375 protein-coding genes and 3 tRNA genes (2 of these 378 running past the window's edge) are annotated in these 461,373 nt (G+C 49.3%); 183 read left to right on the top strand and 195 right to left on the bottom strand.

The window, feature by feature from the left end; genetic code table 11:
* Positions 1-172 carry the 3' portion of an ABC transporter permease gene (locus tag AC2YIT_RS12640; protein WP_487279397.1) on the top strand. Its footprint begins 2,201 nt before the window's first position, so only the last 172 of its 2,373 coding nucleotides appear in the window; its start codon lies beyond the left edge, outside the window; its stop codon occupies positions 170-172.
* A 97-nt stretch (positions 173-269) separates the two neighbouring features.
* Positions 270-2,672, top strand: coding sequence for an ABC transporter permease (locus AC2YIT_RS12635; RefSeq protein WP_487279396.1), 2,403 nt, complete (start codon positions 270-272; stop codon positions 2,670-2,672).
* On the opposite strand, the gene AC2YIT_RS12630 is transcribed toward AC2YIT_RS12635, so the two are convergent.
* The 3 genes from AC2YIT_RS12630 to AC2YIT_RS12620 all read right to left on the bottom strand — a co-directional run bounded on the left by AC2YIT_RS12630 (position 2,673) and on the right by AC2YIT_RS12620 (position 4,551).
* Complete coding sequence (locus AC2YIT_RS12630) at positions 2,673-3,014, bottom strand: DUF5615 family PIN-like protein (protein ID WP_430845104.1); 342 nt, start codon at positions 3,012-3,014, stop codon at positions 2,673-2,675.
* On the bottom strand, positions 3,011-3,241 hold the full coding sequence (locus tag AC2YIT_RS12625) for a DUF433 domain-containing protein (protein WP_430845103.1): 231 nt from the start codon (positions 3,239-3,241) through the stop codon (positions 3,011-3,013). Before AC2YIT_RS12625 ends, AC2YIT_RS12630 begins: the two co-directional genes overlap by 4 nt.
* Positions 3,242-3,306: 65 nt before the next feature.
* Positions 3,307-4,551, bottom strand: coding sequence for an MFS transporter (locus AC2YIT_RS12620; RefSeq protein WP_487279395.1), 1,245 nt, complete (start codon positions 4,549-4,551; stop codon positions 3,307-3,309).
* Positions 4,552-4,777: 226 nt separating this feature from the next.
* On the opposite strand from AC2YIT_RS12620, the gene AC2YIT_RS12615 reads away from it, so the two are divergent.
* From AC2YIT_RS12615 to AC2YIT_RS12575, 9 genes are all read left to right on the top strand, one after another.
* Positions 4,778-5,242 (top strand): hypothetical protein, encoded by a 465-nt coding sequence (locus tag AC2YIT_RS12615; RefSeq protein WP_430845101.1) that lies wholly within the window; start codon positions 4,778-4,780, stop codon positions 5,240-5,242.
* A gap of 19 nt (positions 5,243-5,261) precedes the next feature.
* The gene (locus AC2YIT_RS12610) at positions 5,262-6,164 is read left to right on the top strand and encodes a winged helix-turn-helix domain-containing protein (RefSeq protein WP_430845099.1); all 903 of its coding nucleotides are present in this window, start codon (positions 5,262-5,264) and stop codon (positions 6,162-6,164) included.
* A 6-nt stretch (positions 6,165-6,170) separates the two neighbouring features.
* Positions 6,171-8,579, top strand: a complete 2,409-nt coding sequence (locus tag AC2YIT_RS12605; protein WP_487279394.1) for an ABC transporter permease — start codon at positions 6,171-6,173, stop codon at positions 8,577-8,579.
* 235 nt (positions 8,580-8,814) lie between these two features.
* Positions 8,815-9,477: an ABC transporter ATP-binding protein gene (locus tag AC2YIT_RS12600; RefSeq protein WP_015814340.1), complete on the top strand. Its 663-nt coding sequence runs from the start codon at positions 8,815-8,817 to the stop codon at positions 9,475-9,477.
* A 20-nt stretch (positions 9,478-9,497) separates the two neighbouring features.
* A complete protein-coding gene (locus tag AC2YIT_RS12595) occupies positions 9,498-10,811 on the top strand; it encodes a TolC family protein (protein ID WP_487279393.1) in 1,314 nt (437 codons plus the stop codon).
* Positions 10,812-11,046: 235 nt separating this feature from the next.
* Positions 11,047-11,721, top strand: coding sequence for a hypothetical protein (locus AC2YIT_RS12590; RefSeq protein ID WP_487279392.1), 675 nt, complete (start codon positions 11,047-11,049; stop codon positions 11,719-11,721).
* A 6-nt stretch (positions 11,722-11,727) separates the two neighbouring features.
* Positions 11,728-12,420 (top strand): outer membrane protein, encoded by a 693-nt coding sequence (locus AC2YIT_RS12585; protein ID WP_430845092.1) that lies wholly within the window; start codon positions 11,728-11,730, stop codon positions 12,418-12,420.
* Between the two features lie 82 nt (positions 12,421-12,502).
* On the top strand, positions 12,503-13,198 hold the full coding sequence (locus tag AC2YIT_RS12580) for a GDSL-type esterase/lipase family protein (RefSeq protein WP_430845090.1): 696 nt from the start codon (positions 12,503-12,505) through the stop codon (positions 13,196-13,198).
* A gap of 127 nt (positions 13,199-13,325) precedes the next feature.
* Positions 13,326-14,669, top strand: a complete 1,344-nt coding sequence (locus AC2YIT_RS12575; RefSeq protein ID WP_430845089.1) for an FGGY-family carbohydrate kinase — start codon at positions 13,326-13,328, stop codon at positions 14,667-14,669.
* Here AC2YIT_RS12575 and recG read toward each other — a convergent pair whose 3' ends face one another.
* On the bottom strand, positions 14,670-16,790 hold the full coding sequence (recG, locus tag AC2YIT_RS12570) for an ATP-dependent DNA helicase RecG (RefSeq protein WP_487279391.1): 2,121 nt from the start codon (positions 16,788-16,790) through the stop codon (positions 14,670-14,672).
* A gap of 183 nt (positions 16,791-16,973) precedes the next feature.
* Here recG and AC2YIT_RS12565 point away from each other — a divergent pair, with 183 nt between their 5' ends.
* Complete coding sequence (locus tag AC2YIT_RS12565; protein ID WP_430845086.1) at positions 16,974-17,474, top strand: DUF2911 domain-containing protein; 501 nt, start codon at positions 16,974-16,976, stop codon at positions 17,472-17,474.
* Positions 17,475-17,534: 60 nt separating this feature from the next.
* Here the strand turns inward: AC2YIT_RS12565 and AC2YIT_RS12560 are convergent, their stop codons facing one another.
* From AC2YIT_RS12560 to AC2YIT_RS12530, 7 genes are all read right to left on the bottom strand, one after another.
* The gene (locus AC2YIT_RS12560; RefSeq protein WP_487279390.1) at positions 17,535-18,581 is read right to left on the bottom strand and encodes a hypothetical protein; all 1,047 of its coding nucleotides are present in this window, start codon (positions 18,579-18,581) and stop codon (positions 17,535-17,537) included.
* 183 nt (positions 18,582-18,764) lie between these two features.
* Positions 18,765-19,061, bottom strand: coding sequence for a winged helix-turn-helix domain-containing protein (locus tag AC2YIT_RS12555; protein WP_430845085.1), 297 nt, complete (start codon positions 19,059-19,061; stop codon positions 18,765-18,767).
* Positions 19,062-19,102: 41 nt separating this feature from the next.
* Positions 19,103-20,245, bottom strand: a complete 1,143-nt coding sequence (locus tag AC2YIT_RS12550) for a hypothetical protein (protein WP_487279389.1) — start codon at positions 20,243-20,245, stop codon at positions 19,103-19,105.
* Between the two features lie 79 nt (positions 20,246-20,324).
* Positions 20,325-20,699, bottom strand: a complete 375-nt coding sequence (locus tag AC2YIT_RS12545) for a diacylglycerol kinase family protein (RefSeq protein ID WP_487279388.1) — start codon at positions 20,697-20,699, stop codon at positions 20,325-20,327.
* A complete protein-coding gene (locus tag AC2YIT_RS12540; RefSeq protein WP_430845081.1) occupies positions 20,674-21,354 on the bottom strand; it encodes a DUF1361 domain-containing protein in 681 nt (226 codons plus the stop codon). Before AC2YIT_RS12540 ends, AC2YIT_RS12545 begins: the two co-directional genes overlap by 26 nt.
* Before the next feature lie 95 nt (positions 21,355-21,449).
* On the bottom strand, positions 21,450-22,361 hold the full coding sequence (locus AC2YIT_RS12535; protein ID WP_487279387.1) for an SMP-30/gluconolactonase/LRE family protein: 912 nt from the start codon (positions 22,359-22,361) through the stop codon (positions 21,450-21,452).
* A gap of 19 nt (positions 22,362-22,380) precedes the next feature.
* Positions 22,381-23,007 (bottom strand): thioredoxin family protein, encoded by a 627-nt coding sequence (locus tag AC2YIT_RS12530; RefSeq protein ID WP_487279386.1) that lies wholly within the window; start codon positions 23,005-23,007, stop codon positions 22,381-22,383.
* A gap of 349 nt (positions 23,008-23,356) precedes the next feature.
* On the opposite strand from AC2YIT_RS12530, the gene rplU reads away from it, so the two are divergent.
* The 6 genes from rplU (at position 23,357) to AC2YIT_RS12500 (ending at position 28,503) form a co-directional block, all read left to right on the top strand.
* Positions 23,357-23,668 carry a 50S ribosomal protein L21 gene (gene rplU / locus AC2YIT_RS12525; RefSeq protein WP_015814326.1) on the top strand — a complete coding sequence of 104 codons (312 nt, stop codon included), beginning with the start codon at positions 23,357-23,359 and terminating at the stop codon, positions 23,666-23,668.
* A 61-nt stretch (positions 23,669-23,729) separates the two neighbouring features.
* On the top strand, positions 23,730-24,008 hold the full coding sequence (rpmA, locus tag AC2YIT_RS12520; protein ID WP_015814325.1) for a 50S ribosomal protein L27: 279 nt from the start codon (positions 23,730-23,732) through the stop codon (positions 24,006-24,008).
* A 161-nt stretch (positions 24,009-24,169) separates the two neighbouring features.
* Positions 24,170-24,766: a NifU family protein gene (locus tag AC2YIT_RS12515; RefSeq protein ID WP_106596132.1), complete on the top strand. Its 597-nt coding sequence runs from the start codon at positions 24,170-24,172 to the stop codon at positions 24,764-24,766.
* Between the two features lie 80 nt (positions 24,767-24,846).
* Positions 24,847-25,941 carry a hypothetical protein gene (locus AC2YIT_RS12510; RefSeq protein ID WP_487279385.1) on the top strand — a complete coding sequence of 365 codons (1,095 nt, stop codon included), beginning with the start codon at positions 24,847-24,849 and terminating at the stop codon, positions 25,939-25,941.
* A gap of 21 nt (positions 25,942-25,962) precedes the next feature.
* Complete coding sequence (locus tag AC2YIT_RS12505; protein WP_487279384.1) at positions 25,963-27,015, top strand: 2Fe-2S iron-sulfur cluster-binding protein; 1,053 nt, start codon at positions 25,963-25,965, stop codon at positions 27,013-27,015.
* A 423-nt stretch (positions 27,016-27,438) separates the two neighbouring features.
* Positions 27,439-28,503, top strand: coding sequence for a LacI family DNA-binding transcriptional regulator (locus tag AC2YIT_RS12500; protein WP_487279383.1), 1,065 nt, complete (start codon positions 27,439-27,441; stop codon positions 28,501-28,503).
* 218 nt (positions 28,504-28,721) lie between these two features.
* On the opposite strand, the gene AC2YIT_RS12495 is transcribed toward AC2YIT_RS12500, so the two are convergent.
* Genes AC2YIT_RS12495 through rbfA form a run of 3 tightly spaced genes read right to left on the bottom strand, consistent with a single transcriptional unit; the run spans position 28,722 to position 33,020 of the window.
* The gene (locus AC2YIT_RS12495; RefSeq protein ID WP_487279382.1) at positions 28,722-31,349 is read right to left on the bottom strand and encodes a M1 family aminopeptidase; all 2,628 of its coding nucleotides are present in this window, start codon (positions 31,347-31,349) and stop codon (positions 28,722-28,724) included.
* Between the two features lie 44 nt (positions 31,350-31,393).
* The gene (locus AC2YIT_RS12490) at positions 31,394-32,620 is read right to left on the bottom strand and encodes an FtsX-like permease family protein (RefSeq protein WP_487279381.1); all 1,227 of its coding nucleotides are present in this window, start codon (positions 32,618-32,620) and stop codon (positions 31,394-31,396) included.
* Positions 32,621-32,636: 16 nt separating this feature from the next.
* Complete coding sequence (gene rbfA / locus AC2YIT_RS12485) at positions 32,637-33,020, bottom strand: 30S ribosome-binding factor RbfA (protein WP_106596137.1); 384 nt, start codon at positions 33,018-33,020, stop codon at positions 32,637-32,639.
* A 205-nt stretch (positions 33,021-33,225) separates the two neighbouring features.
* Between rbfA and AC2YIT_RS12480 the strand changes: the two genes are divergently transcribed.
* Positions 33,226-34,638, top strand: a complete 1,413-nt coding sequence (locus AC2YIT_RS12480) for a hypothetical protein (RefSeq protein ID WP_430845069.1) — start codon at positions 33,226-33,228, stop codon at positions 34,636-34,638.
* On the opposite strand, the gene rpiB is transcribed toward AC2YIT_RS12480, so the two are convergent.
* Entirely contained in the window at positions 34,635-35,066 is a 432-nt protein-coding gene (gene rpiB / locus AC2YIT_RS12475; protein WP_430845067.1) for a ribose 5-phosphate isomerase B, read from the bottom strand. The two genes, AC2YIT_RS12480 and rpiB, sit on opposite strands and share 4 nt — an antisense overlap.
* A 126-nt stretch (positions 35,067-35,192) precedes the next feature.
* Between rpiB and AC2YIT_RS12470 the strand changes: the two genes are divergently transcribed.
* Positions 35,193-35,963, top strand: a complete 771-nt coding sequence (locus tag AC2YIT_RS12470; protein ID WP_487279380.1) for an LOG family protein — start codon at positions 35,193-35,195, stop codon at positions 35,961-35,963.
* Positions 35,964-36,008: 45 nt separating this feature from the next.
* On the opposite strand, the gene AC2YIT_RS12465 is transcribed toward AC2YIT_RS12470, so the two are convergent.
* Positions 36,009-36,974 (bottom strand): ComEA family DNA-binding protein, encoded by a 966-nt coding sequence (locus AC2YIT_RS12465; RefSeq protein WP_487279379.1) that lies wholly within the window; start codon positions 36,972-36,974, stop codon positions 36,009-36,011.
* 120 nt (positions 36,975-37,094) lie between these two features.
* Positions 37,095-38,138, bottom strand: coding sequence for a DUF4097 family beta strand repeat-containing protein (locus AC2YIT_RS12460; RefSeq protein WP_487279378.1), 1,044 nt, complete (start codon positions 38,136-38,138; stop codon positions 37,095-37,097).
* Positions 38,139-38,259: 121 nt separating this feature from the next.
* Here AC2YIT_RS12460 and AC2YIT_RS12455 point away from each other — a divergent pair, with 121 nt between their 5' ends.
* On the top strand, positions 38,260-38,490 hold the full coding sequence (locus AC2YIT_RS12455; RefSeq protein ID WP_487279377.1) for a hypothetical protein: 231 nt from the start codon (positions 38,260-38,262) through the stop codon (positions 38,488-38,490).
* A gap of 3 nt (positions 38,491-38,493) precedes the next feature.
* Here AC2YIT_RS12455 and AC2YIT_RS12450 read toward each other — a convergent pair whose 3' ends face one another.
* From AC2YIT_RS12450 to AC2YIT_RS12440, 3 genes are all read right to left on the bottom strand, one after another.
* The gene (locus tag AC2YIT_RS12450; protein ID WP_430845060.1) at positions 38,494-38,850 is read right to left on the bottom strand and encodes a hypothetical protein; all 357 of its coding nucleotides are present in this window, start codon (positions 38,848-38,850) and stop codon (positions 38,494-38,496) included.
* Positions 38,851-38,912: 62 nt separating this feature from the next.
* The gene (locus tag AC2YIT_RS12445; protein WP_487279376.1) at positions 38,913-40,316 is read right to left on the bottom strand and encodes a GH1 family beta-glucosidase; all 1,404 of its coding nucleotides are present in this window, start codon (positions 40,314-40,316) and stop codon (positions 38,913-38,915) included.
* Between the two features lie 108 nt (positions 40,317-40,424).
* On the bottom strand, positions 40,425-42,383 hold the full coding sequence (locus AC2YIT_RS12440) for a T9SS type A sorting domain-containing protein (protein WP_487279375.1): 1,959 nt from the start codon (positions 42,381-42,383) through the stop codon (positions 40,425-40,427).
* 1,005 nt (positions 42,384-43,388) lie between these two features.
* On the opposite strand from AC2YIT_RS12440, the gene AC2YIT_RS12435 reads away from it, so the two are divergent.
* The 3 genes from AC2YIT_RS12435 to AC2YIT_RS12425 all read left to right on the top strand — a co-directional run bounded on the left by AC2YIT_RS12435 (position 43,389) and on the right by AC2YIT_RS12425 (position 46,648).
* On the top strand, positions 43,389-44,705 hold the full coding sequence (locus AC2YIT_RS12435; protein WP_487279374.1) for a hypothetical protein: 1,317 nt from the start codon (positions 43,389-43,391) through the stop codon (positions 44,703-44,705).
* Between the two features lie 123 nt (positions 44,706-44,828).
* Complete coding sequence (locus AC2YIT_RS12430) at positions 44,829-45,722, top strand: carbohydrate-binding family 9-like protein (RefSeq protein ID WP_487279373.1); 894 nt, start codon at positions 44,829-44,831, stop codon at positions 45,720-45,722.
* A complete protein-coding gene (locus AC2YIT_RS12425) occupies positions 45,719-46,648 on the top strand; it encodes a serine hydrolase (RefSeq protein ID WP_430845052.1) in 930 nt (309 codons plus the stop codon). The genes AC2YIT_RS12430 and AC2YIT_RS12425 overlap by 4 nt, the downstream gene beginning before the upstream one ends.
* 36 nt (positions 46,649-46,684) lie before the next feature.
* Here the strand turns inward: AC2YIT_RS12425 and AC2YIT_RS12420 are convergent, their stop codons facing one another.
* From AC2YIT_RS12420 to AC2YIT_RS12350, 15 genes are all read right to left on the bottom strand, one after another.
* Entirely contained in the window at positions 46,685-47,893 is a 1,209-nt protein-coding gene (locus AC2YIT_RS12420) for a hypothetical protein (protein WP_430845050.1), read from the bottom strand.
* Between the two features lie 110 nt (positions 47,894-48,003).
* A complete protein-coding gene (locus AC2YIT_RS12415) occupies positions 48,004-48,291 on the bottom strand; it encodes a hypothetical protein (RefSeq protein WP_291038095.1) in 288 nt (95 codons plus the stop codon).
* 125 nt (positions 48,292-48,416) lie between these two features.
* Positions 48,417-50,816: an ABC transporter permease gene (locus AC2YIT_RS12410; protein WP_487279372.1), complete on the bottom strand. Its 2,400-nt coding sequence runs from the start codon at positions 50,814-50,816 to the stop codon at positions 48,417-48,419.
* A 166-nt stretch (positions 50,817-50,982) separates the two neighbouring features.
* A complete protein-coding gene (locus AC2YIT_RS12405) occupies positions 50,983-52,467 on the bottom strand; it encodes a capsule assembly Wzi family protein (RefSeq protein ID WP_487279371.1) in 1,485 nt (494 codons plus the stop codon).
* Between the two features lie 150 nt (positions 52,468-52,617).
* Positions 52,618-54,987, bottom strand: coding sequence for an ABC transporter permease (locus tag AC2YIT_RS12400; RefSeq protein WP_487279370.1), 2,370 nt, complete (start codon positions 54,985-54,987; stop codon positions 52,618-52,620).
* Positions 54,988-55,113: 126 nt separating this feature from the next.
* Positions 55,114-57,483, bottom strand: a complete 2,370-nt coding sequence (locus AC2YIT_RS12395) for an ABC transporter permease (protein WP_487279369.1) — start codon at positions 57,481-57,483, stop codon at positions 55,114-55,116.
* A gap of 87 nt (positions 57,484-57,570) precedes the next feature.
* Positions 57,571-58,050, bottom strand: coding sequence for a tetratricopeptide repeat protein (locus AC2YIT_RS12390; RefSeq protein WP_487279368.1), 480 nt, complete (start codon positions 58,048-58,050; stop codon positions 57,571-57,573).
* Positions 58,013-59,200, bottom strand: coding sequence for a serine hydrolase domain-containing protein (locus tag AC2YIT_RS12385; RefSeq protein ID WP_487279367.1), 1,188 nt, complete (start codon positions 59,198-59,200; stop codon positions 58,013-58,015). Before AC2YIT_RS12385 ends, AC2YIT_RS12390 begins: the two co-directional genes overlap by 38 nt.
* The gene (locus AC2YIT_RS12380) at positions 59,197-61,614 is read right to left on the bottom strand and encodes an ABC transporter permease (protein WP_487279366.1); all 2,418 of its coding nucleotides are present in this window, start codon (positions 61,612-61,614) and stop codon (positions 59,197-59,199) included. Before AC2YIT_RS12380 ends, AC2YIT_RS12385 begins: the two co-directional genes overlap by 4 nt.
* 83 nt (positions 61,615-61,697) lie before the next feature.
* Positions 61,698-64,097, bottom strand: a complete 2,400-nt coding sequence (locus tag AC2YIT_RS12375; RefSeq protein ID WP_487279365.1) for an ABC transporter permease — start codon at positions 64,095-64,097, stop codon at positions 61,698-61,700.
* 82 nt (positions 64,098-64,179) lie between these two features.
* Positions 64,180-66,558, bottom strand: a complete 2,379-nt coding sequence (locus AC2YIT_RS12370) for an ABC transporter permease (RefSeq protein ID WP_487279364.1) — start codon at positions 66,556-66,558, stop codon at positions 64,180-64,182.
* Between the two features lie 83 nt (positions 66,559-66,641).
* Complete coding sequence (locus tag AC2YIT_RS12365) at positions 66,642-69,023, bottom strand: ABC transporter permease (protein WP_487279363.1); 2,382 nt, start codon at positions 69,021-69,023, stop codon at positions 66,642-66,644.
* A 1-nt stretch (position 69,024) separates the two neighbouring features.
* Positions 69,025-71,442: an ABC transporter permease gene (locus AC2YIT_RS12360; protein ID WP_487279362.1), complete on the bottom strand. Its 2,418-nt coding sequence runs from the start codon at positions 71,440-71,442 to the stop codon at positions 69,025-69,027.
* Between the two features lie 181 nt (positions 71,443-71,623).
* Entirely contained in the window at positions 71,624-74,005 is a 2,382-nt protein-coding gene (locus AC2YIT_RS12355; RefSeq protein WP_487279361.1) for an ABC transporter permease, read from the bottom strand.
* A gap of 159 nt (positions 74,006-74,164) precedes the next feature.
* Positions 74,165-76,543: an ABC transporter permease gene (locus AC2YIT_RS12350; protein ID WP_487279360.1), complete on the bottom strand. Its 2,379-nt coding sequence runs from the start codon at positions 76,541-76,543 to the stop codon at positions 74,165-74,167.
* Positions 76,544-76,755: 212 nt separating this feature from the next.
* Between AC2YIT_RS12350 and AC2YIT_RS12345 the strand changes: the two genes are divergently transcribed.
* Entirely contained in the window at positions 76,756-77,964 is a 1,209-nt protein-coding gene (locus AC2YIT_RS12345; RefSeq protein ID WP_487279434.1) for an ATP-binding protein, read from the top strand.
* Between the two features lie 33 nt (positions 77,965-77,997).
* Here the strand turns inward: AC2YIT_RS12345 and AC2YIT_RS12340 are convergent, their stop codons facing one another.
* On the bottom strand, positions 77,998-80,502 hold the full coding sequence (locus AC2YIT_RS12340; RefSeq protein ID WP_487279359.1) for an outer membrane beta-barrel family protein: 2,505 nt from the start codon (positions 80,500-80,502) through the stop codon (positions 77,998-78,000).
* Positions 80,503-80,757: 255 nt separating this feature from the next.
* Positions 80,758-81,099: a DUF6249 domain-containing protein gene (locus AC2YIT_RS12335; RefSeq protein ID WP_487279358.1), complete on the bottom strand. Its 342-nt coding sequence runs from the start codon at positions 81,097-81,099 to the stop codon at positions 80,758-80,760.
* A 159-nt stretch (positions 81,100-81,258) separates the two neighbouring features.
* Between AC2YIT_RS12335 and AC2YIT_RS12330 the strand changes: the two genes are divergently transcribed.
* Together AC2YIT_RS12330 and AC2YIT_RS12325 are read left to right on the top strand one after the other, a co-directional pair.
* Positions 81,259-81,810 (top strand): RNA polymerase sigma factor, encoded by a 552-nt coding sequence (locus tag AC2YIT_RS12330; RefSeq protein ID WP_487279357.1) that lies wholly within the window; start codon positions 81,259-81,261, stop codon positions 81,808-81,810.
* A gap of 10 nt (positions 81,811-81,820) precedes the next feature.
* Positions 81,821-82,315 carry a hypothetical protein gene (locus tag AC2YIT_RS12325; RefSeq protein ID WP_487279356.1) on the top strand — a complete coding sequence of 165 codons (495 nt, stop codon included), beginning with the start codon at positions 81,821-81,823 and terminating at the stop codon, positions 82,313-82,315.
* Between the two features lie 37 nt (positions 82,316-82,352).
* Here the strand turns inward: AC2YIT_RS12325 and AC2YIT_RS12320 are convergent, their stop codons facing one another.
* The 3 genes from AC2YIT_RS12320 to AC2YIT_RS12310 all read right to left on the bottom strand — a co-directional run bounded on the left by AC2YIT_RS12320 (position 82,353) and on the right by AC2YIT_RS12310 (position 87,749).
* Complete coding sequence (locus AC2YIT_RS12320; protein ID WP_487279355.1) at positions 82,353-82,724, bottom strand: hypothetical protein; 372 nt, start codon at positions 82,722-82,724, stop codon at positions 82,353-82,355.
* A gap of 148 nt (positions 82,725-82,872) precedes the next feature.
* Positions 82,873-85,248, bottom strand: coding sequence for an ABC transporter permease (locus tag AC2YIT_RS12315; RefSeq protein ID WP_487279354.1), 2,376 nt, complete (start codon positions 85,246-85,248; stop codon positions 82,873-82,875).
* An 86-nt stretch (positions 85,249-85,334) separates the two neighbouring features.
* Positions 85,335-87,749: an ABC transporter permease gene (locus AC2YIT_RS12310; protein WP_487279353.1), complete on the bottom strand. Its 2,415-nt coding sequence runs from the start codon at positions 87,747-87,749 to the stop codon at positions 85,335-85,337.
* Positions 87,750-87,794: 45 nt separating this feature from the next.
* Between AC2YIT_RS12310 and AC2YIT_RS12305 the strand changes: the two genes are divergently transcribed.
* Together AC2YIT_RS12305 and AC2YIT_RS12300 are read left to right on the top strand one after the other, a co-directional pair.
* Positions 87,795-88,010, top strand: coding sequence for a hypothetical protein (locus tag AC2YIT_RS12305; RefSeq protein ID WP_430845015.1), 216 nt, complete (start codon positions 87,795-87,797; stop codon positions 88,008-88,010).
* On the top strand, positions 88,010-88,411 hold the full coding sequence (locus AC2YIT_RS12300; RefSeq protein WP_487279352.1) for a type II toxin-antitoxin system VapC family toxin: 402 nt from the start codon (positions 88,010-88,012) through the stop codon (positions 88,409-88,411). Before AC2YIT_RS12305 ends, AC2YIT_RS12300 begins: the two co-directional genes overlap by 1 nt.
* Positions 88,412-88,415: 4 nt before the next feature.
* Here the strand turns inward: AC2YIT_RS12300 and AC2YIT_RS12295 are convergent, their stop codons facing one another.
* The 7 genes from AC2YIT_RS12295 to AC2YIT_RS12265 form a co-directional block, all read right to left on the bottom strand.
* Positions 88,416-90,830 carry an ABC transporter permease gene (locus AC2YIT_RS12295; protein WP_487279351.1) on the bottom strand — a complete coding sequence of 805 codons (2,415 nt, stop codon included), beginning with the start codon at positions 90,828-90,830 and terminating at the stop codon, positions 88,416-88,418.
* 12 nt (positions 90,831-90,842) lie between these two features.
* Positions 90,843-93,296: an ABC transporter permease gene (locus AC2YIT_RS12290; protein ID WP_487279350.1), complete on the bottom strand. Its 2,454-nt coding sequence runs from the start codon at positions 93,294-93,296 to the stop codon at positions 90,843-90,845.
* Positions 93,297-93,463: 167 nt separating this feature from the next.
* Positions 93,464-93,775 (bottom strand): type II toxin-antitoxin system RelE/ParE family toxin, encoded by a 312-nt coding sequence (locus AC2YIT_RS12285; protein WP_430845008.1) that lies wholly within the window; start codon positions 93,773-93,775, stop codon positions 93,464-93,466.
* Positions 93,769-94,005 carry a hypothetical protein gene (locus tag AC2YIT_RS12280; protein ID WP_430845006.1) on the bottom strand — a complete coding sequence of 79 codons (237 nt, stop codon included), beginning with the start codon at positions 94,003-94,005 and terminating at the stop codon, positions 93,769-93,771. The genes AC2YIT_RS12285 and AC2YIT_RS12280 overlap by 7 nt, the downstream gene beginning before the upstream one ends.
* Before the next feature lie 84 nt (positions 94,006-94,089).
* A complete protein-coding gene (locus tag AC2YIT_RS12275; protein ID WP_430845005.1) occupies positions 94,090-94,464 on the bottom strand; it encodes an ABC transporter permease in 375 nt (124 codons plus the stop codon).
* A gap of 233 nt (positions 94,465-94,697) precedes the next feature.
* Positions 94,698-97,082 (bottom strand): ABC transporter permease, encoded by a 2,385-nt coding sequence (locus AC2YIT_RS12270; RefSeq protein WP_430845003.1) that lies wholly within the window; start codon positions 97,080-97,082, stop codon positions 94,698-94,700.
* 4 nt (positions 97,083-97,086) lie between these two features.
* Entirely contained in the window at positions 97,087-99,447 is a 2,361-nt protein-coding gene (locus AC2YIT_RS12265; protein WP_430845002.1) for an ABC transporter permease, read from the bottom strand.
* A gap of 82 nt (positions 99,448-99,529) precedes the next feature.
* On the opposite strand from AC2YIT_RS12265, the gene AC2YIT_RS12260 reads away from it, so the two are divergent.
* Both AC2YIT_RS12260 and AC2YIT_RS12255 read left to right on the top strand, forming a co-directional pair.
* Positions 99,530-99,757 carry a hypothetical protein gene (locus tag AC2YIT_RS12260; RefSeq protein WP_487279349.1) on the top strand — a complete coding sequence of 76 codons (228 nt, stop codon included), beginning with the start codon at positions 99,530-99,532 and terminating at the stop codon, positions 99,755-99,757.
* On the top strand, positions 99,735-100,163 hold the full coding sequence (locus AC2YIT_RS12255; RefSeq protein ID WP_487279348.1) for a PIN domain-containing protein: 429 nt from the start codon (positions 99,735-99,737) through the stop codon (positions 100,161-100,163). Before AC2YIT_RS12260 ends, AC2YIT_RS12255 begins: the two co-directional genes overlap by 23 nt.
* Before the next feature lies 1 nt (position 100,164).
* Here the strand turns inward: AC2YIT_RS12255 and AC2YIT_RS12250 are convergent, their stop codons facing one another.
* The 4 genes from AC2YIT_RS12250 to AC2YIT_RS12235 form a co-directional block, all read right to left on the bottom strand.
* A complete protein-coding gene (locus AC2YIT_RS12250) occupies positions 100,165-102,597 on the bottom strand; it encodes an ABC transporter permease (protein WP_487279347.1) in 2,433 nt (810 codons plus the stop codon).
* Positions 102,598-102,609: 12 nt separating this feature from the next.
* A complete protein-coding gene (locus tag AC2YIT_RS12245) occupies positions 102,610-103,287 on the bottom strand; it encodes a hypothetical protein (protein ID WP_487279346.1) in 678 nt (225 codons plus the stop codon).
* A 135-nt stretch (positions 103,288-103,422) separates the two neighbouring features.
* Positions 103,423-104,100 (bottom strand): ABC transporter ATP-binding protein, encoded by a 678-nt coding sequence (locus tag AC2YIT_RS12240; RefSeq protein ID WP_487279345.1) that lies wholly within the window; start codon positions 104,098-104,100, stop codon positions 103,423-103,425.
* A gap of 169 nt (positions 104,101-104,269) precedes the next feature.
* Positions 104,270-105,517, bottom strand: a complete 1,248-nt coding sequence (locus tag AC2YIT_RS12235) for an efflux RND transporter periplasmic adaptor subunit (protein WP_430845361.1) — start codon at positions 105,515-105,517, stop codon at positions 104,270-104,272.
* Between the two features lie 373 nt (positions 105,518-105,890).
* Between AC2YIT_RS12235 and AC2YIT_RS12230 the strand changes: the two genes are divergently transcribed.
* Positions 105,891-107,258: a sigma-54-dependent transcriptional regulator gene (locus tag AC2YIT_RS12230; protein WP_487279344.1), complete on the top strand. Its 1,368-nt coding sequence runs from the start codon at positions 105,891-105,893 to the stop codon at positions 107,256-107,258.
* A gap of 93 nt (positions 107,259-107,351) precedes the next feature.
* Positions 107,352-109,298, top strand: a complete 1,947-nt coding sequence (locus tag AC2YIT_RS12225) for a glycoside hydrolase family 127 protein (protein WP_487279343.1) — start codon at positions 107,352-107,354, stop codon at positions 109,296-109,298.
* A 38-nt stretch (positions 109,299-109,336) separates the two neighbouring features.
* On the opposite strand, the gene AC2YIT_RS12220 is transcribed toward AC2YIT_RS12225, so the two are convergent.
* Entirely contained in the window at positions 109,337-110,254 is a 918-nt protein-coding gene (locus tag AC2YIT_RS12220; RefSeq protein WP_487279342.1) for an LEA type 2 family protein, read from the bottom strand.
* A gap of 218 nt (positions 110,255-110,472) precedes the next feature.
* Here AC2YIT_RS12220 and AC2YIT_RS12215 point away from each other — a divergent pair, with 218 nt between their 5' ends.
* Positions 110,473-111,015, top strand: coding sequence for a YciE/YciF ferroxidase family protein (locus tag AC2YIT_RS12215; RefSeq protein ID WP_430844988.1), 543 nt, complete (start codon positions 110,473-110,475; stop codon positions 111,013-111,015).
* A 73-nt stretch (positions 111,016-111,088) separates the two neighbouring features.
* On the opposite strand, the gene AC2YIT_RS12210 is transcribed toward AC2YIT_RS12215, so the two are convergent.
* The 8 genes from AC2YIT_RS12210 to thiM form a co-directional block, all read right to left on the bottom strand.
* Entirely contained in the window at positions 111,089-111,589 is a 501-nt protein-coding gene (locus AC2YIT_RS12210; protein WP_487279341.1) for a pyridoxamine 5'-phosphate oxidase family protein, read from the bottom strand.
* A gap of 73 nt (positions 111,590-111,662) precedes the next feature.
* On the bottom strand, positions 111,663-113,978 hold the full coding sequence (locus AC2YIT_RS12205; protein ID WP_487279340.1) for a TonB-dependent receptor: 2,316 nt from the start codon (positions 113,976-113,978) through the stop codon (positions 111,663-111,665).
* Between the two features lie 66 nt (positions 113,979-114,044).
* Positions 114,045-114,446: a type II toxin-antitoxin system VapC family toxin gene (locus AC2YIT_RS12200; protein WP_487279339.1), complete on the bottom strand. Its 402-nt coding sequence runs from the start codon at positions 114,444-114,446 to the stop codon at positions 114,045-114,047.
* 6 nt (positions 114,447-114,452) lie between these two features.
* On the bottom strand, positions 114,453-114,635 hold the full coding sequence (locus tag AC2YIT_RS12195; RefSeq protein WP_430844981.1) for a DUF2281 domain-containing protein: 183 nt from the start codon (positions 114,633-114,635) through the stop codon (positions 114,453-114,455).
* A 54-nt stretch (positions 114,636-114,689) separates the two neighbouring features.
* Positions 114,690-115,340 carry a thiaminase II gene (gene tenA, locus AC2YIT_RS12190; RefSeq protein WP_487279338.1) on the bottom strand — a complete coding sequence of 217 codons (651 nt, stop codon included), beginning with the start codon at positions 115,338-115,340 and terminating at the stop codon, positions 114,690-114,692.
* The gene (gene thiD, locus AC2YIT_RS12185; RefSeq protein WP_430844977.1) at positions 115,337-116,158 is read right to left on the bottom strand and encodes a bifunctional hydroxymethylpyrimidine kinase/phosphomethylpyrimidine kinase; all 822 of its coding nucleotides are present in this window, start codon (positions 116,156-116,158) and stop codon (positions 115,337-115,339) included. Before thiD ends, tenA begins: the two co-directional genes overlap by 4 nt.
* Positions 116,159-116,221: 63 nt before the next feature.
* Positions 116,222-116,881, bottom strand: a complete 660-nt coding sequence (gene thiE, locus AC2YIT_RS12180; RefSeq protein ID WP_430844976.1) for a thiamine phosphate synthase — start codon at positions 116,879-116,881, stop codon at positions 116,222-116,224.
* Between the two features lie 187 nt (positions 116,882-117,068).
* A complete protein-coding gene (gene thiM, locus AC2YIT_RS12175; RefSeq protein ID WP_430844974.1) occupies positions 117,069-117,866 on the bottom strand; it encodes a hydroxyethylthiazole kinase in 798 nt (265 codons plus the stop codon).
* 119 nt (positions 117,867-117,985) lie between these two features.
* Here thiM and hxpB point away from each other — a divergent pair, with 119 nt between their 5' ends.
* From hxpB to AC2YIT_RS12160, 3 genes are all read left to right on the top strand, one after another.
* Positions 117,986-118,660 (top strand): hexitol phosphatase HxpB, encoded by a 675-nt coding sequence (gene hxpB, locus AC2YIT_RS12170; protein WP_487279337.1) that lies wholly within the window; start codon positions 117,986-117,988, stop codon positions 118,658-118,660.
* 54 nt (positions 118,661-118,714) lie between these two features.
* Complete coding sequence (locus AC2YIT_RS12165) at positions 118,715-120,028, top strand: sensor histidine kinase (protein ID WP_430845360.1); 1,314 nt, start codon at positions 118,715-118,717, stop codon at positions 120,026-120,028.
* Between the two features lie 68 nt (positions 120,029-120,096).
* On the top strand, positions 120,097-120,525 hold the full coding sequence (locus tag AC2YIT_RS12160; RefSeq protein ID WP_487279336.1) for a hypothetical protein: 429 nt from the start codon (positions 120,097-120,099) through the stop codon (positions 120,523-120,525).
* Between the two features lie 44 nt (positions 120,526-120,569).
* On the opposite strand, the gene AC2YIT_RS12155 is transcribed toward AC2YIT_RS12160, so the two are convergent.
* Positions 120,570-122,261, bottom strand: coding sequence for an amino acid permease (locus tag AC2YIT_RS12155; RefSeq protein WP_487279335.1), 1,692 nt, complete (start codon positions 122,259-122,261; stop codon positions 120,570-120,572).
* A 198-nt stretch (positions 122,262-122,459) separates the two neighbouring features.
* Between AC2YIT_RS12155 and AC2YIT_RS12150 the strand changes: the two genes are divergently transcribed.
* The 3 genes from AC2YIT_RS12150 to AC2YIT_RS12140 all read left to right on the top strand — a co-directional run bounded on the left by AC2YIT_RS12150 (position 122,460) and on the right by AC2YIT_RS12140 (position 125,742).
* Positions 122,460-123,245, top strand: coding sequence for a phosphatidylinositol-specific phospholipase C/glycerophosphodiester phosphodiesterase family protein (locus tag AC2YIT_RS12150; RefSeq protein WP_487279334.1), 786 nt, complete (start codon positions 122,460-122,462; stop codon positions 123,243-123,245).
* Positions 123,246-123,353: 108 nt separating this feature from the next.
* Positions 123,354-124,685 carry an ethanolamine permease gene (gene eat / locus AC2YIT_RS12145; RefSeq protein ID WP_430844967.1) on the top strand — a complete coding sequence of 444 codons (1,332 nt, stop codon included), beginning with the start codon at positions 123,354-123,356 and terminating at the stop codon, positions 124,683-124,685.
* Between the two features lie 322 nt (positions 124,686-125,007).
* Positions 125,008-125,742, top strand: coding sequence for a LytR/AlgR family response regulator transcription factor (locus tag AC2YIT_RS12140; RefSeq protein WP_487279333.1), 735 nt, complete (start codon positions 125,008-125,010; stop codon positions 125,740-125,742).
* Between the two features lie 476 nt (positions 125,743-126,218).
* On the opposite strand, the gene AC2YIT_RS12135 is transcribed toward AC2YIT_RS12140, so the two are convergent.
* The 5 genes from AC2YIT_RS12135 to greA all read right to left on the bottom strand — a co-directional run bounded on the left by AC2YIT_RS12135 (position 126,219) and on the right by greA (position 130,793).
* Positions 126,219-127,481: an exo-beta-N-acetylmuramidase NamZ family protein gene (locus tag AC2YIT_RS12135; protein ID WP_487279332.1), complete on the bottom strand. Its 1,263-nt coding sequence runs from the start codon at positions 127,479-127,481 to the stop codon at positions 126,219-126,221.
* Positions 127,482-127,593: 112 nt separating this feature from the next.
* A complete protein-coding gene (locus AC2YIT_RS12130; protein ID WP_487279331.1) occupies positions 127,594-128,646 on the bottom strand; it encodes a PA0069 family radical SAM protein in 1,053 nt (350 codons plus the stop codon).
* Positions 128,647-128,772: 126 nt separating this feature from the next.
* Positions 128,773-129,843 (bottom strand): M42 family metallopeptidase, encoded by a 1,071-nt coding sequence (locus AC2YIT_RS12125; protein WP_487279330.1) that lies wholly within the window; start codon positions 129,841-129,843, stop codon positions 128,773-128,775.
* 20 nt (positions 129,844-129,863) lie between these two features.
* Positions 129,864-130,202 (bottom strand): hypothetical protein, encoded by a 339-nt coding sequence (locus tag AC2YIT_RS12120; RefSeq protein WP_487279329.1) that lies wholly within the window; start codon positions 130,200-130,202, stop codon positions 129,864-129,866.
* A gap of 105 nt (positions 130,203-130,307) precedes the next feature.
* Positions 130,308-130,793: a transcription elongation factor GreA gene (gene greA / locus AC2YIT_RS12115; protein WP_106596207.1), complete on the bottom strand. Its 486-nt coding sequence runs from the start codon at positions 130,791-130,793 to the stop codon at positions 130,308-130,310.
* Between the two features lie 229 nt (positions 130,794-131,022).
* On the opposite strand from greA, the gene fmt reads away from it, so the two are divergent.
* The 4 genes from fmt (at position 131,023) to AC2YIT_RS12095 (ending at position 134,172) form a co-directional block, all read left to right on the top strand.
* On the top strand, positions 131,023-131,943 hold the full coding sequence (fmt, locus tag AC2YIT_RS12110) for a methionyl-tRNA formyltransferase (protein WP_487279328.1): 921 nt from the start codon (positions 131,023-131,025) through the stop codon (positions 131,941-131,943).
* Positions 131,944-131,955: 12 nt separating this feature from the next.
* Positions 131,956-132,303: a transposase gene (locus AC2YIT_RS12105; protein WP_487279327.1), complete on the top strand. Its 348-nt coding sequence runs from the start codon at positions 131,956-131,958 to the stop codon at positions 132,301-132,303.
* A gap of 226 nt (positions 132,304-132,529) precedes the next feature.
* Positions 132,530-133,030: a dihydrofolate reductase gene (locus AC2YIT_RS12100; protein ID WP_487279326.1), complete on the top strand. Its 501-nt coding sequence runs from the start codon at positions 132,530-132,532 to the stop codon at positions 133,028-133,030.
* Between the two features lie 53 nt (positions 133,031-133,083).
* Positions 133,084-134,172, top strand: a complete 1,089-nt coding sequence (locus AC2YIT_RS12095; protein WP_487279325.1) for an alpha/beta hydrolase-fold protein — start codon at positions 133,084-133,086, stop codon at positions 134,170-134,172.
* 108 nt (positions 134,173-134,280) lie between these two features.
* Here AC2YIT_RS12095 and hslU read toward each other — a convergent pair whose 3' ends face one another.
* Positions 134,281-135,672, bottom strand: coding sequence for an ATP-dependent protease ATPase subunit HslU (gene hslU, locus AC2YIT_RS12090; protein WP_430844952.1), 1,392 nt, complete (start codon positions 135,670-135,672; stop codon positions 134,281-134,283).
* A 268-nt stretch (positions 135,673-135,940) separates the two neighbouring features.
* On the opposite strand from hslU, the gene AC2YIT_RS12085 reads away from it, so the two are divergent.
* The 3 genes from AC2YIT_RS12085 (at position 135,941) to AC2YIT_RS12075 (ending at position 141,329) form a co-directional block, all read left to right on the top strand.
* Positions 135,941-138,217, top strand: coding sequence for a GH92 family glycosyl hydrolase (locus tag AC2YIT_RS12085; protein ID WP_430844950.1), 2,277 nt, complete (start codon positions 135,941-135,943; stop codon positions 138,215-138,217).
* 134 nt (positions 138,218-138,351) lie between these two features.
* Entirely contained in the window at positions 138,352-138,768 is a 417-nt protein-coding gene (locus tag AC2YIT_RS12080; protein ID WP_487279324.1) for a c-type cytochrome, read from the top strand.
* 185 nt (positions 138,769-138,953) lie between these two features.
* A complete protein-coding gene (locus AC2YIT_RS12075; protein ID WP_487279323.1) occupies positions 138,954-141,329 on the top strand; it encodes a TonB-dependent siderophore receptor in 2,376 nt (791 codons plus the stop codon).
* A gap of 64 nt (positions 141,330-141,393) precedes the next feature.
* On the opposite strand, the gene AC2YIT_RS12070 is transcribed toward AC2YIT_RS12075, so the two are convergent.
* Together AC2YIT_RS12070 and AC2YIT_RS12065 are read right to left on the bottom strand one after the other, a co-directional pair.
* Positions 141,394-142,854, bottom strand: coding sequence for a gluconokinase (locus tag AC2YIT_RS12070; RefSeq protein ID WP_487279322.1), 1,461 nt, complete (start codon positions 142,852-142,854; stop codon positions 141,394-141,396).
* 99 nt (positions 142,855-142,953) lie between these two features.
* On the bottom strand, positions 142,954-143,322 hold the full coding sequence (locus AC2YIT_RS12065) for a hypothetical protein (RefSeq protein WP_487279321.1): 369 nt from the start codon (positions 143,320-143,322) through the stop codon (positions 142,954-142,956).
* Positions 143,323-143,708: 386 nt separating this feature from the next.
* On the opposite strand from AC2YIT_RS12065, the gene AC2YIT_RS12060 reads away from it, so the two are divergent.
* On the top strand, positions 143,709-143,894 hold the full coding sequence (locus AC2YIT_RS12060) for a hypothetical protein (protein ID WP_430844941.1): 186 nt from the start codon (positions 143,709-143,711) through the stop codon (positions 143,892-143,894).
* A 28-nt stretch (positions 143,895-143,922) separates the two neighbouring features.
* Here the strand turns inward: AC2YIT_RS12060 and AC2YIT_RS12055 are convergent, their stop codons facing one another.
* Positions 143,923-145,167 (bottom strand): metallophosphoesterase family protein, encoded by a 1,245-nt coding sequence (locus AC2YIT_RS12055; RefSeq protein ID WP_487279320.1) that lies wholly within the window; start codon positions 145,165-145,167, stop codon positions 143,923-143,925.
* A gap of 197 nt (positions 145,168-145,364) precedes the next feature.
* Here AC2YIT_RS12055 and AC2YIT_RS12050 point away from each other — a divergent pair, with 197 nt between their 5' ends.
* The gene (locus AC2YIT_RS12050; RefSeq protein WP_430844937.1) at positions 145,365-145,877 is read left to right on the top strand and encodes a DinB family protein; all 513 of its coding nucleotides are present in this window, start codon (positions 145,365-145,367) and stop codon (positions 145,875-145,877) included.
* 44 nt (positions 145,878-145,921) lie between these two features.
* Here AC2YIT_RS12050 and AC2YIT_RS12045 read toward each other — a convergent pair whose 3' ends face one another.
* Entirely contained in the window at positions 145,922-146,908 is a 987-nt protein-coding gene (locus AC2YIT_RS12045) for a glycosyltransferase family 2 protein (protein ID WP_430844936.1), read from the bottom strand.
* 204 nt (positions 146,909-147,112) lie between these two features.
* Here AC2YIT_RS12045 and pgeF point away from each other — a divergent pair, with 204 nt between their 5' ends.
* Positions 147,113-147,883 carry a peptidoglycan editing factor PgeF gene (gene pgeF, locus AC2YIT_RS12040; RefSeq protein WP_487279319.1) on the top strand — a complete coding sequence of 257 codons (771 nt, stop codon included), beginning with the start codon at positions 147,113-147,115 and terminating at the stop codon, positions 147,881-147,883.
* Positions 147,884-147,948: 65 nt separating this feature from the next.
* On the opposite strand, the gene AC2YIT_RS12035 is transcribed toward pgeF, so the two are convergent.
* The 3 genes from AC2YIT_RS12035 to AC2YIT_RS12025 form a co-directional block, all read right to left on the bottom strand.
* Complete coding sequence (locus AC2YIT_RS12035; protein WP_487279318.1) at positions 147,949-148,353, bottom strand: histone H1/H5 family protein, HCT subfamily; 405 nt, start codon at positions 148,351-148,353, stop codon at positions 147,949-147,951.
* 140 nt (positions 148,354-148,493) lie between these two features.
* Positions 148,494-149,024: an RNA methyltransferase gene (locus AC2YIT_RS12030; protein WP_487279317.1), complete on the bottom strand. Its 531-nt coding sequence runs from the start codon at positions 149,022-149,024 to the stop codon at positions 148,494-148,496.
* 78 nt (positions 149,025-149,102) lie between these two features.
* The gene (locus AC2YIT_RS12025) at positions 149,103-149,723 is read right to left on the bottom strand and encodes a response regulator transcription factor (RefSeq protein WP_106599727.1); all 621 of its coding nucleotides are present in this window, start codon (positions 149,721-149,723) and stop codon (positions 149,103-149,105) included.
* A gap of 260 nt (positions 149,724-149,983) precedes the next feature.
* Between AC2YIT_RS12025 and AC2YIT_RS12020 the strand changes: the two genes are divergently transcribed.
* The 3 genes from AC2YIT_RS12020 to AC2YIT_RS12010 all read left to right on the top strand — a co-directional run bounded on the left by AC2YIT_RS12020 (position 149,984) and on the right by AC2YIT_RS12010 (position 153,347).
* Entirely contained in the window at positions 149,984-150,976 is a 993-nt protein-coding gene (locus tag AC2YIT_RS12020) for a GNAT family N-acetyltransferase (RefSeq protein WP_487279316.1), read from the top strand.
* An 89-nt stretch (positions 150,977-151,065) separates the two neighbouring features.
* Positions 151,066-152,355 (top strand): LamG-like jellyroll fold domain-containing protein, encoded by a 1,290-nt coding sequence (locus AC2YIT_RS12015; protein WP_430844931.1) that lies wholly within the window; start codon positions 151,066-151,068, stop codon positions 152,353-152,355.
* 107 nt (positions 152,356-152,462) lie between these two features.
* On the top strand, positions 152,463-153,347 hold the full coding sequence (locus AC2YIT_RS12010; RefSeq protein WP_487279315.1) for an FkbM family methyltransferase: 885 nt from the start codon (positions 152,463-152,465) through the stop codon (positions 153,345-153,347).
* 17 nt (positions 153,348-153,364) lie between these two features.
* On the opposite strand, the gene AC2YIT_RS12005 is transcribed toward AC2YIT_RS12010, so the two are convergent.
* Both AC2YIT_RS12005 and wecB read right to left on the bottom strand, forming a co-directional pair.
* Entirely contained in the window at positions 153,365-154,798 is a 1,434-nt protein-coding gene (locus tag AC2YIT_RS12005) for a polysaccharide biosynthesis protein (protein WP_487279314.1), read from the bottom strand.
* An 84-nt stretch (positions 154,799-154,882) separates the two neighbouring features.
* Positions 154,883-155,983 (bottom strand): non-hydrolyzing UDP-N-acetylglucosamine 2-epimerase, encoded by a 1,101-nt coding sequence (wecB, locus tag AC2YIT_RS12000; RefSeq protein ID WP_430844926.1) that lies wholly within the window; start codon positions 155,981-155,983, stop codon positions 154,883-154,885.
* Positions 155,984-156,125: 142 nt separating this feature from the next.
* Here wecB and AC2YIT_RS11995 point away from each other — a divergent pair, with 142 nt between their 5' ends.
* Both AC2YIT_RS11995 and AC2YIT_RS11990 read left to right on the top strand, forming a co-directional pair.
* Positions 156,126-157,019, top strand: coding sequence for a glycosyltransferase (locus AC2YIT_RS11995; RefSeq protein ID WP_487279313.1), 894 nt, complete (start codon positions 156,126-156,128; stop codon positions 157,017-157,019).
* Positions 157,020-157,031: 12 nt separating this feature from the next.
* Entirely contained in the window at positions 157,032-157,838 is an 807-nt protein-coding gene (locus AC2YIT_RS11990) for an FkbM family methyltransferase (protein ID WP_487279312.1), read from the top strand.
* 7 nt (positions 157,839-157,845) lie between these two features.
* On the opposite strand, the gene AC2YIT_RS11985 is transcribed toward AC2YIT_RS11990, so the two are convergent.
* Positions 157,846-159,111 carry a nucleotide sugar dehydrogenase gene (locus tag AC2YIT_RS11985; protein WP_487279311.1) on the bottom strand — a complete coding sequence of 422 codons (1,266 nt, stop codon included), beginning with the start codon at positions 159,109-159,111 and terminating at the stop codon, positions 157,846-157,848.
* Positions 159,112-159,248: 137 nt separating this feature from the next.
* On the opposite strand from AC2YIT_RS11985, the gene AC2YIT_RS11980 reads away from it, so the two are divergent.
* Positions 159,249-159,758 (top strand): ORF6N domain-containing protein, encoded by a 510-nt coding sequence (locus AC2YIT_RS11980; protein WP_487279310.1) that lies wholly within the window; start codon positions 159,249-159,251, stop codon positions 159,756-159,758.
* 25 nt (positions 159,759-159,783) lie between these two features.
* Here AC2YIT_RS11980 and AC2YIT_RS11975 read toward each other — a convergent pair whose 3' ends face one another.
* A complete protein-coding gene (locus AC2YIT_RS11975; protein WP_430844917.1) occupies positions 159,784-160,692 on the bottom strand; it encodes a class I SAM-dependent methyltransferase in 909 nt (302 codons plus the stop codon).
* 153 nt (positions 160,693-160,845) lie between these two features.
* Here AC2YIT_RS11975 and AC2YIT_RS11970 point away from each other — a divergent pair, with 153 nt between their 5' ends.
* Positions 160,846-162,090 carry a glycosyltransferase family 4 protein gene (locus AC2YIT_RS11970; RefSeq protein WP_487279309.1) on the top strand — a complete coding sequence of 415 codons (1,245 nt, stop codon included), beginning with the start codon at positions 160,846-160,848 and terminating at the stop codon, positions 162,088-162,090.
* Positions 162,083-162,859 carry a glycosyltransferase family 2 protein gene (locus AC2YIT_RS11965; protein WP_487279308.1) on the top strand — a complete coding sequence of 259 codons (777 nt, stop codon included), beginning with the start codon at positions 162,083-162,085 and terminating at the stop codon, positions 162,857-162,859. The genes AC2YIT_RS11970 and AC2YIT_RS11965 overlap by 8 nt, the downstream gene beginning before the upstream one ends.
* A gap of 8 nt (positions 162,860-162,867) precedes the next feature.
* On the opposite strand, the gene AC2YIT_RS11960 is transcribed toward AC2YIT_RS11965, so the two are convergent.
* The 5 genes from AC2YIT_RS11960 to AC2YIT_RS11940 all read right to left on the bottom strand — a co-directional run bounded on the left by AC2YIT_RS11960 (position 162,868) and on the right by AC2YIT_RS11940 (position 170,861).
* The gene (locus AC2YIT_RS11960) at positions 162,868-164,172 is read right to left on the bottom strand and encodes a DUF4302 domain-containing protein (RefSeq protein ID WP_430844913.1); all 1,305 of its coding nucleotides are present in this window, start codon (positions 164,170-164,172) and stop codon (positions 162,868-162,870) included.
* A gap of 6 nt (positions 164,173-164,178) precedes the next feature.
* Positions 164,179-165,111, bottom strand: coding sequence for a zinc-binding metallopeptidase (locus tag AC2YIT_RS11955; RefSeq protein ID WP_487279307.1), 933 nt, complete (start codon positions 165,109-165,111; stop codon positions 164,179-164,181).
* Between the two features lie 15 nt (positions 165,112-165,126).
* Entirely contained in the window at positions 165,127-166,599 is a 1,473-nt protein-coding gene (locus AC2YIT_RS11950; protein WP_430844910.1) for a RagB/SusD family nutrient uptake outer membrane protein, read from the bottom strand.
* Between the two features lie 28 nt (positions 166,600-166,627).
* Positions 166,628-169,987, bottom strand: coding sequence for a SusC/RagA family TonB-linked outer membrane protein (locus AC2YIT_RS11945; RefSeq protein WP_487279306.1), 3,360 nt, complete (start codon positions 169,985-169,987; stop codon positions 166,628-166,630).
* A 286-nt stretch (positions 169,988-170,273) separates the two neighbouring features.
* Complete coding sequence (locus AC2YIT_RS11940; RefSeq protein ID WP_487279305.1) at positions 170,274-170,861, bottom strand: precorrin-2 dehydrogenase/sirohydrochlorin ferrochelatase family protein; 588 nt, start codon at positions 170,859-170,861, stop codon at positions 170,274-170,276.
* 108 nt (positions 170,862-170,969) lie between these two features.
* On the opposite strand from AC2YIT_RS11940, the gene abc-f reads away from it, so the two are divergent.
* Positions 170,970-172,916, top strand: coding sequence for a ribosomal protection-like ABC-F family protein (gene abc-f / locus AC2YIT_RS11935; RefSeq protein WP_430844905.1), 1,947 nt, complete (start codon positions 170,970-170,972; stop codon positions 172,914-172,916).
* A gap of 38 nt (positions 172,917-172,954) precedes the next feature.
* Here the strand turns inward: abc-f and AC2YIT_RS11930 are convergent, their stop codons facing one another.
* On the bottom strand, positions 172,955-173,533 hold the full coding sequence (locus tag AC2YIT_RS11930; RefSeq protein WP_430844904.1) for a Uma2 family endonuclease: 579 nt from the start codon (positions 173,531-173,533) through the stop codon (positions 172,955-172,957).
* Positions 173,534-173,632: 99 nt separating this feature from the next.
* Between AC2YIT_RS11930 and AC2YIT_RS11925 the strand changes: the two genes are divergently transcribed.
* Together AC2YIT_RS11925 and AC2YIT_RS11920 are read left to right on the top strand one after the other, a co-directional pair.
* Positions 173,633-174,913: a type IX secretion system plug protein gene (locus AC2YIT_RS11925; protein ID WP_487279304.1), complete on the top strand. Its 1,281-nt coding sequence runs from the start codon at positions 173,633-173,635 to the stop codon at positions 174,911-174,913.
* A gap of 12 nt (positions 174,914-174,925) precedes the next feature.
* A complete protein-coding gene (locus tag AC2YIT_RS11920; RefSeq protein ID WP_487279303.1) occupies positions 174,926-175,321 on the top strand; it encodes a hypothetical protein in 396 nt (131 codons plus the stop codon).
* A gap of 61 nt (positions 175,322-175,382) precedes the next feature.
* On the opposite strand, the gene ychF is transcribed toward AC2YIT_RS11920, so the two are convergent.
* Both ychF and AC2YIT_RS11910 read right to left on the bottom strand, forming a co-directional pair.
* Entirely contained in the window at positions 175,383-176,483 is a 1,101-nt protein-coding gene (gene ychF, locus AC2YIT_RS11915; RefSeq protein ID WP_430844900.1) for a redox-regulated ATPase YchF, read from the bottom strand.
* 162 nt (positions 176,484-176,645) lie between these two features.
* A complete protein-coding gene (locus AC2YIT_RS11910; protein ID WP_019942161.1) occupies positions 176,646-176,993 on the bottom strand; it encodes a DUF3276 family protein in 348 nt (115 codons plus the stop codon).
* A gap of 240 nt (positions 176,994-177,233) precedes the next feature.
* Here AC2YIT_RS11910 and AC2YIT_RS11905 point away from each other — a divergent pair, with 240 nt between their 5' ends.
* Positions 177,234-177,686: a septal ring lytic transglycosylase RlpA family protein gene (locus AC2YIT_RS11905; protein WP_430844898.1), complete on the top strand. Its 453-nt coding sequence runs from the start codon at positions 177,234-177,236 to the stop codon at positions 177,684-177,686.
* A 14-nt stretch (positions 177,687-177,700) separates the two neighbouring features.
* Positions 177,701-178,615 carry a DUF58 domain-containing protein gene (locus AC2YIT_RS11900; RefSeq protein ID WP_487279302.1) on the top strand — a complete coding sequence of 305 codons (915 nt, stop codon included), beginning with the start codon at positions 177,701-177,703 and terminating at the stop codon, positions 178,613-178,615.
* 35 nt (positions 178,616-178,650) lie between these two features.
* On the opposite strand, the gene radA is transcribed toward AC2YIT_RS11900, so the two are convergent.
* Positions 178,651-180,024: a DNA repair protein RadA gene (gene radA / locus AC2YIT_RS11895; RefSeq protein ID WP_430844894.1), complete on the bottom strand. Its 1,374-nt coding sequence runs from the start codon at positions 180,022-180,024 to the stop codon at positions 178,651-178,653.
* Between the two features lie 165 nt (positions 180,025-180,189).
* Between radA and AC2YIT_RS11890 the strand changes: the two genes are divergently transcribed.
* Positions 180,190-180,906 carry a porin family protein gene (locus tag AC2YIT_RS11890; protein WP_430844893.1) on the top strand — a complete coding sequence of 239 codons (717 nt, stop codon included), beginning with the start codon at positions 180,190-180,192 and terminating at the stop codon, positions 180,904-180,906.
* Positions 180,907-181,138: 232 nt separating this feature from the next.
* On the opposite strand, the gene AC2YIT_RS11885 is transcribed toward AC2YIT_RS11890, so the two are convergent.
* On the bottom strand, positions 181,139-181,456 hold the full coding sequence (locus AC2YIT_RS11885) for a LytR/AlgR family response regulator transcription factor (RefSeq protein ID WP_106597933.1): 318 nt from the start codon (positions 181,454-181,456) through the stop codon (positions 181,139-181,141).
* Between the two features lie 430 nt (positions 181,457-181,886).
* Here AC2YIT_RS11885 and pheS point away from each other — a divergent pair, with 430 nt between their 5' ends.
* Positions 181,887-182,927, top strand: coding sequence for a phenylalanine--tRNA ligase subunit alpha (pheS, locus tag AC2YIT_RS11880; RefSeq protein ID WP_487279301.1), 1,041 nt, complete (start codon positions 181,887-181,889; stop codon positions 182,925-182,927).
* A 69-nt stretch (positions 182,928-182,996) separates the two neighbouring features.
* Here the strand turns inward: pheS and AC2YIT_RS11875 are convergent, their stop codons facing one another.
* Together AC2YIT_RS11875 and AC2YIT_RS11870 are read right to left on the bottom strand one after the other, a co-directional pair.
* Positions 182,997-183,728 carry an esterase family protein gene (locus AC2YIT_RS11875; protein ID WP_430844890.1) on the bottom strand — a complete coding sequence of 244 codons (732 nt, stop codon included), beginning with the start codon at positions 183,726-183,728 and terminating at the stop codon, positions 182,997-182,999.
* 114 nt (positions 183,729-183,842) lie between these two features.
* The gene (locus tag AC2YIT_RS11870) at positions 183,843-185,273 is read right to left on the bottom strand and encodes a circularly permuted type 2 ATP-grasp protein (RefSeq protein WP_430844889.1); all 1,431 of its coding nucleotides are present in this window, start codon (positions 185,271-185,273) and stop codon (positions 183,843-183,845) included.
* Between the two features lie 326 nt (positions 185,274-185,599).
* Between AC2YIT_RS11870 and AC2YIT_RS11865 the strand changes: the two genes are divergently transcribed.
* The 3 genes from AC2YIT_RS11865 (at position 185,600) to AC2YIT_RS11855 (ending at position 190,243) form a co-directional block, all read left to right on the top strand.
* Positions 185,600-187,147, top strand: a complete 1,548-nt coding sequence (locus AC2YIT_RS11865; protein ID WP_487279300.1) for a DUF5723 family protein — start codon at positions 185,600-185,602, stop codon at positions 187,145-187,147.
* A 66-nt stretch (positions 187,148-187,213) separates the two neighbouring features.
* Entirely contained in the window at positions 187,214-187,609 is a 396-nt protein-coding gene (gene msrB, locus AC2YIT_RS11860) for a peptide-methionine (R)-S-oxide reductase MsrB (RefSeq protein WP_223402720.1), read from the top strand.
* 81 nt (positions 187,610-187,690) lie between these two features.
* Complete coding sequence (locus AC2YIT_RS11855; RefSeq protein WP_430844886.1) at positions 187,691-190,243, top strand: penicillin-binding protein 1A; 2,553 nt, start codon at positions 187,691-187,693, stop codon at positions 190,241-190,243.
* A 67-nt stretch (positions 190,244-190,310) separates the two neighbouring features.
* On the opposite strand, the gene AC2YIT_RS11850 is transcribed toward AC2YIT_RS11855, so the two are convergent.
* Positions 190,311-192,086: an ABC transporter ATP-binding protein gene (locus AC2YIT_RS11850; RefSeq protein WP_487279299.1), complete on the bottom strand. Its 1,776-nt coding sequence runs from the start codon at positions 192,084-192,086 to the stop codon at positions 190,311-190,313.
* 147 nt (positions 192,087-192,233) lie between these two features.
* Here AC2YIT_RS11850 and AC2YIT_RS11845 point away from each other — a divergent pair, with 147 nt between their 5' ends.
* From AC2YIT_RS11845 to AC2YIT_RS11755, 19 genes are all read left to right on the top strand, one after another.
* Positions 192,234-192,788 (top strand): DUF4126 domain-containing protein, encoded by a 555-nt coding sequence (locus tag AC2YIT_RS11845; RefSeq protein WP_430844884.1) that lies wholly within the window; start codon positions 192,234-192,236, stop codon positions 192,786-192,788.
* Positions 192,789-192,791: 3 nt separating this feature from the next.
* The gene (locus tag AC2YIT_RS11840; RefSeq protein WP_487279298.1) at positions 192,792-193,745 is read left to right on the top strand and encodes a helix-turn-helix domain-containing protein; all 954 of its coding nucleotides are present in this window, start codon (positions 192,792-192,794) and stop codon (positions 193,743-193,745) included.
* A gap of 92 nt (positions 193,746-193,837) precedes the next feature.
* Entirely contained in the window at positions 193,838-195,220 is a 1,383-nt protein-coding gene (locus AC2YIT_RS11835; RefSeq protein WP_487279297.1) for a glycosyl hydrolase, read from the top strand.
* 93 nt (positions 195,221-195,313) lie between these two features.
* Entirely contained in the window at positions 195,314-196,138 is an 825-nt protein-coding gene (locus AC2YIT_RS11830) for a sugar phosphate isomerase/epimerase family protein (RefSeq protein ID WP_487279296.1), read from the top strand.
* Between the two features lie 147 nt (positions 196,139-196,285).
* Positions 196,286-197,431, top strand: coding sequence for a Gfo/Idh/MocA family protein (locus AC2YIT_RS11825; RefSeq protein WP_430844879.1), 1,146 nt, complete (start codon positions 196,286-196,288; stop codon positions 197,429-197,431).
* Entirely contained in the window at positions 197,428-198,198 is a 771-nt protein-coding gene (locus AC2YIT_RS11820) for a 3-ketoacyl-ACP reductase (RefSeq protein WP_487279295.1), read from the top strand. Before AC2YIT_RS11825 ends, AC2YIT_RS11820 begins: the two co-directional genes overlap by 4 nt.
* A 306-nt stretch (positions 198,199-198,504) precedes the next feature.
* Complete coding sequence (locus tag AC2YIT_RS11815; RefSeq protein WP_430844876.1) at positions 198,505-199,749, top strand: MFS transporter; 1,245 nt, start codon at positions 198,505-198,507, stop codon at positions 199,747-199,749.
* A gap of 289 nt (positions 199,750-200,038) precedes the next feature.
* Positions 200,039-200,419, top strand: coding sequence for a DUF3244 domain-containing protein (locus tag AC2YIT_RS11810; RefSeq protein WP_430844875.1), 381 nt, complete (start codon positions 200,039-200,041; stop codon positions 200,417-200,419).
* Between the two features lie 170 nt (positions 200,420-200,589).
* Complete coding sequence (locus AC2YIT_RS11805; protein ID WP_430844873.1) at positions 200,590-200,931, top strand: type II toxin-antitoxin system HigB family toxin; 342 nt, start codon at positions 200,590-200,592, stop codon at positions 200,929-200,931.
* Positions 200,901-201,590, top strand: coding sequence for a helix-turn-helix domain-containing protein (locus AC2YIT_RS11800; protein WP_430844872.1), 690 nt, complete (start codon positions 200,901-200,903; stop codon positions 201,588-201,590). Before AC2YIT_RS11805 ends, AC2YIT_RS11800 begins: the two co-directional genes overlap by 31 nt.
* A gap of 78 nt (positions 201,591-201,668) precedes the next feature.
* Positions 201,669-202,781, top strand: a complete 1,113-nt coding sequence (locus AC2YIT_RS11795; RefSeq protein WP_487279294.1) for a Gfo/Idh/MocA family protein — start codon at positions 201,669-201,671, stop codon at positions 202,779-202,781.
* A 3-nt stretch (positions 202,782-202,784) separates the two neighbouring features.
* Complete coding sequence (locus AC2YIT_RS11790; RefSeq protein WP_487279293.1) at positions 202,785-203,126, top strand: low molecular weight protein tyrosine phosphatase family protein; 342 nt, start codon at positions 202,785-202,787, stop codon at positions 203,124-203,126.
* A gap of 346 nt (positions 203,127-203,472) precedes the next feature.
* Positions 203,473-203,571 (top strand): type II toxin-antitoxin system RelE/ParE family toxin, encoded by a 99-nt coding sequence (locus tag AC2YIT_RS11785; protein WP_487279292.1) that lies wholly within the window; start codon positions 203,473-203,475, stop codon positions 203,569-203,571.
* Between the two features lie 2 nt (positions 203,572-203,573).
* A complete protein-coding gene (locus AC2YIT_RS11780; protein WP_487279291.1) occupies positions 203,574-203,873 on the top strand; it encodes a helix-turn-helix domain-containing protein in 300 nt (99 codons plus the stop codon).
* A gap of 189 nt (positions 203,874-204,062) precedes the next feature.
* Complete coding sequence (locus AC2YIT_RS11775; RefSeq protein ID WP_487279290.1) at positions 204,063-204,902, top strand: SMP-30/gluconolactonase/LRE family protein; 840 nt, start codon at positions 204,063-204,065, stop codon at positions 204,900-204,902.
* Positions 204,903-205,070: 168 nt separating this feature from the next.
* Entirely contained in the window at positions 205,071-207,491 is a 2,421-nt protein-coding gene (locus AC2YIT_RS11770) for a TonB-dependent receptor (protein ID WP_487279289.1), read from the top strand.
* Between the two features lie 8 nt (positions 207,492-207,499).
* Positions 207,500-208,453, top strand: coding sequence for a DUF4249 domain-containing protein (locus tag AC2YIT_RS11765; RefSeq protein WP_487279288.1), 954 nt, complete (start codon positions 207,500-207,502; stop codon positions 208,451-208,453).
* A gap of 194 nt (positions 208,454-208,647) precedes the next feature.
* Positions 208,648-209,058 (top strand): hypothetical protein, encoded by a 411-nt coding sequence (locus AC2YIT_RS11760; protein ID WP_430844860.1) that lies wholly within the window; start codon positions 208,648-208,650, stop codon positions 209,056-209,058.
* An 82-nt stretch (positions 209,059-209,140) separates the two neighbouring features.
* On the top strand, positions 209,141-209,542 hold the full coding sequence (locus AC2YIT_RS11755) for a DUF1398 domain-containing protein (RefSeq protein WP_487279287.1): 402 nt from the start codon (positions 209,141-209,143) through the stop codon (positions 209,540-209,542).
* Here AC2YIT_RS11755 and AC2YIT_RS11750 read toward each other — a convergent pair.
* A complete protein-coding gene (locus AC2YIT_RS11750) occupies positions 209,539-210,558 on the bottom strand; it encodes a threonine aldolase family protein (RefSeq protein ID WP_487279433.1) in 1,020 nt (339 codons plus the stop codon). The two genes, AC2YIT_RS11755 and AC2YIT_RS11750, sit on opposite strands and share 4 nt — an antisense overlap.
* 117 nt (positions 210,559-210,675) lie before the next feature.
* Here AC2YIT_RS11750 and AC2YIT_RS11745 point away from each other — a divergent pair, with 117 nt between their 5' ends.
* On the top strand, positions 210,676-210,858 hold the full coding sequence (locus AC2YIT_RS11745; RefSeq protein WP_430844857.1) for a hypothetical protein: 183 nt from the start codon (positions 210,676-210,678) through the stop codon (positions 210,856-210,858).
* On the opposite strand, the gene AC2YIT_RS11740 is transcribed toward AC2YIT_RS11745, so the two are convergent.
* Together AC2YIT_RS11740 and AC2YIT_RS11735 are read right to left on the bottom strand one after the other, a co-directional pair.
* On the bottom strand, positions 210,855-212,003 hold the full coding sequence (locus AC2YIT_RS11740) for an FAD-dependent oxidoreductase (protein WP_487279286.1): 1,149 nt from the start codon (positions 212,001-212,003) through the stop codon (positions 210,855-210,857). The genes AC2YIT_RS11745 and AC2YIT_RS11740 overlap by 4 nt on opposite strands.
* A 146-nt stretch (positions 212,004-212,149) precedes the next feature.
* Entirely contained in the window at positions 212,150-214,465 is a 2,316-nt protein-coding gene (locus AC2YIT_RS11735; RefSeq protein WP_487279285.1) for a GH92 family glycosyl hydrolase, read from the bottom strand.
* A gap of 110 nt (positions 214,466-214,575) precedes the next feature.
* On the opposite strand from AC2YIT_RS11735, the gene AC2YIT_RS11730 reads away from it, so the two are divergent.
* The 3 genes from AC2YIT_RS11730 to AC2YIT_RS11720 all read left to right on the top strand — a co-directional run bounded on the left by AC2YIT_RS11730 (position 214,576) and on the right by AC2YIT_RS11720 (position 216,810).
* Positions 214,576-215,424: an MBL fold metallo-hydrolase gene (locus AC2YIT_RS11730; protein ID WP_487279284.1), complete on the top strand. Its 849-nt coding sequence runs from the start codon at positions 214,576-214,578 to the stop codon at positions 215,422-215,424.
* A gap of 235 nt (positions 215,425-215,659) precedes the next feature.
* The gene (locus AC2YIT_RS11725; protein WP_430844851.1) at positions 215,660-216,046 is read left to right on the top strand and encodes a type II toxin-antitoxin system VapC family toxin; all 387 of its coding nucleotides are present in this window, start codon (positions 215,660-215,662) and stop codon (positions 216,044-216,046) included.
* A 5-nt stretch (positions 216,047-216,051) separates the two neighbouring features.
* Positions 216,052-216,810, top strand: a complete 759-nt coding sequence (locus AC2YIT_RS11720) for a patatin-like phospholipase family protein (protein WP_487279283.1) — start codon at positions 216,052-216,054, stop codon at positions 216,808-216,810.
* Here AC2YIT_RS11720 and AC2YIT_RS11715 read toward each other — a convergent pair.
* The 4 genes from AC2YIT_RS11715 to AC2YIT_RS11700 all read right to left on the bottom strand — a co-directional run bounded on the left by AC2YIT_RS11715 (position 216,799) and on the right by AC2YIT_RS11700 (position 226,626).
* A complete protein-coding gene (locus AC2YIT_RS11715) occupies positions 216,799-218,106 on the bottom strand; it encodes a vanadium-dependent haloperoxidase (protein ID WP_430845357.1) in 1,308 nt (435 codons plus the stop codon). The two genes, AC2YIT_RS11720 and AC2YIT_RS11715, sit on opposite strands and share 12 nt — an antisense overlap.
* Positions 218,107-218,119: 13 nt before the next feature.
* Positions 218,120-221,506: a VCBS repeat-containing protein gene (locus AC2YIT_RS11710; protein WP_487279282.1), complete on the bottom strand. Its 3,387-nt coding sequence runs from the start codon at positions 221,504-221,506 to the stop codon at positions 218,120-218,122.
* A 92-nt stretch (positions 221,507-221,598) separates the two neighbouring features.
* Positions 221,599-223,473, bottom strand: coding sequence for a RagB/SusD family nutrient uptake outer membrane protein (locus AC2YIT_RS11705; RefSeq protein WP_430844847.1), 1,875 nt, complete (start codon positions 223,471-223,473; stop codon positions 221,599-221,601).
* A 12-nt stretch (positions 223,474-223,485) separates the two neighbouring features.
* A complete protein-coding gene (locus AC2YIT_RS11700; RefSeq protein WP_487279432.1) occupies positions 223,486-226,626 on the bottom strand; it encodes a SusC/RagA family TonB-linked outer membrane protein in 3,141 nt (1,046 codons plus the stop codon).
* Positions 226,627-227,211: 585 nt separating this feature from the next.
* On the opposite strand from AC2YIT_RS11700, the gene AC2YIT_RS11695 reads away from it, so the two are divergent.
* Positions 227,212-228,570: a vanadium-dependent haloperoxidase gene (locus tag AC2YIT_RS11695; protein ID WP_430844845.1), complete on the top strand. Its 1,359-nt coding sequence runs from the start codon at positions 227,212-227,214 to the stop codon at positions 228,568-228,570.
* Between the two features lie 58 nt (positions 228,571-228,628).
* Here the strand turns inward: AC2YIT_RS11695 and nadB are convergent, their stop codons facing one another.
* The 6 genes from nadB to AC2YIT_RS11665 all read right to left on the bottom strand — a co-directional run bounded on the left by nadB (position 228,629) and on the right by AC2YIT_RS11665 (position 235,036).
* Positions 228,629-230,209 (bottom strand): L-aspartate oxidase, encoded by a 1,581-nt coding sequence (nadB, locus tag AC2YIT_RS11690; RefSeq protein ID WP_430844843.1) that lies wholly within the window; start codon positions 230,207-230,209, stop codon positions 228,629-228,631.
* 31 nt (positions 230,210-230,240) lie between these two features.
* On the bottom strand, positions 230,241-231,236 hold the full coding sequence (nadA, locus tag AC2YIT_RS11685; protein ID WP_223402658.1) for a quinolinate synthase NadA: 996 nt from the start codon (positions 231,234-231,236) through the stop codon (positions 230,241-230,243).
* 154 nt (positions 231,237-231,390) lie between these two features.
* Complete coding sequence (locus tag AC2YIT_RS11680) at positions 231,391-232,812, bottom strand: inorganic phosphate transporter (protein WP_430844840.1); 1,422 nt, start codon at positions 232,810-232,812, stop codon at positions 231,391-231,393.
* Between the two features lie 87 nt (positions 232,813-232,899).
* Positions 232,900-233,952 (bottom strand): dual-specificity RNA methyltransferase RlmN, encoded by a 1,053-nt coding sequence (rlmN, locus tag AC2YIT_RS11675; RefSeq protein WP_487279281.1) that lies wholly within the window; start codon positions 233,950-233,952, stop codon positions 232,900-232,902.
* 104 nt (positions 233,953-234,056) lie between these two features.
* A complete protein-coding gene (locus tag AC2YIT_RS11670; RefSeq protein ID WP_291200004.1) occupies positions 234,057-234,590 on the bottom strand; it encodes a CvpA family protein in 534 nt (177 codons plus the stop codon).
* Complete coding sequence (locus tag AC2YIT_RS11665) at positions 234,587-235,036, bottom strand: GatB/YqeY domain-containing protein (RefSeq protein ID WP_487279280.1); 450 nt, start codon at positions 235,034-235,036, stop codon at positions 234,587-234,589. The genes AC2YIT_RS11670 and AC2YIT_RS11665 overlap by 4 nt, the downstream gene beginning before the upstream one ends.
* 381 nt (positions 235,037-235,417) lie before the next feature.
* Between AC2YIT_RS11665 and AC2YIT_RS11660 the strand changes: the two genes are divergently transcribed.
* Entirely contained in the window at positions 235,418-236,137 is a 720-nt protein-coding gene (locus AC2YIT_RS11660; RefSeq protein WP_487279279.1) for a pyridoxine 5'-phosphate synthase, read from the top strand.
* Positions 236,138-236,214: 77 nt separating this feature from the next.
* On the opposite strand, the gene AC2YIT_RS11655 is transcribed toward AC2YIT_RS11660, so the two are convergent.
* Together AC2YIT_RS11655 and AC2YIT_RS11650 are read right to left on the bottom strand one after the other, a co-directional pair.
* A complete protein-coding gene (locus tag AC2YIT_RS11655) occupies positions 236,215-237,666 on the bottom strand; it encodes a Gfo/Idh/MocA family protein (protein WP_487279278.1) in 1,452 nt (483 codons plus the stop codon).
* A 63-nt stretch (positions 237,667-237,729) separates the two neighbouring features.
* The gene (locus AC2YIT_RS11650) at positions 237,730-238,035 is read right to left on the bottom strand and encodes an SCP2 sterol-binding domain-containing protein (RefSeq protein WP_430844830.1); all 306 of its coding nucleotides are present in this window, start codon (positions 238,033-238,035) and stop codon (positions 237,730-237,732) included.
* A gap of 212 nt (positions 238,036-238,247) precedes the next feature.
* Here AC2YIT_RS11650 and AC2YIT_RS11645 point away from each other — a divergent pair, with 212 nt between their 5' ends.
* From AC2YIT_RS11645 to AC2YIT_RS11615, 7 genes are all read left to right on the top strand, one after another.
* On the top strand, positions 238,248-238,673 hold the full coding sequence (locus AC2YIT_RS11645; RefSeq protein ID WP_487279277.1) for a hypothetical protein: 426 nt from the start codon (positions 238,248-238,250) through the stop codon (positions 238,671-238,673).
* Positions 238,674-238,811: 138 nt separating this feature from the next.
* Positions 238,812-240,929, top strand: a complete 2,118-nt coding sequence (locus AC2YIT_RS11640) for a peptidylprolyl isomerase (RefSeq protein ID WP_430844827.1) — start codon at positions 238,812-238,814, stop codon at positions 240,927-240,929.
* Between the two features lie 239 nt (positions 240,930-241,168).
* Positions 241,169-242,497: a xylose isomerase gene (gene xylA, locus AC2YIT_RS11635; protein WP_430844826.1), complete on the top strand. Its 1,329-nt coding sequence runs from the start codon at positions 241,169-241,171 to the stop codon at positions 242,495-242,497.
* A gap of 70 nt (positions 242,498-242,567) precedes the next feature.
* Complete coding sequence (locus AC2YIT_RS11630; protein ID WP_487279276.1) at positions 242,568-244,283, top strand: tetratricopeptide repeat protein; 1,716 nt, start codon at positions 242,568-242,570, stop codon at positions 244,281-244,283.
* Positions 244,284-244,522: 239 nt separating this feature from the next.
* Positions 244,523-247,279: a TonB-dependent receptor gene (locus tag AC2YIT_RS11625; protein WP_487279275.1), complete on the top strand. Its 2,757-nt coding sequence runs from the start codon at positions 244,523-244,525 to the stop codon at positions 247,277-247,279.
* A 39-nt stretch (positions 247,280-247,318) separates the two neighbouring features.
* Entirely contained in the window at positions 247,319-248,581 is a 1,263-nt protein-coding gene (locus AC2YIT_RS11620) for a right-handed parallel beta-helix repeat-containing protein (RefSeq protein ID WP_487279274.1), read from the top strand.
* Between the two features lie 141 nt (positions 248,582-248,722).
* A complete protein-coding gene (locus AC2YIT_RS11615; protein ID WP_487279273.1) occupies positions 248,723-249,817 on the top strand; it encodes a phytase in 1,095 nt (364 codons plus the stop codon).
* A gap of 99 nt (positions 249,818-249,916) precedes the next feature.
* Here AC2YIT_RS11615 and AC2YIT_RS11610 read toward each other — a convergent pair whose 3' ends face one another.
* The 16 genes from AC2YIT_RS11610 to AC2YIT_RS11535 all read right to left on the bottom strand — a co-directional run bounded on the left by AC2YIT_RS11610 (position 249,917) and on the right by AC2YIT_RS11535 (position 274,950).
* Positions 249,917-251,416 carry a RagB/SusD family nutrient uptake outer membrane protein gene (locus AC2YIT_RS11610; RefSeq protein ID WP_487279272.1) on the bottom strand — a complete coding sequence of 500 codons (1,500 nt, stop codon included), beginning with the start codon at positions 251,414-251,416 and terminating at the stop codon, positions 249,917-249,919.
* A gap of 27 nt (positions 251,417-251,443) precedes the next feature.
* Positions 251,444-254,911, bottom strand: a complete 3,468-nt coding sequence (locus tag AC2YIT_RS11605) for a SusC/RagA family TonB-linked outer membrane protein (protein WP_487279271.1) — start codon at positions 254,909-254,911, stop codon at positions 251,444-251,446.
* A 17-nt stretch (positions 254,912-254,928) separates the two neighbouring features.
* Positions 254,929-255,945, bottom strand: a complete 1,017-nt coding sequence (locus AC2YIT_RS11600) for a FecR family protein (protein WP_487279270.1) — start codon at positions 255,943-255,945, stop codon at positions 254,929-254,931.
* A 70-nt stretch (positions 255,946-256,015) separates the two neighbouring features.
* Positions 256,016-256,681: an RNA polymerase sigma-70 factor gene (locus AC2YIT_RS11595; RefSeq protein ID WP_430844814.1), complete on the bottom strand. Its 666-nt coding sequence runs from the start codon at positions 256,679-256,681 to the stop codon at positions 256,016-256,018.
* A 175-nt stretch (positions 256,682-256,856) separates the two neighbouring features.
* Positions 256,857-258,569 (bottom strand): GMC oxidoreductase, encoded by a 1,713-nt coding sequence (locus tag AC2YIT_RS11590; protein ID WP_487279269.1) that lies wholly within the window; start codon positions 258,567-258,569, stop codon positions 256,857-256,859.
* A gap of 114 nt (positions 258,570-258,683) precedes the next feature.
* Positions 258,684-259,205, bottom strand: a complete 522-nt coding sequence (locus AC2YIT_RS11585; protein ID WP_430844810.1) for a gluconate 2-dehydrogenase subunit 3 family protein — start codon at positions 259,203-259,205, stop codon at positions 258,684-258,686.
* A gap of 279 nt (positions 259,206-259,484) precedes the next feature.
* Positions 259,485-260,726, bottom strand: coding sequence for an MFS transporter (locus tag AC2YIT_RS11580; protein WP_430844809.1), 1,242 nt, complete (start codon positions 260,724-260,726; stop codon positions 259,485-259,487).
* A gap of 143 nt (positions 260,727-260,869) precedes the next feature.
* Positions 260,870-261,358: a lipocalin-like domain-containing protein gene (locus tag AC2YIT_RS11575; RefSeq protein WP_430844807.1), complete on the bottom strand. Its 489-nt coding sequence runs from the start codon at positions 261,356-261,358 to the stop codon at positions 260,870-260,872.
* A gap of 109 nt (positions 261,359-261,467) precedes the next feature.
* The gene (locus AC2YIT_RS11570) at positions 261,468-263,111 is read right to left on the bottom strand and encodes an FAD-dependent oxidoreductase (RefSeq protein ID WP_487279268.1); all 1,644 of its coding nucleotides are present in this window, start codon (positions 263,109-263,111) and stop codon (positions 261,468-261,470) included.
* A 90-nt stretch (positions 263,112-263,201) separates the two neighbouring features.
* Positions 263,202-265,253, bottom strand: a complete 2,052-nt coding sequence (locus AC2YIT_RS11565; RefSeq protein ID WP_487279267.1) for an FAD-dependent oxidoreductase — start codon at positions 265,251-265,253, stop codon at positions 263,202-263,204.
* Between the two features lie 24 nt (positions 265,254-265,277).
* Positions 265,278-266,717: a RagB/SusD family nutrient uptake outer membrane protein gene (locus AC2YIT_RS11560; protein WP_487279266.1), complete on the bottom strand. Its 1,440-nt coding sequence runs from the start codon at positions 266,715-266,717 to the stop codon at positions 265,278-265,280.
* A 37-nt stretch (positions 266,718-266,754) separates the two neighbouring features.
* Positions 266,755-270,090, bottom strand: coding sequence for a TonB-dependent receptor (locus AC2YIT_RS11555; RefSeq protein WP_487279265.1), 3,336 nt, complete (start codon positions 270,088-270,090; stop codon positions 266,755-266,757).
* Positions 270,091-270,279: 189 nt separating this feature from the next.
* The gene (locus AC2YIT_RS11550) at positions 270,280-271,404 is read right to left on the bottom strand and encodes a FecR family protein (protein ID WP_487279264.1); all 1,125 of its coding nucleotides are present in this window, start codon (positions 271,402-271,404) and stop codon (positions 270,280-270,282) included.
* A 116-nt stretch (positions 271,405-271,520) separates the two neighbouring features.
* Positions 271,521-272,120 (bottom strand): RNA polymerase sigma factor, encoded by a 600-nt coding sequence (locus tag AC2YIT_RS11545; protein WP_487279263.1) that lies wholly within the window; start codon positions 272,118-272,120, stop codon positions 271,521-271,523.
* Positions 272,121-272,223: 103 nt separating this feature from the next.
* The gene (locus tag AC2YIT_RS11540; protein ID WP_487279262.1) at positions 272,224-273,237 is read right to left on the bottom strand and encodes a T9SS type A sorting domain-containing protein; all 1,014 of its coding nucleotides are present in this window, start codon (positions 273,235-273,237) and stop codon (positions 272,224-272,226) included.
* Between the two features lie 168 nt (positions 273,238-273,405).
* On the bottom strand, positions 273,406-274,950 hold the full coding sequence (locus AC2YIT_RS11535; RefSeq protein ID WP_430844793.1) for a sulfatase family protein: 1,545 nt from the start codon (positions 274,948-274,950) through the stop codon (positions 273,406-273,408).
* A gap of 174 nt (positions 274,951-275,124) precedes the next feature.
* Here AC2YIT_RS11535 and AC2YIT_RS11530 point away from each other — a divergent pair, with 174 nt between their 5' ends.
* Both AC2YIT_RS11530 and AC2YIT_RS11525 read left to right on the top strand, forming a co-directional pair.
* On the top strand, positions 275,125-275,574 hold the full coding sequence (locus AC2YIT_RS11530; RefSeq protein ID WP_487279261.1) for a DUF6934 family protein: 450 nt from the start codon (positions 275,125-275,127) through the stop codon (positions 275,572-275,574).
* A 12-nt stretch (positions 275,575-275,586) separates the two neighbouring features.
* Positions 275,587-275,745: a hypothetical protein gene (locus AC2YIT_RS11525; RefSeq protein ID WP_430844790.1), complete on the top strand. Its 159-nt coding sequence runs from the start codon at positions 275,587-275,589 to the stop codon at positions 275,743-275,745.
* Positions 275,746-275,795: 50 nt separating this feature from the next.
* Here the strand turns inward: AC2YIT_RS11525 and AC2YIT_RS11520 are convergent, their stop codons facing one another.
* The 16 genes from AC2YIT_RS11520 to AC2YIT_RS11445 all read right to left on the bottom strand — a co-directional run bounded on the left by AC2YIT_RS11520 (position 275,796) and on the right by AC2YIT_RS11445 (position 300,611).
* A complete protein-coding gene (locus AC2YIT_RS11520; RefSeq protein WP_487279260.1) occupies positions 275,796-276,968 on the bottom strand; it encodes a cellulase family glycosylhydrolase in 1,173 nt (390 codons plus the stop codon).
* Positions 276,969-276,990: 22 nt separating this feature from the next.
* On the bottom strand, positions 276,991-278,040 hold the full coding sequence (locus AC2YIT_RS11515) for a family 43 glycosylhydrolase (protein ID WP_487279259.1): 1,050 nt from the start codon (positions 278,038-278,040) through the stop codon (positions 276,991-276,993).
* Positions 278,041-278,060: 20 nt separating this feature from the next.
* The gene (locus AC2YIT_RS11510) at positions 278,061-280,139 is read right to left on the bottom strand and encodes a CehA/McbA family metallohydrolase domain-containing protein (protein ID WP_487279258.1); all 2,079 of its coding nucleotides are present in this window, start codon (positions 280,137-280,139) and stop codon (positions 278,061-278,063) included.
* Positions 280,132-281,004 carry a sugar phosphate isomerase/epimerase family protein gene (locus AC2YIT_RS11505; protein ID WP_487279257.1) on the bottom strand — a complete coding sequence of 291 codons (873 nt, stop codon included), beginning with the start codon at positions 281,002-281,004 and terminating at the stop codon, positions 280,132-280,134. Before AC2YIT_RS11505 ends, AC2YIT_RS11510 begins: the two co-directional genes overlap by 8 nt.
* Before the next feature lie 60 nt (positions 281,005-281,064).
* Positions 281,065-282,183: a Gfo/Idh/MocA family protein gene (locus AC2YIT_RS11500; protein WP_430844782.1), complete on the bottom strand. Its 1,119-nt coding sequence runs from the start codon at positions 282,181-282,183 to the stop codon at positions 281,065-281,067.
* Between the two features lie 323 nt (positions 282,184-282,506).
* On the bottom strand, positions 282,507-283,226 hold the full coding sequence (locus tag AC2YIT_RS11495) for a ThuA domain-containing protein (RefSeq protein ID WP_487279256.1): 720 nt from the start codon (positions 283,224-283,226) through the stop codon (positions 282,507-282,509).
* Between the two features lie 142 nt (positions 283,227-283,368).
* The gene (locus tag AC2YIT_RS11490; RefSeq protein WP_487279255.1) at positions 283,369-286,914 is read right to left on the bottom strand and encodes a PVC-type heme-binding CxxCH protein; all 3,546 of its coding nucleotides are present in this window, start codon (positions 286,912-286,914) and stop codon (positions 283,369-283,371) included.
* Positions 286,915-286,963: 49 nt separating this feature from the next.
* On the bottom strand, positions 286,964-287,665 hold the full coding sequence (locus tag AC2YIT_RS11485; protein WP_487279254.1) for a DUF3823 domain-containing protein: 702 nt from the start codon (positions 287,663-287,665) through the stop codon (positions 286,964-286,966).
* Positions 287,666-287,692: 27 nt separating this feature from the next.
* A complete protein-coding gene (locus tag AC2YIT_RS11480) occupies positions 287,693-289,600 on the bottom strand; it encodes a RagB/SusD family nutrient uptake outer membrane protein (protein WP_430844777.1) in 1,908 nt (635 codons plus the stop codon).
* A 17-nt stretch (positions 289,601-289,617) separates the two neighbouring features.
* Positions 289,618-293,118 (bottom strand): TonB-dependent receptor, encoded by a 3,501-nt coding sequence (locus AC2YIT_RS11475; protein ID WP_487279253.1) that lies wholly within the window; start codon positions 293,116-293,118, stop codon positions 289,618-289,620.
* 216 nt (positions 293,119-293,334) lie between these two features.
* Complete coding sequence (locus tag AC2YIT_RS11470; RefSeq protein WP_430844774.1) at positions 293,335-294,474, bottom strand: FecR domain-containing protein; 1,140 nt, start codon at positions 294,472-294,474, stop codon at positions 293,335-293,337.
* 92 nt (positions 294,475-294,566) lie between these two features.
* Entirely contained in the window at positions 294,567-295,181 is a 615-nt protein-coding gene (locus tag AC2YIT_RS11465; protein WP_430844773.1) for an RNA polymerase sigma factor, read from the bottom strand.
* Between the two features lie 151 nt (positions 295,182-295,332).
* The gene (locus AC2YIT_RS11460) at positions 295,333-296,241 is read right to left on the bottom strand and encodes an RpnC/YadD family protein (protein ID WP_487279252.1); all 909 of its coding nucleotides are present in this window, start codon (positions 296,239-296,241) and stop codon (positions 295,333-295,335) included.
* Between the two features lie 76 nt (positions 296,242-296,317).
* Positions 296,318-297,391 carry an aminotransferase class V-fold PLP-dependent enzyme gene (locus AC2YIT_RS11455; RefSeq protein WP_487279251.1) on the bottom strand — a complete coding sequence of 358 codons (1,074 nt, stop codon included), beginning with the start codon at positions 297,389-297,391 and terminating at the stop codon, positions 296,318-296,320.
* 101 nt (positions 297,392-297,492) lie between these two features.
* Entirely contained in the window at positions 297,493-299,400 is a 1,908-nt protein-coding gene (serA, locus tag AC2YIT_RS11450) for a phosphoglycerate dehydrogenase (protein WP_430844769.1), read from the bottom strand.
* 215 nt (positions 299,401-299,615) lie between these two features.
* Positions 299,616-300,611: a YheT family hydrolase gene (locus AC2YIT_RS11445; protein WP_430844768.1), complete on the bottom strand. Its 996-nt coding sequence runs from the start codon at positions 300,609-300,611 to the stop codon at positions 299,616-299,618.
* A gap of 114 nt (positions 300,612-300,725) precedes the next feature.
* Between AC2YIT_RS11445 and AC2YIT_RS11440 the strand changes: the two genes are divergently transcribed.
* Entirely contained in the window at positions 300,726-300,917 is a 192-nt protein-coding gene (locus AC2YIT_RS11440) for a cold-shock protein (protein WP_090386381.1), read from the top strand.
* A 62-nt stretch (positions 300,918-300,979) separates the two neighbouring features.
* On the opposite strand, the gene AC2YIT_RS11435 is transcribed toward AC2YIT_RS11440, so the two are convergent.
* From AC2YIT_RS11435 to AC2YIT_RS11385, 11 genes are all read right to left on the bottom strand, one after another.
* Positions 300,980-301,936 (bottom strand): polysaccharide deacetylase family protein, encoded by a 957-nt coding sequence (locus AC2YIT_RS11435; protein ID WP_487279250.1) that lies wholly within the window; start codon positions 301,934-301,936, stop codon positions 300,980-300,982.
* Positions 301,933-302,961 carry an aldo/keto reductase gene (locus AC2YIT_RS11430; protein WP_430844764.1) on the bottom strand — a complete coding sequence of 343 codons (1,029 nt, stop codon included), beginning with the start codon at positions 302,959-302,961 and terminating at the stop codon, positions 301,933-301,935. The genes AC2YIT_RS11435 and AC2YIT_RS11430 overlap by 4 nt, the downstream gene beginning before the upstream one ends.
* Before the next feature lie 212 nt (positions 302,962-303,173).
* Positions 303,174-303,554, bottom strand: coding sequence for a co-chaperone GroES (locus tag AC2YIT_RS11425; protein WP_430844762.1), 381 nt, complete (start codon positions 303,552-303,554; stop codon positions 303,174-303,176).
* A 96-nt stretch (positions 303,555-303,650) separates the two neighbouring features.
* Positions 303,651-305,120 carry an MBOAT family O-acyltransferase gene (locus AC2YIT_RS11420; protein ID WP_487279249.1) on the bottom strand — a complete coding sequence of 490 codons (1,470 nt, stop codon included), beginning with the start codon at positions 305,118-305,120 and terminating at the stop codon, positions 303,651-303,653.
* Positions 305,121-305,124: 4 nt separating this feature from the next.
* Positions 305,125-306,069: a glycosyltransferase family 2 protein gene (locus AC2YIT_RS11415; protein ID WP_430844759.1), complete on the bottom strand. Its 945-nt coding sequence runs from the start codon at positions 306,067-306,069 to the stop codon at positions 305,125-305,127.
* Between the two features lie 72 nt (positions 306,070-306,141).
* The gene (locus tag AC2YIT_RS11410; protein WP_487279248.1) at positions 306,142-307,839 is read right to left on the bottom strand and encodes a hypothetical protein; all 1,698 of its coding nucleotides are present in this window, start codon (positions 307,837-307,839) and stop codon (positions 306,142-306,144) included.
* Entirely contained in the window at positions 307,823-309,259 is a 1,437-nt protein-coding gene (locus tag AC2YIT_RS11405; protein WP_487279247.1) for a DUF6056 family protein, read from the bottom strand. Before AC2YIT_RS11405 ends, AC2YIT_RS11410 begins: the two co-directional genes overlap by 17 nt.
* On the bottom strand, positions 309,252-310,202 hold the full coding sequence (locus AC2YIT_RS11400) for a glycosyltransferase family 2 protein (RefSeq protein ID WP_430844753.1): 951 nt from the start codon (positions 310,200-310,202) through the stop codon (positions 309,252-309,254). The genes AC2YIT_RS11405 and AC2YIT_RS11400 overlap by 8 nt, the downstream gene beginning before the upstream one ends.
* An 85-nt stretch (positions 310,203-310,287) precedes the next feature.
* On the bottom strand, positions 310,288-311,211 hold the full coding sequence (locus AC2YIT_RS11395; RefSeq protein WP_487279246.1) for a DMT family transporter: 924 nt from the start codon (positions 311,209-311,211) through the stop codon (positions 310,288-310,290).
* 1 nt (position 311,212) lies between these two features.
* The gene (locus AC2YIT_RS11390) at positions 311,213-312,295 is read right to left on the bottom strand and encodes an LptF/LptG family permease (RefSeq protein ID WP_487279245.1); all 1,083 of its coding nucleotides are present in this window, start codon (positions 312,293-312,295) and stop codon (positions 311,213-311,215) included.
* 14 nt (positions 312,296-312,309) lie between these two features.
* Entirely contained in the window at positions 312,310-312,972 is a 663-nt protein-coding gene (locus AC2YIT_RS11385; protein ID WP_430844749.1) for a metal-dependent transcriptional regulator, read from the bottom strand.
* 154 nt (positions 312,973-313,126) lie between these two features.
* Here AC2YIT_RS11385 and AC2YIT_RS11380 point away from each other — a divergent pair, with 154 nt between their 5' ends.
* Together AC2YIT_RS11380 and AC2YIT_RS11375 are read left to right on the top strand one after the other, a co-directional pair.
* On the top strand, positions 313,127-314,479 hold the full coding sequence (locus AC2YIT_RS11380; protein WP_487279244.1) for an Nramp family divalent metal transporter: 1,353 nt from the start codon (positions 313,127-313,129) through the stop codon (positions 314,477-314,479).
* 86 nt (positions 314,480-314,565) lie between these two features.
* Positions 314,566-316,512 carry a KUP/HAK/KT family potassium transporter gene (locus AC2YIT_RS11375; RefSeq protein ID WP_430844746.1) on the top strand — a complete coding sequence of 649 codons (1,947 nt, stop codon included), beginning with the start codon at positions 314,566-314,568 and terminating at the stop codon, positions 316,510-316,512.
* Positions 316,513-316,559: 47 nt separating this feature from the next.
* Here the strand turns inward: AC2YIT_RS11375 and AC2YIT_RS11370 are convergent, their stop codons facing one another.
* From AC2YIT_RS11370 to AC2YIT_RS11335, 8 genes are all read right to left on the bottom strand, one after another.
* Positions 316,560-317,078: a phosphoribosyltransferase family protein gene (locus AC2YIT_RS11370; RefSeq protein WP_430844744.1), complete on the bottom strand. Its 519-nt coding sequence runs from the start codon at positions 317,076-317,078 to the stop codon at positions 316,560-316,562.
* Between the two features lie 60 nt (positions 317,079-317,138).
* Complete coding sequence (locus AC2YIT_RS11365; RefSeq protein WP_430844742.1) at positions 317,139-317,843, bottom strand: glutamine amidotransferase-related protein; 705 nt, start codon at positions 317,841-317,843, stop codon at positions 317,139-317,141.
* 9 nt (positions 317,844-317,852) lie between these two features.
* On the bottom strand, positions 317,853-318,443 hold the full coding sequence (locus AC2YIT_RS11360) for a Uma2 family endonuclease (RefSeq protein ID WP_430844741.1): 591 nt from the start codon (positions 318,441-318,443) through the stop codon (positions 317,853-317,855).
* 48 nt (positions 318,444-318,491) lie between these two features.
* Positions 318,492-319,877: an aldehyde dehydrogenase family protein gene (locus AC2YIT_RS11355; RefSeq protein ID WP_487279243.1), complete on the bottom strand. Its 1,386-nt coding sequence runs from the start codon at positions 319,875-319,877 to the stop codon at positions 318,492-318,494.
* 100 nt (positions 319,878-319,977) lie between these two features.
* Positions 319,978-320,751 (bottom strand): glucose 1-dehydrogenase, encoded by a 774-nt coding sequence (locus AC2YIT_RS11350; RefSeq protein WP_487279242.1) that lies wholly within the window; start codon positions 320,749-320,751, stop codon positions 319,978-319,980.
* A 41-nt stretch (positions 320,752-320,792) separates the two neighbouring features.
* Positions 320,793-322,169, bottom strand: a complete 1,377-nt coding sequence (locus tag AC2YIT_RS11345) for a glutamine synthetase family protein (protein ID WP_487279241.1) — start codon at positions 322,167-322,169, stop codon at positions 320,793-320,795.
* Between the two features lie 29 nt (positions 322,170-322,198).
* Positions 322,199-322,822, bottom strand: a complete 624-nt coding sequence (locus AC2YIT_RS11340) for a DUF4230 domain-containing protein (protein ID WP_487279240.1) — start codon at positions 322,820-322,822, stop codon at positions 322,199-322,201.
* Between the two features lie 3 nt (positions 322,823-322,825).
* The gene (locus tag AC2YIT_RS11335) at positions 322,826-323,854 is read right to left on the bottom strand and encodes a bile acid:sodium symporter family protein (protein ID WP_487279239.1); all 1,029 of its coding nucleotides are present in this window, start codon (positions 323,852-323,854) and stop codon (positions 322,826-322,828) included.
* A gap of 219 nt (positions 323,855-324,073) precedes the next feature.
* Between AC2YIT_RS11335 and AC2YIT_RS11330 the strand changes: the two genes are divergently transcribed.
* Entirely contained in the window at positions 324,074-324,901 is an 828-nt protein-coding gene (locus AC2YIT_RS11330) for a glycoside hydrolase family 16 protein (RefSeq protein WP_487279238.1), read from the top strand.
* Between the two features lie 70 nt (positions 324,902-324,971).
* Here the strand turns inward: AC2YIT_RS11330 and AC2YIT_RS11325 are convergent, their stop codons facing one another.
* Positions 324,972-326,126 carry a PepSY-associated TM helix domain-containing protein gene (locus AC2YIT_RS11325; protein WP_487279237.1) on the bottom strand — a complete coding sequence of 385 codons (1,155 nt, stop codon included), beginning with the start codon at positions 326,124-326,126 and terminating at the stop codon, positions 324,972-324,974.
* A gap of 251 nt (positions 326,127-326,377) precedes the next feature.
* Positions 326,378-327,007: a carbonate dehydratase gene (gene can, locus AC2YIT_RS11320; RefSeq protein ID WP_430844729.1), complete on the bottom strand. Its 630-nt coding sequence runs from the start codon at positions 327,005-327,007 to the stop codon at positions 326,378-326,380.
* A gap of 177 nt (positions 327,008-327,184) precedes the next feature.
* Here can and ileS point away from each other — a divergent pair, with 177 nt between their 5' ends.
* The 5 genes from ileS to AC2YIT_RS11295 all read left to right on the top strand — a co-directional run bounded on the left by ileS (position 327,185) and on the right by AC2YIT_RS11295 (position 332,684).
* Complete coding sequence (ileS, locus tag AC2YIT_RS11315) at positions 327,185-330,616, top strand: isoleucine--tRNA ligase (RefSeq protein WP_487279236.1); 3,432 nt, start codon at positions 327,185-327,187, stop codon at positions 330,614-330,616.
* Positions 330,616-331,065, top strand: a complete 450-nt coding sequence (locus AC2YIT_RS11310; RefSeq protein ID WP_430844727.1) for a DUF6934 family protein — start codon at positions 330,616-330,618, stop codon at positions 331,063-331,065. Before ileS ends, AC2YIT_RS11310 begins: the two co-directional genes overlap by 1 nt.
* A 22-nt stretch (positions 331,066-331,087) precedes the next feature.
* Entirely contained in the window at positions 331,088-331,261 is a 174-nt protein-coding gene (locus AC2YIT_RS11305) for a hypothetical protein (protein WP_430844726.1), read from the top strand.
* 6 nt (positions 331,262-331,267) lie between these two features.
* The gene (locus AC2YIT_RS11300; RefSeq protein ID WP_487279235.1) at positions 331,268-332,047 is read left to right on the top strand and encodes a 3-hydroxyacyl-CoA dehydrogenase; all 780 of its coding nucleotides are present in this window, start codon (positions 331,268-331,270) and stop codon (positions 332,045-332,047) included.
* 487 nt (positions 332,048-332,534) lie between these two features.
* Positions 332,535-332,684, top strand: coding sequence for a hypothetical protein (locus tag AC2YIT_RS11295; RefSeq protein WP_487279234.1), 150 nt, complete (start codon positions 332,535-332,537; stop codon positions 332,682-332,684).
* A 14-nt stretch (positions 332,685-332,698) separates the two neighbouring features.
* Here AC2YIT_RS11295 and AC2YIT_RS11290 read toward each other — a convergent pair whose 3' ends face one another.
* Complete coding sequence (locus AC2YIT_RS11290; RefSeq protein ID WP_487279233.1) at positions 332,699-333,448, bottom strand: DeoR/GlpR family DNA-binding transcription regulator; 750 nt, start codon at positions 333,446-333,448, stop codon at positions 332,699-332,701.
* Between the two features lie 115 nt (positions 333,449-333,563).
* On the opposite strand from AC2YIT_RS11290, the gene AC2YIT_RS11285 reads away from it, so the two are divergent.
* Entirely contained in the window at positions 333,564-334,121 is a 558-nt protein-coding gene (locus AC2YIT_RS11285; protein WP_487279232.1) for a 5' nucleotidase, NT5C type, read from the top strand.
* Here AC2YIT_RS11285 and AC2YIT_RS11280 read toward each other — a convergent pair.
* The 4 genes from AC2YIT_RS11280 to AC2YIT_RS11265 form a co-directional block, all read right to left on the bottom strand.
* A complete protein-coding gene (locus AC2YIT_RS11280) occupies positions 334,105-334,434 on the bottom strand; it encodes a type II toxin-antitoxin system PemK/MazF family toxin (protein ID WP_487279231.1) in 330 nt (109 codons plus the stop codon). The genes AC2YIT_RS11285 and AC2YIT_RS11280 overlap by 17 nt on opposite strands.
* Complete coding sequence (locus AC2YIT_RS11275) at positions 334,419-334,637, bottom strand: hypothetical protein (RefSeq protein WP_430844714.1); 219 nt, start codon at positions 334,635-334,637, stop codon at positions 334,419-334,421. Before AC2YIT_RS11275 ends, AC2YIT_RS11280 begins: the two co-directional genes overlap by 16 nt.
* Before the next feature lie 66 nt (positions 334,638-334,703).
* Entirely contained in the window at positions 334,704-336,722 is a 2,019-nt protein-coding gene (gene uvrB / locus AC2YIT_RS11270; protein WP_430845355.1) for an excinuclease ABC subunit UvrB, read from the bottom strand.
* A gap of 103 nt (positions 336,723-336,825) precedes the next feature.
* Positions 336,826-337,680: a cupin-like domain-containing protein gene (locus AC2YIT_RS11265; protein WP_430844712.1), complete on the bottom strand. Its 855-nt coding sequence runs from the start codon at positions 337,678-337,680 to the stop codon at positions 336,826-336,828.
* Between the two features lie 195 nt (positions 337,681-337,875).
* On the opposite strand from AC2YIT_RS11265, the gene AC2YIT_RS11260 reads away from it, so the two are divergent.
* The 7 genes from AC2YIT_RS11260 (at position 337,876) to AC2YIT_RS11230 (ending at position 344,354) form a co-directional block, all read left to right on the top strand.
* On the top strand, positions 337,876-338,685 hold the full coding sequence (locus AC2YIT_RS11260) for a DUF6597 domain-containing transcriptional factor (protein ID WP_487279230.1): 810 nt from the start codon (positions 337,876-337,878) through the stop codon (positions 338,683-338,685).
* Between the two features lie 68 nt (positions 338,686-338,753).
* Entirely contained in the window at positions 338,754-339,140 is a 387-nt protein-coding gene (locus AC2YIT_RS11255) for a VOC family protein (protein WP_487279229.1), read from the top strand.
* A 52-nt stretch (positions 339,141-339,192) separates the two neighbouring features.
* Positions 339,193-339,531, top strand: a complete 339-nt coding sequence (locus tag AC2YIT_RS11250; RefSeq protein WP_309981038.1) for an avidin-fold protein — start codon at positions 339,193-339,195, stop codon at positions 339,529-339,531.
* Between the two features lie 24 nt (positions 339,532-339,555).
* Positions 339,556-340,086 (top strand): YceI family protein, encoded by a 531-nt coding sequence (locus AC2YIT_RS11245; RefSeq protein WP_430844708.1) that lies wholly within the window; start codon positions 339,556-339,558, stop codon positions 340,084-340,086.
* Between the two features lie 195 nt (positions 340,087-340,281).
* A complete protein-coding gene (locus AC2YIT_RS11240; RefSeq protein ID WP_487279228.1) occupies positions 340,282-342,342 on the top strand; it encodes a TonB-dependent receptor plug domain-containing protein in 2,061 nt (686 codons plus the stop codon).
* 36 nt (positions 342,343-342,378) lie between these two features.
* Complete coding sequence (locus tag AC2YIT_RS11235; protein WP_487279227.1) at positions 342,379-343,770, top strand: HmuY family protein; 1,392 nt, start codon at positions 342,379-342,381, stop codon at positions 343,768-343,770.
* 2 nt (positions 343,771-343,772) lie between these two features.
* Positions 343,773-344,354, top strand: a complete 582-nt coding sequence (locus AC2YIT_RS11230) for an HmuY family protein (RefSeq protein WP_487279226.1) — start codon at positions 343,773-343,775, stop codon at positions 344,352-344,354.
* A 71-nt stretch (positions 344,355-344,425) separates the two neighbouring features.
* Here the strand turns inward: AC2YIT_RS11230 and AC2YIT_RS11225 are convergent, their stop codons facing one another.
* Complete coding sequence (locus tag AC2YIT_RS11225; protein ID WP_487279225.1) at positions 344,426-345,043, bottom strand: YdeI/OmpD-associated family protein; 618 nt, start codon at positions 345,041-345,043, stop codon at positions 344,426-344,428.
* Positions 345,040-346,095, bottom strand: coding sequence for a GNAT family N-acetyltransferase (locus tag AC2YIT_RS11220; protein ID WP_487279224.1), 1,056 nt, complete (start codon positions 346,093-346,095; stop codon positions 345,040-345,042). The genes AC2YIT_RS11225 and AC2YIT_RS11220 overlap by 4 nt, the downstream gene beginning before the upstream one ends.
* Before the next feature lie 362 nt (positions 346,096-346,457).
* Here AC2YIT_RS11220 and AC2YIT_RS11215 point away from each other — a divergent pair, with 362 nt between their 5' ends.
* The 4 genes from AC2YIT_RS11215 (at position 346,458) to AC2YIT_RS11200 (ending at position 352,910) form a co-directional block, all read left to right on the top strand.
* Complete coding sequence (locus tag AC2YIT_RS11215) at positions 346,458-346,877, top strand: hypothetical protein (RefSeq protein ID WP_487279223.1); 420 nt, start codon at positions 346,458-346,460, stop codon at positions 346,875-346,877.
* A gap of 189 nt (positions 346,878-347,066) precedes the next feature.
* Positions 347,067-348,212, top strand: a complete 1,146-nt coding sequence (locus AC2YIT_RS11210; protein ID WP_430845354.1) for an efflux RND transporter periplasmic adaptor subunit — start codon at positions 347,067-347,069, stop codon at positions 348,210-348,212.
* Positions 348,213-348,241: 29 nt separating this feature from the next.
* A complete protein-coding gene (locus AC2YIT_RS11205) occupies positions 348,242-351,400 on the top strand; it encodes an efflux RND transporter permease subunit (protein WP_487279222.1) in 3,159 nt (1,052 codons plus the stop codon).
* Positions 351,401-351,464: 64 nt separating this feature from the next.
* The gene (locus AC2YIT_RS11200; RefSeq protein WP_487279221.1) at positions 351,465-352,910 is read left to right on the top strand and encodes an efflux transporter outer membrane subunit; all 1,446 of its coding nucleotides are present in this window, start codon (positions 351,465-351,467) and stop codon (positions 352,908-352,910) included.
* 79 nt (positions 352,911-352,989) lie between these two features.
* Here the strand turns inward: AC2YIT_RS11200 and AC2YIT_RS11195 are convergent, their stop codons facing one another.
* Positions 352,990-355,116, bottom strand: a complete 2,127-nt coding sequence (locus tag AC2YIT_RS11195; RefSeq protein ID WP_430844694.1) for a carboxy terminal-processing peptidase — start codon at positions 355,114-355,116, stop codon at positions 352,990-352,992.
* Positions 355,117-355,127: 11 nt separating this feature from the next.
* Positions 355,128-355,886: a BamJ family beta-barrel-assembly machinery protein gene (bamJ, locus tag AC2YIT_RS11190; RefSeq protein WP_487279220.1), complete on the bottom strand. Its 759-nt coding sequence runs from the start codon at positions 355,884-355,886 to the stop codon at positions 355,128-355,130.
* Positions 355,887-356,175: 289 nt separating this feature from the next.
* On the opposite strand from bamJ, the gene atpA reads away from it, so the two are divergent.
* The 9 genes from atpA to AC2YIT_RS11145 all read left to right on the top strand — a co-directional run bounded on the left by atpA (position 356,176) and on the right by AC2YIT_RS11145 (position 363,734).
* Positions 356,176-357,753 (top strand): F0F1 ATP synthase subunit alpha, encoded by a 1,578-nt coding sequence (gene atpA, locus AC2YIT_RS11185; RefSeq protein WP_430844690.1) that lies wholly within the window; start codon positions 356,176-356,178, stop codon positions 357,751-357,753.
* Positions 357,754-357,841: 88 nt separating this feature from the next.
* On the top strand, positions 357,842-358,726 hold the full coding sequence (gene atpG / locus AC2YIT_RS11180) for an ATP synthase F1 subunit gamma (RefSeq protein WP_487279219.1): 885 nt from the start codon (positions 357,842-357,844) through the stop codon (positions 358,724-358,726).
* Positions 358,727-358,823: 97 nt separating this feature from the next.
* The gene (locus tag AC2YIT_RS11175; RefSeq protein ID WP_430844687.1) at positions 358,824-359,060 is read left to right on the top strand and encodes a DUF433 domain-containing protein; all 237 of its coding nucleotides are present in this window, start codon (positions 358,824-358,826) and stop codon (positions 359,058-359,060) included.
* Between the two features lies 1 nt (position 359,061).
* Positions 359,062-359,310 (top strand): DUF5615 family PIN-like protein, encoded by a 249-nt coding sequence (locus AC2YIT_RS11170; protein WP_430844685.1) that lies wholly within the window; start codon positions 359,062-359,064, stop codon positions 359,308-359,310.
* Between the two features lie 113 nt (positions 359,311-359,423).
* Positions 359,424-360,155, top strand: coding sequence for an outer membrane lipoprotein-sorting protein (locus AC2YIT_RS11165; RefSeq protein WP_430844684.1), 732 nt, complete (start codon positions 359,424-359,426; stop codon positions 360,153-360,155).
* A 126-nt stretch (positions 360,156-360,281) separates the two neighbouring features.
* Positions 360,282-360,809: a YceI family protein gene (locus AC2YIT_RS11160; RefSeq protein ID WP_430844682.1), complete on the top strand. Its 528-nt coding sequence runs from the start codon at positions 360,282-360,284 to the stop codon at positions 360,807-360,809.
* A gap of 182 nt (positions 360,810-360,991) precedes the next feature.
* Positions 360,992-361,987: a mevalonate kinase family protein gene (locus AC2YIT_RS11155; protein ID WP_291204169.1), complete on the top strand. Its 996-nt coding sequence runs from the start codon at positions 360,992-360,994 to the stop codon at positions 361,985-361,987.
* Between the two features lie 173 nt (positions 361,988-362,160).
* Positions 362,161-363,024: a UTP--glucose-1-phosphate uridylyltransferase GalU gene (gene galU / locus AC2YIT_RS11150; RefSeq protein WP_487279218.1), complete on the top strand. Its 864-nt coding sequence runs from the start codon at positions 362,161-362,163 to the stop codon at positions 363,022-363,024.
* A 20-nt stretch (positions 363,025-363,044) separates the two neighbouring features.
* Positions 363,045-363,734 carry an SDR family NAD(P)-dependent oxidoreductase gene (locus AC2YIT_RS11145; RefSeq protein WP_487279217.1) on the top strand — a complete coding sequence of 230 codons (690 nt, stop codon included), beginning with the start codon at positions 363,045-363,047 and terminating at the stop codon, positions 363,732-363,734.
* A gap of 303 nt (positions 363,735-364,037) precedes the next feature.
* Here the strand turns inward: AC2YIT_RS11145 and AC2YIT_RS11140 are convergent, their stop codons facing one another.
* The gene (locus tag AC2YIT_RS11140) at positions 364,038-365,330 is read right to left on the bottom strand and encodes a hemolysin family protein (protein ID WP_487279216.1); all 1,293 of its coding nucleotides are present in this window, start codon (positions 365,328-365,330) and stop codon (positions 364,038-364,040) included.
* A 145-nt stretch (positions 365,331-365,475) separates the two neighbouring features.
* Here AC2YIT_RS11140 and AC2YIT_RS11135 point away from each other — a divergent pair, with 145 nt between their 5' ends.
* The 7 genes from AC2YIT_RS11135 to AC2YIT_RS11105 all read left to right on the top strand — a co-directional run bounded on the left by AC2YIT_RS11135 (position 365,476) and on the right by AC2YIT_RS11105 (position 373,035).
* Complete coding sequence (locus AC2YIT_RS11135) at positions 365,476-366,681, top strand: DUF763 domain-containing protein (protein WP_487279215.1); 1,206 nt, start codon at positions 365,476-365,478, stop codon at positions 366,679-366,681.
* Between the two features lie 75 nt (positions 366,682-366,756).
* A complete protein-coding gene (locus tag AC2YIT_RS11130) occupies positions 366,757-367,323 on the top strand; it encodes a Uma2 family endonuclease (RefSeq protein ID WP_487279214.1) in 567 nt (188 codons plus the stop codon).
* A gap of 124 nt (positions 367,324-367,447) precedes the next feature.
* The gene (locus tag AC2YIT_RS11125) at positions 367,448-370,879 is read left to right on the top strand and encodes a PVC-type heme-binding CxxCH protein (RefSeq protein WP_487279213.1); all 3,432 of its coding nucleotides are present in this window, start codon (positions 367,448-367,450) and stop codon (positions 370,877-370,879) included.
* A gap of 128 nt (positions 370,880-371,007) precedes the next feature.
* A complete protein-coding gene (locus tag AC2YIT_RS11120; protein WP_223402452.1) occupies positions 371,008-371,253 on the top strand; it encodes a DUF433 domain-containing protein in 246 nt (81 codons plus the stop codon).
* Positions 371,243-371,587, top strand: a complete 345-nt coding sequence (locus AC2YIT_RS11115) for a DUF5615 family PIN-like protein (RefSeq protein WP_430844672.1) — start codon at positions 371,243-371,245, stop codon at positions 371,585-371,587. Before AC2YIT_RS11120 ends, AC2YIT_RS11115 begins: the two co-directional genes overlap by 11 nt.
* A gap of 45 nt (positions 371,588-371,632) precedes the next feature.
* Positions 371,633-372,664, top strand: a complete 1,032-nt coding sequence (locus AC2YIT_RS11110; protein ID WP_430844670.1) for a hypothetical protein — start codon at positions 371,633-371,635, stop codon at positions 372,662-372,664.
* 26 nt (positions 372,665-372,690) lie between these two features.
* Positions 372,691-373,035 (top strand): DUF6984 family protein, encoded by a 345-nt coding sequence (locus AC2YIT_RS11105; protein WP_430844669.1) that lies wholly within the window; start codon positions 372,691-372,693, stop codon positions 373,033-373,035.
* Between the two features lie 4 nt (positions 373,036-373,039).
* Here the strand turns inward: AC2YIT_RS11105 and AC2YIT_RS11100 are convergent, their stop codons facing one another.
* Both AC2YIT_RS11100 and arfB read right to left on the bottom strand, forming a co-directional pair.
* Complete coding sequence (locus tag AC2YIT_RS11100; protein WP_487279212.1) at positions 373,040-374,281, bottom strand: MFS transporter; 1,242 nt, start codon at positions 374,279-374,281, stop codon at positions 373,040-373,042.
* A 14-nt stretch (positions 374,282-374,295) separates the two neighbouring features.
* Positions 374,296-374,703 (bottom strand): alternative ribosome rescue aminoacyl-tRNA hydrolase ArfB, encoded by a 408-nt coding sequence (gene arfB / locus AC2YIT_RS11095; protein ID WP_223402442.1) that lies wholly within the window; start codon positions 374,701-374,703, stop codon positions 374,296-374,298.
* Between the two features lie 128 nt (positions 374,704-374,831).
* On the opposite strand from arfB, the gene AC2YIT_RS11090 reads away from it, so the two are divergent.
* Entirely contained in the window at positions 374,832-376,085 is a 1,254-nt protein-coding gene (locus AC2YIT_RS11090) for a DUF6600 domain-containing protein (RefSeq protein WP_487279211.1), read from the top strand.
* A 142-nt stretch (positions 376,086-376,227) separates the two neighbouring features.
* Positions 376,228-377,247 (top strand): GntR family transcriptional regulator, encoded by a 1,020-nt coding sequence (locus AC2YIT_RS11085; RefSeq protein ID WP_430844664.1) that lies wholly within the window; start codon positions 376,228-376,230, stop codon positions 377,245-377,247.
* 45 nt (positions 377,248-377,292) lie between these two features.
* Here the strand turns inward: AC2YIT_RS11085 and AC2YIT_RS11080 are convergent, their stop codons facing one another.
* The 8 genes from AC2YIT_RS11080 to AC2YIT_RS11045 form a co-directional block, all read right to left on the bottom strand.
* The gene (locus tag AC2YIT_RS11080; RefSeq protein WP_487279210.1) at positions 377,293-378,576 is read right to left on the bottom strand and encodes a sugar isomerase; all 1,284 of its coding nucleotides are present in this window, start codon (positions 378,574-378,576) and stop codon (positions 377,293-377,295) included.
* Positions 378,577-378,645: 69 nt separating this feature from the next.
* The gene (locus tag AC2YIT_RS11075) at positions 378,646-380,769 is read right to left on the bottom strand and encodes a bifunctional aldolase/short-chain dehydrogenase (RefSeq protein WP_487279209.1); all 2,124 of its coding nucleotides are present in this window, start codon (positions 380,767-380,769) and stop codon (positions 378,646-378,648) included.
* A gap of 252 nt (positions 380,770-381,021) precedes the next feature.
* Entirely contained in the window at positions 381,022-382,854 is a 1,833-nt protein-coding gene (locus AC2YIT_RS11070) for a T9SS type A sorting domain-containing protein (RefSeq protein ID WP_487279208.1), read from the bottom strand.
* A gap of 25 nt (positions 382,855-382,879) precedes the next feature.
* On the bottom strand, positions 382,880-384,601 hold the full coding sequence (locus AC2YIT_RS11065; protein ID WP_487279207.1) for a T9SS type A sorting domain-containing protein: 1,722 nt from the start codon (positions 384,599-384,601) through the stop codon (positions 382,880-382,882).
* Between the two features lie 24 nt (positions 384,602-384,625).
* On the bottom strand, positions 384,626-386,299 hold the full coding sequence (locus AC2YIT_RS11060; RefSeq protein WP_487279206.1) for a leucine-rich repeat domain-containing protein: 1,674 nt from the start codon (positions 386,297-386,299) through the stop codon (positions 384,626-384,628).
* Between the two features lie 182 nt (positions 386,300-386,481).
* Positions 386,482-388,572 (bottom strand): prolyl oligopeptidase family serine peptidase, encoded by a 2,091-nt coding sequence (locus tag AC2YIT_RS11055; RefSeq protein WP_487279205.1) that lies wholly within the window; start codon positions 388,570-388,572, stop codon positions 386,482-386,484.
* Positions 388,573-388,604: 32 nt separating this feature from the next.
* A complete protein-coding gene (locus tag AC2YIT_RS11050; protein ID WP_487279204.1) occupies positions 388,605-390,491 on the bottom strand; it encodes a CocE/NonD family hydrolase in 1,887 nt (628 codons plus the stop codon).
* 9 nt (positions 390,492-390,500) lie between these two features.
* Positions 390,501-391,421 (bottom strand): PE-PGRS family protein, encoded by a 921-nt coding sequence (locus AC2YIT_RS11045; RefSeq protein WP_487279203.1) that lies wholly within the window; start codon positions 391,419-391,421, stop codon positions 390,501-390,503.
* A 92-nt stretch (positions 391,422-391,513) separates the two neighbouring features.
* Between AC2YIT_RS11045 and aspS the strand changes: the two genes are divergently transcribed.
* The 13 genes from aspS (at position 391,514) to AC2YIT_RS10980 (ending at position 409,498) form a co-directional block, all read left to right on the top strand.
* Positions 391,514-393,283 carry an aspartate--tRNA ligase gene (gene aspS, locus AC2YIT_RS11040; protein ID WP_487279202.1) on the top strand — a complete coding sequence of 590 codons (1,770 nt, stop codon included), beginning with the start codon at positions 391,514-391,516 and terminating at the stop codon, positions 393,281-393,283.
* Positions 393,284-393,415: 132 nt separating this feature from the next.
* On the top strand, positions 393,416-395,839 hold the full coding sequence (locus AC2YIT_RS11035; protein WP_430844651.1) for an SLBB domain-containing protein: 2,424 nt from the start codon (positions 393,416-393,418) through the stop codon (positions 395,837-395,839).
* Positions 395,840-395,841: 2 nt separating this feature from the next.
* Positions 395,842-396,924, top strand: coding sequence for a GumC domain-containing protein (locus AC2YIT_RS11030; RefSeq protein ID WP_430844650.1), 1,083 nt, complete (start codon positions 395,842-395,844; stop codon positions 396,922-396,924).
* A gap of 207 nt (positions 396,925-397,131) precedes the next feature.
* Complete coding sequence (locus AC2YIT_RS11025; protein WP_487279201.1) at positions 397,132-398,256, top strand: glycosyltransferase family 4 protein; 1,125 nt, start codon at positions 397,132-397,134, stop codon at positions 398,254-398,256.
* 3 nt (positions 398,257-398,259) lie between these two features.
* Positions 398,260-398,991, top strand: a complete 732-nt coding sequence (locus AC2YIT_RS11020; RefSeq protein WP_487279200.1) for a glycosyltransferase family 2 protein — start codon at positions 398,260-398,262, stop codon at positions 398,989-398,991.
* Entirely contained in the window at positions 398,981-400,288 is a 1,308-nt protein-coding gene (locus AC2YIT_RS11015; RefSeq protein ID WP_430844644.1) for an O-antigen polymerase, read from the top strand. The genes AC2YIT_RS11020 and AC2YIT_RS11015 overlap by 11 nt, the downstream gene beginning before the upstream one ends.
* A complete protein-coding gene (locus AC2YIT_RS11010; RefSeq protein ID WP_487279199.1) occupies positions 400,281-401,357 on the top strand; it encodes a glycosyltransferase family 4 protein in 1,077 nt (358 codons plus the stop codon). Before AC2YIT_RS11015 ends, AC2YIT_RS11010 begins: the two co-directional genes overlap by 8 nt.
* Before the next feature lie 28 nt (positions 401,358-401,385).
* Complete coding sequence (locus AC2YIT_RS11005; protein WP_430844640.1) at positions 401,386-402,501, top strand: glycosyltransferase family 4 protein; 1,116 nt, start codon at positions 401,386-401,388, stop codon at positions 402,499-402,501.
* A gap of 47 nt (positions 402,502-402,548) precedes the next feature.
* Positions 402,549-403,616, top strand: coding sequence for a glycosyltransferase (locus tag AC2YIT_RS11000; protein WP_430844638.1), 1,068 nt, complete (start codon positions 402,549-402,551; stop codon positions 403,614-403,616).
* Between the two features lie 339 nt (positions 403,617-403,955).
* Positions 403,956-404,957 carry a sugar transferase gene (locus AC2YIT_RS10995; protein WP_430844637.1) on the top strand — a complete coding sequence of 334 codons (1,002 nt, stop codon included), beginning with the start codon at positions 403,956-403,958 and terminating at the stop codon, positions 404,955-404,957.
* Between the two features lie 37 nt (positions 404,958-404,994).
* Entirely contained in the window at positions 404,995-406,416 is a 1,422-nt protein-coding gene (locus tag AC2YIT_RS10990; protein WP_430844635.1) for a capsule assembly Wzi family protein, read from the top strand.
* Positions 406,417-406,463: 47 nt separating this feature from the next.
* The gene (locus AC2YIT_RS10985) at positions 406,464-407,906 is read left to right on the top strand and encodes a capsule assembly Wzi family protein (RefSeq protein WP_430844634.1); all 1,443 of its coding nucleotides are present in this window, start codon (positions 406,464-406,466) and stop codon (positions 407,904-407,906) included.
* 107 nt (positions 407,907-408,013) lie between these two features.
* Positions 408,014-409,498, top strand: a complete 1,485-nt coding sequence (locus AC2YIT_RS10980) for a capsule assembly Wzi family protein (protein ID WP_430844632.1) — start codon at positions 408,014-408,016, stop codon at positions 409,496-409,498.
* A 3-nt stretch (positions 409,499-409,501) separates the two neighbouring features.
* On the opposite strand, the gene AC2YIT_RS10975 is transcribed toward AC2YIT_RS10980, so the two are convergent.
* Entirely contained in the window at positions 409,502-409,891 is a 390-nt protein-coding gene (locus AC2YIT_RS10975) for an HIT family protein (protein ID WP_430844630.1), read from the bottom strand.
* 126 nt (positions 409,892-410,017) lie between these two features.
* On the opposite strand from AC2YIT_RS10975, the gene AC2YIT_RS10970 reads away from it, so the two are divergent.
* Positions 410,018-410,722: a 3-keto-disaccharide hydrolase gene (locus AC2YIT_RS10970; protein WP_430844629.1), complete on the top strand. Its 705-nt coding sequence runs from the start codon at positions 410,018-410,020 to the stop codon at positions 410,720-410,722.
* Here the strand turns inward: AC2YIT_RS10970 and AC2YIT_RS10965 are convergent.
* Both AC2YIT_RS10965 and AC2YIT_RS10960 read right to left on the bottom strand, forming a co-directional pair.
* On the bottom strand, positions 410,717-414,715 hold the full coding sequence (locus AC2YIT_RS10965; protein ID WP_487279198.1) for a DEAD/DEAH box helicase: 3,999 nt from the start codon (positions 414,713-414,715) through the stop codon (positions 410,717-410,719). The two genes, AC2YIT_RS10970 and AC2YIT_RS10965, sit on opposite strands and share 6 nt — an antisense overlap.
* A 25-nt stretch (positions 414,716-414,740) precedes the next feature.
* Positions 414,741-415,814, bottom strand: coding sequence for a TerC/Alx family metal homeostasis membrane protein (locus tag AC2YIT_RS10960; protein ID WP_430844625.1), 1,074 nt, complete (start codon positions 415,812-415,814; stop codon positions 414,741-414,743).
* Positions 415,815-416,206: 392 nt separating this feature from the next.
* Here AC2YIT_RS10960 and AC2YIT_RS10955 point away from each other — a divergent pair.
* The 7 genes from AC2YIT_RS10955 to AC2YIT_RS10925 all read left to right on the top strand — a co-directional run bounded on the left by AC2YIT_RS10955 (position 416,207) and on the right by AC2YIT_RS10925 (position 423,857).
* A tRNA-Gly gene (locus AC2YIT_RS10955) sits at positions 416,207-416,279 on the top strand.
* Positions 416,280-416,343: 64 nt separating this feature from the next.
* Positions 416,344-416,429, top strand: a tRNA-Leu gene (locus AC2YIT_RS10950).
* A gap of 78 nt (positions 416,430-416,507) precedes the next feature.
* Positions 416,508-417,326: a helix-turn-helix domain-containing protein gene (locus AC2YIT_RS10945; protein ID WP_487279197.1), complete on the top strand. Its 819-nt coding sequence runs from the start codon at positions 416,508-416,510 to the stop codon at positions 417,324-417,326.
* Between the two features lie 41 nt (positions 417,327-417,367).
* Positions 417,368-418,903, top strand: a complete 1,536-nt coding sequence (locus AC2YIT_RS10940; RefSeq protein WP_487279196.1) for an FAD-dependent monooxygenase — start codon at positions 417,368-417,370, stop codon at positions 418,901-418,903.
* A gap of 101 nt (positions 418,904-419,004) precedes the next feature.
* The gene (locus tag AC2YIT_RS10935; RefSeq protein WP_487279195.1) at positions 419,005-419,817 is read left to right on the top strand and encodes a helix-turn-helix domain-containing protein; all 813 of its coding nucleotides are present in this window, start codon (positions 419,005-419,007) and stop codon (positions 419,815-419,817) included.
* 92 nt (positions 419,818-419,909) lie between these two features.
* On the top strand, positions 419,910-420,680 hold the full coding sequence (locus AC2YIT_RS10930; protein ID WP_487279194.1) for an isocitrate lyase/PEP mutase family protein: 771 nt from the start codon (positions 419,910-419,912) through the stop codon (positions 420,678-420,680).
* A 234-nt stretch (positions 420,681-420,914) separates the two neighbouring features.
* Positions 420,915-423,857 carry a DEAD/DEAH box helicase gene (locus tag AC2YIT_RS10925; protein ID WP_487279193.1) on the top strand — a complete coding sequence of 981 codons (2,943 nt, stop codon included), beginning with the start codon at positions 420,915-420,917 and terminating at the stop codon, positions 423,855-423,857.
* Between the two features lie 67 nt (positions 423,858-423,924).
* Here the strand turns inward: AC2YIT_RS10925 and AC2YIT_RS10920 are convergent, their stop codons facing one another.
* From AC2YIT_RS10920 to AC2YIT_RS10910, 3 genes are all read right to left on the bottom strand, one after another.
* Positions 423,925-425,220, bottom strand: a complete 1,296-nt coding sequence (locus AC2YIT_RS10920) for an adenylosuccinate synthase (RefSeq protein ID WP_487279192.1) — start codon at positions 425,218-425,220, stop codon at positions 423,925-423,927.
* Positions 425,221-425,298: 78 nt separating this feature from the next.
* Positions 425,299-425,799, bottom strand: coding sequence for a Fur family transcriptional regulator (locus AC2YIT_RS10915; RefSeq protein WP_291204066.1), 501 nt, complete (start codon positions 425,797-425,799; stop codon positions 425,299-425,301).
* A 128-nt stretch (positions 425,800-425,927) separates the two neighbouring features.
* Positions 425,928-428,216: a RelA/SpoT family protein gene (locus AC2YIT_RS10910; protein WP_487279191.1), complete on the bottom strand. Its 2,289-nt coding sequence runs from the start codon at positions 428,214-428,216 to the stop codon at positions 425,928-425,930.
* 169 nt (positions 428,217-428,385) lie between these two features.
* Between AC2YIT_RS10910 and AC2YIT_RS10905 the strand changes: the two genes are divergently transcribed.
* Both AC2YIT_RS10905 and tig read left to right on the top strand, forming a co-directional pair.
* Positions 428,386-428,467, top strand: a tRNA-Leu gene (locus AC2YIT_RS10905).
* A gap of 167 nt (positions 428,468-428,634) precedes the next feature.
* The gene (gene tig / locus AC2YIT_RS10900) at positions 428,635-429,987 is read left to right on the top strand and encodes a trigger factor (protein ID WP_430844610.1); all 1,353 of its coding nucleotides are present in this window, start codon (positions 428,635-428,637) and stop codon (positions 429,985-429,987) included.
* A gap of 73 nt (positions 429,988-430,060) precedes the next feature.
* Here tig and AC2YIT_RS10895 read toward each other — a convergent pair whose 3' ends face one another.
* Positions 430,061-430,435 carry a helix-turn-helix domain-containing protein gene (locus tag AC2YIT_RS10895; protein ID WP_223402371.1) on the bottom strand — a complete coding sequence of 125 codons (375 nt, stop codon included), beginning with the start codon at positions 430,433-430,435 and terminating at the stop codon, positions 430,061-430,063.
* A gap of 249 nt (positions 430,436-430,684) precedes the next feature.
* On the opposite strand from AC2YIT_RS10895, the gene AC2YIT_RS10890 reads away from it, so the two are divergent.
* The 5 genes from AC2YIT_RS10890 (at position 430,685) to AC2YIT_RS10870 (ending at position 435,855) form a co-directional block, all read left to right on the top strand.
* Positions 430,685-431,359 (top strand): ClpP family protease, encoded by a 675-nt coding sequence (locus AC2YIT_RS10890; protein ID WP_106597724.1) that lies wholly within the window; start codon positions 430,685-430,687, stop codon positions 431,357-431,359.
* Between the two features lie 240 nt (positions 431,360-431,599).
* Positions 431,600-432,844: an ATP-dependent Clp protease ATP-binding subunit ClpX gene (gene clpX, locus AC2YIT_RS10885; protein WP_106597723.1), complete on the top strand. Its 1,245-nt coding sequence runs from the start codon at positions 431,600-431,602 to the stop codon at positions 432,842-432,844.
* Between the two features lie 112 nt (positions 432,845-432,956).
* Positions 432,957-433,646, top strand: a complete 690-nt coding sequence (locus AC2YIT_RS10880) for an SDR family NAD(P)-dependent oxidoreductase (RefSeq protein ID WP_487279190.1) — start codon at positions 432,957-432,959, stop codon at positions 433,644-433,646.
* 114 nt (positions 433,647-433,760) lie between these two features.
* Positions 433,761-434,720 carry a 1-phosphofructokinase family hexose kinase gene (locus AC2YIT_RS10875; protein WP_106597721.1) on the top strand — a complete coding sequence of 320 codons (960 nt, stop codon included), beginning with the start codon at positions 433,761-433,763 and terminating at the stop codon, positions 434,718-434,720.
* 73 nt (positions 434,721-434,793) lie between these two features.
* Entirely contained in the window at positions 434,794-435,855 is a 1,062-nt protein-coding gene (locus AC2YIT_RS10870; protein WP_487279189.1) for a 6-bladed beta-propeller, read from the top strand.
* Positions 435,856-435,903: 48 nt separating this feature from the next.
* Here the strand turns inward: AC2YIT_RS10870 and AC2YIT_RS10865 are convergent, their stop codons facing one another.
* The gene (locus tag AC2YIT_RS10865) at positions 435,904-436,629 is read right to left on the bottom strand and encodes a hypothetical protein (RefSeq protein ID WP_430844605.1); all 726 of its coding nucleotides are present in this window, start codon (positions 436,627-436,629) and stop codon (positions 435,904-435,906) included.
* Positions 436,630-436,810: 181 nt separating this feature from the next.
* Between AC2YIT_RS10865 and AC2YIT_RS10860 the strand changes: the two genes are divergently transcribed.
* Entirely contained in the window at positions 436,811-439,141 is a 2,331-nt protein-coding gene (locus AC2YIT_RS10860) for a TonB-dependent receptor (RefSeq protein WP_487279188.1), read from the top strand.
* A gap of 38 nt (positions 439,142-439,179) precedes the next feature.
* A complete protein-coding gene (locus tag AC2YIT_RS10855) occupies positions 439,180-439,734 on the top strand; it encodes a hypothetical protein (RefSeq protein WP_487279187.1) in 555 nt (184 codons plus the stop codon).
* A gap of 37 nt (positions 439,735-439,771) precedes the next feature.
* Here the strand turns inward: AC2YIT_RS10855 and AC2YIT_RS10850 are convergent, their stop codons facing one another.
* Positions 439,772-440,182 carry a Fur family transcriptional regulator gene (locus tag AC2YIT_RS10850; protein WP_291204040.1) on the bottom strand — a complete coding sequence of 137 codons (411 nt, stop codon included), beginning with the start codon at positions 440,180-440,182 and terminating at the stop codon, positions 439,772-439,774.
* Between the two features lie 191 nt (positions 440,183-440,373).
* On the opposite strand from AC2YIT_RS10850, the gene AC2YIT_RS10845 reads away from it, so the two are divergent.
* Entirely contained in the window at positions 440,374-440,769 is a 396-nt protein-coding gene (locus AC2YIT_RS10845; protein WP_487279186.1) for a MerC domain-containing protein, read from the top strand.
* On the opposite strand, the gene AC2YIT_RS10840 is transcribed toward AC2YIT_RS10845, so the two are convergent.
* Positions 440,770-441,984 carry a serine hydrolase gene (locus AC2YIT_RS10840; RefSeq protein WP_487279185.1) on the bottom strand — a complete coding sequence of 405 codons (1,215 nt, stop codon included), beginning with the start codon at positions 441,982-441,984 and terminating at the stop codon, positions 440,770-440,772.
* Between the two features lie 149 nt (positions 441,985-442,133).
* Between AC2YIT_RS10840 and AC2YIT_RS10835 the strand changes: the two genes are divergently transcribed.
* Positions 442,134-443,852, top strand: a complete 1,719-nt coding sequence (locus AC2YIT_RS10835) for an IlvD/Edd family dehydratase (RefSeq protein WP_430844598.1) — start codon at positions 442,134-442,136, stop codon at positions 443,850-443,852.
* An 84-nt stretch (positions 443,853-443,936) separates the two neighbouring features.
* Positions 443,937-444,728, top strand: a complete 792-nt coding sequence (locus AC2YIT_RS10830; protein WP_487279184.1) for an SDR family NAD(P)-dependent oxidoreductase — start codon at positions 443,937-443,939, stop codon at positions 444,726-444,728.
* 4 nt (positions 444,729-444,732) lie between these two features.
* Here the strand turns inward: AC2YIT_RS10830 and AC2YIT_RS10825 are convergent, their stop codons facing one another.
* The 4 genes from AC2YIT_RS10825 to AC2YIT_RS10810 form a co-directional block, all read right to left on the bottom strand.
* Entirely contained in the window at positions 444,733-445,440 is a 708-nt protein-coding gene (locus AC2YIT_RS10825) for a hypothetical protein (RefSeq protein ID WP_291204025.1), read from the bottom strand.
* A gap of 76 nt (positions 445,441-445,516) precedes the next feature.
* Positions 445,517-446,110, bottom strand: coding sequence for a gliding motility lipoprotein GldD (gene gldD, locus AC2YIT_RS10820; protein ID WP_430844594.1), 594 nt, complete (start codon positions 446,108-446,110; stop codon positions 445,517-445,519).
* Positions 446,111-446,238: 128 nt separating this feature from the next.
* On the bottom strand, positions 446,239-448,080 hold the full coding sequence (glmS, locus tag AC2YIT_RS10815) for a glutamine--fructose-6-phosphate transaminase (isomerizing) (protein ID WP_487279183.1): 1,842 nt from the start codon (positions 448,078-448,080) through the stop codon (positions 446,239-446,241).
* Between the two features lie 207 nt (positions 448,081-448,287).
* Entirely contained in the window at positions 448,288-449,094 is an 807-nt protein-coding gene (locus AC2YIT_RS10810) for a glycogen/starch synthase (RefSeq protein WP_019941941.1), read from the bottom strand.
* A gap of 205 nt (positions 449,095-449,299) precedes the next feature.
* Here AC2YIT_RS10810 and panC point away from each other — a divergent pair, with 205 nt between their 5' ends.
* Positions 449,300-450,142, top strand: coding sequence for a pantoate--beta-alanine ligase (gene panC, locus AC2YIT_RS10805; RefSeq protein WP_487279182.1), 843 nt, complete (start codon positions 449,300-449,302; stop codon positions 450,140-450,142).
* Positions 450,143-450,256: 114 nt separating this feature from the next.
* On the opposite strand, the gene AC2YIT_RS10800 is transcribed toward panC, so the two are convergent.
* Positions 450,257-451,735 carry a Gfo/Idh/MocA family protein gene (locus AC2YIT_RS10800; RefSeq protein WP_487279181.1) on the bottom strand — a complete coding sequence of 493 codons (1,479 nt, stop codon included), beginning with the start codon at positions 451,733-451,735 and terminating at the stop codon, positions 450,257-450,259.
* Between the two features lie 303 nt (positions 451,736-452,038).
* On the opposite strand from AC2YIT_RS10800, the gene panD reads away from it, so the two are divergent.
* The 4 genes from panD to AC2YIT_RS10780 all read left to right on the top strand — a co-directional run bounded on the left by panD (position 452,039) and on the right by AC2YIT_RS10780 (position 454,719).
* Positions 452,039-452,389 (top strand): aspartate 1-decarboxylase, encoded by a 351-nt coding sequence (gene panD, locus AC2YIT_RS10795; protein WP_106597708.1) that lies wholly within the window; start codon positions 452,039-452,041, stop codon positions 452,387-452,389.
* A 40-nt stretch (positions 452,390-452,429) separates the two neighbouring features.
* Complete coding sequence (locus AC2YIT_RS10790) at positions 452,430-453,467, top strand: lysylphosphatidylglycerol synthase transmembrane domain-containing protein (RefSeq protein ID WP_487279180.1); 1,038 nt, start codon at positions 452,430-452,432, stop codon at positions 453,465-453,467.
* Between the two features lie 80 nt (positions 453,468-453,547).
* Complete coding sequence (gene rfaE2 / locus AC2YIT_RS10785) at positions 453,548-454,036, top strand: D-glycero-beta-D-manno-heptose 1-phosphate adenylyltransferase (RefSeq protein WP_223402330.1); 489 nt, start codon at positions 453,548-453,550, stop codon at positions 454,034-454,036.
* Positions 454,037-454,044: 8 nt separating this feature from the next.
* Positions 454,045-454,719 carry a zinc metallopeptidase gene (locus AC2YIT_RS10780; protein ID WP_430844584.1) on the top strand — a complete coding sequence of 225 codons (675 nt, stop codon included), beginning with the start codon at positions 454,045-454,047 and terminating at the stop codon, positions 454,717-454,719.
* A 128-nt stretch (positions 454,720-454,847) separates the two neighbouring features.
* Here AC2YIT_RS10780 and AC2YIT_RS10775 read toward each other — a convergent pair whose 3' ends face one another.
* The gene (locus AC2YIT_RS10775; RefSeq protein WP_487279179.1) at positions 454,848-456,017 is read right to left on the bottom strand and encodes an FG-GAP repeat domain-containing protein; all 1,170 of its coding nucleotides are present in this window, start codon (positions 456,015-456,017) and stop codon (positions 454,848-454,850) included.
* Positions 456,018-456,177: 160 nt separating this feature from the next.
* On the opposite strand from AC2YIT_RS10775, the gene gcvT reads away from it, so the two are divergent.
* The 4 genes in view from gcvT to AC2YIT_RS10755 are tightly spaced (at most 29 nt apart) and all read left to right on the top strand, a layout consistent with a single transcriptional unit that may run on beyond the window.
* Positions 456,178-457,260, top strand: a complete 1,083-nt coding sequence (gene gcvT, locus AC2YIT_RS10770; RefSeq protein ID WP_487279178.1) for a glycine cleavage system aminomethyltransferase GcvT — start codon at positions 456,178-456,180, stop codon at positions 457,258-457,260.
* 29 nt (positions 457,261-457,289) lie between these two features.
* Positions 457,290-458,000, top strand: a complete 711-nt coding sequence (locus tag AC2YIT_RS10765; RefSeq protein ID WP_430844579.1) for a 2-phosphosulfolactate phosphatase — start codon at positions 457,290-457,292, stop codon at positions 457,998-458,000.
* A 21-nt stretch (positions 458,001-458,021) separates the two neighbouring features.
* Positions 458,022-459,989: a hypothetical protein gene (locus AC2YIT_RS10760; RefSeq protein WP_430844577.1), complete on the top strand. Its 1,968-nt coding sequence runs from the start codon at positions 458,022-458,024 to the stop codon at positions 459,987-459,989.
* A gap of 9 nt (positions 459,990-459,998) precedes the next feature.
* Positions 459,999-461,373 carry the 5' portion of a T9SS type A sorting domain-containing protein gene (locus tag AC2YIT_RS10755; RefSeq protein ID WP_430844576.1) on the top strand. Its footprint extends 452 nt past the window's final position, so 1,375 of the gene's 1,827 nt are visible here — the first part of the coding sequence; the start codon lies at positions 459,999-460,001; its stop codon lies off the right edge, out of view.

The raw sequence follows: 461,373 nt of genomic DNA, 5'->3' as shown, positions 1-461,373 counted from the left end.
CTATGGGCTTGGGGCGCTGTTTCTCAATATTTTCACCTACCACCCAAGCCTGGGCCCAGGCGTATTTCTCACTTGCATGGGTAGCCTCGGGCTCATTGGCTTGCTCACCATCGGTATCCAGACATACAAAGCGGCCGTTACGAATCCGGCGGAGACTTTACGGAATGATTAAAGGGGAGGAAAGGGAGGATGGAGAACACCACTGTTAAAAAACGTTAAACAAACTACCACTGACAGTCAGCCAGTTGATAAACTACTAGTTTTGAAACATGCTGAAAAACTACTTCAAAATCGCTTGGCGTAATTTGCTGAAACGCCGCTTTTATGCGTTGATAACGATCCTCGGTCTTACCGTCGGGATGACGTTCTCGTTCCTGATGATGAGCTACATCTGGGGCGAGCTTCGCGTGAATGCCGATCTCCGGAATGCAAAGAACCAGTACATCATCCGCAGCCAGTGGACCGACCCGAATATGGGACTGGATCTCACCACCCTGGGGCCGCTTGGAAAAGCATTGAAAACCGATTACCCCAATCTGGTTGCAAACTACTACCGCTACGACGCCATTACTGTGGCCGTATCGCATGGCGACAAGCATTTCAGGGAGGATGTGCAGACGGGAGACTCGACCCTCTTGGCTATGTACGGTTTCCCGCTCCGGTACGGGCAGGCAGAAACTGCATTGAATGCGCCCAATTCGATCGTAGTCACCGAAAACAAGGCAATGAAATACTTCGGCCGGACAGACGTCGTAGGCGAGTCGCTTACGCTGCACAATTTCTCAGGCGGCAAGCAGGAGTATCAGATTACTGCGGTGATGAAAAACCCTCCCTTCAATTCCGTAACCCATTTGTTGAATACCGGGGCGGAAATTTTCTTTCCATTCAGCAGCCTTGAAGGGCGCAAGGGCTCGGAGGATAACTGGGGCTTTGCATTTATGGTTAATTATATCGAACTAAAAGATGGCGTTTCACCCGCCGACCTCGCCAAACCCATCGCCCGCGAGCTCGCGACAAATGCACCGGAGGCCATCCGGACCAAACTGAAAATACACCTGACCCCACTCGGCGAGTACTACCGCGAAGCAAACAATGGAATCGTCAACAAAATGCTCCTGACGCTTTCGGGTATTACACTGTTCATTTTACTGATGGCAATTGTCAATTTCGTAAACATCTCCATCGGCAGCTCATCATCCCGTTTGAAAGAGATAGGTGTACGAAAAGTATTGGGCAGCCTCCAACAGCAGCTTATCGGGCAGTTTCTGGCCGAATCTGTCCTCCTCGCACTTTTGGCGATGCTTATTTCGCTGGCGTTATATGTGCTATTGCGACCATTTTTCAGTGGTATTTTGGGCAAGGAAATAGCGTCGCTCTGGTCACTGCCACCTTATTTGTTGATAGCCCCGATATTTATTTCCATACTGGTGGGACTGCTGGCCGGTTTGTTCCCGGCACTGGTGCTCTCGCGGATTCCGTCGGTGGAATCGATGAAGGGAAAACTGAAATCCGTCCGGGACAATATCCTTTTTCGTCGCTCGCTTATCTCATTACAGTTCGTGATCGCATTGTTTGTCTTTGCCGGGGCTGGCATTGTGACACGGCAGGTCGATTACTTTTTCAATAAAAATCTCGGGTATAACAAAGAATCAATGGTAACCCTCGGTGTCCCGCGCGACTGGACGCCGACAGGGCAGGCTAAAATGGAACGGGTGCGCGACGGACTCTCCCGCCTGAAAGAGATCAAGCACATTTCACTTTCCTACGAAATTCCAAACGGCAATGGCGGCTATTTTGGCTTCTACAAACCCGGTCAGGATTCCACAGAAGCTGTTCTGACCACCGTACTACGCACGGATGTCGCCTATGCCAAAACATATGATATAAAACTGATAGCCGGTGAGTTCTTACAATCGGCGAACACCGCTTACCAACCCGACCGCATCGTCATGAATGAAACGGGTGTCAAATCCCTCGGGTATGCAAGCGCGCACGAGGCGCTCGGGAAGCAGGTACGGGTACATTTTTATCCAAAACCACTAACCATTGTAGGCGTGGCGCAGGATTTCCACTTCGAATCCATGCACCAGGCCATTAAGCCACTGGTGTTCGCCGACGTCCGGGGCACCAATACCTACCGCTACCTGAGCATACGCCTCAACCCTGGTAATATTGGCAACGCTATGGCCACAATCCAGCAAAAATGGCGCGAACTCATGCCGGATGCCCCGTTCGAATACGTATTTATGGATGAAACCCTGCAGAAATTATATCGATCTGAAATCCAACTTAAAAAGGCCTCCCGCGTTGCGACGTTTCTCTCGGCGGTTATCGTATTGCTCGGCATCCTCGGAATGGTTTCACTCAATGTCGCCCGCCGCACCCGCGAGGTAGGGATACGCAAAGTACTGGGAGCAACCAGCGCGCACGTGGTAATGCTTTTTCTCAAAGAATTTCTGGCAATCCTGGCCGGAGCCTTATTAATCGCATTTCCGTTGGCAATGCTATTGGGAAACCGATGGCTGAAAACTTACGCTTACCGCACAGAAATCGGATGGGAAGTATTTGCGGGGATCACAATGGTATTTGGAATGATGATAACCGTGCTCGTCTGTGTGCAGACGTACAAGGCTGCGGTAATGAATCCTGTTGAGAGTTTGAAGAATGACTAGTTAGAATTTAAAGACTTCGTAAATATCAAAATCTGCACTTTGTACGAAGTCTTTGATCGCTTGCGCTTTCTCACGGAGCAGATCTGAAAGTACTTTTGTGGAACAATTTCCTGCTCTGATCCAGACAATTTTAGGAGGTTGTGAAAACTGATTGATAAGTTTGATGAAGTCTTCATCCGCTGTAATCACCGCCTGATAACCGTTGTCGCGGGCAAACATAAAAATCTCGTAATCATCTGCGTCTGTAAGACCCAACTGCCGTACATGGTTCAAAGTATCAAACTGATGTGCCAGCAATGGCAAAATCCGTTGTGAGATATTCTGATCAATCAGAACCTTCATGCAGCAACGTCATAAAGCGTCCTCTTCAGTTGGTCCGCGGAGAATTCCAAGGCAACAGTAATATCTTCTCTGGTCAACTCAGGGAAATCCTCTAAAATATCATCAAATGACATCCCCGAGGCCAGCCAGCGCAAAATATCTTCGACTGTGATACGCATACCTCTGATACAGGGCTTACCACTCCTTTTCCCAGGTTCCAGCGTTATGATATTTTTGTAGATATACATACTGAGTAGTCTGTCTGATGCTTAACAAAAATAACGATTTACCACAGCATAAACCAAAGTACTCACTAACTCAATTTAACCGAAAACAAATCCTTCGAACGCAAGTACACCCAGGAGACGACAATGAGCGTCAGCACGCCTCCCATCATGACGGAGGAAACAGTACCGAATGCCTTGGCCATGACGCCGGATTCGAAGGCGCCAAGCTCGTTGGAGGAGCTGACGAATATACCGTTGACGGCCGCTACCCGGCCGCGCATTTCATCGGGAGGATAGATTTGCAGGATCGTCTGACGGATGATGACGCTTACGCTGTCGAATACGCCGGTCGCGAAAAGCGCACCGCAGGAGAGCATAAAGTTGGTAGAAGCCGCAAAAACCAGCGTGAATATGCCAAAACCGGCCACTGCTACGAGCATATTGCGCCATGCATTATGCGTAGGCGGGAAATAAGCCATTGCGAACATGGTCAGCATGGAGCCGATGGAAGGTGCCGCTCGCAGCAGACCAAGCCCTTCCGGCCCGACTTTCAGAATATCCTCGGCGAAAATGGGCAGCAAAGCAATTACGCCGCCGAAAAGCACCGAGAACAAATCGAGTGTCATGGCATAGAACACAATGCGCGTTTTAAAGACAAACTTGAAACCTTCTTTCAGGCTTTCCATGATCGGCGTGACAATCTTCGGAAACTCCGGGCGCGTTTTGATCATGCCCAGCAAAACCCAGCAAACCACGAAGTTGACGATGACGATCAGCAATGTTTGGGTAAGCCCAAGGTAAGCGTACATAAAACCCGCAGCAGCCGGGCCGATAATGGCGCCTGCCTGCGAAAAAGAACTGCTCCAGGTAGATGAGTTATGGTAGATCGTTCTCGGTACAAGGAAGGGTTTGAGTGAGCTTGCAGCAGGCGAGTAGAAGCCTTTTGCAAAACCTATTAATCCAAAAACAGCATAAATGACCGCCAGATGCTGCCACTCCGCCAGCTTGTTGTAAATACCCGGCTGAAAAGCGGTGTACAAGATCCCGGACCCTAGCAAGATCACCACCAGACTAATATGCATGATGCTGATCTTGTTCTTCTGATCGGCCACATAGCCCCCAAACAACGAAGTAACAATGAACGGAATCGCCTCTGCCAGTCCCACGAGGCCCAATGCGAGCGGATCGTGCGTGGTTTTGTACAGTTCATAACCCACGATCACTTCCTGAACGCGGATGGTGGCAGAGAAAAGGAAGGAATTCGATACAAAAAACCGGAAATCAGAATAGCGGAGCGCTGCGTAAGGATCGTTGGATGCTACTGTTTTCAAGTGAGTGTTTGGGTGGTGTAAAAAAGTAACATCGGTGCCGTAAAAGAATGTTCTGCTTTAACTGAAAATTAATGCCTTTTACTGACCCAATCCTATAAAAGGCTGTTAAAGTGCCAAAATCAATGTTTTACATTTCGTTTACATTGTTTTACAAGCATTTGTTCGCGTGCTCCACGGTCATCGGTACTTTTGGCCAGCAGTCAAAATCATCAAAACACATTTGGATATGAACTTCAAAGCAATCAAAATCATCTTCCCGGCAACGGTCCTGTTATACTCGCTGCAAGCCACGGTGGCGCTGCCGAAGTCTGCCGGTTCGTCTGACGAAAATACCCTGCTCGTAAACGGTCGCGTAATCTCGCCAGAGCAGTTTGCACACGTCACCCGGGGTACGCTGACGCTCGTAAAAAGTAATTCGGCTTCCGGCCAGCAAGCAAACGTACCCTTCCTGATTTACCTGAAACGCGGCGGCATGATCGTCAATCCCGAATCCCATGCACACAACTTTGCAGTATGGAGCTCCGAAATTCGCGATATTCTGGAATTCGCCGAGGCCGGTGACCAGCTCATTATCGATCCCGTCAAACCTCAAAATACCTCTGCGAGAAAAGTTATAATTATCAAAAAGACGCAAATCATCCCGCGATTCCAGTGGTTTTATGTTTCGAAACAGAAAAAGGACAATTGCTGAAATTCGTTAAATTTGATGATTGGTCCGAGGCTTTATGATGCGGTATTTCAAAGCGGTTTTCACAGGGTTCCTGCTCGTAACATGCATATGTGCGGGACGTCCGCTCATGGCCAACAGCGACGCCGTTCGCTTTTCTGAAAATGTCAACCTGTCGCTCCGGCGGACGGTCGATCTACTGCTGCGAGCCAATGGAGATTCCCTCTCACAGATCCCGCCGGTGAAGCAAACGGATGCCAACACGTTTTCGGTGCAAATGGACCATATGTTCGACTATGACAAACTACCCGAAACATTGCAACGTTCATTCGATTCCTATCATATCGACCGGCCGTACAGTGTCGCCGTATTGAATTGCAAAACCGGCGAAGTAAGTCTCGGATACCAGTTCTTCGACCTGAACCAACCCGGCGGGGTGCCGTGTAGAGGGCGCTCGCGCGAGGCGGGCTGCTACATGCTGCAAGTCCGCTTCACGCCGGAAGCCGCCAAACCCCAGGCTACCGGCAATACCTGGCTGCTGATCACAGTGGGCGGTACGCTGGCCGGGCTGGGTTTTATCGCCTGGAACAGGTCGCGGCACAAAAAAACACCGGAAAATGTACCGCAAAATACGCCGGCTTCACATTCGCGCATTGCATTCGGTAACTCCTGGCTGGACACCACCAACCAATCACTCTTCAACAGCCAATCCACCCTGACATTGACGTTCCGCGAAGCAAAGCTGCTTAGCTTGTTCGCCCGAAACATCAACCAGGTCCTGGAACGCGATGCGATTTTAAAATCGGTTTGGGAAGATGAAGGTGTTACCGTGGGAAGGAGCGTCGACGTATTCGTATCGCGCCTCCGCAAAATGCTGGCCGCCGATCCGCAAGTTAAAATCACCGCCATTCACGGCGTAGGCTACAAAATGGAAGTCCATTCCTGAAAATCCATGTTCAAAACCTTTCTGAAAATAGCAGTGCGTCAGCTCTGGCAGGGACGGCTGTATGCGGTGATCAACGTCATCGGTCTGGCAATTGGCACCGCCAGTATGCTCTTCGCGGCCATTTACATCACCGATGAACGCAGTTTCGACGGCTTTCATCACCATAATCCCCATCTCTACCGCATTACCAGTTCCTACCGGGAGCGCGGCGAGCTCATTTCTTCGGGTGGTACCGGCCAGGTACAGGGCCCGGCATTTCAGGCGCGGATACCCGAGGTCACACGTTATGCGCGCGTCATGGGCGGGGACATCCACGGAGATGTGCGGCACGGGCACAATGCATTCAAATTACAGCTGCTTTTTGTAGATGCTTCTTTTTTTGACGTGTTCACCTTTCCGTTACTGCATGGCAATGGCCGTACCGCGTTGCAAAACGTCAATTCGGTGGTCGTTACCAAACGTACGGCGATGAAATTCTTTAACCGCACCGATGTGCTGGGCGAGCTGCTGCAAATGGACGCCGACCCGTCGGCGATGCGGATCGGGAAACCGCTGGTCATTACGGGCGTGGCAGAAGATCCGCCTGCCAATTCCTCGGTTCAGTTCGACATCCTCTTTCCATTTGCGTTTATGAAAGTATCGTTCAACGACGCGAGCTGGCTGAATGCCTATCTGGGAACGTTTGTCGTGCTGCGCCCCGATGCCCAGCCAGATCAGGTTATCCGGAAATTTAACCGCATAGCCGGCGCATTATCCCAAACCCAACGAAAAGACCATCCCGAAGCATTCACCATTACCTATGGCTTACAAAAAATGACCGACATTCACCTGAATACGCAGGAAATTCCCAACCAAAACGGTGAATCCGGCATTGTGAACGCGAGCAGGCCTGTTTATTCCTACATTTTCATCGGCATGGCCGGTTTTATTCTGATCATGGCCAGCATCAACTTTATTAACATTCACATGGCTTCTTCGATGAAGCGCGCAAAGGAAGTCGGGATACGTAAGGCCACCGGAAGTGGCAGCGGAGCGATCGTCGTGCAGTTTCTCGGCGAATCGGCTATTCTGGTAGGGATTTCAATCGTTCTTGCATTTATACTCGTGATGTTACTGCTGCCGGCATTTAATCACTTATCTCAAAAGCAAATCGCACTGAATCGGCTATGGAGCCCGGAAACGGCAGGTTGGCTGGCATTTATTTTCGTGATAAACATCGCTTGCGCCGCACTCTATCCCGCCTGGCTAATTTCCAGGCTAAATCCGGTTGAAACGCTCTATTCCAAAGCCTCGCTTGCCGGTAAAAATCCGACCGGGAATGTGCTCATGGTTTTCCAGTTTGCGATAGCGATGCTGCTGGGCATCGCGAGTATGGTATTTTACAGGCAAATGCACTTCATCAGGTCCAAAAACCTAGGTTATAATCCTGATCAGATCGTCAAAATAGCCATTCACGGTGAGCGGGATGTTCAGCGGGTGCACAAGCGCTTCCGGAACGAGCTGGCGGGCGACCCTGCATTCGGGGCGATCTCGCTTGCGGGTGAGTTTGGCAATCGTGATGTAGTGGTGAAGGGGCAAAAAATTCTTGCAAATGTGCGTACGATCGATGCCGATTATCTTCCGATGCTTGAAATGAAGCTGCTTCAAGGCCGCAACTTCTCCCTCGCTTTCGCTTCCGACGAAACTTTCGGGGTATTGGTCAATGAAGCGTTTATCAAAAAAGCAGGCATTACCGACCCGGTCGGAAAGACGTTAATGCCCGACGATTATTTTGGAAAGCAGGGCCTGACCATCCTCGGCGTTATCGGTGACTTTCATTTCAGCTCGCTCAAAGAGCGCATCGGACCTATGATTATGCCTATGAGCACACATTACGGAGGCGGGGAACTATGGATTAAAATCGCCCAAAACAGGGAGTTATATGCCATTAGTAAGCTTAAAACGACGTTTAAGAAGATTTTACCCGACGCTGTTTTTGACTACACCTTCCTGCACGACGCTAACGCACGTGCCTACGCAACCGAACTTCGCTGGCAGCAGATCATCACGGTGGCGACCATAGTGGCCGTGGTCATTTGTAGCCTGGGACTCTTCGGTCTCACGCATCTTGCCATCACGCAACGCCGGCGCGAAACGGGCATACGGGTCGTGCTGGGTGCGACGGGTTATGATATTGCGCTGGTTTTTTCCAGAAACTTCATCCACATCATCTTTATTGCCTTTTTCATCGCTTCCATCTCGGGCCACTACCTGATGCAATCATGGCTTGGTCAGTTTACCTACCATGCCGGCCTGCAATGGTGGATGTATGTCTGCCCGGGAGCCGTGGCAATGGGACTGGCATTGTTTACTGTATTTGCCCAGGCTTTGAGTGCCGCCGCCGCGGATCCGGTGAAGGTTTTAAGGTCCGAATAACGTCCATTTCACAATGGCAAGTCCCAGGTTCCGAACGCGTCCGATTGCGTACACATTTTGTACGGTATCGGACGCACGCCCGTTAGCATCATTTTAAAACAACATGAAAATCAATTATTTACACTTTTGGCAAGGCTTTTTAAAATAGGACTGGCATAAGAGACGAGGATGTAAGCATTTGTTTTTAAAACAGGTTGTCCGTAATTACATACCAAATCTCAAACATCCAATTTTTATGATCCAGTTAGAAAAGATATCCAAATATTACCCGGCAGGTTTTGGCAAAACATACGTGTTGCGCCACATTGATTTGAACATTAAAGAAGGTGAATTTGTGTCGATTATGGGTCCGTCGGGCTCCGGCAAATCCACTTTGTTACATATACTGGGCTTGTTGGAAGAGCCGTCCGAAGGTGAATACCTCTTCCTCGACGAGCCGGTTCAGAAACTCTCCGAGAAGAAGCGTACCGAATTGCACCGCCACCACATCGGTTTTGTGTTCCAGGCCTATCACCTGATCGACGAACTGACGGTTTATGAAAACATCGAGACCCCGCTTTTGTACAAAGGCACGTCGTCGTCGGAGCGCAAGAGCCGGGTGGCGGAACTGCTCGACCGCTTCAATATGGTTGCGAAGAAAGACCTGTTCCCGCACCAGCTTTCGGGCGGCCAACAGCAACTGGTAGGCGTTGCCCGGGCGATCGTACACAACCCGAAAGTGATTTTCGCCGACGAACCGACCGGCAACCTGCATTCGGAACAGGCGATCGAGATCATGGAATTATTTCAAAAGCTTAACCAAGAAGATAAAGTCACCATCGTTCAGGTAACCCACTCGGAAACCAATGCAGGTTACGGCAACCGGATTGTCCGGTTGAAGGACGGATGGCTGGCGTAACCTAACTCAATCTATTAGCCATGAAACGTTTTATTTTACTTTTCTGCCTGTTGCCATTACTCGGTCAGGCGCAATCCAAGTTGAGCCTCGCCGATTGCGTGGACCTGCTGGCCAAAAACAACCTCATTTACCAGCAGGGTACATTGCAGGCGGAAGCGGCGCAGGCACAGCTACGGCAGACAAAATCACAGATCTTCCCTCAGATCTACATTTCGGCTGACCAAAGCCTTAACCTGGGCCGCAGTATCGACCAGTACACCAATACGTATATAGACCAGCTTTACAGCTACAATGCGATCAGTACGGGGTTCCAAATGCCCGTTTTCCAGGCCGGAAAGTTGCAGAACCAGACCCGCCAGGGGACATTGCTGAAAGAGTCGGCGATGGAAAACCGCACAGCCGTGCTGAATGCGCAAACCATCCTGCTCATGCAAGGCTACGTGAATGTGCTCGCAACCAAGGCATTGCTCGAAGCTGCCAATGAGCAGGTAGCTTCTTCGCAGCAACAGGTAGATAAGGTACAGAAGCAGGTAAACGCTGGAACAGCCGGGAACAACCTTCTTGCCGAGATCAAGGCCCAGCTTTCGAACGACAAGTATTTGCAGGTAACGGCACTTAGCAATTACCATACGGCGCGGCTTGCATTGTTTCAGCGGATGAATATCACGCCGGATGACAATGTGGAATTCGAGCCGCTATTACCCAAGGAAAGCGTTACGCCCGCGGCTGCCAATGCTACGGAACTGTACGAGAATGCATCCAAGTCTTTCCCGGAAATCCGCAGCGCTGAGTTGAACCGCCAGAGCTACAAGTACCTGGTGAAGTCGATTAAGGCATTGAACTATCCTTCGTTGAACCTTAGTACGAATGTGCGGGCATTCTACGCGTCGACAAACGACAACCTCGATTATTTCAAACAGCTGAATGCGACACGCAACGGCTATATTAACCTGGGTCTGAACATTCCGATCATGGGCCGTTGGGTTACCCGGCCACGCGTGGAGCTGGCGAAAGTGCAGGAGCGCCAGGCGCAAAATACCCTCGACATCACCAACCAGCAGCTTCGGCAGGCGATTGAAACCGCTGTGCTAAACCTGAACGCCATGGCCGACAAACATGCAGCCGCAGAAGGCCAGGTAGAATCACTCGGAGCCGCATTCGCGGTAGTGGAGAGCAAATTCAATGCGGGTGTAGCCAGTATTTTCGAATACACCCTTTCGAAAGCGAAACTCGCACAGGCCCAAGGCATCGCTATTCAGGCAAAATATGATTACCTGATGCAACAGAGATTATTGCAATACTACCGTCAGGGCAACTGGCAAGGGGTGTTTTAGGTGGTAGGCTGTAAGCTTTAGGCTCTAAGCTGTAAGCAGTAAGACATAAAAGGGAGATCAGCTTATAGCCTAAGGCTTACAGCTTAAAGCCCCAAAGACTGTTAGGTTAAATTTGGTATCGGTAATTCTTAGAGGCAGCCAGGCGCATTGGCTGCCTCTTTTTGTTAAATAAACCTAAATTATTAGGTGGTTACATTATGGTGCGTAAATTAGGTGCAAACTAAATTTATGGACCATGAAAAAACTTTTTCTATTGTTACTGCCGGGGATGCTGCTACTGGCAGGAAGTGCGGAGGCGCAGTTGCAGAAAGGCGTGAAATATTGGGGCGCGACGATTAATTTCCGCGGTGAATTTTTCCATGATATGGAAGATGGCAGTAATGTTCATAACCGCAAAACCAGCAATCCTTCCGTTATGCCCGAAGCACAGATAGGCTGGTTTGTTTCCGGTAAAACCATGCTAGGAGTCGGATTAAGATACAGTCTGAGCTACCAAAAGGATGACCAAAGCCCACTTGACTACGAGGTCAGGTCTTTCGGTCAATCTCTGCAATTACTTCCATTCATCCGACAATACTACACTCTGAACGACCGGTGGGCCATCTTTGTCCATGGGGAATTAGGACCGACCTATTCCTGGTCGAAAACCAAAAACGGAGGGCTAATACCGTCCACCAGCAAAAGCGATTACTGGCAATATGGGTTGAGTGTAAAACCCGGTGTGGTTTACACATTTCCTAACAAGAAGTGGTCGATAGAGGCGTATACCAATTTTCTCGCCCTCAATTTCAACTATCAGCCTTCTTATGACGGTGCTGACCGGCAATTCAAATTCGGAACGGGCCTGACCACCAGTTTTCCGTCCTATTTCTCTCTCCGCATTGCCCGGTACATCCAACCTGAAAACTGATCAGCCATGAAAAATATTAAAACCAGCATCCTAATTGTCATGCTTGTATTGGTGCATGCACTCGCCAACGCCCAGTTCAAGGAAGGAGAGTCATTCATAGACGGGGCTTTCCAGGTAAATCTTTTTGATTCCAAGGCTAAGGACACAGACTCCCAATACAGGCTCTATGGACACAACATCGATGTGTCGCTGGGCAAGTTCCGGAGTGGTACAAAAGCTGTCGGGTGGTCGTTGAGCAATAATCTCGCTATCCAAAAAGTCAAAAGCTTGACTTTCGAGCCGAAACCACTTCAGAATCTCGGTTTCAGCATTTCGCGCTTCTGGGAATTTTACAAACCTCTGAATGACAAGTTTTCATTGTATGCTCGGCCTAGAATTGGCTTGGGATATAATCTGGCAAATACCTTTGATAACGCCAATGGCAATATCACGACAGAAACCCGCCTTAATTCCATTTCGCTGGTGGCCAACATAGGTGCTGGCATTGCATGGCGCATTGCCCCGAAATGGGCCATTTATGGAGGTGTCGCATTCTCAAATCCGCTCGATGTCTCCTATTCATTTGGTCGGAGGCGTGATGTAGCCAACCCGCGTCCAGACGGACAATATCCCCAAAACAACTTGCGGGGATTCAGCTACCGCTTTGCACCGGATCTGTCGTCCGGTTCAATCGGACTCGGTTTCCGATACTTCTACTGAGCCAAAATTCGAAGATAATCGCTCAAAAATCATTAAAAACCCCTTGGATATGGCTTTTAAGGCCATATCCATTTTTTTAGTAATGAAAAAACACTTTCTAATTGTCCTTTTCGCTGCGTTCAGCGCTTGCCATAAACCACAAACTACCAACCTCGCCGGGCCGTGGGAACCCGATTACGACGTGACCCGCTCGGAAAGCGCTATCAAGGAATTCGAGAGAAAAGACGCGGAACACATGCCGGCACCAGGCGGAATAGTTTTCACAGGCAGCTCTTCATTTACCAAATGGCAGGATGCCGCAAAGGACCTTGCGCCCCTGCCGATCATCAACCGAGGCTTCGGAGGCTCTACCTTACCGGAAGTAATCCATTACTCCGATCGCACGATTACCAAATACAAGCCGAAGACGGTCGTAATCTATTGCGAGAACGATATGTTCGGCAAAAAACCGAAGTCGCCCGAACAGGTGCGCGATGCGTATGTGACGCTGGTGAAGAAGCTTCGCGAGAAACAGCCCGATGTGCAGCTTTACGGGGTGTCGCTGAAACCTTCGCCTTCACGCTGGGCGAAGCGGGAGGATGTGATCAAGGCCAACAAGCTGATCCAGGATTACATTAAAAAGGATAAGAACCACCATTATATCGACGTGTGGCCGGTGATGCTCAAAAACGGCCGCCCGGACGGCGCTATCTTCGTGAGCGACAGCCTGCATATGAATGAGGAAGGTTACAAAAGGTGGACGAAAGTGTTCCGCCCGATACTGGAAAAATCAGTCTGAAAGTATCCTGCACTTTACGGTTTTTTACAAAGATTTTAAAAGAATACATAAGGGTATTGGTTTTAACGTAAAGTCACTATATTGACCGAAAAAATACATTTCCGGGTAAAAAAGTGATATTCCAGTAATGAAAGTAACAGCGGTTTTTGATATTGGCAGGACCAATAAGAAGTATGTACTTTTCAACGAGAAGTATGATATCGTTCATGAGTTTTCAGAATCCCTCCCAGAAACAGTTGACGAAGACGGCTTTCCTACCGAAGATTGTGAATTGTTAACCAAATGGGTGCAGGACCGCTGGGCCGAATTGCTGGCTAATCCGGAATTTGACATCAAAGCGGTAAACGTGGCTGGCTATGGTGCCAGCCTGGTGCATCTCGACGCCGCGAACCGTCCGCTTACGCCGCTGTATTCTTACCTCAAACCGTTCCCGGAAGATCTGTTAAAGCAGTTTTACAGCACCTATGGAGACCCTACCCGCATTTCGTTGCAAACAGGCTCTCCGGCAATGGGGATGCTCAACTCGGGGATGCAGCTGTATTGGCTCAAACATACCAAACCGGAGATTTACAGCCAGATCGCTACGACTTTACATTTACCTCAGTATATCCTGTATCTGCTGACAGGCCGCAAAGTGAGCGATTACACCTCGCTAGGCTGCCATACCGCATTGTGGAGCTTTGAAATGTGGGATTACCACGAATGGGTGAAGCAGGAAGGTATTCATAAGAAACTCGCGCCGGTACTCGCGTCGTCGTCGTTCATTTACCGCCATGGCGACAAGGGCATTCAGTCGGGCTTCGGGCTGCACGACAGCTCCTCGGCGCTGATACCTTACCGGATGGCCGTTAAAAAGCCGTTTGTACTTCTATCGACCGGAACCTGGTGTATCAACTTCAACTCTTTCGCATCGAAACCGCTGACTTCTTACCAGCTCGAACGCGACTGTATGAATTACCTCACACCGGAAGGCAGCGGCGTTACCGCTTCACGCCTGTTCATGGGGCGCGAACACGATTACCAGGTGGCACGCATTGCGGAGTATTTCAAAGTAGCTCCTGATTTTTATAAAAAGGTGGTGTTTGATGAAGATATATTAAAACAGGACACTCCGAAATTCTATACCGCCTGCATGACTGGCAACGGGCCGTTCCCCGAACCAAACACCCAAGAATGGCAGATCAGCGCATTTGCTTCGGCTGAGGCCGCATATCATCATTTGATTAAAGGGCTTTGCGAGCTGCTTTACGTGTCGCTCGACCTCGTGAATATCAACGATGTACATGCTATCTATGTAGACGGTGGATTTGCCCGGAACGAAATATTCACAAGGCTACTAGCGCGGCATTATCCGAACCACAAAGTTTACGTATCGGATCTCCCGTACGCGACGTCCCTGGGGGCTGCGTTGCATGTGACGCGCCCGCAGACGTACGAGTTTGCCAACGAAATACGCGAAATAAAACCTTGATCAGCTGATCCGGCTCCAGTTGGTTTCTTCCTTGCGCAGATTTTCAAGATGGTTGCGTATGGGATAATGAACCGGCTGGAGCAGATCGGGATCGGCCGTCAGAATTTCCTCCGCAGACGCTCGCGCGGCCTTCAATATCTCCCCGTCCTGGGCCAGATTCGCCACCAATAAATCCACCAATCCGCTTTGTTGCGTACCCGAAATGTCGCCTGGGCCACGGAGTTGCAGATCCACTTCTGCTATTTCGAAACCGTCGTTGGTGTTGCACATTGTTTCTATACGCAACTTGGTGTCTTTGCTGAGCTTGTAGTCGGTCATTAGTATACAATATGACTGCTCCGCACCGCGCCCTACCCTGCCCCGCAGCTGGTGCAGTTGCGAAAGTCCGAAACGCTCCGCATTCTCGATTACCATTACCGAGGCATTCGGCACATTCACGCCCACTTCAATCACCGTCGTCGCGACCATGATCTTTGTCTCGCCACGCACGAAACGTGCCATTTCAAAATCCTTGTCCTGCGAACGCATTTTACCGTGCACAATGCTCAGCGGAACGCCCGGAAAAGCCCGTGCCACGCTTTCGTAACCATCCATCAAGTCCTTCAAATCCATTTTTTCGGACTCTTCGATCAGCGGATACACCATATAAACCTGCCGTCCTTTCGCAATTTCATCTTTCAAAAACCCGAAAACCGAAAGGCGGTGCTTATCGAACCGATGGACCGTTTTAATGGGTTTCCGGCCGGCTGGGAGCTCGTTAATGGCCGAAATATCCAGGTCGCCGTACAATGTCATCGCGAGTGTGCGCGGAATCGGCGTGGCCGTCATCACTAGCATATGCGGGTTAATGCGCGAGTTCTTGGCCCAAAGTTTGGCCCGCTGCGCAACCCCAAAGCGATGCTGTTCATCGATAATGCAAAGGCCGAGGTTTTTGAATTGCACTGCATCCTCTATCAATGCGTGGGTGCCGACAATAATATGCAGCGTACCATTCAGCAGTTCGCGATGAATGACATCCCGCTCCTTTTTCTTTGTCGAACCCGTCAGTTTCGCAATGTTGACACCTAGCAGGTCGGCAAATTTTTTGAGACCCTGGTAGTGCTGGTCGGTAAGGATTTCCGTGGGCGCCATGAGGCAAGCCTGCGCGTCGTTATCCAATGCAAAAAGCATGGTGATGAATGCCACGATCGTCTTCCCGGAGCCTACATCGCCTTGTAGCAGGCGGTTCATTTGCTTGCCGGTTTTGAGGTCTTCATGGATCTCGTGCAGTACGCGTATCTGCGCGCCCGTAAGTTTGAAAGGCAAATGTTGTTCATAGAACTCTTTCACCAGCATTGTTTTATCAAAAATCAACCCCGGGTATTCCGTCTTATGCAGCAGCTTGTTCTTGATGAGCCTGAACTGGTTGTAAAATAGTTCTTCGAACTTCAGCCGCCGCTGTGCCTGGTGCAATGTGCGGGCGTCCTGCGGCAAGTGGAAATGCCAGAGGGCCTGCGCTTTGGAAACGAGTCGGTATTTCTCAACCAATGGAGCGGGCAGTGTCTCACGTATATGCGGATGCGCGATTTCGAGCAGGCTCCGCATCATTTTGCTCAAAGCTTTGCTATCGAGAAATTTCTTCCGAAGCTTTTCGGTGAGCGGATAAATCGGTTGCCAATAGCCTGCCGACGCGTTTTCCTGCGTCAGCACTTCTATTTCCGGGTGGGTAATGCTCCATTTGCCGCCATACCGCACCGGAGTTCCGTAAACAATATATTCGCCTCCGCGTTTCAGCCACTTCTCATACCAGGAAATGCTCTGGAACCATACGAGATCCAAATCCCCCGTTCCGTCCTGAAACTGGCCAACGAGCCGCTTTTTACTGCCCTCACCGATCACCGTAAATTCGCGCAGACGCCCCTTTACCTGCGTGGCCGACATTTGCTCGTTCAATTCGCTGAGCCTATGAAAAACGCTGCGGTCTTCGTGGCGGAAAGGATAATGCTGTATAAGGTCGCCGAAGGTAAAAATATTCAGCTCCTGATTGAGCAATGCGGCTTTTTGCGGGCCTACGCCTTTCAGGAATTCGATCTTGGTATCGAAAAAGCGGGTTCTAACAGATGGGTTTGTTTCAGAAGTCATTATTCAAATATAAACCGAAATCATAAAAAACACGGTTTGGAAGTCTCAAATGTTAATCTCTGTTAATGGGGTAGCTATTCCTGCGATTTCGGCTACAACCCGCTTGATTCGCAACTTACGAATGCTTTACTTGCTGCTTCGTATATCTTAACCACCAATCATTTACCAAAATCTACACAACTTATGAAAACCATTTTGTTATCGCTTTTCCTCACCCTGATCGCATTCACCTGGGCATCCGCACAAAGCCCGCATGTAACCGCCAACGGCAAGAATTTGAGCGTAAGGTATGGCCAACCCTCTAAAAAAGGCCGCGTATTGTTTGGAAAAGCAGGAAGCGGCAGCCTCGAACCATACGGCAAGCCATGGCGGATCGGCGCTGACAGTGCGACCACGATCACCTTCAAAAAAGACGCTACATTTGGCGGAAAACCTATCAAGGCGGGCACTTACACGTTGTTCGCGACTCCCAACGAAAAAGAATGGACCATTATCCTAAATAGCCAGCTCGGACAATGGGGCGCCTACGAATACGACAAGCACAAAAGCAAAGACGTAGCGCATATTACCGTTCCGAACAAGAACTATCCTACATCGGAAGAAAAACTGACTTTCACCGTAAAAGACACTTCCCTGGATTTTCAATGGGATAAGGTTGGGTTTTCGGTGCCTGTGAAATTCTGATACTCATATAAACGCAAAAAGACTGGTTTACACCAGTCTTTTTGCGTTTATCAACAATGTCTACCTTCGGGGGGACAGATAAATTCCCATCCCGATGGACTTATCCTGGGTGACCTGATGCCGTTTGTTATTCAACCAGTAACAGACCCATTGTTTTTGCTGATTCGAACTGAGGTCGGTGCATGTACCTAAAATGTATCGGTTATTCAGGCTAAAAGCGATATCGGTTGCGCCTGACAAACTATTTTCCGGAGTACTTAGTACCACTTTCCCTTCGCCGGCGACAAGCATCGCAACATCCAGCTGCTGAGTCAGAGCGGCATTTCCCACAAGGAAAACCTCCCCGCGATCGACACCGATATTCCATACATAACAATCGTTTCCGCCAGACGGCTGAAACAGTCCGTTTTTCCAATAGCCACTCTGAAAATATCCCCCATTTGCCGGGCGATACTCTCCCCCAACAAACACGTCATTCCCAACAACTTCAATTCCATAGCCATGACCGAAACTTTCGGACAATACCGTCTTTTTGCCGTTTTTCCAGAAACAGGGCTTTTCGGCATCCATGCCTGATATGTAAATGTTCTCGTCTTCAAAATCAATATCACTGGCGTATCCTTTGCTTTCATTCAGGAAAGTCATTTTCCCTTCCGTCCAGAGAAACGCGCGGAAGTTTGTGTGCGTTTCGTAAAGCTGGCCAACCAGATATAGCACACCATTATGCACACCGATTGCCTTCACCTCACCGTCTTTTTCTGAATCCAGTATGATTCGTTTTCCGCCTTTCCACAAACAGGGCTTTCCCTGATATTTTCCCGCGGCGACTATTTCCTTATTCACCATAACAATATCGTGGGCGACCGAATAGTGATCATCCAATATCCGGATCGAATCATTTTTCCAGTAACATGCCTTCCATTGATCGCCGCCCGTATTAACAGCACCGGCTATCAGCACATCTACGGAATCTGATGCAAACGGCATCGCATCGACGTCATCAAAATTTTCGGAAGGTTTCGCGGGTACGTCTGTGACATCTTCGTTACAACTCACCAGGAATGCAGACCAAACAATTGTCAGGAAAATGAAAAGCATATTTTTCATAACGATCAGGATTAATTGTTAGCAACACCGCAATGAAATGTCAGCCCGTAAGAACACCAAAAACGATGTCCGATCTGCCCGTATTAAAAATCGAATGGTCTGAAAGCAAGAAACGCAGATCTAGTTCTTGACCAGATCTGCGCTTCTTCTTTTTCTTTGTTCCCTACTCCCTTTCTTCCCCAATTACAAATTCTGCTTAATCATATTCTCCAACACCTGCAAATGCTCCGTGAATGCCTTATGCCCGTGTTCGGTAGCTTTATAGGTCGTGAGCGGTTTGCGGCCGTTGAATTGCTTCTGAAATTCGATGTATTTGATTTCTTCCAACGCCTTTAAATGCGAGGCCAGGTTGCCGTCGGTGAGCTGCAACAATTCTTTCAACTCATTAAAACTCAGGGAATCGTTGACCACGAGCACGGACATAAGCCCAAGCCTGATCTTGCTTTCAAATACCTTGTTAAACTTTTCTAACCACTCCATTACAAATTCCCTGTTACGCGGACGCCTGACCGTCGGGCGCGTTATTGATTGGCTTCCAGAAACAGCATGGCATCCCGGTTACGGATCCAAACTGCCTGGTCACGTTGATTATTGGCGGCCATCGTAAATCCGGAACCTACCAGGCCCGTTGCGACCGATATCCAGAAAAAAGTCTTCAAATTATCGCGGTTGCCCGAAAGCAGCGATATAACGGAACCTGCCGATCCGGCCAGCGAAATAACCAGTCCGATGCTGCGCGTTCTCCTGGATTTCAGATAGAGACCGAGGCCTTCCGGCGAAACCATAAATTCGTTCCTCAATGCCTTTTGTCCGACGTGAATGACATTGTTTTTGACAAAACTATTCCCATTTCTCAAATAAATGGTCTCCTTATCGTACCATTTTCTCGCTTTTGACGCTGTACTGTCCGATGGCATCCGTACCTGTGCCGAGCAAACCGAGCCCAAAGTGAGTATTAACAGCACCACTGTAAGGCCCGATTTCCCGCCGGACCGCCGGCCGCCTGATAACTCTTCGCCAGGCAATTTCTCTCTTTCGTACCGGTTATACATGGTAAGGCCGTAGACAATATGCAGAATTCCAAAGCCTATTGCCCAGAATATCAGCGAGTAGCCCGTCAGGAACAATGCGATACAACCGATACCGATTTCCGAAATACCCATGTAAAACACTTCCGGGTAAGTAAACCGGCTCGCGTTTACCAGTGCCAGTCCGTAGAATAGCAATGTCACCGGAAAAACCAGCCAGATAAAGCCGTAATGCAGCATCGCCAGAGAGAATATACCGCCTGTCCCAAGCGGGATCAGCATCGCGATCAGCAACCGCTTTGAACTGCCGTTCCAAACCGTAAGGCCTTTTTTCCGACCCCGGCGGACCGTAAGAATGATTCCCACCGCAAGCGACGATACAAGCACGCAGAGTCCATCGACAAACAAAAACTCGATCACATCCTGGCGCGAATGCCCCTGATAGGTACCCAATGGAGCTAAAATATCGGTCAACCAGTCGGTTTTAAAACGAACGTATGCCGTCCCTGCGCCGATCAGCGCGAATATGCCGGCAAAAACCCCGCTCAAACCACTGAGGGATAAAAACTTGGACGAGCGCTCCATCAGGTCGCGGATCTCGTTCAAAGTATGCAAAGAATCCTGATTCGGGTTCATAAGCGTGTCAAAATGTAAAAGTAACGGTCAGTGATTGTCAGAAATAGTCAGGTGTTGTCAAGTGTGGTTAGGCGTGGCGCTAAAAGAGCAGCAGAATTTTTGGGATAAACACAATTCCTCCTACTATCACCGCCGAAATCGCCAACAGCAATACGCCGGCGGCCGCCGTGTCCTTCACTACTTTGATTACCGGATGGTAATCTGCCGAAACGAGGTCGGCCAGTTTCTCAATAGCGGTATTGAATGCTTCCGCCGCCCACACGAGCGCGATCTGGATCACGATCAGACACCATTCGGCGGCCGATATATTGAAAAACACACCCGCTATGGCCACCACCACGCAGGCGATCAGATGAATGCGCGCATTGTTTTCGTAGCGGAACAGGCTATAAATTCCGGCACCTGCGTAACGGAAGCTTCGGACAGCTTTAAGAATATCGATGGGTCCGTTCATGTTGTTTCATTTCGGCAAAAATATGGAACGCAAAGTACAACAACATGAGCACGAACGAAAACGTAATGGTGTGTTTGATCGCCAGCGGATCCCTCAAACTATGGTAGATACCCTTCGCGAGTGCGCCCGGCTGCGTGACGATGTCCCAGCTGTTCCAACGGCCATAACGCCCCAGGAAGATTCCGAAACCACTCAGTACCATCGAGTTCAGGATCGCAAACCATGCCAAACGCTCGTTCCAGCGGTGCGAAATAATCCGGTGAACAATGCGAATACTGTAAAGGCCCGTCAGGAAACCTGCCAGGGAGAATGTGAAAATCATCAATGCATCATACCAAAGCATGTTTTCGGGCACGCCACGAAGGTGTTTCAAATCGGTAATAATGTAGGGGGCATTAGGGAAAAACAGGAGCCAAACTGCCAGGTAGATCATTAAAACTCCGAATGGTGCCGACCGGCGTTTCTCCATCTCCCACACCCACTTAATAAAAAGCAACGGTATCCACGCCAGAAACAGGTTCCAGGTCAAAAAGACGAAGTCCCAGTTTTGCAGGGCAATCCTGACAGTCAATAATGCCATCGCAGCGGCGGAAACAAATGCGAGGAGTGCCACTTTCAAATTGCCCTCCAGATAATTAACCAGGTTTCTCAGCATCGTTTAAGTTTATTTTAAAGTACTTTGAATTACAAAGTTAATATAAAACGATTGGAAACCGCAATAGCAGGAAGTGTATTTAAATAAAAGATGGGTTACTTTTTATTATTTTCGGCGAAAGCTTTCATCATCGCCCATTCGCGACCGGCGGTTTTAGCCCTGAAAGTTTCCAGACAGCCGCGGTCTTGCAAGGTAATGTAGCAGGTTTTCCCGTTTTTACCCCCGAAACAGATGTTCGAAACCTTCTTTCCGATGGTATGAATGGTATGGATAACTTTTCCTTCAGGGGAGAGCACCGCTACTTCTCCCTTTCCGTGCCTGGTAATATAGAGGTTACCATGCACATCGCAGCGCATTCCGTCCATGCCGCCGTCTTCGAAATGGTGCAGCAGTTTTTTATTGGATAATGTACCATCTGCCGCCAGATCGAACATCCACACATTCCGCTGAACGCTTTCGTTGACGTACAGCTTCTTTTCGTCAGGGCTGACGTCGATGCCGTTGGTGGTTCCCATATTTCCAAAGGCAAGATTCACTTTTCCTTCGGGCGTGATGTGCCAGATTTGCCCGGTTCCGTCTTTCCAATTGGGGTCGGAAGCAAAAACGTGTCCCGAGGCGGTTACGGCAAGGTCATTGGGCTGGTTCATTTTCGGTTCGTTCGCGAAAACGGAAACGTCCTTGGTAATCATATCCACTTTCAGGATGTTGTGCCCCGTAAAATCAGCCACATAAAAAGTGTTTTTGTTCACAAACCGGATTCCATTGCCCGTGCTGCCTTTCGGCAAGGTCACGAAAAAGCTCGCATTGCCCTTCTTGCTGAGCTGCGCGATCGTACCGTCGCGGGCAAAGTTCACGGCGTAGACATTTCCGTCTTCATCCACCGCGGGGCCTTCACAATTGGTGGTAAATTCCCCTTCATTGGAGAACTTTTTACTTTTTGTCTGAGCCACACTGATTCCCCGCGACAACAGCGTGACGGTGAGGAGGATTGCTAAGATTCGGGTCATAAAGGTAATGTCGTCAAAATCACTGATTCTTCCACTTGATGGCGCAGCCAACCGGCTTTGTAACGGTGATTACCACGGGTTTACCTCCCACGAGGTTGGTCACCGCTTCGTCCACATACAGTTTCGTCACACCGGTTGCGTCCTGCGGGTTGTCGTCGATCATCCCCATATAGCGTACCGCGAACTGTGCGCCGTTTTTCTGCAATACAAATGCCTGTGGCGTACGGCCGGCCCCGAATTTGCGGGCTACCTGCTGCATATCGTCGACAAGATAAGGATAACCGTAGTTCTTGGCGACAGCACGCTCCTTCATTTTTTCGAAAGTATCGTCCTGGTGCGTTCCAGGGTCGCTTGGGTTGATGGCGATAACCGGGTACCCCTGTCCCGCGAACTTGCTATTGAGTGCGATGATACGGTCCTCATAAGCCTTTGCGAATGGACAGTGATTGCTCGTAAAGACCACGATCACACCTTTCGAACTGGCAAAATCCGTAAGCGATACCATATTTCCGTCGGTATTTTTTAAACGGAAGCTCGATACGGCATCACCCACCTGGTATCCTGCCTGCGCCTGCGCGTCAGACAGCCGTGCAAATACAGCAAGGAACACGACCATCAAAACCCACCCACTGAATTTTATCTTCATGTTTTCTAAATCTATTGTCTCTATGACCCCAATAATAGGTAAAAGTAAAAGCGCGACCTGTTAAATTTTGTTAAGGTACCTCTTTACACTCCATGTCTAAACGCGGGAGCTCACCTGAACTATATAAAGGTAACTTTTTGCGCATTTTTAACCACATGGGCCATTTATAATTCAACCGCATGTAAGCCCTGGTAATGACAACCGAATAACGCCTTACCCTGAATCCCGGGGCAGGTTCCTGCGAGATATTAAAAAAACCGGAATATTCCGCTTAATACATTGTAATTCTGTCACTCTCTTTTTATCTTTGCACCTCAAATTTTGAATCCAGTTTAATATAATTATTAACATGTACGCAATCGTAGAAATCGCAGGTCAGCAATTTAAAGTTGAAAAGGGTCGCGAAATCTTCACGCATAGGCTTGAAGGTGATGTGAACGCTGCACTTGTATTTGACAAAGTCCTTCTCGTTGACAACGGAGGCACAGTACAGGTAGGTCTTCCGACAGTAGCGGGTGCTTCTGTAAAAGCAACTGTTCTCGAACACCTGAAAGGTGAGAAAGTGATCGTTTTCAAAAAGAAACGCCGCAAAGGATACCGTGTTAAAAACGGTCACCGTCAGTATCTGACTAAAATCAGCATCGACGAAATCGTTGCCTAATCATTGGGCGGAAGCCTGAAACAGTTCAAAACAGGAAACTAGAATTTAAGTATAAGATATCATGGCACATAAGAAAGGTGTAGGTAGCTCGAAAAACGGACGTGAATCGGAAAGTAAACGTCTTGGCGTAAAATTATTCGGTGGCCAGTTGGCAAAAGCAGGTAATATCCTGGTTCGTCAGCGTGGAACCAAGCACAATCCAGGTAAGAACGTAGGTATCGGCCGCGACCACACATTGTTCGCATTGGTTGATGGTAACGTAGTGTTCCGTAAGACCCGTGAAAACAGATCTTACGTTCACATCGAACCGATCGCGGTTGAAGCTGCCGCGGAAGCGTAATCAACGCACCGTTAGTACTTCCCAAAGAAGCTAAAAAACCCGTCAGGCATTCGTTTGACGGGTTTTTTATTGGCTAATGCGCCCCTCGCCAAACCAAAAGGCCGCATTCAGTGTTCTCTAAACCGGAAAGTAGTTTTACCCTATCAATATCGACCATCCCCATGTTGTCACGACCTATTTTTGTATATACCGAATTGAGCCCCAACCCCAACTCGATGAAGTTCGTCCTGAATTTCGAGCTGGTACCCGACGGCCTTTCGTTCGATTACCCTTCACTGGAAGCCGCGCTGGAAGAAGGTAAGTCATCGCCGCTGGCGGCCGACCTTTTCCAGTTCCCGCATGTGAAGCGTGTGTTCATCGCAAGCAACTTCATTACCATTACCAAGGGCGACGATATCGCCTGGGAAGAAGTATTGCGCGATACGAAACAGTTCATCAAGATCTATTTCGAAGAAAATCACCCGGTATTCGAGCAAAAAACGATCGATAGTAACACGCTGATCGTCGATGCGCGGGATTCGGATACGGTGCAGAAGATTAAGGCTGCATTGGATCAATACGTGCGTCCGGCGGTTGAATCAGACGGTGGTGCGATCAACTTCCATTCGTTCGACGAAGGATCGGGCGTGGTGAAAGTGCTTTTGCAAGGTTCTTGCAGCGGCTGTCCGTCGTCGACGCTCACATTGAAAGCGGGTATCGAAAACCTGCTCACACGCATGGTACCCGATGTGAAAGAAGTAGTAGCAGAAGGCGTTTAATGCTTCAAACATATGCATTGGAAAGCCTGTCGCAGCCCGGCAGGGTTTCTTTTTTTGAGGCGTTTTGTTAGTTTCGGCGAATGAAGTCAACGCTGGAAAAGTTTATCGACCGCATTGAGGCATTACAATCGACCGGTAATGCATTGTTCCCCAAAGGCATCTTTCCGGCGCAGCGCTCCAATTCCATAATCGGTTACCGGCGGCCGGACACAACGATGTTCTTCTCGGCTATTACCGCATTCACGCTGCAATCCATCCGGAAATATTGCAACGCAGAAAGCCAGGCGCAGATCGACTCGATCATCGCATTGGTAACCGCCAATTATCCCGACTTTCAGAATAAGGACGGGTTAAAAACCTATAATTTCTGGAAAACCAAACCTTCCCGTCATTTCCCGAATGGCCGCTGGTTTCACCGTTTCGAGCATTTCCGCATTCCTGACGACATCGACGATACCGCATTTGCTTATCTGACGACCAATCCTTCGGAGGAAGAATTGTTTTGGTTAAAGGAAAAACTGGCGCTCCACGCCAATGGAACCAAGCTCTGGATCAAAAACACTTATTCCGAATACCGGTTGCTGCGCGCCTACTCTACCTGGTTTGGCAAGAATATGTACGTGGAGTTTGATGTGAGTGTGCTTAGTAACATGCTGTATTGCATTCAGCATTATAATTTACCACTAAATGTGCATGACGAAGCCAGTTTCGAATATATCCGTTCGGTCATTGAAACGCGCCGGTACATTACCGCTCCTTTTCGATGCGCGCACCAGTACCCGCGAACACCGCTGATCATTTACCACGTGTCGAGGCTCATCGCCGCATTCAAACCGGCCGCATTGCTGCCCGTTTGGGAACAGTTGGCGAACGATACCGAGAACCTTTTGAAGACTACCCGCCACCGCATGGACCGGGTTTTGCTGGCCACTTCGCTCATGCGGCTCGGGCGTGCCACGGAGCGAATTCCGGTCGAAGATTTTTCCAAAGAGGATTTCAACGGTTTTTACTTTTTTATAGCCGGACTGCTCACCGCTTACGAAAATCCGGTGCTTTACAGACTATCTGTCAATCCGCTCGTGCATATGCATTGGACGTGTGAGGCCCATTGCTGGACGCTTTTGGCCGAATATGAGGCACTTTGGAACCCGCAACAGCCCCGCGGCGCTTTATAATTACCCAACCTGAACCGGCAAATGGCAGATCACACAATATCATTAAAGCTCCGCGAAATCATCCGTGAAACCGACGACGCTAAAACTTTCATTTTCGAAACGCTCGACGGCAGCACACTGCATTACAAAGCTGGCCAGTTTCTGACCTTCCTCGTTGATATGCACGGCCACGAGGTGCGCCGCTCCTACTCGATGAGCTCCGCGCCGGATGTCGATGCATTCCCGGCTATCACCGTCAAAAGAGTGCCTAACGGGGAGATTTCACGGTTCTGGATCGATACGGTGAAGACGGGCGACACATTTATCGTGCTGGCGCCATCGGGCAGGTTTGTGTTGGAAAAAGAAGATACGGGTGCCCGTGACATCGTGCTCATAGGAGCCGGCAGCGGCATTACCCCGCTTTTCTCCATTTTAAAACAAACACTCACACAGGATCCGGAAAGTCAGGTAACACTGATTTACGCCAGCAGAAATGTGCGCAATACGCTTTTCTGGACCGACATTATCGAATGGCAAGAGCACTTTCCCGAACGGCTGCGCGTAATCCACATCCACAGCCAACCCGCGGAAGATTGGACGGGCATTCAGGGGCGCATTAACAACACGCGCCTGGAACAGCTTATAAACAAATCCATTCGTTTCAAACCAGAAGATGCCCGCTTCTTTATCTGCGGGCCGTTTGAACTGATGCGTTCTGCCGGCATTACCCTGCATTTCATGGGTTTCCGCAGCGAGCAAATCCGAAAAGAAAACTTCGTGATCCCATCCCCGCCTCCGCCGCCGCCCGTCTCGAACCCACACCGCATTATGCTCGATTTCCGCGGCTCGATGTATGACCTGCTCGTTCCTGCCCACTCGACCATATTGGATGCGGCATTGGCCGAAGGCATACAGCTTCCATACAGCTGCAAAGGCGGGCGCTGCTCCTCATGCGCGGCCGTGTGCACGAGCGGGAAAATACATATGAGTGTAAACGAGGTCCTTACCGATCGCGATCTTGCAGAAGGCTGGATATTAACTTGTTCCTCCTACGTCGACAGCGACGATGTGGCCATCGAATTCAGACAGGAATAAAAACAAAGAAGCGCACAGACGATGCCGTACGCTTCATTTAGGTTTAGGATTAGAGGAAATCCAATGAATGAATTCCTGAAAAGGTTAAGTGTTAGGAATATTAAAGAATAAAATTTTCTTTCTTATCTTATTTACAAAATTACTTGTCAAATTGGTTTTTCCTAACAAAATTTAAAAAAGTGTTCGAGCACGCATTAAAAAACACACCCTGTGCTCGTGCACAATAGTTACCACAAATAGTAGTTTTTAGTCAGGTAAAACTAATCGGCAGCACCTATAATCTCAAATTTATTATAGAAAAAATTTGAAAAATTTTGTTCAGCATAGTTGCCTTTCACTAGAAACACGCTATTTAACCCATCTTCATAATTACTTGTTAGATTTGCTGAACGGAACTGAGAAATCCCTGAATAATAGTCGAGTGTGAAAAAGAAAATTGTCAGAATAAAAGATATAGCGGAAAGGGCACAAACTTCCAAGGGCACGGTTGACCGCGTATTGCACAACCGGGGCAGAGTGGCCGACGATGTGCGTGAGCGAATCCTTGCCATCATTAAAGAGTTGAATTACGAGCCTAACCTGATTGCCCAATCGCTGAAATCGCAACGCGCGTTCAACCTCGCAGCGCTTATCCCCGACCCCAACCTCGACTCCTACTGGGAAGCACCGCACAACGGTCTTGAAAAGGCCGAGAAAGAACTCCGGCAATACGGGGTGCGCATTACCAGGTTCATTTTCAACTCACATTCCGACACTTCTTTTATAGCCAAAGCAAAGGAAGTAGGCCGCGAGCATCCCGACGGACTGCTCATTGCGCCGATCTTTTATAAAGAAGCATTGCCGTTCTTTAAGGAGTGGGCCGAAATGGGCATCCCCTACGTGCTTTTTAACACGCAGATCGAACATGTAAAGCCATTATGTTACATCGGACAAGATTCGTACAGGAGCGGTTCGCTGGCTGCTAAAATCCTGCGTTTCGGGCTGCATTCACCGGGGACCGTGCTGGTTGCGCACGTGAATGAGGACATTTCTAACTCTGCGCATTTGATCACCAAGGAGGAAGGATTCCGCGATTATTTCAAAAGCGAGCAACTCGAAGATACGTTCAGGGTGATCAGTAAGGAGATTAACTTCCCGGATGAAGAAGGGCCCGATAAGCAACTCCACGAATTACGTAAGCAATACACCGATCTAAGTGCGATATACGTCACCAATTCAAAAGCATTTGAAGTAGCAGCCTATCTTGAAAAAAATGCATTGAAGGATATCAAGCTGATCGGCTATGACCTTATTGGCCGTAATCAGCATTACCTCAACAAAGGCATTATCGACTTTCTGATCAACCAGAACCCATTAGGCCAAGGTTACTGGGGCATTCACCAGCTCGCAAACCATTTGATTTTCAAAAAAGAGATCCCCGCGATCAAATTCCTGCCGCTCGATATCATCACGAAGGAAAACCTCGATTATTATCTTGATCCACAATGACACGGTGCTGAAATGTCAGGTGTTGTCATTTGTGGTCAGGTATTATCAGGAGAAGTCATTTGTGGTCAGGAATAGTCATGCATTGTCATGAAAAAGTCAGGTATTGTCAGGAATAGTCATTGAAATACAATAACTGCTTCTTGACCACACCTTACTACAAATGACAATCAATGACTACACCTGACAAGTTCTCCTCCAGGTAGTGATACCAAGCGGCGTTACAAATCCCCAAACTGGCTGTACATTTCTTTCAGCTTCGGTTCGGTTTCTTTCGCCCGGATGTCTTTGCGGAGCGCTGTTACACCCTGAATGTCGGTGAGTAGCCCCAGTGCCTGGAATGCGCCGAAGCGTACGAAATAAGAAGAATTGTCGCGTGCGAGGCCTTCAAGGATCGGAATGCTTTTGCGCTGGATATCCTGCTTCGATTTGATGAGGTATTTACCAAAAACTTGCAGGAAGTTGTATTTCTCCGTCGGTTTCATCGCATTCATTTTCGCGAGGAACCAATCGAAGCGTTCGGGCTGGGCAAGGCCGGCGTAATAATTGCCTACCGAGGTGATAATGGCGTCATTAGGCGAATTCTCGAATTGCGCTGCTACTTCCGCCGCATCGTTGGGCTGACTCATAAGGTATTTCTCAATGGCTACCGATGCTACGAGGTAGGAACTGTCGGACAATGCCGCTTTGAAAATCGGGTCGCTGTTATTGTCACCGAATGAAGCGAGCGTAATGATCGCCTCCGAGCGCACCTGCGGGTGAGGGTCCTTTTGTGCACGGTTCTGGATCACTTTTTCAATATCCGCAAAACCTTCGCCGGCATATTCCGCGAAATTACTGATCGCCATCTGACGCAGCTTCCAAAACGGATCGTCCATCGCTTTCACCAGGATTTTGCGGGCCGTGGTATCGGCCAAAGCACCTTCCAGGGAGGATAATGCCTCATACTTATGCAGGAACCGGTCGGAATTGACGTATTGAAACTCCATTTCCGGCCTGTTCTTCTCATGCTCGATAACCGCCAGCAGGTTCGCGTCGGCATCGAATATCACAAGGTCTGGCTTTTTCGCGGCCGGGAACTCCAGGGTCTGGTTCACTTTATCCACCACCACATCGTAACGGCTCTTTTTGCCGGAAACCCACACATCCACTTTTGTCGGTAGGCGGTAGACCGTCGTAGCCAGCGTGTCCTGAGTTTGTTTTATTTTCAAAACCACTTTGGATTGTGCAGGCACATATTGCTGGTCGATCTTCAACACGGGATGTCCGGGACGATGGAACCACTGGTCGAAGAACCAGTTCAGGTCCTGGCCGGCTACTTTTTCGAAAGCAATACGCAGTTCATCGATTTCGGCCGTGCCAAATGCGTGCGATTTGAGATACAGCTGCAATGCCGCGAAGAATGCATCATCCCCTACCAGCGACCGCAGCATATGCAAAATGCGGCCACCCTTGGCATAGGAATGCGCGTCGAACATGTTCTCACGATCCTTATAAAAATAGCGGATCATCGGCACCTGCTTGGTTTCCGATTCCGCCAGGTATTCTTTCGTTTCCTGCAAATTCCCCCAATCAGCTTCGAAACGTCCATCGTTATATTCACTCCAAAGATATTCGGCATAGTTGGCAAACGACTCGTTCAGGGGCAATTGTCCCCATTCTTCCGCAGTTACATAATCGCCGAACCAGTGGTGCGCCAGTTCGTGCGCGATCACAGCGTCGGAATTGCCGTCAACAAGTGAGCGGGCGTCATTTTGTACACCTTCCTCATGGACAGTCGCGGTAGTATTCTCCATGGCACCTGCCACAAAATCCCGTACGGCAATCTGCGCATACTTCTCCCATGGGTATTCCACGCCGAAAATATTGGTAAAGAAGCCCATCATTTCCGGCGTCCGCCCGAAGATCGCATGCGCGTCGGCACCGTATTTGGGCTCAACGTAATAGCTCAGTTCCAACCCATTAGGCATCATATCCTTGGCCACCGCGAAATCTCCGACGGCGATCATGGCGAGGTAAGGAGCATGTGGCCGGGTTTGTTTCCAGTGATCGGTGCGCAAGCCTTTTTTACCTTCCTCCTGCCCTACGAGCAAGCCGTTGGAAAGGGTTTTATAGGTACTGTCTACCGTAATGTAGATATCCTGGGTAAACTTCTGGTTCGGCGCGTCGATCGTCGGGAACCAGCAGGAACTTCCCTCGGTCTCTCCCTGCGTCCATACCTGACGCGGTTTGCCTTCGTCGAGGCCGTCGGCATTGATAAAGTACAATCCCTTATCGGATGCGCTGTCATCTTCCTTTCCTCTCGGCACATCGTTTGGCTTGGCGATGTAATCGATTTTTACAAAAAGCGTGTCTTTCCGGGTATATTCCTGCCCGAGTTTAATGGTGAGCTTACGTTTGTCGTAAGTGAATTCAAGCTTCTTTTTGACTTTTCCAGCAATTTCTTCACCGGTCAGGTCGCCATACTCGCCACCGGCATCCAGCATAGAAATACCTTTTATTTCAAACCCTTTTGCATCGAGTTCGAGCGTACTCTGCGGATAAAAATGGGGCTTGAACTTCAAAATCGCGGATGCTGGCACCTGCTGTTTGACCCAATCCAGCTGCACATCCAGCCGGGTATACAAAATATCGTTTTTGCGGACTCTTTCGGGCCGGTAAGGTCCCTGCTTGGTTACAGTACCTGGATTTCTTCTGTAAAGTGTGTCAGCATCTACACCAGCCAGGGCCGGAACACTGAATGAAAGAGAAAGTATGCCAAAAACTGTAAAGATCAATCGGTTCAAAGAAGGCCTTTTAATATCACCGGTCATATCCGCTTTCTGATTGATTGCTAGGAAGTAAGTCAATGTAAATAAGTTAATAACGATTTTCTGGTGTCTTCGGACCATTGCTACACCCGCAACAGCGCACCGGCCTCCGCGGCCCTTCTGGCCGGAATGTATGAAACAACCATAGTTATCATAACGACAATTACGCCCGTATAGAGTATGTCTTCCCAAATTAATTTAACGGGATAGGCATCTACCAGCGAGGTCGTCATCCCCATGGAAACAAAGCCGTACTGCATTTGCAGCCAGCAAATCACAATACCACCCAAAAGTCCCGCAATGGCGCCCGAAAATGCCACAATCGCTCCTTCGGCTATAAAGATCCTCCGTACCAGCGACTGCGTTGCACCCATCGCGAACAGCATCGAAACATCCTTCTTCTTCTCGATCGCTAACATACTGAGCGAGAAAAAGATATTGATTGCAGCTACTAAAATAATCAGCGAAAGAGTGACTGCCACAAAAAGCTTTTCCATTTTTATTGCCCGAAGAAGGTCCGCATTCAGCAAATCCCGGTCTTTCACTACAAAAGCCTTGCCCAGCTTCGCGCCGATCTCCTCGCTCACGTCGTTCTCGGTATAGCCTGGTGCAATGTAAACCTCCAGCGCTGTAAGCTCTCCATTGTAGCCCATCAGGCTTTCGACCTGTTTCAACGGGGCAATGATGTAATCGTCGTAGCGCGACTCGATGGAGAACACACCGCCGGGGCGCAGGTTCAATTGGTTGAACGCCTCGGGGGATGCCAGGTTCAGCGTCTTCGTGCCGGTACGGGGATACAGGAGTTCAAGCGGCGTGAATATGTCTTCGAGGGATATGGATAATGCATTCCGGATACCTTCCGCAATGATTGCGTAGGGCGTCCCATTGTCCCCGAGGAGCTTTACTGAACCCTCGATGATGGCGGTATCGAGCTGTTTTTGCTGTTCAAATGTGCTGTCGACACCTTTCAAACGGATAATGGTTTGCTGGCTTCCATAACGGGCCAACGCATTGTCTTCAATCACCTTCGTGACGAGCTTCACCCCTTTAACCGCTTTCAGTTCGTTCATCAGCGCCGGCGTCATTTTGAACCGCTTGCCTTCCGACGGTACAATGCGTACATCCGAATCGAACGTCTTGAAAATCTTCCGGTTGAGATCCTCCATGCCGTTGAACACCGACAATACCACCACCATAGCCATCGTCCCGACCGCCACGCCGGCCATGGCAATGCGTGCGATCAGACTGATAAAACTCCTTTTGTTACGCGAAAAAAAGTAGCGAACGGCAATCCGGTAGGAAATGTCCATGGGCTCGAACTTGAAATCAGTAGCTATCTTCCTCCTCGTCGGGCTGTGCTGGCGGGATCACCAGATCCGCGAACAACTGATCCATTTTAGCCGCGTATTCGGCAGTGTCGTCGATATAGAATTGCAGATGCGGAACGATCCTCAACTGGTGACGGACGCGTTCGGCGAGCTTCTGGCGGATGAAGCGGGTATTTTCCCGGATCGTTTCCAGCAGCATGGTTTTGTTTTTATCGGGCAGGAAGCTGAGATATGCCCGGGCAATGCTCAGGTCGGGCGTTACGCGCACGGCGGTGATTGTCACAAACGAGCCGTGGGTAAGGTGCTGCGCATCTTTTTGAAAAATCTCTCCCAGGTCTTTCTGTATTTGCCTGCCTACTTTCTGTTGTCTTTTCGATTCCATGTCTTGAATGTTAAACGGAGGGGTTTAGCCGGTCCTGACCGCACATCCTGGTTCACCAGTTAGGATGATGTAAACTAACATCTCCTAAATCATTCCCTCTCTCCTTTCAATAAGTACAAATATCCATACTTATTTTGTTTTTGTAGAACGCGGCATTGTAATTTCGTGAAACTTATTCCCATAAGATACCTAATCCACCAGCCGCTTGCTTAGTTTTTTTCGCGTCAATGCACGGTACCAGACCATCAGTTTAGTAGTATTCTTTCTGCTGCTCCGTCTCCCCTTTTTCCTGGGTGGCGCGCCGTTGCTGATACCTGAGCTGAGCTGGATGCTCGTCGGCGAGCAAATGGGCCGCGGCTTTATGCTCTACCGCGATGTATGGGACAATGTCAGCCCGTTCTCAGGCCTCACCTACTGGCTCATCGACAGCCTCTTCGGCCGTGCACAATGGGTTTATCAGCTTGCGGCCATGGGCGTTTCGCTCGTGCAGATATTGTATTTCAACTACGTTATCCATTCCCGTGACGTTTTCCCCGAGCGCACATTCCTGCCTGGCGCATTGTATGCGCTGTTTCTGAATATTTCCTTCGATATGGGCACATTGTCGCCTATGTTGCTGGCCAATACCTTCCTACTGTTTGCATTCGGTTCTATTGTTAAAATGCTGGTCAGAAGGGAGGTAACTACACAGGTTTTCGAGCTGGGACTTTACATCGGTATCGCTACGTTGTTCTACCTGCCGGCGTCACTGTTCATGGTGTGGGCATTTCTCGCATTGCTGTTCTATACGGGCTCCACTTTCCGCCATCACCTGCTGGGTCTCTTCGGGTCGATATTCCCATTGCTGATGGTGGTGCTGTTTTTCTACCTCAACAACGGCATGGAAAGCCTGAACCGGAACCTGCTCACCTCGGTATTCCAGGTAAAACAATACAACCTCAACGACTTTTCGTCCCTGCTTGCGTCACTATTGCTGCCGCTGGGTTTCGGGATCATGGGTTTTATGCGGATTTTCACGACGCTCCGGTTCGTGAACTATCAAACGCGCATTCAGCAGGTAATGGCGCTGTGGTTTATCGCCGCGGTATTTACGATCCCGTTGATGCAGTTCCTGGCACCCATGCAATTCGTGATATTCATTCCACCGGCGGCATTCTTCGCCACGCATTACTTCCAGAGCTTCAAGAAGAACAGCTGGGCAGACGAGTTGCAGTTCACGCTCATGGGCGCGATGATTGTTTTGATACAATACCAGGGATTAAGAGGAGTGTTACCCGGTGTCTCCATGGGTAAGCTGGAAAACCTGCGGGCCAAACCGGCCAGTTTGCCCGAGCAGATCCAGAACAAACGCATTCTGGTTCTAGGACAAAACTCAGGAGAGTACATTAATAATTTCACTGCCACTCCCTACCTCAACTGGGAACTGGCGAGCTACGATTTGCAGAACCTTGATAATTTCGACAGCGTGATCCATGTCTACGATAACTTCCGCAAAGATCCGCCCGAATATGTGATCGACAAGGTGAATATCATGCCGAAACTCCTGAACCGGGTTCCGGCATTGAAAAAGCAATATATCCTAAGCCCCTGGAAAGGTATTTATCAAAGGGCTTATTAGCACGAAATCTTGTCGACGCGCGTCTGGTGGCGGCCTCCTTCGAATTCGGTGCTTAAAAATGCTTCCAGGCTGGCCAGAGCAGTTTCCAGCTCGATAAACCGCACCGGAAAACAGATCACGTTCGCATCGTTATGCTGGCGGGCCAAAGGCGCAAGCGGCAAATCCCACACGAGCGCAGCACGCACGCCCTGGTGCTTGTTCGCGGTAATGCATACTCCCTGTCCGCTTCCGCAAAGCAACACGCCCTTTTCGAACTCCCTGCTTTCCACACCGCTAGCCACCGGATGAGCGAAATCCGCGTAGTCCGCCGAGTCGGCACTGTATGTTCCGAAATCTTTTACTTCGAATCCATTGGTGGTAAGCCAGTCGATAACCGGTTGCTTGTAGGGGAAACCTGCGTGATCGGAGCCGATAGCAATTTTTCTCATTACTTTTTTGTTAATTACAGTCCACCGTTCGTTAACGACAGCGGACAGAGTGAAAAGTTTTTTATTATTGGGTTAATGGTGCAAAGTTACCATTATACTGGTCAACAACTCAATTGAATGCTAAATATGAGTGAAGAAGTAAAACCTACCAACGGAGAATTAGTGGACGTTTCTCTCCTCAACCCGGCGGTCCCCGAAGACGAGAAAAGGATCAAGGAGGCGTTTGAAGACCGCAACTGGAACGAAATCAAGAGTGCCGATTCATGGGTTGTGTTCAAAGTAATGGCCGAATTCGTAGAAGGATTTGACAAGCTGGCCAAAATCGGCCCGTGCGTCTCCATTTTCGGTTCCGCCCGTACGCTGCCCGACAACCCTCACTATAAAACCGCGGAAGAGATCGCGGCAAAGCTTGTTCGTCACGGCTACGGTGTGATCACCGGCGGCGGGCCCGGTATTATGGAGGCCGGTAACAAAGGGGCATTCCAACAGGGCGGAAAGTCTGTCGGATTAAACATCAAACTGCCATTCGAGCAGCACAGCAATCTGTACATTGATCACGACAAGAGCATTAACTTCGATTTCTTCTTCGTACGGAAAGTAATGTTCGTCAAATACTCGCAGGGGTTCATCGTGATGCCCGGCGGCTTTGGTACACTCGACGAACTTTTCGAAGCGATGACATTGATCCAGACTAAAAAAATCGGCCGTTTTCCGATCGTTCTCGTGGGCACCGCCTACTGGTCGGGATTGATCGACTGGATCAAAGGAACTATGCTGACCGAGCATAATATCAATCCGGAAGACCTGAAACTGATCAGTCTGGTAGATACTCCCGACGAGGCCGTGAAAGTGATCGATACGTTTTATTCGAAATACCTCCTGAAACCCAACTTCTAACGACCAATATTCTCCCAGCCGGGTTCTCCAAACGGGGCCATACCGTCAGAACGACAGGTATGGCCCGGCTTTTTGTATCATCACCTCATCCAGCACTTTTACATTACGCAATTCTTCCAGGGAACGAAATGGCCCGTGCTGTGCGCGGTAATTGACCAGGACCTGCAACTGCTTTCGATTCCGCAGATACGGATGCCTGCTAAGTTCTTCCGCAGTCGTATTGTTGATGTTGATCTTTTTAACCCCGCTACCCACTTTCGCGAAGCGCCTCAGCTCGGATAAGGCGACGGAATCCAGTCCGTAAACTTCATTGAACTGCTCGAGAGAATGAAACCCTCCCAGCCCGTCGCGGAACTTCACAATCCGCAGGGCCAGCTTGCTGCCGATCCCTTTCAGACGGATCAGCTCAGTCGTATCGCATTGGTTAATGTCGAACATCTGAATACTGCTTTTAACCTCGTACCTACGCATTGTGCCCGAATAAGGTTTTGAAGAACTTTGCTGGATTGCTTCAAAACCCGGTTTCTGATTCTGAATTAAAATATACTTCTCCAACCGCGCATACAGATCCGGTGGAAAATCGTAAATCTTCATCAAATCCTCCTTCCGCCGAAACTTTCCTCCCTTGCTTCTGAACCTTTCAATGCGTCCTGCCAGAAACCCGGAAATGCCAACTCCCATCAGCTCACGCTCCGAGGCTATATTGGGGTCAAACATGACGAGTTTTATTTGTTCGGGCGGCAATGCAGCTGGCTCGTTCTTAGCAAAAGATCGCTTTCGAGGCTTGTTTTTTGTTACCTGCTGTTGTTCCAAAAGCGATGCAATACTGTCCAATACCCGCCGTTCGGGAGGCGGGCTTCCGGCAGGCACGAAAGGCAGGACCCAGCGCCGGAAAATGAAAGGCGTCCAGATAATCATAGCGCAGCATACCATCATTGCCAGGGCACCGCGCGCTTCTTTCCGGGATATTCCGAAAAAATCTTGTAAACCATTTAAAATTCTTTGATACATACGTCGTCGGGATTGTTTTCTCCTTTTGACGCTGCACCGGCGTTTTGGTAACAGGTTTTAAAACACAAATGAGCAGACGGTAAGCCGCCTGCCCATTTTGAACCTTAATCGTGTATGTAATTATTGATTTACGTAAACACCACCCGCGCTGGCCGACAATGTTACCGGAATACCTCCTCCATTCATTTTACCCTGAACGCGGTCTTTTTCCGCCGAGCCATCAAAGTTTTTAAGCGGAATGGCCACTCTGTTGCCCCTCAGGTTCAGGTCGACGCCTTTATCCAGCGGCATCGTCACGCGCACACTACCTGCCGATGTGGAAAGGTCTACATATTTACCCAGCGATTTCAGTTCCAGCTCGATGCTGCCGGCACTGGTATTAGCGCGCACGCTGCCCGAAACATCGGCCAACCGCACCGAACCGCCCGAAGTTCCGGCGTCGAGCGAACCGTCTACACCCTCACCGCGAATGCTTCCGCCGCTGGTATGCGCCAGGATATCACCATTCAGTTTGTTCAACTCAATGCTTCCGCCGGAGGTTTTCAGTTCGATTTTTCCTTTCAACTCATTAGCTTTAATACTTCCGCCACTGGTATGCAGGTTAATTTCCTTGCTGCAATGCGCCACATCGATGCTGCCTCCGGAAGTACGACCGTGGATTACTCCATCAAGATCGTCGATTTTCAGGCTGCCGCCGCTTGTCTGAAAATTCTGCGGGCCGGTCAGGGAAGCAATTTTGATACTTCCGCCGCTTGTTTTAAGATTGGTCGCCACGTTGCGTGGGGCTGTCACGTTGAATGCAATGGAAATATTCCGTTTCTCATTCCATTTCAGGTTGCTTTTTCTTTTTGCGGTGGCGATCACTTTGCTGCCTTCGGTGCCGATCAGGATATCGTAGTCTTCGAGACGGTCTTCAATCTCCTCTTTACTCAATTCCTTATTGCCGTTCCAGCCATTGCTGCGTATGTACATCTCTACTTTGAAACCGTCGGATTGCCCACCCAAAACCGAAATCGAGCCACCGGACGTTTCTACCTGCAATTCTTTCAGGGATGAACCGTTGAAGTTTTTTGTAACGTAAGGTTTGTCATCATCGCCTTGTGCATACGCGCTTACATAACACAGCACGGACAAGACGAAAGTTAGTAATTGTTTAATTTTCATGGGATCTGTGATTTGTTTGTTCAATGATGTAAAAGCCGGCACCCAGGTTGCATACAGTGTCTTTAAAACTTACAACCCGGTACAATTTTTGCTATTTTAGAATCAAATACGAGCGAAAACTATGAAAACATACCGCGTAAAGACCATCCTTGAGTCTGAGGAACAATCGGTGCTCGAAATCCTCCAGAACTTGCAACTAAAAGGCACCATTGTGTTCGAAGAAGAGCCCATTGAACCAAGGCCTAAAGCAACTACACCTGCCACAGAGGAGCAGGTGCAGGAAATTATTGATGAAGCGGAGTTGATACCTTATTATTCCGAACAGGAGGCCAAGAAAATCCTCCATTTGTAGGGACTATTTTTTGTGAATTTCGATGACGTTGATTTCATCATAAGTCCCGGTGCGGCCCCAACCGCATTGGACGGTACTTTTTGAGCCTGTCAAGCTGTATTTCAAGTGAACCGGCGTAAAGCTGTAATAGTCTTCGATCTTACCCAGTTCCTTCTCTATTTTAGCGCGGGACGCTTCGCTTGGCAGCACCGAATAGGTCGAATCCTTGGAGGTAATAGAGAAATGCCATGAGCAACCGTCAGTGGCCAGCATGTTTGTCCAGGTCGCATCTGCTTCATAAACCTGCGCATTAATGTCGCCACTTTCATCATGGCAGCCTATCCAGGCCAGCAAACCGAATAAAACAATCAGGACTTTCATGGATAAAGGGGTTTAAATATGACGGTTAGACACACCCTTTCCCGAATTAGTTGGAAGCGAAATTACTTTTCTGCCTTTTTAAGAAATCGGGCAAACCACTTCCCCGATTCTTTCACGGTGCGTTCCTGGGTTTTAAAATCTACAAATACCAGGCCAAAGCGGGCAGAATAACCGTGCGCCCACTCAAAATTATCCAGCAGCGTCCATGCGAAATAACCGGTAATATTGACGCCCTCGTTTTTCGCTTTCCTGACGGCATCGAGGTAATCCTGGTAGTAAGCCATTCGTCCCTGGTCATCCACCTTCCCGTCCTGCGGCTTGTCTTTGAATGCGGCCCCGTTTTCAGTAATCACCAATTCACGAACCCCCTGGTAGCGATGAAACTGCTTTAATATCTCGTACATTCCCGCCGGACTGATTTCCCACCCCAGACCGGTCGTAGGGACGTTCCTGAGCGTGGCCGGTACTTCTTTGAGCCACATAACCGGCGCCAGGTACGAATGCTGCACCACTACACTGAAGTAGTTCTGCAGCCCCCAGAAGTCAAAATCGAATTTCAACCTTTCACGGTCCCCCTCGCGCATGAACCGTTTGATATTGGACAAAAAAGGAAATGCGTCTTTGGGATAACCCAGTCCCAATGCAGGCTCGATAAAAAGCCGGTTCATAAGCGCATCCGCCCTACGCGCCGCACGAATATCCGCCGCACTCTGACTGTTTGGAATCACATAAGAGCAAGAAATCGCGTTGCCAATGCGGGCCTCTGGCAACAGTCGCCGCAACACCCGCCCACCTTCCGCCTGACTGAGAGCCAGGTGATGCACCACAGGCAGAAAATTATGGATCCCCTTATTTCCGGGAGCATGCTCGCCCGTGGTATAACCAAGCCCAGCCACGGCCATGGGCTCGTTGAGCACAATCCAATGCCGCACGCGGTCACCAAATGCATGGGCGCATACAGCGGTATATTCCGCAAACCATTCCACAATGCGCCTGTTCTTCCAGCCGCCGGATTTCTCCAATACCTGCGGCAAATCCCAATGGTACAGCGTGATCCACGGCTCTATGCCCAGTGCAATGCACTGGTCGATCAGCCTGTTGTAATAGTCAATTCCCGCCTGATTCACGCGCCCGTGCCCGTCAGGCAATATGCGCGACCAGGAAATCGAAAACCGGAACTGCTCAAAACCCAGCTCCTTCACCAGTTCGAGGTCCTGTTCGTAACGGTGATAGAAATCACAGGCATGCCGTGCATGATCACCATTCCGGATCTTGCCTTTCTTCCTTGCAAAAACATCCCAGACGCAATCGCTCCTGCCATCATGATCCACAGCTCCCTCAATCTGATATGCCGCTGTCGCCACCCCCCATTTGAAATCACTTCCAAAATCCGCCCGCGAAAGTGGGCTTGCCGTCGATGGCCTGTACCCCGATTGCTTTGTATGTTGATTAATAACTGTTGCCAAGTCCGTGTACGGTTACTTTCTGGTACGAAAGTTAAAACTAATATGTAAACAAAAGCCCCTCGTCCGCAGTTTGCGGGCGAAGGGCTTTCAGGAATACCGATCCGGAACTTACCTTACTACAAGGATTTTGCGCATCAACGGACCATTGTTGATTTTTACGTAGTAGGTTCCCTGCGCCAGTTTCGTAAGGTCTACTTCGTTGGCCGAATCCGGTGCTGTGCTCAGTACCAATGCACCTGTCTGGGCGTATACCTTCACGTTCGTGATCTGCTGGTTGCTGCTCACTTTGATACGGTCCGCAGTCGGGTTTGGATAAACATTCAGTTGCTCCTGGCCGTCGAAGTTCAGGCTCTTGATTGCACTGTAAGCGAATGTCTCGTCCAGATCCACCATTTTCAACCGGTAAAGGTTCACGGCAAATGGATTAGTGTGGGTATAGGTGTATGTTTCGAGTTCCTTGCTTTCACCTTTTGCCTCCACTTGTGCGAGCACCGTCCAGTTTTTACCATCCTGGCTGTGTTGTACTTCAAAATAAGCCGAGTTGGTTTCAGACGTCGTAGCCCAGGCCAGCTGTGCAAGCGAACCTTCCTTTTTCGCAGAAAATGCAGACAATGTCACAGGCAATGGAGGACCTGAGAAAGTAAGACATGCGTTGTCCACGAGTAAATCGTTTCCATTAGACGAGAGCAACACCCGTACATATTTGCTGCCCGATGGGACTGTTCCTGCCAATGTATATTTCTCGAGGCCCCAGGTGCCGTCAGTAAGCGCTTTGGTAACGTCCTTCGTAATCTGGCCGAGTTCTACCTGAGCTTCGTTGAGGAATACCAGCTGGATTTTCTGGCTATTGGAAGTGCCAAATGCTGCGTAGATATTCAGGGTAACCTGGTTTCCGGTAGTAGTCTGCAACTCCACATCCTGCCAGAACTTACCCGCTCCGCTCAATTTTGCTCCATTTACTCCGCACACCGCATACGTTGATTCAACTGTCAGTGTACCGGTTACGTTCCAGTTGTTCGTACCGTTTTCGAAACTTGGGTTTTGCAATGTGTTACCATTACATTCCTGGCAGGTGGCAGGCTGGGTAATGTTCGTACAGATCGCGTCTACTTTGAAATAATCACCCGATGAAACAAGTGAGAAGCGAACTTTCGTGGCTCCTGCCGGTGCAGTAGCTGAAATCGAGAACTGTTTCAGTTTGCTGTCAACCACCTGATAGTTCATATTCACCACCGCTTCACCGGCGTTGATCTTGTTTCCTGCGCCATCGTAGAATGTAAGTTTAAACTGGTGGGTTGCGCCTGTATTATGCGTGCCACCGTATGCAGTCACATCCACTTTCGCACCTGCTACGACATTAATGTCCTGCCAGATAGAACCTGCACCGGTAATCAAACCATTGTAGTTGCCGCACATTTTATAGGATCCATCGATACCGAAGTTTGTACCGCTCGATTTCGACCAGTCGGCTGTTCCATTTTCGAAACTTGCATTTTTAATATATGGGTTGGAGTTCACGCAGTCGCAGTCAACCGGGGTAGCAGGAGGTGTGACCTTCATACATGCGGCATCCACTTTAAAGTAGTTACCGCTTGAATACAGCAGAAAACGAACTTTTGCAGTATTCGCAGGAGCCGTTGCCGACATCGTGTAAAGTTGTAACTGATTCCCACTTCCCACGTTGTAGTTCATCGGTTTCACAACGGCATCACCGATCTGGCTCCCGCCCGATGTCAGGAAAATCAGTTTGAACTCGTGCGTCTTACCGGTATCGTGCGTTCCACCATATACGCTCAGGTTGATTGTGCTTCCGGGGGCAACGTTGCTAACGTCTTGCCAAACAGACCCCGCACCAGTGATTAAACCATTGTAGTTGCCACACATGTTGTATGCACCATCGGTACCGAAGGCAGTACCGCTGGATTTCGACCAGCCGGTAGTGCCGCTCTCGAAGCTGGCGTTGGTCAGGACGTTGTTGTCACAACCGCAACTGGTTGTGGCATTGGCCTGGGAGGCGAAGCCCAGGCTCAATAGTAAAAGGGTAAAGAGAAACGTAAAATTTTTCATAACGTATTTGATTTGTAATTGATTAGCCTCATCGGCTTGCCAACAAAATGTACGTCACAAAGGTAAAGATTAGATTGTCTCAAAATAGCACTTTTTTTATATGACAAATGCGAAGAAATTACGTTTATACCAAATTTTCAATTATTTCTAAATTAATTTTAGGAAATATTTCTACAAAAAAATACAGATTTATTTGCCATCAGGGAGCATTTTTAAGTAAAAAGAATTCTAGTAATATCGCAAACTGGTTACATATCCACTTAAAATTAATAATAGTACTTTTCCAATAATACCCAATAACCTTCCACACAATGGCATCATCGACCGGTTACATTAAAACAGAAGAATATTTTGTCAACTAGCCGGTCACAAAGGCCTTTGCCCACGGCTTCCGATATCATCTTCGCTCAGCCCGAAATCATCAGATAGTCACAATGGTGACGGCCTCGTCAGTAAAACTTCTACACCTTAAAATGAGATCTGAGTCGTTTTTGAAAGCAAAATGCCCGTTTCAATCAATTAACGGCATCCCTGAAAAACGACCGGATATGTGGAGAACAATGAGTTTTCACTGAAGAATTTCGACAAAACTTTTTTCTGACAGCCCCCCGGGTTCTACAAGATTTCTACCGGTTACGAACAGAATGTCATCATTTCATCACTGTATCACAGCGATTTAGCTACATTCTATTCGGTTTCAACTATAACAACATCCAAATAAATAGAAGCCCAATGTCAGTTGTACGATAGAAAATACTGCCTGACTAATTCCATGGCAAAACAAACGTTGATAGAACCAGCCCGACAACCAAATATCCCTCGATTTATTTTTACAAAGTAAATCGATCTTGAAATAGGATTCCAAGCCGCTTTTTATGCATTATAAAGCCCAAAACATACCGGATAACTTCATTAGGAGCGCCGGATGCCTCTATTTCCAGCGTTCACAACGGGTTTCCGAATAACCTGTGTATTTTAGTCCCATAAGACTCAACCGATGATATCATGCTTAAAAGATACCTTACTATACTCACGTTTGGAATGTTGGCTGGCTCGTGCGGTACGCGCGAAACAGCCGATCATCATGGCAATCGCATCGACAGCATCGCCAGGGAATATGTGCGGCTCGGGCTCTCGATAGGCCAGTTCGACGGCGATTTTGTCGACGCTTATTACCGCCCGGATTCACTGCGACCGGCTAAAACAGATACCTCCCAGTTCCCGAAAGATGCCTTCCTGCAGAGGACCATATCCCTGAAAAAAGCGCTGGCAGCATCAGTAACGAGTACTCAAAACGACACCCTCATACACCGCGCTGCCTGGCTGACCGCCCAATTAACAGCATTTGAAAGGCGCATACACCTGGTTTCAGGCACATTCGTACCATTCGACGCCGAATCCAAAGACCTGTTCGACGCCGTGGCACCGGTGTATGACGAGCAGCATTTCCAGGACCTTATTGCGAAGCTCGACCGGCTGCTACCCGGCCAGGGACCTATCCCAGCCCGCTACCAGAAGCTTGCTAATCAGTTCCTGATCCCGGCGGGTAAGATCGATACTGTATTCAGGACAGCCATCGCGGAGGCACGTAAACGCACACTGGCGCATTACACGCTGCCGCCGGGCGAGGATTTCAAACTCGAATATGTACGGGATAAGCCGTGGTCAGGATACAACTGGTACAAAGGCGATTACAAAAGTGTGATCCAGATCAACGTGAGTCAGCCGATTTACATCGAACGGGCCATCGATCTGGCCTGCCACGAGGGATATCCCGGACATCACGTGTACAATGCATTGCTCGAAAAGAACCTTTACCGCGATAGAGGCTGGCCCGAAATCTCCCTCTACCCGTTATTCAGTCCGCAATCGCTGATCGCAGAAGGAAGCGCCAATTACGGCATTTCCATGGCTTTCCCGGGCAACGAACAGCGGGAGTTCTGCAAAAATGTACTGATCCCGCTGGCGGGCCTCGATACCACGATGGCCAATACCTACTTTGAAGCCCTGGCGGTCCGCTCGGCATTGAATTACGCCCGCAACGAAGTTGCCCGCGGCCTTCTCGACCGCGGCATGAGCGAGCAGGAGGCCAAGCGCTGGCTTACCGATTATTGTCTGCTGCCTGAAAAAGGCGCATTGGATTATCTGCGCTTCATTCGCAAGTACCGGAGCTACGTCATCAACTACAATTACGGGCAGGACCTGATCCGGAAGTACATCGAAGCACAGGGAGGCACGGCTGTTGCTCCCGATAAGCGATGGAAGCTCTTTGAAACATTATTGAGCAATGAAAACAAAGCCAGCGACCTGCTCGCCCCGTGAAAAAACACTGGATTGAAAGGCTAAGTTATGACGAAACCGGGTCGTCAAAACCCACGATTTTGCTTCAAAATGCAGGAAAAATGACCTATATTCCGCATTTTGAACTACTCCCTTTTACCTATCTTGAAAAATTTTAATTTACTCACTAAAAAGAACATTCCTAACATTTTACAAACCGGTGCCGTGCTGGCACTGGCCGCCATAATCACCGTCGGCGCACGGGCGCAAACACCGCCTTCTCCCAAAACCTACACTTGCTACCGCGCCGAAAAGCGCATTGCGATCGACGGCCATTTGGACGAGCATTCATGGAAGAAAGCCGCCTGGACTTCGTCGTTCGTGGACATTGAAGGGGACAAAAAGCCCCTGCCGCTCCAAGAGACCCGCGTGAAAATGCTTTGGGACGATCAGTACCTCTTCATTGCCGCGCAAATTGAGGAAGAGCATATATGGGCATACCAGGACAAAAAAGACCAGATTGTGTACCTGGAAAACGATTTCGAGGTGTTCATCGATCCCGACGGCGATACCGAGAACTACTATGAACTCGAAATCAATGCCATCAACAACACATTCGACCTCTTTTTGCCCAAACCTTATCGTAAAGGCGGCAGGGCTCAACTCAAATGGGATATCAAGGGGCTAAAATCGGCAGTGTCGGTGATTGGCACTGTCAATAATGCAAAGGATAAGGACAAGCGCTGGACCCTGGAAATCGCCATTCCATTCGAATCATTGTCTACTGAAAATGTAAAACCGGTAATCCCTGCCGACGGCTCCGAGTGGCGCATCAACTTCTCGCGGGTGAACTGGCAGCACGAGATCGGCGAGGATGGCCGCTACAAACGCAAGCGTCATGCAGAAACCGGAAAGATCATTCCCGAATACAATTGGGTATGGTCGCCGCAAGGCATTATCAATATGCATTACCCTGAATACTGGGGAAAACTGGTTTTCAGCGGAACGAAGGCCGGGGAAATCAAGGAAGAAACCACCCTCAAAACTGATAAGACATGACAAGGCCCGCTATTTTACTTTTCCTCACGTTGTTGACGGCGACATTGTCCGCACAACCCCAGGCAACCGGTAAAACGGTGGTCGATAAAAAACTGACAGCCCAACTCGAAGCGGCGCTCGCGGGCTTTCGCGGACAGGCAGGCGTATATGTGCGTAACCTGAAAACCAACCGCATTGCCGCCGTCCATGCGGATTCACTCTATCCTACGGCCAGTATGGTAAAGGTGCCTATCATGTGCGGCATTTTTGACAAAATTGAAAAAGGGGAAATCACATTCGGTCAGGAGCTCGTTTATCGCGATTCGTTGAAATACGACGACGGCATCGTGGGCTCTTTCCGCGACAGTACGAAAATCGCCCTGCCCAAGGTGATCCACCTGATGATCTCCCAAAGCGACAACACCGGCAGCTTGTGGCTGCAAGCGATGGCTGGCGGCGGAGCCGCAATCAACGAATGGCTCGACCGAAACGGGTTCCCGAACACGCGCGTGAACTCCCGTACACCCGGACGCAAGGAATTTCAGGCACGTTACGGCTGGGGCGTCACCACACCACGCGAAATGGCCGAGCTGGTAGCAATGATCCGAAATGGGAAGGCCGTAGGCCCTGCGGCAAGCGACAGGATGTACCGCTACCTCGGAATGCAGTTCTGGGATGGCGAGGCTATTTCCCAGCTACCGCCGAGTGTAAAAGTAGCTGCCAAAAGCGGAGCCGTGAATCAGGCAAAGTCGGAGGTACTCGTAGTGCATGCGCCGCACGGCGACTATATTTTTTGCATTGCAACCAAAAATCAGGAGGATCAGCGGTGGCAGAAAGACAACGAGGGCTATGCATTGATCCGCAAGGTCTCGGCGATCATCTGGAAACATTTTGAGCCGAAAAGTGAATGGAAACCAGTCGACGGCTCTGAAAAATTCTGGTTCTGAAAGATCCCGGCAAACACCAAACTTGCCGGGATTTTATCAATGCCCTTCGCTGGACTCGAAACCCAGGATAGCGAGCCGGTAAGGCGTGGCGGAGACTTTCACCTTATTGGTTTTGGACAAATTCGCCGCATTTACCACGAGCAGTTCACCCGTCTTGGGTTGGGTAATATAGATATAACGGGAGGTCGCCTCCAGTTGCGGCTTCTGCGTTTCGTCTTTGGCAGTAACACCTGTCACCGCGCCGCTTATTTTCAACGTATTGGTTTTCAAATCGTAGATTCGGACTTCACCGCTGTGCAGCAATATCACCACGTTGTTCCCGGCGTAATCCACCTTCGCCTGCATAATATCAGTGCTGGCCAGCACCGGCGTCACCGATTTGGCGGCAACATCAATGATATAAACGCCTTTTGCAGCTGTGTAACCCAGGAATTTGCCTGCGCCTTTCGCTTCCAGGATCGACCCGAACCATGCTTCGCCAAAATCCGCCGGATGTGGAATAAGCTGCTGATGGCCGGTAGGTTCCACAACTAGAATGCCGCTGGAAGAGCCGAACAGCGAAACGCTGCCATTCGTCGCATTGCCGTGAATACCTTTGGTTTGAATGGTAGAAGCGAAAAGCGTTTTACCTGAAGCATCGATGATCTTCACGCGCTCCGGCAATGTTCCTGCCGCTGATCCGTCTTTTTCGGTAATTGCATAGGTGCCATTGTCGAATTTCGTCATCGCCCCGTGGTGCGCCACATTCCCGGCATTGATATGTGTCATTTTCTTGCCGGCGGTGTGGAAATCGGCCTCTTTCGCAATGCTCAGGGTACCGTCGCCATCGTTGAAAGTGATGATCTCGTCCCCCTTGCTTTTAAAATGCGTGGGCTTGTTCCCATCGCCCGTCAACGCTCCGAACTTCGGCGTTCCTTTTACATCCACATGGTCGCCGTGGCCTTCAAAACCGGTATCGAAAAGTTGTACGAAATTGTTGGCCCCATTCAAAATAGCGCCAAAACGCCCACCCTGCGTGCCGTACAAACTCGATTTTGCATATTGGGCTTCAAATTTCTCAACGGTAAGTTTCACCGGATCCACCAGCGAGAGCTCCTTTGAAACTTCGTCGTTCACAATCACCCGGATGAATTTGTACTCGGTTTCCTCCACCGGTGTTACATCGTCTTTCTCCTTGTCGTCGCAAGCCAGCAGCAATGCGCCGAATGCCATCGATAGTACTACTTTGAATAAATGCTTTTTCATAAAAAAATCTTTACATGCAACAATGATGCAAATGTAGTTTCAGAAAAACCACAAATGCAACAATGTTGCATATAAAGATTAAAAAAGAATTAAAGAGCCTTTAAATCCCATCAGGCTATTGCCTCTCGTAACAGGCTCCGGCTCTCCTTTTTCACAAATGTGATGGGTACAAACTCGTCGTTAGGTGCGCCGATATAATACACGGTCCATTCCGGATCGTGATGCGCCAGCATTTCGCTGATACAGTCGGCACGGTGCGCAACCGGATTGGTACAATCTTCCCAGTAAAACAGCTCGACCCTGTAAAACAGGTTTTGCTTGATTCCGTTGATCGTTACCTCAACTTTGATCTCCTGCTTACCTTGAAGCGGCGGGATAGGGATTGCAATGTGGCTCATGGGATTATCTGGTTAAAATTCAAATCATTGGTGCTGTTTTTTGTTGGGAGGAAAGGGAGAATGGAGGAAGGAGAAAGGGAACGGCCTGACTCCGTCCTCCCTTTCCTCCACCCTCACATTCTCCCCTATTCCGCTCGAAGACTCTTAACAGGGTTCATCAATGCCGCCTTGATACTCTGAAAGCTGATCGTGAACAATGCTACGAGCACCGCCAGCGCGCCGGCCAGGAGAAACATCCACCATTCGATGTCGATGCGGTAGGCAAAATCGTTCAGCCAGCTCCGCACAGCCCACCAGGCGATCGGCGTAGCGATCAGGAAGGCTACGAGCACGAGTTTAAGAAAGTCCCTTGACAGCAATGCTACGATGCCCGCTACCGATGCACCCATTACTTTCCGGACGCCTATTTCCTTGATCCGCCTTTCCGCTGAATAGGAGGCTAGCCCGAACAGCCCGAGGCAGGATATAAAAATCGCCAGCCCCGCCAGGATGCCCACGATTTCGCTGACCTGGCTATCCGCGCGGTACATTTCGTTGAAATGCTCATCGAGGAATGAGTAGGTAAATGGCTGGCCCGGAACAAACTTGTTCCACGCCGATTGAATGGTTGCCAATGCCTGTCGCGCATTTTTGCCTTTAATACGCACCGACATCTCGGAATAGGACCAATCCTTCTGGTTGAACATGCAAAGTGTTTCAATTTTGTGGTGCAGCGAATTGAAGTTAAAATCCTCTGACACACCCACAATCGTCGACAGCGAATCCATCCCCGAGAAGCCGAACCGCTTACCGATCAACGTCTCCATGGTAAGTGTAGGCTCATCTTTCAAAAGCTCTTTTGCCAGCGATTCGTTGATGATGTAGGCTTTGGCATTGTCCCCGGCGTTGTGCGTGAAGTTCCGGCCCGCAATCAGTTTGATTTTGTACAGAGACAAATAATCCGGGTCGACAACCACCTGAGAAGAAGTAAGCTCCCGCCGCGCACCCGCTCCCTGGAACGCCACGCCCGTCTGGTGCAGGTTGTTACCGAGGCGCTGCTGCGAGGCTGTTACGGCCTCAATGAACGAGCTTGTAAGCAATTCCTGTTTCAGTGCCTCATATTTTGTATTGGACTCCGTGTTCAAAGGCATGATCACTACCTGTTCCCGGTCAAAACCAGGATCTTTGTTCACCATATACCGCAATTGCTTCACCGCAAAACCCGTTGCGATGATCAGGAATACCGCGCTCGTAAACTGTGCAATTACCAATGCATTACGGAAACTACTCTTCCCTGCACGGACCGTTCCTTTCAATACCTTCACGGGTTCAAAAGCCGATAGGAATGCAGCTGGATATAATCCCGAAAACAGCCCTACAAGCACTGTTCCCAGCAAAACGGGCAGCAACAAACCGGGATTCTGAAATATCGAAAATTCGAGCCACCGCTGGCTAAAATCGGCCACCAAAGGCATTACCAGTTTCACAATAGCTACTGCCAGCATCAGCGCAAACAGCGCAAGCAATACCGATTCGCCAATGAACTGCCCCGCCAGCTGAAAGCGCTGCGCGCCGATCGACTTGCGTATTCCGACCTCCTTCGCCCGTCCCGTCGAGCGTGCCGTCGACAGGTTCATAAAGTTTACACAGGCGATAATCAACACAATGGCCGCTATGATCGAGAAAACATAGGTATACCGTCTATCGAACTTCTGGTAATTCACGTAGTCGTGCGTGATATCCACCGATTGCGCGTGCACCTCGTCCAACGGCTGTAAAAAGAGCCCGTAAAACTTCCAGCGGCCTTCCTCCATATGTTTTTTGAGAAAAGCCGGGAATTTCTTTTCAGTTTTGGCGATATCGGTTCCGGGTGCCAGTTCGAGGTAAGTCACAAGCCAGTTCCCGCCCCAGTTCTTCATAAAATCGGGCTTGGCAATGGTGCTAAAAGAAACAAGCGCTTCAAATTGCAAATGCGAGTTTGCAGGTGCATCCTGCACGATACCAGTCACTTTCAGTGTGACCGTGTCGCTGCCATAGTGGTTAATGTATTTACCGATCGGATCGGCGTTGCCAAAGATATTTTTCGCTGCTTTCTGCGTCAGGACTATGCTGTTGGGTTCTTTCAATACACGCTCCCTCTCGCCTTCAAGCAGTACAAAATCGAAGAGCTGGAAAAAATTGGAGTCGGTCAGAAAGACCTGCGACAGGTCGATCGTTCTATCCTGGTATTTCATTGGAAGCTTTGCTCCGGTATTTATTCTGACAAACTGCCTGACTTCGGGAAACTCTTCCTGCAACGTGGGCCCCATCGGAAACATCGAAAGCGCCACTTTTTGAGGTGCTACCATTCCTTCGAACTTCTGTACCTCGTCGAGGCGGTAAATGTTTTTGGAATGCATTCCGTCGAAGCTGCGCTCGTAAAATACGAACAGCATGATCACGATACAGGCGGCCATACTCACGGCCAAACCCACGATATTAATAGCCGAAAAAACCTTGTTCTTCCAGATGTTCCGGAGGGCGATTTTGAGGTAGTTTTTGAGCATGCCGCTGTTCTGAATAGGGTTAAAAACACCCGGCAACAAATTTATGCCAGATCAAGCAACAGTTTAATATTCAATATTTTAACCCCCTAAAACAGCAAAACACTGTCCGATTCCGGACAATCTTGTTCACCGATGGACAATACGGAAAAATAACTTACAGAAGCCGTTACCAGTTCTTACGAATGCCGATATACCCACCGGTCCTTCTCGTAAAAACATCGCCCCGATCCGCAGCCACGCGAGCGATAATGCTGGTGCTTTTCAAACCGGGAACCGCATATTGCGCTCCCAAGACCGATGAAAACTGCCCCCTCGGTGGATCAAAATCGGCGCCCGGTGTCCCGAAATTTTTGCTGTAAGACAACCTCAGAGTAAGCGCCAGCGAATGACCGACTCTTCCCTGTGCCCCCAGGTAATATACGGCCACCCGGTTATTGGGAAAGTACCTGTAATTCCCGAGTTTCGACTGGTCCATATCCTTGCCGGGAATAATAAACGGAGTCCCCACCGTCCGGCCCTGGTACGACCACCCTTCCGAATACTGGGTATGGTTGAAATAATTGTCGGCCCCCTGGTATTTGCTTCCGGGAATATAGAACTCGGAGCCGGATTGGTCTTTGGTACTAAGGAATTCCAACGTGAGATGCGTGAGCGCTACGCTATTTTCCGGACCAGGTAGCAGTCTCAGATTTACGCCATAAAGCCCGTCAGGAATGTTCTTGAAAAGCATGCTCGAAACATCCTCGAAAGGATGCTGGTGGTATAAAAAAAGCCGGTACCGATCGAATTTCGTCTCGAAAGCAATATCATAACTCCCCAGATGGTTCCCAACCCGGTAGCTGTCAAACGCCCCATATCCATTTTTTTCGAACCAGTTTTTGGAAGTGAACGCCAGCACCACATTCGGGTAAATAGACCACGACGATGGCAGTTCGCCATTCACCGCCAGTTCAGGATGAAGTTTCAGGTAGTCCGAATGACCCGCCCACATCACATTGTGATTGAGACCGACGTAAAACTTGCCTTTATGTTTACCCAGCCTCACATACAGGAACTTCTGATGCAAGCGAACACCCTGGATGTAGTCAGTATGAAACCACCCATGCGCAAACCCCGCATGCACGGCCACGAAGTTCCCGGTAAATTTCAGCGGCGAGAACCCCACCGTCCCGATCTGCACTTTGGGTATCGGTAATGAATTCCCGGACACCGCATAAAAGCCCGACGACAACGTAGTATCGCCCAGCCCCATTACCTCGCGCCTGCGCCCTATCCACAGCTCCACACGCTTGAACCGCACGCTCGCGTGGGCCTCGGGAAGCAACAGTTCAAACTTGTTTGCTTTATTATATATCCCTACCGGGCTCACGCCGGCACTCCAATCGAATTTTCGTGGCCTATTGGCTAAACTGTCGTAGAAAACGTAACTCCGTCGTGCAATCGCCTGTAACACGCCTGCCGTAGCGCGGTCGGGAACCGCTCCGAACTGGTTAGTCCGAAGCCAGAACGGCGTTTCTCCATTGGAAGACAAGTAAACCCCAGCCTCTGCATTCACTTCGAGATTGGACACAACCCTGTTTTTCTGGGCAAATAGCTGCCCCGAAATGACTGCAAAAACCGCAAAGGCACTGAAAGTAAAGGTTCTGCGCAAGTGACTCGGATCGATAAAAGTTTCCTTCTGCAAGATAGGAACGTGCAAAGGAATATTTATTACCGATGGCAGCGTTTTAACTTAACGTTAATCATGTGGCAGGAGGATGGAGGAAGGGAAGATGGAGCGACAAGAAGGTCTCGACGGGGTCTACTCCGCCCTGAGACTCCTGACCGGGTTGATCAGCGCAGCCCGGATGGCCTGGAAGCTGACCGTCAACAATGTGATCAACAGCGCTCCCACGCCTGTACCTGCGAAAATCCACCAGGATAGCTCGGTGCGATAGTAGTAATTTTGCAGCCACCTGCTCATAAAATACCAGGCGATAGGCCCCGAAATGACGCACGCTAGCGCTACCAGCATGATGAAATCGGTGGAAAGCAGTTGCCACAGGTTGGCAATGGAGGCACCGAGGACCTTTCTGATCCCTATTTCCTTCGTGCGCTGCTCAGCCACAAAAGATGCCAGTCCAAAAAGCCCCAGGCAGGAAATAAATATGGCCAGCACCGTAAAGAAGGAAGCCAGCTTCCCGATCCGCTCCTCATCGGCAAACTTTTTCGAAAACCGCTCGTCGACAAACTGATAGGTAAACGGGCTGTTGGGATCATATTTACGAAAAACAGCTCCTACTTTTTCCAATGCATCGCTTAACCCGGCCGAAGGTGAGAGCCGGATGTTGATCACATTCGTATTCCCGTAATTAACCACAAAAAATGCCGGGCTATTCTGGCTAAACGGCGACTCGCGCACCATGTCCTTCACGACGCCGATCACCCTGAATTCCTTTCCGCCCCAGTTCAGAATCGATTCAAGCGGCTTTTTAAGCCCCATCAGCTTCAATGCCGATTCGTTGATAATCATAGCCGTTGAATCGGTCGGGTACGCGCGGGAGAAGTCCCGTCCCTGGACTAACTGCCATCCGGCCGTCTTGCCATAATCATGCGAAATGTTATTGGACATCAGCAAGGGCACCGCATTGGGGGCCTTACCCGGCCAGGTCAGATTGGTGATCCCGCCAGCTTGTGTCGTCATCGAACCCGACGATTGTGAATAGCCGCTCACCACGCCGGTATTCATCAGGTCGTTCTTCAATGCATCATAATGTCCGTAGAGCGCAGGGGTGGTCATAGCTACTTCTATCAACCCCTGCCGGTCGTAGCCAACCGGACGGTTTTTAGCATGCTGTATTTGTCTGAAAACAACCACTGTACCGATGATCAAAGTTACCGATACCGTAAACTGCATCACCACCAGCACTTTCCGCGGCAATGCGGCGAACTTGCCTGCCTTGAATGTCCCTTTCAGCACTTTTAAGGGTTGGAAGGAAGAAAGGTACAGCGCAGGATAGCTTCCGGCAATGAATGCGGTGAGTAAACTAAAAACAATCCCGACGACCCAAAACAGCGGGTTAGTCAGGGGTAATGTGATCTTTTTCTCCGCCACGTCATTAAATGCGGGCAACGCAAGTCCTGCCAGAACCAGCGACAGCACAAATGCGACGATCACCACCAGCACCGATTCACTGAAAAACTGGCTCACCAGCTGTATCCGTACCGAGCCTATCGCTTTGCGGATACCCACTTCTTTGGCACGTTTTTCGGACCGGGCGGTGCTCAGGTTCATAAAATTGATACACGCCAGCAAGAGCACAAAAACGCCGATGGTCCCGAACAGCCACACAAACGTGATCAGCCCGCCGGTATTCACGCCATTTTGAAAATCCGAATACAAGTGCCATTTATCCATTGGGTGCAAGAAAAATTCCGGCTTATACCCCGGCGGGTTTTCCCGTTTCATGCGCGAGTCTTTGATTTTTGCCGAAACCGCTTTAAAATCAGCTCCTTCGCGAAGCTGCACAAATATCTGATAGGAGTTTTCGTCCCAATTCTTTTCCGCTCCCCTCACCGATGGGTCGGTAGCAACGTAAAGGTCCCACGGCGCCAGTACCTGCGTATCCCTGAATGTGCTGTTATTGGGTATTTCTTCGAAAACCCCTACTACTCTCACATCGCGGTTGCTATTAAGCTTTACAATGCGGTTCACCGGATTCGCATTTCCGAAAAGCGAGCGGGCAAAGGATTCTGAAAGCAAGACCGAATTCACATCCCTCAGGTTATCGCTGCCGGCAACAATCCGTATCGACATCATTTTTGTGAATGAAGGCTCCACGTACTGCCCCGATTTCGAAAACATCTTATCTCCATTGGAAATGATGATGTTGCGGTAAACCGATTTACTGATCTCCTCAAAATCGGGATACTTCTCCCGCATATCGGCCGCCAGTGGTAACGGTACCACATTATAAGATGATTTCTCCGGACCGAATTGTACAAACTGCCAAACCTGGCCGATCCGTCCATGATTGCGGTGGTAATGGTCGAATGACACCTCGTCGTAGATCCAGAGCCCGATCAGCACAGCCACAGCCATCCCTACCGAAAGCCCGCCAATGTTAATGGCAGAATACCCCTTGCTTTTGAGCAAGTTCCTGAATGCGATTTTGAAGTAGTTGCGTATCATGTTTGTTGGGAATGGGAAGAAGGAGAAAATGGAAGAAAGGAGGAAGGGGAGGAAATGGAGGAAGGGGAAGAAGGGAAGGGATACTTGTTATCCTTGACTCCCTTTCCTCCATCCTCCCTTTCCTCCCTACTCCGTCCTCAGCGATTTAACCGGATTCATCAATGCCGCCTTGATACTTTGAAAACTGATCGTAGCGAGTGTAACGAGCACTGCGGCCACCCCTGCGCCCAGGAACACAAGCGGACTGATGCTGATATGGTAATTGTATTTAGCAAGCCAGTTTTGGAGGAAATAGTAGGCCAAAGGCGACGCGATTGCGCAACTGATTAGTACGAGAAACACAAAATCCCGCGAAAGCAGAAGCCAGAGCTGCGATATCGAGGCCCCTAGCACCTTACGCACGCCGATTTCCTTCGTCCGACGCTCGGCCATAAACGAAGCCAGTCCGAAAAGTCCGAGGCAACTGATCAGGATGGCCAGCGCGGCGAAAATCCCTGCCAGTTGGCCAATCTGATCTTCGCTGCGGAATTTCTGATCGTATTCGTCATCTACAAAACGATATTCGAACGGGTAAGACGGGTTATATTTTTCGATCACCGGCTGAATGGCGGCGAGCGCTTTCTTTAAATCGGCCCCGCTTTTGAAACGGATCAGGCTTTGGAATGTGAAATAGGGGCGCATGAGCATCACTGCGGGTTGCACTTCTTCGTACGGATTTTGCTGAATCACGTTTTTGGTCACCCCTATTACCGTCATATCCTCATCACCGAACTTCACATGGCTGCCAACCGGGTTCTTGAAACCCATTAATTTCACCGATGCTTCATTCAAAACGATCGCATTACTGTCGGATAGCATTTTTTCCTCGAAAAACCTGCCTTCTTTGAGTTTGAGACCGGCCGCTTTGAAATAAGCAGGATCAACCATCAATGCCGAAAACAAAGGCTGACTCTGCGGATCCTTCCCAGGCCACGAAAACCCTTCCCATTGATTGTAGACACCCGTCATCGGACTCGATGTTTTACTCACGGCTTCCACATATCCGCTTTCCAGCAACTCGTACTTCATCGGAATGAAATTCTTTTGAAGGTCGCTGGAAAGGCTCATCCAGATCAGCTTGTCGGGATTGTAGCCCATGGGTCGGCTCTTCGCATGCTCGATCTGCTGAAAAACAATTACTGTCCCGATGATCAGGGCGATCGAGAACGTGAACTGAGTAACGACTAATATCTTTCGCGGCAAATTGGCTGCCCTGCCTACCTGGAAAGTACCCTTCAGCACTTTTACAGGTACAAATCCCGACAGGTATAATGCCGGATAGCTTCCCGCCAGCAAGCCCGTGACAATGCAGCCCGCTAATGCGACGGCCATCAATGGAATATCGTCCAAACTAAACGTAACATGCTCAAAACCGACATTTCTAAGGTAAGGTAATGTGACCTTGACAATCACCAGCGCGATCACGAAACCCAGCAGTGCCGTGAGCAACGATTCCGTGAGGAACTGCGCGACGAGTTGCTGCCGCTGCGAACCGACTGCCTTACGAATGCCCACTTCCCGCGCCCGTTTCTCCGACCGCGCGGTACTGAGATTCATAAAGTTGATGCAGGCAATGAGCAGGACCAGCATGCCAATCACCGAAAAAAGCCGCACATATTCGATCGCCCCGCCGGTATTCACCCAATCCTTGAACTCACCAAACAAATGCCATTTGGGCATAGGGTGTACAAAGAGCAGGCTTTCGTCTTTATCGTTCATCTTCGTCCGTACCAGGTTGGCAATGCGGGCCGAAAACGCCTCAGGCGTAACGCCATCGTTCAGCTGCACAAAGGTTTGCAGAAAATTATTCCCCCACTGATCCTGTGCTCCGCGTACGAAGTCAGAGGTAGCGATATTCAGTTCGTAGGGCATCAGGTAGTCGAACTGCAACGACGAATTCTTCGGAATATCCTTCAACACACCCGTCACCATCACTTCAAACTGGTTGTCGACTCTGATCACCTTGCCGACCGGCTCCGCATTACCAAACAGCGCAAGTGCGAGTGATTCCGTGAGTACGATGGAATAAGGGTTCTTCAAAACCTGCTCCGCGTCGCCTTTGACGAGTGGGAAAGTGAACATTTTCAGAAAGTCGGGATCGGCATAATGGCCTGGCCTGCTCAATTTTTGGTCACCGGCTACCAGGCTATGCTTATCGCCCCAATCGAGCCGCGTGACATACTTTGCTTCGGAGAAATTCGTACGCAGCTCGGTCGCCAATGGAAGCATGATACCGGTTCCTATACCCTTCTCACCATTGAAATGGGTCTTTTTCATAACCCTGGCAATGTTTGCCCGATTTTTATGAAAATTATCAAAACTCCATTCGTACCGCACCCAAAGGCCAATCAGCAGCGCTACCGCCATTCCCATCGCCAATCCCAGGATATTGATCGAAGCATAACCCTTGTTTTTCACAAGGTTGCGGAACGCGATTTTGAGATAGTTTTTTAGCATTGTTTTATTTGTTTTAGAAGGAAAGGGAGGAAGGGGAGACAGGGGGAAGGAGCTGTTATCCCTTTCTTCCATCCTCCCTTTCCTCCTTCATTGTAATTTGATCAACATCTCTTTCGCATCGTTATATAACCTGTCCTTCGCCGTCACATATTCCTTGTAGCGTACGAGCCGTTCGAGCATCGCCTTGGCCTTAGCGGGATTCCGGGCCATTTGGTACTTTGCGACTTTCATCATCGCGTCCAGCTTGTAGGACTGCTCTTTGAAATCGTCACCAGCGGCCAATGCATTGTAAAATACCATTGCCTTTTCGGTTTCGCCATTCTTTTCCATTATCAACCCGGCGTAAAAGGATTTCGCGGGATGTACTTTGCCTGTCCGGGCAAAAGCGGCAACCATTTTCGTACCGAAATCCCGTACTGCTCTGTCGTCCGATTCCGCTACGATCTCGAACGGGGCGGTAGCCTGCCAAAGCGAATGAGCCGGGTATTTTCGGATCAACATTTTCAGCAGGTCAAGACTTTTCGCCGTATTACCCGGGATGGTTTTGCCCGAATACGAGAGACTCATCACCACTCCAAACGCTTCGTGCACCAAATACATCGGCCACGTCCGTTGCCCTCCGCTTATCCAGGCTCGCTTCAATACGCCCCACAGCTCCCCCGAAGTCGATGGATTCAGGCGCATTTAAAAGACAATTCCGCACAAACGAAGCCACAACAGGCGACATTAGCGGATTCCCGAAGCCCAGGAGCGCCGCCGCGGAATGCGCACTGGCAGGCGACAGCAATATCAACGACAAGTTCCGCTGCGGCACGCGAAGCAGCAATGCGGAGCTGTTATCGCCGTAGCCATACGACCAATGCAGGTCTACACCCGCCACAGGATAGGTAAACCAGCCCATTCCTTGCGGGCTACCGGGGTAAAATGGAGTCGTGATCCTTCGATACCGTTCGTCGGACAGAATGCGCTCCTCACCGATCGCCGCCGAATAGCGTACCAGATCGCGCAAGCTGCTCATCATCCCGAAGCCCGGCCCACTCTGCATCCCCACCGGGTTAACAGGCCGCGGAACGTATCGTTTCATCGCATCATCCCAGCTGTATTTTACAGCTATCCATTTTCTCAAACTCCCGTGCTCCCGCTCTGTGAAGCGCGTAAGTGTGTGGGTCATTTGAAGCGGATTCAGAATACCTTTCTCGATCTGTATCGTAAACGGACGCGTCATTTCTTCGGTAGAATCCATCGGGTTGATGGCTGCAAATGCATTGAAAACAATGTTGTATCTGCTCCCGTTGTACACAAATGCTGATCCCGCCGGCGTACTTTCCGAAGTATGGCTCACGAGGTGTGCCAAGGTAGTCTGAGCATTCCAGCGCTCTTTCGTAAAAAAGCGGTTCGGAAACTCATCGACCGGGTCGTTCAACGAAAGCTTCCCGGCTTCTTCCAGTTGTTGTAATGCAATGGAGGTAAGCGATTTTGTAACAGAAGCTATTTCAAAAATATGGTCTTGGGTAATTGGCTCTTTACCTGCCGAATCTGCATAACCTGCGCTTTTGAAAAACACCAGCCTGTCGCCCTCGGCCACGCCCAGCGCGTACGCGGGCAAACCTATCATGTGCGCGTAATGCTCGACATCCTTCTCAAAACTGCCTCTGGCCTGCGACCAGGATCTCTGAAAAGAGCATAAAAAACAAAGAAGCGTCAGGATATATCTCATTCCCTTTTCAACGATTTCACCGGGTCCATCAAAGCCGCCTTCACACTCTGGAAACCGACCGTTAACAATGCCACAAGTATTGCGAAAAGCCCCGTAACCGGGAAAATCCACCATTGAATGCCTACCTGGTAGGCAAACCCTTGCAACCACTCTCGCATGCCCCACCACGCCACAGGGGTGGCGATCACGAGCGCAATACATACGAGCGAGAGGAACTCCCCCGAGAGCATCCCTGCAATGCTGCCCACCGACGCACCCAGTACTTTTCGGACGCCGATTTCCTTTGTCCGCCGTTCTGCGGAAAATGCCGCCAGCCCAAACAAGCCCAGGCAAGCTATGACTACCGCAACGCAAGTGAAATACAGTACGATACTGCCCGTCCGCCGTTCCTTTTCGTAATTCTTCTGAAAATCCTGATCGAGGAATGAATAGGTGAATGGAATGTCAGGATTCAGCTTCTTCCAAACTGTCCCTACCGATGTCAATACGCCGGCGTAGTCTTTGGTTTTAACATTCGCAATGAAATACTGGTATTTGTCGGTAATGCTGGTTGTAAGCGCATAAGGTTTGATGCCTTCATGCAGGCTGCGGAAGTTGAAATCCTTTACTACACCTACCACCTGCAAACTCCGGCGCTTGCCGGCCAGCTCGAAAAACACGTTTTTACCGACTACCGAGGTTACGTCGTAACCCAGCTCCCGAACGGCCGTTTCGTTCAGGATAATACTGCTGGAATCCCCGCTGAATGCTTTTGAAAAGGAACGGCCAGCGGCCATTTTGAGTCCCAGGGTTTCAACATAATCGTCGCCGACGGTTGCAAAATGAATGTCGACGGCGTCATGAACAGTCTTATTCTCTGCATAAAAAAGCAGGTCTTCAATATTCTCAATGCCCGGATACACCGATCCGCTGGTTGCGGTCTCCACGCCGGGAATGCGCAGCACTTCCTCCCGGAACGCATTGAAATTAGCCGTCGTCTTTTCGTTTCTGAACGGTACTACCAGTTTCTGTTCCTTGTCAAAGCCCAGGTTCTGATTTTGAAGAAATGACAATTGCTGACCGATCACAATCGCTCCGAGAATGAGGATAATGGATACTGTGAATTGGAACACAACCAGTCCTTTTCGCAGCAGCACCGCCGAAGCAATATTCACCAGCCGGCCTTTGAGGACGCTCACCGGCCTGAAAGAAGAGAGATAGAAGGCTGGATAAAGTCCCGCTATGAGCCCGGTAAACAGGGTAATGCCCGCCATCCAATACAGGAAGGCCGGATGCACAAACATATCCAGGTCTTTGCCCGTCAGGTTATTGAAATACGGTAAAAGCAGCTGTACCACGAGCACGGCAATGGCAGGTGCCAGGATGGCCAGGATCATCGACTCACCCAGGAATTGGTACACCAGGGCATTCCTGACTGCCCCCAGCACTTTCCGCACACCTACTTCTTTTGCCCGTTTTTCGGAGCGCGCGGTGCTGAGGTTCATGAAATTAATGCAGGCAATGAAGAGCAGGAATACCGCAATTGACCCGAAAATATACAGATAGGTCATGCTGCCGTTCGGAGCGATCTCGTTCCCGATATTGGATTTCAGGTAAATGTCGGTTACCGGTTGAATGAACAGCTCCTTGGAAATGCCCAGTGCTTTCAGGTCCGCTGCACCATGCCGGTTGAGGAATGGGGTCAGTTTGGATTCAAATGTGGCTGGATCGGTACCTTCCCGGAGTTTGACGTAGGTATGAAAAATGTTATTCATCGCCCAGTTATTCTGGCTCGCCACCCAGCCGCCCATATCGCTATTCTGCATGGATAAAAAGAAGCGGGCATTGATGTGCGACTTTTTATTGTTCCGATAAACACCAGTGACCGTATAGTCAAAATCACCGAACGTCAGCCCGACACGGATCACCTTACCCACCGGATCTACGCTCCCGAACAACTTTTCGGCCACTTGTTCGGAAAGTATCAGGGTATTGGGCCGGCTGAGTGCCTGACGGGCATTTCCATATTTGAAGTCGTAAGTCAATACATCGAACAGCGTCGAATCGGCATAATAGCCATTGTTTTCATAGAATCGTGTGGTTTGCCGGCCGTTACGGTTTTCGAGCAGCATACGGTCCATGCCCGAAAATTTCAGGACCCGCGCCACCGATTCCACTTCCGGGAAATCGGATTGGAGACCAGCTGCCAGCGGCCCCGGCGTCCCCGCCCATTTCTCATTCCGCGCCTCCATCGCAACGCGGAAAAGCCGGTCGGCCGACCGATGATGTTTATCGAAACTCAACTCGTCGGAAATATACAGCACAATCAGCAGGCAAGTCGCCAGCCCCAGCCCCAGTCCGAAAACATTAATAGCAGTATACCCCTTGTTGTTCAAGAGATTGCGGAAAGCGATTTTGAGGTAGTTTTTTAGCATTGTTTTTTTATTTGGGAGGAAGGAGGATGGAGAAAAGGGAGGAAGGAAAGGTAAAAGAAACTTCCTCCATCCTCCCATTTTCCTCATTCCGACCTTAACGATTTAACTGGATCCAGCAGCGCGGCCCTGATTGCCTGGTAACTTACCGTTGCAAGCGTTACGAACAGCGCGCCGCCCCCGGCGGCGGCGAAAATCCACCACGGAATTTCAGTTCGGTACTCATATTTTTGAAGCCATCCGTTCAGGAAATACCATGCGGTAGGCGCCGAAATCAGAAAGGATATGATGACCAGCAATATAAACTCTCGCGACAGCAGTGCCCATAGGCTGGATACGGAAGCACCCAGCACTTTCCGGACGCCGATTTCTTTTGTCCGCTGCTCGGCGGTAAAAGATGCAAGCCCGAACAATCCGAGGCAACTGATAAATATCGCCAACCCGGCAAACACCGTTGCCAGCGTGGCAATGCGTTCTTCGGCCGCGAATTTCCGTGCATATTCTTCGTCCGTGAATTTGTAATCGAATGGCGCACCGGGATTCACTTCACGAAAAACCGCCGCCACCTTTACCAGCGATTGCCTTAAAGGAAGCCCCGGTTTGAGTTTGATGCTGATAAAATTCGCCCATCCGTAGTTAACCATAAATAATGTCGGACGTACCGGGCTGAACGGTGAGCCCATCACCATATCACGGATCACCCCGACTACTTTGTAAGGGGTATCACCCCATTTTACCGTTTGGCCCACGATATCCGACGGTTGCCGGAAACCCATATACTTCATCGCAGATTCATTCATTACCATCCCCAAAGAATCGGTGGAAAACTGGCGTGAGAAATCACGACCGCCGATGAATTGCCAGCCGACGGCTTTGCCAAAATCATGGGAGACACCGATGGTACCAAAGTTATCGTGCAGGTTCGGGTCCTTTCCCGGCCAGCTGAAACCGCCATTGTTGGAACCGAGGAATGTTGATGGCGACGAGGATGTGGCCATTTCCTCCACCGCCCCGGTTTCCCGCAATTCTCCGCGAAGCCGGTTGTACTGACTATACAGCTCGGGCGTATTCATTTCGACGGTGATGAGTCCGTTCCGGTCGTAACCAACTGGCCGGTCCTTGGCGTACTGGATCTGTTTGTAAACGATAGCCGTACCGATGATCAGCGTCACAGACACCGTGAACTGCAACACTACCAACACTTTACGAGGCATTGAAGCAAACCGGCCTGCATTGAATGTCCCTTTCAAAACTTTCACCGGCTGAAACGACGAGAGGTACAATGCCGGGTAACTGCCCGACATAAGCCCTGTCAGGAAACAGAATGCAAATCCTGCCAGCCAGAAGTAGCCGTTTCCCCACGGAAAGCTGATCCGCTTGTCGGCAATTTCATTGAACGACGGCAGCACAAGCACGACGATCAGGATCGCGAGCACAAATGCCAGAAAGACCACCATGAACGATTCGCTGAAAAACTGGTTGATCAGCTGTCCTCTTATCGAACCGATCGCCTTTCGGATACCGACCTCTTTCGCGCGTTTTTCGGAACGCGCCGTGCTGAGATTCATAAAATTGATCGACGCCAGCAGTAATACAAACGCCCCGATGATCGTAAAAAGCCACACGTAACGAATACGCCCGTCAGCCTGACCGGCATCGTCCCAGGTACCGTACAGGTGCCATTTCGACATCGGCAGCAGGTAGTTTTGCGGTTTCAGGAACCGTGCCTCCGGCGTGTGTTCCATTTTAATATTTCTGATTTTCTCAGTAACGCCTTCGAAAGTCGAGTTGGGACGGATTTGCGTCAGCAACTGCCATGAGTTGTTGTTCCATTGCTCCTTATCCCGGGCGTCACGCACCCAATTCTGCGTCGCGACATACAAGTCCCAGGGCGCGACGAACGTCAATTCCCTGAACTCCGTATTGTAAGGAAGGTCCTGATAAACACCCGTCACCTTCATATCGAACTGGTTATCGAGCTTCACGATCTTGTCCATCGGGTTTTCCTTACCGAATAATGCTTCCGCCACCGATTCCGAGAGCAGGATCGAATTGCGTTCTTTGAGACCGTCACGCGATCCCCTGAGCATGTGCAGTGTGAACAAGTGTGGCGCACCCGTACTCATATACGCGCCTTTTTTGGTAAACTTATTGTCCTTGTAGGCCAGAATATGCTCGTCCGTCCATGACGATTGGACCACATATTCGAAATCGTCCATGTGGTGCTGCTGGAGATATTGGCCCAGCGGATATGAAGTATGCTCTCCGCCGTCGTAGGTCTTTCCTTCGAAAACACCCCGCTCCACCACCTTCGCAATGCGATCGTAGTTGGCGTGATAGCGGTTAAACGCGAATTCGTCATAAACCCAAAGGCCTATCAGTATGGCCACGGCCATTCCCACAGCCAACCCACCGATATTAATAGCCGAGTAGCCCTTGCTTTTGACAAGGTTACGGAATGCGATTTTTAGATAGTTTTTAAACATGATCATATTTTTTGGGGAGGAAGGGGAGGATGGAAGAGAGAAAGTTTACAAACCCCTTCCTCCCTTTCCTCCCTTTCCTCCTTTATTCCCTTTTCAAACTCGTTACAGGATTCACCAGCGCCGCCTTCACCGCCTGGAAACCTACCGTCGCGAGCGTGATGAGCGCGAGGCCGGCGGCAGCGAACAGGAAAATTCCGGCATCAAGGTCAATACGGAACGCGAAATTGGCCAGCCATTGGTACATTGCCCAGCCTACCAGCGGAAATGCAATGAGCAATGCAATTACCAGGAGTTTGATGAAATCCATGGAAAGCATCAGCACCACATTGCTCACCGAGGCGCCAACCACCTTGCGAATACCGATCTCTTTCTGCCTGCGTTGGGCCGTAAATGCAGCCAATCCGAAAAGCCCGAGACAGGAAATCACAATCGCCAGCCCGGCAAAATAACGCGAAAGCACCCCTACCCGCCGCTCCGAGGCATATAGCGCCTTGTAATTCTCGTCCAGAAACTGGTAATCGAATACCAGGCCCTTATGACGATCCTGAAAGAGTTTCCGCAGACGGGCAATCGTTTGCTCCTCAGCGCCGTTCTGAATTTTCACCATTACATTCGGCATAATGGGGTACATCTGGAAGAAGCAGGGTTTCACGGGTTCATACAATGATTCGAAATTGAAATCCTTCACCACGCCGACGATCTGCCGTTCCATACCCCAGAATTTAACCGTCTTACCGACGGGGTCTTTAAGCCCCATACTTTTAATAGCCGACTCGTTGAATATGATTTCGTTCCGCGCATTCTGGTTTTGGGAGAAAAACCGGCCCTCGCGCAGCGTCATACCTACTGTTTCCATGAAATTGTAACCTACTTCCAGGTTCGAGAACTCGATATCCGTCCCGGCAGGCTTACCCGGCCATTCGAAACCGGAGATTGCGCCATGTTGCCCGGTGAGGTTATGGTAATAGCTCGAAGCATTCACTACGCCCGGCGTATTTTTCACTTCGCCCAGAAACCCCTCTGCCGCTTTCAATTTCAGCGAATCCATTTCGAGTGGTATTTCAAAATGAATAATATGGTCACGGTTGTAGCCCAGGTTCCGGTTCTGAATAAACTGGATTTGCCGGTAAACGACGATCACCGAAACGATAAAAATCACCGACACCGCAAACTGGAACACAACCAACCCGCGCCGTACAAGCAATTCCCCCGCGGTGTTTTTCAGTCTGCCTTTCAAAACAGAAACCGGATCGAAACCGGATAAATACAATGCCGGATAGCTCCCTGCCAGCAGACCGGTAATCAGCGTGATGGACAATGCGGCTAAAATCAGCGTCGGATCGGCGGAAAGGGTGATCTGCTTGCCGGTAATGCTGTTGAATTCCGGCAACAGGAGTATGACCATACCCATCGCCACAAGCAATGAAACAAAGGTGAGCATCAGAGATTCGCTCAAATGCTGCACGACCAGCGAGCTCCGCAATGCCCCCACCACTTTTTTGATCCCTACTTCCTTCATCCGGCCCGAAGCTTTGGCCGTGGAGAGGTTCATGAAATTAATGCACGCGATTACCAGTATGAACACCGCAATCACCGAAAACAACCTCACGTACGTAATACGCCCGCCGGTCTGTACGCCATTGTCGAATTGTCCGTGGAGGTACTTATCAGAATACCGAATCGCGAAAAGCTGGAAATCGTTGTCCTTGCTTTTGGTTTTCAGAAAATGCCGGATCTTCTCATTGAACGACGCCAGGTCTGCGCCGCTTTTGAGAATTACAAATGTATTCGGATCGCTGTTATTCCAGTTCTCGATACCCGGCCGCCGCACCTTGAACTGCTCGAAATTGAAGAGAATATCGAACTGATTGCTCGCATTACGCGGATTGCTTTTGAACACACCTCCCACGCGGTAAAGCCCGCTGAACTGCCCCTCGTCCCATTTCACAGTCTTTCCAACCACATCCTGTCCGGTACCAAAAAGCTTTTCGGCCATTTCCTCCGACAGCGCCAGGGTATTCTTGTCGCCCGTCACTGCGCTCGCATCCCCCTGCTTGAAGGGGCAGGTGAAAACATCGAAATAGTCGTGGCTGACGAACTGCCCCCCGGCTTTCAATTGAGTTTCTCCGACCGACACCACGCCTTTGTTCGAAAACCATTCTGCGGGGACCACCGTCGTAGCCAACTCCACCTCCGGCATCTCCGCTTTCAATGCATCGGCCAGCAGGCCCGGCGTATGCTCTCCTGTCTTGATGCCATCCTCCTGCGGCTGGTTCACCATGATCTGGAACAGATGCGCGTCCTTGTCGTTATGCTTGTCCACTCGCAGCTCGTCGGTCACCCAGAGGTAGATCAGCAATGTACAGGCCAGCCCGGTGGAAAGGCCCATCAGGTTGAGCAGCGTAAACTGCCGATCCTTGATCAGGCTACGCCATGCGATTTTCAGGTAACTTCTAAGCATAATAATTTATCTTTTTTAATGGGGAGTAAGGAGGAAAGGGAGGAAGGATTCGTGGTCCCTTTCCTCCATCCTCCCTTTCTCCTTTATTCCCTTTTCAAAATCGTCACGGGATTCACCAACGCCGCCTTAACACTCTGAAAACCGACCGTCAGCAAGGCAATCCCGGCGGCCAGAAAGCCTGCCCAGACGAAAATGCCCCAATGGATGTCGATCCGATAGGCGAAATCCTGCAACCAGCGATGCATGAAATACCACGCGACCGGGCTGGCGATCACGATCGCGACAAGCACCAGTTTCAGGAAATCCATCGACAGCATAGCTGTAATACCTGCTACGGAGGCACCGAGTACCTTCCGCACACCTATTTCCTTGGTTCGCTGCTCGATGGCAAAAATGGCCAGTCCGAACAATCCGAGGCACGACAGGCAAACGGACAGCAATGCAAAAGTGGTCGTCAGGCGCGTCGCGAGTTCTTCGCGTTGGTAGAACTTCGCAATCTCTTCGTCATAGAAACTGTATTCAAATACATTTTCAGGAAACTGTTTCTGCCAAACGGCGCTAATACGACTGATGGTCGATGCATTCACGTGGCTCAGCTTCACCCCGGCCCAGCGGTAGCGCGACTGATCGGCGAATATGATCGTCGGTTCGATACCCGTGTACAGGTCGCCATTGTTGAAATCAGACAATACCCCTACAATGGTACCGGTTTTGCCCGCGTCGCCAACATGTAGGCGGCGGTTCAATGCGGCTTCGAGTGATTTCAATCCTAATGCCCGTACCAGTTTCCGGTTGATCAGTAGCTCATGGAGCGTATCCGAATGCACCGGAACACGGCCTGCAACGAGTTTCAATCCATAGGTTTTTACAAAATGGTCATCCGCGGCTCTCGACCGGGCTACGAATTTCTCCCAGTCGCGGTTTTCGAATTTGATCGTTCCGCCGCCGCTGGTCTGAACCGACGGGGCGCTTCTGAAAAACGAAAGGTCCGTAACCTCGGGCAATGCCGACAGTTCGTTACGTAGGGCCGTCAGCTTGCCGGTTTCAGTTTCAGGCAAATTCATGTGCAGGATCAGGCCTTTATCCATTCCGAGATCCTTATTTTTCAGGAATTCGGATTGCAGGATGATCAGCGTCGCTACGGCTATCAAGACGAATGAAATGCTGAATTGTGTCACAACCAGCCCTTTTCTGACCGAAAAAAAACTTCGGTTATTTTCCTTCAATAACCCTTTAATGGCTTTCACGGGATTGAACCTGGCAATCACGAATGCAGGATAAACGCCGGCCAGCACGATCACAAACAGCAACAATGCCGTAAAGAAAGCCAGTAGCGGAGGATCTTTGAGAATGTCTATGCGCACATTCAAGCCCAGCCACTGGCTAAGCATCGGTGCAAAAAGCCAAGCAAGTGCCAGGGAAATAGTACCCGCAGCAAAAGCCAACAATACTGTTTCTCGAATAAAAAGCCAGAAAACCTGCATCTGGGAGACGCCTAGTACTTTTCTTACCCCCACTTCCTTGCTGCGCTTGAAAGCCTGTGCCGTCGAGAGATTAATGAAGTTGAAACAGGCAATGAGCACGAGCAATAAGCCCACCGTCGCCAACACGATGATCGTGTTGTACTTGATTTTCCCGCCATAAGCCACATTGAAATGCACGTCCGACAAATCCTGCAAATGGTAATGAAAAACCTTGCCGTCGACACCATAGTATTTGTTGGCGAATGCGGGCATTTGCGCTTCAAATGCAGCCTTATCCTCCGGCGAACGAAGCGTTATGAAAGTTTCACGACCGCCGTCGATCCAGCCCCAATCCTCATAACCATATTCGGGAACGATCTTTTTTAACGTGGGCAGCGAAATGAAAATATCCTGCTTAAAATCGGTTTGATCGGGATAATCGGCCACGATGCCTGCGATCACAATATTTTCCCGGTTATTCGCGCGGATTACTCTACCAATGGCATTCCCATTCCCGAAGTACTTCCGGGCATAACGTTCCGTTACGACGGCCTGGTTGGGCGCAGCCATCGCCGAAGGGCTGCCGCTAATCCACTTATAGTCGAATATTTTAAAGAAGTCCGGGTTCGTAAAAGCCAGATGGTCCCTTTCAATAAACTTGCGTGAAGTCCCTTCATGATCGACCCTGATCGTGAGCTCCTTACGCGCCAGGTAAGCGGCGTCCCGGACGTAGCTGAACTCCTTTTTCAATGTTTCATGCAAAACGTAAGCCGAGCCCCGCTCCTGCTCCACGGAGCCATCTTCGAGGTGCAGATCCACCACCACGCGATAGGTCCTGCCGGCGTTGGCATGGTAGCTGTCTACACTGAGATGGTACTTTACGAGCTGGAACAACACAATTGCGCCAGCCATTCCCACGGCCAGGCCAATGAGGTTGATACCGGCATATACCTTATGTTTTGCCAGGCTTCGAAGGGTAAATTTCAAATAGCTTCCAACCATATTACTCGCTTCTTAAACTTTTCACTGGGTTGACCAACGCCGCCTTGATACTCTGGAAACTAACCGTCAGCAGAGCCACGCTTACAGCCAGCACACCCGCAACGAGGAATACCCACCATTCAATGCTCACTTTATAGGCAAAGTCCGACAGCCAATGGCTCATCCCATACCACGCCAGCGGCGAGGCTATGACGATGGCAACGCCCACCAGTTTGACAAAATCTTTGGAAAGCAATGAGACAATACTCCATACCGAAGCACCCAGCACTTTGCGCACCCCTATTTCCTTGGTCCGCTGGATCGTCGTAAACGCCGCCAGGCCAAACAGCCCCAGGCACGCGATCACGACCGCGAGCGCGGCAAAAATCCCGAACAGCCTTCCTACCCGCTGCTCCGACTCGTACATGTTATTAAAACGCTCATTCAGAAACGAATACCCAAACGGGTTATCCGTTGTTGCCTTCCAGGTCTTTTCCAGAGTTTTGAGCACACCCGGAATATCGTTCGTTTTAATTTTGACAGCTATTTGATACTGGTCGCCTCCATAAAACATCACCAGCGGGGCAATACGCTCGTGCATGGAGCGGAAGTGGAAGTCTTTGGTGACACCTACCACGGTATAAAACCGCTTGCTTTCGGGCGTGCCGTTACCGATGGTTCTGATACGCTTTCCGATCGGGTCTTTCCAGCCGAATTGCTTTACCGCCGCCTCGTTGATCAGTACGGAAGCGCTGTCGCCACCAAAGGCTTTCGAAAAGTTCCGGCCAGCAACCAGGCCGATTCCCAGCGTTTTCAGGTAGTCTTCGTCCACCTGGTAAGTCGTGAAACGATATGGCGTAATATTATTATCACCATTTTCAGGCAGAAAGCCGTCCGTACCGTTATTGGAATTTCCCGCAGGCAGGTAACCTGCCAGGGTCACGCTGCTCACCGCCGAGAGGCCTCTCAGCTGCTCCTTGAAGGTTTTAGCCTTATCTCCCAGCAGATAGGTATCATGCAGGATCAACACCTGTTCTTTATCAAAACCCAGATTCTTGTTCTGGATAAAACGGAGCTGCTGGTAGACGACCATCGTGCCGATAATCATCACAATGGAGACTACAAATTGAATGGTAACCAGCGTATTCCGCAGCCATCCGCTTTTTACGCCCGCCTGAATACTTCCTTTCAGCACAGCCACCGGCCTGAAGGCAGACAGGAAAAATGCCGGATAGCTGCCTGCGAGCAGCCCCACGATCAGACATCCGGCCAGGGCATAGCCGATCATCCGCGCATTCAGGATGGATTGGAGATCGAATTGTTTGCCGGCCAGGTCATTGAAACCGGGTAGAAGCAATACCACCAGCAACAATGCTAGCAGAAGCGCAAAAAACGTCACCAAAACGGATTCGATCAGGAATTGCGCCATGAGTTGCTGCCGCACCGAGCCCATTACCTTCCGGACGCCGACTTCCTTCGCCCGCCCGGCCGAACCCGCTGTCGACAGGTTCATAAAGTTGATGCAGGCGATCAGGAGAATGAATGCCGCGATGGCGGTGAATATGTATATGTATTTGATGTTACTATTGCCTTCCAGCTCATTTTCGAGATTGGAAGTAAGGTGAATGTCGGTCAATGGCTGCAAACCGAAACCAAACTTGTCGCCTTTGCGCAGGTACTCGTCGTAACTCATACCCAGGAACTCCTGGATTTCCGGCCCGATGTACTTCCGCACCATCTGCGGCATCTGAGCCGAAAGTTTTTCAACCGGATAACCGTTACGCAGCAGAATGTAGGTATGGGCGCCACTCGACAGCCACTTGTCCCCCAGCGTGACCGATTTCATCGATCCGAAGAAATTATAGTGGAAATGCGAATTGGATGGCACATCCTCACAAACGCCCGTGACACGGAACGCACCGCTATTGCCCATATCGAGGCTTTTCCCGATCGGGTCCTGATTTCCGAAGTATTTCAATGCCATGGATTGGGTCAGAACGACCGTCTTCGGCTCTTTCAGCACACTGTTGGCATCACCCTTCAAAAGGGGTATGGAAAAGAAATTGAAGAAGTTGGAATCGGTAAAAATGACACGCTCTTCCAAAAAGCGCTTTTCGCCATTTTTGACGAGGAAAGTACCATGGTTGCTGAGTCTCGTGTACGCCTCCACGCCCGGGTAATCGCGCAGGAGGGCGGGCCCTGCGGGAGCGGACGCACCCGCGATGTTGATATCGTTCCCGCCAATCCGGCCATGTAATGTAACCCTGAATATACGGTCTGCATTTCGGTTGAAGCGGTCGTAGCTCAGTTCGTGCTGCACGAAAAGGAGGATCAGCATGCAAGTCGCTAACCCGATTGCCAGTCCGAAGATATTAATGGAGGCGAAAGCCTTCTTATTCCAAAGGCTCCGGAGAGCGATTTTCAGATAACTGGATATCATAACTGCGCAGGTTACGAGGATTGACGGATGGATTCTTCAATTCGATAGTCAAATTATGCACCAGTCAATTATAATATCACAATTATCTGAAAATCAATTTTTTACATATTAATAAAACAAATCCGTGGTGTTCGGTATCGGACACGTCCCGTTCGATTTGGAACGGGACGTGATTATAAGTCTATTCGCTGCGCAAACTCTTCACCGGGTTCATGACAGCAGCCCTGATGCTCTGGAAACTGACTGTCGCGAAAGCGATAACCGTAGATAACACTGCTGCGATCACGAAAACCCACCAGTAAATGTCGGTCCGGTAGGCAAAGTTCTCGAGCCAGCGGTCCATTCCTAAATAGGCAATCGGTGACGCTACCACAAACGCGAAGAGTACCAGTTTTAGAAAATCCATCGAAAGCAGTCCCACGATGCTGGCGACAGACGCACCCATCACTTTCCTGACGCCTATTTCCTTGGTACGTTGCGTGGTGCTGTACGACGCCAGCCCGAGCAAACCGAGACATGAAATGAATATCGCCAGGATTGCAAAGTTGAAAAACAGCTTTTCAAAACGCTCTTCGCTCCGGTACTGGCGGTCAAAAAATTCATCCATAAAATAATAATTGAACGGCCTTCCTGGAATAATTTCCCTCCATTTCTCCTCCACTGCCGCTACGGTTTCCTTCAAGCGGTTCCCTTCAATTTTCACCGAAACAAGCTCCGTTCCTCCCGGCTCGATGCGCATTGTAAGCGGCTTGATCGTTTCCTGCAAAGACCGGAAATGAAAATCCTTGATCACCCCGATGATCTTGCCTTCACGTCCCCATTGCTTAAACCGCCTTCCGAGCGCGTCTTCCGGTTTGGCATAACCCAGCAATTTCACCGCAGCTTCATTGATGACCATCGCCTGGGTTGTATCCGTCCCGAATTCCCGGGAAAACGGTCGACCGGCAGCCATTTTCAGGCCAAATTGCGGGATATAGTCAAAATCAACAAAATAAAGGTCGAGGTTGGCAATCTGCAATTCGCCGCTTTTGTTTTCGATTTCGGAATAGGCACTCCTGTTTCCACCGCCCGGAACGCTGGACGATGCGGCAGTGGATTGAACGCCCGTCAATCCGCGCAGCGACTCTTTGAATGTCTCACGCTTGGGATCACCCTCGGTACTCACCACCAGCATCTGGTCCTTACTGAACCCGAGATCACGGTTACGCATGTAGTTCATCTGGATGTACACGACCATTGTGGCGATAATGAGCGCGATGGAAATGGCAAATTGAACGGTCACGAGCCCTTTTCTCAACAAAATACCTTTAATACTGGTCGTAAAACGCCCTTTCAAAACCGTCACCGGCTCGAACGAGGACAGTACCAATGCCGGATAAATACCGGCCAGAACCCCGATCAGAATCGCTGCCAACAGCATATATGCAAGGAACGCAGGATCCGCAAATATGCCGGAAACGATCACTTTACCTGCCAGATTATTAAATAGCGGAATGAGCGCCGCCGAAAGTATGATTGAAAACGCAAATGCGATTAAACAAAGAAGCACCGATTCACTCACAAACTGCCTCGCCAGGAGCCCTTTGGCTGCGCCTACCACCTTCCGTATACCCACCTCCTTGGCCCGCTCCGCCGAGCGTGCGGTAGTGAGGTTCACGAAATTGATGCAGGCAATGAGCAGAATGAATGCCGCCACTATCGAGAATATATATACGTTGTTCATGCTGCCTTTCTCCGCCACATCCCGTTCAGATTTCAAATGCACATCCAGCAGCGGTTCGAGGAAGAGCTTGTAAGACATTTTTGACTCACGCATGAGCTTCCCCGCGCGACGCTCGAGGTATTCGGGCAGTTTCTTTTCCAAAACCTTACTGTCGGTGCCGGGTTTCAAAAGCAAGTAAGTCATCGCCCCGAAATTGCCCCATTGTTCATCAATTTCACGGTTGATACGTTGCGTCATCGTCGTCATCGAAACGAACATGTCGCCCTTGATCAGCGAGTTTTCGGGAATATCTTTCATCACCCCGGTAACCTTCGCCGGGAGACCCTCGCCCGACAATAGCAGCGTCTGCCCCACCGGATCGCTATCGCCAAAATACTTTTTGGCCGCTTTCTCGGTAAAAACCAGGCTCAGCGGCTCTTTGAGCGCTGTTTTAGGATCGCCCTGGATTAGTTTGAAGTCAAAAACCCGGAAAAGCGACGAATCCGCGAATACAGTTGCTTCCTCCTGAAATTTGATATCCCCCTTTCGTACCAGGAAACTGCCGCTATTAATGCGCGTATAAGCCTCGACCTCAGGAAAATCCTGTTTGATCGTCGGTCCGAAGGCCCAGGAGGTAATGCCTGCGTGGATAGTTTCTGAGGGCGTGATCACGTCCGTCACAAGCCGGTAAATGCGGTTGGATTTGGAGTGGAATGCGTCGTAAGTCAGCTCGAAATTGACGTACATGGAGATCAGCAGACAGGCCGACATCCCGACCGTCAGGCCCATAATGTTGATGAATGAAAAAATCTTATGCTTCCACAAGTTCCGGAAAGCGATTTTGAAATAGTTTTTTAACATGGCTGTCAGGTAAGAATATAGCTTTCAATGTTCACAACTATTAAATGCATACCAGAAATTAAATCAATTGACACTCAAACACATACCATTATAAAACAAAATCCGGCTGTCCGAAAACGAACAACCGGGCATGATGCCTGTGTGACACCCGGAATCTACCTAATCATTCCTTAATGAGGCCGCCGGGTTAACCGTCGCTGCATGAACGGCTTTGAAGCCCACCGTCAGAAGTGTTATGAGCAACATCAATGCGATCGTGAGCAAATGCACCCACAACGGAACGCTGATCCGGTAGGCAAAATCTTCCAACCAATGCGACATGAAGTACCATGCGACAGGCATGGCTATTACCCCTGAAATGAGTACCAGTACCACAAACTCCCGGGAAAGCATTCCGACAATGCCCGCAGCCGACGCACCCAATATTTTACGTATGCCAATTTCCTTCGTCCGCGTTTCAGTAGTAAACGTGATCAACCCGAATAGTCCCATGCAGGCAATGAAAATGGCCAGTCCTGTAAATACCGAAAACATTCCCGAGAGCCGCATTTCGTTTTTGAATGTCTCATTGAAAGCGTCATCGAGGAAGTAATATTCGAAGGGCCTTTCCAGGTCGTACTTTTTGAAAAGACGTCCTATTGCTTTCACATTAGCCATAATGTCGGCTTGTCCATCCATTCGTACATACATAATCCCTCGCGTTGCGCCCTGCATGCGGAGCATATTGGTGGTGTCGCCCGCTACCGACAGCATCATTGCTTTACCGCCGTGTTGCACATTCGAAAAGTCAAAATCCTTTACTATACCATCCAAAGTCAGCCCTTCTCTTATCTCCTGCCCCAGCGGATCGCCTTTGATACCCAGTTCGGTGACAGCCATCTCGTTCAGCACAGTCAGGTTGCGGCCCGTAGTTACCGTCGGTAATGTTTTCCATTGAAGGCCTAAGGTCTTTACAAACTGATCATCCACCACCATTTGCACTACTGAAATGTCCTTTTTGGTGATTTTGTTAGGAATAAAAAACATATTGTACCCTTTGAAAAGGCCCGCGTTCGCAAATGTGGCGTTGGATACACCCGCCTGTTGCCTTACCGCATTGCGGAACGGAATGTAATTCGCGGCCATGGATGGTCCAACGGGAATGCTCAGCACTTGTTCCTTATTGAGTCCCAGTTCTTTCCGTTGCATAAAAGACAGCTGCTCCCGCACAATCAGACTGGCAACGATCAGTGCCATAGAAACTGCAAATTGAAAAACGATAAAAACGCGCCGCACTCCTACCCCGCCGATACTGCCGGTAAACCGCCCTTTGATCACTTCCAGCGGCGCAAAACCCGATAACACAAATGCCGGATAACTCCCGGCCACCAATGCTGTTAGCGCGAGCAAACCTACCAGAAACGACAAAAAGAAGGGAGATACAACAAAGGAAGTATCGATTGTAAGCCCCAGCAGCGTATAAAATGGCTGGCTCAGGTAAAATACCATCAAGAGTCCCAGCACAAAAGCCACCGCACACACCATGGCCGATTCCATGTAAAACTGGCTGCCCAGGCCGGCACGCGTAGCGCCTACCACCTTGCGTACGCCTACCTCACGTGCGCGCTGCGTAGCACGTGCAGTGGTGAGGCTCATGTAGTTGAAAAGCGCGAGTATGAGAATCGCTATCGCAGCGACGGCGAAAATCGGGATGAGCTTGCTGTTATCGGCGTCATTGAATGCACCGCCAAGGTGCATGTCATCGAGGCTTTCGAGTGTGTATTGAGGTTTAAGCCCGACTTGCCCCTCCTTCAATGCCTCAAGGCGATTGATACCCTGCGCTACCAATTCCTTTGATTCTCCGGCGTTCAGAAGCAGGTATACGTTAAATATCCCGCCATCATTCTCCCAATTCCTACGGTTGGATTCGCCCAACTTCGGATATGTGCCGCTTGAAATCACAAAATCAAAATCCAGTGAAGAATTGGACGGCGGGTCCTGAGCAACGGCCGTAATCTGTATGAGGTGCTTGCCTTCATACAACAGCGCCTTTCCGATCACATCGGTATTACCAAAATATTTCACCGCCGTACGCTCCGATATCACCATCGAGAAAGGCTTTTGTAATGCGTCTCTGGCATTTCCCTTTTCAAGCGGAAAGCTAAACACACTGAAAAAAGACGGATCTGCAAACATGATATTCTTTTCCAGGATCGCTTCGTCTTTCCGCGCCGGGTCCGCCATGGCGGCATTACTATACGTCGGTAAAACCCTAACGTAATCCGCTACCTTCGGTATCCCTTCGAGCAGCGCCGGTGCGAAACTGGCCGCAAAACTATTCATCTTAAATTCATTATCACCCATTTTCACCTCGCCCAACACGCGGTAAATATCCTGATGCCTGCTATGAAACCGGTCATAACTATGCTCATGAACCACAAACATTAGTATGAGTGTAGAAACGCATATCCCGGCAGCAAGCCCGAGGATGTTGATCAGAGAGTACGTTTTATGCCGAAAAAGGCTTCGGACGGCGATTTTGAGGTAATTTTTAAGCATAGGGAACGATGAAGCGAATGTGTTGCTATTCCACGAAACAGTCAATAAATCCGTACCAGGAAATCAAAATACTAATTATCAAGCATTTACCATAAAATCAATGTCCAAAACCGGACATCTGTCATATCCTCCGTTACTATCAAACAAAAGTGTCCATTAGTAATGGATAGTTTTGTTTGATAGCAAAATATAATGCTGTATATTTGAAAGAGATGATATTAAAAAGCACCATAGCGAGCGTTGCAGAAGCACAAAAGGCCAACCTCTCCGTCCTTGAACTGGGACTGGCGAGAACCGCATTGGATAAATTGCCCGACATCACTTCTCACGCGCTCATTGTTTCGGGCGTGAGACGTTGCGGTAAAAGCACGCTGCTTCATCAATTGCTGCGCGAAAAACACCCGGATGCTTTTTACCTCAACTTCGAAGATACCCGCCTGTACGATTTCGAGCCCTCCGATTTCGTCCGCCTCGACAGCCTCGTCACGAAAATGGGACACACTGTATTGTTCTTTGATGAAATCCAGATCGTCGACCGGTGGGAAACATACGTGCGGCAGAAGCTTGATGAAGGTTGCAAAATTGTGATCACCGGCTCCAACGCCTCGCTGTTAAGCCGCGAACTCGGCACGAAACTCACGGGTCGGCAGATCACGAAAGAGCTTTTTCCGTTTTCCTATACCGAATTTTGCGCATACAGAAACATCGTGCCCTCTGCCGATGCCACCCGTGACTACATGGCAGCGGGCGGTTTCCCTGAATATGTAAAATCCGGGCTGGAAGAGATCTTGCATCACTTATTCGAGGACATTCTGATACGCGACATTGCCGTTCGCTACGGCGTGCGCGATGTGCGGACGTTGCAAAGGCTTGCCTTGTACCTCATTTCGAATGTGGGCAGGCTGATCACCGGTAACAGGCTGAAAACAATATTCGAGGCAGGTTCTACGAGCACGATGATGGACTATCTCTCATATTTCGAATACACCTACCTGTTCCATTTCGTACCTAAATTCAGCTATTCCCTGCGCAAGCAGCTCATCAACCCGCGCAAGGTCTACGCGATCGACACGGGACTAGTGAATGCCAATTCAGGATCATTTACGGATGATTTCGGTAGTGTATTTGAAAACCTGGTTTTCCTACATTTGAGAAGAAACTATAAGGAAATCTACTATTTCTCCGAAAAGAGCGAGTGCGACTTCGTAATATCGGAAAAAGGCACAGTACGGCAGGTGGTACAGGTTTGCTATGACCTCAGTCATGACAATATGGACCGTGAATTAAAAGGCCTATTTGAAGCCATAACGCATTTTGGATTAAAGGAAGGGACACTTGTGACGTTTAATCAGACAGACGAGTTCGAACGGGACGGTTTAAAAGCCAAGGTCGTTCCCGCTCATCAATATCTGGCAGAATGACAAATGCCGGACTTTCCAGTCCGGCGTTGTTTATCAGTTACCTCCATTCTGCACATCGTCGTTGCGAATGCCTCGTTTGTTCTTTTTGATACCGTCTTTCAGTTTCCCGAATTTGTAGTTCAGACTAAAATTAAAAGACCGGAAGTAATTCCAACGGTCGGTGAACTGGTCGAAGTCCGGACCGAAGGTCACGTTGTGATATCTTCTATACTTCGTAAAAGGATTACTCACGGCCGCTGAAAACGACAGTTTATCTTTCACTACATCCTTGTTCACACTGAAAGAGGTACTTTGAATCGAATTGGTAGTGCCTTGCAGGTTCACGCCCGGACCATTTGCATTCAGGTTGGCATTCACGCGCCAGTCCTTAGGCAACTTGTAACCCGTTGAGAGCGAAAACTGATACATCACCCCACTGTTGGTCGTCTCGATCCCATTCACCATACCGGTCACTTTGCCATGCGCAATGCGGAGATTAGTGCTGAAATTCCACTTTTTCGTGATCGGATAATTTGCATTCAGGTTACCGCTAATGAGCCGTGCGCGGCCGGTATTGCCGTACGAAGTGCGTGTAATCTGTGTTTCGGGATTATAAACGGCAATTTGGAAAATCAGGTCTTTAAAATGCGTGTAGCCCACACCGAAGTTGATACTCCCTTTTTTTGACTTATTATAACTCAATTGAAGATCGTTCACATAGGCAGGTCGGAGGTCTGGATTACCGGTGCGTTCGAAGCTCGGGTTCGACCGGTCGACGAACGGGTTGAGTTGCCAGATGCCAGGCCGTTGAATGCGTTGGGAATACCCGAAGTTAATTCCTGCATTGTTTTTAAGCTTCCGATTGACCGACACCGACGGGATGAGGTTGAAGTAATTCTGCTTCACTTTCGAATCGGTGGAAATGAAATCCGCGTCGATGATCGTCTGCTCCACACGTGCGCCCGCTTTCACGCCCCAGTTTTTGAAATTATACGAATATGTATTGTAGGCACCAAATACCTTCTGCGTATTGTTGTATTTGTTGCTCATCGCCGCGTCCAGCGTGTATGAATTGGTTTCCGAATCGAAGACTAAATATTGGAAATCGCTTTTATTGTCACGCATAATACCCTTCAAACCGGCTTCTATATTCAATTTCTTGACTGGATATACCAAGTCGACCTGGAATGTCTGCTCCGAAAAACTCTGGTCGTTGACCTGCCGGTAATCAGGACGAGTGTAATTGATACGATCGGAGATGCCGATGTTGCCGTTTTGTTTGTTGTCGTAGCCATAGTAGCGATGAGAGAAAGTCAGCAGCCGATTTTTATCAGCTTTGAAACCTTTCTGATAGTTCACTGCCGCATCTCGGCCATTACCACGGTCGGAACTATTGCTGGTAACATTGTAGCGTTCCAGGATTTCTTTATCCGCATTCAGGAGCGATGACTGGTAACCATTTTGACTATTTCGGCCACCGTTGACGTTGAGTTGCGCGCTCAACAAGTTAAGCGTGTCCACCTCATAAGTGATCTCGTAGCCGATATAACCATTCTTGTTATTAATCTCGGTCCACCCGCGCTGGTCGAGCTCAGTGGGGTTGGCCCCCGTAGTCGTGCGGTTGGTGATCGATTGCGTAGCCGGGTTTTTGTACTGGTTCAAACCTGCATTCAGCGACATTCCGATCTTCCCGAGCTGGGCCGAGAGCGAGCCACCGACTCCCGGTCCGCCCGTCGGGAAGCGTTCACTGACATTGAGCGTTCCGTTATATCCGTTATCGATTTTTTTGTTGGTAATGATGTTGATAATCCCGGCGAGGCCTTCCGCATCATATTTCGCAGGCGGTGTCGTAATGACCTCAATGCGTACGATAGAAGACGCCGGCATGCTCCGCAGCACATCCTTGTAACTCCGCTCTACCATACTGGACGGCTTGCCGTTGATCAGGATCTTGAAATCGGTATTGCCTTTGAGAGAAATATTATCTTCGGCATCGAGAGACAGGTAGGGTACCTTACGCATCATTTCGAGCACGCTGTAAATCTTGCTTTCGGGATCGGCTTCAAGGTCATAGCTGATCCTGTCGACCTCCTGTTTGACAATCGGTTTCAATGCAGTAACGGTCACCTCTTTCAGTCCGACGGCTTGCTGGCTGATCGTGATATTCCCCAGATCGACGTGCCGGCGTGTGCTATCGGTCAGATCCACGTCGATCATCTTGTTTTTATATCCTACCCCAACCAGCACCAGCGCATATTTCATCGGTTTCAGGTTTTGAAATGCAAATGAACCGTCGGCCTTCGAAAAATCAGCTTTCACCGCGGTATTCTTGTCTTTCATCAGATTAACAGTAATGAAATCCAGCACCTTCCCGGTCGCAGAATCGGCCACAGTACCTTTGATACTCCCTCCCCCGGATATGCCTGCGGCAGGCGATCCTGCGGCAGGCGATCCTGCGGCAGGCGCCCCTGCGCCAGGCGCAACTTGTGCAAACGAGTCCTGACAGCAAACCAATCCCGGAATCAGGATAGACATAAGTAGTTGAAATAGTGTTTTCATGGAGAAAAATTTCATGGCTAATAAATTTTGTACGGGCATAGGAATTCCGATAAGAGATTTTAGGCTCTTTCAGACAGTGATCAGTGTATCAACGAATTATGCTATACCAGTCTATTGACGCACCGATGCAGGCTAACCTAACTTTGACATCACAAATGTATTGGAAGGTACTTTGCGATGCAAGGTACTAGGCCTGATTTTTCAGATTAAGTGACGAACGGCTGAATAGCATGGATGACTGGCGAAGCCTGTGAGTTACTCCTGGGCTCTGGTGTTGTTTAAATGTCTTTCGATGAGAAAATTGAGGATCAAACTCAGCCCTCCAAAGAGGAAGACCATTGCAAGGTAGGCTACGCCTTTACTGAAATCGTACGTTTTGTCCAACCAGTTTCCCAGCAAAATACCGAGTGCAATACCCACGAAGAGCATCCCGAATTTCAGTGTAGGATAATATGCCTGGTTCTTATCCGTAAAGATGGAAGCATCGGCACCTTTCTCGATCAGCGCTATACGTTCACGATGCCGTGTCATCAGGAACACATAAACGATCCCGAAAATACCCAGAAAAGCTGCAACAGAAACAAGTACGGCATTCATGACTAAAAGATGGTTAAATTTCGAATGTTACCCATTGGACGGCATCCCGGTATCACCGGTTACAGCTTTTCAAAAAAATTTTTCACCAAAATAAATTGCTGAAAATTGTAACCGGCATGCTTTCAACACAGTCATATGGGCACGCGAGCCATGAAATGCATGAAAAACCAGGACGACCGGATCTATATTGAAAACGTAAAGCAGGGCGATCTGACCTCCTATACTTATCTGGTCGAGAAGTATAAGAACATGGCGTTTACCATAGCGAAGAAAATCCTGCCCAACGCCCAGGACGCCGAGGACGCGGCCCAGGAGAGCTTTGTGAAGGCCTATATGCAAATCGGGAGCTTTGAAGGAAAGGCCAAATTCTCAACCTGGTTATACACCATCGTTTATCGAACGGCAATATCGAAATTGCAGCAACCGCGGCTCGCACTGCAAAGTATTGACGACGATTTGGAAGAAAATTACCATTACGCATACAGCCCGCCGCCATTCGAGGCATTACAAGCGCGTGAGCGCGAGCAATTTGTGAAAGATGCGATCAACCGGCTGCCGAAACTCGAAGCACTGGTGATCACTTTGTACTATTTGAATGACAGCACGATTGAAGAGATCGCACAAATAACCGAACTAACGAGCAGCAATGTAAAAATCAAGCTATTCAGGGCCCGTAAAGTATTGGGCAAAGAATTGCAGTTTTTGTTATAATGCAGGAATTATGGAGCAGCAAGACGATAAACAGGAAGCGCATTTCAAAAAACTGATCGACGAAACTGGCACCGACGCACCTTCGGATGCATTTACGCGGACGGTCATGCGGCGTGTGCATGAGGAAGCGGCATTCCGTGCCCTGGTTCGAACGAATGTTGCGGAAGTCCCGTCCGCCTCGTTCCGTTCTGCCATTATCGCGCAAATTCAGGCCGCCCAGCCAACCGCTACGCCAAAGCCGGTCATTTCCAGGCAGGTATGGTACTGGATCGCCGCAGCATGGGCGACGCTGATCACTGCCGCGCTTTTCGTCTCCGGCAACGAACAGTCGGAATTCTGGGGCAAGGTGAATGGCATGATGGTATCGAATCAGGTTTTCACTCAGAAATTTTCCGCCATTCCGCAGCCCGTTATACTTACGATTATCGGGCTGTCGTGCCTCATGCTGCTCGATTATTTTCTCAGGAACAAATGGATACTGCTAAATAAAACGGCCAGATCCTAAGACCCGGCCGTTCGTTCATGGCTATCTTTTCAATCGGTTATCCTCTGCGGTTGTAACGGTTATCAAAACGGTGCTGATAAGCGAACAAACGTTGGCGTTGTGCAGGCGTCAGTACGTCCAGGATTTCCTTTTGTTTCTCTTCTTCCAGTCTCTTCATGCCCTGGTAGGTATGGTATCGCTGGTTTCTGCCGATCAGGCGATCATATTTGTTTTCGATCTTTTTGACCTGGTTCTCCTGCTTGCGGGTCAGTTTTACGATCTCGTCCAGCTTATTGATCTTAAACTCTTCGGCAGCATTGTCGGCGCGGGCGTCGATCACGGCTGGGTTGGGTCTGTTATATCGCTGAGCGAAAGTATTTCCAGCGGTGAAAGTAACTATTGCGGCGATGGCGAAAATGATCTTTTTCATGGTTTCCAGTATTTAAATTGTTTGTTTATGTCTTTTAGAGGCACATTTCCCTCCCAAGTTTAACGCACTGGAAACACAATCTGCGAAATGTCACTGCTGGTAGATGACAGCGGGTTTTCAATCGACGAATAGCGTCTTACTCAAGACCTCATTCGCTCCGCAATGACTTCACCGGATTCATCAGCGCTGCTTTAATCGCCTGGAAACTGACGGTGAGCAGCGTGATCGCGACTGCCAGCAGCGCCGCTACAACGAATACGACCCAGCTCAGTTGGATATGGTATTGGTATTTATCCAGCCAATCGTGCAGAAAATAGAGCGCGATAGGTGAAGCAATGACGCAAGAGATGACCACCAGGTATACAAATTCCTTGGAAAGCATCGCCCACATCTGCGCGACACTCGCTCCTAACGCCTTACGAATACCGATTTCCTTCGTACGCTGCTCAGCAGTATAGGCTGCCAGTCCAAACAACCCAAGACAAGAAATAAACACGGCCAGCACCGCAAATACCCGTGACAGTTTCCCTATCCGCTCTTCGGCCCGGAATTTGGCATCGTACTCTTCGTCGGCAAACTTGAATTCAAATGGCGAGTCGGGATCGTGCTTGCGGAAAACGGCTTCCACCTTCTTTAGGGCTTTATCGACCGGTGCTCCCGGGGTTAATTTAACGTTGATCAGGTTCGCCCAATCGTATTTCAGCATAAAGATGGTCGGTACCGCCGGCTCGTATGGCGATTGCATCACCATATCCTTGATCACCCCTACCACGTGATGCGGCTTGCCATTATAACGGATCGTTTTCCCTACGATATTTTTGAGACCGGTCAGCTTGACGGCCGATTCGTTGAGAATGAATCCGGCGCTGTCGGTTGAGAACTCCCTCGAAAAGTCGCGGCCCTCGATGATCTTCCAGCCGATTGTTTTACCAAAATCATGGGTACAGGCGATCGTTCCGAACAATGGCACAGAGCCCGGCTCCAATCCCTCCCATTCGAAGCCAATCTGGTTGGAATAAATACCGGTGGTGGGACTCGACGATTCACTCATTTCAAATACGCTGCCCGTTTTCAGGAGGTCATTACGCAACGGGTCATATTTACCCCACAAATTGGGAGAGATATTAATCTGTAAAAGCCCCTGACGATCGTAGCCAACCGGCCTGTCTTTCGCGTGCTGGATCTGCTGGAACACGATGATCGTCCCGATAATGAGCGTGATCGAAACCGTGAATTGCAACACCACCATCACTTTACGCGGCACGGCCGAGTATTTCCCCACCTTGAAGGTCCCCTTCAACACCGATAGCGGGTTGAATGAAGAGAGGTAGAATGCTGGATAGCTTCCCGCAACCAGCCCGGTGAAGAGCGCAAAGAAGATCAGCAACAGCCAGAACTGCCAATAGAAGAATGGAAACTTCACATGCTTGCCCGCGAGGTCGTTGAAGGCCGGTAACGAAACGAGTACGATGAGGATCGCGAGCACCAGTGCAAACATCACAACCAGGAACGACTCGCTCAGGAACTGGAATACCAGCTGACTTTTCAGCGAACCGATCGACTTACGAATCCCCACTTCCTTCGCCCGTTTCTCCGACCGCGCTGTACTCAGGTTCATGAAATTGATACAAGCCAGAAGCAATACAAATGCGCCGATAATGCCGAACAGCCATACAAACTGAATGCGCCCGCCGACATTCTGCCCATCCTTGAAGTCGGAGTAAAGGTGCCAGCGGCTCATCGGGTGGAGCATGTATTGCGGCTTGTCGGTTTTGGAGAATGCGTGCGGCATTTCCACGTCCCGGATTTTACGCGAAACCGTGGCAATATCAGCGTGATCGGCCACTTGCGCGAACCATTGGAAAGAGTGGTTACCCCATTGCGTTTGTGCATCCTTTACCCAGCCTTCGGCTTGCAGGTAATCGTTCCAGGGCAGGATCAGGTACAGCTCATTGAAACTCGAATTGAAAGGGATATCCTCGTAAACGCCCGTCACTTTCACATCCTTCTTGATGTCGAGTTTGAGTGCTTTGTTCAATGGATCCGTGTTGCCGAAAAGCGCTTTCGCCAGCGATTCGCAGATCACGATCGACCCCGGGTTTTTCAAGGCATCATAGTCGCCACGGATCATTTTCAGTCCCAGCATTTCCGGAAACGACGGTTGAGCCCACATCCCCGTTTTATTGATCTTCTTATCTCCATTAGCCAGCAAATGCCCGAAATTCCAGGAAGCCAGCGCAGTATGTTTAAAGTCTGCGGAATACTTGGTTGCCATTTCAGTGACCGACGGAATCGAAACCGCTGTACCAGTCCCGGTCTGGCCATTAAAAGTCTGGCTGATCCACGCCTGCACGACACGGTCGTAGCTCTTGTGGTATTTGTTGAAGGACAATTCATCCCATACCCAAAGCCCGATCAGCATCGTGACCGCGATTCCCACCGCCAGCCCGACAATGTTGATCAGGGAATAAACTTTGTTTTTAAGCAGGTTACGGAGTGCGATTACCAGATAATTCTTGATCATGGCCAGGATAGGTATAATGGGAGTTTAGAACGCATTTCGCGAAAGATGTAAAAACCAGTGCGCCGGTTGCATCGGTAAATTCCTGATTATTCACTTCTTAATGCCGTTACTGGATTCGTCATCGCGGCCTTGACACTCTGAAAGCTGATGGTTACCAGCGCAATCAGTACCGCAGCGACGCCCGCCACAGCGAAAAGCCACCAGCTAATGCTCACTTTATAGCTGAAATCCTGCAACCATTCATTCATAAAATACCAGGCGATAGGCGATGCAATCGCCAGCGCAATGACTACCAGCTTGATAAAATCGATTGAAAACAGGCCAAAAATGTTCATTGCCGAAGCGCCGATGGCCTTTCGGATGCCCATTTCCTTGGTGCGCGATTCGGCCATGAACGCGACCACACCATACAACCCAAGGCACCCGATGAAAATCGCGATAAAGCTCAGTATTTTAAAGAGTGAGAAGAACTTGGCCTCCTTCTCATAAAAACTATCGAGTGTCTGATCGTAGAAGGTGTATTTGAATAAATAGTCAGGGAAAGCAGCCGTCCAAAGCTTTTCGATGCGATTGATCTGTCCCAACCCGGCATTTTTATCCAGTTTCACACTTAATGTCTGATAATTGTTGCGCATGGTCGTCATTACGCATGGAATAATCTCCTGGTGAAGTGTGTAAGTATTGAAATTTTTCACTACACCCACCACCGGGAGTTTCGAACCTCCCCCGCCGATCGTCAGCCGCTTGCCAATAATGCCTTCCGGATCTTTGAAGCCCATTTTTTTGGCAAATGCTTCATTCACGACGTACTCACGGATGGTATCCGCTGACAAATACATTCTCCCGGCGGCCATTTTAAGTCCGTAAGTATTGAAATACGCTGTATCGGCGGGACGCATTACCACGGTAAAATCAAGATCCTCCGCATCATTTTCATATCTGAACCCGGTTTGCCAGTTGCTTCTCGACATCGGAGTGAACGCACTGTACGCAACAGACTTCACGCCGGGTATCGCCCGGACCTCATCCCGCAATGCTTCCAGCTTGCCTTCCGGCTGATCAGGAATGGCAATGGTCACGATCTCGTCCTTTTCAAATCCCAGGTCGAGCGTGCTGAAATACCTCATCTGGCTGTAAGCGATCAGCGTCCCGATCAGGATCACCTGCGAAATCGAAAATTGAAGTACAATAAGCCCTTTACGCAGATTGGATTGACCGCTGCCCGCCGCGCGCATTTTTCCCTTCAATGCTAAAATAGGCTGGTATCCCGACACGACCAATGCAGGATAAAAACCTGCCAGGAAGGTGGTAGCGATGGTCAATGCGACACAACAAAGCAAAATCGACGGATCCTGAAAAAATATCACGTCGCGGGTCTGGATATTGAGGATATCCGCAATATAAGGCAGTAGCAACTGCGCCGAAACCAATGCCAGGGACACCGAAAACACGGTTATGATGCCCGTTTCAGAAAAATATTGGCGTAGCAGTTGTCCACGGGTACTACCCAGCACCTTCCGCACACCCACCTCGCGTGAGCGGCGCAGCGCCTGCGCAGTGGCGAGATTCACGAAATTCACACAGGCGGTAATCAGGATAAAAACTCCGACCAGCGACATGGCCCAGATCATTCCCTTACTGATCGAACGGTTGGTATAATTGCCTGTTTTTGTCGCGAAATGAATGTCCTTAACCGGTTGCAGGACGAACTTCACCCGCTTGTCCTCCTTCGGTTCTCTGTATTTTTTATTGAATGCCAATAGCTGCTGTTCAAACTGCGCTTCGCTCACATTTTCGGGTAACATCAGGTACACCTGGCCACCGCCATAGGTTGAAACCCAATCATCCCAGTTGGTAAATGCGCCAAATTCCTTCAAGGATGCGAAGGAAAGCATGGTAGTAAACGGCAGGTTAGTCGTGGCCGGCGGGTCTGCCACAATGCCTGTCACCACGAAATCCATCTGGTTCCTCACCCGGATACTCTTTCCAATCGGGTCAACTTTTCCGAAATAACGCAACGCCTGCCCCTCTGTCAGCACAACCGAACCGGGATTTTTGAGTGCTTGTGAAGGCGAGCCTTTCAGCCACTTGTAATCGAACATCCCGAAATATTCAGGGCCAATAAACGCGACATTATAGCCCGGATCCGAAAACTTCTTTTTCTCCGAGCCCTGTATGACCGTAATCAATGTCTCCCGCAGGCCGTATGTACACGTAACTTGATTGCGGATCTCGGGATAATCGTTGCGTAATGCCGCCAGTGCCGGAAGTTGAATACCTGCATTGAAACCCTTTTCTCCATCTTCCAAGCTATGATTGAGCAGGCGGTAAAGTCTGTCGGTGTTCTTATGATGGCTGTCAAAACTGAGCTCGTACCGCACCGTAAAGAAGATGAGCAGACAGCACGCCAAACTCAAAGTGAGACCAGTAATATTGATCAGCGTAAAATTCCAGTTGCGGCGAAGGTTTCTGAATGAGGTCGTTAGATAGTTTTTGATCATGGCACCTTATTTTCTATTTTTGAATACAATCAAAATGATATCGCTATGTTGACATCCATTAGCGGAGTTTATGAAAACGGGAAAATTACATTGGATGAAACCCCCGTGATAAAAAAGAAATCAAAGATTGTCGTCACGTTCCTGGAAGAAATGGAAGAGCCAATTCACCCAAAGCGCCGCTTGGGCAGCTTGAAGGGGAAGATCGGTACTCCCGATGACTTTAACGCTCCATTGGATGATCTAAACGACTATATGCTTTGATGAAATACCTCCTGGACACTCAAATCGCGATCTGGTCACTGGAAGACCACCCAAATCTCACGACACCCATACGAGCAATTCTCGAAAACCCGCTTAACACATTGCTCGTCAGCCCGATCAGTCTTATCGAAATATCGATCAAGTTTAAACTTGGTAAACTTCCCGATTTTGTCGTAAGCGTCGAGAAAGTTACCCGTCAACTCCTGAACGACGGATTCGAATTACTGCCGATCGGGCTGGGTCAAATTTATTCCTACCAGTCTATCCCACTTTTCGAAGATCACCGGGATCCATTCGACCGGATGTTACTTGCGATCGCATTGTACGAGCAAGTTCCGGTCATTACTTCGGATGAAAAATTCGAACGATACAGACCACTTATTCCAGTACTCTTAAACTGAACGCTTATTCGCTCCGTAGCGACTTCACCGGGTTCATCAACGCGGCTTTGATGCTTTGGAAACTGACGGTGACCACTGCAACTAGCACGGCGGCGAAACCGACGGCTACGAATACGAGCGGGCTGATTTCGATGCGGTAAGGATAGTTATCCAGCCAGAGCTGCATAAAATACCAGGCTGCCGGCGTGGCGATCAGGATGGCAATGAGTACCAGTTTTACAAAGTCCTTGGATAAAACGAACACCAGGCTCGTGATGCTGGCACCCAGCACCTTACGGACGCCTATTTCCTTCGTACGCTGCTCCATGACGATCAGCGCGACGGCGAACAGCCCAAGACACGACAATATTACCGCAACAGCAGAAGCCAGACTGAAAATCTGTGAAAGCCGTTCTTCTTCCTTGTACCAATTGTTGGTGTTTTCATCCAGAAACGAGCCGATAAACTCCGACTCCGGCGTAATCTCCTTCCAAACGTTTTTCAGTTTTTCCATCGACGTTGCCAGCCCCTGAGGTGTCACACGCACAAAAATATACCCGATGCCATCCGTGTGAGACAGATACATCGTAATCGGCTTTTTCTCCGACTTGGAAGAATACAGGTTGAAATCAGGGACTACGCCGATGATCTGATGCTTGATACCGGCGGTATCGGTCTGAAAGAACTTGCCGACAGGGTCTTTTTCGCCAATGGCTTTGGCCATACTTTCGGTAATGATAACCCTGCCCATCGAGTCGGTCGGGTAGGCCGGATTAAACTCACGTCCGTTGATCAGTTTAATATTAAGCGTTTTGAGGTAATCGTAGCTGATATGCAGCCAGTCGGTAGTCACCTCCCGCTCCTTGAAAGTGAAGCCAAGCACGCTGCGGGAGGTACTTCGGTCGAGTCCAGTTCCCAGGTTCACACCGGAGCCAGTAATACTCACGATATTAGGGTCGTTGGCCAAGCGATTACGCATTCTGCGCAGCGCTGTCTGCCCATTGACCTTATTCCCAACCGGAATGCTGATTACCTCCTCTTTCTGAAAGCCCAGGGGCTGCTTCCGCAGGTGATCGACCTGCTGCACTGCGATGATGGTACAGCAAATCAGCAGGCTGGAAAGCGCGAACTGCGCGACGATCAGTGAATTGCGCAATATGCCCGGCTTTTTGAGCGACACCTTTCCCTTCAAAACCTCTACCACATTGAATTTCGACATTTGGAGCGCGGGATACCCACCGGCTATGAGGGTAACAAACAAGAACAGTCCGACCAACATGGCGATTTTGTCGGGTTCGAAGATGTATCCGAGCGTCAGTTTGGATCTGAACGTGGCATTAAATAGCGGCAAAAGCGATATGGCGAGTACTACACCTATCAGAAAGCCCAGGAAGCAAACAACGCCGGCTTCCCCCCAGATTTGGAAGAAAAGCTGTTGTTTCAATGCGCCCAGCGACTTGCGCACGCCTACCTCACGTGCGCGGATAAACGAGCGCGCGACATTCAGGTTAATGAAGTTGATGCAGGCAATCAGCAGAATAAAGATGCCGATGCCCATCAACGCGTAAATCAGCGATCCCTCCTTGCCCCCGGAAATTTCCCGGTTAAAGTGAACATCTTCCAGTTTCTGAAGACGAAGCGCGTAGAGGTCACCCCGCTCGTCGGGCTTGGCTCCTTTCTTTTTGAGCTTTGTAATCGTTTCCGCGAAATACTTAGCCGTAAATGGTTTCAGCTTTTTTTCAAATGCCAGCTTATCTACCCCTGGTTTCAGTTTCAGGAAAATATTGTGAGAAAACGCATCCCATTGGTCCTTCTGCTGCTGATAGCCGCTCATATTCTCACTGCGCACAAATGCGTCGAACTGCAGGGAAGAATTTTCCGGAAAGTCCGCAAGGACCCCGCTCACGACGTACTCCTTCCTGCCCCCCTCCAATCCCACCTGAATGCGCTTGCCCATCGGGTTTTCGGCACCGAAAACAGCCTTGGCCATATGTTCGGTAATCACAATGCTGCTCAGGTCCTGCAAAGCGGCCTGCGCACTGCCCTGTTTAAAAGGGAATGAGAAAATCCTGAAAAAATCCGGCTCGGTGAATTTGATATTTTTGTCGAGAAACTTCCCCTTATATTCTACCACATCCGACCCGTTGACGACCCTCGCAATAGCCTCGATGTCGGGGTATTCAGCCTTCAACGCAGGCGTGATAGGGAACGGCATCGAAGCGGTACGATCCACACGTTCGGGATCATTGGAAAAGAAATAAGGCTCGAAGATCCGGTCTTTATCGGCGTGGAAATCATCGTATGATAATGCGAAATAGGCCGTCAGGAACAAAAAAACGCTTACGCAAAAAGCTACCGAAAGACCTGCGACATTGATAAAAGCATAACCCTTGCTCTTCCAAAGGTTACGCAATGCGATTTTGATATAGTTTTTGAACATAAGAAGGTGTTTTTAGGTCTTCAACGATTTCACCGGATTCGTTAAGGCTGCTTTGATGGCCTGACTACTCACAGTAAGCAATGCGATGATTACCGCCAGCGCACCCGCGCCAGCAAACATCCACCATTGCAGGCTGATCTTATAGGCAAAATCATTCAGCCAGCGATTCATGAGGTACCACGTAAGCGGGGTGGCTATCACAATGGAAATAAGGACGAGTTTCACAAAATCTCCGGACAGCAATCCAACAATATTCGGCACAGAAGCACCCAGTACTTTTCGCACGCCTATTTCCTTGATACGCTGCTGAGCGGCAAATGCGGCCAGACCGAACAACCCCAGGCAGGAAATCAGGATGGAAATGATGGTGAAGGCATTGACCAGCCTGGAAGTACGCGCGTCGGCTGCGTAATTTTTCTGAAAATCCTCATCAAGGAATGTGTATGCAAAAGGTTCGTTGGGTACGAGAGATTTCCATTTGCTTTCTATAAACGGAAGCGCAGCGGCCGCATCTTTACCTGCGATATGGGCAATCAGGTAATTGTAGCTTGGATTCATGTTCAGGAAAAAGGCATATGGTTCAATGACCTTGTGCAAATCCTGAAAATGGAAATCTTTTACGACACCAACCACCTCCACCGAGCCGGGCGTATCTCCTCCGTTGTTGAACAGAAACTTCTGCCCTACCGCTTTATGTAACGGGACATTGAATTTGCGGAGCGTGGCCTCGTTGACTACGATTTTATAATTCGTATCTGCCGGAAATTCCTTCGAAAACATACGACCCACAACCGGCTTGAAACCCATTGTCTCCATGAAATCCGGCGCTACCCAATTCGTTTTGATCAGATTATCATCATTCACCGTTTGCCCCGGCAAGAATACTGACATGTCACTGGGATTGAGAATGCCCGGATAATAGGCAGTTCCGGAAGCGGCCGTTATCCTGCTGTCCTGCAAAAGCTCATTTTTTAACGCCGTATAAGCCTGCCTCGCCTCCTGGCTCCTGAACGGGATCACTATCTGCTGGTCTTTGGTAAAACCGAGCGGCTGATCCTTCATAAAGCGGATCTGGCCTTGAATAACGATCGTTGCCACTACCAACCCGATCGAAATCACAAATTGGAACACCACCAGCCCCCGGCGCAGCGTGATCGCTGATACCGAGTTCACAAACCGGCCCTTAATCACATCCAGCGGATTAAATACCGACAAATAGAATGCCGGATAACTCCCCGCCAGCAAACCGGTAATCAATGCGAGCAATATAAACCCACCAACAATTTTCGGTTGCAGGAGTTCATGCAAATCCAGTGATTTATCTGCAAGCTGGTTAAAGAATGGTAGCAGCAACACCACAAGGGCCACGGCAATCACCAGACCTAGGAAGGTCAGTACCATAGATTCACCGAGGAACTGGCCGACCAGGCTGCCCTTGTTCGCCCCCATCACTTTACGCATGCCTACCTCGGCAGCCCGTTTTGCGGAGCGCGCGGTGGCCAGGTTCATGAAATTAATACAGGCGATCAGTAATGTAAATACGGCAATACTGGCCAGAACGTACAGATAAGTCGAACTTGTAGTGGATGATACAATCCGATCAATCTGGCTGAAAAGGTGTATATCCCGTACCGGAAGCAACGCCAGCTTCTTATCATATCCCGCGATTTTAAGATCCTTCCGCGCATATTTATTGATGAATGTAGGCAATTTCGCCTCGAATGCTGCTCTATCCGTGCCTGGCCGGAGGCGCAGGTAATGATAAAACATGTTGTTGGTGGTGAAATTGAGGTCAGGCTGCCGCAGGTAATCCCCTATCCAGCCCACTTGGAACGTCACGAAATAATGCGCATCGATATGAGAACGGCCGCTTTCGTCACGGAACACGCCGGTTACTTTGAAATTCTCGTTGTGGCCCGTCTTGCCGCCCACTTTTACCGTGCGGTTCAATGCGGGTTCATTACCGAAGAGCTTTTGAGCAAGGGCATCGGAAAGTACGATGGAATGCGGATCAACCAGTGCCGTGCGCTGATCTCCTTCCAGAAATTGGTAGGTAAAAACATCAAAAAACGTCGAATCGACGTGTGTTCCTTTGGTTTCATAAAATGAGAGCGGGCCTTTTCCCGGCTGCTCCACCGTCAGCAATGCCTTATCTTCCAGGAAATTCTGCCAAAGGCGCGTCACCTGTACCACTTCCGGGTATTCGGCTTTGAGCGCGTGCGCATAAGGTGCCGGCGCGCGGGGGTTATCCATTTTCTCCCCGTTCGGCTGTACATTTTCGGAGCGGACCAGGTACAGATCATTAACATGCTCCTGATGCTTATCGAACGAAACCTCGCTCAGAATATACAGCAGCAGGAGCATGCAACAAGTCATCCCGACCGACAGGCCGAAAACATTGATAACGGAGAACATCTTGTTTTTCAAGACATTCCTCCAGGCAATTTTCAGATAGTTCTTGATCATGGCTAGGTCATTGGATTGCATTCCGGTTTATCTGAAATGAAGAATTGTGCCAGCACAATCACAATCGCAATAATTTATTAATAATCAGGGCATTACGCCCAATATTAAACAACAAAGGTGTCCACTATCGGACACCTTTGTTCAGTATTGGACTGGACTCAAAGAATTTAATGTGAAAGTGGTTCTTGCCTTACGCTCCTTACACGGATAATATTCACTTTACGATTGACGTCGTCGATCACATAGGTAACCCTTATGTTGTAGACCTCAAATGATCTAAACGCTTCGTCGCCATCGATCCTAAACTTATCGGGAGTATATCGTCTTGGTTCCGATTTAAGATTGGCAATGCATTCCGAAATCTTCTTTTTTACTTTCAATGCATTCTGATAGGAATCTTTGCGGATATAAATAAAAATCTCCTTGAACTGAATCAACGCCTTTGTATCCCAACGAATTTGGTAGTAATTATCTACCATCCGTTAATCTCGGCTTCTGCTTCCTCCTGCGTCAGATATCTTCCAGACTTAATTCTGGCCAAGGCCTCATCCAGCTCTGCATTGTATTGCTCAATGGAAACTCTTTCGCCATGGTCAGGTTGCTTCAACTTCAAAAAAGCCTCAATAATGCCGAGCAACGACCTTTTTTCGCCTTCTCCTAACAACGGCAGATAGCTTACAATTTCTGAATCTATTGTCCTTGTGCTCATTTCCGGAACATTTTAGTCAATAACATCACGACTAAATATCGTTTACATAATATTAAATGTAATCAATTTCCAGTAGTTATCCACTTACTCACTCCTTAGACTCTTCACAGGATCTGCCAACGCAGCCTTAATACCCTGAAATCCGACCGTCAGGACTGTGAGTGCCAATGCGCCCAATGCAACAAGTACAAAAACATACCAGGGCAGACGGACGTGGTATTCGAAACTCGCCAGGTATTTGATCACAAACATGTACGCCAGAGGCAATCCTACCAGCATTGCAATGACCAGCAAAATGATAAAATCACGGGAAAGAAGCATGGCAATCCCCTCCACACTGGCACCGAGCACTTTGCGGATACCGATTTCCTGGGTACGTTTGCTCGCGGCGAGTGATATGAGGCCAAAAATAGTTGACAGGGCGATGACAATGGCCAGGAACGTCACAAAGTTGACCATTTTCCAAATCCCGTCGAGGTCGTTGTACTGCCGGTGCGAGTTCTTCCTGCATATAGAAAAACTGGAACGGGCGTTTGGACGGTATTTTCTTCATTTCTCTTTCAAGCTCCGTTAAAACGCCTTTTGCCTGCAAAATATCGGTAAACTTCAATGAGAGGTAGCTGTTCAAGCTTGGGGGGGAAAGGAGGAAAGAGAGGAAGAAGGAAGGGGAGAAAAGGGAAAACCCATCCTCCTTACTCCGTTCTTAAAGACTTAACAGGGTTCAACATGGCCGCGCGGATGCTCTGATAACTTACTGTCAGAACAGCGATCGCAACTGCCAGCACCGCCGCCCAGGCAAAATAGGTCCACGACATGGGAATACGGTAAGGGAAATCCTGCAACCACAAATTCGCCCCGTAATAGGAAATCGGAAGTGCGATAACGATGGAGATGACGACGAGTTTCACAAAATCCATTGAAAGCAGCGCCGTAATGCTCGCTACCGACGCTCCAAGTACCTTGCGGATCCCGATTTCTTTCACACGTGTCTCGGCATTGAACGTCGCCAGCCCGAACAAGCCAATGCAGGAAACAAAAATCGACAATACCGCAGCGAGGGTGATCATCTGCTTCCATTTAGCCTCGGATTCGTAGCGTTTCAGGTTTGCCTCGTCTTCGAACTTGTACTCAAAAGGCAGATTTTTGATATGGTTTCTGAAAATTTTCTCAATCGCCCTGATCGTTGCCGGCGTGTCCTTGCTATCCAATTTCGCGATAATGGTGCCGACGCGATAGTTTGGATCCTGGGTCATCACCAAGGGGGCGATGGTATCTTTCAACGACGCATAATGATAGTCGCGAATCACGCCGATGATTTTCATTTTCTTATTTTTCCATTCGAAATTCACCTCCTGACCGATCGGTTTTTTAAGCCCCGCGCGCTTCACAAATGCCTCGTTGACCACAATCGCTTCCTCCGGATCGGTAGAAAAGCTCTTCGAGAAATTCCGGCCTTTCAGCAAGGGAATCTGCAAAGCACTAAGGAACTCGTCGCTTACACCAATGTAACCGAATCCAATCTCACGGCCGTCTATTTTCGCAACTGTTCCGTTATAACTCCCATTAAATGCAGCCACCGAGGCAATACCTGATGTACCTTTCAATTCATTTTGAACAACCTCCATAACCTCATTGCCCGGCCCCCCGCGCCCCAGACTGAAACTTATCAGGTTTTCGTCGTTATAACCCAGGTCTTTGCTGGTCAGATATTTGAATTGAGAATAAATCACGATGGTGCCAATAACGAGGCATACCGACAATGCAAACTGAAAGATGACCAGCCCTTTCGTCAGGTAGTTTTTCTGCGTAAGCTTCGTGCGGTTGTAAAGCGTCTGCACCGGGCTGAAACCGGAGAGTACCAGTGCAGGGTACATGCCGGCAACGAGGCCGGTCATGAGAAACAATGCGACATAACCCGATACGAGCCCGGTATCCAGCAAATACGAAAGCGCAAGCTGCTTGTTAGCCAATTCATTAAAAACCGGCAACGCGATTTGTGTGAGTGCAATAGCCAGCGCAAATGCAAGAAAGGAAAGCAAGAACGATTCGCCCAGAAATTGGTACACCAGCTGTTTTCGTAAACCGCCCACCACTTTCCGTACGCCGATCTCTTTCGCCCGGTTAAGCGAACGCGCTACCGTGAGGTTCACAAAATTGATACAGGCGATCAATAAGATAAAAATCGCGATACCCGACAAAATATAGGAATAAATAGGGCTGCTGCCATGGTCGAGGCCGTTGCGCAGGTCGCCGTTATTACTCTGCAAATGCATATCCAGGAAGGGCATCAGGTCGAAAGTAACATAATTTCTGATCTCCCTCCCCTGACTAGCCTCGGCAGTTACTTTGCTTTTCGAGACCTGATTCATTTTACTCACCACCGCATGGTAATCAGCCTTTTCATGTAGCAAAACGAATGTATTCATATAAAAGCCCATCCATTCGCTGTCGGTCCAGCCTTTTGCTTCCTGGTATGCAAAGGGCAGCACGGCATCGAACTGGATCGACGAGTTCTGCGGGCAACGCTTCGCCACGCCGGACACGATGAAGGGCTCAAACTCATCTCCGACTTTGAGGTGCATTGTGTGCCCCACCGCATTTGTTGAACCAAAATACTTTTCAGCCAGGTCTTCGCTCAAAACGATAGAATGAATGTCTGAAAGGACCGTTTTGGGATCGCCGGAAAGCAGCGGCATCGAAAAAACCGAGAAAAACGGGGCGTCTGCAAACAGCACATCCTCTTTCAATACCTCATTCCCCTTTTTAATCACAAAAGAATTGGTCTGCGCCCGGATTATCTCTTTAATATCAGGGATATCCTGTTTGAAAGTCGGCCCGTGAATAGCATTAGTGCTTCCGAATGTGCGGGTTTCATGCTCGTCCTTGCTCGTGACCATCACCCGGTACAACCGGTTCTTGTTCACCTGAAACCGGTCAAAACTCACTTCGTCTTTCGTGTACAGCACGATGAGCATGCAGCAGGTAAGCCCCAGCGACAGGCCGGCAATGTTGATCACCGAGAAAACCTTGTTCCTCGTGAGATTTCGGATGGCGATTTTGAAATAGTTTTTTAACATGGCTTTATTCAGATTTCAACGACTTCACCGGGTTCATCAGCGCTGCTTTGATCGCCTGAAAGCTGACTGTAAACAGCGCGATCACTAATGCGGCCACACCTGCGACGGCAAAATACCACCATTCCATTTCGATACGGAAGGCGTACTTTTCAAGCCAGCCCGTCAGGAAATACCAGGCAACCGGGAATGCGATGACCGCCGCGATGCCTACCAGTTTCAGGAAGTCTGCCGACAGCATTCCTACCAGGGTGGAAACACTGGCACCCAGTACCTTCCGTACCCCGATTTCCTTCGTTCGCTGCTCCGCGGTAAATGCGGCCAGACCGAACAATCCCAGGCACGATATAAAAATGGCCAGGAATGCAAAGTAGTTGGAAAGCTTACCGACGACCATTTCGGCTTTATAAAGATTGCCAAATTCCTCATCTGCAAAATGGTATTTGAAAGGCGTACCCGAGTTATACCGCCGGAAAACTCTTTCCAGGCTTTCTATCGCCTGCTTTGTCTTACCCGCCTCCGCACGTACCATGCCTACGCCCCAGGCTTCCTTTTTGGGTTGAAGGCTGATGATCAAAGGTTCGATCGCCACGTGTAGCGAGCCGATATGAAAGTCCTTCATCAATCCGATGATCTTGCCCTTTTTACCCCACATCGTCAATTCCTTGCCCACCGGATCTTTATAACCGATCTTCTTCGCTGCGGCCTCATTTACCAGATAATTGGAAGTATCTGTCCCGAATGAAGGGCTGAAATCGCGCCCGTCCAGAAGCTTGATTCCCATAGTTTCAATAAAATTGAAACCTACCGGGTTTACATTGAAAAGCAATTGCTTGGTAGTATCCTTACCGGGCCATTGAACCCCCATTGTAGAGCTGCCATACGCCAGCGGACTCGCCTGCGACCGCGCCACCGACTTGATACCCGGTTCTGCTTCGAGTGCTTGCTTGAATGCGTCGAAATTGGTACTCATGGTATTTTCGATATCGGGAATGTAAAGCAGGTTTTCCTGACTGAAACCGAGGTTCTTATGCTGAATAAAATCGATTTGCCGGTAAATAACGATCATCGAGAGGATCAGCAGGATCGACAATCCAAACTGAAATACCACCAGCCCTTGCCGGAAATAAGTAGCATTGGGCTTGAATTTCAAAGCCCCTTTCAAAATCGTAACCGGGTTCAGCGACGACATGAACAATGCCGGATAACTGCCGGCCACCAGGCCGGTGATTAATGTCAATGCTAAAAGCAGCAACAGGAAGGCCGGATCCAGGAAGTCTAGGGAGAGTTGCTTTTCAGTCAGCACGTTGAAGCCTGGCAACAACGCCAGCACAATCGCTATCGCAACCACCAGCGCAAGCAGCGTAATGAGGATCGACTCCCCCATAAACTGCCCGATCAGGCTTGTTTTATAAGCGCCCACTACTTTCCGAAGACCAACTTCTTTCGCACGTTTCACCGAGCGGGCGGTGGCGAGGTTCATGAAGTTGATGCAGGCGATGATCAGGATAAATATTGCCACGACCGTAAACATTCGCACGTAGTCGATTCGCCCGCCGTTCTGCTTGCCCGCTTCCCAGTTCGAATACAGGTACGATTTCCCGTAATTGATCAGGAACAGGTCGACGTTACTGTCCTTGTTTTTAGTTTTGATATAATCCTTGATCTTCGCGTTGACCTTGTCGATGTCCGCATTTTTGGCCAGCAGCACCGCACAGCGTGGGCCGTTGTTGCCCCATTCTTTTGCCCATGGTGCACCTTTGAGCCACCTGTCGTAGCTCATCATGAAATCGAATTTCATGGACGAATACCGTGGGATCTCTTCCAATACGCCGGTAACCACCACATCATCCTTATTATCGACGCGCATGGCCTTTCCGATCGGATCCTGGCCTTTGAAATACTTGTCGGCCAATTTTTGGGAAATTACAATGCCATCGGGACGCTTCAGTGCCGTACGGGCATCGCCTTGTTTGAGCTTAAACGAAAACATCGTCAGGAAGTCCCCCTGCACATAGCGGCCCTTTTCATTGTCATACACATTGCCGACCTTCAAAACCGGTGATTGTTCCCATAGCACCTGACTGGCCTTTTCGATCTCCGGAATATCCTTTACGATATTCTCCGCCAAAATCCCGGGCGTAGCTGCGAAGGTGTTGATCTCCCCGGAATAATGCTGGTTTTCCATCACCGAGTATAGCCGGGCATCGTTCTCGTGAAACCGGTCCATTTTGATCTCGTCTTGTACCCACAGCATAATCAGCAAGCTGCAAGCCATCCCAAGTGCCAGTCCAAGGATGTTAATCGAACTGAACATCTTGTTTTTCAGCAAATTCCGCCAGGCGATTTTCAGATAGTTTCTAAGCATACCGTTTGTTCATTGGTGATGGAATAAATAGGATGTGCAATATGTTATTGGATATATTTGATTGTCTGTAAATACAAATGCTATGGAACTGGTCAGAAAAGTAATTATCCCCAAGACTGACTCATACCTGCTAACACTGCCAAAAGAAATGGTAGGAAAGCAAATTGAGGTGACTGCTGTCGAAGTTGCCCCCACGGCTCCGACTGATATTGACGCCAGAATGAAAAAAATCAACGACTCTCTATCCAACCTGAAAGTAGACCTTACTAACTGGAAATTTGATAGGAATGAAGCAAACAATTACGACTGACAGAATTGCTGTTGATACCAATATTCTTGTATATCTCCACGAAGACACTCCAACGTTTAAGAGTGAAATTTCAAAAATGGTTGTTCGGAATTTACCTGTGTTGTCGAGTCAGGTTATTTCCGAATATATCAATGTGCTGAACCGGCTGCTTCGTGCTCCAAAAACACAAGTGATTGATCATTGCCTCACAATTACCGAGGGTTGTACCGTGATCGGAATGGATCATCAACTCATTGCAAGAGCGCGTGAACTGGTAGTTAAGTATGATTTTCAAGTTTTTGATAGCATTGTCGTTTCCTCGGCATTACAGGCTGGATGTAACGTTCTCTATTCAGAAGATTTTCAACATTACATGGTCGTCGAAAATCAATTAACCATCATTAACCCCTTCCTCGAATTCCAATAACTCATTCCGACTTCAACGACTTTACCGGGTTCATCAGCGCGGCTTTGATGCTTTGAAAACTGACCGTAAGCAATGCGATCACGATCGCGAGCAAACCCGCGGCGGCGAACATCCACCAGGCCAGGTCAACGTGGTAGGCGAAATCGCTGAGCCAATGGTTCATACCAAACCAGGCGATCGGGCTACCGATAACGATAGCGATGACGATCAGTTTAATAAACTCTTTGGATAACAGGGCAACAATATTCACCACACTCGCTCCCAATACTTTTCGAACGCCAATCTCCTTCGTACGCCGCTCGGCAGTAAATGCAGACAGTCCAAACAGTCCAAGACAGCCGATGACAATCGAAATCACAGCAAAGGTGACAAATATCTGCCCAACCCGCTGCTCGCTCCGGTAGACGTTGTCGAAATCCTGATCCATAAACCGGTAGTTGAAAGGCTGGCCAGGCGCCATTTTCTTCCACAATGCTTCCACCTGCGCAACGGTATACGGAGCATCACCGCCCTTCATACGGAACACGACCGATCCCGAGCTTTTATAAAGAATCAGACTCAATGCACCGATATTTCTCCGTAGCGATTCGAAATGGAAGTTTTTCACTACTCCGATGATCGTATAGTCAACCCGTTTCGTTAATGCAGCATCTTCGTAACCAAATATCTTCCTGCCAATCGGATTTCCCTCGCCCAGCACTTTCGCGGCAGCTTCGTTGATGATAATGCCCGTGGAGTCTGATGGAAAAGCTTCGTCGAACGCGCGTCCGCTCGCCATTTGAAGCCCCATTGTTTTCACAAAATCGTAATCAACAGCCCATTTCTGCATGTTGATACCTTTATCCTGTTGCATTTGCCCAACCGGGAAAAAAGTATGATCGGTACGGGAAGAGGGTGTTGGGAGGAAGCTGGTAACCGTGGCGCTTTCCACATTCGGAAGCTGCAATACCTGCTCTTTAAATGCTTTCACCTGATTATTCAATGCGTAGGCATCGTTCACAATCAGCATTTGATCTTTGTTGAAACCCAGTTTCTTGGTTTGAATGTAGTTGAGCTGGCGGTAAATGACGCCCGTGCCGACGATCAGCATTACGGAAATCACAAATTGAAATACCACCAACGCATTGCGCAGGTAACCATTCCCCTTGCCTTCCAGTTCGATCGTGTTTTTCAGGACCTTCAATGGCTGAAATGCCGACAGGAAAAATGCCGGATAACTGCCGGCCAACACCCCAACTATCCCTCCCGTAAGCAGCAGTATTGACCAAAACCACACATTCGTAATCGGAAACTGGATTTGCTTGCTGGCGAGGTTATTGAACAGCGGCAATGCGAGGTAAGCAATCAGCATCGCGAGTGCGAGCGAAAAAAAGCTCAGCATGATCGACTCGGTCAGGAACTGGCTCACCAGCGACGACCGCTCCGAACCTAATGCTTTGCGTACCCCTACTTCCTTCGCCCGATTGGCCGAACGAGCCGTAGCGAGATTCATGAAGTTGACACAGGCAATGGAAAGCAGGAAAATCGCTACTACCCCGAAAATATACACGTATTGGATATTGCCATTCGCATTGATCTCCGCCGTGCGGTCCGAATGCAAATGAATGTCTGTAAGCGGCATCAATGTATAAACCAGGTAATTGCCCGATTTCCGGACTTCATCCAGCGTGGATCCCAGAAAGCTCTTGATCCACTTGGAAGTATATTTCTGCAAAACAGTTTCAAAATTCACTTCAAACTGCTTCGCGTCAACGCCTTCACGGAAAAGAATGTAAGTATTGAAATTATGGCTACCCCATGCATTTTGCCTGCTTTCCTCGGTCGAGCTCATGGAGAGTAACATATTCACATTGCGCATGTGCGATTGTGCGGGTATATCACGCATGACGCCGGTAACCGTATACGTAACGCTGTTGTCCACCGTCAACGCCTTGCCCATCGGGTTGGCGTCTCCGAAATATTTTCGGGCATCTGTTTCCGAGATGACGACAGTTTGCGGGTTGCGCAATGCCGTATTCGGATCACCTTGCAACAGGGGAACCGGGAAAACTTTAAAGAAGGTCGAATCAACGTAGAATACATGATCTTCTTTCAGATTATCAGTCGCATCGGCACGTCGCACGAGCTGGCTGCCGTTTTCACGCATGCGCACCACCTGTTCGATTTGCGGGTAATCTTTTTTTAGTGTAAATGCCAAAGGATCGGGCGCTACTGCGAGCGCCATATCGGCACCGCCGAAACGGATATCTGCATTGATCCTGTAAATACGGTCGGCGTTCGCAAATGAGCGGTCGTAACTTAGCTCGTCCACCACATAAAGCGTAATGAGCAGGCAACTTGCCAGCCCAAGCGACAAACCGAATATGTTCAGAAACGTGTAAAACTTGTGTTTACGCAGGTTCCGCCAGGCAATTTTCAGATAGTTTTTCAGCATTATTTCAAGCTATTACATTTCCATGCCGTTCCCTGGCAGGCCCATTTCACTTTCAAAATTTTCGATGATCCGCTGCCGTTCTTTCTCCGATTTCTCGGCAGCATTCACCGTCTTTTCGTAGATATACTCGTCACCATCCTTCATGAACCGGTACTTGATGAACATCTCGCCGGTTTCGGAATTGTAACGCACGTGTTTGGAGAAGTCTTTCGGATACTTCGAAGCAGATTCTTTCATAAATCCTTTCCCCGACGACACCATTTCGGCATTCACTTCATTGGAAGAAAATGCCATTGTTTCAGGACTTTCATCGGAGGCACCATCATCCGTCCATTCGCCAGCCGAAGGTTCAGGAGCAGCAGGCGGTACTGGTGGTTTGGGCTTGCGTTTAGACGAATGCGACGCGACGGCAACCGATTCCTTGCAAACGCCTTTGGGGGCAGGCAATTCCAGATTTCCCTCGGCTATCGAAGACAATACCTTGTCGCGCAGCGCCTCGCGGTCCTCCTGGCTCATCCCCTCCACATCGAACGTCTTGTCGATATCAACGTCTTTCCCGTCCAGTGTCCCGGATATTTTGATGGACAACTTTTTACCATCGTCGTCGATGCTTCTGCTCAGGTAAGCCCTTTTCTGGGCAATGGCCAGTGTACTCACGCCGGCCAACAGGATGGTTAGGATTTTTTTCATGGTTAGATTTGGCATATTGTTCAAACTAGCTCTGGCACCATTAGGGAGCCCCTCACTGCATTCCAGGAGGCGTTCGCCCCCGCATCAAATGTTCCTGCTATAAAGCCGCGCTAGTCGTCAATAGCCGGAGGAATTCTAAACATGTATTTTTTCAGTCACGATCTTGCCGTCGAACAGGTTCACCACGCGGTGCGCGAAACCGGCATCATATGGTGAGTGCGTAACCATCAGGATCGTGGTTCCAGCGGCATTCAACTGGCTTAGCAGGTTCATTACCTCTTCACCATTTTTGGAGTCGAGGTTACCTGTCGGCTCATCGGCCAGGATTGTCTTGGGAGTCGCAACTACGGCACGGGCAATGGCGGTGCGCTGCTGCTGCCCACCCGATAGCTGCTGCGGGAAGTGGTTGCGGCGGTGCATCATGTTCATGCGGGTAAGCGCAGCCTCCACTTTCTCCTTGCGCTCTGCAGGAGGTGTTTTGAGGTACAGCAACGGCAGCTCTACGTTTTCATATACCGTCAGCTCGTCGATCAGGTTAAAACTCTGGAACACGAAACCGATGTTCCCCTTGCGGATCTGCGCGCGCTGGCGTTCCGACATTTTGGCGACCTCCGTCCCGTAAAACTCGTAGGAACCTTCACTTGGATTATCGAGCAACCCGAGAATGTTCAGTAAGGTCGATTTCCCGCAACCGGAAGGGCCCATAATGGCTACAAACTCGCCATCCTTAATTTCCAGGTCGATACCGTTGAGAGCAGTTGTTTCTACTTCTTCGGTAGAAAACACCTTGTGCATGTTGCTAATCTTGATCATTTGTTTTCTGGCTGTCGGCTGTCGGCTTTCGGCTTTCGGCCTGGGTTATGATAAAAAAGGTTTTAAACTTCGGCTGTCGGCGATCGGCCTTGGGCCCTGGTACTGTTAATTCATTAACTAAAGGTTCCTTCAAAAAGCCGGCTGCCGATAGCCGACAGCCGAAGTCTTTTTAAAATTCAAGTACTTCATTATCTCCAAAGTTCTCATACGAGCTGGTAATTACCTTCTCACCTGGCTGCAAGCCTTCAAGAACTTCGAAATATTCAGGATTTTTACGGCCTAATGTGATCTTGCGTTTCGCGGCGCGTTTGCCACCGTCGGCTACTACGTATACCCAGTTTCCGCCTGTTTCGGAGAAGAAGCCACCTACCGGCAGCAAGGTTGCCTGCGAAGGCTGGCCGAGTTGCAAACGGATCGGAGCCGACTGCCCTCTTTTAACCATCTCCGGCGCACCGTTGTCGAATTTCATGTCTACTTCGAAACGTCCGCTGAGGATTTCAGGATAGATCTTGATGATCTTCAAACCGTAGTCTTTTCCGTTGAACTCCATGGAGCCCGTCAACCCGACAAAAATCCGTGATAAATAGTGCTCATCCACGCTGACACGCATTTTGAAACCATTCAAATCGTCGATCTGGCCTATATTTTGTCCCTGGCTGATGTTGGAACCAACCTCTATATTCATAGATGACAGCAGACCGGATACCGGCGCTTTTACTACGAGGTTGTCTAGCGTCTGGCGCCACAGGCTTACGTTTTTCTGTGTACTGGCCAAGGTCCCTTCCAGCTGCGTAATCTGCATTTTGGCGTTCTCTTCCTGGTATTTCTGCGATTCGATCTCAATTTCGCGCTGTCTTACCAGTTTCTCGTAATCCCGTTTCGTTTTCAGGTAATCGGCCTCGGGGATCACTTTGTCTTTATAAAGCTTCACATTACGCTCATGCGCGTCTTTTGCCTGGTCGAGCTGGAAATCGAGGTCGCTTAATGTTTTTTGGAGTGTAAAACGCGCCACTTTCAAGTTCTGCCGCGTATTTTGAAGATCGTTTACCAACCGGCTGGCTTCCGTTTCCGATTGCAGGAAGCTCAGTTTGAGATTCTGGTTTTCGAGGCGGAGCAACACATCGCCCTGTTTCACCATATTACCGCCTTCAATGAGTTTTTCTGTCACATATCCACCCACAATCGCATCGAGCTGGATAGTTTTAAGCGGTTGAACCACCCCGGTCACCACAATAAATTCGTCAAATTTACCTTTTTGAACCGTCGATATCGTCAGTTTATCCTGTTCCACATTCAACTTGCTTCTTGTGTCGGCAAAAAAGAACTGGTATATCAGGAAAGCCGCCAGCAAAACGCTACCACCAATGATGCTGATGCGTTTGGTATTCCAGAATTTCTTGGGTTTGACTCGGTCCATTGATGATCCTCCGGAAAATCCGTTACTGGTGCTTGTCGAGTTAGGTGTCTTAACTTCCATTATATGCTAGTGATTGAGTTCGCTTTTGTATTTGGCTTTACTAATCCAATCACTATGCCAAAGAAGGCAATGCTATATAAGCTATTGAAAATCAATACTATTTAAATTCAGAACACCACTAAAATTGTTCGTTATCGGACAAATTTGTTCGGGCGCGGACAAGCCTTTCAAGCCGCCTTTTTAAGGTAAAATAGTGACATTTTAGCTTGTTAGGAAATAATATTTCAAATTGCGTCCTTATCTTGACAAATAATTGCGTTAAGTCCCTATCCGGCAGTGTCAACCCGCCTGCGCACCACAAGAAAGAACAGCCATGCTACTATCAGAAGCCAAAATCCTGATTATCGACGATGATGTTGATGTACTCAGTGCCGCCAAACTTTTACTGAAACGGCACGCCAAAGCAGTCGACATTGAAAAGAATCCACAGAAACTGCCATTCCTCGTTACCAACGGAGATTATAATCTGATCCTGCTCGATATGAACTTCACACGCGATGTGAACAGCGGGCGCGAAGGTTTCCATTGGCTCGACCGCATCCTCGACATCAATCCAGCCGCGAAAGTGATCATGATCACCGCTTACGGCGACATTGAAATGGCGATCCGGGCGATAAAGGCCGGTGCCATCGATTTTGTACTGAAACCCTGGGAAAACGACAAGCTGCTGGCGACAATCAGCACGGCGCTGGAAGGCGGCAAGGACAAAGTGATGCCCGTGCCGGAAGAAAAGAAAGATGATAACAAGAAAAATAACAAACCCGTCGGTGACACCATTGTGGCTACCAGCGACAGCATGCGACAGGTCCTTGTTACTGCCGAACGTGTAGCCTCGACCGATGCTAATGTGATTATCCTCGGCGAAAACGGCACCGGTAAAACGCAGCTTGCCAGGCACATACACCAGCATTCCAAACGCGCCGACAAACCATTCGTGGCTGTGGATCTGGGGGCGATCAGCGAAACGCTTTTCGAAAGTGAGCTGTTCGGCCACGTAAAAGGCGCATTTACAGACGCGAAAGAAGACCGCGCGGGGCGTTTCGAGGAAGCTAAAGGTGGTACGATTTTCCTCGACGAGATCGGTAACCTTACATTACCGTTGCAGGCCAAGCTGCTCACCGTCATCCAGGAACGCAAAGTAACCCGTGTCGGCTCGAACAAGCCCATCGCACTCGACGTCCGCCTCATTTGCGCGACGAATATGAATATTGAAAAAATGGTGGCTGACAAAACTTTCCGGCAGGATTTGCTTTACCGGATCAATACCATCGAACTCGAACTACCGCCTTTGCGCGACAGGCCCGAGGATATCAGCGCATTGGCCGATTACTATCTCAAACAATACGCCAAAAAGTATAACCGCCCCGTTAACGACATCAGCAATGCATTGGTGAAGAAAATGCAGCAGTATAACTGGCCGGGCAACATCCGTGAACTGCAACATGCCGTAGAGCGAGCGGTGATCCTTTCCCAGGAAAAAACCTTGCAACCTGATGATCTTTTCCTCAAAAGTTCCGCCGGGCAGCCTGCTACCGCCACCGGTTTCGACCTCGAAGACATGGAAAAAACGATGATCATCAAAGCACTGAAACGCTTCAACGGAAACATCACCGACGCCGCCCGTGAGCTGGGACTCAGCCGCGCAGCACTTTACCGGAGGATGGAGAAATACGGTTTGTAATCCATTTCAAACCGCGCGGAAGTACAAACTTGGCATGTTTTTTGGGTTTAAATTGAATATAAGACTCAACTGCGTTCCAATTTTGTATTTCCGATGACCCAATCACTCCCCATATTCATCCTCGTTTTCTGCACTCATTTCCTACTTGCCCAAACCGGCAGCATCAAACCGGTACCGCTCAAAAACGTTAAAACTACGCAAGGCTTCTGGCACGATCGCGTGGAACTGGCGCGAGCGGTAACGGTACCTCATGCATTGCACCAATGTGAAGAAAGCGGCCGGTTCGACAATTTCGCGGTGGCCGGCGGGTTGAAAAAAGGGGTATTCAAAGGGGCAAGATTTGATGATTCGGATGTATTTAAAGTAGTGGAGGGTGCTTCTTATGTACTTCAAAATCAATACGATCCTAAACTGGACCGTTACCTTGACTCGCTGATCACGCTTTTCGTCGCGGCGCAGGAGCCGGACGGTTATCTTTACACGATCCGAACCATTAACAAGGACACCACCGGATCCTACGACTGGATTGCCGGCCCTTATCGGTATTCGTTCGAGAATGGAAGCCACGAATTGTACAATGTCGGGCACTTGTATGAGGCCGCAGTGGCACATTATGAAGCCACGGGCAAAAAAACCTTGTTGAATGTGGCCATCAAGAATGCCGATCATTTGGTGAAAACAATAGGCCCTAAACCCGGGCAAATGGTGGTGGTACCCGGCCATGAGGAAACGGAGCTTGCATTAATCCGCCTTTACCGCGTCACCGGCAAAAAGGAATACCTCGAACTTTCGAAATTCTTCATCGACATGCGCGGCCGCTCCGACAAACGCACGCTCTTCCTCGACGAACATAAGCTCGGCCCAGCGTATTTCCAGGACCAGGTACCCTTCGTGCGCCAGCGCGAGGCCGTCGGGCACGCCGTACGCGCACAATACCTGTATACCGGCGTAGCCGACTTGCTCACCTTGCAACCGGACCCGAAAAATGACGCAGCTATTCACGCAATCTGGGACGACGCCACATATAAAAAACAATACATTACCGGCGGAATGGGCGCCCGGGAGGACGGCGAAGCATTCGACAAACCCTATATTTTGCCGAACGACAACGCCTACGCCGAAACCTGCGCCGCCATCGCAAATATGCTATGGAACCACAAAATGTACCTGCTCACCGGCGAAGCCAAATATATGGACGTCTTCGAGCGAGTGCTTTACAATGGGTTTCTGGGTGGAATGGGCGTGAAAGGCAATACTTTCTTTTACGTAAACCCAATGTCGTCCGACGGCAAAAACGATTTCAACAAAGGCTCCGGCGCGGTGCGGCACGAGTGGTTCGGTACCGCGTGCTGTCCAACAAATGTCTCGCGCTTCCTTCCATCCATGCCCGCGTACATGTATGCAACGCAAGGCAATGCGCTGGTGATCAATCTATTTGGCGATACCAAAGCAAATATTACGCTTCCAAATACCTCAGTCCAGGTTACCCAGCAGACGCAATACCCGTGGCAAGGAAATATCCGCATCCAGGTCGATCCTGAAAAAAGCGGTGCATTCCCGCTGCACATACGCATTCCCGGCTGGGCGAATGGGCAGGCCATCCCAGGCGATTTGTATAGTTATGAAGACAAGCTGGTCAAACCCGTCGTCTTGACCATTAATGGTAAAAGAACGGAAGCTGCCATTGAAAACGGCTATCTAAAATTGAGTCGTACCTGGAAAAAGGGAGATGTGATCGAACTGGTGCTCGATATGCCGATACGCAGGGTAATTGCCAGCGAAAAGCTGAAAAGCAACCAGGGCAAAGTCGCGATCGAGCGCGGGCCGGTGCTTTACTGTGCCGAAGGGCACGACAATGGTGGAAAGGCGCTGGCGATCAAGATATCCGGAACAGAAGAATTTACACCTACTTACCAGAACGAAATGCTAGGCGGCATGAATGTATTGAAATCCAAAGAGCAAAACATTACATTGATCCCCTACTACGCCTGGGCCAACCGCGGCGCAAATGAAATGACAATCTGGTTTGACAGGCAATAATAACGGCCGACCACTTTCAACGGTCGGCTGTCAGAACATTATTTTCTCTCCAAATTCTTCTGAAACGCCTCCACATCCTTTAATTCCCCGTCCATTACCAGGTTAATCTTACTATTGTTCAGCACTTCACTTTGAGATTTGATTTTACTTTTAAAATAGAATGTAAACGGCAATTCTTTTCCTTTTCCGATCATTTGTGCCCCTGCCTTAATCACTTTTCCCAAACTCACTTCCAGCGGAATTTCATAAATGTCTTTAGTTTTTGCTTTCAGTTTGGTAATACCTTTCACAGCGCCTTCTGCGAAACGTTTTTGTTTACCCAGATCCATAGCATAAACCGGATTCTGAAATTCCAGCGAGAACGGGTTCATATTACTTACTTCCAATTTCACCACAATATCCGACTCCTTCAAACCCAACTTTTTGAATTCATAACCGGCCATTTTGACCACTGGCAGCCGGTAAAGCGGTAATCGCTTGTCCATTTCAAGCACGAGCGAATCCTTTCCCAGCAGCGGTTTTTCGAAATGCAGGATCGTTTTGAAATGATAATCGGCGCTATCCCGACCCTTGCCTGCCTCTTCGTCACCCTCCACCCGCAGGTTTCGGATTTTCACCTTGGCAGGCAATGTCAGCAAGGAGCTGTCGGCTGCATTCACTTCAAGGGGTTTGCTGTAATGATCCTCCACAATCGTCCGGTCATTCATTCTCACGACATAATTAATCGCTTTCAAATGTATCCCGATCGGAAGCGGATTGTGGACGAGTGTCTTGAGTTCCATCTTAATAGTGCTGTCAGTAATCTCGCCGATATGCGCTATGCTCATTTCCACGCGTGGTTTCATACCAGAAACCGGGTCGGGATCGCTCTTTCTGAAAAAATACCAGACTGCAAATGCTACCGCAGCGATCAATACCAGGATCAGAATCCATTTAAATACATTTCCGTTGTTCATGCGTGTCGTTCAGTTAATGGAAGCTCCCGTTCAAAAAGCATTCCTGTCATTTTCACGCCCGTGCCACACGTATATGTGTAGGAAACTCGTCATACCCGGTCGAAACATTTCAGATAAGCTGGTTTTCCACTTTGGTATGGGTTTTTAAAGAAAGGGCGGCAATCGAATGGTGAGTGCCATTCTTTTCATCCAAACCACGACCATTAAAAACCAGTATTATGAAAGCGACAAAAAGCAAAACTGCTGCCAAGCAAATCACCGAGACGGACAGTGAAAAGTTGAAAGAACTATTTGTAGACGGCCTGAAAGACATTTACTGGGCTGAAAAACAACTCGCCAAGGCCCTGACCAAAATGTCGAAAAATGCGACTTCGGAAGAATTGAAGGCTGCATTCGAACAGCATACAACCGAAACCGAAGAACACGCCACAAGGCTCGAACAGGTTTTCGAAAGAATTGGCGAGAAAGCGCAAGCCAAAAAATGCGCGGCTATGGAAGGGCTCATCGAGGAGGCTAACGAAATCATTGAAAACACCGACAAAGGTACCATGGTACGCGACTGCGGGCTGATTATGGCCGCTCAGAAAGTGGAACATTACGAAATCGCTTCGTACGGCACGCTGCGTAACATTGCGCGCACGTTGGGCCACAGCGACGTAGCGGATCTGTTGCAACAAACGCTTGACCAGGAAGGTGAAACCGACCATAAGCTCACCGAACTGGCAGAAGCCTATGTGAATGAGGAAGCAAGTGTAGAGTAAAGGCTTCTGCCTTTTATAAAGCAGAGAGGCGATCGGGAATCTCGATCGCCTCTTTTGCATTCAATATATACATCTACACCAGATTCAATTTCCCATGATCGCCGCCGTCGGGCGTGGAGCCCATGATTACCGCTTTAAGCATCGAGAGGAATACGACCATTTTGGAAGAAGTACTATCCCAATACGCGGCCTCTTGTGTGGTAACCCTGAGAACAGCTAAATCAGGATCGTCTTTCCCGCCCGGAAACCAGGCCTTCGACATCAGGTTCCACAGTTCCTCCTTGCGGCGCTCGCTTTCTACGATGGACGCCGTACCGGAAACGCTCAGGTAGGTATTGTTTTTAGGGTCTGAGTAAATCAATGTCACGGTGTCCCCATATTTTGCATCCTTCACTAATCCGGTGTGACGGCTAGTGAAGAACCATACATTCCCCTCGGCGTCGATATCGAGCGTCGTCATCGGCCGCGACACGATCTTGCCGTCTTCGATGGTCGTGTACATGCAGAACCGGATGTCTTCGGCAATCGATTTCAGTTTTTTAATGGCCTGATTATCCTCAAAGTCCTTTTCCATAACAGTTGTTTTTAGATCTGTTGATATTTTGGTTTGAATCCAAATCTGTAAAACAACCGTTCCAAGGATTTGCCTAAAATTCGAGGCGATAGTTCAGGATCGGCAGCATGCCTGTCTGGGTTATCAGCTTCACCCGATCTTCTTTCTTGTTGTAGTATCGATCAAATGCGTTCAACCGGTTGGTCACATTCTGAATATCCAGCGAGATGGTCGAAGTCGTCCGCTTTTTGTTTTTGGTATAACTCACCCGCAGATCAGTGCGGAAGTAGGCTGGCAGTTGTTCCGAATAGCTCCGCGACCAGTCCCGCTCTGTACGGCCTTTCTCTCTTGATTTTTCGAGGTCAACCGGCGTGGTACGGTTGCCGCCTGCCGCGAGAAGCTTGATATTCGCTGCGAAAATGTTGGTTTTATTCTTGCCGACCCGCCATTCCTTACCTACCAGTAAATTCTGCACATATTTCCCATTGAAGCGGCTGTCGCGCTCGATACCGTCACGGCCGGTGTATTTGGATTGGTACAATGAAGTCGTGCTCATAAGGTAGATACCGGCGGTGAGCGATTTTTCGACAGTCAATTCCAAACCGTAACTTCTTCCCTTGCCGTCGCTCGTCAGTGAATCGCTCACGAAACCGCTGATCTCGTTCAGCTGTGAATTATGAAGCAAATAAGGCGTGGTCGTATTCGGCGGACCGATCGGGATATTATAATGATGCTGGTAATACGTTTCCGCAAGCACTCGCCAGCTCGCCGACGGCCGAAACTCATATCCTGCCACCAAATGGGCCGATTTGGTCAGTTTCAGGTTTTTATTTAGCAAATCGGTTTTATCATCCGATACTTTCACCTGGGCAAAGTAGGTAGAAATAGACTCCGTTTTGCTATGCAACCCAGCACCGAAACTCACGGTTGAGCGCGGTGCGACTGCCCATCTCACACCTACGCGAGGTTCGATCGAATAACGGTTGTTGAGCCCCAGCAACATGCCGTGCAAGCCCGCATTCAGTGTAACGGTAGGCGTTAAACGCGACTTCCATTGCGCATAGGCCTGAAACAACTGGGTATTCCCTTTCCGATCCACATTGACTTCATACGGACCGTCTTCATTGTCTTTGTCATACAGGTTGAAATCCAGGTGGTTGATGATCACGCCCAACCGCACCGTGTTGCGTGCGTTGAGTTTGTAATTATATAAAGAGGAGAGCCTAAGTGCCTGATTTACAAACTTCTGCTGGTAGGTAGCGTCGATATTTTTGTCGTAAAAATCACCTGTCTGGCTCGTGGCCGAATAGGAAACGATATTTTCCATGTAGGATTTGCCGTTGATATAGCGGAGGTAATTCACGCCGACCATCCCGCGGTTGGACTTAAAAGTTTCCTTCATGTCATCGTCGTCGACTTTGGACGTGCTCATACCCCCTAACCCCCATACACTCACCACCACCTTGTCGTCGTAAGGAATATATACTTTAAAAGCGCCATCCTGAAAATCAATCGAAGCATCGCCGTTAAGGTTAACGCCGATCTTATTAAGAACGGACAGTGTAGAATAGCGGTAATTGGCCAGATAAGAAGCGCCGCCCTTCGCGCCAATGGGTCCTTCGGCAGCGAAATCGAGCCCGAGAATGCCGGCTTGCATCGCATATTCGCGTTTTTCATTGTTCCCTTTTCTGAGTTTGAGGTCAAAGACACCGGATGTTGCATTACCATATTCTGCGGGGAAGGCACCAGTCAGGAAATCGGAATTGCCGAGTACGTTGGCGCTCAACGCGCTGATGCCCCCGCCACTTGCGCCTTCCTGCGCGAAGTGGTTTGGATTGGGGATTTCGACACCTTCCATGCGCCACAACATCCCTTTCGGGCTATTTCCGCGGATAATAAGCTGATTACTACCGTCGTCGGTCGCAGCCACGCCGGCAAACGACATGGCCATTCGTGCCGGGTCATTCACCGAAGCAGCGAAACGCTTCGTCTGATCCACGGTAAATGAGCGGCCACTTACGCTCACCATGTCGTTCAAAGGTGCCCCGTTCTCCTTTTGTGCTTTCACAACTACTTCATTCAGAGCACGAAACGATTCAGTCAGTTTGATATTCAATTCAACTTCCTTGCCCGATCCTACATTGATTTCCTGCACGAACGCGTCGTCATAACCGATGCTGGTAATTTTAAATGAATGACGTCCGACAGGCACTTTCTCAATGCGGAAATTCCCGTCGGTATCAGTCACACCACCGATAATTGGCGTCACGGAAGTCACGATCACATTCGCCCCGATCACCGGCTGCTGAGATTCCGTATCGACGACCCGTCCTTTGACGGTCTGGGCAGGCTGGGCAAAGGCCAGGGCGCTCACGGCCCCGGCCATTAAGGTCAAGATAAATTTTTTCATGGCTGGTTGTTTTGTAATTCTGACAACTCAGCCTGACGCGCCCCTAAAAATTCATTGAAAAATTTTTCAGCAGTTATGGGAGCGGTTCCAGATTACCGGCAGGTCATATTGCTGGAACTGTTTGTCGCAGGAAATAATTGTTAGCTTTTCTAACTTGCACTGAGAAATGATCATTCGATCGAATGGGTCGTTGTGGTGCAACGGTAACCTTGCACTTGATAGGATATGATTCATCGTGACCGGTAGAAGTATAAAGCCCGATTTTTCAATGGATTCAAAAAGCACCTCGATCTCGGCATAAAGCGATAGTTTACCGATGCAGCTTTTTATACCAATTTCCCAAAGAGACGCAATGCTTACAAAGCAGCTGTTCGACCGGTCATCAATTTGCTTTCGCAAAGACACGGGGAGCTGAGGATCCTCTCCGATGTACCAGAGGACCGTGTGGGTGTCCAATAAGTATTTCATGTAGCCCTATTTGAATTCAAGAGGATCGTCAAACCCCTCCTTAATTTCAAACATGCCTTTTGCCAGGCCAGCCACACGCTTTTTGGGCGGCTGCGGTTCTTTGGGAAGTGACTCAATAAATTTCAGAACCGCCTCTCTGTTTTCGTCAGACAGTTCCAATAGCGTGAGGTATAGTTGTATATCTGTCATAAGAATTTGTGTTTAACCAAATTTACAAAAATAACTCGTGACTAACCAACCATCTCAAACCATCCAGTGCTCCAACCGATAAGCACTATCCCAGAACACATATTCCAGCTTCGAAGCCGTCATATAAGCCTCGATCATTTTGCCCCGCGTCGCTTCCGACGCATTCTCTGCCAGCCGGTCGCAAATGTCCAATGCCTTGTGTACGGAATGTGCGAAATCTTCGCCTGCGTAGGCATTAATCCAGTTTTGATAAGGATTTGGCGTAGCTTGATTCTCGTAAATGTAGTCGCCGATCTGCTTGTAAATCCAGAAACACGGCAGCAATGCTGCGACTGTCACTTCATACGATTCAAATGCGCTGGTAGCCATCAGGTAGTTAGTATAGGCAAAACAGCCTGGCGCTTTCCCCGATTGGTAGTCGATAACGTATTCTTTGAAATACCCTAAATGCAATGCGCGCTCTACCAGAATGGCGTTCTGGGCAAATTGCAGGAAATCGAGCAATTCATGACTATTACCGGCCCTGGTGCCCGCCACCGCCAATGCACGCGCGAAATCCGCCAGATAAAGGGAATCCTGGTAAATGTAGAATTTGAACTTTTCGAGCGGCAATGTGCCCTCTTTCAGTTCCTGGTTGAACGGATGTTGTCGTATTTTCTCAAATATCGGCAGCGCTTCGGCCCAGAGCAGGTCGGTGAATTTCATGATAAAATCTGCATCGAAAGTGGTGAAAATGAGTGGTTCAGCGGGCCGGGACCATGACCTGTAACGACGTCCTTGCCCTCCCGGATCGCTCCGGCGATATATTCCTTGGCGAAAATGATCGACTCGGCCAGCGAGTTGCCCTTAGCCAGGTAAGCGGCAATGGCCGACGACAATGTACAGCCCGTACCGTGGACATTCCGGCTCTCGATGTAATCCGATTCGAGGATCAACGGCTCCTGCCCTCTCTGCGCCAGCACATCATAAATCGTGGGCGCCACCAAGTGCCCGCCTTTCAGCAACACAGCTTTGCAGCCTTTGTCAACCATCTGAATCGCTGCGCCTTTCATCGTTGCCGCTGTCCGGATCTGTCCGCCGATCAGTATTTCCGCTTCGTCCAGATTAGGCGTAATGAGATCCGCGCGGGGAAAAAGCTCTTTCCAAAGCACTGCGACTGTTTCATCCTGAATGAGTTTGGAGCCGCTGGTAGACACCATTACCGGGTCAAAAACGACAAAAGATGGTTTGAAACGATCTAAAGCCTGCGCAATTACCAGCGCTACCTCCGCGGTATTGACCATCCCGATTTTAACGGCATCCACGGTAATGTCCTCAAAAACAGCCTCCAACTGCTCCTGCAAGAAAGCCGGCGGCACGGGATGGATGGCCCGCACGCCCTGTGTGTTTTGGGCAGTGAGAGCGGTAATGGCCGAAGTCCCGTAAGCCCCCAGCGCTGCTATCGTTTTGAGGTCGGCCTGGATGCCCGCGCCACCTCCGCTATCGGATCCGGCGATGGTAAGTACGGTTGGGTAACGGTTCATGGGAATGTGGTTGGTGGTGTTGGTCAGGTGTGATCAGGTGTAGTCAGGTGTTGTCGTGTTCGGTCAAGTATTGTCAGATGCTGTGGTCGTTGGCCACAGAATGGCATTCCGGATGGCTTTTTTGAGCTCTTTTGCCGCTTCACGAGGTGATGGGGCGCTGCAAATGGCTGATACCACGGCAATACCGTTCGCACCATTCAGCATGGCCTCGTGCGCATTACCTGTATGAAGCCCGCCGATTACCACCAACGGATGCCTGCTTTGCTGCCGCGCCCATTGCAGCCCTTCAAGTTCCCAGGGCTGCTCGGTATCGGTTTTGGTGGGTGTCGCAAAAAGCGGGCTTACAGCGAGGTACGAGAGGTTCCAATGCTCCGCTTCGAGGACATCTGATTGCTTTTCAGCCGATAGCCCGATGATTTTACCCTCGCCGAGCAACCGATGAGCTGTTTGGAAAGGCATATCGCTCTGTCCGATATGCACGCCATCCGCGTCCACAGCTAATGCTACATCCACCCGATCATTAATGATCAAAGGGACATTATAAGATTCCAAAAGGTTCTTCAAACGCTTCGCCCGATCGATAAATGCACGGGTCGAAAGCGATTTTTCCCGCAATTGCACCATCGTAACACCACCTTTTACAGCCTCTTCCACGACCCAGAAAAAATCGCGGCCCAGACATGCTGCTTCGTCGGTGACCAAATATAGTTCGAGATTCAACATTATAGATTTATTTAAATGCCGTCAGGCATGTAATATTGGTAGCAAGTTCTGTCACATCCAAATCTCCAAAATGCCCTTGGGCATGTAACAACGATGGCCACTTGTACGGTCGTTACATCCCTCACGGGATTTCAAACATACGATTGCAACCGTTGCTACCAATATTACATCGCTACGCGATTGATTATTATTCAAATTTCACCTTGCTCAGTTCCGCCAGATGTGCCGGACTAACCTCCGCCAATTTATCCAAAAACGCGATCTGGAACGAGCCGGGTAATTTCGCTTCGCGGTAAGCCAGTTCCCCACAAACACCCATGGCCGCCGCCGCCGAAACTGCGGCTTCGAACGGATCACTGCAAATCGCCGCAAATGCCCCTGCGATAGCGGTTGCCGAGCAGCCCATACCCGTCACTTTGGTCATCAACGGCACACCATTGGAAACCCAGCCGGTACGGCTGCCATGCACGATCACATCTACCGCGCCGCTGACACTCACCACCGAGCCGAAGCGCGCGCTCAATGCCTGCGCCGCACCAATGCTGTTCATCGAGTCGGCGGTACTGTCTACACCCTTTGTCTGGAAGCCCGCGCCCGCCAATGCGAGTATTTCGGAGCCGTTACCACGGATAATTGTGGGTGGGGCGGTTTCGAGCACCTCGGTCAGCACCTTGTTCCGGTACGGTGTAGCACCGGCTCCTACCGGGTCGAGAATGATCGGCTTGCCGAGTTCAGCTGCCTTTCTCATCGCCAGTTTCATCGCTGCCACCCAATGCGCCGAGAGTGTACCGATGTTGATCACCAACGCCCCCGCGATCGAGACCATATCCTCTACCTCTTCCACAGCATGAGCCATTACCGGCGACGCACCCACCGCAAGCAATGCATTAGCGGTGAAATTCATTACAACGAAATTGGTAATATTATGTACCAACGGCGCCGAGGCACGCAGTTTTTCGAGGTTTGCTTCTAGTTGAGTTGCCATTGGGATTGATTTTATACCTTTTTGAGGGGAGAAAGAAGGAAAGGCACGATACTCTTCCACGTCACGGGCGAATGTAGTAGTTTTGGGTGGTTATCAAAAATCCCCGCACTCACCTGATCATGATCAAAGCAGCAATTTTCGACATGGACGGCCTGCTCATCGACTCCGAACCGATGTGGACGGAAGCGGCGCGTTCTGTCATGCAAAAAGTCAATTTCGAACTCACCGAAGCACTTCGCCTGCAAACTACCGGACTATCTATCAAGCTCTTTCTTGATTTTTGCCACCAAATACAGCCCTGGAATACGCCTTCATTCGAAGAGCTTGAAACTGAAATACTGGAAAAGGCCCATCATGACATTCTGGCCCATGCCGAAGCCATGCCCGGCGCCATTCCGCTGGTCAGGGAATTGAAAAAACAGGGCCTGAAACTCGCAGTCGCGTCGGCTTCGCATATGGAACTCATTGAAGGGGTATTAAAAAGACTGGAAATTATTAACTATTTTGACACCTGGCATTCTGGCGAGCTGGAAAAACACACCAAGCCCCACCCGGCGGTGTATCTTACCACCGCTAGGAAACTCGGTGTCTTGCCCGAAGAATGCATTGCCTTCGAAGATTCTCACGCAGGCCTGCGCGCGGCACACGCAGCGGGGATGATCACGATTTCGGTACCTGCGGCGGAAGTTTTTGAAGATAAAAAATTTGACATGGCACATTATAAGATCCCTTCGCTCGAAAAATATATTTTACGCGAAATGTCGGGTGTGCCGCAAAGTGTGATCGAAAACTAAACCTCGACCCTATTCCGCTTACCCCGTATGATCGGACTCCGGCATTTCAGTATTATGATTATGATCAGGATAATAGTGATTGTCCTGAGCGTTATTGCCCTCGCCTGGCTGGCGTCCAAGCATACCAATGAAACGCTGGTGTACATCCTTGGTACCATATTCATATTCATCCAGGGATCGCTGCTGTACCAGTATGTCACGAATGTCAACCGCAAACTGACCTACTTCCTCGAATCCGTGCGGTATTCCGATTTCACGATCAACTTCCGTTCGGACAATAAAATGGGCCGGACTTTTAAAGAACTCAACCAGCAGTTCAACGAAGTATTGCTCGCATTCAGGCAGGCGCGGGCGGAGAAAGAAGCCAATTTGCAATATCTCAATACCATTGTCCAGCATATCGGTACAGGACTCATCACATTTGATGCTAACGGGCAGGTTAACCTCATCAACAATGCCGCGCTTCGCATGCTGGGTATTTACCGTTTGCACCAGCTGATCGAACTTAAAGAAAAACACCCGCGTCTTTACGAACTGCTCTCGGATCTCGACACAGGCGTCCGCGACCTTTACCGAACGCCCAACGATCAACCGCTCGCATTACAGGCAGCTGCCATTCAGTTACGCGGAATGTGGGTCAAGATTGTGGTATTACAAAACATTCAGACCGAGTTGCAGCAACAGGAGATCGAATCCTGGCAAAACCTGACCCGCGTGCTGCGGCACGAGATTATGAACTCCATGACGCCCATCGTGTCGCTCGTGGGCACCATGCGACTGATCGTGAACGAGGACATCGAGAAATCGACGAACGACCAGGAAGCAGTCAATGACTTGAAAGAAGCCTTATCGACGCTCGAAAAGCGCAGCAAAGGCATGATGCAGTTCGTAAACGCCTACCGCGATTTCACTACGCTGCCCAAGCCGGTGTTCGCGAGCCTGAGCGTGGCAGAGCTTCTGCAGGAGGTACTACAATTGCTTCAAACCGACCTCACACAATCCGGCGTACTCTGGAAACTGTCGGTAAAACCGGAAACACTCACCGTAAAAGCCGATGCCAGCCAGATCCAGCAGGTATTGATTAATCTCATCAAAAACGCATCCGAAGCATTCTCGCATCAGACTAACCGGCTCATTACGCTCTCGGCTTACCAGGTCGACGGCACCGTGATGATCGAAGTGGCCGACAATGGCGACGGCATTGAGCCCGAGGCATTAGAGAATATCTTCATTCCATTCTATACCACCAAAAAAACCGGTTCCGGCATCGGATTAAGCCTCTCCCGCCAGATTTTGCAGCAACATAATGGCCAACTGAACGTTGAGTCCCAGGTGGGCAAGGGAACGGTATTCACATTGGTGTTTTAGGTATTTGAACGCCGTTACAACCTTCCTCAACCTATCGTTGTCTTCCCGAAAACCTAAATGACAACCCGATGAAAAAGTATGTTTTCGTGCTTTTTGCCGCGATGGCGGTAGCCTGCAAAAGCACTGGTGTGGACAAGAGAGATGAGGGCATCAAATACAAAGAAACTGTCGTATTAAATGGCGTTCCGACGGCTACCTTGACGTTTTTTGACGTGGAAGACAGCCGGTGCCCCGAGGGCGTAATGTGTATTTGGGGCGGCCGTGCGGCAGTCGATCTGCTGCTATCGGGAGTTACTACCGAGGGAGGCATTAAAGAGCACGTCAAAATGTGCCTGGGTGAATGCGATGCCAAGACGGGCTCAGATTCTTTGGAGAAGACATTTGCCGGCGAAAAATACAAATTTGTACTTACCGCAGTAAACCCCTATCCGAAGTTCGGTGACTCTACCCGAACCAAGGAAAAATATTCGATACAGTTGAAAATCGAGAAAAAGTAACTTACCAGCAAGAGATATTCAAAAAGGGAGGCCCGGCAGCTTCCCTATTTTTGTGCCAGTTTGCTCTGCTTATACCCGTAACTGAAATAGATCACCAGACCAATGACAAGCCAGATGACGAAGATCAGCCAGTTGGAAGCCCCAAGCTCGGTCATAAGATACAAATTGGTGAGAATTCCTGCGACCGGCAGCACGGAGAAATTATACTGGTAACTCAAAATAGAAAGCGCACACCACGTGATCCAGAAAATGATGGTCAGCAGCTTGTGCTCCATGATTTCGGCGAAACTGAGCATTCTCCATTCGACAATTACGCTCTTTCCGTAGGTAAGCAGGCCCACGATCGCGACACAAAACAGGATTCCCACCAGGTATTTACCATTAATGTAAGGCACGCGAAATTTGGAGCGCGCCGAAATGCCTTTATGATCGAGGTAAAGCACGCCGCCGCACACGAGGATAAATGCAAAGAACGTCCCCACGCTTGTCAGATCGACGAAGAAATCCATTTTGAAAAACAATGCGGGGATACCCACTACAAAACCGGTTACGATCGTCGCAAAGGACGGCGTCTGGTATTTGGGATGGATTTTGGCAAAACGTTTCCATAGCAGCCCGTCGCGGCTCATTGTCATCCAGATCCTCGGCTGGCCCAGTTGGTACACCAGCAATGCACTTGTAATAGCGATCACCGAGCTTACCGAAATAACGCCAGCCATAAAATCCAGGCCATTCTTCTGAAATACAAATGCCAGCGGATCGCTCACTTTGAGTTCGGTATAGTTCACCATTCCAGTGAGTACGAGTGTGATCAGCACATATAATATGGTACAAATAACCAGACAGTAAATCATCGCCTTCGGCATGTCCTGCTGTGGGTTGCGGCACTCCTCGGCGGTGGTTGAAATCGAGTCGAAACCAATGAATGCGAAGAATACTGCCGCGACGCCGCTTAGCACACCTTTAACGCCATTGGGGGCAAATGGAGACCAGTTTTCAGGCTTCACATAAAATGCGCCCGCGAGTATTACCAACAATACGACTCCCACTTTGAGCACCACCATAATATTACTGGCCGTTCTCGATTCACGTATCCCGATATAAACCAATGCCGTAATGAACAAGGTAACCAGACCGGCAGGCAGATTGAGCAGAATATGAAAGTCGCCGACCGTAGGTGCCGACTCGTAGGCCGATGCCGCAAAACGCTCGTAATCCGACAACTGTGCCGCGCCTACGCTCTGCAATTTTTGAAATGCTTCCCGCGCCGACTCGCTATTGATCGTAAGCCAGCCGGGCAGGGTAATACCAAAGCCTTTGAGCATACTTACAAAGTACTCCGACCACGAAATGGCCACTACCATATTGGAAACAGCATATTCGAGGATAAGCGCCCAGCCGATGATCCACGCGAACAGCTCACCGAAAGCTACATATGCATACGTGTATGCACTGCCGGACACAGGTACCGTACTCGCGAACTGCGCGTAGGAAAGCGCCGTGAATACACAGGCAATAGCCGTGAATACGAAAAGTAGCGACACCGCCGGGCCGCCGTTGTAGCTCGCCAGACCAATGGTACTGAATATCCCTGCACCCACAATGGCCGCGATACCAAGCGACACCAGGTCGCGGACACCCAGCACTTTGGCTAAGCCTCCCTCACCTCCCGAATGGGCATCACTTAGAATCTGGTCAACGGATTTTTTTCGGAAAAGAGGAGAATTCTGGCTCATGCAGGCGCTATTTATCAGGTATCAGTTTGTAATAAGCAGGGCTAAAAATAATGATATTCTAAAATGATCCTGGCATCGGCTGAAAATTTGTTCCTTTTATCCCAAAAAATCCGTAGAAAATTCTTTGCAAGGGAAATCAAACAGGTAATGATTGCGTTATCGAACTAATCCCCGTTACTCCGTTCCACCAATTTGCCCATGAAAAAAATCGCTACATACTTCATTAGCTTCATCCTGCCCATTCAATTCATTGCAGCCCAAAGCGTTAAATCCTATTCCACCGCCCAGGCGCATTCCCACAATGATTATGAAAGGGCACGCCCTTTTGAGGATGCGTACGAGCAGCAATTCGGTTCCGTCGAAGCCGATATTTTCCTCGTCAACGACTCCCTTTTTGTGGCCCATAACCTGAAAGACATTCGGCCCAACCGGACTCTTACCACACTATACCTGCTTCCCATCCTTCAAAAAGTAGAACAAAACGGCGGACACATTTATACGCAGGACAATGTGCCGCTGCAACTGCTGATCGACCTCAAAACGGAAGGCGAGCCGACATTGGCAGCGTTGATCAAAGTGCTGGAACCGCATAAGCATATTTTGGCACCTACGGGCAGCGTTAAAGTGGTCGTGAGCGGCAATGTACCCGATCCCTCCCGGTTCGAGCAGTATCCGAACTTCATCTATTTCGATGGGCGCCCCGAAAAAGTCTACACACCAGCGCAACTCGCGCATGTGGGGTTGATCAGCCAGGCATTTCAGCAATATTCAAAATGGAACGGCGAAGGGCCTCTTCTGGAAAAAGACAAAAAGAAGATCCAGAAGATGATCAACGAAGTGCACGACCTGGGCAAAAAAGTACGGATCTGGGCGACACCCGACAACATCAATTCCTGGAAAACCATGATGGCCCTGGGCGTCGATTACCTCAACACCGACAAAGTACGCGAGCTCGGCGACTATCTCCGTACTGCACCACGGTAGTTTTGCAAAACAAAATACGGCTCAGGATAATTTTTCAGTAGTATCAAATGGCTTTGGAAGAGTTATAGACTATATTGTACTGCCATCAATTAGTCAAACCTATCCTTCATGTCTGCTGAACAAACCGCTGCGCTCAAAAAAGTCCTCAAACCAATCCACCTCTGGGCCATCGCCGTGGGGTTAGTCATTTCCGGTGAATATTTCGGCTGGAATTACGGATGGGGCGTGTCCGGCACCATCGGCTTTCTGATCGCGACGCTCGTGGTGACGGTCATGTATGTGACATTCATTTTCAGTTTTACCGAACTCACAACCTCCATTCCGCAAGCAGGCGGTCCGTTTTCTTACGCCTACCGTGCATTTGGCTGGTGGGGCGGGCTCGTGGCGGGTTATGCCACGTTGGTAGAGTTTCTGGTGACGCCGCCTGCCATCGCCTTCGCGCTTGGCAGTTACACCCATTTCCTTTACCCCAACCTGCAAGTACTGGAAGTCGCATTTGCCTGCTATGCCATTTTTATTGTCATCAATTTACTCGGGATCAAAGAATCGGCTACTTTTTCGCTGGTGGTTACGCTACTGGCGGTGGTGGAACTGCTGATATACATCGGGATCGTTGCCCCGCATTTCTCTTACCAAACCTTTGTCTCCGATCCCATGCCTTTCGGATGGGCAGGGGTATTTGCCGCGCTGCCGTTTGCGATCTGGTTCTACCTTGCCATCGAGGGAGTAGCGATGGTAGCCGAAGAAGTGGAAGACCCTAAAAGGACGATCTCGCGCGGCTATATTTATGGTATCCTCACGTTGGTAGTACTAGCATTAGCGGTCATGATTTTTACCGGTGGTATCGCTCCGTGGCAACAACTGAGCGACATCGACTATCCCCTGCCCGCAGCATTGGGTATTGTGCTCGGCCGCGATAGCGGGCTCACCCAGCTCTTCGCGAGCCTGGGCCTCTTTGGACTTATCGCGTCCTTTCACGGAACTGTCATTGGTTATTCCCGGCAAATTTTTGCCCTCGCCCGGGAAGGTTATCTGCCATCATTCCTGGGAAATGTCAATGCACGTTTCCAAACACCGCATTGGGCGCTGGTGGCGGGCGGCATCGCGGGTTGTCTGGCACTATCACTCGGCACGACCGATCAGGTCATTATCCTCGCCGCATTGGGCGCCGTGGTAATGTACATTATCAGCATGGTAGCACTTTTTGCACTAAGAAACAAAGAACCGCACCTCGAAAGACCTTTTATCGTACCTGCATTCCCCTATTTCCCGGCCATTGCACTGGCGATTTCCGTGCTGTGCCTGATCGCGATCGTGTATTACAACTGGAAACTCAGTCTCTGGTTCTTCGGCGGGCTGGCCGTTGTTGCTGTGATTTTCAGCCTGACCGGCCGCCACAAAAAGCTTGAAGTTTTACAAGAAGAAGAACGTCACGCCTAACTACCGTCAGCCGTTGCGGGTCAGCTTGCTGGAATATCCTTACCGAGCGTCTTCATTCAATATTTTCTCGACTCCATCGTATTTGTCGGTGGTTCTGCAATCGCTTGTGCAATAGCGCATTTTGCCGTTATTTTAATACGAGGTTGCCGCGAACGTTCCTCCTGAAAGATAATTCGACAAACTCCGCAAATCTCACTTTGCAATTAATTCGTATATTATCATATTATTTGTATAACGCTGTGCATTGCCGCAGCGATTCCAAACGTAACCCATTTTAAAAATCTCTTTTAGGACGACCAAAGGCTGACTACTTATACCAAAGATGAATATTCTAATCGTTGAGGACGACTTTATCATAGCGAAACATCTCCAATTTCTGCTGAATGGTTTCGGTTACGACGCAAACGATATCGCGACTGATTATACAACTGCCACAGAAATTCTCCATAGCAAAGTTTTCCACCTGGCCGTGCTGGATATTAACCTCAACGGTTATCAAACCGGAATCGACCTCGCGCATTATATACGGGAGAATTTCAAGATTCCCTTTCTATTTCTGTCGGCGCACGAAGATATCGCCGTTGTAAATGCTGCATTGCAAGCAGCCCCTCACGCATTTCTGCAGAAGCCTTTTCAAAAAATCACGGTGTACACGGCTGTCAAGCTGGCATTGAAAAATTACCGCCTGGCGAGGCTGGCGGGTGAAACTACTTCGGAAGAGAAAGAGGATACGACGGTGATCAAAGATGCGCTGTTCATCAAGGAAAAACACATGTTCACCAAGATCATGCTGACAGACATCCTATACATCCGGAGCGACGACAACTACCTTGAACTGCACACGACCAAGAAGAAATACACCATTCGCGAGACGCTGAAAAACATGCTCCAGCAGCTTCCCACCAACTATTTTTTCAGGGTACATAAGTCGTTTATCATCAATCTGAACGCTATTACAGCGATCGATTACGTGCACGTAATGATCAACGATATCGAAATCCCGATCACGAACGACAACCGGACTGAGCTGCTAAGCCGCATCAGAACTTTTTCCTGACAACGCAATGCAATCCGCTAAAAAACGGTTACTTACGGTTTCCCCAGCTACACCCCATAAAAGCTATACTTCACCACTTTGATTTGTTGAGGAGTTACATGCGAATTAATTTTATAGCACGTAAACACCCTCTTCTATTATTACATATATATTTTACCCCGACGGAAGGCCTGGGCTTCAATAAATTTTGAAATTTTTCTGAGGTCCAGGCATCTGTTTCACTCCAAAAAACGTAATTACGGTCGATTGAGCATAGCTGGCATGATACTGAGCATTATATGCACACATTTGCTTCTCAAACGCACACCATATTTACCCATACCAAACCTAAACTAAATCGCTATCAGTTTTAATTAAATATCGTTGAGAATAATTGAACATCCCCGGGAGTTTTCCCTGGGATGTTTTGTTTTCAGTCGCTGATAGTCAAAGGCCGTCCGTTATTGTGAGGGATGGTCAAGAGTTGTCAGAGATTGTCAAGGATAGATCAGGTATTTTTTTCGCATTTCCTTGTATTGCCCGAGGCCGGGCTCCCAGCTTTTACGTATGTTGTCCTCCGATGTCCCGGCGATAATCTGCTTTTTGAAATTTTCAGTCCCTGCTAACTTATCGAAGTTACCCATTTGCTTGCTTTGGCTCATATCGAAGAACTTCTCTTTATCGGGATAGGCTTTGTAGAGTTCAATGAGCCATTTCAGATGGAGCTTCCCACTTTTGCGGATATCTTTCAGGTCATATTTCCGCAAATCGAGGCCGTAGCATTCTTTGTCCTGATGCAGCGGCGTTTCACTCATGCCTTTGATGCTATGCGGGGTGAATGAAAAATCGTATTTGCCTTTCAGCAACGGCGCCCCCAGTACAGTAAACGGCATGTAAGTGCCGCGCCCCTGGCTCAATATCGTACCTTCAAACATACAGATGTGCGGGTACAGCATCACCGATTGCTGTGTATTGAGGTTCGGTGACGGCATTACCGGCAACACGTAAGGCGTATCATGTGTGTAATTGGCCACTTTGATGATCTTCAACTTGCATTGCATTTTGTTGGGCAACCAACCTTCGCCATTGATCATCTGCGCGAATTCAGCTATCGTGAGGCCGTGCGAGATGGGTATTTTGTACATCCCGATTCCCGAATGCAGATGATCTTCCAGCACTGGACCATCGACCAGAAAGCCATTCGGGTTAGGTCTGTCGAGGATGAGCATTTCCTTGTTGTTCTCCGCACAAGCCTCCATCACGTGCCCGAGCGTGTTGATGTACGTGTAAAAGCGTGCGCCTACGTCCTGGATATCGAAGATCATCAGGTCAATGGCCGCCATTTGCTCTTTAGTGGGCTTTTTGAGCTTTCCATAGAGGGAAATGGCCGGGATACCAGTTTTTGGATCGACGCTGTCGCTTACCTTGTCGCCATTGCTGGCTGTGCCGCGGAAGCCGTGCTCCGGGCCGAAAATCGTTACAATGTTTACGCCCAGCGCCACCAAACTATCTACAATGGGCTTCGTGCCGATAATAGAAGTTTGGTTAACTACGATACCAATCTTCTTGCCTTTCAGGTAATCCAGATATTGTGAAATCTGGTCTGCGCCGGTGATCGGACTTTTGGCTTTTGTAAGGTCTTCGGGTGCTGCGGAAAGCGAATCCGCTATGGCAGGGCTTTTCTGGGATGTAGAATTGACGCAGTTGCTGTTGGTGGCTAACGCGGCTGTGAGGCTTAGAGCTAATGCGATTGTTTTCATGGGGTTGGGATTAGGACGACTAAAATAGGTTAATTATGCCACGAAGGCACGAAGTAACACGAATTTCGTGCTTGTTCGCGGTCAGCCGCTGTGGCGCCTTCGTGGCATTAACCTAGAAAAGCTTCATCTGCCCCGCGCGCATAAACTGCGAAGTATCCAACGGGGGCAATTCACGGCCGGCAAGATATTTCCTGCAGGAATGATCGTGCAGCTGCCGGATATGCTCCGCGAAGTTACCCTCTCCCACCATCCTGATTCCAAACCGCGAATCGTTCACCACGCCGCCGTGGCATTCCTTAATCTGGCTCAAAACTTTCGCCGCCCTATCGGGAAAGTGGTGATGGATCCATTCTTCAAAAAGCGTTGAAATGGCCCCGTTCAGCCGCACTACGGTGTAATGCGACCATATTGCTCCATTTTCAGCGATTGCCTGTATCAGCGAAGGTATTTCCTGGTCATTCAATCCTGGAATGATCGGCGCTGTCATCACGCCCATAGGAATGCCGGCGTCACTTAATGTTTTCAACACCTGCAACCGCCGCTTGCCCGTTACCGTACGCGGTTCCAATGCACTGCGCAGCTCCTCATTGAGCGAAGTAATGGAAAGTGCCGCGTGTACAAGGTTCAGCTTAGCCATTTTTTCCAAAACATCGATATCCCTCAAAATCAAGGCATTCTTGGTGAGAATGCTCACCGGGTTGCGGTACCGCAGGCAGATTTCCAGCAGCTGCCGGGTAATGCGGTATTTTTTCTCTCCGGGCTGGTAGCAATCCGTATTGCCGGAAATGTGAATATTGCACGGTACCCATTTTTTGGAATTGAACAGCTTTTCCAGCAATTGCGGCGCGTTCTTTTTCACCACAATCTTGGTCTCAAAATCCAGCCCCGCCGAGAATCCCCAATACTCGTGCGAGTTGCGTGCATAGCAGTAAATGCACCCGTGCTCACATCCGCGGTAGGGATTAATGGAGTGGAAATTAGGCAAATCAGGGCTGTCCGACACGCTCATAAGCGTCTTGGATTCCTCTTCGATGAATTGTGTTTGGGGATTTACCTCCGGATCTTCCCACTGCTGCCAGTCTTCCGAAGTGTACTCGATCTTGTGCTTGAAGAATTTGTTGGGCGTGTTGATAGCAGCCCCGCGCCCGCGTGCCCTGTTATCCATTGCTTTCCAGTAAGTTGATGAAGTTATAAAGTATGCTAACGAAAGTGTGTGTGAAATGTCATCCTGAGCGAAGCCGAAGGATACTTGCGATATCGCATGCGCTTCGACTGCGCTCAGCGAGACAATCTATTTAATGTACCGGAAGTCTTCGTCGCCTTTCAGGGACAGCAGTACGTCGTACATCAGTTGTATTACATTCTGCACGTCCTCTTTGGAAACCATTTCCACCGTGGTATGCATGTATTTCAATGGTAATGAAATCAATGCGGACGCGATGCCTTCTGTGGAGTAGGCAAATGAATCCGTATCTGTACCCGTCGAACGGCTTACTGCCTGGCGCTGGAATGGAATGTTCTTCTCCTCGGCCACGCGGATCAGAAGGTCTCGTACATTATTCTGTACCGCCGGGCCGTAGCAAATCACCGGTCCGCTCCCGCATTTCAGGTCGCCCTGCTCTTTTTTGTTATACATCGGCGACTGCGTGTCGTGTGTAACGTCGGTGCAAATCGCCAGATTGGGCTTCAAACGACGCGAGATCATTTCCGCCCCGCGGAGTCCGATTTCTTCCTGCACCGCATTCACCACATATAATGTAAACGGCAGCTTCACATTGTTCTCGTGCAGCATACGCGCTACTTCCGCGATCATATACCCGCCCATGCGGTTGTCGAGCGCGCGGCCGAGGTAATATTTGCCGTTGAGTTCGTCGAGGCCATCAGCGAATGTTACCACGGTACCCACGTGAATGCCCATTTCAAGCACCTCGTCTTTTTTGGCAGCGCCCACATCGATGAAAAGCTCGTGCACTTTCGGGACCTGGTCCTTGGCAACGTCACGTACGTGGATCGCCGGCCAGCCGAAAACACCTTTTACAACACCCTTGGCGGTGTGCAGGTTTACACGCATCGAGGGAGCAATAGCTGCATCGGAACCGCCGTTACGGCGCACGTGGATGTAGCCATCCTCGGAAATGTAGTTTACAAACCACGAAATCTCGTCGGAATGCGCTTCGATCACCACTTTGTAATCCTGGCCCGGGCCGATAACGCCCACCGCCGTTCCGTACACATCGATAATCTGTTCTTCGATATACGGCTTGATATAGTCGAGCCATATCTGCTGACCGGTCGATTCGAAGCCGGTCGGCGAAGCATTGTTCAGGTACTTATAAAGGAACTCTGTGCTCTGATCTGACATACTTTTAATTTAAATAACCACTAAAAATTACGTTTTCGAAGGTACTTCCACCATGCACAGAAACGCCGCCTCCGCAGATAACCGAGGTCGTGCTCGTGGGTGTAGGCTTCCCTTTCAAACGAAATATGAAGATAGGCTAAATAATGGTTTCTGAATTGTACGAATCGGATTAAATATTCTATCAAATACCACACATAAAAGATAACCAGCCCCATTTCAAGCTGTTGCTTCAAATGAATGCGTTCATGATTGAGAAAAACCTCCGAAGGGGCCTTACGCTTCGATAAAATGAATGGAAACAGCGCCATTCCGTCGACGCGGAGCGATGGTACATTGAGGAGGAAGCCTTTGATACGCATAGGTGTGTGGGAATGTGGTGTCGGGTGGTCATCACAAATCTCTACAAAAAAGTTGGGTTGCGAAACAGCCAGTTCCGCAACCCAACCTATTATATCCCTTAAAGATTACTCTCCGCTGAAACGGCTGATATCGAGTACTTCAAACTCCATCATGCCGGCCGGAACCTTGATTTCTGTCGTTTCTCCCACTTTTTTACCCAAAAGTCCTTTACCGATCGGCGAACCTACTGAGATTTTGCCTGCTTTCAGGTCGGCCTCTTCTTCCGACACCAGGGTATAGGTCACTTCCATCCCGTTCTTACGGTTTTTGATCTTCACCTTCGAAAGTACCGAAACCTGAGACGTATCCATCGTCGACTCGTCGATCACGCGCGCATTCGACAGGATTTCTTCCAGTTTGGCGATTTTCATTTCGTGCATACCTTGCGCGTCTTTGGCCGCGTCGTATTCTGCATTTTCACTTAAATCACCTTTGTCCCGCGCTTCTGCAATTTGTCGTGCAATCTCCGTGCGGCCTTTGGTTTTCATCTCATTCAGCTCGTTCCTCAGCTTGGTAAGTCCTTCTTCCGTATAGTATGAAATTTTAGCCATGACCTTTATTTTGTTTATAAGTCTTTTAATTTTTGAAATTCTACATAAAAAAAAAGAACGGCTCAAAGACCGCTCTACAGAGTTAACGAAACTCTCGTAGAAGGCTAGAAGACCTTTTCTTTTCGGTTGATATATGATTTTGTGTTCACCATAATTTTCTGTTAAGAACGACAAAATTAACAATATTTGTGAATGGTAGCACCATTTTTATCCAAAAGCGCCATCTGATATGTCAAATCCGCTGAGAATTATTTTTATGGGGACGCCCGAATTTGCTGTCCCAAGTTTACAAAGTCTGGTCGAAAGCAATTCTAACGTTGTGGCCGTCGTCACTGTTCCCGATAAGCCAGCGGGCAGGGGGCAAAAGCAAACGGCTTCGCCTGTCAAAATATACGCAGAATCCCAGGGTATCCCCGTATTGCAGCCCGAAAAATTGAAGAACCCTGACTTCCTGGAAGAGCTGAAATCCTATAATGCCGATTTGCAGGTAGTAGTGGCATTCCGGATGCTGCCGGAAGTCGTTTGGAACATGCCTCCGAAAGGCACGTTCAACCTGCACAGTTCGCTCTTGCCCCAGTACCGGGGCGCGGCGCCCATCAACTGGGCCGTCATCAACGGCGAAACAGAAACCGGTGTCACTACATTCTTCATCGAAAAAGACATCGACACCGGCAAGATTATCTTCCAGGACAGAGAGCCCATTTCGCCGGAAGATAATGCAGGTACATTGTATGAGCGCCTCATGCGGAAGGGTGCGAACCTGGTCGTAAAAACGGTGCATGCCATTGAAGAGGGTAACTACCCGCAGGAACCGCAATCAGAACCCGCAGACATTAAAACCGCCCCAAAGATCTTCCGCGAAACGTGCGAGATCGATTGGAGCAAGCCAGCTGTCGAAATCCACAATTTTGTAAGAGGCTTATCGCCTTATCCCGCTGCCTGGACGACGCTGAATGGACTTTCGTGTAAGGTATTTAAAACAAAAATCGCGGAATCGGAAAACGACGCCCAACCTGGCGAATACCGCTCCGACGGCAAGTCTTACCTGCATTTCAAAACCGGAGATGGCTGGCTGGCTATTGAGGAATTGCAGATTGAAGGGAAGAAGCGTATGGCGATTGGGGATTTTTTGAGAGGGTATAAGCTCTGAGGTGCCGGCATTGTGGAAGCCCGTCAACACAAAATGATCGCGATTAATGGCATGAACGATCACTTGCACATGCTTGTTGGTTTCCGCACGACTCAGTCTATCGGCGATTTTATGCAGGATGTGAAGGCCGATTCCTCGCAGTGGATTAACGATAATCGGTTTTGTGACGGCAGGTTTGAGTGGCAGGCGGGGTGCGGCGTGTTTTCTTATTCCAAATCGCAGGTGCCCAATGTGATCCATTACATCCAGACACAAAAAGAACATCATCGCAAAGTGACGTTTCGGCAGGAGTATTTGTCGTTTTTGGAAAAATTTGAAGTTGAATATGATGAGCGATATATATTTCAATCGCCGGCATAGCGGCAGCAAATCGCGTTAGCGATGTAATATTGGTAGAAGCAGAATATTGTGGGATCGTCAAATCCCGCTAGGGATGTAACAACAGCGAGAATGCTATGCATTGTTGTTGCATGCCCAAAGGCATTTCCCGGGCGCCGGTTCCATCTTTTGCTACCAATATTACATGCCTGACGGCATTGGTTATGGCCATTTCGACCCATCTTTGCAAAAAATACTAATCACCTGCATGAAAATTTCAATCATCGTAGCTGCCGCCGAAAACGGAGCGATCGGGAAGGATAATCAGCTCCTCTGGCGGTTACCTGACGACCTGAAACGTTTTAAACAACTTACATTAGGACATCCGATGATCATGGGTCGGAAGACGTTCGAGTCCATTGGAAAACCGCTGCCGGGACGGACCTCGATTGTGATCACCAGGAGTACCGATTTCGCATTCGAAGGCGTAGTAGTTGTACATTCTCTTGAAGAGGCATTGAAAAAAGCGGAAGAAATTGACGGAAAGGAGGCGTGCATCGTAGGCGGCGGCGAGATTTACCGACAATCGCAAGCCATTGCTACCCACATTTACCTTACCAGGGTATATACCAAAATCGAGGGAGATACTTTTTTCGAAATCGAGAACCCCGACGCCTGGACCGAGACCGAAAGAGCCTTCCACAAGCCTGACGAGCGTCATTTTTTTCCGTTTGAGTTCATTAATTATATTAAAAAAGCTGATAAATAAGTACTTTTGTGCCCTCATAACCCATAGTGACTCAATGAAAGTACCAGAGTAGAATGCAAGTAGAAGTTGACACCCTTACCATTGAACTAAGCACAGTACCTTTCGATAATCGTCCGGTCTTTATCACGGGTAATTTCTGCAAGTGGCTCCCCGACCTTGAAGCTTATCGGATGACCATGGTAAGCCCGGGGCACTACCGCTACCAGTTTGCGGAGGATGAAGAGTTGCCCGATCCGATCGAATACAAATATACCCGCGGGGGTTGGAACCAGGTGGAGCTCGACCGCGCCGGCCGACCTTACGGCAACCGCTTCATCAAAGCCGGTGAGACGTTCGTCAAAGACAATGTAATCCGCTGGCAATCTGACATTTCGACTAAAACAGATCTTTCCCCCCTTCTCGAAACGGTTTCGGAAGCATTTCAAATCACGCAGTTCAACCGCACCCGTCGCGTACGCGTGCTGCTTCCACACGATTATTACGAAAATCCCGACCAGCATTACCCCGTCCTTTACATGACGGACGGCCAGAACCTGTTTGGCCAGGGGTCGGAATATGGTAACTGGGAAATAGACAAAAGCCTCGCAGCGCTCGCGAAGGAACATAAGGCAGGCGTTATTATCGTCGCTGTCGACCATGGGGAAGAAGATCGCGTGCAGGAGCTCTCACCGTATGACAATGCCAAATTGGGCAAGGGTTATGGCGCCAAGTTCCTGCAATTCATCGCCGAACCGCTCAAAACGCACATCGACACCCAATACCGCACCAAACCAGACCGGTTGAACACCGGCATTGGCGGAAGTTCGGTTGGCGGCTTGTTAAGCATTTATGCGGCATTAATGTTCCCCCAGACTTTCAGCAAATTCATGGTATTTTCACCGGCCCTGTGGATTTCCGAAAAGATCTATTTCGACGCCGTGCATTTTTTCGAGCCGTTCGAAACACGCATTTACCTTTATGCGGGCGGCAAGGAAGGCGCCCACATGATCCCGAATGTTGCCAAGCTCCAGGAAACGCTCGAAACGCAAAGCTTCGGTTACAGCCGCGTGAAAATCAAATCATCTGTAGACGCCAAAGGCGGACACGACGAAAAGCAATGGAACAAAGAGTTTCCGAAGGCTTTTGAGTGGTTGTTTTATTAAAAAGGAAGAAAGGGCGGCCCGCGCAGGGAGGATGGAGGAATGGAGAAAAGGGAAGTATCAAACCCGATTCTCCCTTTCCTCCATCTCCCCTTCCTCCTTCTTCCTTTTTCAAAGAATATACTGACTCAAGTCCCTGTTCTTCACCAGCGCCGACAACCTTTCCTTCACCATTTCCGCAGTGATGGAAATTTGTGATCCGTCGCCGATGACGTCCGGAATATCGAACATGAAATCGTTGAGGAGCGAGCTCATGACGGTTTGCAGACGACGGGCGCCGATGTTTTCGACCTCGCTGTTTACCTCGAATGCGATCCGGGCAATTTCGCGCAATGCACCGTCTTCGAATTCCAGTTCTACGCCTTCGGATTCCATCATAGCAGCGTATTGCTTCGTCAGTGCATTCTTTGGCGCTTTAAGAATTTGGTAGAAATCACCTTCCGTGAGACTGTTGAGCTCCACCCGGATCGGGAAACGGCCTTGCAGCTCGGGAATGAGGTCGGATGGCTTGGAGACATGGAATGCACCGGCCGCAATGAAAAGAATATGATCGGTCTGGATTACGCCGTGCTTGGTATTCACCGCGCTTCCTTCCACGATCGGCAGCAAATCGCGCTGCACGCCTTCGCGGCTGACGTCGGGGCCGCTTCCGCCGGAGCGGCTGGATGCCACTTTGTCGATCTCATCGATAAAAATGATACCCAGGTTTTCTGCTTTTTTAATGGCTTCGAGTTTTACCTCGTCCATATCGATCAGCTTCGATGCCTCTTCGTCCAAAAGCAGCTTACGCGCTTCCTCGACGGTTACCTTACGCTTTTTACCCCGGCGTGGCATCATATTGCCGATCATCTCCTGGATATTCATCATCGAAACATCGTCGACAGCCCCGCCTATCATGCCAACATTGGGCACCTGGTTTTGCTGAACTTCAATTTCGATTTTCCGGCTATCGAGCTCACCATTACGAATCTTCTCCCGGAAACGCTCACGGGTGCGCTGATTAAGCTCTGCATCACTTTGCGGCATATCCTCCGAACCGTTTTCAGTAACCGGCTTAACCGCCCCTGAACCATGTACCGGCGGGATCAAGGCATCGAGGATGATGTCTTCCACTGCCTGCTCGGCTTTGATTTTCACTTCTTCCTTCTTCTGCATCCGCACCATGCCTACCGCCTGCTCCACGAGGTCACGGACCATGCTTTCGACATCGCGGCCCACATAGCCGACTTCCGTAAACTTGGAAGCCTCCACTTTCACAAAAGGTGCATCCGCGATCTTGGCCAGCCGGCGGGCGATTTCAGTTTTACCGACGCCGGTCGCGCCTATCATTAATATGTTATTCGGGATAATTTCCCTCTGAATGTCCTCCGGGCTGTTCATGCGCCTCCACCGGTTGCGCAATGCGATGGCGACATTGCGTTTTGCGTCATTTTGTCCGATAATATATTGGTCAAGCTCGAAAACGATCTGACGCGGTGTAAGGCGGTTAAGGTGTTCTGTCATTTTGTTTGCTATGGATTCGAAACTCTCTTTGCCGGATCCCCCTCTTTCAGAACGCGATGCGGTAAACAGAGTTTATTTGTGAAAATTTCCTAAAGACGGTGTGTCGCCTCCGTCCGTCAACGTTAAAAAGAATTATGCCGGTACAAAATGGCAGAAAACCTGCCGTTGGGAAATCTTTGGCTCCATTACTTTTTGTTCTCTGCCCTTCGATTACTTTTGTCCCTGCATTTGAATTCCGAAACCAATATAAAAAAGAATTATCCCCGACATGAAAAAACTCCTGTCCTGCCTTTTTACCATTATTGCCTCATTGCAATTATCCTACGGGCAAGGAACCGCCAATCTGGTCGACTACGTAAACCCTCTGATGGGCACGCAATCGAAATTCAGCTTATCGGCCGGTAACACTTATCCGGCGATTGCCCTGCCCTGGGGAATGAACTTCTGGATGCCCCAAACCGGTAAAATGGGCGACGGATGGGCTTATATGTACGACGCCGAGAAAATCCGTGGTTTCAAGCAAACCCACCAGCCCAGTCCGTGGATCAACGACTACGGCCAGTTCGCGATCATGCCGATTACCGGCAAGCTGAAAATCGACGAAGAAAGCCGCGCCAGCTGGTTCTCGCACAAAGCCGAAACGGCAAAGCCGCATTATTATAAGGTATACCTGGCAGATTATGACGTTACGACGGAAATCGCGCCGACCGAGCGTGCCGCGCAGTTCCGCATAACCTTCCCGAAGGCCGATACTTCGTTTGTACTTTTGGATGCATTTGACAGGGGTTCTTATGTAAAAGTCCTCCCCAAAGAGCGTAAAATCATTGGTTACACCACCAAAAACAGCGGCGGCGTGCCTGCCAATTTCAAAAACTACTTCGTTCTGGTTTTTGATAAACCATTCACATTCTCCTCCGCATTTCACGGCAAAACTCTGGCGAAAGACACGCTGGAACTCAGTGCCGCCCATGTAGGTGCAGTAGTTGGTTTTAAAACAAAAAGAGGCGAGCAGGTGGGAATTAAAGTGGCATCCTCTTTTATCAGTCCTGAACAAGCAGAACTGAATCTCCAACGTGAGCTGGGCAGTGATTCTTTTGACGCCACCAAAGCAAAAGGCGAACAAGCCTGGAACACCGAGTTGTCGCGCATTAAAGTAGAAGGCGATAATATTGATCAGATCCGCACTTTCTATTCATGCTTGTACCGCGTACTGCTGTTCCCGCGGAAATTCTATGAAATGGACAAAGCCAACAAAGTGGTGCATTACAGTCCTTACAATGGCGAAGTGCGCCCGGGTTATATGTTCACCGACAATGGTTTCTGGGATACTTTCCGTGCAGTGTTCCCATTCTTCACGCTAATGTACCCGACATTAAATTCGCACATTATGGAGGGCTTGGCCAATGCATATGACGAAAGCGGCTTCCTGCCTGAATGGGCCAGCCCCGGCCACCGCGATTGTATGATAGGCTCCAACTCCGCTTCACTCATCGCCGATTCGTATATCAAAGGCATCCGCGGCTATGATATCAATAAACTGTATGAGGCTATTCTGAAAAACACACAGAATGCAGGTCCGGTAAGCTCGGTAGGGCGTTTCGGACATGAATATTACAATGAGCTGGGGTACGTTCCTTATGATGTAAAAATCAATGAGAATGCAGCCCGTACACTGGAATATGCCTATGCTGATTTTTGCATTGCCCAATTGGCGAAAGAGTTGAAAAAGCCGCAGTCCGAAGTTGATCTGTATCTGAAAAGAAGCCAGAATTACAAAAACCTGTTCGATCCTGAAACGAAATGGATGCGCGGTAAGAACAAGGACGGCAAGTTCCAGTCACCATTTAATCCATTCAAATGGGGCGATGCATTTACAGAGGGCAACAGTATTCACTACACCTGGTCGGTTTTCCAGGACGTGAAAGGGCTGATCAACCTCGTAGGCGGTCGCGAAGCATTTGTACAGAAACTGGATACGGTTTTTACATTACCTCCGGTATTTGACGACAGTTACTACGGCTTCCCGATCCACGAAATCCGCGAAATGCAGATCATGAACATGGGTAACTACGCGCACGGCAACCAGCCGATCCAGCACATGATTTACCTGTATAATTACGCGGGAGCACCTGACAAAGCACAATACTGGACAAGGCAGGTAATGAAGCGCCTTTACCAGGCTACGCCGGACGGCTACTGCGGCGACGAAGACAATGGCCAGACTTCAGCATGGTACGTGTTCTCATCACTCGGCTTCTACCCTGTCACTCCGGGCACAACGCAATATGTAATCGGCTCGCCGTTGTTCAAAAAAGCGACTCTGACAATGGAAGACGGCAAGAAATTCACCATCGAGGCCCCCGCCAGCAGCGACAGCAACCTGTACATCCAGGGCGCCAAGCTGAATGGCAAGGCCTACGACAAGACGTATCTTGAACACGGCGATATTCAGAAAGGCGGAAGCGTGCAGTTCGACCTGAGCGGCAAGCCTTCGAAAAGCTGGGGAACGAAGCCGGAAGCCGCACCTTTCTCGCTCACGAAATAACAATGGCGCGAAGCTCCTGCTTCGTGCCGCATATTCGCAGGCCTCCGGCCGGTCAGGTATGCAAGATCGGCCAGAGGCCTGCGAATAGTGTGTGCAAAGCAGGAGCTTCGCAGCATCTTAACCCAAACATCACCATGAAACTATTACTAACACTACTCTCAACCGCCATTTTCTGCGCCGCGATTCCGCGCACGCAGGACGACGAACTTGCCCAAAGCATCGAACGTGGTAAAATGGTTTACTCCGAAAACTGCATTTCCTGCCATATGGGCACCGGCGAGGGCATTACGGCCACTTTCCCACCGCTCGCCAAATCGGACTACCTGATGAAAACGCCCGAGAATGCGATCCAGGCGATCAAGTTCGGGCTGATTGGAAAGGTGACGGTAAATGGCGTGTCCTATGATAATATGATGCCGGAGCCGGGCCTTGCCAACGAACAAATCGCCGATGTGATGAATTACATCATGAATTCATGGGGCAATTCATCGGAAAAAAAGATGATTACCGTGAAAATGGTGGAAGCGGTGAAACCCGCAGAAGAAAAATAGCGGCGACATTTCATGCCGTATGCAGCCGCATCGCCTATTGGGACGATGCGGCTTTTTTATGGCTAAAATATTTATGTAACAAACAGTTGACTACTATTTTAAATAAATCTAAATAAAACCTTGCCTCATAAGGTTTCCCGACAGATATTTGCGGCTCGTTAACTATTTAGTCCAATTTTAGATAAATGAAAAAATTTTATATTTTCTTCCTATTACTGCTGATAAGCGTTTCCGCATTTGCGCAAAACGGCAGAATATCAGGACAGATACTCAGCTCGGATGGACAGCCGGCCGAGCAAGTTTCAGTCGGAATAAAAGGATCTGCCCGCGGCGCCGTCTCTGACAATCAAGGAAAATTCACAATTGAAAGAATTAAACCCGGAAGCTATACATTGCTCGTAAGCTTCGTAGGGCTTGCCACCGTTGAAAAGGATGTGGAAGTAGCGGCCGGAGAAACGGTGAGCGTTTCTTTCACCCTCGCCGAAAGCGCCAATGAATTGCAGGAAGTGATCGTCAAAAGCGGTACTACTTACAAATCGGATCAGTTCTCATCCAGTATGAAACTCCTCACCCCGATTCTGGAAACACCTCAGAATGTACAGGTTGTCACCTCAAAAGTACTGGCCGACCAGCAGGTGATCAGCATGAGTGATGGTCTGATCCGCAATGTCAGCGGTGCGGTCCGTCTCGAACACTGGGGTGATATGTACGCCAATATCAGCATGCGCGGCTCGCAGATCCAGGCTTTCCGCAATGGTTTCAATGTCGTAAATTCCTACTGGGGGCCGTTGACAGAGGATATGAGTTTCGTCGATCACATCGAATTCGTAAAAGGCCCTGCCGGCTTTATGCTTGCGAATGGCGACCCGAGCGGTTTGTATAATGTAGTAACCAAAAAACCTACCGGTCAGACCAAAGGCGAAGTTGGTTTCAATGTGGGCAGCTTCGGCCTTTACCGTGCTACCCTCGACCTCGATGGTAAATTGAGCAAGGATAGCAAATTCCTGTACCGCCTTAATGTAGCAGCACAAAACAAAGGTTCATTCCGTCCGTATGAATACAACAACCGTTACAGCATTGCTCCGGTCATTTCTTACCAAATCGACGAGAAGACTAAGTTGACGGCCGAATATACACTGCAATATGCGAAAATGTCGAACGTAGGATCGTTCTATGTATTCTCACCCGACGGCTACGCTACGTTGCCGCGCGATTTCACGACAATGGCTCCCGGCATCGCCCCGACCAGAATCAACGACCAGAGTGTGTTTGTGAATTTACAGCACCAGCTCAACCCCAACTGGAAACTGACTGCGCAGGTGGGCTATTTCAATTACAACCAGACCGGCAGCAGCATGTGGCCGGATTCTATCAAATCGAACGGTCTTATGTACCGCGGCGTAGGTCTCTGGGATGCGAAGAGCGAAATGACACTCGGGCAGGTGTTTATCAATGGCGACGTAAAAACCGGTGCGGTAAGGCACCGTATTCTGGGTGGTATTGATGTTGGCAACAAACACTACTTCGCCGACTGGTCGCAATCGTACGCGCTGGACTCTGCCGGTGCTGAATTCGACCCTAAAAACCCCTACTATGGCACGCCGGTAATGGGTTACCCCACATTCGATCGCTCCATGCCCCTTGAATCGCGCGCAGCAGCCGGCGGAGGCTTGCAGGACCAGAACTATACAGGTCTTTACCTGCAAGACGAACTCGGTTTCCTCGATAACCGCATTCGTCTGACACTGGCTGGTCGTTACACTTATGTGAAGCAATCGGCATACGGAGGCCCGAACCAGGAAGCGAAGCACTTCACCCCGCGTGTCGGCCTGAGCGTTTCGCTGACGAGGAATACCTCATTATACGCATTGTACGATCAGGCATTCATCCCGCAATCCGGCCGTTTGATCGGCGGCGGTTCGGTGAAACCCATTACCGGAAACAACACTGAGTTCGGGGTAAAACGCGACTGGGCGGAAGGCCATTGGAATACGACTCTTGCATTCTACAGAATTTTGAAAAACAACGAGCTCACTGGCGATCCTACCAATCCGAACTCAGGCCTGAGCATGGTATTGGGCCAAAAAAGAGCCCAAGGCGTTGAATTCGACCTTCGCGGCACGATCATCAACGGTCTTAACCTAACCGCCAACTACGCTTACACCATTTCAGAAGTAACGAAAGTGGCTGAGGGTGTAACGGACATGAAGGTAGGTGATTTGATTCCTGGGTATGCCAAGCACACAACCAATGCCTGGTTGAGCTATAAGGTACAACACGGCTCGCTGAAAAACGCGGGTATCTCTGCGGGCTTCACTTATCTGGCAGGACGTGCTACCACCAACTGGTCGACCACCAATAGCAGCCTCAACCAGCCTGATTATTTCAAACTGGACGGAGGTGTGTTTTGGGAGAAAAACAACATCCGCCTGACAGCGAACGTGTTCAACATTCTGGACAAATACCTGTACAGCGGCGGCTATTACGATTGGTTAAAGGCCTACTACTGGCAAACCGATCCTCCGAGGAATTATCGTTTGAGCGTTACTTACAAGTTTTAATAGGATAGTTAGATTTATGCAAAGAGGCTTCCCGTCGGGAGGCCTTTTTTGTTTCCCCGCTCAATCACACCGCGTGGGCCATCATCAGGTGAGCTCCCTTTTTGAATTTCCCGGCGAGTGCATCATATTGTTCATGAATGTCTTTGTGTGATGCAAATGCTTGTCCTGCCCGTGTAAAAGCAGTCAGCTCTGAAAAGTCTTTCACAGCACCCAACGCCTTCAACCCCATCATAGCGGCGCCTACCGCGCCTGTTTCGACTGTTTCATTCAGTTTCACCGTCTTACCAAACACGTCCGAAAGCATCTGTACCCAGGCAGCACTCCGGGCGAAACCGCCATTGGCATAGATCGTGTCGATTTCCTGCATTTCCATCAGTATTTTGGCAATACTGTAAAGATTCAGCAAAATACCTTCCATGACCGCCCGTGCGAAATGCGCGCGTGTATGCGTAATGTCGAGTCCCGAGAACCCGCCGCGCACAGAGGAACTCCAAAGCGGTGCACGCTCTCCCAACAGGTATGGGTAAAAGAGCAATCCTTCCGCGCCTGGTTTAATCCCCTCGGCTTCCTTGAAAACCGCCTCGTACGACTCCCTGGGGAAGAATGTATTCATAAACCATTCAAAAATGACAGCTCCGTTATTGGATGGCCCACCTACGATATAGGTCTTCTCATCGAGCACGTAGCAGAAAGTCTGCATCAGCGGGTCGGAGAATGGCTTTGCGGAACATATGCGCACGGCTGCGCTGGTACCGATTGTGACGGCCATAGAGCCGTTCCTAATGGCACCGCTGCCGAGATTGGCCAGGCAACCATCGCTCGCTCCCATGATCAGCGGAGTGCCCTCCGGCAATTTTGCGGGATTATCGCCGCGTAACTTTACAATATGGTAGGGTGATACTGCCTTGGGCAGTTTTTCTACTTTAAGCCCTAACTTCTTTAATGTGTAATCATCCCATTGCAATTCGCGGATATTGAACATTCCGGTAGCGGAAGCAATGGAATAATCCACCAGAAACTCTCCCGTGAGCCTATACACGATATACTCCTTCACGCCTACGAAGTTGCTTGTCTTCCGGTAAGTATCCGGTGCATTTTTCTTCATCCACAGCAACTTGCACACGGGCGCCATTGCATGAATGGGCGTTCCGTTGTTATAGTAAATCTTCTTGCCTACCTGTGACGCCCGCAACCGGGTAGCAATATCAGCACTGCGGTTATCAGCCCAGATAATCAGGTTGGTGAGTTGCTTTCCGTCTTTATCAAGCGCTAACACACCATGCATGGCGGCGCTGAAACAGATACCAACCGGTCCGCCATGGTCCTTGCATTTAGCCGTTACCTTTTTTAACGTCTTGCAGGCTGCCTGAAAAATTTGCTCCGGATCCTGCTCGCTCCAATCCGGGTGCGGATGCTGCATTTCATAACTTTCACTATGCGACGCGAGGATTGTACCCGAAACGGTATCGAAGGCTACCGATTTGACGTTTGTTGTGCCGATATCACAACCGATAATATAGGGCATTGGCAATTGTTTTAGAGGCAAAACCCGCATTCCCGCACGCGGGAAAGACGGTCAGTGATTACTAAAACAAAAGTATGGATTTTGGGGTAACGAACAACCCTACAAAGCCGTAGCCATACGCTCCGTCCTTGTCGCTATGATGAAAGTCTGCACAAACTTCTCATTGCCGTCGGTCAATTCGAAGGTGTATTTACCATCTTTCATCACCGACAAATCGAAATTCTTGTGGTAACGCTTATAAACGAGCGTCTTCTCAACAAAAATAACGTTCTGCTCTTCGTCCCTGATCCGCACCAGCACACGGTCGGTTTTAGGGTATTTGTAACTCAGCTCGAATTGCATCGGTTTGACCTGCATCACGTAAAAATCGGCGAAGTAGGCGTCAGGTTCGGCATTTGTTACCGTTTGGGCGCGGGCAGCAAAGACGCTGCATAAAAAAGCGAGTAAGAAGGTGAAAAAGATTTTCATAGGAGTGAGGTGCTAGGTTTATTAAAATATTTCTATTTCATCAAATCCTCGATTTGCAGAACATAATTCCGAAAATCAATACCTCAAAAATACTTTATACTAAAATAGAATTCAACTACCAAATACAGAGACACTTGAAAGTTATTTGAATAGCCATTTCCATTCTTAGGAGGATACCACGAAACTGCCCAGCACTATGCACTTTGTTTAAATAGTACAAATTATCTCTGACTCTCAGCAAATTGCACTCAAATCCCGAAATCTGCATTACCGCTGCGCACCAGAACAGATTTCTGAAACAGGACTAAAAAATACAGGTGAATGCGAGAAACTTAACCCCGATTTACTATTTTCGCAGCATCGAAAGCTATTAATACATTCCGAATATGTCTGAAACATCACATACCGAATCTACTTCGCTGCCAACCTTCGCTTACATCGCAGCGTTTATTATCCTTTTCATCATCCTGGCAGTATTTGGTGACCTGTTCGTATTCATCCTCGGCACCATCGGTCTGGTTGTGACTTTCGCAGCGTTTTACAAAGACAAAAGCCACGACGATCATCACTGACAAGCAGCCCGCGAGGGCATGATCATATTCAACGGACGGCCAGCTCGGGAAGGACATTAATCACCTCCCATTCGAGTTGGTCGTTCGCTTTGTTTACGGTCCAGCTTTCTTCCATCACGCACGTATCTTCCAGGTCGCGGTACTCGGCGACGAGCTTCTCGTTCCGCAGCAGCAATCGCGCAAACCCGTTATACCCCAGCGCACGGCCTTTGATTTCCTTCCTCACCCGTGTGTCGTAATAGTCGATTTTAAATAATTCTCCCGCATCGGGTGGCCTGATTTCGACCGGAAGTCCGCCGTGTCCGATGCAGCGCCCGTAAGCCTGCGGCCCCTTACCATTCCGGTCGAACCGGTATGCTACCAGGCGGTGGTCGTGCCCCCAGATCCAGACAACCGGTCGCTGTGCGTCGCCCATAAGCTTTTGCAACTGCTCGCCGGGCCGGATGTATTCTTCCCGGAATGCCGACATATACGGATGGTGGCTCAGGATTACAATACCGCGCGTGTCGAGCGGATCGCCGATCTTCACCACGTCGCGCAACCATGCCACCTGCTCTTTCCGCAAATGACAATCCGGCGGAGAGAGTATTTCAAGAAAAGGCCTGCCTACCGAGGTATAGCCGGTATCAATGCCGATAATGCGCCAATGGTCGTTCTCCAGACAAAAAAAACCGGCCTGTTGTGTTTTGCGCACATCACCCACTTGCGCATACATCGCGGGAAGCAAATGCTGAAAGAATGCATTGCCATTGGAATACATTTCGTGGTTTCCCGACAACGCCAGACTGCCCGAAGCGCCGTAATACCAGGAGGCGTATGGGGCTGTGAAGTTCTCTTCCACTTCTTTGGGGGTTCCTACGAAGTAAATATCACCCATATGAACGGTGTAATCGGGTGCATGACGTGCGACGAGATTCGCCACCGCATCGGATTCGGCCGTATCACTGGCCCAATCCGAAAGCAATGCAATGCTGATCTCATCTCTCGAAGCAATGGAAGACTGCAGCGGGTAAACGCCCGTGTCGCCATTACGCGGGTACGCCTGGTAGGGATGCCTTGCGCCAAACCGGCTGCGCAGGTAATGCCAGGCAAAGCCGATCAGATTGGTTTTGAAAAATTCAGAAATGACATTGGTGACCGACGACGTCTGTTCCACCCGCTTTTCATATAGTTCGAGTTGGGTTTTGGCATGGTTCTCTGCCTCGCTGTGGCCGAGATTGAGGTATTTCTGCGCACGTTCTTCGGAAGTTCCGGGCATAGCGGTCCTTTGCATAAATGGGTGTGGATAGTAAATAAAATAATAACCCGCCTAACCTCCGCGATTATAGTCCGATTTTCTTGAAACCCGCCCAGCCGTATGTCACCCAGCGACACATTACCGTTGCTTAAATATTTGATTCCCGTGTTGACAATCGCATTCCTTACCGTTACCTTTCGCGAAATTTATCAACCACCAAACACAAAAATCGAATGAAAAAAATTGCTATTATCTGTATGCTTTTAGTGGCGGGCAAAGTGGCATCCGCGCAAACCATGACGGCCAAGTACATTAAGGATTGGGAGCGTGCAAAGGAATACACTAAAGAATACCTGGATGCAATGCCGGAAGACGGCTACGCCTTGAAACCTACCCCTGAAATCCGGTCGTTTGCGGCGCAGATGGATCACCTTGGAGATGCCAACTACCTGTTTGTTTCGGCGGCAACCGGCAAAGCGAAACCCGAAGGTTCTCTTGAAAAGCGCGCTGACCAGTCGAAAGAAGCTGTAACTAAAGGCGTGATGGAGAGCTACGACTTCGTGATCGCAGCATTGAAAGGAATGACCGACGCCGACCTCGCGAAGGATGTAAAAGTATTCGGTATGGATATGAAGGCCGGAACTGCATTTGAAAAGGCTTTCGAACACCAGACTCACCACCGCGGACAAACGACCCCTTACATTCGCATGAAGGGTGCTACGCCTCCGAAAGAGAAGTTGTTCTAAAACAAAAATGGCCGGTTCGAACCGGCCATTTTTATTGCTATCATTTACCCCGATAACTTGCTTTTCAGGTTATAGAAATTCAGGGCGAAAAAGCTGTATATTTTCATAAAAAACGGCGGAATGATGAAATCCCGGATCACCTCCTTCTTCCGCTCCGGCGATGGGTCGGCCATTGAAAGGTACTTCACCGCATATTTGACGCGTGGCCAGTAAGTGTCGCCATATTCTCTCGAAAACAGCATTTTATAGTAGTACGTAGCGATATTCTTAGTGAGCCGGTCGTGGTATTTGTATTTCAATTCCTTATCGATATTGGAATACATTTCAATACGGTTGAAAAGGAAATCCTTCCCGTAATGATTATCCGCAAAGCTCGCGCCTCCGCGCTGCTTCCGGTAGACCGACATTACTTCGTCAATATAGCCAATCGGCCCGCGCGTTGCGAGCATGATGTTACGGGGAATATCACCGCTAGTTGATCGGTTCGTCCATTCAGGATCCGGATTTTTAGCAAAATCCTCAGTCCGGAACATCAGGCTCGACGTCGCGATAAAGCAAAGTTCGTCCTCTCCGATAAGGTCATCAACCGTAAATTCTTTCTTATTAATCCAATTGACCAGGTGCGGTGGGGCTGCGTTATCGTCATAAATCACCCTTGCATTATGAAAACAAGCCGAGTAATGCGGATTCGCATCCATCATTTCCACCTGCTTTTGCAGCTTGTCCGATACGATTAGATAATCGTCGCCATCGAACTGGGCAATATATTCGCCTCTGGCAGCGGCAAAGGTCGCCAATGCATTGAATTTCCCGTTCAGGCCCAGGTTTTTCGGGTGCAACAATAGCCTGATTTTATCGGGGAAACGCTGCTGGTATTCGGTTAATATCGCCCGGGTGTTGTCTTTAGAAAAATCATCTCCTACAATAATCTCGAAATCAAATGTAGTCTGCTGCATCAGGATCGAGTCCAGCATTTTTGCTACAAATTTTTCATGGTTGTAGGTGACTACACACACGCTCACTTTTATCATAGTCACTGTTTCATTGAATAAGCGGAGTCGCTCGGCACAAATTTAGCTGAATTCTACTCAAAATCTGTACCCCGCTATTTTACGGTTCGTTTACGGGGAACTCCCGGGCACATAACGGCAATGCCTCAAAATAAATTCGGCCCGAAATGAATCCGGCGGTGCGATCGTTTAATTTTGATACCGATTTCCACTAATTCCAGAAGAATGCTAGCTTTCTCCACGACCGACAAGCAACCGATATTCCGTAAACCACAGATATTTAACCAGTTCCCTGAATTGGTTGCCGCTGAAAGTACACGCCACGGCGGTGTAAGTACCGGCCATTACGCGTCGCTGAACCTCGGAGGCTCACAGGATACCCCCGAAAATATCATGCAGAACAACCTGATATTCTTCGGGGCACTAGGTATACCGTTCGAAAATGTCGCAAAAGCACATCAGGTGCATGGTACCGACATTGTAACGGTTACCTCTCCGGCGCGTTTCGAGGGATTCGACGCCCTTGTAACCAACGTAGCAGGCATTCAGCTCGCGGTTACTGTCGCCGATTGCACACCTATCCTGATTTACGACCCCGTAACGGGTGCGGTGGCGGCCATTCATGCCGGCTGGCGCGGTACAGTAGGCGGCATTGTAGAAAAGACCGTCGCTACCATACAGAAAAATTACGGCACGCGAGCCGAAGATTGTTTCGGATATGTAGGCACCTGCATTGATGAATGCAGCTTTGAAGTGGGTGAGGATGTTGCGCAGCATTTCACCCCGGCCTATAAACGCTGGGACGAAGGAGCCGGTAAATTTTTCGTGGACCTGAAAGCCTCCAACCGCGACCAGCTTACCCGCAGTGGTATAAAGCCTGAACAAATAGAAGTTTCACCTTATTCGACCGTGATTCACAACCAGGATTACTTCTCACACCGTGCCGAGAAGGGCCTGACCGGCCGCCTGCTCGTTACGATAGGCCGAACCAGCTAATCTAAAAGCAAAACGACCAGCAACGGAATTTCTTTGCTGGTCGTTTTTCAGGCATCTACCTTTTGTTATGCTTTCTCAGGTGCAGGCGCAGGTGCCTCAGTTTTCGGAGCAGCAGCTGGTTTTGTCGCGGGCTTCGGAGCACTCGCTTCTTTACCTACAGTGGGCTTCGCAGGGGCAGCCACAGGCACTTTGGATGAAGCAGCTGCTACCAGCGCTGCTACTTTTTCTTTCTTCTCCGCTTTACTCTTCTTGCCTTCTTTCTTATCCTTTACTTTTTTCTCCGCATTCTTGGCCTCTTTGGCTTTCTTCTTTAGAGTTTCCTTTTCAAACTTGGCTACTTTTTTTGCCAGTTTTGCGGCCGCTTTTTCGATCGATTTCTTTATTTTCTTCGAACCGGCAGTGACTGCTTCAATCTTTCCGGTAAGTGTCTCAGCAATCTCTGTCGATAACTTTTTGGTAGCGGATTTCATAAATCTGATATTAAGAATTTCATAAATAATACATGGAGCCCGGCCCTGTACGGGAGCTGTTTCAGGTCAAAATTGCCGTCAGACAATAACCTACAAATACCCATTATTAATTTATAAATAGCAAATTTTCCGTATTATTTTTATGTTATATTTCTCTTTACAAAATCCCACAATACGATTCCTGCCGATACCGAGACATTGAAAGAATGCTTCGTCCCGAACTGTGGGATTTCCAGACAACCGTCGGATTCTGCGATCGCGGCATCACTCACGCCTTCTACCTCATTACCAAATACAAAGGCATAAGGAACTCCCCTATCCGGCTCGAAATTCTGCAGCAGCATACTTCCCTCGGCCTGTTCTACACACCAAACTTTGTACCCCTCCGATTTCAACATTTTAACGGCCTCTGCCGCACTCGGGCATTTCTCCCACGCTACCGACATTTCTGCCCCAAGGGCACTGCGCGTGATCTCGCGATGCGGCGGCGCCTGGGTGTAGCCGCAGAGGATTATTTTCTCTGCCCGCAGCGCATCCGCAGTCCGGAAAAACGAGCCGATGTTGTTCAGGCTCCTGATATTATCCAGCACGATCACAAACGGAAACTTTTCCGATTCCTTAAACTCATCGACCGACATCCGGCCCATTTCATCTACACTCAGCTTACGCATGAATTTCACTCGATTGATTTCACAAAAAAAGGTTTCTGCACCTGGTACAGAAACCTTTTTCGGTATGGTAAGAATAATTTACTTAATCTTGGTAATCAGCTCTACAATGTTCTTAACGCCCAGTTTTTCGAAAATACGGGCTTTGTAAGTACTGACAGTGGAGAGCTGCAAGTTCAGTTTTTCGGCGATTTTTGCGGTTCCTAACCCCTCTTTCAAAAGATTCATCACGTCGGTCTCGCGCGGCGAAAGGCTCACGATCGGGTCCGGCATATATTCCTTTGGATTGATGAGACGGTTGATATTCATTTGCTGCATATCTTCGCTCATGTACTTCTTATTATTCAGAACGCTCATAACAGCGGTTTTGAACTCTTCTTCCGGTGCATCTTTCGACAGGTATCCGTCAGCACCTGCTTGAAGGTACATCAAGCCATAGAGTTGTTCGTCATAACTCGAAAACATAAGAATTCTGACGCCTGGCGATTTCGCGCGAATGGTTTCCACCATTTTGGTAGTGTTACCGCCCGGAATATTGATATCCAGAATCAGGAGGTCATAAGCTTTGGTCTCGAGTTCCTGAAGAATTTTATCAAAATCGTCAACGTCCGAAATTGTTGAATCCGGAATTAGTGATTTGAGGAGGTGTTTGGTACCGATTCTTACCACAGCATGGTCTTCGGCGATCAGTATGTGTTTCATGGATGGGTTGGGTCCAATGGATGTAAAAACTACTGGTGTCAAATTAATCCGGACAATCAATTTCCAGCATGATGATTGCCCTTGAACTGAAAATCCTGATTACCAACCAGTACAATTTTGTACATCCTGGTTGAACTGATTTGATGAATTAACAAAAATAGTAATCAGCATTGTATTAAACATAAAAAATATCAAATTAGTATATCAATTATTTATCAAAATCCTTGATCTGAGCACATTTAACACACATACTATAACTTTTGAGCCCGATCAGTAATAGTTTTACACGCACTTCTCTTTGCTCCTGGACCAGCAACGACAGCGTCGTGGATGTATTTCCAATGCAGGAAGCGCCCTTTCCTACGACCGTCCCATGGCTTTTTTTTGGGAAGGAACAACTTGCCATGCAGAGTTCTGACCTAATTTATTCATTTATTCTTACTTCCAAAGAATCCGGTCATATTTTGGCCGTATTTCACTGCCTGCCAGGCGCTCAGCAATGGACTTCCCCGCCGTTAGCCCCGTTCGGCGGCATCATGCCCGTAGCACACTGCCATGAGCGCCAGTTGACATTCCTGCTTTTCTGCATCCGCAAATGGGCAATCCGAATGGGATGCAAAACACTCACCGTGAAAACAGCGCCGGCATGCTACCACCCGCTTACCCACGAAATTTGCCATCGCAGCTACCTCGCCGCCGGTTTTTCTCCCAATCATACCTATTCTAATCATTATATTCCTATTACTGGTCAGCGTTTTGACCAGATTATTGAGCCAGCGGAGCGTCGGCGATTAGCCAAAGGCAAAAACACGGGATTACATATTTATCTGAAACAGGGGTTTTGTGACGAAACAACAGGAACCATGCTTCGCGAATGCGACCGTGCGCACGGCCGACAACTACGGGTGGCGCCTGGAGAATTGAACCGGATCGTTAGTGCCTCACCCGAAAGCTACGTTACAGTAACGGCTAGAAACGGGGAACAAACCGTCGCCGCGGCGTTACTGGTGCGCGTCGCCGGCCACGTGCTTTACCATTTTCTGTCTGGTTTTCTTCCGGAATTCCGCACCATTAGCCCCCCACTCATGCTTTTTGAAACCGCCTATCAATATTGCGGAAATAACGGCATACAAATCCTGGACCTTGGCATTTCTCTCGACCACCTCGGTCATGAAAAGACATCATTAGCGAGCTTCAAGCGGCGCATTGGTGGCCAGGGATGTCCCAAAATTATTTACGAGGCGATGATCTGAATTTTTACGGGATCGGGAATCTCCGATTCTTTTCGGAAGTTAGAAAAATTACTGACCTTACTACCTCATTCACGTACATTTCCTAAACTATGAGCCTTATTCGTAGGGTTGCCTTCCTTCTCTCTATCATTTACGTTCATTCAGCTGCATTTGCCCAAATCGATCTCGAACGAGGGCTAGTTGGCTGTTACCCGTTTTCAGGAACTGCAGAAGATTACAGTCCGATCGCAAATCACGGAGTCGTATCGGGCGCCCAACTTACCGCCGACCGCTTCGGTAATTCCAATTCCGCCTATCAGTTCGACGGCTACGACGACAGGATTGAGATCGGCGCCGCCGATTTGCAACTTAACAATTTCACTTACTCCGTATGGGCCTATCCCGATTACGCTCCCTCACCCACAACTGCCATGTTTCTGTTCTCGGTCGGGAGCGACTACGGTGACCAGCACATCCTCTTCGGCGACCATTATTCCAATGACAGGCATACCGGCTTTTCACACGGGTCGTACCTGGGTGTTGCCGACAATATCCTGTGTTCAGGACCATCAGTGGAGCCGACCAACCGATGGTATCACCTCGTGCTGGTAAGGGATGACGACAATTACTATTTCTACGTCAACGGCCAAGTGGTTTGCTCCAACAGTGCGAACGGAAAAAACGCTTTCTATGGAGTCAATACCGTGCATGCGATGATTGGCGCACGCAATAATTACGGGCAGGCCTTTTTTGGGCGCCTGGACGACATCCACCTCTATAACCGGCCGTTGAACAAGGCGGAGATAGATGCATTGTATAATGGTCCCAATATTCCTGCAGATCCCATAAACGGTCAGTTAACCGTGGACAGAAACCAGATTTGCGGCGGCGAGCCTGTTTCGCTGAAAGTTGTTTCCGACAAACCAGGCTCTCTTTTTAAATGGCAAGTCGATGATGTGGCACAATCCGAATCGTCATCGGTGCTATTACTAAAAACAGAGAAAAAAACGTTCGACTATCCAATAAAAGTGAACGTGACTGTTGAGTTCGATTTGACGTGCTTCAGCCAACCTGCTCCGTTCGAATTAAGCAAAATACTGCAAGTCAAAAACTGTGTGGATCCACCGGAAGAAGCGTCCTCATTACTGGTTCCCGACATTTTTACACCTAACCATGACGGCAAAAACGATACCTGGAAAATTTACAATGCCGAGGGGGTGGAAACGTTGCGCATTTACATTTTCAACCGGTGGGGTGAGGTAATTTATTATTCCCAAGGTTACACCACCGAATGGGATGGCAAGTACAGGGACAAACTGGTGCCGTCCGGCAGCTACGCATTCCGCATTTTTTCGGGAGAAAAGCTGGTAAAACAGGGTAGCCTCATGATAGTTTACTAGATCCAGCCATCGGAGGGACGTGTCAGGAACGTTTTGCTTACAGGGGGCAAATAGCTACATTAGCAGCCAAAATCTGCCCGGCCTGGCATAAAACCTCGAACAGCCTGATGAAGTTAAAGACGATCAAGACCATACTGAGTCACCCTTTAAATCAGAAAAACAAACTCCCGGCCTTGATGACGTTCTTCAAAAGAGGGATTGTCGTTCGCTTGCATCACCACCCGATGGTGTACCCATTTCTCGAAAACACTTCACTGGTAGTCGAAAAGGGAATGTCCAGTGCCGAACTTCAGATTTATACAGGGCTGTATGACCTTCACGAAATGCTCTTCCTTACGCATTACCTGCGTCCAGGCGACACGTTCGTGGATGTAGGCGCCAATGTGGGAGTATACACGATCCTGGCTGCGGGCGTAGCGGGGGCCAACACAATCGCATTTGAGCCGATCCCGTCGACGTTCTCGAAATTAAAAAGAAATGTAACCTACAATCAGCTGGAAAGCCTGGTTGACCTGCGCAACCTTGGGGTAGGTGATAAGGAGGGAAAACTGGTCTTTACCAACAATTTAGACGCCACCAACCACGTAATCACCAACAGTCATGAATCCGCAGGCGCTACTATACAAGTTCCCGTTGACACGCTGGACCACCTGTTGGCAGACAAAACGGCGAACTTTTTGAAGATCGATGTAGAGGGCTTTGAGGCCAATGTCATCAACGGCGCGCCCAATACCTTGTCCAATCCCAATTTGAGGGTGATCATTATGGAAACGAATGGCCTCTCAGATCAATACGAGTTTGGACAAAATTACCTCCATAACAAGCTGCTGGACCTGGGATTTGTTCCGCACAGCTATGATCCATTTAAAAGAATCCTGCAAAAACTGGAAACCACCGGCTCCCACGACACCATTTATTTACGCGACCTGGAATTTGTACAGGAACGCATCAAAAGCGCACGAAGAATCCGGTTCCGGAAAATGGACATTTAATTATGCCACGCTTCGGATCATTTACCATTCACGTAGGGCAGCCGCTTTTTGGCTGTCTCAAAAAGCGCCCTTATCTCCGGCGAAACATCCAGTTTAAGTATCAAAATTGCGAAAGCCACGCATAAAAACGCCGACCGGAGCACGATCGCGATCATGGCCGACAATTTGGAAATAGTATATGCCGGTTCAAGAAAAGTGCATAAATACAACACAGCCAGCACCAGTACAACTTTCACGGTTCCCTGCGAGAAAGGCTGAACGCCAAATTTACGCCAGACCAGAAATAACCTCGACATTGAATAAAGAAACGTCGTGATCATGGTAGCTAACGCAGCCCCGATAAAACCATACATGGGTATGAACAAGACGTTCAATAAAAAGCCCAAAACAGCCGACCCCAGAATGAGGTACGTTGCATATTTATAAAACCTCGAATAGAGGATTATTTCCGTATTGAGCCCTGTTCCGGTATCGAATACTTTTACCAATGCCAGGAAAAGCACCACGAGCTTACCTTCGCGATAGGTTTCGCCTTTGGGAATGAGCAGGAAAATATCATCAATACTGCTCCATATCAGCAAAAAGAATAATCCTCCTGCGATCAATTGGTTCAATGCTGATTTGACGTTGATCTGACGAACAAATTCATAATCTTCCTTTCCCAGGGAGGTAGATAATAAAGGAATCGATATTTGTGAAATAGCCTTCTTGGGTATTTCAATTACCCCGGCTATATATGCGGCAATGATAAATATCCCTGTCTGAATAAGCCCCCGCTCTCCCGCCAGCATCGAGCGGTCGATAAAAAGCATCAGGTTTACGCCTATGCCTCCGAGAATTGAGAAACTTCCGTAGGCGAGCATGCTTCTGAATAATGGCCTGGTGAGTATTTCCGGATTGGGTTTAAACCAATACCATTTCCCCAGCCTATGAATATAAACTATTAGAGAGATCAGGGCCAGCCCATAAGACGCGATCAGCATCCAGAGCATTACCTGGAAGCTCACCCAACCGAATCCGAACATCACAATGACCATTATGTTGGCCAATCGCAGGAAAACTTCACGGATAAAATTGGGAACTGCAATGCGCGAATTATTCCGGCAATAAGATTCCAATACAGCCAGGTATAGCCAGAATATCGTCAGAGGAATGACCAGAATATGGTATTTGATCAATAACGGGGAATTTTCGGAATAATACTCTTGTATCCATCCCGAACATAGCAGGTAAAGGATCGTGAATAATAAACCTCCCACAAACGGCAAACCTAAAAGGAGTGGCAATATGCCATTGTGCCCGGAATCGTCATCCCTGAAGTTTGCAAAAAACTTGTCCGCGATAAGCGGCGTACCCAAATGTGCAAAAGCAGCAAAAAGTAAACTGTTCTCGAAAAGCAGCCGGGTCAGCGCCAATTCTTCTACCGAAAGAAATTTGGTAGAAACATACATTTGATTAATAATTCCAATCCCAACCCCGATATAGGAGCCAATCCCCGCCTTTAAGCTTTGTCGAACAACAATTCCCACATCAATCTATTTTAAATACTTCTTTTGGATTATTTGCACAATACGGTCCGATGCAAGGCCGTCCCATAGCGCAGGCAAAGAAGTTTGGTTCTTCTCTCCGTTTATAACTTCACTTATAATACCCATCCCATAAGCCACGTCCAAATCACCCACAAGTCTGTTCGTCCCCTCCCGGATTGTCGATGGACGTTCCGTGGACTTCCTGAAAGTCACACAGGGCACGCCCAGAAATGTAGTTTCCTCCTGCACACCGCCAGAATCGGTGATCACAAGAGCTGCATTGGAAATCAGATTAATAAATTCCAGATAACCCTGGGGTGGCAGCAAATACAAATCGTTGCAATTTTCGAGCTGATTCCAGAATTCATGACTGATAAGGTTCGATTTTGTCCTGGGATGAACCGGAAAAACGACCGGCCTGAGTTTACACAAGTTTTGTATCAAATCCACCAGCAATGCCAGGCCTGCAGGCGAGTCTACATTCGACGGCCGATGCATCGTCAACGCCACATAACTACCTTTTTCCAATCCCAAATCTTTCAGCAATGCGAGCTCCGATATTTTTTCCCGGCAAGAAACCAGCGAGTCGATCATTACATTACCCACGAAATGGATCTTGCCCGGTGCTATACCTTCATTTTGCAGATTGCTCACAGCCGCTTCCTCTGAAACAAAAAGCTCGTCGGACATATGGTCGATCAAAATGCGGTTGACTTCCTCGGGCATGCTTTTGTCGCCGCTCCGCAATCCGGCCTCCACATGCGCCAGCTTTATGCCTTCTTTCGCCGTCACCAATGCACAGGCCAAACTCGAATTGACGTCGCCGACAACCACCACGAGGTCCGGGGTTTCGCTCGAAAGCACCTTTTCGAAAGCCAGCATGATTTCTGCCGTCTGTCTGGTGTGGGAACCGCCGTGAATGCACAAAGAGAAATCCGGTTCAGGAAGGCCTAGCTGCGTCAGGAATACCTTGTACATGGCATCGTCGTGGTGCTGACCTGTATGAACCAGGCTGACGGAAAATCCCGGATATTTTGAGAAGGCTCTGTACAGGGCCGCTACCTTCACAAAATTGGGCCGCGCGCCCATCACGCATATTATTTTCAACGACTTCGACGACAGTTTTTCTGCAAAGGTAGTACAGTTTGGCCACCAAAACTCGCCGCCCCGACTTTTTACTACTTTCGCATTTGTTGTGATTTAGAAACGATTCGGCCTACTTTTGCAACGATAACAGACAAATGAGCTCATGCGCGCCCATGCCCCGATCGTTCTTTTTTGCTATAACCGCCCCTGGCATTTACAGCAGACCGTCAAGAGCCTGCAAATGAATGCGCTCGCTTCCGAAAGCGAATTGTATATTTATTCCGACGGGCTAAAGTACACGCAAGAGGCGGAAGCTGTGAATGAGGTGCGCGAGTACATTTCGGGCATTACGGGTTTCAAAAGTGTAACGATCTTCGAATCTCCGCAAAATAAGGGCCTGGCGGTTTCTGTGATCGAGGGAGTCAGCTATGTGCTTTCCAAACACACTAATGTGATTGTACTGGAAGACGATATGCTGAGCACCACAGATTTTTTGTCATTTATGAACCAGGCGCTGGACGTCTATGCCGGGCGATCTGATATTTTTTCGGTAACCGGTTACACTCCACCTATCGACGTTCCGGAAAGTTACCCGCATGACCTGTACCTGGTACCGCGGGCAAGCTCCTGGGGCTGGGGAACCTGGGCACACAAATGGGCAAAGGCCGATTGGCAGGTGCGTGATTTTCAAAGCCTGAAAAACGACGACAAACGGCAAAATGCGTTTAACCAGGGCGGTGACGACCTGTGGCCGATGCTGGCCAAGCAACAAAAAGGCGTGATCGATTCGTGGGCTATCCGCTGGACTTATTCACAGTTCGCCAACGACGCGTATGGACTTTATCCGGTTCATTCCAAAATCAAAAATATCGGAACCGACGGCAGCGGCACTAATTTTACTTTCAAATCCGGGGAATACGGAGAAGAAATGGCGGAAGGAGACGTGGTTATGCCCCCCGATTTGAAACCTGACGCTGGTTTGATCACTGCATTCCGGCAATATTACCGGTTACCTTTCCTTTTAAAAATCAAAAACCGGGTCAAATACGGCATTTGACCTACTATACATATGTATTGGCTCCGTTACCTGCTTAAAGAACCTTATCATGCCCTCGGCTCGGCCCGGAACCGGGAATTTATGGCATTGCTGCTCAAATATGGCAACCGCGCCCGCTACAAGCTGACGGACGTCGCATTCGACGGATTCAAACTGAAAGTCCCGGATACCATGTCGTTCCTTTGGCAGCATAAGGAAATCTTCGCAGACGAGTTCTATTACTTTGAAACCACGGAATCCCAACCGGTGATTTTCGACTGCGGTGCGAATATTGGAATGAGCGTTCTGTATTTCAAAAGACTGTTCCCCAAAGCCAGATTGCTTGCATTCGAGGCTGAGCCCGCAATTGCCTCGCTGTTACGCCACAACCTTGGAAGCAATGGCGTGAACAATGTCGAGATTATTGACAAAGCCGTGTGGATCAATGACGATGGCATTTGGTTCGGCAGCGAATCGGCGGATTCTTCTTCCATTTATTCGACCGCCCAAAAGCGAAAAATCGATTCCATTCGCCTGAAAGACTTTCTGGAAAAGGAAAGCCGGATTGATTTTCTGAAAATGGATATTGAAGGGGCTGAGATCGACGTATTGCATGATTGCCGGGACTCACTCGCGCATGTGCAAAACCTTTTCGTGGAATTCCACTCCTACATCGGCAATGCGCAGGGCCTGGCTGATGTGGTGAAGGTTTTTGAAGAGAACGGTTTTCGTTATTATGTGGATACCAATCAGCACCGGCTCCGGCCATTTGTGAACCATCGCTACCGTGGTAACGACGTGATGGATTTGCAGCTGAACATCTTCGGATGGCGGGAATAAACACCGGTCACAGTCTTGAATCGACCATATCTTGTGGTAATACTGATTTCAAATCGAATACGACCGAATCCGGGACGGTAAACCCGCCGAACTCCATTGTCTTGAACTCCTGATGCGCCACGGCCAGGACAACCGCCTCGTACGTGCCCGCGGGCTTGTCCAGCAATGCAATATTATACTCTTCCAGTACCTGCTCTCCCGACGCCCAGGGATCGTACACTTCCACCCGCATGCCGAAGTCGGTAAGCTCGCGGTAAACATCGATAACCCGCGTATTGCGGATGTCGGGGCAATTCTCCTTGAATGTAATACCAAGAATCAGCACACGGCTGCCTTCGATCTTATGCCCTTTGCGGATCATAAGCTTCACCAGCTTGTTAGCCACAAATACACCCATCATATCATTTACTCTACGGCCGGAAAGGATTACCTGTGGATAATACCCCAACGACTCTGCTTTGTAAGCCAGATAATACGGGTCGACGCCAATGCAGTGCCCGCCGACAAGCCCCGGTTTGTATTTCAGGAAATTCCACTTCGTAGCAGCGGCTTCAAGCACCTCCGTGGTATCGATGTTCATCCGGTCGAAAATCAGCGCCAACTCATTTACAAACGAGATATTTACGTCCCGCTGCGCATTTTCAATTGCCTTCGAGGCCTCCGCTACTTTAATACTGGACGCCAGGTGCGTACCTGCATCAATCACCGACGCATACAGACTATCCACGAAACGAGCCGTTTCCGGCGTTGAGCCCGAGGTTACTTTTTTGATTTTTGTGAAAGTGTTAACCTTATCCCCAGGATTGATGCGTTCAGGCGAGTAGCCACAGAAAAAACCTTCATTGAATTTCAAGCCACTTTCACGTTCCAGCACTGGCACGCAATCGTCTTCGGTACAGCCAGGATAAACTGTGGATTCATAGATTACCACATCGCCTTTTTTTAGCATTTGTCCAATCATTGCACTGGCTCTCAGCAGATGAGTGAGGTTGGGCTTTTTGTAATGATCTACGGGCGTGGGGACAGTCACGATAAACACGTTGCACTCCTTCAATGCCTCATCATCCCACGAAAACGTCAGGTTAACAGCCTCACGCAGATCCTGACGGGATATTTCCTTGGTCGTGTCATAAGCATCTTTCAGCTCCTGAATGCGCCTTTTTTTGATATCGAAGCCGGTTACGGGATACTTTTTGCTAAAAGCGACGGCCAGCGGCAAACCGACATAACCAAGTCCGATAACGGCAATTCTCACATCTGATCCGAGTAACATGGAAGGTACTTTATTGAATGTTCGCCCATAAAACTAGGCATATTTCAGCCTACCAAAAAATTATCAACGAACGTGTGACCAAAGTGAAATGCGAGCGTATTTGAATAAAGTGGTCATAACTATTCTTGGTAATCTTTATGGAATTAATGGTTATTCAAAACAAAGTTCACACGCTTCGCGGATGCAAAATCATGTTGGACTTTGATCTCGCAGAATTGTATGAAATTGAAACAAAAGCTTTAAAACAAGCCGTTAGGAGAAACATCGAGCGGTTTCCTGACGATTTCATGTTCGAGCTAACACGGGAAGAGTACCTTTCTCTAAGGTCACAAATTGTGACCTTAGAGAAAGGTAAAGGGCGTCACGCGAAGTATCTGCCTTTCGCCTTTACCGAACAGGGAGTAGCCATGTTATCGAGCGTTTTGAACAGCTACAAAGCGATACAAGTGAACATCACGATCATGCGCGCATTTGTAAACATCCGACAGCATTATATTGATTCAAAGGAACTTAGAGCGCGAATCGACAAGCTGGAAGATGAAATGCAAATAAAATTCAACGACATCCACCAGGCACTCAGCTACCTTTTAGAACCACCGCAGAAGGAAAGAAGGCAGGTCGGTTTCAGGCAGAAGTCAGCAAAATAAAATACGCACGATCACCGGTTCAATCTCAATGTGCGTACGGGTTCGGCGGGAAAATATGCACTTGAAAACCCTCCTTTTGCATAGCCTTCATAACTTGTTCGGAAGGCAGTTTCTTGAAGATAACAGCGCACAACACCTGCGAAGGCATTAGTGAAGCCTTTACAAGAAAGTTATGGAACGCAAGCTTTCGCTTGATCTTACGGAACGCCGGCGAAGAATCGTCCGCCTTTTCACGACCATAGGACGGATGATAGTAATTGTTGTTGATACCCTTAAAAGCGACCGCCGGTAAGCCAATCCCATTCGCAAGCTTATCCATTTCCCGCTCCGACAGCTTGAAAACGTAGTTCCCCACTGTTTCGAAAGAATACCTGTTTTTCCAATATTTTTGCAGCGCCTTGGTATCGAAGCGATCGAAAATATTTCTTAATGCCAACAAAAAGGGCATTTTCGAGATCGGATCATGCGGCTCGACCAGGATCACAGCCTCGCGTGCGACCCGCAGCATCTCGTATACGCCCAGGTACGGGCGCGGGAAATGATGGTACGCCTCCTTGCAGAAAACATAGTCGAAGCTATTGTCGGCAAATGTCAGGTGCTCTACATTCTCTACCGCATATTTTTCAATGAATCCTCTTTCTTTCGATAACGGCAAAAATGTGCCTGCAATGTCGCTCGCGGTAGCATCCAATCCTTTTTTGAAAAAATGATTGGCATCAAAACCATAACCATCCCCGACCGTCAGCCACGACTTCTTTTCGCTCACAAACGGGTCCGTTAGGTCCAGCATGCGCTTGTGAATCCAATGGTTAATGGTATGATTCGCATTATCGTATTCCCACAATTCGATGACCTTGTTCTTCGCCTCCTGAGTTCCGAATTGCAACTCATACCATTCCGAATGCGCTTCGTGGCTTCGTTTTTCGCTTGACATTTTTACGGGTTACTGATTTGGCGATAAAGATAGTTTCATCGAATAAAAAAGTATTTAAAGGCAGAACTATTAATTTTACCCGAATGGAATGCTTCATGGAATACTGCCTGAAACAAACATCCGGCCAAAACACGAATTATCGATAGCGATCAAATGGTGCTTCAACTAAGTACTTTTCACTGGGAAGGAGGCGCCGGGGTCGCGGCGGCAAGGTTGCACCAGGCGTTACTTAATGCGGAGGTCAATTCGCGTTTGATGGTCTCGGAAATCTCCTGCCCCGGCCCGCAGACCACTGCCTGGGCGGATAGCCCCTGGAAATCCAAAAAGGCGTGGGCAAATTTCGTCATGGAAAGGCTAAGTTTCCTTCCCTATGAAAAAGACAAATCGGTCCGTTTTGCCTTTTCTCCCGCTGTGATCGGAGCCGATATTGCCGATCACCCGCTCGTCAGGCAAGCCAGCGTCATTCATTTGCATTGGATCAATTTTGGATTTCTTTCGCTCCAGTCGCTCGAAAAACTGTTTGCGCTTGGGAAACCGATCGTATGGACATTGCATGATATGTGGGCATTTACCGGCGGCTGTCATTATAACCGCGGCTGCGAGCGCTATCTTTCGCATTGTTGCTATTGCCCTTACCTCAAAAAGCCAGGCAGATACGATATTGCATTTGCCCAATTCGAGAAGAAATACGGTCTTTTTCAAGGAGCGCCTGTAACATTCGTTTCTCCCAGCCGGTGGCTGGATAGCCTCGTTCAAAATGCCGCTTTGACCAGTGGTATGCCCTCGCAGGCCATCCCGAATTGCATCGACACCGATTTTTTCAAACCCGGTAACCGCAACGAAGCGCGAAAAGCATTCGGTCTACCCGCGGATAAGAAACTGCTCCTTTTCGCCGGAGCCAACACACAGGATCCACGCAAAGGATTTACATACTTTCAGGAAGCAATACGCCACCCCAATCTCGCGGGCGCCGAAGTGGTGATCCTTGGCAAAGGGAAGGCTGACGATTTCAGGGATATGCCGGTAAGGGCGCATTTTCTGGGCAAAATCTCGGGCGCAAGTCAAATAGTACAAGCCTACAGTGCAGCCGACATGCTCATAGTCCCTTCGCTGGAAGACAACCTCCCGAACACGATTATGGAGGCCATGGCATGTGGAACACCGGTCGTAGGTTTCAACACCGGTGGCATTCCGGAAATGATAGATCATCTGGAAAATGGCTTCGTAGCCGCACCCAAATCTGCGCCTTCACTTTCGGAGGGTATCGAATGGGTGTTGAAACACAATGGCGATGGTCGCATTTCGGCGAATGCACGCAGGAAGGTTCTGGAGCATTATTCGGAGACAGTGGTCGCCAGGCAGTATTCCCAACTTTATGACTCCCTGCTTCATGGATAATAGCCCGCTGTTAACGATTATTACAGTTACTTTCCAGGCTGAAAAATTCCTCGCACGCACGCTCGACAGCGTGGAAAAAGCGCTATCCGCCGTGAAGAATTCGACGCAATTGGAATATTTGATTATAGACGGCGGTTCCCAAGATCGGACACTTGCTATTGCGGAGAAGTATCACTTCATCTCGAAAATCATCTCCGAGAAGGACAAAGGCCTCTATGACGCCATGAACAAGGGACTGCGGCTTGCCTCCGGGAAGTACGTCTGGTTCTTGAATGCGGGAGATGAGGCTTTTAATAGCCAGACTTTACAAAACCTTTTATCCTCTCTTGAAACCGGGGCTGACGTCTATTACAGCGACGCCATGATGGTCAGCGAAGACGGTACCGAAGTCGGCTTACGCAGCCATTTCACACCCCACACTTTGCCCACAAAACTTCACTGGAAGGATTTCGCATTGGGTATGAAAGTCTGCCACCAGGCATTCATCGCGAGAAAAGACATCGCGCCGTTTTACGAATATGCCAATCTCAGCGCAGACATCGACTGGGAAATAGAATGTCTGAAACGGGCAGAGACTGTACAATTTCTGCCGTTCACGCTCTGTCGGTACCTCTTGGGTGGCCTGTCGGTCAAAAACCATCGCCGATCGCTCACCGACCGGTACAAAGTGCTCAGAAAACACTTCGGTCTGATACCAACGCTGTTCAATCACGTGCGCATATTCTGGCGGGGATACTGGTTTGCACGGAAAAACGGCAAATACTGGTAGGGAACCCGCTATTCCCAGGTAATCCAAGACTTCGCGTCTTTCGCGCTTACCATATCGTAGGTTTCATCCGACGTCTGGATCAGGTAAAAACCGCTGGGATCGTAAAGCAACTTGGCTGATTCTGCCGCTGCCCCTCCCGCCGGAATCGTGCCATAGGTACCTGCCGGCGCAAATATTGCCCGGCCGTCAGCCGTAAATGTAGGCGGAGCCGGTGCATGTCCGTAATCGAGGAAAATGCTCGCGCCGTCATAAAAAATAGGCGCAAACAAGTCATTCCGGCTGCTGACGCCGGGTTGATAGATGTAAAACGCGAATATCGACTCATCCGATTTCAGGTCAGCGACCTTGAATGCGTCATCCACTCCGTTAACATGGAATCCCTTCCACGACCGCCAATCTCCGCCCGACTCGATGGGGGTCTGCCACCATCTTTTGGACGCCGCCAGATCCACCGATATAGGCTTGATCGCACTTACGACGGTGCCTGTTGCTCCCCCACCGGAGAAACCCAGCTGGGTCGTATTCGCATTCCAGGTAATATTCCCGAAACCTGTGATCGTCTGCGAGCCATTTACAAGAGGAGATACGAATGCAACGCCCGCGGGTGTGAGGTAGTAGTTCGTTGTGAAAGTCTTCGGCGTGCTTCCGTTCAGCCAGGTAAGTTTAATAGTCCTGGAATTTTGATTAACGGTGATTTCGTAGGTATTCGCTCCCAGTGTAACACGCTTGAAGTAGGGAATGTATTTACCAATGTTATTGAATAGCAACGCCTTAGCCAAGTCGCCATTCGCATAAGCTGTTGCCTGTGCCTGGGTAGCCTTAGTGAGTACCAGTCGGCTCTGGTTTTTGCGACCAACGAACGCCATACGGTCCGCTGTTAGAGAATCACCATAAATGCTGAATTCGAAATCGGATTTGAGGCCTTCTCCAAGTGTACCGCCGTTTACCTCGTCGTCGGGATCCGCCAGCACATGCAGGTAAGAGTAAGTATCAAAGATCAATGAAGGCGTTTGCATGGCTTTTAGCCGATAGCTGCTTTCCTTTGATTTGGCAGCCGAGGCATCCGAAAAGTCGGAGTACATCGTTACCCTGTTTTTATCGTCGAATTTGAAATAAAACCCGTAACTACCTCCTCCCCCCGGATAAATCACCGCATTCCAGCCATAAGGTGCTTCCACAAGTTGCTTTTCGTACGAGGCCAATGCCGCATTCAACCGCACGTCCGCCGATTCTTCAAAAACCGTATCGTCTTTGTTTTCGCAGGAGAAGAAAACGGTAGTCAGGAACAATAGGTATAAAAAAGATCTCTTCATCTGCCATTAAAAAAGTTTATTCATCGAAGTCCGCACTCTTTTTTGCAGACTGTAAAAATCAATTTTCCACGTATTCTTATAATAGGCTACAATAATAGCCTCTTTTTGCCGTAACGCGGCCTGCGCCTGCGCCTTTGTTACGCCGCTCGGACTTGTCCCTTCCGGTATGGAGCTTACAATCTTGTCGAAACCGGCCTTTCCTTCGGTGAGCATCATTGCGATCATCTCCACAAAATCCTCGTCAAAAGCCGAGGAGCTGTAAGCCGTAATAAAGCCATCGCGACGTGCATCGGCATCACTCCAGTTGATCCAGTTCCCACCTTGATAATATGCTTTTGAAATGTTCTTGTATTCAACGGGGTAAAACACTGTCTGATGTAGAATATGGCCGAATTCGTGGTGAATCGTGTGCAGGAACCAGTCTTTTACAAAAGAAGAATCTCTTCCGGGATCATAGCCTGCCATTCCTTTAATCTTAAAAAGATTCACGCCGTACAAAATCACTTTCCGCCCCCCTTCTGCGGTTCCCAGCGTAATAGAACCCTCGGTATTATACTCGTTACTACCCGAGAGAATGAAAAATTTGGGCGAATATTTGTTATAAAAGACCTTTCCTGCTTCCTCCACGTAGGGATTTGTCCACGCTTTTTTGATGGTGCTAAGCAACGGGATCACTTGCGCTTCATCCGGCGGCACGAGGGTCTTCGTTAAATTCCCGAACTCGAACTGGTCCCACTTATATTTTGCGGAAATATTGTAAGGTACAACCAGACTGTCCTGAATCCACTTGTCAATCGGCCCCTCCGCCCAGACGTCGCCGCCCAATCCCGGAATATCGTCCACATTGCCCAGGCTTTCTTCCTTGCAGGACATCATGGTCGTGCCCGCCAGCAGGGCAGCAATAATGCAGTGGGTAAAACTTCTGAATATCATTTTCATGGTTGAATGGCTTTCTTACCTGGGATTCTGTGCTATGCCTGAAAGTGCTGCTGTCTGCGGAATCTGCAATACCCTGCGATTGTCCCCCGCAGGAACCGAAATAACCGATCCACTGCGGGTTTCATGTGTCACCGTCGTATTATAACGCTGAAGATCAAACCAGCGCATTCCTTCCTGTACGAACTCGACGCGCTTGAATGCCAACACGGTTTCTATAATGTTGTTCCTTAGATTACCTGTCCGGAAATAGCTCTGCATACTGGCCGCAGTAACCTTATGCTGTGACGCGTCGTAGTTATCGACCCGTTTGCTGATGTAAGTATTCAGATCGGTAATGCAGGCGGCTGTATTATTGAGATAAGCATTGGCTTCTATCCTGTTGAAGAGCACCTCTTCCACAGTAAAAGCGGGCAACATCACGTAGGGAAGTCCGATCTCGGCATTAACCGACTCGCGCACGAAATACTCCGTCAGCTTTGGAATAAAGTAATTGTTATCGCCCCGATAGTAAAGTGGATACGCCCATCCGGCTCCCCCTGTGATAATCCGTTCACTGTCCGAAATCTCCTGCCATTTCGGATAGGTCATGCCATACCTGTAATTGGCCACATACCGTCCGTACGTCGATGACGTTTCGATGAGCAGCAAATTGGCATTCTGGTTTGCACGGGAATAGAGCCTGAACAACTCTTCCGGCGACAGGCTGGAATAAGTTGTGTTCCATGGACGGAGATTTTCGGCAAAATTGTTGCCCGGAAATGCGGCATTTGTGTATTGCAAAACCTTCTGATAGTCTTTTTTAACCAGATAAAAACGACTCGCAAATGCATTCGCAGCGGCGATATTGAAATGGTATTTAGGCACGGTGTACGAACCGTCACTAATCAGCGGAAGCCCTTCCAGCAAGTCCTTTTCAATCATCTGGTACACGCCGGCTACCGTTCCCCGCTCATACTGCTTGATCACAACATCCTCAGGTACCGTTACATAAGGAACACCCGGGCTATCGTTGGCTTGCTGCGGGTCAAAAAACCTGCAATAGTAATTTACCAGCATAAAATGCGCATATGCCCGGGCCAGCAGCGCCTCCCCTTTCTGTGCGTTGTATTTTTCGGGGTCTGCAACTTTACTGATAATGTCCAGCGCTTCATTCGCTACCGAAATCGCCCGGTAACATTCCGCCCAGTACTGATCAGGCGAATCCTGTTCATCTACGGTTGCTTCCACGACTTCGAAAAGGAAAGAAGCACGGTTTGTTTTATCGTCCTGACCGGCTCCCTTATCGGCCACATTATCACTCATTCCTTCCGAGAATACAATGTAGCCAGCCTGCGGATAAGCGGTCGTAAGCAACTGGGACACCTGTTTGGGGGTATTGATAATCGCCCGGGTGCTGTCCGGTTCCTTCGAAAGAAAGTCCTCACAACCGGCCAGCGCCAGAAGTGGGAGGATCAGCACGATTGTCTTTATTTTTTTGATGGTAGTCATATTCTTCCTAATAGATCATCCTCAAACCTTACAATGTCAGTTTCAACGCAACGGTAAATTGCTTTTGAATCGGCTGCGCCACTCCACCCGAGTTAAAAAACTCAGGATCCTGACCTTTCAGTCTTTTATCCGAATAAATCAGCCACGGGTTGATCGACGATAGCTGTATGCTCGCCGCCTTAAATCCATAGCGGGAAATCACCTGCAACGGTAACTTATAGGCCAGCGATATCGACTTCAACCGCACAAAATCCCCCTTCGCAACACGTTCAGTTGAATAGTTATAGATGTTGTACGGATAAGTGCCCTGGAGATACAGCAATTCCAGCTGATCCGAAATCGAAGGTTTTGCAGGATACCTTTCATCACCGGGAATCACCCATCGGTCGTAAAATTCTTTTGGCATCGCATCCAGATCACTGAATGCACCCCTGAACAAGGGATTAAGCCTGATTTTATTACCCGCCTGATAAGTAAAGAACACGTTTAGCGTTAACCCCTTATAAGTCAATGTATTGTTAAAACCACCTGTAAATGGCGGATCAACCGGCCCTTCATATTTGAGGTACTGGACATTCTGATCCTGCAAATACACATCAGAACTTACTTCGCCTTTTTCGTTGATAAAGATGGGAACACCGGTTTTGGGGTTCAATGCATTATAATCGATCGAGTAAAGGCTGCGCACCGGCTTGCCCTGCACATTGGCACCTTCGGCTTTCACGAGGTCGAATATACCAGGGCTGTTGTCCACATTCGTAATAAGCGTGTGCGAGTAGCCGAATGTAATACGGGAACGGAAATCCCAGTCGCGGGTTTTGAGCAATACGCCATCCACAGAAAAATCGGCACCATAAGATTCCATATCTGCGTAGTTGGCAACCTTATAGATTTGCCCACCAATTCCGGAGGTCTTGATCTGGTCGATCAGGTCAAAGCTATTTCGGATATAGCCGTCCAATGTAAAATTGATGCGGTTAGCAAATAATCCTACATCCAATCCGACATTCCCGCTGTACAACTTCTCCCACGTAAGCTCCTTGTTTTGCAGCGCAGCTAGCTGGATCGCCGATTCTTTCTCATCCGCATATGGCCTGCGAGTGATGATGCTTTGCAGCAACACCGCGGCATTGGTCGCCGGACCCGTATCTGCCGAAAGCCCGTAGCTCAACCGCAGTCGCCCCATGCTCAGCCAGCTCAGGTTTTTGAAAAAATTCTCGCGGTCGAAGTTCCAGGAACCGGCAATGGTGTACGTAGGCAACCACCGTGCAATCGCTGACTTCCCGAAGCGGTTCGAACCATCGTAACGAACATAACCTGTCACGTTATACTTTCCATCCAGCGTGTAACCAAGGCTTCCATAGAATGCCGCGAAACGCTCATAATCCATTTGCATTCCGTAGTATTGGAAGTTGGTTTCAATCGTTTGTTTCAAAATGCGGTAGTCGACAAACGGCGTCCCCCCCTGATCGTATTGGAACCCGTAACCGGTGTTATTGGAATTCTGTCGATTGGTAAATTTTACTTCCTGCCCAATCAATGCATTGACTTCGTGCCTTTCCCCGAATTTCTGGTTATAGCGAAGGTTGTTCCTGACGTTGTAAAAAAGCATCTGGTCTTCATTGCGGTTATAGAAACCGCCACTCGGCAGAACCACCACCGGATTCGCATTCGGGTCATCCGGGTCAACATAGAGATACTTATTAGCCGCCGCGATGGTGGCGTTGTCGGCCGCCCGGTAAGCGTTTGCCATGTTGCTGTGCTCGGTGATAATGTGCTCACGGCCCGTCTGAATATACCGCAAAGCACCCAGGAAATCGTAGCTCAGGTTATCCGTGATCTTATAGGACAGATTACCTTGTAATTTAATGTCCGCCAATGTCAGGTTAAGCCTGTTATTGGCAAGCTCGGATATGATATTGAACGGAGCGAAATTTCTTCTGAAGAATTCAAGATTGCCGTTCTGGTCGTAAGCAGTGAGCGTCCGGCTGGTATTCAATGCATAACTGAATGGATTGATATCGAAATCGCGGTCAAACTTACCTTCTACCGGGTTGCTTCTTCTACTTAATGAGCCAGGTGCCTGTTGCCGCCGAACCGACGCCAGCGTTGTCAAACCAATACTCAGGCGGTCAGAAAGCTGGTAATTATTATTGAAATTGAGTGTATACCTTTTTACCTTATCTGCGATCGTCCAGCCATTGTCGTCCAGGTAACTGACCGACGCGTACGAATTGGATTTCTCCGTCCCGAACGAAACACTCAGGGAATGTTCATGGATAAAATTCTGCTTGAAAAGGACATCAAACCAGTCTGTATTGGCATTCGCATAGCCTAACAAAAATTGGCGCCTCTTTTCCGGGTTATTCATCAGATCAAAGTTCCCCTGGTCATTGCCCACCTGAATCAAATTGTACATTTTTCCATAAACGCCGTAGTCCGGTTTGGAAAGGATACCCGTGCCCAAATAACCGTCCCGCTCCAAATTCCCCAACACCGACATTTGCTGTGCCGAGTTCATGATATTGAAATTGCGGTAAGAAGGCACGAGTTGCGTACTAAAATTGCCTGAATAAGTGATCACTGGCTTACCGCTCTTACCCTTTTTCGTCGTGATTACAATCACCCCGTTCATTGCACGCGCGCCATACAATGCCGCTGCGGCGGCATCTTTCAATATGTCGAAAGTCTCGATGTCGTTCGGGTTAAGGCCTGCCACGGCAGAACCAAGCAATGTTGTAGGGTCTCCGCTGGAAAGCTGGTCGTTGGAGATATTTACAATGTCTTCCTGCACAACGCCGTCGATCACCCAAAGCGGCTTATTGGCGCCATTCAGCGAGGTAGCGCCGCGAATACGGATCTTGGGAGCAGCTCCGAAAGTACCGGACACGTTCTGAATCGAAACCCCCGCCGCGCGGCCTTCCAGCATCTTGCTAACGTCGGGCAAACCATCGATTTTCACATCGTCGGTTTTAAGCGTTACCGCCGAACCGGTGAATTTATCTTTATTGATTTGTTGAAACCCGGTTACAACCACGTCCTGCAAGCCTACGGCGTCCTCTACAAGTTCAATAGTCAGGCTTCGGGCTGCTTTCACCTCTTTGGGCAGGAAGCCGATCATGGTAACCACAAGCGTGGCGTTGTCAGAAACGCCTTGCAACAGGAATTCGCCCTTTTCATTGGTTACGGTTCCTTTCTGCAAACCCTTCACGCGCACAGTCGACCCGATCAGCGGTTCGCCGGTGCTGCTTTTTACGACACCTTTCACGTCGATATCGGCGGTAAATGCAAACGAAGAAAACGGAGAAGCGAAAACGGACAGAAAGAAGATACCCAGGAGCAACGCAATAAGCCGACTCAGGCCACTGATCCGATAGAAAAGATTCATATAAATAAGTATAAGTCTAACCCCAAATAACTGTCCGTCCGCCCGAAGCGGGTTTAAAAATTAATAGATTCAATAATACGGATTATCGCACGAAAAGCGAAAACATTCCACCACCGGCGGTGACAAAAATTAAAGCAATGCTAATTGCGCAAAAGCAAAAGAATATACTCAATACGCACAAAATCCCGATACCGTTGAAGCCCGCAGTGTTATTTTGACAAATTATCTCTCTAAAAACACTGCAAAATCACATATTATTGCCCGGGAAACACGATTTAAGCGCTTTTTACCGGATATCTTTCTTCTTTTCCGTCAAAACCGAAGTAATCCGATTCAGTTCGTCGACCTTCGAGGCAAAATCGCCTTTCAGCATATCGCGGACCGCTTTGAGCTGCTCCATAGCCGTTTCGAGGTTGTCCGGCAGCGCTTCGCCAAGAACTTCTTTTAGCCGTTTGGCAAATGTGGGCGACATTCCGTTTGTAGAAATGGCCACTTTGAGGTTGCCTTTTCTGACGACCGAAGAGAGGTAGAAATCGCAAATGTCAGGCGTATCGGCTACGTTCGCGAGTATATGCCGGGCGCGGGCCGTTTCCCAGATCCTCTTGTTCTCGGACTTGTCGTTTGTGGCCACGATCACCAGGTCTTTTTCCAGCAGGTCGTCATCCTCAAACTTCCGCACAATTAGATTTATTCGGGAATTCGCTGCGGCAATCTCCCTTATTTCCTCACGGATTTCGGGGGCAACGAGCGTCACGCGAGCGAGCGGAGCGTTATCAAGGACCGCAGTAATTTTTTCCAAACCTACGTAGCCTCCGCCCACAATGAGCGTGTGCAGGTTTTCGAGTTTAAGAAATATCGGGAATAGATTGTTCATTGACCAAATTTACATAAATAACCTATTCATAATGACATCGCAAATGCCTTTATAACTATTCCAACATCGTGCTTTTTCTATCTGCTTCTTTCCCCGTACCTTTGCACTATGATCGCGATTACGAACCTCAGCTATTTTCTGGGCGACCGTGCATTGTACGACGGCGCCTCACTACATATAAAGCCAAAACAAAAGATCGGGCTTATCGGACTGAACGGTACCGGCAAGTCTACCCTCCTGCGCATGATCAACGGAGAATTCCAGCCCGACGGCGGCTCGATCTCCAAAGCCGGCGATTGTACGATCGGCTTTCTCAACCAGGATTTGCTTTCGTACCAAACCGAGGATTCGATCCTTTCGGTAGCGATGCAGGCATTTGAAAGACAAAATGTGCTCCAAGTGCAGATGGATAAAATCCTGCATGATATGGAGCATAATTATAGCGACGACCTCGTGGACAAACTTGCCCGCGTGCAGGAAGAATTCGAGGCATTGGACGGGTATTCGGTACAATCCAAGGCAGAAGCGATCCTGGAAGGCCTCGGCTTTTCGACCGCCGACCTGAACCTGCCATTGCGCCAGTTCTCGGGAGGCTGGCGTATGCGCGTCATGCTTGCGAAGCTGCTTTTGCAAAAGCCGTCGCTCCTCATGCTGGATGAGCCGACCAACCACCTGGACCTTCCGTCCATTCAATGGGTGGAAAAATACACGCAGAATTATGAAGGCGCCGTGATCGTCGTTTCCCACGACCGCCAGTTCCTCGACAATACGATTGATACGACTGTGGAAGTTTCAGGCGGGAAACTCAATTATTACGCCGGAAACTACTCCTATTACCTGGAAGAAAAAGCACTTCGCAACGATATTCAGCGCGGTGCCTACGAAAACCAGCAGGCCAAAATCCGCCAGACCGAGCGTTTTATCGAACGTTTTAAAGCCAAAGCTACCAAATCGCGCCAGGTACAAAGCCGCGTGAAAGCTTTGGACAGAATGGAAATCGTGGACGAGGTAATGGACGAGAATGCCAAAGTGCATTTCCGCTTCCAGTTTACAACCCAACCAGGCCGCCACGTCTTTCAACTGGAAGATGCTTCCAAGGCTTACGGCGACAAAGTGATCCTCGACGCGACCAACATCAGCATGGAGCGCGGCGACAAGATCGCGCTCATCGGTGCAAACGGCCGTGGGAAATCTACGGTCCTCCGCATTGTGGCCGGTACGGAGCCTATCGAAGGTAAGAGAAGGCTTGGACACAACGTATCGTTTACATTTTACGCACAGCACCAGCTCGAATCCCTCAATGTGGCACACAACCTCATTGAGGAATTGAAATATGCCAACCCTACGAAGACAGAAACCGAACTGCGGACCGTTTTGGGATGCTTCCTTTTTACAGGGGACGATGTTTTCAAGAAGATCAAGGTGCTTTCCGGGGGGGAGAAATCGCGGGTTGCGTTGGCAAAGGTGTTGCTTTCACAGGCGAACTTCCTGCTGCTGGATGAGCCTACTAACCACCTGGATATGCAATCAGTCAATATCCTGATCCAGGCATTACAGCAATATGAAGGCAGCTACATTGTCGTTTCGCACGACCGTTATTTCGTAGAAAATATTGCGAACAAGATCTGGTACATCGAAGACCATCAGATTAAGGAATATCCTGGTACTTACGAAGAGTATGAGATTTGGGTGGAAGAGCGTGGATTACAATCAGCGGTGAGCGAAAAAGTGCAGGTAAGCAGCGCGCCACCGCAGAAGAGCCAGCCTGCCGCTGCCAGCCAGAATAAAAACAATGGCAAACCTCAATCCAACGAGGATGCTCAGAAGCTGAAAAAGGCGAGAAAGAAGATCGAGGAACTGGAAGATACAATTAACAATCTCGAAGTAAGAAAAGCGGAAACCGAAGGCAAATTATCCGATCCCAAAATTTACAATGATTCTGTTGCATTAGCTGAAATGAACCGCTTTTATGCCGATATCAAGCAAAAGCTGGAACAGAGCACGGAAGATTGGGAAAATCTGATGCTGGAAGTGGAAGAGCTTTCCGGGAAATAGAACGAATGTGAAAGGGAGCTTAGTGGCTCCCTTTTTTGCTATAAAATTCCGATTGTTTGTTCGTAGATGTCCGACATCTTTATAGTCAGCCCGATGTGACCGATTTCGACACTGCCTTTAATGTCGTAGGCTTCAGACGATACAAACCAGACACCGTCACTACCTTTGCGATGCACCACCGCTCCCACTTCCTGAGAATCGATTAGGATATACTCGACCAGGGATTCCATACTACGGTAAAAGTAAAACTTCTTCCCCTGGTCATAACTTGCGGTGCTGGGCGACAACACCTCGATAATGACCGAGGGATTGAGCAATGTGTCCATATGCTCGTCCAACAAAATTGGCTTTCCGCAGACGATCAACAAATCCGGGTAAGTATATAAAGTATTTTCTGGAATATGCACACGCATATCACTCGACAAGCTGTTACATGATTTCCCTTTCAAAAAAAGCCCTATCGCGACGGAAAGATTCTCCTTAATGCGGTTATGATTAAACTTCGCTCCCGACATCGCAAATATCTCCCCGCGATAGTACTCGCTCTTGTACTCCGCGGCGCGTTCCAGTTCGAGATATTCTTCCTGTGTGTACATTTTGATCGCTACTGCAGTCATGGTTTCTAATCAAAAATAGTTAATAATGTTCAAATCACCTTTTCCAAACTATATGTACCTTACCGTAAAAAGAATCGTTACTCATTTAAAAATCCCGAGATGCGTTTAGTACTGCTGATAGCTTTTTTTCTCTTTTGCACACACGCGTATGCACAGCCGCAAGGGCTTCGCCTGGAAGACTTTATTTACCAGGATAAGATCAAAACTGTGCTGCTGTACCCGGCCCTCGACGACCCGGAAAATCCTACCCGCCTGCTCACACCGCCCATTACGCCACTGAACAACCCAGCCCCGCTGGTACTTGAATTCGATGATATGACCGGCCAGCCGGAAGGTTACCGTGCGAAAATCATTCATTGCAATGCCGATTGGACCAAATCCAATCTGAACGACATCGAATTCACCTACGAGTTCAATGAATACCCGATAAATACCTACGACCAGTCGTTCAGTACGAAGGTACCTTACACGCATTACCGCTTCGAATTGCCCAAATTGAAGCTCCCCGGCAATTATGTAATCTATGTGTTTTCCGACCGTGACAGAAAACTAATGTTCAGCCGGCGGTTTATGCATTATCAGCCGCGCGTGAATGTTACCGCGAAGGCGCGTTTCTCTCAGGGAATCGAGCAGCAATTCTCGGATCAGCAGATTGACTTTTCGGTGGATTACAAAGGTTACCAGCTCAATGCCCCGCAAACTGACCTGAAAGTGGTGATCCGGAAGAACTTCCGGTGGGACCAAGCAAAGACTAACTATAAACCGACCAACGTACGACCGTTTGACCAGCTATTGGAGTACACCTTTTTTGACCTCGAAAACACTTTTCAGGGAGGAAATGAATTCCGGTACTTCGATAGCCGCTCGCTTACCGGTCGTGGCTATGGCGTGAATGAAATAGAACGGACGGATGAGTTTACGAAGCTGTTCCTCTTCCCCGATAAACCCCGTGCTCACGTACCTTATATACAAATCGACGATTTCAATGGCCAATACATTGTAGATCAGAGAGAGTCAGGACGCGGAAGTGTGGAAGCTGATTACACGCCGGTGGTGTTTACCTTAAAAACAGAGGAAGATCCTGGCGCGACATTTTATGTAAATGGTGCTTTCAACCTCTGGCAGCTGACCGATCGCAACAAAATGACATATGATGCCACAGCCCAGGCATATCAGGTGGAAATGATGGTAAAACAGGGGGTGATCAACTATGATTACACCATGGTTAAAGGCAATCAGAAGCCCGACGAATCTTATATTGAAGGAAATTTCGCAGCTACCGAGAATGATTATGACATATTGATTTATCACCGTCCGCCTGCCAGCCGTGCCGACCTGCTCGTCGGCTACCGCACCGTAGAATGGAACCGGCGGCGTTAACTGCTTAACGTTATGAAGTCATCAGCAAGCAGCGTGTACCTCACCTCCAATCTCTCGATCACCAACGACGAGAATTACATTATCGATTGCCTGGTTGATCATGACGAAATGCCGGTCAATTTCGAGGCAAGCCATGTGATCAGTTTTTATGTGCAGACCGACCTATATCTGGTCCTCTATTTCCCGCAACTGGACGACCGCGGCTTTCAAATGTACGTCGTAGAGGATTTTTCACAGAATATCGATGATCTGGTATTTCTCCGCGAGATGTTCATGCAGCTGATCAACGAAGGACATAATCCTGAAATCTTTAAGAAAGCGCATTACAAAGTCGACACGATCCTGCATATGGCCAAGACGCTTCGTGCCGTCATCCACAAAGACGCACCCGATTATTACGAGGATTGATACAAAAAGCAAAAGAGCGGCACATGGCCGCTCTTTTCATACCTGATGCATTAGTCAGAAACTAGACATTGAAACGGAAGTGCATAATGTCGCCATCTTCTACGACATATTCCTTGCCTTCCACAGCCATTTTACCGGCTTCTTTCACCGCTGGTTCTGTTTTGTAATGCTCGAAATCGTTGATTTTGATCACCTCTGCACGGATGAACCCTTTTTCAAAATCACTGTGGATCACACCGGCTGCTTGCGGCGCCTTCCAGCCTTTTACGATTGTCCACGCACGAACCTCCTTAACACCGGCGGTGAAATAAGTAATGAGGTTCAAAAGCGCATAAGAAGCTTTGATCAGCTTGCTGAGACCAGATTCCTTCAAGCCGTATTCGCTCAGGAACATTTCATGCTCTTCCGTATCTTCGATTTCTGCAATCTGTGATTCGATAGCCGCACAAAGAACGATCACATCGGCTCCTTCATGTTTTACGGCCTCTCTCAATTTCTCGGAATACTCATTGCCCGTCAGCATCGAACCTTCATCCACGTTCGCCACGTAAAGCACCGGTTTCGCGGTCAGCAATTGCAGGTCACCGATCACCGATTCTCTCGTTTCTGCATCGATTTCAACGCTTCTCGCATTCTTACCCTCTTCCAGCGTTGTTTTATATTTTTTCAGCCATTCCAGCTCGGCTTTCGCTTTGGCATCGCCGGCGCGTGCACCTTTCTCGGTTCGCTGGATCTTCTTTTCGATTGATTCCAGGTCTTTAAGCTGCAATTCGGCGTCGATGATTTCCTTATCGAATACCGGGTCAACGCGGCCTTCTACGTGCACAACGTTATCGTCGGAGAAGCAGCGTACCACGTGGACGATCGCATCCACTTCACGGATGTTGGCCAAAAACTTGTTACCTAGCCCCGCTCCCTGGCTCGCTCCTTTCACAAGACCTGCGATATCCACGAATTCGATGATCGTAGGGATCACCTTTTGAGGGTTCACCAGCTTGGTAAGGGTATCCAATCGTTCGTCAGGAACGGTTACAACGCCCACATTGGGCTCTATGGTACAAAAAGGATAATTAGCAGCTTCGGCTTTGCCGGTAGAGATGGCATTAAAAAGGGTGGATTTCCCAACGTTCGGCAATCCGACAATCCCACATTGAAGACTCATATATGAATGGTAAGCAGTGAATGGCGGCCGCATGCCTGATCAGTAATGCAAAGCATGCCCGCCTGCTGAATAATAATTTTCGCAAAATTACTATTTAGCAGGTACAAAAACCAAAAGCCTTCGTAATCGATTGCGAAGGCTTCTATTCAATATCTAAATTTCTTAATCCCACTTAAGGTCCGACTCCCCTACTACGTCTACCTCGTCTCCTTTGGATTCGAATTGCGAGAAGTCAACCTCTGGCATCAGTTCTGTCTTCACATGATCCACCGCTTCCTTCAATGCCTCCACGAACTTGTCGAAGTCCTCCTTGTACAAAAACATCTTGTGTTTTTCGTACGTAAACCCGTCTCCCTGAGGGTGGCGACGGCTTTCTGTGATGGTAAGATAGTAATCGTTAGATCGCGTTGAGCGAACATCGAAGAAGTAAGTCCTTTTTCCCGCCCTGACCCTTTTGGAGTAGATTTGCTCTCTGTCTTCCACTATGTTTAGTTTTAAATAGGTTTCCAAACGCTAAAATATAAAGTTTATTGCTGCTTCCAAAAAAACCGGAACATATTAGCATTTTGTTGGTTGCGAGTTACAAGTACGCTCACCAGTCGCATTGAAATTAACTGCGACTTTTGCTGGTTTGTTTAGATCTTTTTACTAGTTTTGAAATTCGTGGGTTTTAAAATTGACCTGAAACGCCAAAGGAAGATATGAGATAGGGGACTTTTACCTTATTATGTTTCACCTAAATCCAGAAAAATGACTTATCGTCGGATTCTGATTCTCACCATGTTAGCGTTTGTCGCGCTGTTACCGGAAGCCATAGCTCAGGTAAAACTCGGCAAAACGGAAACCGGAGCCGCCTCCTACTACGCAGCGCGCTTCCACGGCAGGAAAACCTCATTCGGGGAAGTACATAAAAGCAGTGAACTGCTGGCCGCCCATCGGAGCTACCCGCTCAATACCATGCTTGAAGTGACGAATCTGGATAATGATGAAAAAGTGATCGTGAGAGTCAACGACCGTGGTCCGTTTTCAAAGCACCGTGTGATCGATCTCAGTAAAGAAGCAGCCCGTCTGCTGGGCATTTTGGCCAAAGGCGTTGCCAATGTTTCAATAAGGGTTGTAGGAATGGAAGGAATGGTCCTCTTGTCGCCCAACGAAGAAATCGACCCGAAATCGGGCAAAGTCATTTCGATGAGAAGTAAGTAAGCCCTGATGCTAACATGAGTGTCCGCCAACTGGATCTGGCCAAAGTCAGAGAATTCGGGAACCTGGAATTTCTTGCAAAACAGTTGGTAGAAGGTTTCATCACCGGTCTTCATAAATCTCCTTTTCACGGCTTCTCAGTCGAGTTTGCCGAACATCAGCTGTACAACACGGGCGAGTCCACCCGGAATATCGATTGGAAGGTATTTGCTAAAACCGACCGGCTTTATGTCAAGCGCTATGAGGAAGAAACCAACCTACGCTGCCATATTCTGCTGGATACTTCGTCTTCCATGTATTATCCGGAAGAGAATTTTGGAAAAATGACGTTCAGTGTCATGGCCGCGGCGAGCCTTACCTATTTGCTGCAACGGCAAAAAGACGCCGTGAGCCTGTGCACTTTCTCCGAACAAATTGAAGTGCAAACCGCTGTAAAGTCCACGCCCTCGCATGTGCACAAGATCATGCTCGAACTGGAACAGCAACTTCAGGCCAATCGACCGCTGCAGAAGACTTCGGTCGCCGACGTGCTGCATCAGATCGCCGAAAAAATCCATAAGCGCTCGCTGGTCGTTATTTTCAGTGATATGTTCGATAATATCGAAGAAGCTGATAAGATTTTCTCCGCATTGCAGCATTTACGACACAATCTGCACGAAGTACTGCTTTTCCACGTCACCGACCGCAAAACCGAGGAGAATTTCGCATTCGAAAACCGGCCTTACGAGTTTGTCGACCTCGAAACAGGTGAAAAAATCAAAGTCCAGCCCGAGCAGGTGCGCGAATCGTACCAGCAGTTTGTCGGCGATTTTTATCAAAAATTGAAACTGAAATGCGGGCAATACAAAATCGACTTCATCGAAGCGGATATTGCCAAAGGCTTCGACCCCGTATTACTCGCCTACCTGGTGAAGCATTCCAAAATGCGTTAATGCATTTTAGCCACCATTAATAGCTGTAAACCAGGCTATTGATTCAAAAAAAGCGACATAAAAAGTTCATCCAAATGCGCTACTGGAATCACTTCAATCTTTCCTCTTTTCAAATCCAGGCCTTTACTGTTGTATTTTGAAATATAAATTTTCTTAAAGCCCAGCTTTTCCGCTTCTGAAACACGGCTGTCGATGCGATTCACAGCTCTTACCTCTCCGCCAAGCCCGACTTCGGCAGCGAATCCAACAGACGCAGGTATGAATTTATCCTCATAAGATGAAACGAGCGACGCAATCACCGCGAGGTCAATCGCGGGATCCTCTACTTTCAAGCCGCCGGCGACATTCAGAAACACATCCTGGACGCCTAGTCTGAAACCTCCGCGCTTTTCGAGCACAGCCAGCAGCATTTGCAATCGTTTTGCGTCAAAACCGGTACTGCTGCGCTGTGGCGTCCCGTAGGTTGCCACGCTCACAAGCGACTGGATTTCCACCAGCAACGGCCGATTCCCCTCCATCATCGAACCGATCGCGATACCACTCACGGGCTCATCGCGCTGAGAAATAAGTATCTCCGAAGGATTACTCACCTGCCGGAGACCGGTTCCCTGCATTTCGTAAATGCCCAGTTCGGAAGTACTACCAAAACGGTTCTTCATAGTTCGCAGGATCCGATAAGTATTATGGCGGTCACCCTCGAATTGGAGCACAGTATCCACCATATGTTCCAGTACTTTCGGACCGGCAAGCGAACCATCTTTTGTAATGTGCCCGATCAGGAACACCGGAACGCCCATTTCCTTGGCATATTTCATAAATTCCGCCGTGCACTCGCGCACCTGCGACACGCTGCCCGCCCCCGACTCGATGTAAGTCGACTGCATGGTTTGTATCGAGTCAACGATCAGGATTTCAGGTTGAAAATCCTCTATTTGTCTGAAAATATTCTGGGTTTGCGTATCTGTGAGAATGAAGCAATTATCGCTTTTGGCCGCCATGCGCTCAGCCCGCATTTTGATCTGCGCTTCGGATTCTTCGCCGGAAACATACAGTACTTTTTTATTCGAGAGCGTCAGCGCGATTTGCAGCATTAATGTCGATTTTCCGATCCCCGGTTCGCCGCCGATCAGCACCAGAGAGCCTGGCACGATACCTCCGCCGAGCACTCGGTTCAGTTCCTCGTCGAATGTGCGGATGCGCGGTTCATTTTCGTAGACAATTTCAGCAATCGCCCGCGGACGGTTGGCCAGGTTCACCGATTTCCACGAAACCGCCGTCTTTTTATCTTCCTTTTCAATAACTTCCTGCACGAAAGTATTCCACTCGCCGCATGACGGACATCTGCCGACCCATTTCGGCGAATTATACCCACATTCCTGACAAAAATATGCCGTCTTGGCTTTGGCCATAATAGAATAGTCTAATTTATATCCCCTTAGTGACTAACGTAATTCCGACGATATTAATCCAATTTTTGCATGTTTTGGCCATAAAATCAAAAAAAATGTAGGATGGGTATAGTTTTTTGCAATTTGGCGTTATTAACCTGTTTTACTTAAAAAATCATATTATCCATGAACATCCTGACAAAAGTGGCCTGCGCCTGTTTGCTCTGCATTTTCGCATTCTCAAATGTGCAGGCCCAGAAGAAAGGTTTTGCGTTTGGTATTAAAGGGGGAGTGAACTTGTCGCGGCTTACCATGGGCGACGTTTTCACGACGCGTTACGATGAGAATGGAAATCCGTATCTCGGATATGATGGCAAAGAGGTGAGAGACAACCTGAAAGAAAGTTTCAACACAAGGACCGGCGCAGTAGGCGGCGTTTGGATGCGCTTCGGCAAAACGATATTCATCCAGCCCGAAGTACTCGTTTCAACGAAGGGAGGTTCGTTCAAAATAATCCAGAATGATCAGGAAACACCGGTCGAAAAAACGATCAATGTCAAATACAGCAATATCGATGTGCCCTTGCTGATCGGTTTAAAAGGCGGCCCGTTCCGCATTCTCGCAGGGCCGGTTACGTCATTCCGCATCGGCGACAACCAGCGTTTGCGTGACGCATTTAAATACTACACCTCGGATTTGAACAATGCCATGTCGGAAGCAACATTCGGCTACCAACTTGGAGCTGGCCTGGATTTGGGAAATTTCAGTCTCGACGTAAGAAAAGAAGGCTCTTTTACTAACCTGGCCTCATTTCAGGTAAGCGGCCAGCCTATCAATGGCGGCGCCTCGTTGAAGCAGAAAGTGAGTTCATGGCAGGTGACGCTTGGACTAAAGTTGTTTTAGTTTTGAATGACTGAATGACCGAATAATTGTGATTGAGTCATGAAATTGTCAGGCCAACAACACCTGACCTTATGACTATACTTGACTTTTTATTCATTGATAACTTAATCATTCACTCATTCAATCATTCAAAATTCCGCTTCGCCGCCCATAAACAAAACGAGCAGCCTTCGATCGAGCGATGGCTGCTGTTTTTATGAATAACCCACTAATTTAATTCACCAAAATGTCTTTATGCGCTGATGCGGATGAGGTTGGTGTGATCCAGAAGGCCAGATACCTCTTTGATTTTCCGGCGCGATACGACTACCTCTTTACCGCATGAAAGTTTCAGCATACGGTCATCTTCGAGACGCTCTACGACGTAGTCGGCATTTACAAGATATGATTTGTGAACGCGAAGGAATTTGGCGCTCAACTGCTCCGCAAGAGATTTCAATGTTTTCGAGACCAGGTATTTCTTCCCGTTGTTCGTGTATATGAATGTGTAGTTACCTTCACCTTCAAGGAAAGTGATTACGTCGGGTGTCAAAAAGATTGTTCTTCCCATCGATTGAACCGAAATGTAAGAACGGCTGTCGTTGTATGATCTCTCTGACGAATTGGGGCGAGTAAAGCTTGGAAAATTTTTCATGGTAACTACGCTAATATTGTTGTGATTTCTTGTTTCAAAATTAGCACATCGCGTAGCGTTCGGAAAATACGTAAAAGTACGCACCGAGAATCAATAGATTGAAAATCAATTATTTAACAATTGAGTAACATATAAAATGACGTAAGCAAACTTAGTAAAATGCGTAATTTTACGTAGTCTCAAAAACATGGATTTTTCCAACAAACCAATCCAATAAACGTAACTACGCCATTTCACTTCCGCCTGCGAGCTAACTTTCCTTATCTTTGCAGGAATTTCGGGGCTCTCGAAAAGGGCCTCCTGCCGCAACAGAGTCGGCGTAAGTCACCAATAACAACAAGCTTTTATGATTACCGAGCGGGTAAAGGAGTTAGTTTCTGAAATCGAACAGGCAACCGTCAGCACCAAAGAGCAGCTGGAAGCCTTCAGGTTAAAATATATCAGCAAGAAAGGCGCAGTAACCGAGCTTTTTGATAATCTTAAAAATATTCCGCAGGAAGATCGCCGGGCCGTCGGGCAGGAATTGAATACGCTCAAAAACCTGGCGCAAACACGTTTCCAGGATTTTCAAACAGCGCTGGAAAATTCGGCAGACAGCAATCCAGAAATGCTGATCGACCTGACCTTACCTGTAACACCCAATTTACAGGGAAGCCTCCATCCGCTAACTATCGTTCGCCGGAGGATCATCGAGATTTTCGAACGCATGGGTTTCAATGTGTCGTACGGACCTGAAATCGAGAAGGATTGGTACAACTTCAGCGCATTGAACTTTGCCGACAACCACCCGGCGCGTGAAATGCAGGATACCTTCTTTATTTCCAAAAGCGAAGGCGATGTAAAAGACGACGTCCTTCTGCGTACGCACACATCCAACGTACAGGTGCGCCTGATGGAACGTCAGAAGCCGCCGATCCGCTCCATTATGCCGGGCCGTGTTTTCCGGAACGAGGCTATTTCTGCCCGTGCGCATTGCGTCTTCCACCAGGTAGAAGGCCTTTATGTGGATAAGAATGTGAGCTTCAAAGATCTGAAAGATACTTTATACCACTTCGCGAAGGAGATGTTCGGCAAGGACTCCAAGATCCGCCTCCGACCATCCTACTTCCCTTTTACCGAGCCCAGCGCCGAAATAGACGTTTCCTGCTTTATATGCGGGGGAAAAGGCTGCAATGTTTGCAAGCATACCGGGTGGGTTGAAATCGCCGGATCAGGGATGGTAGATCCGAACGTTCTCGAAAATTGCGGCATCGACAGCGAAGAATATACAGGTTTCGCATTCGGAATGGGTATCGAGCGGATTACGATGCTGCGCTACGGCATCAACGACCTTCGTTTGTTTACCGAGAACGATGTAAGATTCCTCCGCCAGTTCGAAGGAGCCTGATCAACAATATTCAAAAAGCGAAAGCCCTGGAATGATCACATTCCAGGGCTTTCGCTTTTCCGAGCAATATCAAAATCTCGTTTCGAGGTAATAAGGAAGCATTTTCTTCCATGCCCACCATTCATGAGGAATGTCGCTTCCCCAGATATCCAGCTCGTGCGGTACGTTTTTAGAGGCCAGAATGGACGAAATGTGCCTCGAATAATCCGGCACCTCGTACGCGCCCGAGCCCGTGACGAAATGGATATGGCGACTGTCACGGTACATTTGCAGGTGCCATTCCGCTTTCAGGTTTTGCAGGTAATGCACCGGCGAGTTAAAATACACATTATCGTCGTAATAGCCGTCGGTATACACGCTCAGGTCGTAGCAGCCGCTCATTGCAATCACCCCGTGAATGTAATCGGGATGTTTGAAAAACAGGTTAGCGGCGTGCAATGCACCAAACGAAGCGCCAGCGGCAATGATCTCATTCGTCGGACTAGAATCTTCCTTAATAAAGGGCACTACTTCCTTGATTACATAATCGTTGAACGCCTGGTGCCGCACCGCCTTATCGTAGCCGTGCATATAAGGATTCAGCCAGCTTTCTCCATTAATACTATTGATACAATACACTTTTACCTTGCCGGAATAGATGTAAGGCTCAATAGCGTCGATTAATCCATTTTGTTCGTATTCCAGGTAATCGGAGGCCGCGGTAGGGATCATCAGGAGTGCCACTCCGTAATGTCCGTAAACGGCAATTTCCATCTCTTTGTTAAGCGCCGGACTGAACCATCCGGTTATATGGCGTTGCATTGCTAAATCATTTAAGTTACTGACTATTCCAATTCAGGCAGTTCAAACAAGGTTTATCAAACAAATACATAAACCGTTATCATGAACAGACTGCCAGTAACTGTTAATGATAACTTAATACAATACCCATGTATCCTTTCCTCCGCCTCCCTGCGATGAGTTCACCACGAGCGATCCTTTACGCAATGCTACCCGGGTAAGCCCGCCCGGAATTACACTAATGTCGTCGCCATACAATATGTAAGGGCGGAGGTCAACATGCCGCCCTTCCGCATGTCCATCGACCATACAAGGGACTCTTGACAGAGAAATCGTTGGTTGGGCAATATAATTCCGCGGGTTGTCCTTTATTTTTTGCCGGAACAGTTCGTGCTCTTCTTCCGTCGCCTTAGGTCCGATGAGCATTCCGTAACCACCGGCCTCATTGGCTTCTTTTACAACCAATTGTGAGATATTCTCAAGAACATAGTGCATATCATCCTCTTCGCCGCAGATATAGGTCCTCACATTCGGAATAATCGCTTCTTCTCCGAGATAATATTTGATGATCCGCGGCACGTAGGCATACACTACCTTGTCATCGGCCACCCCCGTTCCCGGTGCATTGGCCAATGCCACGCGTCCCTTTTTGTATACTTCAAAAATGCCGGGAATACCGATCAGCGAGTCCTCACGGAACGATTCCGGGTCCATGAACGTGTCGTCGATCCGACGATAGATCACGTCGACGATCTGCAAACCATTGGTTGTCCGCATTTTAACATAGCCGTCGGAAACCACGAGGTCGCGCGCGTCCACGAGCTCCACGCCCATTTGCTGTGCCAGGTAAGAATGCTCGAAATAGGCCGAGTTATAAATGCCGGGGGTAAGCACAGCCACGGTCGGGTTGGGGCGGTCGGCCAAATGTTGCAGCATTTGCAGCAGGCGCGTCGGGTAGTCGGATACGGGCCGCACACCTGTACGCGCAAGGACATCCGGGAATATTTGCTTCGACAACTCCCTGTTTTCCAGCATATAGGAAACTCCTGATGGACAACGCAAGTTATCTTCCAATACCATAAACGTGCCGTCGTCACCTTTAATAAGATCGGTACCGGTAATGTGGCACCAGATACCCTTCGGCGGTTTCAGTCCGATACACGGTTTGAGAAAACATTTGCTCGACTCGATCAACTCGCGCGGAACCACGCCGTCATTCAATATATTCTGCTCATTGTAAACATCGTCGATAAACATATTCAATGCCTTGATCCGCTGCTTCAGCCCTTTTTCAAGCCATTCCCACTCCGCGTTCGACAGCACTCGCGGAATAATGTCGATAGGCATAATGCGCTCGGTACCTTCGCCCTCGGAATATACATTAAAAGTAATGCCCATTGATAGCAGCGCGCGTTCAGTGGCAAGCTGGCGGTTGGTCAAATCTTCGTGCGTCAGGTTTTCAAATTTATTCTTTAAATGTTCATAGCCCGGACGTATTTCGCCCCCAGGAGTAAACATCTCATCGAAGAAATTTTCTATTTGATAATTAGAAAATGAAAAATTCATACAATTCAAAATTTGAATAAGTCAATACCGATAGTTCACAGAACAATATATGGTCAATGTATGAATTAACAAAACAAATACCAACAAGCACCGGCATCTGACTTCATCTTTGCCTTCCCGGAAAAAGTCAAAAGTGACTTAAATCGCTGACCGTGACATTTTACCAAAGAGCAACCGTTTGCGCATTTCCTTCGTATTAAAATCATGCCGCCCGACGTTATGGAATATTCTTTACCCATTCAGTAAACATTGTTGCAAGTCAGTGCCGTTAGCGTTTTCTTTGTAACCTGATTAAATCTCGGCTACCCCACCGAATCACGTTCCCTATGCAAAGAAGTTGGTTATCCATATTAGGAATGGTCTGCGGATTAACCATCAACGCCCAAGCCCAGCATTTGCCTGGTACCGCCATGAGCAATTTCGCCGGAACGAACGCATTGTACCATAATCCGGCATTTGTGGCCGACAGTCGTTACAGCTTATATGTAAACCTGGTCGGCACGCAGTTTTATACCGCCAACAACCACGTCAAATACGAAGCCCCCTATTCCTTCCTGAGCCTGCTCACCGGAACCGTGCCCGCCAAATACTATAATGAAAGAGGCATGTTGCTATTCCCCCGCTCCTACCTGGGCGAAAAACTGAATGGCAACAAGAAGTACCTGAACGCCGGTGGCGATACTCGCCTGCCGTCGATCATGTTCAATATGTTCAAAGGCCGGGTCGGAGTGGGAATTTCATCGCGGGCCCGTTACATCCTCAACACTACCCAGGTAACCGAGCCACTGGCGCGGTTAATCAGCAAAACCACGCAATTCAAGGATTTGCAGGATCAGGTGTACGAGCATCAGTCCGGCCAGTTGCATTTGAACGGGCTTGGCGAGATTGCGCTTACAGTAGGTGGCACTGTTTTCGACAATGAAACGGATTATCTTAAAGTAGGCGTAACGGTCAAAAGACTCATCGGCCTTTACAATGCCCACGCCATTATCGAAAATTCATCGTACGATATTCAGCCCGACCCCGCCTGGGAAAACAAGCGGCAGTATATCAATGTCAATGAAATCAATGTACGCTATGCGCTCACGCGCGACGAAGGGTTTCAGAATGTAAAACCATCGCCCGCCTGGCTCCTTGGCGGCGCGCCTCCCGGAAGCGGCTGGGGTTTCGATCTCGGGGCTGTTTATGAATACAGGCCCGACGTTCACAAGGCTACTTACCGTGAAAGAGGTGAGCGGAAACGCGACGCGTCGAAGAACAAATACCTGTACCGAATAGCAGTTTCACTGACGGACATCGGTCGTGTCCATTTCAAAAACCCGGCTTACATCCTGCAACAGGAAACTCATACGACAAACAAGGAATTCAGGTACGACACATTCCAGAAGCTGAAAGGCTCCGAAGGCATTTTCAATGCGATCAACTCTTCGCTGGACGGCGGGCAACCCATCGCACCGAATTTCAAATCGATATTGCCAATGGCATTCCAGGCGAGCGTGGATTATAACATAAAGCCGAATGTGTATGTCAATGGTCTCTGGGTCCAGAACCTGGTTCCGCAGGGCGCATTTGGCATGAAGGCAGAGTCATACATAGGTGTTACGCCCCGCTACGAGCACAAATGGTACGAAATTTCGGTACCGCTGTCGCTCATGAACCGCTATCGCTCCCCGGCAATCGGGCTTGCCGGGCGCATTGGTCCGCTGTGGCTCGGCACCGACCACCTTCCCGGGTTGCTAAACATCGGTAACCCGAGGGCGTTCAACTTGTATTTCGGCATTTCGGGAGGCCTTTTCCGCAGACCGCCCGAATCTCAAAATCAGTGCTGGCCACCACAGGATTCATGGCTTCGACGTATTTTTTCTAAACGATAAATTTCCCTTCAACGTTATCAAAGGATATGGTACGATTTTTCAAGACCATTCCTAAAACACAAATCCATGAGAGAAGTACAAAAGACCAGGGAAGAATGGCAGCAGGAGCTTACGGGCCAACAATGCTTCGTTCTGTTCGATAAAGGTACTGAACGCCCTTTTTCGCATCCGTATAACGACAATAAAGAAGAAGGTACTTATGTATGCGCAGCATGCGGGACACCGCTTTTCAGCTCTGAGGCAAAATACGATTCAGGTTCGGGATGGCCGAGCTTTTTTATGCCGGTAGCCAAAGAAAATGTGGAAGAAATAGTGGATAAAAGCCATGGCATGATCCGTACGGAAGTGGTTTGCAGAACTTGCGGCGGACACCTCGGACACGTTTTCAACGACGGCCCCAAACCAACCGGACTTCGTTACTGCATGAACGGAGCCGCCTTGAAATTTCACAAAGCTGAATAGAATAAATCTTAGAAAAAGCCGGATTGAATCATATCTATCCGGCTTTTCTTATCTTTGACACATTACGAACCAAAACGTTTGATGGAAGTTATCCGATCGTTTTTTACCACAATCAGAACGCTGTTCCGGACATTCCGGTCGCGCCTGGCCACACTCATCAACAGGATTGCATATAAAATCACTTCGCTTGTAACCGGCAAATCCAAAGCCGACGCGCTCTTTCAATCTTACCGGCAAAACAAAAAGTCGGTGCGCGGCTGGTGGGAGGATAATGTGGACGTCAATTCGAGATATTACCGCCCCATTGTAACAATCTGGAAAACCATCGTTTATGGGTTCGTCGCATTTGCGTTGTACATTTTCTGCGTTGAAACGAACTTCCTCTGGCTGATGGGCAGCATGCCGAGTGTGGAAGACCTGCAAAACCCGAAAGTGGCTCAATCATCCGAAATTTACACCGCCGACGGCATTATGATCGGCAAATTTTATACCGAAAACCGGACGCCTGTTCCTTACAAAAAAATTTCCCCCAACCTTGTCAAAGCATTGATCGCCACGGAGGACGCTCGTTTCTACCGGCACTCGGGTATCGATTACAAAGCCATGGCCAGCGTAGCCTGGGGGATCGCTACCGGCGCTACCGACCGCGGAGGCGGTAGTACTATTACCCAGCAGCTCGCCAAAAAGCTTTTCAAAACACGCAAATCGGGCGCTCGCGGACTACTTGGTTATATTCCCGGCCTGGGCACATTGATTTACAAAACCAAGGAATGGCTCACGGCCATTAAGCTGGAAAGAAATTTTACCAAAGAGGAAATCCTGACCATGTATTTCAACACGGTCGATTACGGGAACAATACGTATGGTATCAACACAGCCGCGAAATCTTATTTCAGCAAATCTCCCGACAGCTTGAATGTGCAGGAATCGGCGGTGCTGGTAGGTTTGCAAAAAGCGACCACAACCTACAATCCGATCCGCAACATGAAACGCTCGCTCGAACGCCGCAATGTGGTGATCGACCAGATGCGCAAATACGGTTACCTGAGTGCCAAACAAGCCGACTCGATCAGTGCCCTGCCGATCGAGCTGAAAACTAAATTCGAAACGCCTTACGACGGCAATGCCAATTATTTCAAGAATGCGGTGGTTGATTTTGTTAAAAAATGGGGAGATGAGAATGGTTATGACCTGTATACCGATGGCTTGAAGATCTACACCACCATCGACTCGCGCATGCAGGAGGACGCGGAAGAAGCCATGACCCAGAAAATGAAGCAGCTGCAACGTGTTTTTGAGGACCACTGGCGCAACCAGAACCCCTGGCGCGATGAGGACGGCAATGAGATTACCGATTTCCTCCAGACCGTCGTGAAACGTACCAGCAAATACCGTGCACTGGCTGCCAAATTCCCGAACAATCCCGATAGCGTGACCTATTACCTCAATAAAAAGGACACTATGACCGTCTATGACTGGAAAAATAGCGGGGAAATGAAGAAGTATTGGAGTTCGATGGACTCTCTCGATTACTATAAGCGCATTCTCCGCGCCGGCATGATGGCCATGAACCCGCAAACTGGCCAGATCAAGGCCTGGGTGGGTGGTCTGGATTACAATTATTTCAAATACGATGCAGTGAAGCAGGGAAAAAGGCAACCCGGATCGACATTCAAGCCATTTGTTTACACGACCGCGATCGACGATTCGTCATTTAATATGAACCCTTGTGACGAAATCGTTGACAAGCCATTTGAAAAAACTTACGAAGAAGACGGTGAAGAGAAAGTCTGGAAACCCAGAAACGCCACCGGAACTTACACCTACGCCCCTATGACGCTCCGCCGGGCATTGGCGCAGTCCATTAACTCGGTTACTGCAGAGCTTACCGACCAGGTAGGCGCCGCAAATGTGGTTCGTTACGCTAAAAAAATGGGTATTACAACACCGTTGAAAGCAGTTCCATCGATTGGTTTGGGGCCGTTCGACGTCTCACTTTATGATATGGTGGCGGCTTATGGTGTTTTCGCGAACAATGGGACTTACACCCAGCCTATCCTGGTAACCAAAATAGAAGATAGCAACGGCAAGGTAATTGAAGAATTCCAGCCCGAGCACCGTCAGGCGATCAGCGAGGAATCGGCATTCCTGATGCTGCAAATGCTGCGTGCCGGTGTGGAAGAGGGAGGTGGTACTTCGGGAAGTATCCGATGGAAGTTCAATGTGACCATGAACGGCAACCAGCTAGGCGGCAAGACCGGAACAACCTCCAACAACTCCGATGGCTGGTTCATGTGCGTCACGCGTGACCTCGTGGTGGGTGCCTGGGTTGGCGGCGACGACCGCAGTATTCACTTCCGGACGACCAACCTCGGTGAAGGTGCTAAAACTGCGTTACCGATCGTGGGGGCATTCCTGGAAAAGGCTTATAAGGACAAATCCATTGAGCCCGGGCCGTTCCCGAAGCCAAGTTTTAAAATCACTAAAACGTATAACTGTCCTACGCAATGGGCACCGGCTGTGAGTGACTCGCTGGGGATAGAAGGCGACAGCACGCCGGCCAAACGGAACGAAGAAGACGAATTCCTGATCGGCCCTCCGCCGATTCCTTTAGATACTAGTAAGAGGAATTGAATTTAGGCTGTAAGCTGTAAGCCGTAAGCTATAAGCGCTGTATGCTTACAGCTTACAGCCTAAACATCTACAATGTCCCAATCTTATGCACCTCTTTATATTGAATACGATAAAGATTCGCATAAGCTCCATCTTTTTCCAGTAATTGCTCGTGGTTGCCTTCCTCGACAATCCGCCCTTTATCCACCACAATGATCTTATCCGCTTCCTGGATCGTCGATAACCGGTGTGCAATTACTATCGCCGTGCGGCCATGCATTAAATTCTCAATGGCGTGCTGAATCAATTCTTCCGTTTCACTGTCGACGGACGAGGTGGCCTCATCGAGCACGATAATCTTCGGCTCGTGCACCATCGCACGCACAAAGGAAATGAGTTGCCGCTGTCCTACTGAAAGCGTCGCGCCGCGTTCCATTACATTATAGGTGTAGCCGCCCGGCAAGCGCTCGATGAAATCATGTACACCCACAAGCTTCGCAGCTTCGACGATTTTTTCATGGGTAATGCTTTCGTCACCGAGTCGGATGTTGTTTTCAATGGTATCTGAAAAAAGAAAGACATCCTGCAGTACTACCCCGATATGTTTACGCAATGCATTCAATTCGTAATCGTGCACTTCGATGCCGTCGACGTAGATGTTCCCCTTGTTGATATCATAAAACCGGGTGAGTAGGTTGATGATCGAGGATTTCCCGGCCCCGGTCGCGCCTACAAAGGCGATGGTCTCTCCTTCTTTTACTTTAAAATTAATATCTCTTAAAACGTATTCCTCGTCGTTGTAAGCAAACCACACATTCTTGAATTCCACATTACCCTTGATGGATTCCGGTGCAAATGTGCCTTCATTAGCCGTGTATTCGTCGCTGTCGAGCAATTTCAGAATGCGGTCGGTGCTGACAATCCCCATTTGCAGCGTATTGAAACGATCAGCGAGCTGGCGGATCGGGCGGAAGAAAAGGTTGATGAACATCACGAATGCCGTAACAGTACCGAACGTAATTTCAGCATTCAAAATTTGTTTTGAACCATACCATACCACCAAACCGGTACCAGCTGCGGCAATCACATCCGCCACGGGATAATACACCGAATAATAAAGGATAGACCGGATGTTCGCATTCCGGTGCACTTTGTTAATCTCCCTGAATTTCTGGTACTCGATATCCTCGCTGCTGAAAATCTGTACGATACCCATTCCTGTAATATGCTCCTGTACAAATGCATTCAAATTTGAAACGGCAGCCCGCACTTCATTGAAAGAATCCTTGATCTTTTCTTTGAAAACATAGGTACAGAAAAGCATTAGCGGGATCATCGAAAGGCTGATAATCGAAAGCTTCCAGTCGGTGTAGAACATCACGGCGATGATGAGCACCAGTTGCAGAATATCCCCGGCAATGGCAGCCATACCGTCGCTGAACACGTTGGAAAGCGTTTCCACGTCGGAGATCGTGCGGGTCACCAGCCGGCCGATGGGCGTATTGTCAAAGAATTTGAGTCTTAAACCGATGATTTTCTGGTACAACTGCACGCGGATGTCGCGGATAATGTATTGCCCCAACCAGCCCGACATATAAGTATTCCAGAATTGTGCCAATCCCTGGGCCAGTGTTACGACCACCATCACGATCAGCATCATTGTCAGTTGCGAATAATCCCCGTTTGCGATCGGCGTATCGATCGTGTATTTAATCAGCAGGGGCGTCAGCGGCGCGAGGACCGCATTGAGCAAAATAATGGCTATAAGCAGGTAAAACTGCTTCTGGTAAGGTCGAACGAATGTGTATAGGCGCCTTAGGGTAGGAAGATCGAATATCTGGCCGCTTTTGGTTTCCTGGTTCACCGGGTAGCTATTTGGTAATACAGTGGTTGTCTTGGATCAACAATACAAAGGTAGAAAATGTCACAGAGGCGATAAAAAAACTACCAATCGGCACATATCTTTTTCAAATACACTACATTAACGTCTTAATGCCTCTAACTCATCAAAATGGAGCTGTTTCTGAGTTTATGTCTGGGAATAGGGCTGAGCGCAAGCTGCGGTTTCAGGATATTCCTGCCCATGCTGGTCGCGAATATTGCTGCTATGAACGGCTGGATTTCACCGGGAGAACAATTCGGCTGGCTGAGCACCTGGACGGCCTTCTTCGCGCTGGGCACGGCTACAATACTGGAAATAGCGGGTTATTATATTCCTTTTGTAGATAACCTGCTCGACACCGTTGCTACGCCCGCGGCCGTAGTTGCCGGCACATTACTCACCACTTCTTTCATCGAAATCGACAACCCGATGCTGCATTGGGGGCTCGGACTCATCCTCGGAGGCGGCACAGCCGGATTGGTACAGGCGGGTACGGGTATTTTGCGGCTTCTTTCGTCCAAAACAACGGCTGGCCTTGGCAACCCGGTGGTTTCTACCGCCGAGAATGTCGCATCTTTCGGCTTGTCGGGCCTGGCGGTATTTTTGCCGGTAATCGCCCTGGTGTTGGTAGTATTGCTGGCTGCGTGGCTTTTGAAACGGTTAATGAATTTGAAAAAGTCTTGATGCATGGTTTTCGTGTCTGATGCAATCCCGGTCCATTCGCTTCCCAAAACGCCCAGCCAGGTACCCGCATTAAAGATTTTCAGGTTTAAAAACAGTACCCATATTCAGCAGGAAGGGACTGTCCAGTCGGGGACCATCCAGTCCGGCCCGGTATCGCTGCCCATTACCCCGCTCCCTACCGACGCACCGCACCGGCATACTTATTACGAAATCCTGTTTATCGAAGAAGGGCAAGGCTTTCACGAGATCGACTTCCATTCTTATAATATCCAAGGGGCAGGGCTGCATTTTCTGACACCGGGGCAGGTGCATTTGCTTACTTTTTCGAGCTCTTTCCAGGGTTACATCGTCGCGTTTTCGGAGGATTTTTACACATTTTACAATCCCATGAACCCGTCGCTTTCCCAGCTGCCGTTCTTCCAGCCGGCACGTAGGCAGCCGATCATCACATTGTCGGGAAGCGACAAGCATTACTTCCACAACATCCTCGAAAATATGGTTACGGACCATTTAAGCGCCGAAACCGACCAGGCGCTCATCGGAAGGTATTTGGGATTATTATTGCAAAAATGCGCTTTTCTCGCCCAGCGCAATGCACAACCTGCCGATTCGCCGGCGCTCTCCGTACCCGAGCTCGCAGGCCGGTTTCAGGAATTAGTGGAGAAGAATTTCAGGCAAATGCATGAGGTGCAGCAATATGCCAGCCAGTTATCGGTTACACCCGACTATCTGAGTAAAATCATCAAAAAATACCTCGGCATTTCCTGCCAGGAATACATTCTTGACAAGCTGCTCCTCGAAGCCAAACGGCTCCTGGTTTTCTCTAATTTGAGCAGCAAGGAAATCGCCTACCACATCCACATGGACGACCCGTCCTATTTCAGCCGCATCTTCAAAAAGAAAACCGGTCTCACCCCGAATGAGTACCGCAAGCATGTTCGGAAAAGTACCATTTAATAGCAGATTTGTACCTTGCTATCGCTTTTTATCACAAATATCTTTGTATTGTCCAAAATTAAAATGGCTAAATAATACTATTGATATAAGTTATGCAGATAAAAAACGAACTGACTGCCGCTTCACTCCAATCCAAAATCGATCGTTTCTGGGAAGTTTCTGGTGAAAAAATCAAGCTCATCAATAAAGAGTACGACAATTCAAAAGGGACTCCGGTTTTCACGGTGAATGGAAAATACACCCTTCGCGGCTGGACGGAGTGGACGCAAGGCTTCCAGTATGGAGCGGAAGTGCTGCAATTCGACGCTACCCGCGACGAAAGCTACCTCGCAAGTGCCCGCAAGAACACGGTAGACTTCATGGCCTCGCACGTGGGACATTTCGGTGTGCACGATCATGGTTTCAACAATGTGAGCACGTATGGCAACCTGCTCCGCCTGATGAACGAGGGTGTGATTCCCGAAAACGAATGGGAACGCAACTTTTACGAGATCGCGCTGAAAATATCCGGGGCTGTACAGGCACGCCGCTGGACGCCAATTAAAAACGGCCACGGCTTTATCCACTCCTTCAACGGGCCGCATTCGTTGTTCGTGGATACGATCCGTTCGGTGCGCGCGCTGATGGTTTCGCATTTGCTCGGCCATAGTTACATGGGTGAAAATGATTTGAAAACCAGCCTGCTCGAACGCGGAACGCTACATTCGATTGCTACGGCTAATTATTCGGTTTACTACGGCGAAGGTCGCGACAGCTACGACCTGTGGGGACGCACTGCCCATGAAAGCGTGTTCAATACCAACGATGGTAACTACCGCTGTCCTAACTCGCAGCAGGGCTTCTCGGGCTTCACCACCTGGACGCGCGGCCTTGCGTGGGCAATGGTCGGCTTCGCTGAGCAGCTCGAATCCCTGGCCAGCTTCTCTGACGAAGAACTCGCGCCAATGGGCGGCCGTGCCGAAATTGAGCGCATTTACCTCAAAGCCGCACAAGCTACCTGCGATTTTTACATTGAGAATACAGCGGCAGACGGCATTCCTTACTGGGATACCGGTGCACCTCAACTTTATAAACTGGGCGATTATACTTCCAGAACTTCCGATCCTTACAACGACTTTGAACCGATCGACAGCTCCGCAGCGGCTATTGGTGCCCAAGGATTGCTCCGTTTGGGCAGATACTTGAACGAGAAAGGACAAACAGAAGCTGGAAACCGCTATTGGCAGGCTGGCCTTACGGCTGTGGATTCACTTTTTGCTGAACCTTACCTCTCTACCGACCCAACGCATCAGGGGCTGATCCTTCACTCGATTTACCACCGTCCGAATGGCTGGGACAATGTACCTGCCGGACAAAAGATTCCAAATGGCGAGTCGAGTATGTGGGGCGATTATCATGCTAGGGAAGTGGCTCTTTACTTGCACCGTATCAATAAGGGGCTGCCCTATTACACGTATCTCGGCGCGGTGAAGTAACGGTACTGTCTCCCTTCAACTCCGCTCAGGGTGACAAGAACGACTTCACACCTAACAAAATATCAGTATTAAATCCATAACCATTTCTCCGAATTGGAAAACATAACACTCGACCGGTGCTGTATCCACACCATTACTACCAAGCCCTGGGGACTTTCGGAGGCGGTAGAAAACTACGCTGCTGCCGGCGTAAAGGGCATTAGCGTATGGCAAAATGCCATAGAAGGGATCGGGCCGCACCGTGCGGGCGAGATCATCCGCGCAGCCGGGCTGAAAATTGTCTCGTACGTCCGTGGAGGTTTTTTCCCGCACACGAGCAGCGCCGGGCGTGCGCAGGCGATCGACCATAACCGCAAGCTCCTCGAAGAAGCTGCAGCTTTGGGAGCACCCATGATCGTGCTGGTATGCGGCGCTTCACCGGACCAGTCGCTGGAAACCTCCCGGGATCAGATCCGGGAAGGCATCGCGGCCATTCTGCCGCTGGCCGAAAAACTGGGCGTAAAGCTGGCGATCGAGCCACTGCACCCGATGTACGCCGCCGATCGCTCAGCCATTAACACCATGGCGCAGGCCAATGATATGGCCGAATATTTCAAATCGTCTTTCGTAGGCGTGGCAGTAGACGTGTACCATCTGTGGTGGGATAGCGACCTTGAAAAAGAGATCGCGCGCTGCGGAGCGAATGGCAATCTACTGGCTTACCATGTCTGCGATTGGAAAGTGAACACAATCGATCTTTTAAATGACCGCGGCTTAATGGGTGAGGGATGTATTGACCTGAAAAAGATCAGAGGCTGGGTGGAAGCGACGGGTTTCAAGGGATTCTGCGAAGTAGAGATCTTTTCGAATATCCATTGGGCTAAGGACCAGCATTTGTTCCTCAGCGAGATTACCGAAGCGTTTGTCAGAACAGTGTAATGGCGCGAAGCTTCGCTTCGTGCAAACTATTCGCAGGCCTCTGGCCGGCATTAATATAAAGTAACGTAAATCAAGTCGGCCGGAGGCCTCCACATAGCGGGCACGAAGCAGGAGCTTCGCGCCATTAATCAAAAAAACATAACAACAATGACAACACATACCATTGGCATTATCATGAACGGCGTAACCGGCCGTATGGGTACCAACCAGCATTTACTGCGTTCGATCAAAGCCATTATCGAGCAGGGCGGCGTGAAAATCTCTTCTGATGAAGTGATTATGCCCGATCCGATTCTTGTGGGCCGTAATGAAGCGAAACTACAAGCGCTTTGCAAGCAGTCGGGCGTTCAAAAATATACTACCGACCTGGATTCGGTCATGTCCGACCCGCATTACCAGATCTATTTCGATGCGCAGGTAACCGGTCGCCGTGCGGCGGCTGTGAAAAAGGCTATCGAGGCTGGAAAGCACATTTATTGTGAAAAACCAACCGGTACTACCACCGAAGAGGCATTGGAACTGTATGAACTGGCCACCAAAGCAGGTTTGAAAAACGGTGTGGTGCAGGACAAGCTCTGGCTGCCTGGTATGGTCAAACTGAAAAGACTGATGGAAGCCGGATTCTTCGGAAAAATACTTTCGGTACGCGGCGAGTTCGGCTACTGGGTTTTCGAGGGAACGAGCATTCCGGCGCAGCGTCCTTCCTGGAACTACCGCAAGGAAGACGACGGCGGTATCATCGTAGATATGCTTTGCCACTGGCGTTATGTGCTGGACAATCTATTCGGCAATGTGAAAGCAGTTTCCTGCCTCGGTGCGACGCACATCCCCGAGCGTGTGGACGAGAATGGCAATACCTATAAATGTACTGCCGACGACGCTTGCTACGCGACCTTTGAACTGGAAGGCGACGTGATCGCGCATTTTAACTCTTCCTGGACGGTACGCGTACGCCGCGACGACCTGCTCACCTTGCAAGTGGATGGTACGCACGGCTCAGCGGTTGCCGGTCTGCGCGACTGCTACATCCAGCATTACGGCAACACGCCAAAGCCTGTTTGGAATCCCGACATCCCGCAACCAATCCCGTTCTTCGACGGCTGGTCCAAAGTGCCTGAGCAGGAGATCTACGACAATGCATTCAAGGCGCAGTGGGAGCTCTTCCTCAAACATATTGTCAAAGACACTCCTTTCCCATGGGATCTGAAAGCAGGTGCGCGCGGCGTGCAGCTCGCAGAAAAAGGTCTCGAAAGCTGGGAGAAACGCCAATGGGTTGATGTACAGGAACTATGAAAAAAACTGCATTAATCACCGGAGGAAGTCGGGGCATTGGCTTTGGTGTTGCCAAAGCCCTTGCCAAAGAAGGATATAACCTGGCCATCAACGGCGTCCGCGATGAAGCGGCCGCTGCCGATGCGCTTAACGAACTGCGTGACCTGGGTGCAGAAGTGGCCTATTGCCAGGGAAGCGTCGCCGACGCGGCCGATCGCGAGGCGATTATCGAAAAGGCCTATTCTGTTTTCGGGCAGATCAACCTGCTCGTCAACAATGCCGGCATAGCACCGCGTGTGAGGCTTGACATTCTCGAAACGACCGTCGAGAATTACCAGGAGGTAATGACGACCAACCTCGAAGGACCGTTCTTTTTCACCCAGGCCATCGGCAAGCGCATGGCGGCGGCGAAACAGAATAACCATGCATTTGAAGCGGCTATCATTTTTGTAACGTCCATTTCTGCAACAGTGGCTTCCATTAACCGCGGGGAATATTGTATTTCAAAAGCCGGGCTTGCGATGACCAACCTGCTTTTCGCTGTGAGAATGGCTGAGTATAATATTCCGGTTTATGAAATCCGGCCGGGTATTATCTCCACCGACATGACTTCCAAAGTACAGGAGAAATACGACAACCTGTTCCGGAGCGGCATTGCATTGCAGCCCCGCTGGGGCACACCCGAGGACGTCGGCAAGGCAGTAGCTTCGCTCACAAGAGGTGACTTCCCCTACTCCACCGGCCAGGTAATCGGTGTGGATGGTGGAATGCTGATTGACAGGCTGTAAAGTCGGTCAAGTATAGTCAGGTGTGGTCAAACCTTGTCGGGTGTAGTCAGGTTCTGTCAAGCGTAGTCACTGATAGTCAAATGTGGTCAAGTATTGTCAAGAAATTGCCAGGGGTTGTTAGAAGGAATATGTATTTCTCAAATGACCACACTTAACAATACCTGACAACACCCGACAATAAATGACTACACCTGACCACCTCCTGACCACCTGACTTGACAATTCAGCGGTTAAAAAAGAATTGATTGACATTTAACAACACAGGCCGACGGCCGAAAGCCGAAAGCCGAAGTAAAACCTAACCCTATGTCAACAACAACCAATAATCCTCAACAATCGCTGCTTTCGCAGTTATTGCAAGTGCCTGTAATAGTGGCTGCATTGGGCTACCTGGTCGATATGTACGACCTGTTTTTGTTCAGTGTAGTGCGGGTGCCGAGTTTAAAAGCGCTGAACGTCTCCGACGATCAGCTGCTGAATGAAGGCATTAGTTTATTGAATTACCAAATGGCTGGAATGCTGATCGGTGGTGTGTTGTGGGGGGTGATTGCGGATAAAAGAGGCCGGCTTTCCGTTCTTTTCGGGTCTATCATCATGTATTCCCTGGCCAACATTGGCAATGGTTTCGTCACATCACTTGACCAGTATGCACTTCTTCGCTTTATTGCGGGCGTCGGGCTGGCGGGGGAGCTGGGGGCCGGGATTACACTGGTTACGGAAGTATTACCCAAAGAAATACGCGGCTATGGTACCACATTGGTGGCCACACTCGGAGTTTTGGGAGCAATTTTGGCTTACTTCGTAGCCGATTTATTTGCATGGCGCATCTCCTATTTTGTAGGAGGTGGAATGGGTTTGCTGCTTTTGGTATTGCGTTTCAATGTTTTTGAATCGGGTATGTTCAAACATGCCAAGGAGCGTTCGGTGGATCGCGGCAATATTTTTATGATCCTGACCAACGGGAAACGCCTTGGCAAATACCTGATGGCAATCCTTGTCGGCCTCCCGATTTGGTTTGTAGTCGGGATTCTCATTACCTTTTCGCCCGAATTCGGGGCTGCGAAAGGCATTGAGGGAATCAATGCAGGTAAAGCAGTGATGCTCGCTTTTTCGGGGCAGGTGGCCGGAGATATCGTCAGTGGATTACTTAGTCAGTACATGCGTAGCAGGAAGAAAGTGATCAGGCTGTTCATCATGCTTTCGCTTGCAATGGTGATAGGCTATTTGCTTATTCCAATGCAGGACTTGTTCTCCTTCTACTTGATTTGTACCTTGCTCGGATTCTGCAATGGTTATTGGACATTGTTCATTACTATTGCTGCGGAATTGTTCGGAACCAACCTCCGGGCAACCGTCGCAACGACAGTTCCCAATTTTGTACGCGGCGCGACTATTCCGCTGGCGTCATTGTTTGTGAGTTTCAAACCTGACCTGGGAGTGATCCAGGCCGGGCTGGTAATAGGTATAGCGACAGCCGCAGTGGCTTTGCTGGCCTTATATTTCCTGGAAGAGACATTTACAAAGGATATGGACTTTGTAGAAAAAGAATAGTTTCGGTTTTAGTTTTAGTTAAAAGCGGCCCCCACAGATGGAGGGCCGTTTTTTTTAACAGTTATTAACACTTTCCCAAGCAACACTCCTACCCGACCCTACGTCTCTTGGTTACATTTTTGAAAAATAGCCATGAGATACCGTTCAATTGCTTATGCTGGGAATCAACCACTTGTCCCACCCGAAATTCCGCTCGTGTACTTTGATTCAGATCGTACACGGGCATGCTCTTACCTTTGTCATGTTCTTAAAACAGAACAAAATTTATAGCCATAAAAATAAAATAGCCATGAAAACATCCGTTAAAACCTTCATTTGCGCATTTGCGCTTGCAGCCGCTTCTTTCACCGCTCAGGCAGGAGACAAAGAAGCCAAAAAAGCATCCACTTTCGGAACCGGCATTTATGCTACCAAAACCGGTAAAATCAACGTCCTTGTAGACAAGGGCAACACCGATTCCAAAACAACATTACTGCTTAAAGACGCAGAGGGAATCGTGGTATACCGCGAAACAATTTCAAGAGATCACAAGAAATTCGGACGCACCCTGAACCTCGATGCGATGGAACCAGGCAAATACAAGCTGGACATCATCAGTGGTAATGAAGTTCAAACCAAAACTTTCGAACTGGCCGACCAAAAAGTAGAACGTATCCTGACAGTTAAGTAAGGTTCAAATACATAGTATCCGGGCGGCACCTTCCCATTGCGGGAGGTGCCGCTTTTTTTACCCCAAAATAATTTTCCTGTTACCTATTTCGAAACCGGCGTATCAATAGAAAGTTCAAAACCAAAAGTTCACTTTTTAGTAGAACTTTTCTTAAATTGTACTGCCGAAAGATGCATATTGAAGGTAAAAGGATTTTGGAAAGGCTTATAAGAAAGAATAGAGGAAACTCGCGGCTGGCAAAGGCTGTCGACCAACTTGTTAAGGACCTTAAAACGAATTCGATAGATGATATCGGAGATCTCCTGAAAATCAGGAACGATGCTGACCGAGTTCATAGTAAAGGGCTATATTTCTTCAACCTGCACATTCACAGGACTTTGGTCTTCATAGAATTTGAGAAGGATCAGGCCGAGATCCTCTGGGCTGGGACACATGAGGAATATGTAAGGGTTTTCAAAAACAACACAAACACGATCGAGAAATGGCTAAGAGCAAACACCACATGGAACTAAGCGAACCTAATATCAAAAAAATATTGGACGCAGGCCGGATTGAAACCGAGCTCGAATGTGAGCAAGTTACGCTCGCCAAACGATATTTAAGGCTTCACGAGGAAAATCTGCCGGATCTTGGCACGACCATACAGGCGTTGAGCAATTTGATTATCGAATTTGAAGACAGGTGCTGGTCAGACAGATCACTTATTACAGACGCCCAAGTTGAAGAGAGCGACGCCGCAGTAATCCAAGCCGAGAAAGAATATGTATTCATCAGACAACGACGCAAGCTAATTCTTGAAAAACTTCAAGCGCTTTCATTAAAACAAAAAGACCTTGCTCTCTTATTAAATCACAGCAAATCCTACACCTCCGAATTGCTGAACGGTATCAGGCCGTTTTCGACCAATGATTTAAAATTGATCCATTTACTATTCCAAATCCCGCTTACAGATCTCATTATCACCATTCCTTCACAGGAAACATTGAGCCGGTTGGAAACCGCGATAGATAAAATCTCTTCCTTAAATCCAAAAGCAAAGTTGCTGCGTGAAACGTTAGCGAATCGTCCGGTGGCGAAAGGTTTACTGCCGGATAATTGGGATGAGGATGATTTGCGGGAAGAAATTGAGCCGGAAGATCACGCCGGTGAACTGACACTTTCAAATAAATGAGTTACAAAATCACAAGGAGATCAACGGCGTAGCCCACTTTTTGCCTTTTGAATACTCAACTGAAAATCACTCATCAATATGGATACCCGTCGAGATTTCCTGCAAAAACTATCATTAGGCATTGGTGCAACCGCATTGAGCGACCTCCCTGCATCAGCTCGCGAGCTGTATTCCGGGCCGAAAGCAGACAAGCAACTGCGTGTGGCACTGATGGGGCTGGGCAGCTACGCAACCCGTGTGGCGGAAGCCATGAAAGATTGCAAAATGGCGACACTCGTCGGGGCCGTTTCGGGCACGCCTTCTAAGCTGGAAACCTGGAAACAGAAGTATAACATTCCGGAAAAGAATACTTATAACTACGAAACGGTCAGTAAAATAAAGGACAATCCGGATATCGACATTGTATACGTCACAACGCCCAATTCCCTCCACCACAAACACGTCCTGCAAATTGCGGCCGCCGGGAAGCATGTTATCTGTGAAAAACCCGTTGCCGACAATGCAAAGCAAACGCGCGAAATGATCGCAGCCTGCAAAAAGGCAGGTGTGAAGTTCTATATAGGCTACCGGATGCATTTCGAGCCGCACACGCGCGAGCTAATACGCATGCGTGAGGCCGGTGAACTGGGCAAAATCATGCATGTAAACAATTATATGGGTTTCAAATCCGGCGACCCGAACCAATGGCGGCTGAAAAAAGCCCTCGCAGGCGGGGGCGCGATGATGGACGTAGGCATTTACGCGCTCAACGGTGCCCGTTACGCGACCGGCGAAGAGCCGATCTGGGTAACAGCGCAGGAAACCAAGACCGATCCTGTCAAATTCAAAGAAGTCGACGAAACGATTATGTTCCAGCTGGGCTTTCCGAGCGGCATTGTCGCCAGCTGTGGCACGACGTACGCATTCAATAATTATGAGCGGCTTTATGTGGTTGGAGAAAAGGGGTTTGTGGAACTGAGCCCCGCATTCGGTTACGGCCCTATTAAAGGTCGTACCCACCTTGGCCCGATGAACCAGCCTGTGGTTACGCACCAGACACTTCAAATGGACGGTATCGCCGATATTATCCTCAACAATAAACCCGATCCGAATGTGACCGGGGAGGAGGGTTTGAAAGATATGATCGTGGTAGATGCGGTATACGAGTCAATCCGCAAAGGCGGGGCTAAAATTATGCTCGCAGGGAAATAACATATGCATCGTCCCAACATTCTGGTCATTTGCGGCAAGAACAAGCGTCGCAGCCGTACGGCCGAATACATTTTCAAAAACGACCCCCGATTCAATATCCGGTCAGCCGGATTGAGCCCTCAGAGCAATAGGAAAATCTCTGAAGGTGACCTTAATTGGGCCGACATCACACTGGTCATGGAAAGCGATCACAAATCCAAGATTCGAAAACTGTACACCCATCTGGATTTATCGCCCATCCAAGTGCTTGACATTCCGGATGACTATGAATTTATGGATGAAGAGCTGATCGAAATCCTTACAACGAAAATCAATAGTCTGCTGGAAACACATTTTGAAACCTGAAAAGACGAAGAACGCGACGTAATGGTGATCGTGAGCAAAAGGCAACTGGTAGGATCCGGTTGCCTTTTGTTCCATTTTAAGTTAACTTTACATACCACACTATGCTTATGGAAAAGATTAGGGAAGTAATTTTATACAAGCACTATTTCAAGAACTTCTTCCGGGATTTGTCTCCGCTTGCGAAGAGCAAAGTTGATTATGTTCTATTCCTATTAACTCACATAGAACGCATTCCGGAGAAATTCCTCAAACATATTGAAGGTCACAAAGGTCTTTATGAACCAAGAATTGAAGCAGGAAATACATATTCAGAGTATTCTGCTGCTTTGACAAGACCAAGATCGTTGTGCTATTAAATGCCTTTCAAAAGAAAACACAAAAAACGCCTTCCAGTGAAATTTCCCTGGCGATAAAACTCATGGATGAATACTTCAATAATATATAATTATGGCTGAGAACAAAGATATTACAACAGTGGAGCAGCATTTTACCGAACGCTATGGCGAGCCTGGCAGTGCTTCAAGGATTGAATTCGAAATAAAGGCGAAAGCATTTTTAATAGGTGAAATTATTCGTGAGGAAAGAAGGCTCGCGCGCATGACACAAGAACAACTCGCGGAGCGGATTGGAGCAAAAAAGAGCTTTATTTCAAGGATAGAAAACGGTCAGTCCGATATTCAACTGTCTACATTGTACAGACTTTTGGAAATTGGACTGGGAAAGAAGCTTGAACTTGTCGTAACCTGAAACGTTTCTGGTTAACACGTTACGATGATCCTTACCAATCAGTAAAGCCCCAGCCATCCCGACTTTAATAAATTGACCCGGTTCGAAACAACGCCGGGCGCGTTTAATATGCAAAAATCCAGAATCATTATCCCCATGCTGGCCGGCCTGACCGCGCTGTTTACTCCTATTTTAATGTCCGCACAAATCATGGATTCAAAATCAATCGTCGCGCCCGGAGCGCAGGTCGAGAAGCTGGGCGACGGGTATAAATTTACCGAAGGTCCCGTTGCCGATAAAGACGGTAACGTATTTTTTACCGATCAGCCCAACAACAAAATTATCCGCTGGGATGCCGAAACCGGCGCATTCAGCACGTTTTCCGATAAAGCGGGCCGTGCCAACGGCATGTATTTCGATAAAAAAGGAAACCTTATTGCGTGCTCCGATGAAGAGAACCAGGTTTGGTCCTTCGATAAAAAGGGCAATCCGACGGTGCTGGTGAAAGATTACGAAGGTAAGCTGCTCAATGGCCCCAACGATCTCTGGATCGACCCCAAAGGCGGTATTTACCTCACCGACCCGCTCTACAAGCGGGATTATTGGAAGCGCGATCCCGCTATGCAGCAGGATGGCCAGCACGTCTATTACCTTAGTCCCGATCGCAAAAAATTTATCCGGGTGGATGAAAAGCTGAAAAAACCCAATGGCATCATCGGTACCGCCGATGGCAAGAAGCTTTACGTAGCCGACATTGGTGACAATAAAACCTATGTTTACGATATTCAGAAAGACGGGACATTGGCTAACCGGCAGCTGTTTGTTTCCAAAGGCTCCGATGGTATGATCCTCGACGAAGAAGGTAATCTTTACATTACCGGCGACGGCGTGACAGTTTTTGACAAAACCGGTACGCAAATCGCCCATTTCCCCGTACACAAAGGATGGACTGCGAATGTATGCTTTGGCGGCAAAAATCGTGATATGCTGTTTATTACAGCCGAAACAGCCGTGTATGGGTTAAAAATGAGGATTAAGGGCGTAAAATAGCTGGTCCGGCTTGGGTGATGGCGGAGTTTCCCGGTTTAACGGGGAATTCCGCCATTCTTTTTGTTCCGGGTGCAACGGTTTGGATCTGTACATCGTCATGGTCAAATACAGTTACTCCATACTAGATCAGCAACCGACTCGTTACTCAAACTAACCGCAATTTCGTCTATGCGTCTGATTTTTACGGCCTTTCTTTTTCTTTTCCACATTGTTACTGTCGCACAAAACCGCGTTACAATCAGTGGCTTTGTGCGGGAGAAAGGTAGCCAGGAACAGCTTCCAGGGGTGAACGTGTATATCGACAATACACCCTACGGCGCGGTGACGAACACTTATGGATTCTACTCCCTCACCGTGCCGGTCTCAGATTCCGCGACGGTCTCCTTCTCATTTGTCGGTTATGAAAAACAGCAGAAACGAGTGGCGCTCCGGACGGACACCGAACTGAACATTTTTCTTCCTACCATTACACAACTCGAAGAAGTGGTCGTGTCCGCGCGAAAGCAGGAGGATTATGTCAGCCGGACGGTCCAAATGAGTAAAATCGAAATCCCGATCCAGCAACTGAAAAAAGTGCCGGCATTCTTTGGCGAAAAGGATGTGTTGCGTGTCCTGCAACTCATGCCGGGCGTGCAAAAAGGGACAGAGGGCCAAACGGGGCTTTACGTACGCGGCGGCGGACCCGACCAGAACCTTATTATCCTCGACGACGCGGTGGTTTACAATGCCAACCACCTTTTCGGCTTCTTCTCAATCTTCAATTCGGATGCGCTCAGGAGTGTGGAACTCACCAAAGGCGGATTTCCGGCACGGTATGGCGGTCGGTTATCCTCGGTGCTGGAAATGAATATGAAGGAAGGCAGCAAGGAAAAACTGCACGGAGAAGGCGGAATAGGCCTGATTTCCTCGCGGTTAACCCTCGAAGGGCCTATTTCGAAGGGTAAATCTTCTTTCCTGATCTCCGGCCGCCGGACTTACATCGATTTTCTGGCCGCGCCGTTGATCGCCCGGGAGCAGCGTGGCGAGGACAGCCAGGTGAAGCCCGGTTATTATTTTTATGATTTGAATGCCAAGATGAACTACGATCTCGGCAGTAAGGACAAACTATATGTCAGCGGCTATTTCGGTCGCGACAAATTCCACGCCAACGAGAAGAGCAGCACTTCGGAAACCCGGGCCGGCCTCGACTGGGGCAATGCGACGGCGACCATGCGTTGGAACCACGTTTTGAACCAGAAACTGTTTGTCAATACTTCCTTCATTTTCAGCAATTTTAAATTCGGGGTTTCCAGTTATTCCAAAGAATTAAATAATGATGGCTCCCTCGACGACGAGTTCAGCCTTGAATACGATTCGCGCATCCGTGACCTTGGTGTGAAAACGGATTTTGACTTTTATCCCTCCTCCAAACACGCGGTAAAGTTCGGAGGACAGGCTACTTTTCACAAGTTCGTCCCCTCGGCGCTGGCGATCGCGGGCACATTTACCGACAATCCCATCGAACGGTCGGTCAAACCGGTTCATTCGCTCGAAGCGGGGTTTTATATCGAAGACACCTGGCAGGCATTGGACGCGCTGAAAGTGAATGCCGGCTTGCGGTTAAGTACGTTTCAAACAGAAGTTAAGACCTATGTCCGCCCCGAACCCCGCATTTCAGCAGCATTGCGCCTCGCTGAAAACCTTTCTTTCAAAGCCTCCTATGCGCGTATGAACCAATATGTCCATTTGCTTTCCAATACAGGCCTTGGGCTTCCAACCGACCTTTGGGTACCTACCACCGCACGAGTTGCACCCCAGCAGTCGGAACAAATAGCCGCAGGTCTTGCCAAAGACTTCGAACGCCCGGCGCTCACGGTCACGCTGGAGGGATATTATAAAAAAATGAACAACATCCTTAACTACAAGGAGGGCTCGTCGTTTTTGAGCATCAATGGCGAGAATGCCAATGAATTGAGCTGGGAGGATAATGTAACCTCCGGCAAGGGCTGGTCGTATGGGGGGGAGTTTCTCGTTCAAAAGAAAACCGGGAGGTTCTCGGGCTGGATTGGCTACACATTGTCGTGGACCTACTGGAAATTCCCGGAGCTAAATTTTGGTAAAACATTTTTCCCTCGCTACGATCGCCGCCATGATCTTTCAATAGTAGGGATATATGAATTGAGTAAAAGAATTACACTTTCGGCGACCTGGGTGTACGGTACCGGTAATGCATTGACGCTCCCGGTGTCGAGCTACCGGGCGGCGACGGATAACTTTGTGACACGCACCACGGGGGATGGTAAGCCTGCTATCAATTGGTTTGGCCCGACCGTCAGCGAATACGGGCAAAAAAACAGCTATCGCGCCGAGCCGTTTCACCGCATGGACATCGCCATTCAATTCCACAAAAAGAAGAAGCGGCATGAGCGCACATGGGAGTTTGGTGTTTATAATGCTTACAACCGCCGAAACCCGTTCTTCTACAACATCGACGAGGAGATAGTCATTCTTCCCAATGTGATGCCGGCTACACCTGTGCCGAAATACACGCTGAAACGCTATTCATTGTTTCCGATACTGCCCTATTTCAGCTATAACTTTAAATTCTGATAGCAGCCATGTTCGCTAGATATATCATTTTTCTGTTCCTAACACTGTTCCTGACGGCATGCGAATCGCTTGTCACCGAAGTCGACAAGGGTAATCTTCCACAAGTAGCATCGAAGCTGGTAGTGCAATGCTTTATTTCGCCGCAGGCCGCGCGCATTAATGTGGTCGTGACGGAATCGGTACCGCTTTTTGCCGAGCCCGATTTGAAAGGTGGCGTGATCCCGAATGCGGTTGTCAAATTATCCAATGGCACCCAGGAGGCCGTCATCCCGTTCGATACTGCCAACCAACTTTATTCCGTCGACAAATCAGCACTCGCCATTCTACCCGGGAAAACCTATTTCCTTTCGGTCGTCAACGGTATTCGATCGGTAAAAGCAACCTGTACTGTACCGGCCACCACCGTAGTTCCGACGAGATACAAGATCGACACCTCCTATTCCGGCAGCCTGTCGGCACGCGATACTTCCCTGACCGTAAAATACAACTGGAACGATATCGCCGGACAAACCAACTACTACCGGGTCCGCGCGTCACTCGATCTGGAATACAGCATTCCCGAAGAACTTTCCGGTAACGGCCAGTTCAAGGAAAAAAGGATAAGAAACCGCTTCAATTTCAACTGGGACGACACTATCGGCCGGAACGATTTCCGTAGCGATGTAAATCTGGACGGCACCGAATTTAGTTCGCCGATCGGACGCGTAAATCTTCCCGACCCTCTTAGTTACAGTTCCAACGACACCGTGTATATCTCCTATCCCAAAAGCAAAATCATATCCATCACCATGGAAGTGTACAATACCGACGAGCATTATTTTAAATACCATCGTTCGGTGCAAACGCGTGGCGACTCGGATAATCCATTTGTCGAACCGTCGCTGATCTATACCAATATCGAAGGTGGGCTGGGATGTTTTGGAGCGTATAACTCGGGACAATTGGTGTATCGTCCCCAATAATCCCGTTTATGCACCATTCAGGTTCTACAAAATCTGGCAAACTGAGGTCAAAGTACCTCAATATGTACATCGCCGGATTGGCATTTTACCACGGGGAACGGCTGTTCAGCAAGGCATACTTTTTTCCCGAATGATGTTCAAAATCGCTATCAGTTGTTGATTCAACAAGATCATCCATTTTAAAAATAAATACTATGGACTTGCAAGGAACAGACCAGGATAAGGTTAAGAAACCCCATCCTTCCAACAAAAACATGAGCGAGCCCGACACGCTCATTGAAACGCTTGAAGATTTGCAGAAGCAAGGCTATACCTATGATTTTAACCTTACGGCCCATGCCCTGGAAGTACATAAGGATGATGGCATCTGCCTGACGTTGTCACCCGAGGATTTCGATATTGTGCAGGTTTATCGTTTCGAAGGAATGACCAACCCTTCCGATATGTCGATCTTGTACGCGATCGAATCAAAAGACGGACTAAAAGGGACGCTGGTGAGCAGCTATGGCGTGTATGCCGACGCGATGTCCAATGAAATGATTAAAAAACTGGACACGCGCAGCTCCCTGATCGTCCACCCGGAAGACGACGATATAGCGCATTGATTTGCTGATACTGATAACCTGAGATGCAATGTTGCTTTAACCTCCGGTGAAGCAACATTTTTTTCATTAAAGCGCACTGACCATGGAAATGATCGAACTGACCGAAGAACTCATTGAATCAGCCGAGCAACGGTCTGCCGGCCAGCCCTACCCGTTATTTGTCAAAAACCTGAAAGCCATCGGGGTCGACAACTATGAAGTGAAGGTAAAAAACCATAAACGTACCTATACGTCCATTAATGGCGACAAGCTGATCATAGCCGGCGACCTACCTGAATTTGAATGCGCAGAGACATTCGAACTGGAAGAAGTAAAGGCAGCCATTAAACGTAATCAAGACGGCCTTACCGACTACCCGACTTTCCTCCGCGAGATCGGCGCCGCAGGCATACACACCTACGTAGCCGATCTCACGGGCATGAAAGTGATTTATCAGGGTCCCAATTCAGAATATGAATACGAGGAACTGATCCCGGAAGTTTAGAATGTCCGCAGCCTGGTCCGCATGATTTCCAGCAAGTCGTCGGTGAAGTCGAGGTGCGTTACGAACCTGACAAGCCCTTTCCCAAACGTCACAGCCAGGATTCCGGCATTCGCCAGGCGGGTTACATATTCCTTTTCAGAGATACTGTCGTCAAGTCGGACAATGACGATATTGGTATCTACAGGGAAAACGTCGATTACCTCTGCCCTGGCTGCAAACAGCTCCCCTATTATCCTGGCACGGTTGTGATCTTCCTTCAACCGGATGACGTGGTTATCTAGCGCATAAATGCCTGCCGCGGCCAGGAAACCTGCCTGCCGCCAGCCACCGCCCATTACTTTCCGGAAGCGGCGTGCCTCGCGTATCATTTCGCGGGTACCAAGCAGTAACGATCCCACCGGGCAACCAAGCCCTTTGGAGAGGCAAATGCTGATGCTGTCGAAGACCTGCCCATATTGCGCAGTTGTTTCACCGGTTTCGACCAGTGCATTGAAAAGCCTGGCGCCATCCAGGTGCAATGGGATATGACGCTCGCGGCAGACATCGCGGATCGCTTCGATCTCCTTAAAATCATAATAGCAGCCGCCGCCCTTGTTCATGGTATTTTCGAGTGAAACCAGCCTGGTTACGGTCGAATGCACGTCATTTTCGGGGCTGATCGCCTCGCTAACCTGGTGCGCCGTAAGCCTTCCCCGATCGCCGTCGAGCAGCTTTACCGACGAAAACGCGTTGAGCATAATGCCTCCTCCCTCGTACAGGTAAATATGTGAATGCTTATCGCAGATCACGTCGCTGCCAGGGCGCGTATGCACGCGGATGGCGAGTTGGTTGGTCATAGTACCGGAAGGGCAAAAGAGCGCATCTTCCATCCCGAAAAGGCGGGCGGCCTTGTCTTGCAACGCATTCACTGTCGGGTCGTCACCGAAAACGTCGTCGCCCACTGTGGCACTCCACATGGCTTCCTGCATTTCCCGGGTGGGTTTGGTAATGGTGTCGCTGCGGAGGTCTATTTTTATTTCCAAAACATTCATGGGGCATTCGCTGCAATTTCCTGCCAAATTAATGCTTAAAGCTGATTTCCGGCCAGGCATTGCTAAGTTTAAACGGGTATATTGCAAGCAAATTCAAGCAGTATGGAATTCGAAGAATATCTGAAATCAAAAAAAATAGACGCCGCAGCTTTTAAAAAAGGCGATGTTTTGCGCTACCAGGAATGGAGTGGTCTTTTTGAAACCATGCATCCGGAGAGCTTCACGGCCCATAAGAAATTCCTGATCAACGAAATCCGCCGGCGCTATCTGCTCAAAGAGGATTAACCCCGCATTTCTTCCATCAGCTTCATGAGTATCCCTACGGTTTTCTCGGTCTGCTCTTTGCTCGGCGTCGTGTCCCAATTGCCAACAATGCCGTTGCTTCCGATGTAAATGCCGTCTTTGCGGGCAATGAAATTAGCTCCCTGCGTGTATAACTTGTAGTTCACATCCCCCTGCGGAATAAGGCACGAAAGCTGCCCTGAAATTGGCGTAAGCTCCTGATCGTTAAAAACCGGCTTGGCCCCCAGACCCATACAGTTCACGACCACTTTTTCGGGCAATGCGTCGATATCTTCCAGTCTTTTGATCTCCTGAATTTTCACTTTTCCTCCGAACATCGTAAAATCCTGTAACTGATGACGCAGGTAAGTGGGGATGTTGAACATGATATTGGTCCGCCGCGTCACGTGGTCGGCTTTGAAAGGATGCTCCTTCTTTTCCAGCCGTACCCGCTCGGGTAGCAGCCCATGTATTTCAAAATCTTCGCCCCCCGCTCCTGGTGTATACACCGGTGCTTCTTTAAACACCCCATATTCTTCTGCCCAACTGGCTATGTCGTTCATGCCCAGCAGAAACTGGAACCTGCGGAAAGAGAACCGCGTCGCGTCTTCCCATATGGCCTGAAATTCAGGTTTCGCAATCTTCTTATCACATACGCGTGACGCTGGCGACCAGGTTCCGGTAGCCAGGTTGCTCGTCACATTAGGAGGCACGTCCTTAGTATAAATAGTGACCTCGCAGCCGCTTTCCTGCAACAACCGTGAAGTTGCAATGCCCACGGTTCCGCAGCCCAATACCGCGATCTTCTTTTCTCCGGTAGCCAGTACATTTTTCCGGGCAATGTTGCCCGTACCCCACGACAACGACCAGCCGCTGCCGCCGTGACCATAGTTATGGACGATCGTCTTGTTGCCCAATTGCTCCACATCCAACCGCGGGCCGGATGCACGGAAGGGCCGTAAACCGACCGTCTCCTTCACAATACGGTCCATCGAAAGGCGTAGTTTGGGAATCTGGTGGTAACCCCGGCTGATGTGGAAATGCTTGTCGGGATATCTCAACTCGGTTCTCGGTGCACAGGACGATGCCACTGCGCCTAATGCGAAGCTCGCCGGAATGGCTTTTTCAAAGAAATCTCTGCGGTTCATTGGGTTGGGAGTGAATAGTAATGGAATTGTGGAATTTAGCTACCAACCGTTATGAATACAAATTTTATATGGTAGTCTTAAAAAATATCAAAACTTTCTTTCCTCAAATACAATTTTTGCAATTCAACAACCACTCCTAAGGGCTGTCAATTCTTAGTCAGTGAGAACGGCATGTCAGCTGCCTGTACACCCCATTCCTTATTGGGCTTGTCCCCCATTTGCAGCACCAGGGAGCCTCCTTTCAAAAGCTCGCCGTGGGTAATGTAGGTCCGGGTGAAGGGTTTGCCGTTCAATGTCGCCGATTGAATGTACCGGGCATTGTCGGAAACACCTTTCACTTTTACTGTAAATCTGCGCTTCTTGCCTGTCTCTATGGAAATTTCTTCGAAAACAGGACTTCCGAGCACATACTGATCCGTTCCGGGCGCTACCGGGTAAAAACCCATCATACTGAATGCCAGCCAGGCCGACATCTGTCCGCCGTCCTCGTTACCGCTCAATCCACCCACACTGGTATCATATTCGCTTCGGATAATGGTCCTCGTCCATTGTTGCGTCTTCCATGGCTGCCCTGCAAATGCATAGAGGTAGGCGATCTGGTGATTCGGCTCATTGCCATGCCAGTAATGCCCCTGATCGAACAAGGTGTCGAGTTTGGCTGTAAAACGGTCCTTTCCGCCCATGATTTTTTGCAACCCCGCTATATCCTGCGGCACAAACCAGGTGTATTGCGCCGGCGACCCCTCGGTAATGAAGCTGGCCCGCTTTGCAAAAGGGTCAAAATTGGCAATCCAGCGCCCGTCGGCATATCGTCCGCGTGCATAGCCTGTCGACGGATCAATTACATGCCGGTAATTGAGCGCCCGGCTACGGAGCAGGTCGGCATCTTCTTTCTTTCCCAGGCCACTTGCCAGGGTCGACAGGCAAAAGTCGTCATACGCGTATTCGAGTGTGCGCGATACTTGCTCGCGCTTGTGGAACGCCTGCCATACACTATCTTCCAGCGGCACATAGCCGTATTGCAAATAGGATTTCAACGCCCGGCGCCCCTGTCCGGCCTCGTAGCTTTTAGCATTGGTATTCACCTCGAATGCGTTTTTACGCAGGAACTGATAGGCGCTGTTCACATCAAAATTCCGTACATTCTTCGCATAAGCATCCGCAATAACGGACAATGCGTGGTCGCCGACCATGGCCGCCGTGTAATGGTTCCAGCAGGGGAAAATCGGCATCCAGCCGCCCTGTTCCGCTTTTTTGACCAGCGATTGTACCATATCCCCTGCCCGTTTGGGTTCTAGCATTATTTCCAGGGGCATTGCGGCGCGGAATGTATCCCACAGACTGAAATCGCAGTAATAATCGAACCCCTCAGCTTTTTGCAGCGGGGTACCGCCAGCAAACGACGGGTAGTTTCCGTCTACATCGGAGAAGAGCCTTGGCGAAAGCTTGGTTCTGTACAAGGCACTATAAAAGAGTGTTTTATCATGTTCACTTCCGGCTACATTTACCTTACCCAATGCTTCATTCCACGCTTCACGCGCCGATTTCCGGACCGCCTCTAATGGTTTGGTGCCCAATTCCTTTTCAAGATTCGCCCTGGCACCCTCAATGCTCGTGAAAGAGGTGCCGATCCGCACGGTAACCACCTGTTTTTCATCCCCAAATCCTACATAGGCCCCGAGCCTCTCGCGGTTTCCCTTGCCGGTGAGTATCCTCCCCATCGGTGTAATGGTGTCACCCAGCCACACGCCCGACTGCATGAATTTCTTGTCGAACTTGATCACAAAGTATCCGCTGATCCCCGCCGGCTGCCCGGATCCCTGGTAAATGCGGTGAACAGGGTTGTAGCCTACAATTTCGCCCCGCTCCCGAAGTACCTCCACGAAACCTTCCCCTTCGTCGCTGTTAGGTTCGATTATGATAAAAGATTCCTCGCCGCTCTCGAACTTGAACCGCATAAGAGCGGTCCGCGCCAGGGCGGTTACCTCTGCATTAATCTGATGGTCTTGCAGCCATACGCTGTAATAATCGGGCGTGCTTTGTTCCTTTTCGTGGCTGAACAGGCTGGCCCGTTTTTCAGGATTGGTAATGAGCTCGCCCGACAGCGGCATAACCGTCACGGAACCGTAATCCTGCACGCACGAGCCATTCAGCCAATGCGTCCCACGGAAGCCTTGAAACTTGTTATCGTTATAGTAAAACGGTGCGATGCATTTGGTTTCGGTGGAACGCGTCTGCGGTGTCCATTGCGTCATACCATTCGGAACGCCCACCGCGGGGATGGTTTGCCCTTTCAGCTCGCTGCCTGCCTCGCTGTGCGCTTTGGCACTCTCAGTAGCCGATGGCGCAGTACCGATCATTGTCGCCACGTAATCGACAGGCATTTTTTGTGCATAGGATTGACTATCAACGAAAAGAGTCGACAATAGCAGAAAACTGACTGAGAGGAACGGTACGCGCATGGTTAGGCTTGTTATTAATTCAGGTCGGAAGATCGAAAAAATAATGGTATGTTAGGTCGATAGAATGTTGATATTCCACTGATCAGGACGATTTAAATCCCAATAACCCTATGAAAATCCATATCATCGACACCGGTTTTTTCAAGCTCGATGGCGGAGCCATGTTCGGAGTGGTTCCGAAAGTCCTCTGGAACAAACACAACCCGGCCGATGAAAAGAACCTCTGTTCCTGGGCCATGCGATGCCTGCTCATCGAGGATGGTACGAAACTGATATTGGTCGATACCGGAATGGGAAATAAGCAAGACGACAAGTTTTTCGGGCACTACGACCTCCATGGAGATGCTACTTTGCATTCATCTCTTGCTGAAAAAGGTTTCAACCCGGCCGATATCACCGATGTGTTCCTGACCCACCTGCATTTCGACCATGTCGGGGGGGCCGTGCAATTCAGCCGCGACGGCTCACGCCTCGAACCAACTTTCCCCAATGCTACCTACTGGTCGAACGAAGCGCATTGGCAATGGGCCACTCACCCCAATCCGCGTGAGAAGGCCTCTTTTTTGAAAGAAAACATCCTTCCATTGCAGGAATCGGGGCAATTGCGTTTTATCCCAAAAGGTCAATCGCCCTTTGACGGCATCGGCCTCATCCACGTCGACGGTCATACCGAGCAAATGATGCTGCCCGTGATCCAACACAAAAACCAGAAGATCATTTACTGCGCCGACCTGTTTCCATCGTCCTTCCACGTTCCTATTCCCTGGATCATGAGCTACGACATGCGGCCATTGCAAACGATGGAGGAAAAACAAAGTGTCCTCCAACAAGCCGTCGACGAGCAATGGATATTACTTTTCGAGCATGATCCTGTGTATGAAGCGGCATTGGTGGAAAATACGGAGAAAGGCATCAGGATTCGCGAGCGGGGGTTGCTAAGAGATTTCCTGGTTGAGTAAATGCGGCTATTTCGTTATATTTGGATATGCAAACACAGGAAAACATATCATTCGATGAATTGATCAGACTGATTAGAGGCCTATCGGCCACTCAACGCGCCCAATTGAAAGCTGAGATTAACCGAATGGAAAATCAACCTCCTAACGCCCAATTAGAAGAATTTTTGCTGTCAGCCCCAACGTTCTCTGAAAATCAAATAAAAACGATTGAAGAAACCAGAAAGGCAATTGACCAATGGCGAAAGAACTAGTGCTTGTTGACACCTCCATTCTCATCGATTTTTTCCGCAAATCGGACAAAACCAATTCACGGCTGCTGAAATTGGTGAAGGAAGAATTTAATTATTGCATTTCGGCGATTACAGAATTCGAAATTTACATCGGCACTACCCCAAATCAGACAGCGTACTGGGAGGATTTTTTGTTCAGAACTCAGGTACTGGCATTCGACAAAGAGATCGCACGAACGGCGGTCGATATCAATAAGGCACTCAAAAAGCAAAGCAGATTAATCGGCATGGAAGATCTCTTTATCGCTGCCACGGCAGTGCATTACCAGCTGCCGCTTGCTACATTGAATGTAAAACATTTCGAACGGGTCGAAGATCTGCAACTCCTGTAACAATCATGAAAACAGCACTAATCCTCTCAGGCGGGGGCGCGCGCGGGATCGCGCATGTAGGCGTGGCGCAGGCGCTATGGGAGCGCGGTATGCGGCCGGATGTGATCAGTGCGACGAGCTCGGGGGCTTTCGCAGGGGCGCTGCTGGGCTACGGATATGAGCCGCTGGAGATATTGAAAATCATTCGCGACACGAGCTTTTATCCTTATCTGAGATTTGGGATCGGCGCGAATGGCTTGCTGCACATGCGAAAGATGGAAGACGTTTTCCGCAGGTTCATTCCTGAAAATACCTTTGAATCACTGAAAATACCACTGGTAGTGACCGCTACCGACATTGTTTCGGGCGAAGAAGTACGTTTCCGGAGCGGGGAGCTGGCTTTACCGGTACTGGCGTCCTGCTGCATTCCCGGGCTTTTCAGCCCAATTCATTACAATGGACGCGATCTGGTCGATGGCGGCGTTTTGAACAATCTGCCCGTCGAGCCGGTCCTCGACGAGGCAGATTACATTGTCGGGAGCCATTGCAATCCTTTTAACCTGGATAAACCTTTGAAACGGACCACAGAGATCGTCTACCGAAGCCTCATTCTGGCAATGCACACCAAAACGAAGGCACGTTTCACGAAATGCGACCTGCTCATCGAGCCGCCAGCATTGAGCCGTTTCAGCATTTTCGATTTCCGGAAAGCGGACCAGCTTTTTGAAACCGGATACACATTCGCCCAGGCGCTCCTGAACGACCGCAAGGCACTACTTCCCTGATGCCGCCACTGCTTTGTTGCCTAGCGTCCTGATCACCCATTCTCCTACCTGCCTCCCTTGCTTCTGACCATTCTCGATCGCGTCCATAAAATGGATACCACCGTAAAAACGAGATATACCCGATTCCTCCGAGGCATGGAGAAACGATTTGAATGAGCGTGCTTTCAGGTTGAAACGCTCCTCCACCGTGTCGGTATAGGCAAAATTATCGCCGAAATAATGGGTAAGAATAACAGCAGCCGCTGTCGATATAACCGAGTGCCCGCTCAGGTACTCAGGGAACGGCGGTGTTTGGAGAAATGGCTTCCAAGTCGGATCGATGTATTTGCGGATGGCAGTTTCGGGGCGGATCCGGTTACTGCGGTATTTCTCGTCCCAGCAGGCCATGAAACCATCCATCAGACCGATCGCCACGGAGGTATTGATCAGCATGGTTTTAGAGAAATCGGTTTTCGCTTTCCGGCAGGCTATGTCGGTAATACCCATCCAGTGCGCGCCTGGGGATATTTTCTTCATCCCTACCAGCAAATGCCCCTTGTTTTCCAGCGCAAACGGGTTACAATCCCAGAACGCGGCGATTACCCGGTGCTCTTCCGCCTTCTGATCGTCGTCGTAATTATGCTTCATCAGCTTGAAAAACTCCGAATCTTTCGACTCCGAGAACGCGACAGGCGGCGCGGGCTTGAACTGCGATGCCGAATCCAGTGTAAATGGCCGTACGGTTTTGAAATAAGGCTCTACCGGCGGGAAATAGCCCGGAGGCGTCGGATACCAGGTCCCCGGGCCGCCGTGCGGCTCATAACGCGGAAAGTTACTGATCTTGTTGTAACGGTCGGCTTTGGCATATTTGAGGATCTGCTTGCTGATCGCCAGCGCATATTCCTGCGATCCGGCCAGTACCTCGTCGGTAAACCCGATTTTCTTGCAGGAGTCGACCAGGCTTTGCTGAAACTTTTTGAGCAGTAAGCCTCCCGAAGGCTGCATTTTCTTCGCAGTTTCGAGCATCGCCAACGCTGCTGCCAACTGATAGGAATACTCGGCCACCTTGGGCTTTTCGATTTCCGGAAAGTCATTCAGTATCCCGTACATGGAGGGATACGCTTTGTTGTTTGCCGCTACCACTTCGTAACCTGCCAGACATGCATAGGAATAAAACCTCGCCCCCAGCGGCGGATTGGTAACGTCATGCACCATTACGTCGGTCATTTGCTGCGTTACCTGACCAATTACCGTCGGATCGATCTCCTTTTTTGACTCACTCTTTTTGCAGGCCGCCCACATGACAGCCAGCAGCATTCCCAGAAGAAGGTTACTGAACTTTACCAATTTGATATGCTTTTATTTCCTGTTGATTGATCCCGAATAGCAGTTTATTACCAAGCGGCAGCACGCTGCGCACGTCGCCTTTCAAGCCAAAACCCGATTTATCCTGATTGACGTATTCAAATTGCCCTTTACCATTGCCCCGCAAAAGGATACCGTAATTGGCATCGTACTTCCCGAAACGGAGCCGCGCCTTGCTGATGTTGCCGCAAAGCAACAGATCCTTCTGCCCATCGCCATTGTAATCGAGCGAGGTAATGGTGTAAACCGGCGATACCTGTACCTGCAAGGGCAATGCTCTTTCTATGAACTTGCCATTCGCGGTCCTTTCGAACAAGGCTGTTTTCAAATAAGTCGCTTTCAGTTCCTTTGCTCCTTCCAGTTCTTCCTTGGTAAAAATTTCCTTTACGCTCAGGTCTGCATAGCTCTTGTAATCCTGGTAACGGGTACGCATAATGCTCATCTGATCGAGCATTTCATCGCGGGTTACATAAGGATAGCTCTTTCCCTGGATGTAAAAGCTCATAATCGGGTCAACGGAGCCATTGTCGTCGAAATCTTTATAAACCATTTCCACCGGCTCGCTATCGCTGGCCTTGCATTGGGTATTGGTACCCATATTACCGATCACGAGGTCATCCTTGCCGTCTCCGTTCAGGTCTTCCACGAGGATTTTATTCCACCAACCATTGTAAGCTTTGTCGAAATAATCGGCGGTTTTGTTTTCGAGCTTGCCATTGCTGTTGATCAAAACAGTAACCGGCATCCACTCTCCTACCACGATCAGGTCTGCCTTTTTGTCGCCATTCAGATCCGTCCAGGCGGCATCGGTCACCAAGCCGATATGTTCCAGTTCCTTGGATATGGCTGCTGTATGGTCGGTAAATTTACCTTTGCCATCATTCATCAATATATAGCTGCGGGGTATTTCGGGGTACCGACCCGGAATGACGCGACCGCCTACAAAGAGATCAAGCTTGCCGTCGCCGTTGATGTCCGCCGCGCGCGCGCAGCTCGTGCTTGTGAGCATAGCGGGCAATGCGCCCGGGGCTTTGGTGAAATCACCTTTGCCGTCATTGATATATAACCGGCTCTGCAACAACGGATCATCCGGCATAAAGTTCGCATAACCTCCGCTAGCCACGAATATATCCCGCGCGCCATCGCCATTCGCATCAAAAAACAATGCATCGGTATCCTCGCTTTGCTTGTCGGCTTCAAAAGCGGGAACAGATTTTGCGATAAAGGCACCGCCCTTTTGCTGAATGTACAACTTAGCTGCCTCGCCCGAAGTACCTCCGATAAACACATCATCCAGACCGTCCCCATTCACATCGCCTTTCCGCATGCACGGGTTAGAGAAAGAAATCGGGTTGATCAGCAAAGGTTGACGTTTGAAGTCATTCGTTTTTACCGCCGGGCTCTTGAACGCAATCGGTGAAGCAACCGGCTCGAACAACGGCACGACCGCTTTTTCGGCCTTCGCTTTCTCTTTGGCGTTCACCTCTGAAAGCGACAGTGTGGTATTTGTTTTAGGATTGATCACCTTTTCCTGCTTGCCATTCAGCCAGGTTACCACCAGCGAATCCACAGCCGGTTCCTTACCCAATCCGAAATGCAACACCGGCGATACGCTTGACTGGTAACCGCGGGTCGGCATTTGTTCGAGGTATTGCTGTTGACCTTTCTGGTAGATCGTCACTTTCGCACCGAGCCCCAGCGTGTTCTGACCGGCCCCAGTCAATTTTACTTTGAGGTAATTGTTTTTTAAATGCTTATCCCCGTCATTCTGGTAAATGAATGCAGGCTTATTGATATTGTTCACGACCAGGTCGAGGTCCCCGTCGTTATCGAGGTCAGCATAGGCCGCGCCGCCGGAGTTAGATATCTCGCCCAGTCCCCAGCTATCGGCCACGTTGGCAAATGTCAGGTCTTTTCTGTTTTGGAAAAGGTAGTTTTTCATATTCGAAGACGGCATCTGGTACACCAGTTGGAGGACGTCTTCGCGCTTCACCTGGCCTTCAATGCGCTTCAAGTGGTCACCCATGAATTTTACAAAATCCATATTGGTGAAGTCCCGCAGGTTACCGTTGGTAATGAAAAGGTCTTTCCATCCGTCGTTATCATAATCGGCGAATAGCGACGCCCAGCTCCAGTCGGTATTGGAAACGCCCGAAAGCTGGCCGATTTCGGAGAATATCGGATGTTTGGTACCCTTGCCCAGGCCTTCATTCAATTGCAGCATATTGCGCATATACTGGTGATGAAAACCCATTTTGACATTAAAATCAAATAACTCGTAATTATCGAGACCTGTCAGCAACTTCTGACGGCGGTTATCCTCGGGAAGCATATCGAGCGTAAAAATGTCGGGTAAGCCGTCGTTGTTGAAATCGGCAATGTCGTTCCCCATCGACGAGTGCGACGTGTGGCCGATACTGGCGTGAAGCACGTCGGTGAAAGTGCCGTTGCCATTGTTGATGTATAAAAAATCCGGGACCGAATAGTCGTTGGAAATGTACATGTCCTGCCAGCCATCCTGGTTAATATCGGCAATGCCGATGCCCAGGCCATAGGTCAGTTGCGAGCTATGAATGCCCGCTTTTTTAGTGATATCCGTAAAATGCGGGGTGCCATTCTGCGGATCGTTACGGAACAACCTTACGCCGGTTACCGGATCTTCCTTTCCAAGAATATCTGCTGTGCTGGCCTCGTCCAGGATTGGCAAGGCTTTGGGATTATGGTTGAGCAGGAACATATCGAGGTCCCCGTCTTTGTCGAAGTCAAAAAATGCAGCTTGTGTGCTGTTGCTCATCACACCCAGGCCGTATTGCTCCGCCATTTCTTCAAACTGCGGGATGCCCTGTGCATTGTTGCCTTTGTTGATGAACAGCTGGTCTTTCAGGCTCTCTGGCGAAACTGCCCCGGAGTAGCAAACGTAAATGTCCAGTTTGCCGTCGCCATTTACATCGGCCATCGTCACCCCTGTCTTCCACGGGCGCTCACGCCCTCCTACCTGCGCAACGGCCGTGATGTCCTCGAATACCATCTTGCCCTTGTTCAGATACAGCTTGTTGGGCACCATGTTACCGGTGAAATAAATATCGTCGAGCCCGTCGCCATTGAGGTCTCCGACCGCCACTCCACCTCCGTTATAGAAGTATTCATACATCAGCACATTGGTATTCAAACCCTCGGTGAGTGTATTGGAGAAATCTACTTTTGTCTGTTCGGGGGTCAGGAGCGTAAAGAGCTGCGGGCCGGCGGGAGCTTTCTTTTCTTCTTGGGAATCGGAGGATTTGTCACAACCGGAAAGTACCAGTCCAGCGATCAGAACAATGCTGCCTGCTTTCCAGGGCCATATTTGCTTCATGACAGGAATGAAGAGTTTTGAAGGAGTAAAAAAAGAAACTATGCCTTGTAAGCCAAGGCATAGTTTCAGTAAAATTAGTCAATAAAATATAACTATTTATCGTAACCCGGGTTTTGTACCAGTTTTGCGTTACGGTTAATTTCATCGCGGCTGAACGGACGGAAATACATCTTATCAACCCACGTACGGTTCTCATGTGATTTCTCTTCCACAGGAGTGTAAGTATAATCGTAAACCGTTGGATCGTAGTGATATGGCTCCTTCATCGATTTACCCGGCTTGAACTTACCGATTACGTTGATGTACTGCAATGAGCGTCCCAAAGTAGTCGGAGCGATCATCCAGCGGCGTGCATCGTGATAACGCTGCTCTTCGTAGGCCATTTCAATGCGTTTTTCGTGGCGGTAAGCTTCTTTCAAAGCAGCACCTGAAACTTTCAATGCAGGCATACCGGCGCGGAAACGGATTTTGTTCAGCCATTCCAATGCAATTGCTTCCTCTCCTAATTCAATGCTCGCTTCGATGTAGTTGAACACATTTTCAGTGACACGGAAGAACGGCCATGGAATGTTCTGACGATCCGTGTTGTCGTACAGCGACGGGTTCGGATCGATGAACTTACGCATATAGTAACCGGTGCGGCTACCGTTCCAGTCTTCGATCGAGCTGCTGCGGGTATCCAATCCTTTACGGTTGATCAATGCACCTTTGTCGTCCAGGAGGTCATATGCGCCCGTCTGGATCTGGTTAGCAGGGTCTTTCGCATCGGAAGGACGTGGTTTCCAGTTCGCTCCGTCGTACATGATCGTTGCATAGAAACGTGGGTCGCGGTTCACATACGGATTCGCTTTATGGGTAGGGTTAGTCCATGAGAACGGGGTACCGTCCATCATTTCATAGTCATCCACGAGCGTTCCGATCGGCGTGTTACCCGCCCAGTTGTGATAGCCGTTAGGACCGTTGTTCAAACCGGTCTGGCGTGCACCTTCGTTCTGGCTAGGCGTGAAGTAACGTCCGAAAACGATATCGTTCGCCGACGCATCCAGGGTTTTGTCCGCACTGGCACCAGCCATCGCCAAAGAGATGTAGTTGAGGCGGCCTTGTTCCGGAGTTACCGGTGCAGTCAGGTTCAGCTTATAACCATTGCCGCTTGCGTCCAAAGCAGCTTTCGCAGCAGCTTGCGCGGCGGCCCAGCGAGCTTTACGGTCCCCTGAAGTGTACCCAAGGAATTCAGGGTTCGGGAAATCGGCGATCACCGACGATTTTGTCTTAGCAGTCGGAATGTCATGCAGGTCGCTGGCAGCGTACAATAACACACGGGCTTTCAAGGCAAGCGCGGCAGCCTTGGTTGCGCGGCCCTTCGCAGGGTTTTTACCGTCCAGCAACAGCGCAGCGCTGTCGGCGTCACTTACGATCTGCTTCACGCACTCGTCGTAAGTGCTGCGAGGTACGGAATAATCCTCGTTCAGCGCATATACTTTCTTGATCAGGGGAACGCTGCCGTAGTAACGTACCAGCTGCTGATAGTAGTAAGCACGCATGAAATACGCTTCCCCTTTGAGGCGTGCCTTCAATGTTTCGTCCGTAAACGTCGCAGTAGCCAGTTTGGAGATGGCCAGGTTCGAAGCGCGAATGTACTGGTACATTTGGCTCCAACCGTAGGTAGCATCCACCCAACCAAGGTTGGAAGGGCTCAAACTGCCTTCGTTTACTGTGTTAATGTTACGGCCCGTGTGGGTAAATACTGCTTCGTCCGTAAGGGAAGCCAGCATTTGCTCACTGAAACCACCCTGCTGCAAACCAGCATAAATACCTGTCACAAAACCTTCTGACAATGCACCGTCGCCCCATACGGCATCACCCGGGATCTCAGTTGGCGGCGTTACATCCAGGAAATCAGTGTCGCACGATGACAAGCCTCCCGTCATCAGTGCAGCAACCAATAAAAACTTATATGTCAATTTCATATTTCTGATTCGTTAAAATGCTAGACGTACACCTGCGCTGACAACTCTTGATTGCGGATAGTACTGACCACTGCCGGTAGTCGCTTCCGGATCCCAAACTTTGATTTTATCGAAAGTCAGGAGATTCAATCCGTTCAAATAGACTCTCAGGTTGCTCAAACCGATTTTCGAACCGATTTCTGAGGGCAGGTTGTAACCAATCTCGATGTTTTTCAAACGCAGATAGTTGTTGCTTTTGAGGAAGTAGTTGTTGATACCTGCCTGGCCTGTGTTGGTGTAATAACGGTTGTTACGGTTGGTCAGACGTGGATATTTGTCGGTCGGATTGTCGATCGTCCACCGGTGATCGAAGTCGTATTTCAGGTAGTTACCAATGTCACCCGACTCGGTCAGACCGATGAGCTGCAAGCCGCCCAATGTTCCCTGGAACAACATAGCCAAATCGAACTGCTTGTAACCCAGGTTAATCGAGGCACCGCCTGTAAACCATGGACGGGCCACTTTCTCAGTGCGGATACGGTCGTCGGCGCTGATTTTACCGTCACCGTTCACATCTTTGAACTTCATGTCACCTGGACGCAGGTTACCTGTGATCGGGCCATAATCGAGTGTTTTAGCATCGATTTCTTCCTGGCTCCTGAATACCCCGTCGAATTGGTATACAAGGAATGATCCATAAGGCATTCCGGTCGAACGCTGATAAGAAGGTGCTCCCGGAACTTCATCCCAGTATTTAATTTTGTTTTTGGCATAACCACCATTCACACTCACAGAGTAGGTGAAGTCGCCCGCATTGCCGTCATAGCTCAGCTTGAACTCCCATCCTTTGTTTTGCAGTTTACCCAGGTTTTGAGGAGGAAGCTTGCCATCGATACCGGCCGACGACGGCGTAGAACCTGTTTTCGGAATCAGTATCTTCGAACGATTGTTCACAAAATAATCGAACTCAAATGCCAGCTTGTCATTGAACAACGTACCCTCGATACCGAAGTTGGAGTTGTTTGCAACCTCCCAGGTGAAGTTGGGGTTAGCAACACGGGTTTCAAGCAGAGTTTTCGCTACCTGGTCATTAACGATATAGGTTCCGAAGCCCATTGTCGACAGGTATTGGTATTCTGCCAAAGTTTCTGTTCCAAGGAAGTAAGGCTCAGCACCCATTTGTCCCCATGAAGCGCGGAGTTTTACATTGTTTACGTAACGCGAAATGTTGTTTTTCCAGAAACCTTCTTCCGAGATACGCCATCCGGCAGATACCCCCGGGAAGAAACCGGAGCGACCGTTTGGAGGGAACACGTAGGAATAATCTTTACGCCAAAGGAATTCAGCGAGGTATTTTTCCTTGAAGTTGTAACCTGCACGGCCGTAGTAGCTCAAACGTGCTCTTCTGAAAAGATCGAAGTTACCAAGGTCTTGCTCAGGCGTACCACCCGCGAACAGCTGATCTACCACAGGCGAAATGAAGTAACGGCGGAATGCATAGAAACCATCACCATCCACTTTCTCGCGCTGGATACCGGCCATTACGTTGAAGTTATGCCCGTCGATTGATTTCTCGTAAGATACCTGACCAGTCAGCTGGATAGACAACTCCTGAGAAGAACTTTCTCTCAGACGCGGATCTTTGAACGTCGAACGAACGGTTCCAGTCAGGAATGGCGTTTTACCGTCCGCTTCGTAAGTCTTTTTGTCCCAGAAATACAATGTCCAGGGAGTTTCAAAGTTTTTCTGACGACGCATTTGCTTATCGATCGCAGCCATCGCGTTGACTTTCAATCCCGGAACGCCGGGGATCAGGATTTCCAGGCCACCATTGGTTTGGATGTAATCTCTTTTGTCGTTGTTATAACCAGTTGTGTTGGTAGTTATAACCGCAGGGTTCTGGCCGTTCTCGATATCAGGACCTGGACGTCCGTCCGGCCAGATTGCGATTTCAGTCGGCTTACCGCGCATCAACATCCGGAAAATGGCACCTGCGCTGTTACCACCGCTTGGGAAGTGGCGGAACTCTTCGCGAAGTGTAAGACCGAGGTTTGCGGTAACATATTTATTGATTTTCGTATCGAGGTTGATACGCATATCGTATTGCTTGTAACCAGTAGCGGAATTTACATAGTAACCGTCCTGATTGATGTGGCCAATCGAAGCAAGGTATTTCACGTTCTCGTTACCACCAGTCAATTGCAGGTTGTGACGTTGCTGTGGCGCCCATTTGCGGATCACCGAGCCATACCAGTCTGTATTCGGGTGCAGGAAAGGATCTGATCCGTCACGGAATTTCTTCATGTCATCTGGCGTAAACACGGCGTTGACTACGTTTCCGTTGTCGGTTCTGGTATAGGATCCATTTGTGTTGAAGCCTTGCAGCGCACCTTGCCATTGCCCTACCGGCAGGTTGTCATAGATCTGCAATTCGTTACGGATAGTCGCATACTCAGCGGCATTCGACATTTCAGGTGTACGCGTAGGCTGCGACACGCCGAGGTTCATATCATAAGAAAGTTGTGGCTTACCTGTTTTACCGCGTTTGGTGGTGATAAGGATAACCCCGTTACCCGCACGTGAACCGTAAATCGCCGCAGCAGCGTCTTTCAATACTGAAATACTTTCGATGTCGGCAGGGTTGATACGGTCGAGACCACCGGAACGGTTGGGAACACCGTCCACAACGATGAGCGCATTGCTGTTACCCAATGAGTTGGTACCACGGATACGGATCGCCGAGCCGTCATAGCCTGGCTCACCGCTCGATTGCACCGCCGAAATACCAGGCAAACGACCGCCCAGCGTGTTGGATAAGTTGGCAGCAGGAGCCTTCTGAAGTTCAGCGCCTTTTACAGCAGTAACCGAGCCGGTCAGGGTTGCCTTTTTGGCAGTACCATAACCTACCACGACTACCTCTTCCAGTGCTTTTGTATCAGCCAGCAGGATCACATCGAGAATGCTTTTGCCGCCTACGGGGATCTCCTGCGTGAGGTAACCGATGAATGAGAACACGAGCGTGCCGTTTCTCTCGGCATTCACGGTATAAAGCCCTTCATTGTCGGTTACTGTACCTGCGGTGGTTCCCTTCACGACAACGCTCACACCAGGCAGCGGCTGTCCCTGTTCATCTTTGATCTTACCCTTGATGGTATTCTGGGCGAATGCACCCATGACCGTCACCAGGGCCAGACAAAGAGAAAAAACACTTCGTGATACCGCACGAGGCGTCCATCCAGTAGAAAATCTCATAGATTAATAGTTAGATTAAAAAATGTTGTAGTAAGAATGTTTGCTTAACCGTATAAGCACGGAACGTTGCGTCAGGCATGATTTTCGTTCCGAAAATCTGCCGTTGCGAGTCAGAAAAAGTGTAGCCAGGAAAATTTTCTACATAGAGCAATTTTAGTGATAAGGGTGAGTACTTTCATCGATCAGAGTTCAGGATATCAAACAGTGTATATCATACACAATCTTATATGCATACTCCTGTTGTTTGTAAAAGAAGTACCATCAGATCTTATATACTCGTTTGATTGTACAAAAAGATATCAATTTTTTAACAAAAAAAAGGTTTCCCGATTAATGAATATGCATTCTTAAAAAATAACAATAAATAACTGTATCAATCGAACAATTTTTATGAATTAGTTATATATAAGTTACAATAAATCACTCTTTTGTACATTATTATCGCCAAATTCTCATTTCTTACTATATTCGTAGACATTTACAGTTACAAATTTCCTACTGATATCAATGAAGTTTCATTTACTCTCCCTCCTGGTTGCTTGCTTCTTATATGGGTGTAAAAAGGAGTCTTCCCCCAACGAGTATAATGCCAAGGCAGCCGATCCCCAGCTTTTTCATGAGACCGCGACGCATCTTACTGACGTAATTATTCACGACATATTCAAGCCCCCGGTCGCAAGTCGCATTTATGGCTATTCATTCCTCGCTGCCTATGAAGCACTTTCTCCTGGAAACAAAGAGTATCAGTCACTTGGAAATCAACTAGTTAAATTCAATACACCACCCAAGCCAGACACGACACTGACCTATTGCTTCCCACTTGCTAGCATCAAGGCCTTTACGGTTGTCGGGAGAACGCTTACTTTCTCAGGCAATATGTGGGATGATTATGAAAAGGGGCTTTTCAAGAAATTCCGGGAAATGGGTATTCCAGAAGACGTATATGAACGCTCCATCGCATACGGTGATACGGTAGCGAAGCATGTACTGGCATACTCGGCCAAAGACCATTATAAGGAGATACGCGGATACCGCTATACGGTAACCAATAAACCCGGCACGTGGGTACCCACGCCACCTGCGTATGCGGATGCGTGCGAACCTATGTGGAATACCGTGAGGACTTTTGCACTTGACTCGGTGACGCAGTTCCGCTGCCCGCCGCCGGCACCATACGACCTCGCCAAGAGCAGCAAGTTCATGCAACTGGCAATGGAAGTTTACAACATCGGTAACAATCTCACCGAAGAGCAGAAAGCGACAGCCTACTTCTGGGACGACAATGCGTTTGTGACCAATGTAGTTGGGCACGCCATGTTTGCCAATAAAAAAATGACCCCGGCCGGCCACTGGATGGCGATCGTGCGGACCGTCGCGACAGACAAAAAGCTGGACCTGATGCAATCGGTAGAGGCCTATACGTTGGGAGCGCTCTCCATTTATGACGCATTCATTGCCTGCTGGGATGAGAAATACCGCACGGTCCGCATCCGCCCGGAAACGGTGATCAACAGCAACTGGGATCCCAACTGGCGGCCATTCCTCGAAACGCCCGCATTTCCCGAATACGTAAGCGGCCACAGCTCCATTTCAGCTGCCTGCGGTGTGGTGCTCACGCATCTGATCGGAGATAATGTAGCTTTCACCGACACCACCGAAAAGAAATACGGACATGGTATCAAGTCCTTCAAATCCTTTGAAGAAGCTTATTGGGATGCGTCCATCAGCCGCGTTTACGGCGGTATCCACTATCGCGATGGCGTAGAGGAAGGTACGCACCTTGGCCAGAAAATAGGAGAAAACGTATGGCAACGAGCGGTAACCCGCCGTAGCCGGAACATGCTAGCCCAAGGTTCTAGGCTGTAAGCTTTAGGCTCTAAGCTGTAAGCTCTAAATTTGAGCTTTAAACTTTAAGCTTTGAACTCTAAGCATGCACATGATCGGCATTGTAATGCAGCCCGATGTTCTCGCGTCGGGCCATTGCCATTTTAATGATCAGGTAAGAAACCGAGATCATGTTCCTCAGCTCGCATATTGCCACCGATACTTTTGATTCGCGGTACAGCTGTTCGTGCTCCTGGTGCAGCAGTTCGAGGCGGTCATAGGCGCGTTTGAGACGACGATCGGTACGTACAATGCCCACATAATTGGACATGATACTATTGAGCTCCCGGGTCATTTCGGTTACCAACACCTGCTCTTCGGGATGGGTGGTGCCACTATCATCCCACTCAGGGATATTTTGCGCGATAATCGCATTTTCGAAATTGGCGATCGTACTTTCATAGGCCCGATGCCCGAAAACGACGGCTTCCAGCAGAGAGTTGGAAGCAAGGCGGTTGGAGCCGTGTAACCCCGTACAGGCGCACTCCCCTACCGCGTATAAAAATTCGATATTGGTCTTTCCCCATTCGTTCACGCGCACGCCCCCGCACATATAGTGCTGCGCAGGCACCACGGGAATCATATCCTTTCGCACATCGACGCCCTGTTGCAGGCAATATTCGGTGATGTTTGGGAAATGCTCGAGAAACTTCTCGTAATCGCAATGCCGGACATCGAGGTAGACATGGTCGACCCCGTTTTTCTTCATTTCGGAGTCGATAGCGCGGGCCACAATGTCGCGGGGTGCCAGCGAAAGACGGCTGTCATAGTTTTCCATGAATGTGCTGCCGTCCGCTCTTTTCAATATCCCTCCAAAACCGCGAACCGCCTCCGAAATCAGAAAAGACGGCTTCTGGCCGGGCTGGTAAAAGCTCGTGGGGTGAAACTGGATGAATTCCATATTATCGCAGATGCCCTTTGCGCGATACGCCATGGCAATGCCGTCGCCGGTTGCGATGGTAGGATTGGTAGTACTTTGATAAATATTGCCGATACCGCCGGTAGCGAGCAATGTCGTTTTAGCCAGAAACTTCTCCACTTCTCCCGTCTGGCGGTTGAGCACATAAGCGCCGAAGCATTTGATATCTTCACGGTAGCGATATACCGTTTCGCCCAGATGGTGCTGGGTGATCAGTTCTACCGCGTAGTAATGCGTGAAAATCTGGATGCTTTCATGGCGGTTTACCTCTTCCAGCAATGCGCGCTCGATTTCCGCCCCTGTAATGTCCTTGAAATGCAGAATGCGGTGGTCGGAATGCCCGCCTTCTTTTGCGAGGTCGTATTCACCTCCCTTTTCCTTATCAAAACGTGTTCCATAGTCGATGAGCTCCTGGATACGCTCCGGCGCCTCGCGCACAACGATTTCCACGATATTCCTCTTATTAACCTCATCCCCGGCATCCATCGTGTCCTGAATATGCTTTTCAAACGAATCGGACTCCGCCCATACTACCGCAATGCCTCCCTGGGCATATTTGGTATTGGTTTCATCGGCCTGAACCTTGGTGATCACGGCAATGGACACTTCCTGTTTCAGTTCATCGAAATGGCGGGCTAGTTTGGCTGCATAGCTAAGTCCGGCAATTCCCGAACCGATAATCAGAAAATCAAATTGGGGCATAATTTCAGGAATAGGGTTTTTATATCGGGTGTCAGATACCTTTGCTCAATTCCAGCATGCGTGCTACGGAATCATATGCTTTCAGGCGGATATCCTCAGGCACAAAGATTTCCGGCTGCTCATACAGGAGCGCATTGTAGACCTTTTCGAGGGTATTCATTTTCATATAAGGGCATTCGGAGCAAGCGCAGGTGTTGTTATCTGAGCCGGGAGCCGGAATCAGCTTCTTATCAGGCACCGATTGCTTCATTTTATGCAAAATGCCTGCCTCGGTAGCGACGATAAACTTGTCGTGGCTCGATTCCTTAACGAATTTCAGAAGGCCGGTCGTAGAGCTTACGAAATCCGCCTGTTTCAGAATATCTTCCTTGCATTCCGGATGGGCTATCAGCAATGCATCCGGATTCTCGGCGCGAAGCTGCGCGAGTTTTTCTCTTGAAATATCAATGTGTACAATACAGGCCCCATCCCAAAGCACCATATCACGACCGGTTTTATGGGCTACGTAACGGCCCAGGTTCGCATCCGGTGCGAAAATGATCTTCTGATCTTTTGGCAGACTTTCCACGATCTGCAATGCATTCGAAGAAGTACAAACGATATCGGTGAGCGCTTTGATCTCCGCGGAGCAGTTGATGTAGCTAATCACGATATGATCCGGATATTGCGCTTTGAATGCGGCGAACTTATCGGCCGGCGCAGAATCCGCCAGCGAGCAGCCTGCATTGAGGTCGGGGATTACTACCTTTTTATTCGGACTAAGGATCTTTGCCGTTTCGCCCATGAAGTGCACGCCGCAGAAAACGATCATGTCGGCATCTGTAGCGGCCGCCTGCTGTGAAAGGCCGAGGCTGTCGCCGATGTAGTCGGCCAGGTCCTGGATTTCCCCATCCACATAATAATGCGCGAGAATAACCGCGTTCTTTTCTTTTTTCAGGCGGTTGATCTCCGCCACCAGATCGATATCTTCCGCGATCGCCTCCGTCACATAACCGTAGCGGTTAACCTGCGCTTCAATTGTAGTCATTATGGTGAATAATTGGCTTTTACTTAATACTAAAATCCATGCCGAATTTACGATATTAAACCAATGAAAAGCAAAGAAAGTGCGGCCGCCACGCTAAAACAAAAGCCGCCGGGACCGTTCCCGGCGGCTTTTTATACCTTTAAAATAGGAACTTTTACAATATCCAGCGGAAAAAAGCGTACAGCGTTCCCGCCAGCAACATGGTTACAGGCAATGTCAAAACCCACGCAATCACGATATTACGAATCGTGCCACCTTGCAGGTTTTTTACCCCTTTGCTGGCCACCATCGAGCCCGCAATACCGGACGAAAGTACGTGCGTGGTACTTACCGGGAGTCCCAGGTAAGACGACACCCCTATTGTACTCGCCGCTACTAATTCGGCGGAAGCACCTTGAGCGTAAGTCAAATGCTGCTTTCCGATTTTCTCCCCGATCGTCACCACGATCCGCTTCCAGCCGACCATTGTTCCAAGGCCAAGAGAGAGTGAAATCATCAGGATAACCCAATCCGGCGCGTAGTCGGTGTATCTTCTGATACCGTGCTCGCTGCCCGATTGCTTTTTCAGGAATGCGAGGTCAGTTGCACTCAAGTTCGCGTTCCCATTATCCAGAATCGTCTTGATATTACGGCTCACCAGCAACAAAGAGCGACGCGCCTCCATACGCTGCTCTTTCGGCAAGCGGTGCTCAGGCAACGGATTGTTGATCTGTGCCTGCAAATGTGTCAGCTCGGCTTTAATGGTATACAAATGTGCACGGTCGGAGATCGACAGGCGGGATGAATCGATGCTGTTCACAGCCCGCTCGATGCCAACGAGGTCGGCTTTCATTCCGACCGGGTCTTTGGAATTATCCAATGCGAAATGCGCCGGCACTATACCGATCAGGATGAGCATTACAAGTCCTACCCCTTTCTGGCCATCGTTGGAGCCGTGGAAGAAACTTACCAAAGTACAGGTAGTGATCAGAATGGCACGGATCCAGATCGGCGGTGCCTCGTTTTTCTTAGGTTCGCTGAAAACAATCTCGCGGAGCGGTTTGGACAGCGATCTTCTCAGAATAAACATAATAATGATCGCAAGCGCGAAACCGAAGATCGGTGAGGTCAGCAGCGACATAAACAACTCTTGTGCTTTCGACCAGTTCACGCCGGTGCCCTGTGTATTTTCAGGCATTAATGTAAATGCAAGACCCACGCCGAGGATCGAACCGATGAGTGTGTGCGAGCTGGAACTCGGCAAGCCGAAATACCAGGTACCCAGGTTCCAGATAATGGCGCTGAAAAGCAGTGCAAACACCATCGCTGCACTATGGTAGACATTCTGATCGATCAGCAATTCCACCGGGAGCAGGTTCACGATACCCATGGCCACGGCGATACCACCAAAAAATACGCCGCAGAAGTTCATGAAACCCGACCATATTACCGCCACATTCGGTTTCAGGGAGTTGGTATAAATAACCGTCGCCACCGCGTTGGCAGTGTCATGGAAACCATTAACAAATTCGAATGCGCAGGCCGCTAAAATACTAAACGCGAGGAGGATGAAAATGTCGGTTTCAAGACCAAACATAAAAGAAGTTGATAGGTTGAATTATTGACGCAAAACTACTTATAAACCGCCGACCCAATGTTAAGAAATTGTTAAGTCAGGTTAATCTCAGTTTGTTTCTTTGTTAGCCAGCTGCCCGCAAGCGGCATCGATATCTTTGCCTCTACTCCTCCTCACATGCACCGAAACCCCTCTATCTTCCAGGAAAGCGGCAAATTTATCCAACCGGTCGGCCTCCGTATTTTTGAAATCAGCTTCGGCGATCGGGTTATATTCAATGATGTTCACCCGGGCCGGGACACGCTTGCAAAACTCCCAAAGCTCTTTGGCGTCCTGCAGGGTATCGTTGAAATTATTGAAAACAATGTATTCGAAAGTAATGCGGTTGCCCGTCTTCTTATAAAAATAGTTCAAAGCCTCAGCCAAATTATCCAGCGAGTTCGACTCGTTGATCGGCATGATCTGGTTACGCTTTTCATCATTCGCCGCGTGCAGCGACAATGCGAGGCGGAACCGCACTTCATCGTCGGCCAGCTTCTTGATCATCTTCGCGATACCCGCCGTGGACACGGTAATGCGCTTGGGCGACATATTGAGTCCTTCCGGCGAGGTGATGTATTCGATGGATTGGAGTACGTTGGTATAGTTGAGCAACGGCTCGCCCATTCCCATATATACAATGTTGGTTAAAGGCGCATTGAAAGTATTTTCGGCCTGACGTGCGATGGCTACCACCTGGTCGTAGATTTCCCCGGCTTCGAGGTTGCGCTTGCGGTCCATATAGCCCGTCGCGCAGAACTTGCACGTGAGGGAGCATCCCACCTGGCTGCTCACGCAGGCGGTCATGCGGTCGGCAGCGGGTATGAGCACGCCTTCCACGAGATTACCGTCAAAAAGTTTGAATGCGGATTTGATCGTACCGTCGTTGCTGTGCTGTTTTTTGGCAACATCGAGCGAGTGGATCACGAAATGCTCGTTCATCAGCTGGCGCGTGGCGAGCGAGAGGTTGGTCATTTCGTCGAATGAATGGGCCGATTTCTTCCAGATCCATTCATATATCTGTTTTGCCCTGAAAGCTTTCTCTCCGTGTTCGGTCATCCAGGTTTTGATCTGGTCGACATTGAGTTTACGGATGTCCTGCTTTTGCTGTATCGTGGTCATTTTCTGCTATAATCTGTCAAACACACAGGGCATTCAACTGTAATTTTCTGCAAAGGTACTGAATGTCAATGATGAAAGCTTAACCCGGGTCGAAATTCGAAAGTTCAATCTTCGAGGTAATCGCGTTTCCATTCGCGAATAATATCGGTGCCTTTGGGCATGAGCGACAGTCCTTTGGTAATCACCGTGGGGGCTACGGGCACCACAAGCGGGTACAAATAGGTATCATCGGTGCGGTGCGCGGGAATTTTCACGCCGATGGCATCTACCAGCCAGAAAAACACGCTGATCCCGAAAACCCATGTAAAAACACCCACCATGGCGCCGGCAAAACTGTCGAAAGTACCCAGAATAGAGTACCGCAGCGACCGCCGGATGGTGTAGCCGAATTGGTTTAATAAAAATATAGTAGGAAAGAAAATCGCCGAAAAACCCACATATGGCAGAATTTTCCGTGCGACGCCCTCACTGAAATACGGCGTGAGGACCTCCATCCCCAAGCCCAGGAATTTGAAACCCAAAACCATGGCTACCACCATGCCCAAAATCCCGATGATCTCGATCAACAGGCCTTTGCGGTAACCATGTAATGCGCCCCATAGCAGGGGAAGAAGGATGAGAACATCCAGTAACTTCATGCGAGCAGTGCCTTAACCAGCGTGGAAATGACACGCCCGTCGGCCTGGCCGGCGAGTTCTTTGGTAGCTACGCCCATGACCTTGCCCATATCCGAAGGCCCGGCGGCACCCACGCGTGCGATGATGTCCTGTAATTTGGCCTTCACTTCGTCCTCCGTCAATTGCTTGGGTAAGAACTGCTCAATTACCGCCAATTCCGCCTCTTCTTTTTCCAAAAGGTCCGCGCGGCCTTGCGTTTTGTAGATATCGGCAGACTCGCGGCGTTGCTTCGCGGCTTTTGTTAAAAGTTTCAGCTCGTCGTCAGCCGATAGTTCTCCGCTGGTACCGCCTTTGGTTTCTTCCAACAAAATCAATGATTTGATCGCGCGTAATGCACGCAGTGTATCCTGGTCTTTGGCACGCATCGCGTCCTTTATGCCGGATTCTACTTGGGATTTTAGTGACATCGTTAACTAATTTTGAATGATTGAATGATTGAATGACTGAATGATTGAATTTTGAATGAGTGAATGAGCGAATATTGTCAGTATTAGTCAGGCATTGTCATTCGGTCATTTGTTGTTTGTTATATTGATTTTGGCCAAAAATTAGCTTTAAAAGTGTTTTTAAGCACTCAAATGCTAAATTTGTAACAGACCGGCAAAGTTAGTGATTCACTTGAAAACTCATCTCTAAGAATCAAAACTCACACTTCGCTCCCACGACCTGATTGCACAACCATGACTCACTGGCCATACCTGACAACACTTGACATACTACCCACGCACTCATTCACTCATTCACTCATTCACTCATTCAATCATTCAGTCATTCAACATTAAAGTACCATGACCCGTCTAAGCGTCAACATCAACAAGATCGCCACCCTTCGCAATTCCCGTGGCGGTGACAATCCCAATGTATTGAAAGTAGCGCTGGACTGCGAGCGGTTCGGGGCGCAGGGCATTACCGTACACCCCAGGCCCGATGAACGGCACATCCGTTACCAGGATGTGTACGACCTCCGCGAATTCGTTACGACCGAGTTCAACATCGAAGGTAATCCGTCGGAAAAGAAATTTGTGGAATTGGTATTGGCCAATAAGCCTGACCAGGTAACGCTGGTTCCCGATGCATTGGGCGCGATTACTTCCAACGCCGGCTGGGATACGATCACCCACCGCGCACAACTTACCGATCTCGTCAGCACATTTAAATCGGCCGGAATCCGCGTTTCCGTTTTTGTGGATCCGGATGAAGAAATGGTGGAAGGGGCCAAAATCTGCGGCGCCGATCGCGTGGAGCTTTACACCGAACCTTTCGCAGCCGGCTACTTTGAAAACCGTCAGAAAGCGGTGTTACCGTTTATCAAAGCGGCTGAAAAAGCCAGGGAAGTCGGATTAGGCCTGAATGCCGGCCACGACCTTAGCCTTGATAATTTGCATTTTCTCAAACAAAGCATTCCCTGGCTGGATGAAGTTTCTATCGGCCACGCATTGATTTGCGATGCATTATATATAGGATTGGAGAATACGATCCAGATGTATTTACGGGAACTGGAACTTTAATGTGAGCTGGCACGAAGCTCTTGCTTCGTGCTGGCAAATAGCGTGTGCGAAGCAAGAGCTTCGCACCACCCGTATTTTTACCACCCCGTGCGATATTCCCGTTTCACAAACTGGTTCGCCACATCAAAGTTGGTGATCTTCATATTGGCCCCATCCCACATCAGCCGCTGGCGGCCCGGGAATGTAAAACCTTTGCCATCCACCTTCGCCTCGCGGTGCAGGTACGAACGCACAGCCAGGTTCCCCATGAGCACAATCTCCGTCAGCGGCCCCGACTGGTCGAATGAAGAGCTTGTATAAGCGCCATATCCCTTTTTACAGGCCTGCACAAACTGCTGTTGGTGCCCCTGCCAGCCACCTTGCACCAATGCGCGCGGCTTGGTGGCTATCCGCACGTTCGCGAATTTCTGCTCCGGCCATAGCCGCGGATTTTCACCAAACATTTCAGCACTGATAATGCCTTTTGTACCTATAAATAAGATGCCGCCGTCGACACTGCCAAAAACGGCTTTGTAGTCACAGCCGTCGGGCAGTTGCGGACGCATTCCGCCATCGTACCAGTTCAGGTTAATTTCTTTGCCGGGTATTTTCGAAGGGAATTTCAAATGGATGCTCGCAGAAGGCGGAGCTACATCGTCGAAGAATGCCTGCTGGAAGAAATCGGTGTATACCGAACCCACGCTACATTCCACAGAGGTTGGGTAACCGAGTTTCAATGCACGAAAAGGCACATCCAGGAAGTGGCAGCCCATATCGCCCAATGCACCGGTGCCAAAATCCCAGTACCCACGCCAGCGGAACGGCATATATGCTTCGTGGTAATCGCGTTTCGGGGCGGTACCGAGCCACAAATCCCAGTCAACGCCCGGCGGAACGGGTTGCGATTCGCCTTTATCTTTCGGAGATTTCACCCCTTGTGGCCATACAGGGCGGTCGGTCCACACTTCAATAGTATGCACATCGCCGATCGCACCCGACTGCACGAGCGCTTCTGTGTTGCGTGTACCGTCGCTGCTGCTTCCCTGGTTGCCCATTTGGGTTACCACCTTGTATTTCCTGGCAGCTTCGGTGAGCATTCGCGCTTCCCAGATGTCTTTCGTTAATGGTTTTTCGACATAAACATGTTTCCCCAGCTCCATCGCGGCAATGGCGACGGGGTAATGCATATGATCGGGCGTGGTAACGATGACGGCGTCGAACGTCTTCGCCTCCTGCTCGAACATCTTGCGGAAGTCCTTATAATAAGGTGCGTTGGGGAACTGCTTGCGGTACTTTTCTGATTGCCGGTCGTCGACGTCGCAAAGCGCGACGATGTTCTCCGTACCATTATTGTAAGCCTGTTTGATATTGAAGTCGGCCTTGCCGCCGCAGCCTACTGCGGCGATATTGAGCTTGTCGCTCGGAGGGGTGAAGCCCCGCCCCAGTACGTGCCGCGGGACGATCATAAAACCGCCAGCCGCCAATGCACCGGCTTTGATAAAATTCCTTCTTTTGGTAGTATTTCCGGATGCCTTTTCGTGGTTTTCCATGCCTGCGCGATCGTTTATTGAAAACTGATGGTATCCAGAAAAAAAGGCACCCGGCCTGAAAGCCTACTTCCGGCGACCGAAGGTTTCTGCGATCTTCATCGCAACGCCCATGTCGCCGTCTATTTTCAATTTCCCGGTCATAAGCGCCATCATCGCGTTCAGGTCGCCGTCAATCAGTTTCAATGCATTTTTCACCGAAACTTCGAACGTACAATCTGCCTCGGCATCTTTGTTGGAGACGCTGTTGGGTACGGATTTACCATCGACAAACAGGACTCCTTCGTCGGTCACAAATTTGGCTGTGGCATCCAGTCCGCTATCGGTCCCCAGGATATTTGCAATGCGTTCAGTCAAAATTTGAAGGCTCATAGGTACTGTTTGTTAGAAAGTTTGAGTTTTTATTGGATTAAAAAATGACAAATGTAGGCCGACGGGAAGAATATTCAAATGCCTTTGGTGTTTTCACCGAAAACGGCAAATTTTACATCCTTCATCAGAAAACCTGCTGATCTGTTATTAACTGAATGAGTGCACCTGTGAATCGCCCCACGTTCCTTACGATTTTGTGTTTTCTTACTTTCATGAGTGCTGTTTCGGGCCTCTGGACCCAATCGGAAAGGCTCTGGAACCCGGGCATTACCGCCGACAAAACCCGAGAAACGTTTGAAGCTGTCCGTGAAAACCTCGAACGTCAGGGCAATACCGCCGAAGCGAAGACGATGGACAAGATGTTTGAAGCTGTAATTGAGCAAACTACCGCCGAGAATATCAAAACCGGCGCCATCATCATGCTTATTTTTGAATCGCTTTCGCTGTATGCAGCCTACCTGATGTGGAATTTGCAACGGAGAGGATACTACCTCTACCTGGGCGGCATGGCCGTTGCATTTGCAGCGCCTTTGCTGATGATCGGCGGCTGGATGGGCGTCATTACCGCCATGGCTGGCGTATTTTTCAGCATTTTCATGGCGATCCTCTACGCTTTCAATCTGAAACACATGTATTAAGCCCCCCAAAACGTCCTCTTGCTATCTCCGGTGCGCCGCGTAACGTCCGGATGTTACCAATAATTGTAAATACGGATGTAAGCTCTTGCATTCCATCAAGAAAACTTTTTATTTTGCGCACTAATTTGAATCGAGAAAATGGCTTTAATTAACAAAATCAGAGAAAAATCCGGGATAGCCGTCACGGTTATCGCTATCAGTTTAATTCTTTTTATGGTTGGAGGCGATTTGCTGGGCCCTAATTCCCTCTTGGGCGGCAACAACAACCAGATCGTGGGAGAGATTGCCGGGAAAGAAATTAATATCAAAGATTTTCAAAGCCGGGTGGACGGATTTCGTCAGAACTATGAGGCACAATCGGGCCGCAGCCTGAACGAAGGCGAGTTGGCTGGTCTGAGAGATCAGGCGTGGAACCAGTTCGTGGTGGACATCGCTTACAAAAAGCAATACGACAAACTGGGACTGACGGTAACCGACGAAGAACTGTACGACATGGTACAGGGTAACCACATCAGCCCATCGATTTTGCAAGCATTTTCAGATCCTACCACCGGCCGTTTCGACAAAAACGCGGTGATCAACTACCTGAAGAACCTCAAAACCCTTCCTTTGGAACAACAAAAGTCCTGGGAGAATTTTGAAAAGAGCCTTCGCGAAGAACGTACCCGTACCAAATACGAGAATATGCTTCGCCTCTCGACCTACACTCCGAAAGCACAAGCTGAGAAAGAGTACGTAGCGCAAAATACCAAAGCCAATCTCCGCTACCTGTATGTACCCTATTTCTCGGTTGTAGATACTACAATTAAAGTAACTGACGCACAGCTGCAAGATTATCTGAACGCGCACAAAAAAGAATACAAAGGAACCGACACCCGTTCGATCGAGTATGTAACGTTCCCGGTTCAGCCTGCGAAAGACGATAGTGCTGCATTGTATACCGAAATCAAAGAACTCGCACGCGGCCTCGCAACCGCACAGAGCGACTCTGCATTTGCTGCAATGAACAGCGACATTCCGGTGCCGATCAACCAGTCGTACGCTACGATGAGCGACCAGTTGAAAGAGGCCGTGAAAACATTCGTTCCCGGTGGTGTTTACGGACCTTACCGCGAAGGCAATACCTATTATATCTACAAATACGGCGGAACCCGCTCCGATACCGTTTCATCTGCAAAAGCAAGCCACATCCTGATCCGCGCTGAAAACCAGTCGGACTCTGCCAAAGCGGCTGCCCGCGTTAAAGCGGAAGGCATTCTGGCGCAGATCAAAGCGGGTGCTAACTTCGAGGCACTGGCTGCTACCTCCAGCGCAGATCCCGGCTCGGCACAACGCGGCGGCGACCTGGGTTATTTCCAGAACAACGGTGCGATGGTAAAGCCGTTTGAAGAAGCTGTTTTTTCCGCAACCGCTCCCGGCCTGATCCCACGTTTGGTAGAAAGTCAGTTCGGTTTCCACATTATTAAAGTAACTGCTCCGAAATCAAATACCCTGTACCGCATCGCTACCATCGGTAAGACCATTGCACCAAGCCAGGCTACCCGTGACGAAGCTTACAGAAAAGCCGACGAATTCGCCAACTCGGTAAAAAGCCGCGAGCAATTCGAAGAAGCCGTTAAGAAAAACAAAGCATTGGTACTCGCGAATGCAAACCGCATTCCCGAATCGGCAACCAATATCAATGCCATCCAGAATGCACGCGAAATCGTAAGATGGGCATTCAAAGAAGATACCAAGCCTTCGTCAGTATCACCCGTTTTCGAAACGGAAGAACAATATGTTGTAGCTGTTCTGACAGGCAAATCGGATGCGAAAGATGTGAAAGTGGATGATTTCCGCGACGAACTGACTACCAAAGTGCGCAACCAGATCAAAGCAGAACAAATCACTGCGAAGCTGAAAGGCGCAACCGGATCGCTTGAAGATATCGCAAAAAAATATGGTGCAGGTGCATTGGTTGAATCAGCGAACGATATCTCTCTCGCAACCGGCTTCCTGACCAGCGCAGGTTTCGACCCTATCGCACTTGGAAAAGCATTCGGTTTGAAAGCCGGACAGAAATCAGGTGTTTTCACCGGCGAAAATGGAGTGTTCATCATGGAGCTGTTAAGCAAGACAGATGCGCCTAAGATCGCTGACTTTACCCAGTACAAAACGCAGCTGACCCAATCATTGGAAAGCCGCATGTCGTACCTGGTGAACGAAGCCATCCGCGAAAACGCGAAAATCGAAGACCACCGCGCGAAGTTCTTCTGATCACAGAACCGCTTAAAAACTCACCGGGAGAGGAGCAGAAATTAAATCTGCTCCTCTTTTTTATGGGTGCTGCAAATTTTTCAGAAAAAAGTGATAGTATTGCAGTATGAAATGTCAATTTTACACTTATTAATTAAAATAGGGTAAAAAGGAGGATGGAAGGAAGGGAGGAAGCTGTTCTCCCGCAACTACATCAGCCGGTTTGTTTAAGCATTAGAAAAACGATTAACTACATTACAATGAGCATTCTACTCGGAGAACAGGAGTATTTTAAGGGTATCGGAAAGATCTCTTTCGAAGGCCCGGAAACCGACAACCCACTGGCTTACCGCTGGTACGATGAAAACCGCGTGATCGCCGGCAAGACGATGAAAGACCATTTGCGCTTCGCAGTGGCTTACTGGCATACGTTCTGCGGCGCTGGTCTGGATCCATTCGGCGGACCTACACTCTTTTACCCATGGGACAAAAAACCAGATGCCGTAGACCGCGCCAAAGACAAAGCGGATGCAGCATTCGAATTCATCACCAAGCTGGGCCTTCCTTACTACTGCTTCCACGATGTAGACGTAGTGGATTACGCCGACGACGTGCGTACCAACGAAAAGCGCCTGCAGGCCCTGACTGCTTATTTGGGTGAGAAACAAAAAGCATCGGGTGTGAAACTCCTTTGGGGAACTGCCAATCTTTTCGGTCACCACCGCTATATGAACGGTGCTTCCACGAACCCTGACTTCGACGTAGTTGCTCACGCAGGTGCGCAGGTGAAGATGGCTCTGGATGCTACTATTGCATTAGGGGGCGAAAACTACGTATTCTGGGGAGGTCGTGAAGGTTATATGAGCCTTTTGAATACCGACATGAAACGCGAGCAGGAGCATTTCGCACAAATGCTGAAGATATCGGTAGCCTATGCCCGTGCGAATGGTTTCAAAGGTAAGTTCTTCATCGAGCCGAAGCCTTGTGAGCCTACCAAGCACCAGTACGACTACGATGCGGCAACTGTGATCGGCTTCCTTCGCCAGCACGACCTGTTGGCCGATTTCAGCCTGAACCTCGAAGTGAACCACGCGACACTGGCAGGCCACACTTTCGAGCACGAATTGCAGGTAGCTGCCGATGCAGGCATCCTGGGATCGATCGACGCTAACCGCGGTGATTACCAGAATGGCTGGGATACCGACCAGTTCCCGAATGACATCGCCGAGTGGACCCGCGCATTGCTCGTGATCCTGAACGCAGGCGGTCTGCAAGGCGGTGGTATCAACTTCGACGCAAAACGTCGCCGCAACTCAACCGATGTGGATGATGTATTCCACGCGCACATCGGCGGAATCGACACCGTAGCACGTGCATTAGTAATTGCTGACAAGATTATCCAGAATGGAGATTACGACAAGATCCGCAAGAACCGTTACGCAAGCTTCGACAGCGGTAAAGGCGCCGATTTCGAAAAAGGTGCTTTGAAACTGGAAGATCTGTTTGAACTGGCTGCTACCAAAGGCGAACCGGCGACAACTTCGGGCAAGCAGGAATACCTCGAAAACCTGATCAACCGGTTCATCTGAGACTAACGCAATGTTACCTCAATATTAATTTTCAAAAGCCATTGATGTATTTCAATGGCTTTTGGCATTCATGCAGGCACGTCGCCGTAACTTGCGTGAAATTAACCCAGCGCTTTCTGCCATGCATACCGGCCGCGCCAAGAAGCATTCTCCCTCTCCTATCCTGCCCCGCATTACCCTGGTTGCGGCATGGATCATCTCGATATCCTGCTTATTTATCCAAACAACATTTGCCCAGGAGCCTGAACATACCATTCCCGCAAGTCCGCAAAACTCCGATTCTCTGCTGATCGGCTTGAAAGCGGATTATCATTCGGCCATCAGGAAGAACAATGACGTGGAAGCTGCGGGCTATTTGCAGCAGATTGGGCGGCTGCTTTTCATTTCGGGGCATTACCCGCAGTCGCTCGACTATTTGCTGCAAGCCGAGAAGCTATTCCGTAATAAGGATCAGCAAAAAATGCTGGCCGCGAACCTGAATATGCTAGGCGAGCTCTATTACCGCACCCGCAGGCCGCAACTGGCCCGGAAACAGTTCGACGAAGCATTGACCATCTACCAAAATCTCGGCCTGGAATCGGGTAAGGCAGAGATTTACGGGCGCATCGGTCACCTTTATGAAAAGCGCGAAATGTACGACAGCGCCTTCCATTTCCAGCGTAAAGCCCTGCAATCCTACCAGCTCGACCGTCACACCGACGGCGCCGCGAAGATTTACGAAAACATCGGCAGCATTTACGAAGACCTCGAAAAATACGATTCGGCCTATTTCTATTTCAACAAAGCTTATACGCTCAACGCGCAGACTCATAATGCGCGGGCGCAGGTAGAAGTCGTGAATAACCTGGGCGACGTGCTGCGGAAAACCGGCCGGTTCCGCGAAGGTTTGGTTTATAGTATTCAAAGTCTGAAACTCGCCCAAACCAGCGGTGAGCGCTACCAGATTTCGAGCGCTTACAATGATATTTCCAAAGCCTATAACCTCCTCGCCCGCAACGACAGTGCATTCCACTACCTCACGCTGAGCCGCAGTCTGCTCAATGACATTTACTCCGAGGAAAGCAACAAACAGCTCGCATTACTGCAAACGCTGTATGAAATAGAGAAGAAGGACAACGAAATTGAACAGCTGACGCAGGCGCGGCGCATCGATACGCTTATCTCCATTGCAACAGGCATTGTGGTGGTATTGATTATCGTCGTGGCGGCATTGATCATCAGCCGGCAGCGCCTCAAAATCCGGAACGAGCAGAAGCTCCACGCGCAGCACAAGCAGGTATACGAAGCGCAAAAGCAACTGATGGAGGTTGAATTAAAAAACAAAAAACTCGAAGAAGAGCACCTCAAACAACAGCTCGAAACCAAAACACAGGAACTAAGCAGCTACACCTTGCACGTAATCCGCAAAAATCAACTGCTGGAAGACCTGCGTGCGAAGCTCGATGAAATGATTAAAGACGATAAGCGCGACCAGCGGAAACAGATTAAAGCACTGTCCGAACAAATCGGTGAAGGCTTGCAGGACAACCAGCATTGGGAAGAGTTTAGGGGGATATTTGAGCAGGTACACCAATCGTTTTTCGACCGCCTCCAACAGCAAACCGGCCCGCTCACCGCCAACGACCTCCGGCTGATCGCATTGATCAAAATGAACCTTACTTCTGCCGATATTGCCACGCTCCTCGGCATCTCGCAGGACAGCCTGCGCGTGATCCGCCATCGCCTCCGTAAGAAACTCAACCTCGCGGCAGGCGACAATCTTTCGGCCTATATCCAGTCCATTTAGCCAATTCACAATTTCTTAACAGTGCGGTAATGCAATCATAATGCCACAAGCCAGGGACTTAAACCACTGGCTATTAGGTCGTTACTTTGCGAAACAGCCCATTGTTGCCTTCTTGTAACGCTTCGAAACGGGCTGTTGCCCTTTTGTTAACGGGGCTGATTTGGATCACTGAATTTGTTCTGCACACCTTCGCATCGCCAAAAACACAACTGCCGACTGCCGACAACAACGTTGATGCGATGATCCGTTACAGTATACAAATCCTCCTGCTTCTATGCACATTCACCAGCCTCCGTGCCGGGACGCTGAAAGGCAAGCTCCTTGAAGCGGCCACCGGCGAACCTGCATTGGGCGTCGTGATCTCCATCGAGGGCACCAACCTGCACGATATTTCAGGACTCGACGGTTCATTCTCGATTCCTAACCTGCAAAAGGGCTCCTACCGCCTCAATATCCGCCACATTTCCTATGCACCCATACAAAGGGAATTTGCGGTCAACGGGAATGAGGTTATTCAAATGAATCTTTCGCTCGAAGCCGCTGCGGGTCTCAAACTTGAAGAAGTGGCCGTCACCGGCAAGCGCGACGGCGCGAGCGACAATACTGCCCGCTTTATGGAGCGCAATGCGAGCCAGGTTATGAATATCGTTTCAGGCAAAACCATCCAGATTTCCCCCGACCTCACCGTTGCGAACGTAATCCAGCGCATTTCGGGGATTTCCATCGAGCGCAACAGTAACGGCGACGGTCAACATGCGATCCTTAGAGGGATGGACAAACGCTACAATTACACACTCGTAAATGGCGTAAAAATCCCGAGCCCGGATAACAAATACCGTTACGTTCCGCTGGATATTTTCCCTTCCGACCTCCTCGACCGTCTGGAAGTGTACAAGGCCCTCACACCTGCCATGGAAGGCGACGCAATCGGTGGTGCGGTGAATATGGTCATGAAAGATGCTCCCGATAAGTTTACATTCTCCGCCAATGTTTCCACCGGCTATAATGAGCTATTTATGGACCGCAAATTCATGGGTTATGATTTCAGAAGCATTCAATCCAAATCACCCTATGAGCGGAACGGCAACCTGTACAATGCCACTCCGGCCGATTTTTCGACTGCCGCCGTCAATTACAAACTCAAAACACCTGCACCTAACCTGCTAGGCAGCATTGCGGTAGGCAACCGCTTCGCGCACGACAAGCTCGGTATTTTGCTCGCCGGTAGTTACCAGAATACCCACCGGGGCAGCAACAGCCTCTTCTTCGATTCGGAAGCGGTGGATACCCTGCGCGGTGAAGCGCTCACAAAAATGAGCGAACGCCGGTATTCGGAGCAACAGATCCGCTACGGGCTGCATTCGAAAATAGATTATCGTATCAATGAGAAGCATAAAATCCAATTCTATAATGCATTCGTGAACCTGACCAACGTGCAGGTCAGGGATGTGAAAGCCACCCAGTTAACCATCGGGGGCTACGATCCCGCAGCAGGTAATGCGACCCTGAGCTACTCCACCCGCTCGCGACTGACCAGACAACAGATATTCAACAGCACATTGCAAGGTAAGCATCCGTTGGCAGATGCACTCGCATTACAATGGTCGGCGGTGTATTCCAAAGCCACCAACGAGGTTCCCGACAATGTAACTGTCCCGCTGATCGGGGCGATGCAGAACTTCCAGGAAAGAAAAACAACCGTCGGTGATGCGTCGCGGCGCTGGGAGCACAATTCCGATCAGGACCTGTCGGCCTACCTCAATTTAACCTACCATACAACCATCGGCTCCACACAGATAGAATGGATCGCAGGCGGCTTGTTCCGCGACAAAACACGCTCCAATTTTTACAACAACTACCAGCTCCGCCCGGCCGACCCATTTGCAGAATACGGAAAGGATTTCACCGACTACACGCAGATCCGCTGGACGATCCAGAACCCACGTGGCTCGGTAGCGAGCGCATTGAATTACGATGCCACCGAGCAGATCAAAGCAGGTTTTGTGCAGGCCAAAGCCGAAACCAAGAACCTGCAAATACTTGGCGGCGTGCGTGTGGAAAATACCGACCAGGGCTATTCAATGCTCTTTCCGATTGGAGAAGACCGTCCTGACGGCAAGCAGCAATACACCGACGTGTTACCCAGCCTGCATATCAAATACAAACCGGAAGACCATGTCAACCTCCGTGCCTCGTACTTCCGTTCCATTAACCGTCCGGGCTTCTTCGAGATCGTGCCCTACCGCATTGTAAACGAGGAATACCAGGAACGCGGTAACCCCGACCTGAAACGTGCCATTGCCGATAACATCGACTTGCGCTACGAGCTCTTCCCGCGTGCTTCGGAGCAGTTTATGGTGGGTGCTTTTTATAAAATGATTAAAGACCCAATCGAATACACCCTCCAACGCGACGCTATCCGCGGACAGGACATTTACTATTCTCCCGGCAATTTCGGAAATGCGAAAAACTACGGCCTCGAAATCGACTATATCAAATACGTAAAGCAGTTCGGGATCAAAGCCAACTACACCTATACGCATTCGCGCATTACCACACCCAAGTCCAGGCGCATACGTAACGAGAGCGGCGATCTTGAAACCATCAATGGGCAGCAAACCCGGCCGCTCTACGGACAGTCGGCGCATGTGGCCAACCTTTCGATACTCTACAAAAACCAGGAGAACGGCATCGATGCACAACTGGCGGGTGGCTACACGGGCGATCGCATCAACACCGTTTCGCAGTTCCTCGACAACGACCTCTGGCAAAAAGGCTTCATTCAAATGGATGCCTCTGTGGAAAAAACCTTCCGCAATGGCCTCGGTGTGTTCCTGAAAGCCAACAACCTGCTCGACACACCTATGGAAGTTTATATGAAGAATACCAATACCGCCAATGCCAAAATCCCGAACCAGGATTTGAAAGGCAAAACGCTCATTCGCCGCGACCGCTACCAGCGTTCCTACCTGCTGGGTGTACGACACAAGTTTTAATCCGTCATCAAAATTTTTAATCTCATGAACCAATCCAAAATGAAACAGCTATTCATGCTTTCAGCCTTCGCCGCATTCCTGATCACCGGTTGCAGCGACGACAAAGACGAGCCCACACCCTTGAATCCTCAACCTACCGAACAATCCGTAACCGGCGAAGTTTCCGGTACCTGGACCAAAGGCAATACTTACAAAGTGACCGGCCACATTCAAATTCCGGAAGGCAAGTCACTGACTATCGAGGAAGGCGTAACCGTACTTTTCAGCGACTCGGTGATCAAACCGGAAGTAGTTGTAAAAGGAAATCTTTACAGCTTGGGAACAGCAGCTGCGCCCGTCAAATTCACCGTGCCTGATGCCTGGAAAACCGCCGGTAACCAATTCGGTAACCTGTGGGGTGGATTGATCGCCGGCCCCAGCTCGGCTGAATTCGTATTGAGCAACACCATTCTTGAATATGGCGGCGCTGTTACGACGGAAGAATCGCCGTCGGTAAAGGCAGGTTTGTATAAAGCCGAAGCCGGCGAACACGTGCCGGTTATTTACTATCCCAATGTGAATGGTAAACTCGTGGTAGTGAGCAGCATTATCCGCAATTTCAATGAAGATGGCTTCTACATCGAAGGCGGAAAGGTGATCATTGCCAACAATACCTTCAATACGACCGGTGTATCGGGCGGCGATGCGATCAATATCAAGTCGGGCGTGCAGGCCGATGTCTCTTTCAATGTAGTTTACAGCCCTAACACCAATGCACTGAAACTTTCAAACTCCGGCGACCGCTCTCCCCAGGCTTATATTGTCGGGTATAACAACACGATCATCAATGCAGGTTGGAGAAGGCCCACCACCAAGGGCGGCTCTATCTGGCTCGAAAAAGGCGTTCGTGCAGACCTTTACAATAACCTGCTCGCCAACGACCGCTTCGGTATCAAGAAGGAAAATGTAGCTAAATCGGTAGACGACCGTTCGGTGATCAGCAACACATTATATTATGGTGCTACCGAAGAGGGTGTGAAGCAATTCCAACCGTCGGTTGAGATCCTGAAAGGCGCTAACGACCTGATTTCGGCCAAAGTGGGCGACAACGATCCCAAATTTGTGAACTACCCGTTGACCACCGACAGCAAAAACGCCACTTTCAACACAGCCTGGGATTTTCACCTGCAAGCCGGTTCACCAGCACTGGGCAAAGGTAAAGCGAGCTTTACACGCTTGTATGCCGAGGGTCTCGTGATCAACGGCGTGACTTATAAATCGCCCGCACCGGCCGACTATATCGGTGCGTTTGGTACCAAGTAATCTCTTCTACATAAGTGTATCAAACATAACGGCAATGTCATGTTGAGCGGAGTCGAATCATCTTGCGTGATGCCTTCGACTCCGCTCAGGCTAACATATCATGCCTCTATACACGGAGTAACATCCTTTATTCCAACACCAGTGAAAGCATTCATAATCCCGGCCATTTCCGGCCTGGCCGCATTGGCTATTACCTGCCAGTCCACCCAAAACGCCCCCATCCATTCCGCCAAAGCCGATCCGGCCAGCGCGGTCATCCAGCCGGTTTTCATTACCGACACCGTCGCCCATGATACCGACGATCCCGCGATATGGATTAATCCCGCCGATCCTTCCAGGAGCCTCATTATCGGCACCGACAAAGACCAGGACGGCGGATTGTACGTATTCGACCTGCAAGGCAAAATGCAGCGCGAAAAAACCGTGACCGGCCTGAAACGCCCGGATAATGTAGATATCGAATACGGTCTCATGCTGGCTGGCAAACCGGCGGATATCGCCATTACCACCGAGCGTTTTACACACAAGCTCCGCATTTACAGTGTGCCCGACATGAAGTCGATCGACAATGAAGGAATAGAGGTTTTTGTAGGGGAAACCGGCGAGAATGCCCGCGATTTGATGGGCATAGCACTTTATAAGAACAAAACTGGGAAGATATATGCCATCGTCGGCCGCAAATCGGGGCCTACTGATGGGACCTACCTGTGGCAGTACCTGCTGGAAGACAACGGCAAAGGCGGTATAAAGGCATCGCTCGTCCGCAAGTTCGGCCAGTACAGTGGCTTGAAGGAGATCGAAGCGATTGCTGTCGACGACCAACTGGGTTATGTGTATTATTCCGATGAAGGCAAAGGCGTCCGCAAATACTACGCCGATCCTGAAAGAGGTAATGAAGAGCTGGCGCTTTTCGCTACCAGTGGCTTTACCGAAGATCATGAGGGCATTTCCATTTACCAACTCACCGACAGCACCGGCTATATCCTTGTGTCGGATCAGGGCGCCAACAGCTTCCAGATCTTTCCGAGAGAAGGTACGTCCGGTAAACCGCATGATCACCCGCTTTTAAGGAAGGTCACAGTTCAAGCCAGCCATAGCGACGGCTCCGATATCGTTTCGATCCCCCTCAATGCCCATTTTCGCAACGGCCTGTTCGTAGCGATGAGCGATGACAAGACTTTCCACCTCTACCGCTGGGAAGACATTGCCGGAAAGCATTTGAAATCAATTAAATAAGCAAAGTCTTACAGCATAAAAAACCACCGGAAACCTCCGGTGGTTTTCATATTACTATCTACTATTAAACTTACTGAGTTTAATGATTAACCTGTTCTGCTAATATCCTGCGTTCTGTTTCAGATTCGTATTGTTACGTATTTCCGGCGTAGGAATAGGGAATAGCAACTCGCGTTCGGTCAAAGTAGGACCGTAAGAGAATTTGTGACCTACGTAGTTATCAAACTTCTTCGTAGTCACATTATACGCCTTCCGCAAACGTACCATATCGAACCAGGTGATATTCTCGAAGCACAGCTCATGCCAGCGCTCTGCCCACACAGCCTCGCGGAATGTGTCTTTGGTGAGCCCCGCAAGTGCAGGCAGCTGCGCCCGTGTACGAATTGCATTCACTGCTTCATACGCTTTCGCCGACGGCCCTCCTACCTCGTTGGCTGCTTCCGCATACATCAGAAGCACATCTGCATAGCGGATTACAGGCCAATTCAAATCACTGTTGGCAGTGCTTGTTTGGGCTACGTTATCAAAGTGTTTGTAGATAAAATAGCCGCCGAGATCCACTTCCTTGTTGCGATCGCTTTCATTAGTGAATTTGGTAAAGAAAAATTGCTTCTCTTTCGCGCGAAGGTCGCCTGTCTCGAAAGACTTCACGAAGTCGCCGGTTGCGTAAATACCGCCGGTTTCATCGGAGTAAGCCGAGATATTTTTGTTGTAAGGAATAATGGAAACCTGCCAGTTCGACGGGATCAGCTGGGTTTTGTACTGGATCATGAAGATATTCTCTTCGATGTTCTTCTTGGCGGGATTATGCAGGTCGTCGTAAGAAGTGAAGAGTTTGAATGCTTTCGAGTCAATTACCTCTTCTGCTTTTTTAGCGGCCAGATCATAATAGGCGGCGCCTTTTTGCAAAGGGTAGCCCGCCATGGTAAGATACACTTTCGCCAGCAACGATTTCACCGCGCCGAGCGTCACCTTACCGCTGTTTTCGGTCATGGGGAGGCCGGATGCCTCAGCTGCCTTCAAGTCTTCCACGATCTGGTTGTAAACCGCTTCAGGGGTCGCAGCCGAGGGGCGCAACTGATCGGATTGTAAGTTCACAGGCTGCGTCACGAGCGGGATGTTGCCGAACATCTGCACGAGCTGGAAATAATAGAACGCCCGGAGGAAATAAGCCTCGCCGAGCACCTTCTTCATTTCGGCAGCATCCATGGTAATGCCCGGTATTTTCGCCAGCGAGAGGTTAGCGCCTGCAATGCCCTTGTAATATTGCGTCCAGTAGGTTTGTCCGTAGCCATTATCAGAAGTATTCCGTAGATCTTTGATAAAATAGCTGTTCACTGCCTGGCCGAGATCGGTTCCGGCCAAACCAGTCGCGAATTCGGGCATCATCCACGCACCTCCCCCGAAGCCGCTGCTCATAGGTTCACGTAACGGCGCGTAAATCGCATTGACGGAGCTCCTCGCATGCGCGGGCTGCGTGAAGTAGTTTTCTTCTGTGAAGTTACTCGGATCCGACTCATCCAGGAAGTCTGAGCAACTTGTTGCCCCAAATAAGCTCAGCATCGCGAGCAAACCGATTTTCTTTGATATGATTGTCATTGTTACTTTCGGTAAGAGTCAATATTGTTATAAACCGATGTTCAGGCCGAGCATGAATACTCTTGGCTTCGGATAGTCATACAAACCAAATCCCTGGTCGAACGGCGATCCGGAGTTGGAAACCTCAGGGTCATAACCTTTGTATTTGGTCGCTACAAAGAAGTTCTGAACGGATGCATAAGCTCTCAGGCGTTCCAGTTTCATTTTCGAAGCAATGTGCGACGGGAACACATAGGCGAGCAACAGGTTGCGGCCGCGGATAAACGACGCGTCGGTTACCTTGTGGCTGTCGTTGTTGGTCGTATAGTAAGCATTGATAGGGCGGATCTGCGCAATCGGCGTATTCTGGTTGGTCTCTGTCCACGCATTCAACACGGTTTTGTAGCTGTTCGCAATTCCCTGGCGGTCCTCAGCAGAGTGGATACTTCTGTCGAGCACATCGTTGCCGTACATGTATTGCAAGTCCACCGTCAGCGACCACTGTTTGTAGGTGAATGTGTTCAGGAATGTACCGAAGCCATCAGGAATACCTTTACCGATGATCGTGCGGTCATTATCGTTAATTGTACCGTCATTATTCAAATCCGCGTATTTCACGTCGCCGGGCAACATATTGTATTTTTTAGCCTGTTCCGCTTCTGCTGTCGACCAGGTACCCTGATGCACACGTCCGAACATGGACCCTACCGGCTCGCCCACACGGATCACCGTCGCACCCGAGAAAATGTCGCTACCGCCCGAGAGCGCCAATACCTTGTTTTTGTTCACAGAAATATTGAATGTAGTGCTCCAAGAGAAGTCCCCCGCCTTGATATTGGTAGAGTTGATTGCGAATTCGACACCCTTGTTCTCCATGCTGCCGATGTTCGTGAAGATGCTCGTGTAACCACTGCTCAATGGAAGTGGCGCATCCAGCAACATTTTATTCACCTTTCTGCGGTACAGATCCAGTTCCAGGTTGACACGGTTCTGAAATAAGCCCAATTCTACACCGAAATCCACTTGCTGTGTTTTCTCCCATTGCAGGTTAGAGTTCGACATCCTGCCTACGCCGATACCGATGTTACGCGTCCCTCCGAAGATCACGTCGCTGCTCGCCAAGCCTGCCAATGCGCGATATGCCGGGATTTCCGAGTTACCGGTTGCACCATAGCTGGCTCGGATTTTCAGGTTGGAGATAGTTGGTGAATTTTTCAGGAACTCCTCTTCATTCACACGCCAGGCAAGCGCTGCCGACGGGAAAAATGCATAGCGGTTGGCATCCCCGAATTTCGACGAACCATCGATACGGCCTGTGAATGTTACGAGGTATTTGTTCATCAGGCTATAATTAATCCGGGCAAAATAGGAGTTCAGACCGTACGCCGTAGCGGCCGAGCTCGGGGCCAATGCCGTTGCACCGGCACCCAGATTATTGAACTGAAAATAGGTATCTGTAAAGTTCTGGCTGCGGGCAGTGTTATCGAAACGATCCACATGCTGCCACGACAAACCAAGCATGGCATTGATTGAATGGATTTTGCCGAAGTCTTTGAAATACGTCAGATAATTCTCGAACTGCCATGAGTTAAACCGGCTGCTGCTTACCGACGCATCACCATTGCTGGAGATGTATTGAAGCCCGGCAGCTGCGAAGTAATCATTGCGCTGGTTGATCACGTTCGCACCCACGGTTGAGCGTAGTTCCAGTCCGTCGGCGAGACGAATGTTGGCATACATATTACCCAGCATGGTTTGTGTTTTGAGGTAATAAAGGCGCTCAGCTGCTACACGAAGCGGGCTGTCGCCTCCCTCCATGCCGGGATAGTCTCGGTTACTGGCCCATTTACCATCCGGATATTTCACCGGAATGATCGGCAATGCTTCCAGCACCTGACGCATGGTCGTGATACCACCACCGCCCAGCTGGTCGATTTGCTTCTCATTCTGATCGGTATAACCGAGCGTACCACCTACTTTCAGCCAGCTTTTGATTTGTGAATCAAATACAAAACGGCCTGCGAAACGTTTCTGCCACGAATCCTTGACGATACCATCCTCGTTGCGGTAGTTAAGGAACGCGCCGAAGCTGCCTTTTTCGTTACCGCCCGTGAAACCCAGTTGATGGTTTTGAGTAAATGCTTTCTGGAAAGTCTCTTTCTGCCAATCGGTGTCGTATAATGGGTTGCCGTTCGAATCGAAAAGCAATGGATTAGTCCGTTTCAGCTTTGGATCGGTGTATTTGGTACCGGTAGCCCAGCCGACGGGGTCATACTTGGCTGCATTGGCGTAAATGGTTTCCTCCACTTGCAAAAACTCTTTTGAATTCAAAACAGGCAGTTTCCTGGGTGCGACACCAATGCTAAAATCGGTATCGTAAGTCACCTTTCCTCCGCCAGCTGAACCTCGCTTGGTCGTAACGAGGATCACCCCGTTGGCACCGCGTGCACCGTATATCGCAGTGGATGATGCGTCCTTCAAAACTTCTATGGACGCAATGTCGTTCGGGTTAAGGTAATCGATCGGTGTACTACCGTTGGCAAGTTCCACCGCATTCAGGATCACCCCATCGATCACGTAAAGAGGGTTGTTGGAAACACTGATAGAGCTGGCTCCGCGAATACGTATGTTGGCGCGACCACCCGGGCGTCCCGAGTTGGACGACACGTTTACCCCGGTAATGCGGCCGGAAAGTCCCTGGTTCAATGAAGAAGCCGGGCGTTCCTGCAAAACTTCGGCTTTGAGGGTACCGACCGCACCGGTAAGATCCGACTTTTTAACAGTACCATAACCTACTACCACTACTTCTTCCAATGCGTTCTCGTCCGGGGCCATTTTCACTGTAAACGTCGACTGGTTTCCCACCGTCACCTCCTGCGATTTGTAGCCCACAAAACTGAAAACAAGCACCGGCTGGCCGCCATCCGGGATGTCCAGGCTGAAATCACCCGCGGCACCTGTGGAGGTTCCGCGCTGAGTGCCTTTCAGGACCACGCTCACACCCGGAAGCGAAGCCCCTTTTTCGTCCGAAACCGTTCCCTTCACGGTCCTGTCAACTGCGACCTGGGTTACCTGTGCCGGTGCGGTCAGGTTTTCCTGCGTCATCTGCCCCTCCGGCAGTGCCATCGCCTCTTCCTTGCTTTCCCTCACCGGCATCGCTTCCTTTGCTTTGCCTTCGGTTATAACAAATGTGTTCTTTCTTGTCTTTTTATATTTCAAGCCGTTCTGCCTCAGCAGCATATCCAGGTTTTTCTCTATGGACTGGTTGAAATCCAGGTTGCTGGAAGCTACGTTCACGGAGCCTACCAATCGATCCTCGAAAATGATTTCTACCCCGTAATGTCTCTGAAGATCGAGCAAAACATTTTTAAGCTTCATCTCCTGACCGAGCGAAGTATGCTGCTTGGCCGGCATCGACGCAAAGGCAATGACCTGTGAATGCACGACCCGGGAGGATTGTGTCATCAACACAATCCCGATCGCCACCCATTGCTTGGCTGATAGCGTTAAATTCATAATCAAGTGGTTTGGAATTAATTGTTCGTTAAAAGGATGCTTGTGCCGTTCTGCTCGACCCGGAGATCAAGCACTTCCGAAATCGTTCTCAAAAGTTCGTCCGCATTTTTGGTCTTGAAATTGCCGGTTATTGAGCGCTGGGCGATGTTGGAATCGGAAAGGGTCACTTTCTGGCCAAAGTTTTCCTCGATCATCGCGAGTATTTCTTTTACTGGCGTTCCGTTGAACACGTAACGCTGCTCCGTCCAGGGAGCGAATGTTTTGACATCCTGCTTTTTTTCGAGTTGCACCGCGCCTGCCTGATCGAGAAAAGCGAGGTCTCCCGGCTCCATCATGACTTCCCTGCGGCGGTTATCCTGCGAATAGTCGATGCGCACGCTGCCGGATTTCAATGCTACCTTCGTGCCTCTTGGCCGGGCAAACACGGAGAATGTGGTCCCAAGCACTTCCACCTGAAACTTCTCGGATGTCTTCACCACAAAGCGTTTGTGGTCAATCGTATGGCTTACCGAAAACTCGGCCTCGCCTTCCAGCACCACTTCCCGCACATCGCCCCAGAAACCCAGCCTCGGCACTTTCAGTTTGGAGTTCGAATTCAATGCTACGCGACTTCCGTCTTCGAGGTACACGTCGGTGGTCTGACCGTAAGCTGTCTGGTACGATTTGTATTGTATCGGCTCACGAAACCACCAACCGCAACTCACGAGCAGCGTTACCGACGCCGCCGCCACCCAAAACCGGTTGCTTCGCCTGGCAAACCAGGAAGGCCCCCCACCATCATCCTCCCCTTCCTCCTTCCTCCATTCTCCTTCCTCTTCCAGCGTCGAATTCAGCCGGAGAAGCAGATTTTCGAGCGCAATATCCTGGTTGGGGACGAACTGGGGCGACTGGGTTTCATATTCCAACAGCCACCGGTGGAATGTTTCCGCGTTTTCTTTCCGCACGATCCATTCTTCCACGAGTTGCCTTTCGAGCGGATTAGCCCGCCCGCTCAGGTACTCGAAAAGTGTGTATTTCGATATAGTTTTTTCCATTTCTGTTCGGTTTACAACGTTGACAAGGCCCATTCGGAAGGGCCTCCTGACCGGCTTCTCCGGCCGGGTTTCAGAGGATACTCAAAATGGTCAGGCAAAGCGAGATCATCCATTCTCCGTGAAGGGCGGAGCGAAGGTGTTTCAATGCCTTGGAGATGTGTACTTCTACGGTTTTGGGTGAAATATGCAGCTCGTCCGCTATCTCATGGTATTTTTTGTTCTCGAAGCGACTCAGCAGGAACACTTTCTGGCACTGCATCGGCAGCCGGGCGATCACCTCGTTCACTTTGAGAAACAGGTTATTATAATGGATCTCAGCATCAGGCTGCTGATGATACGTGGAGATCGAATGCTCCTCGTTCACTTCGAGGGTGTCTGTCTTGCCAAACTCTCTACGCATATACGTATAGCATTCGTTACGTACGGAGCGGAACAAATAGCTGGTGTACGAAGTTGTGATGTTCTCGTAAGCCTTCGTGCGGTAAAACTGAAAGAACACCTCGCTCACCAGGTCCTCGGCGATTTGTTTGGAATACACAAACCGCACTGCATGACTGCAAAGGGGATTGTAATACCTTTTAAACAGCAGTTCCAGACCCTTTCCCGGGTTTTGCTCGAAAGCCGACTTCAGGAAGGTAGCAGAATCAATCTCACTTACGGGGGCCTTACCTTCGTGTGCAGGGGACACAAATGGCCCAGGGCGCTTCGTTTCCGGGTTAAGCAAAGGATCGTGCATCAGGTGTCTGTTCGTATGTAATAATTAAAAGACTTTCTTGTATTTAAAATCCCTTACCCTTGATTTAAAAAAACTAAAACTTTTTTTAATCATATCTTAACCCAAACCAACCGGATATTAAAAAAGCCGCTATCCTTGCGAATAGCGGCCATTATCAAAAACTAGTTATTTCGGGTTACAAATTCTTCGCCTTCATCTGTTTTACGGCATAGTCGGCCGCGCGGGCCGAGAGCGCCATATAGGTAAGCGAAGGATTTTGTGTCGCGGTCGAAGTCATGCAGGCACCGTCCGTCACGAATACGTTCTTGCAATGGTGCAGCTGGTTCCACTTGTTCAGCAGCGACGTCTTAGGGTCTTTACCCATTCGCACACCGCCCATTTCGTGAATGTCGTTGCCCGGATTACGATGGTTATCGTGTGTTTTTACATTGGTGAAGCCCGCTTTGGTGAACATTTCGCTCACTTGCTCCATATAATCCTTGATCATCTTTTCGTCGTTATCGTCATAATCGACAGAGATTCTCAGTTTCGGCATCCCAAACGGATCCTTTTCATTCTTATCGAGCATGACATAGTTGCTCTCTTTGGGAATGGTTTCGCCCATCATGTGCGAACCTACGCTCCAATTGCCGTATTTCGTTTCGTGCAATCCGGCTTTCAATGATTCACCCAGGCCACTGCGGTCGTTGTAGGTGTTGCGATTGGCTCCGAAGCCGGCCGCATACCCTCTCAAAAAGTCGGTTTCCTGCTTGTAAACATTGCGGAAACGCGGAATGTAGCCGCTATTAGGACGGCGGCCATCGGTGGTTGAGTCCAGAAACCCTTCGTATTCTCCTGAAACCGTTGCCCGGTAATTGTGGAATGCGATGTACTTGCCCAGCAAGCCATTGTCATTACCCAGTCCATTGGGAAAGCGGCTGGAGATCGAGTTCAGCAATACGAGGTTCGAATTCAACGCGGCTGCATTCAGGAAGATGATATTGGCATAAAACTCAATCATCTCTTTCGTATTCGCGTCGATCACGCGTACGCCCGAGGCCTTCTGCGTCTTGTCGTCGTAAATGATCGAATGCACCACGGAATGCGGACGGAGCGTCATATTCCCCGTCTTCGCCGCCCAGGGGATAGTAGATGCATTGCTACTGAAATACCCTCCGAACGGACACCCCCGCTCGCACATTACGCGATGCTGGCATTTGGCACGGCCCTGGTCGAGGTGGATCTGTTGGGGCTCCGTAATATGTGCCGCGCGACCGATGATAATGTGGCGGTCTTTATATTGTTTGGAAACTTGCTCTTTGAAATACTTTTCCACGCAGTTCAGGTCATGTGGGGGCAGGAACTCGCCATCGGGTAATGCGTCGATGCCGTCCTTGTTACCGGTAATGCCCGCGAATTTTTCCACGTGACTGTACCAGGGTGCCAGGTCGTCGTAGCCAATCGGCCATTCTACTGCAAACTGATCGCGTGCCGGCCCCTCGAAATCGTATTTGCTCCAACGCTGCGTCTGACGTGCCCAAAGCAGCGACTTGCCGCCTACCTGGTAACCCCGCAACCAGTCGAAAGGCTTCTCCTGAATGTAGGGATGCTCATTATCCTTCGCGAAAAAGTGCATCGACGATTCCTTGAAGTTATAGCAGCGTGCTGCAATCGGGTTCGCATCTGCAATTTCTTTCGGAAGCCGTTCACGGTGCTCAAACTCCCACGGCATCATGTTCGTCGTAGGATAATCCTTGATATGCTGCACATCGCGCCCGCGTTCGAGCACGAGGGTTTTCAATCCTTTTTCGGTCAACTCCTTCGCAGACCATCCGCCGCTGATCCCCGAGCCAATCACAATGGCATCGTAGGTGCGGGCTTTTTTACTATCAATATTAAAATTTGCCATAGTTCGGTTTGATGGAAATAGGGAGGAAGGGAAGAAAGGGAAGATGGAAGAAAGGAAAAAAACAATCAATGACCTAATGACTCAATGACTTATATCCTCCTTCCCTTACTCCTTTCATCCCTTCTTAACAGGTACACACCCATGGTAGCGAGCGGGGATCATTTCGTAGTGGGTAATGTTGGTCATCACGTATTCGGACGTCATATAGCCCTGGATCGTCAGGTTTTTGACCATACTGAAAAAGCCTTTCTGTGCCGTGTCGCTTCCTTTTTCGATATCCGACAGGATTTGCAGGCGCTGCTCCTTGCTCGCATCCACAAACGACTTGCCGAACCGCTGAATGCTCTGCTCATCGATATTCGAAACGCCGCTTGCGAGGCTGGCCTGCGCTTTGGAATCGTAGCAATCCTTCACCATCTTCTGCACAAAATCACCTACGCCCAGCTCTCCTGCGCCCGGTGTGTCGGTTTTGGGGATGATGGTTTCGACGATCATCGTAAGATTTTTAGATTGATCTGCCGATAGCAATCCGCTCTTCGCCACCGCACTCTTGTTCCAACCGGATGCCCAGGAAGGCAAACCCGCCATGGCACCCATGGCCATCGCCATGCTTTTAAGCGCTACGCGTCTCTCCATTTTCGTTTCTATTTTGTTTGAACGTCTTTACTTGTATTGTTTCTTGTCACTCTTTGTCAGGATTTGTCATTGATTGTCATTGATTGTCATTGATTGTCATTGATTGTCATTGATTGTCATTGATTGTCATTGATTGTCATTGTAAAAAATTTCTTTCTCTGACTATACCCGGCTACCATTGACTACACCTGACCATTCCTGACTACACCTGACTATTCTTGACCATACCTGACTTCTCTTGACTACTCATGACTAACCTTGACCACACCGGCCAAATCGTCACTCCTCGAGGAAGTCGAGATCGCGACCGTGCGTTTCGGGAATAGTGAGAATGCAGAAGATACCTATTGCAAAACAGATCAGTCCCACGAGCGCACCGGCCTGAATGACGGTGAAAGAACCTTTAAAAATAGCAAATAATGTAGTCATTCCCACTACCGTGCCGCGTACCATGTTAGGAACAGTAGTGGCCGCCGTAGCGCGCAGGTTAGTACCGAATTGCTCCGCGCCGATCGTCACGAACATAGCCCAATAGCCGATCCCGAAGCCCAGCAAAGTGGCGATTGTATAGAAAAGCGACGCTGATTTAATTCCCGCAAAAAGGTAAACCAGGCTGAATACCAGTGTAAATAGCATGAGGTAGAAGACCGCCTTCTTGCGCGATTCGAGCCAGTGGCTGATGAACCCGCTGCAAAGGTCTCCGATCGACAAGCCAACGTAGCACCACATAATAGAAAGCCCCGGCTTGATAGGTTCATCGATGCCCAATGCCTTGCCAAACTCGTTGCTGAATGTAGCCAGGATACCGATCACAAACCAGGTAGGCAAACCAATGCCAATGCACCGCAGGTATCGCCCGAGTCTGTCCCTATTGGTAAACAATGCAAAGAAGTTGCCCTTCTCGATATGCTCTTTTTCCTTCAAATCCTTGAAAATCCCCGATTCGAAAACACCGATCCGAAGCAAAAGCAGCGAAATGCCCAACCCTCCGCCGATGAAATAGGCATAGCGCCAGTCGAAGAACTCGACCGTGAAATAGGCCACCACAGCACCCAGCAACCCAATACCGGCCACCAGTGACGTCCCGATTGCACGCAAATGCTTGGGAAGGATTTCGGAAACGAGCGTGATCCCCGCGCCCAGTTCACCCGCGAGGCCAATGCCCGCAATGAAACGGAGCGTTTTGTAAACCGTCACATCCTGCACGAAGCCGCATGCGATGTTAGCGAGGGAATAAGTGATAATGGATCCGAATAGTACGGAAAGGCGCCCTTTCTTGTCTCCGAGCACGCCCCACAATATCCCGCCAATGAGCAGCCCGGTCATCTGCCAGTTCAGAATACTGGCGCCTGTAATGGAAATGTCCGCTTCGGAGAGGCCTAATGCAGCCAGACTAGGCAGGCGCACGATCCCGAAAAGGAGCAAATCATAAATATCTACGAAGTAACCAAGGGCAGCGACAATTACGGGAGCACTGAAAAGGTAGGAAGCGTCTGAGCGCGTTGCTGTGACGGATGACATTTGATTTTCTATGGATTTCATCGGAATAACTTGCAATATTATGCAAATAGCCGGACATAAGCCCGGCTATTCGTTGGTAAATTAATAAAATTTAAAGAGAAAGTTTTGTTTGAACGTTGCCGACTTTCTCTTGCTTTCATTGTCTATATCTTCTTAAATACGATGGTCATTTTGTATTTGACACCGTCTTCCTCTTCCATGGTCGACCATTTCATTTCGGTCGCGCCGGTTTCGAGGTCGAACTCGGTAACATCCGAGCCCTCGGTGAGGACAATTTTTTTATCCTTCACTGCCCATTTCGATGCGTCGTCCACGACGTCAGCCTGGTCGAAGATGTCGTCGCAGCCGACAGGCACTTTCGCGCCGACCGTGCCATTGCTTTTGAAAGTAATTTCGGTTTCCGACAGGCACTTTTTGCCCGTCAATGCTTCGAAATACGCGAGTACATCGGTGATGCCGTTCTGCGCCGGGTCGACATTCATTGCCTTGATTTTCCAGGTACCTTCTACGACATTGCCAGAGGGCGCCTCGGGAGCCGGATCGTCGGAGTCTTTGCTACACGCCAGCATCGCTGCCGCGAACAGAAATAGCATCAGGTAATTGGCCAGATTTTTCATGGATGGAGTTTTCATGGTTGCCTTTTTTAAGTGATAATAATCACGAAATTATGCGCTCATTTTTCCATCCGGACATATTACCGAGTGACCGGTAGATTCACTGAGTGACCGGTCACTCCCCGCCTCAAAGTTCCAGTTTCTGCTTGTCTTTCAAAAGCTGCTCCTTCAATTTGGCATAATCGATGTCCTGCACCGCCACTTTATCGTCGATCGCCTGCACCGCAGCAGTAGCCGCGCTCTGGCCGAGGATCATGAACACCGGCTCCATGCGGATGGACCCATAGGCAATATGTGAGGCCGAAACGCACACGGGTACCAGCAGGTTTTCACATTCGGCTTTTTTAGGAACAATGGAACCATATGAAATGCTGTAAGGCGTTTTGGGATGCACACCGATATCGCCCTCATTCTGCACGAAACCATCCTCCTTCACATAGCGCTGTGCATTATGCGCATCGAGCGAGTACGAACCCATACCAACGGATTGTTCCACTGCTTTTTTACCCAGCGTTTCATTCTCGGTCATTACACTTTTCCCTAGCATTCTGCGCGCTTCGCGGACGTAAATCTGGTGCGGCCAGCCGCCATTGTCCTTGAACTCGTCTTTCGGTAAACCCCATTCACTCATCTTGGCGCGCACATCTGCCGGTACCGCCGGGTCGTTGGTCAGGAAGTACATCAGGCCTTTCTGATATACCTCATGCTCCTTGATGATCTCCTTGCGGCGCTCGTACGAGGCATCGGGATAATCGTAGTTCTGCCCAATGAAATCCGTGCTGAACGGGCCGTGGTTGTTTGTATCGGTCTTGCGGTTGGGAATCGGGTCGTATTTGTCGAAAGTTTCGGTCCAGCCAGCCTTGTACACGCGGGCGAGGAGCTCGTATTTGCCTGGGTCGTAGCCTTCCGGTTTAGCAAACGGAATGCGATTATCGGGGTGCGACGAGAGGCACATACGGAAGCAATAGGCCTGGATCTTGTGGTCTCCCGATCCATTTTCAGCGATCTTCTCAGCTGTTACGTAAGGCAGCAGGCCGCTTTTAGGGTCACCTTCCACTTTGTATGGACTAATATTCTTCGCGAAATAATGCCGGTGCTGGAAAACGCCCGCCTGGACACCATTCCATTCTTCATTGTAAACACTGTTCGCTTCGCGTCCCACGTGATACTTTACACCGGCGGCGGCCATGAGGTCGCCTTCGTAAGTAGCGTCGATGAACATTTTGCCTTTAAATGTCTTGCCGCTAAGTGTTTTGAATGAAGTAATGCGCCCCCTCGTTTTCTGAACACCACTTTTGCTCCGGTCGAGCCATTCGTCGCGGTAGATTTGGATATTGTTTTCTTTCACAAAATCCTCGAAAACCTGCTCGGCCACGTGCGGTTCGAAAATCCACATGGTGCGCTCGGCACCGTCCATGGCTACGGTACCCTGCCCTTTGTTGCCGTATTCTTCCTTTTTCTGCCAATGCCAGCCTTCGGGCTTGTCATAATGCAGGTAAACGCGGTGGTAGAACTCTCGCGCAAGACCGCCGATCACCGATTTGTTGCCGGTATCGGTGAACCCCAGCCCACCCGAGGAAAGTCCGCCTAAATGTCTATCGGGTGAAACTACAAGTACCGTTTTGCCTGATTTGACTACCTGCACCGCCGCCGTAACCACCGCGCAAGTGCCGCCGTAAACGATCACATCGGCTTCGTATGACTGCGCGAAAGCCGCCCGCGGCATGAGGTAAGAAATAATAATTGCACCCAGTAAGAGTAATTTTTTCATTGAAATTTTATGTTGATTTTAAAATGTTGACAGCCGACTGTTTAATGAACAGGCTCGTCTTTACCTTTATTCGCTGAATGCGAACCACCGTCACTGTTCACCCGTCGGTACAAACAGCACTGCATCGGCCGCCACTGCTCCCGAAGCTCCTTCCGACGAAATGTTGACCGAGGAAGCATCGCCTTTGGGCAGATCGAACTTGCCTACATGGTACCATTCACCCGAAGTTTGCCCTTCGACGACGATGTCCTTTTCCAGCACTGAAATGTTCTTCACCTGGCCGCCCGCTTTCACCGAAAGTTTGATTTCCGAAGCCGGTTTAGCCACTTTGGGAAAGTAAACGTAAATCCGGTAACTACCAGGGGCTGTGATTTGAGGCGTAAAAGTAACCGTACCGCCGTTCCGGTCGTTTTCAGAGGTTACCAGGAACGACGGACCGTAACCTCCTTTTTTGACCGGCTGCCAATTTCCTTTAATAGAAACGTTGCTATCCTCATTATCGACGAGAATTTCAGGCGTCTTGCCATTCACGAGCGGGTCGGTTTTGAGCCTCGCCTGCAATTTGGCGACGTCGATCTGCTGTACACTCTTCTTCGAATCGATCGCCATGACGGCCGCGATGGCTGATGACTGCGCAAGTACCATAAACACCGGCTCCATACGGATAGAACCATAGGCAATGTGCGTCGCGGAAAGGCATACCGGCACCAGCAAATTGGTACATTCCTTCTCCTTGGGCACCAGCGAGCCGTAAGCGATCGGGTAAGGGCCGAATCCGCCGACCTCGACATTCCCTTCGTTTTTAGCCATGCCATTGATCACAATGCGCTGGATATTGTGCGAGTCCATGGTGTAAGCCGCCATTCCCACGCCGTCTTTCACCACTTCTTTGCCTTCACAATTCGCCTGGGTCATGACATAACTGCCGATCATCCGGCGTGCCTCACGTACATACAGCTGCGGCGACCAATTGCCGGTTTCCACGTATTCGTCTTTGGGATACCCCCATTTCAGCATAGCCTCACGCAACTCCTTGGGTACCCGCGGGTCGTGGCCGAAGAAATAAAGCAGGCCCTTGGTGTAGATTTCGTGCGCTTTGATAATTTCCGTACGCTTCTTGTAATCGGCCTCGGGGTACTCGTGGTTCATGCCGATCATGTCGGTCGAGAAACCGTTACGATTGTTAATGTCCGTTTTATTGTTCGGCATTTTACTCCAGATGAAGTAGTCGTTCAGCGCTTTCCGTTCCGGCTGTTTCGCGATCAGGCGTGCGAGGAGCTCGAAATGCGTTGGATCGTAACCTTCCGGTTTGGTGATGGGTACCATATTGTTGGGATCGGAGGTGAGGCAAATGCGGTAGTTGTAAGCCTGCACCTTTTTATCGCCCGTGCCGTTCGGTTCCAGTTTAGCAGATGAAACACCCCACAGCAGGCCACTTTCCGGCTTCCCTTCAATTTTATAAGGATCAATTCCATCCGGCAACTGGTGTCCTTTCATGAGCTGGACCCCGTTGATCGTCTCGTTGTAATCGCTGTTCGCTTCGCGGCCCACGGTATAGGAAACGCCGGCTTTGGCCATCAGGTCGCCTTCGTAGGTACAGTCGAGATACACTTTGGCAGTAACGGTCCGATTGGTTTTGGCATCCGGTTTAAGACTGTTCTCCAAAACAATGGATTTAATCTCCGCTCCCGATTTGGTGGCGCTGATCACCCGGTTTTGGTAGAGAACCTTGATACCCGCTTCGTCCAGATATTGCTGTAAATACTTTTTGGCTACACTCGGCTCGAACGTCCATTGCTCAAACTTACCGTAATGCTTGCCAATGCGACGGTAAAAGTCCCTGGAAAGGCCGGTAATGGCATATTTGTTGCCGATATCGGTGTAGCCCAGTCCACCGGAGGTCATACCGCCCAAATGCCCGCCCGGCTCGATGAGTACGACCGACTTACCCATTTTCCTGGCCGTGTAGGCCGCGATCACGCCGGCTGCTGTCGCGCCGTAAACGCAGACGTCCGCCTGCACCGCGGCTCCCCCGGTCGGCGTTCCGGTGGCCGCTTGCTGTCGAACTTCCGACATCCGGAACCCTGACAATACGAATGCAAACAGACAAGCGAACCTAGCTATTGCTATCTTTTTTCTCATTGTTTTTGAAATGATTAAAAATGCTTAATAACCCGGATTCTGATCTTTGGCGGTAATGGCCTTGTTATACAAAATCTCGGAATTCGGGATAGGCCACAACATGTGCTTTTCCGCGACAACAATGTTTTTTACTTCCAAAATGCGCTGTTTGGCGATCCCTAACCGTTTCAGGTCGTTCCAGCGCTTACCTTCGTACATGGTTTCGTAGCCCCGCTCCTGCACTACCTTGTCGATGTAGCTCTGTAATGTGGCAAAATCAGCGAGTTTAAAATCGACCGTCGAAGCTGTTTCGGCAGGCTTTCCGTAAGCGCGGCGGTGAACCTTGTTGAGGCTTTCGAGACCGTCGGCCGTCGGCTTGCCGTTCGCACGGGCATCCGCTTCTGCGTGGAAAAGGAGCAGATCGGCGTAGCGGTACCATGGGTAGTCGTTGCCGGCACCTCCGGTAGCCAGCGGATCACGGTATTTCCGGTACAACATGGAAGTCGATCCCAAGCCAATATCCACGTTATACAGCATATGATTTTTACGCAAATCCTTGAAATCCCAATTTTTAATCACCGAGTTGGAAACCGAGTCGGTATACTGTGCGTACACGCCGCCCGGGCCATAGTAATTGTACTGGCCAATCTTGCGGTGCGCGTAGCTTACCAATCCGAAGCCTTGCTGGCGGGAGTATTTGAAATAGAAAATCTCCTCGCTCGTATTCACCACCTCGGGTCCGTAGATCTTCTGAAAATCCTCCGAAACACTCACCCCGACCAACGAGTACTTCCTGGAATCGATCACCTCTTTCGCCTTCGCCCGCGACTCTTCCCATTTTTCGAGGTACAGATATACTTCGGATAACATGGTTTTCGCAGCCCACTTGGTAGGTCGCCCGATTTCGGAAGGGTTGTCGGGAAGCCCCGCTTCGGCGGCCAGCGCATCTGCGACAATCAGCTTGTAAACATCTTCAACGCTTGACCGCGGAATATCGGCTACCGTCATGTTCTCTTCCGTGCGTAGGGGCACGCCCGCCCAGTTACGTACAAGCGCGAAGTAGATCAGTGCACGCATATATTTCGCTTCTGCTACAAATGAGGTTTTTTCCGCGTCCGTCATGCTCGTTCCCTTCGGTACATTCGCAATTACCAGGTTCGCATTCCGGATGGATTGGTAAAAGTTGTCCCAAATCGTAGCTACGCGGTTGATGTTCGTATTATCAAGGCCCTGGTACAAGCTCACGGGCGTTTGCGTACCTCTTGAATTACCATAATCCGCAAGGCCTTCCAGCTGCGCGGGGTAGTTGGTCGACAATGCGGCGTCCAGGCGCATCGGACCGTAGATCGCGTTGACAGCGGCTTTGGCTTCCGCTGCCGTATTATAAAAATTTTCGGAGGCCAGCGACTTGGGCTTCTCTTCCAGAATATCGGAGCAACTCATGCAAACCGCCGCGAAAAACAAACTCGTGAATATCTTTTTCATAATGATGACTTCTCTTTAACCGGTGATTAAACTGACCTTAAAACCCAATTCTAAGCCCTACTGTGGTGGTTTTGGCGACGGGGTAAACATAGTGGTCCACGCCCTGCACGATCGAGTTGCTGCCTCCATACGAGTTCACTTCAGGGTCGTACCATGAGTATTTGGTAAAGGTGATCAGGTTCTGGCCGCTCACATACACTTGGCCATACTTCATCCATTTGATGTGCAGTTTGGTAACCGGCAGATTGTAACTCAGCTGGATGTTCTTAAACCGGAGGTAAGAGCCATCCTCCACGAAGCGGTTGGACATTTGCGCCTGTGAGGAAGTTTTGATGACCGGATATTTCGCATTGGTATTCTGAGGCGTCCAATGGTCGAGATACACCTCGCGCGGCATATTGAGTGCCTGGCCGTAGTCATAGCCCTGCCCTTGCGCACTCAGGTTGAAAATATCGTTACCCTGCGACCCCTGGATAAAGAGTGTCAATTCGAAGTTTTTGAATGACATATTCGAGTTCAGTCCATAGGTGAACTTAGGATTCGGATTGCCAATGATCTGCTTGTCGCCCGCGTCGCGGCTGCCGCTGTTGTTGTAATCTTCATAGGCGATGAAACCTTTGTCGTCGTACCCTTTTTCGACATAACCATAGAACGATCCAAGCGGATAACCCTCGCGGAGGATATTGACGTTGTCATTCACCGCCGCACCGATGGTTGATCCCAGAATGTCATTTCCGCCATACAGTTTTACAACCTTGTTTCTGTTGACGGACAAGTTGGTCGACACATTCCATTTAAATGCGCCTTCCAGCACTGCCGCATTGACACCGAATTCGAAACCCTTGTTTTGAATTTTTCCGATATTCTGAATGGTGAATGTATAACCCAGCGACGAGGGCAAGGCTACGTTGTTCAGCAGATCTCGGGTGTTTTTGATATAATAATCGGCCGTCACATTCACGCGGTTGTTCCAAAGTCCGAGGTCGATACCGAAGTCAGTTTGGGCTGTGGTTTCCCATTTCAACGAACCCGCGAGCCGCGTACCGGGCGCGTAGGAAGTCATGAAAGCATCGCCAAACACCACCTGTCCCGAGTTCAGTTGGTTCAATGTGAAATAGGGCTGAATGGAGGTGTTACCGGTTTCTCCATAACCGGCCCGCAATTTTAGGTCGGAAATGAATGGGATATTTTTGATAAATTCTTCCTCAGACAAACGCCATGCAAGCGCACCGGAAGGGAAAAAGCCCCATTTTTGCCCTTCACTATACCGCGAGGAGCCATCCGCGCGGAAACTGGCAGTGGCGAGGATCTTGTTATTGAAAGTATAATTTACGCGCGCCAGGTAGGAAAGCAGTGACCATTTGAGATAAGATGAGCCCGGAACACCCTGGGTAGCCGCTGCACCAATGTCATAAGTTTCCTGATTATCACTGATGAAACCGCTCCCGGAAGCCTTCAAGCCGGTTTGTGTAAAGTTTTGATAAGTAAAACCAGCTACTGCCGATACGCTGTTCTTGCCAAAATCTTTGATATAGCTGATCGTATTTTCGCTCAGAATGCTGGTAACCCGCTGCGTTTCGATGGTCGCACTGCCTTTCGAGTTCACGAACTTGGTAGTCGTGTAGGTGTCAGTCCGGTCGTCGGTACTTTCGATGCCGGCCAGGGTTTTAATCTGCAATCCTTTGAAAGGTTCGTAGGTGATCGCCCCGTTAGTCAGTATTTTGTTCGATTTGATCACATCCGAAAACTGGTACAGGAAGTTCAACGGGTTAGTGATCACATTTGAGCCCCACGCGTAAGCCTCGGCCAATTTCGAATAGCTGCCATCGGGAAGCGTGGAAGGAATGGTAGGATAACCGGAAAGCATGGCCGACATCAGCGTTCCTCCGCGGTTTCCCCTTTCAGAATTTTTGCGATCGGAATTAATACGGCTCAGCAATGAACTGAGGTCGAACTTGAATTTCTTGCCGATGTCGGAGCTCAGGTTAATGCGCAATGCATTGCGAACATAGTCGCTACCGATCACAATTCCGTCCTGACTGAAATTGCTCGCTGCTACCGAGAAACGTGTTTTTTCATTTCCACCGCTTACGGTCAATGCGTGGTTCTGGACCGGCGCTTTGTGAAATACGAGATCCTGCCAGTCGGTACCTTTGCCGAAACCCGCTATCTGATCCGCGGTGAAATGGGGCGCCAGGCCGTCATTAGCTGCTTGTTCATTGTAAAAGTTAGCATATTCGGTCGCATTCATCAGGTCCAGCTTCTTACGGATGGTCTGTACCCCATAGTATCCGTCGTAATCGACGCTCACACGACCGGCCTTGCCCTTTTTGGTGGTAATAAGCACCACGCCATTCGCACCGCGCGAACCGTAAATGGCGGTGGCTGAAGCGTCTTTCAAAACCTCAATGGATTCAATATCCGCATTATTCAGCAACGTAGGGTTACCTGAATACGGGAAGCCATCCACTACATACAATGGCTCATTACTTCCCTGAATGGAGTTGATACCCCGCACACGAACGCTGATGGGGCTACCCGGCGCACCGGTGTTTTGCGATACATACACACCTGCGGCACGCCCAGCAAGCGATTGCACGAGGTTAGTGGCCGGATATGCATTCAATTCCGACGATTTAATGGAAGAAACCGAGCCGGTAAGGTCACTCTTCTTGATTTGGCCATAACCGATCACGACGATTTCCTGTAACGATTTATCTTCCAGCATCATGCTCACAGTCAGCTCCGTCTGGCTGCCCAGCACAATTTCCTGCGATTTATAACCTACAAAACTGAAAACCAGCACCGAGTTAGGAGCGCTTGTTTCAGGAATTTCGAGCTGGAAGTTACCGTCGGGATTGGTGGTAGTACCTGTCTGCGTTCCTTTCAGCACAATGCTTACGCCCGGTAGCCCTGTATTCGACTCCCCGTCGAATACTTTACCCGAAACCGTCCTTTTGGGAGCGTTGGCAGGCAAAGGCTGCCCCGCGGGAGCGTCGGGTGTGGCGTGTTCCAGTCTTCGCAGGATGATGATCTTTCCGGAAACTTCGTAGTCGAGCCCCAGCGGCGTCAGAATATGGTCAAGCGCTTCGTACAATGGCTTGTCTTTCAAGGAAACTGTCACTTTCCGGGCCGACTTGATCAGCTTGGAGCTGAACACGAAGCGTACATCGACCTGTTTTTCCACCTGGCTGAGCACCTTTTTAACTTCACTGCCGTTTGCCGTCACCGAAATTTTCTGGCTGAGAAGGGATTGCGCGCTACCTTCACGTGCGTAACCCGTGACGATAAACACCAAGGCAAGCATGAGTTGAGTAGCGGTTATTCGCATGGTCCACAGTAATACCCTACGGTACTTTAAAGGTTTTTTCATAGATTTGATTGTTTTGTAGAATAGGAAATTTGGCAAAACGATCCCTGCCTCCCACCGGGGAGGGTAATGGCGACCAACCTGTCAGGGAATTCTCGGAGCCGGTGATGCGGGAACATTGCCGGCTCTTTTCTAGGATAAGCTTTCTGTTTTTTCTTGTGCTGGTTTAAAGGGTTACGTGATTGTTTCGGGTTAATTCCTGCATCCTTTGCTATGGATGATCACCTGGCCATCGACGATCTCGTAGCTCGATTCTACGGCCTTGCAAATGATACTGAGTTTATCGTGAAGTGTCTGATTATCCAGGCGTGCGGTGAGCGGGCAATCTTTTAACAACGCCTCATCGTATAGAATTTCGATTCCGTACGCCCTAGCGATCGTGTTGAAGACCTCGCTCGCAGGCGTATCCTCAAATTCAAACTGGGGTATTTCGGCTTTTGAAACGACCATTTCAGGCTTCTCGACCAACGTTTTCACCATTTTTACCTCGTTGCGGGCGTAGATGATTTTCTGGTTGGGCGTCAACACAACGCCCTGGAACTGCCTGTCAGCCACTTTTTCTTTCAAATGCGGGTCCGACTGCGCGAATACGGCCACTTTTCCGGTTTTCACTTCCACCGTCACTTCCCGCGAATCGCCATATGCCTTAATGCGAAAACTGGTTCCCAACACTTTCGTAACCAAGCCATTGGCATACACCAAAAACGGATGTTCAGGATCTTTGGCAATGTCAAAAAATGCTTCACCTTCCAGAAAAACCTCCCGCCGTTCCCCGTCAAATCGTTCGGGATAGCGAATGCGGCCTTTCGGTGCGAGGCTGATTTTACTGCCGTCGCTCAATGCAAGTTCGATGGCTTGGGAAGTTGAATTGTTTTTTTCCGTCAAAGCTCTTTTGTGTTCGATCATGTTATCCTGTTGCCCAAGCTCTGGTTTTTCTTCCCTCTTGATCATCACCGAATACACAGCCCAGCCCATCAGCATGATCAATGCGACCGAGGCCGCAAATTGCATCCAGGGAATGGAAAACGCCGGTATCAGCCGACGCGGCGCCCGGGCCGATTCTTCAATGGTTTCCGTAATCCGGCCGACCGTTCGCTTCACTACCTGGTTAATCTCCGAATCGTCGATGTCCGGCTCGTGCAGGCGGAGGGAAAGCACAATGGCCTTGGCCTGTTCCACTTTTTCCAGCATCTCGGGGTTGGCGTCAATCCAGTCATCCCAAAGCGCTTCGGTTTCAGAGGTGGGCGACAATGTCCATTGGCGAAAGAAATCGTCCCAGACAAAGTCTTCAACAGAAAAATCGTTGTAGCGGTCCATACCAGTTCATTGTGTCTAAATGTGTATAGACAAGGCATGGTGCCGGATACCAATAATTTTTAAATTATTTCTTCAAAAAAGAATGAAAACTAACTGAACGGCTGACAGAGTGCGGGTTAGAACAGGAAATGCAGCAGAAAAAATATAAGAAATTCCGCTTTCCAGTGCGTTTTCAAATGCCGGATTGCGATTTGGAGCAGATTAGAAACCGTCTGAGGCGATACTGCCATTACTTCGGCGATCTGCTCGCGGCTGAGTTCCTGGAAAAATTTGAGGTACACCACTTCTTTCTGGCGGCGGGGCAGCGCATTGATCAATTTCTGTAAATGATGCGCGCGGGAATGGGTCGCTTCGTTGCGGATATAATCGTCTTCCACCGAAAACTCGATCTCGAAATAATCGTCATCTTCCTGCAATGCTTCCCCGCCTACCCATGAGCGTGAGGACACCTGCCTGTGCATCAGGCGACGGAGCGACGCCATCAGGTACGGCTTCACGGCTGCGTCGGGATTGAGGTTATCCCTTTTTTCCCACAATATCAGAAACAAGTCCTGAATGCTGTCCTTTACCAGCTCGCGGTCTTTGGAAAACTTGCTCCCATACCTGAAAAGCAGGCGAAAGTTGTCGGACATCAGCTTTTCGAATGCCCGTACCTCCCCCGCCAGGAAATCCTGCCAGAGCACGCGATCTTCCGGAAAAGGGGATGTTGAATTCATAACTTGCTGAAAGGGACGACTAAATAAGTCAAACTTAACCGCAAACTCAATTTATTTTACAAGATTAGTTTAATTGAATCAGGTTATCGTCCTATCCAAACAGTTACTCGATCATGACTTTAACTGCCTGTTTCCGACCATCCTGGTTTTGAAATTGTAAAATGTAAATACCCGACGCAAGCGGGTTCAGCGGTTTCAGGCTTAACTTACCCGGCGCTTCTACCACCGTTTTCGATGGCAGTATCCGGCCATTCAAATCGATCAGACCAACTGAGGAGGCACTTACTCCTTTCGCGGAAAGCGCAATCCGGTCCCTGCTCGCCGGATTCGGAGCTACGATCGCATTGTCGGCAACAGGGTTCGGTCTCCCGTCGTCTATGGATATTTCATCGATCCGGATCTTTCCCACGCCATTGCGGTAGCGCATTTCGAAATTGGAAAGTTTGGTTTTGGAATAGGCCGATGTACCTGGGTAAGCCTTCGCTGCCCTGGCAACCGGCTCATCGTCTACCCACAGATCGTATGTCCCGGGCATCGCGGTTTCCTCAGCAGACGTTGCATTCAGGCGATAGGACAAGGGCTCTTTCGAGTTGTTCAATACCCAGGTGAGGGTGACCGGCTTCTTTTCGGTGTAAGTTCTGCTCATTTGCCGGGTTTCGAGGTCTTTAATATTGAACCCGTCTTCGAGGAAGTTCACCGAGCATTTTGCGAACATTAACCCATTGCCCGGAAAAGAATTGTTGACCGGATTAAAGTCTTCTCCCACATAAAGATACATCGCATTCAGTGCAGGCGCCTGAATCTCCTCCACATTCAAAGTAATGCGAACGACAAGGGTCTCAGGATTGGGCCTGAATGGGGTGGCGCGTATGGCACGTATAATCCCCCCTGTTGCAGAATCCAGCCGGCTGCGGGTGAGCTCCATATAGCCTTTATGAAATTTGTGGTAAGAAAGCGCGGGCGCCGTGAGTATGAAGTGGCTGAATTGGCCGGTATCGGGCTGCGGGTTGATCAGGCCGGTGGTTTGGCTGAAATCCTGATGAAAGTAGATCATTTGAGCGCTGCCGGTCAATGATGCCAGCAGCGCTAGTGCGGAGGTGAGGTATTGTTTTAGCATAAACTGGTTTGGAGTTTATGCTTTTAGACGTCGGCGGTTTGGAATGGTAACGGATTGTAGTAGTAAATTTTTTAAATGCCACCGGCTGCGGTGGACCACTAAGGCACGAAGTTACACGAATGTCTCTTCGCGAAAATTCGTGTAACTTCGTGCCTTGGTGCATTAAGACTAATGGCTACGCCCAGCTTCCCGAACCTTTTCAAGTTCCGCAGCCATCGCCTTCACCTTCGCCGGATACTTATCTGCCACATTGTTTTTCTCACCAATATCCTTACTCAAATCATACAACTGAGGCTTTGGATTAGCCCCCGTTTCGATATTGGTCAGCTCTGCAACTGCCTTCCCTTCCCGCGGCTCGATGTACTTCCAGTTGCCCTGCGTGATCGACAATGCCCCACCCTGTTTGATCAGCCAGCTGCGGCCGGTTTGGCTTTTGCCCAACATGGCATCTATTACATTAAAACTATCCACAGCCTCCTCGCTTCCTGTCTTCTGCTGAAAGAAATTGGCGAACGAGGCCATCATATCGATCTGGCAGATCAATGCGTCTGACACCATACCGGGCTTGATAGCCTGCGGCCAGCGCGCCAGCCAGGGTACACGTGTACCACCCTCGAAGGCACTGTACTTGCCTCCGCGCAGTGGACCGGCAGCGCTGTGGCCTTTCGCCAGCTCTACGGCGCGATCGGCGTAGCCGTCGTCGAGTACCGGGCCGTTATCACTTGAAAAGATAACCAGTGTATTTTCTGCGATTTTAAGCTCGTCGAGTTTCTTCAATATCTCGCCCACCGTCCAGTCCATTTGCAGGATTACATCGCCACGCAAACCCATTTTACTCTTGCCTTTAAACTGCGTGCTGGGCATCCTGGGAACGTGAATGTCGTTCAACGAGAAATAAAGAAAGAATGGATTTTTGCGGTTATCCTCAATGAATTGCTCTGCCTTGCTCAGAAACACGTGTGCTACTTCCTCATCGGTCCAGCGAGCCTGCTTACCGCCCGTCATCCAGCCGATCCTACCGATGCCATTTACAATCGTATTGTTATGCCCATGATTGGGCGAAGCAGGGAGTTTCAGTAATTCAGGATTTTCGAGCCCCGTCGGTTCATTACCTATTTTTTTGGAATAGTCCACTTCAATAGGGTCATTCGGATCGAGATCCTGCACGTCGTGATTTTCCACGAAAACCGTAGGAACACGGTCAGAAGTGGCAGGGAAGAAAAAGGCATAGTCAAATCCAACCTCATTCGGGCCTTTGGTAATGGGTTTATTCCAATTGATTTGCTTGTTGGTTTCGCCCAGGCCAAGGTGCCACTTACCCACCGATCCGGTTTTATAGCCTGCGTTTTGAAAAATGGCCGGTAAGGTCAGCTGATTCGTCGGGATGATCAGCGACGCATCGCCCGGGAGCACGCCTGTACCCTTTTGTCGCCAGGGATATTTGCCTGTCATGAGCGCAAATCGCGAGGGCGTACACGTAGCCGAGCTCGCATGTGCGTTCGTGAAGCGGATACCTTCCTTCGCCAGCCGGTCAAGGTTGGGCGTACTGATTTTCGTGGCGCCGTAGGCACTCAGGTCGCCATAACCGACATCGTCGGCGTAAATGAAAATGACATTGGGTTTGGGTTGTTTTTTCTGCGCTTTTACCACAAATGGCAAAAGCATGGTCGCGGCGAACAGCCACGACGTCGTCAGAGAGTACTTTAATTTCATAAGGTTGGGGTTAAGAATTCCGGCTGTGAAGATATTCATTCAGCCCGACTTTGCCGGTTGAAAAGCGAAAGTTTACCCTTATCTGCATTCTTGAAAATAAAGTAACCGCCTGATAAACGGATTTGGAGAGGCAGGATTGGAATGCGTAATGTTGTGATATTACACCACTATGCTATGGATCAACCCGCTTACGATGTTAAAGTTCTTGAAGATGGTTGCCGTTTTGACTTTATGAGTATCGGATATACAGCAACTCATAAAGCCATACTTTATCAAGAAACCGAAATCCCTTTTTTGTATACTCTGATATTAGCAGAAGTCCAGTGGGATGGGAAACTTTCGGCGACTATTAATAATAGTAATGCAGACGTGAAACCTACCATGGCGACTATATCTAAAACCATTGAAACTTTTACGGCTGCACACCCGAGGGCTGTTGTTGGATTTATGGGAAATACTGATGCCAAGACCCGATTATACAGAATTGCGATTTCGCGAGACCTCGATAAGTTTTTGGAAAAGTACCTGATATGGGGGGTCAGAAGCGATAACGGCAAACGCGAGCTTTTTAAACCCAATCAACCTTATCAATATTTTTTCGTCACCAGTCGATTTTTAACTTAAAAAATGATCACAATGAAAACACAAGCAAAGAAAACGAATGACTTCAAAGCGCAGCCCCCCAAAGGCATATATGCCAATTCCGAAGAGTTGGGCAGAGATATGAACCGGTTTTTCCTGGAAACTCTTTTAGAATCAGCTTACAATGAGATACGAAATAAGCAGCAGCAATAGCAAAACAGCCCGGAAGCAATTCCGGGCTGTTTTGCTATTTAACACTAATACTAGCTCTTTTTCTCGCTGGTCAACTTCTTAATCAAATCCACCTCAGCCTGCTTGTAAGGCGTTCCGTCTTTCCTGAAAATGTCGTGAAACCACAAGTCGGGTTCCTTGGTATAGGTCTTTTTCCAGCTGTCCCAGGGATAAATGGTCTGGGATTTGCCGTCTACGAGGCCCCAGTTAATGGCACCTACATTGTATTTCTTGGCAACAGGCAAAGATGTTTCGAAGAAGCTGCCATTTCCGCGTGACATATATTCGGTACAGATCATCGGGCGGTCGTATTGCTGCAACCATTTGATGCGCTTTTCAAACTCCTGCGCATTCTCGTAATTATGGAATGTGATCACATCCGACTGTTCGATCTGCGCTTTTTCGATCGGTTTCAGCTTTTCAGGTGATGACCAGTCACCTGCCCATACGCCTGATGACAGGGGCTGTGAAGGATTCACCGAACGTGCCCATTCGAACGATTTTACCATGAGCGGCAATACGTAGTCCACTTTGTTGAGCAGTTCCACTTTACCGTACGAGCTGTTGTTCGTGTTATCCGGTTCGTTCCAGATATCCCACATCAACACCCGGTCGTCGTTCGCGAATGCACCAACGGTGCCTTTCACGTATCTTTCCAAACGCGGATATTGCGTACTGTCCTTCAAAGCATTAAAACCCGGATTTTGTACCCAGCCGGAGTTGTGCACACCGGGTTTAGGGTCGCGCTGCTTGCCCAGTTTCGGGAACGGGTCCCAGCAGGAATCGAACAGTACGAGTACAGGCTTAATGTTGTGCTTTTTCGTAATGTTCAGAAAGGTATCGAGGCGCTTGATAAATCCAGCGGAATCTTGCTGATAAAGCAGGTCGTGCAGGTAAACGCGCATGGTGTTCATACCGATATTCTGCGCCCAACCGAGCTCTTTATCGATGGTGGCAGTATCGAACGACTCAGCCTGGAACATTTCGAGCTGATTGATGGCCGTGCTGGGCAGGAAGTCGGCACCGACGAGCCAGCCTTGCTTGGCATACCATTCCTTGGCTTGCTCTTTAGTCCATATTTGGCGACCAGCAGCGGCTTGCTCCTGTGCCGGGGCTTCTTCTTTTTTCTCGTCGGCTTTCTTGGCGCAGTTCTGCAACATTAGGCAGGCCGCAAGAGCCCAGATCGTCGTTTTTAACAATTTCATCAGGTGTTTAGAATTGGTTTGGTTATTTAAAAAGCGGAGCAGGCCGGTTTTCTATGCTTGGCTCTGCATTGGAAATTTCGGGCCAGCCATTTTTCCAGGTCAACTTATCGAGCATTAACACGCGGCGGTTAGCGCCGCTCGATACCCTTGGTTCGGCCTTGCCGATAGCGTGGTACAAGAGCCAGTCCGCACCCGCGTCGTCGGTAATCCAGCGTGCGTTATGCCCCGGCCCCGCGTACACATCATTTCCGTGGAGTAGCAGGGTGCCGGTTCCGCGCTCTTTCAAATCTTTGCCCTCCTGGTCGAGAAACGGACCGAAAATGGATTTGGAACGGCCCATTCGCACATGGTACTTGCTTTTCTCAAACTCGCAGCAGCTCTCTTTTGAGCCCAAAAAGTAATAGTAATCCCCTTTCTTCTGGATCATCACCGCCTCGAAATCGCCCGCAGCTACTTTGAACTTCTTCGAGAGGTCGGGAACAGATTTGCCGTCCGCAGATAATTCCACGCCATAGGTCCCCTGCGCAGGCTTGTCGCTGAAACTGCCCCAGAAAACATACTTTTTACCGTCGGCTTCGAGGTAAAACGGGTCGATCGAGTTGGGAACTTCAACGTCCCGGCTATCGAACAACTTTCCCTGATCCACGAACGGCCCCGATGGCGAATCAGCAATCGCAAGCCCCACGCCCGGATTCACATCTCCCCAGGTCGAATAAGCGTAGTACATGTGGTATTTACCATTCACTTTCACGACGTCCGGCGCCCATATGCCGCCCTTTTCTTTCCAGGCAGGTTTGACGGTGAATGCCTCTTTGACATAATCCCAATGCACGAGGTCTTTGGAACGCACAATGGGTATCAGCCGCGAACCGTGGCCATCGCCCCAATCGTCCTGTGTTCCATAGGCATAAAAATAACCGTCGTCGGCTTTCACGACACTCGGGTCGGCGAGAATGGGTTCAAAAACCGGGTTTTTATACTCCTTATCCCCGGGGCCATCCAGTCGGGAACCGTCCGGTCCGGGACTGGTCAAAATCAATGGGAATAGCAGTGATAAGAGTAGTTTGATCATTTCAGGTTTGGTTAATATCGTTATTCGAGCCAGATAATCTGGGTAAATGCGCCATTCGCAGCCACATCCCAGAGTTCAACCCGTAGCCATCTCCGGCCTTTAAGGTTTTGGGTAAATTTAAAACTCTTCTGACCGAAAGCCTGTGTGTCGTTCAAATTAATGATATCGTGAAAAACTTCCTTGCCATCGCCGGAGATCACTTCCGCACGGTTGAGCGGAAAAGTCCATTTCGCATCGAGACTAATCTCTACATTCCCTTTCGCGTCCGGCTTTGCTATTTCACCCACGACTGCATTGTTCACTTTAAATGCCGGGATCAGCACTTCACCGGTAGTGACGAAGAATTTACCTTTTCGCATTGCGTCCAGTACGGGCTGCCAGCCATCTTCGAAGCGGGGAAGCTGGTCGAGTTGGAGGTAATTGACATTCAAATGGCCATACAATTCATAATTCGGCTCAATGCGGAAGAGATCTGCCTCTGCCAGGACATTCTTTTTATAACCGCAGTTGGCCATATCGTCCATCAGGTCGAGCACGCGTTTGCCAAGTTTGGGTTGCGATAAATCGGCCGGCATGGCCTTCCAGGCAGCACCCAGAAAATGGTTGGATTTATAAAAAGCCTCTTCTTTATGCTTGTCGGGAAACCCGGTAGAACCCTTCGTGCGCGCATGCGCAGTCCACGCGAGACCATCTTCCATTTCCAACAGTTTCAACATTTCGTCCTTGTTGCCGATTCGGTAAACTTTGCCATATTCGGGATGGTCTTCCACGAATGGCTGGTCTTTTTCTCGCGACATCAGCCAGTAAACCGGTTTGGGAAAAATATTCATCCAATGCCCACCGAAGAAGTTATTAGGTTCTTCACCGGGTAACAACAGAAAATTGCCACCCGAAAGCCGCGCGCATTCCGCAAACATCATTTTCAGTTCGGGCCAGCGCTTAGCTTCCGGTCCGCGCGGGCTACCCGGACCGTGAAATTCGGCGAGATGCACAATATTCACGCCCGTATTCCTGAATGCTTTGACAAAACCGGGCATCTCCGGCAGCGGCTTGCGCGTGAGCACATCGTCCACATGCTCCTGATGGAAATGGCTGGACATCGTGTAATAACCCGGAAGCGGTTCATACTTATCCGAATGCGTAAAAGCTTTCACATTTTCGAGCACCTTACCATCCTTTTCGCGGCTTAGCAGACAGAAGAAATTGTAACGCTGCTGCGTTCCCGGCGGCGCATTAAACCACGGCACCCACCGACGGTCGCCGAGCAAATCGTGGCGGATACCGATGCCAAAGCCCGGCAGCAGATTACGGTAATTCTCGCCGTACCAGATATGTTCGAGGTTGTAGCAATTATCCAGCGGATAGAAATACTGGTGCGGCGCAGAGAACACCGCGAGGTTACCTTCCTTACCCTGACCGATGATCGTCCGGTATTTCACGGCCATCATTTCGACGGTATCCATTTTGGTCACAACCACATTACGCATAAAATCCTCGGTATCAGCCCAGAAAAGCTTATGCCAGGGCGTTTCACGGGAGGTAAGGCCTATGTCGTAAATCACAGCCAGCGAATCGGCGTTAGTCGACATGACTGCTGCAACGTTCATCAGCGGGCTGCCATTGTAGAGTGTAAATTGAATGGAGCCTGAAAACGGGCCTGCTTTAGCCCCATTGACGGTAACTTCAGTGCGGGAGCCATTACTGGTCACTTTTACATCCGTTTTATCAAGTTTTACGGCATAGCTCTGGTATTTCAGATAAGCAGTTTTGTCGAAGAAAATATTCCAGCCATTCTGCGAAACGAGGTCGCGCTTGCCTACGGTAAGGATGATGGCCGGGTCGAGATTACGGGCAATGGTGTATTGCCTTTCCCCGGTACCAATGCCCAGGCTACCGATCAACGGGTTGGATTTACTTAAATCAATGGAAACCTTCCCGGTCTCCGCGTTGCCGGCGGGCCATTCTATGTTCAGCATGGCCTCGCTGACGCTCGCCCGAACGCCGCTCTTCTTGTCGAGCCCTTTTAAATCGACAGGTACCTGCGCGTACAGCGCAGCGGAGATGGTCAACAAGAAAATAAGCAGGATCTTCTTACGCATTGATAGCAGAGGGTGTTGGAACAAACAGTTTTTGGTAGAAGGATAGCCCTTCTTCGGCCAGCTCATCGGCGCTGTTTGCCAATGGCCGCCAGATGCAGGCCGCGCGGGCCAGTTCTTTGGAGGGTTGTCCGAAGGTTTCGATCACCACCGCGCCATCATAACCAATATCGGTAAGCGCTTCCCGAATGCCTTGCCACTCCAAATGGCCGGTCCCCGGTGTGCCGCGGTCGCTTTCGTTGCCTTGTACATGACAAAGCAAATCTTTCCCGATTTTCCTGATCGAAGCGGGAATATCTTTTTCCTCGATATTGGAATGGAAGGTATCGAGCACGATTTTCAGGTTCGGATTTCCGACTTCATCCAGGATCGATAACGCCTGATCGACCGTATTGACCATATCCGTCTCAAAACGGTTCAAGGGTTCCAAACCAAGCGTTACCCCATAATCTCCGGCGATTGGGCTTACTTCTTTCAAAATTTCCACACACCATGCACGCTCCTGCTTTTTTTGCTCCGCCGACACAATGCGGGTTTTGCCTACTGCCGAGTACAATGGCCCTCCGAAAATCGGGCTATCCATTTGCCCGGCGATGCGGATGCAGTCGACAATGTACTGTTTCCCGATCTCGCGAAATGCGGGATCGGTGCTTGAAATATCCCGCTCGGGGCCGAATGCACCACTAATGGTGATTTTCAGGTCGAGATCGCGGGCGGTGTCTCTGATGAGCTTCCAATCGATAGTACGGATATCTTCCACGGCTATTTCAATGACGTCGTAACCCATGTTTTTGACCTTGGCGAGCAGGTCTATGTTAGCCGTCGAAAACGGGGATACCCAAATGAACGTGCTGGCTCCAAATAGCATAAGGGTTCAGGTTTAGCAAAAAGCCAGATTTTGAGGCCTGGCTTTTATTAATAGAATGGCTTATTCTTCAAAACTCGGTACATTCACACGAATACCGCCCTTCATAGCCGACTCGTGTGCGCAAATGCCCGCGCAAGTGTAGTTGGCAGCCAATGCCGCATCCACCGCCGAATCGCGGCCTTCGACGATCGCAGCCACGAATTCCTGTACCAAATGCGGGTGCGAACCACCATGCCCTGCACCTTGAAGGAACGATACGTGGTTCGGATCGTCAATCTTCTCGCGTTTGGTGAAATGCTTGATCGGCTCGATCAGCAAATGATCGGTATCAGGCACATTGATGCGCGATGCATTCTCCCCCCCATCGAATATCACGTGCTCCTCGTCCTGCAACTGTTCCCATTCGAACGACATTTTAGTGCCGTACACGTCGTAGCTCTCGCGGTACTGGCGCACTACGTCGAACAGCGAACGGGTCGCTTCGGCTACCACATCGGTACCTTTCAGGGTAAATGTGGCTGTTTCCACAGCAAATGGCGATCCATAACGGCTGGCGAGGTCGTCGCTCAACCGGCCCGAACCGTGGCAAACCACGGTTTCAGCAATCGTATTGTTGATTTTCAAAAGGGGGGAAATCGCGTGGGTGCCATTCAGCATCGGCGGGTAACCTTTCCAGTATTCTCCCCACCCTTCCATGCTCATATCCTGAATATGCGAGCCGCGCACGAACTGGATACGACCGAGTTGGCCGGTTTGCGCAAGGTTGAGGCCATAAAGGAATTCGCGGGTGTACAATGCGGTTTCCATCATCATATACACCTTGCCCGAGCGGCGCTTGGCTTCGACAATGGCTTTGCAATCCTCGACGGTCATCGCCATCGGAATGGTGCAGGCCGTGTGCTTACCTGCATTTAGGGATGCCAGCGTCATACGCGCGTGGTCGGGCACGGGCGTTACTACGTGTATCGCGTCCACGTCTTCGCGCTTGGGAACGTCTTCAAAATGCTCGAAAACAAGGTTAGGGTCGAGATTGAACTTGGCTGTCAGCTCGTCGCGGGTTTGTTTGCTGCGGGTACAGATCCCTACGGCCTTAATGTTCGGGTGGCTTTGATAAATAGGGATAAACTCCTTCCCGAAACCCATACCCACGATAACTACTGTGATTTGCTTGTCGCTCATTGCTACTTTGGTTAGTCTCCGGGTTAAAACCCGGGGTTAAGAAATGGATTGATTTGCTTTGTTTTTTGAGCCTCCGGCTCTATTAATGCTTGCTCTCAAATCTTTCTCTTTGATCCCCGGGATAAAGCCCGGGGCAATAGATTAGGGGATTTTATTTGATCATCGGCGAATTTGGGCAATTCTGTTATCATCTTTTCAATCCCATTGCCGTCGATTTTAATCGACGGACAGAGTGAGCAAATGAGTTTGTTGGAGCAAAGAATTATTGAATGAAAGAATGAATGATTGATAGCATTGTCTATCTGTCAATCAATTTAATTTATCTATTTGCCAGCCGCCCACTGAACCGCATTGCGCAGGAGTGTCTGATAGGGCTCGATCGTATGCGATTTAGCATCATGCCCCAGTGCTATGCCTACAATCCTCCCCTTTGGATACTTCACAATAAAAATGCTTGGGAAAACATTGTCCGATGTTTCGGCTTTGGCAGTTGCGAGCACTTCAATGGGTGTTCCGGCCGCGTCGGGTTTGAAATAATACAGCTCATCATCCAGCTTGAAGCTCGTTGCCACACCCTTGGTCACCGGGTGCTTTCTAATGATTGTTACCTCAAACGGCCCGTATTTGTCATGTCCTTTGGAGCCACCGCCTACCAGCTTCTGGTTGTATTCCGGCCAATCGGCCCAGTTGTACCAAAGCGCGGGATGTGCCAGTACGAGGCCCTTTCCGGCATCCACAAATGCGAAAATGGCTTCCCGCGTCGCTTTGTCAGCGATGGGCTGGTTATTTGAAAGATAAAGCACATCGACGTCTTTCAGCTTGCCCAGGATCGTCGAAGGGTCGCTGGTGTATTCCACCGTTGCCAGGCCTCCCTTTTGAAGCGTTTGCACATCTTCCTGCTTGTACCACCGGTCGAAATCGTGTGAGGTACCGCCGCCAACGAGCAGCACGCGGATCGCCCTTTTCTTTCCTGGGTTGGTTTCCGCCGTTGCGTTCTGGGCGAACATGGCTAGCAGGAGCAATAATGACGCAATGGTTTTCATTTTTGAGTTCAAAGTTTCTGAGTGTAAGGTCTATGAGTGTAAAGTCTATGATTAGGAATCCTTAGTTTAGAGTTTGCAGTTTGTGAATTGAAAGTTGGGGGCAGGCATTAGTTTTCAACTCATAAACTTTAAACTCTCAAATTCACTTCGTTACCCGCAGGATGCCGTTCATTCCTCGCCAGTGGCCCGGGAATGTGCACACGTAGGGATAATCGCCAGGTTCGTTAGGCACCGTTATTTCGAGCGTAACCGTCTCACCCGAATTCACCAGTCTTGTCGCAAACAACACTTCCGGAATTTTTGGAACATATTGCATTTCAGCGGCTTTTGGGTTGCTAAGAAGCTCATCCGCTGCCTTACCTACTTTCTGCAACGTTCCCGGTTTGATGATCAGCAGGTTGTGCTGCATTCCGTCGGGGTTTTCAAGGTTAATTACCACCTTTTGCCCTGCCTTCGCGGTGATCAGCTTTTTGTCATATTGCATAATTTCCTTTTCCACTTTCAGCTCAATCACAGTTGCATTGGAAGCAACGGCCTTTGGACCCGATTGGATCGATGAAACTGCATTGCTCTCCCCTTCATTCGGGCGGTTCAGTTCGAGGGAGGCTTTTTGGAAATTACCCACAAACCCGAACCGGCCTTCGTAATCCCCGATTTTGTCCTCGCCTTCCATATCCTCGCCCGAGCGTACCGAATTGCTCAGCGGCGCGTTGAAAAGCATGTGCGCTTTGCCGGTGGCCGCTTCCTTTCCATCGATTGCAATACGAATGTTGCCCCCTTGTGTAAGCCTTGCTACGACGTCAAACTTGTCGGGCAGCGGCTCTGTGGTGGCTGCTTTGCTTAGCATTCCGTGCTGTTTGACGGCCATGATGAGCTTGCCATCCTGGATGTACAATGCATAACCACCATCTTTCCCGCCCTGACCAGCGATGAAGCCTTGCAATGCCCGGTCGCGGCCCTTGGTAACGGTTGCACGGATGGTGATTTCCTTGCCCGAAACATCCGGCGGGAATTGCAACGTGTTCCTTCTCCCCAGTGGATAAATTTCTTTGCTTAGTGCCTCAGTAACCTGCGCCGTCAATGCGGATGGTTGTGATTGCTTATCTGCCGCTCCGAGAAAGCCCTTCTCATGCTGAATAGCCGCTGCGAGAATAGCTCGTGACAGCCAGGGGTCTTTGGCATTCTGCTCATCGAGGGATGCCTGGTAAATGGCTGCCCCTGCTTTTTCGGAAGCTGGCAGTTCGGCAATGGCCACGAATACGCTCAGGCGGGTGTTCAGGTTGGCATCCTTCATGCTCTTTTCGAGTATTTCAAAACTTTGCGCCTGTTTGGGTAACACGCTCGCCGCTGCTTTACGTACGCCCGGTGCCGGGTGGCTCAATGCCTTGCTCGCTACCTGCAATGCTTCTGCATTCGAGCCGTCGAGTGCCCCAAGGCCGTGCAATGTCCACAATGCGTGTACAGCAGGGCTGTTCAAGCCTATTTCATCCACTTTTGGATTATTAATGATTTTATACAAATCCGGCAGCACCGACAGTTTTTTCGATTCCACGAGCAAACGCTGGGCGGTCATACGCCAGAACATATTATCATTCTCCAATGCGGCCACCAGTCCCGGCAGGTCGTCTTTGGAGAGTTTCAATGCAGGCGATTTCTTGCCGTTCTTGTAAACGATCCTGTAAATGCGGCCGTGGTTCAAATCACGCATTGGGCTACTAAATGCATTACCCGGCCCGTGCGGCTGCTCCTCAAACGGCAGGATAAATTTCGAAGGCGATTGCGCCGGTACGAACACATTGTGCTGGATAATAAAGTTGTACCAGTCGGCTACCCATACCGCCCCGTCCGGGCCTACCTCGGCTTGTACGGGGCCGAACCATTCGTCGGAGCTGGCCATGAAGTTCCAGCCGTCTTTTTCCTTAAAACCTGCGCCGTCCGGTTCGAGGATGGCTTTATGAATCAAACGGATTGTCGGTTCGGTCACTAATGCGACGCGGTTCCAGTATTCTTTCGGGTAGTTCCGGGCTGTGTAAAAATGGTGACCGGCCGCGGAAGTGAACCCTCCTATCACGTCTACCTGGCGAAGGTTGGGCGTGACGGCGTGGGCGTCGTAATGCCCGTCTATTTTCTGAATGGCTTGTACTGTCGGTTGCTCTTCGCCTAATGTGCGTTGCATTAACCGGCCGGGCATTGAAAAGAATGCGCTGTGAGTGTTGTTGGCAGTTGAAAGGAATACGTTGTTATCCTCGGTGAAGCCCAGCCCCCAGGTGTTGTTGCTGCTGCTGCCGAGGTATTCAAATTCTTTTCCATCCGGCTTGAAATTGTAAAGGCCCTGCGAGAAGCTCATCTTCTTACCATCAATGGTGCCGTTGAATGCCGAGTAGCCCAGCACGCCCCAGATTTTGTTGTTAAACCCATATTGCAGGTTCGATGGCCCCGCATGGGTGTCGTTTTTGCCCCAGCCGGTCATGATCACCTCGCGTACATCGGCCACATCGTCGCCGTTGGTGTCTTTCAGAAACACGAAATCCGGTGCCATAGAGACGATCACGCCGCCATTGGAAAAAACCATACTGGTAGGAATGTTCAATTTATCGGCGAAGACAGTGAACTTGTCGGCCTTGCCATCGCCATTGGTATCCTCACAAATTTTAATGCGGTCGTTGGAAGCGCCGTCGGTCTCCTTGAACGTATTAGGGTAATCGACCGACTCCACGACCCAAAGCCGCCCACGCTCATCCCACGACATGGCAATCGGATTAGTAATGTCCGGTTCGGATGCGAAAAGTTGTATTTCAAAATCCGGCGGGACCTGCGTCAGCTTGTTCGATTCGGCCGGTGAAAGTGACTCCTGCATTTTCGGCACCACATGTCGCCTGGTGTAGTGCGAAATGGTATCAGAGTTGTAAATGTCCACCTCGGGCAGGTTCAATGCGGCAATTTGCGCTTGTACCCGATCGCCGATGGCCCATAGCACGCCGTTTCTGACCAGGTCGAGGAAGCCTTTGTTGGTCCAGGTGCTGTCCTCGTGCCCGTATGCGGTGTAGAATACACGGCCTTTACCCTCGTTGCGCACCCACGTGTAAGGCTCATGCACGTCGCCTTCTACCCGCTCGCCCAACACGGTTTTGTCGGGGTTCAGGTTTTTATGCACATAAGTTTCATCCCAGGTCTGAAAGTCCGTAATGCCCTTCATGACCTGGTGTTCCGGTTTTAGAATAATGTTTTTAAATGAGCCCGTCTTATGGGAAGCAAACTGGCCGCCTATTGTTTTGATATACCAGGAAGAATTCCTGAAACAGCCCGAAGCCGAATGGATCGGGATAAGTCCTTTGCCGCCTTCCACGAATGCCTTCATGGCGCTTTCCTGCGAAGGCGAGAGCGAATCGTGATTGGCGTAGATGATCAGCCCGTCATACCTCGCCAGGTTTTCGGGGTTAATATCACCCGGATTAGTGGAGTACGACATGTTAATGCCGCTTTTGAACAGCTTGACCGACAGCCAGGGTGCGTATTTACCCGAATCGTGATGCTTGCTGTTGTGCCCCAGGAACAATACTTCGGCCCTGCGGCCTTTGGAAGCACTGGCCTTAACGGTCAGTGCCCCGACGGTCGGCCCCGCCGTTTTACTTTTTGCACATGCCAGCGCCATGAGCCCGACAAGCAGAAGTGCAATGTAATTCCTCATTCAAATTGGTTTTAAAGAAAAGTTTCGGTTTTAGTATTGGGATCAATCCTTACAAATTGACTTTCTGGACCGGTGAAAAAACCATGTCCTCCACATCTTTGATCTTCACACCGACCCTGGCAAACACGTAGTTCTGGGCGGGCGAAAGCGTAGGTACGGTGGCGGTGAGGTTGATCGCGTTCAGGTCTTTAATGTCGGCCCCGGGTACGTCGGTCACAGCCACGTTGGTAGCGCGCGCAACAAAATCGGTTTTGTTCACATATAATGAGACCCTTTCGATGTCTTTACCCTCGGCACCGGTCAGGATTTTTTCAAGTTTGAGGGAAACGTTCACCTTGCTCTCGCCCCCCGAAAACTGCGGCGTGCGAATCATGTAGTACGGCATTACCTCCACATCGAGCGCCTGGTTACCTGCCAGCTTCACGAACACAGTATCTTTGGCAGCGGCGTCTTTCACGATCGTCTTGAATGGCCCGCGGTTTTTGGGGAAAACCAGTTTGTAATTTCCGTCAAACAAAAGGGCTGAATAGGACCCGTTCTGCGAAATAGGCGCATCGATGGCCGCCAGCTTTCCAAAACCCGGCTGCCAGAGTTGCAGGCGAACCTGGCCTTCCTCCACGCCCACCGGCTCGCCCTTGTAGACGATCTTGCCTGAAAGCTTGGATTTGGGCTCGGTATAGTTATCCTTTTCGCAAGCCGACACAAGCGCTACCATCGCGACAAGCGGCATAATATGAAATCTGATCTTCATGATATCGTATCGTTTGAATGTGATGGCCTATTGGTTGGGATTTCTGACGAGCTTGGGGTTGTTACTGATGATGGCGTCGTCGATATACGAATAGTAGTTTCCAAGTTGGAAGCGGTCTGCTCCGGTTACGCGGCTGAGTTTAACCTGCTTGTAAATCCATTTGCCATTGTTGGGCGAGCCCGGGTCGTAGATTTTGTACGACCACAGTCCCCATGGCTGCGTATTGCGCTTGGTAGCTTTTCCAAGGTCTTTCGAAAGTTCCGCAGCAGTAATTGCATTGCCGTCCAGGATCTGGTGTGCGATGCGCCATCTTTTCATATCAAACAAAAGGTGCCCTTCGAATGCGAACTCTACGCGCCGCTCGTGCACGAGGCGGTCGAAATTGATTTCTGACGCTTTCAAAGGCGTTACCAATCCGGCGCGTGCGCGGACCTGGTTCATATAACCCGCCGCTTCTGCTGCCTGGCCTAATTCAAATGCGGCCTCAGCGGCATTCAAAAGCACTTCTGCAAAACGATAGCGAACGAGCCACACCTCGCTGTTCACCCCGCGTTGGCCAGAGCCTACGACGGGATCGAGGTACTTGCGAAGGTAAAAACCCGTTTGGGCAGTGAATTCAAATCCGTCGATAGGGCCGTCGAAACCTACGACTTGCTCGGGTACTGTCTTGCCGGGCAGCGTTTTTTGCGCACCGCGGTCGTCCCCGCTGATAATCGTGCCGTTTGCCAGCTGGTAACCTGCCCAAATATCGACTTTGCGACCTTTGAAAGTAGTTCCCGGCAGCATTACCGTTCCGGCGAGGCGGGCGTCGCGTCCAGCGAAGATGTCAGTTTGCTCATTGTAGTAGATGGGTGTTCCGTTTGCATTGTTAGTCGGGATCGGTGCGAAGGTATTATCCAGTTTTTCAAATGCTTCCACTAATTGCAGCGACGGGTTAATGCGGCCGCCTTCCTCTTCCTCTGCACCGTAGCGGGGCTGGTTCCAACCGGTGAAGTAATGCACCTTTCCGCTCTGCAATTTGAAATCCTCTACAAAAATGACCTCGGGGTTATTCGCCTTGTCGTAAAAAATGCTGGCAAAGTTTTCGGACAGATCAGGCTTTTTGGTATACAAAGCATAGGCCCCCGCATTTCCAGAGATAATCTCTTTCGCAGCCGCCAGCGCTTTGGTGTAATAACCATTGGCCATGTTCGCCGGAATACCGACCTCGCCGCCAGGCAATGAAACCTGAGGAGTATTCACGCCATATTTTGCAATAGAACCCGCGTAAATAGCAGCACGAACCTCCATCGCCAATGCCGCAGCTTTGGTAGCACGCGATTTCTCAGCCACGCTGGCCGGCAATTTGTCTTTAATTTCCTCAGCCTCTTTAATTACAAAATCATAAATCTCCGATTCCTTCGCACGCGGATGTTGCAGGTAAGAAGGATCGCCGCTGAAATCGTACACCATCGGTTCGAGAATCAGCGGCACGCCACCCATTCTTTTCACGAGTTCGAAATAGTAGGATGCTCTCAAAAAGCGTGCTTCGGCCAGGTAGCGTTCCCGAACGGCCGGGGCTAGCTTTTCGGCCGCAGTACATTTCTGGATAAACAGGTTCATTTCGCGGATATAGCCATAATCCCAAGCGCTCCATGACCGCACATCCCAGCCGCTGTTCTGGAAGTTGTTATAACGGCCTGCTTCTGACCAGAATGCCTCATTGAAGTCACTCACAGTCATCCAGCCGGGCACGTCGTTAATGGTTTTAAAGGTTGAAAGATCCACGTAACGGTTGTACAAATCGCCCAGTACCGACAGTACCTGCCCTTCGTCTGTCCAGATCTGATCCTCAGAAAGCTGGCTGGTAGGCGGACGGTTCAGGAATTCGTCGTCGTTACAGCTCCAACCCAGCGTCAATACAGCAATCGATAGTATTTGAAATATCTTTTTCATGTTGAATTCCAATCGGTTTAAATAGATAGGTTGATGCCTACATTCACGAATTTGTTCTGCGGATACTGTAATCCGTTGTCATCCTGAATTTCGGGGTCAACACCAAACTTCTTCAAGTTGTCGATAGAAAACAGGTTATATCCATTGATGTAGAACCGGGCGCGCGACATTTTCAGTTTTTCCAGCACCGACTTCGGCAGCGAATAGCTGAGCTCGATCGTTCTTGCACGGATATATTTGACATTATGCACCCAGAAAGTGGAATTCCTGTTATTGCTATGGTCTTTGTCGTTGTAACGCAGCGCCGGGTATTTACCGGGAATCCACTGGCTGTTCACATCGAACGGATCGGCGCGGTGCCATCTGTCAAGGAAAATGCTGTTCAATGCGCCCTCATTCTGGTATGGCCAACGTTGTTCGTAGTTCTGGTTCCAGGTGTACATGCCGCCGCCTGAGAAGTCAGCCACGAAGCCAATGCCTTTCCAGCTTACGGAGAAGTTCAACCCGAAATTGACATTCGGCTGGCCGGTAGCATTGTATCCGATAGGGCGCTGATCGTATCCGTCGATCACATTATCGCCGTTGAGGTCTTTGTAAATCAAATCACCCGGCAGCAATGTACGATTGCCTTGTCCGTCGATGTTGACAGGATATTCTGCAATTTCCTGCGTCGACTGGAACTGACCAATCGCTTCGAGTCCCCAGAAAATATTGGTGTAACGATCTTCGCCGGAAGCCCGGTAACGGTCCCACGAGTTGTTGAAGATCGGCTTGTATGACGACACGAATTTGCTTCGCGAGAACGACACATTTCCGCCGATGGAGTAGTTGATATTACCCGCCTTGCCATTGTAAGTAAGCGCGCCTTCCCATCCCTGTTGCGAGTCGCTGTTCACGTTTTCGTCCGGCAATGAATAGCCCAACTCGCTCGGCACGAGGATGTCGTACTTGCGGCCCAGCAAGCCAGTGCGCAGGCGGTAGAAATAATCGACGCTACCGGTAATTTTGGTGCCAAGGAAAGAGAAATCCGCGCCGACATCCGTGATCTTACTTTTGAACCAGGAAATGTTATTGATGATCTGGCCTTTATCACGGCTTGTAACCACCGCATTACCGCTCAGAATTACATTGCCCTTATTATAATCATAACCAGGCAGGTAAGCGTACGGGCTTAATGGTCTGTTGGGATCATTGTTGAAAAGAATGTTGTCATCCCCAAGGATGCCATAAGACCCTCTGAATTTCAAGTCATCCAGGATGCTACGCTCGCCGATCAGCTTTTTGAAGAAACCTTCTTCCGAAATTCTCCATCCCACCGAGGCCGATGGAAAGTAACCCACGCGACGATCCGGAGCGAACTTCCAGGAAGCATCGCGGCGAGCCGAAACTTCGAGGTAATATTTGCCGGCGTAATCATAATTCATTCTACCGATATACCCTATACGTGCAAGTTCCGTATCGCTGTCATTGTAGGTATCCACAGTCGGGAAGTAGATCAGCGGGAGAACATTTGTTTTAGGAACCGCGTGTACCCACTGGTCTTGCACGCGCTCATCCTGCCATTCGGAAACGAAGGTTGCGCCTACCGTGTGCTTGCCGAAAGTGTTGTTATAAGCCAGTTGTCCCTGGTACACATTGCGCATTACTTTGCGGGTGCCACGTTCCCGCCACGGGTTGGTACTACCACCTGTAACAGTGTAGGTATCGTCGGTCGGGTTGTAGGTATAAGCCTTGTAAGTATACTCGTGGCCGTTCATCACGCGATCGGCAATGTAGTAGGAGTACATTCCTCTCGCACTGAGTCCTTTCACTCCTGGAATCTGGTACTCAGCCGAGAAATTGGTTTGCAAAACACGCCAGAACTCAGTCCAGTAACCCCCTAATTTTTTATTGTTGTAGGCCCAGTTCGTCTCATTGTGCTTGATATCATTCAGATACTCGGGGTTATCGTTCGCGTACGGACGCTCGAACGGGCGGTTACGCAGGATAGCGAAACGTGGGAGCCAATAGTCGTCACCGCCAGGGATACCAGGCTGATCACGCTTCTCGATACGACCGTTGATCTGCACACCCAGTTTCAGACGGTCGGTGATTTTCGCATCGACGTTACTTTGGATGTTGGTGCGGTCAAAAGTGAACTCGCGGCCCAATACCGAGTTCTGATGTAGTCTTGTTGCTGAAATGTAATAGTTGATCTTGTCCGAACCGCCGGTCATGTTCAGGTTCACCGAGTTAAGCGGAGAGTTCTTCTGAACAATAAAATCCTTCCAATTAAACGTCTGATAACCACGCTCGGTACCTACGCGGTACTTTTCAAGTTCAGCCTGGGTGATGGACGTTTTGCCGTACTGGTTCATTTCCGCTTCGGCTTTCCCTAACATCCATTGGTACGAATCGTTCACCACGTTTGGGAACCGCGACCAGTTCTGCCAGCCCATATAGGCATCCAGGCTCACTGTATTCTTGGCTCCCATTTTACCACGTTTGGTCGTGACAACCACCACCCCATTCGCCGCGCGGACCCCATAAATAGCCGCCGAAGCGTCTTTTAATACTGAAATACTTTCAATGTCATTAGGAGAAATGTTGTTGAACTGGCCCGCATCCTGTTGAATGCCGTCGATTACGAACAACGGGTTGCCCATGTTACGGATCTGAATGTTGGCACTCGCACCCGGACGGCCATCCGGCATCCGGAATGTCACACCGGGGATCTTACCTGCCAGACCCGAACTGACCGTCGAGCCGCCGTGAACGCGCTCGATATCTTTGCTCGTCACCGTGGCGATCGCGCCTGTCAGTGACTCCTTTCTTTGTGTACCGTAACCCACCACGACCACTTCTTCCAGCGCCTTGTCATCCACTTTCAGCGTGATATCCAATATGCTTTGGCCGGATGGAACCGTCACTTCCTGCGACAGGAAGCCCACAAAAGAGAATATCAGAATATGCTCGCCGTTTGGGACCGTGACCGAGTATTTACCTTTTTCGTCCGTCGATGTACCGGTTTGCGTGCCTTTTAAAACAACGCTCACACCCGGTAACCCGGCACCGGTTTCATCTTTTACCACACCTGAGATGGCCTTATCCACCGCAGCAGAACTGAATTCCACCACCGGAACTTCTTCTGAAGCCATTTTGGCAGCCTGTTCGGGATGATCGGGTTTGATCACGATAAGGTCATTCTTGATCCGATAATTCAGTTCCAGTGGTTTCAGCAAGGCGTCCAAAACAGCCGATAGTGAGCCATTTTTAACCTTCACTGAAGCCCGGCGGTCGGATTGGATCAATTTTGAGCTAAATATGAATCTGGCATTGGTCTGCTTTTCCAGCTGCGCGAAGATCGTCTTGATCTCCTCGTTCCGGATGTCAACGGTAACCTTCTGGCTCAATGCAGATTGAGCTCTCCCGTCGTTCGCCCACGTGATGCCTGCAAACAGGCCAGCCAGGATACATTGCATTAATGTGATTCGCATGAGCTTGATGAGAAAGTCTTCAGGTCGTCGAACTTTTTTCATATTTTTGAATGAATTTGTTGTTTAAGGAGATTATTCAACGAAGTCTTCCCCGGTTCATCCATCGTCCAAATGGATGTGCAGTAATGTCCGTTACTGTTGGGGAACCCGGATCAGTCATGCTGGAACATGGCTGGTCTTTTTTATTTTCAGGCAATACGGTAGCGTTACGTCATAGGCGGCGTTCAGGGTAAAATGTTAATATGTCGGGTCTCTAAACTACTTACATCCTTTTCCCAGGATCGTTATCTGGTTATCGGCCACTTCGAACTGCGCATCCAGCGCATTGCAGATCACTTCGAGCTTTTCTTTCAAGGGCTGCCCGATCAAAGTCGCGTTCAGCGGGCAAGTGCCCATCTTTTCCCGGTCGTAAACGATCCGGACATTGTAGGCGTTTTCCAGTATTCGGAACACCTCCGACATCGGGGTTTCATCAAACACGAAATGCTGTTTTGAAACGTCTTTGTCCGAAACCACCGCCGCAGCAGCAGGCAATGGAATGATCTTACCGTTCTCCTTCGAGAACGCGATCCGCTGATCATGATTCAGCGTCACGCCCTCCAATTCGGGCTTATCCAGCACGGCTTCCTTTTGACTGTTATCCAAATTATTGATCGAAAATACCGAAACTGTACCCGTTCGCACTTCTACTTTAATATCCTTGCTCTCCGAAGAAGCATCAATGGTGAAACTTGTGCCAAGCACTTTCGTAGCCAGGCCGTAGCTGTACACCAGGAATGGCTTTTGTTTGTTTCTTACGATTTCAAAAAATGCCTTTCCGGTCAAAGTAACCTCTCTTCGCTTTTTGTTGACGCCTTCCGAGTAGCTAATCTTGCCGCCAGGCTGCAATACAACCGAGCTACCGTCTTCCAGCAATACCGTCATTGGCTTGTCGGTGTCATTGTGTTTCTGGATCGTATTGGGCAGTTCAGTTTCCCCGCGTACAGCTACCTCCTGCAATGGACCGTCTGCCTTTTTGTAATAGAACCAGTAACTCACCGAACCAATGCTCAGGATCAGTGCCGCCGACGCTGCCACGCGTGCCCAGCGCCATCCCTGCCCGCGGCTCGTTTTGAAAACGGCCTCTGGTTCCTGGGTTTTCGGTGCCTCATCGTGCATGTGACTTTCGACGATACTCCACATTCTGTCGCTTTGCTTCTGGGTAGGCTGGTGCCTGCCTGTGTCCTTCGCCAACAGAATAACATACTCCCGTGCGGATTCAACGGTTTTGCGTTTCCTGGGATGCTTTTCCAGGAACGCCCGCCATTTGCGGTCGCTGAGTTCGTCGGGATGCATTACCCAGGCGATAAACTCTTCATTTCTGATCAGTTCGGTCAGAGAATAAGGATCATGCTTCATGCTTCGCGGGATGCAGTTATCGTCGTTCAATAGTACAGAGCGACGAAATGCGGATTTGACCTCTTCAAAATGAAATTTTTTGAAGAAAAATTTTAAAAAAATAGTAACATCCAGAAAATCAGGGAAGAAATCAGTAGTATTTCCCGGCTCTGGCGAAGGGATGTCAATGCTTTGTAGATGAAATTACGGACAGACTTCTCATTGACGCCCATGATCTCCGCGATTTCATCAATGCTGAATTCATCGAAATAGCGCAGCGTAAGCGCTTCAAGCTGGCGTTCGGGCAATTGCGCAAGCAACTCCTGTATACGTTGCGCCCGTGCGAAAGAGGATTCCGCCTCGATCAGGATTGCTTCCGAATGGGTGTGGTTTGCGGGCGTATCCTCATCATCCAGTTCGCTGATTTCCTCCGTTGAAGGAAACTTGTCGAGCGCCACGTGAATGCGGCGACGCAATGCGCGATAGAGGTAGAATTTAACCGAGGTAACGTTCTCTGTGAGATTGTGCCGTAACCGCCAGATATCGATGAACACATCCTGAACCGCGTCTTCTACCAATGAGGAATTCGTTGAAAGCTTGCTGCCGTAATTGTAAAGTGTGCGGTGGTATCTCTCAAAAATCGCGGTAAAGGCCTGCTCATCGCCCACGCGAATCCTTTGCCATAGATCATGATCTTTGGTTTCCCCTGTTGAGGTAGCAATCTGCATCACCGCTTCTGTCTGTTTTCGTAAGAAAGCATAAAGCTAAAAATTTATCCTTAAAATACCATTAGAACTTCGGCTGTCGTACCTCGGCTATCAGTTATTTATGAAAAAAGCTGCCTGGTGGGGCAGCTTTGGAATGTTCTGTATTTTATCGTCAAGCCTTTTGCTTGATCTCCTGTACAAATTCAATAGAAACATCAGCCAGCCGTGCGATCTCCTCTTCGGTAAACTGCGTTTCCCGAAGGAGATTCTTAACAATGATAGTATTGCGTGCGAGTGCCCACTGCGCGATTCCTTTTTCCCTGGCCTCTTCTTTCTCAATGTAAATAACAGCTTCCTCGATTGTCATAGGTAATGGGTCTGGATTGATCATTCTACTTATTTCAGCTTTGAACTCCTCATTAAGCTCATCGTTTCCCAGATGAACATAAAGTTTCAAAAAATGGAGCAATTTTGCAATCTTCTTTTTCGAAAAATCCCGTCGTAATAGCCTCTTAGCCAGACTAATTTTCAAACGGTATAATTCCATAGACGAATAGCGCTTGCCCGTTAAGTCGAGCTTTACCGCCAAAACAACCTGTGCAAACGGGTTATCACTAGCCTCCAAATCCGCCTCCGATTGATCCCGCACCTTATAACTATTAAACCGGAAACAAATGCTCGTACCCAGGCAAGCCTGCTCAAACTGGGCAGGTAGGAAATGCCTGCAATCGTCCGTGAGGATCGCAAATGCGGTGATGGGTTTACGGTGCTTGTCCCAGATGCGGTAGTAATAGGTAAACATCCGGTCGGGGAAAGTTTCGTCGCGGTAGCCTTGTACTTCAATGTGCACCAGCAGCCAGGCTTCGGCGCCGGAGCGGCAATGCACTTTTACCAGCTTATCTACATACCGGGTTGCAAAAGTGTCTGCCTCTGGCGGGAATAGTTGATCGAGCTCCTGGTCGAGGTACTCGAAACCTTTTTCGAAGTCGAAAAGGATTTCAGCATTGGGGAAAAAGAATTTGAGGAAATCATCAAAAATGTCCTCCAATATCGATTTCCATAGTATGTCGTTACGCTTCATTGTAAAAAAGAAAAGGGTGGCCGAACATTGTTACGTTCTGCCACCCTTTTGGTAACGCTATTCTACAAGCTATTTTTCAGAGCTTGCCGAGCTCGTGGATCAGCCTTTCGGTTTCTTCCAGTGACGTCGCAGGGAAGTTGGCGATGCGGAGCTGAGTTGCCTTGCCAGCGCCATAACCGCTGCCGATCACCATGCCTTTTTCTTTGATAGCCTTGATAATATCGGCCGAAGGAGCCTCCGTATCCGTCACGACCACAGTTTGCGAACGGAGCGCTTTCTCTTTTACGAATGCAGAGAAACCGGCTGTCTTTTCTATAAACTTGTAAAGCAAATCTGCTTTGTGCTCAGTCTCTTTACGGATATTTTGTATACCGACCCGATTGAAATCTTCTGCGATTTTACCCAGCAGGTAAATGAGCATCACATTCGGCGTCGCGGGTGTTTCGTTGTTCAGCGCGTTCTTCCAAAGCGTTGGCAAATCGTTGTGCGCGCCGATGGAATAGGTATTCCGAATGTTCTTTGCTTTTTCCAGGCATCGCTCGCTTACGATCCAGACGCCCAGGCCAGCCGGCAAACCAAATGCTTTTTGTACAGAGAAAAACGCCGTGTCGATAATGCTGTAATCCAGCGCCGGGTAAGGCGCGGACGACACCATGTCCACCGCGATAAACTTCGACGGATTGTTCTGTTTCAGTTTATGGATCTCTGCCACCGGCATCTGAACGCCCGAACTGGTTTCGTTATGCGTCGTCGCGATCAATTCAGCATATTCAGGCACTTCCACATCAACCGCCAGGAATCCTTCTCCCATTGGTTTTTCAAACTTGTGGGCATACTTGTTCAGCGCACTTGAATATTCACAGAATTTTTTGGAAAACGAGCCATTTACCAGGTGAAAGCTTTCCAATTCCACCGTACTGAACAGAATGCGTTCAAAAGCTTCAGAAGCAGAACCGAGGAAAAGGATCGCATGCGTATCGGGCACGTTCAGGAGCGTACGCAGCTGATCGACCGTGAATTTGTGCAAGTCGCGGTACTGCTGGCTGCGGTGCGAGATCGAACCGAGTTGGTTTTCGACGAAAGTTTTTAAATGCTGCTCGAATGTCGGGTACAGAGCGGCCGGACCAGGAGTGAAAAATGTTAATGACATGGATAATGACCGGAACACCGGTGAAATAAGTGAGTAGGTGATTGAATCGCCGTGAAATTGAAATGGTCAGCCGCGAACCGGCTGACCATCCCAATCATTTCTTAGTAAAGCATCCGGAAACGGATCGTTCCTTCGACCTCTTTCACTTCCTGAATAAATTCTTCTGTATAATCTTTGGCAATATCCACGATCACGTAGCCGATATGCTCATTGGTTTTGAGGTATTGCCCAGTGATGTTGATATTGTTTTTGGCAAAAATCTGGTTCAGTTTCGCCAGCACACCCGGTACATTCGCGTGGATGTGCAGGAGGCGGTGCGAATCTTTCAACTTCGGCAGTTGTACTTCAGGGAAGTTCACGCTGCCGTAAGAGCTACCATTGTTCATGAATTCCAGCAATTTGGAAGGCACGAAATGGCCGATGTTTTCCTGTGCTTCCTCGGTACTGCCACCGATGTGCGGTGTCAGTATCACGTTTGGCAGGCCCATCAGCTCGCTTTCGAACATTTCATCGTTCGTTTTCGGCTCTTTCGGGAAAACGTCTACACCTGCTCCGGCCACTTTACCGCTCTTCACGGCATCGGCCAACGCTTTGATGTCGACCACGTGCCCGCGTGAGAGGTTCAGGAAGATCACACCGTCTTTCATGAGGTCAAACTCGCGTTTGCCGATCATGTTGGTGTTTTCCTTACGGCCATCCACGTGCAAGCTCAGTACGTCGGACATTGCCAGAAGCTCTTCAAGTGTATTCACTTTCTTCGCATTTCCGATCGACAGTTTTTCAACCGCATCGTAGAAATACACATCCATACCCAGCGCCTCGGCTACGACCGAAAGCTGTGTACCAATGCTGCCATAACCTACCATCCCGAGCTTCTTGCCACGGATCTCGAAGCTGCCGTTCGCAGATTTGTCCCAAATACCTTTATGCATGGAATTGCTTTTGCCAACGATATTACGAATCAGCAAAATCATCTCGCCTACTGCCAACTCCACCACAGAACGGGTATTGCTGTATGGCGCGTTAAATACCGCGATACCTTTTTTAGCAGCCTCGTCGAGGTCGATCTGGTTGGTACCTATACAGAATGCACCGATCGCCATCAGACGGTTCGCGTTTTCAAGAACGCGCTTCGTAATAGTCGTTTTAGAACGGATACCTATAATAGATACGTCCTTGATACGCTCGCATAATTCGTCCTCATCAAGGGCGCCTTTTACGAATTCTACATTGAAACCTTCTTCCTCAAATGCCTTACGCGCTACCGGATGCACGTTTTCAAGGAGCAATACCTTAATACGGCTTTTGGGGTAAGACTGGCTTCTGCTGAATTTATTATCATAAAGAAAATCGTCGAATGAAGTAGCGATGTGGTCCGCTACCGCGGTTACTTTCGGGCGCTCGACGTTTTCTGTAAATGCATAGAAACGATTGGCAAGGCCGGAGGCCTTCAATTCATAGTCCGTATAGCCATCACCGATCGCGTACACGTCTCCTGAAAGGTTCAGAGCAGAAAGGATTTTGATCTTTCCGCCGTCCATCGACAACACGTTTTCCTCGTCGATCCCCACGATATTTCCTTCCTCGTCAAACACGAACTCATTGGCGTACACATGGTCGGCCAGAATGCCGAGCTCAGTAGCCACGGGAACGATAAACTCCTTAAACCCGCTGGAAACGATAAAAATCTGCTCCGCATTCTCCCTCAGAAACTGCGTATTACGCTTGAATGAATCCGAAACCTTGGTTCTCAAAAAGGAAACCAGTTCTTCGATGTGCGAACGGTTAGCTTTCAGTAAGGCGATTCGTTGGCGCAGACCATCCGCAAACGACATTTCGCCATTCATACCCTTGTTGGTCAGATCAGAAATCTTCTGAACAATCTGATCACGCTCCGGATGGCCTTTGAGGGCGATCGCGGCCAATTCGTCGAGCCCTTCCACTTTCGTGAACGTGCTGTCGAAATCAATGATAATGTACGGTGCTGGATTGAGAGTTAATGTGGACATGAAACGGGGAATAACTGAAAAATGATCGAGTTAACGGAATTTTAATCGCTAAGGGTCCGACCTGTTTGAAACAGGCCACAAAATTACCAAAATCTATTGGTATATGTTGCTAACAAAATAATGTTTGGAACAGTTTTCTTACTCGACGAAGTCGGGGCGAATGTGAACGGCTTGCTCGAATTAGTCAGGTGTGGCCAGGAGATGGTCAGGGATTGTCAGGTGTAGTTAGGGAATGGTGACAGGGTAGTTAGAAAATGGAGGGCGTATTTTTCTGACCAATAGAACTCGTCGGTAAGGCGGGCGGGGCGAAAGCCGCAGTGCCCGCCGTCTTTTGTGGCCAGCAAAGTCACATTAGGATGAGACCGGAGCATGTCGAGAGGCAGGCTTTCGAAAGGGACGATCGGGTCATTTTCTGCATTCACGATTATCGTCGGCACGAAAATCGGTTCGATGAAAAACTTCGAGCTGCATTTGGCATAATAGTGATCGGCGCCTTTGAAGCCGTGCAGCTTCGCCGTGTAGATGTCGTCAAAATCATATAGCGTCCTCACCAACTGATGGTCGTCCAGGCTGATTTTTTCCGGGAAGAAACGTGCCTTTTCCACCACTTTGGGTTTTAATGTATTCAAAAAACGGCGCATATAGATCTGATTACGGGGCTCGATAATCGACAGGCTGCATGCTTTGAGATCCATCGGTACACTGAATACGATCGCACTTTTAATGCGGCTATCAATCGAAGCGCCCTGTTCGCCGAGGTATTTCAAGGTCAGATTTCCTCCCAGGCTAAAACCCATCAACCGCAGATCAGCATAGCCCTTTTCAAATGCATTCTGCACCACCGCGTCCAGATCTTCCGTAGCACCGCTGTGGTAAAATCGGGCCGTCTGGTTCATTTCACCGCCGCAGCTCCGGAAGTTCCAGGCGAGGCAGTCGAACCCGTGGCGGTTCAGGAGTTTAACCATGCCCGTTATGTACTGGCGCGTGGTGTTTCCTTCGAGCCCGTGAGAGAGGATCACGAGTGGTTTCGAGCCGTCGTTTCCGGCATATGACCAGTCCAGATTCAGGAAGTCATCATCAGGAGTTACAATTTTTTCACGAAAATATTTTATACCGTTTATCTGCCGGAAGAGCGCAGGGTAAATGCTCTGAAAATGCCCGTTTGGAAGCCAGTAAGGGGATATTTTTGATTTATAGTGGACTAGCGGCATGATATAAAACGCATTCTGATATATTGGAATAATTCTAAGGTAAAGAAAGTTTAATGTTGTATATCTGCTTTTTATGTCTAAATTTGGTCTTTACAAATAATAAGATCAATTCTAATGGCAGAAGGTACAGTTAAGTTTTTCAATGAATCAAAAGGATACGGATTCATTCAACCATCATCAGGAGAGAAAGACATTTTCGTTCATGTTTCAGGTCTTCAGGACGATATCCGTGAAAACGACAAAGTGTCTTACGAAGTAGAAAATGGAAGAAAAGGCCTAAACGCAGTTAACGTACGCGTTATCTAAGGTTAGTTCATAATAAAGACATTTCGAAAGCGCGCCCCTCAAAGGCGTGCTTTTTTAATGCGCTATTTCTTGCTTTTTGTCAATGCTTCATAGGCCTGCTGCGCTTCCTTATCCGACGGCTCTTTTTGCATAAGCGAACGACGCTCACTTACATCCTTAACCCATCGGTATACCCACGAGAAGCCCCAGTTTCCATGATAATGTAATGGCAACTTGTAAGCCGGATCAGCCATCGCTTCGTCCAGGCTGACCATCCGGTATTGCTTTTCTTTCAGTTTTTGAACCAGAACCGGCAGATAATCCGTGTTGAGCTGGTTGTCGTGGCATAGGTAAATTTGTTTGATCGGCTTGCCTGTCGCTTTGATTGCTACGCCCTCGAAGTGGTCGAAAAGTTTCAGGCTCAAATCTACATAACGGTTGCCGATCGCCTTTGCTTCTTCGAATTTACCTTCTTTCAAAGCCTTTTCGTAAAGCTGTGTGAACAGCCAGTCCTCACTTTCGACGGTAAATGGAGTTGAAATGTATTGATGTTCAGTCAGAAAATCCCGCATTCTCGCCTGTTCGGTACTGTCCTTACCCATGCCATTAAAAGGAAACCGGAAGTACTCCAGTTTCTTCCCCACATCCCCGGCCATCTTTCGTGACAGTTCCTCTCCCTTTAAAACGTCTTCTTTGAATGCATCAAAACCTATTTCACCATAATTCGGATGCGAATAGCTATGATTTCCGATGGTCATGTAAGGCTTTGAAATCCAGCTTTGGAGCAGTCTTTTATTTTGCTCTAAATCCTGGTTTTGCTTCAAATGTCCTTCGTTGATAAAAATCGCAATTGGCAGGTTTAAAGAGTCCAGCTTTTTCAACAACCTGGATGAATGACCATCCGCTCCATATAAATGTACATTCGGTACATCATCGATGGTAATGGCAACGCTTCGCTCCTGCGCGTGAGCAGGTAATGCGAGCGCATAGGCGACTGTGGCGAGCAGGCGCATACATATGTTTCGCAGGTGCTTCGTCATGGCTTACCCGGAATGCGTTCGCGCGACTGCCGTTCGATCATCCATTGCGGATATTCGGGTTTCAATGCGCTGATTTTGTTCAATTGGTCCAGCTCGTCGGCGGCCAGTACCACGTTCGTAGCAGCGATATTGTCAGCCAATTGTTCCGGCTTTTTTGCTCCGATGATCACGCTGGTCACAGCTTTCTGATGAAGCAGCCATGCCAATGCGATTTGCGCCACGGAAACCCCGTGCGTCTGCGCGATGGGCTGAATAACATCGATGATGTCGTAAGCCTTCTCTTTATCCACCGGCGGAAAGTCGAAGTTATCGCGGCGGTTTTCACCGGTCGATTCACTGTTGCGGGTATATTTCCCGGACAAAAAACCGCCTGCCAGTGGGCTCCAAGGCATTAATCCCAGGTTCTGATCTTTCATCATCGGGATTAGCTCGCGTTCCAGGTCGCGGCCGGCGATGGTGTAGTAATGCTGGCAAGCCACAAACTTCGTCCAGCCATTTTTCTCGGCAATGCCATTGGCCTTCATAATCTGCCACGCCGCATGGTTGCTCACGCCCAGGTAACGCACCTTGCCCGAGCGCACGACGTCTTCCAGCCCACGCATGGTTTCTTCCAGGGACGTTTCCGCATCCACGCCGTGAATATAGAACAGATCGATATGGTCGGTACCGAGGCGGACCAGACTTTCATTCACCGAATCCATAATATGCAGCCGCGACAGCCCCACCTGATTCGCGCCAGGCGCCATCCGGCCACGGGCTTTGGTAGCAACAACCACATCGCTGCGTTTCACACCCAGCGTCCTGAACGACTGCCCCAGGATCTCCTCCGATTTGCCATAAGAATACACATTGGCGGTATCGAAAAAGTTGATCCCAGCATCCAGAGCCGTCTTCACCAGTACATTCGCCTCATCCTGCTGCACTTTTCCAATTACTTCAAAATAACCATCTCCACCAAAAGTCATCGTCCCGAAACAGAGCTCGGAAACGAGCACGCCGGTGTTGCCCAGGAAGTTGTATTTCATGCGTTGTTGCTGTTATGTGTGACGTTTTTATCAAGTCAGGTGTGGCGAAATGTAGTCAGGTGTTGTCAAATGTAGTCAGACGTAGTCAGGTGTTGTCATTGATAGTCATGTATTGCCAAGGTGGCTAATGAAATTTGAGAGAGATTTTTTAACAATAAATGACCACACATGACAATACTTGACTACATCTGACCACACTTGACCACGTCAGACTATTCAAACAAATCCTCCGACCGCTCCAACATCAGTATCGACGACTGCGGAACGATCACGTACTTCTGCCCATCGTATTCGAGGTCGATGGCGTTGCGTTGGAGGTAAATAGCCAGGTCGCCTTCTTTGGATTGCAAAGGCATATATTTTACTTTTTCTTCGGTCTCTTTCCAGGGCTCGTCTTCCACGGCCACAGGAATAGGGTAACCCGGGCCAACCTTGATCACGTAACCGGTTTGCACCTGTTCCTTTTCGGTTACGGTCGGAGGCAGGTAGAGACCGCTGTTGGTACGGTCGCTGGGGCTTTTGGGGCGGATCAAAACACGGTCGCCTACTACGATCAGGCTTTTGAGCCTGTTGTCGGATGTTACTTCGTACATTGTAATAAATACTTAATCGGTAATAAGAACGTCAGGTAGTTCCTCAAAAATTGAGTAACAAATAAATAAGTGCAAATGTTGCGGCAATCTTTTCCTTTAGAATTGGAAGTAAATGAACTGGTTTTCGGATACAACACCCAAAAAGTAGTTCGCCAGCAGGATCAGCGGAAACAATAGGAAGAATACGGTTGTGTTCCGCGTAGGGATTTTCAGGTAGTAATGCTCTTTAATCAATAGGAAAATGATCAGTAACACGCAGAACCACATTTCCAGATGGTTCATAGGCGTTTGCAAGGGTTCCGAGAATGAGAAGCCGGCCATTTTTTTCAAAATCATGAATGAACGTCCTACCGGCGCTTTGTCGTTCCGGAAGAAAACCCAGGTAATAGTCACCAGCGCGAATGTAAAAACGACACTCAGCGTGTTAGTAATCCGATTTTTGGGTATTTCAATGCCCGCTTTTTTCAACCATTTATCGCGCAGGGATGCTGCCACCTGGTAAAAACCATGCAATGCGCCCCAAATTACGTAGTTCCAGCTCGCGCCATGCCAGAGTCCGCTCACGAGGAACACGATAAACTGGTTGCGGTATTTCATCCACTCGCCTTTGCGATTGCCGCCGAGAGGAATATAGAGGTAGTCCTTAAACCACGAAGAAAGCGAAATGTGCCATCTGCCCCAGAACTCTGAAATGGATTTGGAAACATATGGCGTTTTGAAGTTGTCCATCAACGTGAAACCCATCACACGAGCCGCACCAATGGCAATATCGGAGTACCCCGAGAAATCGCAGTAGATCTGGAATGCAAAGAAAACCGTGGCTACGATGAGCGTTAGCCCATTATGTTCCGCCGGATTTTGATACGCTGCATCCACGAGCATCACCAACCTGTCGGCGATCACCATTTTCTTGAAAAAGCCGAAGGCCATTTGCATCAGCCCTTCCTTCACCTGCTCGAAATCATATTTAAAAAACGAGTGGTACTGGAACAGCATGTTCTGCGGCCGCTCGATAGGTCCGGCCACAAGCTGCGGGTAAAACATCACATACAATGCGTAAATCCCGAAATGCCTTTCGGCCTTTTGGTTGCCGCGATACACCTCGATGGTGTAGCTCATCGCCTGGAATGTGTGAAACGATAAACCAATGGGTAACAACAACTTACCACTCCCGGTAGTCATCCACTCGGCGATCGGGCCGGGAACGATGCGCGTGAATGCAGGAAACATCGGCCGTAGGTCCAGGTTACTGAGAATGGTATTCACCGAATCCTGCACGAAATCGTAGTATTTAAAGAAAGCGAGGATACCGATATTGGAGATCAGACTGATGATGAGCAGCAGTTTTTTTTGCTTCTGCTCCTGTGATTTCTCAATCCAGATCCCGGCAAAGTAGTCGATAACGATGGTTCCAAACAGGATCAGGATGAATACCGGTTTGAAAACCATATAAAAATAGCAGCTGGTGAGCAGCAAAAGCACCCAACGCCCGGTCCACGACAGGCTGAAATACGCCAGTGTGACTACTATAAAGAAAACTGCAAATTGAATCGAATGAAAATCCATCAGGTCAAATGTACTCCCGGTTGACTATTTCCTCTTTGATAATGAACAGGGGACGGTTTTTGGATTGAAAGAAAATCCGGAGCACATATTCTCCAATAATGCCCAGCGCCAGCAACTGCACCCCGCTGAACAGGATGATGACAAATAGCAGGGCTGCAAAACCCTCGATCACGTGGGCGAAAAACAACTTTTTGACTACGACGGTCGCGAAATAGATCAACGAAATTACAATGGCCGTCATGCCCACCCGGCTCATGAATTTGATGGGAAATTCACTGAAATTGAAAATTCCATTGTAAGCCAGCCTGAAAAGCTGTTTGAAAGTATATTTGGATTCCCCCGCGATGCGCGCGTCGCGCTCGTACTCGTATCCGATCTGCTTGAAACCGATCCAGGAACGCATTCCGCGCAGGTAGCGGCTTTCCTCAGGCATTTTATTCAAAACATCGACTACCCTTCGGCTGATCAATGCAAAATCACCGCTGTCGAGCGGAATATCTACATAGGAAATCGAACGAAGAATGCGGTAGAACCAGTAGTAACCCATCCGTTTGACAAAGCCCTCTTTTCGTTTCTTGCGGACAGCGTAAACGACGTCATTTCCTTCCTGCAACAATTTGTAAAATTCCGGCAATAGCTCCGGCGGGTCCTGCAAATCGCCATCGATCACAAAGAGCGCCTCCGTGCCGCGTGCGGCAGAAATACCCGCTGTCAATGCAAGCTGGTGACCATGGTTGCGCGATAGAAAAACACCATGATACCGCTCGTCTGTCAAAGCTACCTGCCTGATTTTAAGCGCCGTGTCATCCTTACTTCCATCATCGATCAAAACCACTTCAATAGCAAGCGGGCTGGCGTCCATTAACGCGTTGATACGCTGTATCAGAAGCGGAAGCGTCTCAGATTCATTATATAGCGGCGCGACGATTGAAATTTGAGGAGTTTTCAATATGCTGAGTTTTTCAATGACCAATAGAGGCAAAAATACACCTTTCGGTCTATTATCGAAACATTCTGTTATTTAAGGTATTGTCACTTTTCCAAGAACACCGCCATTGAGAGCGGCACCTTCCACGTTCACGATTCCCAGATCATACGTTCCGGGCAACAGGGATGAATGCGGTATTTCAATGTCAAAACCCTTGTCGTACTGCTTGAAAAAGTTGCGGCCGGTGTACTTATGCGGCTCCATTTTGAAAAAATACAGGCGTTCTCCATTGCGCACGAATGCATATTCGCCATTCGAACGCGACGGGGAGATCGTTCCTTCCGGATCGTTCACATAAATGCCCTTTTCGCGATGTGTGACGGTTACCTGCCTTTCAACCGGGAATGCCGTCGTGAGTGCATTCACCTGCCGACCGAGCTCATTCCCTTCTTCCGGGTATTTGTAAACACCGGCTTTTACCAGGTACTTCATCACATTATCCACATACCGGGCGCCTTCCGAATAAGGAACATGGCCCAGTCCGAAACCATTATGCTCCTGGTTGTAGCCATTCACAGTATAGTATTTCCTGCGCTCCGAAATCACCGGCAAATACGAATAAATGGATATGCCCCAAATCACCAAGCCTATCGCAGCAGCCCCTCGCAATGCAAGCTTGCGCACGTTTTGATTTTGAGTTGAAACCACAAACGACAAATAGGTAACAATCAGGAACAGAGCCGGATATATCTTGTAGTTACTCACTATCATGACAAAAAAACCGAACCGGGGACGTAACAGGCCGATCACCAGCGCCTCCACGAGCAGGAAGCTCAAAATACCGAGTAAAAATGCATTCAGATTGCTGGTACCTTCACTCTGAACAACGGCCGGACCGCTTTTGAACCAACCAAATGTACGGGCGAGCCAGGGTGTAACTTGCCGCCAAAGCCAGATTACCACCCAGATCATAACCGCGAAGGCCATCATCACCGGTAATGCCGAGCGCACAACAATGTCTTTTTCAGGAAAGAAATCGAACAAGCCGCCCAGGAATGTAAAAAAGCCGAGAACCGATAAATGCGGATTTTTGACAAAAAACGCGAAGCTCGACTCGTTACCCTGCGCTGACATGCCGTAGAAATACAATCCTACTGCCACGGCACCCACCAGAATCCAGACAGCCAATTGTTTGTACTGCGACCGGAGCAGAAGTACCGCTACACCCGCCGGCCAAACGAAAATCCCACTGCTCATCGCGTACGTAGCGCACACACCTGCAAGCAGTGCACCCGCATAGCGCTTGCCCGAGAGTAAAAACATCGATAGTACCACAAAGAAAACGACAGGCTGATGCTGCCAACCGCATATAGCCCAAAGGAAAATCAAATGGTATTGAAGCTGGAAAAGCAAAAACGGCACGGGCAGGAAATACCATATGCTCAGAGTGGAGCGCTTGAACGCGCGCCAGAACACCGCCAGGGTACCCAATGTAAAAAGTGCCGCAGCAATATGCAGGAAACTAAAATCGAGATGTCCTGTAACCCAATAGTAAACGAGTGTAGCCAGCTTACCCACCACCATCCGGTGTTCGTTATTGGGCTGAAAAAGTAGTTTCAGACGTTCCGGAAATGAATTACTGGTGATCCATTTGTGCAGAAAATCGGGGAACGGGTCAAAATCGTCGTACCAGGGCAGGTTTACTGAGTAGTACAGGATCACTCCTATCCACAATACCACGGGCACCGCCGTTACCAGGAAGAAAAGCGGCTTTTTATTGCTGTTGTCCACCTTCAGTGTCTTTCATGTAAATGGCTTCCTTCCCAAAATAACCCGCGGTGCATTTGTTCCACCAGTGGGTAGGGTCGGTTTTAATGTCGTCGTCGAGGAAAATCGTCATCGGTTTCGAACGGATGGGCGGCAGGTACAAAATGTCATCCGGCGAGTTCTTGATCAATGCATAACGCTGGTACATTTCCTTGTCGAATGCGGCCGCTTTGCCTTTCAGCAGATCGGTATACATCATTTTCACATTGCTGCTGCGGACAAACGAAAGCACCACCGACGCCACTAGTATCGCGCAAACGATGCCATACCGCATGGCGGTCAGAGTCAAAACGGTAATCTTCCGCTTTTTGAAATAATGAAAAAGCACTCCGATGACATAAAACCAACCGATCAGAAAAAAGAAATACACGCAGTTGATGACACGCGGCGTCGGCTCGATCCCCACTCCGTAATAGGAAGGAAACAATTGCGCCGACAACACGCCGATAAAGAGCAATACGGCATACCACACCGGAATGGAGAAGTAATTTCGCGCACCTTCCGAAAGCCGTGAAAGTACAAAAAGCCAGGCCAGTGTAAAGAATATCAACGGCGTCCGGAAAACCCAGTCAAAACCCAGGTAGGCCAGTTTTTTAAATGAAGAAACTACCGAGAAAGGAATGTTACCACCCAACGGGTTACCGCCGATACGCGCTGCATTACCCGGCGATGCAAAGTAAAAATAACAGGAAAGCGCCGTTATCACAGCCATCGAAACCATAAATGCATCGACTTTCCGGTGGAAAAGCACTCGGTAAGCGAGCCACGCGCCTACAAGCAGCACCATGATCAGCAGGTTTGTTTCGCTGCTACCTATTACCGCAAATATCAAAAAGCCCGAAAGCGCAGCGACAAACAGCTTCGCAGGCTGCGTGTCCTGGCGGTACCAGCGGAGCACAAGTACAATCCAGAGCAATGTCAGGATATTCGGAACCGTGTAGGTCACAAATGCCGCCATCCAGTAGAATGCTTCCGAAATGCTCATCATTTTGAGGATATACAGGAAGAAAACCACACCCGCAAACCCCAAATGGGCCAATCGCGATAATGTGGGCGTTAGGTGCCGGAAGAGGCTGTACAATGCGAAAACCATCCCGAGCAGCAATATGACCGGCAATACTTTAAAACCGATGATCGAATGGAAGAGCAGCGGGCTCGTGTGGTTGAGGAATATTCCAAAGTAGCGGCCTGTCCACTCGGTATAGTACAGTTTCATGGCCTCGAACCAGCCTATTTTGAATACTGTAAAAATGTAACAGAAATCGTCCGCCGGCGACGGATGGTTGAAGTACGAAAGCGCCAGCAAAGGCACCAGTACGGTCAGCATCAGCAGGATATTCGCCCAGTTGCCGACAACCCGGTATTTTCTATAAAATCTATTCATTGACAATTTTTTCTATGATATAGCGTGGACGGCCTTTTACTTCTTCATAAATCTTACCGATATACTCCCCGATCAGGCCAAGCGCCATCATATTAAATCCGCTGAAAAATGTGAGCGGCAGCATAGTCGACGTCCACCCCGCCACTGTATGACCGATCATGTATGAAAAAAGAATGTACACGACGATCAGCATCGCGATAAAGAAATTGGCAAACCCGAAATACAGCACCAGCCGCATCGGAAATGTAGAAAACGAGGTAATGCCGTTCCAGGCAAAAAGCAGCATTTTGCTGAGCGGGTATTTGGTCTCGCCCGCCTCACGTTCCAGGCGGCTGTAAAACACCTTTTCGTTTTTAAAACCGATCAACGGCACAATGCCCCGGAGGAACATATTGATCTCCCGGAAGTTTCCAAGCTCTTTGAGTACGCGCTGGTCCATCAAACGGAAATCCGCATGATTGAATACCACCGGGACGCCCATTTTTTGCATGAGCACATAAAAGCCTTCGGCAGTAACCCGCTTGAACCAGCTATCAGAACTGCGGTCGCCGCGCACGCCGTACACGACCATCGCGCCCTCGCGGTGCTTTTCGATCATGGCGGTAATAGCGTTGATATCGTCCTGCAAGTCGGCGTCGATCGTGATAAAACAGTCGTAATCATTCACATGCTGCTCCAAACCGGCCATGATAGCGCTCTGGTGGCCGAAATTCCGGGAAAGCCCGACACCGATGATATTGGAATCCTTGCTGCAAATGTCTTCGATGATCGACCAGGTTTTGTCCCGGCTGCCGTCATTCACAAGACAAATGCGGCTGTCCTCAGCAATGAGGCCCTGCTCCTTGATGCCGTTGTAGTAGGTGTTTAATTTAGCGTACGTCCGATACAAGATTGCCTCTTCATTGTAGCATGGCACGACTAAAAGTAAACGAGCTGGATTCATATGTCACCCTGTTGGTTGAATCGACAAAAATAGTAGTAATAAGTTAATAAGCTCCCTTTCCCCGCAACCGGCAGCTCAATATGATCTATTTACCGGCTTCAATTATCTTACGGTTATTCTTCTTCATTACGGTGGTAGTCAGCAATGGATACAGGATCACCGCCAGCAAAATCAGCAGCGTACCCATGTAAAAACCTTGCGTCATCCGCTCTTTTTCTCCGAAAATAAAAAAGGCCAATGCGATGCCGTAAACCGGCTCCAGATTGATAGTCAGGTTAATGAGGTAAGCAGAAAATTGCTTCATCAGCTGAGTCGCCATCGTGCTCGCGTACACGGTACACACGAGCGCGAGGAACAATATCCAGACCCAATCGCCCTGCGCCGGAATGAATGGCGCTCCGCCATTCCAGTCTTTGTTTTCAGAAATCCCGAGAAACAGCAGCGAAAACAATGACGCCCCCGACATTTCATAAAAAGTGATCACCCAGGCATCAATCCGCTGCACGAGCCGGCTGTTGGCTACTGTAAAACTCGCCGCCAGCATGGCAGAAGCAATAGCAAGCCCCAGGCCTAATGCATGGTCAAATTCAAATCTAAAAACCACGTACAAGCCCGCAAATGCGAGAATACCCAACCCCACTTCGAGCGGACTGATCTTCCGCTTATTAACTAATGGCTCCAAAAGGCTCGTCCAGAGGGAAGTAGTAGCCATTCCTGCCAGGCAAACCGAAGCGGTAGAAATCCGGGCCGACGCGAAAAACAGCATCCAATGGGCAGAAAGCAAAAAGCCCACACCCAGTATCCTCAACAGATCGCGCCCTTCAATCGCAAAACTTTTTTTTGACAACAATATGACAACACTCAGGCCGATAGCCGCAAAAAACGTCCGGTACAAAACCAATGCAACCGGCGAAATAGAGACCATCAGCCCCACAATGGCCGTGAAGCCCCAGATCATCACCAGGAAATGCAAATGCAGGTACGAGCGAACGGAAGCGGAGGAAAGCATACTACCTGGGTAATGTTTTGTAAAGCAGCACTCCGATCAGTGAAAACACGATATTAGGCAGCCACACGGCAAAAAGCGTATTGATCGTACCCGCTTCGGCCACACCTTTGGATAATAAAAAGAAAAGGATGTAAACAAATGCCAGCATAAAGCCAAGGGCAATCTGCCAGCCTACCCCGCGGCGGCTCTTCCGGGCCGAAACAATCATGCCGATAGCCGTCAGGATCAGGATGGCGAACGGTTGGGTGAAGCGAATATACTTTTCAATCAAATACACCTCCAGACCATCGGCACCGCGGCTTTTCAGCAGCTCTATGTAGGCGTTCAGCTCCGGTAATGTAAATGTCTCGTAGAGGTTATAATCACTTTCGAAATCTTTGGGAGAGAGGTTAATGGTCGTGTCTATCTCCGTTCCGCGGCTCAGCCGTTCGCCGAGACTGTCAAGCGTCCGCACCTGGTAATTTTGTAGCGTCCATTTCTTCTTTTTTGGCTGCCAGACGATTTTCTCCGCGTAAAACTTTTGAAGCAGTTTCGTGCCTTTAATCGTCTCCATCGTGAATTTATTCCCGGTCTGCGTGGTGGTATTGTAGCTTTCCAGGTAGGCATACACGTCGGGCGCGATGGTGATATGAACGTTGTGCCCGCTGAAATAGAACTCGTTTTTTACATAAGTTTTTTCAAAACCAACCCGGATCTTGTTGGCTCTGGGCAAAACCCATCCTACCTGAATGAACGTCAGAATCCCGAGCACAACCGCCCCGGCCATGTAGGGCATCAGCATCCGCGTAAAACTGATCCCGCTGCTCAGCATGGCTATGATTTCCGTGCGTGCCGCAATACGCGAGGTGAAGAACACCGTTGCGATGAACACCATCAGCGGGCTGATATAGTTGATCCAGTAGGGAATCAGATTAAGGTAATAATCGACGAGTATCTCCCTGAGCGGCGCTTTTTTGTCGAGGAAGTCGTCCACCTTTTCGGTGTAGTCGATCATACAGATAATCAGTACGATGACGAACGCCACGAATACGTAGGTAATCAGGAAGTTTTTGATCAGGTACCGATCGAGGATTTTAAAGTTCATGGCTGGTTATGGTCTCATCGGCGCTGTACCAGCAGGTTTTTGGACACTTCGAGACTGATAAACAACGTCGGACCGCCATTAATCTGTACGGACGCCGATTTGTCATATTCATTAATTTCCTTCACCTCTATCACCGCACCAAGCGTAATTCCCGACCGGTCAAGGTGTTGCAGGAAAGAAGGGGCATGATCGAGCACCCCCATCATTAACACTTTTTCACCAACGTGCACGTCAGTAAGAATTAAATAGTCGGGTTCCGTAAGGTTCCCTTTCGCGTCTGGAATAGGGTCACCGTGCGGATCAAACTTCGGATGGCCCAGGAATGCATCTAGCTTTTCCACCAATACTTCCGATGGAATATGTTCCAGTTCTTCGGCAATATCGTGCACCTCGTCCCAACCGAAACCCAGCTTTTCAACCAGAAAAACTTCCCAGAGGCGATGCTTGCGGATCACCTTGATCGCCACTTTTTCCCCACTTTCCGTCAGTGTTACCCCCTGGTATTTTTTATAATGGATCAATCCCTTCTCGGCCAGCTTGCGCAGCATGTCCGTTACCGACGCGGCACGCGTAGACGTACTCTCCGCAAGCGCGTTCGTGCTCACTTCTACCCCGTCGCGTCCGGAAAGCGCGTGGATGATCTTCAAGTAATTTTCTTCTGTGAAAGAATTCTGCATGCTTTGTAAGCCCCGGTTACCAATCTTAAATATCCGGCAAAAGTACGATTTACTATCTGTAAATTAAAAAATTTAGACTAACCTAAAAATATATTCAGAATTTCCTTATCTTTGTTTTTAGAGAACTAAATTGTTTATTTCGGAGACTAAGGAAATGATTGACGATTTAAAAATAGATAAGTCTTTGCAAGAGAAAACACCGGGCCATGGCGAGCAGCTCCGCTCGCTATCCGAAGTTCACTCCTCGATTTCGGTGCCGGAAGGAGCTGGTTTCTGGAAAAAAATGGCTGCATTTGCTGGTCCGGGCCTGATGGTGGCCGTAGGCTACATCGATCCGGGCAACTGGGCTACCGATATCGAGGGCGGCTCGCGGTTTGGCTACACGCTGCTTTCCGTAATCCTGATCTCAAACCTCTTTGCCATGCTTTTGCAGCATTTGTCGCTGAAACTTGGCATTGCATCCGGCCGCGACCTTGCGCAGGCCTGCCGTGATTACTACTCCCGTCCCATATCGTTTGTACTCTGGTTGCTTTCTGAAATCGCCATCGCCGCCACCGACCTCGCCGAAGTGATCGGTTCTGCCATTGCTTTGAACCTCCTTTTTGGGCTTCCGTTGCCCATTGGCGTCCTGTTTACGGCATTCGATGTGCTTATTGTCTTGTATTTCCAACAAAAGGGATTTCGCATTATCGAGAGCATTGTGGCCGGGCTTATGAGTATTATCCTGCTGAGTTTTTTATATGAAATGATCGTTTCACAGCCATCGCTGGCTGGTATTATGGGTGGATTGGTGCCTAAAAAGGAAATCGTGACCGACCCGGGAATGCTCTATATCGCCATCGGTATCCTCGGAGCCACCGTGATGCCGCACAACCTGTATTTACATTCCAGCATCGTCCAGACCCGCAATTTCAAAAAAGACGAGGCAGGCAAACGTTCCGCGATACACTTCGCGACCATCGATTCGACCGTTTCGCTGGCACTGGCTTTCTTCATCAACGGCTCCATCCTTATTCTGGCCGCGTCGGCATTCCACGCCAACGGCCATTTTGAAATCGCCGACATCACCGACGCCTACCATCTCCTCGATCCTGTGCTCGGCGTGAGTCTCGCGGGTATATTCTTCGCCCTCGCATTACTCGCGTCAGGACAGAGCTCCACACTCACAGGCACCCTCGCAGGGCAGATCGTGATGGAAGGCTTCCTCAATATTCGCCTGAAACCCTGGCTACGCCGGCTGCTGACGCGCGGTATCGCCATTATCCCTGCGCTGTTCGTGTCCTACCTGTACGGCGAGCGCGGAACAGCCGAACTACTCGTGCTCAGCCAGGTGATTCTGTCCCTGCAACTGAGTTTTGCCGTGGTACCGCTGGTATTTTTCACTTCGAACAGCAAAATCATGGGACCGTTTGCCAATTCACGGCCATTAACGGCAGTTAGCTGGGTCATTGCGCTGATTATTATTGGGTTGAATGGCTACCTGCTTCTCAACACTTTTACCGCCTAGTGTCGCACTGACAAATTAAATTTGTATTTTGTAATACCTTCTTTGCAAGCGGTTTCCTAACTTTCGCCGTTTTTCAGAAAAGGTGGATGGAATCAAAACACAAAGTTGACAAGGTAACGGCCGCCGGGCTTCTGGTGGCGTTCGGCATTATCTACGGTGATATCGGTACGTCGCCACTTTATGTAATGCAGGCGATTATCGGCAGCGAGGTGATAACCGAAGAAATTATCTACGGCGCACTGTCCTGTATATTCTGGACACTTACCCTCCAAACAACCGTCAAATATGTAATCTTGATCCTCCGGGCCGACAACCGGGGAGAGGGAGGCATCTTCGCTTTGTACGCATTGGTGAGAAAGCATGCACGATGGCTCACCGTTCCCGCTATCATCGGTGGCAGTACGCTTCTCGCCGACGGCATTATCACCCCGCCTATTTCCGTTGCATCGGCAGTAGAAGGGTTAAAGCTTTTGTATCCGAACATCCAGACCATCCCCATCGTTCTCGGCATTCTGACAGCCATCTTCCTGATCCAGGCATTTGGTACTAAAATCGTCGGCCGGACATTTGGCCCTTTAATGGTAACCTGGTTTGTGATGCTGGGCGTTCTGGGAATTTATCAGATCATGGGACACCCGGGCATATTCAAGGCATTCAATCCGATTTATGGCTATCAATTGCTAACACAGCATCCGGGCGGCTTCTGGATGCTTGGCGCAGTCTTTCTTTGTACCACGGGGGCCGAGGCACTCTACACCGACCTTGGACATTGCGGCAGGGGAAATATCCGGGTGAGCTGGGTACTTGTCAAATCCTGTTTGATATTGAACTACTTTGGTCAGGGCGCCTGGCTTTTGTCCCAAACCGGCAATTTGCTGAGCGGACGTAAGCCTTTCTATGAAATCATGCCCGAATGGTGGCTTCTGCCCGGTATCGTCATTGCAACCTCCGCAGCGATTATCGCCAGCCAGGCATTAATATCAGGCTCTTTTACGCTTATTTCAGAGGCAATACGGCTCAACTTCTGGCCGAAAGTGAGGCTTATCTATCCCAGTGACCAAAAAGGCCAGCTCTACGTACCAAGTATTAACTGGCTGCTCTTGCTGGGCTGTACGGCAGTCGTACTTTACTTCAAGGAGTCGGCCAATATGGAAGCCGCTTACGGGCTCGCTATCACCCTCACAATGATCATGACTACCATCCTGATGTCGTATTATCTATACGTAAAACGGGTGAATTTATGGATCGTAATCCTGTTCATGCTGGTATACCTTTCAATTGAAGGTGCGTTCCTCGGCGCTAACCTGCTGAAATTCACTCACGGCGGCTGGTTCACGATTATGGTCGGCACAATGGTCGCAGGTTTGATGGCGGTGTGGCTCAAGGCGTTCTATATCAAACTCAGGCTCACCGAGTACACCAAGCTCGAAAAATACCTGCCCGCATTGCAGGAGCTGAGCCGCGACATCAGTATTCCCAAGTACACTACCCACCTCGTTTTCATGACGAACGCCTCCCGCGCAACGGAAATCGAAACGAAGGTTATTTACTCTATTTTCCAGAAACGGCCGAAACGCGCTGATGTGTACTGGTTCATCCACGTCGACATTACGGATGATCCCTACACAATGGAATACAAGGTACTGTCCGACGAGGACCACCACGATAATGTCATTAAAATTAACTTCCGGCTCGGTTTCCGCGTCGACCAACGGATCAATATGTTCTTCCGGAAAGTCGTTGAGGATATGGTTTTAAACAAGGAAGTGGACATTACTAGCCGGTATGAATCACTGAGCAAACAGAACATTACGGGAGATTTCCGTTTTGTAGTATTAGAGAGGTTCCTTTCGTTTGAAAACGACCTGCCCTTCCTGGAACAGCTCGTAATGAAGACTTATTTCTTTGTCAAGGATTTCACAACACCGGAAGACAAGTGGTTCGGGCTCGATAGCAGTTCCGTCAAAATAGAAAAAGTACCGCTTATTATCAGACCGGTTGAAAACGTCAAACTAAGGCGTGTTTTCCATTAGTTTACAATCGTTTTGATGCCACCGCAGCGGCGCTGCGGTGGCAAATATCATTTTAAATAAACCCCCTCTTCCTCTGCCCTGCTTAAAACCACTTCTACATGCTCCATGAGCGTGGTACTCAACGAATACCCCACATAGTCGGCGTGAATCGGGAATTTGTGGTGGCTGCGGTCGACGATTACCGCCACCTGAACCTTTTTCATCGGTACTTTCAGGAACGGCTCCAAGGCGAATGCGAGCGTACGGCCTGTATTAAGCACATCATCCGCGACGATTACTACCTGATTTTCCACATTCAGTTCGCGATCGAACAGAATCGGGCTTTGCTGGTGGATGTTTTTGTCGAAACGGAGCTCGATCAATTGCGCGTCCAGCGGGGATATTGCTGTGAGTTCGGCTACCAGTCTTTGAGCGAATGCAAAACCTTCACCTGCGATTCCGGCGACAATAATGCCCTTTTCTTCAAAATTCTGCTCGTATATTTCAAAAGCGATCCGGCGTATTTTCTGGCCTGTCTGGTGGGCACTCAAAATCTGACGCCTGGATACCTTGCTGTTCTCGGTCATTGCGGGTAATGGTAAGTTAAAATCTTAGCAGCGGTAAAAATAGCAAACCGCCATGCCACTTCATAACGCGGCGAAATTCTTTAACCAATTCGCAAAAGTCAACTCATGAAGCGGCAATTCCAGGCTCACGACGCCCATTTCGACCTTCGCCTGACCAATGCGATCCGTTCGGATTTCCATCAATGCTTTTTCATAAGCCTTCGGAAACTCGGGATGAGCCTGTATCCCTACCATGTTTTCCCCGACCGTGAACATGCCGATCGGACAATCCTGCGACTCGGCCAGCAGCTTGCTGTCCGGCGGCAGTTCCATCACCTGGTCCTGGCACATCATCAGCAAATTGAACGACTGTCGCGCCGGTTGCATCCATTCCTGCTGGCTCAACACCTGGAAATTATGCACACCTACGCACCAGCCCACAGCCGATTTTTCCACTTTTCCACCCAATGCTTCGGCCAGCATCTGATGCCCGAAACAGATCCCCAGATATTTTTTACCCGAATCACGGATTTCACGTACAAACTCCTTCAACCGATGAATCCAGGGCTCATCATCATAAACCGAGAACCTGGAACCGGTGCAAACGTACACGTCACACTCATCTGCGGAAGCCGGAAAATATCCGTTGCAAACATTATAAAATGTAAACTCCCAATCCGGTGCAACCTGGGAAAACAAAGCCGGGAACATCTCCCGGTAATCTCCCGCAATCGGCAACAGCTCTTCGCGTACATGGTCGCATTCCAGCAATCCGACTTTTGTCATATTGTTATTCTACTTTTTATCAAAAAGCTGGTTTAAATCGATGGTAAAGTCAGGTAACGTAATCGAAGTAAGCGCCTGACCTACGGTATACGGCTTCAATCCAATAAATCTCCCTTCTTCAATTAATACGTACACGAAAATCACTTCATCATTTGGCTCTACCAACCAATATTCTTTCACACCGGATTCCTCATACACATCAAACTTGCTGTCCATTTCCTTTCTGGTGTTGCCAGGGGATAGTATCTCGATAATCCAGTCGGGCGCACCAAGACAGCCTTTTTCATCTATTTTACTTGGATCACAAATCACTGAAATATCGGGCTGAACAACTGTGAGAATTTCCTTGTCGGATTGAACATCAAACCTTGGAAGTCTCACATCAAAAGGAGCTGCAAAAACCTGGCAGTCTCTGTATTTAAGCAATTGCCATATTTCGGATAAAAGCAATGCCGAAATTCGTTGATGCCGGGTAGCAGGCGCGGGCGACATTTTGAAAATCTTTCCCTTGATTAGTTCAAGGCGCTCTTCAAACTCCCATTTCAAATAATCCGCATAGCTGTACGTGCCATTTAAATCAAGTGTGTCGATGCTTTTCATACCTCACATTGGCTGGTTTTCACATTAAAGATAGCCGAACAAACCATGTTACCCTATTTTCAAATGAAAAGACTTAGGCCGCGTTAATGCTTCGTAACCTACGACTGACAGCGTACAACCGCGACCGGAATTCTTAACACCCGTCCAGGCCAATGCGGGATCAAGGTAGTCGCAACGGTTCATGAACCAGGTGCCTGTTTCGACCTGCTCGCCGATCTGCAATGCCGCATCGACGTCTGAAGTCCAGATGGAAGCGGTAAGACCGTATTGGCTGTCGTTCATGAGCCGAATGGCCTCCTCGTCGCTCGCGACGGGCATAATACCTACTACCGGCGCGAAAGTTTCCTCCGTCATAATGTCCATCGAATGGTTTACATTCACGAGCACTTGCGGCGCGAGGTAGGGCGTACCCGACTGGTGCGCAGGAAACAATGCAGGGTCGATCAACGCAGTGGCACCCTGAGCAATAGCATCATCAATCTGTTTTTGTGCAAAGCTGGCTGCTGAGGTCCTTACCATCGGCCCTAATGTCGTTTCAGTGTCACGCGGATCACCCAGGATATAAGTCTTGGTCAATTCTTCAAAACCCTTTATAAATTCATCATAAACGGCCTGATGTACATAAATGCGCTCGATTCCGCAGCACGACTGTCCTGAATTGAAGAAGGAGCCGTCTACCAGGTTTTCGATCGCGTCGGCCAGGTTCGCGTCCGCACGTACGTATGCAGGATCCTTTCCGCCGAGTTCCAGCCCGCCGACTATAAACCGCTCATTAATGGCTTTCTGCACCGCATGACCGCCTTCCACCGAACCCGTAAATGCCACATAGTCGACCCGCGCGTCGCCAATCACCTGCGCCACCTGGTCGTGACTTAAATGCAGATATTGAAACACACCCTCCGGCAAACCGGCGTACTCGAATGCGGCGGCGTAACGCTCTGCACAAAGGGGTGTCTGCTGTGCATGCTTCAAGATCACCGCATTACCCGACATAATAGCCGGTATCACTGAGTTCACGGACGTCAGATAAGGATAATTCCACGGCGCCACTACGAATACTACACCCAGGGGCTCCCTTTTTACAAATCTTTTAAAGCCAGGAATTTCATCGACTTCCACATCCGCGAGTGCCTTTTCAGCTACGGAAATCATGTAGTTAGCGCGCTCCTGAAACCCGCGGCGGATCTCATTCGCCGTGTAGCGGATCGGCCGCCCCATTTGCCAGGTCAGTTCCAGACCGATTTCCTCTGCATTGTTCAGGAAATACTCCACCGCTTTCCGGCAAATAGCCTCACGTTGCGCCAATGTCGTCTTTTTCCATTCTTTTTGGGCTGTTACCGCTTTTTCCAAAGCAGCTTCCACTGCCTCGGCGTTCGCCAATTCGCGCTCCACATACACGGAGCCGTCGATCGGGCTTATCGTTTTTTGAATCATATTTAAAGTGAGAAAGGGAGGAAAGGGAGGAAAGGGAGGAAGGGGAACCTGAATGGAGCCTCCTCCATCCTCCCCTTTCTCCTTCCTCCCTTCTCCCAAATTACAATGGAGTTACATATGCCGAAGTAATACCGCCGTCAACGAGGAAGTCGGTGCCGGTAACGAAAGAAGCTTCGTCCGAAGCGAGGAACAATGCAGCGTAAGCCATTTCTTTGGCTTCGCCGAAACGGCCCATCGGGATGTGTACCAGGCGGCGTTGTTTCTTTTCTTCGGTGTTCAAAAACTTCATCAGCAGTTCCGTGCGCAACGGGCCCGGGCACAAAGCGTTCACGCGGATGTTCTCTCGTGCGTGGATGACCGCGAGTTCACGCGTAAGCGCAAGAACCGCTCCTTTACTTGCTGTATAAGCCACCTGCGGCGTAGCGGCACCTAAAATAGCTACAAATGAAGCCGTATTAATAATGGAACCTCCTCCTGCACGCTTCAATGCCGGTATACCGTATTTGCAGCCCAGGAAAACACCTTTCGCATTGATATTCATCGTCAGGTCCCAGATCGCTTCCTCCGTGGTAACGGCATTATCATCGTCGCTGTGCATGATCCCCGCGTTATTGAAAAGGATATTCAGTTTTCCGAATTTTTCTTCGGTAAATGCCACAGCCGCTTCGCAGTCAGCCGCTTTGGAAACATCCGAATGTAAAAAGTGAGCTTCTCCGCCATTTTTCACGATCTCATCGACCGTCTCCTGACCAGCGGCGTCGTTCACATCCGTCACGACGATTTTAGCTCCTTCTTTGGCAAATAAAATAGCAGTTTCACGACCGATTCCGCCGCTTCCACCTGTAATAAGCGCGACTTTGTTTTCTAAGCGCATGGGGTTTGATTGGTTATGTTTTTTTGGATAGTAACGAGTGATTAAATCTGTTCAAAATACCGCTTCCGCTCCCAGTCCGTCACGGAGGTATCGTACGCCCGCTGCTCGGTTTTAAAGAAATGTGTGTAATGCTCAACCACTTCCTCTCCGAATGCCTTTTTGGCAAACGCGCTGTTTTCGAACAGTGTAACGGATTCCGCGAGCGTGTAGGGTACGCGAGGCAAATGCGCGGCGGCATAAATATCGCCGATAAAGCATTCAGGTGGCTCAATACGGTTCCGGATGCCGTCGAGGCCCGAGGCCAGTGACGCGGCAAATGCCAGGTAAGGGTTACAATCGGCACCGGGAATGCGGCATTCGATCCGCAGACTGGCTCCGTTGCCTACGACCCGGAAACCGGCTGTGCGGTTATCATAGCTCCACGCAAGCCGCGTAGGAGCCCAGGATCCGTCAACGAAACGTTTATAGGAATTAACGGTCGGTGCGTAGAACGGCATGACGTCCGGTACGTGTTTGATCCAGCCGCCGAGGAACCAGCGGAAAATATCGGAGCCTTTCACCGGCCCGAACTGCTGGTCGCCATCGAAGATATTCTTGCCGTCTTTCCACAGGCTCATGTGAATATGACTACTCGAACCCGCCTGATCAGTTGCAAATTTGGCCATGAATGTTACGGAAAGGCCCATTGCATCGGCCACTTCCTTCATGCATTGCTTGTACACGATGTGGTTGTCGGCCATCGAGAGCACGTCCGCATATTTGACGTTCAGTTCGTGCTGCCCCAGGCCCCATTCACCCTTGGAAGTTTCAACGGCAATACCGGAGTTTTTTAAATGCCTGCGGACCGCCGAAGTATACTTTTCGTTTCGCGTGCCTTGCATTATGTGGTAATCTTCGAGATAATATCCCGCCGGACTCAGGTTCTGATAGTTTTGCTGAAATGCCTGCTTATAGCTGTTTTCGAGCAGGTAATATTCCAATTCGGAGGCTGCAAAGCATTCGACGCCGTCCGCCGCGAGCGAGGCCAGTTGTTTTTTTAACAGTGACCTCGGCGCAATCGATTCCAGCTGGTGCGACTTGTCGTTATGTACATCGCAAATCACCAATGCGGTTTTGTCGAGCCAATCGGCGGTGCGCAGGGTAGCGAGGTCGGGCACCAGATGGAAATCACCGTAACCGAGCTCCCAGTTGGCATACCGGTAGCCGGGTACCGGGTCCATGGCCATATCGGTCGTGAGCAGATAATTGCAGCCGTGCGTGCCCGATTTAGCTACCGAATCGAGGAAATAATCAGCGTCTACGCGCTTGCCCATGAGCCGGCCGTAATGGTCCGTAAATGCCACTACAATGGTTTCAATCTCCCCTCCCCCAATCTTGCCCGAAAGTTCATCCAGCGTCAGAAATCCTTTTTTACTCATTAGAAAGGGTTGGTTTAGCGCAGTTTATATTATCGCAACTTGTCTACTTTGGCATTCATCGGAAATTTCAGCACCACCTTTTTACCGGAAGCTTTTTCCAGCATCGGGGTCAGTATTTTTTGGGCATTCTCCTTAGTCTGGTCGAGAATACCCATGCCCAGAGCCGACTTCTGTATTTGTTTTTCGGCCTGTTTATAAGCCTCCTGCACTAGTTTCGCCTCGTCGGTAAAGGCATATTCAGTATTATAAACCTTTGATTTACTATGGTCTATCTTAAAAACACATAGCTCGGGCTCGGGCATATTGATCACGAGCGTTTCGGCGTCGGAGGTAATATCTTCCATTGAAATTTTGGCTAAATCCACACAACCAATCGCTTCTCCCTGTACGATCAGGATCGCCTTGGCATTGGGCAGCCACATTTTCACAAGTTCCTGCTCCACCACATCCTTGAAGTTGTATTTCACGACTTCGAGCTTACCCATCGAGCTGATCTCCTGCAAAACCACGGTATGCATCGCCTCGACCTTATCTTCCCCGCCGAGCCAATCGGGCATCCAGCTTCCGGTTTTAAAACCCGACCACAATGCGTTAATCCCTGCCAAAAGCAAAATCAGCACTAACAGCCTCACCAGCCATGATATGATGCGCATATCCTATTTTTTAAGTACAAAATCCTCCGCTATTTCCGGCTCCCGGGCCATCCGTTGGGCGATAATGCTCGCCGCAATCAGTTGCAATGCATGGTAAAGCATAATCGGCAGCAGCATTAAACCCGCTTCCGGCCCTGCAAAGAGCACTTTCGACATCACCGCACCTTGCACCAGCGATTTTTTAGAACCGCAAAATACCGCCGTAACCTTATCTTCCCTGTTGAAATGCAGCAAGCCGCTAATAAACGTCAGCAAGAAATAGATCCCGAAAAACAGCGTGAGCATTCCTATCCCTAAAAATACAATTTCTTTTATTCCAAGCGAATCGAAGAGGTGTTCCCCGAACGATTCACAAAAAGAAGTGTAGACGATCAGCAAAATCGACGACTGATCGAAATAGCGGATGTACTTTTTGTGGCGTTCCGCGAAATGCCCCCAACGACTGTTAAGGGCAATCCCGGCGAATACCGGAAGTAGTACTTGCATGGACAGCTTTCCGACTACCGAAAGCAGATCAAAATGTCCGGGACCATCCGGTCCGGGACCGAATTCGAGTACAAGACCCATCCACAATGGCGTGATGAAAACGCCGATCAAACTCGAAATACTAGCATTGAATATCGCCGCCGGAATATTTCCCCGCGCGATGGATACCATAACTACCGACGACGAAACCGTAGACGGCAGGACGGTCAGAAAAAAGATTGCCAGCCACATCACCTGCCCCTCTTCGCTCTGAAAAAACGACCGGAATGCGAGCGCCAGTACCGGAAAAAGTACAAATGTCGATAAATGCACCATCACATGCAGGCGCCAGTTTACGAGCCCGGCCTTCAACTTTTCGGGACTCAGGCGAAGGCCGTAAAAGAAAAATATGACTGAAACCGCATAGGTTGAAACGGTAGAGAGGTGCAGCGGACTATCCTGCATCCCCGGCGCGGGCCAGAGCCAGGCAAGCAGGATCATGCTGAGTAATGCAAGCATGAAACCGTCCAAACCGGCTTTTTTAGCAGTATCAATAAATTTACGCATATAAAAATCAACAAAGGCCGGCAATAGCGACGCCCAGCCGTTGTTTACAAGAAAAAGGAAAACCGCCAGAAATAAAACCCGGTACAACTATTTATAGTGTCAATTCTTTTCAATTTGGCATTTCGGGTAAAAGAGCAGGCGCCACATCTTTGCACAATGATCTCGGAAGCAACGAATAACAAATCACGACAGACCGCTCACAGCAATACTCGACAACCCATGACAACTCCTGACAAATTACTATTAACGATCATCCTCACGGTTATGAGCTCCCTCCCCGCGACCGCACAATACAAGCTCGTATGGGCCGACGAATTCGATTACGACGGTGCGCCGGACCCGAATGTGTGGCAGCCCGAAAAAGGCTTCACGCGTAACCACGAAGATCAATGGTATCAGGGTGATAATGCCTACTGCAAAGGCGGTTATCTGATTATCGAAGCCAAAAAAGAACGGGTCAAAAACCCGGATTACAAACCCGGCAGCAGTAATTGGAAAGAAAGCCGCGAATACGCTGAATACACCTCGGCGAGCATCATTACCCGTGGCAAAAAGAGCTTTCAATACGGCCGCTTCGAAATGCGGGCCAAAATTGACACGCGCTCAGGCATCTGGCCGGCATTCTGGACGTTGGGGGAAAAAGGAGAATGGCCGGACAATGGCGAAATCGACATTATGGAGTTTTACCGGGGAACGTTGCTCGCAAATCTCGCCTGGGGCTCGAATGAACGCTATAAGCCCATTTGGAATACCAACAAAAAGCAGATCAGCGCCTTCAACGACCCGGATTGGTCGTCGAAATTCCACGTCTGGCGAATGGATTGGGACGAGAATTCGATCAAAATTTATGTGGATGACATGCTGATGGCATCACAAGATCAGGCGAAGGCAGTTAACGCTAAAAACAAAGCTATTACGCCTTTCAAGCAACCGCATTACATTCTGCTGGGCATGGCATTAGGCGGTGATAATGGCGGTGATTTGTCCAAAACGGAATTTCCCGCCCGCTTTGAAGTGGATTACGTGAGAGTTTACCAAAAACAATAAGGCTTTCCGGCTCTTGGCTATACACCCGTATCCGAGGGCCTCGACCGCCCCTATCGAAACACTGTTTTCATTATGGTGTCGCCAAGACTGGAACACTCTTTTTGACCTTTTTCGGCGCTTTCTTCCTTCTTCCCCACCAGATCACAAAGCCAGTGATGGGCAACGAAGCGCAGACCAGGCTCGCGCAGAACATGAGAATTTTGCCTGGCAAACCCAGGATAGCACCCGTGTGAATGTCGTAATTCATACGGCGCAGCGTGTTAGCAAAGCTGGCTTCACTGTATTTGCCGGTATAGGGTCCCGTCGCATTGATCTTTTTGACCGAATATTGGTCAAAATAATTGTAGTCGACATTATAATAGGTGCCTTCCCGAAAGTTTACGTACGAAAATATCGATTCGGCCTTCTCGGTGGGAAACGAAATATTGAGGGTTGCATATCGGGGGTATTCCTTTTGTAATTGAAACCAGGCCTTGTCCACAGCCTGCATCGGGCCCGCTACCTGAGCTGTGGATACAGTGTCGGAAGGCGGGTTATAATACATATCCGAACCCTGCCCGCCCGTGGCCGTGTAAAGCCCCTGCGAAAACCACTGAAAGCCCCAAACCAAGCCTGTAACCGCCAGGATCACACCGATCGACATAATGTAAAAGCCTAGTACATTGTGCAGATCATAGTTCTTACGCCGCCAGGCCGCATTCCATTTGATCGAAAACCGCTGTTTGGCAGCCGATTTGTTTTTGGGCCACCAGAGCACCATTCCGCTGATCATCATGAAAAAGAAAACCAGCGTCGCCGAAGCCACGACTGTCTGACCGTATTTCTCAGGCAGCCACAGGTAGTAATGACCATGGAGAATGAAATGGAAGAAATCATCATCCTCATTCCAGATATGCTCCAGTTTCCCGGTGTATTGATTAATGTAGGCGACGTAATAATATTCAGGATCGAGGTTGTAAAAACCGACTTGTGCATTACGGTCAGGCGTGTCGTAAAGAACCCCTTTCGCAATTTTACCAGGTAATGCTTTTTTGGCAATCTCGGCAAGTTCCGACGGTGGCAGCACTTTCCCGCCCGTCGGGCCTTTCACGAACATGTAGGGTTGCGTAATCGCTTTGATTTCCTGCTCAAATGCCAGGATACATCCCGTGATGGAAATAATAAACACCATAATGCCCGAGACAAGTCCCAGGTACAGATGTAGCTTTCCAATCAGTTTTTTCATCGCTTCACCGCCAGTTTATCTTATTTAGACTCAATTAAGACTACGAATATAGGGCGTACGATTTTAACTACCAAAAAGGGAGGAAAGGGAAGAAGGGAGGAAGGTACTTTAACGGGGTGGCGCGAAGGGAACCTTCGTGACCGCCTATTTGCAGGCCTCCGGCCGGTCCATACCGCTATGGCGCTTCGGTATTGACCGGCCGGAGGCCTGCAAATAGTGCGTACTAATCAGGAGATTTGCACAAACCTATACTAAAAATCGTAGCGGTAAATACCTTCCACTTTGGTCGTCGGCGGCATATGTGCGAGGGTTTTAAGCTGTCCATCGTGCAAGCCGAATACCCAACCGTGCAAATGCAGCTCCTGCCCCTGGTGCCATGCGCCTTGCACAATGCTCGTTTGCGCGAGGTTATGCACCTGCTGGATCACATTCAATTCCACCAGACGGTCGAAACGCTTTTTCTCGTCTTCGATCGCATCCAGCTCGGTCGCAAACTTGTCGTACACGTCTTTGATATTATGCAGCCAGCGGTTAATCAGCCCCAGGTCCTTGTGCATCATCGAGGCCTTCACACCCCCGCATTGGTAGTGCCCAACTACGAGAATATGCCGCACTTTCAGCACCTCCACCGCATATTGCAGAACGCTCAGCATATTCATATCGGTATGCACCACGAGGTTGGCTACATTCCGGTGAACGAACATTTCGCCCGGTTGCGAACCCGTCAGGTCTTCGGCAGGCACGCGGCTGTCGGAGCACCCGATCCAGAGGAAGTCCGGCTTCTGATCTTTGGCCAGGTTATCAAAATACGTATCGTCAACTTCGAGCTGCCTGGCTGCCCAGGATTTGTTGGCGGTTAACAGGCGGTTAATAAGTTCCATTTCGTGATTGATGATTGAAGTAACAAAATAATACAATCTCTCTCAGATTCATTCAAAAGCGTACATCCTTTTAGCAGAAAAAAATCCGTAATTTTGCACTCTTAAAATCCGGAGAGGGTTATAAATAGTGCTATTTACATGATCGGCCAGGGCCAATGCCCGACGCTAACAACCCATATGAAATACAACGAATATAAAAATCTGAGTTACCCGCAAATCGGGAACGAAGTACTGAAATTCTGGAAAGACAAGAAGATCTTTGAAGCGTCGGTAGAAACCCGTGAGGGCGCTCCTACTTTCACATTTTTTGAAGGACCGCCATCGGCCAATGGCACGCCGGGTATCCACCACGTGATGGCACGGGCGATCAAGGATATTTTCTGCCGGTATAAAACGCTGCAAGGCTTCCAGGTGAAGCGTAAAGGCGGATGGGACACGCACGGTCTGCCGGTAGAACTACAAGTTGAAAAGGAGCTGGGCATTATCAAGGACGATATCGGAAAGAAAATCTCCGTTGCGGATTATAACGAGAAATGCCGCCAGACGGTCATGAAGTTTACCGACCAGTGGAATGACCTGACTGAGAAAATGGGTTACTGGGTCGACCTCGACGATCCTTATATTACTTACAAAAGCGAGTACATCGAAAGCCTCTGGTATCTGCTCAAAAAGCTGTATGACAAAGGCTTGCTCTATAAAGGCTACACGATCCAACCCTATTCGCCGGCTGCCGGAACAGGTCTGTCGTCGCACGAACTGAACATGCCTGGCACGTACAAAGACGTGAAGGACACCACCATCGTGGCGATGTTCAAAGTGAAAGATGCATCGAAATGGTCGGTCCTGGCCGACTCGGCGAGCGAAGACATCCGCATTCTCGCCTGGACGACTACTCCCTGGACGCTTCCCGCGAACTCGGCATTGACAGTGGGCGGCAACATTGATTATGTATTGGTTAAAACCTTCAATCCCTACACGCACGAGCCCGTTGCGGTTGTGCTTGCGAAGGATCTGGTAGGCAAATATTTCTCCGAAAAAGGTCACGACGGCGATTTCGAGGGCTACGCGGCGAGCGATAAAAAGGTGCTTCCGTGGACTGTTTTGAATGAGTTCAAAGGCAAGGATCTCGAAGGCATCGAATACGAGCAGCTTCTGCCCTACATACAGCCCGAAACTCCCGCATTCCGCGTCATCCTCGGCGATTTCGTGACTACCGAAGACGGTACCGGGGTAGTACACACCTCTCCTACCTTCGGCGCGGACGACTTCCGGGTAGCGCAGGCGAATGGCATCCCGCCCATTATGGTGAAGGACGAAAACGGCAAAGAAGTGCCTATCGTCGACCGCCAGGGCCGTTTCGTGAAAGAGATCACGGATTATGCAGGCCGTTTTGTAAAGCCTGAATATTATTCACAGGCCGAGCAGGACGATCCGGAATTCCGCCCGACCGACGTGCTGATCGCCATCAAACTCAAAGAGGAAGGTAAAGCATTTAAAGTTGAAAAGTACGAGCACCCGTACCCGCATTGCTGGCGTACCGATAAGCCGGTGCTTTATTACCCGCTCGATAGCTGGTTTATCCGCACTACGGCGGTGAAAGACCGTTTGGTGGAACTGAACAAAGGCATCAACTGGAAACCCGAAAGCACCGGTACGGGCCGGTTCGGTAACTGGCTCGAAAACCTGGTCGACTGGAACCTATCGCGCTCGCGCTACTGGGGCACGCCGCTGCCGATCTGGCGGAACGATTATGGTGATGAAGTGTGCATTGGTTCGATCGAAGAATTGAAAGACAAGCTGGAAGAAGCCATTATCTCAGGGCATTTGACCCGCGAGCAGGCGTTGCATAACTCGGATTACCTGCAAAAACTCGAACATGGCGACTACGACCTGCACCGCCCGTATGTAGACGATGTGGTGTTGGTAGGTAAAACCGGCCATATCATGCACCGCGAGCCGGACCTGATCGACGTTTGGTTCGACTCGGGCGCGATGCCGTATGCACAATGGCACTATCCGTTCGAGAATCAGGAAATCTTCAATCAGGCTTATCCCGCCGATTTTATTTCAGAAGGCGTAGACCAAACCCGCGGATGGTTCTTCACATTGCATGCTATTGCGGGCATGTTGTTCGATTCAGTGGCATTCAAAAATGTAGTATCGACTGGTTTGGTACTCGACAAGAATGGCAACAAAATGTCGAAACGCCTCGGTAATGCGGTGGATCCGTTTGCGACGTTGGCACAATACGGTCCCGACGCGACGCGCTGGTATATGATCACCAATGCAGAACCTTGGGATAACCTGAAATTCAACATCGACGGCATCGGCGAAGTGCAGCGCAAATTCTTCGGAACGCTCGTGAACACATACAATTTCTTTGCATTGTATGCGAATTTGGACGGTTACGAATTCCACGAAGCGAATTCGGTGCCCATCGAAAAACGTACCGAGCTGGACCGCTGGATCCTTTCGAAACTGAATACGTTGATCAAAGAAGTAGGCGAGCAATTCGACGATTACAACCCGACCAAAGCGGGTCGTCTCGTACAGGATTTCGTGACGGATCAGCTTTCAAACTGGTACATCCGCCTCAACCGCCGCCGTTTCTGGAACCCGTCGGCAGAGCAGGGAGCGGGCTTAACAGACGACAAAGCAGCTGCTTACGAAACTTTGCACCACTGTTTGGTAACTGTTTCACAGCTCATGTCGCCCATCGCTCCATTCTTTGGTGAATGGTTATACAAAAACCTGACAGACAGCGACCGCGAAGCTTCGATCCGGCACAATGCCCCATTCAAATACGACTCGGTGCATTTGACTTACTGGCCAAAAATCGAAGCGGAAGTAGTGGATACCGACCTGGAAGAGGCTATGGATCTCGCGCAGCGTATCAGCTCGCTCGTACACTCGATCCGGAAAGGGCATAAGCTGAAAGTTCGGCAGCCATTGTCTAAAATCCTCATCCCGGTTTTGAGCGAAAAAACGAAACGCCAGATCGAGCAAGTGGCTTACATTATTCTTTCGGAGGTGAATGTGAAACATATCGAGTTCGTACATGACGATAGCGGCATTTTGAAGAAGAAAATCAAGCCTAACTTCAAAGCCCTTGGCCCGAAATTCGGACCGAAAATGAAGGAGGTAGCCGCCTCAATTTCTGCTATGGACGAAGCTCAGATCCGCGAGATCGAAGCCAGCAGCGCTATCACGCTCTCGGCAGCCAGCGGCCCGATCGAGATCGCATTGACCGACGTGGAAATCATCGCAGAAGACGTTCCAGGATGGCTCGTAGCCAGCGAAGGCGGCCTCACCGTTGCCCTTGACATCACGGTAACTGAGGATCTGCGCCTGGAAGGCATTGCCCGCGATTTCGTGAACCGCGTCCAGAACCTGCGCAAAGACAGCGGTTTCGAAGTAACTGATAAAATCCGTATCACATTACAAAACAACGACGGCCTGCTCGCCAGCGCAGTAACCGCCAACAAAGACTACATCTGCCAGGAAGTACAAGCCCTGGATCTCGACCTCGTAGGCGACCTGAATGGGGAAGCTACGGAGATTGAGATGGATGAGTTTTTGCTGAAGGTGAAGATTGAGGTGATTGGCTGATGGGACAATTCCGGGCTTATCCATATACAGCTAATGAAGCAACCGGTCACTTTAAGTTCCAAAGTGTGGGTAAGCGCGGCATTATTGACAAAGCAATAGAACTAACCCAGATAGCACCAGACATATACAATCTTGCGTTGCTGGATTTCGATCCAGTAACGCAAGATTATGTTGACGACTCAATCACAGACAACGGTGACATGCCGGAGGTTCTCGCAACCGTAATGGCTGTTATCTTAGATCATCTTTCTCAGTTTCCAAGGAGCAGCATTGTTATAACCGGCAATAGTCCTTCCAGAACTCGTCTCTACAAAATAGCCATTAGTAAGATTGGCGATGACATCAAACATCAACTTAAAATACTTGGTTACCAACGCTCAGGATGGCGGATATTTGAACCAAATCAATCCTATGAAAGTTTTTTGATAGCAAGAAATTTAGTAGATTAGTAAAAACAAGCCGGTTGGAGAAATGAAAGTCCTGGAAGAAAAATTAAATATTCCTGCAAATTTATCACCTCGTAAGACAATCGATAGCTCTTTGCCAAATCTATCCGACCACCCGGTAGTAAAAGCAAAAATAGACCGGGCGCGAAAACTCCTCGAAGAAAACCCCATTCCCGAGCATCTGCTAAGGAACAAATAACACCTTATGCAGCTATCCACCTCCACTGCCATCATCACCGGCGGCGCCTCCGGCCTTGGAGAAGCGACTGCGCGGCTATTTGTAAGTCAGGGCGCAAAAGTTGCTGTTCTTGATTTAAATGAAACGGCCGGACAGGCACTTGAAAGCGAATTCCCCGGGCAGATTAAATTTCTTAAAACCGACGTCACCAGCGAAAGCGAGGTTCAAAACACATTAGATGCTGCATTGCAGATCTTCGGCAGCATTCAAATCGTGGTGAATTGCGCGGGCATTGCGCCTGCACGTAAGATTGTTGGTAAGGTCGACGGCATTTACGGCCCGCATTCATTCGAACTTTTTGAGAAGACTATCCGCATTAACCTGATTGGTACATTCAATGTAATGCGCCTGGCTGCTTTTGCCATGGAAAAGAACGAGCCGAATGCAGAAGGCGAGCGCGGTGTCATTATCAACACGGCATCGGTGGCTGCCTATGACGGGCAAATGGGCCAGGTCGCCTATGCGGCCAGTAAAGGCGGCATTGTGAGCATGACGTTACCGGTCGCACGCGATTTGGCAAAATCCGGCATTCGTGTGATGGCTATCGCCCCCGGACTTTTCGAAACGCCATTATTGATGGGGCTGCCAGAAGAAGCCCGAATATCATTGGGCCAACAGATTCCTTTCCCTCCCAGGCTCGGAAAGCCTTCGGAATATGCATTACTAGCCAAATCCATTGTGGAAAACCCGATGCTGAACGGCGAGGTGATCCGCCTGGATGGCGCGATCAGAATGGCCCCCAGATAGTTGAAAACTTGGCGGTTATGAAAGGAAACTACTTCTTTAAATGGCTATTCCTGACGGTATTGTCCGTCAGTGTCCTCCATTTTCGCGAAAGCAATTCCATTGGACATTGCCAGACTGAGCAGCTATTCTCCGCGCATAACATTGTTCAAAAGCGCATCCCAGGTTTCGAGTATTGCCAAAAGCTTTCCAAAGCTCGTGCCGCAGGCTCTGTTTACTTCAAAAACGCACAACACTGCAGGCTCGCCGATCTTTCCAATTCACTAACCGCTTTCAGACATCCCGAGTTTTCGTTTAATCAGGCTCTTGCTGAACTTCACGTTCAAAATCAACATTTCCGGAGCCGTTCACTTTCATCCGACGGCCATTCCATTTCCCATTCTTAACCCGGCCTCTGCATTTCGCAGGTGCCTATGTTTTATGCGCAAAACGCGCATCCGGGCTGTGCTATGCGCACAAGCCTCTACACCTTATTAAAGTCAAATAGGAAATGGGAGTCAAACGCATGATTTTCTTTCTGCGAAAATGGCTTCTGCGGATCGCAATTTCGTTCATGCTCGGTTTTTCGAATGCCGTTAATCAGGATACGAAGAGCATCGACGATACTTCTTTCAAAATGGAAGAAACAACCAAAAAATGAATGGAACTGAGGAATCAGACCAAACTGATTCCCAGCTTTCTGTAAACATCAAACTCCCCTATATCAGGGTCTTTGTCCGTAACAATCACCGATAACCGCTCCGTCGGGCAAACATAGTAGGCTTCCGCGGTACCTAGCTTTTCAGTCGTTGCCAATGCGATCACTTCCTTGGAGGACTCGATCATCGTCCGTTTGACTTCACTTTCTTCAAAGTCAGGTCCGGTTACGCCGAGATCCGCATGGATACTGCAAATACCCAGCAGGCAAACATCCGCCCGGAATTTTTTAAAGAACTGAATAGCATCATTGCCGATTGTCACGAACGAGTCTTTCAGCAAACGCCCCCCGGCGAACAACACTTCAACGTGCTCGTGCTCTTCCAGAATGGAGGCAATAGGAAAGCTGTTCGTAATGACCGTCAATTTCAGGTCTTTGGAAAGCATCTGGGCGATCAGCATCGCCGAGGTACCACCATCGAATATTACCACCTGACCGTCTTTGAGAAACTGCAACGCTTTCTTTGCAATAATTTGCTTCTGGTCATTATCGTATTTGATCCGGTCGCGAAAATGGTGCGGCCCCGGGGAATGCGGCACCGCGCCTCCCCGTACCGATTTAAGTAACCCCTGATCGGCTAACTCCTTGATATCCCTTCTTACCGTATCCTCGGATACATTCAAAAGTGTGCTCAGATGTCCCAGATAGACTTTCTGTTCATGTCCCAGCTGATCCAGTATGATCTGGAAACGTTCTTCTTTTAACATTGGTATCCTGATTATGCCTGCAAATTTAACAAACATTTTAAATTTAATATTGCAAAATATTGCACAATACAATTACATTTGTTGCAAATAATTGCAAACACTAACGGACTACATCATGAGAAAATCGATTGCAGTGGATATGGACAATGTCATCGTGGACATTGAAGCTAACTGGATCAACCACTACGAAGCGGCATTTGGCGTAACGGTCACCAAGGAAGCCATGCATGGTATACCGGAAGATCAGGCATTCCCCGACCCCCTGGCAGCGCGGAGCCTCCTCTACAAACCCGGCTTTTTCCGTTACGCACCGCTGATACCCGGCGCTCAGGAGGCCATTATCAAATTACAGGAAAATTACGACGTCTACATCGTATCGGCAGCCATGGAATTTCCCAATTCGCTCCCCGAGAAGTATGACTGGCTCGCCGAGCATTTCCCGTCCATCACTTGGAGAAACATCATTTTCTGCGGCGATAAAAGTGTCATTAACACCGACTATCTCATCGACGACCACTTCAAAAACCTGGATTTTCACAAAGGCAAGCCTATCTTATTCACCGCAGGGCATAACAGAGGAGTAGAGAGGCATACGCGTGTGAATAGCTGGGAAGAGGTATTGGAGCTGCTCGAAAAATTAGAGGAGCCTCAGCAAATTATTGCACAATCTTGATAATCGTCTGCGTAACATCATTGATTGTCTTCGCCCGAATTAATCCGGCCTTTCTGATCACGATGTTTCTGTCAGCGGTAAAAAGACGTGTTGGTCTGATGAAGCTATTTACCGGCAATGTTCCGTTCAAAAAATCATTTACCAGCAATGGAATAGCAAAAATGTCCTTGGAGCTTTGCGAGGTGATTTGGCATAACAACAGATCATCGCCTGGCAAATCGGCTAGTACAAGGGCTGGCCGCCGTTTCGAGCAGCACAAGTCAGAGAATGGGAACGGTATAACTACAACTTCGCCTTTTACAAATTTTGCCATGCTTCATCCTCCTCGTCAGTCAGCCAGTCCTTTTCAAGGTACTTCTGGCTGGCATAGTGTGTTAATATGTAGTTCTGTTCAACGCTTTCGTCTACGGATTCTTCGACAGTGAACGCAATTATCTCCACCTGCTTTCCCACGAAAGAAGCAGGCACCACCAGTGAAACACGGGTATTTTCCGGCGTAATCATTGTTTTGATCATGAGATAGTTGACAAGCGTTGAATAAATTTAAACAATTATCTGCATTTCACAATCTTAAAGTCTGGCTCACGCCTGCTCCTGCACCCGTGCCTTCAACTGCATCAATTCATCCCGTAGCCTCGCAGCTTCGAGGAAGTCAAGATCCTTCGCAGCAGCTTCCATTTTTCGTTGGGTTTCGGCCATGAGCTTTTGCAGATCGGTTTTACCCATATATTGAACGACCGGGTCAGCGGCAATGCGCACTTCTTCCGGTTCCACGTACACTTTGCGAACTTTAGAATCGGCCACCGATGTCTGTTCCATAATGGCTTCTTTGGATTTGCGGACGGTTTTCGGCGTGATGCCGTTGGCAAGGTTATAATCCATTTGAATGCTGCGGCGGCGGTTGGTTTCGTCGATCGCGAGTTGCATCGAGCCGGTGATAGTATCGGCATACATAATTACCTTCCCACGGTCGTTACGCGCTGCACGGCCGATGGTCTGGATCATCGAGCGGGTATCACGCAGGAAGCCCTCTTTATCAGCGTCCATAATGGCAACGAGCGATACTTCGGGCAAGTCGAGACCTTCACGAAGAAGGTTAACCCCCACCAGTACATCGAAAAGGCCCAAACGAAGCTCGCGAAGAATTTCTACCCGGTCGAGCGCCTTTACTTCCGAGTGAATATAACGGCATTTAATGCCGACGCGGTCCAGGTATTTGCTGAGCTCTTCGGCCATCCGCTTGGTCAAAGTAGTGACCAAAATGCGATCACCCAGCTTAATGCGTTCGGTAATTTCTTCCAGCAGGTCGTCTATCTGGTTCAGACTTGGCCTTACTTCGATTTCAGGGTCCAGCAGGCCGGTAGGACGGATAATCTGCTCAACTACCACACCTTCCGACTTCCGCAACTCATAATCCGCAGGCGTCGCGCTCACAAAAATGGTTTGTGGCGTCATGTCTTCGAATTCCTGGAAGGTTAATGGCCTGTTGTCCAATGCCGATGGCAAACGGAAACCATATTCTACCAACGCCTCCTTACGAGAGCGGTCGCCACCCCACATGGCGCGGATCTGTGGCATCGTAACGTGGCTTTCGTCGACTACCATTAGGAAGTCTTCTGGGAAATAATCGAGCAGACAGAATGGCCGCTGACCGGGCAACCGTCTATCAAAATACCTTGAATAGTTCTCAATACCAGAGCAATAGCCTAGCTCCCGCATCATTTCCATATCAAATTCGGTCCGCTCCTTCACGCGCTCGGCTTCGGCAAGTCTGCCTTCGGCGATAAAGTACTTGATCTGCGTCTGCAGGTCGTCCTGGATCTCTTTAATAGATTGGTTCAACACGTCGCGACCAGTCACAAACAGGTTCGCCGGGAAAATGGCAATGGCTTTTTCAGACGATAGTTTCTTTCCCGTTTCCGGCTCGATACGCTGAATTTCCTCGATTTCATCCCCAAAAAAGATAAAACGGTAAGCGAAGTCCGCATAACCCGGGAATACATCGACCGTGTCACCCTTCACACGGAAAGTACCGCGGTTGAACTCCACTTCCGTCCGGCTGTAAAGGATTTCCACCAGCCTGAACAGAAACTGGTTACGGCTCACAATATCTCCGAGTTTAGCGCTTACAATGCTCTTTTTGTATTCCAATGGGTTACCCGCACCATAAATACACGAAACCGACGCCACCACGATCACATCCCGGCGCCCGCTCATCAGCGACGAAACCGTGTGCAAACGCAGCTTCTCAATCTCCTGATTGATCATCAGGTCTTTTTCAATGTAGGTATTGGTGCTGGAAATAAATGCCTCCGGCTGGTAGTAGTCATAGTAGCTGATAAAATACTCGACGGCATTGTTTGGGAAAAACTGTTTGAACTCGCCGTAAAGCTGCGCGGCCAACGTTTTATTGTGGCTCAATACGAGCGTCGGCTTATTCACGCGTGCCACCACATTGGCTACTGTAAATGTCTTTCCGGAACCGGTCACCCCAAGTAAAGTCTGGGCGGGCTCTCCGTTTTCAATTCCTTGTACTAATTGGTTGATGGCCTCCGGCTGATCGCCCGTCGGCTGGTATTGTGAAGTGAGTTCGAAGTTCATAGCAGGTCGTGAAGCAATATAAAAGGAACGCATTTCAAAGATAGATTAGTTTCTTTGAAATGCGTTCCCGATTGTGGACGCCAAACGCCCAGATCCGATTTTCTTATGCCTGCTTTTGCAAAAGCTCCTGCGCGTTTTCGACCGCTTTCTTCTCTTTCCAATGCTGCCAGTCGAGGCCGAGCAGTTTAGTCATGCTTTTATCTACAAACTGATGCCGAACGAGGTTCATACCGCCGCGGACTGCTGTAAAAATAGAGTTGTTCGCACGCAAAGCCAGACTGAAACCGCCATCGACATAGCGGATATAATGCCACCAAAGCGAAGGAATGAAGATCGTTTCGCCATGGTAAAGGATCGTTTCATAGCCGGTAGCCCCTTTCAGTGCCGGGAATTTTTCGTAATCCGGTTTGAGCGGGTCCACTTTGCTCATGACCGTGAACGGGTGATGGTACAAGCGGCGGCTTTCCTCAGGAGAGAACAAAATAAGTTGTTTGCGGGTCTGGAACTGCGTCAGGAACACGTTCGAGCAGTCCATATCATAATGCAGGTTGGTTATTGAGCCCTCGCCTCCGAAAAATACAAATTTGTAGGACTTCAAAAAGCCATCCATGATCGTCGGGAAACGGATATCGTCCGCCAGTTCAGGAATCTTCTTGAAAATATCGAAAAGAAAAATACGAAGGTCGGTAGGCCCTTTTTCGATGAGGCTCAGGTAATCCCCAAACTTCATAGTCTTGGCGATCTGGAAGTATTTGTCAGCGTCGTGAATGTGGTTGTCCACCAAAGGCACATCCAGGTTACCATGGTTTTCCCGCAGCCATTCAAAAGTCCATTTCTGAACCGCAGGCCAATCTTTTGCCAGATCGGTAAACACCACCGGGCGACTTGGTTTTAAGTAATTTTCGATGAATTCTTCGCGCGTAAGTCCGGTGCGCTTCTCTATTGGCACTAATTTCATAGCAAGAAACTGAGTAGGTAATCGACTATTTAATGGAATACCGTTACATTTTCAACTATAACGGGAGGATAACGGCCAGAGTTTAAAACCCTTCGAAATATCCGGTCAAATGTATTAAACAGATCGCAAAAATATAAATTTCACAAAATATAATAAAAACATACCCTTAATACAGATAGACTAAATAGGTTACGCATGAAATATTTCACAATACTTCCTTCCGCTGACCTTGCCCGGTATGTCCGGTTCTTCTGGGTGCTGGAACATAACCTGACCGACAATGAGCCCTACTTTCATAAAACAATGGCCGACGGCTGCGCGGAAATGGTATTTCATTTCAAAGGCCGCTTCGACGAAATACTGAAAATCGACGAATCGGAGCTTTCCTTTCGCTCGGGCATTCACGGGCAGTCGCAGTCCTTCCGCCGGTTCCGCATCGGCGAAGATTTCGGGATCTTCGGAGTGTATCTCTACCCTTTTGCCATTCCCGCGCTTTTTGGGGTTACCGCTACCGAACTCAGTAATCAAATGCCGGACCTTGCTACATTTCTGGGTCAAATTGGGACCGAATTGGAAGAGCGTGTCATGCTCGCGGCCGACCATACGGAGCGTATTCATATAGTTTCAGAATTTTTAAGGAAACGCATTCGCATTCATGAAGCGCACGAGCCAGCAGTTTTCTCGGTGATCAGCAGCGTGATCCGCTCCAACGGCCTGGCTAAAATCCCGGACCTTGCAGCACAGAGTTTCCTCTCTACCCGGCAATTTGAACGGAAATTTCTGGCATTCTCCGGTTTCACGCCCAAGCTGTTCAGCCGCATTATCCGGTTCCATGCTGCCCTCAATGAATATGGAAACAAGGATAAATCGCTCACGGAAATCGCCTATGAATGCGGGTACTATGACCAGTCGCATTTCATCCATGATTTCAAGGCATTTTCCGGCGATCACCCGAAAACCTATTTTTCCGGCAATGCGGAGGGCATGGGTTACCGCGATGTATGATGTCGTTTTTTTCCAATTCCAGGGCTGATGGCCAGGTTACTTTTGTTTAAACCAAAAGCAAAAAAGACATGAGCACTGTAAAAATCCCGAATGGCCATCAGGCCGTATTCCCCTACCTGATGCTGGACAGCGCTGTGCGCTTCAAGGAATTTACTACCAAAGTATTCAACGGCACCATTTCCGCTACACACTATCAGGAAGATGCCCCCGACATGATCAAACATTCCGAAGTTTCTATCAACGGAAGCGTCATCATGTTCTGCGACGCGCGTCCCGAATGGCCCGCACAGCCGGCAAACTTATTCGTGTATGTAGAAAATGCGGATGACAGTTATCAAAAGGCGCTCGACGCCGGCGGGTCGAGCGTAATGCCTCCCGCCGATCAGGATTACGGCCGGAGCTGCGGCGTGTCGGATCCGTGCGGCAATACCTGGTGGATTACTTCCGTTATTTGATCAAATGCCGTCTTAATACCTATATTTAGCGCATTAAGACGGCATTTTTTCTATGATCAATTATAACAACAAAGTATTCGTACCATTGTCCAATTCCGAGAACGGCGAGGTGGATTTGGGCATGCAATTTGTATATCAACAAACGGGTAATATCGTCACGTCCACGTACACGGGTGGGCGCATTCGCAGCGGGCACCTGATCGCGCTCGTGGACGAGCAGGGGAACCTCGATATGCGCTACCACCAGGTGAACGATCAGGGCGAGATCACGACGGGAATCTGCAAATCGACACCCGAGCAACTTCCGAACGGCAAAATCCGTATGCATGAAAAATGGCAATGGACTTCCGGCGACCGTTCGGAAGGAGAATCGTTGCTGGAAGAACTGTGATATTTCATCCTAACTAAAACAGAAATGCGATTCCAACTTACATTGTGGATTGTCCTTGCCACTTTCGCCGGCCAGGTATCCGCTCAAACTTCCAAAATCGTTTCCGGCTCCACGAAATTCAGTGTCAAATTCATTCTCGGCACTTGCAACGGCACGTTCGACGCTCCGCGCGGCGAGGCCGTTTTTAATGAGAAAAATCCGGAAAATGCTTCATTCGATGTCAGGATCGCGGCTAATACTTTCAAAACCAACAACAACACGCGGGATAAGGATATGAAAAGCGACAAGTATTTCTGGGTCGAGAAATATCCTGATATCCATTTCAAATCGTCCAAAGTCGAGAAGAAAGGCGACAAATACCAGGCTACCGGCACATTAACCATGCGCGACGTTTCCAGGACCGTCACGCTTCCCTTTGACGCCAAAAAGAATAACGACGGCGGTTACTCGCTCACGAGCACTTTCGATATCAACCGTCTAGACTACAAAATCGGCGAAAAAGACTGGAAGCTGAAAGACATCGTCACGGTCAATCTGCAAGCGACAATTAAGTAGCTCGAAACGTTACGCCTGGTTGTGACTGGTCAGGTGGTCAGGCATAATCACGTATAGCCCGGCGCATTCACGTATTTCGCATCACGAAGCCATTTTCATGGCCTATTTTCTCATTCAAAAAATATTTTATTTTAATTGTAATTAGTCTAAATAATATTTTCATTTGCAATTATAATTAGTCCAATTAAATTTTTCGTGAGATATTCTTTTACCATCACCCTGATATTGCTGGTAATGAGTCGCCTGATGGCTCAGGATGGCGGCGGCCCTGCCATGGCCGGTAGGGAACTCTCGGACTCGTTATCGCTTAATGAAGTAGTGATTACCGGCCAATCTGAGCCGCAATCACTTCGGCATTCGGTATACCAGGTGCGTACGATCGACAGCGAACGCATTCGCCTGCGCGGCGCGACTAATTTGCAGACAATTCTCAATACCGAGCTCGGGATACGATTTTCAAATGATTTGACGCTCGGCACCAGCGATATTCAGTTAATGGGCACGTCGGGGCAAGGTGTTAAAATCCTCCTCGATGGCATTCCGATGGTCGACCGCGGCAGCACGCGAGAGAGCCTGGGGCAGATCGATATCAACACTATCGAACGCATCGAGATCGTCGAAGGCCCGATGTCGGTCATCTATGGCACCGATGCGCTGGCAGGGGTGATCAATATCATTACCAAGAAGGGGCATAGCGGCCACACTCTCTCTGTCAATGCACGGATACAGGAAGAAACCGCCGGCAATGAATACAACGCGTTAACCAAAGAAGGCACGCACAATCAAGGCGTGGGCCTTACCTGGCAAAATGAACATTTACAGTTCTCCGGCAATGTAACAAGGAACAATTTCGGCGGCTGGCAGGGAGCCTCCACCGGCCGCAAAAAGGACTGGATGCCCAAGGACCAAATGCTTTATACTGCCAGCACCCGCTTTACCCGCAACCGATGGAATGTCTGGTACCGCTTCAACGGCACCGATGAAACGATCAAAGACCTCGGCAACCGGAACCCGAACACGGGCATTGCCTCCGATCAGGACTACATTACCAAACGCTGGTTTCACCAGGTTCAATCAGAAATCAGGCCGAATGACAAGTTGAACATTACCGCGATTGGCTCCTATACCGATTATTCCCGCAGGACCCTGAGCACAAATGTCGATATCAACGACCACCGTACGCTCTCTTTGGAACCAGGCTCGCAGGATAAGTCGATTTTCAAAACTGCATTTTTCCGCGGGACTGCCTTTTATAAAGCCAGCGACCACCTTTCGGTTTTGGCCGGGGTCGATTTTTCGAGTAATAATGCATCCGGGGCACGCATTTCCGGTACTCCGACCGTTAATGAATATGCATTGTTCGTAGCACCGGAAATCCGCTTCGGACAGTTTTTCAAACTCACGCCTGGTTTGCGGTTTCTAAAAAACTCGGTGTACGATGCCCCTCCGGCGATTCCCTCATTAAACGGCAAACTCACTTTGAGCAAATCGCTGGATTTCCGCTTCGGGTATGCGCGCGGATTCCGCTCACCTGCGTTACGAGAGCTGTATTTCGATTTTCATGACGCTTCACATTCCATTAATGGCAACGTCAACCTGAATGCGGAGTATTCCAACAGCTTCAACGCTTTTCTCGTGTGGCAGGCCGTCAGCCGCGAAGGGCTGCGCATTAGCTCCACGCTCGGCGGTTTCTATAATATATTCCACGACCTGATCGACACCGGCATTGACCCGAACGACCGCACGCAGACTACCTACCTGAACATCCATTTATTTAAAACCACCGGCTTTTCCCTTGAAAACAAGTTGTTCTGGAAAAACCTGCAAGCCACACTAGGCGCCACTTACATTGGCCGCTACAACGAGTTTTCCCAAGCTCCACAAGATTTTGGCTCCCTACCTGAGTTTATGTGGTCAACCGAAGTCAATGCAAACGTGCTTTACACTTTCAAAAAAGCCGGTGCGAGCATTAATCTATTCTACAAATTTTCCGGGAAACGCCCTATTTATGAAAGTGTCGATCAGGTCAATATCCACCTCGCAGAAACCGAGGGCTTTCACATGGCCGATCTGACGGTCAGCAAAACGCTGGGCAAATATGTCAACCTGCTGGGTGGTGTCAAGAACCTTTTCGACGTGACTAACCTGCGGAATACCTCCATGGACACCGGCGCCCACAGCACAGGCGGTCCGGTTCCCATGTCGTTCGGCCGGTCGTATTTCCTCGGCCTCAGTTTTCAATGGACAAAGCTTTAACAATCAAAATACCCTTTCATTATAACTCCAATAACTATGAAAAAAATAGTCCGGTCGCTACTACTGGTTGCATTCCTGGGAACATTCAACGCTTGCAGCGACGACGAGCCACCACTACCGGATAACCTGGTAGCCTTCGAAGCGACCGAAAAAGGTTTTGAAGGGGAAGAAACCGAGATCAAGATTTCGCTTACGAGAGCGGTCGACACTGCCACATCTGTTTCGGTGACATTAACTCCCACACAGCTTACTTACGATACAGAGTTTACCACCACTCCTGCGGCAGCCAACAACACCATCACCTTGTCGGTACCTGCCGGACAGTCGTCTGTTTCATTCAAAGTGAACAAAAAATCGGGTGTGCTCCTGGATGGCGACGAGAGTATCGCATTCAAAATTGCCTCTGTGGGCACACCAGTGCTGGTTGGCACCAATTCCGCACTGAAACTGAGCTTCAAAGCGATCATTTCCGAAGGCACCAGCATTCAGCTGAATGGTATAGCGGGCTCCGAAGCCGGTAGCAGCGCCGCCAATTCGGTGTTCCTAGACCTTAGCGCCAGCGTGCAAACCCCCGTGCTGCGCAGCAGCTGGGATCTTGGGTTTTACAATGGCTCCGATTTCCGCGTGACCATCAACGGCACCAATGGCGCTTCGGCATTAGCTATTAATAAAACAGATATCAATGCCGTTTCCGACAAGGATTTCAAAACGGATTCACTGGCTGTCGGCCAGGGAGTTGGTAAACTTTCGCTCGTAGACGATGCCGCCGGCGACATTACCAAAACGGTAATTGCCGCAGTATCGGCCACCGATGCTGACAACAAAGTGTATATTCTTAACCGCAAAGGCGGATCGATGGACGTTCTTCCGGTGGCAGATCTGTACAAAATACGTATTCTGCGCAAAGGATCGGGTTACACATTGCAATACGCCAAAGTGAACGACACCACTTTCAAAACCATCGACATTACCAAGGATGCTGCCTATAACTTTGAATTTGTTTCCCTCGAAAAAGGGGCGACCGTCGACGTTGAGCCTGCCAAAGAGCGTTGGGACCTGAAATGGGGTTACAGCATGTATTTCACCAATTTCGGTTCCGGGCTCATTCCATACGGTTTCTCCGACCTGGTGTTCACCAATAATCTCGGCGGCGTGGAAGCGGCGGAAGTACTCACCACTACTGCTACTTACGATGCATTTGCTGAAAGCAATCTTACGGGCATCACATTCAGCAAAGCTGCGGATGTAATCGGCTCGAAATGGCGGGTTACGCAAGGCACAATCGGCGTTAAAACCGATCGTTTTTACCTTATCAAAGATCCTGCCGGCAATATTTACAAGCTGAAATTCATCAGTTTCCATGCCAGCGACGGCGGCGAGCGCGGCAAACCTAAATTGGAATACAAACTTGTGAAGAAAGGGGCCTGATTATGCTATTGAAATCCATCATCCTCTCGGCATGCACGCTCGTTGCATTGCCGCAAACCACAACGCCTGTTCATGAGATGCATTTCACAGCCGTTGCTAATCCGGAGATCACGGTGATCAAAGATTTGAATGCGAATACCAAGCCTTACGTTTATTTCAGCCTGGCTACCGGCAAGGAGGTACCTGCCACCAATGCCAGGACAAAAAACTGGGACATTGCATTCAGCAAAACTACGATTGCTACCAACAGCGGCACCAGCGGTCCGGGCGAGGGCGGCGCAATTGTCCTCGAAAAGCCATTTGACCAGGTAAGCGAAGCACCCAAAGACGGCTATAAAATGGATGGCGACGCAGGTTTCGCTATTCCCGGCGGAAGCGGCAACAGCTGGTACAAGTACGACATGAGCGTCCACGCGATCCTGCCGATTCCGGGCAGGACGCTGCTCGTCAAAACCGCCAACGGTAAAATCGCCAAAGTGGAGATTATCAGCTACTACAAAGGCGCGCCGGAAGATGTGCCTACCGAAGAATCGAGCTACTACACTTTCAGGTACGCGATTGCGGAAGAGGACGGAAAGTTTTAGGCTTTGAGTTTTAGGTTTATAGTTAAAAGTTAAAGCCCTGCGGTAAATGAAACCGGAGGGCTTTGATTTTGCTATTTTATGTATTTCCAATTCCTCACCTTGCCTTCCGCGAGCCATTCAAGCGCCTGGGTGATCCGCTTCGAGCGCGTGGCTTCGGTTTTGGCATCTTCGAACCATTCGACATATTCCTTTTTATTGGAATAGCTGAACCCCTCAAAAACCTTCTTTGCGGCTGCATTGTCGGCCAAGGCTTCGGTAACATAGGCGGGAACGACCAGTTCCTTCGTTTCCGGCGGTTTGTTATCCTTTTTCAGTTTTACGCCGCTATCGATCAGGCGCATGGCTTCGAGGATAAACCCGCGCAAATGTTCCTCCGCCGGAAGATCTTCGATACGGGCAATTTTCCCGAGACTGCCCATTCCTACCCGCTCCCCATTCACCGCGAGCAGATTATTCGGATCACTCAGACGTGATTCCAGCCAGAAGCCGAATGCACAATGTTGTTTGAAAGAAGCTATGCTGCACAGGATGCTTCCCTTGTATTCAAAATGAGGAAAGCTCCATTTCATCGTCTCCTTCACCTCCGGGCATGTCTCATGCACGAACGCACGAAGATATTCGAGGATGGGAATCGCGAAGCTGGCAGATTTGACTATATAAGCGTCAATACGTGGGTCGGTGTGACTCATTGTTTTTCGAGTATTCCTTTCAGATTGGTTAATCCTTCCTGGAAATCTTTTCCGACAGATTCATCCATATTTAAAAAAGGAAGCATGACATTCATCGGAATAGGCATTTTACCTGTAAACCCCCAACGGACACGAGTGGACGTCGAGTCGATACCTTCGGTGATCATATATGCGTCGCTGGTACTCTCAAATGGTTTCAGGAAGCGCAGCTGGGTATCGATGCGATTTCCTTCGTCAATTTTAGTAATTTCCTGTTCGCCTTTTCCGACCTCATCGTTACCGTCCCACATCGATACGAAGCCTACAGTACCGTCCGTACCGGAGAAGGTCTTGATCATCTTGGGATCTTTGCGTCCCCAGACACTCCAGTCGTTCTGTTTTTTGAGGGATTTCAGGTATTCAAAAACCTCGGCTTTGGGTTTGTTCACGACGATCTCACGCTCAACGGCATAGTCTTTCGGCATGATGAAAGCGGCAATCAGGACGAGCGCAATGAGTCCAAGGATAATGTAGAGCACTTTTTTCATAAGGGGGGTACTTTTTGGTGAATAATTAAACCTGTACTTGACTTCATCAAGATCTTCGATCAATTCGGTATTGGTCATTCCGGCCTTTTCCAATACGCGGATAGACGCGGTATTGTTGACATTCACAAATGCGATCACATCCCTGGCTTTCAGCACATTTTTGGAAAAGCGGATCAGGCCCCTGGCAATTTCCGTTGCTACCCCTTTCCCCCAGTACTCCTCCATAACCCGGTATCCGATCTCGATAGCCGATCCGATCTTATCCAGCTTGGCCGCCCCCACCAACTCACCCGAAAACCTGTCTTCGATCAGATATCTGCCCAGGTACGTATCCATCCCGTACTCTTCCAGGAAGCTTTTGAGCATATCGTCCGACTCCTCTCGTGTAAGCGAATAACCGGTGACATATTTCATCACATTGGCATTATTGCTTAGCCTGAAATACTTGTCACCGTCTCCGGCCGTCATTTTGGTCAGTACAAAATGCTCTGTATAAATAGGTGTAACGACCATTGTAGGCAGCATTGAGCGTTTCGCGTGAATCGGATAGGCTTGTTAATATACACTTTTATTCAGAAAAGGCACATCATTTCCAAGTGTCGGTTTTCATGGGGTTAAGTTCTCTGTTTGAACGGAAAAACACAAGTTTAAAACTCACTATTCATTGCCCCAATTATCCTCGCAAAATAGCGGTTTGAGATTCATTACCAGCTAAATATTTCCCGTTAACGTTCATTAACAATCTTTAAAATTTGCAATCTACATTTGAAACGTTATATTTGGAGTATTGCCCGTTTAGTATCACAATTCCGTTCCAATAGTTCCAATCATTCTTGAATTCATTATAAAAGTATGAATTTTTCAATGACCTGATCATCATCAGCATCATGACAAAAAGAACTTTTGTATTGTTTTTCTGGCTCGCTCAATTCGCCATTTCGTTGCTCGTGGGGCAACACAGGGCTATTGCGTGTAAAATTGACATCGGAACCGAGGCCTTCTCCCCCTTTGAAATTGCTGAAAAGCCCGGTACCCGGGACATTGTGATAATCGACGATACGATCTGCAAAAATGAGACGATCGTAAGGGCCGATGAAACCAAATGGAATGAGTCCCTTTCCAAACTTTTCAACCGCCGGCATTCTACTTACCGTTTCCTGACGCTCATCTCGCAGGCGGTGCCTCAATGTGAAATCACCCGGACTTCCAGATATATAGGGGAGTCTACCCAACCACTTTATGCCAGCAATGGAGGCATCAAGCTGCCCGACTATTACAGCTTTCTCCATCGCCTTTGCCCTTTTTGAATTCGCCGCAAGCGTTCTTTAATCCAAAATTTTTGTAGCTGACGGATCGTCTCGCTGTGCGTATACGCGCATGCATGAGCCGCATCCGACATTCATGCTATTCCTTTTGCTGCACGGCATTCCGCGCGGCAAAAGGGCTATTCCTATACCCTTGCATTACCGCCAACCAATTTATACAAACGCATCATGATAAAAGACCTAAAATGGCCGCTCCTTTTAATCGTCAGCATCTTCACTTACAGCTGTGCTTCGAAAAGTGAAACGCTGACAGAGACGAAAGACAGTGTTCCTACCATCCCCGTAACGGAACTCAGGCCCCAGAAAACCGAACTGCACCGCGAATACGTAGGCAATATTCACGCCCTGCGGAACGTCGAAATATATGCCCGTGTGAAGGGTTACCTTGAAGAAGTGTATGTGGACGAGGGTAAAGAAGTCAGAAAAGGACAGGTCCTGTTCCGCATTAATAATGAAGAATATGAAGCCCAGTTGGCCAAAGCGAAGGCTAACCTGCAAAGTGCAATTGCCGAAGCGAAAGGTGCCGAACTGGAAGTGAAGCGCGTGAAACTGCTGGTTGACAAGAATGTAGTTGCAAAAAGCGAGCTCGAAGTCGCGCAGGCAAAACTGGCTGCTGCTAATGCGAAAATCGAAGAAGCAAAGTCCGAGAAATCGAATGCGGCCATTCAACTCGCGCATACGGTAATCAAAGCGCCATTCGACGGCGTAATCGATCGCCTGCCGACCAAAATGGGTAGTCTGATCGACGAAGGCACATTGCTCACCACGCTTTCAGACATCAAAACGGTTTATGCCTATTTCAACGTATCGGAAAACGAATACCTCGAATATGTAAAAGCCCGTGACAAAGCCGCGACCAAACAGGCGGTTGTGGAATTGGAACTGGCCGACGGCTCGTTTTTCAAACACAAAGGTGTGATCGAAACCATGGAAGGCGCATTCGACGAAGGCACCGGCTCCATTGCATTCCGTGCGCGGTTTGCGAACCCGGAAAAGCTGCTCAAACACGGCTCCACCGGCACTATCCGCCTCACCAACACGGTCGAGAATGCGCTCCTGATCCCGCAGCAGGCTGCGTTCGAAATTCAGGACAAAAACTTTGTGTACGTGCTTGGCAAGGATAACAAGGTCAAGACACGCAGTTTTGTGCCGCAATCCCGGCTGTCTACTTTTTATGTTGTAAAATCAGGTCTCGAGCCAGGCGAAACAATTGTTTGCGAAGGGCTTCAATCCCTCCGCGACGGCGCAACGATCAACCCGAAGAACGTCGCTTCCGATACGGCGTCGACCGAAAAAATCGAGCTTAGCGCGCGGTAGTATTCCTTCTATCACCTGAATTGTAGACCATGTTTCAAAAATTCATCGAGCGGCCAGTCTTATCGCTGGTCATCTCCATATTTATTACCCTGCTGGGTATCCTGGCAGTGGTACAATTGCCTGTTTCCCAGTTTCCCGACATTGTTCCGCCATCGGTAGTCGTAACGGCCACCTACACGGGCGCCAACGCGGAAACAGGCGTTGACGCCGTAGCCGTTCCGCTTGAAAAAGCCATTAATGGTGTACCCGGAATGACTTATATGACCAGTGTTTCCGGTAACGACGGCGTAACGACGATCAATATTTCCTTCAACGTAGGCGTCGATCCTGACCTCGCCGCGGTGAACGTCCAGAACCGCGTCCAGACGGTGATCGACGAACTTCCCGAAGAAGTTATCAAGGCCGGTGTAAAGACTGAAAAAGAGGTAAACAGTATGCTCATGTACCTTGATATCATGAGCTCCGATACCGCCGTGGGCGAGGATTTTGTATACAACTTCGCCGATATCAATATCCTCAAAGAGCTGAAAAGAATCGATGGCGTGGGCCGCGCACAGATTATGGGTAGCAAGGACTACTCGATGCGTGTATGGCTCCAGCCCGACCGTATGAACAGCTACAATGTTTCCGCCGACGAGGTGATCCAGGCCATCCGCGACCAGAACGTGGTAGCCGCACCCGGTAAAACCGGCGTGAGTTCCGGCCGTGAAAAGAATGTTTTGCAATATGTATTGAAATATACCGGTAAGCTCTTCGAGCCTGCTCAATACGAAAATATCGTCCTGCGCTCGAATCCCGACGGTTCCATTCTAAAACTGAAAGACGTAGCCAAGATCGAGTTCGGTACACTGGAATATGATATGGCTTCCAAGTCGAACGGAAGGCCCTCCGCTTCGATCATGATCAAGCAGCGCCCGGGGTCCAATGCCCAGGAGGTTATTCAAAATATTAAGGACAAAGTCGCTGAGCTAAAAAAGACCACATTCCCTCCTGGAATGGACTATTTCGTTTCCTACGACGTTTCCCGCTTCCTGGATGCGTCTATTCATGAGGTAATCCGTACGCTCATTGAAGCATTTATATTGGTAATCCTGATCGTGTATTTGTTCTTGCAAGACTTCCGTTCCACGCTTATCCCGGCCCTGGCGGTGCCGGTGGCGCTCGTGGGTACGTTTGCCTTCATGCAGATGTTCGGGTTCTCCATTAACCTGCTGACGCTTTTCGCATTGGTACTGGCAATTGGTATTGTCGTCGATAATGCCATTGTGGTCGTCGAGGCGGTACACGCCAAGATGGCCGAAAAGCATTTGGACGCGAAGGAAGCGACCATCGAATCGATGAAGGAAATGAGCGGCGCGATCATCGCGATCACGTTGGTGATGTCGGCAGTATTTGTTCCCGTAGCATTTATGTCGGGACCCGTCGGAATCTTCTACCGGCAGTTCTCCATTACCCTCGCGATTTCCATTGTTATTTCCGGGATCAACGCGCTTACGCTCACGCCTGCGTTATGCGCGCTCATGCTGAAAAACACTCACGGCCAATCCGTGAAGAAGAACCCGCTCACCAGGTTTTTCGATGGTTTCAACAAAAGTTATGACGGTCTGCAAAGTGGCTACCGGAAGCTCCTTTCATCCATTGTAAGCCGCCGGATGATCACCATCGGGCTGCTGATCGGATTCTGCGTCGCCACGTTTGGCATTAATACCATCCTTCCAAGCGGCTTTATCCCGACCGAAGACCAGGGGGTGATTAACGTAAACGTCACAACGCCCGTAGGCGCTACCGTAGAGCGGACCGAAGTGGTGTTGGATGAAATTCAAAAGGTCGCCAGAAGCCTGAAACCCGTCGAATCTGTTTCTTCACTATCAGGTTACAGCTTGCTTACTGAATCGGCCGGTTCGTCGTACGGGATGGCGATGATCAACCTGAAACCCTGGGATCAGCGGACAGCTTCGGTCCAGGATGTGATCAAGGAAATGGAGGCCAAAACTAAGCATATTACCGACGCCGAAATCCAGTTTTTCCCGCCTCCTACCGTGCCTGGCTTTGGTAATTCCAGTGGTTTCGAGCTGAGGGTTCAGGACCGCTCGGGTAATGAGGATTTGCAGAAAACAGCCGAAATCACCAACAAATTTGTAAAGGATCTCGCTGCTACTCCCGAAATCGCGGCCGCATTCAGCAGTTTCGACGCCAGCTTCCCGCAATATATGATCCACGTCGATTCCGACATTGCCGCCAAAAAAGGCGTTTCGATAGACGTTGCAATGGGCACGCTCCAAACTATGATCGGTAGCTACTATGCCTCGAACTTCATCCGTTTCGGACAGATGTATAAGGTGATGGTGCAGGCCGATGCGAGCTTCCGCAAAAACCCCGAGGACATTCTCAAATTGTATGTGAAAAACAACCGGGGCGAAATGGTACCGTTCTCAACTTTCATCAAGCTGGAAAGGGTGTACGGCCCGGAATTGCTGACACGCTATAATATGTACACGTCAGCGATGATCAATGGGGATGCGGCGCCGGGTTACAGTAGCGGCGACGCGATCAAAGCCGTCGAGCGCGTGGCGGCAACGAGCTTGCCGAAGGGCTTTACCTACGACTGGTCGGGTATGACGCGGGAGGAAATTCTTTCCGGAAACCAGGCCGTGTTCATCTTCGCAATCTGTCTCATATTCGTGTACCTGCTGCTCGCAGCGCAATATGAAAGCTTCCTGTTGCCGCTGCCGGTTATCCTGTCGCTTCCCACCGGTGTGTTCGGTTCATTCCTGGCGTTGAAATTAATGGGTCTGGAAAACAACATTTACGCCCAGGTTTCACTCGTCATGCTCATTGGCTTGTTGGGTAAAAACGCGATCCTGATTGTGGAATACGCCATTATCCGCCAAAAAGAAGGTCGGACGGTCATAGAAGCCGTGCTGGAAGGCGCCACCGAACGCCTACGCCCGATCCTGATGACTTCTTTCGCATTCGTGGCGGGGCTTATCCCGCTGGTAATGGCGTCTGGTGCCGGCGCGATCGGTAACCGGTCAATCGGCGCCGCCGCGGCGGGAGGTATGCTCATCGGCACCATTTTCGGGGTGATCATCATTCCGGGCTTGTATGTCGTGTTTGCCAGCATGGCCAAAAAGAAAAAGACACCTCCTCCGGTAGTGGCTGCGGAAGAGGAAGCATTGCTGCACTAAGCCCCCTCGAATCCAGTTTCGGCCGCGGGGATGCCCGCGGCCTTTCAAATCAGATTTTATATTGATGAAAAGAAATAAAAAGTTTGCTTCCGGCTTGCTGTTTGGCGCCATCCTGATCTCCGTGACAGGATGTAAACTGACGCAGCCGGTGGAGCAGCGAGCACAAATCAAAACCCCGTCAACATTCGCAGGCCAGGCCGATTCGGCGGGTATCGGGGCCTTACAATGGAAGACCTTTTTCAACGACCGTCACCTCGTCGCACTCATCGATACGGCATTGCAGAACAACCTCGACCTGAAAATGGCCGTTCAGCGCATTGAAATGGCGAGGAGCAACATTATGGCGGCCCACGGCGCCATGCTTCCGGTCGTAACCGGCGACGTATCCGGCGGTGGCCGCAAATTTGGCGACTACACTATGGATGGCGTAGGTAACTACGACACCAATTTCTCACAGAACCTCGACGACGACAGACGCTTGCCAGCCCCTTTCTTACCCGATTACTTCCTCGGCTTACGAAGCTCGTGGGAGATAGACATTTGGGGCAAACTCAAAAACCAGAAGAAAGCCGCTTACACCCGTTTCCTGGCAAGCGAAAAAGGCCGCCAGGCGATTATCACCGGCCTCATTGCCGAAATCGCACGCTCGTATTACGAGTTGATGGCGCTCGATACCGAACTGGACATTATCCGGAAGAACATTGCATTGCAGGAGTCGGCCGTGGAAACCATTAAAATCCAGAAGGAAGCAGGTCGCGCGAACGAGCTCGGGGTTCGTCAGCTTACTGCCCAATTGCTCAACACCCGCAGCCTGGAATTTGAAGTACAGCAAAAGATCATTGAAATTGAAAACAATGTAAACCTGCTCACAGGGCGGTTCCCTCAGCCCATCACAAGGAGTACCACGCTGGACCAGGTAATGCCGCCATCCATCAGCGCCGGTATACCTGTGCAAATGTTGCGAAGAAGGCCGGACATTCAGCAGGCACAACTCGACTTGCTTGCCAATTATTCCGAGCAGCAAGCCGCGCAGCTGGCATTTCTGCCTTCTTTGAATATCACCGCATTCCTTGGCTTCAATGCATTTAAAAGCAACCTACTCTTCTCATCCGGCTCACTCGCATATAGCGCGTTGGGCGGGCTCACAGCTCCGCTCGTGAACCGGAAGGCATTAAAAGCGAACCAAAAACGGGCCGAAGCCGCGAGCCTGGAAGCGCTTTATGCCTACAACAAATCGGTCCTAAACGGCTTCCGCGAAGTGAGTACCAGTCTCAAAAAGCTGGAAAACACCCGGCAGATTGGTGATCTGAAAAAACAAGAAGTAGAAGTGCTGCAACAAGCCGTCGCAACTTCGAAAGACCTCTTTTTAACCGGTTACGCCTCTTATCTGGAAGTAATCACTGCGCAACGCAGCGTTTTGCAAGAGGAACTGAATTTGACCAATGTTCAAAAAGAGCAATTTCTGGCATTGGTTGAGTTGTATCGGGCGCTGGGAGGTGGTTGGGAATAACCGTTTTAAATAGTCACATAAAAAAGAGCACGGACATTGCTATCCGTGCTCTTCACATTTATAAGCATTTCAAATGCTACTACTTCTTCTTAGTGCCAGCCAAGCTAGGCTCTTTCGAGATCACGATCAGGTCTGCCAGCATTCTGCCAGTTTCTGTGAGATAGATGTCTTTTTTCTTCTTCGCATCCTTGGGAGCTTCGGCTACTTTTGAATCTGCTTCGTCCTCATCGTCGCCGTCGACATTGTCCTCGCCGAGTTGCTTCATAGCCGCACGTTTCTTTTCAGCTTCGTCGCGTTCAGCTTTGCGTTTAGACTCCTGCAACGAAACGATTTTGTTCTCGCGCGCTTCTTTAAAGTCGTTCAGCGTTTTTACAAGTGTTTTCAGTTCCTCGTCGGTTTTAAGGCGGTGCTTGTATTTGTCGCGAAGCTGCTCAATGACTTTCGGATTGATATTGCTCGTTGCTTCATAACGCGAAGAAGCGATTTGGTCCCAAGGCAATGCGCTCGGTTGTGACCCTTCGCCATACTCATTTACCTTAAATGCAGTAGGCAATTCCAAATCAGGCGTCACACCTTTCAGCTGCGTGCTGCTGCCGTTAATGCGGTAGAATTTCGCAACGGTCAGTTTCACTTGTCCAAGCTGATCCTGCTCTTTCGGTACCCACTGATTCAGGTCGATCAACGTTTGGACGGTTCCTTTTCCGTAAGTCTGCTCACCGACAATCAGGCCGCGTTTGTAGTCCTGGATCGCTGCCGCGAAGATTTCGGATGCGGATGCGCTGAAACGGTTCACCATAACAGCAAGCGGTCCGTCATAGGCAATGCTAGGGTCGTTGTCGGACTGCACTTCGATTTCGCCCTGACTTTCCTTTACCTGAACTACTGGCCCACGGTTAATGAACAAGCCGGTCAATGAAACAGCTTCTGTCAATGAACCACCACCATTGTTACGCAGGTCGATCACGATACCGTCCACATTCGAGGCCTGCAAATCGGTAATCAGTTTCTGAACGTCGCGAGTGGTGCTAGAAAACTCTTTTTCACGGTGCTGAGCGCCCTCAAAATCGCGGTAGAACAACGGGATATCGATTACCCCTATCTTGTAATCTTTATTGCCATTATTAATGGATACGATCTCGCTCTTCGCACGCTGTTCTTCAAGTTTGATCTTCTCGCGCACAAGACGGTATTCTTTCGGAGCAGATCCCGGCAATGCATCGGCAGAAATTACCTGCAAACGCACCACGGTCGACTTAGGACCTTTGATCAGCTTCACGGCATCATCCACAAACCAGCCGACGATATCCACAAACTTACCTTCGTCGCCCTGCGCTACCGCTACGATCTTATCCTCTTTTTTAAGTTGCTTTCCTTTAAATGCAGGGCCGCCAGGAATTACTTCAACAATCTTGATATAGTTATCTTCCTCACGAAGCAATGCACCGATACCTTCCAGCGACTGGCTCATTTCCTGTTTGAAACGATCGGCCGAAGTAGGCGCCATATAGCTCGTATGCGGGTCAAGCGACTCCGCATATGCATTCATAAACATCTGGAATACCTGCTCAGTGCGAATGCGGCCGAGCGCGCGATCGCGGCTTTTGTATCGGTCACGCAGCGTACTGATCACCGCAGTGTCCGCTTTACCCGACAATTTGAGGTCTAATGCCTCGCTTTTCAGGTACTTGCGCCAGGTATCGTTCAATTCGTCGGTGTTTTTAGCCCAGGCCGCTTTTTCGCGATCCGTATTCATCGATTCGTCCTGAGTAAAGTCAAACGGCTTCGCTTCTTTCAGCAACGTCTGGATATACTCGCTTCTTTCTTTATAGCGCTTTCTGAAAACGTTATACATCTGGAACGGGACATCCAGTTCTCTTTTTTGCAAATAGTCGTCGAAAGAGTTCTTATACTGCTCAAAATCCGCAAGGTCGGAGGCCAGGTAATAGAGCTTACCGTGGTCGATCGCATCGATGTACTTATCAAAAATCGCTGCCGAAAGGGAATCATTCAGCTTTGTTTTTCTATAATGATAGCTGGATAAGATCCTCGTTGTCAGCTCTTCCGCTTTGTATTGCGCTGGAATTGGCTTGATATCTTCATCCATGGAGGCGGCCGCTGGTGCCATTACCCCCACTCGTTCCTGAACAGGGCCCCGCTGCCAACCCAGCAACACAACCGGAATAAGAGTGATAAGATACTTTTTCATTGCACGTTTTGCTATTTTACGATTTCCAATAATTCAACCTCAAATACGAGGGCTGAATAAGCCGGTATCTGAGGTCCTGCCGCACGCTCACCGTAAGCCAGCTGATATGGAATGAAAAGTTTCCATTTCGATCCGACAGGCATTAACTGAAGCGCCTCAGTCCATCCTTTGATCACGCCATTGACCGGGAATTCGACTGGCTCGCCTCTGTCGACCGAGCTGTCAAAAACCGTTCCATTCGTCAATGTGCCATGGTAGTGTGTCTTCACTTTATCTGTTGCTGTCGGTTTAGGACCGTCGCCATTCTTGATAATCTGATATTGCAGACCGCTTTCTGTGGTCACTATACCTTCCTTTTTCTTGTTTTCTTCCAAAAACTTCTCGCCTTCCTTGCGCACTACGGCTCCCTTTTCCTCCATCATCTTAGTGAAATACCCCTGGATGAACATATTCGCTTCATCGGACGTAAACGCGGTTTTTTCGCCTTTCAAGGCTGCTTTTACGGTTTGTGTAAGCAAGTCTGCATTCAGGTCCTTGATGCCTTGTGACGATATCGAGTTTGCGAAGCTCACCCCTATTGCCGCAGACAAAGAGTCAGCCGATGTTTTCAATGTTGCAGGGGCTGCTGATGTTTTTGCAGGTGTTGCCGCTGATTTCTTTACAGTTGCGGCGGGTTTGGTTGTTTTCTTGATAGTCTGTGCGTTGCCTTCCGCGGTTGCCAATACTCCAAATGCCAGGGCTGCTAAAATGGTTTTTTCTAATTTGTACATTATACTGAAAGACGTTCGAAAAGATTAGAATTTATTAGATAAGTGTTATTAACGATCTCAATTACAACAAAAACACAATCAGTACCTAAAAAAGTTTTAAAAATGTTATTAGAAGCTGATAAACGGTAAATTTGCGTCCGGCGACGCCCTTCTGCCCCGTTCCTTGGAAAAATCTAATTTTATATCGCAGGTTTTAGTTAAATCATTCTGTTTTTACCAAAATAAAACTCTACCTTTGCGGCAGTTTTCAGAAAACTTACTACTATACTCTAAATAAGTCAATTATACTATGGTATCTGTTAGACCGGATGAAGTTTCGGCCATCCTGCGCGAACAACTTGCAGGCGCTAGATCAGAAGCAGAACTCGAAGAAGTAGGAACAGTCCTTCAAGTTGGTGACGGTGTTGCCCGCATTTATGGTCTTTCCCAGGTACAGGCAGGTGAGCTGCTTGTTTTCGAGAATGGCCTTAAGGCTCTTGCTCTTAACCTCGAAGAGGACAATGTGGGTGCCGTATTGCTGGGGGATTTCAGTGACATCAAAGAAGGTGCTACTGTAAAACGTACCAAAGAAATCGCTTCCGTGAAAGTGGGTGACGGAATCGTTGGCCGTGTGGTGAACACGCTGGCTGAGCCGATCGATGGAAACGGACCTATTACTGGTGAGACTTTCGAGATGCCTATCGAGCGTAAAGCGCCGGGGGTAATCTACCGTCAGCCGGTAACCGAGCCGCTCCAAACCGGTATCAAAGCGATCGACGCGATGATCCCCATCGGACGCGGACAGCGCGAGTTGATCATCGGTGACCGCCAGACAGGTAAAACTGCGGTGGCGATCGATACAATCATTAACCAGAAGGAGTTCTATGACAAAGGCGAGCCCGTATTCTGTATCTACGTAGCCTGCGGACAAAAAGCTTCTACCATCAAAGGTATCGAAGCGACTCTTCGCAAATACGGCGCGATGGATTACACCGTAATCGTGGCTGCTGCTGCTTCGGACCCTTCTCCAATGCAATTCTACGCTCCGTTTACAGGTGCTGCGATTGGTGAGTACTTCCGCGACACCGGCCGTCCTGCACTCGTAATCTACGATGACCTTTCGAAACAGGCGGTAGCTTACCGCGAGGTTTCCCTGCTCCTTCGTCGCCCTCCGGGCCGCGAGGCTTACCCAGGTGACGTGTTCTACCTCCACAGCCGTCTTTTGGAGCGTGCTGCGAAAGTAATCGCTGACGACAGCATCGCTGCGAACATGAACGACCTTCCGCCTTCATTGAAGGGTAAAGTAAAAGGTGGTGGTTCACTCACAGCCCTTCCGATCATCGAAACACAGGCTGGTGACGTTTCGGCTTACATTCCTACGAACGTAATCTCTATCACCGACGGCCAGATCTTCCTTGAATCCAACCTGTTCAACTCGGGTATCCGTCCTGCGATCAACGTAGGTATCTCGGTATCACGTGTGGGTGGTAACGCGCAGATCAAATCGATGAAGAAAGTTTCGGGTACCCTGAAACTGGATCAGGCGCAGTTCCGCGAGCTCGAAGCATTCGCGAAATTCGGTTCCGACCTCGATGCCGCTACCAAGCTGGCGATCGACCGGGGACGCCGCAACCAGGAAGTTTTGAAACAAGCGCAATACGCACCGGTTCCTGTTGAACTGCAAGTGGCGACTGTTTACGCATCCACCAAAGGTTTGCTGGATACGGTAGACGTAGCACGTGTGAAAGAATTCGAAAAGGATTTCACGACCGTATTGGCCAGCCAGAATAAAGAAGCACTCGCTGCTTTGCGTGCCGGAAAACTGGACAACAGCGTAACAGACGTTATCGAGAAAGTAGCTAAAGAAGTTGCTGTAAAATATCGTTAACCGGTAAAAATGCCGGAGCGGTACCCGTTCCGGCATTTTCCTAGTACATATATAATAGGATCACCGGATCGCTTAAAACACCCAGAAAATGGCAAGCTTAAAAGAAGTACGTAACCGTATCGTTTCGGTTAATTCCACACAGCAAATCACCAAAGCCATGAAAATGGTGGCGGCAGCCAAGCTGCGTCGTGCACAGGACAGCATTCTGCAAATGCGCCCTTACGCGCAGAAGCTTGGTGAAATGCTTCTGACAGTTTCGTCAGGATCGGAAAGCGCTGCCGACAGCCCATTGAAAGCCGTTCGCCCGGTGGAAAAGGTGCTCGTCATTGTCGTAACTTCCGACCGTGGATTGTGCGGAGCATTCAATACCAATATTATTAAAGCTACAATCCAGCTGATCGAGTCGAAATATGCGGCTCAGGCAGCGAAAGGGAATGTAGAGATTTTTGCCATCGGTAAAAAAGGAGCAGAAACGCTCGTCCGTCGTGGCTTTACCGTGAACACTGCTTACACCGATCTTTTTGGCCGTTTGAGCTTTGTAAACGTAAAAAATGCGGCAGAAGAGATTATGAGAGATTTCTCGGAAGGTCGTTACGACGCCGTGGATATCGTGTACAACGAATTCAAAAACGTAGCTACGCAAATCATCCACACCGATCCGTATTTGCCGATCGTAGCTGAAAACAAATTGACCAAGTCGAAAAAGACCGAGGTTAACTACATTTTCGAACCGGCCGAAGAAGAAATCCTTGCAGAACTGATTCCTAAGTCGCTGAAGATCCAGTTGTACCGTGCCGTTCTCGAATCCAATGCATCGGAACAAGGAGCACGTATGACTGCGATGGACAAAGCAACGGAAAACGCGCAGGAATTGCTCAAAGAACTGCGCCTCGTGTACAACCGTACACGTCAGGCAGCGATTACGAAGGAAATCCTCGAAATCGTAGGTGGTGCCGAAGCATTGAAAAACTAAGGTTTACCCAACCCATATTCCAAACGGCCGGATTACAACAATCCGGCCGTTTTTTTGTTTATTTACTAATATAGTCTGTCATTTAAATGAACGAATTATGGCTGATTTGATTGAAAGGATTACGGTTAGTCCTGATTTATGTAATGGGAAGCCGACGATCAGGAATAAAAGGATTACCGTGCAAACGATATTAGAGCACTTGGCAGGCGGTGATGACCGGGAAACGATTTTATTTCAATTCCCCTCACTGGAAGATGCCGACATAGACGCGTGCCTACACTTTGCCGCACAAATGGCCGGAAGAAACTTCGCAAGTTATCCGACCGCAGCCTGATATGCGTAAATACCTGATCGACGTGAATTTGCCCTATCACTGCTCGTTGTGGAATAGCGCAGAGTTCATTCATCAGAAAGATCTGGACGATGAATGGCTTGATTCCCAAATTTGGGATTATGCCCATGAAAATCATCTAACTATCGTGACGCGGAACGCGGACTTTTCCATCCGCATCAGCACCAGCGAGCGCCTCCCCACGGATCATTCATTTCCGCCTTGGAAATATCAAAGCATCGGAACTTTTTGAAGTTTTGTACAAAAATTGGCATAACATTGCCGAGCTCAGCAGCGAACACAAGCTAGTAACCGCTTATCGTGACAGAATTGAAGTTTTGTCGTAAAACCAACCAACCACACCATATGCAACATTTCAAAAGCCTTTTCAAACTACTCGTATTCCTGATCGTCGCAGTTTTTAGCAACTCCGTAAGTGCACAGACAGTTGACGACATTGTGGCCAAACACGTGAAAGCCATGGGCGGCGAGAAGCTGGGCAAGCTGCAAAGTATGAAGATCTCGGCGGAAATGGACATTATGAATATGAAAGTACCCATTACTACGATTATCGTGCAGAACAAAGGTTTCAGGAGCGAATCAACCGTACAGGGAATGACTGTCGTACAGGCCGTGAACGGCAATACGGGGTGGACGATCAACCCGATGGCCGGCAATACAAAACCGACCGCATTGCCGGAAGATGCAGTCAAATCCCTGGCCAATGAAACCGATCTGACGGGTCTTTATAATTACAAGGAAAAAGGTTATAAAGTCACGTTGGACGGTGAGGAAGACCTGGCCGGCGCAAAGGTTTATAAGGTAACCATGACTTTACCGAATGGCGTACGGAGAATCAATTATATCTCAAAAGACACCTTCTACATTTTGAAAATTGTTGCCCAAACCTCCATGAACGGGCAAGATATTATGTCAGAAAACGTGCAATCGGATTTCCGTGCGGTAGACGGTATTTATTACCCGTTCGCGTCGGAAGTGACAACCTCTGCAATGCCAGGCACCAAGATGGGGCTTAAAATTACAACCCTGGAAGTCAATCCACAGGTCGATCCTAAAATTTTCGAAATGCCTCAATAGACGCTCTCAAAGCAGTTTTCGAAATCCCGGAATAATTTTTTCGGGATTTTTCTATGCATTTGAAACTAATATTCATAATTAGATGTATATACATTAAATGTAAATACACTTAAAATAACAAAGACAATGGCTACTACTAAATGGGTAATTGACCCAACACATTCAGAAATCCAGTTCAAAGTGAAACACCTTGTGATTTCCACTGTAACAGGTGCATTCAACAGCTTCGAAGGCGGTGTTGAAACAACTAGTGATGATTTCGACGGTGCGACCGTCCATTTTTCTGCTGACGTAGAAAGTATAGATACCAAACAAGAACAACGTGACCAGCACCTGAAATCAGCTGATTTCTTCGATGCCGAGAACCACCCAAAACTTTCGTTCACAGGCAAATTGGCTAAGAAAAGCGGTGATAACTATAACCTGACAGGCGAACTGACTGTGAAAGGTATTACCAAAACTGTTGACTTCTCAGCGGAATTCGGTGGTAACATGACCGACTTCTATGGAAACAACAAATCAGGCTTCGAGATCAACGGTAAAATCAACCGTAAGGACTTCGGCCTGGCATGGAGCGCTGTTACCGAAGCAGGCGGCGTAGTGGTAGGTGACGAAGTGAAACTGATCGCGAACGTTCAGGTCGTGAAGCAATAATATCAATAAACCGTTCCTCTTACGAAAAGCGTGGATTTTTTATCCGCGCTTTTTTGTTTCCAGCCAGTTCATTCATAGATTTCAAGCCACATTGGGTAAAAATCTCAAGCACCTGCTTATAAGGGCAAAATGGTATTTTATCGTCCAGATAGTTATTACATCCGGCTAAACACGCATTTACATTGATCATTGAAACACGCGCCTATGCCCGTGCGGGGCTTTTAGGCAATCCTTCTGATGGCTTTTTCGGTAAAACGATTTCCATATCTGTAAGAAATTTCGGAGCGTCCATCTCGCTTTACGAATCGCCCGAGCTGCATATCGAGCCGCAACCACAGGATTTGAACACATTCCGCAGCATTTTCCACCTGCGCGATTCGGTGAATATGCTGGGCTATAATGGCGGTATCCCGCTTATTAAGGCCGGTATCAAGAAGTTTGGCGACTATTGCGAGGAGAATAATATCAAGCTGCCCAACAAGAATTTCACAGTCCGTTACCGCTCGTCGATCCCCCGCCAGGTAGGTATGTCAGGTTCCAGCGCGATTATCGTCGCATTGTTCCGGGCGCTCATGCAGTTTTATAAAGTTGAAATACCCCTCGAAATATTGCCACAGCTTGTCATGGTGACCGAAACCGAGGAGCTCGGCATCACCGCCGGCTTACAGGATCGCGTGATCCAATGCTACGAAGGCTGCGTCTATATGGATTTTGATAAAACCATGATCCAGACACAGGGCCACGGCCGCTACGAGCGCATCAACCCCGAATTACTGCCAAAACTGTACGTCGCTTACAATACCAACCTTAGTAAGGTCTCGGGCAAGGTACATAATGATGTGCGGACGCGCTATGACCGCGGTGAGCAGGAAGTGATCGATGTGCTCGGTCAGATCGCCCAGAAAGCCGAAGACGGCCGCACCGCATTGCTCGAAGGCCGCCCGGACGATCTGCATTCGCTGATGAATGAAAATTTCGACCTGCGCTGCAAGATTTATAATGTACCCGAATCCAACAAAAAGCTGATCAATGCGGCACGCGCATGCGGGGCATCCGCTAAATTTGCCGGTTCCGGTGGCACTATTATCGGAATTTACAAGGACGATGATATGCTGAACCAACTGTTTGTGCAGTTGAAGAAATTCAACGCGCGGGTCATCAGACCGTTTGTGGTTTGAGGGCTATAAGCTTTAAGCCGTAAGCTTTAGGCTATAAGCTGCGTGCCTTGAGTTATAATATTTTAAGTTTTCTACGGAAAATGTTGACATTGACATTCAAACTGTTTTACCAAATATTCAAACAAATCGCTTACAGCATATAGCCTAAAGCTTACAGCTTACAGCCTTTACTTATGATTCGCAAAGCCGTTATACCCGCAGCCGGACTTGGAACCCGATTCCTGCCGGCAACCAAATCGATGCCGAAGGAAATGCTACCGATTATCGACATCCCTACTATTCAATATGTGGTACAGGAAGCCGTAGATTCAGGCATTGAAGATATTCTGATCATTTCAGGAAAAGGCAAGCGTGCCATCGAAGACCATTTCGATCGCAATGTAGAGTTGGAAAGCCGCCTGGAAGAGAAAGAAGATCTGCTTTGGTTCAATGAAATGCGCCGCCTGGCGGATATGGCAAATGTGCATTTCGTGCGCCAGAAAGAAGCGAATGGTCTGGGTGATGCGATCTACTATGCGCGCCACCACGTGGGTAACGAGCCATTTGCAGTACTATTGGGCGATACCATTATGGATTCTGTGATCCCGGTGACACAGCAATTGATGGATACTTATGAGCAATACGGCGGCTCCGTGATCGCGGTAGAAGAAGTCCCCGCCAATAAGGTGAACCGATATGGTATCGTAGGCGGAAACTCGCTGAGCGACTCGATCATGGAGCTGAGTGCGCTGGTAGAAAAACCTGCGATCGACAAAGCGCCTTCCAACCTCGCTATTGCCGGCCGTTACGTGCTGACGCCTGAAATTTTCAACACGATCGAGCAAACTCCAAAAGGTAAGAACAACGAAATTCAGCTTACCGACTCGCTGTTGCTCCTTCTGAAACGCGAGAATATCTTTGCACACCATATCGAAGGCAAGCGCCACGATATCGGCGACAAGTTGGATTATCTCAAAACAACCGTCGAGTTTGCATTGAAAAGAAAGGAATTCGCTGAACCATTCCGGAAATTCCTGGTTGATATTCTAAATAAATAAGCACTTTAAAAGCCATAACCATGCCCAAACAAGTCATCGTAACCGGAGCCACAGGAAACCTTGGTAAAGATGTTGTGAAAAAATTGACGAAGCTTGGTTATGGCTTGCATATCAATGTCCGGCAAGGCAAAACTGATGCTTACGCCGACAATGCGAGTGTTTCGAATTACCTCGCCGACCTGGCCAGCGGAGAACAAGCAGAGCAATTTGTCGCCGAGGCAATCACTAATGCAGGCCACATTGATGCCGGCATATTACTCGCAGGCGGTTTCGCCATAGCCAAATTGACCGACACCACCGACTCCGACATCGAGCAAATGCTGACGATGAATTTCAAAACAGCATTCCACGTCGTGAAGCCGCTTATGAAGCATTTCGAAGCGAATGGAGGCGGGCAGTTCATCTTCATTGGCGCGCGCCCGGCGCTCGTGCCTGAGGCGGGTACGGGAAGTTTTGCCTATACGCTTGCCAAAACATTGATTTTCCAAATGGCTGACCTGATCAATGCGGAGGGGAAGTCGAAGAATATCACCGCAACGGTAATCGTTCCCAGCATTATCGACACGCCCGACAACCGCGCGGCAATGCCCAATTCCGATTTCCGCAAATGGATCCCCGCCGCAGATATGGCCGAGGGTATTGCGTTTGTTTTAAGCGATACAGGGAAAAAATTGCGTCAGACGGTTTTGAAGCTTTATAACGAGGCTTGACCGGGTTGGCTGTCGGCAGTCAGCTATCGGCTGTCAACCTTTCCTGGCACATCGGCAGTCGGCTATCGGCTGTCAAACCTCTCCTGACTACACTTGACTTCCCTGGCCAAACTTGACAATTCCTGACCTAATGGCACATCGACAGTCGGCTATCGGCTGTCAAACCTCTCCTGACTACACTTGACTTCCCTGGCCAAACTTGACAATTCCTGACCTAATGGCACATCGGCAGTCGGCTATCGGCTATCAAACCTCTCCTGACCACACTTGACCTTCCTGGCCATACTTGACAATTCCTGACCACTAACTGTCCAACACCGCGATCTTCACCTGCGAAATCGTGCTGCGCTGCTTTTTGAGTACAGTAAATTCGTAGTGTTTCGTGTTGAGCTTCTCTCCTACTGCCGGAATGCGTCCGAACTTCCAGATCAGATAACCCGCCAACGTTTCATAATCGGGGTGTTTGGTAATGTCGTGCGGCAACCGTTCGTTCAAATCCACGATGGAAGCAGCACCCTGCACAGTATAGGTATTATCCGCTTCGTTTTTGACGACCGGCGCTTCGTTGTCGTACTCATCCTGAATCTCCCCAACGAGCTCTTCCAGGATGTCTTCCATCGTTACAATACCATCCACCCCGCCATATTCATCGACGATCACAGCCATTTGCTGGCGGCTCACCTGAAACTCGCGTAGTAATGCGCCAATGGGTTTCGAGCCATGGACCGTTGCAATAGGCCTTATCAGCTCGCGGAGCACGATCTCCTTGCCTTGCCGCATTTTAAGCAAGAGGTCTTTCAGATGCAAAACACCGATTACCTGATCCAACGTATCTTCGTAAACCGGCATTCTGGAATAGCCTTCTTCTATAACTTTTTCAAGCTTGGCATCGGTGAAGTCGTTTACATCAATGCCCACAACTTGCGGCCGTGGGATCATGATTTGCCTTGCTACCCTTTCTGAAAAATCGAATGCGTTCTTGATCAGGTCGTAATCTGCCGCTTCGATCATGCCACTTTCTTTCTGTTGCTGAACCAGATAGCGCAACTCGTCGCTGCTGTGCACCTCGCTGCCATGTGATGGCGTAATGCCAACGCCTTTCAATATCACGTTGGCGATGCCGTTCAGCAGCCACACCACTGGCCTGAATATCAGAAAAAAGCCGTGCAGCGGATAAGACAAAGCCAGGGTTGTCGACTCCGGCCGCTGGATCGCGATCGACTTAGGAGCGAGCTCCCCGAACACAATGTGCAATACTGTAATAATCGCAAATGCGGTAGGTAATGCGATATGATGCGCCACTTCCGGATCGATCGAAAGACCCACCAGCTCCATTGCACCGATAATCATTTTCGAAACGACCGGCTCCCCTATCCAGCCCAATCCAAGGCTCGCGAGCGTAATACCAAATTGGGTAGCAGCCAGATAGCCGTCGAGATTAGACACAATTTGTTTGGAAAGAATGGCCATTCGGTTCCCTTCCTGGGCTTTCTGTTCGAGCTGCGAGGCGCGGATTTTGACTATTGCAAACTCGGCAGCGACGAAAAAACCATTGAGCAGAACGAGTACAAGGGTAATGATAACCTGTAAAACCATGGAGGCCGGTGAATCCGTTTTTGAAGTAAAAATGCGTTTTAAAGCTGCATTTTAACAAAAAATCGGGCCATTGGGAAACCGAAGCCAGCATTAATGCATTTCAGGCTACCTCTTGCTACCCCGAATTTTCGTAAATTGAATTCTTATGAAAAGTGGTCACGCCGATTTACCCCTGCATTACGGGAAAGTTCCTGTCTGGCTTGTTCAGCGAATGAGCGCGCTCGGCGGCGCTATCGTGGAAGCGATCGTAATGGAATATGGCCGCGACGCATTGCTGCAAAAGATGAGCGATCCATTCTGGTTTCAGTCTCTGGGCTGCGTGCTGGGAATGGACTGGCATTCGTCGGGTATTACCACGTCGGTCATGGGTGCTTTGAAACAATCGGTGAACCGGAGGTCGTCGGACCTGGGCATTTACATTTGCGGCGGCCGGGGCAAATATTCCAGGCAAACGCCCGCAGAACTGCTGGCGATAGCAGATAAAACAGGATTGGACGGAAACTTGCTCGTACATCACAGCAAGCTTTCTGCCAAGGTTGACAATACCGCTATTCAGGATGGCTTCCAGTTGTATCTCCATTCATTTGTCCTTTCCAAAGAAGGCAATTGGGCGGTAATCCAGCAAGGCATGAACACCGACGACCGCCTGGCCCGTCGTTACCACTGGCATTCTCCGAGTATCCAGTCTTTCATCGAAGAACCCCATACATTCATTTACGGGCAAAATCAGGGCAATATCCTCAACCTGACCGCCAAAGCCGCCGCTCCAACCCGCACCGGCATTCTGGACCTTACAAAGGAAAACCCCGACAAGATCATGCGGGAAGTTTCGAAGCTCGTCATGCCGGATCACCACGACGTCCGCGCGGAAGACGTGAACCTGAAACGACTGGGCGCAGTACTCGCATTGGCGCACGACAATCCGGTCGACAATATGGAATCGCTGCTCATGCTCGAAGGTGTAGGCCCGCGCACGATCCAGTCGCTCACGCTCGTGAGCGAGATTATCCATGGCACGCCGTCGCGTTTCAGCGATCCTGCTCGCTTTTCGTTCGCTCACGGTGGCAAGGATGGTCACCCGTTCCCGGTGCCGATCACCGTTTACGACGAATCTATCCTCACCCTCGATCGGGCTATTCAACTTGCTAAAATGGGTGACAAGGATAAATCCGACGCCTTGAAAAACCTCTCCAAAGTGTCGGCACAACTCGAAAAGGATTTCCAGCCCAATAACCGCTTCAACGATATCGTTCAGCACGAACGCGACACCTCCTGGAAGTACGAGGGCCGGACGGTGCAGGGTAAGGCGAAGAAACCGAAAGGCTGGGACGGACAATTGGAGCTGTTTTGATTGTGAAGGTTTGATTTAGTAATTTAGAATAGCCTTTGTAACTGAATATCAAGTACAATAAATGATACCCAAGCTATGATACTCCGTTCCACATCTTCGGTTTTGCCCCGCACGCTGGATGAATTTATCCAGTGGGAGACTGCCGATGGGTTTAAATATGAATGGAACGACGGCAAAATCATCAGATTCGGGAAAGTGAAGAAAAAACACCTCTTCATCATCAGGAGACTTCAACAACTATTCTTCGGTACCACGGCTTTCTCTAAAGGCGGCGCGCTGATCATGGAACAGGACGTCATGCTCAGCGGCATTCAAATGCGCCGGCCTGACTTAGCCTTCTTCTCCGGCGAGCAAATCGACATCTCCGCCACATCCGATGAAGAGCCCGTTCCTGAATTTCTCATAGAAGTAATCTCACCGACCGACGACGCCGAAAAGGTTGAAGAGAAGCTGGCTGAATATTTTAATTCCTCCGTCAAAGTCGTTTGGCACATTTACCCTGACAACGAGGTAGTGTACGTTTATTCTTCACGAAAAAATGTCAAAATCTGCACAGAACATGACATTTGTTCGGCATATCCGGTGATGGAAGATTTCGAAATTTCCGTGCGGAATCTGTTATCGAACCAAATCTCCAAATAATCATCTTTCCAAGTTATATCTGCATCCTTTACAGAAGGCAAAAGCAGATTTTAACGCTATTTTTAATTCCTTTGTACCCGGTTCGCAACTGAACCTGAATAATCTGCATCAAGCAACGTCCTCAATGATCTCCAAAAAACATCTCAAAACACCTCTAACCCTGATGGCGGCTACCACCGTGGCGGTAGTATCGTGTATGAAAATGGCCCCGATGTCGTCCGGGCCGGTCGTAAAAACGAATAGCACCAAAATGGTGGTGAAAGAAGACGCCGTAGCCGGTAAAGCAAGAGCCAAAGAAATCCGCGAAAAAACGGTAGTTAAGCTGGCCGACGGGCTGAAACTCGATCTATGGGCATCGGATTCACTCGCTCCGGACCCGGTAGCGATCGCGATGGACGACGCCGGAAGGGTGTATCTGAACCGTACCAACCGCCAGAAAAACTCCGAATTCGATATTCGCGGGCACCGCAACTGGATCACCGAATCCATTGCATTGCAGACGGTGGAAGATCGCCGCAAATTCCTGCACAAGACATTTGCTCCCGAAAAAAGCAAGGAAAACAACTGGCTGAAAGACCTCAATGGCGACGGCTCACACGACTGGAAGGACCTGGCGGTTGAAAAAGACGAAGTATGGCGTATTGAGGACACCGATAATGACGGCATCGCCGATGTTTCCATGCGTATTCTTGACGACTTCTTCGACGAAGTTTCCGACGTGGCGGGCGGCTTGCTCGTACGTGCAAAAGACATTTTTGTGACCATCGCTCCCGATGTATGGCGTTTGAGAGATACCAATGGAGACGGCGTACTGGATGAAAAAACCTCGATCAGCCACGGTTACGGTGTGCACATCGGTTTCAGCGGGCATGGAATGTCGAACCCGATCGAGGGGCCCGATGGCAAAATTTACTGGAATATCGGCGATATTGGCGCCAACATTACCACTGCCGAGGGCGTGAAACATGAGCACCCCAACTCGGGTATCATTGCACGCTCCAACCCGGATGGCAGCGACTTCGAGATCTTCGCGCATGGGTTGCGTAATACACACGAGTTTGTATTTGACGAATATGGTAACCTCATCAGCTCAGATAACGATGGTGACCACCCCGGCGAAAGCGAGCGTCTGGTGCACGTAGTGGAAGGCTCCGATGCGGGCTGGCGCTCCAACTGGCAGTACGGCAAATACACTGATCCTAAAAACAACAGCTACAAAGTGTGGATGGACGAAAAACTGTTCAAACCACGCTGGGACGGTCAGGCGGCATACATTATTCCTCCTATCCAAAACTACCACAATGGGCCTACCGGCATGCAATACAATCCCGGAACGGCATTGGGTAAAGAATGGAAAAACAAGTTCTTCCTCGTTGAATTCGTTGGGAACCCTGCGCGTTCGCCGATCTGGTCATTTGGTTTGAAACCAAAAGGTGCTTCGTTCGTGCTGGATGGTGAGAAAAACATCCTGACGGGTATCCTGCCAACCGGTATCCGTTTCGGTCCCGACGGCGCATTATACGTTGCCGACTGGATCAACGGTTGGGATACTAAAAACTATGGCCGCGTGTGGAAACTTGACGTTACCGACGAGAAAAATGACCTGAAAGCGGTCCGCACCGAGACCAAACGCCTCATGCAGCTGGATTATACTAAACAATCCGACGACGCATTGCTACCGTTGCTTTCTTATGAGGATATGCGCATCCGCCAGAAAGCACAGTTCGAACTCGCCTCAAGAGGAGCGAAAGGTGCCGCCGTATTAAACAAAGCTATCGAACAAAAAAGCAACCAATTCGGCCGCATTCACGGGATTTGGGGACTAGGTCAACTGGCGCGCCAGGACAAGTCATATGCCAACCTGCTGATGACCTTGTTGAAAGATTCTGACGAAGAAATTACAGTACAAGCCGCAAAGGTGCTGGGCGACGCCAAAATCGCGGAGGCCGCACCGATGCTGATCCCGATGCTGAAAAGCAAAAACCCACGCGTGCAGTTCTTCGCGGCACAGGCATTGGGCCGCGTAAAAGACAAGAATGCCGTACAGCCATTGATCGAGATGGTGAAAGCGAATAATGATCAGGACGTGTACATCCGCCACGCAGGTGTGCTGGCGCTCTCGCGCATAGGAGAAGTGGCGCCTATTGTTGCCTTAGCCAACAGCCCTGAAAAACCACTCCGCATTGCAGGGGTACTTGTGCTTCGCCGCATGAGAAATGAGCAGATCAGCGCATTCCTGAAAGATAAGGATGAATACATTGTAACAGAAGCCGCCCGCGGTATCAACGACGACCTTTCTATTCCTGCGGCATTACCTGCATTGGCTGCGGTGCTGAACGAAAAAGGCTTTACCTCGGAGCCATTGCTACGCCGCGCCATCAACGCTGCATTGCGGGTAGGCGGCGAAACTCAGTTGAACGATCTCATTGCATTTGCGAAACGTAAGGATGTTAGCAAAGAAATGCGTGCGGAAGCATTGGCAACCTTGGGAACCTGGGCCAGCCCATCCGTAACCGACCGCGTGGATGGTCGTTACCGCGGCCCAATGGAGCGTGATCCTGCCGGTGTGAAAGCGAAGATCAAGCCGATGGTGGCCGACCTTTTGCAAGAGAATGAGCCCGCGATCCTGATCGCGACCGCGCAAATGCTGACGAATCTTAATGTAAGCGATAATAACGCGGCCCTGGCCAAAATCCTGAACGACAGCAACGACGCGAAAGTACGTACTGCTATGCTCCTAGCGTTGAACGATCTGAAATACGCGGATATGGAAACCGTCATGAAAAAAGGCATGAGCGACTCCGACGCCGATGTACGTACGGCCGCATTAGGTATGGTAGGAAGCGTGAATATGTCGAAAGAGGCATTGGCCGACATTTCCAACACCATTTTCGAAAAAGGCAGCGTGCGCGAGCAGCAGCAAATTCTGAAAGTACTGGGTAGCCTGCCCGTTGCCAAAACGGAAACGATTTTCAACGGTCTGATCGGCAAGATGGCGGACAACAAGTTGCCGCAAAACCTGCTCCTCGATCTCGGTGAGGCGGTTGATTCCACCAAATCCAGCGCATTAATCGCCAAAATAGCGCCGCTGCGCAAGCAAGGCAACACCGCAGCCGACTACCAGGATGCATTGTTCGGCGGAAATGCCCAGGCGGGTCGCCGCTATTTCATGACAAGTTCAGCCGCTGAATGCGTACGCTGCCATTCCATCGGCGGCCAGGGCGGAGAGGTAGGCCCTAACCTTTCAAACATCGGAAATGTTCTTACACGCGAGCAAATCCTTCAAGCGCTCATTGAGCCCAGTGCACGCCTGTCGCCGGGATTTGGAATGGTGATGCTGACATTGAAAGACGGGACTTCCGCGGCTGGCATCCTCGCCCAGGAAAACGAGCATGAACTGGTACTGAAAACCTCGGAAGCAGAACCGTTGAAAATCGCCACCTCTCGTATTGCGAAACGTGAAAACGTACCATCAAGCATGCCTCCGATGGGTAACATCATGTCGAAAAGAGAGATCCGTGACGTGGTGGAGTTCCTTTCGAATTTGAAGAAGTAATTAGATTTTGATGGATATTTCAACCCCCGGTATTAATCGTCCCGGGGGTTATTTTTTTGGATTCCGGACAAATTCCCAGCACGCGTTGTTATATAGCTGATTTGGGTATATTTGAAAAAAGTTAAGACATGACAACTTATTTGACCGAACGAATCGCCATTGATCCGGAAATTTGCAATGGTCGGCCGATTATTAGGGGAATGCGAATTACCGTTCAAACGGTTCTGGAATTCCTTTTCGCGGGGACAAGCAGAGAAGAGCTGCTATATCAATATCCGGTACTTGAAAACGAAGATATTGATGCATGTTATGAATTTGCAATTGAGATGATGAACAAGAATTACTTCATCAAAGAGATTAAGCATGTCGCATAAATATTTGATTGATGTCAATTTACCATACTACTTCTCGCTTTGGAACAACCCAAATTACGTTCATCAAATAGATATTGCGAGAATAGCGAAAGACTCTGATATTTGGTCATACGCAAAGGACTCAGACAAAACCATCATTACCAAGGATTCCGATTTTGCCAGCAGAATCCTTATCTCTCCTCCTCCTCCACGGGTCATTCATTTTCGGACAGGTAACATGTCAATGAAGGAATTTCATTCACTGGTTTCAAAAATATGGCACGAGGTAGTTGATTTAAGCAACACTTATAAATTGGTCGTCATCTTCAATGACAAAATCGAAGCATTCAATTGATATAGTCAAGGCACGATTTTAATTCATCAACACCAAAATATTTGAATGGAACTCGACAAAAAAGAAGCTGAAATCGTAAACCGGGCTATTCAGACCTGGGAGGATGAGGCGCGCATTCCGAAGGAGCTGGCCACGGAGCTACGGGGCAGTTACAGCGTACGCAATGCGAATGTGGATGCGATCGCTATTTATGCTTTGATTTCTGCGGTGTCGTGTGGATTACTCGCATTCGGGGCATTGGTACTGGATGAAAAATGGATCGAGCTGCTTCGCAAGCGCTGGGGCTTTTCGGAGAATATCGTCGGCATACTTTTCACTTTCGTTGCAGGCCTTTTTGTGTACCTCGCCAAACGGCGCATGAATAGTTCCGGGGGAGCGAAGGCTAGCAATGAAGTTTACAATATCGCCATTATCCTGACGGTCGCGATTGCAATTACTTACTGGACACGCGGGTTACTTGATGGGCCGGGTAATTATGCATTACCGCTGCTGTTCGCAGCGATCGCCTACGCGGGCGTCGCTATTTTTCTCCGGTCTACCTTGCTTTGGGTTACGGCTATCCTCGCGCTTGCCGGTTGGTGGGGTGCGCAAACCCACTACTGGTCGGGAGGCAATTTTCGGTTCTTGGGGATGAATTATCCACTGCGTATGACGGTGTTCGGGCTGGTGATATGGGCTTCCTCGTGGATAATCGGGCAAATCCGTGCACTGGCTTTTTTGAAGGACGTTACTTACACGGTTGGGCTGTTCCTGTTTCTGGTAGCCGGCTGGACGCTCTCTATTTTTGGCAATTATGCCGATTACGAAGGTTGGAAGGCCCTTAAACAAAGCCATTTCTGGTTTTGGGCACTGAGTTTTACGCTCGTACTCGCCGGAATGATGTATTATGCATTTCAATACAAGCAGGAAACATTGCGCGACCTGTGCCTGGTTTTCTTCCTGCTCAATATTTACACCCGTTATTTCGAATATTTCTGGGATCGTACCAACGCGGGGATTTTCTTTGCATTACTGGCGTTATCCTTCTGGTTTGTGGCCAAAAAAGCCGAGCAATGGCGGAGCAGAACGGCAGGGTGACTTTTTTTTAGTACAAATACACTATCATGAGCAATATCAGACCCATCCGCGGCGAAGAGCTGGATCTTATTCACTTCCTTCTTGAAAAACTGAACCTGGACCCGATCGATTTTCCGGTTTCGGAAATGGTGGACGAATACGAAGGCGGCAAAATGGGCAGTATCAGCCTCGGTGGCGATATGAATGCCTACGCCGGCGATCTTATCCAGGCCGAATACGTGGATATCGACGATACGCCGGTGGTGATTACCTTGACACAAGATACCAACGGCCAGTTACTCGACCTGGATTTCTGGAAAGTGGATTTTACCAAACTTTTGGAATATCCTACGCCAGACAAGCTGATATTCGGAAAAGCGCCGGAGGAATAAACTGCTAGTCCTCTTCGTAATCCAACTCTTTGCCGTAGGTCTCCTCCATGCGCCACAGCGAGAGCAATGCCAATGAGAAGCACAATGCACCGACGATCGCGCCCGAATGCAATACGCCTGAGTCTTTTTTAAGGAATTGGAATAGTGGGAGCGTAAGCAGTACCGTTGCCCGGACATTGTTGGCCACTGAGGTGGTAACCGTTGCGCGGAGATTAGTGCCGAATTGCTCGGCCGTGGTCGTCAGGAACATGGCAATGTAGCCGATCGAGAAGCCTAGCCAAATGTAGCAAATATAGAGTGTAGTGGCGTTGTTGATACCTCCCGAGAGCAGCCAGGCTACACCGGCGAGCGTCATCAGCATCATTAGTAGTATCGCTTTCCGGCGCGAGCGAAACCATTGACTCAGGATTCCGCTGAAAAAGTCGCCCGTAACCACGCCTATGTACGTGTAGAGCACGCAGGTACCTGCCTGAATTTCCTCCGCTATGCCCAATGCTTTCGCGAACTCGTTGCCAAATGTGGCGTAAATGCCAATGACCATATAAGTCGGTAATCCGATCCCCATGCAGCGCATGTAGCGCACGAACCGCGACCAGCTCGTGAAGATCGTCCACCAGGGCACCGGTTTGGAGCCCCGTTTTTCCAGACTCTTATTAAAAACAATGGATTCCAGCACATTCACACGCAGGATCAACAATATCAAACCCATTCCACCGCCGATGAAATAGGCCATACGCCAGTCCGTGAGCTTTACGGCGAAGAATGCGGCAATGGCCCCTGCGAGTCCGACGCTGGCTACTACCGAGGCTCCGTAACCGCGCAGTTCTTTGGGCAGGATTTCGGCGATTAGCGTAATGCCAGCGCCCAGCTCGCCTGCAAGACCAAAACCGGCGATAAACCGCAGAATCGAGTATATTTCAACATTTTGGGTGAAACCGCAGGCGATATTGGCGAGCGAATAGGTCAATATTGAGCCAAAAAGGACAGAACGGCGGCCGAGCTTGTCCCCCAGAATTCCCCATAAAAAGCCACCGATGAGCAACCCCGCCTGTTGCCAGTTATAAATATTGGCGCCGATCTGCGAGATTTCTTCCTCCGAGAGACCCAGGTCTTTCAGGCTCGGGACGCGCACGATATTGAAAAGCAGCAGGTCATAAACATCCACGAAATAGCCGAGGGAGGCTACGATAACGGGCAATGTAAAAACGGCACTGAGTTTGGGCTGAACAGGAGTGACGGCGGTCATAAGGGTGTTTTCGTTTATTCTTCAAAAGGCTTCCGGCGCATTGATTTAACGGCGGCCGTGCGTTGCTTGGCTTTCAATCTTTCCAGCTTCGAAGCCAGTGTAGGCTTGGTCGCTTTACGATCTTTCTCTACCGTAAGCGCCTGACGGATAAGCCGGTCGAATTTCTCGACGACCTTTTCCTTGTTGGCCAGTTGCGAGCGCTCGGTTTGGTGGTATAATACGAGCACTTTACCGTTCGTTAATCGGTTGGATAATTTTTCGGTTAGCTTTTGCTTGTCCTCGCCGGTCAGGAATTGCGAATTCGGAATATCAAAACGCAGTTCTACCTTTGTTTCGACCTTATTTACATTTTGCCCGCCCTTACCACCGCTCCGGGCCGTCTGAAAGACGAGTTCAGGATGCAGGATTTCAGGATCAATCATTTGAAATAGAAGTTTTGTTAACACGTGTTAATGTCCGGCGGGCCATTAAACCAGAGTCTAAAAGTAACGTCCAAGAATCGATTTTTAAACAACAGGAAAACAATTAACAACATAAAGCAATGGGCACCATGCGTACACTAAGAATAATCGGCCTGTTCATTTTCATGTTCGTCGGAGTTTCAGTGTCCAACAAAACCGAGGCACAGCCCGGTTTCAGGATTACGTTCGAAACTTTTTATGACGAGCTTGCTCCTTATGGCCGCTGGATGCGTAATCCGCAGTATGGTTCCGTCTGGATCCCCGACGTTCCCCGTGGTTTCCAGCCTTACTCCACCGCAGGTTACTGGGAACAGACAGAATACGGAAATACCTGGGTTTCGGAATATGATTGGGGATGGGCGCCGTTCCACTACGGTCGTTGGTCGTATGACGATTACTACGGCTGGTTTTGGATCCCCGATTACGAATGGGGCCCTGCATGGGTAAACTGGCGCTCGGGCGGCGGCTATTACGGCTGGGCACCGCTTGGACCTGGGGTGAGCATCAATGTTTCCGTCAATATTCCATCTTTCTGGTGGGTGTTTGTGCCGCAACGTTATATCCTCAGTCCCAGCTGGCATTCATACTGCGCTCCGCAAAGACGGGTATCGCATTATTACAACAACACGGTAGTAATTAACAACTACTACCGCAGCAACAACCGCACGTACGTATACGGCCCGCGCCGTGACGAGATCGAGCGCGTTACCCGCAGAAGCGTACCTATACGTACAATCGACGCCAGCCCCAGAGGCCGCGGACGTGTGATCATTGCCGACCGTGGAAACGGCCGCTACGACTACGGTACCCGCGATCATGACCGCGGAGGCCGCGTTATCGACGCCAACCCGCGCATTGACCGCAGCAATCGCAACTACGACAACCGCATTGAACCGGGTGATAATTCAAGACGTGGCGCGCGCAATCCGTATGAAGAGCGCAACGGCCGCTATGAACGCAACCGTGACGCGATTGAAAATCGCAACGATCGCTACGAAACGCCGAATCCAGGCCGTAATGATCGTTATGAAGCACCAAACCGCTCGGAACGTAACCGGGAATATGGCAACCCTGGCAATAGCCCGGAACGTAACCGTGACTTCGGCAACCGTGCGGAACGTGTGGAGCGCCCGAACATCGAACGCCCCGAAAGACAGGAACGCAGTAACCGGTCATTCGAGCCCGCACCGCGTATAGAACGCCAGGAAAGAAGCGCACCGGAGCCTCGCGGCAACGACCGCGGTAATCGAGGTGGCGACAATGGCGGGGGTAACCGCGGCGGCGGCGACAACGGCAACCACGGTGGTGGTTCTAGCGAACGCAGCGGCAGAGGACCGAGATAATTTCAACCCTTAACATAAAAACAACCCGGCGGGATAGTAGTATTTTCCGTCGGGTTGTTTTTGTTTATGAAGACTTTCGATTTACGCTTCGAAAACAGATAAAAATGTTATTTTTAGCCTGACCCCCAACCCACGGCATTGAATGGAAATACAATTTGACATTGAATTCAAGGAGAGTGCACCCAAGTACATGCAGATTATCAAATCGCTGTTGCAGGCGATTAGTAAAGGAAAGCTGAAACGAGGCGACAAGATCCCCTCCATTAACCAGTTAAGTGAGGAATACCTGCTTTCGCGCGATACCGTCGAAAAGGCTTATAAGCACCTTATTAAGGACGGCGTGCTGATTTCAGTTCGCGGAAAAGGCTATTTTATCAACCGCGTGGATATTGAAACATCACTGCGTATCCTGCTGGTTTTCAACAAAATAAGCAATTATAAGAAGCAGGTTTACAATGCATTTGTGGAGAATATCGGCCCCAATGTGAACGTCGACCTGCATATTCATCACTCCAATACCAATATTTTCAAAAACCTGATCAAGAACAGCCTGGGAGAATACGACTACTACGTGATCATGCCGCATTTCTACGAAGAGATGGATGAGGCGATCGAAACGCTGAAAATGATCCCGCCGGAGAAACTGATTTTGCTTGACAAGGACATTGAATTCACGACCAAAAAGCATTCAGCCGTCTACCAGAATTTCGAGAAGGATATTGTACACGCGTTGAACGAGGCGGTGGACTTGCTGAAAGTCTACAAAAAGCTGGTCCTCATTTTCCCAACGATGATCCGCTATCCGAAGGAAATCCTCAAAGGCTTCCGCATTTTTTGCATTCAACACGAGTTTGAGCATGAGATCATGTATGATTTCCATGAAAACAGCACGGCGGTGAAGGATACGGCCTATGTGGTTATCGAAGAAAACGATCTGGTAAACCTCATTAAGCAATGCAAAAAGCAGCAACTCGTCGTGGGCAAAGATGTGGGCATTATCTCGTACAATGAGACGCCATTGAAAGAAATCCTGCTCGACGGCATTACGACCATTTCCACCGACCATGAGCAGATGGGTAAAACCGCGGCGGAGATTATTAAGGAAGGGAAAAGGGCGCTGGTCAAAAACCCATTCACATTGATCCGGCGGAAATCGCTTTGATAATGTCAGTCTGAGTGCACGGGGCGCTCAGACTGACATTTTGCATTAAAGCCCTGTCGCTACGGTCAGTTTGCCGCGTTCGTTCAACAATTCATTGCGGACGCCGAGGTGACGGTACAAACCGATCGGATCGAGCGAGCCGCCGCTCAGGCGCATGGCCTCGCGTACGAGCGGGCGCACGTCGGTGCGGAATGCATTTTGCAGGATTTGCTGGGCCAGTACCACGTCGTTTTCGTTGCGGGCCTCTTCCAGTTTCTTTCTATCGACGAGCAACGCCTGCGCTTGCGCTATCAGAATCGCTTCCACCGATTGGAGCAAATCTTCCAGCGGATCTTTCACATTATGGCTGGCGTCGATCATCCAGGCATAAGTATCGCTGGCGCGGTTGGCGCGCTTCATGCCTTCCACGAGCTCTACGAAGATCAAAAACAGCTGGTATGGACGGATAGCCCCTACTGTGAGATCATCATCCCCATATTTCGAATCGTTGAAATGGAAGCCTGCAAGGCGGCCTTCCATCATCAATGTAGCTACGATCTGCTCAATGTTTGCATTCGGCAAATGGTGTCCCAGATCCACCAGCACGTCCGCTTTCGGCCCGAGTTTCTGGCAGAAAAGCAATGAGCTGCCCCAATCCTGGATTACGGTGGAATAGAAATTAGGCTCGTAGGCTTTGTATTCCACATAAACCTTCCAGTCGTCCGGCAACGCTGCGTAAATTTCCTGCAAAGATTCGAGCGTGTTCTGGAATGCTCTCACAAAGTTCGACTGCCCGGGGAAGCAGGAACCGTCCGACAACCAGATCGACAATGCTTTGGAACCAAGATTCACACCATGTTTGATCACCTCGATATTATGCTCGATCGCCTGCTTGCGCACCTTCGCGTCCACGTGCGAGAGCGAGCCGAATTTGTAGGACAGCTCCTGGTCCTTCTGATCCTGGAAGGTATTGGAGTTAACCGCGTCAAATTTCAAATCCAGCGAAGTTGCCAGGTCGATGATCGGCTGTGCTGCGCCGGGAATATCCCAGGGAATATGCAGTGAAATGGAGCCGCTCGAACGGTTCAACGCATGCAGCAAGCCCACATCCTCTATTTTCTCTTCCAGTGAACGAGGCTCTCCTACTCCCGAGAAACGCCCGAAACGGGTGCCGCCCGTTCCCAGTGCCCAGCTCGGGATCGCCACCTGGAACGCTTCGAGCGATTTTACAATGTCTTTTGCGTTGATACCCTGCTCACCCAACTGCTCTTGCAGGAAGATGTACTGGTTGTTATGCCGCGAAAACAGGCTGTCGTTGTGCTGATCGATCTGATATTGTTCAATTTTCATCTGGATAGAATTAAAAAGACTTGGCAAGTCACTACAACCCGCCAAGTCTGATTTAACATATTTTGATCATTAGCGAAGGAATGCCGCAGGAACACCGCCGTCGACGTTGATCACGTTTCCGGTGCTCTTATTGAGCAAGCCGCTCACGAAAATATACACGCCGTTTGCAATATCGTCCGTATGGATTTCTGCATTCAATACGGTTCTTTTCGCGTAGTAAGCAGGCAGTTCTTCCACTTTAATACCGTACGCCTTGGCACGTCCGGCAGCCCATCCGCTCTCCCATATCTTGCTTCCGGCAATTACCGCGTCGGGATTCACCACGTTTACACGGATCTTGTCAGGGCCGAGTTCCGCAGCCAAAAGGCGCGACATATGTTGCTGAGCAGCCTTAGCCGTTCCATAAGCCACGTTGTTCGGGCCGGAAACGATACCGTTCTTGCTCGCGATATTAATGATATCACCGCCCAGGCCTTGCTGACGCATGATCGCCACCGACTCCTGCGATACCAGGAACTGGCCTTTTACCAATACATCCTGCAAAATATCCCAGTCTTTGATAGTAGTCTCCGCCAATGGTTTCGAGATCGACAAACCTGCACAGTTCACCACTATATCCACACCACCATATTTCAGCTTGGTCGCATGCAATGCCGCTTTGATCGCCTCATCGTCGAGTACGTTCGCTACGGTTGTGTCGGAGAAGTCCTTCCCAAATTTCGCATCGAACTCCGCTTTGGTTTCTGCCAATGCTTTTTCATCTATATCTGAAATCACCACGCAAGCACCTTCCTGCAACAGTTTCTGAGCGATAGCCTTACCGATACCGCCCGAGCCGCCGGTTACGAAAGCAACTTTACGGGATACCGATTTTTCTTTTGGCATACGCTGTAATTTCGCTTCTTCCAGCAGCCAGTATTCGATATCGAATGCTTCCTGCTCCGGCAGCGAAACATAAGAAGAGATCGCCTCGGCGCCTTTCATTACATTAATCGCATTGATATAAAACTCGGCCGCAACGCGTGCAGTCTGCTTGTCTTTCGCGAACGAGAACATACCTACTCCTGGCAACAAAATGATCACCGGGTTCGGATCACGCACAGCCGGGCTGTTGGAATGCTTGCAGCGCTCGTAGTAAGCGATATAATCCGCGCGGTATGCTTCGAATTGCGGACGGATGTGTTCCAGGATTTCCGCATCGGTTGCTTCCAGTTTCTCAAATGGCAGATCCAATACCAACGGGCGAATTTTTGTACGCAGGAAGTGGTCGGGGCAGCTGGTACCCAGCGGCGCTAGTTTGTCCAGGTCATTACTTGCGATGAATTCCAGTACGCGCTCGTCGTCGGTAAAGTGACCGATCATGGCCTGCTGCTCGGAAGCCAGACCGCGCAAATAAGGCGCCAGCTTGCCTGCGATCGACGTGCGGCGTTCTTTCGGCTCGCTTTCCAGGCGTGCGCCACCGAAAACGGGGCGTTTTTTGCCATAGTTTTCAGCCAGGTATTCCGACGCTCTTTCGATTGTATCGAGCGTATTGATGTAAGATTCGTAAGCAGTATCCCCCCAGGTGAACAAGCCGTGACCACCTAAAACGATACCACGAATGCCCGGGTTGTCTTTCAATGCCTGTTCCAATTGCAGGCCGAGGTCGAAACCGGGACGCTGCCAGGGTACCCACGCCAGCTCGCCATTGAACAATTCTTTGGTGATGGCCTCACCTTCTTTCGATGCTGCGATCGCGATCAACGCATCCGGGTGGAGGTGATCGATATGTTTGAAAGGCAGTAAGCCGTGCAGCGGTGTATCGATGGACGGGGCCTTCGATTTCAGGTCGTAAATGCAATGATTGAACAACTCTACCATCTCATCTTCGAATTCCAGCCCGCGGTAGATATTTTTTAAACTATGCAGGCGGTCGACGTACAAACCAGCCAGTCCGCTTCTTGTTAAAGTACCAATATCGCCCCCTGAGCCTTTGATCCACATCACCTCGACAGGATTGCCTGTCAGCGGATCTTTTTCGATGGTTTTACAGCTTGTGTTTCCACCAGCATAGTTGGTCAGGCGTAGATCGGCACCCAACAGATTTGAACGGTACAGAAGAAGTGCAACCTGATCATCACCCAGGGAAGCGGCTTTCTCTTCATCCCATAAATAGCTTACGTACCTGTACTGGCTTACTTTAGAACTGCTCATATTTGTTTCCTGATTATTTATCATTTTTGAGGTAAAAGTTCTTCTTTCCTGAAAGTATTTTAACAGATTAATACTACTCTGAACGTATGTGCAAGATTAGGAAACTTAGTAATGCACACCGTCCTGTTGTATCCTGCATGTTGAAATAAATCGAGAATTAATGTGAGATTTGGAAGTTTCAATATAAAACAAATGGCCTGAACCATTCTTGTAACAGTTCAGACCACGAAAAGAAAAAATAACCTTACTGACTTACCGCTTTATTAACAATTTCTTTGCGACATCGCCGATTTTAATGGTGTAAATGCCTTCTTTCAAGTCTTTCACATCGAGTTTGCCCGCCGTCAGTTTCGCGCCCGCAATCACCAGACCGCCAGTGGACGTAAATACTGAAACCAGCTCGTTTTCGGCAGCACCTTCGACGGTAAGTTCCGTCTGCGCAGGATTCGGGTACATTTTGAGGGTTCCCGTGCCAGCCTTCACGGCAATGACTTTCGAATATTCAAATTTCCCGCCATAATCCAATTGCTTCAACCGATAATAACCTGTTACTAATGGATTGAGGTCGGTAAAGTGGTAAAACTGTTTCTCTTTCGTATCGCCGCTGCCATCTACAAAACCAATCTTCTCGAACCTACGCGCATCGGCGCTGCGCTCGATTTCGAAGCCTTTATTATTGGTTTCGGAGGCTGTTTTCCAAGTGAGTTTGGTTTGGTTGTTTTCGGACTTGCCTTCGAAAGACACCAGCGCGACCGGAAGTTGCACGTTTCTATAATTGAAACTTACCAGTGTCAATCCGGTCATCACACTATTGGTCACCTCCACACGGTAGGTCGAAACGTCAGTTACCGTCAGTGAGTTATTCCCCACAATGGTCGTAAAAAGCACATTATCCCTATACCATTTATAAGTATTGTTGCTCAACGTACCGCCGGCGTGTACAGTCAATAGCGCCCCACCTGGCACCGGCTGCGCGCTGATCACAATTTTCTCTTGAGGCGAATACTGATCCAACGAGGTAAAATTGGATTCCATACCTTCGAACGTAAATGCATTATTGGAAAGATCGACCAGCCCTGACGCAGGAATATGCGAAAGATCAGGTATCGGGCCGCTAAATGCATTGTATTTCAGATTTAGGACCGTTAGATTGGACAAGCCGCTGATACCCGGCGGAATGCCCCCGTCAAAGCTTGCATTGTTTATGATGATCTTATTCAGTTTCGTAAGGTTACCTATCCCGGTCGGTAGTTTTCCAGCGAAGTAGCTATCATGCAGTTCCAGTTCTTCAAGATTTAACAGGTTGCTCAAAAATGTAAAATCGCCCAATCCCTCATAACGACTGATATACAATCGTTTTAGTTTCGACAGATTACCGAGCTGTTGTGGAATTGCGTTTGGAAAGCCATTGGTATTAAGCTCCAATACTTCAAGATTCGAAAAACTGCCAATTGCAGCCGGGAATTCACCTTTTACCCAACCCTGTAAATACAATTCCTTCAACTTGGGCAGGACCGAGAGGAAGGATGGAAAAGAAAAATCAGAGAACCCACCCATCGGGTCGCCCGATCCCAGATATAAAGTTTCCAGGTTGACAAGATTTGTAAAATTAGCTGGAATTTCGCCAGTCGGAGTCAGGGACAACCCCTTCAACTTGGTCAGGTTCCCAATCACTGCCAGGCTGGTACTTCCAAATGCCTGGTCAGCGATATACAGATATTCCAGGTTGGTCAGATTACCCAACTCGACAGGCAGATTCCCCGTCAGATTACCCATCCACATCCCCGTTTTCGAAAGATCCAAGGTAGTTAAAGCCGTCAGATTACCCACTTCGGATACAAGCTGCCCCTCTAACAGCAACTCTTTTAAAACCAGTTTCGTCACACGCCCTCCTTCACACGTAACGCCATACCAGCCGCAAGGACTGTCACCAGTGTTACCGGGTATGACCCAATCGGATAGTTCCGGATAGTTCGCGCCCGCAAAACCATTATAAAGTGCTACCAGGGACAAACGGTCGTTCTCCAACGTCTGGCCAAATGATCGGAATGAAACTAACAGGAGAACCAGTAAAAGTTTACGCATGGCTATTCCAATTTATTTATGTTAATCACCTGTGAATAAGCAAACTGCTACTCTCCTCACCTACTCTTATCACATACCGGCCACTTATGAGGTTCTTGATATTAATCTGCTGCTTGTCTGCGATCAGGCCGTCCAGGACGATACGTCCATTCCCATCGACGATCGAAAATGGTCGCTTCTCTGTGACGCCTGAAACGATCAGGTGATCGTACGCAGGGTTTGGATAAACCTTCACGATCGCGGCATCACTCTTTACCCTGATGACTTTCGAGTACTCAAATTTACCATCGTAATCCAATTGCTTTAATCGGTAATAGCTTATTGAGAATGGGTTGACGTCAGTAAAGTGATAAAACTGCTCCCCTCTCGCATCCCCGCTGCCGTCTATGAAAGCAATCTTTTCAAATGTCCTTGCATCGGCACTGCGCTCGACTTCGAAACCTTTGTTATTGATTTCCCCAGCAGTTTTCCAGGTGAGTTTGGTTTGGCTGCTTTCTGACTTACCGTCGAAAGAAACAAGCGTTACCGGCAGCTTAACTACCACGTAATTCTTTGTCACCAGTGTCAAATTCGGAACAAAGCTATTGGTTGTTTCAACGCGGTAAATTCCTTCTCCGTCAAGGTCCACGCCATCAATACCGCTCACTGTTTTGATTAACACATCATTTTTGTAAAGTTTGTGTGTCAGGTTCGCCATCGTGCCTCCTGTGTAGGGCATAATCCAAGTTGGGAGACAACCAACACACATCGGACCGATCAATCCTGCGTCGATCAGTGCTTGTGGTGCGTATTGATCGAGGCGACTAATGTTAGACTCCATCCCGCTGAAATTGAATTTATTGTTATTGATTCTTACATCAGCGGCAACAGTAATTCCCGAAAGGCTCGGAATTGGACCAGTCAGGTTATTATATGACAAATCCAGTGTCGTCAGGTTAGTCAGATTATTAAAAGATGCCGGTATAGATCCGGTGAGACCATTGTATGAAATATTCAGACAACGCAAGTTTGTCAGATTACCAATTTCAGCAGGAATCTCCCCCACACTAGCGTAGGAAGCAAGCGCATAAGGGCGGGTTCCGGTTAGTTCCAATGTGTCGAGCGTCGTGAGGTTTCCTATCTGGCCTGGTATCGGAGTGGAAAACACAACGCCACCCATACGAAGCATTTTAATTTTTGGCCATTGACAGACAACGTCAGGGAATGCTATCGTCCCGATTGCCAACAAAGGCGAAAACCTGCCCATCACACAACGCTCAAGATTAACCAGGTTCGCGAAACTTGCAGGGACATCGCCCGAAAGAGTGATGTGCAATTCTTTCAGGGTTGTAAGATTGCCGATTTCGGACATACTACTTGAACTGAAACCATTTCCCAGAAAATTCAGATATTCCAGCTTGGAGAGATTACCAATTTCTGCGGGGAGAGTCCCTTCAAATCCCGGTCCCAGATAACCCGTAGAGAGGTCAAGGTGCGTCAGTTCCGTAAGATTCCCGATTTCAGATGGCAATATTGCAGGCTCGGAGGTGTTGCTGATACTAAGACGTGTAACCCGGCCGCCAGCACAAGTCACGCCGTCCCATCCGCAAGGGCTATCGCCGACATTGCCCGGTACAACCCAATTGACCAGCCAGGTAGGACCATTAGCCTGGTTATAGATTGCAACAAGTGCCTGGCGATCACTTTCCAGCGTCTGCCCTATTGATTCTATGGAAATAAACAGAAGAAGTAGTAAAAATTTACGCATATCATTTCTTATTTAAGGAGTCAATCACCTGATGATCAATAATCTACTAACTTCTTCACCTACTTTTACAACATAACTGCCGGCTCCCAGCTTTCTTACATCAATCTGATCCTTGTCCGTCGCAAGCCCTTTCAGCACGACACGCCCGTTCTGATCAACAATCGAAAACGGCAGTTTTTGCGTACTGCCTGAAATGGTTAGATATTCCTCTGCCGGATTAGGGTAAACCTTCACCATTGGAGCATCGCCCTTTACTTCAATGATTTTTGAATACTCGAATTTGCCGTCGTAATCGAGCTGCTTCAAGCGGTAGAAGCCTCTTACCAGTGGGCTAACGTCGGTAAAATGATAGGTATTGACTTCCTTTGTGTCGCCATTTCCGTCTACAAACCCGATTTTTGCGAAACTCCGCGCATCCGCGCTGCGCTCTATTTCGAAGCCTTGGTTGTTGGTTTCAGCGGAAGTTTTCCAGGTAAGTTTAGTTTGATTGTTCTCCGACTTTCCGTCAAAAGAGATCAGCGTTACAGGCATTCCCACGAGAACGAAATCCTCACTGACCATAGTAAGTCCCGGCACCAGGCTATTTGTTACTTCCGCCCGGTAAATCCCGTCTGCGGTACTGAAATACTGGATGCCCACGGTCGTAGCAACCAGCACCCCACTTTTGTACCATTTATAAGTATTGTTGGCCGCTGTTCCACCAGCAAAATCCGCGATCAACATTCCACCCATAGCTCTTGTTGTCCTCAAATTATTAGCGGTTCGCAGCGGAACAATGGCTGTCAACTTAAATTTTTCCTGATTACCATAGGAATCCAGCCTGCTGATATTCGTTTCCATGCCCGAAAACGTGAAAGCATTATTATTGATTCTTACGTCAGCTTCGATAGGAATCCCCAGAATGTTCGGAACCGGACCATTCAGGTTGTTATTAGACAAGTCCAGTTTAGTCAGTTTGGTCAGGTTGTTAAATGACGCAGGAACAGCGCCCGTCAGCTGATTTTCACTTAGATCCAGTACTTCGAGATCTGTCAAACCACCGAGACTCGACGGGATAGTTCCTGTAACACCTCCGTGCCGCATGATCAGCGTTTTGAGCCTGGTAAAATTTCCGATATATGCCGGAATAGCGCCTACCGACCCCTCCGCTTGCATAGCGGCGTCCTCCACCGCAAGACGCAGATACTCCAGATTGATCAGATTTGCGAGCGATGGCAGGGCAGGCCAGTTTGGATAAGGAGTCAATGAGAGATGTTTAAGTTTAGTCAGATTATTTATGACAGAAACATTAGCCCCTGTCAACTGATTGCCGCTTAAATCCAGGTATTCAAGGTTAGTTAGATTCCCGAGTTCCACAGGTAAATCGCCGTAGAAATAAAGAATCTCGCCGCCAGGGCCTGAAAGATCCAGATGCTTCAATGCAGTAAGGTTCCCCACAGCCGCCGGAATAGGCGCAACGATATCTTCTTCTTCCAGAATCAGACTGGTAACCCGCTCATTCTCGCAAGTAACTCCGCGCCAGCCGCATGGATTATCGCCAGGGCTTCCCGGAACGGTCCAGCCGGCATTGTCGTGCCAATTGTTTCCGCCGGTGACTTGATAAAATGCCACCAGCGCCAGTCGGTCACTTTCCAGCGTTTGGCCAAATGAATATACAGAAGCAAAAAGGCAAACAAGCCCCAGTAGACATCCTTTCATAGCGTCACAGAAAAAGGTTAAGTAATTCCTAAAAACGTTGAGCGGGTGCCACGGTGACAGAACAATGCTGCCGGTACTGTAAGAATGTTGTATATACAAATGTAACCGAATGTGCAACAAAATTGCACACCGGTTACAAAAATTTTATTGAAGCTTAATATAGTAGTCTTTGACAGACCGAACTACTTCCAGGTGAGGCCCATATTCCGGAAGAGGAATGCATAAATATCCGCCTGGGTTTCCAGCGCTTTTTTGGTGTTACTGGCGCCGTGGCCGGAGTTGGTATCAATCCGGATCAGCAATGGATTGGCGGAAGAGCTTCCCGCCTTTGCCTGCAATGCCGCGGCATACTTAAACGAATGCGCCGGTACCACGCGGTCGTCGTGATCGGCGGTTGTAATCATCGTAGCAGGATAATGGCCACCCTTTTTGATATTATGAAGCGGAGAATATCCGTATAAAACCTTGAATTCCTCCGCATTATCGCTGCTTCCGTAATCGGCAATCCAGTTCCAGCCGATCGTGAATTTGTGGAAACGGAGCATATCCATTACACCTACGGCCGGGAATGCCACTTTGAAAAGCTCTGGGCGCTGGTTCATCACGGCACCGACGAGCAAGCCGCCATTGGAACCTCCCTGAATGGCCAGCCGCTCCGGCGAAGTATATTTCTCACGGATCAGGAATTCCGCTGCAGCAATGAAATCATCGAACACATTCTGCTTTTTCAGCTTCATACCCTGCTCATGCCATTTCTCACCGTATTCGCTTCCGCCACGCAGGTTCGCTTGTACAAAAACGCCTCCCTGGTTGAAAAACGGGATACGGGTAGGACTAAACGCAGGCGGCAGGCTAACGTTAAACCCGCCGTAACCATAAAGGATCGTGGGATTGGTCCCGTCCAGCTTCAATCCTTTTTTATAGGTAATGAATGCCGGAATGCGGGTACCATCTTTGCTTGGGTAAAACACCTGCTTCGTTTCATAATCCGACGGCTTGAACGTCACTTCGGGTTCGCGGAAAACGCTGCTCTTTCCGCTCGCAATGTCATAGCGGAAGATCGTCGAAGGGTAGTTGAAGGAAGTGTATGTATAAAAGACAAAGGTGTCCTCCCGGTCCCCTCCAAAGCCCGATGCCGAGCCTGGTCCGGGCATTTGGATCTCGCTTTCAAGCACACCCGCGGGCGTGTATACATACGCGCGCGAGGTCACATCTTTCAAATAGGATACAAACAATTTCCCGCCTGCCAGTTGAGCAGATTCGAGCGGTTCCTCACGCTCCGGCAACACGGTTTCCCAGATCCGGCCAGCCGTTTTGAAAAGCATTACCTTGCCATTCGGCGCGCCGTCGTTGGTTTCGATCAGAAAATCATCGCCAATGTTTTCGATAATGCGAAAACTGGCGTCGGTGATCTCTTCGCGTATAGGTACAAAACGGCTTTCGCCCCTCTTCAACACCCAAACCCCATTACCGTCTTTACCTTTTCCCCGGTCGCTTACGGTCAGGACAGCGTACTGTTCGTCTTCGGTCGTGCCCATGGTATGGAAGCGTTGCGGATTTGCGGGATCTTCAAATACCAGTTTGTCTTGATCCTGCTCCGTACCAATGCGATGAAAAAACACCTGGTGATTCTCGTTTTTCGCGGCCAATGCGCTGCCATCCGGTTTTGGGTAGCGGCTGTAATAAAAGCCATCACCCTGCCAAGACGCGCCAGAGACCTTCACCCATTCTACTTTATCGGCCAGCATGGAAAGGTCTTTCATATTCATGACCTGGTATTCCTGCCAATCGGAGCCGCCTTTCGAAAAGCCCAGAACCGCGTAAGCACCGTCTTTCGACAAGCTGAAAACGGTGAGCCGTGTGGTTCCGTCGGGCGACAGCTTGTTCGGATCGACAACGACTTCTGGCGTTCCGCTAAGCCCCTTCTGGCGGTACAATACGGCCTGGTTTTGCAGGCCGTCGTTTTTGTAGAAATAGAAATAGTCTCCTTTCTTTCTGGGAGCCGAATATTTGGGATAATTATAGGCCTTTTCCAAATCCTGGAATATTTTTCCCTTGAACGGAATCGCATTCAGGTAACCAAATGTAACCTCGTTCTGCGCCTTCACCCATGTCGCCGTTTCCTCGGAACGGTCGTCTTCGAGCCAACGATAAGGGTCAGCAACTTTTACGCCGTGATATTCGTCAAAATGTTCCTGCTTTTTGGTTTCGGGATATTTCAATTGCTGTGCATTGCCGGTTCCCCACAACGCCGATGCTGTCATTAAAGTCATCAGAAAAATTTTTGAATCCATACTAAAGGCCGTCATTTAATGATCTCCACTTCCAATGCACTCGGAGCGTCGGCCTGATGATAAATAGTGTGTTTGGCAGTAGTGAAATCGGAATCCTGTGCTTTGTAAATATTCTCGACATACTTCTGCGGATTACGGTCAAAAAGCGGGAATGCCGTGCTTTGCACCTGCACCATAATACGATGCCCTTTTTTGAAAGTATGCAGCACATCCTGCAAGCGGAATTTCAGGTCGGTCACTTTACCTGCTACCACAGGTTCGGGTTTTTCAAAGCTGTTGCGGAAGCGGGCGCGCATTACTTCGCTCCTCACCATTTGCTGGTAGCCTGCAAGCACCACTTTCGAATCGGGCATATAGGCGTGGTTCTTTTCGTCGTCAGGATACACGTCAATCAGTTTTACGAAGAAATCCGCATCGGTACCAGTAGTACTGAATTTCAGCAATGCACTGATCTCCCCGCCCAGCGTAACATCTTCGGTCAGTATATCTGTTTCAAAAACCAAAACATCAGGGCGTGTAGCAGCGAAACGCTGGTCTTCCGACATATATTCAAAGGGCGTAAAGCCCGACATTTGTTTGTAATTAGCTGTATAAGGCACGGGTTTTAAAGGGTCGCTCACATATGCAGTCGCCGATTTGCTTTCTTTCGGTGCATTGAAATCCAGTTTACCTTTTGAATGGAAGTACAGTTTGCGTTTCTCAGCATTCGCTACCGGCCATTTATCAAATGTCCTCCATTCTTTTTTACCGGTGTCAAACAAATAAGCTTCCGGCAAACCGGTCTTTCCGTCGCCAGCCTCTTTCAGAAAATGCTTGAAAAATTTCGCTTCGATATTGTTCTGGTAAAAGGTGGCAATACTGTCGCCGAAATAAATGTCGTTGTGCAAAGTATGCCCGGTTTCGCGGCTCCAGCGACCGTGACCAAATGGCCCCACCACCAAGGTATTGTATATGGAAGGGTTGTTCTTTTCCAGGGTCTTATAGGTATTCAGAGGGCCATACAAATCTTCGGCATCAAACCAGCCACCCACGGTCATGAATGCGTGTTTCACCCCTTTCAAATGGGGCAGGATGTCACGTTTCTTCCAGAATTCATCCTTATTGGGGTGGTTGACCGTCTCCTGCCAGTAAAAGTTCTGTGAATAGTATTTATCAAAATTCTTCAAAGAACCCATTTCCAGGTTAAAAGTATACCCATCCGGCTTGGGCGTGAACATTTCACCTGCAAACCACGAGTCGGTCGTAGGCTTCGGCGGCTTGATACCAAAAACCGGGAATGTGAGATAATAGCCTTGCGTAAACGCACCATTGTGATGAAAATCATCGAAAAAGAAATCGGCGATCGGGGCCTGTGGTGAAGAAGCTTTCAATGCGGGGTGGCCGGCCAATGCGCTCGCTGTGGTGTAAAACCCGGGATACGAAATGCCCCATTGCCCTACCCTACCATTATTATTCGCCACATTTTGGAGCAGCCATTCAATGGTATCGTACGTATCCGAAGCCTCATCGACGTCGTTCTTGCCTTTTTTCTGATCAATATGCGGGGTCATGTTCGTCCAGGTACCCTCGCTCATGTAACGTCCGCGCACATCCTGGTACACGAATATAAATTTGTCACGCATCAATGCCGGGCTCGGTCCCAGCCGCGGCGGATACTTGTCGGCACCGTAAGGCGACACACTGTAACAGGTACGCTGCATTAAAAAGGGATACTTTTTATCGGCGGAAGCATCCTTTGGAGAATACACGATGGTATGCAGCTTCACACCGTCCCTCACGGGAATGTCGTATTCCGCTTTGGAATAATTTTCACGGATGTACTGCTCGTCGGAAGCAATCTGCCCATAAGCATGCTGAGCCAGCACGAAAAGCGCAGCGCGTAGTAGATTTTTGATCATAGTTTGTGATTATTTTCTCTTGTAGTAATTCAATGATGCACTGGCAACAGTCCCCTTCTCGCTCAGCGTATAAAAACCCTTGCTTTCGTTTTCAAAACAGATCGCCTCACCCTGCGGTTCAAGCGCAACGGTCAAAGTTTTGCTGGCAGATTTAACGAGCGTCTGGCCGACGGATTCTCCATTGCCTCTTTTCCAATAATAAACGCCAAGGTAGGTACGAACCACCATTTCGTTCCCGTCCTTGGAGATACTTCCCGCAGTTGCTGTCGCGACGCCCGGAACGGTGCCTATCTTTTCGGCAATCATGGTTTCGCTGGTCGACTGCGGGAATGGCAACCTGTAAATATTGGTCTGCGCTTCCTTTGATAATACAAAAATGTCCTTCGTCACCGGATCGACGATCAGCGCTTCCGCATCTCTCGGGCCGTCGGGATAGCTGAAAGTGATCCTTTGCAATGCGCTTTGGCTGAAAGAGGCATCCGCACCTTTGATTTCAGGAATACGGTAAATAATGTTGGTAGAGGTTACCGGTTGGTTATTGTTGCCAATATCAGCTATGTAGGCATACGATACGCCATTATCCGGGCCCGGACCCACTGCTACTTCCTCCCAGTCGTGGTTATTGCTGCCAGGTACATTATATTCTTTGATGCTTTTGCCGTCTTTGCTGATGAGGTACAAGGAATTCGGCTGGCCTGAATCCTGGATCGTCCACAAGTAACCGGGCATGGTAGCACTGGCTGCCAGACCGGATGCTTCATCAATAATACCGGTAGCAATCGGGAACCGCTCGGGCGTTGTTTCAAACTGGTCCGACAGGCCGTTCCCTCCTGGGGAAGGTTCGGGGTCACCGCATGAACAGGTTACGCAAAATACGAGTGAAGCCAGGATCAATCCCACTCGTCCGCTCACGCCGTCAGATATTTTCATAAAAAACACTTCATGTTAGATTTGCTAAAAATACGTACTTTTGCCGCATTTATTATCAGCGACTTTCATTATATCAGTATTAAAATAGTTATATGTTACGTACACATACCTGCGGGGAATTAAGCTTAGAACATGTAAATCAAGACGTTGTATTGTGTGGTTGGGTTCAGCGCGTCCGCGATAAGGGAGGCATGATCTGGCTCGATCTGCGTGACCGTTACGGCATCACCCAACTGCTGTTCGAAGAGGGCAAAACCCCCGCAAATGTGTTGGAAACTGCCCGCTCTCTGGGCCGCGAATTCGTAATTTCGGCCAAAGGTGCGGTAATCGAGCGTCTGTCGAAAAATGACAAGATTGCAACCGGTGATATCGAGATACGCGTGTCGGAACTTACCATTCTGAACCCCGCAAAACTGCCTCCGTTCCTGATCGAGGACGAAACCGACGGCGGCGACGACATCCGCATGAAATATCGCTACCTCGACCTGCGCAGAAATACGGTCCGCCAAAACCTGCAATTGCGCCACCAGGTAGCGCGATACACCCGTGCTTACCTCGATAACCTGAACTTCATCGAAGTAGAAACCCCGGTATTGATCAAATCCACCCCTGAAGGCGCCCGCGATTTCGTGGTACCAAGCCGCATGAACCCGGGCGAGTTTTATGCATTGCCACAATCCCCGCAGACCTTCAAGCAGCTGCTGATGGTGGCTGGTTTCGACCGCTACTATCAGATCGTGAAGTGTTTCCGCGACGAGGATTTGCGTGCCGACCGTCAGCCGGAGTTTACACAAATCGACTGCGAAATGTCATTTGTGACGCAGGAAGATGTACTGAACACATTCGAAGGCATGATCCGTGAGCTTTTCGCGAAAGTGAAAAATATCGACCTGCCCGAAGTTCCGCGCATGACTTACGCGGATGCGATGCGCCTGTACGGTTCCGACAAGCCGGATATTCGTTTTGGTATGCAATTCGTAGAACTGAAAGGCGATGACCGCGACCTTACGTCCGGAAAAGGTTTCGGCGTATTCGACGATGCGGGCCTTGTAGTGGGTATCAACGCCACCGGGTGCGCGGCTTATACAAGAAAGCAAGTCGACGAACTGACCGACTGGATTAAACGTCCGCAAATCGGAGCGAAAGGTCTGGTATATGTTCGTTATAACTCCGATGGATCGATCAAATCGTCCGTTGATAAATTTTATACAGAAGAAGAGCTTAAAAAATGGGTGGAAGCGTTTGACGCAAAGCCGGGCGATCTGCTATTGATCCTGTCGGGCCAGGGCGATAAAACGCGTAAGCAGCTCAACGAGCTACGTCTCGAAATAGGTTCACGCCTGGGGCTGCGTAATCCTGACGAGTACCGCGCATTGTGGGTGATCGACTTCCCGCTTCTCGAATTTGGGGAAGAAGAAAACCGCTGGTTTGCGATGCACCACCCGTTCACAAGCCCGAAACCGGAAGATATCGAACTCCTGGATAAAAATCTGGGGCTGGTAAGGGCCAACGCATACGATATGGTGATCAACGGCGTTGAAGTTGGCGGAGGTTCAGTACGGATCTTCGAAAAAGAGCTTCAACGGAAAATGTTTGAGATCCTCGGATTCTCGGCCGAAGAAGCGCAGGAGCAATTTGGCTTCCTGATGAATGCATTTGAATTCGGCGCCCCTCCTCATGCCGGTATTGCATTTGGTTTCGACAGACTTTGTTCTATTTTTGGAGGCGCGGATTCGATCCGGGACTTCATAGCATTCCCTAAGAACAATTCGGGTCGCGACGTGATGATCGATTCGCCTTCGGCGATCTCGGATGGGCAGCTTAAGGAGCTGGCAATCCGCGTGGAAGGCGCCAATTCATGATCCAAACGAGATAGATCTGACAGATCATTTAAATAAAGTAAGATTTTGTAGATTTGCCCCGGGCATCATTTAAATTTAACCACAGGACCATCCGGAAACGGAGCGGTCCTGATTGTAATTAAACTACACTGCATGCATTATCAATCCTTTGTAAGATCCTGTTTCAGGAACACCTTCTTGTTGCTACTCCTTTTGACCAACATCGGGGTTTTCGCTCAAAATAACACTTCTCCCCAGCTTCCGACGGACCCGACACAACCCAAAATCGACCCTTCGCAAGTGACCAACCAGCAAGCCGTCGACTTTTACAACCAGGCTAAATCCGCCGGGATGTCGGATATGGACATCGAAAAAGCAGCATTGCAGAGGGGCTACACTTTGGATCAGATATCTGCTATGCGCAAACGGCTTCAGCAAAAGCCAAATGAAAAGCAAACCAATGATCCCAATCGGGACGAACTGGATGAAACCAGGGACCAGGACGATGCGGATCAGCTCGATGAGGAAGCCAACAACGAGCGTGACTCCACCAATGCAAGAAGCGCGCGAAACCGCCGCCTGAGCCGTACTTTTGGCTCTTCTTTCTTTGCACGTTCGACTTCTACCTTCGAGCCTAACCTTCGCATCGCCACCCCACGGAACTACATTCTCGGGCCTGAAGACGAAATCGTTGTGGATATTTACGGAAATGCAGTGGATAACTTCCGCATGAAGATCAGCCCGGAGGGAACCGTAAAAATGCTCAACCTGGCTCCTGTGTATGTCAACGGGCTGACCATCGAACAAGCAAGCGAGCGCATTGTAAACCGCTTGCGCCAGGCTTATTCGACACTCAACCGGCCCGGTTCGGGAACCTATTCATCCATAACACTTGGCAATGTGCGCAGCATACACGTGATGATCACAGGTGAAGCCGCACGGCCAGGCACTTACACAGTCTCCTCGCTCGCAACAGCATTTAATGCGTTGTCGATATCCGGCGGCCCAAGCCTTAACGGTTCTTACCGCAATATCGAAGTGATCAGGAACAACAAGGTGATCAGAACTATTGACCTCTACAAGTTCCTGGTAGATGCCGACCTGCGCGACAATATCGCTCTACAAGATCAGGACATTATCCTGATCAGGCCATTTGAAACAAGGATAGAACTGAACGGCCAATTAAAACGCCCCGGCATTTTCGAAGCCAAACCAGGCGAAACCCTGGGGAGCCTTATCCGTTATGCAGGAGGTTTCACGCCGGAAGCCTATACGAAGACCTTCACCTACCAGCGCAACACCGGGACCAATTATATGATTGGTAGCATCGATTCGGTTCAAATCGAAACTTTCGCTCCTAGAAACGGGGATATTTTCAACATAAAACGGATACTGGACGTTGTAGCTAACCAGGTGGAAATACGGGGTGCTGTTACGGTGCCGGGCCCGTATGCGTTGGAAGAGCGTTGCAATTCCGTTCTGAAATTGATCCAGATGGCCCAGGGACTTAGCCCGCGTGCTTTCCTGAACCGCGCCATTCTAGAAAGATCCAGCGGCGAAACCCAGACAGGTATTGTGGCGATTGACCTTCGTAAACTTGTAAACGGTGAAATAGCGGATATTCCATTGCTCGCAGGCGATATCCTGACAATCAAATCCGTGGAAGACCTGAAAGAATTTACCTACCTGACCATTTCGGGATCTGTAATCAACCCGGGTAACTATTATTATTACAAAGACATTACCATCGCCGACCTTATTTTTCAGGCTGGCGGTTATACGGAAGGTGGTATCCCCTATCGCATTGAAGTATCGCGCCGTGTGAAAAACGATACGCTCGACCTGCCTTCTTCGCAGAACGTCCGCATTTTTTCGATCGACGTGGCCGACAACCTGGTCCTGAATCCTGACGACCAGAAATTCAAGCTCCAACCGCAGGATATCATCGTGGTGCGCAAGTCACCGCGTTACGAGCCGCAGAAATCTGTAACCGTCATTGGTGAAGTGCGGTACCCAGGGAATTACACCATTATCAACAATTTCGAGCGGATTTCAGACCTGTTCGGTAAGGTAGGCGGTCTGCGGCCTGAGGCATACCTGCCCGGTGCGCGCTTCTACCGGGGCCAGGAACTGATCGCGGTCGACATTGAAGCGATCGTCAACAAGCCCTCGCTTTCTTCGAATCTATTGTTGATGCACGGCGACACGCTGGTAATCCCGAGACGCCTCGAAACAGTCAGGATTCAGGGCGGTGTGCACAATCCTTCGGTTATGAACTTCGATTCTAAGTTCAGCTACGATGATTACATTTCCCAGGCCGGTGGCTATACTGAGCAAGGTTGGAAGAAGCGCGTGTACGTGTCATACCCTAATGGCCGGACGCACAGAACCAAGAATTTCCTCTTCTTCAGATCCTATCCCAAAGTTGAACCTGGTGCGGTTGTGACCGTGCCGGTGAAAGTTGCCGAGCCCGAGCGTCAGAAGACACCTGGTGAGCGCATCGCATTGTTCTCATTCATAGCATCGATGGTTAGTACACTCACATTGGCGGCAATTACCCTGAGCAGAAATAATTAACCATGATATCCCATCCAGAAAAAAAGCCGGTAGTAGCCGACAGCAAGGAGAGTTCATTCAATGCTTCGGAAATACGTTTCATTGATATCATCCTTTTTATAGGGAAGTATATCAAATTGCTGATACTGGCCGTGATCATATCCGTGGTAGCTGGCGTCGCTTACAGTTTCACACTTAGAAAGAAGTACGAAGCCAAGGTAAGCCTGTTGCCGGAATATGGAACATCGAAGAGGGGGTCGTTCTCCTTGCTTGGTGCAGGCCTTAATGGTGACGGCGCCGAAAAATTGCAGCCGGACCTCTACCCGACCATTATGCAAAGCTCGCCGTTTGGCGAATACCTGCTCAAACAGCCGGTTGTGGATCAGGACAACAAGCCTTATAAGACGCTCCTGGATTTTATGAAAGCGCAGGCTAAACCAGGGTTATTCTCAGGCTTGTTCTCTTCTTCGCCCAAAGCCCCTGCAAAAGAAGTTAAGCTCAAAAGGGATGGAATTCTTTCCTACTCGCTTTCGGAGCAATCCAATATCGCGAGCGCCATTTCCCTCCTTTCAGCAGAAGTGGATCAAAAAAGTGGTGTAATCCAGATCAGCGCGGAAACGGTCGACCCATTTGTCTCGGCGATCATCGTGGAAGCGGCACAAAAATACCTGATCGATTATGTAGAAGACTATCGCTCATCCAAAGCAAGCCAGCGTGAAGGCCTGCTTGCCGACCGGGTGAAAGAGGCCAAAGCCCGGCTCCGTACTGCGGAGTATGCGCTCCAAAGCTACCGCGACCAGAATAGAAATATCTTTTCAAACACAGCCAAAATTGAGGAGCAACGGTTACAGGCGGAATACATATTATCAGAATCACTTTACAGCGACCTGGTGAGACGGTATGAGCAAGCCAAAGTCACTGTGAAAGAAGAACGTCCGGTATTTAAAGTACTCGAACCTGTAAAAGTTCCATTATTAAAAAGTAGCCCAAAAAGACTGCGCATAGGCCTGATATGGGGCTTCCTCGGTGGCTTTTTCACTCTTTTATACATCCTCCTTATTAAAGAAAAAGTGGTTCAGAAAATCGTTTCGGGCGCTAATGAGTAGGATGCAGTGCTTTCACACTCAACTTTTTATACATACTTGATCGCCCGGTTTACCTCGCAGGTATCTGCACGGTTCATTGCCAACAATCTGAATCTGCTTCAATTTAACTGGTGATCTCAGCCTTCATGTTCCGCTGATCGGGCCTTATGTCAAGAAGCTGAGCCATTTGAAAAGTAAGTAATGAGGACCGATAAAAAACCTAAAATATTGTCATTCAGTCACTATGGTACACTTTACGGTGCAAACAGGTCCCTTTTAGCTTTACTTACTGCTACCCGACACAGGATAGACTGGTGGGTAATATGTCTGGAAGACGGCGATTTTGCGAAAGAGCTGGCCAGGAACGGCATCGAATACAAGATTGTGGCGTTTGCCAACGACATTCATAAAATCCCGAGATTCCCGCAATGGTTTCACAGCGTTAAAAGGTTTACGTTCAATGTTCTTGCCGCGTTTTATATTGCTATATTGGTTGTCAGAAAACGGATCGATCTGATCCATACCAATTCATCGGTGATCTTCTTTGGTGCGCTCGTTGCCTTCTTTTCGGGCCGGAAGCACTTGTGGCACATCCGCGAGTTTGTATATGAGGACTATCATTTAAAATACAACTTTGGTAAATCATCGTTCCGGTTCTGGGCCAACAAGGCGGCACGTATTATTTGTATTTCAAAAAGCATTGCTCAAAAAAGGGTTATCGAGGCGGGTGTTACCGCGCCATATGTCGTAATCTACAATGGACTGGTCGATGCGCTTCCGGAGACATCGCCTCGTATGCTTTCTGAAACTCCTCTCGCAGGCATAGTGGGCATCATCAACCCCGCCAAGGGCCAGATGACGGCCGTAAAAGCAGTGAATGCACTCGTTAAAAAAGGAGTCGCCATAAAATTGGAAATTGTAGGCGAAGTTGGCGATCCGGCTTATTATGAGGAAATTGCAGCCTATATCAGGGAACAGGATATTAGCGAGCATATTCAGTTTTCCGGGTTTACCAAAGATATTCAAAGCATTTATCGTCGTCTGGACGCATTGCTCATGTGCTCGCCGAACGAGGCGCTTGGGCGCGTGACGATCGAAGCCATGATGTACGGTGTTCCCGTAGTCGCATTCGATTCGGCCGGCACCAGTGAGATCGTCCAGCACGGGCAGACCGGCCTGCTCTTCCGGTCCGATGAGCATAGTCTTGCCACTGAGTTGGAGAGATTACTCAACGACCATTCCCTTTATGCCGACATAGCCGGACGCGCAAGGGAGCATGTTCTTCAAAATTTCACGATTACAAAATATCGCGACAATTTTCTCAGGGAAGTAGAAGGTTGCCGTCAAAGCTAAGTTATGCAGTACCCCAAAATTTCGATCATCACAGTTGTAAGGAACGGCGAGAAAGACCTCGAAAATGCCATCAAAAGTGTCGTTAACCAAAGTTACAGGCATATTGAGTACATTATTCTGGACGGACTTTCGACTGACGGGACATTGGATATCATCCGGAAATACGAACGTGAGATCGCCCTTTGGAAAAGTGAGGCCGACCGCGGGATATTCGACGCTATGAACAAGGGACTTGATTTGGCCACGGGCGACTGGGTCTATTTCCTTGGATGCGACGATGTGCTGGTTTCGCCGACAATTATTGAAGAGGTTGTTGCCGAGATGACCGAAACCGACGGCATTTATTACGGAAACACCTATCTGAAAAAAAGTAATCAGATTTACACCGGTAAAGTCAGCAAATGGAATATCGCGTTGCGGAACATCTCGCATCAGGCCATTTTCTATCCAAGGTCAATTTATAAGCAAAAGAAGTATAACTTGGACTATAAATTAGCGGCCGATCACGTCTATAATGTGGAGTTATACAGTCGCTTTGCTACTCATTTCGTTTACATGCCTAAACTGATCTCTATTTACAACGATCTGGGTATGAGCTCTGTAAATATCGACTATCAACATAAAAAGGATATTGTCGGCATAGTGTACGATAATCTCGGCAGTGCGGTGGGTTCCTACTATTGGTTCCGTGTGAAGGTTTCGAATTTTAAAAACAGTTTGAAAGGTGGGAAATGATTTTTTCGTAAGGGCAATCCTGGATAACTGGCTCTATTACGGGGCTATTTATGGAGCATTGTTGTGCTTTTATCTGCTTCTCTACCGAAAAATCTACTGGGGCATTCTCGACCCCATCCTACTCACGGTCATTAATCTCACCGGAGGGGCATTTTGTGTGTACTTCCTATATTCCGACCAAGCCCTCAAACCTATATATGGCTGGTCTTTCCTGGGTACCGAAATCGCATTGTTCGTAGGATTAACAATCGCAGCATATATACCGGCAATCAAACTCGGAGGAGATACGAATAGACTTGAAATCCCAACCCAGGGTATCAGCGAGTTCGATCTGTTCGTTTTTGTCGTTTGTACAGCTTACGTTTTTGTTGAAGCAATCAATTTGAAAACGGTCGGAATCGTACTCCTCGATAGCGAACACAACCACGTCTCGGCATATGAGGGTCACGGAGTTATCCGGGCATTTCTGGTGTCTTACCGGTCATTAGTGATTATGTCGCTGTACTACAAGATCCTCTATCTCAAAAAGAGGCTCAATCTGTTCGAGCTATTCATCTGTTTCGTGCTACTGCTAGACCTTGCTACCAATGGGTCCAAATCGGGCATTGTGGTTTTCTTCGTCATGTACTTCCTGATTACCTATCCGATGGTCGTCCAGGGACGAATGAGCACAATCAAAATATCCTGGCCACTGATGCTGGTTCTGTTAAGCTTTCCCGTTGGTATCGTAATGATCTCCGTAGGTGCCGATGCATCTTCGGCGGTACAACAGGTAGGCTTGCGACTCATGGCTAGTGGAGATATTTTCCTGCTCGGGTATTACGACGACGTCATGGACAGCATCCAGGAGTCCTCCTTCTTCAAGTATGCGTTTTATCCGGGCTGGGGGACAATCCTGAAAAACCTTGGTTTCGAGATTACGCCGCCCGAACCTGTCGGCGTAGATGTGTTTGCGTTTTATTCGGGTCGCCGAACATCCGGGGCAAACGGAAGATACAATTATCTGGCTTACCATTTCTTCGGACTCTGGGGCGGCATCTTGTATGCGCTGATCATCGGCCTCCTGGTAGGCTATTTGCGCAATATATATAAAAATCTTAACCCATTGAATATGAACTACTACTCGTTCCTATTCATATTGGTGCTGATCGCTTGCTCAACCCGCTTGATTGACGATATTCTGCTATTCGGTAACACAAGCTTCTGGGGCCTCCTATTTCTGACATTATCTTATGTGGTAGCCAAAATCCTGTACATGGTGCTCCAAGTGATCACCAAATCAAAATCTTATGCCTGATATTGTTTTCTTTACCTATAATATTTCGGCGGTTGGCGGAACGGAACGCGTGGCTTCGGTCATTATCAATGAACTTGCTAAAAGAAATTATAATGTTCACGTATTAGGCCTTTACGGCGATCCTGAAAAGGTTTTCTTCCCTTTCGAGCCGAATGTAAAGGTTACCAGCCTGCATATCGAAAATCTGAAAGGCGTCCGGAAAATCCTGTATTCGCAACATAAAATCCGGCAATTCATCAACAATAATCATATCGATACATTTGTGACGGTCGAATCAATCATGGCGACGTATTCGATCCCGTCTCTTGCCTTTACCGGCATCCGGCATGTGGTGTGGGAGCACTTTAATTTCAAGGTAAGCCTGGGCATAGCGGCCCGATCTTTTGCGAGACAGCTTGCACTTTTCTTTGCCGACAAAATCGTAACGTTAACGGCCCGTGATATACAGTTCTGGAAAGAGGGAGCCTGGTACCGACGCGCACAACTGGTGCACATTCCGAACCCCATGTTCCTGGAAGAGCAAAAAGTCAACGAAAGTCCCTCTAAAACGGTCATTTCCGTGGGAAGGATTACTTTCCAGAAAGGCTTTGACTTGCTGATCGACGCCTGGGGACAGCTCCCCGCGAAACTTCGGAATGAATGGAAGCTGCTCATCATCGGCGATGGGGAAGACAAACCGCTTCTTGAAAAGAAAATAACAGAACTCGGGATTGGGGAGTCGGTCGAACTTGTGGGTACTACAAAAGCAGTTTTTGCTTATTTTGAAACAGCATCCATCTACTGTCTAAGCTCGCGGTTCGAAGGGTTGCCCATGGTGCTCCTGGAAGCTCTCGCGTTCCATTTGCCCGTTGTGGCCTTCGATTGCGACACCGGACCGGAAGAACTGATCGAACAAGGGCAAAATGGCATCCTGGTAGAGGCAGGTAATGTGAGCAAATTGTCGCAATCATTAGCTGTGCTGATGAATGACGATGTCCTCCGTGAGCGTATGAGGAATTACAAATCACAAAAACTCGATACACTCGAACTTGGGCGAATTATGGAACAATGGAGCCGCGTATTGAAATAAAACGACCCTATGTAAGAACACACTAGCTTTGAAAAAACAAAAACTACTTTACATACTGCACGACGTGCAGATCGGCGGCGTTGAGGTAGCCATGCTATCAGCATTACCTGAGCTAAACAGGCAGTTTGACCTGAAAGTGATGGTTTTGGGGAGTATCGATGCAAATATAACCAGCCACCTCTCAGCTACGGAAAAAGCTTGCATGGTCACGTTCGACTATAAGCTAGGTATGTATCCGTTGGTCATTCCCAAAATGATCCGCTTCATTCTGCATTTCTCCCCAGACGTCATGATCTGCTCGCTATGGCGGGCATCCTTGCTCGGTGTCATAGCTAAAAAGCTCAGACCCCAAATAAGGTTCATCTCTTTCATTCATAATACCGCTTTTTTTCATGGCTTCGACCGGCTGTTCAGCCAGGCAGCCATCCGTCATGCCGATTCGATCTTCACAGATTCTCAGGCTACGGCCACATTTGTGACCGGGCAATTCGAACCTCCCGTACCTGTTGAAGTCATTTCTTTTTTTACGAGTCATTCGCCGGATTTTAAACCAGCCCCGCCCTTCGATAACCAAAATGTGCGGTTCATGTTTCTCGGGCGGATCAATTCCGTAAAAAACTTACCTTTGGCCGTCGACACCATCCGACACCTGACAGATCGCGGATACAATGCATCGCTGGATATCTATGGCAGGGATGATGGGATGCTTGAAACGGTAATAGAATATATCCGCAGGCATCAGCTGGAAAGCCGGGTACGGTTTAAGGGAGAAGTGAACGGTAGCGAGAAGCTGGAACTATTTGGAAACTATAATTTCCTGATTCAGCTGAGCACCAACGAAGGGATGGCCATGAGCGTAGCGGAAGCGATGCAAAACGGGCTCGTCTGCTTCGTAACCGCGGTAGGCGAAATTCCCAACTATGCTGAAGATATGAAAACGGCGATTTTTGCTGATATTAGCACAACCGAAGCATTCGGCCATTCTTTGCAAAAACTGGAATCCGTGATTGCCGATCCGCAGCTTTACAACCGGATCTCGTTAAATAGTTACGAGGGATTTAAAACGGTGGGTACGTACTCTGAATCCTTGATACGCAATATCGGGACAGTCGTGCGAGCAAGTAAAACCATCGGCAGCGATTAATATCACATTTAACAGAAAGCGGTTTCTCTGGAGTTGTTATTGAGATTATGAAAATATTACATGTCATCACGCTAGCGGAACTCGGGGGCGCTCAATCCGTGGTGATCAATCTGGCGCGCGAATCTGTCAATGACGGTCATGAGGTAATGGTTGCGTCGTCGGAGGACGGAGAATTGTGGAAGGTGCTTCCCTCGGAAGTAGGCCAATGGAAGATCAACCCGTTGCAGCGCTCCATCAGCCTTTCGAAAGAGCATAAGGTGGTGAACGAATTGCGACGACTTTACCAGATTTTTAAGCCTGACGTCGTTCACTTGCATTCTTCCAAAATAGGGATTCTCGGCAGATTGGCCTTTCCACGGAAAAAGATCGTTTACACCGTTCATGGCTTTGATTCCATTCGGGTCGCATTCAGAAAGTTTCTCCATCTGGAGCGCCTTCTGCAGATCAGGGCCAAGCATATTGTCGGAGTGAGCAAATACGATTACAATAACCTGCTGAGCGAGGGGATCAAAAAGAATGTCTCCTACATTTATAACGGCATTACGGATTACTCCACCGACGTTCCTGAGAATCACAGCGAAAGTTATCGCCGCCTGGCCGAAATGATCCGGTCGAAGTCGGGTTTCAAGGTGATGTGTATTGCGAGGATTTCGCCGCAGAAGAAGTTTGAACTTTTTTGTGAAGTGGCAGAAATGCTCGCTGGCCACAATATTCATTTCTTCTGGATAGGCAACAAAGATGAAATGGCCGACCTTCCGGCGAATGCCTACTGCCTCGGAGAAGCGGAAGATGCACATCGTCTGCTGAAATACGCCGATCTGTTTATGCTTCCTTCCAATTACGAGGGTATGCCTATGTCCATTCTTGAAGCGTTATGCTACTCGGTTCCCGTGATTGCCTCTGATGTCGGCGGCATTGGTGAAGTCCTTAATGGATTGAATGGCAGGGCAGTAGCCAATACCGCAAGTGAATTTGCAGACCAAATACTGTATTACGCGAGCAACCCGGCCGAACTCGCCCACGCAAGAGCCGAAGCCAGAAAGTCGTATGAACAGTATTTCACCGTCGGGGCAATGTACCGGATGTACCTTTCCCTCTACAAATCGATAGCCTGAACTTCACCGCGCGGACACTTACAGGTAGGAAATGATTATGGGAAATGTGATAAATCGGTCGAATCAGTCGAAAATACCCGGAGCACTAAAAAAACGGAAAAATTCTTTACAGTAAAATAATATTTTGTGCCAAAACCTTCCTTATATTTGCCGGTACTAATTTCATCCCTTCTCCGCCAAATATTAATTTTTAGCACAAAAGCCCTTCTCTGCCAAAAATTATATTTGATTTGACCATATTGATAATTTCGTATTTCAAAAGTTTATTCCTAAACTTGTAGCTTTAACACACGTATATTCTACAATCACACTATTTTTTAGTTCATAAAATACACACATATGGGCAACACTTACGTATCTGACCGCAAGTATATTCACCGGCTTCTAAGCAAAACCGCCGTTTCGGAAGAAGTCCTGATTGTCACCAGCTACGACTACTTTCTTCAAAAAAAAGATCTGGCGTTACTTCTCAAAAGATACAAGGAGATTATCCTGATACCGCACTCAGATAACGACGATTATCTTCTCAATCACACGGTAAGGCCACTACTCGACAGATTTGAAAAAATACACCTGGTTACTAATCCCCAGTATGACCGACGTAACAGGGTGATCTACGAACTGGTTGTCCGAAAAAACAAATCGATCCGAATCACCACCGTTTACGATTTCTGCGAGCGAGACCTCAAAAAAGTGTACATTCCGGACGACGTCACCGAAATCAATCCCAATCTTCTGACAGTCCCCACCTTCGGCAGAAGGGTTCGTTACCCAAAGAAGATCATCGATATAACGATCTCAATCATACTGTTCCTTCTTACATTCCCGATCTGGATTCTCAGCTATTTCCGAATCAAACTGGAATCCCCAGGGCCTGTATTTTACTTCCAGGAACGTGTGGGCATGAATAACAGGCCGTTCAATTGCATCAAATTCAGGTCGATGGGGCTGGATGCAGAACAAAACGGAGCATCATTCTCAAAAAAGAACGATTCCAGGATATTCTCGTACGGTTCATTCATGCGCCTGACACGCATTGACGAATTGCCTCAAATCATCAATATCTTCAGACGTGACCTATCGTTGATCGGCCCGCGTCCGGAACGCCCCGTGTTTACTGAAACATTCGACGAAATTATTCCCTATTACAACCTCCGCCACAATATCAAACCAGGCATCACCGGTTACGCGCAGGTAATGTATTCGTACGGAGCCGGTGTGTACGACGCGCGTCACAAGCTCATGTATGATCTTTATTATATCAAAAACTGGAACTTGTTCCTGGAATTGAAAATCATACTCCTGACGGCCGTAGTTATTTTCGGCAAGAAGGGCAGGTAATCCCTCTGACACTTCGTAAATTCTTAATAGTCCTGGAATGAGGAAATTCTTTTATGTGCTGCTTTTCTGGGCAGCACTTTGTGCTGAAAGCTACTCACAGGATTCTACGTTTTTCTATTCCGCCGGGATCAACGCTGCCGGCTCGACTGCCGGTGTACCGTTTTGGCTATACGCCAATCAGAATGCATCTACGCCCGAAAAAGGCTCTTTCGTGCAAGGCGCCGCCAGTTTTCACCGGGTCTACAATCGAAACAATCCCCGCTTCTTTCAATGGTCGGGAGGAGCAGAACTGGTAGGTTTCGCCGGCAAGAAATCCGACGCATTCTTTACGGATCTGTTCATAGCCGGTAAGGCAGGGCCAGTGGAGCTCAGTATTGGGCAAAGAAAGGAGTTCATGGGACTGGGCGATAGTTTGCTTACCATGGGGCCTATTGCTATGTCCCCCAACTACCGCCCCTATCCCAAGATCCAACTTTCGACACCGAACTTCGTAAGCCTGATTCCTGGCAACGACATTTTTTCTTTCAAGTTTTCTTACGGAGATGGGCTTCTTGGCTCGGCTGGAGTGCATTATGGCAACGTCACCAGCGTTCCCGACGTCTATCTGCATCAAAAATCCCTTTACCTAAAACTCGGTAAGCACACGCATCGGCTCAATCTGTTTGGAGGTTTTAACCATCAGGCTATGTGGGGTGGCGAAGACAAAATCTTTACCGGTGGCCTCAAAAAGGCCAAAGCCTATGAATATGTCATCTTTGGCAAACCATGGAGTCATAGCCGTGTAGGCAACCATTTCGGAACGATCGACGTAGCCGCAGAGTGGAAGGGGAAACGATGGGACATTTTTCTCTATCGCCAAACGATCTACGAGGACGGCTCACTTAGCAATTTGTCCACCGTATCCGACGGTTTGAGCGGATTACGGTTTAAAAGAAAGCAAAGAAGTGAAAACGCCCCCGCATTCCGTTTCAATACCCTGCTGTTTGAATTCCTCTACACTAAGAACCAGGGGGGCGCTATATTCGACTACCTGAATGGAATTTTCGGAAAAGACAATTACTTCAATCATTACGTTTACAACCAGGGATGGTCGTACCGCGGAAGAAGTCTTGGCACTCCCATGATCGCTCCTCAGACAACCACCCGGGACAACCTGTTTACCACCGGAAACCTTTTCACTGCGAATAACCTGATCGTTGCCTATCATTTGGGCGCCGAGGCTTCATGGAAGAAGTTTAATTTTTTACTAAAAGGCAGTTTTTCCCAGAACTCGGGCACTTACGATAACCCGATCAGACCGGTTGCGAACCAAACTTCCTTGCTATTAAGAGTTGAAGCCCCGCTTTTAAACTCTAAAAGAGATATTTTCGGTTTAAGTCTAGCCTCTGACTTTGGCCAATTGTACACACAAAACATGGCAGTGCTGATCAGTTGGCGGAAATCCGGCTTTATCTGGTAACTTTAAGCTTTTGCATACACGGCTGAACTATTTCCCTGTTTTACTAAATGTCGTCCCTATTTTCCCTGATACGAGTTTACCTACCCCTTTATCTGTTACTCATCGTTTTCAAATTACAAGCTCAGGATTCGACAGTATACTATAAAGCATCGGTAATGGCGGCCGGGGCAACGGCCCAAACTCCTTTTTGGCAGCACGCCAACCAAAATGGTAGCATTCCGCTAAACGGCAATTTTGGCATTGTCGATGCCGGAATATATAAGGTTTATAATCCACATAACCCGCGACTGATTCAATGGAGCGCAGGCATTCAGGGGATCGCCAGTTACGGCAAATCGGCAAATGGTTTCCTGTCTGATCTATATGCCGCTATAAGAATCGGGAAGGTTGAAATTCTCGCGGGGCAAAAAAGGATGACCGCCGGACTTGTCGATACGACCCTTTCTTCCGGCTCACTCGCTATGGCTGGTAACGCTAGGCCCTACCCCCGGGTCCAGGTTGCCATTCAGGAGTACTTGCCGCTTTACTTCACCAACAACTTCGTCGCGCTGAAATTTACTTATTCGGATGGATACCTGGGTGCCAGCGGCATTAATTACGGCAGCGTTCCCCACATTTCGGACACCTATCTGCATCAAAAACAACTCTATTTTCGACTCGGCAAAAAATCCCACCGTTATCGCGTCTACCTGGGAGCCAATCATCAGGCTATTTGGGGCGGCGAGAAAGAAATAATGCCGCTGTACCAACTCGACATGCTTAAAGCTTACTGGCATACGATCTCCGGGAAAACCCTGGATTATCGAAAGGTTGGTAACCATTTCGGAACATTTGACATCGGTGGCGAATGGCATGGAAAAGACTGGAATTTCTTCTTATACCGCCAGAATATCTACGAGACCGGGTCACTCTTCAGAGTTACTAATTTTGAAGACGGGCTGAACGGGCTGAGCGTGAAACGTACCAAACCGCTTCCGAACGGCTCTTCCTATCTGGCATTTCACTCATTTCTGCTGGAAGTGATCGGAACACGCAATCAGATCAACCGTTATCCGATATCTGAACTGTCACTGTTCGAAAGGGCGAACTATTTCAATAGCTACGTATATCAGCGTGGCTGGTCTTATTATGGCTCTGGCATCGGCTCACCCTTAGCCCCGGCATCAACCACTACCGATCGTGATTTACCGCGCAATAATTCGGAATTTACGAATAATAATCGTTTCTGGGCGTTTCATACAGGGGTAACCGCCACCTGGCTGCATTTGAAATTGTCATTCCGCGGTACTTATTCGCGTAATTCAGGTTCCTTCCTCACACCATTTGAGGGAGTCAGGCAGCAAGTATCCTTATGGCTGGGTGTTGAGAAAAACTTAAATATCTTCAAAGGATGCAGTGTTTATTCCGCATTATCGTCGGATATTGGTAAGCTGTATCCTAACACCTACGGGTTAGCCATCGGCTTGCGGAAAAGCGGATTCCTGGATTAACCCGTTTTGCAATCAAGCGACGCATATGTTCAATATGATAATAGAAAAGTTATACTTATTTTTGTTGGCTATTATACACATTATGGACAATGCGTGAGGGCACACCTATGAGATTTCTTTTATTCATACTACTATTAGTGCCCATCCTTGGCTTTTCCCAATCTGAGATCAAGGAACCTGTTATCTATACCGACTCAACCACGAATTACGCGGAATTCGTGGGAATGGGCAGCACCAATGGGTACACGCCGTTCTGGATCCAATCCAATCAATACGGGATCGTGCCGAAAACAGGCCCCAACCTTAGCGTGCGTGCGGGGCTAGAACGTTACTGGACAATATCAGAGAATAAAACCCGGAATGAGTGGCGTGTCGGCGCGGGTATAGAAGCAGCGGGAAATTTTGTCCAAACCAAGAATCTCCTACTTCCCCAGGCGCATGTAACATTGCGTTATAAGAACTGGGAATTATATGTGGGACGCAAGAAACAGGCACTTGGCCTGGCGGACTCTACCATCGGTTCAGGCTCTTACGCCTGGTCGGGTAATGCACTGCCGATTCCCAAGATCTACTTCGGAACCACCCGCTTCGTGCCGGTACCTCTCACAAAAGGCTGGCTCTCCTTCCAGGCATTCTATTCCGACGGGCTTTTTGAAAACAGCAGGCCCATTACCGAGAATTTAAAATTTCATCAGAAGGCGTTCTACCTTCGTATCGGAAAGGCGAATTCGTTGCTGAAACTTTACGGAGGCTTCAACCACCAGGTCCAATGGGGCGGGAGACTTAAGAAGAATCTGGGCCTTACGGGCGACAGACTGCAAATGCCTACCGGATTTAAGAACTATATCAATGCCGTCATAGGATCCATCGGCGGGAGTGGTGACGACATCACCTATTTCGATAGCACGAGCCGCATAGGAAATCACCTCGGCTCGATTGATCTCGCGATGGAGGTCGAAACCTACGAGACCAGTATTTTTCTATACAGACAGTTCATTTACGAGGATGGCTCGTTATTTTATCTGACGGGGCTCAAGGACGGCTTGTACGGCGCCAGAATCAAGCGTAAAAACTCTTATGGGGCTAATTTCGAGATCAATGCGGCTGTCCTGGAGTTTTTATATACCAAAGACCAGGGAGGTAACGATTTTGTATTGACCGATGGTAAAAAGCGAGGCCACGATAATTATTTCAACAACCAGCAGGTTCGTGACGGCTGGGGTTATTATGATAGGACTATCGGAACGCCGTTTATTCCTCCCACTTCGCAAACCAAATGGAAGTGGCCGAATTATGCCGACAATTTCACGAGCAACAACCGCGTCATGATGTTCCACCTGGGACTGGAAGGAACATTGCTCCGCAGAATCCAGTGGATGGGCAAATTCTCCTTCTCAGAGAACAGTGGCGCCTGGCTCGAACCATTCCTTGGCTCACCCAGGCAATTCTCCGGTATGCTCATGATGCAATCCAAGCTCGACGTGCTCGGCGGTTTGACCGTGAAAGGGGCCTATGCGGCGGATATCGGCGACTTGTACCGTAAAACCTACGGATTCATGCTGGGTGTGCGAAAAGACTTCTCATTTTATTGAACCCTACAAATTACTTCTGATTTTTTCAGCCAATGTCGCGAGTTCTTCTTGCGACATTTTTATTTTCTTACTGAAATCGGCATCAGCCATGCTGTTGAGCGGAAGCAGGTGCACATGCGCATGGGGAACTTCCAGACCAATTACGCTTACACCAATGCGCAGGCAGGGAACCGACTTCTCCAATGCAGGAACAATACTTTTAGCGAACTGAAACAAGCCTGTGTACAGATCGTCATCAAGGTCGAAAAGGTAGTCCACCTCTTTCTTCGGGATGACGAGCGTATGTCCTTTCGCAATAGGAAATGCATCGAGAAAGGCGAGAAAATCCGCTGTTTCGGCGATTTTATGGCAAGGGATCTCCCCCGCTACGATTCTTGAAAATATAGAAGCCATGTGGATAGATATCGGATTATTTTGAGCTACTCCCAAAAATAGGAGCCTCCAACTTTCGATCCAAATATGCCTTTGAAAACTCAAAAAGTACTTAATATTGTGGACTAAAACTTTAACAAGCGAAACATGAATTTCACAAAATGGAAGGCTTTCGGAAAAGTATCCGTTATCGCCCTGGCTGCTTTGGCCTTTTCAAATGATGCAGAAGCGCAAAAAGGGAAGTGGGTTACCCTTTTCGACGGCAAGAGCCTGAATGGCTGGCATAGCTGGCAACAGGACAAAGTTCTGCCCCAATGGAAAATAGAAGACGGTGCAGTAGTATTGGCCGAAAAAGGCGGCAAAGACCTCGTTACCGACAAAGAATATGGTGATTTCGAACTCGAACTGGAATGGAAAATCTCCGAAGGCGGTAACAGCGGAATCATCTATCATGTGGTAGAAGACAAAAAGTATTGCTGTCCTTATTCTACCGGACCGGAAATTCAGGTACTCGACGATGCGAAACATCCCGATGCGAAAGCTGGTAAGGACGGTAACCACAAAGCCGGTTCACTGTACGATATGCTCCCGCCATCCAATTTCTCTGCGGTAAAACCTGCCGGAGAATGGAACAAGGCAAAAATCGTGATCAAAGGTGGTAAAGGCGAGAGCTGGCTGAACGGCAAAAAAGTAGTTGAATTCCCTACGCAAGGTGCTGAATGGGACAAACTCGTTGCCAACAGCAAGTTCAAAACCTGGCAGGGATTCGGGGCATCCTCCAAAGGAAAGATCGCATTGCAGGATCACGGCGACAAAGTTTCCTACCGCAATATCCGCATCAAGGAATTATAATACGTCGTTTTTTAGGTTTCCCGACCAATATTCGCGGCTGTAAACGCGCCTGAACGGCCAGTTTTTCAACCGCAACAGGAGGGGCAAATAAGCGTGAGGCTCTTTGGACGATTTACTGTAATGGTAAAGATCGTCGTCCGTAAGTACCAAGCCCTTGTAGGCCCCTTCTTCTTTTACTGTAATGTCGCCAAATGGAAGTTCTTTCTCAAATGCCGGGTTTTGTCGCACCAGCCGTTCTTTCAGCAGCCAGTCCGAGCGAAACTGCCCGGTAGCAAGCGGCGCAGGTTCAAACTTGCCTTCCGACACCTGCAATGCATAATCCATGTAAGCCCTGAGTAATTTCGGGCCTTCATTCGCTGTCTGCTCCGTCTGCAGCTGCGACGGCCAGAGGCTGGTTATAAAGTAAATCTTCTCCCGTGCACGCGTGACGGCCACATTAAGGCGGTTCTCGCCTCCCTGCATATTCAGCGTACCGAACTGCATGGAAATGCGCCCGTTCTCATCCGGCGCATAGCCCATCGAAAAAATGATAATGTCGCGCTCATCGCCCTGGACATTCTCGATGTTCTTTACAAAAAGGCCCTCAGGCAATGCGGTTTCTTTTTCCAATGCGTCTTGAACAGCCGCTTGTTGGTAAAAATTGAACGTCACCACGCCAATGCTCTTTCCGCTGCCTGCAAGTTCACGGATAAGCCGCAATACTTCCTCCACTTCCATGGCATTGGTATTGTTCTTCCAGACACCCTCCGTTTTGATGTACTCAATCCCCGGCTCACGGTCGTTGATCTTATGAAAATCGGGCAGCAGTTTAAGGCTCTTTTTATAAAAATTCCGGTTAGAGAAATCAATGAGATCGAGAGACAAACTCCTGTAATGGCCTGTCAGCTGATAATGATCCAGCGATTGGCCGGCAAGGTCGAGCAAAGACTCGATTTCGATGGCGGCCGAATACTCCTCATCCTCCGACCGGTCTTCGAACCTTACGCGGTAAAGATCGCTCGGTGAAAGCTGTTTACTGTCACCGGTAACCACCCATTGTTTCCCTCTGAATGCCGCCGGCAAGCTGTACTCCGCATAGCATTGTGAAGCCTCGTCAAAAATAACCAGGTCGAACAAACCGCTTTCCATTGGAAAAATGGCCGATACTGCCTCGGGAGAGGCCATCCAGCAAGGTATGAGGGCAAATACCTCGCCGGCGTAGTTTTCGAGCAATTTACGGATCGGCCAGATTTTACGCTTCTTCGTCACCTGGTGCCCGAGTTCGCGGTACGTTACACGGTTACCCAGCCGGTTCTTTTCCACATCCTCATAAGTGGCCTCGCGCAATTTAATGTTTGTAATATCCGAGCTCAGCTTCTGCTTTAATGCGATACTGCCCTGCACCTGGTCCTCCCACTGTTTCATTTTAAGCGACGTCACCGATCGCAGTGCGGGGTATTTACTCTCGATATGTTCGATCCAGGCGAGCTTAATGCTATTTTCAAAGAGATTCAATACCTCATTCGCGTTGGTAAGGCCAAGCTCTGCCCCTTTCGCCAAAGTCACCTGCGTAGCACCCCTCTGCGATTCCGTCATTTCCTCCCACAGGCGGTCCATATCAGCCAGCGAGTCAAAGTCGTTGCGCAAGGCTTCCAACAAAACACTGCTGTAACCGGCGGGATTGTCAATCAGCTGGGCAATCTGCTCCGGTAGCAAATACGGCAGCATCGCATTCTCCATCCTATCCCATATTTGCAGCCATTGTCTGAGGTTTTGAATGATGTCTGTAAACTGTCCGAGCTGGCTGTTCGCAGCGACAATTTCGTGAAAAACCTTCGTCCACGCACCCGCATCCATACGTGCTACTGCATCCGCAGCACGCTCGGCAGATTTGAAAAACGACAGGTATTCTCCTGCCAGGTCTGCCGAAAAACCATCGGCAAATCCCGGATCAAAACCCAGGCTTGCATTTTGTAGCCAGGATTCCAGTTGCCTGCGGTTTTTTAATCGCTCTTCAAGTCGGACCAGATGTTGCAGAGAAACCGTGAGGCCATTGGCCGTCGCTACTCGCTCGATTTCTTTTTTTTCTTTACTAAAAACATCCCAGAAAAAACCTGAAACAGCCGATTGCTTCGTTTCGAGTGACTTTTTAAGCATCACCTCAAATGCATTCAATTGCGACGCCGGTAACGACATCTCAATGCCTCCCTCAGCAATGAATCCCTCCATTACATCCACAGCCTGGCGTACAAACGCGAGTCGCTCGTGCACATTTGCCGGCGCGCCCGTGTATTTCCTTACCAGTTTCCATGAGGCTTCGTCCGAAACCAGCTCGGTAATATCCGTAAGGCGTTCTGTGATCTCTTTTCTGTTTCGGATGAATGCTTTTTCGAATGATACACCAGTTATTTGCTCAAAACCACGGGTTTGCTTTTCAAAAGCAGCAGGCCATTCCGACAACATATTTTCCATTGTCCTCAACTCCGCCATTCCAAATGCGGCAAAACCCCGCCGGTTCCGCCACGGATGTGCGGGATGAATGAGAAATGCGTAATCAGAATAGGTTTTCAAATGCCGCTTGAACTCATCCCATGTGTCTATCCTGAACTGCCGGTAGTAAGGCCGCATATCGGCATGTGGCGCGTTGGGATCACTCGTGAGGTAAAGTTCTTTAATACTCACACCACACTCCTTTTCATCAAACAATGCGGAGCGAAAGCCATTCAGTTCATCCACCGTCTTATCGATCGCGCGGCTTTCCTGGGTAAACTGTCTTTCCAGAAACACTGAATCGAGGCTGTAATTCTGCTGACGGTATGCCTCTACTTTTTCTATCTGAGACGCGATCTGGCCGTATAATGTCGAGCGATCGTTTTTAAAATCATGGATAAGACCGGTAAAATCCTTCATACCGGTAGTTGCCAGACGTTGATAGACCACATCCAGCGCCGCTCTTTTTTGGCATACCAACAATAGCCGTTTCCCTTTCGACGTAAAATCGGCGATCAGATTACAGATTAACTGCGATTTCCCGCTTCCCGGTGGGCCCTGCACTACAACCGAACGACCTGATTTGACGGCCAGGATAATCTCTTCCTGCGATTCGTCGACCGGAAAAGGAGTAAGTACATCCTCTTCCCTCGCCTGCCTACTTTCTCGCACGGGAAGTTCCGGCGCGAAATGGCTCCCGTCTACTGTTTCCTCAGCCGAGTCAATCAGCGGGAGCTTGATATGCGGCTCCCTTTCAAGAAGGTCCATGAGTCTGTTATAATCCGGAACCAGGTAGGAACCCGCCTGCGGGAAAATACCAAGAACAGCCTCGGGGTAAAGTTTCAGTTCCCCGTTACGCTCATTTGCTATGAGATCCGAACTCTTTTCGCCGCTGAATGCAACAAGTTTATCCTCAAAAAGTTGTTGATTAAAATTAATTTTGAATGGCGTCGATTTCAGCCACTCGTAGAGCTGTGTCCTGAATTCGAGAAAGTCTTTCGGGAAATCCTCGAATGACTTTTCTAATATGTCATCGGGTATTTGCGCTTCATTAAAATGCCCGTAAGCCAGCGCGAAACTCTGATTTAAAGCAACGGTACTGTCGTCGCGTTCGAAGAGACACCATTGCTCGCGGTCCATCCGCAGCGTCACAGGGAAAAACAGCAATGGGGCATGAATTGGCGTGCCGTCGGAAAGCTTGCCTTTTACAAACGGGTAACCCACATACAGGTCGCGAGAGCCTCTTTCCTCTTCGATAAAGCGCTCGGTGCGGGCTATTTTGCGTAACCGCTTGCTGGCCTCATTCACCTTCTCGAACCGCGGATCGGCTACGTCTGACAATGCGACGCGGTTGTTCCCCTGGATCACCTGTGTCAGCACATCGATAGACGGCTTCGACAACAGGAAATCCGTATCGTGGAAGTCCAGGAACTGTTCGGCAGACAAGCTTGTGAGCAACAGCGACTTGTTGCGGGTACTAAGATTGGTAAGTCGTTTTAGATAGGCTTTAAGAATCCGGCTCATAGTTACTCAAAACGCTGCCCCACGCCTAACTATTGGATAAGACCTCGTCTTCGACCTCCTTTTTTTCAGGAACGATCACCGACGCCAGAATGCTCACCGCCAGGATACCGATGATCACGTACAGCGAATACACCGTTTTAAACCCGATAGATTCGAGGTAATGGTGGGCCAGCATTTTGCTGCCGATAAAAACGAGCAATACGCCCAAACCGTATTTGAGGAAGCGGAAGAGTCCCATAATGTTACTCAGGAAGAAGAACATCGAGCGCAACCCCATGATTGCGAAGATATTCGAGAAGAATACCACGTAAGGATCTTTGGTAACCGAGAATACCGCCGGCACCGAATCCACCGCGAAGATCAGGTCGGTAAATTCCACAATCAGCACCACCACAAAAAGTGGCGTCACGAGCCATTTACCCTTTTTTAATACAAAGAAATGCTCATGCACGTAGCGCGGGAACACGGGCAGGTATTTGGAAGCGAATTTTACAACAGGGTGTTTCGCAGGATCGATTTTCTCCTCTTCTCCTCCTTCGAAGAATATCTTACCTCCCTGATAAACCAGCAACAGGCCGAAAATGTAAATGATCCATTCGAAACGCTGCATCAGCGCCGAACCCACGAAAATGAATATGAAACGCATGATAATCGCCCCCAAAACGCCCCAGAAAAGCACTTTTTTGAAGTATTTAGGCCGGACACCAAACGACGAGAAGATCAGGATGATGACAAAAATATTGTCGACTGAAAGCGCATATTCCAGCAAATAGCCGGTAATAAATTCCAGCGACATGTTTTTCCGGTAAAGTTCGAGGCTTTCCTGAAAATCGCCGGGGATGAGTTTCAAGTGCGGCGCGTACTTGTTTTTTATGGTTTCGAGCTGCTCATAATTGTCCATGCCATGCACCAGGTCGCCATGTGTATTGATGACCAGATAGAAAGCCAATGCGAGCGCTATCCAGGCGACGGTCCAGGCAGCCGCTTCACCAAACTTGACCACATGGTCTTTTTTGTTGAAAACGCCCAGATCTAACAGCAGCATTACACTGATCACCAGAATAAAACCTCCAAAAAACAGCACTTCGTTGGAAAACATGAACAAGCAAATTTAGTTTGAAAGAACCGGCCGACTCTTACCAAAACCGGGCCATCCCAGCGGAGCAGCCCCAGCGAGCCGCAGCCTACGCGGGTTAAAGGAGGCAAAGGTAAGCAAAATATGAAGTGGATAGGCGAAAACTGACGGACGGTAAATGAAGCATACATTACATCTGTTTCGGAAGGATAAACACTTTTGAGAAGCAAACCGCTTCCATCCACCTCCTGCGCCGTTTTTGGGTCAAAAAAAATTTCAGCAATGACTTATTGATTTACAATTTGTTAATGTTTCTGCGCATTTTTTTTACGAAATATTTTCTTCAAAAGCTTGCGTCAAATACCAGACGTCCCTACATTTGCACCACAATAATCGGGAACGGTTATGAAAAATACGCGAAAGTAGCTCAGCTGGTAGAGCGCGACCTTGCCAAGGTCGAGGTCGCGGGTTCGAACCCCGTCTTTCGCTCAGAGAGAACAAAGCACCGGAGACGGTGCTTTTTTTCTCTTCACTGGTACCGGTACCTGGCTTTGCCGGGGTGGTGGAACTGGTAGACACGCAGGACTTAAAATCCTGTGGGCCGAAACGCCCGTACGGGTTCGATTCCCGTCCCCGGTACTGATTTTCCCAAGGAGCTACGAGCAATCGCAGCTCCTTTTTTGTTGTGCTCCCTACTCATGTGCGCTATCTTGCAGCATGCACCAGGAATTTGGACCACCCGAGGTACTTCAGGATACCATCAAATGCTTTTGGTACGATCATCGCCAATTTGGAGACCAGGAAGCTACATTCCAGGTCCAGCCGGATGGATACGCGGAGATCATCTTCTATTTTGGAAATCTTCACCACATTTCCGTAAGTGGCAACTTGCAACCGCTCCCTTCCCCATTTTTGATGGGCCTTCTCAATCAGCCTGCTGTTTTTCAAACAAAAGGCCGCTTGGAGATCATTGGCGTAAGGTGCTTCCCCTGGACGGTATTCGATTTGCTTGGTTTCCCACCCTCCGGAAAAAACGGTGTACATGTCTTTGTGCATTCCATAGCACAGCTTCAAGCCAGGCTTGCTCCTCTGATGGCCTCGGGGCGGATCGACGGGATCATGGCTGAATTGGAACAATACTTCGTCCACATCCGATCGCAAATTGCTGTGGACAGTATGCTGGCCAAAGCGGGCGCGGCGATGCGGAACGCAAATGGCACCATCCCGGTAAGCCATGTGGCCATGGCCGCACATTCAACAGTCCGCACATTGGAGCGGAAATTCAAACGCTCTTCCGGTTTTTCGGTGAAAGACGTCTCCGGCTTAATACGATTTGAGCAGGTTCGAAATCAGCTTTGGCACCATCCAGAGTCCAACCTCGCCGGCCTGGCTCACGAACTGGGATACACCGACCAGGCGCATTTGAGTAGGGAATTCAAAAGGTATAGCGGCACGACGCCTGCTGCATTCGCCCGAAATGCGAAAGAACGGAAACACGCCGCAGGCAATGATTTTGTCGCGTTTGTACAAGCCTGAGCAGCGGGCATTACTGAATTTTGTAGCTCAATCATTCAAATATGAAAGCTACAACCAATCACCCCATACACGATGTAATCATTTCCGGCGCAGGACCTGTAGGCCTGTTCCTCGCCTGCGAGCTCGCGTTAGCGGGATGCTCGGTTCTAATCCTTGAAAAGACCGAAAACCCTCATTCACGGCTGAAACAGTTGCCTTTCGGGATACGAGGGCTCTCGGCGCCCACTATCGAGGCACTCTACCGCCGCGGCCTGCTCGCGGAGCTGGAAATCCGCAAACGCCTCAAAAATCCGCATACCGCGCCTGAACAAGGAGTGCAACGCCAGGCTGGGCATTTTGCCGGCATTCCATTTTACGAGGGAAATATCGACACCTCCCAATGGAAATACCACCTTCCCGGCTCACCTGAAACAAGTCTGATCTCCGAAATAGCAGAGCTTGAAATGATCCTGACTCGACGTGCTGAAGCTTTGGGTGTGAAAATCAGACGCGGACTTCCGGTTACCGATCTCCTTCAAACAGACGAAAATGTAACAGTCTGGTCGGCTAATCAATCCTTTCGGGCGAAATGGCTCGTCGGCTGTGACGGAAGCCGCAGCATTGTCCGTAAAATGGGCGGCTTTGAGTTCGCCGGTACTGAACCGGAGTTCACGGGCTACACCACACTCATTGACATCTCAGATCCTGAAAAACTCCGTCCTGGCCGTAATGTAACCCCCACTGGCATGTACATGCAGTCGCAGCCAGGATACGTGCTCATTCAGGACTTCGATGGCGGCGCGTTTCACAGCTCCGAAACGCCAATCACGCGCGAACATATTCAGGAAGTGCTGCGGCGCGTCTCGGGCACTGACGTAACGATTAATACCTTGCACACCGCCACTACCTGGACAGACCGCGCCCGCCAGGTCACCCGCTACCGCAACGGCCGGATATTGCTAGCCGGCGATGCCGCACACATTCATTCTCCGTTGGGCGGCCAGGGGCTTAACCTGGGACTGGGCGACGCCCTGAATCTCGGCTGGAAACTCGCGGCCACCGTTCAGGATCAGGCAGCGGAAGGTTTGATCGACACTTATCACACCGAGCGCCACCCGATCGGCGCACAGATTCTGGATTGGTCGCGCGCGCAGGTAGCCATTATGCACCCCTCCCCCCATGCACGCGCACTGTACGCGATTTTCCGCGACCTGATCAATACCCGTGATGGTGCTACTTACATGGCGGGCAAGGTCTGGGGCATTCATATGCACTACGATCTTGGCGGTGACCATCCCCTCGTCGGCCGGAGTGTTCCGAATTTCGAGTTTGAAAATGGTGTTAAAATCAGTGAACTGATGCACGACGGCCTGATGATATTGCTTGATTTTAATGCAAATCCTTCGCTCCAAACACTGGCAGACGAATACGGCGGACGGGTCTGGTACATTTGCGGCCGCGTCAAAGATCAGCTTGATTTAAGCGCCCTGCTGATACGCCCGGACGGTATTCTCGCGTGGGTCTCCAATAGCAGCGCCAATAGCACCGTGCATTTAACCCAAATTCTCCGCCAGTATTGGAATGTTACAGTACATTGATTTGTTCCTTTTCATACAATTACCGCTCACTCACCCCTTGTATATTTACCTGCCTGCAATGTGTCCAAAAAGGCGAAATGACCCAGTAAATAGGTATCCATATGGAATTCCAGTATTTCCAGCCGGCAAAGGCGCTGGCCCCTTACATCCGGCATTACTACCAGTTTGCCTCCTCGGATAATGCGGCTTATGAGGATACCGTGTTCCCCAGCGGCGATACGGAGGTGATCTTCAACCTCGGCGGTGGAATCTGGGAATCTTTTCAGGATAATGCTTTTCGTAAGAATCCGGCCATCGAACTTTGGGGACAAATTACCCGGCCGCTGGCGATCAGATCGTCGGGGGCTCATCTGATGCTCGGAGTGCGCTTTTTCACACATGGCACCCCATTTGCGATCGATGACGAGATCGGGATTTTCAACGATCAGGTTTCCGACCTGACGAATGTGATGGGCGGGGATATCCGCGATTTGCACGGCCGATTACTGGAAGCGCAGTCGATAGACATGCGCATTACCCTGCTCGACAACTTTTTCGCCAGCAAGCTCACTCGGGCCTCGCGCCGGCAAGACCGGCTGGATAAAGTAGCCCGCATTCTGACGAGCATTGCCAAAGATCCTACAGAGAATAATATCGGCCGGGTTGCCGGCACGTTCGGAATTACAACCCGGTATCTGCATAAACTGGTTTACCAGCACACCGGTCTTTCGCCGAAATCGTTCGACAAGATCCATCGTTTCAAAACCAGCCTCAAACTGATCGGAGAAAACAAATTGCCGCTCACATCCATTGCATACGACGCGGGCTACTTTGATCAGTCGCATTTTATCAGGGATTTCAAATCTTTTACCGGACTTACGCCATCGGCCTACCTGAACAATCTTTCGGCCGTCAATCAAATGTTGATCAATTAAAATCAGGTCGTTCCGGTTTGTACAATTTCCGGCCTGACAGCTGAAATACCTTTGTGCTATCAATTCATTTCAAACAAGGGCATTTTCAGATTATGAACACTTTCGAAACATTCTCGCAACTTCATCAACAAACAGAACCATTCTTGTTGGGCAACATTTGGGACGTCAACAGCGCACATATTTTTGAGGCCGCCGGCTACAAGGCCATCGGGACTTCGAGCCATGCCCTAGCCACCGCATTCGGCTGCGACGACGGTGAGAACCTTCCCTTTGATATGATCCTCCGGGTAGCCCGGCGTGTTATCGAAACCGCCAAAATCCCTTTGACGGTCGATATTGAAGGCGGTTACGGCGACAGCGCCGCGGGAATAGCCGAGCGTATTAAAATGTTGTACGAAGCCGGCGTGGTTGGCGTAAACCTGGAAGACACGCTGCCTAAACCCACACGCCAGCTTCGGCCAACCGAAGAATTCAGGCAACTGCTGACTGAAATCGTCGACCGGCTTGAAAGGGAAAACGTCAAAATTTTTCTCAACATCAGGACTGACGCATTCCTGCTTGGACTACCTAATGCACTTGATGAAACCATCAGCCGCATTAATATCTATGAAAACACCGGGATACACGGAATTTTCGTGCCGTGCATCACATTGGCCGAGGATATTCAGGCTGTTACCCGCGAAACCATCCTGCCCGTGAATGTCATGTGTATGCCTGCATTGCCCGATTTCAATACATTAAAATCGCTGAATGTTAAAAGGGTCAGTATGGGACCGTTCCTTTTCAATAAGGTAACCGCCCAAACAAGCATCCTGGCAAAGAATGTGGTGGAAGCCCAGAGTTTCTTACCGCTTTTTTCCTAGCATTACTTTCATGCACTTTGTGAATTGAACCAAACAGAGGCAGCGCCGGAGCGTAGAAAACATTTTAACTCCGGCGCAAATTTATTCTATACTATTTTTTAGGAAATGGCGAAATGGGTCTTTCTTTTCGGGTTGTTTTAAATTATATTTGAAGTTTCCCAAATCGAAAGATCCCTGCTGATTTACGGAAGGGCTTCTTCGGCATCAACACGAATCTTAGCCAACGATATTCTAATGAAAGTTTCTCCCTCAGAGCCGTTTAAAATTGTCTATTCAATTCTTAACCATGAGTATCTGGGGTACATCTTCGAAGCCTTTGTCGTCCAGCTTAATGCGCAGGGCGACTTTTCGTTTCAGGTGCAGAACATTTCCTCAAAAAACATCAAGGAGTTCCGTTCTGGCCTCGATACCAGGGATTTTGAGCTCGTCAAGCTGATCGACGACATTCAGCAGGACGCAGTGCTCAAAAAATACAATCCGAAGAAACTGAATGCGGTAGATTTCTTCCTGAAAGTTTATGACCCTCAAAAAGGCGACAAGGTCATTCAGGAAACGATCGCGGGATATCTTGAAAGCTGTAAATCACGCATCCTCGAAAGGCTCGCCGGAAAGGACATTTTCATCATGGGTAATGATGGTAACCCACTGTGGAAACCTGTGACCTGGGAGTCTGAAAAAGCGACGATCCGCTTCCATTTCATCCGGAACGAGGATAATACCCACTATTTCCCGACGATCCGGCACAAGATGCAGAAGCTGGAATTCCAGTACAAAAATGCTTTTCTGATCTGCGAAGATCCTGCCTGGCTGGTGCTCGACGGGCACCTTTACCATTTCGAGGGCAATGTGGATGGCAAAAAGATCAAGCCCTTTCTCGCGAAAAAGTTTATTGCCATTCCAGGCCAGGTCGAGGAACAATACTACGGCCGTTTCGTAGCACCGCTCATTGCTTCATATGATGTGGTGGCAAGGGGGTTCGAGATCAGAAACGTGTCGTCTGTGCCGAAAACCATTCTTACGATTTCAGAATACTCATCCAATCCAAAGAAATCCGCCGTGCTTTTCCAGGACAGCGAGGATGTGGAAGTGTTGGAAGAAGAAGACAACGACGTCGCATTCGAGTTATCGTTTCAGTATGCCGGCTTTTCGTTTCATTACGACAGCTTCGCGCATGCGTCAAGCGTACACATGGAGAAGAAAGGCAATGAGTATTTTTTTAATAAAGTTAAAAGGAATATCGAAGTCGAAGGTGCCCATGTACGCACTTTGAAAGATATGGGCCTGAACATCCGTAACGGAAAGATCCAGATGCCCAAATCGGAAGCGTTTGGCTGGTTGCAAAGTAATGCGATCGCATTGGCCGAGCATGGTATCACGGTCCGGCAGAATACCGCCGATACCAAGCGCTATTTCCTGGGATATTCATCGCTGGATATCTCCATACAGGAAGGCCGCGACTGGTTTGATATCAATGCCAAAGTGCTTTTCGGCGAGTTTGAAATACCATTCATCCAACTGCGGAACTACATCCTTCACCGAAAAAAGGAATTTCTACTGCCCAATGGCGAAATAGCGGTGATCCCTGAATGGTGGTTCACCAAATATTCGGAGTTCTTCTCTTTTACAGAAAGTAGCCATGAAAACGATCAGCTGCGCCTTCGAATGCACCATCTGGCATTGGTACAGGAGCTGAAAGAGGACAATCTTGCTACGGCGGTAATCAGCCGCAAGCTCGAAAACTTGCGGAACTTCCAACATATCGAACCGGCAGAATCGCCGGCGCATTTCCAGGGATTGCTGCGCCCTTACCAAAAAACGGGTTATGACTGGTTGCGCTTTTTGAAACAATACCGCTTCGGAGGCTGCCTGGCCGACGATATGGGTTTGGGAAAAACGGTGCAGACGCTCGCATTGCTGCAATCCGAAAAAGAAAGCGGTGCGGATCGCCCGTCGATCCTCATCATGCCTACCTCGCTGCTCTATAACTGGCAGCTGGAAGCCAGCAAGTTCACACCCGACATGCGTGTGCTCCTGTACACGGGCACGAACCGCGAGAAAGACACCGCTCAGTTTGATAATTATGACCTGATATTGACTTCTTACGGGATTGTCAGGCTGGATATCGAGCTCATGGAGGATTACCGTTTCAACTATGTGATCCTCGACGAATCGCAGGCCATTAAAAACCCGGGCTCGATCATTACAAAGGCAGTAAGACGCCTCAATTCGGCGCACAGGCTCGTGCTGACCGGTACGCCCATTGAAAACAATACGCTTGATCTCTGGTCACAAATGTCGTTTGTGAACCCCGGATTGCTCGGTAGCCAAACGTTCTTCAGGGACGAATTCCAGATCCCGATTGAAAAGAAAGGGGATGAGGAAAAGACCAAGCGGCTTTATAACCTCATTAAGCCATTTATATTAAGGAGATTAAAATCGCAGGTTGCAACGGATTTGCCCGAAAAAGTCGAAAGCATTCAATATTGTGACATGTCGGACGAGCAGGAGAAGGCATACGAGGAAGCGAAAGCCTATTACCGAAACCTCATCCTCCAAAGCATCGATTCGGAGGGCATGTCGAAATCGCAACTGGTGGTACTGCAGGGCCTGACCAAACTCCGGCAGCTTGCCAACCATCCGGTGATGGTCGATCCGGATTATGCGTATGATTCGGGCAAATTTGAAGACGTGCTGTACAAGTTACAAACCGTCATGAGCGAAGATCATAAGATATTGATTTTCAGCCAATATATTAAACACCTCGATCTTTTCAGGCATTACCTCGATGAAAAAGGAATCAATTACGCCTACCTCGATGGCGCCACGCGCGACCGCCAGGAGCAAGTGGAATCTTTCCAGAACGACGAAAACATCAAGATTTTCCTCATTTCCCTGAAAGCCGGCGGGTTAGGTCTTAACCTTACAGCCGCGGACTACGTTTTCATTCTCGACCCTTGGTGGAACCCGGCTATCGAAGCACAGGCAGTAGACCGCGCACACCGCATTGGTCAGGACCGGACAGTATTTACTTATAAGTTCATTACCAAAAATTCGGTGGAGGAGAAGATTCTCGCATTGCAGCGCTCGAAGAAGCAGCTGGCGGATGATTTGATTTCCAGTGAAGAAGGTTTCATCAAATCGCTGACGCGGGAGGATGTTTTGAATCTGCTGTCTTAAAACGACTGTCAGCCTTCGACTCTGCTCAGGCTGACAGTACCATATTCTATCTCTATCTTTTCGTTCCTTACGCTTCCGCAGCAGCAGCTTCACGGCTGATCAGCGCTTCGCGGTCAGGGCCGGTTGAAATAAATGTAATAGGCAGGTTCAACTCCGCTTCGAGGAACTTCACGTATGCGTTCAGCTCCGCAGGGATTGCGTCGAAATCGCGTACGCCGTCGAGCGATGTTTGCCAGCCTTTGAAATCTTTGTAAACCGGCTCAACGGCTTCGTCGCAAAGATCATAAGGAACCTGGTCGGTCAAAGTACCATCCGCGAGGCGGTAATGCGTACAAACTTTGATGTTATCGAAAATGGTCAGTACGTCTACCTTCATCATGATCAGTTGCGTTACACCGTTGATCATGATCGCATATTTCAATGCAGGCAGGTCGAGCCAGCCGGTACGGCGTGGCCGACCGGTAGTAGCACCGAATTCACGTCCTTCCTGACGGATCTTCTCGCCTACTTCGTCATTCAATTCAGTAGGAAACGGTCCGCTTCCTACACGGGTGCAGTAAGCCTTGAAAATACCAAACACCTCCCCGATCTGACGTGGCGCGACGCCTAATCCGGTCGAAGCGCCGGCGGTCATGGTCGTGGAGCTGGTCACGAATGGGTAAGAACCGAAGTCGATGTCGAGCAAAGAGCCTTGTGCACCTTCTGCAAGTACGGTTTTGCCTTCGTTCAATGCGCCGTTCACGATGTATTCGCTGTTCACGAGCGTGAACTGCTTCATGAACTCGATCGCATCGAAGAACTTCTCTTCGGCGGCAGGCAACGTTTCGGAGTAATCGAATGAATAGAAATCGAGGATTACTTTGTGGGCATCAACGAGCTTTTTGTATTTGGCTGCGAAATTCGGAGAAAGAACGTCTCCTACGCGCAAGCCCAGGCGGGCTACTTTATCCTGGTAAGCAGGGCCGATGCCACGCAAAGTCGAGCCGATCTTGGAATCACCTTTCGAACGCTCGTAAGCAGCGTCGAGCAGGGCGTGGGTTGGCAGGATCAGGGATGCCTTTTTCGATACAAACAAATTGCTGATCAGGTCCAGGTTATATTTCGCGAGACCTTCGATCTCTCTTTTGAACACAACCGGGTCGAGCACGACACCGTTTCCGATGATATTCTGAATATCGCTGCGGAAAATCCCCGACGGGATCTGGTGCAGAACGTGTTTGATACCGTCAAACTCCAATGTGTGTCCGGCATTAGGCCCACCCTGAAAACGGGCTACAACCTGATAGCGTGGCGCCAGGACATCCACAATTTTTCCTTTTCCCTCGTCTCCCCATTGAAGACCAAGTAGTACGTCAACTTTCATTCAAATATTGGATTACTGAAACTTAATATGGTGTAAGTGACCCGGCAATGGGTGCATTACTGGGCTTGATCATGATAATTATCTGTCTTCGTAAACGGCGGTTTCCCGTGGTGCCTCCGTGCGGTTCTGGCAATTTTCCTTGTTGCAGTTTCCGTAGAAAATAAGCGAGTGGTGCATTACGCTGAAATTCAGCATTTCCCCTACCATGTTCTGAATCGACTGAATGCGCGGATCGCAGAACTCCATTACTTTATGACAATCTGTACAAATCAGGTGATCGTGTTGCTTATTGCCGTACGACTTTTCGAATTGCGCGAGGTTTTTGCCAAACTGGTGCTTGGTAACCAGGTCGCAATCCACCAGAACGTCGAGCGTGTTGTAAACCGTAGCACGGCTCACGCGGTAACGTTTGTTTTTCATGCTGATATACAGCTCATCTACATCGAAATGATCCTCCCTGGTGTAAATCTCTTCGAGAATCGCAAAGCGCTCGGGCGTTTTACGAAGTCCCTTGTTTTCCAGGTAAGCCGTTAAAATTTTCTTAGCGGCCTCGAAATTTGGTTTGCTGGCTTGTGGCATATCTCTGATAATCTTGCGCGAAAATACGCTTTTTTACTTAAATCACTCTCACATTCGCAAGCATAGTGCTGCTAACCTCATTAATTACCAATTCAATAACACTGTGGAGCGGCAATGGTTCAAATTGGCTACTTGCCGTTCAGGTTGGTATCGAAACGCTGCACATTGTACACGCCTTCGACCTCCTCCAACTTGGCAATCAGAATGTCCAGGTGCCTGGTATCCTGCACGTAAAGTTTAATGTCGCCATTGAATACACCGTCCTTGGTATCGATCGTAAGCCCGCGCATGTTGATGTGCAGCTCGTTCGAAATGATCCGCGTGACGTCGTTCACCAAACCCACGCGGTCGGTACCCGAGAGGTAGAGCCCGGCCAGGAATGCTTCATCCTTGCCCGACCATTTGGCCTTGATAATGCGGTTGCCGTGCTTTGACATCAGCTCGGCAGCATTCGGGCAGGTGGTGCGGTGTATTTTAATGCCCTCATTGATCGTCACAAACCCGAAAACGTCGTCGCCCGCGATGGGGTTACAGCACTGCGCAAGTTTGTAGTCGATCTTGTCCATATCGTCGCCGATCAGCAGCGTGTCGCTGTCCGCACGGTCGCCGTGGATTTGTTTCAGGTATTTGGTCAATGCCTTGCCATCCGTACCTGTGGCCGGCGGCGCGTTGTTGGCGGCGCTATTCTCCGCGGCTTTCCTCTCCTTCGCTTCGCGGTCGCGTTTGAAGCGTTTCAGGTCATCGACGGGAATATACCCCTTGCCGATGCGGTAGAAGAAGTCGGTCGTGGTTTTGCATTCGAAAAACGCACGGAGCTGGTTCATTACCTCTGCGGTAGCGTCCATTCCGAGTATTTTAAGTTTTTTCTCAACCAACTGGCGCCCGTCGGTTTCGTACCGGCGGTTTTCTTCTTTGAGAAAATCCTTGATCCGCGCCCTTGCCTTGGAAGTGACCACAATGCGCAGCCAGTCCTCGTTCGGCTTCTGTTTGCTCGAAGTAATGATCTCGATCTGATCGCCGTTATTCAACACGTAACTGATTGGCACGAGGATGCCACCTACTTTGGCTGCCATGCAATGCGCGCCTACTTCGGAGTGAATGTCGAATGCAAAGTCCAGTGCCGTTGAACCAGCCTGCAATACCTTCAGCTCGCCCTTGGGGGTAAATACAAATACCTCTTCATTGAAAAGGTTGCTGCGGAATTCGTCGAGAAACTCAATAGCAGCCGTTTTATCTCCAAACCCATTCTCCAAAGTCTCGCGCACCTGCGTGATCCACTGCTCAATATTGCCCTTAACTTTTGTATCATTTCCCTTGTACTTCCAGTGCGCCGCGTAGCCCTTTTCCGCGATCTCGTCCATGCGCGAGGTTCGTATCTGCACCTCCACCCATTGGCCACTCTTGCTCATTACCGTCGAATGCAGCGACTGGTATCCATTCGCGCGCGGCGTGCTCAGAAAGTCTTTCAGCCGGTCGGGATTGGGCTTATAATGGTCGGTAACGATGGAATACGCCTGCCAGCAGATTGCCTTTTCGCGGTCGCTTTCCGGCGGCGATTCAAGTACGATCCTGATCGCAAACAGGTCGTATATCTCCTCGAAAGGTTTGTTTTGCTTCCGCATTTTGTTCCAGATCGAATAAATCGACTTGGGGCGGCCTTTAAGGATAAAATTCAGCCCGGCCGATTCCAGGTCCTGCGCAATCGGCTCCATAAACTTCGAAATGAAGCGGTCACGAATGTTTTTCGTCTCGCGCAGCTTTCTGGCAATGGCACGGTATTCCTGGGGCTCGGTATATTTCAAATAAAGCTCTTCGAGCTCCGACTTGATGCTGTACAACCCAAGCCGGTGCGCGAGCGGCGCATAAATGAATATCGTTTCGGAAGCGATTTTGAGTTGCTTGTCGCGCGGCATACTGTCGAGCGTGCGCATGTTGTGCAGGCGGTCGGCAAGCTTGACAAGGATTACCCGTACATCGTCCGAGAGCGTCAGCAACATCTTCCGGAAGTTCTCCGCCTGCTGCGACGAGCCATATTCGAACCGACCTGAGATTTTGGTCAGCCCGTCGATAATCTTGGCGACTTTTTTACCGAACAGCCGCTCAATATCGTCGATACCCATGTCGGTATCCTCCACCACGTCATGAAGCAATGCCGCCACGATGCCGGTGGTACCGAGCCCGATTTCTTCGACCACGATTTGTGCTACTGCGAGGGGGTGGTATATGTACGGCTCTCCCGACCGGCGACGCATATCCTTATGCGCATCGACGGAAGTATAAAAGGCTTTTTTGATTAATTTAGCATCATTATCCTTCAAAAATGGCTTAGCTGTTCTTAAAAGCCGGCGGTATTTTTTGAGGATATCCTTACGCTCCTGTTCCAGGTCAATGTTGAGGGATTCAACCAGTTGCTCCACTGCTATTTTCTAATTGGTATGCTTCACCAAAATAACAAATTTTAGCGACATTTTTCAATACGCTTTTACCCAAAGATAAAATTTTGAAAATAATTTGCATGTTTTGGAAAAATAGAAATACCTTTGCACTCCCAATTCGACGAACGTGTTGAAAAACGGGACTAAGTGAGCGGGCGTGGCGGAACTGGTAGACGTGCTAGACTTAGGATCTAGTGCCGCAAGGCGTGGGGGTTCGATTCCCTCCGCCCGTACGAAATACAAGGGAATGACGGGGCGTCAGATTCCTCATCTAGCTGGGAAAATGAGTTGCTCCGTAGTATTGAAACCCGTCAAATGCCCTCAGGACTTCGTTTTGAGGGCATTTTTGTTTTTTTCTGTTCAAATGTAACAAAGGTATTTACCAATAGCTTAGCGACACATGGAAGTTTTGTTAGAAAAGAGTTCGCCGACCTTAGCCTCTCTGAAAGTAACGTTGACCAAGGAAGATTATCAGCCAAAAGTTGATAAAACGATCAAGGATTATTCGAAACGCGTGAACCTGAAAGGATTTCGTCCCGGCAAAGTACCATCCCATGTGATCCAGCGCATGTATGGTAAGAGCATTCTGGTTGACGAAGTGAATAACATCCTCAGCAACGCAGTAAGCAGCTATATCCGCGAAAACAAATTGCAGGTAGTAGGTGATCCTGTGCCTGACCGCGACAAAGCGGCAGAAGTGAACTGGGATACTCCTAGCTCATTCGAATTCAGCTACGACCTGGGTATTGCATCGGATTTCGACGCTGACCTGAGCGCATTGCCTGCCATCAAGCGTTACACGATCAATGTGGACGACAACGAACTGACGAAGACGATCGACAGCCTTCGCGAGCGTTTCGCCGACAGCATTCACCCGGAAGTAAGCGAAGCAGGAGACATGATCTTCGGTGAGCTGAAACAGGAATCGACCGAATTCACAACCCGCACTGCGATCCCTACCAAACAAGTTAAGGAAGAAGCTGCTGCGAAATTCATCGGCGTAAAAAAAGGCGATGTAATCGTTTTCGACATTCAGGATACATTCTCTGATGAGTCGGCTATCGCTCACGTAACCGGTAAGAAAAAAGAAGATATCGCTGATCTTTCAGGCGAATATACATTGACAGTTGAAGACGTAACGCGCTCTGCACCAGCCGCATTGACGCAGGAGTTCTTCGACAAAGTATTGGGACCAGGCCAGGTTGAAAGCGAAGAGCAGTTCAACGAGAAGGTTCTTGAAATCATCAAAAGCAACTACGAGCGCGAAACCGAAGCATTGCTCCGTCGCGATATCGAGAATGCATTGCTGGATGCTATCTCCATCGAATTGCCTGAGGAATTCCTCAAAAGCTGGTTGGAGCGCACCAACGAAGGCAAGTTCACCCGTGAGCAAATCGACGAACAGTTCGGTGATTTCGCGAAATCTTTGAAACTGAGCCTGATCAAAAACAAGATCGCCGACAAATCGGAAGTAAAAGTAGAATACCCTGAAATCCTCGCATTCACACGTGAAATGGTGAAAGGACAATTCGGTATCTACGGCGACGACGAATCGATGCGCGAAACGATCGACCGCGTGGCACAAGGTTACCTTGCCGACAAAGAACGGGATAACTATACGAGCGTGTTCAACCAGGTGTTTGACAACAAAGTTCTCGAAGTAATCCGCGGCCAGGTAAGCACCGACGAGCAGACCGTTGAAGTATCAGAATTCGAAAAACTGGCGAAAGGCGAAGTGGAAGCCGAAGCTTAATTTCAGAAAATATAAAAAACATTTTTTTCACCGTCCCGGGTAACCGGGCGGTGTTTTTTTGTTCCAATGCATCCTAGAAACCAATGCGCTGTCGCTCCTCTCCTATTTGCCGGACAATGCCGTCGCCGAACAATTGCCTGAATTTCAGCTTCCATTGATCCAGTTCATTTTGCAGCCGGCGGTTTTCGGCTAGTATGCGGGTATTCTCTTGGCGAAGCCATTCAGTCTCTGACATGGACACATCAATGCCGAGCAATTCGGGCAATGGCACGTCAAGCAGCTTGGCTACATTTTCTAACCTTGAAACCGAAAGCTCCGTGCGGCCGCGTTCGATATCTCCGTAGGCTGTCGTCGATAAGCCAAGCATGTCTGCCATATTTTCCTGCGAAAGGCCTTTTTGCAGCCTTATCTGCCGTATTTTCTCTGATAAATTGGATGTGACGTTCATAATGTCCGGTTATTAAGCGTGGTATAACGTTTTTATGCTGCAATCTAGTCATTGAACAGGGCTGATGACTGTCGCATTTTTCGATAATTTATCGCCGAAATTGACAAGGATTATTCGGTGAAATGGTCAAATTTGTGCCATGCAACCGGGAAACCTGCGGCGATATAAACAGAAACTAAGCTATATTGCTTTTTGTTCTCGAACTCAGTTGCCCTTTAACTATTGATAAATTAAAAATTAATTTTTTCGATGAATTACGGAAATGAATTTAGAAAATATGCCGTTCACCACCTGGGAATGAATGGTCTGACCGTGGACGGTTACATGAACCACTCTGTTGAAAACATGACCCGTTCGGTGATCGAGGAACGCCCTATGAACTTCCGCGAGGTCGACGTGTTCTCCCGTCTGATGGCCGACCGCATTATTTTTATGGGCACAGGCGTGGACGACAATATCGCCAACATTATTGTAGCCCAGCTACTCTTCCTCGAATCGGCAGATCCCAAGAAGGATATCCTGATGTATATCAACAGCCCCGGCGGCTCGGTTTATGCCGGTCTGGGTATTTACGACACCATGCAATACGTCCGTCCGGACGTAGCGACCGTATGTACCAGCCTCGCGGCCTCTATGGGCGCGGTGTTGCTCGCAGGCGGCGCGGCAGGCAAGCGCTCGGCGCTCCCGCACGCACGTGTGATGATTCACCAGCCATCCGGCGGCGCGCAGGGTACTTCGGTCGATATCGAGATCACCACCCGCGAGATCGTGAAACTGCGTCATGAGCTATACGAAATCCTTGCACACCACACTGGTCAGACGCCGGAGCAAATCGGCCTGGATTCCGACCGTGACAAGTGGTTGAAAGCAACGGAAGCAAAAGAATACGGCTTGATCGACGAGGTGCTTACCCGCGAAAAATAAGTTGAACGACCTTTCAACATCGCCCCGCAGCCTGCTGTCGGGGCGTTTTTAGTATATGGCTTAACCTTGATTTGGTAACCCGGTCAAAAAACCGGAAATTTGCATTAAGATAACCGCTAATTGTCAATTGTAAGGAAGATTGAACATTACACTCCGTCTTCTTGTTACTTTGACTCACACGTTTGTTTACCATGGCTTTCCGAAGCCTGAAACATTCACAAAACTGCTAAAATCGAATCGATGGCACAAGTAAGTTGTTCGTTCTGCGGACGTAAAAAAAGCGAAGTGGATTTGCTTCTATCCGGGATTGACGCTCACATTTGTAACCACTGCATTGCCCAGGGGCATCAGGTAGTTACGGAAGAGCTAGGGCCGAAAGAGGACAAGAAAGAGAAGAAATCGAAGCTTCCGAAATTAAAGCCCATTCCTCCCGCTGATATCAAGCATTTCCTCGAACAATATGTCATAGGCCAGGACGAAGCGAAACGCTCGCTGGCGGTGGCGGTATATAATCACTACAAGCGTCTGAACCAGGCAAGCACCGAGGACGACGTTGTGATCGAGAAATCCAACATTATTATGGTAGGCGAAACCGGTACCGGTAAAACCTATCTCGCTAAATCCATTGCACGCATTCTGCAAGTACCTTTCTGCGTAGCCGATGCTACGGTGGTAACCGAAGCAGGTTATGTCGGTGAAGATGTGGAAACGATCCTGACCCGCCTGCTCCAAGCTGCGGATTATAATGTGGAAGCGGCAGAGCGCGGTATCGTATATATTGACGAGATCGACAAGATCGCCCGCAAGTCGGACAACCCTTCCATTACCCGCGACGTAAGCGGCGAGGGTGTACAGCAGGCATTGTTGAAACTCCTCGAAGGCTCGATCGTGAACGTGCCGCCGCAAGGAGGCCGCAAGCACCCGGACCAGAAGATGATTTCTTTGAATACCGAAAACATCCTCTTCATCTGCGGCGGTGCATTCGATGGCATCGAGCGCCACATCGGAAAACGGATCAACACCCGCCCGATCGGTTTCAATGGCGACAACCGCATTATCGAAATTTTTGATAAAGGTAATTTAATGCGCTACGTGACGGCCATGGACCTTAAATCATTCGGGCTCATCCCCGAATTGATCGGTCGCTTGCCGGTACTCACGCACTTGAACCCGCTCGATCGCGAGACATTGCGCCGCATCCTGACCGAGCCTAAAAATGCTTTGGTAAAGCAATACAGCAAATTGTTCGCAATGGAGGGCATTACCCTGCATTTCGAAGACGCGGTGCTCGATTACATTGTTGATCAGGCGATGATCTACAAACTCGGCGCCCGCGGTCTGCGCGCCATCTGCGAGTCGATCATGACCGACGCGATGTTCGATCTGCCTTCTCAAAAAGATGTGAAAGAATTCACGCTCTCGCTTGATTATGCGAAAGATAAATTCGAAAAATCTTCGATGGCATTGCTTCGCTCAGTCGCCTAGTAGCCATCACATTAGCATTTTTGCAAGCGCCCTGCCTCTTTCAAAGGAGCAGGGCGCTTCTTTTTTCACCCCAATAGTCCTATTTTTACACAAAAACACTATATTATTTTAAATGGAGAACTGGCTCATAAATAAATCGATCGTCGTTATCGGAGGAACCACCGGCGCGGGCTTGTCCGCAGCACAAGCCTTTGTCCGAAACGGCGCCAACGTGGTGGTAGTGGGGCGCAACCCGGAGAGTTGCCTGATGGCAGAATTGAACCTGGGGAGCAATGCAAGAGCCAAACAAGGTGACGCAACGCAGCCTCAGACGGCGCTGGACGCGATCCAGCTCTGTATAAGGGAATTCGGAAGTTTCGATGCATTGTATCACGCGCCGGAAGAACATGAGGAGCCTGCAACCGACGGTCCGCTACATAGTCTGAGCCTGGAAAGCTGGCGCAGAACACTGGATCAGAGCCTGACGTCACTCATGCTCTCGAACCAGGCGGCAGTACGGACATTTATGGGAATGAACAAAGGTGGATCCATTTTGAATCTGAGCCCCGAAGCCGCTCCGGCAGAAGGCGACCCGCGCCACGCAGGCGCAACGTCCAAAGCCGCGGTAATCGGTTTCTCAAAATCCATTGCGGCAGCTTACACAGGACACGATATTCGTATCAACGTAATTTCCACCGGCACCTCCATGCCAGCAGACCTTGACGGTGCTGCCGTGTACCTGTTGTCGGACCACGCCCGCTTTACCAACGGACAGGTACTCGTGGTTGACGGCGGCAAAAGTGTGCTGGAAGAGCAATACTAGCAGCACTTAAACGGTTGTGTTGTGAAGAAATTGCTGCGAATGCAATACGAACGCAGAGAGAATCGCTTTTTTTCTTTTATTCGCGTAAAATAGTTCACCAGACACCGTACTCCTATGGCTACCGGACCGATTGTAACCCTTACAATAAATCCCGCGCTCGACAAAAGCTCCAATGTGCCGCGCATCGTCCCCGACAATAAACTGCGTTGCGACGCACCCAATTTCGAAGCAGGTGGCGGGGGAATCAACGTAGCCAAGGCCATTCACCGGCTGGGAGGCAATCCGATCGCTATTTTTACAGTGGGCGGCCCCACCGGCCAGCGTCTCCACAAGCTCGTGAAAAGCGAGGGAGTGGAAACTATGGTGATCGAAACCAAACAGTGGACAAGGGAAAACTTTCACGTGTTGGAAACCAGCACTGGCTTCCAGTACCGTTTCGGAATGCCCGGCACGGAAATGATGCCGACCGAAGTACGCTCGATCCTCGAAACCATGGAGGAACTTGACCCCAAGCCATCTTACATTATCGCCAGCGGTAGCCTTCCTCCGGGAGTACCTTCCGATTTTTATGGGCAAATCGCCAAAATAGCCCATAACCAGGGCGCGCGGTTCATTGCCGATACTTCCGGCGATGCGCTCCGTTATGCTACCGAAGCAGGCGTATATCTTTTGAAACCGAATATTACTGAGCTCAGCGAACTGGTAGGCGTCGATAAGCTGGAAATGGATGAAGTCGACGATGCTGCCCGCGCGCTCATCATACGCGGGCAATGCGAGATCGTGATCGTATCCATGGGCGCGATGGGCGCGATGCTCGTCACCGAAGACCAGGTAGAGCACATCCCCGCCCCTCCCGTGCAGCCGAAAAGCACCGTGGGCGCCGGCGATAGTATGCTGGCGGGCATTGTATGGACATTGTCGCAAGGTAAATCCTACCGCGAGGCAGTCCGGATGGGGGTTGCGTGCGGTACCGCCGCCACCATGAACTCTGGCAGCGAGCTATTTAGAATGCAGGACGTCAACCGCCTGCTCGACTGGCTGAACCGCTACGGAAAACGCTACTCTGCCAGTTGATCAAAACTATGTATGAACAAATAGTAAGAAATCGGGAGTCCGGTCTTTTTTCAAAAAATTAAAAAGATTCGTCATGTCCGAAACACATTCCCGCCGTCAGTTTGCAAAGATTACCGCAGCCACTGCCGCCGCCCTTACTTTTAAACCGTTCTACATTCTACACGCCAAACCGAGGGTGGATGGCGAGGTGATCGGCCATGGTAGCCACCGCTATAAGGTACACCAGGACTGGGGTAACCTCGACGCGTCCCAGTTCCCTGTCAACAACTGCCACGAAATGGTGCAGGACAGCAAAGGCAGGCTGATCATGGTGGGTGATGAGGTTAAAAACAATATCCTTATCTACGACCGATCGGGCAAGCTGCTGGAAAGCTGGGGGCATGAATTTCCGGGCGGGCACGGGCTTACGCTATGGAATGCAAACGGGGAAGAATTCCTGTTTATCAGCGATCCCAACATCGGTAAGGTCTTTAAAACAGATTTGAAAGGCAAAATCCTGCTCACGATCGAACATCCGTCGAAGGTAGGCGCCTATAAAGAAGCGGATCCGTTCAAGCCTACCGAAACGGCCATTGGCCCGGATGGTACCATTTACATTGCCGACGGCTATGGCTCGCAATGGATTTTGAGATACACCCCCAAAGGCGAGTTTATAGATAAGTTCGGCGGCTCCGGCGACGGCGATTCTCAGTTCTCTACCGCTCACGGCATCGCGATCGATTACCGCGATAAAGCAAACCCAACGCTCATCGTCACTTCGCGCGCGCACAACGCATTCAAGAAATTCACTTTGGATGGCAAATACCTGAGCACCATATTCCTGCCCGGCGCATTCGTTTGTCGCCCGGTTTTCAAGGACGACACGCTTTACGCGGGTGTGTGCTGGTCGCGCCTGCGCTACCTGAACCAGACGCCGAACTCGGGCTTCGTAACGATTATTGATAAAGCCAATAAAGTGATTTCAAACCCGGGAGGTACCAAACCCGAGTACCGAAACGGCGAGCTGCAATTGATGGTGCAGGAGAAACCAATATTCATGCATTGCCACGATGTGTGCGTCGATAACGACCACAATATTTATGTGTGCCAATGGAATGCTAAGAAGACTTACCCGGTAAAGCTGGAAAGAGTTTAAGCAAAAACATAAGACATACTCAAACGAATATCTGATCCGTTGGCGGCGCTAGCGGATCAGTTTTATTGTAACCCCATTCACGATCATCGTCGAAATCGTCAGAATGCCGTAGGCAACACCGATGGGCATTTGTGGCACTAACCAAGCCACGCCCACCAGGAACGCGACGAACCCATAACCCGCCAGTAGCAAGCCGTACAATATCCTGATCGCGGCGTCCGAGCCCTGCTGTGAATGCGTAAAGACCGCCAGCGTCGAAGTCATGATCGGAAAGGGCGTCAATATCCCGCTCCAAGTCGGGCCAAGGTGATCGGCTGCTTGTGTGAGAGCGACCACGAAGAGCGTCGCCACCAACATTCTCAATGGAATATCCCAGGAAGGTTGTTTCTTGAACTCTGCTTTTGTTTTAGGTTTTGGGAAAAAATATAACACCAGCGTCAGCACCGCCAAGTTCAGCCCGACACCAGCTGCGAGCGGAACATCCCTGCCCAGCGAAAGCAATGCAACCACAAAAAATGCGCCGTAGCTGAGCAGCACCGTCGGTAACCAGCTCATCCGCCGGGAAAGCGTCGCATATACCAACGCGAAGAGCATCGTACCCACCGACCCCAACAATGCCGAAGTGATCGTTGAAGCCGCGAACGCAGCTCCGTGCTCCAATGCGATGAAGAAAGAGATCGGCCCCGCCACCCAGGGGAACCCGCCGATCCAGCCGCCCAGCCCCTCGCCCCATTTGCGAACGGCCATTGTTACCCCGGCAATCAGCGGGGGCATCAGCATGATTTTGGTTAAAAGAATATCCGACAACGATTTTAAGCGGCAAAATGGAGCACAAATTTACGCCTAAGACCCTAATCCGCTGAAAATTTGACAAAATACTTCCCGATTTTAATTGCAACACAGTTGCAATGATCCTATTTTTGCAACGTTGTAACAAAAAGACGTAACCCGCTACATGCCCGCTGCCCGATTTTCGCTCCTCATCCTTTTGCTATCACTGTTTTCGCCGACAGCCATGGCCCAGAAACCGGCGTGCGAATGCTTTGTGAAAGGTATCGTGAAAGACCGGCATACCGGCCAGCCGATTATCGGCGCCACCGTGCTGATTGTCGGACAGAGCGACGGCGTTTCCACCGATGTGAACGGGCGTTACGAGCTCCGCAACCTTTGTCCAGGAAACTACACCCTCGAATGCCGCATTGTCGGCTACACGCCATTCCAGCAAAAAATAGACCTTACGGCCGGACATGAAGAAAACTTCAACCTGCTCGAACAGGAAGTGCATTTAAAGGATGTCGAGATTACCGCGCACCGCACGGATGCACCTTCTTCTCAACCATTAACTACTCTTTCGGGGGCGGATTTAGACAAGACACGTGGCCAAACACTGGGCGAGAGCCTCAAAGGTGTCACCGGTGTGACCACACTGCAAACAGGCTCTTCTATTGCCAAACCCGTGATTCACGGTCTGCACAGCAACCGCGTACTGATCATGAACAACGGCATTCGCCAGGAAGGCCAGCAATGGGGCTCAGAGCACGCGCCGGAAATCGATCCGTTCATTGCAACGCGCATTTCGGTGGTAAAGGGCGCTGCGGGTGTGCGCTACGGTTCCGATGCCATCGGCGGGGTGATATTGGTGGAGCCGGAAGAACTGCCGATCGACAAGCCCATTACCGGTGAATTGAATGCAGTAGGCTTTTCCAATGGCCGCCAGGGCGTATTGTCGGGCACCATGCAGGGCGGGCTGAACTTCGTAAAAGGCTTTGGCTGGCGTGCGCAGGGTACCATTAAACGTGGCGGCAATATTCGTACACCCAATTATTTCCTCGATAATACCGGCATTAGTGAAAACAACTTCTCGCTCGCGGCAGGTTACCGGCACAAAGGCCTGGGCATCGATGTGTTTTACAGCCGATTCGATACACAAATTGGCATTTTCTCCGGCTCGCACATTGGTAGTGTCACCGATTTACTCAATGTGATCAAAAACGGCGAGCCGTTCGTCAAATCCGGTTTCAGCTATGCCATTAACCGGCCCAACCAGAATGCGACGCACGAGTTGCTGAAAACCGAAACACACTACCATTTCGGCGACGGCAACCGGCTGCAATGGACGATCGCCCGGCAGTATAATAATCGCAATGAATTCGACCTGCACCGGCCGCGGAACGACAGTATAGCGGCCCTTAATCATCCCGAACTGACATTTAAACTCACTTCATTGACAAACGACGTGGTCTGGGACCACAAACCCATTGCCGGGAAAATCAGCGGGCAGGTTGGTGTGAGCACATTATACCAATACAACCTCATGAGCGGCCGCCCGCTGATTCCCAATTTTAACCAGTTCAACATCGGGCTGTTTTGGATCGAACGGTATGTGACCAGTAAATGGGAGCTCGAAGCCGGCCTTCGTTATGATTACCGGACCCTGAAAACCTACCGGATCGTGAACCGTGAAAAGATCGCCGACCATTTCGATTTCAGTAATTTCTCGGGAACGGCCGGGGCCACACGTAACTTTTCCGAACGCCTTTCTGCACGTGTGAACGTGGGTACGGCCTGGCGCGCACCTAACGTGAGCGAGCTGTTCAGCGACGGCGTGCATCACGGCGCAGCCGCGTATGAGAAAGGTGACGCCACTTTACAACCTGAAAAGGCCCTCAATTCGATAGCGAGCGTGAAATACGCCGCGCCAAAATGGAGCGTGGAAGTAGGCGGTTATTACAATTACATTTTTGATTTCATATACCTGAAACCACAACCGGAACCCATTCTAACGATCAGAGGGGCATTTCCCTATTTCAAATACACCCAAACCGACGCTTCTTTCAAAGGGTTGGATGTATCGGGAAGCTGGGAGTTTGTGAAGCGCACCACCATTTCGAGCAAGCTCACCTACCTGCGCGTGTACGACGAACGCAGCGACGGTTACCTGGTGATGATCCCGCCCAACCGGCTCGATAATGCATTGAAATACCAGCTCGCCGACCGCGGCAAATGGAAGGACGGGTTTATCTCAATTGGTAACCTGCTCGTGGCGGAGCAAAAACGCGTTCCCGTGAACAGTGATTTTATGCCGCCTCCGAAGGGCTATTCCCTCTGGAGCCTGCAAGCCGGCGCGACACTGAAAGTTTCTGAAAAACAGCAATTGGAAATCGGTGTCAATGTTCAGAACCTGTTCAATACCGTTTACAGGGATTACCTGAACCGATTCCGCTATTACGCCGACGATATGGGCCGCAACGCGTCGCTCCGCCTGAAATGGAAGTTTGGCACTTGATAAAATGAATTTTAATACAATACTTAAACCTATTACGTATGAAAATGAACCGCAAGCTGACCTGGATGCTGCTCGCCGCGATGACAACCGCCTTTGTGCAATGTAAAGACTCGGGGGACGACGTGGTGCCGGACGATGAAAACGAACTGATCACTTCCGTAACGTTGAAATTTACCGAGCAAGGCACCTCCAACGTCAGCACCTTTTCCTACAAGGATGCCGACGGCGACGGTGGCAATGCACCTACGAAATTCGATACGATTTCGCTGAAACCGAATACGACTTACACATTGGCCATCGAGTTGCTTGACGAGAGTAAGTCGCCCGTGGATGATATTACCAAAGAAGTGGAAGAGGAATCGGACGAGCACCTGTTTGTGTACACACCCAGCCCTGCTGCATTGCTGACCTACACTTACGGCGATAAAGACAAGAATAACTACCCGATCGGCATCACCGGTTCCGCAAAAACCGGCGCGGCAGGTCACGGCACATTGAAAGTACAATTACGCCACCAGCCCGGAGCTAAAAACGGCACCCCTACGCCCGGTAGCGATGATGTGAACCTGGATTTCCATTTGAAAGTCCAATAAAACAAAAAGGGATCAGCCGTGCGACTGATCCCTTTTACTAGTTGCATTTGGGACAAACGCCCTGTATCAGCAGATTGAAATGTTCGGGATGGTAACCTTCCGGTAGCTGGACCGCCGGAATGTGCAGGTTTTCGAGGCAGTTGGTTTCGCCGCATGAGCTGCATTTAAAATGGATATGATCGTGCTGGTGTTTTTCTTCCGAACAACTGTGCGAGCACAATGCATAGCGTAGCCCTTCATCATCGAGCACCTTATGTATAATGCCTTTTTCGAGGAACGTCTTGAGTGTCCTGTATATGGTTACGCGGTCGTAATTCTCTCCCAACTCCCCTTCCAGGTCCCCGTGCGATAATGCGTTTTTCCGATTGATAAATGTTGAAAGCACGTCCTCGCGACACGTGGTCGTGCGCAGGTGATGTACTTTCAGCGTTTCTCTTAACTGGTCCATTGTTTCCAACAGTTTAATAATTCCTCCCTTCTAAAACCTTTCCCGTCAAAGTTAAGTTCTAACCGGTTCAAATTCCAAGCATTCCGATTACACTTTCATGGATCGGCCGACCGCACCCCAAAAATATTCTGCAACCCCGTTGCAAGTTCAAGCCAAGGGTCTTATTTTTGCAACATTATTGTATGTAGGAAATGAAAGCAGTACACTCACATGGCAGGGCCGACTATATAGGGATTCTCGGATCCGTGTTGTGCATTATCCATTGCATACTGGTCCCTGCATTGGCCCTCGGTTCGTCGGTAGCGACGCATAACCACGCCCATATCGGTCTTATTTCGCTGGATTACCTGTTTATTCTCATTAATGGTATTGCGGTTTATTATGCCACACGCGACCACCGCTCTACCGGCCTGCGCATCTTCCTTTGGAGCGCATTAGCTATCTTCGCTGTTTCATTAATCTTTGAAGGACATCATCAGGTATTCTCCTGGCTGGGTTATGCAGGTTCGGGTTTATTAATCATCGGCCATCTCATTAACCTCTACATTTGCCAGATCGCCCCGCGGTTGAAGTTTCGCGCCCGCTGATCACTTATCGTATTCCACTTCGAAGCGACTTAAATCCGGACGGTTCGGACGTTTGCGGTCGAGCTCGTATTCAAAAATCGTTTTACCGAGATTGGCCATGAATGGAAAACCTACGGTGTCATAATCGTATTTGTCGTCATTGAAAATACCGTCCTCGTTGCAATAGATTACGGCTGTTACCATAAATTCTATTCCTTTTTCAAAATCGGCGATATAGGCATTGTCGAGCAGGAAACCGTATGCATCCCCGCATTTGTTAAAAAGCCTGATATGGCGCGGAAGGCGCGTTTTGGTGGCCCCGAAGAGCAGGAATTTCACATAGCCATCGTAGTAATCATCGGTATAGCTCGCGGGATAGCTCGTTTCGACGGGAAACTGCGACATATATTGGTACATAAACCGGTAATCCTCGTCTGTGAGGTTAAACCGCTGAGACACCGGCACCTGGTCAGGAAAGAAGAGCGTTTTCAGAAGTCGGTGCTGTTCTTCAAGCGGGAAGAAGTTCTTTTTGGTAAAATCAAACGGCTCGTTCACCAGTATGCCGTCTTTCATATAACCTTTACCTAACCTAATCGGCCCGGGTGCATTGTATTCCTTTTCATTATACTTCGCAGGCTGTTCAAAGACAATCCTGCCATCTTTTTCGAAGCGGATCGGGTTCGTGTAGCGATTATTCTCCGGTCCGATCGGCGAATCGAGGCGGTGTAAAATGCGGGCGTCCTTAAAACCCTTCCTATGCAGGCTGTCGTTAAACTCCTGCTGACCTATGAACTCATACAGCCGGTTGAATGCATCATTATCACTCGCCAGCAATATCTTTTTGGCATAATGCGCCACCGAGGGCAGCTTATCCTCAGAGCTTGTATCGGCTTTCACCGCAGTTTGCTCGGGTCTTACTGCATCCGTGAACATCGGCGTATATTTATCAATACCCAGTTTGTTCAATTTTTCGAATGCCAGTGCGACAGCCGGTAGCTTAACCGTGCTCGCCGGATAAAAATACTCCCCGGTATTCACGCGGTAACCATGCGTAGTAAAATGCGGAATGTTGTTTTTATTCCTGTCGATCTTCGTGTATAGCACCTGTACCCTGTATTTGTCAGGATCTTCGAGGATCGCCGAAAAGCGCTCGGGATGCTTTTTTAATAATTTTTCAATGAAATTATCCGAATGGTACTGTGCGTGAATGGGCAGGGCTGCCAGCTGTAAAGACAAGAAAAGCAACAGTTTATGATTTCTAAAAAAAAGCATGGAGAATACCGGGCACGTGTTAGCCGAATATACGATTTTTATTTTAAAGGGTACCCGGAATTAGTTTTTACTCCCCGGCTCCTTTTCTGGTTAGACATAAAAAAAGGCGAATAATGGAAGAAAACAAGTTGCGCAGCAGGGGCTGGTTTGGTAAATCGGGTAAGGACGGTTTCATTTACCGTGCCTGGATGAAAAATCAAGGCTATCCCTCTGATGAGTTTGAAGGACGGCCGGTAATCGGTATTTGTAATACATTTTCGGAGCTGACACCTTGTAACGGGCATTTCCGCGAGCTGGCGGAATCGGTGAAACGCGGAGTATGGGAAGCAGGTGGCTTTCCGCTCGAATTTCCGGTGATGTCGCTGGGCGAAACACTCATCAAACCGACCGCGATGCTATACCGCAACCTCGCAAGTATGGATGTGGAAGAATCCATCCGCGCCAATCCGATCGACGGCGTGGTTCTGCTTTGCGGCTGCGACAAAACAACGCCTTCGCTCGTCATGGGCGCGGCAAGTGTGAATATCCCTACGATCGTGGTTTCTGGAGGACCGATGCTCACCGGCCGCTACCGCGGAAAAACGATCGGTACGAGTGACGTGTGGCGTTTTAGCGAGCTGCACCGTAAGAGCGAACTCACGCAGGAAGAACTTTACACTGCCGAAGCCTGCATGTGCCGCTCCGACGGCCACTGCGCGGTAATGGGTACAGCCTCCACCATGGCGTGCATGGTTGAATCGCTCGGGCTTACATTGCCTGAAAACGCTGCAATACCTGCCGCAGACTCCCGCCGGAAAGTCCTCGCGCATTTGTCGGGCCGGCGCATTGTGGAAATGGTGAAGGAAGATTTGAGACTGTCGCAAATCCTCACGCGCGAGGCATTCGAGAACGCGATTATGATCAATGCGGCAATTGGTGGTTCTACCAACTTTGTGATTCACTTGCTCGCCATCGCTGGCCGCATTGGCGTGGATTTGAGCCTGGATGATTTCAATGATCTTTGTAAAAAAGTACCGCTATTGCTCAACCTGCAACCTTCGGGCGGGTATTTCATGGAAGACTTCTACTACGCAGGAGGTTTGCCGGTCGTGATCAAGGAGCTTAGCAGCATCTTGCACCAATCGGTAATCACTGCCAATGGCAAAACCATGGCCGAAAACTCGGCGAGCGCGGAATGCTTCAATCCGGAAGTGATCGGTACGATGGAAGAGCCCATTAAAGACCTAACCGGCCTTGCGGTAGTGCGCGGAAACCTTTGCGAGAATGGCGCGGTGATCAAGCCATCGGCTTCTCTGAAACCGGAACTGATGCAGCACCGTGGCAAGGCGATCGTATTCGAGGATATCGACGATTATAAGCTCCGCCTCGACGATCCGGACCTGGATGTGGATGAAAATAGTATATTGGTATTGAAAAATGTAGGACCGAAGGGCTACCCGGGCATGCCGGAGGTGGGTAATATGTCGTTACCTAAAAAGCTGCTAGCTCAGGGCGTGATCGACATGGTACGCATTTCCGATGGACGGATGAGCGGTACCGGTTTTGGAACGGTTGTTTTGCACGTGTCCCCCGAAGCAGCGGTGGGCGGTAACCTCGCCCTGGTACAGGACGGCGATTATATTGAACTGGATGTGGAAAACAGAAGGCTGCATCTGGAAGTGTCGGACGAAGAGCTCGCACGCCGGAGAACGCTCTGGAAGCCACTTGACCTGGGCTATAACCGCGGTTATGTGAACCTGCACATCGCCCACGTAACGCAGGCACACGAAGGTGCCGACCTCGACTTCCTCAAAGGCGGTTCGGGCGATAAAGTAACGAGAGATTCGCATTAACAGGCTGGTAATGCGTTAGTCAGATGATCAGCAGCCCCGCGGCAGACGGCCCGGCGCATTACCCGCTTTCAAATTAGCATTACAATGAGTAGCCAACTTTTTGATAACCATGTCGCTATCGTAACCGGCGCGGGACAGGGAATCGGTTTCGAGATAGCAAAACAACTGGCCTGCCAGGGCGCTGGGGTTATACTGAACGATAGCAACAAAGCACTGGCCGCAGAAGCAGCCAAGAAAATACGCAACAAGGAAGGCGAATGCGTGGCCTTCGCTGGCGACGCCTCCCAGCCGGAAGTGATCGACGCGATGGTGGACGAAGCCGTGAAATGCTTCGGCAAACTCACATTGACCGTCTGCAATGCCGGTATTACGCTATTTGGGGATTTCTTCGAATACCCTGCCGAAAATCTGCGCAAGGTACTTGAAGTGAACCTCATGGGCTCCTTCCTGCTCACCCAAGCGGCTGCGAAACAAATGCGAAAGCAGAAATCGGGCGGAAGGATATTGCTCATGTCGTCGGTGGTAGGGCACCAGGCACATCAGTTTCTCGGGGCTTATGCAATGACGAAGGCAGGATTGGAAATGCTGGCCAAAAACCTTGTGCTTGAACTTTCCCCACATGGCATTACCATCAACGCCGTGGCGCCTGGCGCGACGCTCACCGAGCGGACATTAGCAGAAGACCCCACCTATCCCAAAACATGGTCGGCGATCACGCCTATGGGCAGGCCCGCCATTTGTGAAGACATTGCCAACGCCGCATTGTTCCTGTTATCACCGCATTCGGGACACATTACAGGACAAAGCCTGATCGTCGACGGCGGCTGGACATCCGTGAGCCCCCTGCCCGATCTAAGCAATATGAATGTGAAATAGCTCCTTATTCTCCCGAAAAAAGCTGCGCTTCCAGGTCATCGATGCTACCGTCTTTCGAAAAGAACAGCTCACGTGGCTTGGCAGCGGCGCTCGGGTTGACGGTCATGAAACTGCGGTATTGATCGTCCGAAATGATTTTCAGATTCAATGCCCTTTTCAACACCATAGGGAACGGCACCTTGAAGAAATTGGCTATATCCGATGCCAGGAATTCCGGGATTTTGGAGATATCATTTCTGAAAAAGCTCTCCACTTCTTCGAAAGGCAGTAACGCTTCAAAAATCAGCTGCTCCGAACGCGCTGCGAGCGAGGCCGTGTTGGCATAAATCGTATGCAGGCCGAGCGAAACTGTGAGCAAATGAATGTGGTAATTGCGTTCGTTGATATCCGACGCGGCATTCACAAAAACCCATCCTTTTTGGTGATAAATTGCAGAGAATCCTTTGAAAAGCGGATCTACGTTATGCAGCTGCGCGATTTTGATGCCGTCGGGATACGGCAGCTTATGCCCGATCTGATGCACGATATCCTGCGCGTAGGAAATATCGGCTACCTCACCCGCCGGTTCGATCATCCAGTCTCCGTTCACCAGCCCTTCGAAGAGATGATCCGCAATCCGCTGGCTTTCTACCTGGCCCAAATGGAGGACAATGCGGTTACCGCGGACAGAGTAATCAAGAAGGAGTTGGTTTTTGGGCTGTTTCCGGGCCATATCGAGGTCGTTGTTGAGGTGTTAACTTTCAAAGATACGTCCTTCCGGTTTCCGCCGCAACAGCAGGCTGGTAATATTATCGCCACTCCAACGTGTTGAGCAATTGCAACATATCGGCCTGTAAATAATCGATCACAGGCGCCAGTGAATCATTTTTAGTAGCCGTAGGAAAGTAAATAGCCCCCCTCAGAAAGTGCCCGGTACTATCCGTCGTGTAAAACTGGTAGGGGCTCGGCACGTCGCCTTCAATTTTAAACAGCATTGCAGTACGGCCAGTCTTGCCCAAAACCCGCTGCTCCTGGATCGACGACGCCCTGATCTGGTGCTTGCTGGCAAGCTTGTAACTGTCATCAATAAAGGCTTTCAGCAATGCCGGATTGTTGTTGAGGGCCTTGTAGGTAATCTGGATATTGGCTTTAAACTGGGGGTAAGTGATGAAAATCCAGTCCTTCCCGGCTGTTTTAAATGTATCCGGTTCCACGACCGCATATTTGGAATACTCAAATGTGTAAGGATGTGCCTCGGTCAATCGGCGGTAGCTATGTTTGGGCAGATCAATGCGATTATAGCCTTTGGGTTTGGGGATGTAGGTCTGCTCCCCTTCTTTTTTACAACCTGAGATAAGCAGCAATGAAACAGGCAGGAAAATCGCGAAAATGAATTTGTACATATAACAGGTCCCGTTGGCAAACATGCGCAAAACTAACGAAAACGTTGGAACATTATTTTTGCCTATACCCTTGAAAACAAAAAAGCGAAACCGTCGATGACAGTCTCGCTCTCCGGCTCCCTCTTCCGCTACTCGACGGTAACAGATTTGGCAAGATTTCTTGGTTGATCCACGTTCCGGCCCCGCATTACTGCAATGTAATACGATAGCAGTTGCAGCGGGATCACGGAAACAAGCGGTGTCAGAATTTCATGGGTATTGGGCACTTCGATCACAAAATCGACCATGCCGGGGATTAATGTATCGCCTTCGGTCACGATGGCAATCACGCGGCCTTTACGAGCCTTTACTTCCTGGATGTTCGACACGATTTTCTCGTATGAACTGTCTTTGGTGGCCAGGAATACCACCGGCATATCCTCGTCGATCAACGCGATAGGGCCGTGCTTCATTTCCGCCGCGGGGTAACCTTCGGCGTGGATATAGGAAATTTCTTTCAGCTTCAATGCTCCTTCCAGTGCCACGGGGAAGTTCAGACCGCGCCCCAGGTAAATGAAGTTGCGCGCATAGGTGAATATGAATGCGATTTCTTTGATTTTGGCCGCGTTCTCAAACACCTTATCCACCTTCGCCGGGATCGTTTCGAGCTCGATCAGCAACTGGCGGTAACTTTCTTCCGAAATCGTGCCTTTGCGTTTCGCCACGGCAATGGCCATCAGCGTGAGCACAGTCACCTGGGCCGTGAATGCCTTGGTACTGGCCACGCCAATCTCCGGCCCCGCGTGTGTATAAGCACCTGCATGCGTAGCGCGGGCAATGGATGAGCCCACCACGTTGCATACGCCGAATATCGTCGCCCCTTTCGACTTCGCCAGCTCGATCGCCGCCAGGGTATCCGCCGTTTCACCCGATTGTGAAATGGCTATAACAATGTCGTTTTCTTTAATCACCGGGTTGCGGTAGCGGAACTCCGAGGCATATTCCACTTCCACATTAATGCGCGCCAGCTCTTCGAACATGTATTCGGCCACTAACCCGGCGTGCCATGAGGTACCGCAGCCGACAATCACGACGCGGTCTGCTTGCGCAAGTTTGTCGAGGTAGTCGTTCAGACCGCCTAGTTGCAGGTGCGCGTCGTCCGCACGGAGGCGCCCGCGCATGGAGTCGGCAATGGAGCGGGGTTGTTCGAAAATTTCCTTGATCATGAAATGGTCGTAACCGCCTTTTTCGATGGTTTCAAGTTCCATTTCAAGCTTTTGAATGTATGGGGTGGTTTCTTTGGTGCTATCCAGGTGCTGAATGCTCAGCTTGCCTTCATTGATCACGGCCACTTCATAGTCGTCGAGGTACACCACGTCTTTGGTATATTCTATAATCGGCGTGGCGTCGGAAGCGAGGAAATATTCATTTTCACCCACACCAATCACCAGCGGGCTGCCTTTCCTCGCTGCAATGAGCTGACCGGGATGATCGAGCGACATGATTACAATCGCATAGGCGCCTACCACTTCTTTCAATGCAAGCCGGACGGCCTCTTCAAGCGTAGCACCCGTTTCTTTCTGCACATCCTCGATAAAATGGATCAGCACTTCGGTATCCGTATCGCTCAGGAATTGGTGGCCTTTGCCGATCAGGTTTTGCTTGATCGAAGCGTAGTTTTCGATAATGCCGTTGTGGATGATCGCCAGCCTGCGGTTGTTGGAGTAATGCGGGTGCGCATTTACGTCGTTCGGTTCGCCGTGGGTGGCCCAGCGCGTATGGCCAATGCCGATTGTCGCCGGCAGTTGCTTTCCGTTCAGTTCCGATTCCAGGTCGGACACCTTTCCCTTCTTCTTGTAAATATTCAATTCGCCATTTTCCAGCAGCGCAATTCCAGAGCTGTCATAGCCGCGATATTCCAGACGTTTTAGTCCTTTTAAAATCAAAGGATATGCCTCCCTGTTTCCAACATAAGCCACAATTCCGCACATATTCTTAAAATATTTTAATTTTTGTGTATGTCCTAGACGAGGCAAATAAATGGCAAACGGCGGTCGTTAGCAAGCTAATTTTTAATTAAATACTAAAAAATATCCAATTTATGGACAGTGCTCGAACACACGAAACATTCCTGAAAAACACAAAAAAGCCGACGACTCTTCGAATCGCCGGCTTTTTTGCCCTGTGAAATCTATCTGTTAGCTTACCAGATCGTTGTAGAGATTGTAGTAAGACTCCGAGAAATTCTCATCCTGCTCGTCGAGCTGCACGCGTTTCGGTGCATTGTTGAAAATTTCGTTCAGACTCGCGCTGCAATGCTCTTCGGCTTTCAGCACCGCGTCGGCATAAGCACATCCGATTTTGACAAAACCTTCGAAATCGGCAGAATGCAAATGCGCCAGCGCCTCATCGCTCACATCCATAGCCTTGGCTTTGCTCTGCAAATCCGCATCGAATTTGTAGTCAAATGCATTGTTGTGTACGGTGAACACACTTTTCGTGTCCTTGAACATCGGATCGTTACGGTAAGTGGTTTTCAGGTACAATGGAATCAGAGCCGTCATCCAGTCATTACAGTGCACCACGTCCGGGGCCCATCCCAGTTTCTTAACTGTTTCCAAAACACCCTTGCAAAAGAAGATCGCACGTTCGTCGTTGTCATCGAAGAAGTTGTTTTCCTTATCGAAGAAAACGGATTTGCGATGGAAGTAATCGTCGTTATCTATAAAATAGACCTGCAACTTCGCATTGGGAATCGAAGCTACTTTAATGATTAGCGGCTTTTCTTCATCTCCTACGGTAATATTGATTCCTGACAGTCGAACTACTTCATGAAGCCTGTTTTTGCGTTCGTTGATCAACCCGAAACGCGGAACGAGTATCCTGATTTCTGCCCCTTTTTCCTGCATTGCCTGAGGAAGTTTTCTAACGTAATCGGCAACATCGGTTGTTTGGAGGAAGGGATTGATTTCACTGGCTACATACAAAATTCGTAGTTTCTCCATAGATCTTTTAGCAGTTTGTGAAAAAAAGTTTTGCAAAATTATACAAAAAAAATGGCAATTTCAAAAGATATTCCAAACTAATTGTCATATTGCGCCCAGTTTGGGATTTCCCTGTCCTGATGTTTCCATAATCTGCTTTACGGTTAATGCTATCTTGAAAAAGCAACCGTAGCCCGCAGGTTACTCCTCAGTTTTCGAATTTTACATGGAAGTATTCACTTCGGTCAAAAGCCTCCGCCAATACCTGGATCAGCAAGTTTTACGGCAGAAAACCATAGGCCTCGTGCCCACGATGGGAGCCCTTCACAAAGGCCATATTTCGCTGATTGAAGCCGCAAAAAAAGACACTGATATCGTCGTTTGCAGTGTGTTTGTGAACCCGACGCAGTTCAACAATCCCGAGGACCTGGCCAAATACCCGAGAACGTTCGAAGCCGACTGCATTATGCTTGAAAATGCGGGCTGCTCCGCTGTTTTTGCGCCGTCGGTGGAAGAAATGTATCCCGAACAGCCCGTCGTTAAAATGAACTTCGGTGCATTGGAAACGGTGATGGAAGGCGCTTCGCGGCCGGGGCATTTCAATGGCGTCGGCATTGTGGTTTCGAAGCTGTTCAATATCGTAAAGCCGCACCGTGCGTATTTTGGTCAGAAAGACCTGCAACAGGTATCGGTAGTGCGCCAGCTGGTCAATGACCTCGCATTCGGGTTCGAGCTGGTGGTATGCCCTACCGTTCGTGAAACGGATGGGCTGGCGATGTCCTCGCGTAACACGCGCCTGAGCGCAGCCGAGCGCGCGCTCGCGCCGCATATATACCGCATACTCGCCACCGCTGGCGAGGACCTGCGCGCGGGTAAGCACGTGAGCGAAGCCGTCGGCTGGGCGAAGAGTGAATTTGAAAAGATCAAGGAATTTACCCTCGACTATTTTGAGGTAATTAATATCAAAACCCTGCTACCGGTTGAAAAAATCGGTTCCGCAGGCTCCAATGCGATCTGTGTAGCAGCATTCCTCGGCCCGGTAAGGCTGATCGACAATATTATCTTTTGACAAATAGAACGTCGTTCTGAATCTTTTAGGAATGTCACGCTGAGCGGAGTCGAAGCGCGGTACTGCAACGCGCTTCGACCGCCGGGCGGCCCCGTCCGCTCAGCGTGACAACGATTATGCCAATTTCCAGTCGCCGCGGTATTTGCGCTGTACAAACTGGTTCGCTTCGTCGAAGTTGGTAACCTTCATATTCTTGCCATCCCACAGGAGCTTCTTGCGGCCCGGGTAGTCGAATCCTTTGCCGTCGGCCTTCGCGGTGCGGAGGTTGTAGCTGCGGATACCGAGGTTACCCATGATCACCGTCTCTGTCAATGGACCCGCGTAATCGAACGATGAAGTAAGCGCTTTATGCTCTTTGCTGTTGAAACCCGCTTTGCAAGCATCGCTCCACGACACGTGATGACCAAACTCCGGCATGGTCGTGTATTTGTTACCAAAATCACCTTGCTTGTATTCCAGCTTGGTGCCGTCTTTGAGGTACACTTTGGGTGCGATACCGTAGGTTCCGCAAGTCATAACACCTTTTTCACCGATCAGAAGCACGCCATTGCTGCTATCCGGCTCTCCTAGCGGATCGTTTGCCGGAATCAGATCCGGGTGGAACGGGCGCAGGCCGCCATCGTGCCAGGTCAAAGTCACTTCCGACTTGTTGATTTTGTTCGCAGGGAACTTCAATTGAACGCGTGATGACGGCGGGCAACCCTCGGGAATGTATTCTGGTGTCCAGTCTTTGATGAATACCTGGCCTACCGAGCATTCAACCTCCGTTGGATAACCCAGGCCTAGCGTACGGAACGCCGGGTCGATCAAGTGACAACCCATGTCGCCCAATGCACCGGTACCGAAGTTCCACCAGCCTCGCCATTTGAATGGGTGCCATGCCGGGTTGTAATCCACCCATTCGGCGCAGCCTACCCACAGTTCCCAGTCGATATCCGCAGGCACTTCGTGCTTGCCTGTTGGTACAGGAATACCTTGCGGCCAAACGGGACGGTTGGTCCAAACGTGTGCTTCGTGGACGTTACCGATGAGGCCTTTGTTAAACCATTCCTTCATCTGGTTCTGCGCAGGATTGGAAGCACCCTGGTTACCCATTTGAGTTACCACTTTGTACTTGCGCGCAGCTTCGGTGAGCATACGTGCCTCGTAAATATCGTGGGTAAGGGGTTTTTGTACGTACACGTGCTTGCCTCGCTGCATAGCCGCCATCGCGATGATCGCGTGCATGTGGTCGGCCGTCGAAACCGTTACCGCATCGATGCTCTTGTCCATTTCGTCAAACATCTTGCGGAAGTCTTTGTACTTCTTCGCGTCGGGATGCAGTTCGAAGTTCTTCTTCACTTGCGGCTGTCCCCAGTCTACGTCGCAAAGTGCCACCAGGTTTTCGGCGCCTTTGTTCCATGCATTGTTGGTATCAGAAAAACCTTTACCACCCACACCGACACCGGCGATATTCAGCTTGTCGCTGGGTGCTTTATATCCTTTCCCCAGCACGTGGCGGGGTACTATGAAGAAACTTCCAATGGCCGCCGCGGAGGTCTTCTGGATAAAATCCCGGCGATTAACGTCTTTCGGTTTGTTTTCTGTACTCATCGGTTTTGGTAATGAAAAAATAAAGTAGATTAATATAGATTAAAGGAATAAGTTCTTATTACAGATCGAATACTATTAAATCCCGCTTAAATATAATAATGTTCTCATGAAACCCACCAAAAGGGTCATTTCAATTATTACTTCCAATACGCCGGATCGTTGCATTTCAGGCTATTTACGGGAATAAGTCTCCCGCGTACGTGCGCGGGAACCGTCCCACCGGCGACTATGTTTTGATGGCTGGGTATTATTCCTGTAACTTTGCGGGGTAATGCATTTCAATTAGACCAATACCACCGGGTAATGCAAATCACAGTAATGAAATCGAAGATTCACCGGGTTAAGGTGACTCAGGCGGAATTGAACTACGTTGGCAGCATCACGATCGACGAGGATCTGATCGACGCAGCGGGACTCATAGAAAATGAACAGGTTCACATTGTGAATAATAACAATGGCGAACGTTTTGTCACATATGTTATCAAAGGTGAGAGGGGTTCGGGCATGATTTGCCTCAACGGCGCGGCCGCGCGCAGGGTGCAGATCGGCGACATTATCATCATCATCGCATACGGCAGCATGAGCCAGGAAGAGGCCAAGACGTTCAAGCCGATGGTGGTTTTTCCAGACCACAATAACCACTTGGTAGGCTAACTTCCGGCATTCCCTACACGATACAGCAATTTAGCATAGCATGAAAAATATACTGCGTTACACGATATCGCTTGTCCTGGCAGGCGGTCTGCTCTGGTTTGTATTCAAAGATATCAACCTGGGCGAAATGCTCGACCGTTTTGCCCAATCCGACTGGCGGTGGATCGCCGTATCATGCGTTTGCCTCCTGCTCGCACACATGGTGCGTGCATGGCGCTGGGGGATGCTTATCGAACCGCTGGACCATAAGCCGGGCATTGTGAACAGCACAATGTCGGTGCTGACGGGATACTTTGCCAACTATATCGTGCCCCGCATGGGCGAGGTAACGCGTTGCGGGACACTTTACCGCCTCGAACGCATTCCGGTGAGCCTCAGCTTCGGTACCGTGGTGGCCGAGCGCATTTTCGATGTTATCATATTGGTGTTGATGATTGGATTGAATTTCATCCTCGAATTCGACCGGCTCAGCACTTTCTTCACCGATTTTTTCCAAAGTAAAATAGGCGGAAGCCAGGGCGGCGGCTCGGGTAGCGGTATGCTGCTTAGCATTCTGATCGTCGGCCTGCTGGCGATTGCGATCGTGAGCATTATGATTTTCAAAAATGCCTCACTGCGTAACAAATTGCAGCAAAATGCGATCATCGCCAAGGTGATCGGCTTCGCCCAAGGGATGCTCGAAGGACTTTTGAGCGTGCGCAAGCTCCGTAATCCTAGTCTTTTCATTTTTAGCACCATTCTGATCTGGGTGCTTTATTACCTGGTCTCCTACGTGCTTTTTTTCTGTATTCCCGAAACTTCCCACCTCGGCCCGTTGGCGGGTCTCACCTTGCTCGTAGTCGGTGCGATCGGTATGACGGCACCTACGCAGGGCGGGATTGGTGCTTACCATCTGCTCGTCGGTAATGTAATGGTGCTTTACGGACTTTCGCAGAACGACGGCATCACATTGGCGACATTCATCCACGGCGCGCAAATGCTGTTCATGCTGGTGATCGGTGCATTGGCATTTTTGTATGTGCTGATTGTGAACAAAAACAAAGTAGAGGAGCCCGAGCAAGTATCTGCGGCAAACTAATTGTAACTTTAATAGTCCTGAAAAATGGAAATGGAGTATGTTACGTTATTCCATTTCTTAAATCCATATTGTCTTTTACAATGAATTTGACAGAAAGCAAGATCCTGAGACTAGAAGAAGCGATCCCGACCGTTGAAGCATGGCAACGCGCCGGGCAAAAAGTTGTATTCACCAACGGATGTTTCGATATTGTACATCTCGGGCACATCGATTACCTCGAAAAAGCCCGCGCATTGGGCGATAGAATGGTGCTCGGCCTGAACACCGACGCCTCGGTAAGCCGCCTGAAAGGACCGTTGAGACCGGTCGTCAATGAATATGCAAGAGCAAGGCTAATGGCCGCATTATCATTCATCGATGCTGTCATTTTGTTCGACGAACCGACGCCTAGTCAGTTGATCGAGGCCGTAAAACCTGACATTTTGGTCAAAGGTGACGATTATAAGATCGAGAACATTGCTGGCGCGGATTTTGTTTTAGGTAGAGGAGGTGAGGTAAAAACGATCGCTTTGGTACAAGGCTACTCAACTACCGCACTGATCGAGAAAATAAAACAAGGATATAAATAGCAATAACTATGGGACTTTTGATTGCTTTGATCGTAATGGGCGTGAGCTTTTACGTACAATGGCGCTTGAAGAGTAAATTTGAAGAATATTCACAGGTAGGATTGAGCAACGGGATGAGCGGTAAGGAAATCGCCGAAACGATGCTCCGGGAAAGCGGCATTTACGACGTAAGAGTGGTGTCCGTAGAAGGCCGGCTGACCGACCACTACAATCCGCAGGATAAGACAGTCAACCTCAGTCCCGATGTATATTATGGACGTAGTGTAGCCGCTGCGGCTGTGGCGTCCCACGAATGCGGCCACGCTGTGCAGCATGCTACCGCATATAGCTGGCTGCAATTTCGCTCGCAAATGGTACCATTCCTGAGCATTGCGTCGCAGTATATGCAATGGATCATCCTGATCGGTGTGCTTTTGATCAATACCACAATCATTCCGCTGACTATCGGTGTGGCATTGTTCGCAGTAACCACATTGTTCAGCTTCATTACATTACCGGTTGAATATGACGCGAGTAACCGCGCATTGGCCTGGATTCAGAAAAACCGCATTGTGAACGAACGCGAATACGTAATGTCAGCCGATGCATTGAAATGGGCGGCTCGTACTTACCTCGTAGCCGCAATCGGTTCATTGGCCACATTGCTTTATTATGTGAGCCTGCTGATGGGGCGTCGGGATTAGAATAGTTTAGAGTTAAGAGTATAAAGTCTAAGTTGATATTAATGTCAGTCTTCGTTCGCGGGGACTGACATTTTTTTGCCCCTCATTTCACCCTAAACTCATAAACTTTAGACTCATAAACCCTGGACTCATTTCTTCCGCTGATTCCAATACACGACCAGGTTATGCGTCGCACGGCCGGCGGCGATAATGTCCAGGTCTCCATCGCCGTCCAAATCGGCAGGCAACAAGTCTTCGCACGCGATTTTGATGCTCTCATCCAAAGTATATTCCGTCCATTTCTTGCCTTCCGGATCGGAGCCCACGTAAATCCGTACGCCGGTTTCGCCAGTTACATTCGGGTTACGCCAACCCATTACCACCTGGTCGCGGCCCTGGCCGAAGAAATCAGCGCAGGCTAGTGCATGGCCTTCCTTCATACGGTCGGTAAGTACGGTGCGGCTGTCTTTGGTATAAACTACCAACGCGGTCCCGTGCATAGGTTCAATGGTGGCCGTAAACAACTGTTTTTTACTCAGACTGCCGGTTCTGATCTCCCCTACCCCGCGCTCTGGTACCATCCAGTTGCCCGAAGCCGCCCAACCATCCGCTCCGTTGAGGAACACCTGCACGCCTTCTTTGCCCGCAATGGATAAACCGGCCATTCTGCCGGGAATTTCCATGGGCTGGAAATTGTGGGTCATATGCATATTGGTTTCAACCAGATGGTAGGGCCAGATTCCTTTTTTGTTTTCGGGCACATCAAAAACAATCAGCTTTACGCCCGCCCCGTTCCCGCCTGTATTCCCTTCGCCGTGCAATGGCAGCACAGCCAATTGAAAAGGGCCGTCCGCGGTTTTGACCCAATGCATCCGGTGAATGGTCACTTCATGATGCAGGCGCACAGGCTCCCAGGGTTTCGTCCGATCGTTCGACGCTATCATGTAGAACACGGCGCCCGAGGTCTTCAAATCCTTCGTTTCGGAAGGGTTCCAGCCCGCGCCTACTGCCACTTCCACCTTGCCATCGCCGTCGATATCACGGGCGGCGATGCAGACGTTGTCCTGCTCGGTAAGGTCTTTCGCAATCACGTAGCGCGTCCATGCGCCGTCTTTTTTCCCGGGGTTTTTATACCAGACTATTTCCTTCTTATCTGCCAGCAAAATATCCAGCTTACCGTCGCCATCCACGTCACCGGAAGCTACGCCGTAGCCGATACTTATCTTATCGTCGATCGTCTCGCCTTTAAAAGTCGCCGTCTGTGCAAATGCACTGCCCGCTACTGAAAATGCGATCGAGAACAATAGTCGTTTATTCATATTCCTGAAAACCGGTACCCGCCGGTGGATAAAAGTTTTAACCTATTTTTTAACAATATACTTCAAAATACACTGTGCAGACATTGAAAAAACAGTTTTTTGTGTCGCTTTGCCCTGCATTCCCTACTTTTGTGAATTATTGTAAAACCAGATATCCTTCATGAAAACAGTCCCTTTACATCAGCTTCACATCCGTCTAGGCGCAAAAATGGTCCCGTTTGCAGGTTTTGAAATGCCTGTCCGTTATTCGTCGGATCTGGATGAACATCACACCGTAAGAAACGCCGTGGGTGTTTTTGATGTATCGCACATGGGCGAATTCAGCGTAAAAGGGCCTGGTGCACTCGCATTGATCCAGAAAGTATCCGCAAATGATGCTACGGCATTGTATGACGGAAAAGTGCAATACAGCTACCTTCCCAACGCCACCGGAGGCGTGGTGGATGACCTGCTTGTATACCGCATTGCCGAGGACGATTATTTTCTGGTAGTAAATGCTTCCAACATCGAAAAGGACTGGAACTGGATCCAGAGCCAGAACACGGAAGGTGTGGCGATGGAAAACCTGTCCGACTCGCTTTGCCTGCTGGCCGTGCAAGGACCAAAAGCAACTGCCGCATTACAGAAACTAACCGACGTGGACCTCGCGTCGATGGAGTATTATACCTTCAAAATTGGCGAGATGGCGGGGATTAAAGACATTATCATTTCCGCAACCGGCTACACCGGTGCGGGAGGTTTTGAAATATATGTAAAGAATGAGGATGCGGAGAAAATGTGGGACGCCGTTTTCGAAGCGGGTGCAGAGTTTGGTATCAAGCCAGTAGGCCTGGGCGCACGCGATACGTTGCGGCTGGAAAAAGCATTCTGCCTCTATGGTAACGATATCGACGACGAAACGTCACCTTTGGAAGCCGGCCTGGGCTGGGTAACCAAATTCACCAAGGACTTTATCAATTCCGAAGCGTTGAAGGCACAGAAAGAGGCCGGGCTGAAAAGAAAACTGGTCGGTTTCGAGATGATCGACCGCGGCATTCCGCGCGGGCATTACGAACTGTGCGATGCGAAAGGCAACAAATTGGGCGAGGTGACATCCGGCACGCAATCACCAACCTTGCAAAAAGGCATTGGATTGGGTTACGTACCTACCGAATTCAGCAAAGCAGGTACCGAAATTTTCGTAAAAGTGCGCGACAGACTGTTGAAAGCGCAAGTTGTGAAAACACCTTTTGTTAAAAACTAACCCCTCCTATTCAGTACGATTGCATTTTTATGAAACAACTTGACGTTTGTCTTACTCCGGATTTACTTCATTTACACAAACTGGATAATTCAATAGTGGTAGTGGCCGATATTTTCAGGGCCACCTCCTGTATGGTAACCGGTCTCGCTTACGGGGTAAAAAGCATAACTCCGGTCGCTAGTGTAGAGGAATGTAAATTTTTGCAAGACAAAGGATATATAGCTGCCGCCGAACGTGATGCCCGGAAAGTGGAAGGCTTCGATCTGGATAATTCGCCGTTCAGCTATATGCACGAAAGCCTCATCGGGGCGCAGATCGCGATGACGACGACCAATGGGACATTGTCTATCTCCCAGGCGAAATCGTCGGCGGTGAAAGTGATGATCGGTTCATTCCTGAACCTGGGGGCATTAGCCAATCATTTGAAAACCGAACCTTATGACGTGCTCGTGCTATGTGCGGGCTGGAAAGGTCGTCCCAACCTCGAGGACACCCTGTTTGCAGGGGCATTAGCCGAAGCATTGAAGGATCAATTTATGCTGCTCGAAGACGGAACCCTGATGGCGCAGCGTTTATACCAGCAAAGCCGCGATAACCTGCTGGCGAGTGTAGCCAACTCCTCGCACGTACGGCGCCTGCAACGCCTGGGCATTCAGAAAGACATTTCTTACTGTCTGCAAACCGACCTGTACGACGTAGTTCCGGTTCTCAGAGGCGGCACGCTGGTTTCCATGAATTAATATTTACTCAATCCTAATTGCATGTTCCGATTCGTCTTTGTCATTTTTCTAGGGTTATTTTTAATGGCTGGTCACGCTGAGGCCCAGCGCAGGACCGCTTCTCCAAGAAAACAGCTCATTACTCCCAAGAAAAAAGCCCCCGAACCAGCCAGGCCACAGGCACCAGCTGCAAAGGACACGACAAAAGCGCAGGTTCCCGCGGTGGCAGCTCCGGCTGGCGACACAGCTGTGGCGGATACCACCATGCCCAGCGGAATATCGGCCAATGGTGACACGCTCACCGAAGCAGCGAACGAGGCCAAGCTCCCCGTCGAAAAGGCCGACAGCATGCATGCCTACAAGATCACAATCGAGGATATTTCATACCTCTCAGTCTGCCCCGGTACTAATGTGACCATCCCATTCAAAACCGATGGACCGTTTGACGAGGACAATACATTTATTGTACATATTATAGATGCCACCGGTAAGTCGGTGCCTATCTCGCTTCCCGTGAAGAAAAGTCCTGCCAAGGCGGTGATACCTTCCTATAAAGTCGGCGGCGAAGTATACCGGCTTCAAATCGTCTCTTCTATTCCGGTTATAAAGAGCCAGGAAGTACCGTTGAGGCTGCTGCAAGCGCCCGCAGCGAAGATCGACATGATCGACGGAACGCAGACTGTGCGCATCATGCCCGGGCAGGAGGCGCATTTGCGCATAAACCTCACAGGTGCTGCGCCATGGTCGTTCCGCCTTTCGGACAGTACCACGGTTTTGCAAACGCTTTCGAACCCGCATTACATTACTGTTAAACCGACAGACGTAAAAGCATACCGGGTAACGGGCGTTTCCAATGCTTGCGGAAGCGGTACCACTTCCGGCGAAGCTATTGTGAACGTAAACAATAACCCGGAGCCTAAACTGGAACTGAAAGAAGTTGAGAAGATTGCGAAGCTTTGCGCGGGCGTACCATTTCAGGTACCTTTCAACGCAACAGGCAAGTATAAGGAAGGGAATAAATTCGTTGTTCAAATCGCGGAACGCAGCGGTGCATTCAAGAACATTTCAACACCTGACTCGTCGGGTTATATTACCACCCAAATCCCCGATAGCTACAAACCCGGTGAGTATCGCCTGCGTGTGACCTCCACCGCGCCTTACCTAGTAAGCCAGACTACGAACGTTTCCATCGTATCGCCTACCGTGGCGACTCTTCAAAAGGATTCATTGAGATTAGGCGAAAATGAATCGGGTGAACTGACGGTGAAATTCACTGGCGGAGGCCCCTGGTTCGTGCTGCTTTCGGACGGAACCTATGAGAACAATATTCAGGAATCCCCGCATAAGATCAAGGTAAAACCATTTTATGATACCAACTACCAAATTAGCTCGGCCGGTGGTTTATGCGGTGTAGGTAAATTCTCAGGCTCCGCGAAAGTCACTGTGAAAGCCCCGCCGGCGAGCATTACGCTCGACAAGCTGCCGCAAAATATGGTGTGTGCAGGTTCTACCATTGATATTCCGTACAAAACGGAAGGCCGCTATAATCCCAACAACAAGTTTACAGTTCAGATGACCGATAAATCCGGCCGTTTTGTAACGCTGCCTACCACGGTAACGCCGACCGTCATGCAGGTAAAAATCGCTGCGGCGGCACCGGGAGACACTACCAAAATTCAGAAAATCCGTATCGTTTCATCCTCTCCAGCGGTTTCGAGCGCCATTGAAGAGCTGGAAGTGGTTGCCCCTGACAAGGCTATTGCGGAGGTTTCCGGGCGCGGTACGATTTCTGCCGGACGCTCTACCCGCATTCAATTGAGGTTCAAAAACGGGCTTCCGCCATGGTCGTTCACACTTTCGGACGGCACGGCGATCAACGGGACATTCCTTAACCCGTACCTGATTTCCGTCTCACCTTCTACTACCACAGAATACACCATCCGTTCACTGAAAAGTGGATGCGGAGCCGGAACCGGGCGGGGCTCTGCCGTCGTGACGGTAGAAAACTAGCATATAACCATGCGCAAAGGGAAGATATTGTTTTTCTTATTGGCTGCCGCATTCGACCCTTCGCGCATTCTCGGACAGGCTTTGCCGCTGTACCAATGGCAAAGCCATTTCAATTACCTCTCTGCCAAACAGGTTGTAAATACCGGTCCATTAATCTACTGCGCCTCCTACAATGGCCTCTTTGCTGTTAATCCTGAGAACGGGGAGACCAGAGCGTTCTCCAAAGCGAACGGTCTCAGCCATACGGGTATCAGTGTAATGGCCTACCTGCCCGAAGCTCAGCTTCTTATGCTGGCTTATCGCAACGGCACCATCGATTTTGCATACCTTAATGGACAAGCAGAACCTGACCAGATCGAGACCTGGGATCTATTGAATGAAACGCAGGGTTTGCCGGCCGATAAGGCAGTCCGACGCATCGTTTTCAGGGAAAAATTGGCCTACCTGGCAACCAGTTTCGGGGTGCTCGTTCTGGATACACAACTTCGGCAGGTAGAAGAAACCTATCGTTATATCGGCCCCAATGGCACGCAGCTCGCCGTGAGCGATCTCGCATTTTCGGGGGACTCCCTTTATCTCCTAACCTCCCAGGGCATACTCGGCACGTCTATGCTTGGGAATGTAAACAGGCAATATTTTGGAAATTGGAAGCCGGTAGCGAGCCCCGGCAGCGTTTCCGGCATTGCGTTCTTTGCAGGATCAATTCATGCAGCCGTTCCGGGAAAGGGAATTTTGAAATATGAAAAGGGAGTTTGGAAACTGGTTTACGCTTCCAATGCTCCCGCCTTGAGAATCCTTGACACGGACGATTTTCTGACAATCAGTACCCAAAATACGGTTCTCACATTGGACACCCTTTATACCGCTCAGACTTACAGTAGTCCATTATGGAGTAACATCCGGTCCGGTATTCGTAAAAGTCCCAAAGCACTGTGGGTCGCCGATCAGATAAATGGTCTGGTCACCAATCAGTTTTCCGACTTCAGACAGATTTCTCCTGCTCAGGGAGACACAACCGTTTCACCCCGAACCGATTCGACGATCACCGACCACAATGGCTTATCATGGACCCGCCTGTCCGAAACGCTGGGCGGAGGCATTATGGTAAGCAGCAAGGACGGTTCGCGGAAAAAAGTCCTCTCAACGTCGATAGGCACCGGTACTTTACCCGCTTCGAAGATCAATAGCCTCGCATTGGACCAGGACGGCTTTGTGTGGTTTGCCAGTGCAAAAGGCACAGGCTATTTTATTCCGGATGACGTTCTAAATGCAACCCGCGTAGATGCGATCTTACCCATTTACGGTCAACGAAGGCTCTTCAATAATGAAGAATGCACAGCATTGGCCGTTGAACCGGGGAACCGGAAATGGATCGGCACACGGA

The organism is Dyadobacter sp. SRI_021 (assembly GCF_057586235.1).
The sequence above is the reverse complement of the archived record's forward strand: the minus strand, read 5'-3'. Positions and strand labels throughout refer to the sequence as shown.

Excerpts from the sequence above, each read along its gene's own strand:
- AC2YIT_RS12440 (WP_487279375.1), bottom strand. The coding sequence starts at position 42,383 with ATGAAAAATTTTACGTTTCTCTTTACCCTTTTACTATTGAGCCTGGGC.
- AC2YIT_RS10975 (WP_430844630.1), bottom strand. The coding sequence starts at position 409,891 with ATGGCTTCTATATTTTCAAGAATCGTAGCGGGGGAGATCCCTTGCCAT.
- AC2YIT_RS11325 (WP_487279237.1), bottom strand. The coding sequence starts at position 326,126 with ATGAAAAAACTGATTGGAAAGCTACATCTGTACCTGGGACTTGTCTCG.
- rplU (WP_015814326.1), top strand. The coding sequence starts at position 23,357 with ATGTACGCAATCGTAGAAATCGCAGGTCAGCAATTTAAAGTTGAAAAG.
- pheS (WP_487279301.1), top strand. The coding sequence starts at position 181,887 with ATGATTACCGAGCGGGTAAAGGAGTTAGTTTCTGAAATCGAACAGGCA.
- AC2YIT_RS11035 (WP_430844651.1), top strand. The coding sequence starts at position 393,416 with ATGCATTATCAATCCTTTGTAAGATCCTGTTTCAGGAACACCTTCTTG.
- AC2YIT_RS12435 (WP_487279374.1), top strand. The coding sequence starts at position 43,389 with ATGCTTAAAAGATACCTTACTATACTCACGTTTGGAATGTTGGCTGGC.
- AC2YIT_RS11575 (WP_430844807.1), bottom strand. The coding sequence starts at position 261,358 with ATGAAAACTCCATCCATGAAAAATCTGGCCAATTACCTGATGCTATTT.
- AC2YIT_RS11525 (WP_430844790.1), top strand. The coding sequence starts at position 275,587 with ATGAAAACACAAGCAAAGAAAACGAATGACTTCAAAGCGCAGCCCCCC.
- AC2YIT_RS11230 (WP_487279226.1), top strand. The coding sequence starts at position 343,773 with ATGCTATTGAAATCCATCATCCTCTCGGCATGCACGCTCGTTGCATTG.
- AC2YIT_RS12045 (WP_430844936.1), bottom strand. The coding sequence starts at position 146,908 with ATGATAAAAGTGAGCGTGTGTGTAGTCACCTACAACCATGAAAAATTT.
- AC2YIT_RS11430 (WP_430844764.1), bottom strand. The coding sequence starts at position 302,961 with ATGAAATACAACTTCCTGGGCAACACCGGCGTGCTCGTTTCCGAGCTC.
- AC2YIT_RS12390 (WP_487279368.1), bottom strand. The coding sequence starts at position 58,050 with ATGAGTCTCTCGTATTCGGGCAAAACCATCCCGGGTAATACGGCGAAA.
- AC2YIT_RS11620 (WP_487279274.1), top strand. The coding sequence starts at position 247,319 with ATGAAACAGCTATTCATGCTTTCAGCCTTCGCCGCATTCCTGATCACC.
- AC2YIT_RS10915 (WP_291204066.1), bottom strand. The coding sequence starts at position 425,799 with ATGCCACAAGCCAGCAAACCAAATTTCGAGGCCGCTAAGAAAATTTTA.
- AC2YIT_RS12540 (WP_430845081.1), bottom strand. The coding sequence starts at position 21,354 with ATGCTGAGAAACCTGGTTAATTATCTGGAGGGCAATTTGAAAGTGGCA.
- AC2YIT_RS11590 (WP_487279269.1), bottom strand. The coding sequence starts at position 258,569 with ATGGCAAATTTTAATATTGATAGTAAAAAAGCCCGCACCTACGATGCC.
- AC2YIT_RS12385 (WP_487279367.1), bottom strand. The coding sequence starts at position 59,200 with ATGAGATATATCCTGACGCTTCTTTGTTTTTTATGCTCTTTTCAGAGA.
- AC2YIT_RS11060 (WP_487279206.1), bottom strand. The coding sequence starts at position 386,299 with ATGAAAGGATGTCTACTGGGGCTTGTTTGCCTTTTTGCTTCTGTATAT.
- AC2YIT_RS12630 (WP_430845104.1), bottom strand. The coding sequence starts at position 3,014 with ATGAAGGTTCTGATTGATCAGAATATCTCACAACGGATTTTGCCATTG.
- AC2YIT_RS12025 (WP_106599727.1), bottom strand. The coding sequence starts at position 149,723 with ATGAAACACATACTGATCGCCGAAGACCATGCTGTGGTAAGAATCGGT.
- AC2YIT_RS10890 (WP_106597724.1), top strand. The coding sequence starts at position 430,685 with ATGAATTACGGAAATGAATTTAGAAAATATGCCGTTCACCACCTGGGA.
- AC2YIT_RS12375 (WP_487279365.1), bottom strand. The coding sequence starts at position 64,097 with ATGTTTAAAAACTATCTAAAAATCGCATTCCGTAACCTTGTCAAAAGC.
- AC2YIT_RS10845 (WP_487279186.1), top strand. The coding sequence starts at position 440,374 with ATGAAAGCAGTACACTCACATGGCAGGGCCGACTATATAGGGATTCTC.
- tig (WP_430844610.1), top strand. The coding sequence starts at position 428,635 with ATGGAAGTTTTGTTAGAAAAGAGTTCGCCGACCTTAGCCTCTCTGAAA.
- AC2YIT_RS10970 (WP_430844629.1), top strand. The coding sequence starts at position 410,018 with ATGAATTTCACAAAATGGAAGGCTTTCGGAAAAGTATCCGTTATCGCC.
- AC2YIT_RS12065 (WP_487279321.1), bottom strand. The coding sequence starts at position 143,322 with ATGAAAATCTTTTTCACCTTCTTACTCGCTTTTTTATGCAGCGTCTTT.
- aspS (WP_487279202.1), top strand. The coding sequence starts at position 391,514 with ATGTTACGTACACATACCTGCGGGGAATTAAGCTTAGAACATGTAAAT.
- AC2YIT_RS11490 (WP_487279255.1), bottom strand. The coding sequence starts at position 286,914 with ATGAGGAATTACATTGCACTTCTGCTTGTCGGGCTCATGGCGCTGGCA.
- AC2YIT_RS11520 (WP_487279260.1), bottom strand. The coding sequence starts at position 276,968 with ATGAAATTGTTAAAAACGACGATCTGGGCTCTTGCGGCCTGCCTAATG.
- AC2YIT_RS10935 (WP_487279195.1), top strand. The coding sequence starts at position 419,005 with ATGGAATTCCAGTATTTCCAGCCGGCAAAGGCGCTGGCCCCTTACATC.
- AC2YIT_RS11010 (WP_487279199.1), top strand. The coding sequence starts at position 400,281 with ATGCCTGATATTGTTTTCTTTACCTATAATATTTCGGCGGTTGGCGGA.
- AC2YIT_RS11405 (WP_487279247.1), bottom strand. The coding sequence starts at position 309,259 with ATGAATAGATTTTATAGAAAATACCGGGTTGTCGGCAACTGGGCGAAT.
- AC2YIT_RS11435 (WP_487279250.1), bottom strand. The coding sequence starts at position 301,936 with ATGACGAAGCACCTGCGAAACATATGTATGCGCCTGCTCGCCACAGTC.
- AC2YIT_RS11955 (WP_487279307.1), bottom strand. The coding sequence starts at position 165,111 with ATGAAAATGATATTCAGAAGTTTTACCCACTGCATTATTGCTGCCCTG.
- AC2YIT_RS12590 (WP_487279392.1), top strand. The coding sequence starts at position 11,047 with ATGAAAAAACTTTTTCTATTGTTACTGCCGGGGATGCTGCTACTGGCA.
- AC2YIT_RS11925 (WP_487279304.1), top strand. The coding sequence starts at position 173,633 with ATGCGTTTAGTACTGCTGATAGCTTTTTTTCTCTTTTGCACACACGCG.
- recG (WP_487279391.1), bottom strand. The coding sequence starts at position 16,790 with ATGACTTCTGAAACAAACCCATCTGTTAGAACCCGCTTTTTCGATACC.
- AC2YIT_RS12305 (WP_430845015.1), top strand. The coding sequence starts at position 87,795 with ATGTTGACATCCATTAGCGGAGTTTATGAAAACGGGAAAATTACATTG.
- AC2YIT_RS12615 (WP_430845101.1), top strand. The coding sequence starts at position 4,778 with ATGAACTTCAAAGCAATCAAAATCATCTTCCCGGCAACGGTCCTGTTA.
- AC2YIT_RS11350 (WP_487279242.1), bottom strand. The coding sequence starts at position 320,751 with ATGCGCTTAGAAAACAAAGTCGCGCTTATTACAGGTGGAAGCGGCGGA.
- AC2YIT_RS12580 (WP_430845090.1), top strand. The coding sequence starts at position 12,503 with ATGAAAAAACACTTTCTAATTGTCCTTTTCGCTGCGTTCAGCGCTTGC.
- AC2YIT_RS11655 (WP_487279278.1), bottom strand. The coding sequence starts at position 237,666 with ATGGAAAACCACGAAAAGGCATCCGGAAATACTACCAAAAGAAGGAAT.
- AC2YIT_RS11335 (WP_487279239.1), bottom strand. The coding sequence starts at position 323,854 with ATGCGTAAATTTATTGATACTGCTAAAAAAGCCGGTTTGGACGGTTTC.
- AC2YIT_RS11805 (WP_430844873.1), top strand. The coding sequence starts at position 200,590 with ATGCATATTGAAGGTAAAAGGATTTTGGAAAGGCTTATAAGAAAGAAT.
- AC2YIT_RS12300 (WP_487279352.1), top strand. The coding sequence starts at position 88,010 with ATGAAATACCTCCTGGACACTCAAATCGCGATCTGGTCACTGGAAGAC.
- AC2YIT_RS11145 (WP_487279217.1), top strand. The coding sequence starts at position 363,045 with ATGCCCAAACAAGTCATCGTAACCGGAGCCACAGGAAACCTTGGTAAA.
- AC2YIT_RS11840 (WP_487279298.1), top strand. The coding sequence starts at position 192,792 with ATGGTTTTCGTGTCTGATGCAATCCCGGTCCATTCGCTTCCCAAAACG.
- AC2YIT_RS12345 (WP_487279434.1), top strand. The coding sequence starts at position 76,756 with ATGATATTAAAAAGCACCATAGCGAGCGTTGCAGAAGCACAAAAGGCC.
- AC2YIT_RS12310 (WP_487279353.1), bottom strand. The coding sequence starts at position 87,749 with ATGATCAAAAACTATCTAACGACCTCATTCAGAAACCTTCGCCGCAAC.
- AC2YIT_RS11960 (WP_430844913.1), bottom strand. The coding sequence starts at position 164,172 with ATGAAGAGATCTTTTTTATACCTATTGTTCCTGACTACCGTTTTCTTC.
- AC2YIT_RS11275 (WP_430844714.1), bottom strand. The coding sequence starts at position 334,637 with ATGATCAAAACAATGATTACGCCGGAAAATACCCGTGTTTCACTGGTG.
- AC2YIT_RS11370 (WP_430844744.1), bottom strand. The coding sequence starts at position 317,078 with ATGACCGAGAACAGCAAGGTATCCAGGCGTCAGATTTTGAGTGCCCAC.
- AC2YIT_RS12555 (WP_430845085.1), bottom strand. The coding sequence starts at position 19,061 with ATGGAGTGGTTAGAAAAGTTTAACAAGGTATTTGAAAGCAAGATCAGG.
- AC2YIT_RS12460 (WP_487279378.1), bottom strand. The coding sequence starts at position 38,138 with ATGAAAATTAAACAATTACTAACTTTCGTCTTGTCCGTGCTGTGTTAT.
- AC2YIT_RS11730 (WP_487279284.1), top strand. The coding sequence starts at position 214,576 with ATGAAAATCCATATCATCGACACCGGTTTTTTCAAGCTCGATGGCGGA.
- AC2YIT_RS10775 (WP_487279179.1), bottom strand. The coding sequence starts at position 456,017 with ATGAATAAACGACTATTGTTCTCGATCGCATTTTCAGTAGCGGGCAGT.
- AC2YIT_RS10760 (WP_430844577.1), top strand. The coding sequence starts at position 458,022 with ATGTTCCGATTCGTCTTTGTCATTTTTCTAGGGTTATTTTTAATGGCT.
- AC2YIT_RS12425 (WP_430845052.1), top strand. The coding sequence starts at position 45,719 with ATGACAAGGCCCGCTATTTTACTTTTCCTCACGTTGTTGACGGCGACA.
- AC2YIT_RS11265 (WP_430844712.1), bottom strand. The coding sequence starts at position 337,680 with ATGAAATTAGTGCCAATAGAGAAGCGCACCGGACTTACGCGCGAAGAA.
- AC2YIT_RS11870 (WP_430844889.1), bottom strand. The coding sequence starts at position 185,273 with ATGAATTTTTCATTTTCTAATTATCAAATAGAAAATTTCTTCGATGAG.
- AC2YIT_RS12565 (WP_430845086.1), top strand. The coding sequence starts at position 16,974 with ATGAAAACCATTTTGTTATCGCTTTTCCTCACCCTGATCGCATTCACC.
- rbfA (WP_106596137.1), bottom strand. The coding sequence starts at position 33,020 with ATGGAATCGAAAAGACAACAGAAAGTAGGCAGGCAAATACAGAAAGAC.
- AC2YIT_RS10855 (WP_487279187.1), top strand. The coding sequence starts at position 439,180 with ATGAAAATGAACCGCAAGCTGACCTGGATGCTGCTCGCCGCGATGACA.
- AC2YIT_RS11940 (WP_487279305.1), bottom strand. The coding sequence starts at position 170,861 with ATGAACAATCTATTCCCGATATTTCTTAAACTCGAAAACCTGCACACG.
- AC2YIT_RS11050 (WP_487279204.1), bottom strand. The coding sequence starts at position 390,491 with ATGATCAAAAATCTACTACGCGCTGCGCTTTTCGTGCTGGCTCAGCAT.
- AC2YIT_RS12365 (WP_487279363.1), bottom strand. The coding sequence starts at position 69,023 with ATGGTTGGAAGCTATTTGAAATTTACCCTTCGAAGCCTGGCAAAACAT.
- AC2YIT_RS10980 (WP_430844632.1), top strand. The coding sequence starts at position 408,014 with ATGAGATTTCTTTTATTCATACTACTATTAGTGCCCATCCTTGGCTTT.
- AC2YIT_RS12465 (WP_487279379.1), bottom strand. The coding sequence starts at position 36,974 with ATGTATCAAAGAATTTTAAATGGTTTACAAGATTTTTTCGGAATATCC.
- rpiB (WP_430845067.1), bottom strand. The coding sequence starts at position 35,066 with ATGAGAAAAATTGCTATCGGCTCCGATCACGCAGGTTTCCCCTACAAG.
- AC2YIT_RS12290 (WP_487279350.1), bottom strand. The coding sequence starts at position 93,296 with ATGATCAAGAACTATCTGAAAATTGCCTGGAGGAATGTCTTGAAAAAC.
- AC2YIT_RS11665 (WP_487279280.1), bottom strand. The coding sequence starts at position 235,036 with ATGTCACTAAAATCCCAAGTAGAATCCGGCATAAAGGACGCGATGCGT.
- AC2YIT_RS11585 (WP_430844810.1), bottom strand. The coding sequence starts at position 259,205 with ATGGAGAGACGCGTAGCGCTTAAAAGCATGGCGATGGCCATGGGTGCC.
- AC2YIT_RS12360 (WP_487279362.1), bottom strand. The coding sequence starts at position 71,442 with ATGATATCCAGTTATCTGAAAATCGCTCTCCGGAGCCTTTGGAATAAG.
- AC2YIT_RS11290 (WP_487279233.1), bottom strand. The coding sequence starts at position 333,448 with ATGTTAAAAGAAGAACGTTTCCAGATCATACTGGATCAGCTGGGACAT.
- AC2YIT_RS12420 (WP_430845050.1), bottom strand. The coding sequence starts at position 47,893 with ATGAAAAAGCATTTATTCAAAGTAGTACTATCGATGGCATTCGGCGCA.
- AC2YIT_RS11120 (WP_223402452.1), top strand. The coding sequence starts at position 371,008 with ATGACAACTTATTTGACCGAACGAATCGCCATTGATCCGGAAATTTGC.
- AC2YIT_RS11220 (WP_487279224.1), bottom strand. The coding sequence starts at position 346,095 with ATGCTGCCTACAATGGTCGTTACACCTATTTATACAGAGCATTTTGTA.
- AC2YIT_RS11610 (WP_487279272.1), bottom strand. The coding sequence starts at position 251,416 with ATGACAATCATATCAAAGAAAATCGGTTTGCTCGCGATGCTGAGCTTA.
- AC2YIT_RS11760 (WP_430844860.1), top strand. The coding sequence starts at position 208,648 with ATGGACTTGCAAGGAACAGACCAGGATAAGGTTAAGAAACCCCATCCT.
- AC2YIT_RS11660 (WP_487279279.1), top strand. The coding sequence starts at position 235,418 with ATGACCCGTCTAAGCGTCAACATCAACAAGATCGCCACCCTTCGCAAT.
- AC2YIT_RS11905 (WP_430844898.1), top strand. The coding sequence starts at position 177,234 with ATGACTTATCGTCGGATTCTGATTCTCACCATGTTAGCGTTTGTCGCG.
- AC2YIT_RS11310 (WP_430844727.1), top strand. The coding sequence starts at position 330,616 with ATGGGACAATTCCGGGCTTATCCATATACAGCTAATGAAGCAACCGGT.
- AC2YIT_RS12120 (WP_487279329.1), bottom strand. The coding sequence starts at position 130,202 with ATGCGTATCAAAGGCTTCCTCCTCAATGTACCATCGCTCCGCGTCGAC.
- thiE (WP_430844976.1), bottom strand. The coding sequence starts at position 116,881 with ATGTTGAATCTCGAACTATATTTGGTCACCGACGAAGCAGCATGTCTG.
- AC2YIT_RS12060 (WP_430844941.1), top strand. The coding sequence starts at position 143,709 with ATGTCTGAAACATCACATACCGAATCTACTTCGCTGCCAACCTTCGCT.
- AC2YIT_RS11390 (WP_487279245.1), bottom strand. The coding sequence starts at position 312,295 with ATGAACTTTAAAATCCTCGATCGGTACCTGATCAAAAACTTCCTGATT.
- AC2YIT_RS11970 (WP_487279309.1), top strand. The coding sequence starts at position 160,846 with ATGGTGCTTCAACTAAGTACTTTTCACTGGGAAGGAGGCGCCGGGGTC.
- AC2YIT_RS12450 (WP_430845060.1), bottom strand. The coding sequence starts at position 38,850 with ATGAAAGTCCTGATTGTTTTATTCGGTTTGCTGGCCTGGATAGGCTGC.
- AC2YIT_RS11570 (WP_487279268.1), bottom strand. The coding sequence starts at position 263,111 with ATGAAAAAATTACTCTTACTGGGTGCAATTATTATTTCTTACCTCATG.
- AC2YIT_RS11355 (WP_487279243.1), bottom strand. The coding sequence starts at position 319,877 with ATGATTCAAAAAACGATAAGCCCGATCGACGGCTCCGTGTATGTGGAG.
- AC2YIT_RS11885 (WP_106597933.1), bottom strand. The coding sequence starts at position 181,456 with ATGGGAAGAACAATCTTTTTGACACCCGACGTAATCACTTTCCTTGAA.
- AC2YIT_RS12130 (WP_487279331.1), bottom strand. The coding sequence starts at position 128,646 with ATGGATAACAGGGCACGCGGGCGCGGGGCTGCTATCAACACGCCCAAC.
- serA (WP_430844769.1), bottom strand. The coding sequence starts at position 299,400 with ATGTCCACATTAACTCTCAATCCAGCACCGTACATTATCATTGATTTC.
- AC2YIT_RS12260 (WP_487279349.1), top strand. The coding sequence starts at position 99,530 with ATGGAACTGGTCAGAAAAGTAATTATCCCCAAGACTGACTCATACCTG.
- AC2YIT_RS12075 (WP_487279323.1), top strand. The coding sequence starts at position 138,954 with ATGAAAAAATTTTATATTTTCTTCCTATTACTGCTGATAAGCGTTTCC.
- AC2YIT_RS12265 (WP_430845002.1), bottom strand. The coding sequence starts at position 99,447 with ATGCTTAGAAACTATCTGAAAATCGCCTGGCGGAATTTGCTGAAAAAC.
- AC2YIT_RS11545 (WP_487279263.1), bottom strand. The coding sequence starts at position 272,120 with ATGAATTCAACATCCCCTTTTCCGGAAGATCGCGTGCTCTGGCAGGAT.
- AC2YIT_RS11345 (WP_487279241.1), bottom strand. The coding sequence starts at position 322,169 with ATGAGTAAAAAAGGATTTCTGACGCTGGATGAACTTTCGGGCAAGATT.
- AC2YIT_RS12035 (WP_487279318.1), bottom strand. The coding sequence starts at position 148,353 with ATGAAATCCGCTACCAAAAAGTTATCGACAGAGATTGCTGAGACACTT.
- AC2YIT_RS12055 (WP_487279320.1), bottom strand. The coding sequence starts at position 145,167 with ATGCAAAGGACCGCTATGCCCGGAACTTCCGAAGAACGTGCGCAGAAA.
- AC2YIT_RS11800 (WP_430844872.1), top strand. The coding sequence starts at position 200,901 with ATGGCTAAGAGCAAACACCACATGGAACTAAGCGAACCTAATATCAAA.
- AC2YIT_RS12215 (WP_430844988.1), top strand. The coding sequence starts at position 110,473 with ATGAAAGCGACAAAAAGCAAAACTGCTGCCAAGCAAATCACCGAGACG.
- AC2YIT_RS11560 (WP_487279266.1), bottom strand. The coding sequence starts at position 266,717 with ATGAAAAAGATATTCACGAGTTTGTTTTTCGCGGCGGTTTGCATGAGT.
- AC2YIT_RS12575 (WP_430845089.1), top strand. The coding sequence starts at position 13,326 with ATGAAAGTAACAGCGGTTTTTGATATTGGCAGGACCAATAAGAAGTAT.
- AC2YIT_RS11065 (WP_487279207.1), bottom strand. The coding sequence starts at position 384,601 with ATGCGTAAATTTTTACTACTTCTTCTGTTTATTTCCATAGAATCAATA.
- AC2YIT_RS10835 (WP_430844598.1), top strand. The coding sequence starts at position 442,134 with ATGGAAGAAAACAAGTTGCGCAGCAGGGGCTGGTTTGGTAAATCGGGT.
- AC2YIT_RS11535 (WP_430844793.1), bottom strand. The coding sequence starts at position 274,950 with ATGAAATTAAAGTACTCTCTGACGACGTCGTGGCTGTTCGCCGCGACC.
- AC2YIT_RS11980 (WP_487279310.1), top strand. The coding sequence starts at position 159,249 with ATGGAATTAATGGTTATTCAAAACAAAGTTCACACGCTTCGCGGATGC.
- AC2YIT_RS11485 (WP_487279254.1), bottom strand. The coding sequence starts at position 287,665 with ATGAAGATCAGATTTCATATTATGCCGCTTGTCGCGATGGTAGCGCTT.
- AC2YIT_RS11550 (WP_487279264.1), bottom strand. The coding sequence starts at position 271,404 with ATGGACCGCTACAACGATTTTTCTGTTGAAGACTTTGTCTGGGACGAT.
- AC2YIT_RS11920 (WP_487279303.1), top strand. The coding sequence starts at position 174,926 with ATGAAGTCATCAGCAAGCAGCGTGTACCTCACCTCCAATCTCTCGATC.
- AC2YIT_RS12355 (WP_487279361.1), bottom strand. The coding sequence starts at position 74,005 with ATGTTAAAAAACTATTTCAAAATCGCTTTCCGGAACTTGTGGAAGCAT.
- AC2YIT_RS10945 (WP_487279197.1), top strand. The coding sequence starts at position 416,508 with ATGCACCAGGAATTTGGACCACCCGAGGTACTTCAGGATACCATCAAA.
- AC2YIT_RS12125 (WP_487279330.1), bottom strand. The coding sequence starts at position 129,843 with ATGTCAGATCAGAGCACAGAGTTCCTTTATAAGTACCTGAACAATGCT.
- AC2YIT_RS11755 (WP_487279287.1), top strand. The coding sequence starts at position 209,141 with ATGGAAATGATCGAACTGACCGAAGAACTCATTGAATCAGCCGAGCAA.
- clpX (WP_106597723.1), top strand. The coding sequence starts at position 431,600 with ATGGCACAAGTAAGTTGTTCGTTCTGCGGACGTAAAAAAAGCGAAGTG.
- AC2YIT_RS12050 (WP_430844937.1), top strand. The coding sequence starts at position 145,365 with ATGAAAAAAATTGCTATTATCTGTATGCTTTTAGTGGCGGGCAAAGTG.
- AC2YIT_RS12530 (WP_487279386.1), bottom strand. The coding sequence starts at position 23,007 with ATGAAGATAAAATTCAGTGGGTGGGTTTTGATGGTCGTGTTCCTTGCT.
- AC2YIT_RS12070 (WP_487279322.1), bottom strand. The coding sequence starts at position 142,854 with ATGCCCTATATTATCGGTTGTGATATCGGCACAACAAACGTCAAATCG.
- AC2YIT_RS12400 (WP_487279370.1), bottom strand. The coding sequence starts at position 54,987 with ATGATACGCAACTACTTCAAAATCGCATTCAGGAACTTGCTCAAAAGC.
- AC2YIT_RS12415 (WP_291038095.1), bottom strand. The coding sequence starts at position 48,291 with ATGAGCCACATTGCAATCCCTATCCCGCCGCTTCAAGGTAAGCAGGAG.
- hslU (WP_430844952.1), bottom strand. The coding sequence starts at position 135,672 with ATGACAGAACACCTTAACCGCCTTACACCGCGTCAGATCGTTTTCGAG.
- AC2YIT_RS11510 (WP_487279258.1), bottom strand. The coding sequence starts at position 280,139 with ATGCGTAAGAAGATCCTGCTTATTTTCTTGTTGACCATCTCCGCTGCG.
- AC2YIT_RS11735 (WP_487279285.1), bottom strand. The coding sequence starts at position 214,465 with ATGCGCGTACCGTTCCTCTCAGTCAGTTTTCTGCTATTGTCGACTCTT.
- AC2YIT_RS10920 (WP_487279192.1), bottom strand. The coding sequence starts at position 425,220 with ATGAAAGTTGACGTACTACTTGGTCTTCAATGGGGAGACGAGGGAAAA.
- AC2YIT_RS12230 (WP_487279344.1), top strand. The coding sequence starts at position 105,891 with ATGCTACTATCAGAAGCCAAAATCCTGATTATCGACGATGATGTTGAT.
- AC2YIT_RS11985 (WP_487279311.1), bottom strand. The coding sequence starts at position 159,111 with ATGTTACTCGGATCAGATGTGAGAATTGCCGTTATCGGACTTGGTTAT.
- AC2YIT_RS11245 (WP_430844708.1), top strand. The coding sequence starts at position 339,556 with ATGCGATTCCAACTTACATTGTGGATTGTCCTTGCCACTTTCGCCGGC.
- AC2YIT_RS11175 (WP_430844687.1), top strand. The coding sequence starts at position 358,824 with ATGGCTGATTTGATTGAAAGGATTACGGTTAGTCCTGATTTATGTAAT.
- AC2YIT_RS11420 (WP_487279249.1), bottom strand. The coding sequence starts at position 305,120 with ATGGATTTTCATTCGATTCAATTTGCAGTTTTCTTTATAGTAGTCACA.
- AC2YIT_RS10790 (WP_487279180.1), top strand. The coding sequence starts at position 452,430 with ATGAAAAATATACTGCGTTACACGATATCGCTTGTCCTGGCAGGCGGT.
- AC2YIT_RS12605 (WP_487279394.1), top strand. The coding sequence starts at position 6,171 with ATGTTCAAAACCTTTCTGAAAATAGCAGTGCGTCAGCTCTGGCAGGGA.
- AC2YIT_RS11565 (WP_487279267.1), bottom strand. The coding sequence starts at position 265,253 with ATGAGAAAAAAGATAGCAATAGCTAGGTTCGCTTGTCTGTTTGCATTC.
- AC2YIT_RS11205 (WP_487279222.1), top strand. The coding sequence starts at position 348,242 with ATGTTTCAAAAATTCATCGAGCGGCCAGTCTTATCGCTGGTCATCTCC.
- AC2YIT_RS12195 (WP_430844981.1), bottom strand. The coding sequence starts at position 114,635 with ATGACAGATATACAACTATACCTCACGCTATTGGAACTGTCTGACGAA.
- AC2YIT_RS10965 (WP_487279198.1), bottom strand. The coding sequence starts at position 414,715 with ATGAGCCGGATTCTTAAAGCCTATCTAAAACGACTTACCAATCTTAGT.
- AC2YIT_RS10930 (WP_487279194.1), top strand. The coding sequence starts at position 419,910 with ATGAACACTTTCGAAACATTCTCGCAACTTCATCAACAAACAGAACCA.
- AC2YIT_RS12210 (WP_487279341.1), bottom strand. The coding sequence starts at position 111,589 with ATGGAAAAGGACTTTGAGGATAATCAGGCCATTAAAAAACTGAAATCG.
- AC2YIT_RS11810 (WP_430844875.1), top strand. The coding sequence starts at position 200,039 with ATGAAAACATCCGTTAAAACCTTCATTTGCGCATTTGCGCTTGCAGCC.
- AC2YIT_RS10825 (WP_291204025.1), bottom strand. The coding sequence starts at position 445,440 with ATGGCCCGGAAACAGCCCAAAAACCAACTCCTTCTTGATTACTCTGTC.
- AC2YIT_RS11115 (WP_430844672.1), top strand. The coding sequence starts at position 371,243 with ATGTCGCATAAATATTTGATTGATGTCAATTTACCATACTACTTCTCG.
- ychF (WP_430844900.1), bottom strand. The coding sequence starts at position 176,483 with ATGAGTCTTCAATGTGGGATTGTCGGATTGCCGAACGTTGGGAAATCC.
- AC2YIT_RS11530 (WP_487279261.1), top strand. The coding sequence starts at position 275,125 with ATGGATCAACCCGCTTACGATGTTAAAGTTCTTGAAGATGGTTGCCGT.
- AC2YIT_RS11295 (WP_487279234.1), top strand. The coding sequence starts at position 332,535 with ATGGGAGTCAAACGCATGATTTTCTTTCTGCGAAAATGGCTTCTGCGG.
- AC2YIT_RS12560 (WP_487279390.1), bottom strand. The coding sequence starts at position 18,581 with ATGAAAAATATGCTTTTCATTTTCCTGACAATTGTTTGGTCTGCATTC.
- AC2YIT_RS12140 (WP_487279333.1), top strand. The coding sequence starts at position 125,008 with ATGAATATTCTAATCGTTGAGGACGACTTTATCATAGCGAAACATCTC.
- AC2YIT_RS11080 (WP_487279210.1), bottom strand. The coding sequence starts at position 378,576 with ATGAAAATTGAACAATATCAGATCGATCAGCACAACGACAGCCTGTTT.
- AC2YIT_RS12010 (WP_487279315.1), top strand. The coding sequence starts at position 152,463 with ATGAAGTTAAAGACGATCAAGACCATACTGAGTCACCCTTTAAATCAG.
- glmS (WP_487279183.1), bottom strand. The coding sequence starts at position 448,080 with ATGTGCGGAATTGTGGCTTATGTTGGAAACAGGGAGGCATATCCTTTG.
- AC2YIT_RS11440 (WP_090386381.1), top strand. The coding sequence starts at position 300,726 with ATGGCAGAAGGTACAGTTAAGTTTTTCAATGAATCAAAAGGATACGGA.
- AC2YIT_RS11790 (WP_487279293.1), top strand. The coding sequence starts at position 202,785 with ATGCATCGTCCCAACATTCTGGTCATTTGCGGCAAGAACAAGCGTCGC.
- AC2YIT_RS12335 (WP_487279358.1), bottom strand. The coding sequence starts at position 81,099 with ATGAATGCCGTACTTGTTTCTGTTGCAGCTTTTCTGGGTATTTTCGGG.
- AC2YIT_RS11780 (WP_487279291.1), top strand. The coding sequence starts at position 203,574 with ATGGCTGAGAACAAAGATATTACAACAGTGGAGCAGCATTTTACCGAA.
- AC2YIT_RS12150 (WP_487279334.1), top strand. The coding sequence starts at position 122,460 with ATGAAAAAAATCGCTACATACTTCATTAGCTTCATCCTGCCCATTCAA.
- AC2YIT_RS11365 (WP_430844742.1), bottom strand. The coding sequence starts at position 317,843 with ATGACAAAAGTCGGATTGCTGGAATGCGACCATGTACGCGAAGAGCTG.
- AC2YIT_RS10875 (WP_106597721.1), top strand. The coding sequence starts at position 433,761 with ATGGCTACCGGACCGATTGTAACCCTTACAATAAATCCCGCGCTCGAC.
- atpG (WP_487279219.1), top strand. The coding sequence starts at position 357,842 with ATGGCAAGCTTAAAAGAAGTACGTAACCGTATCGTTTCGGTTAATTCC.
- AC2YIT_RS11500 (WP_430844782.1), bottom strand. The coding sequence starts at position 282,183 with ATGAGCGACAAGCAAATCACAGTAGTTATCGTGGGTATGGGTTTCGGG.
- AC2YIT_RS11085 (WP_430844664.1), top strand. The coding sequence starts at position 376,228 with ATGGAAATACAATTTGACATTGAATTCAAGGAGAGTGCACCCAAGTAC.
- AC2YIT_RS12100 (WP_487279326.1), top strand. The coding sequence starts at position 132,530 with ATGAAAATTTCAATCATCGTAGCTGCCGCCGAAAACGGAGCGATCGGG.
- AC2YIT_RS11300 (WP_487279235.1), top strand. The coding sequence starts at position 331,268 with ATGCAGCTATCCACCTCCACTGCCATCATCACCGGCGGCGCCTCCGGC.
- AC2YIT_RS11705 (WP_430844847.1), bottom strand. The coding sequence starts at position 223,473 with ATGAAATTGACATATAAGTTTTTATTGGTTGCTGCACTGATGACGGGA.
- can (WP_430844729.1), bottom strand. The coding sequence starts at position 327,007 with ATGGAACTTATTAACCGCCTGTTAACCGCCAACAAATCCTGGGCAGCC.
- AC2YIT_RS11855 (WP_430844886.1), top strand. The coding sequence starts at position 187,691 with ATGGAAGTTATCCGATCGTTTTTTACCACAATCAGAACGCTGTTCCGG.
- eat (WP_430844967.1), top strand. The coding sequence starts at position 123,354 with ATGTCTGCTGAACAAACCGCTGCGCTCAAAAAAGTCCTCAAACCAATC.
- AC2YIT_RS11465 (WP_430844773.1), bottom strand. The coding sequence starts at position 295,181 with ATGCAGATTGCTACCTCAACAGGGGAAACCAAAGATCATGATCTATGG.
- bamJ (WP_487279220.1), bottom strand. The coding sequence starts at position 355,886 with ATGTACAAATTAGAAAAAACCATTTTAGCAGCCCTGGCATTTGGAGTA.
- AC2YIT_RS11725 (WP_430844851.1), top strand. The coding sequence starts at position 215,660 with ATGGCGAAAGAACTAGTGCTTGTTGACACCTCCATTCTCATCGATTTT.
- AC2YIT_RS12595 (WP_487279393.1), top strand. The coding sequence starts at position 9,498 with ATGAAACGTTTTATTTTACTTTTCTGCCTGTTGCCATTACTCGGTCAG.
- AC2YIT_RS11745 (WP_430844857.1), top strand. The coding sequence starts at position 210,676 with ATGGAATTCGAAGAATATCTGAAATCAAAAAAAATAGACGCCGCAGCT.
- AC2YIT_RS11445 (WP_430844768.1), bottom strand. The coding sequence starts at position 300,611 with ATGCCGCTAGTCCACTATAAATCAAAAATATCCCCTTACTGGCTTCCA.
- AC2YIT_RS10880 (WP_487279190.1), top strand. The coding sequence starts at position 432,957 with ATGGAGAACTGGCTCATAAATAAATCGATCGTCGTTATCGGAGGAACC.
- AC2YIT_RS11600 (WP_487279270.1), bottom strand. The coding sequence starts at position 255,945 with ATGGAAAAAACTATATCGAAATACACACTTTTCGAGTACCTGAGCGGG.
- AC2YIT_RS11540 (WP_487279262.1), bottom strand. The coding sequence starts at position 273,237 with ATGCTAAAACAATACCTCACCTCCGCACTAGCGCTGCTGGCATCATTG.
- AC2YIT_RS12315 (WP_487279354.1), bottom strand. The coding sequence starts at position 85,248 with ATGATCAAGAATTATCTGGTAATCGCACTCCGTAACCTGCTTAAAAAC.
- AC2YIT_RS11375 (WP_430844746.1), top strand. The coding sequence starts at position 314,566 with ATGGAATCAAAACACAAAGTTGACAAGGTAACGGCCGCCGGGCTTCTG.
- AC2YIT_RS11580 (WP_430844809.1), bottom strand. The coding sequence starts at position 260,726 with ATGTCATCCGTCACAGCAACGCGCTCAGACGCTTCCTACCTTTTCAGT.
- AC2YIT_RS12295 (WP_487279351.1), bottom strand. The coding sequence starts at position 90,830 with ATGTTCAAAAACTATATCAAAATCGCATTGCGTAACCTTTGGAAGAGC.
- nadB (WP_430844843.1), bottom strand. The coding sequence starts at position 230,209 with ATGCCCCAATTTGATTTTCTGATTATCGGTTCGGGAATTGCCGGACTT.
- AC2YIT_RS11305 (WP_430844726.1), top strand. The coding sequence starts at position 331,088 with ATGAAAGTCCTGGAAGAAAAATTAAATATTCCTGCAAATTTATCACCT.
- AC2YIT_RS12350 (WP_487279360.1), bottom strand. The coding sequence starts at position 76,543 with ATGCTTAAAAATTACCTCAAAATCGCCGTCCGAAGCCTTTTTCGGCAT.
- AC2YIT_RS12505 (WP_487279384.1), top strand. The coding sequence starts at position 25,963 with ATGGCAGATCACACAATATCATTAAAGCTCCGCGAAATCATCCGTGAA.
- AC2YIT_RS12160 (WP_487279336.1), top strand. The coding sequence starts at position 120,097 with ATGAAAAAGTATGTTTTCGTGCTTTTTGCCGCGATGGCGGTAGCCTGC.
- AC2YIT_RS10860 (WP_487279188.1), top strand. The coding sequence starts at position 436,811 with ATGCCCGCTGCCCGATTTTCGCTCCTCATCCTTTTGCTATCACTGTTT.
- AC2YIT_RS11395 (WP_487279246.1), bottom strand. The coding sequence starts at position 311,211 with ATGCTTTCCTCCGCTTCCGTTCGCTCGTACCTGCATTTGCATTTCCTG.
- AC2YIT_RS10780 (WP_430844584.1), top strand. The coding sequence starts at position 454,045 with ATGGGACTTTTGATTGCTTTGATCGTAATGGGCGTGAGCTTTTACGTA.
- AC2YIT_RS11260 (WP_487279230.1), top strand. The coding sequence starts at position 337,876 with ATGAAATATTTCACAATACTTCCTTCCGCTGACCTTGCCCGGTATGTC.
- AC2YIT_RS11380 (WP_487279244.1), top strand. The coding sequence starts at position 313,127 with ATGATTGACGATTTAAAAATAGATAAGTCTTTGCAAGAGAAAACACCG.
- AC2YIT_RS10765 (WP_430844579.1), top strand. The coding sequence starts at position 457,290 with ATGAAACAACTTGACGTTTGTCTTACTCCGGATTTACTTCATTTACAC.
- AC2YIT_RS11595 (WP_430844814.1), bottom strand. The coding sequence starts at position 256,681 with ATGCACGATCCTTTGCTTAACCCGGAAACGAAGCGCCCTGGGCCATTT.
- msrB (WP_223402720.1), top strand. The coding sequence starts at position 187,214 with ATGAGAGAAGTACAAAAGACCAGGGAAGAATGGCAGCAGGAGCTTACG.
- AC2YIT_RS11900 (WP_487279302.1), top strand. The coding sequence starts at position 177,701 with ATGAGTGTCCGCCAACTGGATCTGGCCAAAGTCAGAGAATTCGGGAAC.
- AC2YIT_RS12240 (WP_487279345.1), bottom strand. The coding sequence starts at position 104,100 with ATGATCAAGATTAGCAACATGCACAAGGTGTTTTCTACCGAAGAAGTA.
- AC2YIT_RS12220 (WP_487279342.1), bottom strand. The coding sequence starts at position 110,254 with ATGAACAACGGAAATGTATTTAAATGGATTCTGATCCTGGTATTGATC.
- AC2YIT_RS11160 (WP_430844682.1), top strand. The coding sequence starts at position 360,282 with ATGGCTACTACTAAATGGGTAATTGACCCAACACATTCAGAAATCCAG.
- AC2YIT_RS12080 (WP_487279324.1), top strand. The coding sequence starts at position 138,352 with ATGAAACTATTACTAACACTACTCTCAACCGCCATTTTCTGCGCCGCG.
- AC2YIT_RS11650 (WP_430844830.1), bottom strand. The coding sequence starts at position 238,035 with ATGAGCCTTCAAATTTTGACTGAACGCATTGCAAATATCCTGGGGACC.
- AC2YIT_RS12095 (WP_487279325.1), top strand. The coding sequence starts at position 133,084 with ATGCAAGTAGAAGTTGACACCCTTACCATTGAACTAAGCACAGTACCT.
- AC2YIT_RS11825 (WP_430844879.1), top strand. The coding sequence starts at position 196,286 with ATGACAACACATACCATTGGCATTATCATGAACGGCGTAACCGGCCGT.
- AC2YIT_RS11480 (WP_430844777.1), bottom strand. The coding sequence starts at position 289,600 with ATGAAAAAGATATTTCAAATACTATCGATTGCTGTATTGACGCTGGGT.
- AC2YIT_RS11640 (WP_430844827.1), top strand. The coding sequence starts at position 238,812 with ATGGCTTTAATTAACAAAATCAGAGAAAAATCCGGGATAGCCGTCACG.
- AC2YIT_RS12205 (WP_487279340.1), bottom strand. The coding sequence starts at position 113,978 with ATGAAAAAATTTATCTTGACCTTAATGGCCGGGGCCGTGAGCGCCCTG.
- AC2YIT_RS11045 (WP_487279203.1), bottom strand. The coding sequence starts at position 391,421 with ATGAAAATATCTGACGGCGTGAGCGGACGAGTGGGATTGATCCTGGCT.
- thiM (WP_430844974.1), bottom strand. The coding sequence starts at position 117,866 with ATGGCAACTCAACTAGAAGCAAACCTCGAAAAACTGCGTGCCTCGGCG.
- AC2YIT_RS10990 (WP_430844635.1), top strand. The coding sequence starts at position 404,995 with ATGAGGAAATTCTTTTATGTGCTGCTTTTCTGGGCAGCACTTTGTGCT.
- AC2YIT_RS11200 (WP_487279221.1), top strand. The coding sequence starts at position 351,465 with ATGAAAAGAAATAAAAAGTTTGCTTCCGGCTTGCTGTTTGGCGCCATC.
- AC2YIT_RS11765 (WP_487279288.1), top strand. The coding sequence starts at position 207,500 with ATGTTCGCTAGATATATCATTTTTCTGTTCCTAACACTGTTCCTGACG.
- AC2YIT_RS10850 (WP_291204040.1), bottom strand. The coding sequence starts at position 440,182 with ATGGACCAGTTAAGAGAAACGCTGAAAGTACATCACCTGCGCACGACC.
- AC2YIT_RS12380 (WP_487279366.1), bottom strand. The coding sequence starts at position 61,614 with ATGCTAAAAAACTACCTCAAAATCGCTTTCCGCAATCTCTTGAACAAC.
- AC2YIT_RS10940 (WP_487279196.1), top strand. The coding sequence starts at position 417,368 with ATGAAAGCTACAACCAATCACCCCATACACGATGTAATCATTTCCGGC.
- AC2YIT_RS11740 (WP_487279286.1), bottom strand. The coding sequence starts at position 212,003 with ATGAACCGCAGAGATTTCTTTGAAAAAGCCATTCCGGCGAGCTTCGCA.
- AC2YIT_RS11645 (WP_487279277.1), top strand. The coding sequence starts at position 238,248 with ATGAGTGCTGTTTCGGGCCTCTGGACCCAATCGGAAAGGCTCTGGAAC.
- AC2YIT_RS11105 (WP_430844669.1), top strand. The coding sequence starts at position 372,691 with ATGAGCAATATCAGACCCATCCGCGGCGAAGAGCTGGATCTTATTCAC.
- AC2YIT_RS11505 (WP_487279257.1), bottom strand. The coding sequence starts at position 281,004 with ATGCTATTTGGAGCCAGCACGTTCATTTGGGTATCCCCGTTTTCGACG.
- AC2YIT_RS11135 (WP_487279215.1), top strand. The coding sequence starts at position 365,476 with ATGAAAAGTGGTCACGCCGATTTACCCCTGCATTACGGGAAAGTTCCT.
- AC2YIT_RS12030 (WP_487279317.1), bottom strand. The coding sequence starts at position 149,024 with ATGCGTAAGCTGAGTGTAGATGAAATGGGCCGGATGTCGGTCGATGAG.
- AC2YIT_RS11280 (WP_487279231.1), bottom strand. The coding sequence starts at position 334,434 with ATGGCAAAATTTGTAAAAGGCGAAGTTGTAGTTATACCGTTCCCATTC.
- AC2YIT_RS12270 (WP_430845003.1), bottom strand. The coding sequence starts at position 97,082 with ATGTTAAAAAACTATTTCAAAATCGCCATCCGAAATCTCACGAGGAAC.
- AC2YIT_RS12490 (WP_487279381.1), bottom strand. The coding sequence starts at position 32,620 with ATGGACATTTCCTACCGGATTGCCGTTCGCTACTTTTTTTCGCGTAAC.
- AC2YIT_RS11945 (WP_487279306.1), bottom strand. The coding sequence starts at position 169,987 with ATGAATCTTTTCTATCGGATCAGTGGCCTGAGTCGGCTTATTGCGTTG.
- AC2YIT_RS11990 (WP_487279312.1), top strand. The coding sequence starts at position 157,032 with ATGTATTGGCTCCGTTACCTGCTTAAAGAACCTTATCATGCCCTCGGC.
- greA (WP_106596207.1), bottom strand. The coding sequence starts at position 130,793 with ATGGCTAAAATTTCATACTATACGGAAGAAGGACTTACCAAGCTGAGG.
- AC2YIT_RS11385 (WP_430844749.1), bottom strand. The coding sequence starts at position 312,972 with ATGCAGAATTCTTTCACAGAAGAAAATTACTTGAAGATCATCCACGCG.
- AC2YIT_RS12625 (WP_430845103.1), bottom strand. The coding sequence starts at position 3,241 with ATGTATATCTACAAAAATATCATAACGCTGGAACCTGGGAAAAGGAGT.
- AC2YIT_RS11495 (WP_487279256.1), bottom strand. The coding sequence starts at position 283,226 with ATGAAAACCATTGCGTCATTATTGCTCCTGCTAGCCATGTTCGCCCAG.
- AC2YIT_RS11165 (WP_430844684.1), top strand. The coding sequence starts at position 359,424 with ATGCAACATTTCAAAAGCCTTTTCAAACTACTCGTATTCCTGATCGTC.
- gcvT (WP_487279178.1), top strand. The coding sequence starts at position 456,178 with ATGAAAACAGTCCCTTTACATCAGCTTCACATCCGTCTAGGCGCAAAA.
- abc-f (WP_430844905.1), top strand. The coding sequence starts at position 170,970 with ATGATCGCGATTACGAACCTCAGCTATTTTCTGGGCGACCGTGCATTG.
- AC2YIT_RS11250 (WP_309981038.1), top strand. The coding sequence starts at position 339,193 with ATGATCAATTATAACAACAAAGTATTCGTACCATTGTCCAATTCCGAG.
- panC (WP_487279182.1), top strand. The coding sequence starts at position 449,300 with ATGGAAGTATTCACTTCGGTCAAAAGCCTCCGCCAATACCTGGATCAG.
- ileS (WP_487279236.1), top strand. The coding sequence starts at position 327,185 with ATGAAATACAACGAATATAAAAATCTGAGTTACCCGCAAATCGGGAAC.
- fmt (WP_487279328.1), top strand. The coding sequence starts at position 131,023 with ATGTCAAATCCGCTGAGAATTATTTTTATGGGGACGCCCGAATTTGCT.
- AC2YIT_RS11515 (WP_487279259.1), bottom strand. The coding sequence starts at position 278,040 with ATGATCAAACTACTCTTATCACTGCTATTCCCATTGATTTTGACCAGT.
- AC2YIT_RS12370 (WP_487279364.1), bottom strand. The coding sequence starts at position 66,558 with ATGCTTAGAAGTTACCTGAAAATCGCATGGCGTAGCCTGATCAAGGAT.
- AC2YIT_RS11400 (WP_430844753.1), bottom strand. The coding sequence starts at position 310,202 with ATGAATCCAGCTCGTTTACTTTTAGTCGTGCCATGCTACAATGAAGAG.
- AC2YIT_RS11130 (WP_487279214.1), top strand. The coding sequence starts at position 366,757 with ATGATACTCCGTTCCACATCTTCGGTTTTGCCCCGCACGCTGGATGAA.
- AC2YIT_RS11695 (WP_430844845.1), top strand. The coding sequence starts at position 227,212 with ATGAAGTTTCATTTACTCTCCCTCCTGGTTGCTTGCTTCTTATATGGG.
- AC2YIT_RS12165 (WP_430845360.1), top strand. The coding sequence starts at position 118,715 with ATGATTATGATCAGGATAATAGTGATTGTCCTGAGCGTTATTGCCCTC.
- thiD (WP_430844977.1), bottom strand. The coding sequence starts at position 116,158 with ATGAACCGTTACCCAACCGTACTTACCATCGCCGGATCCGATAGCGGA.
- AC2YIT_RS11100 (WP_487279212.1), bottom strand. The coding sequence starts at position 374,281 with ATGACCGCCGTCACTCCTGTTCAGCCCAAACTCAGTGCCGTTTTTACA.
- AC2YIT_RS11775 (WP_487279290.1), top strand. The coding sequence starts at position 204,063 with ATGGATTCAAAATCAATCGTCGCGCCCGGAGCGCAGGTCGAGAAGCTG.
- AC2YIT_RS12015 (WP_430844931.1), top strand. The coding sequence starts at position 151,066 with ATGAGCCTTATTCGTAGGGTTGCCTTCCTTCTCTCTATCATTTACGTT.
- AC2YIT_RS11865 (WP_487279300.1), top strand. The coding sequence starts at position 185,600 with ATGCAAAGAAGTTGGTTATCCATATTAGGAATGGTCTGCGGATTAACC.
- AC2YIT_RS11715 (WP_430845357.1), bottom strand. The coding sequence starts at position 218,106 with ATGCTGCTGGCTGTCATGTGGGCGGCCTGCAAAAAGAGTGAGTCAAAA.
- AC2YIT_RS11770 (WP_487279289.1), top strand. The coding sequence starts at position 205,071 with ATGCGTCTGATTTTTACGGCCTTTCTTTTTCTTTTCCACATTGTTACT.
- AC2YIT_RS12135 (WP_487279332.1), bottom strand. The coding sequence starts at position 127,481 with ATGAAAACAATCGCATTAGCTCTAAGCCTCACAGCCGCGTTAGCCACC.
- AC2YIT_RS11360 (WP_430844741.1), bottom strand. The coding sequence starts at position 318,443 with ATGAAAAGCATCGACACACTTGATTTAAATGGCACGTACAGCTATGCG.
- AC2YIT_RS12330 (WP_487279357.1), top strand. The coding sequence starts at position 81,259 with ATGAAAAACCAGGACGACCGGATCTATATTGAAAACGTAAAGCAGGGC.
- AC2YIT_RS12515 (WP_106596132.1), top strand. The coding sequence starts at position 24,170 with ATGTTGTCACGACCTATTTTTGTATATACCGAATTGAGCCCCAACCCC.
- AC2YIT_RS11055 (WP_487279205.1), bottom strand. The coding sequence starts at position 388,572 with ATGACTTTAATGACAGCATCGGCGTTGTGGGGAACCGGCAATGCACAG.
- AC2YIT_RS12200 (WP_487279339.1), bottom strand. The coding sequence starts at position 114,446 with ATGAAATACTTATTGGACACCCACACGGTCCTCTGGTACATCGGAGAG.
- AC2YIT_RS12245 (WP_487279346.1), bottom strand. The coding sequence starts at position 103,287 with ATGAAAAAAATCCTAACCATCCTGTTGGCCGGCGTGAGTACACTGGCC.
- AC2YIT_RS11075 (WP_487279209.1), bottom strand. The coding sequence starts at position 380,769 with ATGAGCAGTTCTAAAGTAAGCCAGTACAGGTACGTAAGCTATTTATGG.
- rfaE2 (WP_223402330.1), top strand. The coding sequence starts at position 453,548 with ATGAATTTGACAGAAAGCAAGATCCTGAGACTAGAAGAAGCGATCCCG.
- AC2YIT_RS11965 (WP_487279308.1), top strand. The coding sequence starts at position 162,083 with ATGGATAATAGCCCGCTGTTAACGATTATTACAGTTACTTTCCAGGCT.
- xylA (WP_430844826.1), top strand. The coding sequence starts at position 241,169 with ATGAGCATTCTACTCGGAGAACAGGAGTATTTTAAGGGTATCGGAAAG.
- AC2YIT_RS11340 (WP_487279240.1), bottom strand. The coding sequence starts at position 322,822 with ATGCGCATCATATCATGGCTGGTGAGGCTGTTAGTGCTGATTTTGCTT.
- AC2YIT_RS10960 (WP_430844625.1), bottom strand. The coding sequence starts at position 415,814 with ATGTTTTCCAACGAAGTGCTGTTTTTTGGAGGTTTTATTCTGGTGATC.
- AC2YIT_RS11170 (WP_430844685.1), top strand. The coding sequence starts at position 359,062 with ATGCGTAAATACCTGATCGACGTGAATTTGCCCTATCACTGCTCGTTG.
- radA (WP_430844894.1), bottom strand. The coding sequence starts at position 180,024 with ATGGCCAAAGCCAAGACGGCATATTTTTGTCAGGAATGTGGGTATAAT.
- AC2YIT_RS11555 (WP_487279265.1), bottom strand. The coding sequence starts at position 270,090 with ATGAAAAAACCTTTAAAGTACCGTAGGGTATTACTGTGGACCATGCGA.
- AC2YIT_RS11605 (WP_487279271.1), bottom strand. The coding sequence starts at position 254,911 with ATGAATTTAACGCTATCAGCCAAGCAATGGGTGGCGATCGGGATTGTG.
- AC2YIT_RS12285 (WP_430845008.1), bottom strand. The coding sequence starts at position 93,775 with ATGGTAGATAATTACTACCAAATTCGTTGGGATACAAAGGCGTTGATT.
- AC2YIT_RS11670 (WP_291200004.1), bottom strand. The coding sequence starts at position 234,590 with ATGAAGTTACTGGATGTTCTCATCCTTCTTCCCCTGCTATGGGGCGCA.
- AC2YIT_RS11710 (WP_487279282.1), bottom strand. The coding sequence starts at position 221,506 with ATGAAGCAAATATGGCCCTGGAAAGCAGGCAGCATTGTTCTGATCGCT.
- AC2YIT_RS10830 (WP_487279184.1), top strand. The coding sequence starts at position 443,937 with ATGAGTAGCCAACTTTTTGATAACCATGTCGCTATCGTAACCGGCGCG.
- tenA (WP_487279338.1), bottom strand. The coding sequence starts at position 115,340 with ATGAAATTCACCGACCTGCTCTGGGCCGAAGCGCTGCCGATATTTGAG.
- AC2YIT_RS12470 (WP_487279380.1), top strand. The coding sequence starts at position 35,193 with ATGAGTGAAGAAGTAAAACCTACCAACGGAGAATTAGTGGACGTTTCT.
- AC2YIT_RS10985 (WP_430844634.1), top strand. The coding sequence starts at position 406,464 with ATGTCGTCCCTATTTTCCCTGATACGAGTTTACCTACCCCTTTATCTG.
- AC2YIT_RS11630 (WP_487279276.1), top strand. The coding sequence starts at position 242,568 with ATGCAGGCACGTCGCCGTAACTTGCGTGAAATTAACCCAGCGCTTTCT.
- arfB (WP_223402442.1), bottom strand. The coding sequence starts at position 374,703 with ATGATTGATCCTGAAATCCTGCATCCTGAACTCGTCTTTCAGACGGCC.
- AC2YIT_RS11820 (WP_487279295.1), top strand. The coding sequence starts at position 197,428 with ATGAAAAAAACTGCATTAATCACCGGAGGAAGTCGGGGCATTGGCTTT.
- AC2YIT_RS12280 (WP_430845006.1), bottom strand. The coding sequence starts at position 94,005 with ATGAGCACAAGGACAATAGATTCAGAAATTGTAAGCTATCTGCCGTTG.
- AC2YIT_RS10800 (WP_487279181.1), bottom strand. The coding sequence starts at position 451,735 with ATGAGTACAGAAAACAAACCGAAAGACGTTAATCGCCGGGATTTTATC.
- rpmA (WP_015814325.1), top strand. The coding sequence starts at position 23,730 with ATGGCACATAAGAAAGGTGTAGGTAGCTCGAAAAACGGACGTGAATCG.
- AC2YIT_RS11110 (WP_430844670.1), top strand. The coding sequence starts at position 371,633 with ATGGAACTCGACAAAAAAGAAGCTGAAATCGTAAACCGGGCTATTCAG.
- AC2YIT_RS11795 (WP_487279294.1), top strand. The coding sequence starts at position 201,669 with ATGGATACCCGTCGAGATTTCCTGCAAAAACTATCATTAGGCATTGGT.
- AC2YIT_RS11195 (WP_430844694.1), bottom strand. The coding sequence starts at position 355,116 with ATGAAAAAGTATCTTATCACTCTTATTCCGGTTGTGTTGCTGGGTTGG.
- AC2YIT_RS11845 (WP_430844884.1), top strand. The coding sequence starts at position 192,234 with ATGGAGCTGTTTCTGAGTTTATGTCTGGGAATAGGGCTGAGCGCAAGC.
- AC2YIT_RS11070 (WP_487279208.1), bottom strand. The coding sequence starts at position 382,854 with ATGCGTAAACTTTTACTGGTTCTCCTGTTAGTTTCATTCCGATCATTT.
- AC2YIT_RS12155 (WP_487279335.1), bottom strand. The coding sequence starts at position 122,261 with ATGAGCCAGAATTCTCCTCTTTTCCGAAAAAAATCCGTTGACCAGATT.
- AC2YIT_RS11425 (WP_430844762.1), bottom strand. The coding sequence starts at position 303,554 with ATGTACGAAGTAACATCCGACAACAGGCTCAAAAGCCTGATCGTAGTA.
- AC2YIT_RS12325 (WP_487279356.1), top strand. The coding sequence starts at position 81,821 with ATGGAGCAGCAAGACGATAAACAGGAAGCGCATTTCAAAAAACTGATC.
- AC2YIT_RS11460 (WP_487279252.1), bottom strand. The coding sequence starts at position 296,241 with ATGAAGCGTAACGACATACTATGGAAATCGATATTGGAGGACATTTTT.
- AC2YIT_RS12455 (WP_487279377.1), top strand. The coding sequence starts at position 38,260 with ATGAAAACATACCGCGTAAAGACCATCCTTGAGTCTGAGGAACAATCG.
- galU (WP_487279218.1), top strand. The coding sequence starts at position 362,161 with ATGATTCGCAAAGCCGTTATACCCGCAGCCGGACTTGGAACCCGATTC.
- AC2YIT_RS12545 (WP_487279388.1), bottom strand. The coding sequence starts at position 20,699 with ATGAACGGACCCATCGATATTCTTAAAGCTGTCCGAAGCTTCCGTTAC.
- AC2YIT_RS11875 (WP_430844890.1), bottom strand. The coding sequence starts at position 183,728 with ATGCAACGCCATATAACCGGATGGTTCAGTCCGGCGCTTAACAAAGAG.
- AC2YIT_RS11000 (WP_430844638.1), top strand. The coding sequence starts at position 402,549 with ATGAAAATATTACATGTCATCACGCTAGCGGAACTCGGGGGCGCTCAA.
- AC2YIT_RS12005 (WP_487279314.1), bottom strand. The coding sequence starts at position 154,798 with ATGTATGTTTCTACCAAATTTCTTTCGGTAGAAGAATTGGCGCTGACC.
- AC2YIT_RS10870 (WP_487279189.1), top strand. The coding sequence starts at position 434,794 with ATGTCCGAAACACATTCCCGCCGTCAGTTTGCAAAGATTACCGCAGCC.
- AC2YIT_RS11625 (WP_487279275.1), top strand. The coding sequence starts at position 244,523 with ATGATCCGTTACAGTATACAAATCCTCCTGCTTCTATGCACATTCACC.
- AC2YIT_RS11020 (WP_487279200.1), top strand. The coding sequence starts at position 398,260 with ATGCAGTACCCCAAAATTTCGATCATCACAGTTGTAAGGAACGGCGAG.
- AC2YIT_RS11475 (WP_487279253.1), bottom strand. The coding sequence starts at position 293,118 with ATGAAAAAAGTTCGACGACCTGAAGACTTTCTCATCAAGCTCATGCGA.
- gldD (WP_430844594.1), bottom strand. The coding sequence starts at position 446,110 with ATGTACAAATTCATTTTCGCGATTTTCCTGCCTGTTTCATTGCTGCTT.
- AC2YIT_RS11225 (WP_487279225.1), bottom strand. The coding sequence starts at position 345,043 with ATGAGTCACACCGACCCACGTATTGACGCTTATATAGTCAAATCTGCC.
- AC2YIT_RS11975 (WP_430844917.1), bottom strand. The coding sequence starts at position 160,692 with ATGTCAAGCGAAAAACGAAGCCACGAAGCGCATTCGGAATGGTATGAG.
- AC2YIT_RS11680 (WP_430844840.1), bottom strand. The coding sequence starts at position 232,812 with ATGTTTGGTCTTGAAACCGACATTTTCATCCTCCTCGCGTTTAGTATT.
- AC2YIT_RS10810 (WP_019941941.1), bottom strand. The coding sequence starts at position 449,094 with ATGGAGAAACTACGAATTTTGTATGTAGCCAGTGAAATCAATCCCTTC.
- AC2YIT_RS12535 (WP_487279387.1), bottom strand. The coding sequence starts at position 22,361 with ATGACCCGAATCTTAGCAATCCTCCTCACCGTCACGCTGTTGTCGCGG.
- AC2YIT_RS11930 (WP_430844904.1), bottom strand. The coding sequence starts at position 173,533 with ATGACTGCAGTAGCGATCAAAATGTACACACAGGAAGAATATCTCGAA.
- AC2YIT_RS12225 (WP_487279343.1), top strand. The coding sequence starts at position 107,352 with ATGACCCAATCACTCCCCATATTCATCCTCGTTTTCTGCACTCATTTC.
- AC2YIT_RS11700 (WP_487279432.1), bottom strand. The coding sequence starts at position 226,626 with ATGGGTGCATTCGCCCAGAATACCATCAAGGGTAAGATCAAAGATGAA.
- AC2YIT_RS11090 (WP_487279211.1), top strand. The coding sequence starts at position 374,832 with ATGCGTACACTAAGAATAATCGGCCTGTTCATTTTCATGTTCGTCGGA.
- AC2YIT_RS12085 (WP_430844950.1), top strand. The coding sequence starts at position 135,941 with ATGAAAAAACTCCTGTCCTGCCTTTTTACCATTATTGCCTCATTGCAA.
- AC2YIT_RS11995 (WP_487279313.1), top strand. The coding sequence starts at position 156,126 with ATGCGCGCCCATGCCCCGATCGTTCTTTTTTGCTATAACCGCCCCTGG.
- uvrB (WP_430845355.1), bottom strand. The coding sequence starts at position 336,722 with ATGAACTTCGAACTCACTTCACAATACCAGCCGACGGGCGATCAGCCG.
- AC2YIT_RS11125 (WP_487279213.1), top strand. The coding sequence starts at position 367,448 with ATGATCTCCAAAAAACATCTCAAAACACCTCTAACCCTGATGGCGGCT.
- rlmN (WP_487279281.1), bottom strand. The coding sequence starts at position 233,952 with ATGACCACGATACAGCAAAAGCAGGACATCCGTAAACTCAATGTCGAC.
- AC2YIT_RS12550 (WP_487279389.1), bottom strand. The coding sequence starts at position 20,245 with ATGAACCCGAATCAGGATTCTTTGCATACTTTGAACGAGATCCGCGAC.
- AC2YIT_RS11835 (WP_487279297.1), top strand. The coding sequence starts at position 193,838 with ATGCAGATAAAAAACGAACTGACTGCCGCTTCACTCCAATCCAAAATC.
- AC2YIT_RS11215 (WP_487279223.1), top strand. The coding sequence starts at position 346,458 with ATGACAAAAAGAACTTTTGTATTGTTTTTCTGGCTCGCTCAATTCGCC.
- AC2YIT_RS11950 (WP_430844910.1), bottom strand. The coding sequence starts at position 166,599 with ATGACTACCATCAAAAAAATAAAGACAATCGTGCTGATCCTCCCACTT.
- AC2YIT_RS10865 (WP_430844605.1), bottom strand. The coding sequence starts at position 436,629 with ATGCCCCCGCTGATTGCCGGGGTAACAATGGCCGTTCGCAAATGGGGC.
- pgeF (WP_487279319.1), top strand. The coding sequence starts at position 147,113 with ATGCTAGCTTTCTCCACGACCGACAAGCAACCGATATTCCGTAAACCA.
- AC2YIT_RS12320 (WP_487279355.1), bottom strand. The coding sequence starts at position 82,724 with ATGAAAAAGATCATTTTCGCCATCGCCGCAATAGTTACTTTCACCGCT.
- AC2YIT_RS10995 (WP_430844637.1), top strand. The coding sequence starts at position 403,956 with ATGGGCAACACTTACGTATCTGACCGCAAGTATATTCACCGGCTTCTA.
- AC2YIT_RS11030 (WP_430844650.1), top strand. The coding sequence starts at position 395,842 with ATGATATCCCATCCAGAAAAAAAGCCGGTAGTAGCCGACAGCAAGGAG.
- AC2YIT_RS12275 (WP_430845005.1), bottom strand. The coding sequence starts at position 94,464 with ATGGTCAACTTTGTGACGTTCCTGGCCATTGTCATCGCCCTGTCAACT.
- AC2YIT_RS12255 (WP_487279348.1), top strand. The coding sequence starts at position 99,735 with ATGAAGCAAACAATTACGACTGACAGAATTGCTGTTGATACCAATATT.
- AC2YIT_RS11815 (WP_430844876.1), top strand. The coding sequence starts at position 198,505 with ATGTCAACAACAACCAATAATCCTCAACAATCGCTGCTTTCGCAGTTA.
- AC2YIT_RS12250 (WP_487279347.1), bottom strand. The coding sequence starts at position 102,597 with ATGCTGAAAAACTATCTGAAAATTGCCTGGCGGAACCTGCGTAAACAC.
- AC2YIT_RS10925 (WP_487279193.1), top strand. The coding sequence starts at position 420,915 with ATGAAAGTTTCTCCCTCAGAGCCGTTTAAAATTGTCTATTCAATTCTT.
- AC2YIT_RS12395 (WP_487279369.1), bottom strand. The coding sequence starts at position 57,483 with ATGCTAAAAAACTATCTCAAAATCGCGTTCCGCAACCTTGTGAAAAAC.
- AC2YIT_RS11255 (WP_487279229.1), top strand. The coding sequence starts at position 338,754 with ATGAGCACTGTAAAAATCCCGAATGGCCATCAGGCCGTATTCCCCTAC.
- AC2YIT_RS11890 (WP_430844893.1), top strand. The coding sequence starts at position 180,190 with ATGAACATCCTGACAAAAGTGGCCTGCGCCTGTTTGCTCTGCATTTTC.
- AC2YIT_RS12410 (WP_487279372.1), bottom strand. The coding sequence starts at position 50,816 with ATGCTCAAAAACTACCTCAAAATCGCCCTCCGGAACATCTGGAAGAAC.
- AC2YIT_RS12510 (WP_487279385.1), top strand. The coding sequence starts at position 24,847 with ATGAAGTCAACGCTGGAAAAGTTTATCGACCGCATTGAGGCATTACAA.
- nadA (WP_223402658.1), bottom strand. The coding sequence starts at position 231,236 with ATGACTACAATTGAAGCGCAGGTTAACCGCTACGGTTATGTGACGGAG.
- AC2YIT_RS12585 (WP_430845092.1), top strand. The coding sequence starts at position 11,728 with ATGAAAAATATTAAAACCAGCATCCTAATTGTCATGCTTGTATTGGTG.
- hxpB (WP_487279337.1), top strand. The coding sequence starts at position 117,986 with ATGATCAAAGCAGCAATTTTCGACATGGACGGCCTGCTCATCGACTCC.
- AC2YIT_RS12235 (WP_430845361.1), bottom strand. The coding sequence starts at position 105,517 with ATGGACCGAGTCAAACCCAAGAAATTCTGGAATACCAAACGCATCAGC.
- AC2YIT_RS12635 (WP_487279396.1), top strand. The coding sequence starts at position 270 with ATGCTGAAAAACTACTTCAAAATCGCTTGGCGTAATTTGCTGAAACGC.
- AC2YIT_RS11470 (WP_430844774.1), bottom strand. The coding sequence starts at position 294,474 with ATGAAGCATGATCCTTATTCTCTGACCGAACTGATCAGAAATGAAGAG.
- AC2YIT_RS11285 (WP_487279232.1), top strand. The coding sequence starts at position 333,564 with ATGAGAAAATCGATTGCAGTGGATATGGACAATGTCATCGTGGACATT.
- atpA (WP_430844690.1), top strand. The coding sequence starts at position 356,176 with ATGGTATCTGTTAGACCGGATGAAGTTTCGGCCATCCTGCGCGAACAA.
- AC2YIT_RS12340 (WP_487279359.1), bottom strand. The coding sequence starts at position 80,502 with ATGAAAACACTATTTCAACTACTTATGTCTATCCTGATTCCGGGATTG.
- AC2YIT_RS11720 (WP_487279283.1), top strand. The coding sequence starts at position 216,052 with ATGAAAACAGCACTAATCCTCTCAGGCGGGGGCGCGCGCGGGATCGCG.
- AC2YIT_RS11235 (WP_487279227.1), top strand. The coding sequence starts at position 342,379 with ATGAAAAAAATAGTCCGGTCGCTACTACTGGTTGCATTCCTGGGAACA.
- AC2YIT_RS11330 (WP_487279238.1), top strand. The coding sequence starts at position 324,074 with ATGACAACTCCTGACAAATTACTATTAACGATCATCCTCACGGTTATG.
- panD (WP_106597708.1), top strand. The coding sequence starts at position 452,039 with ATGCAAATCACAGTAATGAAATCGAAGATTCACCGGGTTAAGGTGACT.
- AC2YIT_RS12600 (WP_015814340.1), top strand. The coding sequence starts at position 8,815 with ATGATCCAGTTAGAAAAGATATCCAAATATTACCCGGCAGGTTTTGGC.
- AC2YIT_RS11455 (WP_487279251.1), bottom strand. The coding sequence starts at position 297,391 with ATGTCATTAACATTTTTCACTCCTGGTCCGGCCGCTCTGTACCCGACA.
- AC2YIT_RS11140 (WP_487279216.1), bottom strand. The coding sequence starts at position 365,330 with ATGGTTTTACAGGTTATCATTACCCTTGTACTCGTTCTGCTCAATGGT.
- AC2YIT_RS10895 (WP_223402371.1), bottom strand. The coding sequence starts at position 430,435 with ATGAACGTCACATCCAATTTATCAGAGAAAATACGGCAGATAAGGCTG.